This window comes from Dyadobacter sp. CY261 (assembly GCF_021440085.1).
In the GTDB taxonomy this organism is placed as follows: Bacteria; Bacteroidota; Bacteroidia; order Cytophagales; family Spirosomataceae; genus Dyadobacter.
On the sequence record NZ_JAKCPW010000005.1, the window covers coordinates 115,343 to 520,705 of the forward strand.

Below are 405,363 nucleotides of genomic sequence, written 5' to 3' on the forward strand. Positions count from 1 at the left end.
CGCTCAGTAAGCGGTGCCGGTTGGTAATTAGTAGACCTAGTTGTAGCATGTTGTTGATGTGGTTAATCTTTGATTTTCAGACCAAAGCGGGCACCAATATAGAAATTTTTGTCTCAAATACCCCTTACGGTTAGCATATTACGCCGTTGGTTGCTGTCTTATTTTTGTTAAACTTTGGATTAAGAAATTTTAATGTCTTATTGCGGCCACGCGACCTCCTGCGAATGCAATGCAAAAATTCGTCTTGATTCGTGTCTTCGTGATTAATCAAAACCCAACAATCATGTCCAAAAGCAAATTTGAAGCATCCCTGGAAACCGGAGTGCATCACCGACTTCAAAGCTTAGCCGGGACCTGGCAAGGCATCACAAAAACCTGGTTTGAACCGAACGTCCTCGCCGACGAATCCGAGATGACTGGAAGGATCAAATCCATTCTTGGCGGCCGGTTCCTCCTCCACGAATACCAGGGTAGCCTGAACGGCAAGCCATTTGAAGGAATCGCCATTTACGGATTCGACATCGCAAACAACAATTTCCAAATCGCCTGGATCGACAGCTTTCACATGGGAACCGGCACGATGCTTTCCAACGGTACTCCCACCGAGAACGGGTTTTCAGTTTTAGGCCAATACAGCGTCCCCGAATATCCAAACCCCTGGAACTGGCGCACCGTCGCAGAACTCCAAGACGCGGATACGTTGGTCATTACGGCGTACAATATTTCACCCGAAGGCCAGGAAGACAAAGCTACCGAGACAATTTACAAGCGAGTAGGCTAATCAGGAGTTCATGAGTTTTTAGCTGGCCGACCAAGGCCCGTTCAAGGTCATTTTCATATACTATATCCTTGGCTTTTAAACCTAGAAATTCGAAGGTGAACGGGGATTTGATAATGTCGGCGACACTCTGACGCTGCGCATTCTCATCCACGTTCTTAGCTAGCGCGACTGGATAGGTCCAATAGAACTGTCTGAATACTTTAAGGTTTCTGCCGCCAAGCCCTGCTATGGGCAGTGCTTCTGCTAATTCGTCTACCAGCCGCTGCCCGTTACCAGTGAATTAAAATCTGCCATGTTGATGAATGTTTGGTGAGAAAGCCGAAATATCAGGCAACCCCCTCCTCCCCACTTAAACCAATTCCCTAATGGCATGACTTTGTTACCAACCGGCTTACAAAGTCATCAGCAAATGAAACCTCTGAAAAAAATACTGGCATTCAGCATGTTCGCTGCGCTTTGGGCAGCCTGTAAGCCCGTCCCGGTTTCGCATTGGTTCCCGGTAACACCGCAAGAGCACTATGAACGAGAGTTGCTGAAAGCGAAGCTGGAAAAGACGAAGGCCGGCCAAACGTGGTTCAGGATGAGTACCGAAGTACTTTCGGATTCGCTCATTACGATCGCACCATACCAGGAACGAATCTTCCTGGGTGACTCGCTTCCCGCACAGGCATTCAGACTGACGGTGCCGGAAGGTCGAAGGCTGGTTATCACGCCAAATCGGGCGGATTCGGCTGCATTACTGTTTATGGAGCTTTACAAAATCAAACGGAACGGAAAACCGCAACGTTTAGAATACCTTAAAGAAAATGGTGCCGACATTACTTATGAAAATGGCGATCAGGATACTTTACTGCTAAAATTGCAGACCGGACTAAACCAGCAGGTCTCAGTAGCTATATCGTTGCTCACTGAGCCGACATTGGGATTTCCCGTTGCAGGACACAGCATGTCGAGTGTAATCAGCTTTTGGGGTGCAGACCGTGATGCAGGTGCGCGCTCGCACGAAGGAATTGATATTCGTGCCAGACGAGGAACGCCGGCTATTGCGGCGCGCAATGGATTTGTAACCCAGGTGGGTACCAACAATCTGGGAGGAAAGGTAGTATTTATATCGTCGACCGACGTCCCTTACTCGCTGTATTATGCACATTTGGACAGTCAACTGGTTTCAATCGGACAACACGTGACGTTGGGCGACACCCTTGGTTTGGTCGGTAATACGGGAAATGCCATCACGACAGCGCCGCATCTCCATTTTGGCATCTATGCGAGAGGTTCGGGCGCTCTTAATCCATTCCCTTTTATCGACGACCGCAAAGAAAAAATACCCGGGTTACCGGAGACTTCCAAATGGCTTGGCGATACAGTCACTATTAAAAAGAAGGCTAATCTTTACATCGCCCCGCAATTTAAACGTGAGAATTTAGTACGCGCATTACCTGAAAACACCCCTGTCCGCATTGTAGGCGAAACAGCCAAAGGTTATCGCGTGCAACTGTCTGACGGGACAAAAGGCTATATCCCGACGGTGCCGTTTCAAGCTCATCAACCCAAAGCCATTGGCCTCAGTAAAGCCGACTAAACCCGGGGCATGAGCAAAAAGGATGACCATCGGTGCGGCCGATGGTCATCCTTGGTTTAAGACAATGTGGCGATTTTAGGCGACTGCAACAGTAGTGGTATCAGGCTTAAGGGTAACCGTGTCATGTTCCGGTACGACGTCGCCCACCATCGGGCCACCTTGCGCGAGCTCGCTGCCCTCCTTTTTGGATTTGAAGATAGGCCACATAAACTGTGCATACCATTCCTCCTCCTGGTAATGCTGGATCCCATAAGAGGATGGGTATTTACGGGTAATAATGCCGGTTCCGAAGATAATATCCCATAAAAAGAACATATTCCCGAAGTTGCCTTTGTAGTAGCCAATACCATCATCAGAGGTATCAGCATGGTGTGCATGGTGTGTAGCAGGCGTAGAAATCAGTCTTTCCAAAACCCAGCCGATTGGTTTAAGCCATCTGATTTCGTAGAAAGGCTTATCCCAGGGAACGCTCGAATGCGCGCCGGTGGTAATGAATGATTTGATCACTTTCACAAACAATGCTGCATATCCCAGACCGAGGTAAGTCAGCGCCACTGTAAGATATGTCTGCGAAAAAAATATGGTGTAGATAATGTTCTGCCGTCCGGCCATAGCCATACCCATATAAGGTGCGGAGTGGTGAGTGCGATGAAAGCGCCACAGCCAGGGCAACTGATGGTGCAGGCGGTGATACCAGTATTGTGTCAGGTCATCAGCCACGGCGATGATCAGAAAAGCCCACCAGAACGGCACCCAGTCCAGCACGTTTTTAGCATCGGGCAAGATCGCCGGAAGAAGCTTTAACCCGAAATACGCCACAAACGGCTTCACCACCAGTTTTGGCACAACGAAGCAGACGATATCCAGTATCCGCTCGTTTTTCGTCCATTTATTTTCGTAAAGACCTGCCGCAAATTCGATTATCCCCAGTACCAGAACGATCACCGGCAAACCCCAACTGCTCAGGTTTTTGAAAACCGCTTCGATAAATGCTGGTGCCCTAAATGGCAATTCATTGCTGCCTTCCCACGGCTTGTAACCGAAGATTTGGAAGCTGGCAAACATCAATACAATCGGTGCCGTGTACAGCAACACGCTGATCAGACCATCGCGGGTAATTTTCCCGGCCAGTTCTTTGTCCAATTTCATGTAGGATCAATATTTAAAGGTGAATTGAGATGTATCAGCTGAATAATTGCCAGGCAAGCCAGATGCCACCGGCAATAAGTACAAATGGAACGACGGTGAGCAAAATGCCGACGGCGATCTTCCTTATAAGCAACACTGCGTCAGAGAATGTGAACATATGTCAATGGTGATAGTGTACCGGTAAGCCGTAAACGTAACTAGTAGTATGGGAACGGAAATACCCCGGGACAGCGCAGCTGGCAACTGAAATCGCCAACCACCGAAAATTTCAGATGATCAGCCGCGACTGTCGGGCGGGATATTTCCGAGAAATGTCAGATTATCCTGGCTGTTTCAACAACAGCAGTAGAAGTTTGATTTGGAAAAATAAAGCGTGTAGACGCCCCTCCCTGCTCCCCTCGATGGGGCTGTACAAAGTAAATTAACCGCGCTCATATCTAAGATGCCTGGATTAACACTCAGCTCAGGGTGGTTCAGGAGCTTTGCTTTTTTAATAGTATACTAATTTGATAGACAAAGTAAGTTTAATGTTTTCGAAAATGCAATAGCCCGATTCATTTTTTCCTGAAAATAAAAAAATCCGTGGCAACAGTAACGCCCTGTCAGCCACGGATCAGACAGAAAAGGCGTCAATGACACCGGTCTGTCGATTATATATAAACCAATTTATTTCAACTCGGTGAGCCACTGCTTAGCAAATGCGCGGGCGGTATTGGTAGGCGTCGCACCCATTCGGTAGCAGAACTTCCAAACATCACTTTTACCCTCGTAAGCCGCATTCACGAACTTCCTGCGACCATTCACCTCCTTCGTTTGCGCTGCGAAATCGATGCCCTTGCTCTGGTTCAGAAAATCGGTAAGGCGAGCTGTAAGTACCTTTTTGGCATCTTTCGACTTCTCATACTCATCTGCATTGCTCTTTGCATTCCGCGCCAGCGTCTGCTCCGACTGCCGTATCTCGTCGTTCGCCAGGTACTCGGCATACTGCTTCTTGAATGCTTCCATATCGGTTTTCAAGAGCGGCTTAATCTTCTTAAAGAACGCCGCATTCCGTTTCCCGTCTTCGATCTGCTTTTTGAAATCTGCACGTTGTTCGGCTGGAAGGCTGGTAAGCATGCTTTCCATGTCGGCAAACGTCTCGGCAGACTGGATCTGAATATCCACAACCGGCTCCATATCCTTCGCCTGTAACCCTTGAACGCCCTTCAAACGGTTCGCACGGATTTCTTCCTTACGCTTTTCGCTTACGGTTGTTTCCAGTTTCGGATAACGTCTCGCAATTGATTCGCTGTAACGCTTCTGAAAATCCTCCGAGCCGAAATAGGTCTTCATAAACGCCCCGGCTTTCTTAATGGCGATCGCCTGGGCATCAGGTGCCAGTGAGCGACACGCCGACTTCACAGAGCTGCTGAAATAAGGTACATTTCCCGAAGGGTTCTGCAATCCGTTCCAGACGCGGTTTTGAATGTCCTTCTGCGAAATTCCGTATTCTTCAAACTCATCGCTGAAAGTGAAATTCAGGAGTGCAATACAAAAGGTATAGAGGAAAAAGGGTACTATTCTAGTTTTCATGGCTGTAATTGTAATCAAGGGTAATTGGTTTATGGCAATGGAAGTCTATTGCTTGGTGGCGGTCATTTCGTATTCCGCACCTTCAAATACGACGAAAATATTCAGTTTGCCGTCTTTCACATTTCCCACTTTGTCGGTGCCCTCGTAAATATCGATTCCTGTGCTGCCGGCATTTTTCAGGTTCAGCGTACCGATTTCTTCATCAGGCTCGCGGTCACCGTCAATCGTTACTTTCATTTTTGCAGTAACTACTTCCGAAGTGAATTTATCCAGCTGGACGATGACGATTGCCTTGGCTAATTCGAGTGGATACTCTTCTCCGTCTTCCAGCATCCTTGTTACTTTATAACTTCCTGCAACTTTCGAGCTCAATTCCGGGGAGGGGTCATTGTCTTTGTCATCGCAGGCGAACATCAATGTGCTAAGGAACAACAGAGCGAAAATGTTTTTCAAAAATGTGATCTTTTTCATGGCTGTATTGAATTGTTAAAATGATAAATGGATGAGATAATTTTTGCCTTTCGACATGACAAAGGTAGCTTACCGGAAAGGCGGCGATCAATCCTATAAAAGCATGATTTTTAGAAAATCATATGTTTATAGGATATTATTAAAAGGTTTTATTTCAGACTTTTGCCACTGTAATTTTCCAATCCATTCTACTCTCCGGATCCAATGAAATTATTGCTAAGAGCACTTTTACTTGTCTTTTTATACCAGCAGGCGTTTGCACAAAATCCCGATCCGAATGCGATCCTGAAACGCATTCAAACCAGCAAGCAGGACACCAACCGGGTGCTGGCCTATATTGAATACGGACAGTACTTTGAAAACAACAACCTCGACAGCGCCGGCAAATACTACCTTAAAGCCGACGCGCTAAGCGAGCAATTGAACTACGACCTCGGTCGCTTCAAGTTTCGTTCGAACTATACCTATATCCTCAATTTGCAAGGGAAGTTTGAAGAAGGGCTTAAACTGAACCGCGAAAGCCTCGAAATCGCTAAGCGGATGAATCACCAGGTTAATATCGGCAAGAGCCTCAACAATATCGCGGCCAGCTATACCTACATGGGTAATTTCACTCAGGCTATCCAATATTACCAGCAAGCGGCAAGCCAGTTCGACAAGCTGGGTATGAAGGTGTTTTTACCCAGGCTCTATATCAGTATCGGCTCGGCATTCGAGCATGCGAATCTGTTCAACAAATCGATCGTCTACAAGCAAAAGGCACTGCAGCTGGCCCGACCTATGAAAGATAGCCTGCAACTCGCCGACATCCTGACGAACATTGGCGGCTCGTATTTCAACCTCAAGCGGTACAAAGAAAGTATTGCGCATTTCAAGGAGGGGCTGGTTGTGGCTGAAAAAATTCATTCGGACATATTTGTCACACAAGCCTACATTGGGCTCTGCCGCACCAGCCGACTGCAAAAAAATCTGGATGAAGCATGGGTCTACGGCCAGAAAGGTCTTGATCTGGCCCGAAAATCCGGTAATGTATTTCTCGAAATAGATTGTCTGCGGGCATTGATGTTCCTGGCAGAAGACAGCAAGAAACTGGATTTGTCGGCCAAATACACCAAAGAAGCACTCGCTATCGCCGAAGCCAACAATATGACGGATCATTTGGTGGAACTGTACGAAGACTACGCGACTGACCTGGCACGGGAGAACAACTATAAAGGCGCCTACGATTACCTGATGAAATATTCGATCCTGAACGACTCGATTCAGGGAATTGACATACAAAAACAATTGCAGGAACTCGACACCAAATACCTGACAGCGCAAAAGGAAAAGCAGATTGTTACCCTTGAATCGGAAAAACAGACCCGCAACATATTAATATATGGCCTCATTGCAGGGCTGGTTGGCCTGCTGGTGATTGCGGTCCTCGTTTACCGGAACATCGCCTTCCGCAAGCGTGTAGCCGAGCAGGAAGTATTGCAATTGCAACAGGAAAAGCAGCTTGTTGCAACCAATTCCATTTTGAAAGGACAAGAAGAAGAACGCACCCGCGTAGCCCGCGACCTGCATGATGGTCTGGGCGGACTGTTATCTGGTATTAAATTAACCTTGAATTCCGTGAAAGGAAATGTAATCCTGCCCGAGGAAAGCGCCATGACGTTTACCAGGGCCCTGACCCAGCTCGACGGCGCCATTAGCGAAATGCGCCGCGTAGCCCACAGCATGATGCCCGAATCGCTTGTACGGTTCGGATTAATCGATGCCCTGAGCGATTTTTGTGAAGGTATCAGCGCATCCGGCAGACTGAAAGTAACCATGCAGGCCTTCGGCTTCGACGACCAGCGCCTCGACTCCCAGGTAGAAGTGGTGCTTTACCGGATTATCCAGGAGCTACTCAACAACGTTCTCAAATACGCCGACGCCAGCGAAGCGCAGGTCCAGCTTACCTGGGTCGATCATAATGTGAGTGTGACGGTCGAGGATAATGGAAAAGGTTTCGACATTAAAAGTCTCGAGCAGAACAAAGGGGCCGGGCTACGCAATGTGCAAGCCCGCGTCGATTACCTGAACGGCACGCTCGACATTCAATCCAAGCCGGGCGAAGGCACGTCGGTCCTTGTTGAAGTCGCACTCTGAAAAACCGATAGCAATGCCAGAAATGGCTTTATAACCTTACTAAAAAGAACTTATGAGTGTCAGAATTCTCATTGTAGACGACCACCCGCTGGTATTGGAAGGACTTAAATCACTGTTAGCCGACGTCGAAGGCGTGCAGGTGGTCGGAACGGCGACCAATGCGATTGAAGCCATTGCGTTTTTAAAAAACAACGAAGTCGACATCGCATTCCTGGACATTAACCTCCCCGACATCAGCGGGATTGACCTTTGTAAAAAAGTAAAGGAGCAATTCCCGGACGTGAAAACACTTGCGTTAAGCACGTTCAACGAACGGGCCTACGTGTCGCGCATGATCCAGAACGGGGCATCGGGTTATTTGATCAAGAGCTCTGGAAAGGAAGATATTCTGGAAGCGATTGCTCAGGTGCAAGCCGGCGGCTATTTCATGAACGTCCAGTTCGACCAGGTAACACCCGCCACCGCGCCCAAAACGGTGCCGTTTTTAACCCGCCGCGAAAAGGAAGTGCTCATCTTAATTGCCGAAGGATTGACGAATCCCCAAATCGCAGAGCAGCTATTTATAAGTGTAACCACCGTCAACAGCCACCGCCAGAATCTGTTGATCAAATTCGAAGTGTCAAATACCGCCTCGCTGATTAAGTTGGCTGCTGGATTGGGGTTGCTTTAACAGTTACTTAGCGTAATGAAACCGGCATTGAACGACGGTGATTTTATCTCCCTGTACAGCATAGACTAGTCGATGCTCGTCGTTAATGCGGCTTGACCAGAAACCCGACAACTCATGTTTGAGCGGTTCTGGCTTGCCGATCCCTGCAAACGGCGATTGGGATATAGATTCCAAGAGAATGCGAATTCTTTTCAGGATCGTTTCATTCCCGGTTTGCTTCCAATAAGTTAGTTGAGATAGTGCCTTGGGGGTGAACTCTATTTCCATATATCGTCGAGGCCAAGTTGGTGCGTTTTACCGGCCCGGGCTTCTTCAATGGAGTCTAAAAGTTCAGTGGTATTAGAGGAATTGCTGAGTAGATATTCAGTTGTATCCTGCTCTGCACGGAATGTGATCCCGACAGTTTCAAGAAATGCTTTGACAGTGGCGATCTGATCGTTGTCGCCTTCGATGATTAATGTTGCCATGCTCCAATCGATTTAAAGTTAAAGATAACATTTTTACCTCAACTGAAACAACAATGCCTCCGTGACCACTCATTCGTTGGTCAGGGAGGCATTTGTACTAATTAGTCGCCAGACTTCCGAATGGGAAAATGGTTGACGAAACGTGCGCCCGGTTCATGATCTGGCCTAGCTCTTTGGCTTTATCAGGAAATTGCGGCGTGAGATTATTCTTTTCCTGCGGGTCTTTGGAAAGATCATAGAGCTCTACCAGTGCGTCGGGATTGCCGGCAGCTTTCAGCCGAACGGCCTTCCAGTTGCCCTGCCGCACAGCCTGCCTACCGCCCTGCTCGTGAAATTCCCAGTACAGATAGTCGTGCTCCTTCTGCGTCGGCTTGCCTTTTAGCGCATCGGTGAATGAAATGCCGTCGATATTGCGTGGTGCCTGGGCATTAGCCAGCTCTGCAAACGTGGGAAGCACGTCCCAGAATGCGCCAATGTAATCGCTTTTAGAACCGGGCTTGATCACCGCAGGCCAGCGTGCGGCAAATGGCTCGCGGATGCCGCCTTCGTACAGATCGCGCTTCACACCACGGAAACCGGCGCTGCTGTTGAAGAACTTGGGGTCCGCACCGCCTTCTATATGCGGACCATTGTCGCTGGTGAAGATGATGAGCGTGTTTTTGTCCAGCCCCTTTTCCTTTAATTTATTCAAAACTTCCCCTACATACAGGTCGAGGCGTGCCACCATGGCTGCGAAAGTTGCATGCGGATATTCCTGAGAAGCATAACCACCGCCCGTTGCACCTGGGCCATAATCAGCTCCTTTGTATGGCTTTTCTTCAAATTTTCCTTTATAATGACGGAACAGGCTGTCGTCGGGTACAACCAGCTCCGCATGCGGCAGAATGTAGGGTAAAAACAGGAAAAACGGCTGCTTCCCATCCTGGGCGTCCACAAAGCTGAGTGCCTTTTTCTGAATCAGGTCAGGCGCGTATTCTTTATTGTGAATAAGCGCTTTGTTTCCTTCCAGCGGTATTTTTTTATTGTTATCCCAAAGGTGTTCCGGGTAGTAGCGATGCGCCAGGCTCTGGCAATTGTAACCATAAAAACGATCAAACCCTTGCTTGTTAGGGTCACCCTCGGACCCCACCGGTCCCAATCCCCATTTCCCGAAAGCACCCGTTACATACCCGGATTTTTTCAGGATTTCGGCAAGTGTAATGACCGAATCGGCAATGGGCTGCTGGCCTTCCGGCTCCACACTTTTGTTGCCCCGAATGTAGGTATGCCCCGTGTGCTGGCCCGTGAGCAACGAAGAACGCGAAGGGGCGCATACGGAGGTTCCTGCATAAAACTGGTTGAAAATCATCCCCTCTCTGGCCAGCCGGTCGATATTCGGCGTCCTGATCAGCTTTTGACCATTGAAACCGACATCGCCGTAGCCAAGGTCGTCGGCCAGGATGAACACGATATTCGGGCGGGCCGATTTCGGCGCCTGGGCCTGGGAACGGTGGTATAGGAACGAAGCGCTTAGGAGGAAGACTAAAAACAAATACCTTTTCATTTTGTGGAGTAGGTTAATATATTTCAGAAAGACATTTCAACCCATGGATTACTTGGGTCGAGCCGCGTGTATGTCTTGAAAATTGGGAGAATAAGCCTGTTCCGGCGGTGTTCAAGCCAGATTTACAAAATCCGGAGATTGGGAGGACAAAAAGCGAAATGCGGTGTATCTTTGTTTCCGATACCCTACGACAGCCCGGACGACCGGCATGAATTGACAACCACCGAAAATTCCGGCAAGTCGCGCCAGGACTGTCTTTTAGGGTATCGGAAAAGCAGATACATTCTGAATATCGCCAACCGGAAGACCGATATAATCTACTTGTTGGATAGACAAAGTAAGGATAAATCATTCAAACAAACAATAAGCATCCTCAAAAGATTTTTTGTTTTTTTGACATCCACCTCGGTCTCTATCCCAGAAGTTTCACAGGGTAATGTTGAAACTTCTCATCGTCTGTCAGCAACCCCAAGTTTTCCACCCGCGCCTGCGCGATCAGTAATCGATCAAAAGGGTCCTTATGAATTATGGGAAGCTGCTGATATGCAGTTAAATGCGATACTCGAATGTCCAGTAATTGTATCTCCGCCGGAACCAGGCTATCAATTGGATTGGGAATCGTCAGCTTAAACAACCCGGCTTTGATAGCGATTTCCCAAAGCGAGCCGATACTAAAAAATAGCTCGTTTTGCTTATCATCAATCAGGTCAATGTGCGCTTTCCTAAGCCTTTCATCGTCGGTGAGAAACCACAGAAGTATGTGGGTATCCAGCAATATTTTCATTCAAGTGCATTAAAATCTGTTAGTTCATCCGTGAAATTATCGGGAACGCGAGATATAATGCCTTTGCCTGAGCCTCTTTTCAGTTCGAGCTTTGATGCGTCAGAAGATTCGCAAAACAAGTGGTATGCCCATTCCAGCTTATCCCTGAACTCCTTGTCATGCAAGGTTTCCAGTTGCAGTTTGAGCAATTCATTTTCCTTCTTCAATGCATCAAAATCCTCTTGAGAAATCACCGGAGCACCCATGGCTTAGAATTTTCATGATAGGTAAATTTAAGATAAGTACTCCTGAAATGCAAGGTTACTTCATAGCGATTGGCTGTGGCTGTGATCCGCTGGATATTCTGCACCCGACCGCTGATTCTAACTTTCCAAATGTCATAGTTCTTTTGCATATCCAACCGTCCTCACGCAGGATGGCGCCGGGATGCACAGGGTTAATTTCACTTTCCATATGATGTAGCGTGTCACCCCGAGGGTTAAAAATATTTTCAGCAGTAATACATTGACTACTGCTGAAAAGGCTATCTTCTATTTTTTAGCGGCGCGACCGATCTCCCGAACGTTTTTACCGGTGCGTTGCTGCAAGTCATCACCCATGTCTTCACGGGCGGCTTCGGCGATTTTTTCGAGGTCGGCTACGATTTCGGGGTTTTGTTCTAACACGTCGTAGCGTTCCGATGGGTCGCGGGCGAGGTTGTACAGTGCTTTCGGGAACTGGTGATCTTCGGGCGCGGGGCCGGGCTGACCGTTTTTACCGGGGAGTGAACCTTCGTAGGTGCGGCCGGGATGGGCGAATACCAGCTTCCAATCGCCTTTGCGGACGGCCTCGAGGCTGTTTTTACGGTAATAGTAAAGGAAACTTTCGCGCGGCGTTTGTGTATCGTCGCCTTTGAGCAATGCACTGAAATCGAGACCGTCGATCTTTTCTTTCGGCAATTTACCGCCGGTGATTTTGGCGATGGTAGGCAGCACGTCAAGCGTTGAAAGGAGCTTGTTGGATACCCGTCCTGCCGGAATGACGCCTGGCCAGCGCATGATGCATGGCTCCCGCTGGCCGCCTTCGAACGACGTTCCTTTGCCTTCGCGGAAACCGCCCGCTGAGCCTGCGTGGTCGCCGTAGTTGAGCCAGGGACCATTATCACTCGTGAAAATCACCAATGTGTTGTTGTCCAAACCCTGCGCTTTGAGCTCCTTCATGATCTCCCCAACCGACCAGTCGAGTTCCATCATCACATCGCCAAAAATACCTCGCTGGCTTTTGCCTCGAAACTTCGCCGAGGCGGCCAGGGGCACGTGTGGCAGCGGGTGCGGCACATATAAGAAGAAGGGCTTGTTCTTGTTCCTTTTGATAAATGAAACAGCCTTTTCGGTAATTGTCGGAGTCAGTTCGCTGGCATCTTCCAGGTTTTTGATCTCCTTACCCGCTTTGTTTCCATCAATCCAGTGCAGCGGCGGATATTTGGCACGCTCCTGCCAGGGGTGCAATGGCCACATGTCGTGCGAGTAAGGCACGCCGTAATATTCGTCAAATCCTTGCTGCAAGGGCAAAAATTCCTGGTCGCTGCCCAAATGCCATTTCCCGAAAATACCGGTCGCGTAACCTTGCGCTTTCACGATTTCCGCAATAGTCTCTTCCTTGGGGTTCAATCCCACACCCACATTCGGCCCAAATGCTCCTGAAATGCCCAAACGGTTGGGATAACAACCTGTGAGCAATGCGGCACGGGAGGCGCTGCATACGGCCTGTGCAGCCATGAAGTTGGTAAAACGGGTGCCCTCCGCGGCCATTTTATCGAGGTTAGGCGTTGTGTAACCCAATGCGCCATTCACCGACAAATCGCCGTAGCCGAGGTCATCAATGAAGAATAGAACGATATTAGGCGTTTTCGCAGCTGGTTTCTCGGGCTGGAAGGCCATGAGCAGGCAAACGCCGGTTGATACCAGTAGCAGGGAAAGTATTCGAAACATGGTTAATGTGGTTAAGGTAAAGGGTGGGAGAAACGTCACGAGCGAGGCCGGCGCCATCTCTCCCAAAAATAACTACCAGTTTGGATTTTGTTTCAGGTTCGGGTTCAAGTCGCGCTCCTTCTGCGGGATGGGCCACAGATAGTGACGGCTTGCGTCAAACACCCGGTCGGACGACGCGGCTTGTACGGTGACCAGCTTTCCGCTGGCATCCGGATAAGTAATGCCAAACACCGGTCCCTGCAACACCTGCTCGGCAATTTTCCAGCGGCGGATATCAAATAGCCGCTGGCCTTCAAATGCGAGTTCCACCGTCCGCTCCCTTCTTACAATTTCCCGCAATGCAGCCTGGGTAGTGGCGGTTACCGATGGCTGTTTCACATCCGCACGGCCATTCCGCACCTGGTTGATCGCCGCCAGCACGCTCGCGTCGGTCTGCCCCAGCTCGATCCTGGCCTCGGCGTAAGTCAGCAAAACTTCGGCGTAGCGCAGGAGAATGATGTTAATGCCGCTGTTGGTCGGGTTGGCGTAATCCTCCGTGTTGATATACTTTTTAATATTAAAGCCGGTGGTGGAAGCAATGTACGTACTACCGATCGCATCGGCTGTTCCGCTTGTAGGGCGGGGTTGGAAGGTGATGCCGCTGGGCAATGGGTCGCCTTCAAGAAAAACTGAGAATTTCAAACGCGGATCGCGATTGGCATAAGGCTTGGCCGGGTCGTAGCCGCTGCCTGCGTCGGTAATCTTTTTGCCTTGCAGCGTTTCGTAGGTATCCACCAGCGCCTTGGTAGGAACATAGGTACTGCCGCCGTTCTTCTGGCTGTATGGCGCAAGCAAGGAAAATACGTTGTTTTGAGAAATGTCCTTCAAATACTGCTTGTCCAAAAGCACTTCCTTGTTGTTCTCCGCCGCGTAGCTGAACAGTTTTTCATAGGAGTCGTTCAATCCATAAACGCCCAGCTTGATCACCTGATCCGCAGCATCGGCGGCTTTCTGGTAGCGTCCCGCATACAAATCAGCCCTCGCCAGCAAGCCCAATGCAGCGCCTTTGGTAAACCGGCCTTTATCGGCAGCGCCGTAAGTGGCCGGCAGTAATGCAGCAGCTTCGGTCAGTTCCTTTTCTACAAAGTTCCAGATCTCTTCGACCGGTGTGTTGGTAAGCGCGCGGCCTTCATCAATGCTGATCGACGACGTTACCAATGGCACCGGACCGAACAAACCCGCCAGTTTCAGATATTGATATGCACGCAATGCTTTGGCCTCCCCTTTCAGCTGGTTGATCAGCGCAGTGTTGGTGCTGGGCACTTTATCAACGTTTTCCAAAAAATAGTTAACGCCGCGAATGCCGCGATACGCCCTTCTCCATTCATCATAAATCACAGAACTCGTCGCATCGTAGCTACCCGCTTCAATGTAAGCCGCCACATTGAAGCTTTGGTTGGTATGTGCCAAATCGGTAATGCCATCCCAGGTAACGGCGGTGGTGCTGTCCAGATCAGTATACAATGAATTAACGGCAAGTTTGGCGTCGTTTTCGGTTTTCCAGAACAAGTCTTCGGAAAGTCGGTCGTTAGGCACGGTTTCGAGCAAGCCCGAGTCGCAGGAGGCCAGACTGAGGGTCAGGATTGCGATTCCTGCGTACATGGTATGTTTGAATGTATTTGTTTTCATAAGTCAAATGCTTTTAGCTGCCGGTTAGAATGAGAGGTTCAAACCAAAAGTGTACAATGCTGTTTGCGGGAAATACACCGCTCGGCCTGACGGCACCTCGGGGTCGAGGTTCCAGTCGTTCAGCTTGGAGAAAGTGAGCAGGTTGGTCGCCGAAGTGTAAATGCGAATGCGGCTTACGTGCAGTTTGCTCACAATTTCCGTCGGAATGTTATAGGCCAGCTGCACGTTTTTGAGGCGCAAATAAGAGCCGTCGATCACGAGCCTGTCGGAAGTGGCCACGTTACGCAAGTCGAATTTCACCGGGCGGGGGAAACGGGCGCCGGTATTTTCGGGTGTCCAGTAGTTGTTGGTATAAATCTCATGGGTGAACCCTTCCTGATTACCCATTTCGGCCAATGCACCGGCTAGGCGGGCATCCACTTTTGCCGCGCCCTGGAACAAAATGCTCAGGTCAAATCCTTTGTAGGAGAAATCGCCATTGAGACCGAATGTATATTTCGGGAAAGAGTTACCAATCGCCGTCATGTCGTCCGCATTGATCTTTCCGTCTCCATTGCGATCGATATATTTCACGTCGCCTGGCTTGGTGTTGGCTGCGTAGGTCGCCTTATATTCGGTGATTTCCTGCTGCGTTTGAAACAGCCCATCCGTTTGGTAGCCCCAAAGTGTGTTAATCGGCAAGCCTTTCGCGATAATATAGCGCGGGTCGATGTCGGAGCCGGTAATGTAGGGGCCGGTGCCTTTCAGGTCTGTCACTTTATTTTCATTAATACTCAAATTACCTCCCACACTGTACCGGAAACCGGATGCATTAGCCGCACCGCGGTAATTTAAACTGAATTCCCAGCCCTTGTTTTCCACCGATCCTGCATTTTGCGGCGGTGCTTTCAATCCGATCGTTGCCGGAATGTCTAGGTTCAAAAGAATGTCGTCGGTCGATTTGCGATAGTAATCGGCGGTCAGCGTCAATCGCTTGTCGAGGAATGTCGCGTCCAGACCAAGGTCGAGCTGGGTGGTCGATTCCCAGCCCAGGCCGGTATTCGCCAATGTGGTTGGGCGGTAACCTTGCACGGGCATGCCTCCGAAACTGTAACCCAAGGACGTCAATGCGGAATAGTAGCTGTACAAATCCACGGACTGATTTCCGGTAATACCCCATGAACCGCGCACTTTGAAGTCGTTCACAGCTTTTTCAAGTCCCTGCCAGAAGTTTTCCTTCGAAATCCGCCATCCCGCCGAGAATGAAGGGAAAACGCTGTATTGCTTCGAACCGGTAAATTTGGAAGAACCGTCATAACGGGCATTGGCTTCGAACAGGTATTTTTCTTTGTAATCGTAATTGACCCGACCGAAAAATGAGCGCAGGCCGTATTCGGCGTCGTTACCGCTGTTGCTTTTCGTACCGTCGTTGGCCCCCTGACCAATCGAGCCGATGTCATTGTTATAGAACCGTTCGCGGTATGCCGAAAGGAAAGTTTGCGTATTCCCGATCTGCGAATAACCTACCAATGCCTTCAAACCATGGTCACCAAAGCTTTTTTCGTAGGTCAGCAAGTTGTTGATCGTGTATTCGCGCAGGGTGTTCCGAACCTCCGTCAGCGAGTTGATCGCCACCGTTTTGGTGATGTTCGTATTCTTGTCGGTATTGGTGTAGGCGTTGGTGTAGTTTTTCTGGTTGGTGAATGTGCCCCTACCGGCGATCTGGGTCGAGAACGTGAGGCCTTCGGCAATGTCGAAGTCGGCTTTTACGTAACCTGCCAGGTAGTCGGTCACCTGCCGCGACTGGCCACCTATTTCATTGAACATCAATGGATTATTCCCTTGCGTGCTCAATCCGTAAGTGCCATCCGCATATTTGGGAACCGCCCATAATGTGCCGTGAAAAAAGTTGTTCAATGGCTGCGGGGGATTTGGACCCGAGTTATTTACGGTCGGATTCAGTGCGCGGGCGTAGCGGTAGTTAATGTCGCCGCTCACGCGCAGGCGCTTGGAAACAGTGTAATCCGTATTGAGGCGAAACTCACCGATTTTATTGGAATACCCTGAAATTACACCCTGCTGATCCTGAAAACGGGCGCTTAGCCTTGTCCGGATCACATCCGTGCCGCCGGCTACCGAAATCGTATGATTTTGCTGAGGCGCAGACCGAAGCATGGTTTCGAACCACGTATTAGGCATCGGATATTTCTCACGATCGGTCGCATTCACATAATCCTGAATGGATTGTTCGGTAAAACGTGCCGGAACGGCCAGACCGGCATTCGTGTAAGCAGCCACCTGCTCGCGCATATATGCCTCGATTCCCATCATTTTAGGCACATTGTTGGATTTCTGAATGGCATAATAGCCGTGGTAATCTACCTGCACTTTGCCTCCTTTGGCACGTTTGGTCGTCACGAGCACTACCCCGTTCGTCGCACGCGAACCGTAAATGGCTGTCGAAGAAGCGTCTTTCAGGACGGAAACGGATTCAATATCGTCCGGGTTAATGTCGCTCAGGCGCTGCTCGATCCCGTCGACGATCACCAATGCGTCATTTTTTCCCAGGTCGTAACCGCTGGTACTGCTGCCATTGATATTGAATGTGGTAATCCCGCGAACACGGATATTGGTATTCGACTTACCCGGCGAACCGCCCTGATCGAGCACCGTCACACCCGGCATCAGCCCTTGAAGCGACTGTTGGATATTTGATACCGGCCGTTTGGTAATCGCGTCCCCGCTGATTTGCGACACGGAATTGGTGAGCGCATTGCGTTTTTGCGTACCATAGCCGACTACGATCAGCTCGTCAAGCTGCTTGGTATCGGCAGCCAGCTTAATGTCGATCACCGTACGGCCTTTTACGGAAACCTCCTGGGTAACGTACCCGATACCCGAGAAAACCAGGACGCCGTCGGACGGTGTATTGATCTCGAATTTACCATCAACGTCGGTCGACGTGCCGGTAAGCGTGTTTTTTACAACAATATTGACGCCCGGCACCGAGCTGTTATCGGTAGCAGACGTAACGGTGCCCGTCACCGCGATGTTCTGGGCATAGGCACTGAGGCCAAAGAGCAGGAATACCATAAGTAGGCGACTTCCCCTCAGAAGAGCATTTTTAGATAGATTTTGGAACATAGTAATTAGTAAAAATGGGGCTGGGTTCTGGTAATTGGGTGCATACAACTACGTTAAGCGATTCGTGACCGTCGACGGCCGACCGTGGACCGCAGATGGTTTGTGGTCTTTGGCGGACCATGGACCAAAATTTCGATGCGGGTCGCCGGACGTTGGACCTTGGAATCGTTAAAGAAGAGCGCGGCGGAACTAGCTGAGGCCGGTCAACGGCAACAACAGCTGGATGGGCGGATTTTGTAAAGAATCATGAGGCAGTTACTTTGGTGGTTGTCAAATGGGTCAGTCAATAAACTATAAATCCTATTAATTTGATAGGCAAAGTAAAATAGAGATTAAGCAACTAGCAACCGGAGTTTACTTATTCTTAACAAACAGGCTTATTTTTGAGAATAACTTCAACAATTCATTCAAAAAATGCAAACATCCCATCAATTTACTGCCCGTAGATGGATTGCAGATACTGTTTTTGCAAGGTCGAGAAATACAACACACCGCCGATAAGAACGGCCCAGATCAGGAACAATAGCGTGGGATGCGGAAAGTAGTGGTAAGCGGCGATGAAAATCAATGCACCGCGGGCAAATTCCAGGTAAAATACCCAGCGGCGCTGTTCCAGAATGGCCCCGCAATTGATAAGCGTCACAAAAATGGCCAGCGCGACCATCACTTGCAGGAAAGTTTCTTCCTGGTGTTCAAAAAGCAACAGGAAAAACAGCGTGATGACCGTGATCGTGAATTGCACCAGCACGTATCTCCGGAATTTCTGCGACCGCACGCGTACCTTATTCTTGGATAAAAAACGCTTTTCCACAATGCGCCGGACCGCCGGATCGAAGTCGGACGGGCTTCCGAAGATGACTTTCAGCTTCGCCCTGATGCCCTTTTGCTGCTGGGCGGAATACCAGATCTCCACGAGAAAATGGAAATGCTGCCACAGAAAACTGTAACTGTCGAGCTGCTTGGTGAGGCCGAAAACGGGCTGCTCCTTTTCCTCCTCGAAAGTCCCGAAAAGCTTGTCCCAGATGATGAACATGTCACCAAAGTTTTTGTCGAGATACGCCTCATTACTGGCATGGTGCACGCGGTGGTGCGAGGGCGTAACGATAATGTATTCCAGAAACCCCAGCTTCCCGATCACCTGCGTGTGGGTAAAAAACGGGTAGAGTCCGTGCACGATGAGCATAGTCGTGATCATCGGCGCCGGAAAGCCGATCAGCGGCAGCACCGACCAGAATGCCGTGCGCACCACGGCCTGAAAAATGGTAATGCGCGTTCCCGCTGTGTAATTGAACTCTTCGCTCGTGTGGTGCACGACGTGAAACCCCCAGAACAGGTTGATTTTGTGGCCCATCCGGTGGTACCAATACCATACAAAATCGGTCGCCAATATCAGCGCAATCCAGACCAGCAGGTTAGGCCTGATTTCGAATAAACCGTAATTTTTTTGCAGATAATCATAGAAGAAAAAGAACGAACCGGCCGTAAACATGTCGATCAGCCGCTCGGCCACCCCTACATTCATATTGGCAATGGAGCTATTGAAATTGAACAATTGTCGCCCAAGCCGCTTCGAAATCCAGTATTCGAGCCCGATCAGCAAAAGGAACAATGGAACCGCCAATGCCATATAATTTAGCGCCATACCCGATTCTTTTACTATATTAAATTCATAGATTATATATACAAATATTAGACACGTACTTGTATTTGCCAAAAATTTGGATGAAAACCATTAAATAAAATCTAAAACCCTTTTATTCGTGGTTTTACAAGGCAGATCTGATGGAAAAAGAAAATACCTATTACGGGGTGAAGGAAATCGCCCGCCGCGCCAATGTCTCCATTGCAACCGTCGACCGTGTGCTCCATAACCGGTCGGGCGTTTCGGAAAAGACCAAAAAGAAGATCAACGACATTATCAAGGAGCTGGATTACCAGCCGAATATCCTGGCAAGCCGACTGGCTTCGAAGAAGATCATTTCCCTGGCAGTGCTCCTTCCGCGGGTGTCGGAAGAGACCGACTTTTGGGAAGCGCCGATGAAAGGTGTCACCCGAGCCGATTCGGAGATTAAAAAGTATGGCGTCCAGGTTACGACCTTTTATTTCGACCTCAACGATCCCGCGACATTCAATGAACAGGCGGCGGCGATTCTCAATGGCGATTTCAAGGGCGTACTGCTCGCTCCTTCATTTATAGAAGAATCCAGGAAATTCATCCGTTCCTGCCGGGAAAAAAGAATACCGTTCGTTTTCATTGATTCCGATTTGCCTGATGAAGATAATCTCTGCTATATCGGCCCGCATTTGTTCCAAAGCGGCTATGTAGGTGCCAAACTTTCGACTTACCGGCTGAAAGAAAAGCATAAGGTAGCCGTAGTGAATATTTCCAAAGAGACCGACGGCTACAATTACCTGCAAATCGAAGAAGGTTTCCGGTCGTATTTCAAAGACCATGACCTGCCCATCGAGATCATCCGGATCGACATTAAGGATACCGACAGCCTGTCTGTCACCCGCGACCTTACACGTGCACTGCACAAGGATGATGATATCGAAGCCATTTTCGTCACCAACTCCCGCGTTTTCTCCGTCGCTGCATTTCTCGAAAAGAGCAAGCGCAGCGACATTTCGCTCATTGGTTATGATTATTTAAAAGAAAACATCGCCTACCTGAACACCGAACAAATCGACTTCCTGATTTGCCACAAACCGGAAGAGCAGGGTTACCGAGGGTTAATGGCGCTGTACCAGACGCTGGTCCTCGGCGCACCGGTCGAAAAGACGTATTTCATGCCAATTGATATCATTACGAAAGAGAACCAGGCTTTTTACCAAAACTAATCTCCCATTAAATGTTGCCAGGACTTTAAACGGCAACATTTAATGACCTTAATTTATTCCCGCACAAAATTTCATGTAAACAAATTCCCCGATTACTTGTAAATTGAAATATGTGTGTATATTTACGGGTACGTACCCGGCATCTTAAACGGGTGACTATTCCTGAACTCTTATCCTTTGTTTTATGCATTCGCTTAGTAGACGAAAGTTTATTCTTCAATCGGCAGCTACCGGTGTTGGTCTGGGCTTAATGGATTATTTCCCGGCAATGTCCCGTCCAGCAGATGGTAAGAGAGTCGGGATTATCGGATTGGATACCTCACACGCCATCGCATTCACGAAAGGGCTGAATGCCATGCAACCTGATCCTGTTTATGACGGTTATAAAGTGGTGGCCGCCTATCCTTACGGCAGCAAAGACATTGAGTCGAGCACAAAACGCATTCCGGGCTACGTAGAGGAGGTGAAGAAAATGGGTGTGGAGATCGTGGGTTCTGTTAAGGAGCTGCTGGGCAAAACGGACGTAATTTTGCTGGAAACCAACGACGGAAGGCTACATTTGGAACAGGCGCTGGAAGTTTTTAAATCGGGTAAACGCATGTTTATCGACAAGCCCGTTGCTGCTTCACTTTCCGATACACTCAAAATTTACGAAGCTTCCAAAAAGTATAACATGCCGATTTTCACGGCCTCCTCGCTCCGCTATATCAAGGGCATCGAAAGCATCGATAAGAAGAAGGTGCTCGGCGCGGATACGTATAGCCCCGCCGTTCTTGAAAAAACACATCCTGATTTCTTCTGGTACGGCATTCACGGCGTGGAGACGCTGTACACCGTGATGGGAACCGGTTGCAAAAGCGTAACCCGCGTGAACACACCGAACACGGATATTGTGGTAGGCATTTGGGGCGATGGACGCACGGGCACATTCCGGGGAACACGTACGGGTAAGCACGATTACGGCGGGACGGTTTTCACGGAGGATGGCAATAAAGTTTTGGGCCCTTATGGCGGTTATGAGCCACTTTTAGTCGATATTATCAAGTATTTCAAAACCGGCGAAGTGCCTGTTACGCCCGAGGAAACGATCGAAATTTTCGCTTTCATGGAAGCAGCCGATGAAAGCAAACGCCAGGGCGGCAAGAGCGTGACGCTGGAAAGCGTGCTTGCCAAAGCCGGCAAAAAATAGCGTGACCGAAGTCCAATCCCAAAACCATGGTCCTATGAAAGCATTCAGCTCCAAATTGTCGCGAAGAACGTTTTTGAAACAGAATTCCATGGCAGGGCTGGGTGCGGCTCTGGCTTCCTCGCCGGTAACCGCGTTGCCGGTAATCGGGGCGAAAGCGGCGCATGTACCGGCCGTGTTGGGCGGGCCGTCGGCCTGGGCGGAGGACAAATGGCCGATCTGGCCGCAATGGAACCCAGCCACGGACGAAAAACTGGTCCTGGAAGTGCTCCGGAGCGGCGTCTGGTCGCGGGCCGGGGTGGTGACGCAGTTTGAACAGGAATGGGCGGCAGCGCTGGGTGCGAAAAGATGTTTAGCGGTCGTAAATGGCACCAATGCACTGGTAACCGCCATTCATCAGTTGGGCATTCAGGCGGGCGATGAAGTGCTGGTGCCTCCTTATACATTCATCGCATCGGTTTCATCCATTCTTTCCAATGGTGCGATGCCCATTTTCGTGGACATCGATGCGGAGACGTTCCAGATCGACCCTGCGAAAATCGAGTCGAAAATTACGCCGCAAACCAGGGCTATTCTGGCCGTGCATATTCTGGGTTTACCGGTGGATATGGACCCGATCATGGCCATTGCGAAAAAGCACAAACTGCTCGTGATCGAGGATGCCTGTCAGGCGCATTTAGCGGAATATGACCAAAAGAAAGTCGGTACGATCGGTGACGCGGGCTGTTTCAGTTTTCAAAATTCTAAAAACCTGCCCATTGGCGAAGGCGGGGCGATTGTGAGCAACAATGATCATTTTATAGACCTTTGTTTTTCCTATACCAATTTCGGCAATCCGTATGGCAGCGCAATAAGCGCGGTAAGCACCGGCGCCGTGATGCAGGGCACTAAATTGCGGTTTTCGGAATACCAGGCGGCCATCGGCATCGCGCAAATGAAACGCCTCGACGCGCAGACTACCACACGCAACGAAAATGCTGAATACCTGAAATCGCAGATCAAAGACATTCCGGGGATTGTCCCTTATAAATTGTACGACAAAGTCACGCGCGGCGCTTTCCATTTGTTCCCTTTCCGTTATCAAAAGGAAGGTTTCAAGGGTTTATCGAGAGAATCATTTTTAAAAGCATTGCGCGCAGAGGGCGTTCCCTGTTCCAGCGGATACTCCACTTTGAATACACAACCATATTTAAAAGACACCTTCGATTCGGAGAACTACAAAAGGATGTATTCGAAAGAAACGCTGGACATGAACCGCTATAATGAAGCGAACAAATGCCCGGTGAACGATCAGGTTTGCAATGAAGAGGCCGTTTGGTTTACCCAAAATATGCTCCTGGGCACGAAGGACGACATGAAATCCATTGCCGCGGCGATCGAGAAAATCCACCATAATGTCGATAAGATCAAAACTTTGGGACAAAAATGAGGATAGCCGTTGCATTGTCTCTGTTGCTTTTGACATTCCTCCCCGCACAGGCGCAGGGCTGGAAAGCGGGCGTGGCCAAAGTGGCGATTACCCCGGCGGAATCCATGTGGATGGCTGGTTTTGCAGCGCGTACCCACGCATCCGACGGCAAGCTGCACGACCTTTGGGCAAAAGCATTGGCCATTCAGGATGCGAACGGCAAACAGGCAGTGCTGATCACGACTGATTTGTTGGGGTTTCCCAAAGCGATGTCGGACGATATCCGTGCGAAAATCAATACGCGTTACAAACTGTCGAAAGCGCAAATCATCCTCAACAGCTCGCACACGCATTCGGGCCCGGTGCTTGGGGCTGCATTGTCGGACATTTATCCCATCAATGAAGGCGATCAGAAAAAAATAGATCAGTACTCGGTCAGGCTTATTGAACAGATTGTGACCCTGACCGGCGATGCATTGAAAGCATTGCAACCCGCCACAATTGAAACGCGGAATGGCGTAACGCGTTTTCAGGTGAACCGCCGGAATAATGATGCGGCAACATTGGAAAGACTAACGGAAATCACTGGCCCCGGCGACCCCGCCGTTCCGGTGCTGAAAGTGTCCGACGCGAAGGGCAAAATCGTCGCCATTGCATTCGGCTACGCCTGCCACCCGACTGTGCTCGATGGTTACCAATGGTCGGGCGACTACCCCGGTTGGGCGCAGATTGAATTGGAAAAGTTGTATCCCGGCGCGACCGCCTTGTTTTTCCAGGGAGCGGGAGCCGATCAGAACCCATTGCCGCGGCACACGGTTCCGCTGGCTATTCAATATGGCAAAACGCTTGCAGCGGCTGTGGAGCGGGTTTTGAGTGAAGAAATGAAACCGCTGACACCCCAGCTTTCGACGGTTTACAAGGAAGTAACGCTTTCGCTGACCACCGCTCCTACCCGTCAGCAACTTTCGGCCATGGCCGAGAAAGTGACCGGTTTCCAGCAAAAATGGGCCAAACGAATGATTTCGCAAATCGACGAGGGCAAGCCTTTTCAAACCTCCTACCCTTTTCCATTGCAAGTGTGGAAGCTGGGCGACCAGGCCATTATGACGCTCGGAGGTGAGCTGGTGGTGGATTATGCCATTCATCTGAAAAAAATATTCGGCCAGGACACGTTTGAGATGGGCTATTCCAATGATGTGATGACTTACATACCAAGCACGACCATCCTTCGTGAGGGCGGTTACGAAGGCGAAGTCGCGGCGATTGTTTACGGACTGCCTGCGACCTGGGCTTCGGATGTGGAAATTGAGATATTGAACGGGATGGTGCAGCTGGCGAAGGAAGCCGGGGTCGTCAAACCTGAATCGAGGGTTATCAAGAATTAGTGTTTATCCAAAGTCAGCCTTTACCCGTGGACAGTATCGATTATTCTATGACTTTTGAGCCGCTAACCAATACTAAATCATTGATTGCTAGACATTACTATTCCGGCTTTGCACGTGCGCATGACACTTACAATGCGCTCTCAGCGGCGAGCGACGGGAAGATTTACTACCTGCTATCATCCGATAATCATGAAATCGGCGGGCAAATGTTTGTGTACGATCCGGCCGCTGACCACATTACTCACCTCGGCGATCTGACGGATATTTGCGGTGAAAAGGATTTAAAGGCCATTCCGCAGGGTAAAAGCCACGTGCGTTTTTATGAACGGAATGGAAAGCTCTATTTCTCGACACACATCGGTTACTACCAATTGATCGACGGGACGGACCGGCTGCCCGAGCAGGCACCCGAAGGCTATGGTTTGTATCCGGGAGGGCATTTTCTGTCTTATGATCTGCAAACGGGCGCATTCGAAGACCTGGCCATTGTTTCGAACGGTGAAGGCATGGTGTCGATGACGATGGACCGTTACCGGGGACATTTGTATGGCCTCACCTGGCCCTATGGCAACTTTATCCACTACGATGTTGATCAAAATACGCTTAAAAACCTCGGCCCCATTTCCCATAAAGGCGAGGCTGGGACGCCGGGCACCGATTTCCGCTCACTCTGCCGGTCGCTTTTTGTAGATGCGGAAAAAGGCGATGTATATTTCTCGGTGGCCGATGGTGATATTTTTACTTACCATCCCGAAACGCAGGTTTTACGCAAACTTGAAAACGTAGATTTACGGCTGGATTATTTCGGCAAATATGACCCGACACGTCCCGGCAGCATGTGCTACAATTGGCGAAAGATTTTCTGGCATCCCAAAGAGCAAGTGGCCTATGGCGTGCACGGCAATTCGGGTTATCTGTTCCGTTTTGATCCCAGGGCAGAAAAAATAGAGTTGGTGGAGCGCATTACCTCTGAGCCTTCACGCAAAAGCGGGATGTTCGATCAGTTCAGCTATGGTTACCTCGGTTTTCAGCTCGGGCCGGATGGCGAAACCATTTACTATCTCACCGGCGGGCCAACTTTCGAGAATGGTAAACGCGTAAAAGGCGAGGATCAAATAGCGAAAGGCGCAGCGCGCGGACTGGAAAATCTGCATTTAATTACGTATCATTTACCTACTCATACATATAAAGACCACGGAGCGATCTTTTATGAAGACGGCGAGCGGCCTACTTATGTAAACTCGATTGCCGTTGGTGCTGATGGTACTGTTTATACTTTGGCCCGTTTCGGGCATGAGGGCAAGATTATCCAGGACTTAGTCAAAATTCCTAACCCATTTCAATAAGACATTAACACTTTTCTCAATGGAAAATCTAAATAATTCTAACGACCGTAGTGGTAACGACCGTAGTGGCAACGACCGCCGAGACTTCATTAAAAAATCACTGGCAGGAAGCGCATTGCTGACTTTCGGAGGTGTGTTGCCGGGTTTCAGTCCGAAAAGCTATGGTAATATCCTAGGCGCGAACGAGAAAGTGCGCGTAGGCATCATGGGCGTAAATAGCCGCGGGCTCGCATTGGCGACTAATTACGCATTGCAGCCCAATTGCGAAGTAATATCAATCTCGGATGTCGACACACGCGCTGCGGAGAAATGCATTGGCATCGTGAACGACACTCAAAAATCAAAACCCACCAATATCCCCGACTTCCGCAAGGCGCTCGAAAACAAGGATATGGATGCGTTGGTAGTAGCTGCGCCCGACCACTGGCACGCACCGGCGGCTATTCTGGCTTCGAAAGCAGGCAAGCATGTGTATCTTGAAAAACCTTGCAGCCATAATCCGCACGAAGGTGAATTGCTCGTGGCCGTTGCTAAGAAATATAAGAATGTGATCCAGATGGGCAACCAGCGTCGCTCGTGGCCAAATGTGGCGGCTGGCATCAAGGAAGTGCACGATGGCGTGATCGGCCGACCCTATTTTGCCAAAGGCTGGTATACCAACAACCGCGCGTCCATTGGCATCGGCAAAGAAACCGCCGTTCCTTCCTGGCTCGACTACGAACTATGGCAAGGTCCCGCACCACGCCGCGCGTTCAAAGATAATCTGGTGCATTACAACTGGCACTGGTTCTGGAACTGGGGCACCGGCGAGGCACTCAACAACGGCACGCACATGCTCGACCTCATGCGCTGGGGCCTGCAAGTCGACTTCCCAACCCGCGTAACGTCCTCAGGAGGCCGTTTCCGCTACAAAGACGACTGGGAAACGCCCGATACACAAGTCATCAACCTCGAATTTGCGAACAATACCGCCATGACCTGGGAAGGCCGCAGTTGCAATGGTCGCACGATCGAAGGGAGCAGCGTGGGGGTGGTATTTTATGGTGAAAAAGGCTCGCTGCAAATCGGGGAAGGCAATACGTATAAAATCTTCGACCTGGACAATAAGCTGGTGAAGGAAGTAAAAAACGATTTCGTGATCGATCCGAGGAATAAAATGAACCCTTCGCAAGGGCTGGATGCATTGCATATTCAGAATTTCTTTGATGGTATCAAGAAGGGCGCGCCACTGGCCGCGGAGATTGTGGGGGGGCATCAGAGTACGCTGCTGGCGCAGCTGGGAAATATTGCGATCCGATCTGGGGAAACGCTGAATATCGATCCAAGCAATGGGCATATTAAGGGGAGTAAGGCGGCGGAGAAGTTCTGGAAAAGAGAGTATCAGAAGGGCTGGGAACCGACGGTATAGTAGCGCCGACGCATGATGCTTCGACTGCGCTCAGCATGACAACATGCACAGTGTCAGCCTGAGCGTAGTCGAAGGCGGGCGGGCGAAGGCAGGGCGGGCGAAGGCGGGCGGGCGAAGGCGGGCGATACACGTAATGTCAGAGTGACTACACCAAACTGCCCGGCTTCGGCTTCGCTCAGCCTGACAACATGCACAATGTCAGCCTGAGCGTACCGGGCCGCCGGGCGGGCGAAGGCGGGCGGGCGAAGGCCGGGCGGGCGAAGGCGGGCGATACACGTAATGTCAGAGTGACTACACCAAGCTGCCCGGCTTCGGCTTCGCTCAGCCTGACAACATGCACAATGTCAGCCTGAGCGTACCGGGCCGCCGGGCGGGCGAAGGCGGGCGGTCGAAGGCGGGCGATACCGCACCCACGCCATATTTATTTAACAAACCCTTAGTAAATGAAAAGCGAAGCTATTGCCATCAAAGTTGAAAACCTGACGAAGCGGGAAACGATGATCTCGATCTTTCTGATCGGGCTGATGTTCTTTATTTTCGGTTTTGTATCGTGGGTCAATTCTATTTTGATCCCCTATTTCAAAATCGCCTGTGAACTCACCAGCTTTCAGGCTTATCTCGTTGCATTTGCATTTTACATTGCCTATTTCGTGATGTCGGTGCCTTCGTCCTACCTTTTAAAAGCGTTGGGCTTCAAAAAGGGCATGATGATCGGGTTCTGGGCGATGGCTTTGGGGGCATTCATTTTCGTGCCGGCTGCCTTGTCGCGCACTTACGAGATATTCCTGATGGGCCTTTTCACGATCGGAATTGGCCTTGCAATCCTCCAAACGGCTGCTAACCCCTACATTACCATTCTCGGTGCCAAGGAGCGCGCGGCGCAGCGGATCAGTATGATGGGCATCTGCAACAAAGCAGCCGGTATTCTCTCGCCTATTGTTTTTGCTGCCGTGATATTGAAACCCACCGACACCGACCTGTTCGCACAGCTCAGCACGATGAGCGATACCGAGCGCAGCGCCGCATTGGACGAGCTCATTCGCCGGGTGATCAATCCTTACATTGGCCTAGGAACGTTCCTTTTTGTGTTGGGCTATCTGGTTTTCAGATCGCCATTGCCCGAAATCGATACCGAGCATGAAAGCCAGGAAATCGCCTCTGCCAATGCAGGTAAGAAAAGCATATTCGACTTCCCGCACCTCATCCTAGGCGCGTTGGCGATCTTCCTGCATGTAGGCACGCAGGTGATCGCGATCGATACCATTATTGGTTATGCCAATTCGATGGGCATTGATTTGCTGGAAGCGAAAGTCTTCCCCTCCTACACGCTTTTCTGCACCATTTGCGGGTATCTGATCGGTATCACCGTCATTCCGAAATACATCAGTCAGGTAAATGCACTGCGCATTTGCACTTTGCTGGGGACCATTTTTACATTACTCATCATTTTCACCCATGGACAAGTAACGTTCCTCGGCCACACTACTGACATTTCGATCTGGTTTGTCGTGCTCCTGGGCCTCGCCAACTCACTCGTGTGGGCGGGCATCTGGCCGCTGGCGCTCGACGATCTGGGCCGTTTTACCAAGCTCGGCGCATCGGTGATGATCATGGGACTTTGCGGAAATGCCATTATGCCGCTTTTCTACGGCCATTTCGCGGATGTCGTCAATGTCAGGGAGGCTTATTGGGTGTTGTTGCCTTGCTATTTGTATCTGGTTTTTTATGCGGTGAAGGGGCATAAGTTTAGACGTTGGGGATTTTAGGGGGAGGAAGGAGGAAAGTACGAAGGAAGAAGATAAAGATAAGAGGGAAAGCAGAAAAGAGAAACTAAAGAAATGAAAGGAAGAGAGATGTCAGTCTGAGCGCACGGGGCCGCCCGGCGGTCGAAGACAGTCCGTACGGAAGAACACCACACCTGCGCTAGATATTCCATACTGTAAAGCGCCATCATGCATGTGCTTCGACCGCCGGGCGGCCCCGTCTGCTCAGCGTGACAAATGTGCCAAATAGGCAACATCAAACATTAGAATGAAAGAATGAAAGTTAAAATCATAAACGGAACCATCGTCACCCCGTACCGCTACATTCGGAACGGGACGGTGCTGGTTGAAGATGGAATCATCATCGGAATCGAAACGCGGGATGTGGATTTTGCGGATGCGGAGGTGATTGATGCTAGTGGGCATTATGTCGCTCCTGGCTTCATCGACCTGCATATTCACGGTGGCGGCGGGCATGATTTCATGGATGGGAGTGTTGAGGCGTTTTTGAAGATTGCTGAGACGCATGCGCAGTATGGTACCACTGCAATGGTGCCGACTACACTGACTGCCGAAAAAAAAGACTTGCTCGAAACGCTGGATTTCTATGAAAAGGCCAATGCGACCAACTTCCACGGCGCGCAGTTTATCGGGATGCATTTGGAAGGTCCCTATTTCGCATTAAGCCAGCGGGGTGCGCAGGACCCGCGTTATATCCGCAATCCCGATCCCGCAGAGTATGAAGAAGTGTTGGCCTACTCCAACTCTATTACCCGTTGGAGCGCTGCACCGGAGTTGCCGGGGGCTATTGATTTTGGGAAAAGATTAAAACAAAAAGGCATTCTGGCGGCAGTGGCGCATACCGATGCGATTTATGAAGAAGTACTGGAAGCCTACGAAAACGGTTACACGCTGGCGACGCATTTGTACTCGGCCATGTCGGGCGTGACGCGGAAGAATGCATTCCGGTATGCGGGGACGATCGAGAGCGCCTTTTTGCTCGATATGGATGTCGAGATCATCGCCGATGGCGTGCATTTGCCCGCGCCGCTTTTGAAACTTATTTACAAAATCAAAGGTCCCGACCGCATTGCGCTCATTACCGATGCCATGCGGGCGGCCGGGATGCCCGAAGGTGAAAGCACGCTTGGTTCGCTCAAAAACGGCTTGAAAGTAATCGTCGAGGATGGCGTGGCTAAGCTACCCGACCGTACTTCGTTTGCCGGAAGCGTTTCCACGGCGGACCGACTGGTGCGCACGATGGTGAACATGGCCGACGTGTCGCTGCTCGATGCCGTGCGAATGGCCACTGCCACGCCGGCGCGCATTATGGGTGTACACGATCGCAAGGGCACATTAGTGGCCGGCAAAGATGCCGATATTGTAATTTTCGACGAGGACATCCGCATTCAGAGGACCATTATTAAAGGAAAAACAGTCTACCATAACGCTATACCCGAAAACTAACTACCACAAAAAATGAAAGTTGATCAGCTTGAAATTAAGATCTTCGAGACCCGCCAGGAAATGGGCGAAAACGCGGCCCGGGCCGTTGCCGACAAGATCCGGGAGATTCAGGAAATGCAGGAATCTGTCAATATCATTTTCGCCTCCGCACCTTCGCAAAACGAGTTTCTGGCCGCACTGAGGGAAGCACGGGGCATCCAGTGGGAGAAGATCAATGCATTTCATATGGATGAATACATTGGTATCGCCGCCGATGCACCGCAGAATTTCGGCCATTTCCTGAAAGTAAGGTTGTTCGATCATGTACCGGTTCGCTCCGTTACCTATCTCAACGGTAACGCTACCGATGCGCAGGACGAATGCGATCACTATGCGAAATTGCTCCGCGAGCATCCGATCGATATTGTTTGCTTGGGTATCGGCGAGAATGGACATTTGGCATTTAACGACCCACATGTGGCGTTTTTCGATGATCCATTGGAAGTCAAAGTGGTGGAGCTCGACGATGCCTGCCGCCAGCAGCAGGTGAACGACGAATGCTTTGACTCCTTTGACGAGGTGCCGCAAACGGCATTGACCCTCACCATTCCTACTTTAATGAAAGCTAAAAACGCCTTCTGCATCGTCCCTGGCGAGAAAAAGGCACAGGCCATTTACCATACCGTGGCCGAGGACATTCAGGAAGCCTATCCGTCGACGATCCTGCGGCAGCATCCGAATGCGATCCTTTTCATTGACAAGGCCAGTTCAGGGAAGCTCAAAGAAATTTCGTCATACTCGCAGGCATAGTTCCGCACCGGAGCTATCTTGCATGTATTACCTCAACCCATTCAAATGAGAAAAGAACTCTTGACAATCGCTTTATTGAGCGCAATGGTATTCAATCAGGGATGTAATTCGAAGAAGGAGGAAGCAAAGAATGAGGAGAAGAAGCCGCTGAGCCTGATCGTGGTCGAACCCGGCCACTTCCATGCCGCGCTGGTCCAGAAATCCATGTATGCCGACGTTGATTCCGTCGTGCACGTGTACGCGTCCGAAGGCCCGGATGTGAAGGCTTACCTCGACAAGGTGGAGAAATACAACACCCGCCCCGAAGACCCAACGCATTGGAAAGAAGAGGTTTACACCGGCGCCGATTTCTTTGAAAAAATGATCTCGGAGAAAAAAGGCAACGTAGTGGTGCTGGCCGGTAACAACCAGAAAAAGACCGATTTCATCAAAAAATCAGTAGACGCAGGCCTCAACGTCCTCGCCGACAAACCGATGGCCATCGACGCACCGGGCTTTGAAAAGCTGAAAGAAGCATTCACCAGCGCCGACAAGAACAAGGTGCTCCTGTACGATATCATGACCGAACGTTATGAGATCACCAACGCCCTGCAACGCGAGCTCGCATTGCTGCCTGATATTTTTGGTGAATTACAAAAAGGTGGGCCCGGCAACCCTGCGGTGTTGAAAGAAAGCGTGCACCATTTCTTCAAATACATTTCGGGCGAGCCGCTGGTACGTCCTACCTGGTTTTTTGACGTCAATCAGCAAGGCGAAGGAATGGTAGACGTGACCACGCATTTGGTTGATCTGGTGCAATGGAGCTGTTTTCCAAATGTATCCCTCGATTATAAAAAGGATATTCAACTCCTCTCGACGAAGCGCACCGCAACCCGGCTAACGCCATCGCAGTTTAAGCTGGTTACCAAGAGTGAAACTTACCCGGAATTCCTTAAAAATGATGTGAAAGACACTTTGCTACATGTGTATTCGAATGGCGAGCTGAACTATATCCTCAAAGGCGTTCATGCCAGAGTGTCGGTAATTTGGAACTTTCAGGCACCCGAAGGCACCGGGGATACGCATTACTCGATCATGAAGGGCTCGAAAGCGAACCTGGTCGTCCGCCAAGGCAAAGACCAGAAATATAAGCCTGTGCTCTACATTGAGTCTCCCGACCAAAGCAAAGGTTACGAAGATGCTGTTGCAGCGGCATTCAAATCCGTTCAGGAGAAATTCCCGGGTGTAGAACTGAAAAAGATCGCCGCAGGCTGGGAAGTTGTGATTCCAGCGAAATACGACACCGGTCACGAATCGCACTTCGCGCAGGTTGCGAACAAGTATATGGAGTATCTCAAAGCCGGAAAGTTGCCTGAATGGGAGGTGCCGAATATGATTGCTAAGTATTGGTTGACGACGTCGGCCTTGAAGCAGGCGAAAGAGAAAAAGTAAGTCATTAGCCGCCGTCTTAAGACGACGGTAATAGATTTTGGGGGACGAGCGGTTTGTGGCTGCTCGTCTTTTTTTGTTTTTAATGCCCAATGTTTATTGTCAAATGTAACGTACTATGTTACATTTGTGTTAATGATAAAAAGCTTCCGACACAAAGGGTTACGGTTGTTTTTTGAGGACGAAGACACCACTAAAGTACCCGGAGCACACATTATAAGAATTCGTAATATTCTCACACGTTTGGAATTTGCAAAGTCACTGGATGATATCGGCACGCCGGGGTCGAGGTTACATCCGTTGTCGGGGAAACTGAAAGGCTTTCATGCAGTGAATGTGTCGGGAAACTGGCGGATTATTTTCAGATTCGAGGACGGCGATGTGTTCGACGTCGACTATCTGGACTACCATTAACAAAGCAAATTATGAAAAGAGGCATGAGACCAGCCCACCCTGGGGCATTGATAAAGGAAACTATCGAGGGACTAAAAGAGGAGACCGGTCACGACTACACCCAGGCTGAAATTGCAAAGGGCTTGGGCATTACTCGTAAAACACTATCTAACATCCTGAATGAGCATCAGGGGATCAGCCCTGAAATGTGCGTTCGTTTATCCGAAGCTTTTGGAACTAGCGCTGAATTCTGGCTGGACATTCAACGGAATTACGATCTGTGGCATGCCGAGAGAGCAGTAGAGCGTAAAACGATTCAACATTTCCGCCCTTTGCAAAACAACGCATTACAGCCAGCTTAAAATATATCCCCTTTCGCTAGCATGGACAATGTATCTATCACATCAAACTGCTTTCGGTCATCATTGAATTTTCTCACAGCAAGGGAATCACACCAGAACTTTGTATTATAGCTATTAAACAGTGAATAGGCTGTTTCAATCCAATCCGCTCGCAGCCGCCGGCCGATGGTCATATGCGGGCTTTCGAACATGTCGGTCCAGCCTTCGGTGTGGTCTTTTAGAAGTTTGGAATTCAATGCCTGTTTAAGCTGGTTGCAGCGTTCAACGATTGCCTTTGAAGATTCACTGGTGAGTTCAATATAGAACGCGCCGCTTGTAGCGAAATGATTAAATCCATTGAATTCCAGTTCAAAAGGACGCAGCGTGCCTGTCTTATTCACAAGCTCTTTGAGTAGCAGCGGATAGTCATGCTCGTAAGCGTAAAACTCAAACAAGGTAATGTGCGCTTCCGAATTCACACTGTTGAAAAACCCTCCGACAGCCTGGTTCAATGCCAGTTTCATCTTCCTGACCGCTTCCACAATCTCGGCGGTCGGCCGTATCGCGATCATGTAGCGGGCTGGTTCCTGCATTTGAAATATTTCCTTGTATTTACTTTCAATCAGTTGAATGTCTTCATGTTCCAAATCAGCAAATTCCTTATCCAATGCCCGGCGTGACAGCCTTCCCGCATTTTGGGATAAAAAAACCACTAGTAACGACACCATCTTATCCGGCATCGGGATGCGGTCGTCCAGCCAGTTTTTGAATGCGTCGTATCGTTCGAGGTATTTGATTTCGTCTGGAATCGTGCGGTAGATCGTATGCGCAACGCACTCGAAGAGAAACTCGGCCTGCCTGGTGGCATCGAAATAGCGATAGTAATCCGCCGTTTCATTTTTGACTTCGACGTTGTGATCGACAGTCGGCTCCCAGTCTATGAATGGAAGAACGGAATGAGAGTAATGCTCCAAAACTGACCGGTAGTCGCCTATTTTTTCCAGAATCGCCGCCGAAACCGGAAATATCATCTGCTCCGGGCTGAACCGGGTTTGAGCAAGCAGATGGTGAATGATGTACCGGTGAAGCCGGCCATTGCCATCCACAAACGGGTGAATGAAAACGAAGCCAAATGCGATCGACGCGGCAATCAAAACAGGATGATAGCCCCTTTGCTCCATCAGCTCAGCAGCTTCAAGAAGCCCCTCCATTAATTCGCCCAGATCTTCCCACCGCGCCGAAATATGATCGGGCATCGGGGTTCCGGTTGACCTATCGTGCTCACCGATGAACCCGCCCTCTGTCCGAAAGCCTAGCTGTATCCGACGGGAATCGCCGATCACTATCTGCTGCAAACGCAGTAGTTCCTCCGAAGTAAGTGGCTTGTCACCGGCCTGCCCGATCGCCTTGCCCCACAGCATAGCCCGGCTTGGCGATGGATTCTCGCCCTCAATCGAAAACGATGCCTTCGAGTCCTTCAACAGCAGAAATGCCGACGTCCTGGCCAGAATATCCTTGTGGACGTTTTTTAAAGTCGCGTAAGAATGCTTTTCAAGCGATTCTCCAATAAAGTTTTTGAGTTTTTCCGACTTAAATATCAGCGGACAAAACTGCCGCGTCCCCGGCAAATTATTGCGAATGCGCTGCCTGGGCACGTTGACAGACTTCTCCAATGCAAACTGTAAATCCCCATCCAGCAGCGCCACGTAATTCCCCTCCTTCAAATCCGGAATATCGAGCGGCTCGTCCATCAGCCATTCGTACAAGAACCATATTCGTCGGCTGTACTGGCCCGTTCGTTCAATGCTCACCAACGCTTCGGCTTCGTTCTTGCCGATGCGCTCGAATAACTTTTTGAAGAATAGTAAGTTAACCCCTTCATATTTCAAAGCGAAGACCAAATGACCGTAAAGGCTATCTGACGGGGTGTATCTTGCTGTAAACACATTCCAGTGCTCGTCCGACAACTGTTTGTAGCGGGTGCCTATTAAAGATAATTTGTCCGGTAAGGGCAATTTGAGCGCAAGCTTTTCTATAATGGCACCGTAACCTACAAGCAAAGCTCTTTCAAGAGCCTGTCTTCCATGAAAAACAGTTACAAGCTGTGAAAAATGATTATTTTCAGGCCATTCTTCTGAAATACGATTATTCTCCGGCATAACTTCCTGGCTTTCGGTTCCATTGAGGTTTGTGAAAAATAATTAATTTCCATGAAAAACGATTATAAAATAATCATTTTTGTGAAAAACGATTATTTTCGATCTGATTAAAGTGCCTCCCCTCGCCCAATCCGCTCCACATTCTCAAAAAACGCAATCAACTCCTTAAACGAAAAGTAAGTATCACAAAGCTCCGGGGCGTGGCCTTGTTCTTTGAGGGAGATGATGTAGCCGGTGAAAATCGTCCAGAGTTCGTCGCGCCAGCTTTCGGCGCTGCTGCTGCTCAGGAGCTTGCCTACCTCGCGGCCATATGCCAGCAATGTCGCATCCGTGGGTTCGATAGGGTGTGTTTGTTTGTTCATGGGATCGGTGTCGGAAGTGTGGTATAAATCGTGCATTTACATTTTCCGTAAAGCACGCATTCCTGCAACCCGTACCCAAGACATACACCCCCGTAACTTACGCCGAAATAGCTGTAAATTACCCGACGACTTCCCGCCGGATTTATATAAATTGCCATTTCAACGAAATCGCTTTCTGTATGACACATACTACCTCCAACCCGAAGATCCACGAAGGCCGCAACGTGAAACGGTTCCGCGAAATGCTCGGAATCAAACAAGAATTCTTGGCCTTCGAGCTCGGCAGCGATTGGAACCAGCAAAGAATCTCCACGCTCGAACAGCGCGAAAAAATCGATTCCGACATCCTGGAACAAGTATCAGCTATACTCAAAATACCCGTGGAAGCGCTCCGAAATTTCGACGAGGAAAAAGCGGTGAATGTTATTTCGAATACGTTCAATGACAGCTCTATGCTCAATGCCGTTAATAACAATCCGACTTTTCATCCTATTGATAAGATTATTCAGCTTCATGAGGAGAAGATTGCGCTTTATGAGCGGATGTTGAAGGAGAAGGATGAGATGATGGGGCGGTTGGAGAGGTTGATTGATAGACGTTAGCTTGCGTTATAAGACCACCCTGGTAAGCAACCAAATGAAATGAGTTTCCAAGCAGCTGAACATAATGATCCAAACATTCATGAATGTTTGGATCATTCTCAGCCAATTAATACCCTATATGCTCTTATAGTCTGCCAATTCACTAAAATTCCAAGGATATAAATTTCTGGCAAACATGATATTATTTGTGTAATATTGCTCTGGTAGCACTTTGCATTTAGACTATTATTCTAGGGATTGTAAAGTAAGTCCGGCTTTAAGACAATTGACAGCCGATTCTTAGATAATTATCTACTTTACTAATTAGGATAGATGCTAAGACGTTTCTAAAAATCGATGAAATGCTCGTCATACAATGAATTTCGGCTCGCTATCATTAGCGTGACACCATAAGGTGCCCTATGATGAACAATCTTTATCGATGTTCTTTTCTGTATTTATTAATATTACTTGAAACGCGTAACAAGAAACTGAAATAATACTGGCTAGCTCGTCTCAGAAAGGGATCAATGCGAATTAATAATCGCAAGTTACTTGGTGATATTAAACTCCTCTAACTGATAATGCACAATAACAAAATCGTCCTTGGATTTCCATATTCCGGTGCGTTGCTCTGGCTTCTCAATGCTGAAAGGCAGTATAATCAATCAATCAAAGAGAGGTATGCAGGAAGCCACCCATACTACGCGACACTCTACGGTGATGAGCATCATAAGATAGTAGATGAGACGGTAAGCCTAACTTTGATGTTCGACGAAATCTATCTCGCCCCGGCTGATGTATATCTTCCCGACTATGAAAAATTTAGGGATGGGCAAAAGTACTTTAATAAGGATCTAGGAATTGTGAGCAGCTGGGATTGGTCGTTTCACTTTGGGTCTTCCGAAGATAGTGTTGCAGGTATTTTAAGTGATCCACTAATAGAGTCGTGCTTGATCAATATTCCAGTAGCGCTTCGAGGACAACTAGTCCGTGACGCAATAAACCAACTCTACATTTGTCAAAAATACAACCTTCCTATTTTTGCCAAACCCATATACCTGCAAATGTGTAGCAGGATAAATGAGCTATTTATAGGGATAGAAAATCTCCAAACTAAAAGTCCCCTTCCGTACCAAGATGCAATTAAAATTGCATTCCAAACTTCAAGCCTACATTTTAGTATTAGCAGCCTAGACGAATATTACGTTCTAAGACAAGAAAAGTCTGTAAAAAGATATGGCGAAGCATTTAGGTCACATATCACAGAACTTTCCAATGGGAACCTAGACAAAATATCACTCTACAAAGCTATGGTTGAAGCAATGAACAGAGAGGCCATTTCAAACAAAATAAGCGGCTCAATCGATATTACCTCGTCATTAACAAGCATTGCCTCCATAATACCAATAGTTGGCACCGCGACTGGTATAGCGGGAATTGGGCTAGATGCTGCCTCAGCGTTATCAAAAAAATATTCGGATCACAATCGCTGGTGGCAATTTGCAGCAAAGATTTCAGAAACACTCACCCGCGATAGGATCGAGAAAGATTACTTGAAATTGATAAATGGCACCGAATGATTGCTATACTATGAACGACATAGTTCTGTTTTTCAACAACCCTGTTTTTACAATCTTGGGAGGACTGGCTACAATATTTTCAATATGCGCAGCACTCTATTCACTTTACTTAATCTTGATTGGAGTTTTACCAGTTTGGGTGAGGCTAGGGAAAAACTTATCTCGAAAGAAAATAGGTATATTTGCAGAAACTGACTATAACAGTTTACGAGACTATTTGACAGACTCCGGGCTTTTTAAAGCGCATAACATCTGCCAGATAACAAGAGACTCAACTCATAAGGGAGAAAAATTCACAGTTAAGTTGCTAAACTATGCAGAATTCTCGGACCGAATTGATCAAGTCATCAGCACAAAAAAAGACAGCGATACACTAGTCATATACTTACCACAGAGCGCCGGAAGGATAAACGAAGATCATATGAATCAGTTTACCAATATGAGAAACACTATTGTTGTAAACTTACGGGGAAGGTTAATAAATGACATTCTCGTTTCTCTAATAACGTCTTCGCATGATTAAGGATGAATTAAATCGATTGCTGAGATCTTACGTTAAGGAAAATCTATCGCCAAACAAAAGCGATATTGCGTTTGTAAGCAAGATTTATCAGTCTTTCTGTGAACTATTGGGCAACCAGAACTGCTTGCAAATCGGATCTTACCCCCGCTATACATCTGTTAGACCAATCCATGACCTTGACGTCTTATATATCATGGGAAATTGGCATCAAACAAATATACTTCCCTTCAAAGATCTCACTACCCTTGCTGAAAAATTTGGGCGCGAATATAAAAACCCCACAGGCCATAACATCAAGATCCAGGTTCAAACCCATTCAATAACTTTCCAATTTGTATCAAATGATTCGGAAATATTTGCTGTCGACCTAGTCCCTGCATTGCGTGATACGATAAACGAATTTGGAAAATACACCTTCTATGTGCCCGAAGTAATCAAGTTAAGGCGTGGTGATAAGCGCAAGATGTTTTACAAACAACATCTTGCACAACCGCAAGAAATAGAATGGATAAAAACAGATCCCCTAGGCTATATCCAAATTGCATCTGAAATAAACGAACAAAATTCAGATTTCAGAAAAGCTGTCAAATTTGTAAAGGGATGGAAATATTATTGCAAATCAATTGACGATGAGTTTAGCTTAAAGTCATTTCATATTGAGCAAATCATTACGGAAATGTGCAAAGAGATAATGACATTTGATGCATTTGATTTGATATTCTATTTTTTTTTACCCTTGCAGAAAAGATTCAATCCCCGTCAATAAGGGATCGAGGAGATCGTTCTAAATTTATTGATGACTATTTGCTTGATTTAACAAGTTCGCAAAAAGACATGATTAAATCATCTGCCGAATCAATTCTTATATCACTTGAAAATATTGACCAAAATTCCGTTATTGAAACAATAATTAAATCTGGTTTGGATGGACGAAGTCATAAACAAGAAGAATTTTTATTTGATCAAAAAATACCTACCCTAATCGATCCGCACTTAGAATTTAGTATTGATGGATTCATAGCGACTCAGAATGGATTTCGCGACTTTCGAGCACGGCTCAAAAATTTAAATGGGATTGTTGATAAAAATAATCGAATCGACTTCAAAATAATAGATAGTAATTTCCAAAAGGATAGCACCAAATGGAAGGTCAAGAACGACAACAATGCACCAGAACCACGAGGCGAGATTTCCGATCATAAAACTCTTAATAACCCGGAAAAAACTGCATATCTTGGACACCATTATGTTGAATGCTATGCAATCAAAAATAACATATGCATTGCCAAAGACCGAGTGGAGGTAGTTGTTAGAAAATAGCCTCTGCAAATATTTATTAAGATTACCCTAACTATACAAGATTTGGAATTATCCACGCTTAACTCCACTCCAACTCAACTCCCTCCCCTGCTAAAAACTCCTGAAACGCCTTCAAGACGCCAACATCCTCCCGCACAGCCCGAGGAACAACACCTTTCAACCCAGCATACTTCACCAACAACCCCACAGCCTCCCCAATGCTCCACTCCACCGGATGCAGCCGATAACACCCATTCGTAATATGTGTTGTCCCAATATTCTTATTAGCAGGCAGAATATTCTCCATCCGCACAGGCAGCAGCGCGCCCAAAGGAATCTGAAACGGCAGTGAGCCGAAATCAATGTAGTTATCCCCGCCGGTACTGGGATGCAAGTCAATGTGGTAATAGCCAATGCCCACGCTGTCTTCAAACTCAGCGGCTTTCACGCCAGCAGATTGCCCGGTGATGCTCGCGCGCTGGTCTGCGCCTACGTGTTCTTCCTTGATGGTAAAAAGGGCCTTGATGCGGCGGGATTCGCGGACGTAGGGGTATTTGGCGAGGCCATCTTCGGTGCCCATTACGTCTTTGCGGAGGCGGATGCCGGGCCAGCCTTTGCCGCCGTCGGGGCGCGGGGCTTCGGTTTGGAGCCAGTAAAGGAGCGAGAGACTAAGTTGCTTGCCACGCTCGAAATGTTTGTCGAAATCCTTTTCGCTGGAAGTGATCAGGTTGCCGAGGGTATAGTCGTTTTGCGGCCAGTTCACGATGGTAATGTCGCCGGCGTAGGTGCCGGGGGTGAAGTTGGCCTTGTTGATAATGCGGCGGTAGAGCCAGAGGTTCAGCTTGTCGCCCGTGGGAATACCTTCCGGGTGGAAGCCGAGCTGTTTCGGTTCCAGGGTTTTGGGGTTGGAGTACGAGAGGTCCAGCAGCCTCCCCGACCATGGTTTGGCCATTTTGGGGACGTAATTCTTCCAGAAATCATATTCGCGCGGCTTTTCGATCACGTGGTTTTCGCCCGGGCGGTAGTCGATCGCGTAGCAGACGGTGAATGCCTGCACGTTTTCAGGATCAGCCTTTTCGGGGGCGTGGAATTCGCCGGTTTGGGCTTTGGATTCGGCGCCGGTGACGTATTCGGTGCCGGTCATGGGCAGTAGGTCACCGAGCTCGGTCGCATCCGCAAAATAGGGCGCGGTAAGGGTTACCTGGGTTTTGTCCCGGCGGTTGAGGGCGGTGAGCGATTGTACTTTGTTGCCTTTTACGTCGGCTGAAACGATTTTGTGTTCCAATAGCAATGTCAGCTTGCCGGAGCTGAGGTAGGGATTGAGCAGGTCGGTGAGCACGGCAACGGCCACACGCGGCTCGTGGCAGAGCTTGGAAACCGAGCCGTCGCCGGGATTGAGGTTTTTGCGGGTTTTAGCTTCGGCGGTGAGCGGGTAGTTTTTCTGGTAGTACTCGCGCACAAGCGTCCGGAACTGCCGGTAGAGCTTCGTGCCGCCGTGTGTTTCGATCCACTGGTGCTCGTCGGGCGGGACGCCTTGCTGCGATATTTGGCCGCCGATCCAGTCGGTTTCTTCGGTCAGGATTACGCTCAGACCATTGCGCAACGCAGCCAGTGCGGCTGCGCAACCTCCGAGGCCGCCGCCAGCGATGACGAGGTCGGCGGTCAATGTTTCCTTCGGCTTGTTTTCACGCGACAAAGGTCCGGACTGTGTAGCCGGACCTTTGTCGATATTAACCAGTGCACCGCCAAGTGCAATGCTTTTTAAAAAACTGCTACGCTTCATATAATTGGTTTCTTGTGCCGTGTCACGCTGAGCGAAGTCGAAGCGCATGCACGATGGTACTCACATCTCTCGGTGTTGTCACACTGAGCGCAGTCGAAGTGCTTGCACGATGGTACTTACATCTCTCGGTACGGACTGCCTTCGACCGCCGGGCGGCCCCGTGCGTTCAGGCTGACATTCCTCAGGCTGACATTTCTCTACACCACCTTCCCCATCACATACATCTCCTCCATCGTCGGGGTGGGGTTGCCGCCTTCTTTTTCCAGTGTGATGGCGAATGCGGCGGAACCGGCTTTGGTGTTTTTCATTTTCAGGACTTTTCCTGTAAATGCATTGTCAATCATTCCGATGTCCACCGGCTTGCCGTCTACGATGCTCCAAAGCTGGTATTGCTTGCCCTGAGGCGCAGCTGGGAGGTTTTGTACGTCTATCAGCACTTCGTTCGTTGCCGTGTTCCAGAATGCCGATACCGCGCTTTCGGGCGACTTGGGCAATCCGGCCAGATGCACGTGTTTGTAAGATGGGCTGCGGAACAAGGTCGCCAGTGCCTGGTTGTATTCGGCCTGGCTCCTGATGCCCGCCATATCAGCCTGCATACTTTGCACTTCGGCAGCCATTTTGTTGTTGGCACTCTTCAAATCGGTCATCTGCATGGCCGACCATCCTGCGAAAACTGCCAGCAATACGGCAGCCGCAACGGCCAGTTTGGACCAGAATGGTGTTACTTCTTTCGTTTCAACGCGGTCGAATGCATTATCGATCACACGCGCATCGGTATCCGCTGGCTGCACGACGGCTGTTCCATCGGCAAGCGAAACTATCTTTTCATCGGTTGGTTCCTCGGACTTTGTATCTTCCTCCGCAGCAGCATCGAAGCTCATCTGTGCAAAAATCGACTCTTTGAGGGAAGGGGGCGGCGTAGCCTGGTGTTTCAGCGCATATTCTTCCAATGCACTTTCGGTACGCAACAGCTCTTCCTTGATCTCAGGGTAAATATGCGACATACACTCCACCTCCTGCTTCTCCTGAGGGGAAACAGTGCCCAATACATATTCCTCCAATATACCGGACTCTATATAGGCTTGGATATTCATACTGCAAAGTATTGTTTTAACTCTTGTAATGCGGTCCGGATCCGCGATTTCACGGTGCCTAACGGAATGCTCAGTTCTTCCGATATTTCCTCATGCGTGTAGCCCTGGAAATAGGCCATATCGATGAGGATCTTTCGCTCGGGCCTTAACATGTCGATAATGGCCTTCATGTCCGAACTGACAATCTGTGAATCTTCGTACGTATCCTTCTCATTGAGGACCACTGTGTCTTCTATATCATTCATGGCCGGTTTGCGCCCCTCCGCCCTGACTGCGTCTATCGCACCATTGCGGGCGATATTCATAATCCATGTAAACAATCGTCCTTTCGCCGGATCATAGGAAGCAATATTCTTCCAGATCTTCAGAAAGCATTCCTGTAACACATCTGCGGCTTTCTCCTCGTCCTTCAACGTTTTTGAAATGATATTAAACAAAGCTCCTGAGTAATGGTCGTACAGGAATTCAAAGGCGCTTCGCTCGTTTCTTTTCAGAGCTGACACCAATTCCTCCTCCGAGTATTTTACCTTGCTGGTAGCCAAGAGTCGCTTAACTTTTAATTGTAAATTACTTACTGGCAATCTAATAAAATTTCCCTTATAGCGAGCCGGGCTAAAACAAATTATTGCCTCGTCGCGATAGAAGAAGGAGATTACCAGAGAAGGGGGAATTGCTGGCGCCCCGGACCGTGTGCCTGAGATTCTCATCGTAGTGTGCTTTCTGTCATATACGAACAGCGCACGGGAATGGATCGACAGACGGTGATTTCACCCCCGCGCCATTCACTTTCTAAGGCGCTCTACACGCCAGAGCGTCAGGAAGATAAAGAAGGCTATCAGGCTGAGCAGGTAGATTACGTTGCGGGAGTCGATGAGCCCTTTGCCCAATGCCTGGTACTGAACGTCGAGGGCTATACCTGAAAGCAGATTAGCCGCAAAACCATCCCCGAACATGCCCGAAATCGCTCCAAAACCAATGTACCAGATGAATGCCAGAAATACACCGAGGATGAAGGCAACGATCTGGTTGTCGTTCAGGGACGATGCCCAGATGCCCATCGCGACCAGCACTCCGCTGAACAGCAGCAGTCCGAGGTAGGAGCCCGCTACGGCCGCCGAGTCGACGTCCCCTTCCGGGTTACCGAGTTTGTAAACGCTGTAATAGTAGATCAATGTAGGCAGCAGCGTAAGCACCACCAGCACCCAGTTGGCAAAAAACTTCCCAAGCACGAGGTCAATATTACGAATGGGCTTGGTGAGCAGCAATTCGAGCGTGCCATTCCGCGATTCCTCCGCCAGAGAACGCATGGTAATGGCAGGGATCAAAAAAATGAGAACATAGGGAGCCAGGCTGAAAAACGACCCCAGGTCGGCATAGCCATAATCGAGGATGTTGGAATCAGGAAAAACCCACACAATGAGGCCAATGGCCGTCAGAAACACCGCCATGACGATGTAGGCGATCAGGGAGTTGAAAAAACTGGCTACCTCTTTGCGAAAGATTGCTAACACTATCGGAAGATTAATAAAATCATTTCAGGAATGCATTACTCGAATACCGGCTTGTCCTTGCGCATAATGGCGGCGATCACGAGCGAAACAATGAACCCCGTAAGCACATAGCCCAGGATCACCATCACGAATACGAAGCCGGGCGTCATGAATTTTTGCGAAACTTCGATCGCCTGTTCGATCTGCGCATCGTCTTTGCCCTGCCTTTCCATATCCTCGCGAATCTGATCCAGCCCCTGGGAAAGCAAGGTATTATCGATAAATTTCATGTAGAAAAGCGTAAACGCAGAGCTCAACACGCCTAGTACCGCCGACATAAGCGACCCAAGGCCAAGCCCTTCGCCGTAGCTGATAAAGCCGTTGTTCTTTTCCCGGAAATCCTTCATCGCGAAAATGATCGCCGCGATCATGAACAGGTACGAGAGCGAAGACAAAACCTTGTTTTGACCAAGACCGGAAACATAGAGGATCGTTGAATAGATCATCGTCACCACAGCGGCAAGGACGCCGTATTTCAAGGCAATTCGGGCGGTAGAGGTTTTTTCTTCCATAAAGATTTAGGATTTGTTGTTTTGAAGTATACTATAATCCTGTTTTCTCAAAATCAGTGAAATCACCAGGATCGGGATGATCGCCATGACAAGCCTTTGTGTGATTTCATTGCTGATGAGAATAGACGGCTTGTTCAATTTTATTGTTTGGTACAAGTCCAGAAATTCCTTGTCACTCAAATAACCCGTTTGAGACTTACGGCCCTGATTCAACACGTCCAGCGCATTAGAAATATAATCAGAGAATACGGAAGGATCGATATAGGTTACAAACAGATAGATAAGCCAACCATTAATAATCGCCGCTACGCAAGTGATCACGTATCCCATAGTAAGCGCCTCCCACAAATGAAGAAGCCCGTTTCCATAGTTTTTACGATAGTATCTCAATCCACTAAAAATGAGGATGGCGTAAACTCCCATATCCAGAGACCTCACCCCTCCAAGCGGCATCGCGCCCACCAAATACAACCCTACAAAGAATAAAAAAACAAATACGCCCAATGCTGCGCCAAAGAGCAGCGATACTTTTAAAATAGGTTTATTGAAATATGCTATAATCGATTTCATTGGAACCACTCCTGTTTACCATTGTTGATCACCCCTCTTACCTTGCCTTTCAGCGTCTGTCCCAGGAACGGTGTATTTTTTGATTTGGAATAACTTCTGTCAAACACCCATTCGGCATTCGGATCGAAGAATGTGAGGTTGGCTGTGGCACCTTCTGCTATTCCGACTTCCGGTAACCTTAAAATATGCCGGGGCTGCGTGGTGAGTTTCTCAATCACATCGCCCACATTCAACCCGCTGTGCATAGCTGCCAATGCAAATGCAGTTTCCAGGCCGGTTATACCAAAATCGGCATGATCGAATTCGAGGTTTTTGCTCTCCTCGTCATGCGGGTTATGATCTGAAACAATGGCATCAATGGTGCCGTCCGCCAAGCCTTCCCGTATCGCCGCATTGTCTTCTGCTGAGCGGAAAGGCGGATTAACTTTCAGGTTGGTATCAAAGCCGAGCAGGTCTTTATCTTCAAACGCAAGCTGGTGCGCGGCAATGTCACACGAAACCGGTAAACCTTTCGCTTTGGCCTCCCGGATCAGTTGGACGCTCGTTGCCGTCGATAGCAGCGAAACGTGCAGCACCGGCGCGGACGTGTCGTAGGTATTCTTTTCAAGCGCGTATTCGAGCAGTTTGAGGTCGCGGATCAGCATCATTTCCTCGGCAAGCGAGGGCATTCCCTTCATTCCCAAGAGCGTGCTGGTGACACCTTCGTGCATTTGGCCGTACAAGGTCAGTTCGCGGTCTTCCGGGCGGTTGATGAGCAATGCATTCAGCGGCCGCAGATAAAGGATCGTTTTAAGCAGCAGATCGGCATTTTGCACGGGGTTCTCGCCGTCTGTGAATGCAATGGCACCCGCCTGATGCAAGTCCATCATTTCGGTAAAATCCACCCCTTCGGCCTTTTTCGTTACCGCCGCCGCGGGGTGCAAAGTCACCAGTCCGCCGAAACCGCTGTGACGAATGTAATTCAGCGTATCCTTGCTATCGGTCACGGGTTGGGTGTTGGGCAGCAATACGATCTCCGTAAATCCGCCGCGCGACGCAGCCTCCCGCACGGAATGCAAATCTTCCTTATGCTCAAAACCGGGATCGCGGCCCTGCACGCGCATATCGACCCACCCTGCGGAAACGCACAAGCCATTGCCGTCGATTACCTGGGCACCTGCTCCGTCCAGCCGGTCACCTATTTGTTTAATTTTCCCATCCTCGATCAGCAAGTCTGTTACCTGACCGTTGAAGGGGGATTTTTTATCAATTACCCGGACCGAGTTAACTAACAATTTCATATATCATTTCAAACTATACACCGGAAATGCAACATTGAACCGGTTTCAAAAAAAAAGCTCCGAATGGAGCTTCAAACTAATATCAGGCACCTATAAAATTCTGGTACTCTTCGGCGGACAGCAGACCGTCTTCATCGCCGGGGTTGGCCAGGCTGATCTTGACCATCCATCCGCGACCATAAGGATCGGTGTTAACCAGTTCAGGTTCGCCGTCGAGTTCTTCGTTCACTTCGAGCACCGTACCTGCAACGGGGATGAACAGGTCCGAAACCGTTTTCACTGCCTCTACCGATCCGAAAACATCGCCTTTTCCGAGTTCTTCACCAATCGTGTTAATGTCCACATACACAATGTCACCTAATTCGTTCTGGGCATGCTCGGTAATTCCGATTATTGCCGTATCTCCTTCAATACGAATCCATTCGTGATCTTCTGTGTATTTGAGTTCTGATGGAAAATTCATGATAAAATCAGGTAAGTTGTGAACATCTTTGGAGCGCAAATTACACGATGTAAGCTGTATTTTCCAAATCAAAATGTTATTCAGCCAAATTGAACTTCAGCTGTACGCCACCGGCAGTGCTTGCGCGATAGAATGAGTTGGAAACCAGCGGGTCGTTGAAGGTGCGGTCGAAATAGAATTGAACGCTCAACCGGTTGTTGACCATGTAATTGACGGTCGGCCTTAGCTGGAAGTTGATATTTCCGGCAATAGGGATATTCTCTCCGTCGAACTTCCGCTGGATCGACCGCGTATCCCTGAACGTCATTGCGAGCTGCATGGTCATATCGTTTTTGAGCTTTCTCTTCACACCATTGATCTTGAACGGGAGCGGCACATTGTTTTTGGTAAAGCCAATGTTGACCGTAATGTCCTGGTTGAAGAGTTCCGCAACCTGCGAGTTCGATAGGTTCAATGCAATCGTGCGGTCGCGGTTATACTCCACGCGTGCGGTGACCCGGCTTTGCGTCCGCATTTCCACACCCACCAGCGGCTGGAACTTCTCCGAAAGTGTAATCGTACTCATCGCAAAAACGGGAATATACTGTCCCAGATCATTCAGCCTGGACGACAATGGATAGCCGGTTACAGCCAGGTTCACATATAGCGCTTCGTAATCGAGCGACGAGGTGAAGTTCCCGACACTGTAATTGGACATATACTTATGCCGCAATGTGAACGAACTAAAAAACCGCTTGAACGCCGGCAGTTGCGACAAACCTGAATAGCTAAGGTCCCAGTTCGGCATCGGGAATTTCAGGAACGGGTTGGTGCGCACCGTGTTCGGGTCTTTGCCGGTATAGGCCGCGAAGAACGATGAAATCAATACATCCTGGGATGTTTCGTTGTATTCACCGCCACTCTTATTTTCCGCATTCAGCCGGTCTTTGAGAATCGTTCTGTAAGCCCGGAATTTATCAAACACCGGCGATGAATTATCTCTTCGCATTTTAGCAAATGCTGTCCGGAACGACATAAACGACATGCTGAACTGGCCATTGCGCAGCGGGCTTTGCGAAACGAAATTACCAGTCGAATCAGGCCGGTAGAATTCCTGGTAGGCATCCTGCCGCGTGAGCCGCGCCTCGATGATCAGCCTGAAATCTTTGAACGGTTCCAGCGTGGTATTAGCCGAGAAATTCTTTGCGATGGTTTGCTGGAACGGCATATTCTGCTGCTGGCTTTTGGTAATCCAGCCTTTTTCGGCAGCCTTGATCTGGAAATTCCTATCCTGCTGTCCCAGCACGAAACCTAATCCAGGTGCATTGGCATTATCAAGCCCGAAATACTTTGGCGCCCGCAGATAGCCGGGCAATGCCGTCGTTTCAAGGACAGAATAGCTGACGTTGATACCGCGAACTGTCATCAAAACCCTCGTAAGGTTTTTGACAATATCCGTTGTGCGCATATCGATATCCTCGATGTCGCCCGGGCTTCTTGCGAAGTTCTTTCTGGCAACCGAGGGCGTGTTGGCAAATTTCAGATACCGCAGCTTGTTATAAAGCATTACAAAATCGATTTTCCCGGTAACGCCACGTTCACGGCTGTTGCGGATAATATCACCGAATGGCAGGCCGGTCGTGTCTTTCAAGCCTAATGCATTGGCCTGATACTGGTATGCAACGGAATGTTTGTAGTCCGCCGACATCCAGTCAAGTACTGGGATCTTGTCCAGCGGCAAGCGGTAGGTAAGGTCAATTTTTTGGTCAAAATTCTTGATCCGTCCCAGCTTCTTGAAGTTGCTCCAGAGCGAGTCTTTCTTCGCTCCGGTATTAATATCTCCTTCCGGCTCATCGACGATCGAGTTAGCAGAGGATGAATAGGTCAATGTCATGTTCCGCGTCAGGTTCCAGCCGAAATCGTAATAGCGGTTAAACCAGAAGTACTTTTCATAGAGCGGCTGCATACCATCCGTTGTCAGGTCTGCATTGCGTAGCTGCGTTTTCAGGAAACGACGGTCAACGTCGGTACGTAGCGACACCATATTCGGCAGGAGTGTAACATTGAATTCCTTGATGAATTCAGCCCAGCGGCCTGTTGCTTTCCACTTTTTGAAAGGTTCTATGGCTTTCGGCTGGCTGGCAAACATATAGGAGATCCCGGCCCGGTAAGCTCGCTGGTTATATTCCTGTGTCAGGATATTTCGTCGTTTGTCGTCGCTGAATGCGTAGGTAAACGAGAAGTTTTCAAAATCGTAAAAATGGTTTTTCGCCCCCGGCTTGGTCTTGATCTTCCGAACGTTTGAGAAGTTAAATCCTCGCTTGACGGCGTTTTCTTCCACCATTCGCCGGTAACCGTCGCGCTGTTCGTCCGTTTGGAGGTTATCCAGCGAAATACTTAAAGGCGTATCCGGATCGAGTGGGTCAAAATGAGGTTTAACATTCCTTCTGTCATAACTTACAAACAACGGAATCTGGAAACCCCAGTTTACCGGAAGGAGTTTGTCTAATGCAATGTTGGAAGAAAAACCGTATTCGGAAGTGAAGTTCCGTGTACGCTCGCCAATCCGCTGCTGCACCGTTCCGAAACCAAATGTCTCGATCCGCCCCGAAGCCGTCAATGTCGCAAAGTCGGCCAGCTTGGCATTGAGCTGTGCAATGGCAGCGATACCGCCCGTATCGTCGAAACCTTCCACGTGCATCTCATCCACCCAGAGACAAAACGTTTTAGAACGCTCGTCCACCGATTTGGGGTTGCGCATCCCGATCATCATGACCTTCACCGCGCTAAGGTCAGGGTTCCCGACGACGGTCAGCTTATATCGCCCGTCGGCTGTTGTAATCGTATAAGGTACACTCAGGTTCTTGTCGAGCTGCCGGTTCCGTTGCGATTTCGCGTTGATCAGGTCAGACAATGCGATGTTGATCTCATTGCTTTCAGGCCAAATTTCTTCCCGTTCTTTAGGTCCCGGACCCGTTGCCTTTAAAGCCGACAGATCGATTTCGTAATAATTTTGGGTAAGGTCGGTACCGATGCGCATGAATGTACCCACCATGTTATCCTCGTTTTGCTCATTCTGCATGTGTACATACATACGCAGGCGCTTACGGAACAACAGGTCAAGGTTTACATTTTTGAAAACTGCGCGCGAATCGCCATCGCGAAGGTTCGTCACACAGAGGCTCATCGATTGCTCGTTCAGCTGCAACGGTGGACGTTGCGTATTGTCCTGATCACGCTCCCAGGTGGGTGGAATGTTATATACGTATTTATTAACAGCATCGTTAGCCTGGCTGTTTTCTTCGATACTCACAGTTCCGACGGTAAATTTCGCGTCATAAGGCTCCGGAACTTCTTGTAAGCCAGGCGCATCCAGATTATACGTGTATTTCCGATACTGCTGACCTATCATTTGCAACTGGGCAAAACGCAGCACGACCGGCTGCTGGAAATCGGTGAGGTACATCCGCATGAAACGGATTGACTTAAATCCGTTCATGTTTCCTACAATTCCCGAAAATTCCTTGATAGGAACGCGGAAAAGGTACCAGCTCTGGCCGTCCTTCGTATTTACGGTTTTGTCAACAATATAACCATTACCCACCGCCAGCTGGCCTGGCTTCAGATCGATTTCATATTCGTAGTAAGATTCGTTGTCGTTGATAGTGTTATCGACGTTCATATCCTCGCCGTCGGGAATATTGGTCGAAGCCGGGGTTACATCCACCGACCGTCCCTGGCTTTCGGGCGAATTGTTCTCCATCCCGATATAGTTCTTGTAACGTTGCAGCACTTTCAGGTTGGCGCTATCGAGCTCGGCCCCCAGGAAGAATTGAAAATCGTCACCGGAAGGGTCTTCAAGGATTCTCGCACGCGCATCTGGCGTAAGGTTGGCAGGAAGGCGATCTAGGAAATTTTTGAAGAAAACCCGCTCCTCTTCGTTGGTCAAACCATCCAAACCGACATCTTGCTTCTCACGCGCCCCATCCTCGTTGCTGAATGCATTGATCAGGTATTGCGATTTCGTGGCATAACCCCAAGCCGTAGAATCTACATTCACGCCTATTTGTTTTGGCACGAGCGGTAAGCCGTTTTCGAAATTGTAACGCTCGTCAGGAATCACATCCTCAGAAATATCCCCGAGGTTAAACACCAGCTTACCGCCTGTCGTATTGGCACGCGCCGCTTCAAAACCGTCCCGGATCACACCGTTCGCGTCGTTAATGAAAGGATCAAGCATCCAGAATTCGATACTCTCGATATTCGCATTGTCAAAGTCGTTGTCCGAAGTAATGGCACGGCTTAATGCTCCGAAATTGTTTCTCGGGGTCTTCATACGGCCGTCCGGGTTAAGGTCCGTATTGTAGTTGTACATTCCCCGCTCGCCAGGATAATAGGCAATATCCAGAATCTGTTGTGGGTAAGTTACCAAACCGGCAATGGGGCGGTTCGGGAATATGTCGGTGGGAAGGTACAGCCGCTCATAATAGTTTTTTCGGTCGTTATCATCAAAGTTGGCTGGTGGCTGGTAACCTCCGCCAAGCCCCTGTGCACCTCCAAAAATATTATCGACGGTGTAAGCGGATATTTTGGCACGTTTGTAGGCATAATTGAGATTTTTACCGTCAAAGCCATCCCGGAATTTTGCAGGGACAGCGGCCAGTCTCCATTTCTGCGGTTGCCGCGCCAGATCATAAATCGTCCGTGCCGCTTCGAAATCATCTACCAGTGACCGGTTGTTGACGTCCTTCGAAACACCGGGAAATAATTTTGCTACCTCGCCTTTGAACTGGATTGAAGACATCTCCTTCGTTTGCAAGAACGGCAAAGCGTCCAGCCATTTGGTCAGGAAGGGAGCGTCCTTGCGGAAGTTTATATCGAACCCGAGCATCGAGTTATTCACAGGCTCATTACCAATGGATACCCTCGTAAGGAATCCGGCGGTACGTTCCTTGTACTTCATGGCCGTCATACCGATACTCAGGTTACGGTTAGCTACGTAATCAAGGCGGGTTCCTACCAATGTCCTGATCTGGTTCTGGAACATATCCGGGCGCTCGTATTCGATCACGATCTCGCGGCCGGAGTTGAGCACGCTGGTATTCAGGATCCGCACACGGCCAATCTGCGCTTCGACGATATAATCCGAGCCAGATGCGAGTGGCACACCGCCGGACGTAACCGTTACGGAAGTTTCCAGCACCCCAAAAGGCAACTGCACCTCTGCACCACCGCTCGATTGATAAGCACCTTTGATATAAAATTTGTTGCGTTCCGAAACCTGCTGGGCATCGATCATCGTGGTGCGGTAAAGCTCGCTGAAGACGTATTTATTGCGGTAAACATCCTCGCCCGGACCAAACTTTTTGGAAAGGTTGCTGCCGAACGGTTCGAGTACCGGGAAAATAATGCGCCCGGTTTTACTGTCGACGGTAATCCCTTCCACAAAGTCGAAGTTACCGTCGGGTTGCAGATCGTTGACGGGATTGAGCCGGTCGAGACCGGAGAGACGGATCAGCGGAATGTTCGCAATGCTGCTCTCCTGCAAATTGGGATTATCGATACCAGTCTGGTCGTCCTTATAAATGACCCTCAACTGAAATCCCTGTTTATCAATTTGGCTGGTACCAAGGGAATAGATGTTTTTCATCATCAAATCCCACATCGGCAGCTTGGTATTGTTCCGGATCGTCGAAGACTTCAAAAGTTTCAGGGCAATTACCTCATTGTCCCTTCTCGCCTGGTAATCCTCGGTAAGCTCCCCCACCTTGAAAGCCCTGCCGTTCAGCGTGTACTCATAAGAAACGGCTAGTACTTCGTCGTTGCGGAGCGCATTCGTAAGAGAAATGTATCCAAGCTGCGGGTGAAAGGTGTAATCACGGTCTGCAATCAAACGTTTAGCGCCACGGAGCAGCTCATAGTCTACTGTTTTCTCAAGGCCCAGCCCCGTAACGGAGGTATTGGTATTATCTACCTGTCTGAACGCATTGTTGCCGGTCAATGTCTTGTAAAGGCCGTTGGCGTCGTTGTTAGCAGGCGATGTGGAACGTACCGGTTGCAAATTCGGGTTACCTGCGCGGTAAGGTGCGGGCTCACCCAGATCGGCAAAACCGACAACATTACGCAGGGATTCAGTAGTGGTGGTACGGTTTGTCACATACACCTCAATGCGCGTCACTGTCACACCGGAAGTAATGGTCGGGGTGTTTTGCAGCGAGCTTTCGTAGATATTCCGGAAGTATTGTGAGAGGAAAAAGTTGCGATTTTCGTCATATGTATCGGCCCGCAATTCAAAATCCCTGCTTTGCGCACCGCCGCGGAGCGTGATCCGTTCTTTGCTGGATTTCTGTTGTGAAGCAACAAATGTGGCACTCAAACGTCCAAACTGGAAATCGGTCTTCAAACCGAATAGGTTTTGAACGCCGGGAATCAGTTGGCTGTTGATCGCCCAGTTAATATTACCCGCCTCAATTTTCCGGATAAAGCTTTCCTCGGGATTTTTGTAATTCAGCTTAATTGCATTCTCGAAGTTGAAGTTGGCCTTCGTGTCGAAGTTGGTCTGAAAACCAAGCTGATCGCCCAGCTTCGCATCAAAATTGATATTGATCTGTTCGTTGAAAATAAATTGAGTATTCCGGCGCTGACGGATCGGAATAGCCGGATTGTCCAGGAACTGATGCATCAGCCCCAGATCCAGCGATACAAAACCCGTTGGTTTAAAATTTATAAAATCGTCACCAAGTAATTTGGACAAACCTGGTGGAAGGTCCAGCTTCGGTAGCAATCCGCGCGCTCCCATCGCGCTGTTGCCGTCCTGCCTTCCTGCATATTCGCGCAGAAGGCTTTTGAACGCTCGGTCCTCCTGGATTTTGTCATAAGTTTCCAGATCCATTCTTTCCGGTGCACGATAGTTCAAACTACCGCCTGGCGTCTGAATTTTTTCGGTCACTGCAATTTTACCGGCACTGTCAAGCGTAATATTAGTAGAGATGTTGTTCGGTTCGCGGAGGTAGAAAGGCGAACGTGGCCTTGGCTCGGTAATTCGGTTGGAATAATAATCCTTCCAACGCATGATAAGCTGGGAGCCCGACCGATCGATATTCTTCCTGGTCGTATCGTCCTTTAGCGTATCCGCAAGTATGGCCCACTCTTCTGCCTGCTCAGAATATGGTTCGCCCTTGCCGCCCGAAACGTTTACGAGAAAAACCGCTCCGGCCGAAATGCTTAGTACCTTAAAAAGATAAGAGTAAATCGTTGATGACAAGGTAATATACTTATTTAGAGAAGGTTGTATTTACAAACAAATCCATCAACACGATTTTACCGTTGTAAAATTTTTTACCAAATATCATTGCGGTTCCGGTTATCGTAACGCCATTTTGATCAGATTTTCAACGCTAATAGACTGCCCCTCACGCTTGATGATGGCATCCAGACTTTTCTCCGCCGTAGCTTTGGGAATACCCAAAGTAACGAGCGCAGCCAACGCTTCACTCCGCAGAGTGCCCGAGGACGTTTCAGCAGATTTAACACCTGTTGAAACCAATTCTTCTTTTCGAATTTTGTCTCTTAGTTCGAGGATCACGCGTTGAGCTGTCTTGGACCCGATGCCTTTAATCGACTGGATTAGGCGAAGATCTTCATCGATAATCCCTTGCCGTATTTCAGAGGAAGAAAGCGAGGAGAGCATCACGAGCGCGGTAGACGGCCCTATTCCCGAAATGCTTGTCAAGTCCAGAAATAGCTTTTTCTCATCATTTCCCCCAAAACCGTACAGGACGTGGGCATCTTCCCGTATATTGAGAAACGTTACAAGCTTGCACCGCGCACCAATGTCCGGAAGCGAAGTGTAGGTTTGTAACGATATACGAACCTCATAACCCACTCCATTCACATCGATAATAGCGTACGCAGGGTCTTTATAGGTTACAATCCCGTTAACGTAGGCAATCATAAAAATAGTATGTGTATGTTGAAGCGTTAATTTCTAGGTAGAAATGATCAGTTTCTGACCAGGCTTGATAGAGTTGCCCCTGATCTTGTTCCGCTTTTTCAGCTGACCGATTTCCAGACCGTAGCGCTGCGAAATAATCCATAATGTATCTCCTTTTTGTACGGTATGATAACGTTTCCGGGTATGACGCTGCTGTTTGGCCACTTGTTCTTCCTCATACTGCGGCCTGGCTTTTACTACTGCAATGCGGGTTGCAGGTACAGTTTCCTTTACTTCCCTGTAAATCACCAGGCGCTGGCCCTTGCGGATATTGTTGCGGCGGATACGGTTCCATTTTCGGAGGGAAACAACCGATACACCGTATTTCCGGGCGATACCCGCTACATTGTCGCCTCGGCGAACTGTATAGGAAACGCGCTTAGTCCGGCTCCGTTGGACAACATCCTCTTCCCCATCTTCTTCATACGAATCGTCGCGATCTGCATTTTGCACATTGGAAGCCAGAACGTACGGAAACGCCCCATTTCCACCAAGCGAATCGGTTTTAGTGCTATCAGCTTTGGCCACCATCACACCGGAAGAAAGTAATCTTCTAGTGCAGGAATCCATGATCGATGAGCGGTTGCTCATCAGGTAGGTGAACTGTACGCTTGGGACTTTCAATACAAAATCGCGCGTCTGATCCGGGAGGACCGTTTTCGTAATTTGCGGGTTCAACTTTTGAAGGACTTCGAAATCAATGCTGGCATTGTTGCAAAAGGTTGCCAGGTCAATGTAGCCGTCGATGTGAATGGTGTCGTTGGGAATCTGGAATTCAGTGCTTTCGGGGAAAATGCCGTGGTCGTAGCCGTAGTTCATCATATAGTTCATGGCTACGTATTGCGGCACGTAAGAGCGAGTTTCGCGGGGGAGGACGTTATAGATCGTCCAAAAAGTGGTTCCGCGTGAGCGGCGCATGGCACGTTTTACATTGCCCGGGCCCGTATTATACGAAGCCAATGCAAGCTCCCAGTCGCCAAAAATTCTGTAAAGTTGTTTGAGATAAAGACAGGCCGCCTCTGTCGCCTTTGCCGGCTCGAAGCGTTCATCAATGTATTTGTCCTGATAAAGACCGAATTCCCGTCCCGTAGCCGGCATAAATTGCCACAGGCCGCCAGCGCGTGCATGGGAAATTACCGTAGGATTTAGGCCCGACTCGATCATCGAAAGGTATTTCAGTTCGGTTGGTAAGCCGTGTTTCGCCAGCGCTTTTTCAAAGAGCGGGAAGTATAGCGGCATCCGCTCCATCATCGTCCGCGTGAAATTTGCTTTTTTGTAGATGAAATATTCTACAAACTCGTGCGATGACTTGTGATAAGTAAGGGGGATTGATTTTTCGAGCTTCGCGAAGCGTTCTTTCAAAAGCTTCTCCGGAACAGCGGGATTCGCCCCGATTTCCTCCACTTCCGGAAGTGACGGCATCAAATCACTTTCCTGAGCAATACTCTCAACTGTATCCTGCCCGGATGTCAAACTCTCCTGTGGAACCATCGCCCCAACGGACGTATTCCATAAACCCGCACACATGGCTCCGAGCCACAATACTTTTTTTGAAATCCTCATTAATAAATGTTTTTTGAAGGTTAATCAATTCAAGGTTTTCAATGGCTTATACCTGTTGATGTTTACTGACAGATAATGAGGTCCCTTTTTTCCTGATGAATCAGAATAATCTCTAATACATTTGCTGATTTTACACAACTCACTCGTCCAGAATAACGTAACATAATCGCCTGCTATTCTGGCATGATAATTTCTTCGAAAATTAGGTTAATAATACAGCCTGAGCGCTTCACAAGGTCCAAACAAAGGAAATTTCCCTTATAACTTTAGTTACTCTGGCTGTACGCTACGGCCCCTTCCCGATTCAATTCCGTGAGGTAGCTGGCAAAGGCCAGCATCTTTTCCTCACCGAAATAAGGGGCCATGATCTGAATCCCGATAGGCATTCCCTGTTCGTCCAACCCATTCGGTATTGAAACCGCAGGATTACCCACGACATTCGCTTGTACAGTGAAAATATCCGCAAGATACATTTGTAAAGGATCTTCGGTCTTTTCACCGATCGTAAAAGCTGTGGTAGGTGTGACCGGGGAAATCAAAAAATCGAACTGTTCGAAGAACCGGCTCGTTTCCTCCCGCACCAATCTTCTAACGCGTTGCGCCTTGGTATAGTATGCGTCGTAATAATTTGCACTTAATACGAAAGTACCCAATAGTATTCTTCTCCTTACCTCATCTCCGAAACCTTCCGTACGTGTCTTCTTGTACATGCTTTCAAGATCGGCCGACTCGGGGCTGCGGTAGCCGTAACGCACCCCGTCAAAACGCGACAAATTGGAACTCGCTTCGGCAGTGGTTAATATATAATAGGTAGGCAAAAGCGAATCCAGCAGGGGCATATCAATGCCCACAACCTCATGCCCTTCCGCACGTAGGCGGTTGAGCGTGTCGGAAGTTTGCCGGCGGATTTCCGGGGCAATGGCTTCATTCTCCACCGCATCGCGAACATAACCGACTTTAGCTTTACCTTTCCATTCCAGATTTTCGGTGTAGGAAGGCACTGGTCTTTCCGCAACGGTGCTGTCAAAATCGTCCGCGCCCGACATTACTTCCAATATCAATGCTGCATCAGCTACACTTTTGGTAATCGGACCAATGCAATCGAATGAGGAAGCGTAGGCAATGAGGCCATAACGAGAAACGCGACCATAGGAAGGCTTGACGCCGATCACACCGCAAAATGCAGCAGGCTGGCGAACCGAACCTCCCGTATCGCTTCCCAATGAAGCGTGGCAAAGTCCCGCCTGAACGGCTACCGCCGAACCGCCGGAAGAGCCCCCCGGAACTTTGGAATTGTTTATTGCATTCAGCACCGGGCCGAACGATGAATTCTCATTGGACGAACCCATCGCGAATTCATCGCAGTTTTGCCTTCCGATGATGATCGCATCCTGGTCGAGCAGCCTTTGAACAGCTGTCGCGGTGTAGGGTGCTGTATAATTTTGAAGGATCTGGCTTCCGGCCTGCAAGCCGTGGCCAGTTAGTGAAAGCACATCTTTGAGACCGATTACCATACCTGCCAGCTTCCCGGCGGTACCGTTGGCGATCTTCGCATCCACGGCCAGTGCGGCCTTCTTCGCTTCTTCGGTGTAAACTTCTACAAAAGCATTCAGGTGCTTGTTGGCCTCTATCTTTTCCAGATAATGGTCGACCAACTTGACGCACGTCAATCCTTCTTCACGTAGATCCCTCTGAATTTCGGCCAGCGTCAGATACTCTTTCAAGGCAATTTTTTTGTGGGGTTGTAAATAAAGAATCAGAGCCGTTAAGTGCTAGCTTAATGGCTCTGGATCAAACCTTCGATAAGATGGAAGCGTTATTTGGGGTCTTCCATGCTTTTTTCAATATTTTCCTTAACGTCTTTAGTTGCGTTCTTGAACTCATTGATACCTTGCCCCAAACCGCGCATAAGCTCCGGGATTTTCTTTGCTCCAAAAAAAAGCAACACGAACAGAGCGACAAAGAAAATCTCCTGTCCACCTAATCCCATAAATCCCAAAACGGTTACTGATTCCATATCTGTTTCTTTTATTATTGTTTACAAAAATAACGATTCTTTTTAATAACAACTAGACCTCCGCCCGGTTTTATCCTATATTAATTGTCTTTGTTACCCTCTCCCAATCACCGAATTTACGGATGTCGTCGCCAAGTGCCTTGACAAGCCATACCACCAGCGCTACGTCGTCGGTAATCCCAATAACCGGCAGAAAGTCAGGAATAAGGTCTAACGGAGATACGAAATAAATGAGCACAGCGACTATTGAGACCAAACTTTTCCAGGGAAGCTGCTTATATTCGCCGGAAGCATAGGCTTTCACCATGCGGATCAGCAACAGGACACTGGTTTGAAATTCGGCGAGGTTTTCCTTTACACCTACGGTCTGCAATTTGCCGATCACCTCTTTGAGGAGCTCGAACAACCGGGTTGAATTTTTGGCATAACGCCCCGCTTTCCCTTTGGCATTCCTGAAAAAAATCGACTGTAAAATCCGCGAAATCATTGACTGGTCACTCATGATACAAAGCAGGAAAAAGAAGTTGATAAAGCCATTATAACTATCAATTTACGGAAAAAATTGCGTTCCGGATGACGACCGGAGGTTTTGCGGCAAAAAATCAAATTCCCCTTGGTTTAAACAAATTATGTATCATACTTTTAGGAAAAAATATAAAAAGCATCAATTTCTATACAATTAACCATATTTCCCTATGAAGATTACTGTTGTAGGTGCGGGTGCCGTAGGCGCAACCACTGCCGATAATATCATTCGTCGTGAGCTGGCAGAGGAGGTGGTATTGCTGGACATCAAAGAGGGTGTCAGCGAAGGCAAGTCACTTGACATGTACCAGACAGCCGCTTTGCTGGGGTTCAATACCAAGCCCATCGGCTCTACCAATGATTACGAAAAAACCAAAGGCTCGGATGTCGTTGTGATCACTTCCGGGTTGCCCCGTAAACCGGGCATGACCCGCGAAGAGCTCATTGGCATCAATGCAGGAATCGTAAAGGGAGTGACGGAAAATCTTTTGAAATATTCACCTAAAGCAATCGTGATCGTTGTATCCAACCCGATGGACACGATGACTTACCTGGCTTTGAAGGAATCGGGTATTCCCAAAAAACGCCTCATCGGGATGGGCGGTGCGTTGGACAGCGCCCGCTTCAAGACCTACCTCGCTTTGGCTATGGACGTTTCGCCACTGGATATTCACGGAATGGTGATCGGTGGCCACGGCGACACCACCATGATCCCATTGACGAGACTGGCCACTTACAACGGTATTCCTGTAAGCCGCTTCCTCTCCGCCGACCAGCTCGAAAAGGTAGCTGCCGACACGATGGTAGGTGGTGCCACATTGACCAAACTGATCGGAACTTCCGCGTGGTACGCGCCGGGAGCCGCTACATTGCTTTTAGTCGAGAGCATCGTCCGTAACCAGAAGCGCATTGTTCCTTGTAGTGTTTATCTGAATGGGGAATATGGCCAGAAGGACATTTGCATGGGCGTACCGGTTGTGCTGGGCCGCAATGGTTGGGAAAAAATCATCAACCTGCGCCTGAGCGATGCTGAAAAAGCGTCGTTTGAAAAGTCAGCAGAGGCCGTTCGTTCAATGAACGCCGCTTTGAACTTGTAAGCGAAGCATTAATAGTTAAAATACAGGCCGGTCCGGATCTCCGGGCCGGCTTTTTCTTTGGTCGGATATTTGTTTTTAAAGGCAGCGTAGGCTAATTTAAGATTAAATAGTATAGTAAAAAGTCAATATTCTACCATCAACAAATATTCACGCATTTTAAACACACTTTTATGAGAACATCACTATTCATTCTATTCTTCATCTCTGCCTCGCTCAGCGCATTCGCGCAATCCCTCAAAGGAAAGATCACGGATGAAAAAAATGGCTCTGCGCTACCCGGAGTTTCCATTCTGGTGCAGGGAACCAACACCGGTACCGTAACGGACCCGGACGGAAATTTCGCATTGAGCCTTGCCGACGGTAGCTACAACATCGTCATCTCGTTCATCGGCTACACATCCAGGATTATCCCGGCGACCGTCAGCGCAGGACAAGCCGCCCCGCTCAACATTACGCTGGCTGAATCTTCGGAAGTATTGGGAGAAATTGTCGTAACAGGTTCGCGAAGCGGTGGACGTTCGCGCATCGACTCTCCGGTTCCAGTTGACATTATTCCTGTTTCACAAATCACCAACAGCGTCGGCCAGGTTGACATTAACCAGATCCTCACCTACATCGCACCATCTTTCCAATCGTCGCGGCAAACGATCTCGGACGGTTCCGACCACATTGATCCTGCCCAACTCCGTGGTCTCGGGCCCGATCAGGTGCTGGTGTTGGTGAATGGCAAAAGAAGGCACCAGTCGTCGCTCGTGAATGTAAACGGGACGGTCAACAGGGGCACGGTTGGTACCGATTTGAATGCGATTCCGGCAACGTCGGTTGAGAAAATCGAAATCCTCCGGGATGGCGCCGCGGCACAATACGGCTCCGATGCGATTGCCGGAGTGATCAACATTATCCTGAAAAGCCGCACCGGCCTCAGCGGCAATGTATCGTATGGACAGAATGTGACGAGCTACGACAAAAACTATATTATCAATAACAACAAGGATGCGTCCGTCAACATTTCGGACGGCGGCACGGCTCAGATCGGGCTTAATTATGGGTTGAAGATTGGTCAGAAAGGATTTGTAAATATTACCGGCGAATATGTGCACCGCGACGCCACCAACCGCACCGGAACTTACACCGGCCAGATTTTCCCGGCAGTCGACGGCAAAGTAGTCGATGACGACCTGCTGAAACAAAAAAACCTCACCCGGAACGACTTCGATATGCGCATCGGAAACTCGGAAGTGAAGGGCGGCGGCGTTGTCGTCAATGCGAGCATACCGCTTTCAGAACAGGTAGAACTGTACGCATTTGGCCAATACAACAATAAAAAAGGCAATGCGGCCGGATTTTACCGCTATCCCAATGGCGTGCCTGCGGTAGTGCGGACCAATATTTTTGCCGTGTATCCCAATGGCTTCCTGCCGGAAATCAATAGCGACGTGACCGACATTTCGGCCGCGGCGGGTATTCGTGGCAAGTTTGGTGAATGGCGGTACGACCTCAGCAACACGTTTGGCAAGAATGATTTTGACTACCTGATCAGCAATTCCGTCAACTACACCCAGGCGATTTCGAATGCCAATTTCCAGCGCGAGTTCAATGCGGGGGGTAATGCGTTTCTCCAAAACACGATCAACCTGGATCTTGGACGAAAATTCAATGTCCTGCAAGGGCTCAATGTAGCGCTCGGGGCCGAGCAGCGAACCGACAAATACACCATCACGGCAGGTGAAGAAGCTTCCTACAAAAACTATGATATTGCAGCGGGTGTGGCTGCCGGCGCACAGGTATTCTCCGGGTTTTTCCCACAAAATGCAGGATCGCATGCACGGCACAGCGTAGCCGGTTACCTGGATCTCGAACAAGACATTACCGAGGCCTGGGTTGTGAGCGCCGCCCTCCGTTTTGAAAATTATTCGGATTTCGGAAACACACTAAACTACAAAGTTGCGACCCGCTACAAAATAACGGACGGCATTGCACTGCGCGCTTCGACCAGCAGCGGTTTCCGGGCACCATCGCTGCAACAGCGGTACTATGCCAAAACCAACACGCTTTTTGTGACCCAAAACGGCCAGCAGGTGCCCCAGGAGAGCGGCACTTTTACCAATGACAGCAAGCCGGCAGAAATCCTCGGAATACCAAAGCTGAAACAGGAAACATCACAGAGTTATACCGTCGGTGCCACGGTGCAGATCAGCAATGCATTTGAATTGACCGTGGATGCTTACCAGATCGATATCGATGACCGGATCGTGCTTACTAACAACTTCAACGACGGAGGCAATGAAAATCTGAAAGCGCAGCTTGCAGCAGCCAATGCGACCACAGCCAACTTCTTCGCCAATGCCGTCGATACGCGATCAAGAGGGATTGAAGGCGTTTTGTCTTACAATACTAAATTTGGCAAAGGCCAGTCGCTAAGGGCCGTGCTGGCAGGAACATTCATCCAAAACAGGGTAAAAAAAGGGGCGGACGGCAAACCAATCATTCACGCTTCCGACATTTTGATCCAGACCAATCAGGTCAATACCTATTTCAACCGTGAAGATTTGAGCCGCTTTGAAATAGCCAGTCCGCGCAACAAGCAAAGCCTGACCATCAACTACAAAGCAGGGAAATTCGGGGCAATGTTGCGCGGGGTGAGGTTTGGCGAAGTCACCTATTGGGATCCGACGATCGACCCCACCAAACCAGACTCCTGGCCCGTGAACACGCTTACCGGTAACAAGGAAACGCTCGACCAGACTTTCGGTGCCAAAATCGTGACCGACCTCGCATTGAGCTACGATCTGGTCAAAGGCATCGGCGTGACAATCGGGGCCAATAATGTGTTCGATGTGTACCAGGATAAGCATACGCATTCGGGCAATGTGAGCTCGGGCCGGTTTGTGTATTCGCGCCGTGTCCAGCAGATGGGCTTTAACGGCCGTTACCTTTTTGCAAGACTGAATTTTACATTTTAGCACATTCCAGGCCAGCCGGACCCGGAATGTCCGGCTGGTTTAAATTGAAATCTGATATTGCAAAGTCCAGCTACCGCGCCGGCTATCTTTGGCAAGCTCATTGGCGATCGAAGCAGCTTTATAGACAGGCCGGTTTTCGTAATTGAGCGATAATTTGCCATTGTGCCCTTTCATCAGCCAGTTTACACCCGCATTATAAATGTTTACCGCATCCTGCAAACGATCATAATCGCCGCGTTGCAAGGATGCATAAGGCATTAATGTGCCCTGGTCGCCTAGCAGACCATCTTTCAGCTTGTACCCTGCTTGTGCATAAATCACATTACCTGTCCCAAACATCGGATAAGCATTCCCATGTGTGCCGCCGACGCCCGTAATCGGCTGCGAGGTGCCGGTCGCAGGGTTCATAATGCCATTGTAGCGGAGGTAACCTTTACCATAGTCCGTCCCGAAATAGCCGACATAGGCAGACAATGCCGTTCCTTTCTCCGCATTCAAAGGCATATCCAGGTAAGCGGCCACCGACCAGAGCGTCATGTCGCTGTAAAGCGTATCTACGGCCTCCTTCCGCCATGTCGCATTCTTTTGAGAGGTAATGCCGGCTTCGACGTTCAATACTTTCCGTTTGCCGAGGTAAGTGCCTGTCATGTAGCCAGGCGTGGTGTTGTCTTCGGTATCGAAAATGTTGTAAATAAGCAAACCCTGGAACTGTTTGCGGTGTTTGCGCTGCGCGAAAACGGAGTTTTGGTTCAGCGCAGCGGGAGTCGAGCCACTGGTTTCAACCGGAAACGGATCTGCGACTCCGACGCGATAGTTCAGCTTGCCGATCTGGCCCCGGCTATAAACGGTAAGTTTTCTGGAAAACTGGTCGGTCTGGTCGACGGTTGCCTGCGCAAATACCGGCACGTCCAATGTCATGATGGTGCCAATGCTGGGCTGCGAGAAGCGGGAAAAGCCGCTGACAATGGTTAAGCCGCCTCCAAAACGTATAAAGCTGTTGCCTTTGCGCTGGATTTCATATTCGCCGACGGCGTCATGAAAGAACGCGGCGATCTTGCGTTGGCTGGGTGTTCCGGTGGTATTGTAGGTAGGGAATGCACTCACTTTGTTGAAATTGTTCATCCCAAACTGCGTGTAGAAGAAAATGCGATCAGTGAGTTGGCCGAATAATTGCATGCGCGTCCGCCGCAGGCCAATATCAAATGTATTGGCTTCGTGATCACTCAAAACGGTCGTGCCCGGGTTGTTATCGTTCAACCGCAGCCATACCTGATTCGTGAAGGTGAATTTTACATAATGTGAGCCGGATTCGTTAAGATTGTAACGGATATCATTTCTCTTGTTATCGTCCGAAGGCATCACTTGCGCAGTCGCCACGGTTGTTCCGAGCATGATGAGGGAAAGGATTTTTTTCATTTAGAGTACTATTGAGTTATACACACTAATACCGGTTTAAACCCTTCTGAAAGAACTAAAACGACATTAACGGCTATTTAAAAATGATATTGAATACGGCAGAAAAAGGACTTAATGCAAGTCATTTCCCAAGCCGGGCCTTCAAATATAAGGCGGGTTGTTGTACTGCCATACTCTTTTTGGTCACAATCTTCCTCCCCTCTTTTGCCCAGGAAACCCCGCCGCTGATCAACTATCCTGCCACTTTATACAAAGCTCACAACCAAAACTGGGACATTTGCCAAAGTACCGATGACGTAATCTATTCCGCCAATTCCGACGGCTTGCTGGAACATGACGGCGCATCATGGAAGCTATACCCGCTACCCGACGGCCAAATTGTCCGAACGGTGCTTTACGACGAACAACCGCTCCAGCCGGTGGGAGGCAAAGTCCTTAATCGTCCGGCGCAAACCGAGAAGCGCATTTATGTCGGCGGATTTTCGGAGTTCGGTTATTGGAAAAAGGAATCGGACGGACAATTGAAATATTACTCACTGAGCAAAAAGGTCAAGTTCCCAAGCCTGAAAACGGAAGAAATCTGGCATATTCTCAAAACACCCCAATACGTTTACTTTCAATCCTTTTCGATCATTTATCGGTACGACGGCAAAAATCTGGTCGAGATTAAGGGCCCGGGCAATTTCATGTTCATGCGATACGTCCGGAACCGTGTGCTGGTCCAATTGATCGGGCGCGGACTTTATGAACTTCAAGGTCAGCGGCTTCAACCTTTGCCGGGAACTGAAGGTCTCGCACCTACCACTGTATCGTCAATATTGCCCTATGACGACAGGAAAATATTGATCACCACTACCAAACACGGCATTTATCTATGGAATAATGGGTTGTTATCACCTTGGGACATCGCTATTTCCGGCGAGCTGAAACGGAATATTATCAACAGGGCGCTTGTCATGAGCCGCGATAGCAGCCTTATTTTCGGAACCATTCAGAATGGGGTTTATGTGGTTTCCAGAAATGGGGTGCTGCGGTACCGGTTCAATAAGGAGACTGGTTTACAAAACAATACAGTGCTTGCCTTGCAGGAGGATTCGCAGCAACAGCTTTGGATAGGGCTCGATCAGGGGATCGACATGGTAAAAATGTCTTCGCCAATCATCGCTTACCAAACCAGCGACAATCCGCTTGGCTCTACTTACGCCGCCGCCATCTGGCGTGGCAATCTTTATGTAGGGTCAAATAAGGGTGTATTCGTCAAAAAATGGCTGTCGCCGGAGCCATTTCAGCCAGTGTGGGGACTTGAAGGACAAACCTGGGCACTTAAAGTCCTCGATGACCAACTGCTATGCGGCCATAATGATGCCACCTATCGCATCGATGAAAGCGGTGTAACCAAAATATCGAATATTAACGGCGGCTGGGTTTTCCTTCCGGTCAAAAACGGAAACGAGACCTTCCTTTTACAAGGCGCGTATGTGGGTTTGCATGTTTATAAAAAGGACTCAAAAGGCATCTGGAAGTATGCCTACCCGGTCAGAGGCTCGGTGCCGATACCAGTCAAACAAATTGTACGCGACAACTCAGGCACTTTCTGGCTCGGGCATGCTTATAAGGGTTTATTCCAGACCCAGCTAACATCGGTACTGGATTCGGCGCTCATCTGGAAAGAATTCAAGGCCCCGCAAGATTTACCCAGCGAATTTTCGGTCGAAGTGGTGCAATGGCTCAATGGGCAGGTTCGGGTCCGTGCCGGTAATGTGTTTTACCAACCCAACCAACTCGGGAAACTAGTGCCGAGCGGCGATTTTACAAAGGAAGAGGAAAATTATAAGGTTAGAACAGGCCTGCATGGCGACTGGTTTAAGGTATTCATGAATCGCGTAGCATATTACCCACCGGGCAAAGAAACGCGAAACCTTGCGTTGACGCTTGTTCGCAACAGTGAAACCATCGTCCCACTATCCGAGGATTACTATTTCTTCTGCCTCGATAACGGTTATGCATTATACGACCGCAAATCGCCGAATGACTACAACGAGGCAGCAGGACCTCCTATGATCAGGAAAGTTGCCAATCTGCGTAACCTCAACGAAACATTTGACATTTCCGGCAGCCCCTCCCTGCCGGCGGAGATACGCTCCTTACGTATAGCATTTGCGTTACCTGTTTATGGTCAGAACGTACAGTACAAATACAGGCTGAAAGGATTGAATGACCAATGGTCGGAATGGTCGGATCAGAACTTTGTTGAATTTACTAACCTGGAATCGAAGGATTATATTTTCGAAATCCGCAGCAGCCTGAACGACGCTATCACAACTTACCATTTCGGCGTAAAACCCTATTGGCACGAAACCGTGTTCGCCAAAATCCTTTTTGCGGTAATAATTGCCCTGGCGCTAGCTGCATTACTTTTGTACCAGGAAAAACGGCTCGCTCGTCACCGACGCAAGCTGATCGAAGAGCAGGAAGAAAAACTACGGCAGCAGCGCCTTTCGAGCGAGCGGCGCATCATGCAAATCCAGAACGAGAAATTACAAAGTGATATTCAGAGCAAGAGCCAGCAGTTGAGCAATGTCGCCATCAATGTTGTCCGCAAGAACGAAATTTTAGAGGAAATCCGTGATGAGCTCAAACAGGTGAAAGCCGAGATGGGGCAGCAGCTGCCTAACATTCATTATCAAAAATTACTGCACAGTATCGAACGCAATGTCGCCGGTAAAGACGACTGGGTTTTGTTCGAGCAAAACTTTGACGATGTGCATGAACAGTTTTTCAAACGCCTTCGACAAGTATATCCTTCCATTTCTCCGTCCGAACTGCGCCTCGCGGCCTGCCTCAGGATGAATCTTTCCACCAAGGAAATGGCTCCCGTATTGGGGATTTCCGTACGCGGTGTGGAAATCAAGCGCTACCGTCTACGCAAAAAGCTTGGATTGGACATCGACGCTAATCTGACCCAGTTTATGATGGACATCTGATGCATTTGCACTAATCCACCACAAACCTCTTATTATATTAGAAAACCTTGCATTATTCTCATTGATGTAGTGGTGATGTAGTGTTTTTCTTGATTCCTCTCCGCCTTCGCGCTTAATTTTGAATTCAATAAATTCTTATAATAATTCAATCACCAATTAGAAACTGATGAAAACTACTGTACGATTACTGTACATGCTCGTTTTCCTGGCGGTAGGGAGCTTTTCTTACGCACAGGAAATAAATGTGACAGGAAAGGTCACTTCGAGTGCCGACAATTCGGCGCTTCCGGGCGCCAGCGTGCTCATCAAAGGCACTACAACTGGTGTCCCTACCGACGCCGAAGGTAACTATGCTATAAAGGTTCCGTCTCCTCAATCTGTACTCGTCTTCTCGATGATCGGGATGACGCCACAGGAAATAACCGTAGGCACTCAAATCCTCCTGAATGTGGGATTAGCGGAAGACGCGAAAGCGCTAAACGAGGTGCTGGTTGTGGGTTACGGTTCACAGAAAAAACTCGACGTTACCGGTGCCATTACTCAGATCAAAGGCGCCGATATTGCCAAGCAGCCTTCCATGAATGCCGTTAGCGGTTTGCAGGGAAAGGTTGCGGGCGTGCAGATCAACAATTCAGGTAAGCCAGGAGAAGCGCCACAAATCCGTATCCGCGGTGTCGGAACGGCCTATGGTAGCGCCAACCCGCTCTATGTTGTCGATGGTGTGTGGTTTGACGACATCAGCTTCCTCAACTCAGGCGATATCGAAAGCATGAACATCCTCAAAGATGCATCCAGTCAGTCAATTTATGGCGTGCGTGCAGCAAACGGGGTGGTTTTGATTACTACCAAAAAAGGAAAATCAGGACAGGCTGTTATCGACTACAATGGCTTCGTAGGTTACCAGAAAGTAACCAACCAGATCAAAATGGCGAATGCAAACGAATATGCTACGATGATTAACGAGCTGAGCCGGATCAATGGAAAATCTGATATTCTCGATCCAGCTCAATTTGGGGAAGGCACCGATTGGTACCACCAGATACTGCGCAATGCATTCGTGACCAATCACCAGATTTCGATCAGTGGTGGTGGCGAAAAATCGACTTTCAACTTTTCCTTAGGTTATTTGGATCAGAATGGTGTTGTTGAAAAGAACAATTTCAAACGTTATACAGCGCGTTTGCAAAATGATTTCCAGGTACTGAAAAATCTAAAAGTCGGTTACTCGGCCACTGGCTCTTTTAGTAAATCACAAGATGAGGCGGGAGGTATTTTCCGCCAGTTGTATGCAGCAGGTCCGGTTGTTCCAGTTTACTATGCCGACGGTACATACGGCGATCCTACCGATTACAACCTGGGTGACGGTAACAACTTCAACCCGCAGGCTACCATTGATTTTTACAACCAGAATACCAAAAAGACACTGCTTACAGGTAATGCATACGCGGAACTGCAAGTCCTGAAAGGCCTTACATTCAGGACAAGCCTCGGTGGACGGTATGGACAAGACGAAACCCGTAGTTACGTTCCGCAGTATATTGCCACATTTAAGCAACGCAACACGACCAGTTTTCTTGAATTCGTGCGCCCGCAAACACGGTATTGGATCTTTGAAAATACATTGACCTATACCAAAGATTTCGGCCAGCACAGTTTCACAGCGCTTCTAGGACAATCCGCCCAGCGCGACCAATCTTACAAAGTGACCGCTAATGCGCTGAACGTACCATTCACCAGTGAAGGCGATCTCTACCTTGCATTAGGTAGCGCCGACGGCCGCAATGTAAAAGACGAAGGCGATCTGGGTACTTATGCCTCCTATTTCGGTCGTGTGAATTACTCTTTCGGCGAGCGATACCTGCTGAATGCGTCGCTCCGTGCGGATGGTTCTTCCAAATTTTTTGAAGGCGGCAATGCCTGGGGCTACTTCCCATCCGTGGGTGCAGGCTGGGTGATCAGCAATGAGAACTTCATGAAGGCCCAAACGATTTTTGACAACCTTAAAATCCGTGGTAGCTGGGGTAAGATCGGTAATGCTTCCGTTCCTTCTAACCTATCGACACTGACAGTGGCAACGGGCGGTGGACTGGCAGCTATTTTCGGCGGACAGTTAAATACAGGCGCAAGCATTAACACCATTATCCCTCCTACCACTTACTGGGAACGCGGTGTCGGTACCGATGTGGGTATAGAGGCTTCATTCCTGAAATCGAGACTGACCGTGGAACTGGACTATTATATCAAGAAAACTGAACGAGCGATCTTCGACATTCCTGTGCTGACTTCCGTGGGCACAGAGTCGGGCAGAATCGTCGGTAACCAGGCCGATTTCGAGAACCAGGGTTTTGAATTTGCCTTGAACTGGCGCGACGAAATCGGCGAAGACCTCTCTTATAGCATTGGTTTCAATGGTGCCATGAACAACAACAAAGTACTCGCAGTATCGTCCGGTGCCAACCCGATCTACGACGGTGGTGTGGGACTTACCAGCGGTGCACTCGCTACCCGCACCCGCGTTGGCGATCCGATCGGTTCATTTTATGGCTATGTAGTGGATGGCATTTTTCAAAATCAGGATGAAATTGCAAAATCCGCCCAGCCTGGTGCAAAGCCCGGTGATTTCAGATACCGCGACATTAGCGGAACCAACGGCGTGCCCGATGGTACTATTTCCGGTCTTGACCGCCAGGTGATTGGAAACCCTAACCCCAAATTTACCTATGGTATCAACACCAGCTGGAACTACCGCAACATCGACCTCATGCTCGATTTCCAGGGCGTAGCGAAAGTGGATATTTATAATGCCAACCTCGGCTGGCGTTATGGTAACGAAAACTTCACCAAGGACTTCTACGACAACAGATGGCACGGTGAAGGCACTTCGAATACCTATCCTTCTGCAAACATAGGCGGCGGCCAAAACTACCTCCCTAATACATTCTTTGTACAAAGCGGCAGCTATTTCCGTGTGAGAAATGCGCAGATCGGCTACACGTTCCCGCAGGCATTCAACGAAAAGCTGAAAATCCGCAAGCTGCGTTTGTATGCCAATGCGCAGAACCCGCTGAACTTCTTTAAATACAAAGGCCTGTCGCCCGAGGTACGTGCCAACGAAAATAAACCGACACAGGCCGGTATCGATGCCAACGTGTACCCGCTTTCAGCGACTTACAACTTCGGAATTAATGTCACTTTCTAAGATCACAAGCGAAATGAAAAATATAGATTTCAAAAACAATTTGAAGCAAAAAGGGCTATATCTCGGGCTTGCAGCGCTCCTGATCCTGCCTTCCTCTTGCAGCGACAGCTTCTTGGACGTAGACCCGCAGGGCAAACAGGCCGGAGCGGTGTTCTGGGAAAGCGAAGCCGATGCCACCAAGGCAGTGAATGCAATGTATGCCAATCTCAGAAGCTGGAACAATACGGCATTTGCGCCAATTGCATTGGAAAGCGTAGGCTCGGATGACGCCGAAAAAGGTAGCACCCCCTCGGATGCCACTTTCTTTAATCAGTATGATGATTTCTCGGTAGGATCTACCGAAGGCCAGCTCGGCGGATTTTGGCAGGGGCAATACCAGAATATCAACTATGCCAACCAGGTGATTAACAACATTCCGGCCATCGCCATGGATGACAACTTGAAAGCGAGATACCTCGCGGAAGCCAAATTTGTTCGTGCTTACTCCCATTTCAGGTTGGTAAGAGCATTTGGCGATGTGCCACTCCGGGTGAACATACCGAAAGATGCGACGGAATACAACATTCCGCGTACACCGAAAGCAGAGGTTTACGCAGCCATTGAAAAAGATCTGACCGAAGCCGCTGCGGTATTGCCACTAAACTACGGTGCGACCGATCTCGGCCGTGTAACAAAAGGCGCAGCATTATCGCTACACGCCAAAGTATCGATGTACCAGGCCAAATGGCAGCAGGTTTTCGATCTCACTACGCAGGTGATCAGCTCCGGACAATACTCCCTTTTTAGCAACTATGAAGCAATGTTCCGCGTTGCGAACGAGAATTCGACTGAATCGATATTCGAAATCCAGAATGAGCTGATACCTTCCAATAAGGATGCTTCTAACTCGCAGTACTCACAAGTACAGGGCGTGAGAGGGGTAGTTGGGGGCGGCTGGGGATTCAATACTCCTACCGAAACATTGTCCAAGTCGTTCGAGACAGGCGATCCACGCCGGGATGCTACGATTATTTTCCGTGGTGAAACGACGCCCTCCGGAGATGCCATTGCTGCTACCGGCGACAACCCGATGTACAACCAGAAATCGTACGTGCCGTTTAAGCTCTATACGACCGGCTTCAATGAAGGCTCACAACAGAATATCCGAGTGATAAGGTATGCCGAGGTGTTGCTCATGAACGCGGAAGCAGCGAATGAAATCGGTAACACTACCCAAGCACTCGCATCACTCGAATTGGTACGTGCACGCGCGAGAGGGGCTAGCAAGACGATTCTGCCGAAAGTGACGACTACCGATAAAGCAGCATTGCGCCTCGCCATTTGGAATGAGCGCCATTATGAACTGGCAATGGAATTCGATCGCTATTTCGACGTGATCCGTCAGGGTCGCGCCGCTGAAATTTTTGGCCCGAAAGGTTGGAAGGCAAATAAAAACGAAGTTTGGCCTGTTCCACAGAACGAAATCGACATCAGTGCGGGCGTATTGACCCAAAACCCAGGTTATTAATCCAAAACCACGATCTATCGATGAAAACTTTAAAGAATAATCTGACCGTGGCATTGTGTGCATTGACGGTTCTGGGGGTTACTTCCTGCTATGAGAAATTCGATCCGGAAAGTTACGCGCCGAGCGTGACAATCGGGGGTTTCACCAGTTCCGATGAAATTGCGAAAGCTAATCTGGTGGCGCATTTCCCATTTGACGGGAATTACAGCGATGTCATCTCCAATACAGCCGGTACCAACACAGGCACCACCTTCGCCAACGGTTTGAAAGGGCAGGCCATGAAAGGTGCCAAGGATGGTTACGTCCTGTTCGATCCGACAGCGGCTATTCTGGGATTGAAGAGTTTTACTATGACCTATTGGGTTAATAGCCCGTCGACGAAGGTGCAAGGCGGTATCATCGGTCTGGTAGGATTATCCCAAAAGGACGGGTTCTGGGGAAATGTCGAAACTTTCTTTGAAAACGGCGGCACGGAAACCGACGGTATTTTCAAAGCGCACATCCAGAATGGCAAGAAAGATACCTGGGTTACCAAGGAAGGTATTGTGAACGTTTACAATTCATGGACGCATATTGCATTAACATACGATGCCGCTTCATCCACCTTCTCTATTTATGTGAATGGCTCCAAAACGACAACTACGACGGTAGCCAGCTTTGGGGATCTGGCATGGAGTAATCCTGGTAAAATGGTGTTCGGTACTGTGCAATTCCAGACCAAACCCAGCCTTACCAGCGGTGCTACAGCCCAGGATTGGGCCAGTTACCTGACCGGCCTGCTCGATGAAGTGCGGATTTACAACGTTGCTTTGAAAGATGCCGAGGTAGATGCACTGGTTAAACTGGAATCGAGAGGGAAATAATGCCTTTTAAAAAACTTGTCCTTCTTTGTTCAATTATCTGGCTCGGGGTTTCCTGTAAATCTGAAAAGGAAGCCCCCGGGCCATCCACTCCTGGGATACCGACCACTTTCGGATTCAACAGTCTCAAAGTGAATGATGTCTATTCCGGTTACATATACACGGATGTAAACCTGAAACCCAAAATCAGGTTTACATTTTCCGCCCCATTGAGCAATGCGACGCTAGCGAGCGGAGTGACTTTCAAATCTGCGACAGGCGAATCGGTCGCATTTTCCTCTGTTTTGGAAAATGGTGACAGTTCGGTAATCATCACGCCTTCAGCCAACCTCTCCCACCTGGCCAGCTATTCCGTTGTTGCTACCAAAGCATTAAAGTCAAAAGCAGGCGGAATGCTCCTAAATGAAGTAAAGGTTGATTTGATAACTGCATTGGATTCGACCGACAAATTTCCGGTAATCAGCGACGAAGCATTGCTTACATTGGTACAGCAGCAAACCTTCAAATATTTCTGGGATTTTGCACATCCGGTAAGCGGTCTGGCCCGCGAGCGGAACACCTCGGGAGATATTGTTACGTCCGGCGGAAGCGGCTTTGGGATTATGACCATTCCGATAGCTATTGAACGGAAGTTTGTCACCCGGGCGCAAGGTTTGGAAAGAATGCAGAAGATCGTCGGTTTCCTGAAAAAAGCGCAGACATTTCACGGCGCGTTCCCCCATTGGCTGAACGGCGCAACTGGGGTAGCAGTGCCATTCAGTACCAAAGACAATGGCGCTGATCTCGTCGAAACCTCGTTTCTCGTTCAGGGATTGCTCACCGTGCGTCAGTATTTCAATCAGGGTAATGCTGCCGAAACTGCTTTGCGGACGGACATTAAGGCAATCTGGGAAGCTGTGGAGTGGGATTGGTTTAGGAAAAACAACGAAAATGTGCTGTACTGGCATTGGAGTCCTGATTATGGCTGGGATATGAACCACCAGATCATTGGTTGGAATGAATGCCTCATCACGTATGTACTGGCTGCCTCGTCGCCTACCCACAGCATTAGCAAGAACGTTTACGACAATGGATGGGCGGGAAACAGCACATTTACGAATGGACAAGCTTATTACGGAATCACATTGCCACTCGGCGAGCCGCTTGGAGGACCGCTGTTTTTCACGCATTATTCTTTTTTAGGATTAAACCCAACCGGTCTGACCGACCGTTTTGCCAACTATTTTACTCAAAACAAAGCCCATACTCTCATTAACTACAACTATTGCAAAGCCAATCCGCAGGAATATTACGGATACAGCGATCAGTGCTGGGGGCTGACTGCGAGTGACATCCCCAACGGATACAATGCCAACTCTCCCAGCAACGACCGGGGCGTCATCGCGCCTACCGCCGCATTATCCGCATTCCCTTACACGCCCGCTGAGTCTATGAAAGCGTTGAAGTTCTTTTATTACAAACTCGGCGACAAGATTTGGGGAGAATATGGTTTCCACGACGCGTTCTCGCTTGACCAACTTTGGTTTGCAGACTCCTACCTGGCTATCGACCAGGGGCCGATTGTAGTGATGATCGAAAATTACCGCTCTGGCCTGCCCTGGAAGCTTTTTATGAGCAGTCCGGAGGTTAAAACCGGTTTAAAAAAACTCGGGTTCAATAGTCCCGCGCTTTGATATAAACTTATCCCGCTATTAAAACATTACGCGACCATGAAGCTATACGTTAAGCTATTACTATGCCTGGCCCTACTTGTCTGTTCGCAAGTAGATGTGGCGGCACAAAAGAAAAAAACTGCCCCCGCCAAGCCTGCTACTTTTAACCCTGCTGATCGTCCGAAAAACCTGTCGGATACCGCCTTACTGGAACTGGTTCAAAAACAGACTTTCCGGTATTTCTGGGATTTCGGGCATCCGGTGAGCGGCATGGCGCGCGAGCGGAGCAATATTGCTTATGATTATGGAGATGAAGTGGTAACCATCGGCGGAACCGGCTTCGGGGTAATGGCGATGGTTGTCGCTGCCGAGCGCAAATGGCAACCCCGCGATTCAGTAGCCGCGAGGTTGTTGAAAATGGTCAAGTTCCTCTCCAAAGCAGATCATTACCATGGTATTTTCCCACACTGGCTCAATGGCGCTACTGGTAAAATCATTCCATTTGGCCGGAAAGACGATGGCGGTGATTTGGTAGAATCCTCATTCCTTTTCCAGGGACTATTGGCTGTAAGACAATATTTCGACCGAGATACCCAACTGGAAAGAGAGCTCCGCAACCGCATTACCTGGATTTGGAACGAGGCCGAATGGGACTGGTATACCCGTGGCAATCCAAATCAGCTCTACTGGCATTGGAGCCCCAACAATGGCTGGGCCATGAATTTCGAGTTACGTGGTTACAATGAGACGTTGATCACTTACATCATGAGTGCCGCCGCGCCACGCTACCCGGTTACCCGGCAGGTTTACGACAAATGCTGGGCGCAAAGCGACCATTTTCGCAACGGCAAAGAATATTTTGGTGTAAAGCTGCCTTTGGGATTTGAATATGGCGGACCATTGTTCTTCGCGCATTACTCATTCCTGGGCCTCGATCCCCGGAACCTGAAAGATCAATATGCCGATTATTGGGAACAAAATGTGAACCATTCACTGATCAACTATAAGCATTGCGTTGCAAATCCGGGCAAGTTTAAAGGTTATGGTGAAAACAGTTGGGGATTGACCGCGAGCGATACTTACAATGGCTACAATGCACATTCACCAACCAACGATTTCGGCACCATTACGCCAACGGCAGCATTGTCGTCATTCCCGTACACACCTGAGCAGTCGATGAAGGCATTGCGCCATTTTTATGATGATCTCGGCGATAAAATATGGTCGGAATATGGGTTCACGGATGCATTTAACGAATCGCAAAACTGGTATGCTAAATCCCACCTCGCTATCGACCAGGGACCGATCATTGTAATGATCGAAAACTACCGGACCGGATTGCTTTGGAAGCTGTTCATGAAAGATCCGGATGTTCAGAATGGGTTAAAAAAACTCGGATTTGAGAGCCCTTCATTAGGTATATCCAGCAGAAATTAACTGCTTTTTAGCTAAAATTCACTGAAAGACCGGTCGCAAGCCGGTCTTTCTATTTTATAGAATATAATTGTACCTTGATACCGTTTTTGGCGAACAAATCATGCATATCCAGCCATTCAAAACGCAATCGACATGAAACCACCCTACCAAAAAATCGTCCTGTTTCTCGCTCTGCACGCATTCGCATTCCAGGTTTCTGCACAGATATGGAAGGTTTCTGAGCCCGAAAACCTTCCCGAAAAAAGGCATGAGAACGCAATGGCTACGGCTAACGGGAAATTGTATTTGCTCGGGGGCCGCGGCATTAAACCGGTCGATGAATATGACTTTAAAAAAGATTCATGGAAAAACCTCGCCCCTCCGCCCATCGAAATGAGCCATTTTCAGGCAGTAAGTTATAAAAATGAAATTTATGTGCTAGGCGCGTTTACGGGTGGTTACCCGCACGAGATACCCATTCCCGACATCTATATTTTTAATCCAATCAAAAACGAATGGCGCAAAGGGGCGTCCATCCCTGAAAATCGCAAACGCGGTGCGGCAGGTGCCTTTGTGTTGAATGACAAGATCTACCTGGTATGCGGCATCCAGGACGGCCACTGGGATGGGCAGGTAACCTGGTTTGATGAATTCGACCCCGCAACCGGTGCCTGGAAAACACTGGCCGACGCTCCCCGCCCCCGCGATCATGTGCAAGTGGCGGTTTTAAACAACAAACTTTACGTCGCTGGTGGGCGACTTTCCACTGCCCGCATTAACCAGGTCCTGAACACGGTTATTAAAGAGGTGGATGTGTACGATTTCAAAACCGGTCAATGGACTACGCTGGACGCATCCAACAACCTCCCTACTTTGCGGGCAGGCAATACAACGGTTGTTTATAACGACAAAATTCTTTTCATCGGCGGGGAAAGCGACGCGCATGTAGAAGCTCATAATGAGGTGGAAGCTTTCAATCCACAAACTCAGAAATGGGAAAAGCTACCTTCGTTGCATCAGGGCCGTCATGGTACGCAAGCTGTGTCACTCAATAAGAAGATCTACATTGCAGCAGGTTCTGCCAACCGCGGAGGAGGACCGGAATTGAACGACATGGAAATACTCGATAAATAATACACTTCATTGTTAATCAGACATCAAATGCTCAAAAAAGTCGCTGTTATCTGTTTACTGTTTTTGTCAATCGGTTCTTTCGCCCAGAAAAAGGATTTCACTCACGCCGACACCCTGCGGGGATCGATTACACCTGAGCGAGAATGGTGGGACCTAAGCTATTATCACCTTAGTGTGCGGCCAAATGAAAAAGACAGTACACTAACCGGCAGCACAGTCATTACATATAGGGTTCTTAAACCTTCTCAAACCATACAGGTTGACTTGCAAGAGCCGTTGCAAGTTACCAAAGTGATCCAGGATGGCGAGTCACTGACGTTCCGGCGTGATGGCAATGCCTTTTTTATTACTTTAAAGAAAAAGCAGGATACTGGCAACACGGAAAATATCGAAGTGTTCTATGCCGGAAAACCCAGACTTGCTAAACGTCCGCCATGGGATGGAGGCATACAATGGGTACCCGATGGAAAGGGCAATACCATCATATCGACCTCCTGCCAAGGGCTGGGGTCCAGCGTATGGTGGCCCTGCAAAGACCATATGTACGACGAGCCCGACAGTATGCTTATCAGCGTCACCGTTCCCAAGAATATGATGGATGTTTCGAATGGGAATTTACGATCGGTGATCGAGAACGGCGACAACTCGCATACCTATAACTGGGTTGTCAAAAACCCGATCAATAATTACGGTGTGAATATGAATGTTGCCAAATATGAGAGCTGGAAAGAGACATTCAAAGGAGAAAAGGGAGATTTGCAACTCAGCTATTATGTGTTATCTCAAAATCTTGAAAAGGCCAAGGAACAATTTACGCAGGTCCCTAAGATGCTCAAAGCATTCGAACACTGGTTTGGGCCTTACCCATTTTACGAAGATGGCTATAAACTTGTAGAAGTCCCTTACCTGGGAATGGAACACCAAAGCTCGGTAACCTATGGCAACGAGTACAAAATGGGCTACCGGGGTCGTGATCTCTCTAAGACTGGCTGGGGGCTGAAATGGGACTTCATTATTATCCATGAAAGTGGGCATGAATGGTTTGCCAACAATATCACTTACAAGGACGTGGCCGATATGTGGGTGCACGAAAGTTTTACAAACTATTCCGAAAATCTTTACACGGAGTATTATTTTGGAAAAAAAGCAGGTGAGGACTATGTTATCGGCACCCGTGAGCTCATTGCAAACGACATTCCCATTGTAGGCATCTATGGCGTCAACCAGGAAGGCTCAAAGGATATGTATTACAAAGGTGGGAACATGCTCCACACTATCCGGCAGATTGTCCATGACGATGAAAAGTGGCGCCAGATCCTTCGCGGCTTAAATAAAAGCTTCTATCATCAAACTGTTGACGGGTCACAAATCGAAAATTATATTAGTGAGCATGCAAGCAGGGATCTTTCGAAGGTTTTTGATCAATATCTGCGGGATGTGCGTATTCCGGTTCTGGAATATGCGTTTGGAAGCAAGGGCTTGCAGTATCGTTGGATTAACACCGTAGAAGGCTTCGATATGCCAGTTAAAGTGAAGCTGGCAAGTAGTGGGAAGGAGGAATTTCTCTATCCTACCAATGAATGGAAAACATTGAAAGTAAAGGGCGATAAGTCATTGACTATCGATCGTAACTTTTATGTTGAGGCCAAGGAGACCAACCAGGCATCCTTATAAATCCCAGCACTCCATAATTAGCAGATCGCCCCTCTGTGCAGAAACCCTGACCATGCCATCAGCTTCGGCCTCGTTACTACTGCCGGTCCTGTAACCCATTGTCAGGGTTTCGTTGTTTAGATTGTATTTTAAACCACGGGTTTCGATACCATCCACGGTGCCTACCGGAATTAGCGAAATAGGCGTTCCTGCTGTATACCACTTTTCAAATGTGCCGGTAAGCGGGAAAATCTTCGAATAATCGTCCAGCAGCACAAGCTTGATTTTGTCCTTATAGCGCACCAGGTCCGTAATGTTGGTAATCGCATGATCTGCACGACGGCCCGTAGCCCACACAATATTCGCCCCAGGAAAGCCCCTTTCGATCAAAAATTCAATGGCCTTATTTAAATCAGTTTTTTCCTGGTCCGGCGTATTAATGATTTCCAGCGGATACTGACGTTCACGAATCATCTCCACATCATGGGGCATGTCGAAATCGCCCAGCCAGGCATCTATTTTAATCCCCAGGTCTAACACCCGGTAAATAGCTTGATCCAGCACTACAATAAATGGACTCCATTCCAGCAACTGGCCCAATAACTCCGGAGAGCAGGCTTCCCCATTAGCAATAATTAAAGCAGGCTCCTGCTTCTCCCGGACGATATGGTGTGACGACATTAATTACAATTTATTCTTAACGAGGGTAACGAGCTCCATGAGGACGTCATGGAATCCGATGAGCTGGTTTTCAAGTCGTTCCAAACGGAGTTCAATCTGCTCGAAACGCTGATCGATACGATTGAATCGTTCGTCGTGTTCGGCAAGCTTTATTTCAATACGTTCAACCCTTGCCTCCAAGCTTTCCATCCTACCCTCCAAGCTTTCCATCCTGCCCTCCAAGCTTTCCATTCTGCCCTCCAAGCTTTCCATTCTGCCCTCCAAGCTTTCCATTCTCCCCTCTAAGCCTTCCATCCTTTCCTCTAAGCCTTCCATCCTTTCCTCTAAGCCTTCCATTTTTCCCTCTAAGTCTTCCATCCTACCTTTCAGGCCATCGACCGTCACTTCAAGTACACCGAAACGGCGGTCGATTTTTCCAAACCCTTCCCGCATTTCAGCGAAACCGCGATCCACGTGGCTTGTCAACGATGCTAATCCTTCTGCTACCATTTCAATCTGCTTTCCGTGCTCAGTGGTAATGTTTTCCAAGTGTGCTACTCGTTCTTCTAAATACATAGTTGATCTCGTTATAATGTGAAACAATGAACGCGGCACCATACAGGATATGGCACCCGCCTGTTTAGACGTCCATTTTCAAAAAAGTAACGAGAAACGTGAGCTTAATTAAACCCCGAGCGCCTTAGCCCGGTTCCAATAAAAATCCATCTCTTCCAGTGTCATATCCGACAGCGACTTGCCATCGGCCTTGGAAGCTTCTTCGAGATATTGAAAGCGATTAATGAACTTTTTGTTCGTTCTTTCCAATGCCGTTTCCGGATTGATATGTACAAATCTAGAGTAATTTACCAATGAAAACAGCAGATCTCCAAACTCTCCTTCCGCCTCTTTTTGATTAATCACATCAGCAGACTCGATATCGAAGTTCTCCTTAAATTCATGCAATTCCTCTTCGACTTTAGCCCATACCTGCTGTTTTTCATCCCAATCGAAACCTACGCCTCTTGCCTTTTCCTGAATGCGCATGGCCTTCACTAAAGCTGGCAATGAGGTTGGCACGCCCGACAAAACGGACTTATTTCCTTCTTTCAGTTTCAACTTCTCCCAATTCTGCTTCACAGCCTCTTCGGTGTCGGCCACGAAATCACCGTAAATATGCGGATGACGTGCTACCAGCTTATTGCAAATGCCATTCAAGACATCTTTTATATCAAAATTGAATGACTTACCCTCCTCCTTTTCCGACCCAATTTTGGCATAAAAAACAATGTGAAGCAGAACGTCACCAAGCTCTTTCTGGATCTCCGGCAGGTCATTATTCAATATGGCATCGGATAGTTCGTAAGTTTCTTCGATCGTGAGGTGGCGAAGGCTGTCCATAGTCTGCTTTCTGTCCCAGGGACATTGCTCCCGAAGCTCATCCATGATCGTCAACAATCGGTCGAAGGCCATGAGTTGTTGCTGGCGGCCTTCGGGCAGCTCACTGAATTGTTTTTCCATGTCACAAAGATACAGTGAAACCTGTTATTGGCCCGGCACCAGAGGCAATTTAAAGGTGGTTTGCATGAGGTTACTGGTGCATTTAGCTATGATACGCCCCTGTGTGTTAACGAGCCTCCCTTCCACGTGAATGATATTTTTCCCAGCCCGAATCACTGTCGATTTGGCCACGAGCACATCACCGACAATAGCCGGATTCAGGAAATCGCAGTTAAGATTGACCGACGTAAAACCGAACTCCCTGCCTAATGCGTACACCATCGTCCCGACGATATCATCGAGAATAGTAGCGGCGATGCCTCCGTGCAACGTGCCCATTGGGTTACACATGTCTTCGCGCACAAGATATTCGACCACCATTTCGCCTTCCCCAATCGAAATAAGGCTACCATTCAGCCACTTCGCAACGGGCGAGAAATGCTGATCCATGGGCTTACCGATGAATTGCCGAAGGAAGGAGAGGCGCTTATTTTCCGTCTGATGATCTGAGAGTGAGTGTGTGCTCATGGATTTGCCAATGTTTTGATTCTAGTTAAGGTGGTTTTTCTAAAAATAGTAATTATCATAGAAAAATTGATGCCTTCATGTCAATGCTATGGATTTTATTGTTACGTATCGAAGGTTATTACTACCTTTGCCGGAGTTTTTTGCCAGAAATAAATGCTTACTCATATATGAATTTTACGTTATCGCAGGTTCCCGAGCGTTCCCTGAAACCCAGAACAAAAGGACTTACCATGGTGATGGACAAAGGGCTGAGTGTCAGGGAAACGGAAGATATGCTATCCATAGCATCGCCTTATATTGATATCGTAAAACTGGGTTGGGCCACTTCTTTCGTAAGCCCTAATTTGGACGAGAAGCTGGCCGTTTATAAAAATGCCAATATTCCTGTGTATTTCGGGGGGACGCTGTTCGAGGCGTTTGTTGTCAGGAACCAGTTCGAGGATTACCGGAAATTGCTCGACAAATATCAATTGTCTCACGCAGAAGTATCCGACGGTTCGATTGAAATGCCGCAGGATGTTAAATGCGAGTATATCTACAAGCTTTCCAAACAGGTTACCGTTCTCTCCGAAGTAGGATCCAAGGATGAAAACAAGATCATTCCTCCTTACAAATGGATCCAACTCATCAAATCTGAATTGCAGGCGGGTGCCTGGAAAGTGATCGGTGAGGCACGCGAATCAGGAAATGTGGGGTTGTTCCGTGCGAGTGGCGAAGTCCGCCAAGGCCTTGTGGAGGAAATCCTTACGGAAATCTCTTTTGAAGATATGATCTGGGAAGCTCCTCAAAAGTCGCAGCAGGTATGGTTTGTGAAGTTGTTGGGTGCCAACGTCAACCTCGGGAACATCGCCCCCAGCGAATTGATCCCACTCGAAACGATCCGCCTCGGCCTTCGTGGCGATACATTCAACCACTTCCTGAATACCAAGACCAGGCAGAAGTGGAAAATCGATTCCAAATAGTTCAGGACCAATAAAACAGATTGTCAACTTAACGAATAGCTATGGAATTTTTAACCCAGTTCATTGATTTCTTCCTCCATCTGGACAAACATTTGTTCAACATCGTAGAACAATACGGAACACTCACTTACGTCATCCTGTTTTTGATTGTCTTTACCGAAACCGGCCTTGTGATCATGCCATTGTTACCAGGCGACTCTCTTCTTTTTGCCGCCGGTGCCATTGCAGCAAACGAAACTACCGGCCTGAACGTCTGGCTGATTATCATCATCCTCATTATCGCCGCATTACTTGGAGATAATGTCAACTATTTCATGGGAAGAACCTTCGGTGGCCAAATCAAGAAGCGGGAAAAGATATTATTTTTGAAACGAGAATATCTTGAAAAAACCGAAGCATTCTATGAAAAACATGGCGGCAGCACCGTAATCATGGCCCGTTTCATTCCGATCGTCCGTACCGTGGCGCCTTTCGTAGCTGGTGCCGGAAGCATGAATTACTCGAAATATATTGTTTTCTGCGTCGTAGGAGCATTGCTTTGGGTACCTACACTTACATTGCTCGGCTATTTCTTTGGGAATATGGACATCGTGAAAAAGAACTTTGAACTGGTGATCTTTGGTATCATTGGCATCTCAATCCTTCCGATGATTTTCTCCTATCTAAAAAGCCGCTTCGCAAAACCAAGTGCAGCGTAGATTTTTGACCGCTGACACCGGATCGGTAAAGCATGGAATACATTTAAACTAAAACAGAAAAGCGTCGCAGGAAAACCCTACGACGCTTTTCTGTTTTATAAACCATCAATCGGCGGCCCCAAGCCCCCACCGACCATCTAACCTCATTAAGACCTCGAATAGTTCGGAGCCTCTTTCTGGATCATGATATCGTGCGGGTGGCTTTCTTTTACACCTGCCGAGGTAATCTTCACAAATTGTGCATTCTGCAATGATTCAATATCAGCGGCACCGCAATAGCCCATACCGGCTTTCAAACCTCCTACCATTTGGTAAACGATTTCGGACACTTTGCCTTTGAACGGCACCCGGCCAACGATACCTTCCGGAACAAGTTTCTTTACATCGTCTTCGGCATCCTGGAAGTAACGGTCCTTCGAACCATCTTCCATCGCTTCAACAGAACCCATTCCACGGTACGCCTTAAATTTCCGTCCTTCATAAATTACGATCTCACCCGGCGCTTCGTCACTACCTGCCAGCATGGAACCGATCATGATGGTACTTGCACCACCAGCCAATGCCTTGGTCATGTCACCTGAGAAGCGGATACCACCGTCGGCGATTACCGGAACGCCTGTACCTTTCAGACCTTCGGCTGCCCACATTACTGCGGTAAGCTGTGGAACGCCAATACCGGCGATGATACGCGTCGTACAGATACTTCCCGGGCCAACCCCCACTTTCACCGCATCGGCACCAGCTTCCGCCAATGCTTTTGCAGCTTCGCCGGTGGCAACGTTACCAGCGATCACTTCCAGTTTCGGGAATTGTTCTTTAATGGATCTCAATGCATCGATTACACCTCTGGAATGGCCGTGCGCTGTATCAAGACTTACGACATCCACACCAGCTTTCACCAACGCCTCAACGCGTTTCAGCAAATCGGGTGTAACACCTATGGCTGCACCTACACGCAGGCGACCGTACTCGTCTTTGCATGCATTCGGGTGCGATTTCCGCTTCAGAATATCTTTGTAGGTAATCAGACCGGTCAGACGGTATTCTGAATCTACGATCGGAAGCTTCTCGATTTTGTACTCCTGAAGAATTTTCTCCGCATCGTCCAGCGACAAGCCTTCGGAAGCAGTAATTAATTTACCCTTCGTCATGATCTCCGTTACCGGCTTGCTCATTTCGCGTTCGAAACGAAGGTCGCGGTTGGTAAGAATACCGATCAGTTTGCGGTCTTTGTCGATTACGGGAATACCTCCGATCTTGAATTCGCGCATGATCTGGTGTGCATCGCCGAGGGTCGCATTGTCGAGCAGCGTGATCGGGTCCAGGATCATGCCACTTTCAGAACGCTTTACCTTTCTCACCTGCTCAGCTTGCGCTTCCAGGGACATATTTTTATGGATTATTCCGATACCACCTTCCTGAGCCATTGCGATGGCCAGTTCAAATTCCGTCACCGTGTCCATAGCAGCTGAAACAATAGGAATGTTCAACTCGATGTTCCGGGTAAGCTTGGTTTTTGTTGTTGTGTTACGAGGCAGGACTTCTGAATAACCAGGGATTAACAGAACGTCGTCGTAGGTGAGTGCCTCGAAGAGGACTTTGGATGGGTCTGTGTTCATAGCAAATAAACTATTGTTATTTGCCGGGCAAAATTAAGAATAACTTCTGAATAAATAAAATGGAATTGTATTTTTTTACGATACCAGCACCCTTACCTTTTTTATACGCTTCTTATCGGCAGACTGAACTTTGAACGTTACCTCGCGATGCATGGCGATTTCTCCGGTCCTCGGCAACCTTGAAAATAGTTCGAGCAGCAGGCCCGCAAGCGACTCACTATTCCCTCTAACTTCATCAAAATAGTCAGTTTCGATATTCAAAATACGGCAAAGATCGTTGATCAACACTTTGCCTTCGAAGACGTAGGTATGCTCGTCAACCTGTGTATAATTGATCTCTTCGTCTTCATCGTACTCATCATTGATATCCCCGAAAATTTCCTCGATAATGTCTTCCAAAGTGATCAGACCGCTCGTTCCTCCATATTCGTCGACCACAATTGCCATATGCACTCTCCGGTTCTGGAAATCCTTCATAAGGTCGTCAAGGCGCTTGCTTTCCGGGATAAAATAGACGGGTCTCAGCAGTTTTTGCCAGTTGAAATGCTCGTCGAGATGAATGTGCGGCAGCAGATCCTTCACGTTCAGAATGCCTTCTACATGGTCCAAATCGTCACGATAAACCGGCACCCGCGAGTAACCCGATTTGTTAATACGGTCCATCAGCTCATGAAAATCCAGCTCGATATCGAAGGCTGTCACCTGTACCCTGGCCTGCATGGCCTTGCGGGCGTTCGTTTGCCGGAAGTTAGCTAGGCCGCGTAAAAGATCACTTTCCTCTTCACTCTCAGCCTTTGCTTCCAGCATTTCGGTCGTAATTTCGGCTCCTTCAGGTGTCAATACGCCAAATGAATAGCCGAGTTTCATAACCGGCTGAGTCAATGGCTTACTTACCTTGATCAAAAACTGGGTGAGTCCGCTGATTTTGGGGATCAGCTCTTGTGCCTTTCGCGCACTGTTGTAACGCACCATCGCGTCGAGCCAGATCCAGCTAACGAGAAACACCAAAACCGCCCAACGTACCATGTCTACATTACCAGCCTGCATTTGCAGCCAGGCGAGACGGGCGGCCAGCAGCAACGCAAACAGCGTCATGCCACGCTGTACCAGCGAAAGCGCCAGTTGTTGAATCCGAGTCGGTAGTTGATTTTCACCTTCCGCTTTCCGCTCCCATGGGTTTTCCATTGCACCAGATGCCGCATATGCCGCCCGGATTCCCGACAGAGAAAGGGATATTATTAATAGAAAAATAACGAGAATAAAGTCGTAGGGAGCTAAGAAATCAATGGGTGTCATAACCCCTGCCAGAGTGGTGTGCGTACTTTTCTGGGGAAAATTCATCCCCGTACGCTTTCGGGCAAGCGGATCATCACTGTCTTCTGTTTCTTTCACGAAATGTCAGAGAATGTTCAAACTAGGTGTTTTGTTAGATAAATGTAGCGAATCCCGCTCAAAAACCGCATTAATTTTGCAATAAATACATCTAAGCGGGATCCATCACAACACCTGCTGGACTCATCAGAATGGCAAATCGTCATCATCGCCGCTACCTGCCGCCATCGAAGGTGGTATCGGATCCGACGGCCGTGGCGCATTATTACTGCGCGGCGTATTGCCCGATTGCTGGTAACCACCCTGATTTCCTCCCTGATTATAATCGCCCCCGGAATTGGAGCCCGCAGGCCCGCCAAGCAGCGTCATACTGTTTGCACGAATGGTTACGCCAGTCCGTTGCTGCCCCTCCTTGTCGGTCCAGGTATCTGTACGGATACGACCTTCGATATACACCTGGTTTCCTTTTTTAAGATACTTCTCAGCCACCTTTGCCAATCCTTCCCAAAGTTCGATGCGGTGCCATTCGGTATTGTCAACACGCTCGCCGTTTTTGTTGGTATAAGTTTCAGTAGTGGCAATATTAAACTTCGCAACGGCCGACCCGCTCTCGAGGTATCGCACCTCAGGGTCGCTGCCCAGGTTTCCTATTAAAATAACTTTGTTGACGCTTCCTGCCATGATCTTATGTGGTCTTTATGTTTGTTGCAGTTTTAAATATAGGCATATTAAATTAAATGTGCCTCCTAAATGTCCTGTTCGGTGATTTTGCCGGTAACCTTGTCTTTCAGGATAAGCTTGTTCCGGCCGTCGTGCGTTACTTCCTGCTTGATTAGGTAGTGCGTTTCATTGTACGAAACATAATTTGAAGGTTTTTCGACTCCTTCCCGGCCCCGCCAAATGGGCAACTCTACCTTTTCCCAAAGCTTTGTTTTTGCAGATTTGTAAGCCGCATCGATTACGGCATTTACAATATAGCCATCGTAAAATGTTTCCGCAGGCTCATTACCTTTTTCCGCCGAATTGAACATATCCGTAAACATGTGGTTGTAACCAAGGTCATTCACCTCATCACCAACCGGGAATAGCCATCCGGTATTGCTTTCGGCCTTTTCGGCCACATATTCCTCGCCTGCGCCGTCCGGATTCTGGCCTGTTGTGAACATTTCAAAACCCGTCCGCAAAAAGTTGTTGATCCAGATCGTTCCCTCGGTACCCATTACTTCGTCGCGCAAGTCCATCCCGCCGCGGAATGTCCAGCTAACTTCAAACTGACCAATAGCACCGTTTTCATATTTTACCAGTGCGATGGCGTGATCCTCTGCGTCGATCGGCTTTACCTGTGTATCTGCCCAGCACATTACTTCCACAGGTTTAATGTCTTTTCCAATAAAATTGCGTGATATTTCAATGCAATGGCATCCCAAATCCAGAATGCAACCGCCGCCTGCCTGCTCGATGTCCCAAAACCATTCGCTATGCGGGCCCGGATGCGCCTCGCGTGATTTGGCCCAGATAATCCGGCCCAACGAACCATTTCTTACGCTTTCTAGGGATTTCAGGAACTTGGGTGTGTAGCACAAATCTTCGAGATAACCGGCAAATATCCCCGCTTCTTCCACGGCTTTCAGCATCCGTAATGCTTCCGCAGCATTGCGGCCCAGCGGCTTAGTTGACACCACGGCCTTTTTATGTTTCGCACAAAGCATTACCGCTTCCTCATGGATGTTGTTAGGCAATGCAATGCAGACCATGTTCACATCCGGATGTGCAATCACTTCTTCCATATTCGAAGACCAGAAGTCGCAGCTATAATCGTCAGCGAATTTTTGGGCGCTTTCTTCTCGTCGCGCGTAAATGGCCACAACGCGATCACGGCTGCGCTGACCGTGAATGGATTCTGCATAAAAACGGCCAATGAAGCCCGAGCCGAGCATTGCGATTTGCTGCATAAACGAATTTTTTATTAAGGTTTAGTAGTAAAATAGTCGTTGATCAGTTTGTCTTGACTTCATTCTCCCAGCCGGTAGATTTCAGCGCCGGATCATTTTCCTTTTTGAGAAAATCTGCATTTTCAAACGACCCCGCATTCCATTCCAGCAACGCACGGTCGGGCACGATGGCGACCGGGACACGCCACGAGTTAGAGGTTTCGGCATAAGCAATGTTGGATTGCGAATTATAGCAGGATATCAGCGACCATCTCGGATGGTCAGACAAGTTGGCCTCCGAGCGGTGCATTAAATTACTGTGAAAAAACAATGCGTCCCCAGGCTCCAATTCGCTGTAAACCAAATCCATCGTTTTCAATGCATGGTTCACCATTTCCATGTCTGCCCCTACCTGTTCTCCCGCGAAGCCATGATTCACCCGTCCCATTTTGTGGGATCCTTTAATTACTTGCAAACAGCCATTTTCCTTGTTAGCAGGAGTCAATGCGATCATCACGCTCATGAGCTGGTCAGGAAAAATAAATTGATTTTTATACCAATATCCATAGTCCTGGTGCCATTCCCAGGCACCACCCACTTTGGGCTCTTTTTGCATCAATTTGGTATGAAAATGACAAACCTGACTATCGTGCTGCAATAGTTGCCACACCGAATTGACCATTCGCTCGCTGCGGATCAAGTATCCGAACACGTCATCGCCCGGCGTAAACCAAAGCGAAAGTTTCGTTTTCTTCCCCGACTGGTCATTCAAATCCATTGCATTCTTTTGCATGACCGAATTTTCAATCGCGGTATGATATAGCTTCCCCACTTCCTCCGTAGAAAACAGGCTTTTCACCACAAGATAGCCATCGCGGTTATAGTCCGCGATCTGGCTGGCATTTAAACTAAAACTTCCCATGACTGCTCTTAATTAAGTGTTTTGTACAAAATATATTACTAAAAACACAATTAGTATCTAAGCACTGCACTAGTGATCCACAGTACTTCAAGGAATGATCAAGCGGTTACAGGTAATCCTCTTCCCGCAAAAAGGTATCGATCAGGATCGGTTTCGGAAGAGCTTCGACTTCCTCATGATCATAAAAAGCCAGCCCGGGTGGTAAATCTATCCTTTCGGTTTCGGGAATTTCAAGCCACCAGAAACGTACTTGCAACCTTTGGTGCGTGAGGATGTGGGAATACAGTTTCGGGACTTCGCTGAGCCGACCCTTTGTCAGCAGATTTCGGAAAATTGAGTCAGTGATCGTCAGTTCGTCCGGAGTTGTGGCAAATAGTTTGGATTCGATCAGGTAAAAATCATAAAGGCCTGTCCAGATGTCCCGACCGCGGCGTTCTTGCATAGCAAGCCTGTCGCCTTGCCTGACGACGTAGTAATTCATAAAACGCTGTTTTACAGTCAGTTTCTTGATTTTTACAGGCAATTGCCCCTGCATTTGATGTGCGAAAGCAAAGCATCTGTCGTTGAAAATACAGACGGCGCAATTTGGAGAAGCAGGCACGCATTGCAATGCCCCGAATTCGATCATTGCCTGGTTGTAAGTGGCTGGATCTTCGCGTGAAACCGTCTGTCTTGCCAACCTCGAAAATTCCTTTTTACCCTCGCTGCTCAGCATGTCCGACTGAATGCCGAAAATCCGTGACATAACCCGGTACACGTTGCCGTCTATCGCCGGAACCACCTCATCAAATGCAAATGACGCGATAGCGGCCGCCGTGTATTGGCCAAGACCTTTCAATTTCGAAAGCTTTTCAGAGGTTTCAGGAAATTCACCTTTGTATTCATTCACAACCTGACGCGCAGTGAAATGCATATTTCTTGCCCGCGAATAATAGCCGAGCCCTTGCCAGAGCCGGAGCACATCACGCTCGTCGGCGGCTGCCAGGTCATGCACTGTTGGGTACTGATCTATAAATCGCTCATAATACGGTAATCCCTGAACAACACGCGTCTGCTGGAGAATCACTTCCGACAACCAAATTTTATACGGGTCTTTGGTTTCGCGCCAGGGTAAAGGGCGGTGGTTTTCAAGATACCAGGATTTCAGTCTTCTGTTAAAATCAATCACCTCAAAATCGTCCGGTATGAGATTATTTTCGCTTATATGCACTGTTTTTTAATGAATTATATAAAAAAGGAAGTGATCATCCTTTTAAGTTTTATGAAAATTACCGTACCTTTGTGTTCCCAAAATTTACAGGAGTAAGTAAATTAATGAAATAATATCCACTTAAAGTAAACAATCAAAGTGACTAAGGCAGACGTAATCGCACAGATTTCTGAGAAAACAGGCGTGGACAAGGGCGATGTTCAGCAAACGCTAGAATCGTTTTTTACCGTGGTAAAGGACTCACTTTCTGATGGTGAGAACCTTTATGTTAGAGGTTTCGGTAGTTTCATCAACAAAAAACGTGCACGCAAGGTTGCCCGCAATATTTCAAAGGGAACTTCCATGATTATTGACGAGCACTTTGTACCAAGCTTCAAGCCTGCAAAAGTTTTTGTTGAGCAGGTAAAAGAAAGTGACAAATTGAAAGCAGTCGCTGAAAAGTAATTTACCTGAAAAAGGTTGGGTTATAAGAGTATGAAAAAGTCTATTATCCTTTCTTGTGTGCTTGCGGTTGCGCTTGTGGGAACATTATTTAGCCTTCCCAAAGTGGTTGTAAACAACAAAGGCAAGGATGTGGACAAAGAGAGGAGCCAGTCGGGCGCCGCTACGTCGGCAACCGCTGCTGCCACAACGGCGGCGGCAGCTGAATCTTCTTCCAAATCGCATGATGGAGCCGCTTTATCCCCTGATCAACAAAAGGTTGTTGATCAGCTGAGGAGCGGCTTCAATCAGGCGAGTGACAAAGACAAGGTTTTGGCGGGTATCAAGCTGTCGGATGAGTTTGCAAAGCTTCAGAAATTTGACAGCGCTGCATTCTATGCCGAAAAAGTGGCCCTGCTTTCTCCTGCGATCGAAAACCTGATGAGGACGGGCGACCGCTACTATGAGGCGTACGGTTTCGCAGTGGACGAGCAAAAAGCCAAAAATCTGGGTATTAAGACCCGAGAATATTACCAAAAAGCAATTGATCAAAATCCCGGACTGTTGACTGCCAAAGCCAACATGGCGATGACTTATGTGAACACAGAGAACCCTATGCAGGGAATTTTGATGTTACGCGAAGTGATCGACGCGGATCCTACCAACGAATTGGCATTGTTCAATCTGGGGATCCTGTCCATGAGATCTAACCAATATTCAAAAGCTGCTGACAGGTTCAGACAGATCTTAACCAACAATCCTGCCAATACGAAAGCCAAGTTCTATCTCGGTCTTTCACTGGTTGAATTGGGTGACAAGGAACAAGCAAGCAAAGTTCTGTCAGAGGTTAAAAAAGAGGAAAAAGATCCGGTTATCCAGCAAGCCATCAGCGAGCTGGAAGGCCGCCTGAACAACTGATCATCAGATCATTAAGAAAATATCATTACTTATTTTATAAACGACATAATCATGCCTTGCGGAAAAAAGAGAAAAAGACATAAGATCTCCACTCACAAGAGAAAGAAAAGACTCAGAAAAAACAGACATAAGAAAAAATAATTGGCTATGACCGGATTTTAAACTATTAAGATCCGGTCATCCTTATTCCCCACGTTTGTATCCCGCTAACTGTCTGATATGCGGGAAGTTAAGTATCAACATTATCTAGCCATTCAGTTGGTTGAACATTGAGTAACGAATTACTAATCAATTCTACTCAAAAGGGAGAGCGTATAGCCCTTTTGCAGGATAAACGTCTTTTAGAATATCACGTAGAAACACCAGATCAGAGCTTCACCGTAGGCGATATTTACCTCGGGACAGTTCGGAAGCTGGTGGCAGGGCTTAATGCTGCCTTTGTAGACGTTGGTTTTGAGAAAGATGCATTCCTGCATTACCTCGATTTAGGCCCCAATATCAACTCGCTGAATAAGCTTACCAAGGACGTCATTGCCAAGCGCGTGCATTCCGGCAACTTGAAAAATTTCAAGATGGAGCCGGAAATCGAAAAGCTGGGTAAAATCGATAAAGTTCTTTCCAAAAACCAGCCAATCCTGGTTCAGATCGTCAAGGAGCCCATTTCTACAAAAGGCCCCCGACTTTCGTGCGATATTTCTATTGCTGGTCGATACATTGTACTTGTACCATTTTCCAATTCAGTCAACCTGTCCAAAAAGATCACTGATAAGCAGGAACGAAACCGCTTGCAGCGATTGATGTCTTCTATCAAGCCTCAAAACTTCGGTGTAATTATCCGCACTGTAGCGATGGGCAAAGATGTGGATGAGCTCAATAAGGATTTACAGGACTGCCTCGACAAATGGGAGAACGGTATTAAAGCATTGAAGGACGCCAAGCCCCGCGACCGCGTCATCGGTGAAATGAACCGCGCTTCCTCCATCATCCGCGACATGCTGAATGAGTCATTCGACAGCATTACCGTAGATTCTAAGGAAGTTTATGATGATATCAAAGCATACATCCACAACATTGCGCCGGACAAGGAGAACATCCTGAAACTGCACAGTGGAAAGAACAAGCTGTTCGAACAATTCGGTCTTGAAAAACAGATCAAATCATTATTCGGGCGTTCGGTAAGCTTGCCCAATGGCGGTTATTTGATCATCGAACACACCGAAGCGTTGCACGTGATCGACGTCAATAGCGGTAACAAATCCAATTCCGAAGAGGATCAGGAAGCGACTGCACTGAGCGTGAACCTGGAAGCTGCGAAGGAAATTGCCCGTCAGCTACGTCTTCGTGATATGGGCGGCATTATCGTCGTCGATTTTATCGACATGAAAAAGGCGGAGAACAAACGTACGCTTTTCGATGTCATGCGTGATGAAATGAAGGGTGACCGTTCGAAATACACCGTTCTCCCGCTTTCAAAATTCGGTCTGCTGCAAATTACGCGTCAGCGTGTAAGACCGGAAATGAACATCGTCACCCGCGAAACTTGCCCCACCTGTGGCGGAACGGGCACAATCCAGGCGAGCATCCTCGTATCCGACGTGATCGCCAACAACCTCGATTACATCCTCACCAAGCAGAACGAGCGGGGCATCACCATCTCTCTCCACCCGTTCCTACATTCCTATTTCACAAAAGGACTGATCTCAGAGCAGATGAAATGGTTCTTCCATTACAGAAGCTGGGTGAAGCTGATCAAAGACTCGTCATTAGGCGTGGTTGATTTCAAATTCCATAACCGTTATGGGGAGGAAATTGAAATTGTGCCGGTCAATTAGAGATTTGCCCCCAACTGGCAATTACTTTCCTTTCCAGACTGGTTCCCGCTTTTCTTTGAAGGCTAGTGCTCCTTCTTTGGCGTCCTCTGTTTGAAGCAGTTTGTTCAATTCACTTTTGAGGAATATATGTTGCTCATTATGATGGACTTTATGCAATTCCCGCAAACCTTTTATTCCTGATTGTATCGCCAATGGCGCGCTATTGCAAATTTGTGCGGCTATTGTATTGACCTCGGCTTCAATACTCACTTTTTCAGCCAGATGCGTTACCAAGCCCATTTCCAACGCTTCCGCACCTGAATAGGCTTTCCCCATAATCGACATTTCTAAAATCTTTCTCTGTGACATAATTGGTAAAAGCGACGCCATTACCTGCATAGGCCAGATACCACGCTTTACCTCTGGCAAACTGAAACTTGCTTCTGGGACACTGAAAACGAATGTGCAGCCGCATATTATTAAAAAACCTCCCGCAAGCACGGGGCCTTCAACTTGGGCAATGCAGGGCTTCAACAGGTCATTGAATGCGTCACCTAACCGTACTTGCTCACGAATAGTTGGCAAACCTGGATTCAAAGTATCGGCTGATGCGTCGTGAAATGCATTTAAATCAGCGCCCGCGCAAAAGACTGAGCCTTCCGCTTTTAACACTATGCAGCGAATTTCAACCTCGTAATGCGCGTAAGCAAGCGCGAAGGTGATTTCCTCGGCCATCGTCGGCGTGAATGCATTCCGCTTTTCCGGGCGACTTAATGTGATGGTAAAAAGATGCCCGGCCTTTGCAGCTTTAATGTGCAAAAACCGGACATTATCAAAAGCACTGGTATCTTCCTGGGTGTAGAATCGCATGCCCAAACGAGGTTAGTTCGTTCTGGCAAGTATAATAAATTATTGCGTTACCACACCTTCTACCATTCTAATATACTGCGCGATCCCCTCTTCGATTTCATGAAGATAAATAAATTCATCTGCGCTATGTGAACGCGCGGAATGCCCTGGGCCCATTTTCAGCGATGGACAATCCAGCAACGCCTGGTCCGAAGTGGTAGGCGAACCGTAGGCATTGCGTCCCAATTTCAAACCCTCTTGTACAATCGGATGATCCATCGGAATGCTCGACGGCCTCAGCCGGATCGAACGCGGTGTTACTTCCGATTGGATATTGGCTTTAATCTCTTCAATCACTTCCTCCAAAGTATATTGATCCGTCACCCGCACATCGATCGTGAATGTACACGCATCAGGCACTACATTATGCTGCGTACCTGCATTGATGATCGTCACCGACATTTTAATAGGCCCGAGCGTTGGCGAAACCTTCGGGAACTTGTATTCGGTGATCCACTGAATGTCTTTCAATGCTTTGTAAATGGCGTTTTCACCTTCTTCGCGCGCGGCATGCCCGGAAACACCTTTCGCAGTACAATCCAGCACGAGCAAGCCCTTTTCAGCAACCGCTAAATGCATCTCGGTAGGTTCGCCTACGATCGCAAATGCAATTTCCGGGAGTTCCGGCGCGACGATTTCCAAGCCTTCCTTACCTGAAATTTCTTCCTCGGCAGTCGTAGCGATGGCAACGTTGTAAGTCAAATCCTCCCTATTATAGAAATAACAAAAAGTAGCGATAAGCGACACGAGACATCCCCCGGCATCATTACTTCCCAAACCATACAACTTCCCATCCCGCTCGATGGCTTTGAACGGATCAAGCGTCCACGATTTGTTCGGCTTTACCGTGTCGTGATGTGAATTAAGCAACATGGTAGGCTTAGCTGCATCGAAATGCTTGTTATAAGCCCACAGATTGTTTTTCTTGATATAAAAAGGGATGTTCTTTTTGGTAAAGAAATCCGCGATCAGTTTGGCTGTATTTTCTTCTTCCCTACTGAAAGAAGGCGTTTCAATGAGGTTTTTCAATAGCGCGATGGCCTCCGCGGACAGCGTTTGCAGGTTTTCCAAAGTGTTATCTACCATCTTACCTGTCCGTCTCCTTTAACAATCCATTTCTCTGTCACCAGTTTTTCTAATGCAAACGGGCCTCTGGCGTGCAGTTTCTGGGTGGAAATACCAATTTCAGCACCTAATGCAAAAACGCCCCCATCCGTGAAGCGCGTAGAAGCATTAGCATAAACAGAAGCAGCATCCACTTCTTTCAGAAATGTCTCGATAGCTTCTTCATTGGTTGAAATAATAGCCTCTGAATGGCGTGATGAATAGTTTTCAATCTGTTTTAGAGCATCTTCCAGCCCATCGACAATCTTCACTGAGCATTTGAAATCCAGGAATTCCCTTCCAAAATCATCTTCGGTAGCTCTCTGCAAAAAGGGATATTCTGCATTTTGGAGAATGGCGTAAGATTCCTCATCCGCAAAAACCTCCACATTCCATTTAATAAAGTCCTCTTTCAATTTAGGAAGAAAACTTCCCGCTACTTCTCGATCTACCAACACAGTATCCAGCGCATTGCAGGCAGAAGGCTTAGAAACCTTTGCATTCACCACAATTTGCGCGCCTTTATCCAGGTCTCCTGTCTTTTCAACATATGTATGGCAAACACCCGCTCCGGTTTCAATGGTTGGAACAAGTGAATTCTGACGCACAAACTTGATCAGTCCTTCCGAGCCGCGCGGAATGATTATATCGACATATTGAATGGCGGTCAACAGTTCCGCAACAAACTCGCGACCTGTGGGCAGCAATGTCACAGCCGCTGCAGGCACGCCGAAATCAGCCAATGACTCATGGATCAGACCCACCAGATAAGTATTGGAATGCTGCGCCTCTTTTCCGCCTTTAAGTACGCAGGCATTCGCAGAGCGCAGGCATAATGAGGCCACGTCAATCGTCACATTCGGACGCGATTCATAAATAACACCCACCACGCCCAAAGGCACCGCAATTTTCTTCAGCGACAAGCCTTGCTGAATGGTTTTTTCGACAAAAACTTCTCCTGTCGGATCCGGGAGTTCGGCTACGTCAATCAGGCTTTGCGCCAGTTCGTTGATCCGCTTCTGGTTCAGGAGCAAACGGTCCTTTTTCGGGTCGGCATCATCCATTAAAACCAGGTCTTTCTGGTTTTCGGCGATGATGTTTTCGGCATTGGCCAGCACTCTGGCCGAAAGTGAGATCAAAAGATCCGCCCTTTGTCGGTCTGTCAGCCTGCGGACAGCGGCTGAAGCCTCCCGCGCTTCTTTTAATTGAGGTATTATCGATTCCATTATAACAAAACTATATCATTGGCATGCGCCACTTCAAAATTCACTGTTTTCAAGTTCGTCCGGATCGCGGACGAGGTCTCTCTCGCGCGCGCTACGGCGATCATTTCATCTTCGGATGAATAGATCTCTATGATCTCACCCGCTTCAAAATCGCCCGTCACTTCTGTTACGCCTACCGCAAGCAAGCTTTTCCGCTTCAATAGTGCATTGGACGCACCTTCGTCGATATGCAACGTGCCCGATACCAGGCCACCGCTTCCGAGCCAGCGGTTGCGGGCCGATAATGTGCTTTTTCCCGGCGTTATCAATGTCCCTGCTTCGCCTTTTAATGCATTGAGCAGTTCATTCTGCTGGTTCATTCCAAAGATTACCACGCGGATCGCCATGCGCGACGCCAGCTTGGCGAAAGTCAGCTTGGAGGCCATTCCGCCAAGTCCCAGGAAAGATTTATCAGTCCTGACAAACTTAAAAACCTCGTTCACATTAGATACGTTCCGCAGGATTTTACCTTCCTCATCGAGCAAACCGCCCACGGAAGTACAGAACATTAGTGATTCGGCACCGAAACCAACGGCTAGCAAAGTAGCTAGCTCGTCGTTATCCGAAAATTTAAGCTCACGGTCGCTTACCACGTCGTTTTCATTCACGATCGGGATAATATTGTTGGCCCACAGCTCCTCGAAAGTTTCTTTGAGTTGCAGGAATTTGTTACGGTTCGCAAAATGCTGCCGCTCGCAAAGACTTTGGGCAATGTAAATCTTATTCGGAGCGAAATAGGAGGCATAAAGGCCCACCAGCAACGGATTACCGACAGACGCCGCCGCCTTTCGCTGGGTCATTGTACCCTTATAATCATTGATATATGCCTTACCAGCACCAACCGCACCCGAAGAAACGATGATGATGCGATACTGCGAATGGATTTCCGAAACCTGCCGGGCTATTTCCGAAATGATCCTGACATCAGGTTCACCCGAAGAAAGCGTGATAGAGGCCGTCCCGAACTTGATGACGAGAATAGGTTTTGACACTTTGGTATTCAAATAAGCGGCATCCTGGCTGAAATTTCCGATGCCCTGTAATCAATCTGGTGCTAAAAATACTTCTTTTCATACGAAAACGGATGCCCAACCGAAGCCCGCCGTTCATTTGGCACATTATAATTCGCTTAAAACCGCCCCATCGAACCGCCTTCTGAGCTTTAATGCTTTCTGCAAATGATCGAGGTATTGATCGCGGGGTATTTCAATAGCGCCATAACGAAGCACATTGTCATTAATAAACTGCGTATCCAGCAATGCAAAACGGTTTAATTTGAGTATCTGTATCAAATAGTGAAACGCCACTTTCGATGCATTACTCTCGATCGTAAACATCGATTCCCCAAAAAACACCCCATTAATGGAAACCCCGTACAACCCTCCCACAAGCCGGTTTTCCCGCCAGGCCTCTACGCTGTGCGCATAACCGATTTCGTGCAATGCGGTGTAGGAAGCAATGATTTCCTCCGAAATCCAGGTGCCGGGCTCATTCGCACGGGGGAGCGAGCAACCGCGCATAACGCCCTCAAAGTCGGTATTGATCCTGATCTCGAAGTGTTGCTTGTTGAGCACCGGCCGAAGCGACTTGGAAGGCTTATAAGTATCAATAGGGATAACCGCGCGCGGATTGGGCGAATACCAGTAGATCGTACCATCAGCCTCGGCCATCGGGAATATGCCATTGATATAGCCGTTGAGAAGGTCGTCGGTACTGATTAGAGACATGAAAGCCACTGAGTTAAAATAATATTGTTAATCGAAGGGTAAATGGCACGGATTCCGGCGTGCAGTAAGTCCGGTCTTTGAAACTTTACATTACAAAACGAACCATAAAAATATATCTTCTGTTTCTTTGGAGTAAGATTTTTTTTTCTAAAATTTGCAGCCTCTTAGACGCAAAGCAAGTCAATGAATCACAACGGCATACATACTTTTCTGCATACTACGCCTTTCCGATTCAGGTCCCCCAGGACCGCATAATCTTCTTTTACCTACGTGGTAAATATCTAATACCCGCAATTTTCTTACAATTTCTAGACGTCCCATCGTTTCCTCTGGGTAGTTATTATTGTCTTGAACATTTTGTCAGCATAGTCATCAATGAAAAATACCGAAGTAGTAGGCAGTAAGTTTATCGTACAGACTGCCAATGAAAATCACCTTCATTACGCCGAACAAATCTGCGCGGAGATGGAGGAGAGCGCTAAAAAGCGTGGTACTGGTATAGCCAAACGTTCCCCTGTATATATCATGGAGAAAATGGTGGAAGGAAAAGCCATCATTGCCACCACCGAAATAGGCGAATGGGTAGGTTTTTGCTACATCGAAACCTGGGAGCACGGAAAATTTGTGGCGAATTCGGGATTGATCGTACATCCTGATTTCCGCAATAGCGGCATGGCGAAAGCGATTAAAATGAAGGCTTTCGAGCTGTCGCGCCAGAAATATCCCGATGCCAAGATTATCGGTATCACCACCAGTCTGCCGGTGATGAAAATCAACTCAGACCTTGGCTACGAACCAGTTACATTCAGCGAACTTCCCGCCGACGACGCATTTTGGAAAGGCTGCGCAAGCTGCGTAAACTACGATGTACTCACCCGGACCGGTAGAAAGCATTGCCTTTGCACGGGAATGATGTATGATCCCGAAGATAAGAAACCCGCTGCGACGCAATCCAACAATACCGCCACCGCGACTGAAACCCATACCTGGGATTTTCTGAAAGAATCCAGCCTTTACGAGCGTTGGATGCGCATCAAACAACGCATTTTATTGCGAAGGGAAGAACGCGCCAAAAAGAAAAACGCCGGGGCCGTGCTGGTACATTAATGTGCCGCACACTTTAACAGATATTGCATCTCATTTAAATACCCCGCCCGGCAACCGTAAAGGCCCGATGCGGGGTATTTTTTGTTACTTTTGCTCCGCAAATCAAGCATTTAGTCAGAATTAGAATTTACATATAATGTCACAGCCCAAAGTAGTATTAGCGTTTAGCGGAGGATTAGATACCTCTTTTTGTGTAAAATATTTAGCCGAAGACAGAGGTTACGAAGTGTATTCGGTTTTGGTTGACACCGGTGGTTTTTCGGACGAAGAGCTGAAAACGATCGAAGCGAATGCCTATACTTTGGGCGTGAAGCAACATACTACAATTTCGAAGACCAAGGAGTATTATAATGATTGTATAAAATACCTGATCTTCGGTAACATCCTTAAAAACAATACGTACCCATTGTCTGTGAGCGCAGAGCGTATTTTCCAGGCGGTAGCGGTAGCCGAATACGCGAAAGAAATCGGTGCTACGGCGATCGCACACGGCAGCACGGGTGCAGGTAACGACCAGGTGCGTTTCGATATGGCTTTTCGGATCATTATTCCCGAAGCTGAAATCATCACCCCAATCCGCGACCTGAAACTTTCGCGCGAGGCAGAAATCGAATACCTCACGGCCAAAGGCGTTTCCCGCGAATGGACCAAAGCTGCTTATAGCATCAATAAAGGCCTTTGGGGAACATCGGTTGGAGGAAAAGAAACATTGACATCCGACCAATACCTTCCCGAATCGGCTTGGCCTACGCAGATCACTAAAACAGAGCCCGAGCGCATCACATTGGAATTTGTGAATGGTGAGTTGAAAGGCGTGGCTGGTGAAACTTTTGAAAACTCTGTGACGGCCATTCAGAAACTAGCTGCTATTGCACAGCCTTTCGGAATCGGCCGGGATATTCACGTGGGTGACACGATTATTGGTATTAAAGGTCGCGTAGGCTTCGAAGCTGCGGCTCCATTGATTATCATTAAGGCACACCATACGCTTGAAAAACATGTTTTAACGGAGCAACAGCTTTACTGGAAAGAACAACTTTCGAACTGGTACGGTAGCTTATTGCACAAAGGCCAATTTGTAGAACCGGTTATGCGTAACATCGAGACGTTCCTAGCGGATACGCAGTCGCACGTAACGGGTAAAGTACACGTCTACCTGGCGCCGCACCGCTTCTATGTAGAAGGTATCGAGTCGCCCTACGACCTGATGTCGTCCAAATTCGGCAGCTATGGGGAAATGAACAACGCCTGGACTGGCGACGATGTAAGAGGCTTCTCAAAAGTGGCTTCGAATCAGGTGATGATTTATGGCAAGGTGAGTGATTCTATTGAACAGTAATGATGAATATGACCAAAATAGAACTTCAAAGTCAAATCGAACGGAAAGTCCAGGGGTTACCTGCCGACGTTCTTCAGGAACTTTATGACTATCTGGAATCTATTTTGGAAAAACGAAAACAGCAGTCTGAATTGAAAGACGGATTGCTAGAATGGTGGAAAGGCATTGCCGATTTTTCTGACGACTTTTTAACTCAACGTATCCAGCCTCCAGTCGATAAATCCGAAAATTTATTCGAATGAAATATTTGTTGGATACCAATATTGTGGCCTACATCATCAAGAAAAGGCCCATTGAAGTCTTACATAAGCTGCAATCGCTCGATTGGACGGAGATCGCGATCTCTTCCATTGTAGTAGCGGAGCTATGGTATGGCGTTGAAAGAAGTCAGCTTAAAGAGCAGAACAGGACAGCACTGGAAGCTTTTCTGAAACCATTTACGATCCTGGATTTCGACTCGCGGGCAGCCGAGCAATATGCTTCGGTCCGGGCGGATTTGGAAGGTAAAGGGAAAGTAATTGGAGCAAACGATCTGTTGATTTCGGCACACGCATTGAGCCACGGACTCATCCTGGTCACGAATAATGTCAAAGAATTTGAGCGGGTTGGAGGCTTAGAAATTGAAAACTGGATTACAAATGAGTTACATTAACATAGGCATCATTGGCGCTGCGGGTTACACCGGTGGAGAATTAATCAGAATACTGATAAACCACCCAAATGTAAACATCGCATTTGCGCATAGCAAGAGCCAGACCGGCAAGCCGGTCTATGCGACGCATACGGATTTGCTTGGCGATACGGAACTGGTGTTTTCTGGTGACGATATTCAGCCGCTGCTGGATCAGGAAGGCTTAAATGCGATCTTCCTTTGTTCAGGTCACGGAGAATCGAAAAAGTTTCTAGATGAATATCAGCTGCCGGCGTCGGTAAAAGTCATTGACCTCAGCACCGATTTTAGGGACGAGTCAGATGGCTTTGTGTATGGCTTGCCTGAGCTTCAAAAAGAGCGGATCAAGGGTGCAACCAAAATCGCCAACCCTGGCTGTTTCGCGACGAGTATTGAGCTGGCCGTTTTACCGTTGGCCAATGCAGGACTCATTAAGGACGAGGTTCACGTGAGCGCGGTTACGGGTAGCACGGGCGCCGGACAGGCGCTGAGCGCGACGACGCATTTTACATGGCGGAGCAATAACATGTCGATTTATAAGGCATTCACGCACCAGCATTTGACGGAGATTAAAATGACTTTCGGCAAATTGCAGGCTGGATTTGACAAACCGGTGAACTTCGTGCCTTATCGCGGGGATTACACGCGGGGCATTATTGCGAATGTTTACACCCGGTTTGAAGGCACTTTGGAAGAAGCAAAAGCCATTTACAAGGAGTATTACGCTTCGCACCCGTTCACGCATGTAAGCGATACGCCGATCGATTTGAAGCAGGTTGTGAATACCAACAAATGCTTCGTGCATCTGGAAGTTCATGATGGGCAACTGCTCATTACGAGCATCATCGATAACCTTACCAAAGGCGCGTCGGGCCAGGCGGTTCAGAATATGAATTTAGCATTTGGATTGCCGGAGGATGCAGGGCTGCGCTTGAAAGCGCCTGCATTTTGATGCATTTACCACTTTAAGAATCTTAAACGAGATCAAAAAACAATGTCACACTTATTTGACGTCTACCCCATTTACGATATAGAACCCGTTAAAGCCGAAGGAAGCTATCTCTGGGATCAGCATGGTACCAAGTACCTCGACCTTTATGGCGGACATGCGGTGATTTCGGTGGGCCATTGCCATCCTTATTATGTGGATAAGCTGACGAAGCAATTGAATGCAATCAGCTTTTACTCCAATTCCGTAAAAATTTCTTTGCAGGAAGAACTGGCTGAAAAGCTGGGTGAGCTTTCCGGTTACCCGGACTACAAACTGTTCCTATGCAACTCAGGCGCGGAAGCGAATGAGAATGCGCTGAAACTGGCTTCTTTCCATAATGGCAGAACGAAAGTGATTTCTTTCACTAAATCGTTCCACGGCCGGACCGCAGGGGCGGTGGCGGCTACGGACAATCCGTCGATCGTTGCGCCTGTGAATTACAAGGAGCATGTGACGTTCCTACCATTCAATGATACGGCAGCCGCTTCCGAAGGCATTACCGACGAAGTTTGCGCTGTCATCGTGGAAGGCATTCAGGGTGTGGGCGGTATCAATGTTTGTACCGACGAGTTTTTACAGACATTGAGACGCAAATGCGACGAAACCGGCGCTATCCTCATCCTCGACAGCGTGCAATGCGGCTACGGCCGGACCGGTAAATTCTTCTCCCACCAGTTTAGCGGCATTCAGCCAGATATTATGTCGATGGCGAAAGGTATGGGCAATGGCTTCCCGATCGGGGGGATTTTAATTTCTCCAAAATTCAAAGCCAGCTACGGCTTACTGGGAACCACATTCGGCGGAAACCATCTGGCTTGCGCGGCAGGTGTGGCTGTCCTGGACATTATGAAAGAAGAAAGCCTGATTGCAAATGCGGCTGAGATCGGTAATTATTTGCTGGAAGGCATTAAGGCGATCGGCGGTTATAAGGAGCTCAGAGGTCGTGGACTAATGATAGGGATCGAATATGATTTCCCGGTGAAGGACCTACGTAACAAGCTTTTGTTTGAACACAAAATGTTCACAGGCGTAGCTGGTGCGAACACAATCCGCCTTCTGCCGTCGCTCGCATTGGGTAAAACGGAAGCCGACCTTTTCCTTGAGGCCCTGAAAAAGGAAGTATCTCTCACAGCCGTTTGATTTTTTTGAACTAATACCATCCTTGCCATAGTTGAGAATAGGAACACCTATCTCCGAAATTTTAACCTGAATGAAACACTTTCTTTCCATTAAAGACGTCACCGATCTCCCTCAGCTCATCAGCAGCGGCATCGCAGCCAAAAAGGATCCGTTTGCGGACCAGGGGCTTGGGAAAAACAAAACGATAGGCCTGTTGTTTTTTAATTCGAGTCTGAGGACAAGGATCAGCACCCAAAAAGCTGCTCAGAACCTTGGCTTGAATGTGATCACCATGAATGTCGGACAGGATGGTTGGGGGTTGGAAATGGAAGAAGGCGTAGTCATGAACGGTGACAAGGCAGAGCACGTGAAGGAAGCGGCGGCGGTAATTGGCAGTTATTGCGATATCATCGGCATTCGCTCTTTCGCAGGTTTACAGGATCGGGAGAAGGATTATTCGGAAATCGTTTTTCAACAATTCGAAAAATATGCGCAGGTTCCGATCGTGAACCTGGAATCAGCTACGCGGCACCCGCTGCAATCGCTGGCCGACTGCATTACAATCGAAGAATTTAAGTTGAAACAGCGTCCAAAAGTGGTGCTGACCTGGCTTCCGCATTTCAAGGCATTGCCACAGGCAGTAGCGAATTCGTTCTGCGAATGGATGAACCCGATGGAAGTAGAGCTCGTGATCACGCATCCGGAAGGTTACGATCTTTCGCCTGAATTTGTGGGCAAAGGCCAGGTTATTTACGATCAGGATAAGGCGCTTGAAGGCGCGGATTTTGTATACGGCAAAAACTGGTCGTCCTACAACAGCTACGGACAGGTTTTGAACAACGATCCTTCCTGGATGATCACCGAGGCGAAAATGGCTTCGACAGACAATGGCAAGTTCATGCATTGCCTGCCCGTTCGCCGCAATATGAAAGTGGCCGATGAAGTGCTCGATGGCCCTCGGTCGTTGGTTATCGAACAGGCTGCCAACCGCGAATGGTCGGCGCAGGCTGCATTGAAAGAGGTCTTGTTAGGACTGTAATTGCTATTTTTGCAAGACTGAAATACAAAAAGAAGCGGTCGCCCGGCGGCTGGCTTTCTCTCATGAAACTGTTAATAAAATGAGTACAACTACATTGGCTCAACCCTCTGATTCAACAACTCTCGACGAAGTCCGTAAAACCGGTGTGCTGATTGTGAACCTCGGAACGCCCGACAGCCCTTCAGTTCCTGATGTACGCAAATACCTGCGCGAGTTCTTGATGGACGAACGTGTGATAGATATTCCGTATATCAACCGCTGGTTTCTGATCAACCTCATCATTGCTCCTTTCCGCGCGCCGAAGTCCGCGAAAGTTTACAAACAGCTCTGGCGGCCCGATGGCTCACCATTGAAAACCTACGGCTATTCGGTAAAAGACAAGTTACAGAAGGTTTTGGGTGAGGATTACATTGTCGAGCTCGCGATGCGCTATCAGAACCCGAGCATTGAGAAGGCATTAGTAGCATTGCGAAAAGAGTGCCTTACCGAAATCATCGTCGTGCCATTCTTCCCACAATATGCCTCGGCTTCGACCGGTTCAGTGTATAAGGAGGTAATGCGTGTCGTGAAGGACTGGGAAGTTTTGCCTGAAATCCGCTTTGTAAACCGTTTCCTGGAACACCCAAAGTTCATCAAGGGTTTTGTGGATTTAGGTAAAAAATATATGGCGACGCGCGATTACGACCATTTCGTGTTCAGCTACCACGGCCTGCCCGAGCGGCAGATCACGAAGGGCGATGTTACCGGCAGTTTTTGCCAGTTCGGCAGCTGCTGCGACAAGCTCGATTACCGCAACCAGCATTGCTACCGAGCACAATGTTTTGAAACAACGCGTCTTTTAGTCAAAGGATTGGGTATTCCGGAAGGCAAATACACGACTTGCTTCCAATCGAGATTGGGCAAAAATCCGTGGATCAAACCTTATACCGACGAGGTGATCCCGGAACTGACTAAAAAAGGCGTTAAAAGCGCATTGGCATTTTCACCTGCCTTCGTAGCCGACTGCCTCGAAACGACGATTGAAGTAGGAGAAGAATATAAAGAGCTGTTCGAAAAAGAAGGCGGCCAGCACTGGCAGCTTGTCGAAAGTCTCAACGACAGCGATATTTGGGTGGAAGCACTCGAAGATATCGTAAAAAACCCGACCGCCTGATTCAGGGGCCGGGTTTTGGCTTTTATAAGCCGATGCCTTATTCTATAAGATAATACTTTCTTTCTTGTAAAGGCCGATCAACGTCTCGGCTGCGTAATCGATGTCGGTTTCGGTGTTGTATTTCCCAAAAGAGAAACGCACATTGGCTCGGTTTTCATCGATCCTGAGCTCGTTTAAGACGTGTGAGCCAATATCGGTGCCGCTTGAACACGCGCTGCCGCCAGAAACGGCGATTCCGGCGATGTCCATGTTAAACAGCAACATATCGCTGATATCAGACGGTGGAAGGCTTACGCTCAGAACCGTGTAAAGGCTTTTACCAAGTTCTTCCGAATTGCCATTAAAAATTACCCCCTCAATTCCCTCTCTCAATTTGCCTATCATACGTTCTTTCAGGCCTTCGATATGTTGCTGGTGTGCGTCCATATCGCGGTAAGCAATCTCTAGTGCCTTCGCCAGACCTACAATTCCGTAGATATTCTCCGTCCCCCCGCGCATGTTACGCTCTTGCGCCCCTCCGTGTACGAACGGATTGATCTTGGTACCCGGACGAACGTACAAGAACCCAATGCCTTTCGGCCCATTGAACTTGTGCGCTGCGCCAACGATAAAATTGGTTTTCAGCTTTTGCAGGTCGTGGCGGTAATGGCCCATTGTCTGCACGGTATCGCTGTGGAAAATCGCGTCGTATTTTTCGCAAAGATCACCAACAGTTTCCAGGTCGAGGAGGTTGCCGATTTCATTGTTACCATGCATAAGCGAAACCAGTGAGCGGGGCTTCGAAGCCAGTAATGCTTCCAGATGTTCCAGATCGACCTCCCCTTTTTCATTCAATTTCACAAAACTCAGCTCGATCTGCCCGGTCCTCTTCAAATGTTCGAGGGTATGCAGCACGGCGTGGTGCTCGATACGAGAGGTGATGGCGTGTTGAATGCCAAACGTTTCGATGCTTGAACGAATGGCCGTATTATCGGCCTCGGTTCCACCGGATGTGAAGAAGATCTCCGCCGGCGCTGCATTCAAGATTCCCGCGATACTTTTTCGGGCACGCTCAATGGATGAACGAACGGCACGGCCGTATGAATGAATGGAAGAGGGGTTACCGAATTGTTCGGTCATCAGCGGCAGCATGGCTTCCAGGACTTCGGGGTCCAGCTGCGTTGTAGCCGCATTGTCCAGATAGACTTTCATTGGGATATAAAATTAGAAAGATCACTTATCGTCTTTCAGACAACAAGTGACCCATATTAGCTAGCAACAGCTTAATTATTTCTTCGGTTCCGAGATGATTTCCTTGATATCCGAAATGATTTTATTGGCAAGGTTAATGGCAGTCGTCTGCGTTTCCGACTCCGAGTAAATGCGGATAATAGGTTCGGTGTTAGACCTTCTCAAATGTACCCATTCGCGGTCGAACTCAATGCGGACGCCATCGACAGTATTTACCGGCTGTTTGGAATAGCGGCTCTGGATACGGTCGAGAATATTGTCAACATTGATCTCCGGCGTGAGCTCGATCTTATTTTTAGAAATATAATAATTTGGGTACGCTCTTCTCAAACCAGAAGCTTTTTTGCCCGATTTTGCCAAATGCGTGAGGAACAATGCAATTCCTACCAGCGCATCACGACCGTAATGGCTCGCTGGATAGATCACCCCGCCATTGCCTTCACCGCCGATCACCGCATTATTGGATTTCATCGCATTCACCACATTTACTTCGCCCACCGCCGATGCCAGGTACTCTCCACCAGCTTTAATAGTGACGTCGCGCAAAGCTGCGGTTGATGACAGATTCGAAACCGTATTACCCGGGGTGTGTTTCAAAACATAGTCCGCAACGGCTACCAAAGTATATTCTTCACCAAATGGCGTTCCGTCTTCGCACATAAGCGCCAGCCTGTCCACATCCGGATCGACGACAATACCGAGCTGGTAAGAGCCATTATTCAACTCTTTGCTGATGTCGTGAAGGTGCTCGGGAAGCGGCTCGGGATTATGCGCGAAATTGCCCGTAGGCTCGCAATTCAGTTTCTTGATATTTTTCGGATCAACGCCCAGGGCTTCCAGTAGCTGTGGCACCGCAATGCCACCAGTTGAGTTCACCGCATCGACTACTACCCTAAAATTGGCATTCTTGATCGCTTCCACATCGACGAGCGACAACGACAACACGTGATCAATATGCTTTTGAAGATATGTATTGTCAGAAGAATAGCTTCCCAACTTTTTGACATCGGGAAAAATAAAATCTTCCTGATCGGCAATGCGCAGCACTTCCGCGCCTTCCGCTTCGGAAATGAATTCTCCTTCGTTGTTGAGAAGTTTGAGGGCATTCCATTGAACTGGATTGTGGCTTGCCGTAAGGATTATACCGCCCGCCGCACCTTCCGCTGCCACGGCTATCTCGACAGTAGGTGTAGTCGAAAGGCCCAGGTCGAGCACATTAAGCCCTACACCCTGCAAAGTACCGGCTACCAGGCGACTTACCATTTCACCGGAAAGCCTGGCATCTCTGCCGATCACGACCTTCAAATTTTGTGGATTAGTACGCCTCACCCATGTCCCGTATGCAGCAGCAAACTTAACAACATCAATCGGAGTCAGCGCCTCACCCGATTTTCCACCCACGATTCCCCTGATTCCTGAGATAGATTTAATTAACGTCACGATCTAGAATTCCTCTTTATGTTTAGTTGCAAAAATACTAAATTCCCACACCGTAATGAGCTTTTTCTACAAACAAAAAACAACAATTGAGTTTCTGGACTTATACCTTCCGCCTGCTAACGGCTTCATTGATTTACCGGAAAACTGGCGATAATATCTGTTAGCGAACTTATTTCAAAGGTTACGCCTTCGAAATTTCCCCCATTTTACCGAACACCGGATCCATCCATTCGAGCGATAATTTCTGTACTGAGTTGCTTAGCAACGCACTCCACTGCTTACCCACATAATCCAGGTCATCCTTTTCAAAACGATGCTCTACAAGCTGGAAAGAATCTTTTTCGTACATGACGATATCTATCGGGTAATCCACGTCATTAGAACTTACTCTTGTAGAATCGAACGACAAGAACCCAATCTTCAATGCATCCTGCATCGACGAATCGAATTTGAGGCTCCGGTACAACAGCGGCTTCCCATAACCCGAGTTTCCGATGATAATAAACGGCGACCCGTCGCCTACTTCCACCCAGTTGCCTTCGGGATATAAAAGAAAAAGCTTGTGTTCTGAATCGTGTTCCAATTGCCCGCCTATGATGGCGAACAGGTTGAACACCAGCCCCGCATTGTTCAGGGCGAACCGGTCCTCCTCGGCTACCCGCCTGACCTGCTGACCCAATGCATTAACGGCTTTGTAAAGCTTGTCAAATGAAGTGTCCCGTTCTTCGAGGACTTCCTTGAAATAGGTAATTGCCTTGTCGCGCACCGACCTCAGACCCGAGGTCATTACAAAAATCGAATGCTTTTCTGACTGATAAACAGATACTTTTTTATTGGTTGAAACCTCTGTTCCGGAAGTAAGGCGCGTATCCGCAATGGCCACCAGGCCGGATGCGACTTTGATACCCAGGCAATATGTCATGTCTTACACAGCTCAATGATGATAGGGTCGCTAAGATATGAAAGTTTGATCAGTTCATCCATTGGCTTTTGAAATGCCCCTGGCTCTGGCTTTGCGACTGCCCTGTTTCCAAACCAAAGTACATATCAAAGAGTTTATTGTCTACTTCATTGTTCTTGATCTGGAATTTATCGAGATACTCGTGCAAGCCCATTTTAAAAACATCTTCTACGTCCGTGAATTCAAGCTCGCTGCGAATCTTGCTCAAAACACGCTCCGCAGGATTGGTGTAGCCGCGCTCGGGAATAGAACCCGCGATAGCATACAACGAAAGCTCCGCCTGCCGCACGCAATAGGCGATTGAACGCGGGAAGAGTTTGTCGAGGATCAGGAATGCCACGATATTCATCGGCGTCAGCGCCCGGTGCGTTTGACGGTACATATTATAGGCACTCACCGATTTCAACACCGCGGTCCAGAGCATGAGGTCGAGTGTAGAGCCCGAAGTGCCCGAATCCTGTAATAAGGTGAAATATTTTACGTCCAGAAAGCGAGAGCATTTGTCGGCCCGCTCGATGTGCCGGCCCAGCCGTCCAAAATGCCAGGCTTCATTACGTGTAATGGACGAGTCGACCACGCCGTGGAAAAGCTGGCAATTTTTACGGATGTCGGTAAAATATGCCTGCATATGGTCCATATTCCGAAAATCATCGGGTGACGTTCCCTTGATGGCCAGGTAAAACGTGTTGATACTTTCCCACATCTCTTTCGAGATCGTTTCACGGATCGTCCGCGCGTTCTCTCGGGCCTCGTAGAGACAACTGATGATCGAGTTGGGATTACGCTTATCGAATGTCATAAAATGGATAACATCCTCTTTCGTAGGCTTATCGTAATATTTGTAAAACAAAAAGTGGTCGGCCGTTGCGATGAGAAGCGGCTCCCATTGTTCGTCCACATCGGGCGGGAGATCCAGGGCCAGGTTAAAATTAACTCCCACGAAACGGGCATAGTTCTCAACCCGTTCCATGTAACGATTCATCCAGTAAATAGAATTCGCAACTCGACTCAACATAAGCGGAAAGTAATGTTCCTAGAAATAGTAAATCAGAATAATCATTAGGCGATCATACCAAAATACCTAATAAAATTTTGCAAATACAAGGATATACAAAAAGTAATATTATTTCCTCAAAGATTATTATTTCACAAATTTCTTCCACCCGACTTGTAATCTTCCTGAAACATTTAAAATTTGTAAATTAACCTTTCATCAAACCATAACCCGTATTTCCTGTGTCAAAGAAAGAACAATTTATTGCAGCAATTCAGAAATCTTATCAAACTGACAAACCTGTAATTCATTTGGGGTCGGCTATTCTCGAGGGAGAGATCATAGGCGAGGCCCGCGTGAACCTTCCCTTGCGCATGATGAACCGCCACGGACTGGTTGCCGGGGCTACCGGATCTGGTAAAACGCGTACCCTGCAGGTATTTGCCGAGCAGCTTTCCGCAGCGGGCGTGCCGGTATTCATGTCCGACATCAAAGGCGATCTTTCGGGCATTGCACAGCCCGGAAAAACCAATGCAGCCCTCGAAGAACGTGCGCAAATACTCGGCACCGTTTTCGAGCCCAAAGGCTTTCCTGTTGAACTATATTCATTGAGTGGCAAAAAAGGAGCGCAAATGCGGGCTACCGTGCTCGAATTCGGGCCGATATTGCTTTCCAAAATATTTGAACTAAACGAAACACAGGCCGGCGTACTCGCTATCCTGTTCAAATATGCCGATGACAAGGATTTGCCGATGGTCGACCTGAACGACTTGAAAAAAGTCCTCAACTACCTCGCCGAAGGCCCGGGCGCCGCGGAAATCAAAGCTGATTATGGTACCATTTCCGCTTCCACGGCGGGCACGATTCTCCGGAAAATCGTTGCATTGGAACAACAGGGCGTCGGTAGTATTTTCGGGGAACGCTCGTTCGATATTTCCGATCTTATTAACAAAGTCGACGGACAGGGTGTGATCAGCTTACTGAACGTGTCCGACGTACAGGACAGACCTGCCTTGTTCTCGACATTCATGCTCAGCCTTTTAGCAGAATTATATCAAAGACTACCGGAAGCCGGTGATCTGGACAAGCCTAAGTTGGTATTCTTCCTCGACGAGGCGCATTTACTTTTCAAAGACGCTCCAAAAGCATTCCTCGAACAGATCGAGCAAGTGGTCCGACTAATCCGTTCCAAGGGCGTGGGAATTTTCTTTTGTACCCAAATGGCGCAGGATGTGCCGGTATCGGTGCTTGGCCAGCTTGGTAACCGTGTGCAGCACGTGCTCCGTGCATTCACGCCGCAGGACGCCGAAGGCTTGAAACAAACCGTCAAAACTTATCCGAAATCGGATTTCTATTCCATTGACCGGCTGCTGACGACATTAGGTATCGGCCAGGCTTTGATCACTGTTTTGAACGAAAAAGGTATCCCTACCGAAGTGGCAGCAACACATCTCATGCCTCCGGCTTCCGTAATGGGGCCGATGGTGCAGGCTGACTATGACCAGCACGTGCAGCAATCGGATTTGTATGCGAAATACAAAGACCCCCTCGACCCGGAAAGTGCCTACGAAATTCTGACCAAACGAATGGAAGAACACGCGCGTAAGGAGGCTGAGGTGAAGGAAGCGGAAGTGCAGGCAAAGACGGAAGCGAAGAAAGAAAAAGAGCAAACGAGCATGATCTCTGATGCACTGAATTCCCCTCTTGCCAAGCAGATAGGGCGAGAGGTTGTACGCGGCGTTTTTGGAATGCTGTTTGGCAAAAAAAGCAGTACCCGGAAAAGCGGCGGTGGATTGTTTGGATTTTAACGAAAATCCGTCACGCTGAGCGTAGTCGAAGCGTAGTCGAAGCGTAGTCGAAGCGTAGTCGAAGCATAGTCGAAGCGTAGTCGAGGCACATCTATGATGTCGTAAGGACCGCCTTCGACTGCGCTCAGGCTGACAGCAAAATGTGATTTGCTTTCTTTAAACATTCCTATTAAACGTCCGTATCATACCCGATCACGCAACGCTGGTTATCAAGCTTGTGTAGATCATCGGACACATCGAGGCGTGTTTTAGCGTTGTCGAATGCATCACGGTACTTCTCCTTTAACTCCCTGCGCTTGATCGCTTCCAGGAACCTTCTGGCGTCATCTTCGTTTTCCAGCAGCAATTCGGGCACGACCGTCGGCTTGTTATCGTCGTCTTTGGCCACCATCGTTACATAGGATGTATTTGTATGTCTTACGGTGCGGTTGCGTACATTCTCCGCCACCACCCGTATCCCGACCACCAGTGAAGTCCGTCCGACATAGTTGACCGACGCGTGCAATGAAACCAGATCACCGACTTCCACAGGCTCCAGAAAATCCACGGCATCCACCGAAACCGTCACACAATACGTCCCTGCATGCCTCGACGCGCACGCATATGCGACTTTGTCGATCAGTGAGAGAAGAATGCCGCCATGTATTTTCCCTCCAAAGTTGGCATAGGACGGAATCATCAATTCGGTAAGAGTAGTCTGAGAAAAACTGACGGGCCTGGGCTCCATAGGTACTATTTATTTTTTTAAGAATATGGTTTTACCCGTTTTGGCAGCCTCCTTGGCTGTTTCAAGTATTTCTACGACGGTCACATTCACCGGCAGTCCGTACAGGTCGTTCTGGTCGAGTTTCAGGCGGCCTTGCACTACATCGGCCAGCACTGAGAACGGATCAGTGTAAGGAGCAGGACGCGGATCAAGTTTGAGTGTTTCCTCAGGTGCTTTTTCTTGCAGGCGTTGACGCACGACGGTCGGGTTTACAGCCACAGCGTAACCTTTATTGCCGTACACTTCCATGTCCTTCCGCGCGAATGACCAGTTCCAGGAGCCCTGAATAATGCATTGCGCTTTGGGATATTGCAGAATAATAGATGCTTCATCGTCGACGTTCTTGTAAATATCCGGCTTGTTCTGATGCGTGACAGCCGTAATTGAAATCGGCCGCTCACCTTTCATGAGCCAGGTCATCAGATTTGCGCCATAGCAACCAAAGTCGACCAATGCACCTGCGCCGTTTTTTACCGGATCAGTCAAAATCGCAAAAAATTCCTTGCTGACCCCTATTTCCTTTGGCCCCTGGTGGCCGTCATTGACCATTACTTTCCGGATTTCACCCAATTTACCTTCCTGAATCAGCTGGTTCACATGCTGATTGCTTGCGTACCAGGATGTTTCATAATTAGTCAAAACCTGGATATTGTTCTGCGTGGCCAGTTTCTGGATTTCCTTTGCATCGGCAAACGTCGTTGCCAGCGGTTTTTCCACCATTACATTCACTTTCCGCGGTGCACAGGCACGCACCACTACCACGTGTTCATTGATCGCCCCAAAGGCTGAAACAGCCTCCGGTTTCGTCTCGTCGAGCATTTTATTAAGGTCTGAATAAAACAGCTTCGGATCGAGTTTATAGCGCTCTGTAAACTGCTTTACCAGATCGGGATTGGTTTCCCAGATTCCTACCAATTGAATATCGGTTTTGTCTTTACGGTTAAAAACCCAGCCGACGTGACCGTGGCTGAGCCCCGCTACCGCCAGGCGAACGGGTTTCTGGGCCATGGAAGAAAGGCTCAGTAATGCGAAAAAGAGGCCTGCAAGTGTTCTCATCATTAGTTACGGTTTAGGATAATTTATCAATAATATCTTTAATCACTTCCTGCAAATAGGCACCATTGTACGGCCCGTACCAGCTCATGGTTTTAGTCTCGTATAAATCGCGGTTGAAATACTTATCGTGGGTTATGTAGCCGATGTAGCCGCCGTTGAAGCTGGTTACCATCAGGTTCAGGCCTTTGGTTTTGGCATAGGCATCGAGGCTGGCTGTAAGCTCCCCTGAAAAGTCGCACGGCATACCTACCATCAGAATATTACCAATCCGCAACGCTTTTACAAACACCGGGTATTCACCGAACGCTTTTTTGAATGCCCATGAGCGGAGCACGATGTTCATCGTCAGTCTCGGAGACGGCGCTCGGAGGGGAAGCGGCAAAGTAAGGGTTTCCACAATGGCATCCTTCGAGTCTTCCTTTTTTGTATTAGTGGACAACAATGCATTCTGAACACCGAACGCCTGGTTTTTCACTTCATCGAAGTCATCGGTACCTTTTTCAATCGGTCCCATGCTGCCTACAGCGCCGGCCATGTACATCGCAAAATTGTACCGGCCTTTTTCCAACGAATCCACGAGCGCGCCCGGGTAATCACGCGAGAGGACGATATTTTTGGAATTCAAAACTGTGGAATGCGCCGCGAAAGAACTCAGAATAGCCTTCTGCCCATTTCGTGTAACGAATGCCGCTGAACGTATCTCTGGGTCGATGCCTCCCTCCTCTCCTACCAACCGGTTACGGATATCAAGCGAATCGAGCGATTCCAGATAGCTGAGTTGAACAGGCTCCACCTTACTTTGTGCCTCGGTAATGGCCTTGTGGATAGCATTTGCAAGGTTTTCCACGATGGCGGGATCATATTTCCCCGAAAAGAACAGTGACGAAACACCCGTTCCCCACCCGCCGATACTATTATGGCTGTGCGTGGCGCCGAAATAGATCTGTTCAAAAGGAATATCGCTGGGTTTGAGCCGCTCGCGCAATGCTTTGATCACCGTCGGTGGAATAATAAGCAGGTCGGCAGCAATGATCGCAGCTTTGGTATGACCATTATCAATCACCATCGCACGTACATATACGGAGTCGTGCACGGCGGTGTATTGCCTACCTCTGCGGTTACCGTATCCGGCAGTCGGCGTTGGCGATGCCGGTGTGATATTGACCTTCGCCCAACCAGCTTGTAATGTGCCCGAAGCACTGCCAGTGTCGGGTTTCACACCGCCGATGAGCGCTTTCCATTCTTTGTAATAGGCCATTTGCTGATAGGGCGTATCATCCATGGTTGTGATCATGGTAGCGATGGCGACCACCAGCAAGAGCAGGAATACTCCGATAACTTTAAGTACTATGCGCAGCAATTTCATGGATTGCGTATGGAAGAGTTCAGGTTTGACTGAAAAGGCGGGAAGCCCCGTTTTCTATTGATCACAAAAATACCCGGCAAACCAGGTTTCGGTTCATGCCGGGTATTAAATGTTGATGAAAATGTGTTTAAAGCCCGGTTAAGCTTCCTTCACAAGCTGGATATTGGCGATCAGCTTCACATCTTCACCAATCACAAGTCCTCCGGAATCAGTCAATTGCATATAATTCAGGCCATATTCCTGACGGCTGATACGCCCCTCTACCTCGAAACCAATACGGAGATTACCATTCGCATCCTTCTCAGCTCCACCATATTCGGCGTCGAGCTCGATAGGTTTGGTAACACCTTTCAGCGTAAGAAGGCCCGAGAGCTTATAATTGTCGCCTTTTACCTTATGAAAATAGTTGGATTGAAAAGTTATATGCGGAAATTGCTCAGCATCGAAGAAATCCGCCGAACGTAAATGGGCATCGCGCATTTCAACATTGGTATCTATACTGCTCACATCCAGTGAGAAATGTATTTCCGCGTTTTCAAAGTTATTAAAATCCGAAGTAGCCCCGCCTTCAAAGTTTTTGAAAGAACCTGTGATCGTCGAAATCACAAGGTGTTTGATCTTAAATTGCACTTCTGAATGCGTGGGGTCTACGATCCATTTTGTAACTGCCATAGATGTATTATTTAAATTTCACTAAATGCTACTCGCCCTAAAATTAACATTACTGACATAAAAACGTCGATAAAAAGGATTTAATTCTGGTCTGTGCGTATGTTCATGATAAAATAAATGGCACGTAATTTTTAATTAATTAAGCATCATTACATTGAACTCAAATACTAATCCGACTCATACATGAAAATGAAGGGAAGAAGCATATTCACGTACGACGTGTATGCCCCCACCACCGTAACGACCATGTTACGCCCCCGCCGTCAGGAAGGCCAATCGATCATTCAGGAAGGTTTCAACATAGAGCCCTCCGTTCCGTTTTCCGAGTACACCGACCTGTACGGCAACCCCTGCCAGCGCACCATTTTGCCGGTTGGAAAGGTTACAATTTCCACGGAAGTGCAGGCTCAGGTAAACCCTACCAAACCGATTCCAAATCCGGCGCCTTCGTATATGCTTGTTGGCGACTTGCCCGACGAAGTGATGCATTACATCCTGCCTAGCCGGTATTGTGAGTCGGACCTGCACGAAGTTAATATGTTAGCGATGGAAATCGCAGGAAATCTCACGCCGGGGTACGAACAAGTGGAAGCGATCCGGACATGGATTCATAGCAATGTCCGCTACCAGTATGGCATGTCGAACGCCGCCACCACAGCTCTAGATACCGCCCGCAGCCGGGTAGGCGTATGCCGCGACTTCACGCACCTCGCCATCGCATTATGCCGGAACCTCTGCATTCCCACGCGTATGACGGTGGGCTACCTCGATAAGTTGAAAGATATGGATCTGCACGCTTGGTTCGAGGTATTCATCGGAGGCGAATGGTACACATTCGATGCCGTCCAGGAGAAAACCGAAGGTTACCGGATCGAAATCGCCCACGGCCGCGACGCTGCGGATGTAGCCATGGTTACCCAATACGGTAATGCGACATTGCAATCGCTACATGTCGAAGTGGAATTGCTCGAAGCCGAGCAGCAGTAGAGATGCGGTGGTTACCTGCGATAATACCTGCAACAGCTTATAAACGGATGGATTGCCGGTAATAACACCGGCAAACCGATAAAACAAAAGCCGGTACCGGAATCTCCGGACCGGCTTTTGTTTTATCGGTTTTAGTTATTGAAAATAGATGTTGATGCTGATCTTTGCCTGCCACCCTGGATGATTGTTGGTGATAACACCAACATAGGGGCTTGACACTAACAAATAAATGTGGCTTGGTTGCCGGTAAAACATCGGCAGCAGCTGGTTTAGATAACTCCCAGCTCCTTCCCTACCTTTGTAAATGCCGTCACAGCTTTTTCCAGATCACCTTGCTCATGCCCAGCCGAGATTTGCACTCTGATTCGCGCCTTGCCTTGGGGTACTACCGGATAAAAGAAGCCGATCACATAAATGCCTTCGTCGAGTAACTTGGCTGCAAACTCCTGCGCCAGTTTAGCCTCGTAGAGCATGATCGGCACAATAGGATGCTCGCCGGGCAGGATGTCAAATCCCGCTTCGGTCATGGCTTTGCGGAAGTATTGGGTATTGCGTTCAAGCTTATCCCGCAATGCTGTAGATGAAGTGAGCAGGTCAAGAACTCTGATGGAAGCGCCTACGATCGAAGGTGCTAGTGTGTTAGAAAACAAATAGGGGCGTGAACGTTGACGCAAAATTTCCACGATCTCCTTTTTTGCAGCCGTAAAACCACCCGACGCCCCGCCCAACGCTTTACCATAAGTGCCGGTAATGATGTCGATACGGCCCATTACATTTCGGTATTCATGCGTGCCACGGCCCGTTTTTCCCATAAATCCGGAGGCATGGCACTCGTCAATCATAACCATCGCTTTGTATTGGTCGGCCAGGTCGCATATTTGATCAAGCCGGGCAATAGTTCCGTCCATTGAAAACACACCGTCCGTCACAACCAGAATGCGACGACTTCCCTGGGCGTCTTCCAGCTGCTTTTTCAGGTCGGCCATATCATTGTGCTTGTAGCGAAAGCGTTTCGCTTTGCACAGCCTTACGCCATCGATGATCGAAGCATGGTTCAGTTCATCGGAAATGATAGCGTCCTGTTCGTTCAGCAATGGCTCAAATACGCCTCCATTGGCATCGAATGCGGCGGCATACAGAATACAATCTTCCGTTCCCAGGAATTCGGCCGTCTTGCGTTCCAGCTCTTTGTGAATATCCTGCGTTCCGCAAATAAACCGTACCGACGACATACCGAAACCATGCGAATGAATGGCTTCAATACCCGCCTGGATTACATCGGGATGCGACGAAAGACCGAGGTAATTGTTGGCGCAAAAGTTGAGCACATCCGCACCGTCGGTGGTGGCAATGTGTGCTGCTTGCGGCGTCGTGATTACACGCTCTTTTTTATATAAACCAGCCGACCGGATCGCTTCCAGTTCGTCTTGTAATTCTTGTTGAATGGTGCCGTACATAATTTTGAATGAGTGAATTAGTGAATGTATGAATGAGTGAATGTTCGAATAGTCGCGGTGAAACGGTGAATGAATGAATAGGACAAAAATATCCACTCATTCACTCATTGACTCATTCACTCATTGACAACCTGATACTTCTTCCGCAACTCGCTAACCATCTCTTCTGTCATCTTATCGAGCGAGTACGTTGGCCGCCAGCCCCAGTCTTTTCTGGCCTGGCTGTCGTCGATTTCCTGTGGCCATGAATCGGCGATCGTCTGGCGGAAGTCGGGTTTGTATGTTATTGCAAAACCCGGGATGATTTTTTGAATGCTTTGTGCAATTTCTTGCGGGGAAAAACTCATTCCGGCGAGGTTGTATGACGTGCGTACCGATATTTTTTCAGCGGGCGCTTCCATCAGACGCACGGTGGCATCCATGGCGTCACTGATGTAGATCATCGGCAACGTGGTTTCTGGTTTCAAAAAGCATTCGAATGCTTCGCCCTTGACGGCTTTGTGATAGATATCGACCGCGTAATCCGTGGTTCCACCGCCCGGCATCGACTGGTAGCCGATAATGCCAGGGTATCTCAAAGAGCGGATATCGACGCCGTAGCGTTTGAAATAGTAATTCGACCAATTTTCACCAGCCGCCTTACTAATGCCATAAACGGTGGCCGGATCCAGATATGACCACTGTTCGGCCAACGTGTCGATGCGATCTCCGAAGACGGCAATGGAGCTTGGGTAAAAGACTTTGCTTACCCCATTTTCCCGCGCCACTTCAAGTACATTGAAATAGGTTTGCATGTTGATCTGCCACGTTCGCAGTGGGTCCTGCTCGCCTTTCGCAGAAAGGATCGCGGCTAGATGGTAAATCTGCGTAATGCCATATTTTTTGACGATCGCCGCCATTTCACCGGCATTGGTCGCGTCGAGTTGTTCAAAAATCCCGGTTGGAAATTCGGGCATACGGATATCCGTCGCCACTACTTTCCCCAGCCCGTAAATTTCCCTCAGATATTCTACCAGAACAGAGCCGATCTGCCCGTTTGCTCCTATTACTAAAACGCAGTCCGTTTTCATAAAAAACAACTTTTGGGTAAAGCATAAATCACTTGCAATTTCCCATTTACAAAAATTATTTTCAAGAAATTGAATATTTAGCAGGAAATATTACCGCACTATTTGATTCTTGAAGCAAATTTCACTTTTTGGATAGCTATTTAATGACCATACCAGTAAATATTATTGCCTCATGGAACAGTTGGACAAAATCGATACCAAAATCCTCCGCATCCTACAAAAAGATGCAAAAAAAACGACGAAGGAAATCGCGACAATGCTAAACCTGACGGTATCGCCGGTATATGAGCGGATCAGGAGACTGGAAAGTCTGGGTTATATCAAACAATACGTGGCCATATTGGATAAAAAGCTCATCAACAGACAGGTTACCACCATCTGCCAGGTTTCCATGCGCTACCACAATGAAGCGTTTATCGAGAAGTTCGAACAGGAGATTCAGGACCTCCATGAAGTGCAGGAATGCTACCACATGGCTGGGCAGGTCGACTTCTTGCTAAAAATCAACGTGGCCAGCCTCGACGAGTACCACGATTTCGTGAAATATAAGCTATCGAAGATCGATAATATAGGCGTGCTCAACAGCACCTTCGTTTTGAAGGAGATCAAGCACACCTCGGAGTTTTACATTTAAAGACTCCGTTTCTTGACGTCGAAAGAAACAGTTTTTGAACCAGCTATACCATCCGGGGTAATGCCCTGGATCACGACCTGGTAACGACCTGTCTGGTCGGAAGTATAAAATTCGATCGTGGCTTTTCCGTCCTTGTCTGTGGTCACATTGGGTGCCCAATGCAACAGGTTGCGAAAATCGGCAATACGGCTGTTTGCATTGTTATTGTCGTACCGGGGCGCGTAGAACTCACGTTGCGCCTGTACGCCCTCATAAGGCATCACAAGCACTTTGGGATCGAGCTCGAAACCACTCAGATCGCCCCGATAGGTCGAAAAGCTGACAATGCCTGTGAAAGTCATTGGTCCGAGGAAATAGCGGGAGCTGAGCAACTCGATTTTCTTGACTTTCAACGGATCCATTTCAATGATTTTATCGGCGTCGAAAACCGGGATGCCGTCCAGAAGCATGAGCGGGTCGGTGGTGTAGTAGGTATTTGGAAGCAACTTGTCGATCATCCGCAGATGGAATTCCTTTTGCCGCTTGCGTACCAGCACGCCTTTTACATATTCTCTCAAAACCTCCTCCATGGTCGGGAAGCGGGTAAAATCGTCAAGGAAATATTTCTCGTCGGGCATACCAAAGAATGGCAGAGAGTCGGTGAGAACGGCTTTTTTCTCCGTATAAAGGCGCGGAAGATATGCATTGGCGGTCTGCATGTTGATCGACCGCGTGAGCAACTGGTTTTCCAGGTTTTTATCAAAAAAGAAGGAAGGAATTGCCGTGGTGGAGAACTGCTTCGAGAACGGACTGGCCACTTCGAACCGATAAGTTGTATCATTGGCAAGGTCGGTCTGAAGTGTGATCTCCTTCGGACCAACGAATTGCCGCACTTCGAACTTCACACGTCCGTTATCATCGCTCCTGTCGACATATAAACGTGCCGGAACATCCAGAGAGGCCAAAAAAGCGTCCTTATTCTTAGCCGGTGCTCCATCAGACTTGTTCAGCAGGCGGGCGTTGATAAAATGTCCGTCGTATTCCGGTAAGTGCTCAAAAGAAACCAACTGGCCGCCAAAAACTCTGTCCCAATTAAGGCGACGCCAGCCGTGGGTCAGCATCAGGTTGTCGAGTTGCCGGTCTGTGTCTTTACTAACATTCTTGAAGTAATATCCCGGACTTTCGATGTTCCCCTTCAAATCGGCCGTCAGCCACAAATAGCTGTGAATGTCAGTTTGTGACTGATATTGGATTGAATCGTCGAGATAAACCGCGACAGACAAATTACTCCAAGCCGGCAATGCCTGGCCAACCCCTGCGGAAAGATTCATCGCTACCTTTTCCCGCGTGATAAAGGCGTTATTTATTTGTGCTTCTATCATCAACTGTTTTTCGGGACGTTTGAAATACAATCTTTCGCAAACAGGTTTCAATCTTTCATTGAAAATAGTAATGTGTGAAATCCCCTCGCCCATTTTCGCTTTTTCAAGGACGAAGATTACTTTCCCATTACCTCCCAGGATCTTTTTGCCAAACAATGCATTCGCTTGTCGTGTGTGCGAAAGCATATACACGTTGGCGGGCTCCTCGCTTTCGCGTCGCGCGGTTACCGTCACTTTGAGCAGCGCAGCCGTCGAATCTTTAACCTCCATCACATAACCCTGCGGTTCCGCTTTCGGAAGTTCGTATTCGAAGCGCTGGCCTTTGCTATCGGTAATTGCCGCCTTATATGTGGCATTACCTTCCGGTTTGAATGTAAAAAAGCCGATGCCATTCATTTCCGGCTCAAACTCCCGCACAGTTTCATTCTGCTGATTTAAAACGGCGCCTTTAAAACGGAAGCCCTTTCCATCCATACCCACAGCCCTGAATGCCACTTTACTTTCGATACCATTCACCAGACGGCCGCCTTCCGGGAAAAACTGCACGTCGTACCGCGTTTCTTCCTTCGAAGCCCTGTCCGGATCAAACCTTACAAACGGGTTCAGAATGGAAATAGATGTTTCAAAATAGCTGTCTACCGAAAAGTTCTTCATCCAGTTGGTGTAACAGCGTAGCTTGTATTTCCCGCTCACAAGCGTGGACGGTGCAAGTACGGAGCCATTTCCACGGCCATCGATCATGGAAAATTTGGTCTGCACTACCGCGTTATTTTCGCTATCGAGTATTTCCAGATAGCCCACTTTGCTTAGATCGAGGAACCGATGCGTAGCACCGTTAAGGTTATAGGCTTTGAACCAGATCGTTTCGCCAACGAGATAGAATGGCCTGTCGACGTGCACATACATTTTTTCCTGCACGGCCCGCTCGGTGTAAAGCCCGAAGCGCTGCTGCATTGAGGCCAGCATGGCATCGTCCTGTGCATAGATAGGCCCGCAAAACGCCAGTGCCAGCAAACCGTAAATTAATGTCCTGATTTTCATTGTATATTTTTCAGACAATCGAATGATCATTGGTCCCAAAAAGATGGCTTTGTGGTAGTTCCACCTTGTGAGCGGCAGTCGGCACACGACTCCGATGTCGACAGATAGCCACTCTTAGGCATCCCCTGGTAATAGTAAAGCAACACACCTCCACCCTCCAAGGCTTCTTTGTAATTGAGTGTATCAGGTGCCGAACAGCGTGGATATTCCCCTAAACGTTCCCGGATGAAAACGCGCTTCGTTTGTTCCTGAGCCGCGCTGAAATATCCGAAGACAAGTTCTTTGACATCGGCTTTGTTGTGGATATTGCCCGTTACCTGCGATGGCTGCGGATCGAAAAGGCTACCAGTACCCTGGGTTGTTTTGGCAAGGTCCGTCCAGTATTCAAATGCCTCCCGCGAGAGGCCGTATTGCCTGACCAGGATCGAATAGCCAAAATACAGTTTGTTGGTTGCGATGTTGACGACGTTAATGGGCAAATCCCGGATAATATCCTGGCTGAGCTTGATCGTCGACCCAAGCTTAATGTCCCTGGACTGAAGTGTTCGCCAGCAAACATTGATATTATCTTGTCTAGGAATAATCGTCTGGTTCGGAATATCCCGTGTCAGACTTGAATAATAGGGCATCCGATACTCATAAGTTTCATCAAAATTCCACCGGTAAAACCGCGTTGCATTGTTCGCATCATGGGTATTCACATAAATGAGCATCGCATTCCTGCTCGCAGCCACACGGTATGTAATGCTGTCGATCGGCGGGGTTTTACTCACTACCACAAAATCCGATTCGTATTCCTTTCCGTTAAGCCGTTTGATCCGTAAGCGGTATTTGACATCCTGATTGAAAGCCGACGCAGGCAGCTTATAGGAACCATTCCCCATATCGTGAAAAGCATACGTTTCGCCATTTTCCGCATCCACAGCAATGTAAGCCCCCGATTCCATTTCAACCGCCTTATCGTCGGCCGTTGCCTGCGTGTGGCTCAAAAGGATAGTGCTGGTGTCGCCGTTAACATTCAGAAAACCGTCCACTACCAGATAAGTCCCCGGATTGCTCACCTCCGGCGGCGAGAATGGCTCGATGCAACTATTAACGATTAACCCGATCGCGGCTAGTATGCCGAACGTCACCCAAACCCGTTTCAGTTTTCGGGGTTCGGGACTGTATTCCAGCTTTTTGATGAAGTTTATTCTTTTCACAATAATTAAAAGCAAATTCATTACCAATATGACGGCCTTTCGGTAGTACCTCCTTGCAAACGGCAATCGGCGCAGGAATGCGAAGCCACCAGCAACGAGTCAGAGCGCGCACCCCAATATGTGAGAAAAAGTTTTGGAGTATTGACTGCACATTCATCGGCATCCCGCGATCCGCACCGGATCGGGATCGTGTCCGGTTCGGTACAACGGGGAAATGTGCCCAGACGTGGCGATACGGTGTACCTTTTGGTTTCCTCGGTCGCCGCGCTGAAATAGCCGAACGCAAGTATCCGCGGATCGGTCGTGTTACGGATATTACCCGTCACCTGCGAGGGTAAAACATCGAATAGGCTACCGGTACCCTGGGTCGTTTTGGCCAGATCGGTCCAGTACTCGAATGCCTGACGCGACAATCCGTATTGTCGTACGAGAATGCTGTATTTGATAAAAAGCTTGTTAGTAGAAATCGGGACCCGGTTAATCGGCAGATCCTTGATTACATCGCTGCTGAGCTTAACCGTGCTGCCTAGCAGAATGCTTCCCGATCTCAATTTTCCCCAGCATTTATTGATATTTTCATTTCTCACAACGACCGAGTCATTTCGGAGCTCTAATGCCGAGTAATATGCGGCCTCATATTCCCAGGTCTCCTCGAATTTCCAGCGATAAAATTGCGTCTTACCTTGTGTGTCATGCGTGTTCACCTGAAAAATTGCCGCATTTAACCCCCCGTCAACCTTGTAGGTAACGCTGTCGATAGCGGGCGTAATACTTGCGCTCACGTATTCGGAAAGATATTCCTGACCATCATTGGTTTTAATGCTCAACCGGTATTTTCCGCTTCGGTTATACTGCCGGGGAGGTAATGTGTAAATTCCGGAACCCGTTTCAGTCAGTGTGAACGACTCTCCATTCTCTTCTTCCACAGCTAGTTGCGCCCCGGTTTCGATGATGGGTAGGTGATTCGCATTGATGTTTTGCGTTCTCCGGAGTTCAATCCGGGTCGAATCGGTGCCATTCATGTTCAAAAAGCCGTCGATTACCAGATACCCCTCATCCGAATTCGTTTCAGGAGGCGAAAATGGTTCAATACAACTGTCGACAATCAGCAGCAGTACAAAAAAGCCTATTTTCAAAAACCAATATCTCATTGCCTTTGCCGCGTTTTAGAATCTGAAATTGTAGGTTATAGTCGGGATCGGCTGACCAAAAATTGAAAGCTGATAGCCGCTCACCCTTCCACCGACGGTCTGAAAATAAACCGATGTTGGATTTTTCCTCCCAAGGAGGTTGTACACCGCCAATGTCCACGAACTATGCGCCAGCTTTTTGATCCGGTGGTTACCTTCGATATTCATGGCGACGTCGGTCCGGTAATAATCCGGAATGCGGAACTGGTTGCGATCGGCATAATACACCCTTTGCGAGCCGTCGATCACATATTTACCAATAGGAGGCGTGTAGGGCCGGCCCGTGCTGTAAGTAAAGTTGAACGACACGCTAAAACGGTGCGAAAACCGGTAGTTGGAAATCAATGTAAAATCATGCGGCTTATCGTAATTGCTTGGATAGAAATTCCCGTCGTTAGGCGCGTCCGGCGAATCGCGGTCAACCGCACGCAGGAGTGTGCGCGCATAGGTGTAGCTGAGCCAGCCATTCAATTTTCCGGTCATTTTCTTGACCATAAATTCGACTCCATAAGCCTTAGCTTTGGTATTGAGCACCGCCGCTTCGATATTATGGTTCATGATAAGCGAATCTCCGCCTTTATAATCGAGGAAGTTTTTGATGTTTTTGTAATAACCTTCCAGCGAAACTTCGATCTTGTTACCCCTGAAATTCCGATATAAACCCAATGAAAGCTGATCTCCGATCTGTGGCTTGATATACGGGTCGCTGAGCTTCCAGATATCGGTCGGAGAAACTGTCATGGTATTCGTCAGCAGGTGAATGTATTGCCGGAGCGTGTTGTAACTCGCTTTAAGCGAAAGGTTATCGAAAATACTGTATCGCACCGAAGCACGGTATTCCGGCCCCCCATAAGATTTGATCTTCTTTCCTGACTTGTATTCCTGCACGCCCTCCTGATAAATTTGGTCGATCGGGAAACCAGGCAGATATGTATTCATGGTTTTAGGTCCCAAGTATTGGAAAAACGACCAACGCAAACCACCCGAGATAGACAGTCGCGGGCTTACCTCCCATTTGTCTTCCAGATACAATGCATTTTCCGTTGCCTGTTCCGCTTCAAGTTCGTCGGGGAGGATCAGCGATTCGGCACCTCGCGGTTGGAATGAGCCAGGGTGTAGTTTGTAGTAAATTGAGCTTAAACCAAATTCCAATGTATGCTTCGGGTGCAGCACATAGCTGAAATCCGCTTTGAAATTGGACTGGTTGATGTCAAATTTCAAATCAAATGAGTTGAGCGGCAGCCCGTTCGCCTCCATTGCATACTGGTATTTGGTATGCGCGGCTGTGAATGTGCCATACAAACGCGGATTGAATGTGTGCTTCCATTTGATGGAGCCGAGCCTGTTCTGATAGGCATATAAGGTGTCGCCGTACAATTTGAAACGGTCGTCGCTGATGTAGCCGGTCAGTGAGAGACTGTTTTTTTCATTGATCTCGTAATTCAAATGCAGGTTGACGTCGTAAAACGAAGCCGAGCTTTTGTTATAATTTTCATTATCCAGCGCCCTGATGACCCAGTTTGAATAAGTTGAACGTCCTCCAAGCAGGAACGATGCCTTATCCTTTACCAGGGGCCCTTCCAATGTAACGCGGCCTGTCACAAGCCCTACTCCGCCAGATGTAATGAATTTCTTCTTATTTCCATCGCGGCTGTTAATGTCAAGTACGGAAGCAAGCCGGCCCCCGAACCGGGATGGAATTGTACTTTTGTAAAGCTCCACGTCCTTCAAAACATCGGGATTGAATGCGGAGAAGAAACCAAAAAGGTGCGATGGATTGTAAATAACCGCGTCGTTGTACTGGATCAGGTTCTGGTCTACTGAGCCGCCACGGACGTTCAGACCGGTGCTGTTTTCTCCTACTGACTTGATACCGGGCAATGTAAGCACCGTCCGCAAAAGGTCTGTTTCTCCAAAAACAGTCGGCACTTGTTTGAGGTTTTTGATGGTCAGTTTCACCGTACCCATTTGCGTGCCTACCACGTTCTTATCCATGCCAGCCTTCACCGAAACTTCTTTCAATGCGATCACGCTTTCGCGCATTTCGATATCGAGCTTACCATCAGAATAAAGTACCACCTGCCGCTGCGTCTCGCGCATACCTGTGCTCTTGATATGGATTAGCTGCTTCCCGCGTGGGATCGTGAGCGCGTATTGACCGAGTGCATCGGTCGTAATACCAATGGACGGCGAAGTAATGAATACCGCCGCGCCGATCACCGGCTCACCAGTGACCGCGTTCCGGACATAACCCGTGATCGTCGAGTTTCCAGGCGTAATCCTATGCTTTCGTATCCCGATCTCATGCAATTTGCTTTCGGCGGTCGACAACAGCTTTTCCTTTACATCACTTTCCGGACCGGCATATGCAATGGAATCGTTTTCGCCCGCCCGCTCGGGATTGAACAGGCCGGGCGTTAGTTGGGTGATGATCTTTTGGCCCTGGGTAATGTAAATGCGTTTCTGGCTATCGATAGCATATTCAAATTCGGAGCCTTTAAAAACCTGGTCGAGCACCTCGCGCAGTGAAAGGTTATTCACATTCAGGTCGAGCGTGAGGCTATCGAACCGCGTTGCGTCGTAGTAGAAATAATAGCCGGCCTGCGCCTCCACCTCCTTCACAAACTGGCCGAACCGCGCCGAATCCAGTTTCATGGTAATCTTCTTCTCAGGCACATTCTGGCCGTGTGAAAATTGGGTGGTAAAAAGACAGCAGATAAAAAGGGTTAAGGATAAAAGTATTTTCATTTGGCTAGCTCGTCGTAGGTTGCAACCATCTTCACGATGGCCAGTTCACGATTTTTACGGAATTTGATCTTGTTCTCCCGCAGGACCCTGCGTAATTCCCGCTTGTGCTCCGGAAATAATTCCAGCGCAGATTTCTTTGTGTGCACCGAATAATACCGATCCCCTTTGAACACATAAAAGAAGTTCTTTTCGGGATAGTAGGCGATCACTCTCTTGTCAACGATCTTTTCCTGCCGCGACTTGGTCCTGCGCACGATGGTACGCGACTTGCCGCCGTAAACAATGTCGTAGAAACCGGTCCGCATTTGCGGATTAATATCTTTCCCAGCGTCCAACCTTGCGAAGTGGTGATTATCAACAATGAAAGAATCCACCTTTACGCTTTGCAGGAGCACATGGTCACCGTTGAAGTGCCGGATCACAACCTCGTCGTGAAATATGTCATACAGCATCGGAATGCTGTCGAATTGCTGTCCGTCGTACAGTACCATCCCGTTCAGCCACCGGCGTTGTTCGAAAAACTGATGTTCCTCCATCCGCACGTCGTACACGTAATACTGACGACCATTGTAAAGATTTTGGGAAATGGAGGTCGCATTTTTGTAAACAGACACCGGATAAGCCGCGGTCTCCCTGGCCGAAGAAGCCTTAGCAAGCGCGCTCTGGGCATAGCAATTCCCCGAAAACAGGGCATAAAGAATTAATGCAGTGGTAAAAATACGCATCTACGCGGTTGATTTTTGATTCAATACGTTAAAGGATAACGAGATGTTGCAGTACCGGGGCTTGTACTTAAAGAAGTGAACATAAGTTACATACTTCAAATGTAAATTAATTATTTTATTTGAATTATTAAATTAATTCATTAAAGAATCAAATGCTATTTATTTATCCGGTGGCCGTCGGTTTCTGCGAATCCCCTAACTTTGGTTTTTTATAGTACCACACATTTCACTTACTTTTTTATGAAAATCCTGATCACCGGTGGAGCCGGTTTTGTTGGCTCTTCGCTGGCCATAGCCTTGAAAACGAACTATCCCGATTACCAGGTTTACGCGCTGGACAACCTCAAAAGAAGAGGCTCCGAACTGAATATCTCCCGGCTCAAAAGAGCGGGCGTGGAATTTGTCCATGGCGATATCCGCAATAAAGAAGATTTTGACGGCATTCCCGCGGTCGACACCGTGATCGAAGCTTCGGCGGAACCATCAGTACTCGCCGGCCTCGACGGTACACCCGATTACCTGATCAATACCAACCTCGTCGGGACCGTCAATTGCCTTAACCATGCATTGAAACATAAAGCCGGTTTCATATTCCTTTCTACCAGCCGCGTGTATCCGATCAAAACAATCGAGACGTTAAATTTTGTAGAAGAAGAAACCCGTTTCGCATTGTCGGACGATCAGCCTGTGCCTGGTGTATCTTCCAAAGGTATCGCCGAAGACTTCCCACTAAATGGTGCACGTTCTCTTTATGGTACTACAAAGCTAGCGTCTGAATTGATCATTCAGGAATACAATGAATTTTATAATTTAAAAACCGTCATCAACCGCTGTGGCGTGATCACTGGTCCGTGGCAAATGGGCAAGGTAGATCAGGGTGTTATGGTACTTTGGATTGCCAAGCATTATTTCGAACAGCAACTCGGCTATTTTGGTTACGGCGGAACGGGCAAGCAGATTCGCGATATGTTGCACGTGGCCGACCTCTACAACCTGATCGACTGGCAACTGCATAACCTCGACAAAGTAAATGGCGAAATCCTCAATGCAGGCGGCGGTTTGCAAAGCAGCGCATCCTTGCAGGAACTGACTAAAATCTGCCAGGAAGTAACCGGTAAAACCATCCCGATCAAAGTTGTTCCTGAAAACCGCACAGCTGATATCCGCCTCTACGTCACCGACAACACTAAAGTTACCGCGCTCACCGGCTGGGAACCCAAGATCGGCATCCGCCAGATCGTCGAAGAGATCACCGCCTGGTTAGCCGAAAACGAAGCCGACCTTGCCCCGATTTTGAAATAGCGTATATGTATTTGTTATTACATGCCTCAAGGCATTTCTAAGAAATCGCGTAGCGATGAAATCTTGGAAGCAATGTGAAGACAAAACAATGCTGTAATCCCGTCAGGGATGAAACGACGGCAATAATACCAAAACCCGACTGCAATCATGTAGCTTTCAAGAACTACCTGATTGCAGTCTTTGTTTTTTCGGAACCATCCACCAAATTCACTCACTTACTCATTCACGCACACATTACAACATTCAGTCATTCATCCATTCGCTCATTCATTCATTGAAACATGAAACTCATCGAATGCCCCCGTGACGCCTGGCAAGGCTTTGGCCCCTTCATCCCCTCGGAAACAAAGTTAGAATATCTAAACCGGCTCATCCGGGTCGGCTTTGAAACGATCGATTTTGGCAGCTTTGTCTCGCCGAAGTCCATGCCACAGATGCGGGATACCGGCTGGATCACCGAGCGACTGGAATTATCGGGAAGTAACACGGGCTTGCTTGCGATCGTCGCCAACGAGCGCGGTGCGGCGGATGCCTGCGCGTTCGAGCAAATCAGTTACCTGGGATATCCGTTTTCGGTATCTGAAACATTTCAGGTCAGGAATACCCAAGCGGGCATTGCGGAGTCTTTCGACCGGGTGAAACGCATTGCCGATTTGTGTAAAACACACAAAAAGGAGCTCGTTCTTTACATTTCAATGGGATTCGGTAACCCTTATGGCGATCCCTGGGCGCCGGAGATTGTGATGGAATGGGTCGAGAAACTTTCGAAATTGGGCATTAATACCTTTTCACTGGCTGATACCGTTGGCGTAGCGCGTGTGGGGGACATCGCATGGCTGTTCAGCGGCCTCATTCCATATTATCCCGAACTCGAATTCGGGGCACATTTTCACACCCGACCCGAAGACTGGCGATTGAAAATACAGGCCGCTTATGACGCTGGCTGCCGCCGTTTTGACAGCGCATTGCTAGGTTACGGCGGTTGTCCGATGGCACAGGATGACCTCATCGGCAATATGCCGACTGAAAAGCTGATTGATTTCGCCAAAGAACAAAAAGAACTTCTTTCCTTGAATACCAACGAGTTGCAAAAAGCGCGGACGATGTTTCAGCAGATCGTCGGATAAAAAAATACGCCGAGCGTTTCCTCCCGGCGCATTGAATCCATATTTAAATACTTTTTAAGCAAACTTCCGCTTAACGATCGCAAGCAATGCAGTAACTGCTTCCCCATTCACATCCCACGCATACTTGGACGCATATCGGTGCCAGATCAGGTTTTCAGCCTCTTCAAAACTTTTCACGCGGTCGAGCTCGTAGATCGCCTTGTCGAAATGTTCGCTGTTGCGGTCGAAAAGCTGGTTAACAAACATAAAACGCTGGCCTAATGGAATGCTGCCTGCAATGCTTTCTACCTTAACAGGCACGCTTCCGTAAGATTGGTCATCGGAATGTTTGGGCAAATCGACTTTGAACCGGTTATTGAGCGAGTCTCTTTCGGAACTGGGCTGCACGTTGGCTTTTGCAACAATCTCGCTGATGACAGCCGAAGCTGGTTCCGCGCGTGGCGCTACTGGTCGTGCAGTGCTTGGTTCAAGCTGGCCGAATGCCGAATCGAAGAAGGACTCGTGCTTATGCACCTGCTGAGGCTGCGCGGTAGCTTTTCCGGCTTCCTGGATTTTCAGTTCACTGATATTAATCGGAAATACTTCTGCGAATTGAATCAGATGCTGCTCGGCGTCGTCGATGAGGTCGGCATTGTCCTTGAATTCGTACAGCCAGCTCACAGCCTGTGTCTGGTACACCGAGTCGGAGCCACTGTCGGTCAGCCGGCCTAGCAGTGCTTCGGCGACGCCCCTGTGAATATGCGTGTATTTGACGATCTGCTCGGCCTTTGCGTGGGTAAATTCAGCGTCGGACACGGCCCTGATCTTGTCTTCAAAGTAATTGGCGGGTGTAAGCAGCAATTTCAACGATTCTTTTACTGAATCGGACAATAGTGGTTCGAGGTCGGCGCGTTTCACGGAAATATGCTGCGAAGCCGTGTTCATGAATTCCTCCAGTGCACTTTTTACTTCTTCATTGGAAAAATCAAAGTAAGGGCTGCGGAAGGCTTCGGCGTTGTTTTTCCATTCTTCGAACAGGCGGTTGAGGATCCCCAGGTTAACCTGTCGTACGGGTGTCAGTTTTAATAATCCGGCACCGGTAACGACGTCCTGCGACCTGTACACTTCGTTCAAAACCGTTGTGGTGAACCGTGCAGAGTACTGGTTGAGTGCGATTGAATTCAGATTATCCGGCATAACGAATAAGCGCTTTGAGTAACGATGTGTTGGGAAAAATATGTTTGATTTGTAAATATAAAATAAAAATCGACCTTACAATCGGTCGGTTGGGCACCAAAATATGTTTGTAGAACCATCTCACAGAAGAGAGCATCAAAATCCCCGTACGGGCTGGATCGAAGTGATTTGCGGATCCATGTTTTCCGGAAAAACCGAAGAACTTATCCGCAGGCTCAACCGCGCCAAAATCGCCCGGCAAAAGATCCAGATTTTCAAACCTGCTCTCGATAAACGATACCACGAAGAGAACATTGTTTCCCATAACGACAATTCGATCTCTTCGATACCCGTACGATTGTCCCAACAAATATCAGACCTGGCGCAGGATTGCGAGGTAGTGGGCCTCGATGAAGCACAGTTTTTCGACGAGGGGATCGTGGAAGTTTGCGACCAATTGGCCAATTCGGGCAAGCGCGTGATCATTGCAGGCCTTGATATGGATTATTTAGGCAAACCATTCGGATGCATGCCGCAACTGATGGCTATTGCCGAATATGTCACCAAAGTGCACGCTATTTGCATGGTGTGCGGGGAAGTGGCTTCCCACTCCTACCGGCTCTCGCCCTCCAACGAGCACGTACTGCTGGGCGAAACCGATATGTACGAAGCCCGCTGCCGCAGGTGCTTCAACCTGGGCGAAAAAACCGCCGAATTGTATTCCAGATGAAAAAACAAAGGTTGCTGATCCTGTCGCTGGCTCTGAATGCGGTTTTGATCGCAACCTTTCTAGTATTCACCTACATTTACCGGGATAAAATAGCGCAGCGTTTTGTGCAAATAAAAGGCAACCCGACGATCGTCATGTATGGTAATTCTATTACTGCGCAGGGCAAATGGGTGGAGCTGCTGGGCCGCACGGATGTGATGAACAATGCATTACCTGGTCAAACGACCTATCACTTTTTGCAACTGATCCAGTCGCACGTCATTGATCTGCATCCGAAAATCTGCTTTATCAAAGGCGGCATTAATGACATTACCATTGGCGTGGAACAGGAGAAGATTCAGGCGAACTTTAAGACAATGCTTGAAATGCTGGTGCAAAACGGCATTACGCCGGTGGTGACCCTGACCGTTTATGAGCAAAATGATCCGGTTAGCAAAGCGGAAGTCGACCTGTTGAACCGCTTCCTGGTTTCCTATTGCACGCAACATAACATCACTTACATCGATCTTAACCGCTCCGTTTCCAGCAATACCGGTCTCCGCGCAGAATATGCCGTCGACAAGACGCACTTAAATATCAACGCTTATGAAATCTGGGCAAAAGAAGTAAGCAGGGTTTTGAAAGAGAAGAATATTTAAAACAACAAAAGCCGCTCCTTTCGAAGCGGCTTTGCAATTTTATGATCAGTTCCGATCTTAGGCATTCACCTGGTTCATCACCTCGGTTTGCTTGCGGATCGACTCCATGTGAACTAGTTTGAACAATTCGTCCACCAAGTTTGGATATAGATTGAGGCTTCTGCCCCAACCAGCCCGTGTTTCCAATACTTCACGGAAACGGTCAACCTGGTAAGCTGCTACGTTGTTATCACGTTTATATTCTGCCAGTTTCTCTACCAGAGCCATACGGTTTGCCAGTGTTTCGAGCAATTCGCGGTCCAGATTATCAATTTTACCACGGATAATTTCCAGTTGTGACTGGTAATCGGTGCCGTAAGATTCTTTGCGAACGTGCAGGTCGTGCAGCATTTGTCCCAATGCAGCTGGTGTCAGCTGTTGTGAGGCGTCAGACCAAGCTTTGTCCGGATCGCGGTGCGATTCGATGATCAGACCGTCGTAGTGAAGATCAAGCGCGCGCTGAGCGATTTCGTACAAATAAGCACGTTTTCCTGCCATGTGGCTAGGGTCACCGATCACAGGCAATTGAGGAAAAATCGTTTTCAGCTCGATCGCGATGTTCCACATCGGTGAGTTGCGGTATTTGTGCTCCTGTGCGTTTGAGAAACCACGGTGGATTGCACCGAGTTTTTTCACGCCAGCCTGGTTCAACCGTTCCAGTGCTCCTACCCACAGTTGCAGGTCGGGGTTCACAGGGTTTTTAACCAAAACAGGTACATCAATTCCTTTCAATGCATCAGCAAGTTCCTGTACGTTGAATGGGTTCACGGTAGTACGTGCACCTACCCAAAGGATATCAACACCGTATTTCAATGCCAGTTCGATATGCTGAGGTGTAGCAACTTCCACAGCCACAGGCAGGCCTGTTTGCTGTTTCACCGCTTGCAACCATGGCAAAGCAGCCTCTCCCATACCTTCAAAGCTGCCTGGACGAGTCCGTGGTTTCCACACCCCTGCACGGATTACGTGCGCAAATCCTTCCTCTTTGATCTGGGTTGCGGTTTCTAACATTTGTTCCTCGGTCTCTGCGCTGCAAGGCCCGGCGATTACCAAAGGCTTTCCTTCGGTATTGATCCAACTGCTGAGTGGTAGGATATCTAAAGAAGCATTCATACTCAAAAACTTGTCCTTGATAAAAAAGTGATTATTGTAATATTTTGATCCGGTATTATGTGTATTTCTTGGATTGACCGTACATTTGATGCCACAAAAGTCAATCAACTTCTTAATGCTTATTACTTTCTTCCTGTAGTTCGATAATGAATTGTTAAACAGTTACTCAGGAAAAACGTACACCCAAAATGGCATATCCGTCACCAAAAGACCAAATACCTGTATTTTTTGAAGATACTTCCGTTGCATTCGCATCCAAATCAGACGCTAAACTGAGGAAGACATACTGGTTATTCAGCCTTATGAATCAGGCTCGAGTGGTAAATTTAGGCACTTTTTTTATAAAGCTTGCACTAAAACTCAACTTACCTATAAAAAATCTCATTAGGGCCACTATTTTTGAACAATTCTGTGGCGGTGAGACGATTAGCGACTGCGACACCACCATCATGTCGTTGGGCCAGTCGGGCATCGGAACGATTCTGGATTATTCCGTTGAAGGAGAAGATAAAGAAGCCAGTTTCGACGCAACGGCGGCCGAAATATTCAAAACGATCGACAAGGCTGCAGGCTCCGACACCATTCCTTTTTCTGTATTCAAGGTCACCGGCGTGGCATCTTCCGACTTGCTGGAAAAAGTGCAGCGCAAGGATGAGCTTACCAGCGGGGAAGCTGCCGCCTTCGCACGTGCCAGGGAGCGTGTCGCACGGTTGTGCGGACACGCACACGAGAAAGGCATCCGGATTTTCATCGATGCCGAAGAAAGCTGGATCCAAGGCGTGATAGACGACCTGGCTTATGAGATGATGCAGCGGTTCAACCGGGAAAAGCCGATCGTATACAATACTTATCAGCTCTATCGCCATGAGACGCTGGAAGCATTGAAAACCGCCTTCCTCACTGCACGCCAAAAAGGCTATTTCCTCGGGGGCAAGCTCGTGCGGGGCGCTTATATGGAAAAAGAAAGGCTTCGCGCACGTGAACAGGAGTATTTCAACCCCATTCACACTTCCAAGGAGGCCACCGATACCGATTACAACCTAGCCATCGACTTCTGCCTCGACAGAATCGAATATGTATCCGTCTGCCTTGGAACCCACAATGAATACAGCTCTCAGTATTGCGCTATAAAAATGCAGAAACTAGGTATCGACCGTCACGACGACCGGATCTGGTTCGCGCAGTTGCTTGGTATGAGCGATAATATCTCGTACAATCTGGCTAAGGCGGGCTATAACGTTGCGAAGTACGTCCCCTACGGCCCCATCGACGCGGTATTGCCTTACCTGATCCGCCGCGCGGAGGAAAACACCTCCATTGCCGGCCAGAGCAGCCGCGAGTTTTTACTAGTTAAAAGTGAATTGAAGAGAAGAGGAATCGGTTCTTTATAAGTAAGTTATTACTTTCGCATTCCAAAATTTGTCAATTGTATTAAAAACCGAATGAACCAATCCAGAAATCCAACTCCCTACCTACTTCTAAGCATACTCCTCATCGGGATTGATCAGGCATCCAAACTTCTGGTTCATAAATACATGCAACCCGGCTTTTCAGGACAGATCGCGCTCATCGGGGATTGGTTGAAACTGCACTATGTACTGAATCCCGGCATGGCCTTCGGTATGCAGTTGGGACATGAATACGGAAAACTTTTCCTGACATTGTTCCGCCTCGTAGCGATGGTTGCGATCGGCGGATATATGATCCATCTGGCCAAAGTCGGCGCTTCAAAAGGTCTTCTTTGGGCATTGGCGATGATCCTCGCCGGTGCGGTCGGGAATGTGATAGACAGCACCTTTTACGGTGTGCTGCTTGGTAATGCTCCCTACGGTTCCCCCACCCCTTGGTTTCATGGACAGGTTATAGACATGATTTTCGTCGACTTTTGGGAAGGTTTTGTTCCCGATTGGGTCCCGGTGTGGGGAGGGCAATATTACTCGACACCGATCTTTAACATAGCCGACTCATGTATTTTCCTTGGCGTTTGCAGCATATTGATTTTCCAGGGCAGTTTTCATTCTCACGGTCCGGAACCTGAGGAAGAGGGAGAAAAGGAGGAACGGGAAGAAAGGGAGCAGCCACTTTCCACGGTAGAACCATATATCGGGCCGGAGGTATCAGAAGATAATCCCGCTGCCACTTCCGCCAAACAGGAAGAGGACGAAAACAAAAAAGAGAGCATTTAGCTCTCTTTTTTGTAGGTATGTTTTCGGATTAGTTCTCGTCTTTGGTATAAGGTACAAAATCCTTAAATGTCTTTTTAATGGCAACGTCTGTCCCATCCTTCTTGTTCTCCCAGTTGGCGTCGAGCTCCAATGCTACGAGACCGCTAAGGTTCATCAATGCCTTGAATTCGTCGAGTTTCCTGATAAAGTCCGGCTGGCGGCGGGCCGATTTCTGTCCCCATTCACGCGCGAACACGTCACCTTTGTTTTGCAGCTCGTTTTTCTTCTGCATTACGTAGTTAAAACGGTCTAGCAAGCCATTCACCGACTTTCCGATCACCTCTGTTGCTTCCAGCGTTCCGACCGTTGCGACAGTCGTACCACCGATCGTCGTAATGTAGCCGCGGGTCTGCTGATCTTTTGTCGCAATCACCGGTGCCAGACCGGTAGTAGCCCCCAGTGAGGCATTGAGTAACGATCTGCTCCGCTTGCCCTTCTTAGCACGGGAATAGGCCTTTTTCAATTGCCCTTCTTTTTCCGTCATTTGCTCGATAAGCCCCCAAGCATTCACGAGCGCACCCCTATAAAGGTTAAACACATACGTGTCACGCAAGCTTTCATCTATTGTATTTTTGATTACAAACCTGACCGTACGCTCCTTCTTGTTCTGAGCTTTATCAAGCACATAAAAAGTAATATTGAATGCCAGTGTATCAAAAGGATCTTTCACAAAGTCATAACCAGGCTCCCAGATGAACTCGTAGCTGGTGGAGGTATTTTTAACTAATGCACTTTGCGGAACATTCTTGTTTTCCGAAATAAAATTAAAGGTCGTGATATCTTCCTCTCCATTCGGATCCGACAATGTGAATCGAAGGTTGATACGGTTGTTTTCTGCGCTGCGGATAAGCGAATTCTGGGGAATAATCGTAAAATCCGGCGCAAGGTCCATCTGGGTCACATCAAGTTTCAGGCGGCCTTTGGTACGTGTTTTCGAAGGCTGGTCTTCTACATAAAACTCCATGTATCTCGCCCCCTTTTTCAGGATACCGAACTGCTGGCTCGACGGCTCCCAGGTGATTTCCCCAGCGGCCGACAATTTCATCCCTTCCGGCATTTCATCCAGAATAGGCACGAACACGATAGGATCACCATCCTGGTCGCGGACAGCACCCATATCGATCTTATACACATTCTGAGTTTTGTACTGCACGTAGAATGGCTGCAGTTCATCGATCTGCGGAGGCCTGTTTACGTGGTTTACCTTGAAGACAATCTCGCGAGATACATTTTCTCCCGCAGCATTCTGGGCCTCGAACACTACCGGGAACGACTTGGTGGTATTGATACGGTCGGCGATGTCAAAGCCCGGTGTCCATATAAAATGACCGGTAGAATCGAATTTCATATCCTTTGCCAGGCCGCTTGCCACCGAATATCTTACTGAATCGCTCTTGCCGCCCTTAGCTTGTAAATGAAAGTTAATTTCTTTGCCTTCGTACAAAACATTCCATTCCGTTTCTGTGGGGAAAACAAGTTGTAAGGGGCCCGTTGAGGTATTGTTCTTCATATTATCCTGTCCCTGCACCCTCAGTACAAAAAAAACGGGTATCAGAAGTATCAGTATTTTATGAATTTTTCTTGTTAGCATGACATCAAAAATATAATTAATTCCATGGGTGAAAGAATACTTTGATCTTAACGCAAAACTACTAAATCCTGTATAGAATGCCCTGTGATTAGTTGCAAATTTAACCCCCCCGGAAACGCTCTGCCGCGCGGGAAATCAGTTTGCACTTTTCAAATAACGGCATCTATACTGGTTTATAATAAAAGCAAGTCTCAAAGCCTTTCAGCGTTCAAAGCAAAAACCGGAACGCAATCCTTTTTAAGACTGCGCTCCGGTTTTTAAAGTTCAATATCTACCCTATTATTTTTTCTTTGGGGCTGTTGCTGGTGTGGTAGCAGGAGCGGTCGCTGGCTTAACTGCCGGCGTGGTAGCGGCTGGTGCTGCTGCTTCTACCTTGTCTGGATCAACACCCAGTTTTCTTAGGATCAGATTGGTTGCATTGTTTTCTTCCGATGCTGCGAAAAGGATGATTGGGGTAGTTCCCGCACCTGCGTCCATATTCAGGATGTACAGGAAGCCACTTTCTTTACCTACTTCCTGGATCGCATTGTTCACTTTCGTCAAGATCGGCTCCAACAATTGTTGTTGCTTCGTTTGAAGTGACGTCTGCGCATTGCTACGCATCTCTTCGATACGGGTTGAAAGGTTTTGCAACTCTTTCTCTTTATCGGCACGAATTACGTCAGTCATGTTCGCACCGTTTTTCTGATACGCTTCGTATTTCTCCTGAGCCTCCTTATATGTCTCCCCGATGGCCTTGTCCAACTGTGCTTTGGTTACTTCCAGTTGGTTCTGCATCACCTTTGCCTCTGGCAATTTGCCGATTATATAGTCAACATTGGTATAACCGATTTTAGTTGGCCCGGCTGGGGTAGTTTGGGCTAAGAGAGGGGTGGTGATTATGGTCATCACGACCAGAATAGCCATCAATTTTTGTTTCATTGCTCTGTTACTTATTTAAGTTTACTGGTTGTACTTTTTTGCTTTGGTGAGTTTTGTACAGGTGCCGGCTGTTGCTGCTGAGCCGGTTGTTCCACCTTGCCACTTTTATCGTTGGTCCCTGCCTTGTTCGCTTTCGGATCGATTCCAAGTTCTTCCATCACGTAATCCGTGTAGTCGTGCTTCGGATTGGTATAAAGCATACCGACATCGCTGGATTTGTCAAACATAAAATCGAGCCTGCGCTGGCTGCAAACCTTGGTCACTGCGCGCTGTACCTTTTCCAGTACCGGCTTCATCAGTTCCTTTTTCTTCTGGAACATCGCGCCCTCCACACCGAATATCTTGCTATTATATTCACCTGCTTCGAGCTCCTTTTCCTTTATTTCACTCTGCCTCTTTCTTTTTAACTCGTCAGTCAGTAATATCTCCTCAGCCATGTACGCACGCTGCATGCGGTCGATTTCCGCAATTTTGTCCTGAATTTCCTTCGCCCATTTGTCGGAGAATTTCTTCATCTCCGTTTGTGCAGCCTGGTATTCGGGCATTTTACTGGTAATGAATTCCATGTCAGTATACCCGAACTTTTGAGCATATAGTGCTGAACTGCATAGAATTGACAAAACTAGTAAAATAAAGATCTTCTTCATGCAAGCTGCTAATATAATTTGCAAACCTCTTAACGAATACCTTCGCAGGAATATTATCTGATCTGCTGGCCGATTGTAAAGTGGAACTGAGGACCACTCCGGGTATTCTGTCCCTGGATCTTGTCAAATCCGTAGCCCCAGTCGATACCTAAGAGACCAAATGCAGGCATAAAGATCCTAGCACCCACACCCGCAGAACGTTTCAGATCGAACGGGTTGAACTCACTGTAAGTACCCCAGTTATTACCCCCTTCCGCAAAACCGAGTATGAAAATCGTTGCCTGTGGATTCAGCGACACAGGGTAGCGAAGTTCCATCACATATTTGTTATAAACAATACCTCCTCCTGATGCCGGATAGCCATTCGCCGCCAGCGGTCCTACTTTCTGATCCTGGTAACCACGCAAACCGATAATGTCCTGATCAGCCAGTGAGAATGTGCCCTGTCCCGCCAATCCGGAACCGCCAAGAATGAAGCGACCAAACGGGCTGTATCCAACTTTGCCCCCGTATGCACCCAGGAAACCCATATGTGCGCGGGTGCTCAACACCAGTTTGCCGACGATGGTCGCATAGTAGCTCGCATCGAACATCCATTTATGATATTCCACCCACCGGTAAGTATCGGTCTTATCTGAGAACTTCTTCGTTCTGAATACCGAATACGGTGGGGTAAAAGTCGCACTCAATGAGATGTTGCTACCGCTTCTTGGAAATTGGAAGTCACTCAATGTGTTCCGTGAAATGGTGGTGTTGAACGAAATATTGTTCGAATTACCTGTGCTGTAACCGATGCGGAAGATGTCGAGGCTGTCGAGGCGGTAACGCTGGTAAGACAGCGAGTGCGTCAACACAAGGTTACGGTCAGGCTCCTTCAAGCGGCGGCCTAACGAAAGCGTGATACCATTGTTGTAATATCCTCCCCGATAATTGACCCTTCCGGAACCCACTCCCGCGTTAGTACCATAGTACGAGCTCAAATCCGTCATGCGGTAGACTGTACGCTGAAACGAAACCCCGAAGTTGATCGGCTTTTTACCGCCCAACCAAGGTTCGCTGAATGACAGCGAGTAGGTTTGATACTGCTTACCATTCGCCTGAAAACGCAACGAGAGCTTTTGTCCGTCTCCGGAAGGCAATGGGCGCCAGGTTTCACGGTTAGGTATGTTTTTAATTGAGAAGTTATTGAAAACCAAACCCAGTGTTCCCACAAAGCCGATGTAACCTCCCCAACCTCCGGAAAGCTCGATCTGATCGGATGGCTTTTCTTCTACGGTATATTCGATATCCACAGTCCCGTCGGCCTGGTTAGGGATCGGGTTGATCTGGATTTTCTCAGGATCGAAGTAACCCATTTGCGACAACTGACGCTGGGTGTTGATAATCTCTGTTTTACTGAATTTCTGTCCCGGCAATGTAAATAATTCGCGCAATACCACGCGGTCGCTGGTTTTGGTGTTGCCGTTCAAAAGAATACGGTTGATCGTCGCCTGCTTACCTTCGAACATGCGCAGCTCCACGTCAATAGAATCACCTTCTACGGCTCTCTCAGTAGGTTCAACATGGAAATACAGGTAACCGTCGTCCATGTAAATAGAGCTAACATCGGAACCGGGAATGCCGTTAATCTTCTTGTCAAGTTCCTCAGGATTGTACACATCCCCCTTTTTTACTCCCAGGCGCTCGCCCAGATAGGCAGAAGTGTACAGATAATTACCCGACCACGAAATGTTGCGGTAATAATATTTTTGCCCTTCATCGATTTTCATGTCGATGCTGATTGTCTGATCGCCGTTCTTGATCGTGTCAAATTCAATCACAGCATCGCGGTAACCGTTTTTGCGGTAGTAGGCGATGAGCTTTTCCTTATCCTCGTCGTATTTTTTAGGGATATATTTTGAAGGGTTGAAAAGGCGTCCGATGCGTCTCTGCTTAGTACCTTTCATTTTTCGTTTCAGCGTTTTGTCGCTGACAGCCGTGTTTCCTTCAATATTGATCTTCTGGATCTTTACTTTTTTGCCTTTTGTAATGGCAAAGTTCAGTGTAGCCTGTCCACGGGTCGAGTCAGGGATCTGGAGAACTTTTACTTTCGTATTGAAAAAGCCTTTATCCTGATAGTATTTCTTGATGACCAACTGGGTGTTTTTAATGATCGTGGGCGTGATCACACGGCCTTTAATCAGCTTCACCTTGTCATTCAGTGTTTCGCGCTCCCCTTTGCGGATCCCTGAAAACGATACCTTGTAAAGTCTTGGGCGTTCCTTGATATGGATATTCAGCCAAATCTTCTCCGCTTCGACCTTCGTTGCCATGATTTCGACATCGTCCAGCGTACCGAAATCCATCATTTTCTTGATGGAAGACGTCACCGCAGGACCGGGAATCCTAATTTTGTCACCGGGCTTCAGGCCTGAAATGGAGATCATGGAATTGGGATCCAGAAACTGGGTACCCGAGACAGTCACTTCTGCAATAGTGTACTCTTTGGGATCGGCAGAATTAATGCCAAGGTTTGTAGTGGCTGCGGTAGGCTTAGTGCCGCCGATGCCTACTCGCTGCGCCTGTACTGAAAAGCAGCAGCACAGGAGGATTAATGCAGAAAGACCTTTGAGATGTGCTAATGTTGTATTCAAATGTTTCACTGGGTTCATAATTCTACTTAGCACCGTTCGCTTTGATTTGTTCACCCGTTTTGCCGAAACGCCTTTCGCGATTCTGATAAGAAAGGATTGCTTCGTACAAATGCTCCCGGCGGAAGTCGGGCCAAAAAAGATCTTCATAAAAATACAATTCAGAATATGCCAGTTGCCAAAGCAGGAAATTGCTGATCCGATGATCGCCGCCCGTACGCAACATGAGATCTACGTCCGCTCGACGGCCTGTCGACAAGTTTGCCGCTATTACCTCTTCATTAATCTCCCCGGGCAGCAAAATACCGTTGCGAACGTCCTCAGCCACTTTACGTGTTGCTTGTGTAATGTCCCACTTACCGCTGTAACCCAATGCCAGGATGAGATTCAATCCTGTATTGCTGCGTGTCTCCGCAATCGCTTTTGCGAGTTGGTTCTGACAGCTGCGCGGCAGGCTTTCTGTGTCGCCGATCGTATCGAGCCTCACATTGTTTTTCATCATGGTAGGCAACTCATTACCGATCGATTGCACCAGCAGCTCCATCAGCGCCCTTACCTCGAACTCGGGGCGTGCCCAGTTCTCTGTTGAAAAAGCGTACAATGTCAAAAAAGAGACACCGAGCTCCGCACATCCTTCCGTCACTTCCCGCACCGCCTTGATCGCATTACGATGACCAAACACACGTGCTGCTCCCTGGTTTTGGGCCCATCGTCCGTTACCGTCCATGATAACGGCTATGTGTTTTGGCAGATTGCCCGTATCAATGAGCTCCTTCATTACTCCTGACTCCTTTTAACCTTTTTTAACAAACAAAAACAACATTTCGAAGAGCCTCGTCAATCGGGGCAATTTTCAGCCGCTCCGGGTTAATCAGGAATCATATTACCAGTAAACCAATACGCAGCAACCGGCGATTATGTGCCGAAAATCTGCACATTTCGTTCCTGACCCCGTTACAGACTAATCCGAAAGCCCTGACGAACAACGCATTAGTCTCCAAAATGACGATGGAAATTTAAACGAGGGCGCAATTTAGGAATAAGAATCAGGTCTACAAAATGAATATTCTGGTACAATCGGAGAGGAATTCGATTAATTATCAAGAAGATGGCGGATCGCATCGCCGTAGGTGCTACCGCTGGTTACCTGTGAAGCCTTGCGGTCGCGCATGACGATGACATACTTGCCGTTGAAGTGTTTCTGGATTTCCTTGATATGGTGTGAGTTGACAATACCCGCCCGGCTTACGCGCAGATAATGGTTGGGGAGCTTCTCTTCGAGCGAAGTCAGCGTGTAGTTGAGCAGGTATTTCTGCCCGTCGAGTGTATTCAGGAATACATATTTTTCTTCCGCTTCGAAATGGGTAATCTCGGTCATAGGAATCAACAGAATGCGGTCGCCCGATTTGACCGACAGTGAAAACATTTCCCTTTTTGGCTTCATCTCTTCAAGAAGCCTTAGCAGGTTTTCAGAATAGGGGTTACTGCTGCCCGGACTGCTATGGGCAGCCTGGGTTATGTTCCTGATCTTCTCGATGGTTTTCAGCAGCCGGTCGTTTTCCACCGGTTTTAACAGATAGTCCACCGAATTTTCTTCAAATGCGCGGATCGCATATTGGTCATAAGCTGTCGAAAACACCACTAGTGGCATTTTAACCAGTTTGGAAAGCATTTCGAAACCATTCAGCAACGGCATTTCGATATCCAGGAAAATTACGTCGGGATGATGCTTGTCTATTTCAACCAATCCTTCCGCGCCGTTTTTAGCCTCCGAAACGATGCTGAAAGTATCGTTATGCTTTTCTAGCAGCCTTCTCAGGCGGCTCAGGGCGAGTTGCTCGTCGTCTATCAGGATGGTTTTAAGTGGAAACTGCATGGCCGGATTGTTGATGTTGTTCAATAGCTGATTTCTGAATGGCAATATTAACCGATTTATGCGGCTCATTTATAAGTTCCAGACGCGCATTATCGCCGTAAAGCAGTTTCAGCTTGTCCTGAATGCTGCGCATACCGTAGCCTGCTCCCAGTGTTTCGGAAAAAGCCGGACCGTTGTCATGAACACACAAATGCAGCCATTGGTCTTTCTCATAAATTTTAACCACAATGTTCCCCTGGTCCGCCATTTTCGAGATGCCGTGCTTAATAGCGTTCTCAACAATAGGCTGCAAAATGAACTTGGGCACCTGCAAAGTTTTCAATGTCTCTTCCTCCACCTCGACCGTAAATCGCAACCGCTCACCAAACCGCACTTTTTCGACCTGCAAATAGGTTTCTACCATTTCCAGCTCATTTTCAATCGTATCAAAATAATCGGTCGTCTTTCTGCCAGTCGTGTAACGGAAGAGCTTGGAGAGCAGTAATGTCATTTCCTCGGCCTTATCAGGATCCTCATGCACGAGGCTGGCTATGCTGTTTAATGAGTTATATAAAAAATGTGGGTTAATGCGTGCCTGCAATGCATCCAGCTCGGCGCGGGTTTTGAGTTTTTCAAGATTGAGGAGCTGGTATTCCTGATCGGAAATCTTGCGGGAAATCTGGCGGCCTTCCCTACTCAGGAAATAGAACACGTTCGCAATCGCGACGGGCGCCCACGCATACCAGTACCAGGGCGCATTTTGAGAAGGTTCGGAAGGATAACGCGCCACGTAGTCGCTCACAATATTGGCGGCCAACAGCTGGTGCATCCCCACCGCCAACAAACTGTCACACAAAAACACTACAATGGATAGAATGAGGTGCTTCGCAAGGAGGCTCTTGACAATCATGTCGAGCCATGCAGTGAGTCCCTGCGTGATCAGGATCGTGCACACGCCCGTCGCGACGGTGAGCATTACGAGGTACTTATAAAAAGTCAGCCGGATCGGCTCTTCGGTGAACGAGAGCTCCGCCGTAAAATAGGCGATCGCATTGAAACCATATAATATCACCGCGCCGAGCAGGGCGGCCACCAACGTTCCCACCCAGCTCTGCGTCTGAATAATACCGATCAGGCTGAAATCCTGCCAGTTAAATGATTTTTCCTGTGAAGTAAAACTGAAATTAGCCCCCTCTACCTTTGCCCCGCTAAGGTCCACGTCCGTCAGACTACTGAAGCTCAGGTCCGCATTACGCAGGTCGGCGTTCCGGAAAGTTGTCCGGTCGAGGGCCGAGAAGCGAAGTTTGGCGTTGCGCAGATTAGCCCCATCGAAATTAATATCCTTTAAACTTGAAAAGCTGAAATCTGCACTTTCCAGGTCCATGTTGCTAAAATCCCTTCCGTCGAGCGATGAGGCTGTCATGCGCAAAGGCTTCGTCTTGTTGTCGTCCATGCTGTTAAACCCTAAACATTAAGATCAGTTTGTTTGAGAAAGCATCCATTCGGTCTCCATTTTGCCCCAATCAGGGTGAATAGCGGTTTCCGGTTTATAGGCATTAAATTTCTGTTGTGCTTTTTCCAGTATCGGTTTAGCCACTTTCTTGCCGCCGCCATATTCATCCGGCGTATAGAAAAGGCTAGAACCTTCGAGAAAATAAATGCGCGGGTTCTCTGCATTCAGAGATTTTGCCGCTTGCAGGAAGCCCTGGAATTTCTCGCCATCGTTCTGCCAGCGGTTCATAGGATCGGCAGCGAGGTGGATCTGCGACTGATATGCTTTCAAAACTTCCAACTCGTCATTTGGCTTTCCGGCGATGGTCTCCGCATCTTTCAATAAGGCATTTGCTTTGTCGAGATACTGATCTTTTTCGGTCAGGGTAGCGCCTACGAAACCCAAAAGTACATTGGTGTAAGCAGCATAATATTTAGGCAACCATTCTTTAGGTTCGGCAGCGGCGATGCGCTCAAAGCGGTTACCAATGTCTTGTAAGGATTTGGCGTCCGGTTTGGAACGGTCAATAGCCATCAATGCATTGATCCCATCGGTCATGGCCTTTGTATACTTTTCGTTCTGCGCCCAAGCCATACCGGTCGCCAGGGCGAACAGCAGTGTGAATGTGAGTAACCTCTTCATCGGATTTGTCTGTTTAAAAAGCTGTTTGTTTTATCGTTTAAAAGTCGTCTTTTTCTACTTTGGCTTTCTTCGAAAGCATGATCTGCATGCCTAGAAAGAAACTGCGGTAACTCTGCGGGCCTACCGCGTAGCGCGTTTGGCCGTCGGGCGTATAGCGATAGGTGAATACATTCCTGGTGTTGAGAATATTGTCGACAGTGGCGTAGAAGATCACCAGGTTGCCTTTTATGCTTTGCAACTTGCTGGCCTGAACGCTCACGTTGTGGACTGCAGGTGTGCGATCTTTCAGGAATTCGTCATTGTTGGGATTGTAATAAGGCCTGCCGCTCGTGAATGCATAGGTTGCGCTCAAATTTGTCTTAGCCTTTTCAAACCATTTCTTGGTGATAAGGCTGATATTGTGGTTTGAAATAAATGTGGGAGTAGCCGATTGGGCGAATTGCTGGAAAAGTCGTTTTGAATCCACAAAACTGTAAGTAACCCAGTAATCGAGGTTTTTAATGGATTTCTGATCACGCCAGAAGAAGTCAAAGCCGCGGGCATAGCCGTCGCCGCCATTATTCGTGTTTCCCCACGGAAAGCGGTAGGGATCGGCGTCGTATTTTTCACCGGTGAATTCTCTTACGAGCTGTGCATAGTTTTTATAAAATGCCTCAACCCGGAAAGTACGCTGATTTTTAATGATCTGGTAATTGAGGATCAAATGGTCGGCGCGCTCGAACTTCAGGGATTTGTTCAAATACAAATAGCGGTAATCAGGATTCTGGTAAAACTGCCCTGCCGCCAGGGAGAACTGACTGTACCGGCCTGTTTTATAGGCAAATGACAATCGCGGCGCAATATTAGCCCTGCTGATCACCGAAGAATATTCGCTCCGGACGCCAACGCGCCCGGCCAGCTGCCGCGTAATATAAATCTCCGATTCCACGAATGCGGCAGTATAGCGATCTTTCAGCCGGTACATCGCGCCATCCATGCCATTCCCGATGGTGATAGCATGGGCCTCCGCACCGAAAAGAATGGTATTGTTCCCGGTAAGCAAGCGTGTGAGCACAATGCGCGCCTGCGCACGCTCGTCAAAACGATCGAAGTTAACGCCATCGTAGGTCATGTTGTCCTTATTGCGACTGTATGAAAGACCTGAATTCAGTGTCCAACGACCGTCACCCCAGGAATCGGTGTAGGTACTGGTGGTGAATGCATTGTTATTTTTCAATACTAACCGCATTTTACCTGTGTCGGAAGCGGGATCGTTGCTATTCATGCTCAGATGGCTATCGGAGCACATGCCGTAAACTTTCAAGATCCCGTTTTTGGTTGGTTTCCAGCGATAGGTTAGTGAAGAACCTTTGAATTCGGGCGCATGGATCCATTCTACATTCTGCTTTACCAGTTTAAATAGTGGTCGTAGATTGCCATAATACACCACGGCGGAAACCGATTGGTTTTTATTGGCATAATCGTAATTCAAACCCGCATTCGCCAGGTTTAAACTAATGCCCAGTCCATTGTTACTAATCTTATCCGTGGTGTTCAGCAACAAAACTGACGATAATGCCTGCCCATATTGCGCCGAGTAACCGCCCGTACTGAACGACGTTCCTTTAAACATAAACGGATTGAACCGCCCGCGCGACTGCACATCGGGCAACGAGCTGAAAAACGGATTCTGAACGATCATACCATCAATCACGATCTTGGTCTCCTGCCCTGAACCGCCACGAACGAAAAGCCCCTCCTGCTCCCCTACCCGCTGCGCACCCGGGAGAAACTGCATAGCACCGGTAATATCAGCTGCTGCACCTGCCGTAGTTACAATATCCAGCGGTTTCAGCATAGCCATCCGCTTTTCGTCCGAGGCCTCAAATGCACCCGCGGTGATTACCACGGTGTTCAGTTCGTTGGCTAGCTCTTCCAGTTTAATGGACATTGCAGCCAGGCTTTCTTTCAAACTGATTTTCTTTTCAAAAACTTCAAATCCGACATAACTCGCGGTCAGTGTAACCGTGTCCGATTCGGAAGTCTTGAATGCAAAAACGCCGTTCGCATCGGTGGTCCCGCCGTCGTAGGTACCTTTCAAGAACACATTCGCGCCCGGCAATGCATTTCCTTTTTGGTCGGTCACCTTGCCTTGAACGCTCTTTTGCGCAAAAGCGGCCGGCGAAATGATAAGCAACAGACAATAAAAAAGCTTCATGGCTAATAGATTATGTGTAACTGTCTACACAAAACTATCGGCCATGAAGCCTATTCATAAGTGAATTCCGACGAAGTGCCGGTTTCAGCGGGATGAATGTACCCACCGATGGAATGAAAACGACCTGGTTTTACAGCTCTTCCAATGTGATATCCTTCCAGCGTACTTTAATGCCGCCGCCGTCGTGGATCTGCAATGCGATCGAGCCTTCACCGGCACCGATTTTGGCGTCGGTAAGGTCTACCATTTCGTGGCCATTCAACCAGGTTTGCGTGCGATCGCCTTGCGCACGAATGCGGAGCGTGTTCCATTCACCCATTTTCAGAAAGCCTTCCTTTTCCTCGGGAATCTGCACGAGCCAATTGCGGCCGTACGACTCGTAAATGCCACCGGTGTCGTGGTTAGGTGGCGCTACTTCTACCTGCCAGCCTGCAACTTTGGTACCCGTCACCGTCGAGCGGAAGAATACACCACTGTTGCCATTTGCCTCCTGTTTGAATTTAAGCGTCAGGTCGAAATTCTTGTAATGCTTGTCGGTGGTGAGGTAGCCATATTGCTTGTCGGGGCCGCTTTCGCAGATAAGCTCACCGTTTTCGACAAACCATTTCTCGGTTCCGTGCACGGTCCAGCCTTTAAGGTCTTTTCCGTTGAACAATTTAAGAGGCTTCTTTAACGGATCTGCTGATGGCCCGTTCAGCGCGAAAAACGCAGAATTCAGCATCAGAACGGCAGCTCCGGCGACAATCAATTGTCTCAATTTTAGCATGGTTATTATGGGATTAGGATTAAAAAATTGTGGTTACAAATTTCTTCAAAATACATTTTGCATTAGTTTTACAAAAATTAACCACTTGGAAAGCTATGAAAAAAAACCGTTTTGGAGGGCGTTGGGCAACATTTTTTTTGGCAGCCGGGCTATTTTCAACGATTTTGGTCTCTTGTAAGGAAGATGATGACGACGTCGTGAAACGTAAAGCGATGACGGATGTGATTATGGAAAATCCGGAGTTTAGTATGTTGAAGGACATCATGGAGCGAGCGGGTAAGAGTGACGATTTCAGGTCTCAGAACCTTACACTATTAGCGCCATCTAATGCTGCATTCAACAAAGCCAACATATTCAGTTCGTCGGTCATCGCAGACAAGGACGCCAGGGACTTTATCAACAATCACACCGTCAAATCAATTAAAAAATATAGTGATTTTGCGGCAGGAACCCTGGAAGTTGTGGGACCTCTAAAAATCACCGTTGCAAAGAAAGACAGTGTGGTGACGTTCAATGGTGCCAAAATCAACCGGAAAGACGTTGAAACAAATAACGGTTATATTCAGGTGTTAGACAGTGTTTACGTGAAAGTGATCTAGTATCGATAGCAGCATTTTTAGCAAAAGACCCCGAAGCCTTAGCTCCGGGGTCTTTCTTTTTTAATATGATACTCTTCTCAAAACTGCTCTACATGCGAGAAAAAGAAGTTTCCTTCGATTTCAGCATTCTCGTCCGAATCTGACCCGTGGATCGCGTTGGCCTCGATGGACTTTGCATACAATTTGCGGATCGTACCTTCCTCTGCATTAGCCGGGTTAGTGGCGCCGATCAGCGTACGAAAATCTGCTACTGCATTCTCCTTTTCCAGGATCATCGGAACGATCGCTCCCGACGACATGTACTTGCAAAGGTCATTGTAGAAAGGGCGTTCCTTGTGTACGGCATAGAACTCTCCGGCGCGCTCGGGAGTCAGTTGCGTTTTTTTAAGCGAAACAATCCGAAATCCTGCTGCTTCGATCATTTTAATGATTGAACCTGAATGACCATCCTGCACAGCATCAGGTTTGATCATGGTAAATGTCCTATTTGTTGGCATACGTACTTGGCTGAATTGATTTTGGGTGCAAAGCTACTATTTTTCAGCCTATATCTCAGAACCATTCGTTCGCAAACGGCTACCTTACATTAAATCAGCGCCTGATTGCCAGCCTTTACCGGTCCGTATGAAGCAAATCCCAACCATTTTGCTAATTTTGTGGGCTCTAAGCAACCAGGAAATTCCTCTTTTGAACTAAGTCACTGTGAATCAAATCATTGAAGAGCTTCGCTCTTTTTTATCCCAACCCCAAAAAATTGTTATCACAATGCACCGGGATCCGGATGCAGATGCATTGGGTTCGTCCCTGGGCTGGGCCAGTTATTTGCTCAAAAAAGGTCATGAAGTGACGGTTATCAGCCCTACCGACTATGCCGCTAACCTTCGCTGGCTTTCGGGAATGGAAAATGTTCTCGTGTACGAAAAGTCATCCGAGCAAGGTAAATGCAAGCGGAAGATCGAACAGGCAACGCTGATCTGCTGTCTTGATTTTTCAGCACTATCACGTTTAAAAGACCTTGGGAAAGTGGTCCAGGACGCATCGGCACCTAAAATGATGATCGATCATCATCTTGAACCCGAGCAGTTTGCGAAATGGATGGTGTGGGATACCACGGCAGCAGCAACGGCACAACTCGTTTATGAACTGGTCAAAGAAATGGAAGGTGGCTTACCTGCCAACCAGATTTTTGATGTTTCGATGGCGGAATGCCTTTATGCCGGCATTATGACGGATACTGGCTCTTTCCGACATGGCAATGTTACCCCGGCTGTGCATTTGGCAGTGGCCGACCTGATGCTGACAGGCTTCGATTCGAGCCGCGTGCACCGGTTGATCTACGACAACGCACCGCTCTCACGCCTGCAATTCCTTGGCTATGTGCTTTGCGAAAAGTTAACCGTTCTGCCAGAGTACAGAACTGCTTACATGGTACTCACTGAGGCTGAATTGCAAAAGTTCAACTCAGCTTCCGGTGAAACCGAAGGCATTGTCAACTACGGTTTGCAGGTCGAAAATGTGGTGATGTCGGCAATGTTCATCGAACGAAAGGGCGAGGTCAAGATTTCGTTCCGGTCGGTAGGCTCTTTCTCTGTTCGGGACCTGGCTAGTACACATTTCAGCGGTGGCGGACATAAGAATGCCTCTGGAGGACGCTCAGATCAACCAGTGAATGAGACAGTTGCGAAATTTTTAAGCATACTGCCTTCATACCATGACGAACTTTTAAGCGTTGACTAAACTTGAATTCTAACTTCACTAAAATATCTTTTAATTAACACATTCCAATGAATTTAAAAACAATCGGTTATGCGATGGGCATAACTATTCTCGCAGCCGCTTGCAATCAATATCGTCAGCAGGTTACCGAAAGTGGCCTTAAATACACGCTTTTCGAACACGAAGACGAAGCACGGAAAGCTAAGCTCGGGGATATCATGACGTTCCACCTGGTGTTGAAGAATGGTACCGACTCTACGCTCCGGGATACGTATAAAGAGAAAAATCCCGTGAAAATGGTATTACAGGCACCTCCCTATAAAGGAAGTTTCGAAGAGGGCCTTACCTTGCTCGCTACCGGCGACAGCGCAAAGTTCCTGGTAAACGCAGACACATTGTTCGCAAAAATCGGTCAGCCTATGCCTCCGATGATCAAGAAGGGTTCTGAGTTGACCTTTACCGTAAAAGTGGTGAGCGTTCTCACTTCGGAAGAATTCCAGAAACAACAGGCGGAAGCTGGCAAAAAACAAAAGGATATCGATGCGAAGATCATCGAAGATTACCTGGTTAAAAACAACCTGAAAGCCAAAGCCAGAAAAACTGCTTCCGGCCTGGTATATGTGCCACAAACAGAAGGAACTGGTGCCAGCCCGGCAGCCGGCGACAATGTGAAAGTGCATTACACCGGAAAATTCCTGGATGGAAAAGAGTTCGACAGCTCGAAAAAGCAAGGTACGCCGCTTGATCTTCAAGTGGGTGCGGGTATGGTAATCCAAGGCTGGGACGAAGGTATTACGCTGATGAAAAAAGGCGAAAAAGGTTTACTGCTGATCCCGTCGGGGCTTGCTTACGGACCTGAAACCTATGGACCTATCGCTGGTAATTCAGTATTGCAGTTCGAAATGGAACTGATCGACATTACCAAAGGTAAGCAACCAGTTGGTCCTGCTATACCGGCTCCTGCGCCCGCGAAATAGGCTATCTGGAAGTCTTATTAAGATTAATACCACCGCGGCGGCGGACTGTGAAGGCACGAATCATCACGAATCACGTTCGTGTATAATTCGTGCTTTCACGGTCCGCCATTTTTTGCGTAAAATGCATTCTCATCAGAAATAATCTCACACATGAAACTTTGCTTTGCTACTAATAACCTGCATAAACTGGAAGAAATTCAGGCCTTACTGGGCGATCAGTTCGAGCTAGTCACTTTGGCCGACATCGGCTGCAATGTCGATATCCCTGAACCGTTTGATACCATTGCGGAAAATTCGCACGAAAAGGCACGCTATGTACGGGACAATTTCGCAATCGATTGCTTTGCCGACGATACCGGACTTGTGGTGGACGCATTGAACGGTGAACCGGGCGTCAAATCCGCACGCTACGCCGGCGAGCAGCGGGATTCCAATGATAATATCGGACTACTCTTGAATAAGCTGGCCAGCGAACAAAATCGCACGGCCCGGTTTCTCACCGTCATTACTTTGTCACTCGAAGGTGAATATTATCAATTCGAAGGCAGCGTAGAAGGGAGCATTATCGATGACAAACGCGGAACCAATGGCTTTGGCTACGATCCCGTATTTGTCCCCAAAGGCCATTCACGCACATTCGCCGAGATGACCATGCAGGAAAAATCCGAGTTGAGCCACCGCGGCCGGGCATTTGCGAAGCTCGTGGCATTCTTGAAAGCACATTAATCAATTATCCATTCACTTAAATTGTACTGACATGTCGGACTTTAATTCGGATGATTACCGCTTCGACGGTAGCAAGAAATTTGATATCAGTAAGGCCAAAACAAAGTTTAAGGATATTTACGCAGACAAAGCTGAGTACGAAGCCATGCAGGACGAGTCGGCCAAAGAGCTCGATGAATTGCAGAGTATGATGTACGCACACAATCGCTACGGTTTGCTGGTGATCTTCCAGGCAATGGACGCGGCGGGCAAGGATGGCACAATTAAGCACGTGCTTTCCGGCGTCAATCCTGTGGGAGTTAAAATCCATTCATTCAAACGTCCGACAGAAACCGAGTTAGGCCATGACTTTCTCTGGCGCACCAATCTTGCATTACCTCAGCGAGGTACGATTACAATATTCAACCGCAGCTACTATGAAGAGGTGCTTGTCGTAAAAGTACAGCCCGAAATCCTGACCCAGTCACAGCGGCTCCCCGCTGAACTGACCGAGGATATGGAAAAGTTATGGAAACACCGTTACTCCGATATTCGAAATCTTGAAAAATACCTTTACAGAAATGGTATCCGTGTCATCAAGTTCTTTCTGAATGTATCCAAGGAAGAACAGGCCAAGCGTTTGATCGAACGCATTGAAGATCCTTCCAAAAACTGGAAATTTGAAGAACAGGACGTGAAAGTGCGGGATAAATGGGCGGAATATATGCAGGCTTATGAGGATTGCATCAATGCCACGGCGTCAAATAAGGCACCATGGTACGTTATTCCAGCCGATGACAAGAAAAACCTTCGACTGACCGTCGCCAAAATTGTTGCCGAAGAATTGAAGAAGATGAAGATGACGTATCCGGAATCCGGTCCTCAACGGACCGAAGAGCTCCGGCATTTCATTGATATTATTAATGAGCAAACGAAGCGGACATAGCAAAAAGAAAGGCCACCGATCGTCGATCGGCGGCCTCATAGCTATGCATGGTGTGAAGTTATGTCTTATTTCTTGATGGTAAAGTTACCACCACCAATTTTGTAACCTTCGGCATAAAGCTCCACATTATATTTTCCTGGGCGGAACTTGCCAGTGTTGTCATACAACATTTCCACTTTCTGGTTGTTGTTCTGATAAGCGATAGACTCGCGGGAAGTGAACTTGGATGGTGCGCCATCGATTTCAAATTCGCCTGAACCCGTCGCATCGTCAGCGATAACAGCTCCGTCCGGATCCAGCACTCTCACATAAATGTCTTTAGCTTCCTGTGCAGTCAATTCGTTCTCAGGCAGGTTGAACACCAGTTTCAACTTGTCCACACGGCTGGCTTTGTACTCCTCACGATCTTTGGTTTTACCTCTTGAATTCACAGTCAGAATTTTCAGATTCTGCGCTTTCAAAGAAGCCGCTTTGCTTACTTTCGCGCTAAGTTCCTGATTAGCTGCGGTAAATGTAGTTACAGAGTCAGTCAATTCAGCCTGGCGTTGTACCAGTCGCTCGCGTTCACTGGTAAGTGATCCTACATGTGTGTGCAAAGAATCATTAGTAGCTACCAGTTGCTCGTTTTCAGCTTTCAGCTGTGCGATCATTTCATCTTTTTCTGTCAGGAATTTTTCGTATTCCTTAATCTTGCCGAGATACTTATTCGTTTCAACTCTTCTGCTGCGGCTGAATGCTAATTTATCACCTTCAAGCTTCTCTTTCATTTTGGTCAGTTCCGTAACGTCGCCTCCCAATTTTTCAACTTCCGCAATTTTCGCATCGAGTACCGTCGAAATAGAATCCAGTTTAGTTTTGGTTACAGCCAACTCCCGTGCTTTTTCGACTACCATTGACTCTTGCTGGGTCAACTCCTGTTTTTGAGTTGTAAACAGGTAGCCAAACATGGCTGTTGCAAGCCCCAGGACAACTACCATTGCCCAGGCTATGCTCTGCTTATTTTTCTGTTCTTGTTGCATTGATTTTAAGTTTACTTGTGTGATTTAGTTTCTCATGAGACAGGTTAAAACAAATCCGGGTCTACATGCATTTCTGCTTTAAATGAAACAATTCTGTGCCGCTCAGTGCGCGAAGCCAATATCCATTTATGAGTGGAAGATCAGTCACACACGGCCGAAAATCAAAAAGGCCTCATTCTCACGAATTTGGCCCTTTTAATAAGATAATTTTGAAATTTGGAAATTCTATCGGACCGATGGCTATCTCAGACGCGCATTTAGAAAATTGGGTAATGTTACCACAAATTATGGTGTAAGAGTACAGGAGGGATAATGCAATTAACCGGTTAAAATCCTATTTCACCTTTTATATGAAAGAGCTTCCTTTCTACAAAGATTAGCTTTTGGTAACCATCCACAGAATAAGAGGTCACTCCCAAAAGATTACCGTGCTTGGCGGCCTGCATTACTACTTTCTTTTCTGAATCATAGATTTTGTTCTTTGCGCGAATCAACGCCTCTACATATAAAGGCTGTCTTAAAACAGAATCTGTTTCTATTTTTAGATAAGCTACCGGCAGATCGCTGCCTGGTTTGAGCCGGTATTCATAACGCGTCGGCCCATTTTGGACTATCTCGTAACTCTGCCGATAGGAAGGCTTGTTGATATCAGCCTGTACGAACAGTTCCAACTCTTTCTTCCAGTCGATATCCCGTGTCTTTGAAGCTTCATGTTTGCCTCCTAAAACTGCCGTTTTGTTCACCTCTGGCCTTTTATCATTCAGGTACACGATCTGATTTTGAATAAATCCCTTCAAATCAAAATATGCCTTGGGTCCATCGTCGCTCGATCCTTCCGGAGCACAGGAAATCAAAAAAAGAAACAGAAAAGCTGCGACGATATGGAAGAAGCGGTAATTCATGGAGTTGATCTGTGGCTAAAAAAACAGAGAGCCCGTCGGACTCTCTGCTGGTTAACATCAATAGATGCCTTAAAAGTTTAGAGAATGCTAATACCTGTCATTTCTACGGGTTTCTCTATTCCCATTAAAGCCAGAATGGTTGGCGCTATGTCGGCCAGCTTGCCATTGTTGATCGGCTTTTGGTATTCGTTGTCGACCAGAATACACGGCACAAGATTCAATGAATGCGCCGTATTTGGTGAACCGTCGTCATTCGACATATAATCGGAATTCCCGTGATCGGCGATGATGATCGATGAATAGCCATGGTCCAAACCGGTTGTAACCACAGCCTGCACGCATTGATCGACCGTTTCGCATGCCTTCACAGCTGCTTCGAAAATGCCTGTGTGCCCTACCATATCCGGGTTTGCAAAGTTGAGGCAAACAAAGTCCACCTCTTCCCTTACCAATTCAGGAACAATGGCGTCGCGGATATCGAACGCCGACATTTCGGGCTGCAAATCATAAGTAGCCACTTTGGGTGATGGGCACAACAAACGGCTTTCTCCTTCGAAAGGCTTCTCGCGACCTCCGGAGAAGAAAAACGTCACGTGCGGGTATTTCTCGGTTTCGGCAATGCGGATCTGCTTTTTACCAGCTCCTTCAAGCACCTCCCCCAACGTATTATTGAGATTATCCTTATCGAAAATTACATCTACGCCTTTGAAAGTATCATCATAGTTGGTCATGGTAATGTACTTCAAATTCAGCTTGTGCATATTCTGCTCGTGGAAATCCTGCTGCGTAAGCGCTTGCGTGATCTCGCGGCCGCGGTCGGTGCGGAAGTTGAAGCAAAGTACCACATCGCCGTCCTGGATCAATGCTAGCGGAGAACCATCGGCATTGGTAGCTATGATCGGCGTGATGAATTCATCGGTTGCACCCTCTTCGTAAGACGCCTTTACTGCGTGCAAAACATCACTTGCGGCTACATGCCTCCCTTCGCCGTGCACAAGCGCGTCGTAGGCAAGTTTGACACGTTCCCAACGCTTATCCCGGTCCATTGCGTAATAGCGACCGGTAATGCTGGCAATGCGACCAGTGCTTTGCGCCATCGACTCACTCAATTCTGTGAGGAAGCCCAAGCCGCTTTTGGGGTCGGTATCACGGCCATCGGTGAATGCGTGTATAAATACATCACTCAGACCTCGGTCGGCAGCGATTTGACAAAGGCCTTTCAAATGATCGATATGCGAATGCACGCCACCGTCGGAAACCAAACCGATGAAGTGCACTTTCTTACCTTCTGCTCTGGCATAATCCAATGCATTAACCAGCGCAGGCTCCTGGCCAAGCGTACCTTCGGAAACAGCAAGATTAATCTTAACCAAATCCTGATAGACGACACGTCCCGCACCGAGGTTGGTATGCCCTACCTCGGAGTTACCCATTTGGCCATCGGGCAGGCCCACGGCCAGGCCACTCGCTTCGAGCTTGCTATGCGGATATTTTTGAAGGATGGAATCGTAAAATGGGGTATTCGCCGCTAAAACGGCGGAACGGCTTTCTTCGCCGGACTTGGCGATTCCCCAGCCGTCCATGATGATGAGGATGACTTTCTTGCTCAATGTATGCTGAATTAAAATGTTATATCAAGAGTGATATTTTACTCCTCTTTTTTGCTTTCTACAGGCTGATTGTTTTCGTCCACAATCACGTATACTTCTTCGTTGGGCCTGCGCATCATAAACTTTTCACGCGCCCATTTTTCAAGCATTTTCGGATTCCCGAAAACCTCATTCCGCTCCTTCTTCACTTCCCGGATCTTATCTTTAAGAATCGCCTTCTCCTTTTCGAGCTCCGTCATTTTCATGCGGTTGGAAAGTACGATCCGGATATTGTTGTTGTCGAGGAACAGTATCCATATCAGCCACACGACGAACGTGGTGATATAGAAGTTCTTTAATGTGTGCAGAGACCAGAATGAATGGTTTTTCATATCGAAATGCCCTGAAACAAGAACCGGAGCACTGGGCTCCGGCTCTTACATGATTTTGATTAGAATTTCAATCCCGGGAAGTATGCGCTTTCGCCCAGTTCTTCTTCGATACGAAGTAGCTGGTTGTATTTCGCCATACGATCCGAACGTGAAGCCGAACCTGTTTTGATCTGGCCTGTGTTCAATGCAACGGCAAGGTCAGCGATAGTCGAATCTTCTGTTTCACCTGAGCGGTGCGACATAATGCTCTTATAGCTGTTGCGTTTTGCAAGGTTTACCGTATCGATAGTTTCGGTCAAAGAGCCGATCTGATTTACTTTCACCAATACCGCGTTCGCGATTTGTGATTCGATGCCTTGTTGCAGACGGGTTACATTGGTCACGAACAAGTCGTCACCTACCAGCTGGGTTTTGTGGCCAACTGATTCTGTCAAAGTCTTCCAACCTGCCCAGTCATCTTCGTCCATTCCATCCTCGATAGAGATGATTGGATATTTAGCTACCCACTGAGTCCAGTAGTCGGCCATTTCGTCGGAGCTCAACTTCCGGCCATCTGATTTTTTGAAGTGGTACAGACCGTCTTCGTAGAATTCAGAAACAGCGGCATCCATTGCAATGAAGATATCTTCGCCTGGCTTATAACCTGCTTTCTCGATTGCCTGAAGTACAACCTCGATCGCTTCTTCGTTGGATTTGATGTTTGGTGCAAAACCACCTTCATCACCCACGTTGGTCGAATACCCTTTGCTTTTCAAAACGGTTTTCAAAGTATGGAAAACCTCAACACCCATGCGCAACGACTGAGAGAATGTATCCGCTTTCACAGGCATAATCATGAATTCCTGGAAATCGATAGAGTTGTCTGCGTGGCTACCTCCATTCAGGATGTTCATCATCGGTACCGGCAATGTGTTTGCATTGGTACCACCGACGTAACGGTACAATGGAAGATTTGCTTCCTGAGCAGCAGCCTTCGCAGCAGCTAGAGACACACCCAGAATAGCATTAGCACCCAACTTTGCTTTGTTAGGCGTGCCATCCAGTTCCAGCATGATTTTATCAATGAGGTTCTGCTCGAATACGGAGCAGCCGATCAGTTCAGGGAAAATGATGTCGTTTACATTTTCGACTGCTTTCAAAACTCCTTTTCCAACATAAACGCTCTTGTCGTCATCGCGTAGTTCAACTGCCTCGTGCTTACCGGTAGAAGCTCCGGAAGGAACGGCAGCGCGTCCCAGATAACCATTCTCGGTACGAATATCAACTTCTATTGTAGGGTTTCCTCTTGAATCCAGAATTTGTCTTGCATGTACTGACTGAATCGTACTCATTTGCAGCTTGTGGTTTGATTAAAAATTGGAATTAGCTTAACGGTACAAAATAACACAAAAAAATCGTCATCCATAAACTCCACTTGATTTTCGGTCGACGATAATACCGCTAATCAGGTCATTTCCAGGTCGATTTTCGCGTTTTGTAGTTGTATCAAAGAAAATCCCTCCGCTTACTGGCAGAGGGATTTAACGTATTCTTAACTTGCCGCGCTCAGCAGCTTGATGAATTCATCAAACAAGTAACGTGAATCATGCGGACCTGGCGAAGCCTCCGGATGATATTGCACCGAGAACGCGGGGTAATCCTTTCTGCGGATCCCTTCGATGGTCTTATCGTTCAGGTTAATGTGCGTTACTTCAATATCAGCGTGGCTTTCTATCTCATCAGGCTTCACTGCAAAACCGTGGTTTTGTGAAGTGATCTCACAAAGACCTGTGATTAAATTTTTCACCGGGTGGTTTAAACCACGGTGGCCATGGTGCATTTTATAAGTGTTAATGCCGCTGGACAATGCGAGTAGTTGATGTCCCAGACAGATACCGAAAAGTGGCTTGTTCGTTTTCACCATTTGTGTTACGCTTTCAACCGCATATGACATTGCGGAAGGATCGCCCGGACCGTTTGAGATAAAAAAGCCGTCGGGGTTCCATTCCATCACCTCTTCATATGAAGTTTTGGCAGGGAAAACCTTACAGTAGCAACCCCTCGACGTCAGGTTCAGCAGAATGCTTTTCTTGATGCCATAATCCATTACTGCCACGCGCCATTTCGCCGTGGATTCATCGCCCATGTAGTAAGGCTCTTCGGTTGTCACTTCTGAAGAAAGCTCCAATCCATCCATGGAAGGGATCTTTCTCAATTCTTTCATGAGTTCAACTTCGTCGAGGATCTCAGAAGAGATAATGGCATTCATTACGCCCTTCTCGCGTACATGGCGTACCAGATGGCGCGTATCTACATTACTAATACCAACGATGTTAGCCCTTTCGAAATACTCTTGCAGGGAGAAATCAGCGGTGTCGCGCGAGTAGATCTGTGAGAATGTGTTACAAACCATCCCACGGATCTTTACCGAGCCAGATTCCTCCTCGTCTTCCAACTGCACACCGTAGTTACCGATGTGCGAATTGGTGTTCACGATAATCTGACCGTAATAGGAAGGGTCGGTGTAGATTTCCTGGTAGCCCGTCATGCCTGTATTAAAGCAAATTTCGCCACCTGTGGTTCCACTTTTACCCAAAGCGAGTCCTTTGTATGCTGTTCCGTCTTCTAGCAACAACAGAGCTTCCTTTTTCTGATTCATATTATGGTTTAATCTGTTTTCCGGTTTGTTTGAGGCCATTTTGCGGCAGCCGGCTAAATTTTGGTGCAAAAATACGACTTTTCACTCAAAAAAAAGGGTTAAACGACATCGTTCAACCCTTTCATATATTTCAATTTCCGATTTCCAAACTATTCCTTTTCAGTTTCGCCTGGTGTTTCTTCTGTTTTTGGAGCTTCTTCCTCAGCCGCTGCTTCGGTTTCCGCTACAATCGGATGGTCTTCCTTCTTAGCGGGAGCCGCTTCAGTAGCGCCTTCGGCTTTCTTACCACCTCTTCTGCTACGACGAGTCTTAGCAGGTTTGTCAGCATTGGCAAGCAACAGTGCATCGTTGAAATCAACTAGTTCGATCAGCGCGGTTTCGGCCGCGTCACCCAAACGGTTGCCCAGCTTGATGATACGGGTGTATCCGCCCGGACGAGATGCAATTTTATCTGAAACTACTCCGAAAAGCTCTTTCGTCGATTCTTTGTCTTTCAAATAAGAGAACGCTATCCTTCTGTTGTGGGTAGAATCCTCTTTTGCACGAGTCAGCAAGGGCTCCACGAACTTACGAAGTTCTTTTGCCTTTGCCAGGGTTGTTTCAATTCTTTTGTGGAGGATCAAAGAGGAAGCCATGTTTGACAGCATCGCCTTGCGGTGTGATGCGGTTCTTCCTAAGTGATTGTCCTTCTTACCGTGTCTCATTGTTTTGTTGTTTAGTTGCTTCGAGCTGCGACAGGCGCGCTTCAGAATACATACTTATGATGGAATTTAATTAATCCTCGTCCAGACGGTATTTCGACACGTCCATTCCAAATGTGAGTTGTTTGTCAGCAACAAGTTGCTCCAACTCGGTAAGAGATTTTTTACCGAAGTTCCGGAATTTCATCATATCCGAAATTTCAAGTCTTACCAGATCCCCAAGGGATTTAACATCCGCTGATTTCAAACAGTTGTAAGCGCGTACCGAAAGATCTAGTTCAGACAATGAAGTCTTCAGTAGTTTTCTCATACGCAGCATTTCTTCGTCAACCTGATTATCTTCTTCCGCTTTCTGTTTCTCAAACGTCATAGTTTGGTCAGAGAACAGCATGAAGTGCTGAATCAAAATATTAGCAGCTCCTTTCAATGCGTCTTCAGGGTGGATTGAACCATCCGTCTGGATGTCTATTAAAAGACGTTCGTAGTCCGTACGCTGTTCCACACGTGTGTTTTCCACACTGTATTTCACATTCTTGATTGGGGTATAGATAGAATCGACCGCGATATAACCGAAAGGCAATTCATTAGCTCTTGGCTCATCAGCAGGTACGTAACCTCTACCTTTGTCAAGGAGAAGTTCCATTTCGAACTCCTTCTGGTCATCTATATGACAAATGACCTGATCTGGGTTCAAAACCTCAAATGCGCTTGTAAACTTGCCAATGTCTCCGGCAGTGATCACCGATACATTTTTGAGATTTACCACGATTCTACTCTCACTCAGGTCAGAAACTTTTTTAAAACGAACCATTTTCAGATTCAGGATGATTTCTGTAACATCCTCAACTATACCTTCGATAGAAGAAAATTCATGAAGAACGCCAGGGAACTTCACGCTCGTGATGGCATAACCCTCCAAAGAAGAAAGGAGAATCCTACGCAACGCATTACCAATGGTTACGCCGTACCCTTTCTCTAAAGGCTTAAACTCAAACAACCCGTGAAAGTCGTCTGCTTTCTCCATGACGACCTTATCAGGCATTTGGAAAGCTAATATTGACATAGTCCTTGCTCCTTTTATAGTAGTAAATGATAGTTGATCACGCTACCTTACCTTTGCGATCGCAAATTTGGCCGTTGCCGGCAAAAAAAGCACTGCCCCGAAATTTCGGGGAGTGCATGTAATATGAAGATTATTATTTAGAATACAATTCAACGATCAGTTGCTCGTTGATGTTTTCCGGAATTGATTCACGGTCCGGGAATGTAACGAACTTACCAGTCAATTGCTGACCGTCCCATTCTAACCAATTAAAACCTTTGGAACTATGTCCGGCGAGGCTATCAGTTACTGCTTCAAGAGATTTTGATTTCTCACGAACGGTAACAACCTGCCCTGGACGCAATGAGTAAGAAGGAATGTTTACAATTTCACCATCAACCAGGATATGCTTATGGGACACCAACTGACGGGCAGCACGACGTGTAGGCGCAATTCCCAAACGGTAAACTGTATTATCGAGACGGGCTTCGCAGTATCTCAAAAGGTTTTCACCTGTAAGGCCTTCTTTTACAGAAGCCTTCTCAAACAAGCTACGGAATTGTCTTTCAAGAATACCGTAGATGAATTTCACTTTTTGTTTTTCCGCCAATTGCAGAGCATACTCTGACTTCTTGGAACGACGACCCTTTCCGTGCATTCCGGCAGGGTAATTCTTCTTCGCAAGCGCTTTGCTTGGGCCCAGAATGGGCTCTCCATAACGTCTTGCAACTTTGGTTTTGGGACCTGTATAACGTGCCATTAAAACTTTTTGTTAACTAAATTGAAAAAAACCATTCTGTAACCCCAGTGTCCAAATTACGAATGGGTACCTATGCGGTACTATAACTACTATACTCTACGACGTTTTGGAGGACGGCATCCGTTGTGCGGAAGCGGAGTGATATCACGGATTGTGGTCACTTCGATACCTGCATTTTGGATAGTACGGATCGCCGATTCACGGCCTGATCCTGGTCCTTTTACGAAAACCTCAGCTTTACGCATTCCAAGGTCGAACGCAACCTGCGCTGCGCTCTGTGCAGCAGTTTGTGCTGCGTAAGGCGTGTTCTTCTTAGAACCACGGAATCCCATTTTACCTGCAGAACCCCAAGAAATAACTTGTCCGTTGCTGTTAGTAATTGAAATTATGATATTATTGAAAGAAGCCTTAATGTGTACCTGACCAACAGGTTCCACAACAACCACTCTCTTTTTTGCTTTATCTTTTCTTTTATTCTGTGCCATTGCTCTTCGAATAAGACAGGGATCGCTCCACCGCTCATTATTTATTTAGTAGCCTTTTTCTTGTTAGCGATTGTTTTGCGTTTACCCTTACGAGTACGTGAGTTGTTTTTCGTTCTTTGACCACGCAAAGGCAATCCTTTACGGTGACGAAGGCCACGATAACAAGCAATGTCCATAAGACGCTTAATGCTCAACTGAACTTCAGACTTAAGAGCGCCTTCTACTTTGAATTCTCCGGCAATGACCCCACGAATTGCACCAGACTCGTCGTCGGTCCAATCGATTACTTTCTTGTTCAAATCAACACCCGCTTTTCCAAGAATCTTCTTAGCCGAACTACGGCCGATTCCGAAAATGTAAGTCAATGAGATCTCACCTCTTTTACGGTCTGGAATATCTACTCCTGCAATACGTGCCATAATTATTATCCTTGTCTTTGTTTATACCGTGGGTTCTTCTTGTTAATAACATACACCTTACCCTTCCGGCGGATAACCTTGCAGTCTTCACTGCGTTTCTTAACTGATGCTTTGACTTTCATCTGATTAAACTTTGTGTTAATTTAAGGTAATCAATCTCCTTACTTATACCGATATGTAATCCGGGCTTTCGATAAGTCATAAGGGGACATTTCCAGCTTTACTCTGTCACCCGGCAATATTTTGATATAGTGCATTCTCATTTTACCGGAGATATGCGCTATCACTTCATGCTTGTTCTCTAATACAACACGAAACATTGCGTTTGACAATGCTTCGAGAATTACTCCATCTTGTTCGATTGATGCTTGTTTTGCCATTCGTAGCGTTTGTTACTGTACTTCAACCATAAGGCTGGTGTTGGCCGTCACTTTTTCAATGTAATCGAATGTTGTCAGAATCTCCGCCTTTCCTTTCCTCACAACCACGGTATGTTCAAAATGCGCAGAATACTTTTTGTCGTTGGTCCTGATCGTCCAGCCATCGCGCTCTTGCACTACTGCTTTTGCTCCCAGGTTGATCATCGGCTCGATAGCCAAAACCATTCCTTCTCTTAATCGTATTCCTTTACCCCGCTTTCCATAGTTTGGTACCTCAGGCGCTTCGTGCAAATCTCTTCCAACCCCGTGCCCTACAAGCTCCCTCACTACAGTATAACCACGATCTTCTACAAAACTTTGAACCGCGTGGCCGATGTCGCCAATCCTAAGACCATCCACCGCCTGCTCAATTCCCCTATATAGGGACTTCTTGGTTGTGGTCAAGAGATTCATCACCTCCTTAGATACTTCTCCCACGGGATAAGTGTAAGCGCTGTCGCTATGATAGCCATTCAGCTTAACCCCGCAATCTATCGAAACGATGTCCCCCTCTTTCAGCACGTAGCCCCCTGGTATACCGTGGACCACAACTTCATTGACCGAAATACAAAGAGAGGCTGGAAACTTGTTGAATCCCTTGAATGAAGGGACTCCACCGTTATCTCTGATATATTCCTCAGCAACTGCATCCAACTTTCCGGTTGTAACACCTGGTTTCACCCATGTAGCTACTTCCGCATGTGCCTTGCCGAGCAGTTGAGCACTAACCTTTATCAGGTTGATTTCCTCTTCTGTCTTAAGATAAATCATTTCAGATTGCTACGCTCTCGGTGCGTCCTTTTACCCGCCCCGACTTCATCAAACCTTCATAACGGCGCATCAACAGGTAGCTTTCAACTTGTTGAAGCGTATCCAACACAACACCTACCATGATCAGCAACGAAGTTCCGCCGAAAAAGTGAGCGAAGTCTGTCGAAATTCCCAGTAGGCTTGCAAATGCAGGCAAGGTTGCAACAACCGCCAGCATCAACGCACCAGGGAAAGTGATACGGTCCAGAATAGAACTAATGTATTCAGAAGTCTGCTGACCTGGTTTCACACCCGGGATAAACCCACCTCCACGTTTCATATCATCGGCAATCTGCTGAGGATTTACCGAAATAGCCGTATAGAAGAACGTAAAAACAATAATCAATACTGCAAACAACAGGTTATACTGCCAGGTCGTGTAGTTTGCGAAAATCGTAGCTACGTTGCTGGCGAAATCACTTTTCTCAGCGAAGTAAGATGCGCCCAATGAAGGGATGAACATCAAAGCCTGAGCGAAAATGATCGGCATTACACCTGCTGCATTCAATTTCAGTGGAAGATACTGGCGTTGCCCACCCATTACACGGTTACCTACCACTTGCTTTGCATACTGGATAGGAATCCGGCGAACAGCCTGAGTTAACATTACAGCCCCCATAATTACAAAGTATAGGGCTACGATTTCCAATACAAATATCAGAATCCCACCACTACCTCTTGATACGAATTCTTTGTAGATCGCACCTGGGAAACGCGAAACGATACCGATCATAATCAGCATCGAAATACCATTACCGATTCCCTTGTCTGTAATCCTTTCTCCAAGCCACATGCAGAACATGGTGCCGGCAGTAAGCACAAATACAGAAGAAATTGTGAACATGCTTCTGGAAACCAAAAGAGCCTCGTCAGGTACAGTCGTATTTAAATAAGCAGTACCCTGAACAAGTGTAACAACGATTGTCAGAACCCGGGTAATCTGATTTAGCTTCTTACGGCCTGATTCCCCCTCCTTTTGCATCTTCTGGAAATAAGGCAAAGCCATAGTCAGCAGCTGGATGGCAATTGAAGCAGAAATGTAAGGCATGATACCTAACGCAAAAATGGAAGCCTTGCTAAAAGCTCCACCTAAGAAAGTATCCAGCAACCCCAACAATCCCTGAGTGGATACATTCATTTGATCAGGTTCAACACCTGGCAACGCAACGTAAGACCCCAACCGGAAGATCGTTATAAACAAAAGAGTGTTGAGAATACGTGTTCTCAACTCCTCAATCGCAAATATGTGTTTTATTGTCTCTAAAAATCGTTTCATCTTCTGGGCTTACAACGCTCTGTTCAAAGTAAACAAATTCTGTCGGTAAAGCAGCTAAATTACAATTTGACTGCTTTGCCACCTGCCTTCTCAATCGACTCGATAGCCGATGCTGAAAACCCATGGGCCTGAACTTCAACAGCAGAAGAAATCTGACCTCTGTTCAAGATTTTGACCAGGTCATTCTTTGCGCTGAGACCATTTTCACGAATCAGATCCAACGTTACTACCGCAACTCCGGTTTTTTCAACCAATGCCTGGATTGCATCCAGGTTCAACGCCTTGTATTCAACGCGGTTGATGTTGTTGAAACCGAATTTCGGCAAACGTCTTTGAAGAGGCATCTGACCACCTTCGAAGCCCAGCTTGCGACTGTAACCTGAGCGCGACTGCGCTCCTTTGTGTCCACGTGCAGCAGTGCCCCCTTTACCTGAGCCCTGGCCACGTCCAACCCGCTTTCCTACCTTTACGGAACCAGCAGCCGGTTTTAATGAACTTAAATTCATACTATTGGAATATTAGATTTCTTCGACTTTAACCAAGTGGCTTACCTTACGGATCATTCCCGCGATGGCATCGCTGTTTTCTTTCTCAACAGACCGGTTCAGTTTACCAAGACCCAACGCTTTAATCGTCAGCTTTTGTCTCTCAGGACGGTCAATTGTGCTTTTAACTTGTGTAATACGTACTTTTGACATGATTACTCTCAGATTGAGGATAATCCCGAAGGATTATCCGTTGAATACTTTTTCCAATTTAACGCCGCGTTGGAAAGCAACCTGATGCGGAGCTCTCATCTTCAAAAGAGCGTCAATAGTAGCCTTGATTACGTTGTGGGGGTTCGACGAACCTTTGGATTTCGCAAGGACGTCTTTGATCCCTGCGCTTTCCAATACTGCACGCATTGGGCCACCTGCCAGTACTCCCGTTCCAGGAGCTGCCGGCTTGATCAGAACGAAACCACCGCTGAACTTACCCTCCATTTCGTGAGGAACGGTATGTTTAAGCATAGGAACTTGGATCAGGTTTTTCTTAGCATCGTCAATTCCTTTGGCGATCGCGTCAGTCACCTCATTGGCTTTGCCCAATCCGTAACCTACAACCCCATTTCCGTCTCCCACAACCACAATGGCGGAGAAGCTGAAACGACGACCACCTTTTACTACTTTTGCTACCCTGTTGATCGCTACTACGCGCTCTTTCAGGTCTGATTCGTTAACCTTTGAAGGTCTTGTATTTGTAGACATAGTCTTTGTTATACTTAGAATTTCAGGCCACCCTCACGAGCTCCGTCGGCCAATGCTTTTACCTTACCGTGGTACAAATATCCGTTACGGTCGAAAACCACTGCCTGGATACCTGCTTCCTGCGCTTTTTCAGCGATCTTTTTACCTACCTGGGCAGCAACTTCAACGTTTGAGTTTTCTTTTCTGCCTCCCAGATCTACCGATGATGCACTTGCAAGGGTAATCCCTTTAATGTCATCAATGATCTGAGCATATATGCTGGTGTTTGAACGGAAGACCGAAAGTCTTGGACGTTCTGCGCTTCCCTTCACCCGTTTACGGATGTGAAGTTTCAGGCGTTGTCTTCTATCTGCTTTTGCGTTAGCCATCTTTAATCTTATCTTACTAGTTTATAACATTGATCGGTGGCTACGCACTATTTCTTAGAAGCAGACTTACCTGCTTTACGACGGACCACTTCACCAACAAAACGGATACCTTTTCCTTTGTAGGGTTCTACTTTACGCAGGGATTTGATCTTCGCCGCTACTACACCAATCAGTTCCTTATCGATGCCTTCCAAAATAACTTTAGGGTTCTGACCTTTTTCCGAGGTAGTAGTAACCTTAATCTCTTCTGGGATCGACATGAAAATATTGTGAGAGTAACCCAATTGAAGTTCGAGAACATTGTTCGCCGCACTTGCCTTGTAACCCACTCCGATAATTTCAAGCTCACGCTTGTAACCCGCGTCTACACCGATCACCATGTTGTTGATCAGTGAGCGATACAGACCATGCAGCGCTTTATGACGCTTCTGCTCTGTAGGGCGCTTCACTTTAAGCTCGCTTCCCTCAACCTCGACGGTGATATCAGTATCCACCGCCTGGGTAAGGGCCCCTTTAGGCCCCTTTACAGATACTGTGTTATCTTCTGCAACCGATACGGACACTCCCGCTGGCAAAACGATAACTTTATTTCCTATTCGTGACATTTCCTGAATAACTTTTAAATATTAATACACGAAACATAACACTTCGCCACCCACATTCAGTGTCTTAGCTTCCTTATCTGTCATTACACCTTTCGATGTAGAGATGATCACTGTTCCTAAGCCGCCTAATACACGTGGCAGTGTTGATGAACCTGAATATTTACGTAGTCCAGGCTTACTAACCCTCTCCAATTTTACAATTGCAGATTGCTTTGTCACAGGATTATATTTCAAAGCTATCTTAATAACTCCCTGAGGACCAACCTCGTCGAATTTATAGCTTTGAATGTACCCCTTGTCAAAAAGTACCTTTGTAATCTCTTTTTTTATGTTGGATGCAGGTATCTCAACAACCCGGTGCTTCGCTTTGATAGCGTTTCTGAGTCTCGTCAGATAGTCTGCTATGGGATCCGTTAACATGTTTATGCCAAGTTTAAACACCCCCTTTTAAACGGGAGTGCAAAGTTAAGTAATTGAAATCAGAATTGAAAGTATTCTTACCAACTTGATTTTGTAACTCCTGGAATTTTTCCATCTGACGCCATGTCGCGGAAGAGTACCCGGGAAATTCCGAATTTACGCATATAACCGCGAGGTCTTCCAGTGATCTTGCACCGGTTGTGCAGGCGTACAGGAGAAGAGTTACGTGGTAACTTGTCAAGACCAACCCAGTCACCGGCAGCTTTCAACTTAGTACGCTTTTCAGCATAACGTTCTACTAGCGCTTGTCTTTTTCTCTCCCGTGCTTTTACTGATTCTTTTGCCATTGTCGCTAAATAATCTTTGTAGTATTTTCTTATTTATTCGCGTTGGTGAAAGGCATTCCTAATGCTTTCAGCAATTCGTAGCTCTCCTCGTCAGAATTAGTAGATGTCACGAAAGTGATATCCATACCGCTGATCTTGTTCACTTTTTCGATGCTGATTTCAGGAAAAATGATTTGCTCCTTCACACCGAACGTATAATTTCCACGTCCATCGAATCCTTTATCGCTGATACCTTTGAAGTCACGTACACGTGGCATCGCAATGCTGGTCAAGCGGTCAAGGAATTCGTACATCTTGTCACCACGAAGCGTTACTTTCGCTCCGATAGGCATGTTTTCACGCAACTTAAAGTTGGAAACCGCCTTTTTGGAGATAGTAGCTATTGCTTTCTGTCCTGTAATCAGGCTCAATTCTTCCACACCGGTGTCAACAAGTTTCTTATCTGCAACAGCAGCTCCGATACCTTTATTGATAACAATCTTTGTCAGGCGGGGAACCTGCATAGTTGATTTATACTGGAATTTCCCCTTCAATTGCGAAACTATTTCGCTAACGTATTTCTCTTTTAATCTTGGCGCTGCCATGTTTGAAAGTGATTATGTGGATTGCCGACCCACGCGCTTGGTTATAAAATCAACTGCTTCTTCGACAAATCCGGATTACAATAAGTTTCCGGATTTTTTTGAAAAGCGTTGCAGTTTTCCTTTGTCATTCGCTTTACGGCCAGTTCTCGAAGCTTCACCTGTTTTAGGATCAACTACCATCAGGTTACTGATGTGAATAGCGCCTTCGCGTTTTTCGATACTACCTTGCGGATTTTGCGCGTTTGGCTTAACGTGCTTGGTGATCAAGTTCACCCCTTCCACAGTAGCTCTTTGTTTTTCTACGAGCACCTTTGTGATCACGCCTGTTTCACCTTTCGCGTTACCTGAGATAACTTTTACAGTATCTCCCTTGCGAACGTGCAATTTGGCGGGTGCTTTTTTATTTGTACTTTCCATTGAGGTATTCTCTTAACAGTTTAAAGAAATACTGATGTTTTGATTTCTTACAACACTTCTGGTGCCAGTGATACGATTTTCATAAATTGCTTCTCGCGCAATTCCCGGGCAACCGGTCCGAAAATACGTGAACCGCGTGGCTCATCATTGTTGTTCAATAAAACTGCCGCATTATCTTCAAACCGGATGTAGGTTCCATCCTTACGACGTACTTCTTTCTTTGTACGCACCACCACGGCTTTGGAAACCGTTCCTTTTTTCATGTTGCTCGAAGACAGAGCGGATTTCACTGTCACGACGATCTTATCGCCCACCGAAGCGTAACGCTTTCCAGTTCCGCCAAGTACCCTAATTACGAGTACTTCCTTTGCGCCACTGTTGTCGGCTACTGACAGTCTTGATTCTTGTTGTACCATGATTACTTCGCTCTTTCAAGGATTTCTACTAATCTCCAACGCTTGTTTTTGCTAAGCGGACGAGTTTCCATTACACGGATCGTGTCACCGATACCAACTTGGTTTGTTTCGTCGTGTACCATCAGTTTGGTAGTTTTAGTCATAAACTTACCATACTTGGCGTGCTTCACCTTACGCACGACAGTGATCACACAGGATTTCTCCATTTTGTTGCTCACTACCTTGCCAATTCTCTCTTTACGTAAATTTCTTTCTGTTGCCTCCATAATTTCTAAACTGTTTACTGTTGGTTAGATTTAGCCGACAGCTCGGTTAAGAGTCTTGCAATTTCCTTACGTGAGGCGCGAATACGCAGAGGATTCTCAATTGGAGAAATAGCATGCGCAAATTTCAACCGGAGTAAGCGCTCTCTCTCTTGGGCGATCTGCTCTTTCAGCTGATCCTGCGACAGATTCTTTATTTCTTTACTAGCCATTGCTTTTAATAATTAGTGTTCTTGATACGTTCGGACTAACTTCTATTCCTGATAATCCCGGCGTACGACGAACTTTGTCTTAATTGGCAACTTTTGTGCAGCCAAACGCAATGCTTCGTTTGCGGTATCCAGCTCAACACCAGTCGCTTCGAAAATGATAGTTCCAGGCTTAACAGGAGCTACCCAATACTCAGGGGCACCTTTACCTTTACCCATACGAACCTCTGCAGGTTTCTTGGTGATCGGCTTGTCAGGGAATACCCGGATCCAAACCTGACCTTCGCGTTTCATTGCACGTGTTACCGAGATACGGGCTGCTTCGATCTGGCGAGCAGTCAACCAACCTGGTTCCAGCGCTTTTATTGCAAACGATCCAAAAGCAATCTCATGTCCGCGGGTCGCGAGACCGTTGTGCGAACCTTTGTTCTTTTGTTGCTTGCGAAATTTTGTCCTTTTCGGCTGTAACATGATTCTAATCTATTTGAACCGGTCTGATACCGGAAAGTATCTGATTACTTCTTCTTGTTCTTATTGCGTTTACGACGATCTGCATCACCGCCTCCTCCTTCACCACGTGGAGCGCCCTCGTTTCGGTCACGACCGCCTCTTCTGTCACCTCTTCCACCACGATCATTACCACGTTCGCCGCCACCTGCGCTTCTTTCAGCTCTGTCTGACGCCGCAGTTGCTGCGCTTGGAGTAAGGTCACGCTTTCCGTACAATTCACCTTTGAAGATCCATACTTTAATACCGATCTTTCCGTAGATGGTTTGTGCTTCTGAGATTGCGTAATCGATGTCCGCTCTCAATGTATGCAAAGGAATACGTCCCTCTTTGTATTCTTCTGTACGGGCCATTTCAGCACCACCCAGACGACCCGCCAAACGGATTTTGATTCCTTGTGTTCCTACACGCATTGCAGAAGCGATTGATTGCTTCATGGCACGACGGTAAGAGATACGAGCTTGCAATTGCTGAGCGATAGCTTCGCCTACCAGTTTCGCATCGATTTCAGGACGTTTGATTTCGTAGATGTTGATCTGCACATCTTTCCCTGTAATCTTTTTAAGCTCTTCCTTAATTTTATCAACCTCACTACCACCTTTACCGATCACGATACCTGGACGGGCAGTGTGGATGGTTAAAGTGATGCGTTTAAGTGTACGTTCAATAACTACTTTTGAAATCGATCCTTTTGGGATACGTGCTTTGATGTAGTTACGGATTTTTTCGTCTTCAACCAGTTTGTCAGAGAAGTCCTTTCCTCCGTACCAGCTAGATTCCCATCCTCTAACAATTCCTAGTCTTAGACCTATCGGATTAACCTTTTGTCCCATTCGAAATAGATCGTTTTACTTATGATTCGCTAATTACTGCTTCATTTACTGACACCGACGCGTCGTCTACCACGATTGTGATGTGGTTGGAACGCTTACGGATCCTGTGTGCTCTTCCCTGAGGTGCAGGGCGTAAACGCTTCAACATGCGTCCACCGTCAATGAAAACGGTCTTAACGATCAGGTCAGCGTCTTCCAGTTTTGATCCCTCATTCTGTTGCTGCCAGTTGGCAACAGCGGAAAGCAGGACTTTGTGCAAAACCGGCGATGAAGCTCTCGGTTGGAATTTCAAAAGTGCCAACGCTTTGCTGACCTTCTGTCCGCGAATCATGTCGGCCACCAATCTCATCTTGCGAGGAGAAGTAGGCACATCCTTTAATATAGCTCTTGCTTCCATGTTTCTTTTCAGATATCGGCTCGTCCGTTAGGACCAGCTACGTCGACAAATTATTTTCTTCCTTTATCTTTTTTAGCGGTGTGGCCACGGAAGTTACGGGTTGGAGAGAACTCGCCCAGTTTGTGTCCTACCATGTTTTCAGTTACATAAACAGGGATGAACTTATTTCCGTTATGTACTGCAAATGTGTGCCCGATAAAATCAGGCGAAATCATTGAGCGCCGCGACCAGGTCTTGATGACAGATTTACGCGACGAGTTGTTCATCGTTTCAACTTTGGCTTCGAGACGAAAGTCGATATATGGTCCTTTTTTTAATGAGCGTGCCATGTTCTACTTATTTTTTACGACGGCTGATAATCAATTTCTCAGAATGCTTGTTGCGGTTACGTGTCTTAAGACCCTTCGCGAACTGACCATTTCTAGAACGAGGCTGACCTCCTGACGAACGGCCTTCACCACCACCCATTGGGTGATCAACAGGGTTCATTGCAACACCACGTACGCGTGGACGACGTCCCAACCACCTTCTGCGTCCTGCTTTTCCAAGCGAAACATTCATATGGCTAGCATTTGAAACAACTCCAACCGTTGCAATGCAAGTTGAAAGTACCATACGCATTTCGCCCGATGGCATTTTCAATACAGCATATTTACCGCCTTCTCTCGCAACAAGCTGTGCGTAAGCACCGGCGCTTCTCGCAAACTGACCACCTTTACCAGGAGTCAATTCAATGTTGTGTACAATTGTACCGACCGGCATCGATCCCAAAGGAAGGGCATTGCCAACCTCAGGAGCTACTGAATTTCCGGACACGATAACCTGTCCCACTTTCAGGCCGTTTGGTGCGATGATGTATCTTTTTTCTTCGTCTTCAAACTGGATCAGGGCGATACGCGCTGAACGGTTTGGATCGTATTCGATTGTAAGTACAGTAGCGGGTGCGTCGAAACGGTTTCTTTTGAAATCGATAACGCGGTATTTTCTTTTGTGACCGCCACCAATATATCGCATGGTACGATGTCCCTGGCTGTTACGACCACCTGTTCTTTTGATGGTTTCCAGAAGACTCTTCTCAGGCTTCGACGCGGTAATCTCCTCGAATGTAGGAGCCGAGCGGAAACGCTGACCAGCACTTGTAGGTTTTAATTTTTTAACTGCCATTTGCTATAAACTCGTCTAAAGATTTGAAATCGTTCAACTAGGCTTCGCCGTAAATATCGATTACTTCGCCTTCGGCTACTGTGATGATAGCCTTTTTGATAGTTGACGTTTTTCCAGTCACAAACTTACCTCCCGATGTGCGGGATTTGCTTTTACCAATGCTACGCATGGTGTGAACGCTTTCTACGGTAACCCCGAACAGTTTCTCAACAGCCTTCTTGATCTCTACCTTGTTTGCAGTAAGGGAGACTTCGAAAGCGTATTTACCTTGACCACCCTGAGCCGTTACCTTTTCGGTTATAATCGGACGTTTCAGTACACTCATTGTTATTTGTTCAATTGGGTTTCCAAAATAGAAAGAGCAGATTCACTTATCAGAAGACGGTCTGCATTCATCAGGTCATATGTATTAACCGCATCCACTGTTGTAACTTTCGCTTTTGGAATGTTACGGCTGGATAGGTATACATTGTTGTCGATCGCTGGGAGGATCAATAATGTCTTTGTATTCACAAGAGAAAGTGAATTCAATACATTCAAAAATGACTTCGTTTTAGGAGCTTCGAAAGTGAATGCTTCCAAAACAGAAACGGCGTTAGATTGCGCCTTAACAGAAAGTGCCGACTTACGAGCCAATGCTTTTACTTTCTTGTTGATTTTGAAACCGTAGTCACGTGGACGTGGACCAAAAATACGGCCACCACCTATGAATACCGGAGATTTAATGCTACCTGCACGAGCTCCGCCGGTTCCTTTTTGGCGTTTGATTTTACGTGTAGAGTGATTAATCTCTGCACGTTCTTTTGATTTGTGCGTTCCCTGACGTTGGTTAGCCAGGTAAAGCTTCACATCGAGATAGATCGCGTGCGTGTTAGGTTCAATGCCGAAAATTTCCTCAGACACATTTACCTTCTTGCCGGTATCTTCCCCTTTTATATTTAATACGGACAGTTCCATCGTACTACTTCTCAATGATTAGAAATGAATTCTTCGAACCCGGTACTGAGCCACTCACTACGAGAATATTTTGCTCAGGTATCACTTTCAGAATACGCAAATTCTGAATCTTTACACGATTGTTACCCATACGTCCACCCATACGAATGCCTTTGAATACGCGTGATGGGAATGAACAAGCACCAATCGAACCTGGGTGACGGGCTCTGTTGTGCTGACCGTGCGTCTGACCACCCACACCCGCGAATCCGTGGCGCTTTACAACACCTTGGAAACCACGACCTTTGGCAGATCCCACAACGTCAACAAACTCGCCTTCTTCAAAGATATCCGTAACGGATAGTGAAGTTCCAAGTTCATGTTCCACTTCAAATTCCTTGAACTCAACCAATTTTTGTTTGGGAGTCGTGTTGGCTTTTTTGAAGTGGCCAATCAGAGGCTGGGAGGTGTTCTTTTCTTTCTTCTCACCAAAACCTAACTGGATAGCCTTATAGCCATCCTTTTCTTCGGACCTAACTTGTGTAACAACACAAGGACCAGCTTGGATCACAGTACATGCCAGAGCCTGCCCGTCAGCATTGTACAAACTAGTCATTCCGATTTTTTTACCAATTAAACCAGACATGTTTGAAATTTAAATTTAGCAGGTAAAACCCCCTTATTCTTTAAAACGGACTGCAAAGGTAGAAAAAACGTTTTTAACATCCTAACAGCCCAAAAATATTTCTCGCTGATAATCAGCAAAAAAGGTCAGATGAACGAACATCTGACCTCATTTCGAAAAAACTGACTGGTTATCGGTGTAACCCTGTGCCTGTCAGGCTTTCTGAGCTCAGATGTGGTTTCCAGAGGAACCCGGACCTTCATCCAATTTATTTGGTGGCTTAAATGAATAAGCCGGCATTAACTATACTTTGATCTCTACATCAACACCGCTTGGCAATTCAAGCTTCATCAAGGCATCTACCGTTTTAGCACTTGTTGAGAAAATGTCTACCAGACGCTTGTAAGTACAAAGCTGGAATTGCTCTCTCGATTTCTTGTTAACGTGCGGCGAACGAAGAACAGTGAATTTCTCTGTCTTTGTAGGCAAAGGAATAGGACCGCTTACTACTGCGCCTGTTGCCTTTACAGCCTTAACGATTTTCTCAGCTGACTTGTCAACCAAGTTGTGGTCGAATGACCGAAGTTTGATACGGATCTTTTGATTCATTGTATTTGTTTGTTTCCGGTTCAGAAAATCTCGCCAGATCACTCCGGCAGTACACCCTTGAAAGAACCATTTACTTCGCAGGCTATATCATAAAGAATGCGTTGCAGAATTGCTCCTGCAACGCATTTTCTTGTATTAAGCTTTAACGAGACCTTTCGCTTTCTCGATAACACCGTCAGCGATGTTATTAGGTACGATTTCGTAGTAAGCGAATGTCAGAGATGCAGTAGCGCGTCCTGATGACATCGTACGAAGGTCGGTCACATAACCGAACAATTCAGAAAGAGGTACATCAGCTTTGATAACCTGTGCTCCATTGCGGGAGTCCATACCTCTCATGATACCACGACGCCGGTTGAGGTCACCTGTGATCGGTCCGGTGTATTCGTCAGGAGTCAGAACTTCTACGTGCATGATAGGCTCCATCAATTTCGAACCTGCATGGCGAGCTGATTCTTTGAAACCAATCTTGGCAGCCAATTCGAAAGAGAGTGAATCTGAATCGACATCGTGGAATGAACCGTGGAACAAACGCACTTTCATCGAATCCAGAGGATATCCTGCCAATGCACCGTTCACCATCGCAGCTTCGAAACCTTTTTGTACCGGAGCGATGAATTCGCGAGGGATAGCACCACCCACAACTTCGTTCACAAACTGCAAACCTTGTTTCGGCTCTTGTCCTTCTTCATTATCATCACGTGGCCCGATTTCGAATACGATATCGGCAAACTTACCACGACCACCCGTTTGTTTCTTGTAAACTTCACGGTGTTCGAAATTCTTGGTGAGGATCTCTTTGTAAGCAACCTGAGGAGCACCCTGGTTTACTTCCACTTTGAACTCACGACGCATACGGTCGATGATGATTTCAAGGTGAAGCTCACCCATACCTTTGATGATCGTCTGGCCAGTCTCTTCGTTACTTTCGACCTGGAGCGTTGGATCTTCTTCGATCAGTTTGGTGATCGCTTTTGAGAAGTTATCGCTGTCAGCAGCTTTCTTAGGCTCGATCGCATAACCAATTACCGGCTCCGGGAACACCATTGATTCCAATACGATCGGTGATTTTTCCTCAGAAAGTGTATCTCCTGTTTTGATATCCTTGAAGCCCACTACCGCACCAATGTCGCCTGCTTCCAGCCTATCAATCTGATTTTGCTTGTTAGCGTGCATTTGGAAAATACGGGAGATACGCTCTTTGTTTCCTGAACGGTTATTCAATACATAAGAACCCGATTCAAGAACACCCGAGTAAGAGCGGATAAAGCATAGACGACCTACGTAAGGGTCAGTCGCAATTTTGAATGCCAATGCACAGAAAGGATCTTTTTCAGATGGCTGACGGCTGATCTCGTTACCTGTGCGTGGGTCTGTTCCGATAATGCTTTCACGATCCAATGGTGAAGGCAGAATAGCCATCACGTAATCAAGCATTGTCTGAACACCTTTATTTTTGAAAGATGAACCGCAAACCATCGGTACAATCTTCATGCTGATAGTTGCAGCGCGCAATGCAGCAAGGATTTCGTCTTCCGAGATCGAGTTAGGATCTTCGAAATATTTCTCCATCAAAGTATCGTCGAACTCAGCAACCGCTTCGAGCAATTTCTCTCTCCATTCAGTAGCTTCTTCCAACATATCGTCAGGAATAGGCACCTCAGTGAAAGTCATACCTTTATCAGCTTCGTTCCACTCAATACCACGGAAGTTAACCAGGTCAACTACACCACGGAAAGTATCTTCCGCGCCGATCGGCAATTGAAGAGGTACAGCGTAGCTGCCCAGCATTTCTTTAACCTGAGTACAAACTTTCAGAAAGTCAGCACCTGAACGGTCCATCTTGTTCACGAAACCGATACGGGCAACATTATAGTTGTTAGCCAGACGCCAGTTCGTTTCAGATTGAGGCTCAACACCATCTACTGCACTGAAAAGGAACACAAGACCATCCAATACACGAAGAGAACGGTTTACTTCTACTGTGAAGTCAACGTGTCCCGGGGTATCGATAATGTTGATGTGGTATTTCTCGTCGCGGTAGTTCCAGTCAACTGTCGTAGCAGCGGATGTAATGGTGATACCACGCTCCTGCTCCTGCTCCATCCAGTCCATCGTAGCTGCACCATCGTGCACTTCTCCGATCTTGTGGCTAACCCCTGCGTAGTAAAGTATACGCTCCGTTGTCGTCGTTTTACCGGCATCAATGTGCGCAGCAATACCTATGTTTCTTGTTAATCTTAAATCACGTGCCATGACCGATGGTGATGTGTTTTTTTATATTCAAAGTGCAATTCTATGCGAAGCAGTCAGAACTTTCGTCTAAGCGTAAACCGCTGGTTTTGAAAATTCAGAGCGCAAAAGTATAAATTGTTGATTATAAAAACAATTAAGGAAAAGTTATTTTTCTTAAAACCCCTAAAATAAAATCGGGACCCCGGATAAACCAGGTTCCCGACCTTAATATGTCTGCGCTTTCGCTTAGAAACGGAAGTGAGAGAACGCTTTGTTGGCATCTGCCATACGGTGCGTATCGTCTTTCTTTTTCACAGCAGCACCTTCACCTTTCGCAGCAGCGATAATTTCACCAGCCAGACGGTCAACCATGGTCTTTTCACCACGCTTGCGGGAATAGTTGATCAACCATTTCATACCCAGTGACTGCTTGCGCTCAGGGCGAACTTCAGTAGGAACCTGGAAAGTAGCACCACCCACGCGGCGGCTCTTAACCTCAACGGAAGGAGTTACGTTGTTCAATGCTTTTTTCCATGTTTCCAGACCATTTTCGCTGGTTTTTTTCTCAACCAATTCCAATGCATCGTAGAAAATAGTGAAAGCAATGCTTTTCTTTCCTTCGTACATCAGGTTGTTAACGAATTTGGTCACCTGTACGTCCCTGAACTTTGGATCAGGAAGGATATATCTTTTCTTAGGTTTCGACTTTCTCATTTTGTCTTAATTTTTTTTAACGAGGTTTCGTTTTGCAACTTATTCACCCTGGGGTAAATGCCAGGATTACTTCCCTTTTATCAGATTGAATTACTTAATAAAAGCAGAGAGAGTTACTTTTTATTTTTTCTTACCTTTTACTGGTGCTGCCGGAGCTTGTCCTGGTTTTGGACGCTTCGCACCATATTTCGAACGACGTTGCTTACGACCGTTAACACCGGCGGTATCCAATGCACCACGGATAATGTGGTAACGAACACCTGGTAAATCCTTCACACGACCACCGCGGATCAATACGATCGAGTGCTCTTGCAGGTTGTGGCCTTCACCTGGGATGTAGGCATTCACCTCTTTGTTGTTCGAAAGACGAACACGCGCTACTTTACGAAGCGCCGAGTTTGGCTTCTTAGGCGTAGTTGTGTACACCCGGGTGCACACGCCCCTGCGCTGAGGGCATGAATCCAAAGCCGGAGACTTGGATTTCCATGTAATGGTCTCTCTACCTTTACGGACTAATTGTGAAATAGTAGGCATTTAACAATTTGATTTTGATTCGGTTACCTAACCGATCGTTTGTTATATAAACACTTTTCCCGAAAAATCGGACTGCAAAAGTAATAATCTATACTTGATTTACAAACCGTTAGCAACTTTTTTTATTCCTTCCCCACCATTCCCGGTCGGGTATTGTCGGGAAGTGGTCAGAAGGTTGTCAGAAAATAATCCGGAAGTAACCGTTGCTCTTTGAGTAAACGGCAGGTCTGAGTAAGCAAATGCACCAAAAAATCGTGAAATGCTCATTTTTCGAATAAAATTCTTCCTATATGGTATCCCGAATTTTATTTCCAAACGTTGTTTATTAGTATTGTTTTTCAGAAACCCAAGTGCGCGTCGAATCGTTTGATTTTATACTTTACATTATGAAACTTTTCCGGAGTTACTTTACTCTCCTAGTTTGTTTTGCCCTCTGTTTATACTTGTCCGGCTGCAATTCGGCGATGCAGGCTTATAAAGACGGCCAGAAGAAATTTGCGAACGGAGAATATGATCTGGCTATCAAGGGTTTTCAGAAAGCCGCCGAAGCCAACTATGAGCCAGTGCAAACAAGCTACCTGATCGCAGAGTCCTATCGGCTCTCCAATCGCTTTAAGGAATCTATCCCATATTATAAACAAGCGCTTGACGGCGGCATTACCAATCCCGATGCCCGTTTTCAATATGCCTATGCATTAAAAACCGCCGGCGACTATGCCGATGCGTCAGCGCAGTTTTCTGAATTTGCAAAAACCCAGAATGTACCTCAGGGCTTGCAGGAGAGAGCATTACGCGAAGTTGAAATTATCCGCATCGCCGACCGTTTGAAGACAACGAAAATGGAGGTCGAGCTGAAAGATTTGCCATTGAATACCGCCGGGTCCGAGTTCGCACCGACTGTCCTGGGCAGTGAGCTTGTATTTTCTGCTTCTAAAAAGGAGAAAATTTATACCAATAACGGCCAACAAATGCTGGGGCTTTATAAGATGAATATCGCCTCCGACCCAGGCAATACTCAGGGCAATGCGGTGGTGTTCAGTCCCAAAATTTTTGCGGAAGACGCGCACGACGCCTCACCCACATTCTCCCCTGATGGGAAAACACTTGTTTTCGCGAGAAGCAACACGGGCAAGAAAAAAGACATCTCATCGGATGTCGACCTTTATATGAGCCGCAATATCAATGGCCAATGGACACCTCCTGCCCCACTTCCAGTCAACGACTCCCTCGCCTGGGACGGATCGCCTGCATTCTCCCGTGACGGCAAAACACTCTACTTCGCATCCAACCGCGCTGGAGGTGTAGGAGGTATCGATATTTACCGTACCAACATGGATGCTTCCGGTCGGTTCAGCCGCCCGGTAAACATGGGTAGGGATATTAATACCGCTGGTGACGATATGTTCCCTTACGTGGCCGAAGGCGGAAAACTTTATTTCTCTTCCGATGGTCATCCGGGTCTTGGGAAATTGGACCTTTTCTCAGCTACCAGAACCCAGGGGGTAATCACAATAGAAAATATGGGCCTACCGTTTAACAGCCCACAAGACGATTTCGGGCTGGTATTTTATCAAAACCTAAACAAAGGTTTTTTCGCATCCAACCGGGATGGTGGCAAAGGAGATGATGACATTTACTACTTCGCCGGTCCCGAAGAAGAAGACACGACGAAAGTCGCCAAGCATACCGACCCCAACGACCCTCTTAACCCAAACAATCCGAACTACGTTAATGGAAAGCCAAAAGTAGTCCGCTACTTCCTTGCAGGGAATGTGGTTGAAAATGGTGAAACCCCTACACCAGTCGATTCAGCAGTGGTGCATATCCTGCCTGATACTTCGGATACGCAAATCGCGGAATTCCCGACTGGAAAAGAAGGTAAGTTTGGGAAACAGCCGGTTGAAGAAGGCAAATCTTATCAATTGCTTGTACAACGGAAAGGCTATATCAGCAAGCGCGAGCCATTCACGATGTCGGGCCGCAATATTCCGCCGATATTTCTGACCAAGGAATTAACGGATACGACATTTAATGTGACCATCAAGCTCGACAAGCTGGAACTGAATAAAACATTTGTTCTGGAAAACATTTATTACGACTTGAATAAATACAATATCCGCCCCGATGCGGCAGTCGAATTGGATAAACTGGTACAGATCCTGAAAGACAACCCGACTATGACCATCGAGCTTAGTTCACACACGGATGCGCGCGCAACCGACGCCTATAACATGACACTTTCGCAAAACCGGGCCGAATCCGCAGTTGCTTACCTGAACACCAAAGGCATCGACGCCGACCGAATGATAGCCAAGGGCTATGGTGAGAGAGAGCTCATCATTCCGAATGCGAAAACCGAGGAAGAGCACCAACGCAACCGTCGTACGGAATTCACGATCCTGAGTTACTGATTTTGCCAAACCATAAGAAGGCCCGCTGCGAACCGATCGATTTCGCAGCGGGCTTTTCATATCCGGCCCTAGCCATGCTGACCGGGCCTTCCAGATCGGATCTTCCAGACCGGGTCATTTTTTGTATAATTGCATTTATAATATATCCCAACAAGTAATTTAATTATCAGTTTGTATTAATGGCCCGACGCATTGTCTATTGGTTCAGGAATGATTTAAGGTTGAAGGATAACCAGGCACTTTTTTCTGCCGTTGGCTCCGCCGATGAAATCATTCCAATATATGTTTTTGATCCCCGTCAATTTGAAAAAACAAAACTTGGCTTCCGTAGAACGAGTGCATTACGCGCCCATTTCCTGATCGAATCCGTCGCGGAACTTCGCCAGAATATCCGGCAAAAAGGGGGCGACCTGCTCATACGTACCGGCACGCCCGAAAGCATCGTCTCTCAACTCGCTGAAGACTACAATGCAGACTATGTTTACACAAGCAAGGAAATCGCGCCGCAGGAAACCCGCATCGAATCCTCGTTGAGCAAAAACCTCAAAATTGCAAACGTGGATATCAAACTGTTCTGGATGGACACGATGATCAATGCATTCGATCTGCCCTTTCCGGTTTCCAAACTACCTTCCGGCTTTGCCGAGTTTGCACAGCGGCTGATTAACGACTTTAAAATTAAGGATCAATTTCCTACGCCGGAAAAGATCGTATTGCCTGCCGGCTACGAAGCAGGCGTTCTTCCCGGACTGGCCGAACTGGGAATCGACCCGAAGGAAAGCCCGTCGACATTACCTGTCGATTTGGCGGGCGGGGAAACACGGGCACTTTCTGTATTGAAACATTACATAGAAAATTTTGTCAAACAGGGCATTCCCTACCCGTCTCAAGAACCGCTTACAGATACACGGCTATCCGACTGGCTGTCGCTGGGCTGTATTTCGGCATCTTACATTTATCGCGGCGTCAAAGTTGCCCAGTCTCACGCCGCAAGTGAGGACGCGATCATTAGCAACCTTTTGAAACGGGAGTTTTTTCATTGGACGCTATTACGATACGGCCCACGGATGTTTAAGCCGAGCGGCGTTAAACACCATTTCGACCGGCGCTGGGCTAACAACCATGCTACTTTTGAAAAATGGATCCATGGACAAACTCCTGACGAATCCGTGAATGCCATTATTCATAAATTGGATGCAACTGGCTTCATTACTGCTGCGGAGCGGGAAACTGCTGCCCGATACCTAGTCGATGATCTGGATATCAATTGGACCTGGGGTGCCATGTATTTCGAAAGCCTCCTGATGGACTATGAAGCGTCGGTCAACTGGTGCCGCTGGAACAACATAGCGGGTGTGGGGGAAGATTAAGTTACTTGGTTTTCACTTCAAAACCCACTATCCTGTGCAAATAAGACCATAATGGCTCAGGGAACCGGCTATGTAGTTTTTCTTAAAGATTTTGCTAGCTTTGGTCAACTTTGAACCACATCCAATAACTCTAAACGGAATATCAAAATGTCAAAAGGACTCATTGCAGTTATCGTCGTAGTTCTGATTCTCGGATTCGTTGGCTGCGGTAAATATAATGGCCTCGTGCAAAAAGATGAGGTTGTAAAAGAATCATGGGCAGGTGTAGAAAGTCAATATCAACGCCGTGCGGATCTGATCCCGAACCTGGTGAATACTGTGAAAGGCGCCGCGGATTTTGAGAAAAGCACATTGACTGCCGTAATTGAAGCGCGCAGCAAAGCAACACAAACTACCATCAGTGCAGATCAGCTTACCCCTGAAAATATCGCCAAATTCCAAGCAGCCCAGGATCAGCTAAGTGGTTCATTGTCCCGCCTGCTCGTTTCGGTCGAACAATATCCTAATTTGAAAGCCAACCAAAACTTCCTTGAATTACAGGCTCAGCTCGAAGGCACTGAAAACCGCATTTCGGTTGAACGCGGTAAGTTCAATACAGTTGTAAAAGACTACAACCAGGAAGTCCGCACATTCCCGACCAATCTCTTCGCCGGGGTCTTCGGATTCGCGCAGAAAGGCTACTTCACGGCTGCTCCCGGCTCGGACAAAGCGCCTACCGTACAATTCTAAAATCTGCGCCGGGCTCCTTATCAAGTCCGGCGCAAACATTTTATCACTCATTTAGAAGCAACCCGGCCAATGGCAACCGAACCCCAATTTTTCACCGAAGAAGAGCAGCAATATATTATTGAAGCAATTCAGGAAGCGGAAAAGCAAACTTCCGGGGAAGTGAAAGTGCATATAGAGCCGAAATGCCCATCACCCGATGTTATGGAACGGGCCAAGGAGATCTTTCTTTTTCTTAATCTGCATCAGACAGCCGAACGCAACGGGGTACTATTCTATCTCGCTCACGAAGACCATAAGTTTGCAGTGCTCGGCGACAAAGGTATCAACGAAAAAGTGCCTGCCGATTTCTGGAACAGCACGAAGGATTTGCTTCTCAGCCATTTCAAAGTCGGCGAATTCAAGGAAGGACTCCGTCGTGGGATCATCGAGGCGGGCGTACAATTGAAGACCCATTTCCCTTACCAGTCCGGCGACATCAACGAACTTCCGGACGATATTTCGTTTGGTCATTAACCCTATGAAGCAATTCATCATTTCTATACTGCTTACCGTTGCGGCCTTGGCTGGTGTGCAGGCGCAGGACATTCCGCCCCGTCCCGATCCGCCGAAGCTTGTCAACGACCTGGCTAACCAGCTCAACCCCAACGAGCGGGCCATGCTGGAACAAAAGCTGGTCGCGTACAACGACTCGACATCCTCCCAAATCGTGGTCGTCACAGTGCCCACATTGGGAGATTACCCCATTGCCGACTATGCATTCAAACTTGGTACCACGTGGGGTGTTGGACAAAAGGGTAAAAACAACGGTATAGTATTGCTCTGGGCACCCAACGAACGAAAAGTGTTCATTGCCACAGGTTACGGCCTTGAAGGTGCCATCCCGGATGCTATTGCCAAGCGCATCGTCTCGCAGGTTATTACGCCCCAATTCAAAGCTGGGCAGTTCTACCAGGGCCTCAGCGACGGCGTGGATACGATATTTAAATATGCCACCGGCGAATACAAGGCCGATCCCAAGGAAGACAATGGAGATGGTAAAGGCTTTTCTCCCCTGCTGATCGTCCTTGTTGTATTTGTAGTAATTCTCATCATTATGTTCCGCAATCGAGGTGGCGGCGGAGGCAACAGAGGCTATCGCGATAGCGGCATTCCACCAATATTCTTTCCCTACACCACGCATTCAGGCCGTGGCAGCAGCTCCGGAAATTGGGGTGGTGGCTTCGGAGGAGGCGATGGCGGTGGATTTGGTGGATTTGGTGGTGGCAGTTTTGGCGGCGGTGGTGCCGGGGGGGATTATTAGTATGCCAGATATGAGATTAAGTGATGGGCGGGGGCGGAAGCTTCCGCCCATTTCTGCTTTTTGTCCCAAGGATACTGCGTATAGCATGGCACGCTTTTTTGAACATAATCCATAAACTATATCACCAAAACCTAAACAACTATTTATGGAAAGGAAAAGTAACACCGGTCTGGTGATCGGATTGATCCTAATGACCATTGTCGCAGCCGTGTTCGGATACCTTTATTATAAGGAACACAACATCACACAAAAACAGGAAACTGACCTGACAGCAAGGGTAAGTGAACTGGCAGCCTCCGAAATCAAACTCGACTCCATTTCTAAACAGCTCGACGCGCGCATCCTCGAAGTACAGGGCCTTGGTGGCGATGTTGCCGAATTGCAAAAAGTGAAAGCCTCGCTCGAAAACGATCGTGCCGCATTGCGTAAAGGCAACATGACAATGGGTCGGAAAATCAAGGAATATGAGGATTTTCTCACCAAAAAGGACACCGAGATTGCACAGCTTCGTGAAGAAAACCAGCAGCTGATCAGCCAAAACGAAACATTAGCCCAGGAAAAAACCGAGTTACAAACCAGCCGCCAGGTTGTTCGTGACTCGTTGAGCGGCGTTGTCGAGAAAAATACAGAACTGGAATCAAAAGTCACGATGGCTGCGGCGTTGCGTGCGCGTAACGTGAAAGTATATGCAGTTTCTTCCAAAGGGAAAGTGCGTGAGGGCGAAAATGTCAAATCCAAAAGAGTGGATAAGGTAAGGGTAGACTTTATTCTTGAGAAGAACCCTCTTACATTGAGCGACAACAAGACGATCTATATGCGTATCATCGACCCAAGCGGCGCTACCATATCCGATAGCAAAACCGGCTCCGGTGTTTTCCAGTACAACGGACAGGAACAGGGGTATACTATTAGTAAGGAAGTGGCGTATTCCAACAATAACCAGGATGTTAGCATCCTGTATGACCGCGACGCGCCATTCACATCCGGCAAGTACACCATAGAGCTTTACGCGGAAGGCTTTTCAGTAGGCGAAGGATCATTTTCGGTCAAGTAACGCATTTCGTAAACCGTGTCTTCAAAGCGGTAGCAGTGTTCGGCACTGCTACCGCTTTTATTTTGCCAAGTGATTAAATTTTTCCTATAATTCCTATCTTGCACGACCAAAACATATTGTTTACAACCCCAAAAACCAAATAAAACACTTCTCTTCTATGTCTTCACAGATTTCCCAAAAACATCCCAAAGGGCTGTATGTCTTGTTCTTTGCCGAAATGTGGGAACGTTTCAGCTACTATGGCATGCGGGCTATTCTTCTGCTTTTTCTGCTTGATAATATCAGGGGAGGAATGGGAATGAGTGCGGCCGAAGGGACCGCTATTTACGGCCTTTATACTGCTTCGGTATACCTGCTTACTTTGCCTGGCGGTTGGCTGGCGGATAATATTCTCGGTCAGAAAAAAGCCATCTGGTATGGGGGCATCGTTATTATGCTAGGACACATTATCCTGGCAATTCCAGGCGGCTCCGTCATCTTCTTTCTGGGGCTAAGCACCGTCGCCGTCGGTACCGGACTTCTTAAACCCAACATCAGCTCTATTGTTGGCGAACTCTATCCCGAAGGCGGTGCACGTCGTGATGCAGCATTTTCCATCTTTTATATGGGCATCAACCTCGGTTCCTTCCTCGGCATTGCTATCGTGGGTTACCTCGGTGAAAAAGTCAATTGGCATATGGGCTTCGGGGCCGCAGCTGTGGGAATGCTCTTAGGTTTGATCGTATTCCGGTTTGGCAGCGCCAAACACCTGAAAGGCCTCGGCGATGTACCTGCCGGGAAAGAGGTGGGTGAAGAAGTTACCGCATCGCAATCGGGCAAGAGCAAAATGCTCGGTTACGGATTAATTGCATTGCTGGTCGTGTTCCTGATCGTTCTTCAATCCTCGGGCACTATCGACATGACCACCGCGCAAGGCCTCGCACAGGGCGCAGGTGTCATTATCGTATCAATTTCCGCTGCCTACTTCCTGTTTATACTCGTCGCAGGCGGGCTTACAACTGTGGAGAAATACCGCGTCGGCGTGCTGATCATCCTTTTCCTCGCCATCGCACTATTCTGGGCGGGTTATGAGCAGGCCGGCACTTCATTGCAGATCTTTGCAGAGCGCCACACCCAAAGAATGGTTGGCGGCTGGGAAGTACCATCCAGCTGGTTCCAAAATTTCCAGCCTACTTTCGTATTGATTTTTGCGCCGGTACTCGCAAGTTTGTGGATATCGCTTTCGTCAAGAAACCGCAACCCGTCTATTCCGGTCAAGTTTGCTATGGGTTTGATATTGCTTGGTCTAAGCTTCTTCGTAATGGTGGCGGCTTCCAACATTGCTGTTAAAGGCGAGCTTGCTTCGCCGTTTTTCCTCACCTTTACTTACTTCCTGCATACCATCGGCGAGTTGTGCGTAAGCCCTGTTGGTTTAAGCTCTTATACCAAACTAGCCCCGAAACGCTATGTCAGCCAACTAATGGGTATCTGGTTTGTAGGCGCTTCACTCGGTAACCTCATTGCGGGGATCTTCGCAGGCGGTTTTGACGAAGAAAACATCTTGCAAATGCCCGCACTGTTCAGCCAGGTGGCCATTATTACAACGATCTTCGGCCTCATATTGCTCGTGTTCTGGAAACCGATCAAAGGCTGGATGGGCGGAATCCACTAAGTTTCTTTACATACTTCAAAAACAAATCCAGTCAACGATGAAATTAGCCGCATTCCGCGCTGCCGCTTTGGCCCTTGTGGTCGGTCTGGCAGCATGTAAAAAAGAAAAGGAAGAGACCGACACCACCAAGGTACCGGGCTTCGATGTCAGCTCACTCGATTCGACAGCGAAGGCCTGCGACGATTTTGACAGCTATGCCAATGGCGGATGGAAAAAGAAAAACCCAATCCCGGGCACCGAAAGCCGTTGGGGCGCATTTGGCATTCTCGACAAGGAGAACAAGGAGGTCCGTTTGAGAGGCATTATCGAGGAAATCACCAAAGTTAAGGACCCGAAAAAGGGTTCTGAAGAGCAACAGATTGCCGACTATTACCATTCGTTCCTCGATACGGCTACCGTTGAGAAACGAGCATTAGCGCCGTTGAAACCCTATCTCGAAAAAATCAATGCAGTGGCGTCATTGAAAGATCTCGCCGCTGTGGCTGGCGAAATGCAGAAGGTAGGTGTAGAATCGGTAACCGGTTTCGGTGTGGAAGGTGATTTGAGAAATAGTAAGGTAAATATCCTTTACCAGGGCCAGGACGGACTTAGCCTGGGTGAAAGAAGCTACTACGACCGTACCGATTCCAGTACTGTGAAGGTTCGCAACGAGTTTGTGCAGCATGTCGACAAAATGTTCTCGATGGCAGGGTTCCCTGACGTCAATCCGGGCAAGACGGTCCTCGACTTTGAAACCAAGGTAGCGAAACTCCAACTGACCAATGTGGAACTCCGCGACCCGGTGAAGACCTACAACAAAATGGCATTCGCCGATTTCGAAAAGCTGATCCCCGATTTTGATCAGAAGACATTCGCCGACAAGCAGGATGTGAAGGCAGACACCTTGATTGTTCAGAACAAACCTTATCTGCAAAACCTGAACAAGCTTCTGAAATCGACGCCGATTGCGACATTGAAATTGTATACCAAATGGCAATTGCTCTCAACTTTCGCGGGTTTCCTGCCTAAAAAATACGACCAGGAAGATTTCCGCTTTTTCTCCACAGTGATGCGTGGCACCAAGCAGCAAAAAGGCCGTGTAGAACGCGCCATCCGATCTACCGATGGATTATTGGGCATGCCACTGGGTAAGTTGTTCGTAAAGAAATATTTCCCGGAAGAGGATAAGAAAAAGGTGTCCGAAATGATCGAGAACGTGCGGACTGTTTATGGCGAGCGCATCGACAAGCTAACCTGGATGAGCGATTCGACCAAGGCCAAAGCGCACAAAAAACTGAAAGCATTTACGTACAAAATTGGGTATCCTGATAAATGGAAGGATTATTCGTCCATCGAGATCGCACCCGACAAGCTTTTTGAGAACGTGATCGCCGCTTCACTCTTCCAACACAAAGAGCAAGTTGAGAAAATCGGCAAGGAAGTAGACAAGAAGGAGTGGTTGATGACGCCGCAGACTGTAAATGCCTATTACAACCCGCTCAACAACGAGGTGGTGTTCCCTGCCGGTATCTTGCAACCCCCATTCTACAACCGTAATGCCGACGATGCGATCAACTATGGCGGTATCATCGCGGTGATCGGGCATGAATTCACCCACGGATTCGACGACCAGGGCTCACAATTCGATGATGAGGGCAACCTCAAAAACTGGTGGACAACCGCCGACCGCGCCAACTTCGACAAGCTGACCAAACGTTACATCGACTATTTCAGCGGCATCGAAGCATTGCCGGGCTTCAAGATCAACGGTGCATTGACCATCGGAGAAAACGTAGCCGACCTCGGCGGTTTGACATTAGCATACTATGCCTTGGAAAAATCATTCAATGGCAAAGAGCCGGAACCGATCGATGGCTTCAACTGGAAACAGCGTTTCTTCCTCGGTTGGGCACAGGTATGGCACATGAACACGACCGACGAGGCATTACGAAATCAGGTGCAAACCGACCCGCATTCTCCCGCAAAAGACCGCATCAATGGTCCGCTCCCACATTTGAAAGAGTTCCAGGCAGCATGGACATGCGGTGCAGGAAGCAAAATGATCTTGCCTGATTCAGCCCGTGTGGTGATTTGGTAAAAGTTTTGAGTTCAGAGTCTAGAGTTTACAGTTCAGAGTTTAGAGTTCAGAGTCTAGAGTTTAGAGTTTAAAGCCCAAAGTCTTAAATTTTAAACTCTAATCCTTAAACTCTAAACTCTGAACTCTGAACTCTAAACTCTGAACTCCACTCTAAACTTCATTTCCCAGCCAGATATTTGTTTCGATAAGCACTAGGACTACACCCCTTAACCTGCCTGAATTGGCGGGCTATATTTTTGCTATCCCCCAGCCCCATATCCAGCGCTATTTCGAACACGGACATATCGGTGTCGAGTAATTTCTGCGTGAATTTCTCAATACGGAGGTTAAATATGTATTTATAAATAGGATAACCCGTGATTTCCAGAAAACGCTTTTCCAATGCTCGGCGTGAAAGCGGGACTTGTTTCACTACTTCATCGACATGCAGATTTTTGTCAATGTTCTGGTGGATGTATTTTAATGACGAAGCGATATGGTCATCGTTTGTCGCGTAAATATCTGTAGAGTGACGGGTTATGACCTGCGTAGGTCTCACGACGATGTCATTGTATTCGGAAGTACCATGTTTGATCATATGATCCAACAGCTTAGCAGCATCATAACCACCCTTTTCCACATCCAATGCGATGCTCGACAGCGGCGGATCCGACAGGTCACAGATCATTTCATCATTATCCACCCCTAAAACCGCCACCTCGTCGGGTATGCGTATACCCACGTGTCGACACGCCTCCGTAATGTGCTGGCCCTGGTTATCGTCGCACGTCATGAGACCGATCGGCTTGGGTAGCGATTTCAGCCAGCGGCTCAGCGAACTCGGTTTGTAATACCAAAGCTCCGTCGAACGGGCTTTTTTATGTTCGAAGTAATGTACTTTATGTCCCTTCTTACGCAAATGCTCCTCGAAACCTTCCGCGCGCTCGCGTGACCACACGATGTCGTTGAAACCGTAGAATGCGAAGTTGGTAAAACCCTTTTTCAGAAAATAGTCGGCACCCATTTGTCCGGCCTCATGGTAAGCTCCGGTAATGTTCGGGATTTCGGCGAAGCGTTCCTTAAAATCCTGCGCAATGACCGGGATCCCTGCCCAAACGATCTTATCGATCTCCTTATTATACAACTGGCCTATAATGCCGTCGGCCCCCCATTCCAATGCCCACTTCAAAATGCCATCGATCCCGATCGTTTCGCGATGAAAAAGTGGCATGCGGCAGAAAATCCAGGGGCCGAATTCTTTGGAATACGCATTGATACCCTTCATCAGGCTTTTGCTGTATTCTTCGGCAAAATCGAGGAGGAGGATTATCTTACGCATGTTTGACAAAGAAGAAAGTACTTCAACCAAGCTTGAAAAGCTGTTTTACACTGGAAACAGTTTCATTATTAACCAGCGGTTTGGCCCACAAACCAATGCTGAGAATGTAACCCAGCGGGATCAGCAGGAAAAGCATGGCAAATTGCAGGCCCACCAATTCACCTAACCCTCCTACAATTAATGGCACAACTGCCCCGCCCGCAATGCCCGCGCACAAAATGCCGGAAAACGTCCCGTGGTGTTTTGGAACTGAATTCAATGCTAATGAAAATATCACCGAATACATCACCGAGGCAAAAAAACCGGCCATCGGAAAAGCCATTAGCGCCATTTCCTTGGGGCCGAACAACGCCATCAATAAAGACACGATGCCGCCGCAGGTGAAGAGTACCAGTACTTTCCGGCTATCGAAGATTTTAAGCAAGATCAATCCGAGGAAACAACCGATTGTCAGCAATCCCCAGAAATAGGATATTACCGAGGCGCCCGCAGTCGCAGGATCTACCTCGTGGTAAGTTTGCAGGAATTGCGAAATCCAGTTGGCAATACCTTGCTCAGTGCCTACATAACAAAAGATACCCAGGAAGAACAGCCATACCAATCTGTTTTTAGCCAGTTCACTAAACGACTTCCCAACATCGATCCGCTCGTCTTCCAGCAATTCGACTTTCGGGAACCTTACCAACGAAATGACAACCACCATTAACAGTGCGATCACAGCGAAAACCCAGTAGAGCGATACCCATTTGAGGCTTTCAGGTACCAGTTTGTTGAGTATATCAATTAAAAAACCAGGATTTCCGGAATGGAGATTTCCGGAATGGAGATTCCCGGAATGGAGATTCCCGGAATGGAGATTCCCCGAATGGACATTCAACACTAAATAACTATAAAGCAAAGGGCTTAAAAATGACGCGGCACCGAAAAAAAGCTGCGCCAGCACCGAATAGAATGCGAATTTTTCCTCTCCACCGGAAACACGAAGCAATGGGTTGATCACGACTTGCAAAATAGCCATTCCAACGCCGATCACGAATAGCGAAAACAACGCCACGAAGAAACTGGGGATAAGTGCAAATAGCAATGCTCCGCCAAATGCCAGGAAAAATGCTCCGGTCAGCATCACCTTTTCACCATATTTTTCGACCATAAGCCCCGCAGGGATTGACATGACCCCGTAAGCGACGAAGAATGCGAACGGCAGAAAGCCGGCAAGCCCGATGCTCAGATCGAAGCTTTTCACAATGTCGGGAATAATCGGACCGAGGATATTGGTCAGGAAAGAAATGACGAAAAAGATCAGGAAGATCAGAATGACGATAAAAATGTTCCTTTGCATAAATTCATATTTAAATTCCCATTATATCATTCGTCAAGCAAGGCTGCGGCACCCAGCAATGCGATGTTTTCGTTTTCGGACAAAAGCAATGTCAGTTTCTTCAACGACTCGGGATAGGCGAAATCCTGGATGCTATCGAGCATGCTATCCTGGAAAAAGTGATTTGCCTTTGCAATGGAACCTCCCATTACGATAGCCTCCGGATCATAAGTGTACATAATCGCTTTGATCACTGCGCCCAAATGCACCCCGAATTCTTCCCAAACTTCGATTGCCTTCTTACTGCCTTTCAGCGCAGCCTCATGTGCCGCAAAAGCGTCGATACCGAGCGAATCTTCGAAAAAACGGTTGCATACATAGTTTTCGAGTACCGAATCTTTGTAAGGCAACATCCCGATCTCCCCTGCCCCGCAGTTCTTTCCTGCGTACAAATGGTTGTCGATAATAATCCCTGAGCCCAGCCCCGTCCCGATTGCCATCCCGATCACCGACCTGAACTTACGGGCCAGCCCGAACCGATGCTCGCCAAGTATGAAACAGTTTACATCGTTATTGACCGAAACCGGCAAATTGAACTCCTTCTCAACAATGTCGCGTAGCGCGACTTCCTCCCAAGACGGAATATTCATCACATTATACACAATACCTTTGTTCACGTCCACCACGGATGGCACGCCGATTCCGATGCCTTTGACCGGATAGGCCGTCAGCGGACGGATCACGTCCATCAGTTGGTCGAGCGTTGCCGACAGCGAATGTTTATTGGCCAGTAATGTCTGATTTTGCCGGGTAATATGGCCACCCGATTCGATGCCGGCACGAATATTCGTGCCGCCGATATCTACACCAATGTTCATCGACGGAGAGGGGGTTGAGTGATAAGCGCGTTGTTAAACGATCAGTTCGGTCAACGGGCTGCGACTACACTACTGCGGCTTGATCTTCCGGCAAGATCGAAGCTTTTCAGTGTAACAGTGCCTGAAACTTTCACAGGGGCTTCATAAAGTTGTGATTGCTCAGTAGGCTCGGAACCGTCGGTCGTGTATCTAATCGCCAGTCCGGGCAATTCAACATTCGCTTTCAGCATTCCGTTTTCTATGATCGCGCCTGGTTGTGGCAGGCGGTAATTGTAGCCCCCGTTGATATACTTTAGTCTCGGGAGGTGCTTTTGGGCTATTGAGTTTGCAAAAATATTCCAGCCTTCGGCCATCATCGCTTTTCTGGCGGCATCCTCGGCCACATTCTCCCATTTTCTTTCCGCTGCCCAGGCACTCTCCGAGAAGCCCAGCAGCTTAGGAAGGATCGAATATTCCATCATATCGCGGCCTTTGATCGTCTCGCTCCACAGCTGGGCTTCGATACCGAAAACATTTTTGCGTGCTTCCGGTTTCATTAATTGCTTGCCCACAAATTCCTGCTTCATCGGCTTGCCCATCGAAGTTTCCTCGGTGGTCCGGAACATATTGAATGGCGCAAATGCCCAGTTGTCGCGTGTGTCCACAAAACCGCCCCAGTACAAGCCGGGTTCTTTCGGATCGTTGTTGTAAGACATGTCGAAATAGAAGTTAGTCACATTACAAAGCACCACCTGATAACCGGCATTGGCCAGACGGTTACCCAAATCGACGTCGTACACATTGTTCCAAACATAAGGATATACCTGGTGCCCTACGAATTCCGGATTGGCCAGATAGGCTCCGGTTTCTGTTTTGTTCAATGCTACTTCTTCCCAGCCATGCACTTTCAGATTACGCTTTTCGAGCATGGGAAGAAGCCTTCCAAAAAAGTAACTCTGCAAATACCGCGGACCCTTAATTTCCGGATGTTCCTGCAACAATTTGGCAGCCATCGGCGATTTCGTCCATACGCCATCCGCTACCTCGTCACCGCCGGTATGGAAAGTATCCATTTTCAAACCGGCCTGCTCATACAGTTTCGCGATTTCATCCACCACCTTTACAAAGAAATGGTAAGTCGATTCCCGCGCAACACTCACTACATTGTTCTTGTAACCTTGTGCGGAAATATAAACCGACTTGTCGTCCGGATCGATCAGGCGGTATTCGTTCGCCTCTTTCTCCTTGCCTTCCTTCATTAAACGCTCATACCGCGCTTCCATCGACTTAATGGCCGCCAGCGCGTGGCCAGGGAAGTTCAGTTCGGGGATAATTTTAATATGCCGTTCGTGTGCATACTTGAGTATTTCAATAAAATCAGCCTTGGTGTAATAGCCGCTTCCGTGCTTGCCTTTTTCATTGGCCACCGGTCCCGAACCATAGCCCGGATGCAATGCATTCGCATTCATGCCCGATGTGTGCTGGCGTTGCGCGCCTACCTGCGTAAGCTCCGGCAACCCGTCAATCTCGATCCGCCAACCCTCATCCTCCGTTGTATACAACAGTAAATGGTTCACCTTATAGCTCGAAAGCAAATCGAGGATGCGTTTCACCGACTCCTTAGTCTGGAAATTACGAGCCACATCCAAATGCAAGCTTCTGAACTGGAACCGCGGTGCGTCCTGCACCTGTACAAACGCGAAACCGAGCGAGGCTACCGGCTTTTGGTAGGAATCGGTAGGAGCGAGTTGCAAAAGGCTTTGAACGCCATAGAAAACACCCGCCGCATCGCTGCCTTCGATGGTAATACCGTTTTGCGCGATATTCAAATGATATGCTTCGCCGGAAATGCCATTGACGGACACCTTACCTGTTTTTAAAACGATGGCTGTTTCCTCAGATGAAGGTTTATCAGGCAGTCCGGCCTGGATCGGCAAATCAGTTCCCGTCAATACCTTCAACTTACTGATCAGATACTTCGCCTCATTTTCAAGCCCATCCTGATAATACACATTGGTTTTCCCCGTAAGTGTGAAGGTGCCTGCGCCTGGAACCAGTTTCACCGGACTTGGAATGATTTTCAGTAATTGGTTCTCGGCTAGCTTGGTAAATCCTGTATTGGCTTTATAGCGCGTTTCGGCCGTCGGCAGTTCTTTGAGGTCCATTTTGCCGCGCAGAATTTGCTCTTTCGTGAGAAATGGCTCGATCGTATAATCCGCAACCTGCACGATTTCCTTTTCCTTGCCCTCATCATCATAAAACACAAAATACAAACCCAGCGGCGCATCCGTTTCCTTGGCCACTCCCTCGGTACCGGTGTAGGTAATGGTCATCGAATCCCGCGGGCGCATCTTAAAATCCTTCGCAGGCACCATTTGGTACCAGTCGCCATTGATATGCTCTATCACTGCGGGCTGCGGCGTTTTGTTGGATTGGATCGGCCGCGGCGACATATTCCAGAATAGCTTCCAGTTTGAACCGTCCAGCGTAAAATCACTGCCGTTGCGGATCGTAAACTGCGCTTTAAACGTTCCCGCAGGTTCAGTAAAATTGCTGACAAGCTTCCACGAAACCCCGATTTTCTCAGCTTGCTCTTTGGAAATGTTACCAGATTTATTGCAACCGGCCAGGAGCAGCACGGCAAAAAGAATCAGTGAAAGCGGGAATAATTTCTTCATAGGGTTTAAAAAGGCTGGACGGTGATTTTCCGGGTTCAGAATACAACTTCCTAATTACTGACAATTGCGCAAAATATACTAGTGAAGGGTGCAGAAAGCGTCAGGAATAGCCTGTTCCTTTATTATTTTAGTAGTTAACCCTTAAACGACTGATATGGAAAACCCTTCGGGCTCGGTGTCGAGATTGCTTTCTTTGGATGCAATGCGTGGCTTTACCATTGCAGCCATGATTATGGTCAATTTTCCCGGGCATGAGGATTATGTCTTCCCGACGTTGCGGCACACCAAATGGAATGGGCTGACATTCACCGATCTCATTGCACCCACTTTCCTTTTCATCGTTGGGGTATCCATTACATTAGCCTATTCCAAACAGCTGAATGCGCCAAAGGGAGGATTGTACCGCAAAATCGTCTTTCGTTCGCTGAAAATCTTCGCGGTAGGCATGTTCCTGAATATGCTTCCGGATTTCAACTTTTCCGACTTGCGCTACACAGGAACCCTTCACCGCATAGCAATCGTCTTCCTGGTTTGTGCTATACTCTTCTTGAATACTAACTGGAAACAGCAACTCGGCATTGGTATTACCATACTCGTCCTGTATTGGCTCGCCATGACCAATATTCCGACGCCTGGGCAAGGCAAAGTCATGCTGGAACCGGGCGCCAACCTCGCCGCGTGGTTCGACCAGCAATATTTGCCCGGCAAAATGTGGCAGGGGAATTGGGACCCGGAAGGCATTCTGAGCACATTTCCATCCATTGTCACGACGATTACCGGCATGCTGGCGGGCAGACTAATGCTCCTTCCGCTCACCCCGAATGAGAAAAGCAACTACCTGTTCACAGCCGGATTTGCCACAGCAGCATCAGGCTATTTTTGGAATTTGACCTTTCCGACCAACGAGAACCTGTGGACGAGCTCGTTCGTACTCGTTACCTCGGGCTTCGCATCCATGCTATTGGGAGCCTTGTATTTCCTGATCGACATCCGGGGAAACACGAAAGGCATTGCACCGGGTGTGATTTTCGGAGCAAATGCGATTACGGCTTACGTGCTGGCTGATATTCTTGCACTCATTTTTTACATCGTGCCCATCGGCGGCGACACGTTGAATCACCATGCTGTGAACGCATTGTCGCAGGTTGGCATGGATCCGCGCCTGGCCAGCATGTTTTATGCATTATTTTTTGTGTGTATCAATTTCATTCCTGCCTGGCTGCTGTATAAAAAACGAATATTCATCAAGCTCTGAGTTCCATCCATGCGCTTCCTAACACCCCTACGTTTTTCCATTCTGCTACTCTTGATCTTGCAGGTTCGGGTAGCATTCCCGCAATCTATTGATCTCTCGAAAAGCCAGATTTTTAGTCCTACCGACAAAAGTGTGCTATTGAGAAGCATTGAAGTGCTCCAAAACGAAGTGGGAAAAAGAACGGGGATCAGCTTATCGATTGTCAAAAAACTACCTAAAAACGGCCAGGTCATTGTAATAGCATTGGAAAGCGAACTGGGTAAATTGCCGGAGCAATACCGCATTGCCGTCTCTGCACTGCCGGATACTAAAAGTGAAGGTTTTAAACTGGTTTCTGTTCCAGCCTTACGAAGCGTTATCATAACGGGGAAAGACGCACGAGGTATTCTCTATGGGGTTGGAAGAATGTTGCGGAAGGCGGAAATGACGCCTGGCAAATTGCTTATTTCAGACCGCCTCGCCGTCACTACTAGCCCGAGATATCCAATGCGGGGCCATCAGCTGGGTTATCGCCCAAAAACCAATGCCTATGACGCATTTACGGTTGCCGCTTTCGACCAGTATATTCGTGAACTGGCATTGTTCGGGGCCAATACCATTGAAATACTCCCACCACGAACCGACGATGATGCCACCAGTCGGCACATGAAAACACCTGCGCCACAGATGATCGTCGAGCAATCGCGCATCTGCAAATCTTATGGGCTGGATGTTTCGATATGGTATCCTAATATGGGTAAAAACTATGTCCACCCCGATTCGATCGCCAAAGAACTGGCCGAGCGCGATCAGGTGTTTGCCAGCCTGCCCAAATTGGACGGCGTTTTCGTACCGGCCGGCGATCCGGGGGAATTGGAACCCGATGTGCTTTTCGCATGGCTGGAAAAGGAAGCGATAGTGTTGCAGAAGTACCATCCGAAAGCCAAAATCTGGGTTTCGCCCCAGGTATTCCGGCCTACGCAGAAGTGGTTCGATGCCTTTTTTAATCATGCCAATAAAGAATATCCGTGGTTTGGTGGCGTAGTGTTCGGGCCTTGGGTGAAGATTCCGGTGCAAAAAATTCGTGAAATGCTCAAAGCGTCTATCCCCATCCGTCACTATCCCGACATTACGCATAATTATGCCGCGCAATACCCGGTGCCGCACTGGGATCTTACCTGGGCAATGACGCTCGGCCGCGAAAGTATTAACCCAAGGCCATTTGATGAAAAGGCCATTCATAACGCGCTAGATCAATATGGCATCGGTAGTGTAAGTTACTCGGAAGGCACCAACGACGACGTCAACAAATTTGTGTGGAGTGACCAGGACTGGGACCCCGAAATGCCGGTAATGGAAACCTTACGGGATTATAGCCGACTGTTCTTTGGGCTAGAATATCGGGAGACAGCCGCTCAGGCCATCGTCGATCTTGAAAAAAATTGGCGCGGGGAAGTGATCACCAATGATGGCATCGATATTACCCTCAGGCAATGGCAGATGATGGAAAAGACCGCGCCTTTGAAACTGCTTCAAAACCCGCGTTTTCAAATGGGCCAGATCCGCGCCTATTTTGATGCCTATACTCACCAACGACTCATTTATGAAACCGAACTGGAACAGCAGGCTCGTCGGGCGCTTGTATCGGCCAGTAAGAATGGTGCGGTCAAGGCGATGCGTGAGGCTGCTTCGGTACTCGAAAAGGCATGGAAAGAACCTATTCTGACCGATTATCAACAGAACTGCCACGACCTGGCAGATTCACTATTCAAAAGCATCGGCGCACAACTTACCATGAAAAAACATGGGGCAATGTCGGGCAGAGGCAATTTTATGGATCTTATCAATATGCCGCTCAACGACGCACCTTATCTGCTCGATCAATTTAAAAGAATCGAAAAGCTCGGCAGCGAGGCCGAAATGCTCCGCGAGCTCTACCAAACCCTACACCGTACCGATCCGGGGCCTGGCGGGTTCTACGACCATTTCGGCGATCCTGAAAGCTGGTACCGCGTAGTGCCAAACTTGTCATGGGAAGAAGATCCTGGCAGCTTGCAATCGCCACGCATTGGTTTTGGGGTGGGTTTAGTGGGGGAAGAATGGGTGGATGAGATCCAGGCTACGGGCTTCAAAGGGCAAATCACACCAAGGGCCTGGATGAAACAAGCCAAAACGCTTTACGATCAGCCGCTGCGAATCCATTATAATAACCTCGATCCGCAGGCAACTTACCGCATCCGCATTTCCTATACAGGCCGCTTCCGTTCGCGTATGAAGATGACTACCGACGATGGCCAGACGATCCACGACTTTATCCAAACCGGCGAACAGCCCACGTTTGAATTCAATATCCCCAAAGCCGCCACAGCCGATAGCAAAGTCACCTTCGAATGGACTTGCGGCGAAGGCGAGCGTGGCTCGCAGGTGACCGAAATCTGGCTTATGAAACAATAATTGAAAGACAATGGAATCCACATTTCTTGAAAAACTAAAAAACGGTGGCAATGTCTACGGAACTTGCATTACCTCTACCGGACCTATGTGGCCGGCAGCCGTAAAAAAAACCGGGGTTGACTTTGTATTTATCGATACTGAGCACGTACCGCTAGGTAGGACTGAGCTTGCCACATTATGCCAGCAGTTCAGGAACCTCGACATTACTCCCATCGTACGCATACCCGGCCCCGACCCTTTCCTCGCTTGCCAGGCTATCGATGCCGGTGCAAAAGGCATTGTCGCGCCCTATCTTGAATCGGCTTCGCAAATCATGGAGCTGGTAGGCGCTACAAAATACCGTCCGCTCAAAGGCGAGGTGTTACAAAACTATCTCAGCGGAACAGTACCGATGCCCGAAAAGCTGCAAGAATATGTAGCTAAATACAATGCGGGGAATATCTGCATTGCCAATATCGAAAGTGTTCCGGCCATGGAAAACCTGGAAGAGCTGCTTTCGGTACCGGGCCTGGATGCCGTATTTATCGGCCCGCACGACTTGTCGGTAAGCCTCGAGTTACCTGAACAATATGACCATCCCGATTTTGAAGCGGCAGTTTCATATATTATCCGCACTACCCGGTCGAAAGGCCTTGCGATCGGCATTCACTTCTCATTGGAACCCGAACGGCAAATCCAGTGGATGAAAGAAGGTGCCAATATCGTCGTGCATAGCTTTGACATTGCGCTATTTACCCAACGTCTGAACGCGGATCTGGATAAAATAAGAAAAGCCGCCGGAGATATCCCGACGGCCCGAAGTGATAATACAATAGTGGTGTAGCGAGTTATTTTCCCTGCCACATCATCAGTCCTTCGATCAGCGCAGCGAGCTGTTCGAAGGGCATATTCGGCGTGAGGTAAGCGTGCGGGCCCATCGGGTCGTCCTGCCAGCTATTGTTGCCTCCATCCATGATAATTTTCCCTCGTTTCACACCAAAATAAGGCTGAATACCTCTGATTGCCACAAGCACGGCGGTCTGGTCCCAGCTCATACGCCCGTCAGCGTCGCCCTTTGCGAGCGGCATGGCCATGGCAAAAACTTCCTTCACCGGGCTTTTTAAATTCTCGTTGGCAATTACTCTTTTGCCCGTTTTGATTTCCTGCCCTATTTCTAATCCGCTGAAAAGAATCTCAGTAGGCCATTCCGTGAAAACTTTCGCCGAAGCCACCGAATCCACGAGGACATTATATTCACGGCCCTTGGGAAATCCGCCCGCCATTGAAACCAGTTGTTTTACTTTTTTGCGAACAAGGCTGCTTCCCGAAAGCTGCGAGTTGGCATCCGGCCCGGAATCGAGCAGGTCGGCCAGGTTGGTAAGAAATCCGACCGTTACGATGGTAACACTACGGTCGGGTTGTTTGGCCAGGATCTTCCGATAGGTCTCCACTGCATCCGGGGCGTCGGAAGTTTTGTCAATTTTGTGCGGGTATTTTTCCACCAACATTTCCGGCCACTTTTGTGTAGCGCCGAAATTGGCCCCTTTTTTCTTTGGTGCGCCGGTAGGTAGTTCCGGCCGCCCGAAATAGGCATTCAGGATTTCGATAGTAGGCACTACCAATTCATTCTTATTAGAAGAAATCACGGCAAGGGGCCTTACCTCCCCCTTATCAGCCAGCGCGTGCATGACGGCCATCGCGCCCACATCGTCGTAGTCGGGGCCGATGTCGGTATCGAGGATCAGTGTATTGTATTTACCATTGTTTTGAGCGTAAGTTTCGGACAGGGCAAAAAGGCAAACGATCAATAAAAATTTGTTCATGACATGCGTTGTTGAAACGTGGGGTCTGCTGTAAAACTATTCGCTAGTCCCTGCCGATCTGCTGCAAGGCAGCATCATTTATCGGAATAAAATCAATGGCATGACTTGCAAATCAGTTTTTCAACACTTGGAATGCCTGTTTTGTTTCCCCGTTTACTACTTCCAGCACATATATTCCGTCAACGAACTCCCGTCCGGAGATATCCACATTTCGGTTCTGCCCGGAATTTAACGCTTCTCCACCAACTGTTTTCAAGACCCGTCCGTGCAGGTCATAGACATTGACGGACAGTGACTGGCTCGCCGGAACTTTGTCTCCCAAATAAAATATACCTTTGGAAGGATTTGGATAAACCAACCATTCCGATTGCTCATCAAATGCTATCGTCCGAACGCGAGAATACTGATAGGTACTATCGACATCTACCATTTTTAAGCGATAGTACAAATTTCCCCATTTTCCCGGTGTCTGATCGATAAATTCGTATTTTTTGCCGTCCTTCAAACTGCCTTTCCCATCGATCCGGGCGAGCGTAGTAAATCGTCCCTCTCTATACGCGCCGTCACTTGTCGCAACTTCGACATCGAAATGATCAAAATTATCTTCGGAAGCAGTCTCCCATTCCAGCAGTACGTCTTTGGCTTTGCCGCCATCCCCTTTCTTCCTGGCACTAAAACTGATAAGCTTCACGGGCAACGCGCCTGGATTACCCACAAAACCTTTCGAAAGCCAGAATTCGGAGAAACTCTTCATCTTCAGTTCTGCATAATAGCCTTTGTCGTAAGGTACAATCAAGACCTCGCCTGCCGGGTGAAACGACCAGCCACCGTCGACGCTGTTGGCAATGCTACCATCCTCTCTCGACGGGTTACTTATATTCCTGTATTTTGAAATGCCCAGATCAAATGCATTTACAGGCTTACCGCACGTTCCGCAACCTGTGCCATTGATCAATGCTTCAATTTCAGTCTCGAGGAAATAAAATCTGACTGTCGCAAAATTAACTAATTCACTATTGGCCGGTTTGATGGTAAAGTTTCTGTCAAGATAATATTGACCGTTGGCGTTTCCAACGCCCGACAGGTTGACATAGGTTTGCACCTGCGTATTGCCCATATTCTGTCCATTCGAATGGATGGAAGCCAGTAATTTTCCGTTTTGAACAAAATTGACCCATTCCGAACCAGCCGAAATTTGCTGCGTCACGGCTCCGCTGCCAGCGTCGGCGATCGGTGCGATTTTGTTGAAGATATGGATATCATCCAGGGCGATCCCCTCCCGATGTGTAAATGCGTCGGATATCATCACGAAACGTAATTTCAAATTGGCGAACCCGGTAGGCAAGGGAATGCTGGCTACGTGCCAACGGAGGTAATCCTGCACGGCCCAGGCTCCGCTGCCTGAGTAGGTTTTGTTGTACCAGTTAGTACCCTGTCCCGCCGAACCCAGCCTCGTCCAGGGTCCGTTGTTTCCGGAATATTCGATGAACACATAATCACACGGGGTAGGCTCACAGACTTCCAGGTCAATTGCCGCGCTGAAACTTAAGGTAGGAGCACTTAAACCACTTACATTGAAGCAGGGCGAGTAGAGATAGGACTCTTCTTTATCCTTATAACCGCCTGTGAGATTGGTTTTCCAGAGTTTCGATCCGCTGGATGCCTTAACCAAACCGGCAGAGGCCGGCGTCCCGTACTGCCATGAGCTGTTTGTTCCTTTGGCGTACCAGAACCCGTCCCCATTTTCAAAGTTTTCTAGATACGGGAACGAACTGATCACCGGCGCATTGAAGACCTTCACGGAGAGCGTATCGTTACCATGAAAACTATCGGTAGACAAATCGGACCATGCTTTGATATCGAGCGTCCCAATGGCAGACAGATCGGCTTTTTTGCTAAAAGTGAAATCTATCGTGGTGCGTTTGGCAACCGAAGGAATGGTATCGCGGATAACTGTTCCATTCGGTAACGACATGGCTAGCGGAATATTGGTAATATCCCGCGCTGAACTGTTTTTGATACGTATGGCGATCGTTTCCGCATTGCCGAGGCCACAGCTTTCTGTTGGCGGCGCCAGCAGACTTATCATTTGAATATCGTCGGTTGCCGCGACAATCCGAATGTCATCGATAGTATACCCGGCACCGTTGTTATAATCGGAAGTAATCATTTTGCCCCATTGGCCCCACCGCACCTGGAAACTCGAAGAAAAATTTTTCCCGTTAGCCGAAAGTAATGAACTCAATTCCAACGGGTCAACCGTTTTATACCCTTCTATCGTAAGATTCTGATTCGCAAAAAGGTTGTATAACTCGATCCAGGCATCGGTATCTTTTCCTCTGATCCAAACCTTGTTGTCGGCATTCGTTTTCTGTCCGTGATTTTTGTAGGAAAATATCAGTCGCAGGTCATCGTTGCTGACATTAAAGTTGGCCAAATTGAATGTTGCCACCAGAAAGCTGGTTGTGCCGGCTGTGTAAGCGCGGTTTGCGTCCAGCGTGAGCGCTTTTTGTCCCGAAGCAGCGATTCCGGAGTTGACAAACGTCCTGATCCTACCGGCATCGGTATTAGCGCTGAAATCGTAACGCCCATCGCCCGTAAGCCCCATTTGGTTCGTAATGACTGTCTGCACAGGCAGGTTTTCCATATTATCCTCAAACGGCAATGTGATCGCGTCGTTGGGAAGCTGCCTGAAAAGTTTGGTTAAAGTGTCGTTTGCAGAAACAATATCCTGGCTGCCATGGATGAATACTTTAAAAGTATAGTTACCCGCAATGGACAAATTAACCCCTGCTGAGAAAGTATGGTCGTAGGTCTTGCCTTTTTCTATGAAAGGTGTAATGGTTTCGAGCGGTATCGGCGAGCCGTTCAATTCATAACCTACACTTATCGGACTGTTGAAATCAACGTCGTCGAGGTTCTTGATCCTGATTTTAACAAAAACCGCGCTGCCAAGCTCCGAAGACGAATTTTTCCTTCCAGACGAGGCTGGTGTCAGGATGGATTCGATTTTGAGGTCATTGTTTGATATCGTTCCGACACAAGTACCGGTGTCAGGTTTACGCGAAATCGCCAACGCCCGGCGACCTGGCTGTCCGTTGATCCTTGCCCGCACGGTTACATAATACGTAGAATCTTTTAAGAGTCCGCTCAATGCATAGGTGGTGGGGATTGTCGTAGCGACCGGTACCATTTCACTTCCCTTCAGAACCATTACCTCATAGTCGGTAGCACCCGTCACCGCAGTCCACTCCACTGAAATGTAACCCTCGCATTGCAGCGTTGAGAGAGTGATACTAGGTACACCAATCACCGTAAACCTTTCTGAAACACTTTGCACGCCGGTACTGTTCTGCGTCACCCTTACACGCATCTTGTCGGATTTCGTACCGGCAGGGATTGTCCACGCCAACTGGCTTGACCCAGCTGCAACCGATGTGGAAATATTCGTCCAATTGAGCCCATCATTTGCACTATATTGCACCGTGAAAGTGCTGCCGCTGTTGCCAAACGCATCCCAGGAAATATAGATCGCCTCACTGTCTTTCAGGCGTTCGCCGCCTATCGGATAAGTAAGCGCCATAGATTTGGGAATAATGTCATAAACAACAAAATATTCCTGCGACGGAGCCTGGCCCACTGTGGTTCCCTTGACAGAAATTGTATAGTTACCTTCTGCCACCGGGTCATTGATTATCACCTGTTCCATATTGTTCACATTATCAACCCCGGTTCCTGCGACGGCATTCACTTGGGCAGCGGACGCGTTCATGATCCGCGGATAAACCACATCATTGGAAGGTTTTTTTACCTTCAGATCCAGATTATGAACCAGGTTTTGCGAAGCCAGTGTTGTGCCGGCCAGATCGTTCCAATACAACATCACTTTAATCTGAGCCGTGTTGGCAGGAACGTTGATCGAGAAATTGCTGGAATCCTGATGCGAAACCTGGCCCGTGATGTAACTGTTGGATTCAAGCATTTTCACCGAACGTAGCAGGTTCAACGAGCCAAATCCGAATCGGTAATCGGGACCCTCGTTGCCTTTGTCGACCGCACCGTTGACCAGAAGTGCTTTCATCAAACCGTTTTTTGGATTTTGGTTGCTGTTCAACTGGCGATAGCGCTCATAAAGCATGGCAAGGCCTCCGGCAACGGCCGGGCTCGCAAAGCTGGTGCCGCTTCCGTTTCCGTAAAGGTTTACTGGCAGTGTAGAACCTACTCCCGAGCCAAAGGCCATAATTTCCGGTTTAATACGACCATCCTTTACAGGCCCCCGGCTGGATTGTGACGAAAGAGCACCGGTTTCGGTAGTTGCACCCACAGTGATCACATTCTTCGCAGTCTGATAACCACCCAGCACAGTAGCAAAACCCGCAGCAAATGGTGCGCACGTTAAAGCTCCGCTGTTACCGACAGCAAACACATGTTGCAAGAACGGCATCTCAAATGCTTGCTGATCGAGGATGTAAGAATATAAATCGTAAACACCATTGGTTTCACAGGTGATCACATCGGAGCCGTAAGAATTGTTGGTGACAACCATGCCAAAATCCTGCACATACTGTGGCGAATAGGCCAGGATCGAGGAATAACTCTGAGCCAAGATGGTCGCTTTCGGGGCATGTCCTATATAGCGCTCATCCATAATGCCCGCGCCTGCCGTTGTGCCCATTACATGTATCCCATGCGCTCCTGCTTCAATAGGGGCTCGGTTAATGATCCTGTTGTTGAAATCGATATGCCGCAATGGGTTCGATTCGTCGCCGACGCCTATCACCACCCCTGCGCCGGACAGGTTCCGGCCACCCGGCAGGGCCGATTTAAGCACATTGCTGCGGGCGAAAGTATTGCTTCTGCTATTCAGTTGCCGGTCGGGTTGCGGAATGGCTTGCACATACTTAACAAACGGCTGGGAGGCGAGCGTTTTAAGTTCCTTAGCAGGTATCCTTACCCTGAGTATCTGGTAGTTTTTGTGTTCGTCGGAAACGACCGGGTAGTTCAGCTTTTCCAGTTCCGCCCTAATTTCTCTTTCAGTAAACGATTTCGGATAATTGATCCACAAATCCACCGTTGAAGGTCCGGTAAATGCATGGGAAGGAATATGGCCATTGGCAAGTCCTGTTTCCATTTTCTGTTCTGCACTGAGCTCCATGATCGCCCGCCCCCTCGTCCGCGCCAACGCCTCTGGATTGCTTCCGGCTGCGATGGTGGCAGTGTATGCGTAGTTGGGAATGTATTCGTGCAGCTCAATCCCTTCCTGTTTTAATGCACGGCGCTCATCTTCGGTAGGTATGTCGTCGAATTGGATGATTACAAATGATTTCTTTCCGGCATTCGACAACCTGAACGACGCATTGGATCGCGCAGTTGATGACGAAACATTTCGCTCAGGCAACACGGCACCACTTCTAAGAAAAACCTGATAATCAAGGCGTTGTTGCCCATTGGCATGACCGATCAGGAGAGAGGTCAGCCACAGTGTGTAGTAGAGATTTCGCCACTTCATAAATTTTGGTACAGATAAAGGATAGGTAATTCTACTTTATTTGTTACCATAATCCAAATTAATTATGGTATTGTTTAATATTAATTAACTTATTTCTGAAACTAATTGATCTTCAATCCGGTAGGGGTTTAACAAACAATCGCACAGCCAAACATACCGGTGAAATTAGCCAGGCAGCATGGCTGGATACATTTGTAATTAGCTGGTGGCTGGTATAACTTAGCGCCCTGAATTTTACTATGCGTCGGACGCATCCCTATGAACTTATACGGCCTGATTGGATACCCACTTACCCACTCTTTTTCAAAACGCTACTTCACCGACAAATTCATCCGTGAAAAGATCAAGGAGAGCAGTTATGATCTTTTTGAAATAAAATCCCTGGAGGAATTGCCGGAACTGTTGAAAAAGAAACACGACCTGCGAGGGCTTAACGTGACCATTCCATACAAGCAGGATGTGATTGCCTACCTCGACGACCTGGATGATGCTTCCGCTGAACGGATCGGTGCTGTGAACACGATCAAAATCTACGCCGACGGTAGCACAAAAGGCTTTAATACCGACTATTACGGATTTCAACAATCGTTGGTAGAATGGTTCGATAAACGGGGCGAAGCTTGTAAAAATATACAGGCACTGATATTGGGCAACGGAGGTGCAGCCAAAGCAGTCCAGGTTGCTTTGAAGGATCTGGGAATGGAATACATATTGGTTTCACGCCAGAAAAGCGACGATTGCCTACCCTACGAAGGGCTCACGCAGGAACTGATCGAAAACCACCGGTTGATCATCAATACTACCCCATTGGGAACTTTCCCGAACACGGAGGAGTGCCCGTCAATTCCTTATCAATGGATAACCAAAGGCCATTATCTGTATGACCTCGTGTACAATCCTGCCGAAACATTATTCCTTAAAAAAGGCACGGAGCGCGGAGCTGCTGTTCAAAACGGGCTGAAAATGCTGGAATTGCAAGCTGAGAAGGCTTGGGAGATCTGGAATGCTGAAGAAAATCTCTGGAGTGTTTAGGCTTTCCTATAATAGGTCCACAAATCGTCACCTATCTGTTCAGAGCCTTGAAATATGTGCCTGGGCAACGGGGCCACTACACCTTTGCCGATTGACAGCTTACCCTGGCACCTACGGATTTCATCCCATAAGCCCGCTTCGAAGAATGCATTGATCACCGCCGCACCGCCTTCTACCAGCACCGAATGGATTTTGCGTAGGTGCAACCCCTGTAAAATTTCATTGATCTCGTCGGCATCCCTGTTTATTTTCATATAGGCTACCGACGGCGCTGCATAGCGCTCGGGATCGATCGGAGTTTCGGTTTCACGGTCATAATTAACAACGATCGTATTTTGCGAATGATCGAACAAATGAAGATGTTCCGGTAACTGGAGCCGTCGGTCGGTCACCACTCTGACCGGATTTCTTCCGGCCGAATGGCGCACATTCAAGCGTGGATTATCCATCAGCGCCGTTTTATAACCTACCATTATGGCATCCTCCTCGGTACGCCACTGGTGAACGCGCATGTTGGAGAATGCACCGCTGATCTGCACCGGGCTTCCCGTCTCCCGACCGAGAAAACCATCGGCTGTTTCAGCCCATTTGAGGATGATGTAAGGCCTGCCGAGCATCATGGCGGTAAAGAAGCGCTTATTCAGTTCCAGCCCCTGCGCTTCCAGCACGCCACATTCGACCTCAATTCCCGCATCCCGGAGGCGGCGAATGCCTCTTCCCGACACCAGCGGATTGGGATCGGCATTACAGATGACCACTTTCCTGAGACGCCGGTTCACAAGCAGGTCCGCACACGGTGGTGTTTTGCCTGTATGGGAGCAAGGTTCCAGGGTGACGTAGGCGGTGGCCTGTGGTAACAAATGCGAATTACCTTTCTCGTCGGTATCCTCTACGGCCCTCACTTCGGCATGCGGGCCTCCGTAGGCACGGTGCCAGCCTTCCCCGATAATGCGGCCGTCATGGACGATCACACAACCCACCATGGGATTCGGACTCACCTGTCCGCGCCCGTATTCGGCGAGCTGCAATGCCCGCTGCATCCATTGATCGTGCGTCTCCATGTGGCAAAAATACAAATGCGCTTTTAAAGTCAGCTTTCGGGAGTTCCCATAATTTGCTAACTTTCCGACATTAGATCAAAATCAGTGAAAATGACTTCTGCACGCCAGCTCTATTTATATATAGTTAAGAACATCACAGTTTATCCGCAAAAAGAAGCTCAGGCAATTGCATTCATGCTATTGGAGCACTATATGCGGCTGCGCAATATAGACGTGCTGGTTGACCGCCCCATTCCTGAAAACAGTACCCAACCTGATTGGGACGGCATCATTAAACGGCTGAACAACAACGAACCGGTACAACATATCATCGGCTCAACCGAATTTTGCGGCCTCGAATTCCGCGTTTCTTCAGCGGTCCTCATTCCGCGTCCGGAAACCGAAGAGTTGGTACAGATGGTCACCCGCGACTATGCCGAGCCCGACAAAAACATCTCCATCCTCGACATCGGCACTGGCAGCGGTTGTATCGCGATCGTGCTTGCGCGCTTTCTCCCGCACGTAAGCGTACATGCATGGGATGTTTCTGACGAAGCCCTGGAAGTAGCCAAAGAAAATGCCCGCCAGCTTATTGCCGATGTAACCTTCGCGAAGCAGGATATGCTGAATGTGACATTCCCGCTACCCGGCAACATTGTCCAGTTCGACTGCCTGGTGAGTAATCCACCCTATGTTACTTATTCGGAGGCTGAAAGTATGCGTCCCAACGTACTACGTTTCGAACCGCATGAAGCATTGTTCGTGGAAGACAGCGACCCGCTGCTATTTTACAAGGCCATTGCCGACTTCGGCGTGCATCATTTGAAGCAGCACGGAAAATGCTATGTGGAAATCAACGAGCATTTTGGCGCAGAGACGAAAGAGGTTTTTGAAGAAAGGAATTACAAAAACGTGGAGATCCTTCGCGATATCAATGGTAAGGACCGGTTTGTAAGAGCCATTTGGGCCTGATCACGCCATTTAATTTGAAACAATTTCCATGTACATAGAAAAAATCAGGGAGGTTCTGGACGAGATGGGCAAGGTAGTGGTGGGGCAGGACAAGCTGTTGAACCGGCTGCTGATTGGCCTTTTTACCGGCGGTCACGTCTTGCTTGAAGGTGTTCCCGGACTTGCCAAAACACTCACCATCAATGTGATGGCCAAAGTATTGCATCTGGAATTCAAACGTATCCAGTTTACGCCCGACCTGCTCCCTGCGGATTTGATCGGAACAATGATCTATAAGCCTAAAATAGGCGATTACGAGGTAAAAAAAGGACCTATTTTTTCCAATCTCATCCTGGCCGACGAGGTGAACCGCTCCCCGGCAAAGGTGCAATCCGCCCTTTTGGAAGCCATGCAGGAAAAACAGGTGACGATCGGCGACGAAACATTCCTTCTCGACCGTCCGTTTGTGGTACTCGCCACCCAGAACCCGGTGGAACAGGAAGGAACCTATCCACTCCCCGAGGCGCAGATCGACCGGTTTATGATGAAAGTCTACGTCGATTACCTTGACAAGATGAAGGAGCTTGAAGTGATGCGGCGCATGTCCGACATCAACTACGAGTACCATATCAGACCTATTTTGAACAAAGAGGACATTTTTGCGATCCGGGACAATGTGAATAAGGTGAATATCTCCGACACGCTGGAGCGGTACATTATAGAGCTTGTATTTGCCACGCGCCGCCCGCTAGACTATGGCTTGCGCGACGAGGCCCGTTACATTCAGTTTGGAGCTTCACCGAGGGCTACTATTTACCTGAACCGCGCCGCCAAAGCACTTGCCTACCTGGAAGGAAGGGATTATGTGTTACCCGAGGATATCAAGGAACTCGCACCCGACATCATGAACCATCGCATTCTCCTCAATTACGAGGCAGAGGCCGACGGCGTGCGCACGACGACCATCATCGATTCCATTCTGAGGAAAGTGGCCATTGGCTGATTCAGGGAACCGGATCGTGGCCGTGTCCTCCCCAGGGATGGCAGCGCGCAAAACGTTTCAATCCCAGCCACCCGCCCTTCAATGGCCCATGCTTCTGCACGGCTTCAATCATGTATTGTGAGCATGTGGGCGTGTAGCGGCATGAATTGGGCAGATAAGGCGAAAGCGCCGCCTGATAAAACCGCACGAGTGCTATGAGTAAAAATTTCATTTCGCGTCTTGTCTCATATTAGTATATTTGACCATTAACATCACAAACAATGCTTTCATATATCATGTGGGACGCAAGTCCCGAAATCTTCACCATTCCCGAAATCGCTGGATTTGGCCCTTTTCCTGTTCGTTGGTATGGTCTTCTTTTCGCCGCCGGTTTCCTGATCGGTCAGCAAATTATGATCTATATCTTCAAGAAAGAAGGAAAGACACTGGAAGATATCGACTCACTCACATTATATATGGTGCTATCCACTGTCATAGGTGCGCGCGTGGGCCATTTTCTCTTTTATGAACCCGAAGTTTTGTTTAAAAATCCCCTTGAAGTGATATTGCCGCCCTACGCAGGGCTCGCCAGCCATGGTGCGGTGATCGGTATTGTCACCGGACTTTGGCTGTATTCCCGCTCGCGGAAAGGCACGGGCCAAACGTTTTTCTGGGTAGCCGACCGCATGGTAATCACCATCGCATTGGGTGGAGCGTTCATCCGTTTTGGAAACCTGATGAACTCCGAAATCGTCGGCAGGCCATCCGATGTGCCCTGGGCATTCATTTTCAGGCATAACACCGAGTTTTTGCAGATCCCACGCCACCCCGCACAGTTGTACGAATCTATTTCCTGCTTCATACTTACCTTCATATTGTTCGCCATCTGGAACAAATACAAAGCCGCCACGCCACGAGGCCTCATGGTAGGCGTGTTCTTCGTATGGGTATTCACGTTGCGGTTCCTTTATGAATTCCTGAAAGAAAACCAGGAAGCCTTCGAAGCGAACTATGCATTGAACATGGGGCAGATCCTGAGTATCCCGGTAGTATTCCTCGGCCTGTATTTCATTATCCGGTCGCGAAGAAATCCCCTGGAACTAGCAAGCTGAGGCTGGAATCGCTGCCGCCTACTGGTTTAAGTGCATGCTTCAATGCGCTGTTTTCATTACATTGTATTTAGTTTGAAATAAACTCTAACAACTGTCAGATGAAAACATCGTTTATAGCCGCCTTCCTATCTTGTGCCCTGCTTTTGACCGGTTGCGGCGGTAGTCAAGAAGAAAAAGAAGCCGAAGAGAAAGCGGCCGCCGACAGTCCGGCAGACGCACTTCAGGCCATTGCGGATAAAGCCAAGGAAATGGGCGACCGCGAGGCGGTCGATCCGGTTGATTTTCGCAAACTGAAAGACCTGCTGCCCGAAAACCTGGTTGGTATGAGCCGTACAGAAGCTACCGGTGAAAAATCAGGTGCAATGGGATTCACAGTTTCGACGGCCCAGGCCAAATATCAGGGAAGTTCCGACGAAAAGCTGAATATCGAAATCGTGGATACCGGGGGCATTGCTGGCGTGTCGACAATGGCACTCGCAGCCTGGTCGATCGCGGATATCGATAAAGAAACTACCACTGGTTACGAAAAAACCACTAAAATCGAGGGCTATAAGGCTTTTGAAAAATATAACAACGAAAGCAAATCCGGAGAAATCAATATACTCGTGGCAGATCGGTATGTGGTAAACGTTGAGGGCGACAATGTTACCGTCGACCAATTGAAACAGGCATTAAAAGCCCTTAATCTGGGCGAGCTCGGGGATTTGAAATAAGGCAGCGCATTGCAAAAAAGGAAAGCAGAAGCGTTAGCGCTCCTGCTTTTCCGGGTTTTAGGAATATGTAGTTCTGGGCTAACTTGGGGTCTATATCGCTGCCAGATCCACCTTTTCGCGCAGGATCTGTTTGGCTTTCACAAGCTGGTTTTTAACCGTATTTTTAGAGATTCGCAAAAACTCCGCAATCTCCTGATAGGACTTGCCTTCCTCGATGTTCAATTTCAATATCTGGCGACGTTTGACCGATAGCGAGTCGACCGCCGCCTGCACTACGCTTAATCTTCTTTCCGCCTCTTCTTTTTCCTCTTCCCCGGCGGTACGGATCGCTTCGAGGTAATGTTTCCGCATTTGCTCGCTCTTTTCCAGTTTTTTGAAATGGTCGAACGCCATGTTCCGCAAGCAGGTGAACAGGTAGGAATTGAAGTTATAGTCCGGCTTGATCTGGGACCTTCGTACCCAAATCTTGATAAACACATCCTGAACCATGTTTTCAGCTTCTTCCTCATCTTTGAGCAATGAAACCGTAAACCGCAGCGCAGGTGTCTTATAATAATTATACAACGCTGCAAAGGCCGCTTCGTCGCCTTGCGTTACTCTGATCAGGGTATTTTCGTCGGGGTAGGCCACAGTCGTACAGATTTAGCTTATAGAAAAGGGGACTAGATTAAAAAGAATTATTTATTAATAAAAAAACTTTTATTCTTGGCATGATCCTATTTATTAATCGGCATCAATTTGCCTAAAGCGGTATTCAATATCTATCGAAAAATAATCAGGTCTTAAAACTAAGTAGTTCCCTACATCACCGTTGCAGCTAAAAATTCTGCTATCCGAACCATCGGCGACGTTTTGTATTGGGTGGCGTATTTGGAATTGTTTTATAAATCTACGTCACTCGATTCAAAATTTGAGTCGCAAATTGCGTAAAAATATCTTCATTTTGCGTAGCGTTGTACGATTTAATCAAATCGTAATAGTAACTTATCATTTATTACATATTTGCTCATTTACAGGCATTTCTTAGCAGAAAATAACTTAAAATAACTGACGGTCCCCTCACTGTTCTCCGATAGCTTTCTTAACAATTTTGTAACATTTGCCGCGAATGCCAGGCATCACTGATAGCCCTCATCCCAGGATCGAAAGTATTATCCTCAAACATCACCCGATATCCATTTTAATTCTAAATCCAGACCAACTTTTGCTCATGGATCAAAGCCGCATCAATCAGATTCTGGAGAAAATCTCCACCGTTCGCGTCGCCGTGTATGGCGACTTCTGCCTGGACTCGTATTGGGTCATGGACGACCGCACATCCGAAGTTTCCATTGAAACCGGTTTGCAGGCCCAGGCCGTTGCCCGTCATTACTATACGCCGGGAGGTGCGGGAAATGTAGTGGCCAACCTGGCCGCATTGAAACCAGCGGGGATCAGCGTCATCGGGGTTGTAGGAAGCGACATGCAGGGACGGGAATTGACGGCGCAATTGCAACAACTCGGGGCGGATACGCGTGCATTTTTAATTCAAGAAGAAAATTTCAATACATATAGTTACCTGAAACGGCTCAAAGACGGCCGGGAAGAACCACGCATCGATTTTGGTGTATATAATGAAAGAAGTTCCGAAACCGATAAGCAGCTGGTGGCTGCACTGGAAAATGCATTGCAGGATTGCGATGCATTGATTTTCAATCAACAGGTAACCGGAAGCATTACCAATGCAGCCTTTATCGACGACGTCAATCAGCTATTCGACCGCTACCGTGATAAAATCGTGATGCTGGATTCACGGCATTTCAATGACCGCTTCCGAAATACCTGCCTTAAATGCAATGACCGCGAAATCGCTTCGTTGAACGGCCTGGAAGTGCTACCTTATGAAAATGTACCGTTAAGCGATGTAAAGGGCTATGGCGCAGAGATATTCCGCCGTTATCACAAGCCGGTTTTCGTCACTTGCGGTGAGCGGGGCATTATTGCCTTTGATGAAGGCGGATATCACGAATTGCCCGGCATTCAACTAAAAGGCAAACTGGACACCGTCGGCGCAGGCGATACCGCTATCAGCGCCATTACACTTTGTCTGGCGGCCGGTCTGTCGCCCGCCGAAGCGGCGCAGTTTGGCAATTTTGCAGCGGCTGTGACGGTTCAGAAACTATATACTACGGGGACCGCAACCGGTGAAGAAATTGCGAATGTCGCCAAAGATCCCGATTACGTTTACAATGCGGACCTCGCCGAGAACGAGCGCGTTGCGACCTATTACCCTGAAACTGAATTTGAAATCTGCGTCCCGGAAATTCTCGACAAGCTCGGACATATACGGTATGCCGTTTTTGATCATGACGGCACAATTAGTTCCCTGCGACAGGGCTGGGAAGAGATTATGGAACCGGTGATGATGAAATCCATTCTCGGTGACCGGTATGACAGCATCGACGCCGGAACATTCCATAAGGTGCAGGCGGAAGTGAAGTCATTTATCCATAAAACAACGGGCATTCAGACCATTTACCAGATGGAAGGGCTCGTGAACCTGGTCCGTGAATTCGGCTTTGTTCCCGAAGAACAAATTCTGGATAAATTTCAATATAAGGAAATTTACAACGACGGCTTGATGGAAATGGTCAACAAGCGCATGGAAAAACTGGCCAAAGGCGAACTCGGCCAGGAAGACTACACCCTGAAAGGGGCTGTGGCATTTCTTCAAGCACTCAAAGAACGCGGTGTGACCATGTACCTCGCCAGCGGCACCGATGCGGACGACGTTAAAAATGAGGCACGGATGCTCGGCTATGCCGATTTGTTCGACGGCGGCATTTACGGCGCTTTACGGGATTATACCAAGTTTTCGAAGAAAATGGTGATAGAAAAGATTATCCGCGACAATAACCTGCAAGGGAAAGAACTGGCTGTGTTCGGCGATGGACCCGACGAAATCCGGGAAGGGCGCCGGGCTGGAGGCATTTCCGTAGGGATTACCAGCGACGAGGTGCAGCGGTTCGGCCATAATCCCGCCAAGCGTCCCCGACTCGTAAGAGCCGGTGCCCAACTGCTCATCCCGGACTTTTCACAACACAAAAAACTGATCAGTTTGCTGTTTCAGGAAAGCGAAAACTACGCGGAGGCCTGATGCAACCATTTGAAAAACATCTGATCGCATGGCTGCTCTGCGGTTTCCTGCCGGTACTTTTCTCGTGCCAGCGCGACAAGACCGCAGATAATGAGCCTTCTTTTCATCAGGACGAAGCATTTTGGCAGGAATATCATGAAGCTTATCCCATGGAAGCCAATGACGTGAGGGCCGTGCTCCCCGATCGCGACGGCAATGTATGGGCGGCCACGGCAAAGGGTATTTTTCGCAAAATAAAGGATTCAGGCAACTGGGCACCTATATTCGATGGTTACGCAAATGGACCGTCGTTCGCCCTTGCACAGGATTCTGCCGGAACTATCTGGCTCGGCACGTGGAATGGGCTGTACCAATACCAAAACGGTGCAGTTACAAAGGCGAATGGGCCAACTGGGCCAATCTCGTCGATTTGTACAAAGGCCGGGACAGTCTACGCAATCGGCCCGAATGGCTTTTGGATAGGTAATTTGAAGGGTTTTACATTACAAAAAGCAGCCATCGCAAGGTCTGTGCGTGACGTGATCAGCGACGGACAGGACGGATTGTTGATCGCCACGGATGTGGGGCTTTACCACTGGACACCTTCCAATTTGGAACACACTTATAAAACCGACGCACTAATCGCTGCTTATGCAAAAGGTTTGGCATTCAACAACGACGGTAAGCTCTGGATCGGAGGCCTGGGCGGTGTTACCATTCAGGCCAGGGGTAAAAAGGAAGCAGAGTTGCGTCCCAAAGATGGTATTCCTTCCATTTATGTTACCGCAGTGCGTCTGGCTCCCGACTCCTCAATGTGGGTAGGCACGCAAACGGGCGTGGTTCGTTTCGCGAAGGATGGCAGCCATTCCTTGCGATTTTCAAGACGGTGGTTGATGGATGATCAGGTCAATGACATTGCATTTGACAATAACGGCAATGCCTGGATCGCCACGCCGCGGGGCGTAAGCGCTATAAAAAAGCGTAAAATGAACCTGGCCTCGAAAAGCGACTTCTTTTACGATGTACTGATGAAGAGGCATATCCGCTTGCCGTGGATTGCCGGACAGGCGCATTTGCGGGTCGCGGGCGATACCACCACCTGGGAGCCTGAGGACGATGATAACGATGGCGAATATACCGGCAATTATCTCGCCATGGAAAGTTTCCGTTATGCCGCTACCAAAGATCCGATTGCAAAGGAGAATGCCAGAAAAGCATTCGGCTTCCTGAAACTTTTGCAGGACGTGACCGGTACCAAAGGCTTTTTCGCACGCACGATCGTCCCCGCGACATGGACGTATATGCACGATGGCAACCGCACATATACGGAGCGCGAGCTGGCGGATGAACTCGTGAAGGAGCCACGCTTTAAACCGGTGGAGGTTCGCTGGCATTTGTCGGCCGACAAAAAGTGGCTTTGGAAAGGAGATACGAGTAGTGATGAAATGTGCGGACATATGTTTGGCTACTATTACTATTATACGCTCGTGGCCGACGCAGCCGAGAAAAAAGTCATTGGTGCACATGTGGGCAGAATTGTTGACTACCTGATGCAGCATCAACTGAACTTTGCCGATGTGGATGGCAAGGCAACGCGCTGGTCGGTATGGTCGCCGGACCAACTGAACCGCGACCCCGAATGGCTTCCCGATCGCAATCAAAATTCAATGGAAATGCTGGCTTTCCTGAAACTGGCGCATCACATGACCGGCCAGGAAAAATACGGGAAAGAATACCTCAGGCTCATCGAAAAGGAGCATTATCTCGACAATATGAAGGGAGTGACGCAACAGAATCCTGCCTGGCTTATCTATTTCGATGTGGTATTACAAGCTTACCTCTATCCGATCCTGATCCATTGCGAAAAGGATCCCGAACGTTTAAAATTCTATAAGAATCACCTGGAAGAATGGTTCCTTAAACGCAAGGGCGACCATAATCCGCTCATCAATTTTATCTACGCCCATTGCCTGGATAAAAAAGCCGAACTGAAAAATTCGGTCGACTTCCTCGTCGACACGCCGCTCGATCTGGTAGACTGGCCGATCGATCACCGAAAACGGGAGGATATTCAAGTCGTGCGTACACCGGTTCTCGAAGACGAGCAGGTAAGCGAGCTGCAACCGGCCAGCATCCGGTTGACCGTCCGTTGGGACAAAAACCCATGGACACTCTCAGGCGGCAATCCACAGGTGGAGCGAGAGCCCGTTTTCTGGCTATTACCTTATTGGATGGGCCGGTATTTAGGTATGATTTCGAAATAACAAGCCATGAGACGAACATTCGTTATGAAGACCTATCTCTTATTCATCAACCTGCTATTACTTGTAATGCAAGAAACAGCCGCACAACAGACTTACGCCGAAAAGCTCGGCTGGCCAAAGGGCTCTAAAGTCATCATTTTCCACGTCGACGATGCAGGAATGTCCTATTACTCGAATGAGGGCGCTAAAAAATCGGTACAAAATGGCGTTGCCACTTCGTGCAGCATTATGATGCCGTGCCCGTGGGCAGCCAGCTTTGTCAAATATGCGGTCGCGAACCCTGGTATGGATGCGGGCCTGCACTTGACGCTTACCTCTGAATGGCAGGATTACCGCTGGCCACCTTTAAACGGCATTGCACATTCGGAGGGGCTTGTAGACGAAGAAGGTTGTATGTGGCACGAGGTCGAAGATGTGATCCGCCATGCGAGTCCGGATGTGGTGGAACAGGAAATTCGTGCACAACTGAGCCGCGCTTTGAAGCTTGGACTGAAACCGACGCATATGGATTCGCATATGGGCACACTGTTCGCGCATATTCCTTATCTGGAACGGTACATAAAAGTGGGCGCCGAGTTTGGTATCCCCGTGATGTTTCCTGGCGGTAATAATATGCTTTTGAAAGAATGCCTGAACAATCCACTGGTCAAAAAGCTGAAAGCCGAGGGTAAGTGGCAGGAAGGAATGCAGCTTCCTGAACCAGAGATCACCAAACGGTCGGTGGAATTCGGACAAAAAATATGGGCAGCGGGCTTGCCCGTCCTCGATGACCTGCACACGATCAGCGGCGACTGGAAGCCGGAAGGAGATCATTTCACCGCAGCTCAATGGGGTAAATACAAAGCGCAGAAGTTCGTCGAAACGATCCGCAGAATGCAGCCCGGCGTAGCGATGATGATCGTCCACAGCAGCGACGTGACCGACGATTTCAAGTACATCAGCGCATCGGGCGGCTCGCGCTACGCGGATATGCTCTCAATGATCGATCCCGATTTGAGAAGTTACCTTCAATCGGAAGGCGTCATCCTGACCACCTGGAAAGAGATGATGGAAAGAAGAAAAAAAGTAAAATAAACACTCATACCCATGAAAAAACCTTTTTTTACATCCCTCCTACTACTGACAACTATTGCCATTACAAAGGCACAAGGCCCTTCCGTTTATAAGGACAAGCCCTTTTTGCAGGATTTTAGTGTCAAATATTACGCTGATACTATGCAAAGTTCGCTCCTCAAGGTCGCCGCCGACCGAAATGGGGTAGTCCAAATGCTGGCGACAGAAGGCCTTAGACACACTTATGACGGCCAATTCCTCTACCCCGGCAAAGTGGTGCCCGACCGGAATTACCGGTACATGAAAGACAAGCATATCAGCGGACTCATCCGCTATGAAAATCAGCTCGTTTACCTGACCGACCAGGTTGTATTCAGCAATGCGTGGGCGGGAACTTTATTTTCGAAGCACAACCTCCCCAAAGCCAAGATTTTCGCAGGAGGCAAAGATTTTACATTTCTGATTTCGGACGGCGAATCTTTGGAACTGATCAAAGATTCGAAAAGTCTTTGGAATGGCAAGTTACCGGACGACGCGGCCATTGCCGTAGCATTTCAAAGCAATGCAAACCAGTTCTGGATTCTGGGAAAAAAGTCGCTCTACAAACTAGGGGTATCGGATAAAAAACTGGCAAAGGCATTAAGCGGCAACGATTTCACCACCTTTGACGTAACCTCGAAAGAAACAAAAATTTTTATCGGCACGAGGGATGGCTACCTGGTGTTTGATATTCCAACCGGAAAACAAACCGGCGAAATCCGTCGCAAACTTCCTGTTACAAACATTACGGCTATCAAAGAAGTTGATGGCAAAGTTTGGTTCGGTTCCGATCTGGGTGCCTTTGCCTTACGCGCTGATAATAAATATGATTACTATTTTGGCGAGCGCTGGCTTCCGGGTAATGCTGTCATCGACATTCAGGAAGGGCCGAAAAATTCAGTATTAGTACTAACAACCAAAGGCTTAGGACAAATTGAGTTTAAATCCATGACCTTGGAAGCAAAAGCCATGCTTTTTGAAGATCAGGTAAGATTGCGCCACATCCGTAACGGTTTTAATTCGCACCTTGTGGGGCTAAGTCATGGCGACCTTTCCACCGGCTTCATGGAAGATTCTGACAACGACGGCCTTTGGACTTCTATGTACCTCGGCGGTGAGATTTTCAGATACGCTGCGACCAAAAACCCCGAGGCATTGCAAAATTGCCGCGAATCAATGGACGCCATGGAGCGACTTTATACTGTAAACCCTGTGGCTGGCTTTCCGGCACGTTCCTATGAGCGATCGGGTCACATCAATGAGCTGCACGACATCGAGCGCTGGCAGCATTCTCCCGAGAAAGAATGGGATTGGAAGGCAACCACCAGTAGCGACGAGATAATAGGGCACATTTTCGCATTTGGCGCAGCCGCGGAGCTGGTCGACGACCCGAAAATTAAGAAGCAAGCCATTATGCTCATTGATACCGTCATGTCGCACATTGTTAAAAACAATATGTACCTCATCGATTATGACGGCAAGCCCACACAATGGGGCAAATGGCATCCCGACTATGTAAACTCCTTCCCTATTAATGTAGGCGATCGCAAGCTGAATTCTTCAAACATCGTTGCCATGTTGCAAACGGCTTATCATTTCACCAAGAAGGAGAAATACAAAGCCAAAGCATTGGAATTAATGACCAAGCATGGCTATTTCGAGAACATGATGCGTCCGATGAGCGTTATCGGACGCGCACCGGAAGACGCTGACGAACACGCTAAGCACATGTCTGACGGCTGGAATCACTCGGATGACGAAATGTATTTTCTGGGATACTGGGGGCTTTATCGCTATGCGCTCAATGACACGCTCAAGGCCAGATATAAACAACAGATCATCGATCACTGGCAGGCCGAAAGACCAGAGAAGGAAGGGGCGTGGAATATTTTTACAGCAGTGACAAGCCCAAAAGAATTTGATCTCGACGAAACGGTTTGGTACCTGCGGGAACATCCCATCGACCTGATTGATTGGGTGATCAAAAACAGTCATCGTAAGGATATCGAAAAGTTGGAGCCCAATTTCCGGAAGCAATCCATTAAAGAAGTTTTGCCACCCGATGAACGTCCGATCCAGCGCCACAACGCGAATATGTTCAGCCTGGATCGAAGCGGTGGTAACGGCGCAGGTGAACACAGCGCCGGCGATATCTGGCTGCTGCCTTACTGGATGGGCCGGTACCTGGGGGTTATCAGCGCTCCTCAAAAGTAAATTTAACCATGAGACTTGTTTCTATCCCGGTTTTATCGTTTCTAATATTATCAAGCATGCAATCCTGCCAAACAGATACCGCAGAAAAACAGATCACCCACGACTTGACCTATCACCACGACCTGGATAATAACGACAACTTTTCTCCTGATGGCAAGTGGCTCGTGTATGACACCAGGACCGATGATGGCGGCATTGCGGAATCGGCGCGTATCGAGCGGGTGAATGTTGAAACCGGGGAGAAACAAGTCCTTTTTGGTATTAGGAATAATGCGGTGTGGGGTCCAGGTGCAGGGGCCGTCAGTTATAGCCCGAAGCAAAATGCTGTGGTATTTATTCATGGCCTTTCAAACAGTACCAGAGAAAACCCCTACCAGCAATGGAGACGCACGGGTGTAATCATCGATGATACACACCCCAATGTGCCTATATACATGGATGCACGCGACATAACGCCCCCATATACACCGGGTGCATTACGCGGAGGCACGCATCGTCACGAGTGGAGCGGCGACGGTCAATGGATCGGGTTTACTTATAATGATGCTATTTTAAAAGCGCTGGAAGACTCGACCGGTCAGAAACGGAACCTGCGGACGATTGGGGTTTCTAAGAAAATAAGGGCTGTTAAGGTCGATGAAAATGTAGAAAATGTCTCCGGCGAATGGTTCAGCGCCCTTGTGGTGCAGGTAGTCCCAAATCCTGCCCTGGGAAGCGACGAGATAAGCCAAGCCAACAGTGACAGTTGGGTCGGCTTGAACGGCTATGCCGGTCAAAATGGCAAGCAACAAATCGCTCGGGCATTTTTGGGCACTGTCAGAGATAGAAATGGCACCGAGGTCCCGGAAGTTTTCATCGTCGACATTCCTGAAGATATTACCCAACGCGGCCCTCTAGGCCCACTGGAAGGAACAGATACGGACTTTCCGATGCCGCCCAAAGGTACCATTCAGCGACGGCTGACTTTTACGGCAGATACTCCCCACCCAGGCTGCTCCGGCATAGTAAGGTCGTCGCCGGACGGGAGCAAGCTTGCTTTTTTGGCGAAAGACAGGAGCGGCATTACCCAGATTTTCACCATTTCGCCCCATGGAGGCACCACTACACAAGTTACCGAGCATACGTCGGATGTAAAAGGCAATCTTCGCTGGCATCCGGATGGGAAGCATATCGCCTATATTTTTGAGGGTGGCATTATGCTTTGCGATGCAGGGGAAGGTCTGTTCAAAGAAAGGGTTCAGACCTTGATTAAAGCGTCCGCGAATGTTCCTGGTAATCTTGTATGGTCACCAAATGGAAAGATGCTTGCATTTAATCGTTTAATAAAGAATGAGATTGGGAAGGCTACTCAGCAGGTTTTTGTATTGCGTTTCTAGGCCTAAAATGAAGTTGCGTCAGAAAAAATCACCTTTTTGTAAACCGCGGCCAGAGGGAGCTCGATATCAAAATAAGGCAGCTTGATCACTTCTTCCATATTGTTATAAAAATCAACAAACCAACGATCGCCATCGCGCTTATATACTTCCATATAGCATTGTGTTTGTTCAACAATAAGATAATGCTGCAACGATGATACATGTGAATATTCGCGAAGCTTGTCAACGCGATCGATTTTGGCAGTACTTTCAGACAATACTTCAACAATTAGCAATGGAAAAGTGGTGTATCGGATCGCATCGCCCTTTCCTTCGCAAATCATGAAATCTGGAATACGGACGACCCTGCCATCTTCTACTTTCAACTTTACTGCATTTTGGTAAAGTTCGTAGGCGCTGTCCTGCAAACTTCCTCGCAGACAGAAATGAATATTACCCGCAATCCTATTGGACGTAGTTGTTTCTCCAGACATCTCGATGATTTCTCCGTTGACGAATTCGAACCGGCCTTCGTGTGTCTCACAAAAGGCGAAGTATTCTTCCAGCGAATAGAGTCTTTCAGCCACAGTTTCCATATTGATATGCTTCCGTATGTAAAATAATAAATTACAGGAAAATTCTCATGGCAAAACGTTGAATGCGGTGCAAATTACGAACTCTCCGACCGTTTCGACGACCGCCTGATCATCAGTTCCGATCGCAGGATAATCGGCTCCATAAAATCCAATGGCTTTGTTCCGTTTAGCTGACCTACAACGGCCATCATCGCTGTCTTACCCATCTGATAACCGGGGTAAAAAACCGTCGTGAGTTGAGGAGTGATCACCTGGGAGACCGGGTCGTTGTTGAAACCGACAACGGCAATGTCGGTCGGGATCGAATAGCCTCTTTCCTGCAAGGCTTGCATACAGGTAACCGCACAGAGATCGTTGGCAATAAATAGGCCGCCAGGTTTTTGATCCATCTGATGTATTTTTTCGGCCACTGACCTCCCGGCGTCCTGGCTCAGGTCAGTGGTTAGGATCATTGTATCATCGGTCCGAATGTCTGCCTTCTTCATTGCCCGTTGAAAACCAGCCAGCCGGTCGGCGTACACATTTCTTCGCAAATCGCCGGTAACGTGAATGAGCTTGCGGCAGCCTTCATCCAACAAATGGCGCGCAGCATCGTATCCGGCCTGCTCATTGTCGATGACCACGTTTCCGCATTGCGGATGGGCTAATACCCTGTCGAAAAAGAGGACGGGAATATTTCGGTCGATAAATGCTGAAAAGTGATCAAATGAATCGGTATCATAAGCCACCGACACGAGCAGGCCGTCCACACGGCTATTGAACATCGTTTTCGCATTAGCCCGCTCTTTCGCTTCCGACTCCAACGACTGGCTGATGAGGAGGTTATAACCAAAGTTGTTCGCAACTTCCTCCATTCCGGCCAGTACAGTCGACATAAAATTGCTATTCAGCCTCGGCACGATGACACCCAGCGTGTTAGTCTTTCGGGTTCGTAAGTGGCTGGCAAAAGTGTTCGAACGATATCCCAGCTCGGCAGCCTTCTCTGCAATCAACATCTTGGTTTTGACGTTAATTGCGGGATGGTCGTTTAATGCCCTGCTCACCGTTGCAGGTGACAACGCTAATATTTTTGCGAGGTCGTAAATGGTAATTTCCTTTTCCATCTGCCTTTCCTGTAAGGGGTTCGAATAACTTAAGCCGTCTGTTATTTACGTTTTGAATTTGAAAATACTTTGATCAAATCCGTCTTGTCTTATTTACGGCAAGTTAATGCAATCGGTTACAATACAAGATTATGTTATTATTTTTATAAAAATTACCAAAAGAATGATTCAAACCATGCGCTGGTTCGGCCCAAATGACCCGGTTTCCTTGATGGACATCCGGCAAGCGGGATGTAGTGGCGTCGTTACGGCGCTTCACCAGATCCCGGTTGGCGATGTTTGGACAAGGGCGGCAATCCAGGAACGGATCACATTGATCGAGACGGGCAATGAACAGCATACTACGCTGAAATGGCTGGTGGTAGAGAGTCTGCCGGTTCATGAGCATATTAAGAAGGGGCTGCCGTCGAGAGACGAATACATTGAAAACTACAAACAATCATTGCGGAACCTGGCTGAGGCAGGCATCCGTACGGTTTGTTACAATTTCATGCCGGTTCTCGACTGGTCCCGCACCGATCTCACCTACACTTTTCCCGAAGGCCACAAGACGCTTCGCTTCGTGTGGGAGGATTTTGCGTTGTTTGATCTTTACATTCTTCAACGCCCCGGCGCAGAAGCGGATTATGATGCGGAAGTAAGGGAATCGGCAAAACTGAAGTTGCAGAGTATGTCTCCTGTTGAAATCCAGACTTTAACCAACACGGTACTACTTGGTCTACCTGGCTCGGAGGAGGCATTTGAACTGGCCCATTTTCAGGAATTGCTGAATGCTTATGCGCAAATCGGTGATAAGGAACTTCGCGAAAACCTTTATTACTTCGTTCGTGAGATTGCACCCGTCGCTGAAGAATTAGGCATCAACCTTTGCATTCACCCCGACGATCCACCTCGTCCGCTGCTGGGCCTGCCGCGTGTAGTAAGTACGGAAGCTGATCTTGCACAACTAATGAACGCATGTGACAGCCGCGCCAATGGAATCACATTCTGTACCGGGTCGCTGGGTGTCCGTGGCGACAACGATCTACCGGGTATCATCCGGCGCTTGGGCGACCGCATCCATTTTGTTCATCTCAGAACTACTAAGAGAGAATCCGAGGATAACCGGAACTTCCACGAAGCACCGCACCTCAATGGCGATGTAGATATGTACGAAGTGATCAAAGCATTACATCAGGAAGAGCTTCGGCGCAAGGCGGCACACTATACCGATGCGCTGCTACCCATGCGACCCGATCATGGTTTTCAAATGCTCGACGATTTGCATAAAAAGACCTACCCCGGTTATTCCATGATCGGCAGGCTCAAAGCATTGGCCGAGTTGCGGGGGTTGGAAATGAGTATCGCACGGTCGGTGCAAGAGTATTAGTCCAGGTTCTATTAATTTTAAGATACATGTCTGTTAATAGTCAAATGCATTCAGATTCATCACTAAATGTCTTCTCACTGGAAGGCAAAATTGCCCTTGTTACCGGCGGAGGAAGTGGCATCGGTTTCCACATTGCCCAATGCCTGGCCAATGCAGGTGCCAGGCTGGTCATCACCGGCCGTCGTGAAGATGTGTTAAAAGAGGCATTGCCAAAGCTAGGCGCGAATGCCCGTTATTTTGTCAACGACATCACCGACCTGAAATCGATACCAGCGCTAATTGCCGACATTGAAACGCAAGTCGGCGAGATCGATATCCTGATCAACAATGCGGGTATCAATATGAAAAAGCATGCGATAGAAGTGACAGACGAAGATTTCGACCGTATTATCCAGACTAACCTGCATGCTGTTTTCACTATTACCCGCGAATGCGGCAAGCGCATGATTGAGCGTAAACGCGGATCTATTCTGATGATCACATCGATGGCAGCCTTGTACGGCATTGATCGTGTGGTAGCCTACACAGCTTCGAAATCCGCGGTTGGCGGCATGGTTAAAGCACTCACGACCGAGTTTTCACCGTATTATGTACGTGTAAATGCGATTGCACCAGGCTTCATTGAAACGCCCATGATGCTAACCGCCATGAACGGCGACCCATCCCGCCGCGATAAGGCGATGGACCGGACACCCATGGGTATTTGGGGAAAACCAGATGATATCGGCTGGGCAGCCGTGTTTCTCAGCTCGGATGCGGCCAAGTTTATTACGGGCGTTTCACTGCCCGTGGATGGAGGGAATTCGATTGGATTTTAAGCATTTAATATCAAACCTTTTTCTAATTCAATATCAATGAAAAAACACATTCTAGTAAAAGCAAGCCTGCTCTGCCTGACGATCCTCGGGTTGGTGTGGCCGGTGAGTACACACGCGCAGAAAATCAAGTGGAATAAGGTCAAGATCCTTGTTTACACTAAAAATGGGAAGGGTTACGTACATGATAACATTGCCCATTCCAAAACCGCGATCCTTGCTTTGGGTAAACAAAATGGCTTCGCAGTGGACACTACCTCCGATCCGTCGAAGTTTACGGACGAGAACCTGAAACAGTACGACTGCCTGGTCTTTTCAAATACTAATAATGATGTCTTTGATACCGATGCGCAGCGCGTTGCATTGATGCGTTACATTCAGGCAGGTGGCAATTTCGTCGGCCTGCATTCGGCATCGGGTACGGAGCGCAAATGGCGGTGGTTCAAGGATCTGCTGGGCGGAACTTTCTTCTGGCATGAACCGGGGCAGAGCTTTTCGGTAAAGGTGCTTGACCCTAAAAATCCTTCTCTGGCGCATCTCGGCAATACCTGGCAGCGGCAAACGGATGAATTCTACTTTATTAAAGAGCTCGGAGTAAATCTGAATGTGCTGGCGGTAAACGACCATTCAACTATTCAAAAACCGGCTGGAAAAGCGCTCGATACATTTGGCGATGTATTTCCGTCGGTATGGTGGCATGAATACGATGGTGGACGCGCATTTTATACGTCGATCGGTCATCAAAAGGAAGATTACGAGAAGGACGACCTTCGCAAACACATCCTCGGCGCCATTGAATGGGCTATCGGGCCGCAAAAAGCCAGAAATTATAGCAAAGCTTATGCAACAAGCCCTCAGGACGCGGTGCGGAACACCATTCCCGCTCTCTCTAAATAATCCAAAACTTATTAGTCATCAATCCTAAATCTGCATACAAAATGAAAGATCAGAAGGAGCAAAATCAGGACAGAAGGTCATTTTTGAAGGCTACGGCCAAAGGTACAGCGGGCATTATCGCCGCGTCGATGTTCCCAACTATCGTACCGTCGAGTGTATTTGGCAAGAATGCGCCGAGCAACAAGATTAATATCGGCCAGATAGGCTTCGGCCGCATTGGTTCCACACACGACTTGCCGGAAGTGATCAAAAACGAAGCAGCGCACGTAATTGCCGTGGCCGACCTGGACAAAAACCGTTTGGCAAAAGGCAAAGAATGGATCGAGCGGAAATATGTTGAACGTACCGGCAAAGAGAAATACCTCGAAGTAAAGACTTATGATGATTACCACGAAATCCTCGCTCGTAAGGACATCGACGCGGTGATCATCAGCACGCCCGATCACTGGCACGCGCAACCGGCCATGGAAGCCGCAGTTGCCGGAAAGCACATTTACATGCAAAAACCTACATCGCTGACCATCCGGGAAGGCCGCCAAATGGCCGATATGATCAAAAAGAAAGGCGTTATATTCCAATTGGGCAGCCAGCAGCGGTCGGTAAACCCATGGCCGCAGTTCAAGCGGACCTGCGAGCTGGTCCGCAATGGGCGTATTGGAAAGCTGAAAAAAGTATACGTGGGCCTGCCCGGCGACCCTGCCGGTGGCAGCACGGCGCAGATGCCCGTGCCGTCTAACCTCAATTACGACATGTGGCTTGGCTCGACACCCGAAATATATTACACCCTCGACCGCGTGCATTCACAAAGCGACATCAACGACCGTCCGGGCTGGCTGCGCCTGGAACAATTCGGGGCGGGCATGATTACGGGCTGGGGCTCCCACCACATCGATATTGCGCACTGGGGAATGGATACCGAGCTCACCGGACCTATTGAAATTGAAGGAAAAGCAACATTTCCTGCCAAAGGTTCGGGGTTGTGGGATGTTCACGGCGATTTTCTTGTAAATGCGTTGTATGCCAATGGCGTCGCCATGGAGATCGGAGGAACGAATCCAAATGGTATCAAATTCGAAGGTACGGAGGGGTGGATTTTCGTTTCGCGCGGCAATGTCGGCGTAACAGCTTCCGATCCGGTGGCAGCACAGAATGCCAAAGAAAACAAAGCATTTTACGCCAGCGATCCCAAAATCCTCGGTTCAGTCATTCAGGAAAATGAAATTCATCTCTACGAAAGCCCTGAACAACACCAAAACTGGATCGAAAGCATTCAAAGCGGCAAACAAACCATCAGCCACGCCGAAATCGCGCATCGCTCCTGTACCGCGTGCTTACTGGCACACACAGCTATGAAGCTCGGGCGCAAAGTGAAATGGGACCCGAAAAAGGAAAATTTTATTGACGATAAAGAAGCTACCGCCATGCTGTCCCGCCCGCAGCGCGCGAAGTATGGTACTAATTATGTGAAGGGTTAATATGTAAAAAACGGTGGTCAACTGGCCACCGTTTTTATTTCAGTAATTCCCCTTATACTCCCTGGGCGTGTGCCCGATATATTTCTTGAAATTCCTATTGAAGTTTGATAGCGAATCAAAACCGCTATCGTAGGCAATTTGGGCAATGGTCCATTTGTCCTCGAGGAGCAGCTTACAGGCATGCCCGATGCGAATTTCGTTGACGAAATCGATGAAGGTCTTGTTCGAACGCGCCTTGAAATACCGGCAGAATGCAGCCTCGGTCATGCCGGCGAGGGAGGCGACGTCGCTGAGGCGGATTTCCTGAAAAAAATGTTGCAGCACATAATTGTGCACCTTTTGCATACGTTCGGTTTCTGATACTTTGAAGTTATTGACATATCCATAACTCGAAATCGGTTCGCCGGTAGTGTCGTGGGCAAGTTTGTCGAGTAAGGTCAGCAGTTGTAGAATACCTTTGAAACCTTCCACCGCGGTCAGGGAAATCAGCTCGCTACGGATATGCTCCGATAATGCGCCTTTATAGCAAATGCCTCTTTTAGAATCTGCCAGCAACTGGCGGAGACCGAGCATTTCCGGCTTTTCAAGAAAGTCTTTCCCCAAAAAATCTTCCTGAAAATAGAGTACGATACCGTGCGTCATCAAGCTTGAATTCGTTTCAAAATAGGCGGGATCGCTACGCCACAGATGCGGCACATCCGGGCCTAGAAATACCGTATCACCAGGACCGAACGTATGGATGGAATCTCCAATCAACCGTTTGCCAGTCCCCTCCAGTACGGTAAATAATTGGTAGTGCGGATGAAAATGCCAGTTAGGATCAAAATGCGGCTCTTTCAGCTCGTGGACTGTTACGGTATGAACCTGGCTCTCGATATTTTTATGAATGGGTGCTTTCATATTCTGTCAAATTTTACCCGAAATATTCGCAATAATACATAATTGCTATCAAAATATGATTACTAATACCTTTTATCGGCAAAAATAGATTGAGCCTGCGGTAAACGATTATCATCAATTGGCCGTTATAAATTACAGCGCGCGTGTTCGGAAGGCTGGCATATTTTTTGTAGATTTAGAAAGCCGCTCATATTTTTTGCAACCTTTTTTGCGAGTACAATGTCAGTGAAAGGTAGTTCTGAAATTAATTTACGTGTATGAAAGCCCTTATACTTCCAGCAGCATCCGTGCTGTTCTTTTGGCTGTTAATCAGTTGTGGAAAAACGACCACAATCAGCAGCAATATGGAGTTGACCGGCAAATGGCAATTGGACAGTATCGTGCAGGAAGAAGTTATTATCAGGAAGCCAGCCACTACGAAGGGACTGATGGACATAGGCCTTCATTTTAAAGAAAAAGGCGAGCTCGAAGGCACCACGTCCACCAACATATTAACCGGTTTTTACGAAACTGCCCAGCAGAATACCATTCAAATCGGCGGTGGCGGAACAGAAAGAGCTGAAACCAACTGGGGAAACCTGTTTGTGAATGCGCTACCCAATGTAAACTTGTATGATTTGAAAGCCAACCGGCTGGTTCTGTATTACGAAAATAGCAATCGGCTCATATTCAGCAGAGTTCAATAAACGACATTCTTAATTTGCCGACGATGGCGGTCCTTACTGAAAGGGCCGCTATTTTTTTATCACGTAGCAGTAATCCAATTTTATCCAATATTCTACTTATTCATTGCCAACTTGTCAATATCAGACAAGTAATCATCAAATCGTGAATAGCGAACAGTACTTTTTTGCTTTAAGATTGTATACTGAAAAGAAACGGGTACTCTTACCCTCCTTATCCATTCGACAGCGAGATAACTACGATTTTTGATGAAGTACAGCATGAACCTCCTTTTGTGGGGAAACCAGATTGACGAAAGCCTATTTCCTACCCTCGAACTCATCAAAGAGATTGGTTTTGACGGCGTCGAAGTGCCGATATTTAACACGAACCCGGAGCATTGGTTCAAATTCCGGCAGAAATTGGATAGCCTCGGCCTCGCTTGCGAGACCGATACCATTTGCGGGCCTTCCGAGCACCTCATTAGCGCTGATCCTGCCATGCGCCGCCACACGATCGACCATTTAAAAAATGCATTGGATTGCTCGCTCGTCCTCGGAGCAACACGGCTGATGGGTCCTTACCATTCCGCGTTAGGCGTTTTCAGCGGCAAGCCCGCCACAGAGGAAGAATGGCAATGGGGAATAGAAGGCATTCGCGAAGTGGCCGATTATGCCGAATCACTCGACATTACCCTCGGATTGGAATATCTGAACCGCTTTGAATTGTACCTCACCAGCTGCGGCGACGAGATCATCCGTTTCATCGACGACGTGAACCACCCCAATTGCAAAATCATGTTCGATACTTTCCACGCGAATATCGAAGAGAAAAATATCGGCGACACCATCCGCAAAGCCGGTGACCGCATTTCATTTATCCAACTTTCCGAAAACGACCGTTCTACGCCTGGCAAGGGCAATGTGGATTGGGAAGGCGTTTTCCAGTCGATCCGCGATATTAAATATGATGGCTGGATCAGCATTGAGGCATTTAGCCCCAAACTGCCAGTTGCTAACATTTGGCGCAAAATGTTCGATTCGGAAGAACAACTGATGCGCGACGGACTCTCTTTTATCAAATCCAATCTGGGTTGATCTTCGCATTTTCATTGCCAGCTAGATGTAACTTCTGGCTGCATTTAGTTGGCAATAAAAGTTTTATTAGAAATAATTGAATATTTAAAATGATTTGTAAGTCGAAAAGAGTTTAAAGTACTTCATTATTTGGGATTGGTCTAAATAACTCTACTTTTGCCACCAGTCTGGCAATCCCAGGTTATTTAACCCCCATATCATGAGGATTTTTTGCTTACTCATACTCTCTCTTTGCTGCTCCGCCGCTTTCGGGCAAACGGGCCAGATTAAAGGCAATATCAAGAACGCTGCTGGCCAGCCGGCCGAATCTATTAACCTCATTCTCAAAGGCACAGGCAAGGGGACGCTCACCGGTGCGGATGGGAATTTTGAATTCAACGCACTCGCTCCCGGCCATTATCAGGTGATCGGAACGGGCGTGGGCATCAAACGTATCGACCGTAGCGTGCACGTGAAGGCCAGCGAAACGGCGACGCTTGAAATTACAGCGGAAGAGAATGCCCAGGAACTTCAAACCGTCGAGATCACGGGTCGACGCGAAACGACTTATAAAAACGACCTCTCTTTCATTGCCAGCAAAACAGCAACCCCCATTAAAGAGGTACCGCAGGCGATCAGCTACGTTACCAAGGAAGTAATGCGCGACCAAGGCACGTTCCTGATGGGCGACGCCGTCAAAAATATGAGCGGGGTGAACCAGTTTACGTTTTATGACGACCTCACGATCCGCGGTTTCCGTATGAATGGCGGCAGCACCACGCAGCTTGTGAATGGCTTGCGCACATTCTCCGGGTTTTGGAAACAACCGCCCGTGAATTACCTGGAACGCGTGGAAGTGATTAAAGGCGCTGCTTCCGCATTATACGGCAACACTTCGCCGGGCGGGACGATCAACCGTGTGACCAAAAAGCCGCTGGCTACACCGCAAAAATCACTGAGTTTTACAACCGGAAGCTTCAATACGCTTCGTACCCTGGCCGATTTTACCGGCCCGATGAACGAAAGCAAGACCTTGCTCTACCGCCTCAACCTCGGCTATGTGAATGCGCAAGGCTTCCGGAATATGCAGTTTGACAAAAACATCATCATTGCGCCGTCGGTATCGTTCCTCCCGACCAGCAAAACCCGCATCAACTTTGACCTTGTCTTCAACCGCTCGAACAGCCGCCTCGACCGCGGCCAATCGGTAAAAGGCAATGACCTTTATTCAAGCTCAATCCGCACGTCGCTGAATGCCGTGAATGATTATCTCAATGAAGAAACTTACCTGATCACGACTTCATTGAACCACCAGTTTAACCAAAACACCTCATTTAACGTCGCATACCTGCGCACAGGCTATTCCGAAGACCTGCTCGAACACCGCAGCAGCAATGTTAATGGGATCGATTCCGCGGGAAAAGCCATCGAGAACCTGGTGGCGCGGCAGGTGTTTATCCGCAAAACGAAGTCGTTCATGGATAATGTGTCGCTGTTTTTCAACCATAACTTCAATACCGGTATTGCAGAGCACAAACTGGTTGCTGGGTACGACTTCATTCAATCTTCGACGCCCAAAGGCTCCGGTCAGCAAACCGCGAATGGCTATTTGCTCAAAGCGGGCGGCGCGGCTGCCTACAATGCCAAAACGCCTGAGAAGTATGTGTTTTACAATTATGTCGAGAATGGAAAAACATACAGCATTCCAAAGCCTAACATCTCGCATTACGACCTGACGTTGCAGAACAACAATATGGAAGATCCTTCCAAATATATCTACAACGTGACGGCCAATGCCGCGACGACGCCGGTGCTTTACAAGTTGCACGGCTTGTATCTGCAAGAACAATTGAAGCTCAAACGCCTTCAAATCCTGCTTGGCTTGCGCTATGACACTTATATTGACAAAAAAGGCTACACAACCAACAGCGAATCGAATGTGACCCAGCATGCATTGCTCCCGCGGATCGGGGCGGTGTATACGCTTACGAACAACATTAATGTGTACGGGACTTATACCAAAGGCTACAATCCGCAGGACCCGATCGTGCAGAGCAACCCGTTGTCCGGCGGGCCATTCGACCCGATCCGCAGCAGCCTCTCAGAAGCCGGTTTGAAAACCGAATGGCTCGACGGTCGCCTGACGGCCAACGTTTCGGTATACCAGATCACCCAAACCAACACTTTATACTCGGCCAATGCCGCCGACCGTCCCGACCTGATGCTGCAAATTGGGAAGGAAACTGCGAAAGGCGTCGAGTTTGACGTGACTGGGAACATCCTCCCAAACTGGAATGTGATCATGGCTTACAGCTACAACGACGCGACGATCACCGACGCCGGTTCACGCGCCGCCGATCAGGTGCTGGTGAATTTGCAGAAGCCCAATGCACCTAAAAACCAGGGAAGCATCTGGACGAAATATACCTTCGTAAACAACTTTCTGAGTGGTTTCGGCTTGGGCCTGGGCGGAAACTTCGTGACCGAACGCAACCTTTCGCTCAACAATACGCAGACTTTGCCGGGTTATGCATTAGTGAACGGTGCTGTTTATTACAAAATCGACAAGTTCCAGTTCCAGGCGAACTTCAACAACCTGGGCAACAAAACATATTGGGTAGGCGGATACGATTACCTGCGCCTGTTCCCGGGCGCACCGCGCAACTTCATGGCGACGATTTCTTACACCTTTTAAATGCGTGCTATTTCCTGAACACTGTGAAAAAGACATTCAAAAAGATTGCATCGCAACTACATTTATGGCTGGGGGTTTCCTCCGGCCTTGTGGTTTTTATAGTGGCAGTCACCGGGAGCCTGCTGGTTTTTGAAGAAGAACTAGAACCCATCATCTACCCGAAATTTCACGTGGTGGAGGTCCCGGCAGATCATTCAAAACTCCCACTAGATAATCTCCGCGACGCAGTTTCAAGCCGCTACCCAAAACAAACTATTTCCCGGATCGAAATCGAGCCACAAGCCGACCGGACGGTTATTTTTGGGTTGATGAAAGGCAAAAAGGAGAAAGATATCTTTTCAGTAGCCGTGAATCCCTACACGGCCCAGATTACCGACACCCGGCGCGAAAACGACTCCTTTTTTCACATTGTCCTGCAATTGCACCGCTACCTGTGTCTGGAAGAAACCGGAAAGACCATTACCGGCATTTCCTGCGTGATGTTCATCGCCATCATGATCACCGGCCTCGTCCTCTGGTGGCCCAGCCGCAAGCAAACGAAGCAACGCCTGACCATTAAATGGGATGCCAAGTTCAAGCGACTCAACTGGGACCTCCACGCAATTTTCGGCTTTTACGTGCTCCCATTCACCTTCCTGATCGCATTAACCGGTCTTGTTTGGAGTTACAAATGGGTCAATAACCTCATATACCTCGCTTTCGACGGCAAACCTCAGCAGAAACGCGAGGCCCCCGCCAACATCACATTCACGAATGTCGCACAACCCGGCATCCTCTCAAAAATCACATCTGAAACGAACCGCCTCCTGCCCCACCCCGGCAGAATCCAATTCACCATTCCCAAATCCGGCAGCCTGTCCATCACCGTTTCCAAAGTCAACGAAGAGGCATCGGTCAGTAACATCGTCGACTTCCTTTACTTCGACAAAACGGATGGCCACCTGATCAGCAAGCGCCTTTACGACAACGAAACCGCCGGCATGAAAGCACGCCGGCTCGTATTTCCGATCCATACGGGAAGCTTATGGGGCTGGCCTACAAAAATTTTGGCGTTCATTGTGGCCCTGATAACGGCCAGTTTGCCGGTTACGGGGGTGCTTATTTGGGTTGGGAGGAAGTTTAAGAAGAAGAAGGCAGTAGGAAAAAGTACCGCGCCACGTGCAGTTAGTCGCCGAGCGAAAGTGCCTGTTAGTTAACCTTTTTACGCAGGATAAGTCAAAGCGGTTACTTGATAAAGAGATCCCTGATAAAATTGAGGCCACCTTAATTTTATCAGGGATTTTTGTTAGCACTTCATCACACATTATGGTTATATTCACTGATTCTACTCTTCGACATTTCATATTTAAATATCCCGATGCTGATCAAGCGTTAAACACTTGGGCGAGAACGATGAAGAAGAAGAATTTCAGAACTTTTCATGAGTTAAAGCACTGTTTTAACTCGGTCGATTCAATCGGTGACGACTTATTTGTATTTAATATCAAAGGCAACAAATATCGACTTATTGCAAGAATCCATTTTCCCGTTAGGACATTGTACATTCGGTTCATCGGAACTCATAAGCAATATGACAACGTAAACGTTCAATCATTATGAAAAGAGCGAAAATAACCTACAAGGTCACAAACGACAAGGAGCATGCCGACCTAGTTGAAAAAGTAGGTGCATTGATGAAAATAAATTCAGCAAATACTACACGTGAAGAAAGACAACATATTCGGGCTATGGGCGAGGCTTTGATGGCGTATGAACAAAGTATCTACCCAATTCCAGAACCCTCCACCCTCGAAGGCATTTTGGAACAACGAATGTACGATATGAGGTGCGAAAATAAAGACCTCGCTCAAACCCTTGGAATTTCGCAGGAAGAGCTTGAAATGATCATCAATGGAGATCAGAAGCCCGATATTTCACTACTGAAAGTGATTAGGGAGAAACTCGACATTCCTGCTGATTTCATTCTGGATCACGTATGACATCCAGCATCACAATTCAGCTTTTTAGCATACGCTTGTCGAAAATTGTCACCGCCAGATCGGGAAAATTGATGAAAGGCGTTCCGAAAGCTTAGATTAGCCATTCAGCATCAATAACCTACCGCAAAATAATTGAGAGTGATGAGGCACAATGCGAAGGATTTTAAGCGACGAAAATATCATTGATATGTTGTTCTTTTGCCAAAATATTGCCTTAAATAAAACAAAGTCATAAGCGAGTAACATTGAAATATTGTAACGAACTCGAATTGTATGATCACGATCGATAGCTATAAATACAAGCCATCTGATATCGCGAACTGGTTTCTCTGCCACATCGATCGGGAAGCCGGTGACGCAATCACCCATTTGAAATTACAGAAGCTGCTCTACTATTCACAAGCGTGGTGCATCGTGCTATCAGGAAAATCATTGTTTGAAGAAGATTTTGAAGCCTGGTCGCACGGCCCGGTTCTACCGGACATCTATCATCAATATAAACACTTCGGATACGATGCATTGCCAAGTTGCGATTGTGCGAATTCGTTAGCAAGTGAGGCGGAGAATGTGCTGCAACAAGTCCAGAGATTGTATGGAGAGAAGAGTGCAAAATACCTTGAAGAGCTCACCCATCAGGAATCGCCGTGGATCGAAGCGAGAGCAGGTCTGCCACTTGAACTAAGATGCTCAAACGTCATATCCAAAGAAAGTATGGCGGGATTCTATTCCAAGATGCTTCAAACTAATGAAGGATAAGCGCAAGGAGCGAACCATACCAGACTCAGCAGCAAATAAAAAAAACAATATAGACGGCATTCTTCTGACGATCGATGAAGGGAAAATATTTGGTGTCGCCGCCAACAGGAACGAACACCCTTATGTAAACCTCAAATATTTCGATAGCGCCCACGAATGTCTGTCTGAATGGGAGAAAGACGAGTTAAAGCTGTTGTCGGATTTTATAAATAAAATCACAAATAGTAACTGGGGAGACATTCAAAAGTCATGCACTAAACACAAAGACAGGAATGCATTGCCCATAAGCAAGAAGATAGACCAAATTAGTCCCGACATCACTTTCCTTGAGCTAAGGGTTAGTATTAAAGCACGGGTACATGGCTTTCGATCCGCTAACGCATTCTTCCTTTGCTGGCTCGACAGAAATCATCAGATTTATCCAATGTAAGCGTTATTGGAATTAGAAGCCTTCAACCCCAACACCCTCATCATCTCCCGATCCTGCCCCACCCCCGGATTAGGCGTCACCAGCAACTCCCCGTTCTCATTCGTAAATATCGAATTAGCCCCTGCCATGAAGCAAAAAGCCTGCTCGAATTCGCTCATTTCAGCACGCCCTGCGCTTAGGCGGATCATCGCTCGCGGCATAAGCATGCGGGCAGTGGCGATCATTCGAACCATCTCCCAGGTATCCGTTTTCGCATTGGCACCCAGCGGCGTGCCTTCTACACGGGCGAGCGCATTCACAGGCACTGATTCGGGGTGCTCGGGAAGTGTAGATAATGTGTGCAACATTTGAATGCGGTTGGCGCGGGTTTCGCCCAGGCCGATGATACCCCCGCAGCACACAGATATGCCCGCGTTGCGCACGTGGTCGAGTGTATGCAAGCGGTCGTCATAGGTGCGGGTGGTGATGATTTGCTCGTAGTATTCGGCGGAGGAATCGAGGTTGTGGTTATAGGCATAGAGGCCGGCTTGTTTGAGCTTTTCGGCTTGATTTTCAGTGAGCATGCCTAATGTACAGCACACTTCGAGGCCCAGCGCGGCTACTTCGGTTACCATTTCAAGGACGCGGTCAAAATCGCGGTTGTCCTTCACTTCCCGCCAGGCGGCGGCCATGCAGAAACGACTAGAACCGCTTTCCCGCGCGCGGCGGGCTATCGCTACTACATCGTCTTTTTTCATCAATGCTTTCACAGTGATGCCCGTCTGGTAGCGTGCGGCCTGGCCGCAATAGGCACAGTCCTCCGGGCAGCCGCCGGTTTTGATGGACAGTAGCGTGCATACCTGAATGCGCTCGGGGTCGTGCCATTGCCGATGGACGGTGGCGGCCTCGTAGATCAGTTGGAGTAGCGGGCGGTTGTAAATGGCTTCTATTTCCTCGAAAGTCCAGTTGTTGCGGATGGTATTTACTTGCATGGCTCATGATTTTGAGCCAAAAGTAGCGGACGTTGGCAGGCTGTTTTGGATCCGGTTTGGAAGTTACATCCTAGTCCGGAGCAGCAAAAATGCCTCCCGGTCGGTAGTCCGGAAGGCATTTGAATTGCGCAACATTCATTCTTAATACACTTTCGCCAGCAAATGCGGACGTTCTTTTTCGAGTTTCAGGATCAGCTCCCCGAAGAGCGTATTTACCCAGGCGAACCATTTCCGGGTGAATTTCGAATCATCATCCTTATCGAACGACTCGTGCATGAAACCGGTGTGATTATGCGTCGATTTCAGCTGTTTCAACTGGGCTTCAATCTCCTTCTCGTCAGTCGAAGTAATGGCTCGGGCGATGATACCCATCGGCCAGATCTGGTTCACCAATGTATGCGGACTACCCAACCCTTCGCCCGCTTTTCCTTTGAAGAAATATGGATTTGAATCGCTCAGCACATATTTACGTGTGTTGATATAGATTGGGTCTTTTACCGAAACTGCATTCAGATAAGGAAGACTGATAAGGCCCGGAATACCGGCATCGTCCATCAGCAAATGGTTGCCGAAACCATCCACCTCGAATGCATAGATCTTGCCAAATTCAGGGTGCGGGAACACAGCGTATTTTTTCAATGCGGCTTCCACTTCCATAGCTAGCGCCTTGAAATCAGCCGCCAGTTTTGCATTTTTGGTGGCGGAGGCTTTTTCCAATAGCTCGGCAACCTCGCGGAAGGAAACGACAGCGAAGAAGTTGGAAGGAATAAAAAATGGGAACACGGCGGCGTCGTCCGACGGACGGAATGTGCTGGCAATGAGCCCTACCGGCTTGATAGGATTACCATAGCCATTGCCGGGAACCGTGTCCGTAGACCAGGCCGTAACGCGGCCGAATTTATATGGGCCCGGCCCGTCTTTGCGCTGCTGTTCCTTACAGGTTTGCAGCACCAGCGCCATGGCCTTCATCCAGTCGGCGTCGAATGGTTTGGTATCGCCCGTCGTTTTCCAATAGTTATATGCCAAACGAATGGTATAGCAAAGGGAATCGAGCTCCCATTTGCGCTCGTGGAGCATTGGTTTCATGTCCGTCTGGTCCTTCGTCCATTCACTTTCCTTGGGGCGGTCGTAAAATGCATTCGCGTAAGGGTCGATGAGAATGCATTTGGTCTGGCGGTTGATGAGACCGGCCACCATATCTTTCAGTTTCGAATCTTCTTTCAACAACGGCAGATAAGGCCAAACCTGCGCCGTGCTATCGCGGAGCCACATGGCGTCGATGTCGCCGGTAATCACAAATGTATCGGGTTTCCCGTCGATCGGGTTGTAATGTACCGTGGTATCGATCGTATTAGGGAAGCAGTTTTCAAAAAGCCAGGCCAGTTCAGGGTCTTTGATCACCTTTTTCATGCGGGTAATCGTAGCTTCTACGGCCGGGCTGGTAAAGCTGCGTTTGTCGGCCGGAATGCGGACTACCGGGAAATCTGCTACGCTCTTTGCAAACGACCATCTGGACATGGCGACGCCGGCCACGGCAAGCGCGCCCGTTTTTATAAAATCTCTTCTTTGGAACATGAGTCTCGGTTTAGATTGCTTTCTTAAAATTTTTGAAAAAGCAATTTATATAAAAATCGCTGACGTCCGCCCGACAAACCTTGAATCCCTGATCAGACAGCTTGCTAATGCATATCGTCCGTTTCTCAAACTTTGAACACCAGCTTTTTCCTGTAAAGTATCCACAGAATTACAAACCAAAGCAACACCAGCAGCAAAGCCTGCGCTAGTGAGGCCATTCGGGGATCAGCGAAAAGCGGTGTAAGCTGGTATTGATAAAAATAGGGCACCAGATTCATCTTTTCGGAACCACCAGCCGGATTCTCGACCTTCACGGCATTCAAAATCCTGAAAATCATTCCGGTAAAAAAGAAGACAACCATCGGGTTCACTCCGAAAATCACAAAGAATGCCGTCCATTTCGAATAGCCCTTCAAATCTATAATGTAATAGAAGATCGCCAGGAAAAACAATGCCCAACCACCCGCGTGCAATACAAACGAACTTGTCCACAGCGCCTTATTAAGCGGAAACGAAAGACTCCAAAGCCACCCAATCACCACGCCAGCTAATCCTCCGAGGAGCATATATTTCACCTTTTCCAACTTACTTAAAACATCCGATTTCAGCAAAGTACCAATCAGCAATCCGATAATGCCGGTACCAATCGCCGGGAGAGTGCTCAGAATACCTTCCGGGTCCCAGGTTTTAGAAGTGGCCCACAAATGCCCAGGCAGCAGAAGGTTGTCCAGCCACGCAGCCAGGTTAGTCCCTCTTTCCAAGTTGGCCTCGCCCACGCCCGGGACGGGGATCAATGTCATTATACCCCAGTAGGCAACCAGCAAAACGGTTCCAAGGATGGCTTGCGTCCGCCAGCCGGTTTTTAAATACAATAAGGAAGCTATCAGATACACCACCGCGATGCGCTGCAACACGCCCGGAATGCGCACAGTATCAAAGGGCTCGATGCCACTGAATGCGAGTCCTATCATAAGAACAAAAATGCCGGTCGCCGTGATAAATTGCCATTTCCGGTCATATTCTGAAAACAATGCGACGACCACAATCGCCGTCACGACCAGCCGGGCGGCGAGTAAAGCGTTACCTTCGAGCCCGAACAAATGGATCCGTACAAAAAAACCGGAGAACATACCGAGGCAAAATATACGTAGCGTACGGGTGACGATCCGTTGCAGAGCCGGCCCATTCAAAGTTTTCAGCGGCGTAGCCAGAACAACGGAAATGCCGACGATCAAAAGAAATGTGGGAAACACCAGGTCGGTAGGCGTGCAGCCGTGCCATTCCGCATGCAGGAGTGGTGGATACACATGACCCCAGTCGCCAGGGTTGTTCACGATGGTCATGAGGATCATGGTCAGCCCGCGCAGGACGTCCAGGGAAATTAGCCGTTGTTTCATTCATATTAAGGTTTAGGATAATGCTGTTTAAAGATCGCGGACCATATGGAAATAGCGGTGCCCCATAAAGTCCTTCTCGCCGATCACTTCGAAACCCAGGCGTTCGTAGAGCCGTCGCGCTGCCGGGTTAACCATATCGACAATCAGGCCGGCCCGCTCGTGCCCTAGCGTACCTGCATGCTTACACAAGGATTCAATCAGCTGGCTGCCGATCCCCTTTCCCTGATGGTCGGGATGTACATTAATGCAATCGAGGTAAAATTCACCCGGGCCGGTTTCGTCGTTCGGATTGAAGGTTGGGTCGGCCTCTCTCAGCTTGTCGAGCACAGGCTGCCGCAGGCTGTGAAGTAAAGCACCGTCATACCCGTTTATGGATCCGACAACACCTTCCTCAGCCTCAAAAACGAACGTATTCTTGAAACTGTACTGATTGGCCTGGTGTAAAAAGAAAGTCCGGAAAAACGGTATCGCGTCACTATGGTTTTCCGATCCGGCAAAGATACCAGCAATGTGTCCCATTCCGAGTATGAGCAACGGCGCAACGGCATCGACATCATCCTGACGGGCGGTTCGGATCATAAATGAGCAATTTTGGTTAAGAAATGGCTTAATTATCGCAAAATCGGCATTTTTAATGGGTTTTTCTAGCTATTTTTTGCCTTAAAACCGACATTAGCTCAAAAACAGGTCAAAATACGCACAGTACTAATCAAAACCCGAAAAGTTTTTAGCACTATTTTACTTTAAAATTGTATTGTCGATTACTATCCACATCAAAAGACTTTTACGCACCGGCCGCCGGGGCAGGCAGTCTGAGCTGAATAGTCCGGTTTTTCACTAAGCCTTTGATCCACTGAATCATTAACTTGTTAATCAATATGTCCAAGAAAATTAATGTTGCCATTGTCGGACTAGGCTTCGGAGCCGAGTTTATTCCCATTTACCAGCAACATCCCAATGCCAATATGTACGCGATTTGCCAACGTACAGAATCGAAACTGAATGAAGTAGGTGACCAGTATGGCATCGACGTACGCTATTCCGACTATGATGAACTGTTGAAAGACCCTAACATCGACGCGGTCCACATCAACTCCCCTATCCCGAACCACGCCGAGCAGACGTTGAAAGCATTGCGCGCAGGCAAGCACGTGGCATGTACCGTACCGATGGCGACAAGCGTGGAAGATTGCATTGAGATTGTGAAAACAGCTCGAGAAACGGGTAAAAAATATATGATGATGGAAACCGTGGTGTACGCGCGGGAATTCCTGTTTGTCAAAGAATTGTATGAAAAAGGCGAGCTGGGCAAAGTTCAGTTTCTGAAAGCCAGCCATCAGCAGGATATGGAAGGCTGGCCCGACTACTGGCCCGGATTGCCTCCCATGCATTATGCGACGCACTGCGTAGGCCCCGTCGCCGGCTTGCTGAAACTGGAAGCCGAGTACGTGTCATGCTTCGGTTCGGGAACGATCTCCGAAGACCTGATCAAAATCCACAACTCGCCATTCGCCGTTGAATCTGCACACATCAAATTCAAAGACAGCGACTTGTCCGCTTATGTGTACCGTTCCCTGTTTGACGTGGCGCGCCAGTACCGCGAAAGTTTTGAAGTTTACGGAAGCAAAAAATCGTTTGAATGGCCGTTGATCGAAGGGGAAGACCCTGTGATCCACACGGCGAAAAAGCCTGAGCACGAGATCGCCGAAAAAGTGACGACGCCGGACTACGCGCATTACCTGCCCGAAGAGATCCGTCATTTCACCGGTCACGGCGTGTATAACCTGGACGACAATGCGCATTTGTCATTTGTACAAGGCGGCGGCCACGGCGGTTCGCACCCGCATTTGGCGCACGAGTTCATCAGCGCATTGATGGAAGACCGCGAACCTTTCCCGAATGCATGGCAATCGGCGAACTGGACGAGCGTTGGTATCCTGGCGCACGAATCGGCGCTGCAAGGCGGGGCGTTAATACAGCTGCCGGATTTTAAGAATGTGTAATTACATTGTGCACGATCCTTCGGCTGCGCTCAGGATGACAGCGCGAATTACCCTAAATGCAGTCGAAGGGCATTCCCAAATACAACTGAAACCATTAACCTCAATGAAAACCAAAGCGTTATCCTTCATCCTAGGTATTGTCCTGCTGGGATGTGCCTCTCAGCCATCCTCCCAAAACGCGTCGGTTAAAAGTACTTCTTCCAAAGGCGAAGCGAAGGCGCGTCGGCTGGAAATTCTATTTTTAGGCGACAAGGGCCATCACAAGCCCGCCGAACGTGTTCCGCAGATTATGGCGGCATTGGGTCCCAAAGGTTTCAACTTTACCTACACGGATAACCTCAATGACCTGAACCCCGAAACGCTCGCCAAATACGACGCGTTGATGCTGTATGCCAACTGGGACTCGATTGCGCCTCAGCAGGCAAAGTCGCTGCTCGACTATGTGGCCAGCGGAAAAGGTTTTATTCCAATCCACTGCGCATCTTACTGCTTCCGCAACAATGCAGATGTGGTGAAACTGATGGGCGGGCAATTCTGGCGCCATACCTGGGACACGATCCAGCCGGTTTGGACAAAGCCTGACCACCCCGCCATCGCAGGTGTGAAGCCATTCAAAACGGTGGATGAAACTTACCTGCATACATTGCTGCAACCGGACAACATCGTGCTCACGGAGCGTCTGATCCAGAAAGACCAGGAAAAAGACCGTCCGGGACAGCAAAAAGAGCCTTATACCTGGGTGAGAACACATGGCAAAGGCCGCATTTTCTACACCGCTTACGGCCACGACGAACGCACCTGGGGTACGCAAGGTTTCCAGGACCTGATCGAGAAAGGGATCCTCTGGGCTGTGAACGACAATGCCCGCAAAGCATTGACTGCATTGGCTCCGAAGCCGTTCGAATATCGCGCTGCAAAGCTTCCTAACTATGAGCAGCGCCCTGGCGAGCAAGTACAGCAGTTGCCCCTTTCACCGGAAGAATCTGTAAAGCACATTCAAATCCCGGTTGACTTTACATTGGACGTGTTCGCACACGAGCCCGACGTCATGCACCCGATCGCGATGACGTGGGATGAACGCGGCAGATTGTATGTGCTGATCACCAAAGATTACCCCAACGAACGCAAGGACACCGGCGGTAGCGATTACATCCTGATCTGCGAAGACACGAATAACGACGGCAAGGCCGACAAATTCACGAAGTTTTCCGACGATCTGAGCATCCCGACCGGTTTGGCATTTGCCAATGGCGGTCTGGTGGTGTCGCAAGCACCGCATATGCTGTTTTTGCAGGATACCAATGGCGACGACAAGGCCGATGTGAAGAAAATCCTCTTCTCCGGCTTCGGCACAGGCGATACCCACGCGGGACCTTCGAACCTGCATTATGGCTTCGATAACTGGGTTTATGGCTCGGTAGGTTACTCCGGGTTCAAAGGTAAAGTCGGAAACAGCGAGCAGCTGGATTTCGGTCAGGCACTGTTCCGCTTCAAGCCGGATGGTTCGGATATGCAGATTGTTGCTAAAACTTCCAACAATACCTGGGGATTGGGCTTCAACGAAGCTGGTGACTTGTTCGGCTCCACTGCCAATAACTCGCACGGCTGGTACAGCGCCATTCCTAACCGCTATTTCGGGGCGAGCAAAGTCGACAACGGTAGCCGCAGTACCGATACGCACAAAGATATGCAGCCTATCACGCCAAAAGTGCGCCAGGTTGACGTATTCGGCGGTTTCACTGCCGCAGCAGGCCATAACTTCTACACCGCACGGGCTTATCCGAAACAATACTGGAACAAAGTTGCATTCGTCTCCGAACCTACGGGCCACATTCTGCACCAGAACGTAATGGTGAAAAAAGGCACCGATTTCGAAGATCAGCTGGGCTTTAACCTCCTCGCCGGAGCCGATGAATGGGTAGCACCCGTATTTGCTGAAGTAGGCCCGGACGGCGCCGTTTGGGTAGCCGACTGGTACAGCTACATTATCCAGCATAACCCGACTCCAAAGGGATCTGAAAACGGAAAAGGGAATGCCTACGAAACGCCATTACGCGATTTCACCCACGGCCGCCTCTACCGCATCGGCTGGAAAAACGCTCCGAAATACACGCCGATTTCACTCAGCAAGACACGTCCCGACGAACTGGTTGCCACTTTGAAAAACAACAACATGCTATGGCGCCAGCACGCACAGCGCCTGTTGGTAGAACGCGGAAACAAGGACGTGGTTGCCAAGCTGGTGGAACTTGTTAAGGACAAATCAGTAGACGAAATCGGGCTCAATACCGCTGCCATCCACGCATTGTGGACGCTGGAAGGCCTGAATGCGATCGGTGATGCGCAAGTCTTGCCAGTTGTGGTAGAAGCATTGAAACACCCATCGAACGACGTTCGCAAAACTGCCGTGCAGGTATTGCCGCGCACCGCTGCTTCCGGACAAGCATTGCTGGCAGCCGACGCATTGCACGACAAAGAGCCATTGGTTGTGCTGAATTCGCTGCTCGCATTCTCTGAAATTCCGTTCACGCCGGAGATCGAAACGGCTGTGCTCGCATTGCTGGATAATTATTCCAATGCAGAAGACCGCTGGATGCCGGACGCATTTGCTGCGATCCTGAACTCACACGATGGAGCATTGCGTGAAAAATACCTCGCACAGCGCATTGCCAAAGCGGGTTCAACCGGTGCCGCTCAGCAAACGACCGCTGCCCAAACCGTGGACCACTCAGCCATGAACCATGAAGGCCACGGCGCAAGCAAAGTGACCGTGCAGGGATCGGCAGAACTTGCCATTACCAACATTACCATCGAGCCCAAAACACCTTACGTACGTGAATATGCCCGCGTCGTGATCGAGATTACGAACCAGGGAAGCGTGGCGGTAACGAAAGAGCAGGTGCCTGTCGTGAATGTAGGCGTAAGAAGCCGTTCTTTGAATACCAACTACATTAGCCGCCAACTGACCACCGGCATTGCGCCAGGCGAGACTGTGAAGCTCGTGGAAGGCAACAACGGCCCATGGAAAACTAACTTCGGTTTCTCTTCCGACGAAGCTGGCAAAGTTACGGTTACCGCGACGGTGGATGTGGACAATGTGGTTCCTGAAAAGGATGAGAACAAAAATAACACGCTCACCAAGACCTTCGAAGTGCGCCGCCTGGATCGCCTTTCAGACTTCGCGCTGGAACGTACCGTGCGTGGTTACACTTCGTATGCAAGCGGTGACGATGTTTTGAAACTGATCCAGACCTCGCAGTCACTCGATGCACAGGGACGCAATGCCATTATCAAAGGCGTGCTCGGCGCATGGAACCCGAAACGCAAGGAAACCCCAAACGACGAAGGCCGCAAACTGCTGGCCACTGTTAAAGGCACGATTTCGGACGATTTGAGCAGCCGCTACACGACCTTGCTCGAATCCTATGGCATCAAAGAAGAAGTAGCAACCGACCCCAATGTGCAGATCGTGACGATCAAGGCGATTCGCGAGGAAATGAAGTTCAGCCTTACCGAATTTACCGCGGTAGCGGGCAAAACGGTTGAGCTCGTATTCGAAAACCCGGATGCGATGCAGCACAATGTTGTGGTTGGCCGACCCAAGTCGACCGAGATCATCGGCGCTGCTGCCGACAAGATGATCACCGCCAAAGACGGCGCAGAAAAGAATTACGTTCCCAATATCCCCCAGGTTGTGGCTGCGACACCGCTCGTAAACCCTGGCCAGACTTTCCGCTTGAAATTTGTAGTACCGGATCAGATCGGAGACTATCCGTTTGTATGTACATTCCCCGGCCACTGGCGACTGATGAACGGGGTAATGAAAGTTGTGAAGGAAAAAGGGTTATAATCCTGATTAACGTATAACAATTAGCGTTCAGATTCGCAGAGCATTTACTAGTGCATTCTGCGAATCTGAATTGCTGATTCTCCAAATCCTGGGCGCACAACCAAACCGCCGTGGATAATGTGGTATTCCACCGGTATGATGCGAAAGAGAATAGGCAGCGTGCGTAGGGCATTAATGAGTCATTCTGCCTTTATTTAATACTATGAAAGTCGTACAATTCACCATTCCCGTTTCCCGCGAAAGTACAATTGTTGTTCAGGAGGAAAAGCTACCTCACTACTATCCGCATTTGCACCGCCACCGCGAGGTGCAAATCGAATGGGTGGTCGAAGGATCGGGAATCCTGGTGGCGGGGAATTACATGCAGCGGTTCGAGTCGGGCGACATTTATATCATCGGCGCTAACCAGTCGCATATTTTCAAGAATGACGAGTCGTACTTCAACTCTGACGAACCGAGGCAAATCCATTCCGTATCTATTTTCTTCGATCCCAATTATTTGTCCCAGAATATCCTGAGCCTGCCGGAAATGGCCAACATCCGGAAGTTCGTCCACGGTGTTCACAACGGCTTTCAGATTCCGGAAGAGGCGCGGGAAGGCATCCAAAGGATTATTTCTGAAATTATACACCATAAGGAGAGCCAGCGCGTCGCGGCGTTCATCAAACTGCTTTACCAATTTTCGACGACCCGCGACCTGAAACCGCTCGCGACGAGCAACAGCGAGCAGGTTATTTCGGAAGTAGAAGGTATCCGTATGGACCGCATTTTTCAATATCTCGTCACGAACTACAAACGCCACATCTCCCTGGCTGAAATCTCTGAAACCGCCAACCTCACACCCCAGGCATTCTGCCGCTATTTCAAAAAACATACGGACAAGACATTTGTGAGCTTCCTCAATGAAGTACGCATTAATGAAGCCTGCAAAATTATCCTCTCGGGCAAATTCGACAGCTTTTCGGACATCTGCTACCAGACCGGCTTCGATCATGTAACGAACTTCAACCGCGTTTTCAAGAAGACTACCGGCATGTCGCCAGGAGAATATCAGAAGGGGTTCAGGGATATTTAATTGGCATAAAATAGCCCTCAAAGCCCTGCAATTGGGTAAATTGGGAATTCTGCATTTTTATTGAAATAAACCCATCGTTTTGAAAAATACCCCTGCAAGCAACTGGCAAATCTGGATCGATACCGGCGGGACATTTACCGATTGCCTGGGCATCGACCCGGCCGGAAAGAAAACACGCATTAAAGTACTCAGTTCCAGTTGTCTCCGCGGGAGAATTACGGAGAGGGCGGCCCCTTTTACCTATCATTTCGAAGCCGCATGGCCTTATGATGGCAGTCTTTTAGAAAACTATACATTCAAACTGGATGGCAACGGTATTACCAGTCGCATTACCCGCATCGACCAGCAACAGCACACGCTTACATTAGCCGATGACCTCCCATTTATGCACCCGGCTGATTTTGAAATTACTACCGGTGAAGAAGCGCCTATTCTCGCCGCGCGCTTACTGACTCAAACGCCGCTCGATCAGCCGCTTCCGCCGATCGCCATGCGGCTTGGCACAACCAAAGGCACGAATGCGTTGCTCGAACGCAAGGGCGCCAGGACATTACTGGTTGTTACAAAAGGTTTTAAAGACCTCCTCTACATCGGTAACCAGCAACGGCCGTCGCTTTTTCAACTCGATATCCCCGAACCCAAACTGCTATACCACGAAGTTTTGGAAATCGACGAGCGGCTGGACGCGGACGGCAATGTGATCAATGCATTGAATTTATCCGACTTTGAGCCAAGCGAAACATCTACTGATTATAAGTCGGTAGCTATTTCGCTTTTACATTCTTACCGAAACGAGGAGCATGAAAAACTGGTAGCAGGCTGGTTATCAGAGCGTGGCGTCCGATATATTTCTACTTCTTCCGAGCTCTTCCCCTTCTCGCATTACCTGCGCAGGACGCAAACTGCCATCGTTAATGCCTATCTCGACCCGATTCTCGATCAATACCTGACCAATATCCGCAATACATTGAGCGGTGGCTCGCTACAAGTCATGACCAGCACAGGCAGCCTTTCGGAAATAAGCGGCTTCCGGGCCAAAGACAGCCTGCTTAGCGGACCGGCTGGCGGCATGGTAGCGGCGACCCACTTCGCGCAAAAACTCGGCTTTACAAAGGCCATCACCTTCGACATGGGCGGCACCAGCACCGATACCGCACTCATCGACGGCCTGCCCGAACTGAAATACACTACTGAAATCGACGGCATCGAGTTTCATAATCCTACGCTCGCCATCGAAACAGTGGCTGCGGGTGGCGGCTCCGTTTGCTGGTTTGATGGTTTTTCATTGCAAGCAGGTCCAGAAAGCGCGGGCGCTTCACCCGGCCCGGCCTGCTACGGTGCAGGCGGCCCGCTTACCATCACCGATGTAAATTTGCTGCTGGGTAAGCTGGAAACATCCAAATTCAGCATACCTATTAATCCTGACGCGGCTATTGCCCGACTGAAAGAGCTCCGCGACGCCATTATGGTCCAAACCGGCAATCAGTTAAGCTACGATGAGATTCTCATTGGGTTCGAACGCATTGCCAACGAGAAAATGGCCGATGCGATACGCAGGATTTCGGTTGAAAAGGGCATTAATCCCAATGCATTCGCACTGGTTACCTTTGGTGGAGCGGGTGGCTTACATGCTTGCCAACTAGCCGAATTGTTGGATATCAATACCGTTTTGCTCCCTTACGACGGCGGGCTTTTCAGTGCGGCGGGAATCGGTGAAGCGTTGATCAGCACGATTGTTTCAAAACAAATTTTATCACCCTGGTCGCAGGCGTCGCAGTTTGTAGGTGAGTGGCTGGAAATTCTGGAAAAACAAGCGGTTGAAATTTTGATTCAGCAAGGCATAAATGCTTTTGAGACGGTTTTCTTTCGCGTTTATCTTCGTTTCGCGGGGCAGGAAAATTCCATTGAAATACCCTACTCCGGAAATACGACACTCCATGTATTCGAAGAAACCTATCGTTCGCAGTTTGGATATTATCCTGCCAATCCGGTTGTAGAACTTGAAAGTATCAAGCTCAAAGTACAGGAGCAAAACCCAGGCATTCAGTCATTCCCGATCCTAGAAAATGGTCAAAATGTACTTGCTTCGGCTTACAACAAACCATTTTTGAATGACATAAACCTTCCCGAAACCGCCGTTTTCAAATGGGACGACCTACAAATCGGCGACAAACTGGAAGGGCCTTCCATTCTCCTCAACAATACCTCAACCACCTATCTCCCCAAGGGCTGGAAACTGATCATCCAGCATGGTCAGGATGCTATTGCCTGGAAAACGAAAACTGCGGACGCTAATGCCAGCCGGCAAAGTGACGAAGTTGCATTGGAGCTTTTCACCAACCGTTTCAAGGCTATCGCAGATGAAATGGGCGTGCAGTTACAGCGGACGGCATTCTCGGTCAATGTGAAAGAGCGGCTCGATTTCTCCTGCGCATTGCTCGATGCCGACGGCGAACTGCTTGTAAATGCGCAGCATATTCCCGTGCACCTGGGCAGCATGGGCATTTGCGGGCGCCTCGTGCGAGAGGCTATTGCAATCGGTCCCGGAGATGTGGTGATCACAAACCACCCTCGTTATGGCGGCTCGCATTTGCCGGATATCACCCTGATCGCAGGTGTTTTCACGGACGAAGGGATTTGTGCCGGTTATGTCATCAACCGGGCCCATCATGCCGAAATCGGAGGCAAAACGCCCGGTTCGATGCCGCCGGACGCTACTTGTCTGGCCGAAGAAGGCGTGGTTATCGTACCGCAATACCTGGTGAAGGGGGGTGAATTTCAATGGGACGCACTGCGGGAGTTGTTCACAGGCGGTCCTTATCCTACCCGGTCGTTCCTTTCGAATGAAGCGGACATTATCGCAGCGTTATCCGCATTGAAAAAAGGTAGTGCACAGTTGTTGAAACTGGTCGAAAATCATGGATTAGGAACTGTGAGGAAATATATGAGCCTACTGAAACAAATGGCTGCCTCTCAGCTCAGAAACGCGTTAGCGCCGTTACAGGGGCAAGTTTTTGAAGCTTCTGAAATGCTAGATGACTATCATCGGATTAGTGTAAAAATCACCATAGCCGATAATAAGCAGATCTTTGACTTTACCGGCACATCCGGCGTCCATCCAAACAATCTGAATGCCAATATTTCGATCCTATATAGTGCCATTTTGTATGTTTTAAGGCTTTTAGTCAATAAGGATATTCCGCTGAATGACGGCTTAATGCAGGATGTAGAGATCAAACTCCCTGAAAACAGCTTGCTGCATCCTCAGTTCTCCGACGACCCTTTGCAATGTCCGGCGGTCGTTGGTGGAAATACGGAAGTAAGCCAGCGGTTGGTGGACACTTTACTCAAAGCATTTAGCCTCGCAGCTTGTAGCCAGGGGACGATGAACAATTTCCTGTTCGGAAACGAGCAATTTGGCTATTATGAGACGATTGGTGGCGGAGCGGGTGCTGGCAACGGCTTTAATGGTCGCTCGGCGGTTCATCAGCACATGACCAACACGCGCATTACCGATGCTGAACAACTGGAACGGAAATATCCCGTTCGGTTGCTGGAATTCGGGATTCGACCTGGGTCGGGGGGCAGTGGTCGCTGGCGCGGTGGAGATGGGATTGTGCGGAAAGTGGAATTTTTAGCGCCGTTACATGTTACATTGCTTGGGCAGCACAGGCGGTTTGCGCCTTATGGAATGGCTGGCGGGAGCGACGGCGCTTGCGGGCGGCATTTGCTTGCCTCGAACGGATCTACAATTGAATTACCAGGGATTTACAGTCAGAAAGTGAATGCCGGAGATATTTTGACTATTGAAACTCCTGGCGGCGGCGGTTATGCTATTTAAAATATGTCAAAAAATAAAAACGCTCTCTTAGGAGCTGCATTTCTGATGGCCACCTCCGCGGTAGGGCCGGGTTTTCTCACGCAAACTACCGTTTTCACAGAAAAGCTGGCCAGCAGCTTCGGCTTCGTCATCCTGCTTTCCATCCTGATCGACCTGGCCGTCCAGTTCAATATCTGGCAGATTGTCACCGTCTCCGGTAGACGCGCCCAGGACCTCGCCAATGATCTTTTTCCCGGTCTCGGCTATTTACTGGCATTCCTCATTGTGGCTGGTGGGCTGGCATTCAACATCGGCAATGTGGCTGGTGCGGGATTGGGCATCGAAGCCATGACCGGCGTCAGCGTGGAAATCGGAGCGATTATTAGCGCTGCCATTGCCATCGCCATTTTCCTGTTCAAAGAAGCAGGAAAGGCCATGGACAGCTTCGCCAAAATCCTTGGCTTTATCATGATCGTCCTTATCCTCTACGTCGCATTCACTTCCCATCCGCCATTGGGAAGCGCTATACAGCACACCTTCATCCCCGAAAAATTCGACGCCATCGCGACCCTCACCCTTGTCGGCGGGACCGTAGGCGGCTATATCTCTTTCGCGGGCGCCCACCGCCTGCTCGATTCCGGCGTGCAAGGCGAAAATTCATTGAAAGAGGTCAACCGCGGCGCATCCACCGGCATTCTCATTACCGCGCTGATCCGCTATCTGCTATTCCTGGCCACGCTGGGGATCGTCATTGCCGGAGTAAGCATTAACCCCGAAAACCCGGCCGCTTCGGTCTTTGAAAATGCTGCCGGAACGTTTGGTAAACAACTTTTTGGGCTCATGATCTGGGCGGCAGCCATTACCTCGGTGGTTGGTGCGGCTTATACTTCTATTTCCTTTCTGAGGTCGTTTCATCCTTTTGTGGAAAAGTATCAGTCTTATTTTACCATTGTGTTTATCCTCATTTCCCTCATTGTGTTCGTACTGGTCGGCCGGCCGGTAAAAGTGCTGGTGTTTGTGGGGACTTTGAATGGATTTGTGTTACCCATTGCATTGGCAATACTCCTGGTCGCCAGCCGGAAACAGCGGTTAATGGGCAATTACAAACATTCCTTGTTGCTTCAAATAGCGGGCTGGGCCGTCGTGGCGATCCTCCTGACAATGGGTTTTAATGTATTTTAATTTTTGATTGGTTCTAATCCTTACAATGAAGAAAACGCTACTCCTGGCATTTGCGCTACTCACCGCCTATGCACTCCACGCCCAGAAACCGCGTGAACTGGTCATTCAAATCGATGTCCAAAACAAAGCCCAGAAGATCGACAACTTCGGTGCCGCCGGGGCCTGGTTTACGGAAGGCATTGCTAACAACTGGCCAGCCCAAAACCGCGAGCAAATGGCAGAATGGTTATTTAGTAAAAAATTTGACGCCAGCGGCAATCCCAGAGGTATCGGACTTTCGGCCTGGCGATTCAACATCGGCGGAGGCACAGCCGAGCAAGGCGACAGCAGCGGTATCAACGATTTTCGGAAACGCGTCGAATGTTTCCTGCGTCCGGACGGTACTTACGACTGGTCGAAGCAGGCAGGTTATCTATGGTTTACCAAAAAAGCCAGGGAGTACGGCGTCGAAAACCTGATTGCCTTCTCCAACACGCCGCCCGTGCAGTTCACGAAGAATGGCCGGGGCTATAAAACGGATAAAGATTACATTTCAAACCTCAAACCACAGCATTATGCCGACTATGCTGGTTTCCTCGCCACAGTTTTGAGGCATTTTGATGACGAAGGCTTGCATTTCAACTACATCAGCCCTGTCAACGAGCCACAATGGGACTGGTACCACGCACCCGGGCAAGCAGCCAAGCAGGAAGGCAGCCCCTGGCGCAACGACGAAATCGCCCGCGTCGCCAAGGCCCTCGACAGCGCCCTGACCACCACCGGCTCGAAGTCGCAAATCCTGATCACCGAAGCCGCCCAGCTCGATTTCCTCTACGGCAAGAACGGTAACGCTACCCAACAAACGCAAGCCTTTTTCAAGCCCGACAGCAAACTGGCCCTCAGAAACCTGAAACACCTCCCACCGCTCATTGGCGGCCACAGCTATTTCACCGACAAAGGCGACAGCGCCCGCATCGCCATCCGTCGGCACATTGCCGACACCACCCGAAAATACGGCGTCACCTTTTGGCAAACCGAATACTCCATGCTCGCCGACGGCTACCGTGAAGGTAAAACCGGCCGCATTCCCGCCATCGATTGCGCGCTATTCCTCTCCAAAGTCATCCACGACGACCTTGTATATGGCAATGCTTCAGCCTGGCAACTCTGGAACAGCTGGGAGCCGGGGAATGCAGATTTCGACACCCGGTATTATGTCATTGCACTTAAACCTGCGAATAAGGAATATACCGACGGCAGCATTACGGCAACTAAAAATTTATGGGCATTGGGCCATTACAGCCGCTTCATCCGTCCGGGAATGGATCGGTTAAATGTCGTACGCGGCGACAACCTCAGCAGGGAAGAGATCGCACAGGACTTGATGGTTTCTGCTTATGCGAATGAGAAGCAGGTCGTTTTGGTGGCTATCAATTACGGGACTGAGGAGCGGGTTTTGAAACCGGCGGTTAGTGGGTTTCGGGGGAAGAGTGGGGATGTTTATTTGACTAGTGGGGAAAAGGGGATTGATATGCAGCGATCGAAGATTTCGAATTTGAAGGATGGGGTTAAGATTCCGGCCCGGGGATTGGTGACGGTGGTGATGGAGAAATAGCATTTCTCTCGATCTCTTCGCAAAAAGAGAAAGACCGCCTTCAAAAGTCCGGAACACCTCTGGACGACTTCGACCTATCGATCGATGTTACGGCTATCACCCATCACCTTACGATGATTACTAATAATTCAAAGCATCTCAATCGGATCAACAATAATGGTGGAAAGCTGGATTGGATAATCTAAAATCCCGGCACCTGAAATAAATTTTCTTCCAAAACTATTGCGCAACTAAAAAGTTGCGCATATATTTGCAACCATAGAGTTGCATATTTAGCTCACGTATGAAAGGAGATATATTTCAAGCTATTGCAGATCCGACACGCAGGGCGATTCTGGTGTTGATCGCTACGCACGCTATGACACCTAATGCGCTGGCAGAACATTTTGATACTTCCAGGCAGGCTGTTTCGAAGCATATCAAGGTACTCGCCGATTGCGAGCTGTTGACACAGCACAAGGTCGGGAGGGAGATCCATTATTATTTTAATCCAGTCAAAATGAAAGAGTTCGACCACTGGTTAGAACAGTTCAAAAAACACTGGGAAGACCGTTTTAATCAATTAGATCAACTATTAATCAACCTAAATTCCGATTCAAATGAAAAGTAACCTGTTAAAGAATTTTTCGGTAGACAAAGAAAATGCCCGCGTCAATGTGGAACGTGAATTTGTCGCCCCGGTGGGGAAAGTTTGGGCAGCGTGGACACAAAGCGAACTGCTTGACCAATGGTGGGCCCCGAAGCCGTGGAAGGCGCGGACGAAATCACATGATTTCCGAGAAGGTGGCACATGGCTCTACGCGATGGTCGGCCCGGAAGGAGAAGAGCATTGGGCGAAAGTCGACTATAAGACGGTCGATCCTCAGAAAAGCTTCTCGGCGCTCGATGCATTTTGTGATGAGAATGGAACCGATAATCCGGAGTTCGCCAAATCGCTTTGGACGAATACTTTCTCGGAAGCGGATGGCAGAACCACTGTTTCTGTTTTGATTCAGTATGATAAATATGAGGATATTGAAGTAATCATGCAAATGGGCTTCGAGGAAGGGTTCACAATGGCGTTGGGTAATCTGGATGAGGTGTTGGAAGAGCAAAGCTAACCATTGAGAAAAGTAAATTGTAAGCCGTTGGGCGTAATGAATGGTTGACGTAGAGACTACGCCTAATTATCCATTACGCCCAACTTGTCGCTTCACCCAATTGTTTCCTATTCCTTAACTGCAATATCCTTCCTTGCAACCATGTAATAGACGGGGATCCCCAGCAACACGATAATCAACCCCGGCCAGGTATATTCCGGTTTGTAAATGATCAGCAGAATACAGAATGCAATTCCCATCACTACATAAATGATCGGCAGAATAGGATAGCCGAATGCCTTGTAGGGTCGTTCCGCATCAGGACGCTTTTTGCGTAGAATGAATATGCCAATGATAGTCAGCATATAAAATACCACTACCACAAACGAGATCATATCCAGCAAGTTACCGTACTTGCCACTCAACGCCCACAATGAGGCGATCACGCACTGAAGCCAGAGACCGATTTCGGGCACAGCATTCTTGTTAAGCTGGCCAACCTTCTTGAAAAACAGGCCGTCTTTGGCCATGGAGTAATATACGCGTGCACCCGACATGATGAGGCCATTATTACACCCAAAAGTCGAGACCATGATCATAACGGCAATGATGATTGTCCCGGCTCCGCCGAAAATGACGTGTGAGGCAGATACGGCGACGCGGTCTTTGTCGGCTGCGGCAATTTCTTGCAAGGAGAGCACGCCGGTGTACATAACGTTCGTCATCACGTAGATGACTGTCACGATGATCGTTCCCAGTGCAAGGCTAAGGCCAATATTGCGTTGCGGGTTCTTAATCTCGCCGGCAATAAAAGTGACATTATTCCAGGAATCGCTGCTAAAGATCGAGCCTACCATGGAAGCGGCAATAGCGCCCAATGCGGCAATGGTGGTGTACGATTCGACACTGCCGTCCGGACTGAGCTTATGCAAATCCCACATACCTTCACCCCAGTTGGCAGCCCAGATTTCGGGTTTCATGAAAATTAATCCAAAAACGATGAGACCAAGAAGGCTCAGGAGCTTGGTTAATGTAAAAGTAGTCTGGATAATCTTGCCGCTGTTAACGCCACGTGTATTCGTAAACGTCAGCACCACGATCACCACAATGGACAGTAGCTGGGCGGGACTTATTTTAAGAAAACCAAGGTCTAATGCAACAAGGTCTTCGCTGAACTGAGGGATCAGATAAGCCGTAAATTTGGCAAATGCCACGGCGACGGCGGCGATTGTGGCTGTCTGAATGACGGTAAAAAAGCTCCAACCGTACAAAAAACCAATCAAGGGGTTATATGCTTCCTTGAGATAAATGTACTGTCCACCAGCTTTGGGGAACATCGCGCTGAGTTCTCCGTAGCTTAATGCAGCTGTGAGGGTCATGAAACCGGTGATAAGCCACACGAACATCAGCCAGCCCACGCTACCTGTATTTCGCATGATATCGGCGCTGACAATAAAAATCCCCGATCCGATCATACTGCCGGCAACGAGCATGGTAGCGTCGACAAGACCCAATGAGGGCTTGAAAGAAGTGTTTTCTTGTGGCATAAAGGGTAATAGGTTTTATGAAGTCAGGTGTTAATCTGTGAAAACTACGAAGTATTTGGCCTACTCACAATACATATCCCTCACCACCCGCTAAAATGGTTACAAAAGTGCCATGGCAGTCGCGCTGCGACAGTCGGGGCCTGACTTATTGGTACCGCTCCGGATCGTAGAGCAAGACATTTACAGATGGCACATGGCGGTCGGCCATTTCGGCTACGATCTTTCCGGTAGCAGGCCCCAGACTGATGCCCATCATGCCATGACCACCAGCGACAATCAGGTTACTTAACTTTTTAGAATAACCCATATAAGGTAACCCGTCCGGCGAACATGGACGGAAGCCATACCAGATACGGTCTTTTTGAGGCACAGCCACATTCAGTTCGGGGTAGTAATTGGGGATCGAATTGACAATACCCTCTACCCGATTCATATTGATCTGGTTATTCAATGGCGCGAGTTCCATCGTTCCGCCGAAGCGCACCTGCCCGTTCATAGGCGTAACAGCCACGCGCGCTTCGAGCAGCAATGCGGGGTGGACAATAGGGTGTTTGGAGTTTGGCTCCATGAAAGAGTAACCTTTGCCCGGCATAACCGGAATGGACAACCCTGCCAGCCTGGAAAGTTGCGGCAACCAGGAGCCGCCGGTCATTACGACAATATCGCCTGAATAGGTTTGCGATGCAGTGTTGACTGCTTTGATTTCCCCGCCACGAATGTCAAAACCTGTTACCTCGGTTTGTTGGATTATCTCTCCACCAAGGGTTTTAATGCTTTTAACCAAACCATTGACCAGTGCCGTTGGATACAAATGCGCGTCGCAACGGTAATGTACCGCACCCGCGACGTCGAGTTTGATGCCTGGTTCCAATGCCTGCACTTCTTCCCGGCTGAGCATATCTATGTCCAAACCCAGTTGCTGGCCTTGCTTGCCGACGTGGATTTCCTCTTCTCCGGTTTTGTCGGACTTATAGAGCATTAAAATACCCTTTTCTTCCAATCCAAAATCCAGCTTTTCGTCTTTTACCAAATCCTCATACAATGCCTTGCTCAGCAAATGGTAGTCACGCAGATGCGGCGCGGCGCGTTCGACATTAGCTTCGGTAGCCGCTTTCATGAACTTCAAACCCCATGAAATCAGTGAAAAGTCGAGTGATGGCTTTACATAAAAAGGGCTTCGGCTGTTGAACATCCATTTGATCCCCTTCGAGATCATCCCCGGGGCAGCAAGCGGAATGAAATGGCTCGGCACGATCATGCCGGCATTGCCTATGGAACAGTTGTCGAACAAGTCACCCTTATCGAGCAATGTCACTTTCCAACCGCTTTTCAGCATATAATAGGCCGAAGCCAGACCCGTAATCCCACCACCGATAATGACGGCGCTGCCTTTTTTTGTAGTCATTTCAACGCTAAACTTTCAACCACTCTAAACATTCAACCCTAACTTTCAACCACTTTAACTCTAAACTTTGAACTCCAAACCTATATCACCTGAAATCCGAATGCGTAGGGATCTTCCTCGTCGTCGATGAAAATGGTATTATGCCCCGTGATCACGGCCCAGCCTTCGATACCCGGGATCATCGCAGGTTTGTCGCCAATGGTCGTTTCGTCCTCCACAGTACCGATGAATTTAGAGCCGATAATGCTTTCATGTACAAAACGGTCGCCTTTTTTCAGCTTGCCTTTTGCGTGCCATTGTGCCATTCGTGCGGAAGTTCCCGTGCCGCATGGAGAGCGGTCGATGGCCTTGTCGCCGTAGAAAACGGCATTGCGAGCTGTCGAAGTAGGATCAAGCGGTGCGCCGGTCCATAGAAAATGGCTCAGCCCTTTGATATGCTCGTTTTCGGGGTGTACAAACTGATATTGCTCGTTCATCCGCTGGCGGCACACGCGGCTCCAACTAATGAGCTGGTCGGCAGTGTGGTTTTCAATGCCTTTGAAATTCTCCTGCGGATCGACGATCGCGTAAAAGTTACCTCCGTAGGAAACATCCACAGTTAATGTGCCCAGATCCGGGCATTCGACCGTCAGCTTCTCAGCTGCGAGGAATGATTTAATGTTAATCAGCTTTACTGATTTCACCTTTCTACCTTCCTGCACATATTCTACCAAAACCAACCCGGCAGGCGTTTCGAGACGCAGATTGCCTGGTACTTTGGGCGTCACCAGGCCTTCCTCGATAGCAATGGTGACCGTTCCGATCGTCCCGTGCCCGCACATGGGCAGGCAGCCGCTCGTTTCAATGTATAATACACCAATGTCATTCGCAGGATCGATGGGTGGATAGAGAATGCTACCGCTCATCATATCGTGGCCGCGGGGCTCAAACATCAGGCCCTTACGGATCCAGTCGAATTCCCTCAAAAAATGGAGCCTGCGCTCCATCATACTGTTGCCCTCAAGGAGCGGCCCGCCACCTGCGACTACGCGTACGGGGTTCCCGCAGGTGTGGGCATCGATACAGAAAAAAGTCTTACGCATAAAGGCTCCCGTGCTGGTGTTACAGCGTCGCTTTGGTTATTTCGTTATCCACCGTCCGCCAGATTCCAAGCGGGTTGGCATTCTTCAATTCGTCTGGTAAAAATTCATCAGGCCAGTTCTGGAAGCTCAATGGTCGTGTAAACCGCTTGATCGCATCCGGGCCAACCGAGGTAAACTGGCTGTTGCTCGACGACGGGAATGGCCCGCCATGGTGCATGGATTTGCAAACTTCAACACCCGTGGGAAAGTTGTTGAAGATAATACGGCCACATTTGTTCTGAATGGCAGCCACCAGTTCGCGGTGTGATGCCAAGTCCTCACTTGTAGCAAGCAACGTAGCCGTTAACTGGCCGTGCAGCTTCTCCGTCACCGCGAGCACTTCTTCCGCATTCCGGCATTTCACGATCAATGCAAAGGGCCCGAAAACTTCGGTTTGCAAATCATCATTAATCAAAAAATCGACGCCGGAAACTGTCGCGACTGTTGCGGCACCTTGTCCGTCGCCGGCCTCGGTAGCCGCTACGGAAAGCACTTCCACGCCTGATTGGCCGATTACTTTTTCACGGTTACCCCGGTAAGCTACCGCAATGCCTGCATTCAGCATCGGTGCCGGAACAATATTGACGATTTCCTGATCCAATGCAGCGATAAAACCTTCCAAAGCAGGGCCATCTTCTGTGATTAGCAAGCCGGGGTTGGTGCAGAACTGTCCTACCCCCAGTGTCAGCGAACCGGCATATTGTTTGGCCAAATCGGCTCCCGAAGTACTCAACTTGCCAGGCAGCAGGAAAACAGGGTTAATGCTTCCCATTTCGGCAAACACCGGAATAGGCTCCTTCCGTTTGTTGGCGACCTCTACCAAAGCGAGTCCACCGCGATTAGAACCAGTAAAACCCACTGCCTTGATCACCGGATGGCCCACCAAAGCCTGTGCCTCTTCATTGGTTTCAGTAAAAATATGGGCAAATGTTCCTTCCGGGAAGCCGCTTTTGGCAACTCCGCGACTAATCGCATCTGCCATCAACTGCGAAGTCTTTGGATGACCAGGATGCGCTTTCACCACCACCGGGCAGCCTGCTGCAATGGCGCTAGCCGTATCACCACCCGCCGTCGAAAATGCAAATGGGAAGTTACTGGCCCCAAAAACCGCCACAGGACCTAATCCGACATTCGTTTTGCGAATATCCGGCTTGGGCACTGCACGCTGCGGATTAGCGGTATCAATACTGGCATCAAGCGAATAGCCTCGTTCCATTGCTTCGGCATAGCTTCTCCATTGGAACACTGTCCGGGCTTTTTCGCCTGTAAGGCGGCCTTCGGCCAGGTTGGATTCGGCCATAGCCGTCTGGATCAACTCGGGGCCGAGCGCTTCAATTTCGTCGGCAATGGCGTTCATCAAAGCCACACGGCGACGTAATGCGTAGGCATTCATCACAACAAATGCCTCCTGCGCTTTCTCTAAAATAAGGTCTAAATCGGATAATTTCATAATCAATGGTTTTGACAAAAACAGAACACATTCCAGCGACAATTGATCGCATCTTTTGTCAATATTACGGGATTTGAAGGGATTTAGACCATCTGCAAGAGCAGAACGACCTGAACAATGTCGGTCTGCTCGGAGTTGTTCATTGTCACCCTTTTGTGAGTTGTTCATTGCCAGCAGCGCAGCCGGAGGGTGAATGTCTTCGGCTGCGCTCAGACTGACATCCTTCGGCTGCGCTCAGACTGACATCCTTCGCGCTTCGCTTAGACTGACATGCTTTAACTAAGCAACCGTATCAACCGTCAGATTCAAATAATCGGGTAACTCAGGCTGCGTAGCAATGGCCTGGTCGATGATGGCGATCACCTTCTCGCGCTCTGCACCTTGAAGCGGCAGGCGTGGTGCGCGTACATATTCCGAACCGATACCTACTTTGGCAGCGGCGAGTTTAATGTTTTGTACGAGTTTCGGATGAATATCCAGTTCGAGTAATGGCAGGTACCAGCGGTAAATTACCAATGCTTCTTTATACTGACCTGCTTTTGCCAGGTTAAAGATGGCAACGGTTTCTTTCGGGAACGCATCTACCAAACCACCAATTACCCCGTCAACACCCAGCATTACCTCTTCCATAATGAGCGTATCCACGCCGCAGAACACCCGGAAACGGTCGCCGAACTTGTTGAACAGGCGTGTTACATTGCTGACGTCGCGGGTCGATTCTTTGATCGCGTGAATGTTCGGAACTTTGGCAAGCTCTTCGAACATCTCCAGTGTTACTTCGATTTTATAGTCGTAAGGATTGTTATAGATCATGATCGAAAGCGATACACTTTCGGCGATGGTTTTGAACCAGTTTACAGTTTCGAAATCATCCGCTTTGTAACGCATTGGCGGGAGGATCATCAGACCGTCCGCTCCGATGCTTTCAGCTTCCTTTGCGATGCTTACCGCTTCGGCAGTGGACTGTTCGGCGATACCGAGTACAACCGGCAGACCAGCAGGAAGAGCTGATTTCGCATATTTCACCAGCTCCATTTTCTCGGCTCTGGTGAGTGTACTGGCTTCCCCGAGCGAACCGCCAACGATTACCCCGGTTATACCTGCTTCAACCTGCGCGTCGAGGTTCTTGCCGAACAGTTCAAAATCTATTGTATCATCTGATTTGAAAGGCGTCACCAACGCGGGAAAAATGCCGTACCATGCTTCTTTGTTCATATCCTGCTTATGTTAAAATTTTAGTTCAAAATTAATCCATGCCGGCATGCGGATATTCACATGTTTTAATCAATTCCTTACATATTTTAACATACTACCCAAATTGCGCTCAAAGCTTGTTTTCGACGAACACCACCTGCGCCCGATCGGCCTTTCTGATCTTTTTCAGGAAATCGACCCAGGCCGCAAAATCCTTCGATTCGTAACGTCCGCCATTCATTACCACTTTCCTTGTGCAAATGAGCCTGTTGTTTTCAAAGGTCGTTTTCAACTCGTAATTACCAAATGCCGAGGCAATCTGGAATGCAGGCAAGGTCGTTTCTAATTTGTAGTTGGCCGGAACCGCGTAAGATACAGTATCAAGATCGGTAAAGTTGTATTCCGAAACAGGCAGGTAGAAATCCGTCGTCCGCTCCGAAGTCGCAGGGAATCCAAACGAGCGGCTCAGCAGGCTGGGTTTGACAAATAGCCGGGTGCCGGTTTTGGTAGCGCAGTTACGGACGTTCAATGTCAGTTTTTCCGTCACCGAAGGTTCTTTGTCCTGGCCCTCAGTGAGCTCGAAACCCTGCAAATCCATACTCGGGAGATTGATATGGCTTACCAGCCATTTTTTCTGTTCCTCCTTGGAAGCTTGCTGCAGAATCGAAATTCTCGGTTCGTGCTGTAAGCCTGTGTAGACGGCCCGGGATTCGATTTCGCCATCACCGGTTTCATTGAGTTTTACACTCGAAACGCTACGCCTTACATTCTGCGGAGCTTTGTAATCGGGGGTCGCCACGAGCTTGCCACCGGTTGGCAGCACAAGCAATGCAGGCCTTCCGCCTGTGAAACTGCCCATGAAATTGGGTTTCGTCGTAGGACTTGTACATTCCAGCCAGACGGTGTCTTTTCCGGCGAAAGCGCAGGCGATCACATGGTTGAAGCGGCTCATCGGGAAGTCGGGCCTGATCAATGCTTCCTTTCCAGCCCGGATCAGCGCTGCACAGGCAGGAACGCCCGCAACCTTAAGCGCCGCCAATGTAAAATTGGTCAATGCCTTGCAATCTCCATAACCGGTTCTGGCGACGGTCGCGGCGTCGATGGTTTGCCAACCTCCGATGCCGAGCTGGATACTCACGTAGCGCGACCTGCCCTGCATCCATTTATAAATGCGCTCGATCTTTTCCCTATCCGTGTCGGCATCTTTTACCAGCGCTTTCACCTCTTCCTGCACATTGGCGGGCAATACATCGCGTCCGGCGTTGAGCGTGTAGTAAAAACGGCTGAAATCTTCCCAGGTCCTGAAATTGCCTTTATAGTCCTGTACTTCGAAATCGGCCGGTGCCACCTCGACCATGGGCGTCCTGTCATATCCGGGCAAGGGATAAAGGTCGCTAGTCTTTGGCCTTACATAATCTTTCGAAATCCATTCATAAATATCGGCCCCATCTGCGTCTTTGGATTTCTTAACCGCCGGAGCCCCATTGTATTCCTTGTATCTGAATTCGAATCCGGCCGGTGTCTTTATTTTGAAAACAGAATACTCCACAGCACAACCTTCCTCCGGCTCCGGGGTCCAGTTTGGATAGAACATCATATTCCGGGTGCGTACCTCCTGTACATATTCAATGGTATAGGGGTATTGATAGCTTTTCTTCCCAAAACTGGCCCGTTTGGCCCTGCTGTCGGAAATGTCGTCACCAGCAATGCCGTTGCTGTAATCCTCGATGTCAGCATTTTTTAGCTTTTTGACCTGCTTGCCGTTTTCATCGTAGAGAGTTCCTGAAATGTCGATAACCTTCGTGAATTTGTCATAGCCCACGCCCAGCGTTCCATAGTGTTCTTCCCCATTTTCGTTGAAGATCGTCACTACCAGCCTTGTTTTACGCACCGCCTCGGCCTGCGATTTAATATCCCAGAAGACTTCGTCGACGCGCAGCACCGCATCTGCGTCCTTCACCAGCGCCGGATTGATCTTCGCCACACTGTAATCCGCCTGCCCCATAACGGACAGCGGAAACAGTATCGCGACAGCCATTAATATATTACCAATACATGCATTCAGCTTTTTCATGAAAACGGAAGATATTAAATAGTCTTTTTCTTGATGACCAGCGGCTGCGCGTGTTTCTGTACAACGCGCTCAAAAAACTCTTTCAAATCGGCGTATTCTTCCGGCAGGAAGCGCGTCCGGCTAACCTGGATCGCCGTATTGACCTGGATTACATTCCCAACCTGGCGAACCTGGTATGAGAACTTCCCTCCCTTGTCCGGCAAGACGATGATTTCGGCCTTGGGCATTTCTTCCAGCGCGTAGCCGTTGGGTAATGTAAAATTACCGATAAAGGATGCGGAGATGCCGGTACCGAGGTCAATCGGATAAATGCGGTCCTTTGATTTGAGCGGATTTGTCGTCCACCGGCCCGCCATGATCGGATTAAAATAGAAAACACCGGGTGATGCATTTTCATCCTCAATTTCAAAATCGCAGGTCACATTGACTGTTCCCTTCAGATCATCCGTTTTGTTTTTGATAGCCACATTCTGGATTTTCCATTCCGGTACTTCCTTTTTCAATTGGTCATGAAAAATGTTGTCCGCTTCAGCAGCATATTTCGAGCGCCAGCCGAGGGCTTCGTAGCCTCCGTAGGAAATACTGTAACTTCCCTTAATCGTGCCGTCATCGGGAACGATATTGGCGGTGATCATTTCGAGTTTGCTTTCCGAGTCACCGGGAATGATTTCCAGAAACCTGCCCTGCCCTTTTTTGGGAATAAGCCTTCCGAAGCCATTCAAAGCCCTTTCCGGAAGCATACCAGGCTTGGCGAAGGGCTCCGATGCATCCAGAAAATACTCCTTCTCCCCGATCTTCACGTGTGCTACCACATAATTGAAGTTTTCGATCATCGGGATGTGCTGATGCAAATACCCGTGCGCACGGGTGCTGAGCATAACGGGATTACATTCAATATCCAGCTCACGAAGGAGCACTGTCAACATCAGGTTGATGTCGCAGGCATTGCCCTTGCGGTTGTCATAGGCCTTTTTGATACCGTCTCCCGCATAGAGACCCGAATAACCGTCCCATTTCATACGGTCCTGAACATGCTTATAGGCGAGGTTCACGCGTTCCTGCTGATCGGTGGTTTTCGCAGCGATTTGGTCGCGCACTTCTTTTAAAAAGCCGCTTCGCCTGAGTTCTCCCCCGAACCACTTCGCCTCGTCCAGCGTCCTTTCGACGTCATCCCACGTTTGCGAAAAGTCTTTGGGAATTTCTCCGCGCACAGCAACGCTCGCAAGTTCAAAGCTAATTTTCGACACATAATCCGCGGCCGTCGTAATGTACGGCTCGTTTATAAATGCTGGGGCATCCTTTACGACAAAGCGATAAGATATGCCTTTACCGTCATAGGAGGAATGCCCTACTGACACGTTTACCGGCTCCTGTTTGTTCATATGCAGCTGAAGGTAGCCGCCCATGGTCATTTTATAATCCAGAAAATAAGGAATGACCATATTAAATTCGCTCCATTTAGATGGAACCGTCGACTGGAAAGTCCATGTATCGGGCTCGTTGCGCACGTTGATCGGCGAAACCCGCGTGTACGAATATTCGATGACCGAACCTTTTTTGACGTTCGCGAGGTTAAACTTGGTAGTACTGTGTGAGTCTGCCGATTTTTCGCGACGAATGGCTTTCTTTTCCAGTTCGGTCCGGACAATCTGGCCGTTTTCGAGGTTATAGGTGTACCCTTTCAGGTCTTCTATCCATTCCTGCTCTTTGTAGCTGGATCCCTCGTAGAAAGGAATGCCTACCGAAGCCCTGTCCAGTGCCGATTCTTTGAGAATCTTGATCCGCACCCAGATTTCGGACGACATCAGGATACCTTTGAGATTGTCGTAACTGAAAGTCACTTTGCCATAGTCGTACAGGTAAACGGCGTCGGCGGTGCTGTCGCCCGGAAAGGCAGTCATTTCAAGGGAAGCACGGTCGATCACACCCAGTTTAGGCTTGAAATCTTCCTGAGCAATCGCCTGGAACGTTAAAAAGAATATCAGGAAATGGATGGACAGGACATTCCTGCGGCACAGACCGGACAGTCTGATAGGAAGTAAAATGTTGGTCATGAACAAGTAGATGAGGAGTAACAAATTTGATGCATTATCGTACAGTTATTTCGATTTTCAAAGAGAATTATATAACCGAAACCGGATTTTTTTTCACTTGAAGCGAAACTGGCCTATTACGGATTTTAATGCCTAATTTTGACACTTAGACACGGTCATCGCGTTGCATGGCCGCTTGTTCCTGCTAACCCATAATCTTAACATTTATCTTTACTCTATGTCATCTTTTGAAAACGAAAGTCCCATCCGCGTACTGGTAGTCGGTTGCGGGAACATGGGGGCTTCCCATGCCTTTGCTTACCAGCTCCTGGATGGTTTCGAGATCTGCGGGATCGTTTCGACCGGAAAAAGCAAAGAGGTCCTCAATGAAAAACTCGGCGGCGGCTACGCCCTTTTCAATGATTATGAAACGGCATTGAACGAGACCAAACCCGATGCGGTATGTATTTCCACTTACCCGGATACGCACGAAGATTTTGCGATTAAGGCGCTGGAAGCCGGTGCACACGTGTTTATCGAAAAGCCACTAGCCGACTCCGTTCAAGGGGCAAAACGGGTAGTAGATGCCGCTAAAAAAGCGGATAAGAAAGTGGTAGTGGGCTACATTCTCCGCGTACACCCGTCCTGGGAACGTTTCGTGACCGAAGCACAAGGTCTGGGCAAACCATTGGTGATGCGCATGAACCTCAACCAGCAAAGCCACGGCTACATGTGGGGCGTTCACCGTAACCTCATGAAAAGCCTAAGCCCGATCGTTGATTGCGGCGTGCATTATATTGATGTGATGTGCCAGATGACCCGCTCGAAACCACTTCGTGTGAATGCGATCGGCGCACGTCTGACAGACGATATTCCTGCCGGAAACTATAACTACGGTCAACTGCAAATCTGGTTTGAAGACGGCTCGGTAGGCTGGTATGAAGCCGGCTGGGGCCCGATGATCAGCGAAACGGCATTCTTTGTAAAGGATGTGATCGGCCCGAAAGGTTCGGCATCCATCGTGGCCAAAGATGCAGGCGGAGCCGGAAAATCCTCGTCCGTGGAAGCACATACGAAAACCGAGTCGATCCGCGTACATCATGCTGATTTGAATGGTTCCGACGAATTTGTAAAAGAAGATACCTGGATCAACCTCGAAGACGAGCCCGATCACCAGGAGCTCTGCAACCGCGAACAACGTTACTTCCTGCACGCGATCTCTGAGGACCTCGACCTCACCGACCATTTGCAGGATGCGGTTACGAGCTTGCAGATCGCATTTGCCTGTGACGAGTCGGTGAAGACGGGACGGACGGTGGATTTGGGGTAAGCAAATACCCGCTTATATAAAAAAGCCCTACTTTTCGAAAGCAGGGCTTTTTTGTTGGATGTTACAAGCTTCAAATTGGTGGTTAAAATTTGTTAAACATAACGCCCACGACAACACTTCCAATCAAAGAATTGTGGTGTTATTCTGTCTATTCATTTGCGCCAAACTATCCTCAAGGGCTTTATACTTTGATTGCTTCTTAAGTAGAGTGAAAGCGGCCTTTTGAAAGTCAAACAGTCTTCTCTCTCTTTTATCGTCTAGTTCATTTTCAGATCGAAGATACTGGCTCGTATAAATATTTGAAATTGTATCCTTCTTATTACATACTATTATTCTAGTATCAATTTGCGGTGTTATGACGTTCTCACCGTCCAAATAAACGTCTCCACGAACTTCATTTACCTTATTTGCGTAAAAAAGTTGAGCAATACTATCCAAGTTTTCCATAGACATACCTAGCGTGTCGGCATAGATAGTTGACTCCCTAAACTTCGCTATAACACTATCTGAAACAAAATTGTACGTTATTCCCCCAAGTGGTGACACAAAGATTAAATTATAATTATCTAATTTAAGATCACTTACATCCTTTGAGCTAGCGTTTTGTTCCGACTGCCTACATGCACACACAGCAATTACAAAAAACAGTACTACTCTTATTTTAGCCATGTCGGGATCAACTTATTAAATTCTTTCCAAGAATAGGACAATGGAGTCCCTGCACTACCGTTGACATGGTTAAATTCTCTACGCGTATTGCTTATGTCGAGTCCATAAAATTTACCATAAGCCATTGAAAAAGCCGAAGTTGCTCGCTCACTAAAATTTTTATAATCGGCTTTGATTGGATTCTTAGTCCAGTGCCAAGCATGCATAAACTCATGCTTAAATATCCCATTCTGATGTACAAGTGAATACCCCGCCGCAGCAGGGGCGATATAAATAGAGGAGCCCGCCGAATACAGCAGCCCTCCTACATATTTACCCTTTGTGATTCCACCTGCATAAAAGCCTAAGTGGGAGTGATATATTTCCCCAAATGAAGTCAACATAAGCCCCTGTTCCATGATATCATCTGTTGCTATCATTACGTTAGCATGAATTATTTTCTCCACTTGCTTTATCGTCATATTGTCTCTCTTTCCGATAGTATTATCATAGTGTTCCCGCATTTTCTCCGTTGAAGACCACTGCTCACCCATGGTGGCGACCTCCTTCATTTTCATATATTCTATAACGTCTCCATTTCCAGTTACTGGATTGATCCCAATCTCTTTTCCTCTCGAGAAACCAGTCGCCGCACCTGAAAATGCTCCCATAAGTGCGGTTGATCCACCCTGTGAGCTACCGCCGTTAAGGAAAGACCCAATACCAGCAATTAACGTTCCGGTAGCTGCTCCATAGGCAGCGCCTGTTATCGCAGAGGCTGGCGTATAGACCGACGCAAAAGAATTAAGCCCGCCTGTTATCATTCCGCGCCAGAAACCATCGAGGAAGTTTTTACCCTGTTCCACATAGGAGATTCCATTTTGAATTCCTCCGTACATCATTCCCATGAACAAAAAGACTGGCAAATTTCCGTCAGGGTCTACATAAGTCAGAGGATTATTTAGGGCGTACGAATATCTATTATAAGCCTGTGTATCATGAGCATCGGCCACATAATTATCCGGACTAAGCATCCTGCCTAGTACCGGGTCATACATCCGGCCATTCATGTTGATCAGACCAAAATTATCAAGGTGCTCGTGCTGCGTATATCCCCTATACAACCAGACAGGCAAGCCCGTATTGGCGGTAGGTGACAACAATTCCCAGGAAGTTGTATTCCGTCTTCTTCCCCACGCATCAAAACTCATCTGTGCTTCAATACCTGCACCATCATTCGTAACAGTGACAATTGAGCCGAGATGATCTGTATAGCTATAATGCTCCGTATGGGCTCCCCCCTGGCTTGTTATAATGGATACCAGACCTATAGGAGAATTGATGTATTGCACGTACCGCTCAGTTCCACCCGTTACATCCTTTTCGTAGCCGTCGAAGTAATAGCGAGTATTAACAATGTTAGTGTTTTGCAGGGTTACACTTTTAATGCGATTGTAATCAGCATTATAGGTATATGTAAGTTCGTATCCATTTTCCTTAACAGTAGCAGGTTGCATGAAATCGGTATAGGTGATATCCTGCTGAAAAGGCGCAATAGCAAACGGCACTGTATTTTCAACCTTCGTAGCCGCATTGATCTTGGTCGGATGATATTGGTAATCCCCGGCGTCTGTCTTTTTCGTAATGTTACCATTACCCGAGTACTGTATCCCAAATGACGGATTGCTACCAATCGTCGTGGTTGTGAGACGGTTTAAGCCGTCGTAAAGGAATGTTTCGGTTTTGTTGACCGTAGTCCGTGCATCCGTACGGCTCGTAAGCGTTCCTTTCGCGTAATTCCAAGCCATATTCAAACTTTGAATTCCATCCGTCTGAAAACCGGTCGGAAAACCGTTCACATAAGTGATTGTGGATGATTTCAGGTTACCCAACGAGTATGTCATAACCTGCCCTTGCCCATTCATGGTTCCTGTCGTATAGAGCACTTTGGTACCCCTTTTGAGATACTTCAAATATCCATAGGCGTCATATTCGCTGGTTATTACGAGGCCTGACGGGTACGTTACTGTCAGTTCATCACCAAATTGGTTATATGTATAGGATGTGATATGGTTGTCCAGAGCATTGTCTCCACTGTCATTAACCTTTTCGTTAACAGAAGTTATCCTGCCTTTATCATTATAGGCGTAAATCGTTTGATGATTATCTGCGAATCCGTTCACCTGCTTGAGTTTTGCCTTTAGCTCCCCGGAGCCGTTGGTCGTTCCATAAATGAAACTAGTTACACCTTCAGGTCCGGTACGGCTAGTGATCTGACCAATCTTATTATACTCCCTTGTATGCGTCTTGTTAAGAGCATTAGTCTGACTTATCAATTCGCCTAAAGCATTGTGATTATATACGGTCACTCCAGCATTAGCATCTGTAAGTTTAGTTTGTCGACCATTTGCGTCATATTCGCTAGAGGATACAATCGTCCCGCCAACCTTAATTTCCTTCGCTCCACCATGACTGTAATAAGTGTAATCTACTGCCCCATTGATATTATCTTCGGCTTTGATAACCAAACCACTGGCATCTGTCGTCTTGGAAGATATTCCGGCAGGGGCCGTCGTTGTGACTTTTAGGTTCCCGGAAACCAGGGTATATTCAAAAGTAGTTGTCCCAAGTACCCCTCTATTTACACTTGCAAGTCGATTATAGCTGTCATACAGATTGTTCGTTGTCAATGGGGTTTCGGACGACATGTAAGCCTGGCTCGCCGTGAATTCGTTTCCTCTGGCATCATAACTCTGGGTCTGAATAATTGTTTGCCCATTGAAACCCTCCGTTTCTGTCCGGACTTTTCGTCCCAGAATATCGAACCATGTTTTTGTATCGGGTCTTCCGCTCGTAGGGGCCAGGGTCTCCTGTTTGCTTATCCAACCCGACCCACTTGGTGTATTCCAACTGTCGGTATTGCTTACGGTATAGGGGCCGGGAAATGTCGTAGTTGTAACCCTCCCGAAAACGTCATACAAATGCGTCGTGGTCAATCCTTCCATACTTGTTGAAGTTAACGCTTTTCCCCATTTCGGATCGTAAGAAGCCCCAGTTTCATAATCCATCGCATTCCTTGTCACGGTTGGATATCGATATCTGATATCATAGCCCAGAGAATCTCTTCTTGGTGTCAGAGAAGTGGTTCCATTATATCCCGTAATTGTTGTCTTCTTAAGCGAACCGCTTGGATAATATCCGTAAGCAGTAACTACCTTTTTATCAGTATTGCTAAATTCTGTCTGGGAAGTCAGCAGACCCTGAGTGTCATAGCCGAATGTCGATTTGGCTACAAATGGTGCAGATCCTGTTCTGGTCCGGGTAACAGTTACCTCGGTCGGCCTGTTCTTGATGGCACTTACATATGCTGCATAAAGCGACACCGTTTCTGCGACTTCAACGTTGGTGTTATCAATGGTGCTTTTCGTGACGGTACTAGTGGCGACATTCCCATTCGCCTCATCATAAATATTGACCGTCCTGACCTTTCGCCCTTCCAGACTTCTCGTCTCGGTGACATTATTCGTTTTTACCCAAAAGCGTTTTGTACCAGAAATCGTCACGATCGCATTCTCAGTGATAGTTTCACCAAACGGGGTGCTGCTACCACTCAGGTAGGTCGAGACCTTCTTCGGTATTGCGGTATAATAAATCGTATTAAAGTCGTTTTCTGACACTGTCTTAACTCCCAAGGCCATGTTATTCGCTGTTACCGCCCCGAAACCTAAAAATCCCTTGCCGTCTCGATGCATTTTTGCATTACCGTATGCATATGCAACCGTTGAAAGGCCTCCTACTCCATTCTGGACGGAGTAATCTGAAACGGCAAACATCGGTAATCCAACATTGACTAACGGATGATCATTTAAAGTAACCGCACCTTTACTATAAAAGGTCCCGCCTTCCGACAAGCTCTTATAGTTCCAACTTGTACTAAGCCCCATACCATTCTGGGTTTGAAGGAGTAGATTCTCCTGTCCGTTTTTAAGCGGAGAAATGACCGTTAGGGTCGCTCCGGTTCCTTTCATGACCATTTCAGCACGTCCGTCGCCGTTCAGATCGAATGACGAACCGACTTGTGTATACGAATTACCAACGGCTGGAGTCGTATATTCCGTCGAATAAAAAGAATCGTTGGTACTGTAATGCATATAAATCTTATCAGGGCCACCCGTTTGCTTTTTCTGGTAGTAGATATCGCTTCTGCCGTCACCGTTAAAGTCTGCAACCTGGAATAGATCACTTTCAGGCAAAGCCCCGTTCGTAGACATAATAGGAATACCCGACGGGATGAAATCTTTGCCAGTGGATGTCTCCTTGTACCAGGGATAGCTATTCACCTGCCCCGAATCATTTTTCCCGCGATAAAGTATGTCCGTTTTTCCATCGCCGTTAAAATCGCCAAAAAAGACGGCATTATTGTAAACATCTTGCAGCAAACGGGTAGATGTATACACCAGTTTAAAGGACGCTATACCAGAAAAGTTAACAACCTTAAATCCGGTGAACGTATAAATATTTGTAGAACCGTTATTGACAGTCATTACATCATCCTTTCCATCACCATTGAAATCCAGAATGTAGATACTTTTTGCCGTCGCAAAAGTGTTGGCTAGCCAGGAATTGTCGGTATCCTTGCCAATGTTATAAATGTCATAAGGAATACCGCTTTCCGGATTATTGAACGTGTGATAATATTGCGTTCGGGATTGAACACCGTTTGACTCCTGAAGCAAGGTAAAAAAGTCCTTTTTCCCATCTCCGTCGAAATCCCCAGTATAAATGTAATGCAGGTTAGGAGGCAAGCAACTATTATAACCGGCATCTGTTGGAAAGCCTTGTCCCGAAAATGTCAGTGGGTCGGTAGTGAGCCCAGAGCCAGATAGCTTACCATAATGTACTGCGATCCCCGACAAGACCGGCTTTGTCCCTCCGGAAAAATTGACCGAACTGATCTGAGCCGTTAACAAATCATCCAAACCGTCCCCATTGAAATCCGAACTCATGAAGGAGTAATTATTACCCTGGAAAATGTTCGGTCTCAACACCGTCCCACTAGCCAACGTCACAAGCGGGGTTTCTTTTGAGCTGTCACCGTCTCTGAATACCGAAAAACTGTTGTACCTCTTATCGACTTTCCAGCCATCTGAGGTAGGATAAGCAAGTGGATCGTATCGGGCCACAACCATGTCGGATTTCCCGTTACCATCGAAGTCTCCGGAAAAAAAGTCAGAGGAAGAAGGAGGCGTCGGCCCATTTTCCCTTGTGAATCCCGTAGGCGCATCACCATATTTAAAAACGGTCGCATTCAATGCAGAAGTGCCGTTACTGCCTATTTCAACCACCTCATTCAATAAAGAATTGATGTTATTTTGCCCGTACTTGAATTGGTATTTTTTCACCAGCGCACCTTCCGCATTGACGACAATTTCATCTAATAGGTATTTGTTCACCACTGACGAACCTCCTTCATAGGATGTCCTTATATCTGAAAAGGTGTTCCCGGATTTCCGGACTTTATAAGAAAACTTCAATACGTTATAAGTATCCAACTTCACATTTCCAGCCCCTAAATTGATCATCACATTTTCATTGCCGGTATATTGTATTTCAGAAATGCGTGAATCGCGATCAGCGTTGGTATAAACAAACTTGATGTAGTTACCGTCTGGATTCAATATTTTGTTGAGCCGCCAGAACATAGCAGTTCCGCCACTTTCGGCAAGAAAACGGGAATCGGTGGTATTACCAAATTCCATTAACACCCCGTCCTTGGTGAGTATTTTAAAATATTCCGGGCCGCCTCCCGCAGTTCCATATGCAGTCACCTTGGCAAAATTTTCTGTTTCCGTTCCATATTCGGAGTTGGCCGCACCGTAAGTCCCTTGCTTTAAAATCAGCCGGGAACCATCCAGCATAAACCTGTCGGCCGTACTCAAGTCAACGGCGCTCACACTTCCATCAAAGTAGTTGTTTTGAGGCGCCCTTGTAATGGCCGAAAGCCCCGCAATACTCCACCCGTACCCAGCAATTCCCGTCCCCCCCTGTGAATTATAGACGATTGATACCTGCGGTACAACACCGTTTGTCCCAGGCGGAACTGCTATCGGAATGCTATACGTAGCACTACCACTTCCTGATACCCCCCCTTCGCCAGGTGTACTTCCCACGGTACTATTCGTAGTCAGGTTACGGATAAAAATCGTGCTGGTGTGAGGGGTTGAAAAATTCACATCCTGAGCTTTCGCTAAAAAAGGAAAAACGCAGAAAAAAAATACGCGTAAAAAGCCATTTCTCATAAATCAAGTATCTATTCTTTCAAATTCAGATAGGAAATAACGATATAATGCAAGCACCGACGACGATAGTACGAAACCGCATACCGAAGACGAAGCTCGTACAACGGTCGTAGATATACGTACATGAATTCCCAATCACACAATCACGAGTTTAAAAAACTGCGGGCAATTTCTTTGTGAGATTGAAAGAGTTAAGATCGCAGAAGAAAATTGAAGGAAACTAAATAATGGAGCGCGGAAAATATTTGCATAGGGGAGATAGGCTTAAAAATAAGAAATACTTATCAGAAGACTTGACATTTGGCAAAAAGCAAATTCAATACCATGTCGTAATACTTTGTAAACCTAAAACAATAACTTCGATTTTCAAAAGCCAAATCAAGATTTACAAAAATATGTTTTTCAAAAAATCGGAATATTCAAAATAATTGATTGCGTATATTCATTTGGGAGCATCACGCTCCAGTTGAATAAAATAGAGACCATTCTCTTTTTACCGCGTTAGGTTCCTGGTACCCGAAGTTTCTCTGGGAAGCTAGTGGGCACCTGCTTGCCAGTAAGCACCTTTGAATGAACCTTTGACAATAGTTCGGGTAAAAATCTAGCCTGATTAACTTATTGCATTATATCCAGAAGATATTTTAAAATTTAAACAAACCTAACACATTTCCTGCCTATGAAACATCCGCATGCGTGATTAGCGCAGCCGCGCCAGCCAGTACTTCTTATTTTCATTACTACCACCAAAACCTAACAAATGAAAAAGAACACTACTCCCCTGCGGGTAGCGCCGACCGGCGTTATCCCCCATTCATTTTTGCCTCTCGTAATCGTTTTTCTGCTGCTTTCGTCCATGGTAATTGCATCCGGCCCGAAAGATAAAACCGTCAAAGGCAGGATCACCGACTCTGAAAACGGTTCAGCATTACCCGGCGTCAATATCATCGTAAAAGGTACTAGCCAGGGTACGTCCTCCAACTCGGAGGGAAACTATGAAATCATCGTGAATGACAACAGTGCAGTATTGGTTTTCAGCTTTGTAGGATATGAAAAGCTGGAAGTACCTGTCGGCGAACGCGCCAGCGTGGATGTGACATTGAAAGTGGACAGTAAAAGTATGGACGAGGTGGTCGTGATCGGTTACGGCACTGTCCGTAAAAGCGACCTCACCGGCTCAGTAGGCGCCATCAAAGGCGATCGGCTCCTCGACCGCCAGGCAACCAACGTGGCGCAATCGTTGCAGGGACGTATACCGGGTGTGGATGTGGCCGTCAATTCCTCGGCGCCGGGTTACCAGCCTCGCATTCGCATTCGTGGGGTAGGTTCCATCAATTCGAGCTTGGAACCGTTATATGTGATTGACGGCATTGTGGGAGTAAGCAATCCCAACTTGCTCAATCCCAACGATATCGAGTCACTGGAAGTACTAAAAGATGCTTCGGCAACGGCCATTTACGGTGCACGCGGCGCAAACGGGGTGATTATCATCAGCACCAAACGCGGTAAATCCGGTACCACACAAATTTCTTACGACGTGTGGGGTTCCTACATTACCCCCGCCAGCCGTCTCGGGACGCTCACGGGCGAGGAGTTCATGAAAGTTTACAATACCGCATTCGACAATGCGGCCAAATTCGACGAGCAAGGTTTTAAAGATGGTAAATATGTTCGCAACCTTCCTGCCAATTTCCCTAACCTTTTCGATGCCAACGGCAAACCCAAATACAGCACCGACTGGGAAAAGGAAATTTACAAACCAACCTGGGCTCAAAACCACGAGTTGGCCGTTCGTGGCGGCGGTGAGAAAAGCGCTTACAGCATTTCGGTTGGCTATACCGATCAGGGCGGACTTATGCGCAATTCAAATCTGACGCGCTATTCGGCGAAACTGACATTGGATAACGATGCTACCAAATGGCTGAAAGTAGGCGGAAGCATTTTCATTAATAAGGCGATCATCCAGGAGGTCGACGGTGGCTCGGGCGGCTTGAACGTGCCACGCATGGTGTTCGAAGCTATTCCCATCCTTCCAATTAAATATCCCGATGGCAGTTGGGGCCGCAACAAAGACTGGCCGGGCATGGAAGGCGGTGAAAACCCCGTCCGCATTGCCGACCAGCGTACGCAGACGAACCCGCGTACCGAAATCCTTGGTTCATTGTATTCAAATATCAAATTTACACCCGACCTCAGCCTGCGCACTAATTACAGCTACGAGTTTCGGTTTGATAAGAACAACTTCTACTCTGGCCGCGACCTGAATGCATTGTCTGCCGACCAAAAGGGTTCAGCCAGCATTTCGGCTAATAACGAGTTCTATTGGCAGTTTGAGAATTATTTTAATTACAATAAAACCATTGGCACAGACCACAACATCTCCGCGCTGCTGGGTTTGTCGTGGCAGAAGCGGTCATGGGAAAACTTTGGTGTAACGGCACAAAACTTCATCGACGATTACTGGGGATGGCATAACATCAATGTTGGTAATACATTGGTGAAACCCAATTCCAGCGATCAGGAATGGTCGTTAAACTCTTACTTCGGGCGGTTTAATTATAGCTTCAAAGACCGTTACCTGTTCACATTCACCGGACGTTACGACGGTGCATCGAAATTTGGGGTTAACAACAAATATGCGTTCTTCCCTTCCGCTGCCGTTGCGTGGAATGTCACAAACGAAGCTTTTCTCAAAAGCAATACGGTACTTACCAACCTGAAAATTCGGGCGAGCTATGGGAAGACCGGTAACCAGGAAATCGGGCAATATGCTTCACAGCAATTCCTCGGTACCGGCGATGTGCTCCTTGGCGGAGCTCGCCAGACATTCGTGTGGCGAAGCTCATTCGGCAACCCCGATCTCCGCTGGGAATATACGAACCAGCTGGACATCGGCGCGGATATTGGTCTCTTCAACAACCGCATCGACCTGACTGTGGATTATTACAAGAAGGTAACCAAAGACTTGCTGCTTAATGCTCCTATTCCCTGGTCGACCGGTTTGAGTTCGGTGACGCAGAACATCGGTTCGGTGCAGAACGTGGGCATTGAAGTCGGAATCAACAGCCGTAACATTTCGACGGAAAAATTCACATGGAGTACCAACATCGCATTCTCCGCCAACAAGAACAAAGTTGTCCAGCTTGGTAGAAACGGCGACGACATTTTCCCGGGCCCCAACTTTCTGGGCAATACCAACATTCTTCGCATCGGTCAGCCGATCGGTACGCTCTGGGGTTACCGTCGTCTGGGAACCTGGGGAACCGCGGAAGCCGACGAAGCGGCCAAATATAACCGGCTTCCGGGCGATTTGAAATGGGAGGACATTAACAAGGACGGCAAGATCGATGGCCAGGATGAAACCATTATCGGCCGCTCCTATCCAAAATGGAATATGAATATTGCCAACACATTTCAGCTCGGCAAGTTTGACCTCTCATTCGATATCCGCATTGTGATGGGCGTCAACACCGTCAATGCCACCAAGCACTCAGTAGAAGATCGCCAGGCAATCGCCAGCAGCTCTCGCACGGTACTTAATGCTTGGACGCCCGAAAACCAAAATACGCATATCGCGCAAATTCGCCATTACAATGCCGGTTACGACACACATATGGACGACTGGTGGGTAGAAGATGGCTCATTTATCCGCGGTCAGAACATTGTGCTCGGCTACTCCTTGCCGACCAAATTCGGCAAGGTCAGCTTTCAGCGCCTGCGCATCTACGCCAGCGCGCAGAACTTCTTCCTGATCGACGACTACTCAGGCTACGATCCGGAGGCTTTGACAGGCTTCGGCGGGCAGTTGAACGCGAATATGGAGTTCTTCCAATATCCGCGCCCGCGCACCTACAACCTCGGTCTGAACATTGTATTTTAAGTTATTCCAAAACTGACATTCACAATGAAAAAGCATATTCTATACACCTGTCTGGCGCTGGGCATCGCTTCCTGCGACGACTTCCTGACCGAAAACCCGACTGGCCAGCTTACAACTTCCTCGCCCGTTTCGAGCCCTGAAATTGCCCGTGCCTTCGTGGACGGCTCTTATTCACAGATAGGGGTTTTCAACAACGGCGGCGGTGGCTGGGGTGGCAACAATGCCTCGCTGGTAGAGTTCATGACCGGAAAGGCCGATGGTAACTCGCAAACAGAAGCATTCAAGTTCTTCAACCTCGAATATGATGCTCGGGCATTCTACGTCGACAACTGGTGGTCGGGAATGTACTCGGGCATTGCGCGCGCTAACCTCGCCATCCAGAAGATCGGGGAAATTTCCACCCTGCCTGCCGCGACCAAAACCAATATGATCGCCGAAGCCAGGGCCATGCGGGCATTATATTACTTCCAGCTCGTGCGGATGTTTGGCGATCTTCCCAAAATCACCGGGCTGATCACCTCGCTCGACGATGTACAGACAGCCCGTTCGCCGGTTAAAGAGATCTATGACGAGATCATCATTCCCGACTTGCTGGAAGCCGAAAAATCGACGCTGCCTTGGAAAGATACGAATGGTCGGGTGTCGATGGGTGCGATCAAATCGCTCCTCGCGCACGTGTACCTCACCTACGCAGGCTTTCCTGTAAAGGCGGGAGCGCCGGCCTATACGGAGTCGGCCAAACGTTCGAAAGAGCTCATCGACAATGGTACATTCTCGCTTTTTGCAGAGTATACCGACATGATCGTGCCAGCCAACCGCAATCAGGTCGAGTTCATTTTCCAGGTGCAGCACGAGAAGGATATCCGTAACAATGGTCTCACGCCAGTGACTTTACCAGCATTCAACGGTATTGCTTCCTATTCGGATGAATATGGCGGTTTGCTTCCCAGAAAAGAGTTTGTAGAAAGCTTTGAGAAGGGCGACAAGCGTGCCAAAGAAAAGCAATTCTTTTACACCTATTACAAAGGACATCCCAGCGATTATCCCGCTGGCGACCCGCGCCGCGACAGCTTGAACCTTGGCGGATATTACATTTACAAATGGTTTGACAAGCAGGCCATTGACAACGATGCCAAGGCTAACATCAACTATACAATATACCGTTATGCGGATGTGCTGCTCATGTATGCCGAAGCCTCCAACCGTGCCGAGGGTAAACCTAATGCACAAGCTCAAAAAGCACTGAACGATGTCCGTAAACGGGCACAGTTACCGGCAGTAACTACGACCAATGTCGACGAGTTTGAGCAGGCGGTGTGGGCGGAGCGCTATTTCGAGCTTTGCTACGAGGGAAAAATGTGGTTCGATATGCTGCGGACCCGGAAGGTTCGTAACGACGTGACAAAACAATGGGACAATTTTGTCGGCCACAAGACGGTGTATGGTAAAACTTTCACGGAAAAAAACCTGCTTTTACCCATCCCGCAGCGCGAGACGGACAACAATAAGTCCCTTGTTCAGAATATAGGATTTTAGCATACAGTGGTTACATCCTAACCGAACATTATACGATTTTTGCAAAAAGCTGTTTTCGAAAGCACGCCTTCGAAGACAGCTTTTTTCGTTGAGAATTGACTTGTAACTATCTGATTTATTGCACTTAATTGATAATTTTTGACAAGAATTATGCAAACGTTTGCATAAAATATTATGTATTTTCCTCTCTCTTTATTCGAAATCTATTGTTAAATATTATAATATTGCAACGCGTTTTCTTAAAGACTTTTATTAATGCCACTGACGCCACTGATTCTTGAAGCATTTTCCGGCAGGTTATCGGTTGCAGTTCCCGAATAATCCGCCAATCCATTTCCATCCTCCGTCGGAGAAAACGTAACGTTATCATACTTTTTTGAAATAGTGTAGCCAGGACATGTGGTCATGATTTGATTCAAAAACTTGGTGCGGATTATTGCGGTTTTAACGCAATGTAATTTATTGAATACCAACTATAATTATTTCATTATTCACCGAAACGACTTTTAACTGTAAACCGCAAACTATGATTAAACAAAAAACGCAAACGCCTAACGAACAGAGATTTATAACTAAAATTCGTGTTTTCCAAGACTGCATGAGAAACGTTTAACAAGCCTTACTACATGAAAAATACCGATACCAACCAATGGTTGCTCCGAATGAGGAGCATCCGAAACTCTTTATTGCTTCTGCCCGCGCTCGCAAGCCCTGTGATTGTAAACGCAGCCCTCGCCAACTCCGGAATTACTGCTACCATCCGCGCCGATAAAAACCTCAAAGGAAAAGTTACCGATAAAGAAACCGGTGACGGCCTTCCGGGCGTGAACGTGGTTGTCAAAGGTACCAGCACCGGTACCACTACCGACGGAGATGGTAACTATACGCTTTCCGTACCTGACAATGCTACGCTGGTTTTCAGCTTCGTAGGTTACCTTAGCCAGGAACTCCCTGTTGGCAACCGCACTTCCCTCGATGTATCGCTTTCATCCGACTCCAAAGCACTTAGCGAAGTAGTCGTGATCGGGTACGGTACCGCGAAAAAATCGGACCTTACCGGTTCCGTAGGTTCCGTAAAAGAAGAACAACTGAGAGAACGCCCTGCTCCTTCCCTCAACCAGGCATTGCAAGGTAAAATCGCCGGGGTACAGGTGAACGTGAACTCGGGTCGTCCGGGTGGCCGTGCCAACGTGCGTATCCGTGGTTTCAGCTCTATCAACTCATCCAACAACCCATTGTACGTGGTGGATGGAGTAATGCTGCCACAAGGTAACCAGAACCAGCAGAGCCAGGCGATCGACTTCATCAACCCGAACGACATCGTGTCGGTGGAGGTGTTGAAAGACGCATCTTCGACTGCGATTTATGGTGCGCGTGGTGCCAATGGTGTGATCATGGTAACAACAAAACGAGGCAGATCCGGTGAAAGCCAGATTACTTATGGTCTTGATTTGAGTGTGCCCACAGCTGGCCCTAAAAGAGCGAAAGTATTGAACGCCAAGGAGTATATGGCTGTGGAAGACCTCGCTTACAAGAATATGGAGAAATTCGACCCGGAAGGTTGGGCTGCTAAAAAATATGTTAGCCACGATCCGCAGGTACGCCGTGCTACATTGGCTGCTGCGCATCCCGACGTATTCACCAAGAACGCCGACGGGACATTTTCGCCCAACTACGATACCGACTGGTTCAAAGAATCTACTCAGAACCGCGTTTCTCAAAACCACCAGTTGGGTTTTAGCGGCGGTAATGAAAGAACCACCTACTCGCTGTCACTCAACTACCGCGACGACCAGGGTCTGATCAAGACTTCTTATCTGAAACGTTATGCTACACGTTTCAGCATCGACGACCAGGTGAAGAAATGGTTACGCCTCGGTGGAACGTTGAGCTACAACAACCAGGCTGAAAACCTTGTCGACATTAACGATGCGGTGCCACGCCAGATGGTAGAAGACTTTCCGTTCCTTCCTGTGAAATATCCTGACGGGACCTATGCCAATAACCGGGATTTCCCGGGTGCAGAAGGCACTATGAGCTCAGTTCACCGCCTGAACGGACGTAAATTCAACCTTAACACCCAAACTACGCTGGGTAGCCTTTACGGAAACATCACCCTTGCCAAAGGCCTTGAATTCCGCTCGGTATTAGGTGTGAACGTGATCACACAGGAAGTAAACCAGTCGCAAACGCGTACATTGACGCCTAACGAATTGGGTACTGCGAGAAAAGAGAACAGAAAAGAGACTTTCTGGTCGTGGGAGAACTTGTTGACTTACAACAAAACATTCGGTATCCACTCGATCAATGCCCTCGCCGGTATTTCATGGCAGGAAACGAACGTAAGCACGACAGGCGTAGGAGCTCAGAACTTCTCAACCGACTACTACACTTTCGACAACCTGGGTGCCGGATCTGTTGCGCCTTCATCCAACCCATATGTGTCAGGTGCATCGCGTTTTGCATTTAACTCGTACTTCGGTCGTTTGAACTATACATTGCTCGACAAATACCTTTTCACGGTGACCGGCCGTGCGGATGGCTCTTCGAAATTTGGTGAAGACCACAGATTTGCATTCTTCCCATCGGCAGCCCTTGCGTGGAAAGTATCTGATGAAGAGTTTCTCAAAGGCAATCCGATCATTTCGGGCTTGAAAGTTCGTACCAGCTATGGTTTGACAGGTAACTCGGAAATTCCTCCATATTCGTCACTAGGATTGCTGAGATCCAACTATGCTGCGGTTTACGGCGACACACGTTTCGGCGGGACAGGTATCAACAGGCTTGCTAACAACGATTTGCGCTGGGAAAAAACGGCTCAGACCGACGCTGGTTTCGAAATCAGTTTCCTCAAAGGAAGAATCTCGCTCGAAGCTGACTACTACTACCGTAAAACCACCGACATGCTTCTCGATGCGCCTGTACCACGTACAAGCGGTTACGCGACGATCCGTCGTAACATCGGTTCAATGGAAAACAAAGGTTTCGAGTTCGGTTTGAATACGGTTAACATCGAAACGCAGAAATTCTCATGGAATACCAGCTTCAATATCTCGTTCAACAGAAACAAAGTATTGTCACTGGCGACGCCATCGGATATCTTCGGTGTGGGCGGTCCATCGATCACCAACCAAACGAGCATCATCCGTATCGGACAGCCTGCTGGCGCATTCTGGGGACTTACCCGTCTGGGCACCTGGAGTGAAGCTGAAAGAGACCAGGCTGCGAAATTCACCAGCTACCGTGGTAACCTGAAAATGCTCCCAGGAGATATCAAGTACAAGGACGTGAATGGCGACAATGCGATCACCGACGCTGACCGTGGCATTATCGGTAACGGTAGCCCGAAAGGATGGGGATCATTCTCCAACAACATCCGCTACGGAAACTTTGACCTGACCCTCGATCTGCAATTCTCTTACGGAAACGACCTGATGGACATGAACCTGCACGCCAGCGAAGACCGCCAGGCACTAGCCAACAGCTACAAAACTGTGCTGGATGCCTGGACGCCTGAAAATCAGAACTCATCGATCGCGCAGATCCGTGATACCAAGGCTGGTTACGTAACCAACGTAGATACGCACTGGATCTTCGACGGTTCATTTATCCGTGGCCGTAACCTGTTGCTGGGATACAATTTCCCGTCGGAACTTGCAAGCAAGTTGAAACTGAGCAAACTGAGACTTTATCTGTCTGCACAGAACTTCTTCCTGATCAGCAAATATCCGTTCGGCGATCCAGAGCAGACTCCTATCCGCGGTGGCGATGCAGACAACGTATTCTCACAAGGGATGATCTGGCACAGCTATCCTAAACCAACCACATTCCTGGGTGGTATTCAGGTCGCATTCTAACAACCGGAACCGTTGCATCATTTAAAAAATGAATTTCAGCATGAAACTATATAACAAGAATTTCTTTAAGCTTATGCTCTGCGGGGCTATCCTGCTGGGCCCGACAGCCTGCTCCGACTTCCTCGACGAGCAGGATCCGTCCAACCTTCAACCGGATACCTTCTACACCATTCCTGATCACGCGGAAGCTGCGATAGCGGCTACCTACGCAGAAATGCGTTTCTACGGCGACGGTGCGGGTATCTTCTCGGCCAACTGGCAAATGCTGGAAGCCGTAACCGGTACCGCTACTACTGAAACGGGCCAGAACTCCGATCTGAACAACCTGTACGCCCTCATTTACGATGGTAACACAGGCCATATCAGCAATTTTTGGAACGGCTTGTACCGTGTGATTGCCAACGCCAACCTGGCGATTGAAAAGATCCCTGGTATCAAATTTCCTGCGGGCGGTGAAGCTCAGCAAGTAAGGCTGCTCGGCGAAGCTCGTTTCCTGCGTGCATGGGCTTATTTCTATGCGGTGAGATTGTGGGGTGATGTTCCTTTGATCACTAAGCCTCAAACTGCGAGCTCGGAGGACTTCTTCCCAGCGAGAGCACCCCAGGAGGAAGTTTATAAGCTGATCGTGGATGACCTCGTTGCTGCCGAAGCTGCCGGATTTGCAGATTTCAACACCAACGGACGCGTGTCTAAAATGGCAGTGAAGTCGTTCTTGTCAAAAGTGTATCTGACAATGGCAGGTTTTCCTTTGCAAAAAGGACAGTCGCACTACAAACTCGCGGCTGACAAAGCGGCCGAAGTAATCGCTTACTCGAAAGCGAACCCTTCGACGCTCAACCTGTTTGCTACCTACAAAGAACTGCACCAGGAAAACCTGAAAAACCGGGTAGAGCACCTGTTCCAAATCCAGTACAACGCCGTAGTGGCAGCTTTCCCGCTGAACGACTACTTCCCGAACTTCAAAGCGGTAACGTATGCAGGATTGAGCGGAACAGGAAGCACAGTACCTACAATGTCGTTTTACAACTCTTACGAACCAGGTGACCTACGTACCAAAGACCAGGAAGGCTGGTTCTATACCACCTACTATACCAACGGTACAGGAGATAAATTCGACCTGGGTGCACCTTACGTGTTCAAGTACTTTAACATCACTGCGCTGGGCGGACCAGGCATTACGCCCACCCGTCTGAACAACTTGAACGTAAACCAGATGCGTTTCGCAGAAGTATTGCTCATTTTCGCAGAAGCACAGAACGAGCTCACTGGCCCTACTCAGGATGCTTACGATGCTTACAAACGCATCCGCGACCGTGCACAACTGAAAACGCCTGCTTTGGGTACATTCACCAAAGCCTCTTTCCAGGAAGCCGTATGGAAAGAGCGCTGGTATGAATTCGCTTACGAAGGTATTACCTGGTTCGATATGGTTCGTCTTCGCAAAGTGTTCAACGAGCAAACCAAACTATTCGACAATTTTGTAGGCCACCGCAACCTCAATGTAAGTGGCGGAGCACCATTGCTGGAAAAACACCTGTTGTTCCCGCTGGGTATCCAGGAAATGACAAACAACCCAAGCCTGAAACCTCAGAATCCGGGTTACTAATATTTTCTTATCTGTTTTATGAAAGCCGGCCTTCATCTGAGGGCCGGCTTTTTTCGTTCTTATGCCATAATTCCGCCCCGAAACCTATTTTCTTTTATCTTCACCATTTAAGTTTACCAAAGCATTTCGCAGATGTTGGAAAGGATTTGTCATACGGTCGGTCCGCTTGCCTACTGTCGTGCCGCTATCATGTGCCTGATCATGGCGGCTACGCAAGTGGACGCACAGCTCATCATCACCAGTCCTGTATTAAACCAGGTCATGCAGCGCAATGCTTTGGGCACGGCTACTATTTCCATTACAGCTTACGCGCATTACCCATACGCCCGCATCAATGCTGCATTGATCCCGATCGAAGGGAATACCAATGGAATGCAGGAGCAGCAGTTTGACCAGGCCCAGCTACAACAGGGATTTTTACACACCACATTCACCGCTCCCGCCGGTTGGTACCGCCTCAAACTGACCGGCACGGCCGACCATGACATGACCGATTCCGCATTCGTAGACCGTGTAGGCGTGGGGGAAGTCTTCCTCATTACCGGTAATTCAAATGCAATGGGCCTCCCGGGCCTCGGCGCAAAAGACGCTTCCGCCAATGTTGTTTCTTTTAATGCATTGAACAAAACGCTTAATAACGAAAACATCACCATCGCCCCCGACGGCCCGATGCCTCCACCTGCATTTGAACCGCTGAAAAGCACCAGCAACATTTTCCCGAATGGCGAAACTTCCTGGTATTGGGGAGAATTGGGGGACTTATTATTTCAAAGATGGAAAACACCGGTGCTGTTCTTCAATACCGCCTGGGCCGCAGCTAATGCAGAAAACTATCGTGATGCCGCTTCGGGTAAGGATGCGTACAATTTATATGTAGGTAAATACTGGCCCAACCGGCAGCCTTACAGCAATATCGTCAACACGATGCGCTATTTAACTTCACTGACAGGCGTCCGCGCGGTGCTTTGGTCGCATGGCGAAAACGATGCGCAGTTGGGTTTTAATGAAAATCAGTATTTCGAAGGTATCAGAACATTGATTTTGAACAGCCGGACTGATTCCGGCTATAACATTCCCTGGTACATTGCCCGCAATTCGGCCAGCAACCAACTAAAAGACCCTTATCTCCCAGTTCTGAACGCACAAAACCGGCTGATAGCACTCACTGGTTTCAATGCGTTTCAAGGCCCCTATCTCGATACGATCCAAATCCCAAGGCCCACATCGGCGCATTTTGAAAATGTACCCGGCGGAGTCCAGGGGCTTACACTTGCCGCCGCCGCCTGGAACAGAAGCCTGGCGGATACAGCTATCGCGAGGACTATTCCATTGCAGCCCGCATACGCATTACATACAGGTGTCACGCCCGCACGCGCGTACCCTGGCGCGTCTTTCGAGGTGCCATTTGCGATTAGTGGTAATACTCCGGCTTCATGGCAAATTGCCGCGGAGTTGTGGGATGCACAGGGGCAATTTATTGCAACGGTGGGCACCGGTGATCGCAATCCCATAAGTGTGCAATTACCGGGCGATCTCGACGATGGCGTGTACACTATCCGTCTTATCGGCCAGAACCCAATCTTGCCTGGCGGCGTCTCACAACCACTTTACATCGAAAATTCATTGCGAAGCATCGAATATGTAAGCAGCATCGGCGTGCGGTCGGTCGGGAACGCCATGCTCGTTACCTGGACCACGGCGCCTATACCAGGACTGGCCACCATGACTTTGCAGAAAACCACCGACGGATCCCATTATAACGACCTCCAAACTTTCAATGCACCGGGTAGCGATGCATCCGGTGTTTACGGATTCACCGATGCGGGAGCCGAAAACGGGACAATCTTTTACCGATTAAAACTGAATTATGCCGACGGCACCACCGCCTATTCCACCATTGTGACACTTTTCCGCGACGGCGCACCTGCCCCATGGACGGTTTTCCCGAACCCCGTTACACAACAGCAGTTTTACATTACACCCTCCATCGAAACCAATATTACCTGCCGCCTTTACGACGCCGCCGGTCGCGAGCATCCAATTTACGCATCACCCCGCGAAGCGGTCGGGCTGATTTCCGTGCGCCCGGTTTACGCACTGCCGGCAGGTAAATACATCCTAAAAATCACGTCGGCCGATCAAACCCATACCCGGAGCATTGTTTTTTATTGAAAAAAATATACATTATTAATAAACAGTATATTCCAACGCTTAAAAAGCTTGTTGTGTCCACTGGTTAAGTACTCCGTTCTGATTTACCGAAACGTCTGCCTTATGAAAAAACTGCTACTCATTGCACTGATTATAAATACGTTGACTGCCTGCACCAGCAGCAAAAACGACAACCCTGTACCTCGTGAAATATCAGAGGTTGCGCTCAAAGATTACCACATTATTTCCATCGCTTTCGACGCCGCAGGAACCGCCTGGCTAGGAACGCTCAGCCAGGGGCTTATCCGGTACAGCGGATCGAATATCTCCGTTTTTGATTCCACCAATTCCATTTTACACAAAGCCCCCATCTGGGACATCGATCTTGACAAAAAGGGCAATGTATGGATCGGGACGGACGACCTGGTGAGGTATGACGGCTCGAAGTTTACCCGCATCGAACCTTCTCAATACGATCTTCCCAGAAACGCGGTGAGATCGATTGCGATCGATGGGGCCGATAATGTCTGGTTCTCAGCAGGCGCATCCCAACAGGGTGGGCTGGTCAAATATGATGGGAACCGTTTCAGCACATTTACGCCCGAAAATTCCTCGCTGCCAGGCAATCTGGTCGCCGGCATTGCCATTGACAAGGAAAATACGGTTTGGGTAGCGCTGAACGATGGCGTCACTACCACTTCGATCGTTCGTATCAGTAATGGTAAATGGGATATTTTCGGCGAAAAAGAACTTGGTTTTAGTCCCTACTATTATGGCAATATCGTGACCAACCAAGAGAACGAATTGCTGGCATCTATCAATTACGGGCTGTCCAGCAGTATAGTCCCCGGGCGTCCACAGATATTCAGGTTTAACGGACAGTCGACTCAGGTCATCAATCTCCCGCAAGACGATAAGTTGGTTTATATGACCCAACAGATCTTTGTCGATCGTGACAACCGAATATGGGCGTCGTTTTGGAGCAATAAGGAATATGGCGTGTTTCAGAACGGAAACTGGGAACTTAAAGACCTGGATGAAAGCGGGGGTATATTCGCATTCGCCCAAAGCCCAACCGGCGAAATATGGCTGGGAGGAGGTAAGGGGATTTTTATTTTGAAGTAAAAAATCGAATGTCGCCCTGTGCGCAGTCGAAGGGACGTGCGCTCAGGGCGACATTGATATTTTAATCCTCAAACAAATTCCCCAACCCGCCGATCACCGAACCGCTTTCCTTTTTGGCATTAGGCCCATATGAAGAAAGTCGCTGGATCAGCTTAGAAATCGGCATCGATTGGATCCAGCAACGACCTGTTCCACGTAATGTAGCCAGGAACATCCCCTCCCCCCCAAATACCATCGATTTCAAGCCTCCCGAACGTTGGATATCAAAGCTCAGCGACTGTTCGAATGCCACCACGCAACCGGTGTCGATCCGTAGGGCCTCGTTATTCAGTTGCTTTTCCATCACCACACCGCCCGCATGCACGAATGCCATCCCATCGCCTTTTATCTTTTGCAGGATAAACCCTTCGCCACCGAACAAGCCTGATCCGAAGCGCTGGTTAAAATGGATTTTCATGCTTGTACCCATCGCCGCGCAAAGGAAACCATCCTTCTGCACGATAAGCTCATTTCCGTAGATTTTCGACAGGTCGATCGGCATGACCGTTCCCGGGTAAGGCGCCGAAAACGCTACTTTTTTCTTTCCTACGCCACGATTGGTAAAGTGCGTCATAAAAAGCGATTCGCCGGTAAGCAAACGTGTTCCCGCCTGGAAAATTTTGCCCATAATACTCTGGTTGGCCTCTGAGCCATCGCCCATTTTGGTTTCGAACTGAATGCCGTCTTCCATAAATAGCATGGCACCGGCTTCGGCGATCACGGTTTCATTTGGATCCAGTTCAATTTCCACAACCTGGATGTCGTCGCCAATGATTTTGTAGTCGATTTCGTGTGAGATCATTTTTTCGTAAAAGGTTTATAGGTTGGTCAAAACGAACTGCATGTACGGCCTGCTATTCCTCCTCCTCTTCCTCCCCGGATGTTTTCTTCTTGGATTTACGGGTTTTACGGCCAGGGATATCCTCCCGGTCACGGAGCTTCTTGTCATCCACATTTTTATTCAGAAATTCATTGATACGGTCCATATCAAAGCTCGTGGTGATCTCACCGAACGAATTGATCTGGATATCAAAACCTTCCAAATCTTTATGCACACGTGGTTTTTCCGGTGCAGGTTTCGACGTTTCAGACTGTTTTTTCTTAGCCATGTGTTTGATAGCAATGGGCCGCCGGGCGGTCCGTTTATTCACTTGTTACGAAATTATGCAATGATCTCCGCGACATCAACGTAATTTGATCCTACGGTTTCCCCCGGCCTACGCCAGCCTGATTTGCGCTGATAAGCGGCTCAAAGCGGTTTCCAGCCTTTTCACCACTTCTTCTTTCCCGAGTATCTCCATGATGATCATCAAATCCGGGCCAGCACCTGCACCAGTCACCGCGAGGCGCAGTGCCTGCATAATCTTGCCCATTTTGATACCCGCCGACTCCATTGTCGCCGAAAGTACTTCCTTGATATCGTGTGCCACGAAATGACCCTCAAAAGCCGCCAATGCTTCTTTGAAAGTTCCAATCGCATTCACAGCCTCTTCATTCCATTTCTTGATTACCACATCCTGGTCGTAAACCTCAGGTGCCTCGAACAAAAAGAGCGACTCGGAAACGATCTCCTTGATGAAATGTACACGGTCTTTCAATAAATGTACGATTTGCACGAGCTGGTCATGACTTACCTCTATGCCTTTCGCTACGTACAATGGTTTCAGTTCTTCAATGATTGCTGTGTCATCGAGTTGTTTCAAATACTGCTGGTTAAACCAGTTGGCTTTCTGGATATCAAATCTCGCACCCGCCTTATGTACGCGTTCGAAGCTGAATGAGGAAATGAGTTCATCCATACTAAAAATCTCCTGCTCGGTACCTGCATTCCACCCCAGCATTGCGAGGAAGTTGGCTGTCGCACTTGGCAAATAACCTTCTTCACGGAAACCCCTTGCTTTGTCGCCGGTATTAGGGTCGGTCCATTCCAAGGGAAAAATCGGGAAACCGCCGAGGTCTGCATCGCGTTTCGAGAGTTTGCCGTTACCGTCCGGTTTGAGCAGCAATGGCAAATGCGCAAACTGCGGCATGGTGCTTTCCCAGCCCAGATAGCGGTAAAGCAGCACATGCAACGGAGCCGACGGGAGCCACTCTTCGCCGCGAATGACATGGGTAATGCCCATCAGATGGTCGTCCACGATGTTCGCCAAATGATAAGTAGGCATTCCATCCGATTTCAAAAGCACCTTATCATCGATCTGTGACGAATGTACCACAACCCAGCCGCGGATGAGGTCGTTGAAACGGACATCTTCCTTTGGCATGATCTTCATCCGGACCACGTAAGGATCGCCGCTTTCAAGCCGTGCCTGGGTTTCTTCGGCCGACAGTGTCAGGGAGTTCGTCATTTCCAACCGCGTGATCGCATTGTATTGCACGGCGGCCACTTTTGCAGCTTCCAGGCGTTTACGCATATCATCCAGCTGCTCAGGCGTATCGAAAGCATAGTATGCCTTTCCTTCCTCAACCAGTCTTTCCGCATATTCGCGGTACATTTCTTTTCTTTCCGACTGCCGGTAAGGCGCATGCGGCCCACCTTGCTGCGGGCCTTCATCGATCCCGATGCCAAGCCAACCCAAGGCTTCCAGAATGTATGCCTCGGCTCCCGGAACGTAACGGTTCTGGTCGGTATCTTCGATCCGAAGCAGCATTTGGCCGCCTTGCTGGCGCGCAAACAGGTAATTATACAGGGCCGTGCGCACACCGCCCGCATGCAGCGGACCAGTAGGACTAGGCGCAAAACGCACCCTGACAGGTCTATTATTCATTATTCAAAAAATTAATTACTAGTTCTATCGTATTGCCGGGTGTTGTCATCGGTTGTCAGGAATTGTCATTTACTTAAAAAACTAGCTATAAGTGACTACAACTGACCACACTTGCCCACAACTGACTTTCCGTCACTCAACCGCAATCACCGATATTTCGACATTCACATCCTTGGGCAGGCGTGCTACCTGTACGGTTTCCCGCGCGGGGGGTTCTTTGGTAAAAAAGCTGCCGTAAATTTCGTTTACGGAGGCAAAGTCATTCATATCGCGCAGGAAAATGCTGGCTTTCACCACGTTTTGGAAACCAAGGCCTGCGGCACCCAAAATATGTCCGATATTCTGCATCACTACCCCGGTCTCCGCTTTGATATCCCCGGACTTGGCCAGCTCGGCAGCGATCTGCCCTGAAACGTAGACTGTGCCATTTACTTTAACAGCCTGGCTGTAAGGACCAATGGGGGCCGGTGCTTTATCTGAAAATATGATCTGCTTGGGCATAAGTTACAAAGAGTTGATCCCGCAAAATTACCAAATTATGCCGTGCCTACCGACTTATCCGGCGTTAAAAAGCGCTTTCAATTCGGCCGCTTCCGTGGCATTCATGCGCCCGGCCAGCACCAGCCGTAACTGACGGCGGCGGAGCGCACTCAGGTACAACTCATTTTCATCCTCGGTTTCCGGTTCAAGCGGGGGAACTTCTATGGGGCGGCCATTCTGGTCGACGGCCACAAAAGTGTAGAAAGCGCGGTTAGTACTCACCCGCTGACCAGCCGGAATATCCTCCGCCCAAACTTCGATAAACACTTCCATCGAAGAATTAAACGCCCGGGTAACCTTGGCGTGCATAGTAACGATATTACCCAGGCGGATAGGCTCGGAGAAAGAGACATTATCCACCGAAGCCGTCACGACGATACGATTGGAATGCTTTTGTGCCGAAATCGCAGCACAAATATCCATCCAGTGCAGCAGCCGTCCTCCCATCAGATTATTGAGTGTATTGGTATCATTGGGAAGCACCATTTCGGTCATGGTCACTTCGGATTGATGGGGCTTTTTCGGTTTGAGCATATGGTAATGAAATGATTTAAAACTTGGGGCAACGGGTTTTTCGCCGCTCAATGTTCTGCGCCCGGTTACCGATCGAATAGGTCGCACGGACTTGCAGAAACAGGTAACTATCCTTGCTTTTCGCACTTCCCCGGTTCCAGCCTGGCTGGCGCAACGGTTCCCCGATCTCATATGAACGGTCGGACAACTGCCGCGCAATATCGCTCGACAACTGGTCGGGATTCGGGTAAACCGTGCTCACGTCATCGAGATAATCGGACCTGACGAAGTTGTTGCAAAGTTCGAGGCCGAGACTTAGCCTTTCAGTAGTTTTAACAGAAACACCTATCCCGGCAGTGAAAACCAGCGGTGTCCGCTTGTATTTCACACCTTCCGTTGTGAGTGGCGCCAGACTGTACCAGGTTCCATCGAGCTTCGCTTTCGGGTTCAAATGCGTAAAACCCACACCTCCGAAGAGGTAAGGACTAATAGACTCCTGGCGATTATATGCAAAAAGATCAGCCTGGAAACCCAGGTTAATATCCGGGTTGAATGTTTTAAATGAAAGGTTGTTCTGGTAGTTTTTAGAATATTTCTGATTTCCGGAAACCTGATAGAGACGCAATTCCCCGCGTGCGCTAACGTGTTCGGTGAGCCGGTACAATGCTCCCAGCGAGATCGACGGCCCGAGGCCCAGGTGTTTCAAGTTCACCCCATCGTTCAGATCTCCCATATAATAGGCTACTCCTACGCCTCCCGTTATACTTAATACACCGAATGGATCAGTAAAGCGGCCGCTACCTTTGGGTCGGCCCTGTGCGGAACTCTTTGTAATGGCAGCAGCGAAGATTAGCAGAAAGAACGCCAGGCACAAATAATGCTTAGCACAAGGTTTGCTTCTCATTTTTCTCTGGTAAAAGTTTAATTATGGGCTAACCGGGTCAGAATTTAAACAGCGTACTTTTTAGGTCCAAAGAGAAGGTAAATGTCTGTAAATATATGACTCTTGTCCAAATATGTTGCTTTCAGACGAAATTAAGGAACACAAAAAAGGCCCGCAATGCAGGCCTTTTTTGTGTTCGTGGTGAATATTAATCGATTGTCTTTAATCTCTTTTAACCGAGCTTGCACCCGAAGTGCTGGAATGCACATCTTTCACTGAACCTGAGTAACGGACGCTACTCGCCCCGCTAGCCTCTGCATTGAGCGTTGCGTTGGCAAGCACAGCTGCACTGCTGGCACCGGATGCGTCGATATTGACCGTTTTGGCAGAAAAATCACGACCCTTGAATGAAGAAGCACCCGAAACCTCGCCGGTCAGTATGTCGCCATCCCCGGTAAGTATCAGCGACGATGCGCCGGAAAGGTCAACTGTCACCTTAGGCGACGACAGGCTCATTGTTACCTGCGATGCACCCGACACTTCGATATCCATTGTTTTGACCCCATTGAAACGGGCAACATTCGCTTTGGAAGCGCCCGAAAAATCTACCCCATCCAATGCGGGCAAGGTAATGCTGATATCAACAGTCTTGCGGTTTTTGTTCCAACCATTGCTTTTATAACCCAAATGCAGGGTGCCGCCTCTAACCGACGACTCCATATCTTCCAGGTCCTCTGAACGGCCGGTTGCGGTTACGCTGAAACTGCTTCCCTGCTTAACATCTATTTTGAATGCGCTGCCGATGGAGAGCTTGGTAAAGCCGGACACCGAGAATTTGCGTGTTTCCTGTGCAGACACCTGACACGACAATGCGGTAATCAAAAGGGCTGCGATCAGGAATAGTTGCGTTCTTTTCATGGTTTAACAAGTTAGATTTTCGGGAAAGATGGCAAGAATGCCGGTGACGTTGCACCGGCATTCAAAATATTACTGCATATTGATCTTGCTCGCTCCGCTGGCATGCCTGTTCAGGTTAGGAACATGGCTAAGTTCCACTTTGGAAGCACCGGAAGCTTCCACGTCAGCATTCTGGATCGTCATTTCGGTGGCTGTCAGCTTGCACGCGCCGTGGGCATCCAGCTTCGCCGATTTAGCCGAACCTCTCAGTGTAGCTTTTGAAGCACCGGAAATATTGACCGTCAGTTGATCCGTAGTCACATTCACTTCCGATTTAGAAGCTCCTGACACCTGTACATCCAGCTTGGGCAGGTCTTTGAATTCGGTCACCAACGTTTTATTGGCTCCTGAAAGGGATACCGCTTCGATCGTCGGCATGGTAATCACCAATCCTACCCGCTCCCATTTCTCGCTGTCGAACAGCTTGAACTCACGGGTCCGTTTTACCCGCAGCACACCATCTTCCACCGTCACTTTAAGGTCGTCGATATGCTCCTGGTTATCCGCATCGGCCGTCACGGTGTATTCCGAACCCTGGCGGATGATAATCGAATAAGCCCCTCCGATATCCACCTTTTTGAATTCCGAAACCGGGAATTGCTTGCTGTAACTGCCTCTGTCGCCCAATTCCAGGTCGCTGTTATCATTGTATTCAAATGAATAGCCCGAATTGTTTTCGTCTTCGCTGGTTTCGCTGCGGATGTATTTGGCAGGAATATTGGTACAAACGAGTCCCGAATCCCGGCGCATAACCCATATCAGGTTGCTCCACACTACTTCGTCATCATGTCCGAGATCATAGCGTTTCAGATTGCGCTGCTCTTGTTCCCAGTCGTTCAACAAGTAGTAGAAGTCGCGGGTCATTACAAATGGCTTGTTGTAGGGAATGCTCAATGTAAGATCGATCTCCTGGTCGCGGAACCTGGTGCGGCCCGCGATAAGCGGCCCTTCGGCGAAACTAAACACCGAATCCTTGAATGTGGGGTTATATAAGATGTCCTTTGCATTCTGTTCTGCGCTTTCACGTGACCGGCCTCTCGCCTTCAGTACCTTTTCCAATTTAATGCTGTCGCTCCCGCTATGACCTGTCAGGCGCATATCCACATCAATATTCTCCTCGTCATTATCGTAATCAAAATTCAGTGTCAAGGTACCATTTGGCGCGGTGTAATAGGTCGTTTCAACTATTTCGCCCCTTTTTGCAAAATTCTGCTGGTAAGAAACGCCACCCACAGTGGCTCCTATTACGCCCACGATCCAGAGACCAAGCAAGGTCAGCCATACGCTGCCGCCGACGATCCTTTTATTCGAAACCAATGTCAGACCCAGCAAAAGAAAGGTAATCAAAGGAATAGCAGCTACGAAAAGGCCGGAAATGATCAGTATTTCAGGCAACTCCTGGTAGATCACAAATGGAAGAGGCAAGTTATCGAATGCCCCCGCGCTGGTCAGCCCCAACGCAATGCCTGCCGCGATCACCAATCCCAGCAATCCCATCGCCGCGGTCCCGATCAGGAATGCGCCGATTAATACCCGGACAATCGGTCCCAACCCTCTGAACAACTTACCCAGTGCATTGAGAACCAACCCGATCGCACGGAAGGGTAGCAACAGGATTTTAGCTATAACATGCTCTTCTCCCCCTCTTTCTTCCAAATTGAGGCTCTGTTTGATGTTCGACTCAATATTGGAGAGGGTAATAGGCTCCCCCTGCATTTCCATTTTTTCAGTTAATGTATTGGCATTAGGCGCGATCACCCAGAGCACTATATAGATTAGAAAACCTGTTCCAAATAATAGAATGGATAATACCCATAGAAAACGTACCACACCCAGATCGATGCCAAAATAAGAAGCCACACCCGCAGCCACACCGCCTACTACCTTGCGATCCGGATCACGGTAAAATTTCTTCACTTGTGCATCTTCTTCGAGCGTGGCAGAACCCGGGAATGCAACCCACATAGCAATGTAAACCAGCACCGTAAATCCGGAAATCGGCCCGAATACGTCTTCCGCATTCATATCCAGCATCCCTGAACCTGCTGGCAAGCCTACCACCGCAAACAGGAAAGCAAGCCTCACCCAGATCGCGTCGACGGTGAAGTAATGTGCCAGACCGGCCGCCACGCCACCCAGAAGCTTCCTGCGAAGGTCCCGGTAAAGTTTCTTTGGTGTGCCTGGTCTTACTGGTTCCGTTTTTGGCGGAATTGGTGCATTGTGGCTGGTATAAGTCTCTTGTTTTGGGGCGGATGAGTGCGAGGCAGCCCCTAATGGATCGGCTAGTATATCCTCCGCCTGCTCGATGGCCTCGAAATCTGCCACAGTACCCATTGCAGCGATCAATTCGTCCACATCCGAAAGCGATATGACCTGCTTGTTCTCTACCTTTTGTTTATTCAAAAACCGCTCCGCAATCCTGCCCTCAATGTCTGAAAGGATTTCCTTGCTATCCGCGAACGAAGAAAAGTACTTCTGGATAGACGCAAGATAACCTTTCAGTTTCTCGTAGCCATCCTCCTCGATGTGGAAGATAATGCCGCCTATATTTATGCTGATTGTTTTTTTCATGATTGAAATAATCGAATGTCTCTTAGTGATCAGTTAGGGTCAGGAAGATTGCTTGAAGCTGTTCTACTCAATTCCTCTGTGCGTTTAATCACGGTTTGCACCGACTCGGCGAGTTCAAACCACGTAGCCTGCATCGCATCCAGGAAGATCTTCCCCTCATCCGTCAAAACATAATATTTCCTTGGAGGGCCCGAAGACGACTCCACCCATTTGTAATCCAGCCAGCCCGAGTTTTTTAATCTGGTAAGAAGAGGGTATAATGTGCCTTCCACCACCATGATGTGAGCGGACGTTAATTCATCCAACATATCCGAGGCATACACTTCGCCCCTGGATATGATGTGCAGGATGCAGAATTCCAAAATTCCCTTCCGCATCTGCACTTGGGCATTTTCAATATTCATGTGGTTTCATGTGTTAATTTTAAATGAATATGTTCATGGCTAATAGATAGAATTCAAATCCTAACAATACAAAGGTATACACAGGTACTTTGCGATGCAAGGTACCATGTTAAAAAAATATTCTCGTTTGGATGAATGGTTATTTTAAAGTGCCAACCGGTTAAAAATCCCTTTGGCAGAAATCAAGTTAGTATATTACAAGAATACTCATCGATTAGTAACTCAGAAACCTGACTGTTTTGAACACAAAACCACAACTTTATATCATCGCCGCGATGAGCGAAAGTCATGTGATCGGACTGAATAACAGCCTGCCATGGCACCTGCCCGACGAATGGGCGCATTTCCGCAAAGTCACGGCCAACAAGGCATTTCTCATGGGTAGAAAGAGCTTCGAAGCCCCCGACGCGCTGCATTCGGACTACCGGAATGTGATCGTTACGTCCAATCCACCGGCTATCGCAGGGCCATATACGGAATACGCAAAAGATATTTTGGAGGCGATCGCGTTACTTTCCGATGAAACCGACGTATTCATTTTGGGCGGTGCCAGCATTTTCAAACAAATGCTTCCGCTGGCCAACAGAATGTATTTGACCATCGTACACGCACAAGTAGAGGGCGATGCTTATTTCCCGGCATGCGATCCGGACGACTGGCAGCTTGCGAGCTCAGAGTTTCATGACACCGATGACGATCATGTCTATTCGTTTTCCATGAACCTGTATTTGCGAAGGCAGCCGGAGTAAGCCAATGATCCTTGTGCGTCAAAAACTAACCAGGATGACAAGGATTTTAACACACACGTTTCTCACCATTTGCTACCTCTTACACGGTTTCATTGGTAATGCCCAACAACCATATGGCAACGAATGGATCGACTACAACCGGCCTTACCTTCGCATTCCCGTTGTAGAAACCGGGATTTACAAAATCACCGCCCCCGAACTTGCAGCCCACCGTATTCCGGTTGACTCGATTTCCATATCCGGCATCCGGATGTTCAGGCACGGCATCGAGCAGGCGATTGAAGTGCAGGGTAGTTTGTCGGGAATACTGGGCTTGGATGGTTACATTGTTTTTGATGGTCAAAGAAATGACGGTAAGATCGACAGTTCACTTTACACATCTCCCGGGGCAATGCCGCATCCTTTCTATAATCTGTATTCCGACACCTCCGCCTATTTTCTGACTTGGAAAGATGACGGGAAGCTCAATCTGCGAACCAAATTTCCCACGCCCGGAGCTGCAACAGACACCGCGACCGTGCATTGGGAAGAGTTATTGCAACTTTTCACCTCCCACTACCTCCCCGGCAGATTTTTCCCGGCAGAAAGCAGCTATGATAACGGCTCATTGCTGACTGCCTATGACGAAGGCGAAGGATGGACAGGCCCGCAAATCGCCAATAACATGCCGTTTGAAGTTGTGTTAAAAACAAATAATCTGGTTCGAAGCGGGTCACTAAATGTCAATTGCGAAATGCTTCTCGCCGGCTGGGCGCCGGGTATGCATTCATTTGCATTATGGTCTGGAAGCAGTAGCGATTTGAAGAGAAAGCTGACTGATATCATGGTAACTGGAAGGGAAACGAAACGCATTCATTTCCAACTACCTGCTAAAGACTTTGATGTAGACGGTCTTTCAACGCTAACACTGATGCCCACTGGCGTGGGCGGGCACGTGTCTGTCTCGTATGTGCGCATGCGCTATCTGATGGCTGGCAAACGCGTAGCGCCCGAACCAATGCGAATCCTTGCTCCACGACTTGTACATTTCGCGCCTATCGATTCGAAAACGGAGTACCTTATCATCACGCACCCACTCATGCGGGCACCAGTGACCGGGCTCGATCCTGTCGATGAATATGTGCATTATCGTATCTCGAAAAAAGGCGGTGGATATAAAACCATGGCGGTGCACAGCTACGAACTTTACGATCAGTTCAATGGCGGGCAGCCCGGGCCTCAGGGCATCCGTAATGCAATCCGATGGCTAAATGATCAGGGACATTTGAAATTTGTATTGCTGGCGGGCAGGTCCATCGATCCACAAAAAGCGCGAAAAATGAAGGAGGCATGGCAAACTGACATGATTCCCAATGCTGGCTGGCCAGGGTCCGACATCGCTTTGACAATGGGAAAAAAAAATCCTTTTCCCTCAGTTCCTATCGGTCGTATCAATGCATTAAACGCTCGCCAATTGCTCGACTACCTACGTAAAGTGCAGGCCGTGGAAGCAGAACCGGCATCTTCGAAATGGCGAAAACGGATCATGCATCTGAGCGGAGGAAGGTCACTGGATGAATTGAACCTGTTCAGGACTTACATCAAGTCTTTTGAAGAAAAGCTCAGCAATTCGTCACTCGCTAACCATGTTACTTCCATTTCGAAACTGACGGATAATGCCGTAGAAGAGATCCAAATAGATAAGCAAGTCAATGAAGGAGTAGCGCTTATGACACTGTTTGGCCATTCGGCAATCGATGTAACGGACATTGATATTGGCCGCGCCGGCGATCCGGCGCGTAACTATCAGAACCATCCGCGTTACCCGGCCATCATGGTGAACGGCTGTGCGGCAGGCAGCATATTCTATTCAACCCAAACACTAAGCAGCGACTGGATTTTCGCTCCGGAAAGCGGGGCCGTGCTTTTTCTCGCCCATACTTTCAACGGGCCCTCGACCGCATTGAAACGTTATACAGACATTTTCTACGAAGTGCTGGCCGATTCGGCGTTTACCAGTAAACCTTTTGGGATAATACAACAGGAAGCGATCAGAAGAAATATGATACGCGCGCCAGGTATTCTGGACAGCATTACGGTGCAGCAAATGACATTACACGGCGATCCTTCGATACGCATCTTTCCGGCATCTCTTCCAGGCTACGTTTCCGACAGTCAATTCGTCGAATCCAAACAGCTTCCGATCATTCTTGTAACTTTCGATGGCCGGCAACTTGCCAATGGCGAGTATGTTTCCGCAAAGCCGAATATCCGAATCCGTTTTTTTGATGATGATCTTCCGACAGCAAACGATGACACCACCCTGGTTTCCATATGGCTGAAACAAGATTGCGCCGGCTGCACCGATGTTAGAATTCCCATGCACCAGGTAAGCGGGAAAAATATGAATGGTGATTTTTACGAAATAATATTTCAACCCGTTCTGGAACCGGGGAAATATACATTGACCATCCAATGCCGGGACCTGGCCGGTCATTCATCACGTCCTTATAAGATCCACTTTGAAGTACCGGACCGGACCGGATCCATCCAGGCAACAGTTTTTCCAAATCCTTCCGACCGATGGTTCAAGTTTGTCATTTATAGTGAACAGCCGGTGGAGCACGATGTCGAACTGACCATCCTGAACCCATTGGGAACGACCGTCTTCCAAAAATTGTTGCATTGCCGTACTGGCCGCAATGAGTGGTTTTGGTCACCGGGGACACTTTTGGCAGGATTCTACCATTACACGATCCACACTGCGGAAACCACCGGTAGCCCTCCCCTATCTTTCGGGGATATGCACGGGCATTTGCTATACAGCCCCTAGGTACAACTCAGCGGAAGGCTGTTTTACCGCTCTCCCTCATTTTGTTTCCACAAAAACTTATTATTTTTGTCCATTATAAAAAAGATATCCCATTGAAAGAATACGGTAGTAACGTACAAAAATTGGCCGACCACATCGTTAGGATCGAGGACAAAGCCAAGCGCACCCTCTACGCGCATATCCTGGTTGAGCTCATGCGCCAGATACACCCCAACATGCGCGACAACCAGGACTACACCAACAAGCTCTGGGACGACCTGTACATTATTTCCGGTTTCCAGTTGGACGTTGACAGTCCATTTCCTCCACCATCCAAAGAAGCCCTGGGTAAAAAACCGCTTAAGGTGGAGTACAACCAGCAGAACCTGACATTCCGCCATTATGGGCGCAACATTGACCTGCTGCTCGAAAAAGCTTCGCAAACCGAAAATCCCGAAGACCGCCTGGCATTCGTTTCCTATATTTTCCGGCTGATGCGTTCATTTTTCAACGCCTGGAATAAGGATAACCCGGAAGACCATGTGTTGCTAGGCCAGCTGGAACAACTTAGCAAAGGGCGTCTGAAGGAAGAAATCGACTACATACGGACATCAGGTCCGGTGGAAGCCGCTCCAAAGGACCGGAACAACAATCAGGAACGAAACCGCGTAAACCAGGTTGGTTTTAAGCCACAGTCCAGCCATAGCGACCGGCAGGGCAGTAGTAGCCAGGGCAATCAGAACCGCAACCGGAACAACAAATTTTCCAACCGGAACGGAAACAACAACAACACTAATAACAACCGAAATAACAATCGCAAAAAACCTGGAATGTAATATCCAGGTTTCATTTTATACAGTCTCAACTGCCCAAAATTTTCTATGCCATCATTCAAGATTACCGGGGATCGACGTCTCAAGGGTGAAATCGTACCGCAAGGCGCTAAAAACGAAGCATTACAGATTATCTGCGCCGTATTGCTCACCAGGGAGCCGGTCACGATCCATAATATTCCTAATATCCGCGACGTAAATCAGCTCATAAATCTCCTGGGTGACCTGGGCGTACGCCGCACACGTCTGAGTGACTCCTCGATTCGATTTGAGGCCGATGACATTAACCTAGATTACCTGGAATCTGACTCTTTCCGCCAGAAAGCGGCTGCATTGCGCGGCTCGGTCATGTTGCTCGGGCCTATGCTGGCGCGTTTCCGGAAAGGACGTATCCCTCGTCCGGGTGGTGACAAAATCGGTAGAAGAAGGTTGGACACCCATTTTCTGGGTTTTGAGAAACTAGGCGCCACATTCAGCTACGACGAAGAAGATGGCGGGTTCTACCGCGTGGATGCAGCGAATTTGAAAGGTACTTACATGCTGCTCGATGAGGCTTCTGTAACCGGCACAGCCAACGTTTTGATGGCCGCGGTAATGGCCGAAGGAACTACTACGATCTATAATGCCGCCTGTGAGCCCTATTTGCAACAGCTTTGTAAAATGCTGAACCGCATGGGTGCCAAAATCTCCGGTATCGCCTCCAACCTGCTTGTAGTAGAAGGGGTAAGCGAGCTGAAAGGCACCGAACACACCATGCTGCCCGATATGATCGAGATCGGCAGCTTCATCGGCTTAGCGGCAATGACGCAATCGGAAATCACCATTAAAGACTGCCGTATTCCCGAACTGGGCATTATCCCGGATGTTTTTCAGAGATTGGGTATTAAAATGGAATTTCACGGTGACGATATTTTCATTCCCGCACAGGAACGCTACCGCATCGAAAACTATCTCGACGGCTCTACATTGTCGGTAGCCGATGCCCCATGGCCTGGCTTCACACCCGACTTGCTGAGTATCGTGCTCGTTACGGCTACGCAAGCGCAGGGAACCGTGCTCATTCACCAAAAAATGTTCGAAAGCCGCCTGTTCTTTGTGGATAAGCTGATCGAAATGGGTGCGCAAATCATCCTTTGCGACCCACACCGTGCGACAGTCATCGGGCACAACCGCGAAACACAACTACGCGGCATCCGCATGACATCCCCCGACATCCGCGCCGGTGTTGCATTGCTCATAGCAGCCATGTCGGCCAAAGGTGTAAGTATTATCGACAATATCGAACAAATCGATCGCGGTTACCAGAATATCGACACGCGTCTGAACGCGATCGGCGCGGAGATTGTGAGGTTGTAATATTGTATTGAAGACTTAATGTAAACGTCAGTCTGAGCGAATCAAAAAGTCAGTCTGAGCGAACCACAGATGTCAGTCTGAGCCAACCACAGATGTCAGTCTGAGCCGACCACAGATGTCAGTCTGAGTGAATCACAGATGTCAGTCTGAGTGAATCACAAATGTCAGTCTGAGCGCAGTCGAAGACATCCATACCGACAAACATCGTGCATGGCCCTTCGACCGCTCTCAGGGTGACATTCTGCTTTAAAGGCTCCGGCTTACTTCTTCTTGTAACTGCACTTGCTGTTATCCGCTTTTACATAATACGACTTGTAATTTGTCGCTTTCGGATCCATACAGCCTTTTAAATCCAGAACTTCAACCTTTCTGAACTCGACGGGATGGCTTTCGCTTTGCAGGGAGATCGAACCGTGGTCGAGCAACTGGCCGGCGATCATCAGCGAAGGATCGTGCCCACTCACATTGCCACCGCCTAGTTGTGGTTTGTTATATTCCAAAACCATTTCTCCATTGGCAAAATGCTGGATCAGAGAATCGCCTAAGACAAGCACTTCGGCCTTCACCCATTGGTCGCCATTGTAAGTTTTGGATTTTGAAGTGATGCAATGTTGTGTCACAAGCTTACCGTCGATCACTACATTAGTACCAGGCGTGCATAGGTTACAAGTCGTGCGGGTCTTTTCATTTCCACCAAGCAATTGTACCTCGATAGAGGCCGGAAAATCCTGATTTTTGCCCATCGTTGCGGCGGGCTGTCCGTGCACCATGATACCGCTGTTGCGCCATGCCCAGCCTTCGCCCTTGGGTGCCTGCTCTCCTACGAAACGGTACTCAACAGAGATTCGGTAGTAGGAAAAATCGCCTTTATAGAAAATATGGCCGTATTTTTGAGCGAAGTCATCGTACTTATCATAGCGAACAACCATTTTGCCATCCTCCACTCGGAAAGTGTTATTATAATTGTCGTTCAGATCATAGCCCCGGATCTTGATGTCCCAGCCGTCCAGGTTTTTACCATTGAAGAGCTGTTTCCATTCCTGTTTGTCGGCATCTTTTTGACCGAAAACGGTAAGGCACACCAGGCTGAATAGGATCGTGAGTTTAATTTTCATGAATGCAGATTGTGTTAAGATGAATGCTGGCAAGGTTTTGTACAAATAGATATTGGCAAAGTCACCACGGTGGTAAAGATACAACTTCACTATCCATTTCTGATGCCATAGAAACGCATTTACGTGACAGGAATTTTGAATTTGCTGGTGGCTGATTAATCTAAAAAATGCCATATTTCGTAATTAACATTACATCAACGGAGTCTCATTCCCGACCGTTCAATTGCATGAGCCTGAAACCCAAAGAAAAAGTTGCCATATTCTGGTTCCGCCGCGACCTTCGGCTACACGACAATGCGGGACTTTATTACGCCCTTCGGTCAGGATATCAGGTCGTCCCACTTTTTATTTTCGATCGTAACATTCTTGATGACCTGGAAGATAAAAAAGATGCCCGTCTGACATTCATTTACGAAGCAATTTCGAAAATCAGCAATGAGCTGAGAGAAAGAGATGCTGATATTCTCGTTAAATACGGCTTTCCAGTAAACGTTTGGGAGAAACTGGTGGAGGATTATGACATCGCAGAAGTTTACACCAACACCGATTACGAACCCTATGCCACCGAGCGCGACAAGGATGTTTACAGGATTCTGAAAGAAAAAGATATTGTATTTAAAACCTGCAAAGACCAGGTCATATTCGAAAAGCAGGAAATCCTGACTTCCCAAGGTTCGCCTTACACGATTTTCACACCTTACAGCCGGGCCTGGAAGGAGAAATGCAACGGCTTTTACCTCTCTTCCTATCCTACCAAAAAGTATTTCAGACACCTTTACAAGTTGAAAACTGATGAAATGCCCTCGCTGGAAGAAATGGGGTTCGAAAAAGCCGACTACAATTTCCCATCCGATGAGGTGAGCGCCAACCTATTGAAAAACTACGCAAACGAACGGGACTTTCCAGCCAAAGAAGCGACCAGTCGGATCGGCATTCACCTGCGCTTTGGAACTGTAAGCATTCGCGAACTGGCGCGTCACGCTCACGAACATAGTGATACGTTTCTGAGCGAACTGATCTGGCGGGACTTTTACCAGCAAATCCTGTCCAATTTTCCGCACGTCGGTAAAGGCGAGGCATTCCGAAAGGCCTATGATTTCATTCAATGGAGGTACGACAAGGACGATTTTAAGAAATGGTGCGAAGGTAAAACCGGTTACCCGCTTGTGGATGCCGGTATGCGCCAGCTCAATGCGATTGGCTTTATGCACAACCGCGTGCGAATGGTCACAGCAAGCTTTCTTTCGAAGCATTTATTGATCGACTGGCGACTGGGAGAAGCTTATTTCGCACAAAAGTTGCTGGATTATGACCTGGCAGCCAACAATGGCGGCTGGCAATGGGCGGCTGGCTCAGGAACGGATGCCGCGCCGTATTTCCGGATATTTAACCCGGCATCTCAGGCCGAGAAGTTTGATCCTAAAATGGAATATATCAAAAAATGGGTCCCTGAATTTGGCACCTACGAATATCCTTCGCCCATGGTGGACCACAAAATGGCCCGGGAACGCTGCCTTAAAGCTTATAAGGATGCGCTAGATAAGGCGAACAAGTAGCTATTTTCCTCCTGCAATAACAGTAACCATATCTTCCGGACGCAGGTAGTTGTTCGCCATGGCCATCACATCTTCCGCTGTCGTAGCGTGGATGCGTTCGATGTACTGATTGAAAAAATTCGCAGGCAGGCTATCCAGTAACAATATCTTGCGGCGGTCGGCAACCTCGAATGCGGTATTCAATGACCCCGTGAATTCACCCGCCATGAAATTCTTAACAGTTTGTAATTCCTCTGGCCCCACCAGCTCGGTTTGGAGCCGGACTATTTCCTTTCTGATTTCGTCGATGGTTTGCTGAGTAAACTCTTTTTTTACATCGGTTCCTATCATAAAGTACCCTTCATGACGAAACGTCGCAAGGTGTGAGGAAATACCGTAGGTCAGTCCTTTTTCTTCCCGTATATTTTTCATTAACCTCGAACCAAAATACCCTCCCAGAATCTCGTTTGCGACGAGCATTTTGGAATAATCGGGATGATGCCGGTTGAATAACACGCGGCCCATACGGATCGATGACTGCACACTTTCAGGTCTTTCCACTATCGTTTCATCGCCATGGTAGGATTCTGAAGCATTGTAAATTCCACTACCTACCGCTGCGTCCACCCGGTTTTGACCTAATGTGGCATTCACATGCTGCACATCCGCCTCGGCGATCTGCCCTGCCAGCACTACCGTGAATTTACTATTCCGGATAAACCGATCATAATGCACACGGACAGCATCCAGCCCTAGAGCTTCTATCCCCTCTTCGCTCTGGCTATGGCCATAGGGGTGAGCTGCACCAAACAATCGCGCCCTGAATTCGGTAGTTGCCAGATACGCGGTTTTCTCTTTATTCACCTTCAGATTCTGAATGGTGATATTCTTTAATTCCTGAAATTCTTTCTCCGGAAAAGTAGGATTGCCTATCATTTTTTGCACAAGTGGCAGCACATCCGGCAAAAACCGCGACAGACAGTACACCACGATGCCGACGCGGTCGGAGGTGTGACTCATTTCGGTGAACGCTCCCAGGTTATCAAATGCCTCATTGATTTCCTGCGATGTCATACCTTCGACTCCCTCCAGCAACATTTTGATCGCAAAGTACGATGCCGCCACCTCGCTTTCATACCAGTTACCCGCTTCGAAAATACATTCAAGGCGTACCACCGGTTGTTCTCCGATATTGATCACGTGCAGCGCGATACCATTATCTAGCGTGTATGTCCGGGGTTCCGGCAGGTTTACAGTTTCAATGATCTTGAAATCGGGAGCAATGGTACGGTCCAGCAACATGGGAAGCGATGAGTATAAAAAAACGAATGACGTTGCAATAACGCCATTCGTTCCGGAAAAATTAAATTTCTGGTAATGCTTAGTTTTCGGTGTCGCTTACATCCAGCTTCTCCGCTTTGTTCAAAGCGAGAGACAGTGTGATACGTAATGTCTGCGCAAGTGGGCTCCCCTGGGTAGTAGGGAACATATAAGCGAAGTCGACAGCATATTTATCAGCGAAACGCAAGCCTGCGCCAGCGGTGAAGAAACGGCGGTCGCCTTTGTTTTTATTCTCTCCGAAATAACCAGCGCGCAGCGCGAAGATGTTGTTGTACCAGTATTCCAGACCGGTAGCAATGGCTACTTCCTGAATTTCTTCTTTAAACCCGTCCGGAGCATCTGAGAACGATCCGAATACGCCGTCCAACAAAGGCTTGGTATTGATGTTTGTTGTGCCATCCGGTGTGGGAACCATCAGCTTGCTGACATCGACGATGAAATTAAAGCGGTTTCTTCCGTCGCCTGTATATGACAATCCGGTTCCAATTTTCAGGTTGGTAGGAATAAAGTTTTCAGTTTCTGTGCCTGAACCGTAATTGATCTTACCACCCAGGTTGGAAAGCACCGCGCCCAATGACCACACCAGTTCGCTGCCGGTATCCTCATTCTTAAATTCTTTCCTATAGTAAGCGCTGATGTCACCCGCAGCAACACGTGCAGGGCTCAATGAAATGTTGTTAACGACCGCGTTTCCGGCAAGGTTCGAGGAAATATATTTCAACGTCAAACCCATTGAGAAGTTTCTGCCAAGCTGGCGTGAATAGGTTCCGTTGATCGCTACTTCCCGTGAATTGAAATAACCGGTATTGTTACCGATCGCATCCCGCAAATCCAGTTCTCCGTTGTTGAAATAGTTCACGGAAAGCGCCACAGCCTGGCGATCGCCTAATTTCTTGTAGGCAGTCAGATAGCCTAGCCACATATCATCAACCAGGTAGCGCAGCCAGGGAGTGTAAGAAGCTGAAACGCCAAAATCTTTTGTATTGTAAGGAAGCTTTGCCGCATTCCAGTAAGTTGCATTCGCATCGGGGCTGAGCGCTACACCGGCCTCCCCCATAGCAGCACTTCTCGCATCGGGGGCAAATGTTAAAAAGGAAAGTGGTGATGCCGGAATTCTTCTTGTGGAATTCTGCTGGGCGAAAAGCGTACCTGATGTTAAAAAGAATAGTGAGGATAATGTAACAAAAAAAAGTCTCATAGAAATTGGATTTGCGATAGGAAGTGCTTTATATCAGCCTCTTCAAAGGGTCAAAAATACAATGAAAGATAGTTAATACTAAAAATTTAATAAGTTTTATTATCCTAAGGAGATCGGATCAATTTACCTGCTTTTTGATCGGTGGAATTGTCTTTTAACGATCTAATCCGTAAATGGTAGACAAGTGATTCGCCAACCGGTATTGCTTTTACCCACTGCGCGAGGTCCCACATTTCCCTGATTACGGGCTCGCTGTTATAGTAAAGCTTTTTATAAGTACCCAAAAGTTGCCCATTGATAAGCAATATATTAAAAATTAATTCTACGTCCTCGTTAGCCCGGTCGTGCCCGAGCTCGAATGTAAGGTCCTTCTGAAATGGGTTAGGGTAAACTTTAAAGGCGTTGAGTTGAATTCCCTTGGCTGGGCCTACTAGAAACCCGAACGCTATTTCAGAAAAGTTAGTATATGCGTCCCATACTTTTGCGCGGACAATATATTTTCCGGCGGGCAGATTTTCCAACGGATAAATGATTGCACCCGATTGATAATTATTCAGATCGGCCACGTAATAATCATTCAAAACAACTGTAAGCGTATCATTCAAAGTCATCGTAATGTCATGCCCGATTCCCGCACGGGAAATGTTGATTCCGCTCTCGTCACTCATTCGGAGAACGAGCGAGGAGGACGGCTCGACGGTGTCGCCATCCCGGAAAGCAGGTGTGTTAAGGTACCCGGCTAACTTAGGAGGAATAGTGTCGGTTTGTTGCGGCGCACTTCCTCCAACGATTACCGCGAGTTGCGCGGATGCATCTGAAATACTGTCACCCCGGACGGCATAGATGCTCGCGCGGCCTGTACCCGCGCGATAATCGATATCCTTCGGCATTTGCAGTGTAGATTGAAAGCGGCCTTCCTTCACCGATACGCTTCCGTCAAACAGCTTGCTACGGAACTCGGTATAAGTTTCGGGATTTCCCTCGTTACCTAACGTGCGGAACTCGATTGGTTTGTCATAAATCACCACGCGTGCCGTCCCATTAAACGAGACATCAACCATATTTGTCGCCGGGTCGAAAATTTCTCCACCGAGTGTGACCTTCTGCAATGCGCGCAACGTGTCCGGCAGCGCTGCCCACCGTATGCTTCTTTTTCCCGGCGTCAAGATCATTGATGGATCGGCCAGCAGCGTAAAGTTGCGGTTCAAACTGCCGGCGAGCGCATTGTTTTTGGTTTGCAGGAAAAAATCACCCAGTCGCTGCCCGGATTTCGCATTTAGCAATGCTTCGTAAAATGCCTTGTTCAGCGCAAAGTTTGTGCTGGAATACACCGGCCTCGTTGTACTGATCGCCCCTATTGCCGCACCTTTCGGGCTCAGTACCATCAGCTCCGCCCCTGAAACAACACCCGGGTCGTCGTAACGTCCAAAGTCGCAGGTCGCCGTAATCAGCAGTGGGAGATTGTCCATTCCACGGGCCGAAAGCATATCGGATAACGTCAATACCTGTTCCTCAGCCCATCCGCTCACGCCACCGTGACCGGTATAATTTAGAATGAGCGTGCCCTGATCGATCGCACTTCGGATGGCACGGTTAATGGCGGGGGCTTTCTGTCCTGCGTCTGTAGTCGTTTGCGGCACTTCGTCGATGAATGATCTCACAGAAAACATCCGGTCCTGAATCAGATCAGCCAATTGATCGGCGTGACGTTGATGGATATTGCCGTCGCCGTCATCGGCCACAAACCTGACTGTATTTTTCCACATCCCAACCGATGATTCGTGGCGGATCAGCTTATCGACCACAATTTTCGCTTCTTCCAATGACTTCACCGGCAACCTTCCGATCCCAATGTCGACCGTGTGATCGCCGGCCGTATTTTCATTCCAGTCGCCCTCATTGGCGTCCATAAAACCAAAATAGTCGTCGGAAGAATAGGTATACACCGGATTCAACGATTCCCTGCTTTCATACACTGGCATCCAACCCGCACGCTGCCCTGGCGATTGATTTTGGAGCAGGTTCCGATAGTCATACGTTGCATCACCAAACAATAGAAGATATTTCAGCTTGCCCGGAGTCTTATGATAAAGCTCCTTGACGAAATCACGGATCGCCGTGATGTCGGGGCGCCCGGAAGCGTATTCGTTGTAAATCTGATGGGTTGTTACCACCCGCACGTCAAGCCCATCACGGGCATTCCTGAACCCGGCCAGGCGGTTTGCTTCACGCTCCCAGGCGGGAGGCGTTATAATAAGCAGGTCTGGCGTCGAGGTGCTTGCGATATTCTGATTTCCAACAGTTTGCCAGGACACAGGCGGTAGTGCGTCGCCTGGGGCGAAACTAATATACTTTTGAATACTACGTGCTCCCCTTGCTGTCCAGCGAAAAGCGCCCGCTCCATCTCTTTGCACGATGGCCTCGGGCATGAGCGGGTTTGTAATATTCCAAAGTCTGAATCCTTCCGAGGACCCAAGAAACTGATAGGTTACCGTATCGGTGACCTGCGGCAGGAAATGGTAAATTTGCTGACCTTCGTAGTTCCTGAGCTCCCTTTTTACCTGAAGTCCTATATAATCGAGATAAGCCTCAGCCGAGCTTTGTCCGTTTTTGTTGTAGCTGACATTAATTTTAAAAACTCCCGATACCGGTGCATTCTTCAATGTATAGGTGTTGCCTGTCTGTAGAGCCTTCACGTCGTACGTTCCGGAGCCGACCGTTCCTATTGGTTCCTCGCCCACCGTGGTACCATTCACTTGCCATATGAAACGGGTAGGGACCTGGGCCGCGCCGATAGATGAAGTTCTTAGCTTGAAATCCGACGAAGCCACTACACCAGGTAAAGTGACATCCACGGTAAACCCAGAAGTACTCCCGGCAAGGTATTCGCCCCACCATTCCCTGCCGGATTTAAGGGTGTTTGAAGATTCTGTTTCGTGGTACCAGTAATCATCGAACTGACTGACTGTTTTTGTCGCGGCAACCGAAAGCCCCGCATCAGATTTGATTCGCAACCCATTGCTTTCCGCAAATGTGATAAAATAGAAGCTGGAATCAGAATAGTGATTGATCTGGTGGCGGAGCCCCGCTTTCGAAGCATCATATTGGGTCACGTGGGGACCTTCCGCATAGAAATACACGGCGTCACCTTTGTCGAATTTTCCATCCTCTTCACCACTAACCCAAATGGCATTCTCCATCAAAGCGTTCACATAACCGGACTTGTTGGATTGCGGTATCATCGCCCCGCCATTTCCATAAATGCGGATACCAGCGGGGCGCACGACGGCAATGTCGACGCCCATTTCTGAAAGCAAACCTGCATCGATGCGATAAATACCGGACTCAGTCACTGCCAATTTGAACCATTGACCGTCAGATAATACCGATTTTTGTGCGTGGGAAAAAAAGGAAATCAACAATGTCAGGCTGACCGACATTGCATAAACTGCTATTCTCCGGACATCAGCATGCTTCAACCAATGCATGAGCAGGGATCGTGTAGAGACGCTGAGAGGCCTTGTCCGTGCAGAGTACACGCGTGCGCCGAAGCGTTCCGCGTGTAAAAAGCCTGTCCTGAAAAACGAAACTCGTTCCTTCGTCCAACTGAAAAAGACATACTTTACCGGTAATCAATTCCTGCTCATCGTGCTTTCTGAGTGCATTAAAAAGTTTCTGGTCACCGCCGGTCGATGCAGCGGGGTTTTGAGCATAACGAAGCAAATGAACGAGAATGTCTGCGGGAAAGATACTTTCGCGCATGACCGGCAGCAGCAACTCCCGGAACTCGTGCTTCCATTCGGCACCGTGTGGCGCTACCCTTCTTCTGCCACGACCTTTATATTTATAATGCACAATGCAATGTGCGACTTCGTGCAGGTATGTAATCAGAAAACTATAAGGATTAAGATTTGCATTAACCGTGATCCGCGGTACTATACCGGGTTTTACGGTGAAATCACCGAGGCGGGTGCGGCGTGGACGCGAAAGAAAAAAATCAAACCGGTGGGTGCGGTACAACTCCTGGCAATATTCAGCTGCCGCATCTGGCACATACGACCCCAAAGACATGTTTTTCATCCTCGAATAAAAAAAGAAAAGCCCTATTTTCATAGGGCTTTTCAAGATTTTCGACTTGTACGTCTGATTACTTTTTAGTTGTATCAGCAGCAGTAGTGTCAGCAGCAACAGTTGTGTCAACCGCAGCAGTAGTATCAACTGCAGGAGTTTCAACAGTTACAGCAGTAGTATCAGCTGATTCGTCAGCAGGTTTGCTAGTACAAGCAGCGAAAGCTACCATCCCGGCAACAAACGCAAATGCAAAGAATTTTTTCATTTCTTGGGTGTAATTAAGGTTCGGTGTAAAGGTAATACCATCGAATTGAATATTCCTAAATTTTGAGTTTGTATTTTTCCAAGAACTTAAAATTTCCTTAGAAAATTCTTGATCCGCTTTAATTTATCCTATTAATTCTAACATTCCCCCTAAACACTTTCCAGTTTTTCATTGAATGCCCTGACACACGCAGCGATTTCGGGCAACAACTCCTGATTAGCTTCAATGCCGTTACCGACAACAATCACATCTGCGCCTGCATTCAATGCACTATCCGCCTTTTCATAAGAATCGATACCACCACCGACGATAATCGGCGTGTCCACAGTGGCGCGTACAGCTGCGATGGTTTCGGCAGGAACCGGGAACTGGGCACCACTGCCCGCGTCTAGAAAAATATTTTTAAGCCCCAGGTATTCACCGGCGAGCGCGGTGCACGCTGCAATGCCCGGTTTGTCACGGGGCAGCGGAGTAGTATTGCTAATGTAAGATACGGTGGTGAGCTTGCCACTTTCGATAAGCATATAGCCTGTCGGCAGCACTTCGAGGCCGCTTCTTTTTAGCAACGGTGCAGCAATAACGTGTTGCCCTATAAGCAATTCAGGATTGCGGCCGGATATCAGCGATAACAGCAGGATTGCATCGGCGCCAGGTTCGATGTGCAGGCTGCTACCAGGGAAAAGAATGGCCGGAATGGCCGTGTATTCATGAATAGCGGCGATCAGCTTATCGATCGCATAGTTAGTAATGAGGCTTCCGCCCACAAAAAAAAAGTCAACGCCGTGCCCAGCCGCGTATTCGAGGAATTTCGGGAAAGTGGAAAGGTTGATTTTATCCGGATCAAGGAGAACAGCAAACGATTTCCTTTTTTCTGCTTTACGTTCGGAAAGGAGGTCTGCGATTTGATGTTTCGCTGCTTTCATTCGGTTTTTCGTTCGTCTTCAATAAAATGTTTTAGCTTCTGGCGCGCCCACCCCACAGCCAATGTCCAGGCTAAACTTTGAACGGCTTGTCCGACCGCAGACTGGGTTTTGATTTTGGAGATTTTCACTTTATCAACAGGCACAACCGGTTCTACCAAAATTTCCTTTTTCTTTTTCCCTTTTGGCAATAGCGCATTCATCACTACGAAAGTGGTCGCGACGACCCCACCGATCACCAGCGCTTGCTTTCCGTAAGTAGTGGCTTCCTTTTTAAGCCCGCTCCACTGTGTTTCCAGCTTTTCGCGGTACAGATCGGCGTCCTGCACCAGACCTTCTTTGTCCTTGTCCGTATCGGATGAAAACGGCTTGGTGATTTTTACCGAAGAATCTGTTGAAGAACTCATCTCAAATCTGTTTAAATAGTGCCCTGAGAATTTTCAAAAGGAATCCAAAAATAGCAATTCAGAGAAACTTATTGCCAAATAAAGCAGCCAAAAAGCATTATTCCTCTTTCACACTGACAAAACGAACGATTATTTTCCGGATCAGCCGGATCCATGTTTCCTTCCAGATGATGATGGCCGTAAGCTTAACGATGAAAACGCCGAGCAATATAACGAAGCCCAGGTAGTCGCTATGAAGCCACTTGTTTAGGAACGTACCTAATAGTATAACGAGCAGAATCAGGATCGTAAGGCCTATGCAAAGCAATATGGCCGCGTAAATCCCCATTACGACAGCCCGCTCGATCTTATCACGGGTTTCAATCTTAAATAGGTCGATCCGCGTTTCGAAATATTTAAAAAGGGTGTCCTTGATTTCTTCCAGTTGACTTAGCATAGCGGTAATTTTCAAATCATGTGAAAAGATTTTGTGCCTTACGACAGACTTTCCCCACATCAATCTAAAAACATACCAAGGATTGCCGAAACGATCGAAACCACCAGGCCAAAGAACAGTGCAGGAATGAAACCGTCTATCCGAAACCCGTCTACAAGCGATGCTGCGAGGTAAATGATGAAAACATTGATGACGAAATAGAAGATCCCCAGCGTAAGAATGGTAATGGGCAGTGCGAGGATCTGGAGGACAGGTTTGAGGAAGGTGTTGAGAATACCCAGCACAATGGCGACTATAATGGCCGTTCCGGTGCTGGCAACTACAACCCCCGGAACCAAGTTTGCGGCAACGATTATCGCCAAAGTACTGATAACAAGACGTAGGAGTAACTTCATACGGATCTGGTTTTTATTGATGACGGCTACGAAGTACGTCAATTACCTCATCTAAGTCAATGTTTTTTTGTTCGAGCAGAACAAGCAAATGGAACAGCAAATCCGACACTTCGCTCTTGAAAAGATGGTCGTCGTTATCCTTCGATTCAATCACCACTTCCACCGCTTCCTCCCCCACTTTCTGCGCGATTTTATTAATCCCTTTTTTGAAGAGACTACTCGTATAAGACTCTTCCGAAGGATTGAGTTTTCGTTCACGTATTACTTCTTTTTGAAGGTAGTTCAGGAAAGCAGCCTCGCCCGAACGTGTGTCAGCAATTTCCGGCTGGCTATTTTTTTCCCCAAAACAAGTATCCGCACCGGTGTGACAAACCGGGCCTGCGGGTGTCGCCTTGATCAACAAGGTATCGCCGTCACAATCTGCCGCAATTTCGTTTACAAACAAGAAATTGCCCGATGTTTCACCCTTCGTCCACAGGCGTTGCTTGCTCCGGCTGAAAAATGTAACGGTACCTTGCTGCCTCGTTACGTCCAATGCTTCTGCATTCATGTAGCCAAGCATCAGCACTTTACCGGTGTGTACGTCCTGGATAATGGCCGGCACAAGCCCGTCGGCCGATTTATTAAAGTCAATGGATGAAAACGTCTCGCTCATTTGTTATTGTTCAATTAAAACACCCGCTCGGACCACAGCATTGGGGCTTGCTGGCCACCCGGGTTGATTGTGTTTGATAAAACTTCGCGCCGTTACCGGGTAATCCGGATCGGCAGGTCTTTGTTTTTGAGATAATCTTTCAAATCCGGAATATCGATTTCCCGAAAGTGGAAAATGCTTGCTGCTAATCCGGCATCGGCCTTTCCTTTGGTAAATACGTCATAGAAATGCTCCATATTGCCCGCGCCACCGGATGCTATTACAGGGATATTGGCATTACCCGAAATGGTCGCAGTCAATTCAAGCGCGAAACCGGCCTTGGTTCCGTCCGTATCCATCGATGTTAACAGGATCTCTCCCGCCCCGCGCTCCTCCACTTCCTTCGCCCAGGGTATCGAACGGATTTCCGTCGCCTTCCTGCCTCCATGCGTGTGGACAATGTGCTCATGGCCACTTTCCGTTTCAATGTAACGCGTATCGATGGCGACAACAATGCACTGGCTGCCAAATTCGAGAGACAGCTCATTGATCAGATCCCGGTTCCGCACCGCAGCCGAATTAATCGAAACTTTGTCGGCACCTGCATGCAGCAACGCGGACACGTCTGCAATCGACGAAATGCCACCACCGACTGTAAAAGGAATATTGATGGTCTGCGCTACTCTGCGAACGAGATCGATAAATGTCGAACGACCGTCGACAGTGGCCGTAATGTCAAGGTAAACCAGTTCGTCGGCCCCCTGCGCGGCGTATAATGCGCCGAGTTCGACAGCGTCACCCGCGTCACGCAAGTTCACAAAATTAACCCCTTTGACCGTCCGGCCGTCTTTCACATCGAGACAGGGAATGATTCGTTTTGTAAGCATATATTAAACTGAAAAACGCTGTAAATCGGTCAGGCTTATCCGGTTTTCGTAGATGGCTTTACCGATGATCACGCCGTAAATGTTCATTTCCGCCAGTTTTTCCACATCCTCGATCCCTGCGATCCCTCCGCTGGCGATGATATTCAGGTCAGGACATTTATCCTGAAGGTTTTTGTATAAATCAAAGGAAGGACCTTGCAGCAGGCCATCCTTCGCGACATCAGTACTAACCGTGTATTTCACCCCTTTCTCCACATATTCTTCCACAAAATCATACACCCAAATGGACGTGCCTTCCTCCCAGCCACTTACCGCGATCTTCTCATTCTTGGCATCCGCTCCGAGGATGATCTTTTCGCCTCCGTATGTTTTCAGCCAATGTTCGAATAACTCGGGCTGCTTTACGGCGACGCTACCCCCAGTAACCTGCTTTGCGCCGCTTTCGAATACAATTTTCAGATCATCATCCGATTGAACACCGCCACCGAAATCGATATGCAATGAGGTTTGGGAGGCTATTTTTTCCAATACTTTCCAATTGACGACCTTTTTAGCCTTTGCACCGTCAAGGTCAACTAAATGCAATCTTTTTAAACCTGCATCCTCAAACTGTAACGCTACTTCCAGCGGGTTTTCATTATAAATCTTTTTCTGACCATAATCGCCCTGGGTAAGACGAACGCATTTGCCTTCAATCAGGTCGATAGCGGGAATAACATGGATCATGGGTTAGGGCAGGCGGTTATTAAATTTTAAGAAAATTTTCAAGTATTTGCTGGCCTGCATTCCCGCTGATTTCGCAGTGGAACTGGGCGGCGTAAAAGTTGTCTTTGTGCAGCATTGCGCTGAATGGTAATGCGTAATCGCAGCTCGCTACAGTGTATTCGCAAACCGGTGCGGCATAACTGTGTACAAAATAGAGATATGCATTGTCTGGCACTCCGTCCGTCAATGGCGATTGGTAATCCGAGATATTATTCCAACCCATATGCGGCACTTTCAAACCGGCAGATGCTGGAAATCGCTTCACATCCACATCGAAGATACCCATGCATTCGGTATTGTTCTCTTCAGAAAACCGGCACATAAGCTGCATTCCTATGCATGTCCCAAATACGGGCTGTTTCAATGAAGGGATTACTTTATCGAGACCTACATTTCGCAAATAGCTCATGGTGGTACTAGCCTCGCCCACGCCCGGGAATATTACCTTGTCGGCGGAGCGGATCTCGGCTTCATCGTCGGTATAAAGATAACTCGCGCCAATGCGGTCGAGCGCGTACATGACCGACTGCACGTTGCCTGCATTGTATTTGATAATGACGGTTTTCATACCATTTTATGCTTGAAATCGACAATAAAAAAGCCCGATCTTAACAATCGGGCTTCATGGGATACTATGTATTCAACCTTATTACAACACTACTTGCAAAAACACATCACCCTAGACGTCCGATAACCCGAAGGCCACGATGCAAATGATATGTTTCAGCTGTTAACATGCCACAAATGTAAGTAATATTTACAATATGAGGATAAATCCATCGTAAATATTACATTAAAATTTGCTTAGAAATCTTCTTACCTTGCAGTCAACAAATGGCGCTGAACCATGACAAAAACAACCATTCTGTCACTATTATTCCTGCTCATTACCTTGATTACCGTTGATTCCCAGGCGCAAACCAAAGACCTCGCCGATCGTCTGTTTAAGATACACGAAACTTACCGCGAACAGACCCTTACCCAGCGTCGTTTCAAACAAAAAGACATTCTCCCGCTGATTTCCAAGCGACAAGGCAATGCGATGTACCAGATCGAAACCGTGGGCGAATCTTTCGAAGGACGGGCTATTCAAATGATCAAGGTAGGGAATGGCAAGAAAAAGGTGCTGCTATGGACGCAAATGCACGGCGACGAGCCTACTGCGACAATGGCCAGCTTCGATATTTTCAACTTCCTGGAAGGCAGGAACGACGGTTTCGACGAAATCCGTAAAAAGCTGCTCGACAATACTACATTATACTTTGTTCCGATGCTCAACCCCGACGGTGCCGAACGCTACCAGCGCCGTACCATGCAGGGCATCGATATGAACCGCGACGCCGCTGCCAGGCAGACCCCGGAAGCGCAAATACTGAAAGGCCTCGTCGACCGCCTCAAACCCGATTACGGTTTCAACCTGCACGACCAGAGCCCGCGCTACTCCGCAGGCCGCAGTCCGAAAGTGGCGACGATTTCATTCCTGGCAACTTCTTATGATTACGAATTATCGATCAATAATGTGCGCGAGCGTTCCATGCAACTCATCGTGGGCATGAATAAGATCCTTCAAAAATACATTCCCGGACAGGTGGCGCGCTATGCCGACGACCACGAGCCGCGCGGGTTTGGGGATAATGTACAAAAATGGGGAACTACGCTCGTCTTGATTGAATCGGGTGGCTATGTGGGTGATCCGGAGAAGCAATATATCCGCCAGCTCAATTTTATGGCGATATTGTCCGCGCTGGACAAGATTTCGGACAATTCACTGACAAAAGAAAACCGCGAAGAGTATTACAATATTCCTGAGAATGGTCGCTGGGTCTACGACCTGGTAGTGCGTAACGCAACCGTGCGGCAAACCGGCAAATCATTCACAGCAGACCTTGGGATAAACCGTAACGAAGTCAGTTATTCCAATGCGACGAAGTTCTTTTATTACAGTAAAATTGAAGATTTCGGAGATTTACATCCGCAATACGGCAGCCAGGAAATCGACGCTACGGGTCTGACGATCGAAAAAGGAAAGGTTTATCCGACGACTTACAAGAATGTCAGCGAGATCAGTAAGCTGAATGCATTGAACCTGCTGAAAGAGGGTTACACCTATGTACGACTCGCGCCGGATGCCAACACGCGCGCACTCGGACTTTACTTCACCACCACCCCGCTACATATACTCCGGAGCGGTCAGGCGGTGCCGTCCGGCACGCCCGGATTAGGCAATACAGCCACTTTTATCCTCAAAAAGGCGGGTAAGGTGAAATATGCCGTCATCAATGGTTTCGTACATGACCTCGACGATTTCAATAGTGAAAAAGGACAAGGAATCATTGAGTAAGCGGCTGATTTTTAAGTAAAAGTACAATTTTTAAATAATTGACACGTAACACAGGGTTAACATTGAGGTAACATTAGCGATCTACTTTTGTGTCGAAAATTTGACACCTTAAGATGAGAACTAAGCTTTTTACATTACTGTTCACCCTCTCTGCCGTTATCACGGCGTTTGCAGACCCAGGCACAATCCGTGGGTCGATTAAAGACTCGAAAACCAAAGAGGCCCTTATCGGAGCCTCCGTGTTGATAGAAGGCACCCAGATAGGTGCTGCTGCCGATGTCGACGGCAATTTTGTACTTTCCAATGTTCCTGTCGGAAATCACAACATCATTATTTCCTTCGTCTCCTATCAAACCAAAAACATCCCCAACGTCCGCGTAGAATCCGGAAATACGACCGTTATCGACACGGAACTGGATGAAGAAGGTAAGGCATTGCAGGAAGTTGTCGTTCGTGGAAGTCGCGCTACCAACACCGAAGTAGCCGTTATCAGCGAAATAAAGCAGCTCAAACCCATCGCAGTCGGTATCTCGGCAGCTCAAATCCAGAAATCACAGGACCGCGACGCAGCTGCGGCTATCCGTCGTGTACCGGGGATCAGTATCGTGGATAACCGTTTCGTGATGATCCGCGGCTTGGGCTCGCGCTACAATGCGGTACTCATCAACGACGTCATCACGCCTTCCAGCGAAGTTGACACCCGTGCATTCTCATTCGACCTCATTCCAAGCAATATCATCGACCGGATGATCGTCTACAAATCCGGTTCGGCAGAATCCCCAGGCGACTTCGCAGGCGGTGTGATCAAAATCTACACGAAGCGCCGTCCCGACCAGAACTTCACCGATGGAGCCATTACCGTGGGCTACCGTGCCAATACAACATTCCAGAGCGTTCAGTCCCATTCCCGCAGCGGCGCCAACGTGCTCGGCTTGTGGGGTGCCGATCAGTCGCTTTCGAGCGCGTTCCCAAAACGTTCGGCTGATTTCAATACGCTCACCTCAGCGGAAAGAGCTGCTTACGGAAGGATTTTGCCAAATACATGGGCGCTGAAAAATGTAAACGTTACACCTGATCTGCGTCTCGCATTCAACCTCGGCCGCCGTTTCGAGGTCGGCAATGTCGACGTGAGCAACATCACGAACATCAACTACTCTCTGACCAGCCAGTTTTCAGACATCGATTTGAAACTGTACCAGAATGGTCTGAACGCAAATGACGTTTTTGAAAAATACAAAGATTCCAACTACTCCCGCCAGACGCGTATTGGCGTACTGCACAACTGGACATTCCGCTTCTCCCCTGTTTTCAACCTGGAATGGAAGACTTTGTTCAACCAGATGGGCAATACTGAAACCGTTGCCCGCGAAGGTCAGCGTGTAGTAGACGGGTATGACATTAAAAATTATTCTCAACGCTTCGAAAACCGCAGCATCGTTACAACGCAGGTTTCCGGTGACCACAAAATCGGCGATCTAACCAAATTGAACTGGATTACTGGTTTTGGCTACACAGGTCGCTGGGAGCCGGACTGGAAAAGAATCCGTTTCCAACGCCCGACTCCCGACGCTGGCAGCGAGGCTATTCCTTACCAGGCAGTTGCGCCAATCGACCCGAACCCGATTGATCTCGGACGCTTCTATTCGAAATTGAACGAACGTGTACTGACTTTGGCCGCTAACGGCGAACATACATTCGGCAACCCTGTTGACCGCGAACCCAACAAGATCCGCTTCGGGATCTACGGTGAACGTAAAGACCGCGATTATTCAGCACGTTTCTACGGTTACACCAATGTTGGCAATGCCTCTGAAATCCTCCGCGGTGACCTGGGCTCGATTTTCACTCCTCAAAATGTTACCGGCGTAGATGGCGGTCTGACCATTAAAGACGGAACCAAAGATCTGGATTCGTACACCGGTATCAACAACTACTATGCAGCTTACCTGAGCGGCGATGTAAACTTCGGTTCAAAAGCGATCCTTACCCTCGGCTTCCGCGGCGAATACAACAATCAGCAATTGCACTCGACTGTGGTGAATGAAAAAAAGGAGTTGGTAAACAACATCGTATTCATTCCGCTTCCGTCCTTGAACTTCACTTACAAGCTGAGCGAAAAACAGAACCTGCGTCTGGCTTACTCCTCAACCCTTAACCGTGCCGAGTTCCGTGAAATGGCGCCGTTTACCTACTTCGATTTCAACCTGCTGGCTGATATCCGTGGTAACACTGCGCTGAAAACCGCTAAAATCCAGAACATGGATGCGAAATGGGAGTTTTATCCTACACAGAATGAGCTAATCTCGCTTACTGGTTTTTACAAACATTTCAAAAACCCGATCGAAACATTCCTGATCCCGACGGGCAATGGTCTGGCCTACACGTTCATCAATGCCGGCTCGTCGCGGAGCTACGGGGTTGAAGCAGAGATACGCAAAGGCTTTGCACAGGCATCAAGCCGCTTCCTGCAAAACATCACACTGGTTGCAAACGCATCGCTGATCAAAAGCAGCGTAGACCTCGGACAGGTAGTGGAAGGACCGGATTTGAGTGGTGCCATTCAGAAATACGACCTGACAGGCATTACCGACAGCAAACGCCCAATGGCTAACCAATCGCCATATCTCGTGAATGCCGGTGTATACTACGCAGAAGAAGGCGGCTGGCAATGGAACGTGCTTTACAACGTATTCGGACAACGGATCTTCGCGGTGGGTAATGCCGATAACCCGACGGTTTATGAAATGCCCCGCAACGTGGTGGATTTGAATATCAGCAAAAAATTCAAAAGCAACCTTGAACTGCGCCTTGGTATCCAAGACATCTTCAATCAGCCGGTACGTTTCTCGCAGGATTTCAACCGTGACGGAAAAATCGGCAGTGATGTGACTACCAAAGGGCCAAATGCAGACCAGGATATCCGCAGGTTCAAACGCGGCAGCTACTTCACCCTGACCGCTGCTTACAATTTCGGAAGAAGAACAATCATACCATAATTCAATCGCAGTTCCGGCGCGCGCCGGAGTAATATCAGTAACAAATCAATAAAACCATCCAATTGCAAACAAACTTGAATTCACTATGATTAGCTTAAAAAACAAACTGTTTTCATTACTCCTTCTGACAGGTCTGGTTGCAGGCATGTCGGCTTGCGACAACGACGATGAGCCCGACACGACGCCACAACCCGTATTGACTGTAACCGCCATTGCGCCGTCTTCAGGTCCGGTTGGAACCAAAGTAACGATTACAGGTACAAAGTTTGACACGACGCCTGCTAACAACACGGTATTGTTCAACACGACGCCAGCAACTGTAACAGCAGCAACTGCTACTTCATTGGAAGTGACTGTACCGGCAGGTGCAACAGCCGGGGTGATTTCGGTAACAGTAGGCGGCGTAACTGCAAAAAGCACTGCTAGCTTTACGATCTCTGACCGTACGACTGTTGAAGTGAAGGACGAAATCAAGGCTAATACGACTTGGACCAAAGACAAGCTTTATCTGTTGAAAGGCTTTGTTTATGTAACAGCTGGTACTACGCTGACGATCGAAAAAGGAACGATCATCAAAGGTGCAGGCAAAGACGCCGATCCAACTGCTTCCGGAAAAGGTGGCGCGTTGATCATCGAAGCAGGTGCGAAACTGGAAGCAATTGGTACTGCCGAAGAGCCAATCGTATTTACTTCTGCCAACGATCCTGGCAAGCGTGGCTACGGCGACTGGGGTGGTGTGGTATTGATCGGTAAAGCTCCAAGCAACCGTCCTAGTTCATTCGCTTTCGAAGGAGGTATCCGTGGTACAATCGGTACAGGAACTGCTGCCGACGACAACTCAGGAACATTGCAATATGTACGTATCGAGTTCGGTGGTATCGCATTGAGCTCTACTGCAAACAGTGAAATCAACGGCCTTACCCTTTATGGCGTAGGCTCTGGAACAAAAATCGACCACGTACAAGTATCATACAGCGGTGACGATTCGTACGAATGGTTCGGTGGAACAGTAAATGCTAAAAACCTTATCGCTTTCCGTGGATATGACGACGATTTCGATACAGACTGGGGCTTTACAGGTAAAGTTCAATATGCTGTTTCACTTCGTGACCCTCAGGTAGCTGACCAATCGGCTTCCAATGGTTTTGAATCCGACAACTACGCAGGAACAGGTGAGCCTGCAACCGGCCCTAACAACGGTCTGCCATTGACAGAGCCTACATTTGCAAACGTGAGCCATTTCTTAACGGACAAAACACCATCTACTGCTCCAACTCCTAATGGGAGCGGTTCATACCAGTCAGCGATGCACTTGCGCAGAAATACTGCAATCAGCATTCTTAACTCGGTATTCGTTGGTGAGCCGGAAGGTCTTCGTCTGGATGGATCGGCAACCGGAACCTGGAAAAACGCTCAGGACGGCAAACTGGACCTGAGAGGTATCGTATTGTCGAACAACCTGACTGCGATAGTGGGTAAAGGCGAAATCACAAATGACCAGGCTACTACTTATTTCAATACTGCTGCACGCAAGAATGAAATTAAAGACCTGGCTTCCCTGTTGCTGAACAGCGCGAATTTCAGCCTGACAGCCCCTAACTTCCTGCCACAGGCAACTTCTCCTCTTCTTGCAGGAGCTACCTGGGAAGGCAAAGGTGCTGATGCATTCTTTACAAAAGAACTTTTCAGAGGTGCTTTCGGAACAACAGACTGGACCAAAGGATGGGCCAACTGGGATCCACAGAATACCATCTACAAATAAGCACTTTAAGATCTTATATAATTGGTGTCAGAATTTGGAAAGGCCGGAAGCACATGCTCCCGGTCTTTTTCTTTGTTGCATGCTTCAAAACGAAATCGTCTTGTAGCATTTTATCGATATAATTGATTTCCTGCCCCGAAAGAAATATCTTCGGGTTTACCTATTTTTGTCTTGACAACTAAAATTGTCGGATCTCATTTATCCTAACCCTAGTTTAATGTCCGAGTTCCAGGCTTACCTTCAATTAGGTTTCAACCATATCACAGATTCCAACGGTTATGATCACATCCTGTTCATCATGGCGATCTGCTCGGTCTACACGCTGGTAGACTGGAAAAAAGTTATAGTGCTGGTAACCGCCTTCACTGCGGGGCACTCCGTTACATTGGCATTGTCGACATTAGGCTATGTCAATGTCGATGCCGGCTGGATCGAACTGCTAATCCCGATCACGATCCTGATCACAGCATTCCTGAACTTCTTTCACAAGATACCTAAGAGCATGTATTCACCGAAAGAAAAAGATCCGGCATTCAGGTACCCGCTTGCATTGGGTTTTGGACTGATACACGGGCTGGGGTTCTCCAATTACCTCCGCGCATTGCTCGGCAAAGAGGCCGATATCTTCGCTCCGCTTCTCGGCTTCAATGTGGGGCTGGAATTGGGGCAACTCATCATCGTGTTTGTTATCTTAGTCATCGCATTCGCCATGATCGAGCTGTTGAGGGTGTCGAAATTGAGCTGGATACAAATATTATCCGGTATTATCTTCGGTATGGCCCTTTCGCTGATCCTGAACAATGAACTTTTCCGCACACTTACAGGCATGCCTGCAAACCCATGACACCGAACTAATAATGACCAACCAACTATGAAAAAAAAGCTGCTCCCGTTACTATTGCTGCTGGTGACCATCAGTACCATGGCCCAACAACTTCCCACTTCACCTAACTATCAGGCCAACGACCGTTTTGAGCAACTAGGTACTGTGCTGCCTACGCCCAACACCTACCGTACAGCTTCCGGCGCCCCGGGAAAAGAGTACTGGCAACAACGGGCCGATTATGACATCAAAGCCGAACTCGACGACGACAACCGCCGAATTACCGGAACCGAGACCATTACTTTCTACAACAACTCCCCGGATGATCTGAAATACATCTGGATGCAGCTCGACCAGAACCTTTTCAAAAAAGATGGCATCGCGGCCTTGTCGCGTACTGGCACGATCAGCGAAAAAGGCATGAGTAACACGCAATTGCAGGATCTGAACAGCGCTCGCGGCGCGACGCTAGACCCCAAAATCCAGTATGGCTACAACATTATTTCGGTGAAGGATAAAGCCGGAAAAGCGTTGTCCCATACCATTAATGGCACCATGATGCGCATTGACCTGCCGGTTGTGTTGAAGCCGGGTACGCCTTATGTGTTCAGTGTGGATTGGAATTACAATATCACCGAATATTATGGTCGTAGTGGCTACGAGTTTTTTCCAAAAGACGGCAATGCCAATTATTTCATCGCGCACTGGTTCCCACGCCTGGCTCCTTATGACGATGTGAATGGCTGGAACCACAAACAGTTCCTTGGCCAGGGTGAGTTTGCATTGATTTTTGGTAACTATAAAGTGGCCATCACCGTACCGTCCGACCACGTGGTGGCAGCGAGTGGCGAATGCCAGAACTATGCACAGGTACTCACCGCCGCGCAGAAACAACGCCTCAAACAAGCCGAAACATCTAAAACTCCGGTCATGATCGTGACGCAGGCGGAGGCGGAAAAGGCCGAAAAACGCGAGAACAAGAGCCCGGGCAAGAAAACATGGGTTTATAAGGCAGATAATGTCCGTGACTTCGCATTTGCCAGTAGCCGTAAGTTTATCTGGGATGCCATGCAAAGCGATGTGTACAAAAGCGGGCGTAAGATCTGGTGCATGTCTGTTTATCCCAAAGAAGGTAATCCGCTCTGGGAGCAGTACTCCACCCGTGCCGTGGCGCATACTTTAAAATCCTATGGAGCCCGCACATTTGAATACCCTTATCCGGTGGCGATCTCCTGCCATTCCGTATCAGGTGGTGGAATGGAATATCCGATGATCAGCTTCAATGGCGGTCGCCCGGAGGAAGACGGTACTTATACCGAAGCAGTAAAATATGGGATGATCGGTGTGATCATCCACGAGGTTGGGCACAACTTCTTCCCGATGATTGTCAACTCCGACGAACGTCAATGGGCGTGGATGGACGAAGGTTTGAACACATTTTGCCAATACCTGGCCGAGAAGGAATGGGATTACAACTTCCCAACCCGCCGCGGTGAGCCTAACCAGATCACCGAGTATATGTCGTCAGACAAATCGGTACTGAGCCCGATCATGGCTTCTGCCGAAAACGTCATCGGCCTCGGTCCTAATGCTTACGGTAAACCTGCCACTGCTTTGAATATCCTCCGCGAAACCGTCATGGGCCGCGAGCTGTTTGACCATGCATTTAAAGAATACGCGACCCGCTGGCGCTTCAAAAGCCCTACCCCAGCCGATTTCTTCCGAACCATGGAAGATGCCTCAGGCGTAGACCTCGACTGGTTCTGGAAAGGCTGGTTCTATGGCACGGAACCCGTTGATCAGGATCTGGTAACTGTGGACTGGTTCAGCATCGACACCCAAAACCCGGCTATCGAAAAAGAGCTGGCCCGCAAAGAGGATGCCCGTAAGAAAACCACGATGAGCAAAATCCAGGATGCCAAAACTAAAGGCGAAACCGTAGTTGCCCAGGATTCGACCATGGCCGATTTCTACAACCGCTACGATCCATTCAAAGTGACCGAAGCGGACAAGCAAAAATACGAACAGTACCTCTCGACATTGTCGGAAACCGAACGTCAGCTTATCCAGGAGAATACCAACTTTTATACGCTGTCCATCAAAAACAAAGGCGGTGTACCGATGCCGGTGATTGTTAAAATGGGTTTTGAAGATGGCACCGACTCGGTTGCCGTATTCCCAGCTGAAATCTGGCGTTTCAACGACCAGTCGATCAACAAGGTGATTTCAACCAAGAAAAAAGTCGTTCAATGGACGCTCGACCCATACCAGCAAATCGCCGACATCGATACCGAAAACAATTCATTCCCACGCATTGCGCAGCCAACCAGGTTCCAGATCTTCAAGCAGCAACAGCAGAAAAAAGTCCCGAACCCCATGCAAATGCAAGGCACCGGTGCCGGAAAGATCAGTACCGATCCCAAGAATTAGTGTTAAACTGATAGTCATGAAAGCCCTTCCGAGCGTATTTGGAAGGGCTTTTTTATGCAAATACAAAGGCCGATCTATGTAATTTCAAAGTTTATTCCAAGTAATTTCAAAATAGAACCTCTCATCGATCGCGAATGAATGCGGAATATCCCAACCCACTGCCAAGGCCTGGTTGTCGATTCTGGAAAGCAGCTACATTAATTTTCAATTGCAGGAATTTTAGCAAACGGGTGGTTAAAACCCCGAAAATATAACTCTTACGATACGGGGCTTTTATGTCATCTGCTAGGAATCCGGGATACAGCTACTTTTTGCAAAAACCCTTTGCGTGGTAGTATTTCGAGAATATGATCATCGCTGAAATTTATAAGCAGAACGAGCATTTCTATCTGCACAAAGTTATTGGTTCTGGCGCGACTCCAATGGGCACGAGATCGACCTGATGACGCAAAATCGCAATTTGTATGACATATTTGAAATCAAATCCACACAGTCAATCATGACCGAACATTTCGCAGGGCTTAATTTTTTCAGCGACATTTCGGAAAATAGCACGGGAGAAAAAACTTTAATATAAGGCGGTAGTACAAACTAAGCCCGGACAACGTACACGGTACTAGGCTGGAAAAACATTTAAATACCTTAACCTCATGAATATCGTAATCCTCGACGGATACACCCTGAACCCGGGCGATCAGGACTGGGCACCCATTCAGAAGCTGGGCAATGTAACCATTTACGACCGCTCGGCGAAAGATGAGATCGTGGAGCGGGCCGCTGATGCGGAGATTTTGCTTGTTAATAAGGTCGTACTCGCGAGCGAAACACTGGCGCAATTGCCGAAGGTGAAGTACATCGGGGTAATGGCTACCGGTTTTAATAATATTGATATTGAAGCCGCTCAGAAGCATGGGATTACGGTCACCAATGTGAAGGCATATGGACCTGCTTCTGTGGCGCAGCAAACGTTCGCATTGCTGCTTGCGATTGTAAACCGCGTGGAAACGCACAGCCAAAGCGTATCTGCGGGGGATTGGGTTACCTCGCCTGATTTCTGTTACTGGAAAACACCCCTTACTGAGCTGGCTGACAAAACGCTGGGGCTGATCGGGCTCGGGGACATTGGATCGCAGGTGGCCAAAATTGCCCTGGCTTTCGGGATGAAGGTGATTGCTTATCGGAAGCACCCGGTGCCGACGGAAGGTGTTGACATGGTATCGCTCGGCGATATTTTCCGGCAAAGCGATGTCGTGAGCTTGCATTGCCCGCTTACTGAGGAGACACGGCATATTATCAATCGCGAAAGCCTTTCTAGCATGAAACCCACTGCCATCATCCTCAACACGGGCCGCGGACCGCTAATTCATGAAGCAGACCTTGCCGATGCACTCAAAAATGGCACCATCGCGGCGGCAGGGCTGGATGTGCTTTCATTAGAGCCGCCAAAGGCTGATAACCCGTTACTTTCCGCACCAAACTGCGTCATTACGCCGCACGTGGCCTGGGCGACGTTCGAGGCTCGCCGGCGGTTGCTGCACATGGTGGCCGATAATCTGGAAAGCTTTCAAAACGGGAATCCATGCAATGTCGTTTCGTGAAATTTGGTGTAAAAAGTACAAGTATCGGCCACGCACACTAACAAATCCTGTGAACCGCCAAAATATCGCGTACCTTTGCACACAGAAATTCATGCCTCCGAGCTGAGCATTTGATAATTCCTGGTTCGTTACAATTTTACGTATGGGTATTTGTTTACTCCTGATTTCGTTTGCCTGTATTTTTGCAATCTTCTTCCTGCTCTCCTCCGAAGCGGGACTGTATACCAACCTTCGACGGTCATTCATATTGTCGCTGATTACCCAGGCAGGTATCATTTTCATTTTCAACGAGACCGCCTCGCTCTTCAACGCGATCGACACGAATTCGGCGCTGTTTTTCTGGATCATAGAAGCATTGGGCATGTTCGGATTAGTCTATTATCTGAATCGTTCCGGGAAAATAGACCTTAGCAGGCTCAATGAGTTGACAGGAGCATTCCGCCTCACAGGCCTTGACAAGACGCACAAAATCGTAATCGCCTTTGTGATGGTCTTTTATATGTTGCCGCTGCTGTTTCTGGCAATATATGCCGCGCCGAACAATTTCGATTCGCACATGTACCATTTGAACCGCATCCTGATCTGGATCTATAATGGTAACCTGGATCATTTCCCTACGATGCATTTGCAGCAGCTGTACCTCAATGTCTTCGCTGAATATCTGGTGCTGGACACGGTGCTGCTGGCAGGTTCCGACCAGTTTTCCGGGCTTGTCCAGTTTGGAGCTTTTATAGGTTCAATTTGTGGGATCGGCCTGATCGCCAAAAAATTCGGATTGGGTAAAGACGGGCAGTTACTGGCGGCCATTTGCTTTCTGACACTGCCGATCGGGATTTTTGAAAGTACCAGCACCCAGGTAGACCTTTGCGGATGTTTCTTTTTTATCGCCTTCGTATATTTCGGTTTTGAGCTGCTGGAACGCAAATCGACCCTGGCGCTGGTGGCCATGATGCAGTCGCTGGCATTCGGGGGATTTTCAAAATACACCATCCTGATCTTTGCGATACCATTTGCGATCTATTTCGGCATCCGCATTCTGATGCAGTACCGCCTGGCATATGCCATGAAAGTACTGGCGGTAGCAGTGGCGCTGATGATCATCACATTCTCTCCGTTCTTTTACCGTAACTACACCATTTTCGGGCACGTCATGCACCCCCTGCGGGGAACGGCCTTCGCTTCGGAAGAACTGCCTGCCAACAAGCATTCGGTACTGTTTACACTTTCCAATGTCATTAAAAACGCAGGCCTGAACATCGGTCTCCCTATTACGAGCTTCAACCGTGTCCTGGACGACAATATCCGGCTGTTTCACGAAACCATTGGCGTCAATGTCGATGATCCCGATCTCAGTATCGACCCGTTTTCGGTGAAATATTCGGTGCATGAAGATATGATCCCAAACACCATCCATTTCTGGCTCATCGTCGTTGCAGGTATTTTGTTGTTGTTCGCACCTGTGAAGCGCGACGTCAAGTGGTTCTGGACATGTTCGGCGCTCGGATTTCTGCTATTTTGTACCTTAATGAAATTCCAGCTCTGGAGCACGCGCACACAGATGCCGCTTTTCGCAATGGGTGCTATCATGATCGCCTGCGTCTACTCCCTCAAACTGCGGTGGAAAGCCATATACCTGATCGCACCACTGTTACTTTTGTCGCTGCCGTTTGTGTATGGCAATCCCAGCAAGGAGCTCGTCTCTATTAATTTCATAACGCGAAAGGCACTCGGCCACATTCCTATCGCGATTTGCGAAAGCACCGCGGAAGCAGGAAAAATCTACGAAAAATACCTGAGCGAATATTACGAATTTCCCGGCAAGGACAATTGCCACCCATTGAAAAGATGGCCTGACTACGCCGAAAGGACCAAAGTTTTCTCACTGCTCGAAAAAGTCGGTTATTATGATCAGGACCGAACTTCCAATATCATTTCCATGAACCGCGACAGGGCTTATTTTCTGAGTACGCCCGACAATTACCTTAACTACAAAGCACTTCTGCCGCACATCCGGGCCGATCGCAACGTGGGCGTCATGTTCCGACGGAATGTGGGCTTTTACAATTACTGGAGTTCTACGGACAACAACGTGGAGCGCCCCGGTCAGATGGATTACATCCGCTACATGAAGGAGCTCGCGCCATTACCCAATGCACAGAAAAAATTCTGCTACGAATACGTCCTTTCCGACGATCTGACATTAATCGACTCATTTATTCCAAAAGGAAACATCGCCCGCATTTATTCGAGCGAGCTGCTGCATTTGGTAGAACTTAAAAGAGCGAGTTGCCAGAAGGTTTTATTCTAACACGGATGCCTACCCCGGGTTGCTGGTAGTTCACTTTTGCACTTTATGAATTTCAAAGATTCGGGAAAGGACTTGAAATAGCACTGAAGTCGGCACCTTGTCGCATTTCCCCCTCGGAATAGACGGATTTACACCGCGCATGTTGAAAATGGTTTTCCAAACTTGCATCTTCAAACACAACATCTTCAACCGTAAATTCTGAATAGTATGAGAAGGATCATCACAAACACATTCATGTCCCTCGACGGAGTCATCCAGGGCCCAGGCGGCCCCGAAGAAGATACAACCGGCGGCTTTGAATTAGGCGGCTGGTCGGTGACACAATGGGATGACATCATGGAGCAGGCAATGGCCAGCGAGATGCAGAAGGATTATGATCTGTTGCTGGGGCGCTTTACCTATGGCATCTGGGCACCGTACTGGCCGACCATTAAAAAGGGCCCGATAGCCGAAAAATTCAACCGGATCAAGAAATATGTAGGCACGCAAACGCTGAGAGAGGCAAACTGGACGGAAACTATTTTGCTGAACGGCGACACCATCGAACAAGTAAAGGCATTGAAAGCCAGTGATGGGATCGACCTGCAAATGTGGGGCAGCGCTAACTTTATCCAGTCGCTGCTCCAACATGGCCTGATCGATCAGATGAATATCTGGATCTTCCCTGTAGTGCTGGGAAAGGGAAAAAAGCTATTCGCCGAGGGTACGGTCCCTGGTAACTTCAAACTAACCAAACATACTTTGTCCACCACCGGCGTTATCCTTGGTACTTATGAACCCAATGGCGAAGTACCGATCGGTCGCGCCGGAGAGAACTGAGGGCGATATAACTCGTATCAACTGGCGTTAACTTATTAAGTCAAAGTAACTGGATCCATGTGCGCCAATTTGCGCTATTTCTACATGCGGATCAAATAAAACTTACTCGTTTTTACTGAACTTTTTCATCTTTCTCCTTCCTAAATAGCAGTTTGAAGAGAAGTAAAGGATTAAATAAAGTTTTCTTGAATTATACATATTTCGTTATGTAAATTCTGGTAACTATTTACTCAATATCTTCTCTATCAAAATGTTATGAAAAATATTTCTAAATTTATTCACACTTTATGCTCTGTAAAATTCTATCAGACAGCGCTAATTAGTTCTATTTTTTTTATCGCGGCATCGCAGCAGTCGATCGCTCAGGGAACCGAGACGATCCTGACGATTCCTGATGAATTTCTGGCTCCCGGTTTCGTTGGGAGCGGCAACTTCAATGCGATCATTTTCGGGAATTTTCAAAGCAATTCGGGCGATGTGGAAGGACGGCTGGCCGTTGCCGGAAACTTTAACCTCACTGTGAGCGGGTACAGTGTGGGTACGGCGGGTGAATCGCGTCCAAACTCACCGGATCACACGGATAATTTGGTTGTGAACGGGGTATTCAACAATATTGGCAACTGGGGTCTTAGAGGAAGTCTTGTCTACCATGACACCCCGACAGGCGTTGTGTTCCCAAGTCTGCTGGCTCCGGCCACGAGTGATATCAAAGGCCCGAAATTTGATCATATCCGGTTTTCGGACAACGAACTGCTGGGCTATTACAGAACGTTGAGTGGTAAGCTGAATGCGCTTCCAAACACCGGAAGCAACGCCTTCGACGGATATCACCAATATACACTTACTGGAACCAGCACGGGCGTAAATGTTTTCGATATTCTCTTACCCGACAACATGAGCAGTGATCAAATAAGCGTCAATATACCTGCTGGCGCATCAGCAATCATCAACATCCTTAATTCGACACTCACGATCAATGGCGGCAGTATGAAAATGAATGGTGGTGACGACGCGAATCCGAGAGTGTTGTTCAATTTCCCGAATGCGACCTCGATTTCGATCTCGCATTATAAATTTCTGGGTAGCTTCCTGGCGCCGAAAGCCAGTTTTACCGGTGTTGGAGGTTCGATTAACGGGCAGTCGATTATCGGCGGAAACTTTGATCAGCAAGGCAGTTTTGAATTCCACAATGTCTATTTCATTGAAAACACAATAGCGCTACCGGTTACGCTGGTGAAGTTTACCGCAGCCAAGGAAAATATGTCGGTCAACCTTAACTGGACGACCACTTCGGAAACGAACAGCAGCCATTTTGATATCGAGCGTAGCGTCAACGGCAAGTCCTGGAACCGGATTGGAACAGTATCCTCTCATGGAGAAAGCAACGAATCGATAGACTACTCGTTTACTGACCGATCACCTGTATACGGGGGAAACCTATACCGTCTCAAAATGGTCGACCGCGCGGCGGACGTTCGCAACGCGGCCTTCGCATATAGCAGCATCCAAAGCGTAAAAATGGAAACCGGTTCAGCCATGTCCATCTTCCCCAATCCCGCTTCCGACAGGATTTTGATTAACAACAGCGTGGACGTCACACTGCTTACCATTACAGATCTATCGGGACGTAAGGTATACCAGGCACAGAAAATCACGTCCGCTGGAATAGATTGTAACAACCTGACATCCGGCATGTATGTCGTTACAATGACCCGAACAGATGGAGCCGTTGATTCTCACAAGGTTTTAATCAGGAAGTAGGCATTGGAAAGGAGTCCTGATGGGTATCGGGGCTCCTTACAACACCTGTGAAGGGTTACATTCACTGGCGAGAACAGATGTGGCATTGCGGCCTGATGGAATATTCTGTAAGTTGGCGTCCGAAAACGATCCCAACCCATGAGTGAAACCAAATTCAACATTGCTGTATTGATCGATGGGGACAATGCACAGGCCAAATTGATGAAGGAAACTTTAGAAGAAGTTTCCAAATATGGAAAAGCAACCATTCGCCGCATATATGGCGACTGGACCACACCACATATGAACAGCTGGAAGGAAATCGTCAACCAGCATTCGATCAGCCCGATCCAGAAATTTTCTTACACGACCGGCAAAAACTCAACCGACAGCTCGCTCATCATCGATGCGATGGATATTCTGCACAGCAGAAGCGTCGAAGGCTTCTGCATTGTGTCGAGCGACAGCGATTACACCGGACTTGCCAAGCGGATCCGGGAAGAAGGACTTTTCGTAATGGGAATAGGACGGAAGACCACTCCTATTGCATTCGTAAATTCCTGCGAGATCTTCACATTCAGCGAAAACCTCGTGGTAGAGCTGGATACGAATGCAGAGGAACCTGAGCCGCTCAAAGTGGATGTAGCTCCTAAGGAAATCGTCAAAGTAGAGCCGAAAAAGCAGGACACCAAACGCAAGTACCCGAAAATCGATATGAGCATTATCGACAAAGCATTCGAAATATCAGCCAACGAGGAAGAAGAAGCATTCATTTCCAAAATAGGCAGCTCACTCCGCAAAATCGACCCCAGCTTCGACTCCCGCACCTACGGATTCAAGACATTGACCTCATTATTCAAGAGTCTGGCAAAGTATAAAATCGTCAAAAACGACGTGAACGGCCTGAACCACCCGCTGGTGAGGCTTAAATAGCGGGTTGGCTGGTAAGGGTCGGCTATACAAAAAATCCCGGCTGATGCCATTCGGGGCTAACAACATTTCGGTTGGTAGTAGTGGAACAATACCAGTCTGAGGACTATTGGATATCGCTCTCCAGGCCCAATAACACCTGACTGAGACTAGCGACTACCTGTTGCGTCTCAATGTCCCGATCTTGGGCAATCAACCGGATGAATTGACTTCCTTCACCGGAGGTGATTTCATTGAACAATATGTTGATCAGCCTCCGATGGAGTGCCTGATTTCCCCAGGCGATCCGCGCCATTTCCCGCCCCAGCACAATGGCACCGATATCCGCTAACTCCCACTGATCGGATGAATCTAGCTCAGCTTGGTCTCCGAACAAGTCGAGGTGCCCTTTGTAAATCATATCGAGGTGCATTTCAAAAAAATGCAGAAGAATATTGCCGATATCTTTGGCATCCTTTTGTCTTGCCTCTGGTCGGTCATCGTATGCAATCAGTTTCAATAATGCGATACTGGCAATGGTAGCCGCCTTAAAAGTGTTACCGGTTTGAAAGTCTACTGTTTCTGTACCGCGTTCATATACCTCCTGCATTCCCGCTACGCTAACTTTTGTCATGCCCTGACCTTCTATCAGTAAACTGCCCGACGAGGCAATTTCTCCAAAGGGTAGTAAATCCACCTGGTGTTTCTCAGGAGAGATCAAAACATAAGCGTTTCCCCGGAGCTGAACATACCCGTCGTTTTCTATCAGGTGGGTTCTTACAGCTTCATATTCCCGCTCGCTGCCTACCAGGATTGCAAAATCTACGTCTTTGGTCACTCTCGAATTGATTTGTGAGCGCTGGTACCAAATGTCCCTGGCCAACGCCCCGATCAGGTAATAATCTATTCCCAGCTTGCCCATAGCTCTTTCCACGGTATCAAACACGGGTTTTAATTCACTGTATCTATTAGTTTTCAAAGACTCTGCTTAGTTTCTGTTCATAGATTATTTTTGCGGTTTCTATACATCTTTGATCACCCGTTAGCAGCAGGTCAGCATATGTGATCAGGTCAGGTGTAGCGGTATTGTTAGTATCAAGCGCAACATCCGTCCAGAATTTTTTAAACAATTTAAGGTTTCCGCCCTGTTTCGGGATTAACTGCAAAGCCTTTGCAACTTCGCTTTTGCTGTGACTGGTGTAAATCGTCCATTGCTCCGGATACAAATATCCAGTTGCGAGATCTCCGGCTGGTTCTCCGCCCCATAGCGCGCCTGTTGGAAGTGTTGCTGCTTTCCAATTGGCAGTATCCCGCATCTGGTAGCTTCCCAACTGCAATGACGGTTTGAGCACGTTGCCATAACCTACTAGCCAATGTTCAAGGAGCTGCTTCTTATTATTTAGGATCATGCGGCTTTTATTCGCCCGAAGCAGATACCCTGCCTCCTTCAAAGCAGTCATTGCCTCGTTGATGGTCCCAAGGGCAACACCCGAATAAGAGGCCAGTTCCCGGTAGGTATAATTGACCGCAGTCTGATTTTCCAGCAAGGCATAGACCACTTTCAAACCGGCCTTTGTGAATGCACGACTAATTCTTGGAGTTTCTGCGCTACTGTAAGTGCCTTTCTGCCCATCAATCCACAGCAAGAGTTCACCGTACCTCATGTAAGTATTACCGGCGACGTCCAGATAAGAAATCTGGTGCTCGCGTAGCCGCTTTTTCTGGGCGGGAAACAACCGGTCGGCGATTAATAATAGGGGATCCTGACGGCTGGCCAGATCCAGCAACTTTTCCATGTGGTATTCACGGAATTCGCGCTTAACCTCTGCTTTAAATCTTATCTCTGAGCCATGGATATTGAGCAAAATTTCCCCGCCGACACCTTGGTCGAAAGGAGATGCCGCTGCAAGCCATTGTCCTACAATGCCTGTATGCGCGTGTAAATTCGTTAAGGCTAATTCGGCTAGTTCTTCTTCAAACAACATATTTGTTCGATTATCTTTCTTGTTCGCTCCCAGTGAACATGCAAAAATAATGAACAAGATTTAATTTTTAGCTATCCTTAACTGAGAACAGAATATACCTCCATCACAAATTGTGCCGCTTCAACTCCCCCACCGCATAGTCAGCAGCCCTGGCTGTCATAGCCATGTAAGTGATGGACGGGTTCACGCAGGAGGACGAAACCATGGCCGCTCCGTCGGTGACGAACACATTTTTACAGTCGTGCACCTGATTGAATTTGTTCAGTACTGAATTTTTTGGGTCCTTGCCCATGCGCGCCGTTCCCATGTCGTGGATGCCCAGGCCCGGGTGCGTGTCTTGCCGGTTGAAACCGGTGACGTTTTTGAAACCTGCAACTTCCAGCATTTCCACCGCCGAGGTCATCATATCTTTTCGCATCGCCAGTTCATTTTCACCGAAAGCGGCGTCGAAAACGATCATAGGGATCCCCCATTTGTCTTTCTTTTCTTTGTCTAAAAACATGCGGTTCGATGGATCGGGCAGGATTTCTCCGAAGCCGCCAAATCCCATTGTCCAGGTCCCGGGGCGCGACATATCTTCTTTGAAACTGGCGCCGAAACCATTCGTTATGATCCCGCGCTTCCAATCCGATTTACTCGCACCTCCCTGATACCCGTATCCGCGCAAAAAGTCTTTTTTGTCGGTGCCCCAGTTTCTGAAACGCGGTATGTACAAAGCATTAGGCCTTTGACCGAAAATGTAGTCGTTTTCAAAGCCCTCGACCGTCGCATTCGCACCCACACCCAAATGATGGTCCATGATGTTTCTGCCGACCTGATCGCTGTCATTGCCTAATCCGGTAGGAAAACGGTTGGATTTAGAGTTCAACAAAAGCGCCGCCGTGTTCATTGAACCGGCATTCAGAAATACGATTTTGGCAAAAAACTCTTCCACAGCCATCGTGTTCTGATTGATCACGCGCACACCTTTTGCTTTCTTTGTTTTTTCGTCGTAAATGATTTCGCTGGCAATGGTATCGTGCAGGACGGTCAGTTTATTCGTCTTCCTCGCGGCCGGTATCGAGCCGGATAACGAGCTGTAATAACCGCCGTAGGGACATCCTCGGGCACATTTGCTGCGATATTGGCACGATGCCCGCCCAAGATCCGTATGCCAGGGCTGCGGCTTGGTGAGATTGGCAACGCGTCCGATCGTAACCGGGCGGTTTAGTTTTTTCTTCATCGTTTCCCTGAAATAAAGCTCGGGAGCGCTCATGGGCATGGCAGGCAGGTAATGCCCATCCGGCAAAACTTCCCAGCCTTCCGCCTGACCGCTGATGCCGACAAATTTCTCGACATGCGTATACCACGGTTCCAGGTCTTCATAGCGGATCGGCCAGTCGATGGCGATGCCTTCTTTGGCATTCGCTTCAAAGTCCTTTTTGTTCATCCGGTACGACTGCCGGCCCCAGTGCATGGATTTCCCGCCTGTATGATAGGCCTTGATCCAGTCGAAAGGACGTTTTTCTATATACGGGTTCTTTTGATCATTGGTAAAAAACGGACCGGTTTCTTCATTGGCCAAAGTTCCGAAGCGATTGTTTGCCCAATATTCCTCCGCTGAATGGATCGAAACCTTTCCCCGGTGCTCAAACTCCCACGGGCCTTTCATGGCAGTATCGTAATCTTCGATGTGCTTCACTTCCCGTCCGCGCTCGATCATCAGTACCTGCAAGCCTCTTTCGGTCAGTTCCTTTGCCGCCATGCCGCCCGTCATTCCCGAACCGACCACGATCGCGTCGAACGTATGCGCTTTATCTGATTTTAAATTTAAGTTCATGGTAAGGTTGCGACTAGTATGCAAAAGATTTCTGATTGGGCTTCATTTGGATCATTTCCAGCTTTCCAGGGATGGGCACGTACTCAAAAGACGATTTTATGCCTTCCTCGGACGTAAAGTATCCCAGCATGGTCAGCTCCTTCATCAGGCGCCAAAAAGGCAATCCCTTTGCCTGGGCCGCCATTTGTTCCCGATCTTCGTTATCCCCCATTTTCGTCTGCTGCACCTGATATGCTTTCATTTCTTCGGCGGAATCGATCTCGACCTGCTGCAACAATGCTGTTCTTTGCCCGGCATTCACGCTCAGAAACTGCTTCTTTTCCAGGTTATTCAGCCCTTCCAAGAAACTCTTGTGCTCCGGGGTTTTGTAACAGTCCTGCAACATCATCGTGATGAACGCCGGAACGTCGACATCCTTCGCTCCGGGTGTTGTGGTCTTCGGAATGATCATTTCGGCGACTTCCGCGACAATCAGTTTTTGGTTCTCAGTAAGGGTAAACTCAGCCGGGAAGCCTTCTGCGGGCACACGGCCTTCCCACCGCTTCATGGCCAGCAAAGTCGGAGCAGAAAACGCCCCTCCGAGCATGGTCGCAACATGTGTAATAGCAGTTCTTCTGTTCATGGATTCACTAAGCTGGTATGGCGAGACGATTGAGCATATAAAATATAAAGGTCAAGGAGAGGACGAGTTAAAAAGCCTCGTTCTATTGACCTTTACCCAAAGTCGGCGGATTTATATAAATTGCCTTTTCAACGAAAAGCGCATTGTATGCCACATACTATCTCCAACCCGAAGATCCACGAAGGCCGCAATCTTAAGCGCTTCCGCGAGATACTTGGAATCAAGCAAGATTTCCTCGCTTTCGAGCTGGGTGGCGACTGGAACCAGCAAAAGATCTCCTTATTAGAACAGAGAGAAAGGATTGATGCCGACATATTGGAACAAGTATCGGCCATACTCAAAATTCCCGCTGAGGCTATCCGGAATTTTAATGAAGAGCAGGCAATCAACATCATATCAAATAATACTTTTGATAATTGTGCTCAGCCAGCTTCGGTTTTCTATAACTCCACAATCCATCCGGTTGAGAAGATTATCCAGCTTCATGAAGAAAAGATTGCTTTGTACGAACGTATGTTGAAGGAGAAAGATGAGATGATGGAGCGGCTGGAAAGGCTAATGACCAGCCGCTAAAAGGCAATGCAGCTTACTTCACCACCTCACTCACCAAAATAACGGGACTTGTATTGGTATAATTCGCAAAATCGGCGCGAATGGCGTCTCTATTCGGCGCGATAGCCGCCTGATACTCGCTCAGGTTTTTTACATAAAATGTGCCGATCGCCATAAAAGGCAGCGGCTGGTTTGGAATGCCGCTGGCAACCCCTTTCTCGATGGTGTATTTAACCAGGTTTGATCCTAAAAACTTTGCTACCATGGGCATGTGCTTGCTTTCGTAATACTCCATATTAAAGGTTTTACCCTCGGCATAAGGGTACATGACGGACACTTTTGTTAAGCCTTTTTCCGCAGCAGCGACGTTCTGTTTTTCCTGACCGAACACGGCAAAGCAAGTTGTCAAGAAGATCAACGACAGCATTACATTTACTTTCATAATTACTTCATTTAATGGATAAATTGTTCATTTTGAGCTATTTGAGCAAATATTAAAATATTGCCTATATTCGCAAAACATTATTTTTCGATGGAATCGATCGAAAAAACCGATTTAGCAAGATGGAATTACGACAGCTCCGATATTTTCTGAAAGCCAAAGAGTTATTGAATTTTACAGAAGCTGCAACGGCTTTGAACATCAGCCAGAGTACTCTATCGCAGCAAATCAAGCAATTGGAGGATGAATTGAGTGTTCCCTTGTTCAACCGCATTGGAAAAAGAATTACACTCACCGAAGCTGGTGATTTGTTCAGCGAATTTGCTTTGCAGAGTATAAACAGGGCCAATGAAGGGCTGCTGCTTTTGCGCGATTTGAAAAATTTAAATACAGGAAAAATTACGATCGGCGTCATTTACTCCATGCGAATTCTGTTTGCCAAAATATTGATTGAATTTGCAAGCCAGTATCCCAACATCAAAATTCAAGTCGTATTTGGCACGACGAAAGATCTTCTCGAAAGGCTCAATTTGCATCATTTTGACTTTATTCTGACCTTCCACGAAGAACTCAGAGAGCCGCATCTAAAATATCAGACGCTTTTAAAAGCAAATATGGTGTTGGTAACTGCTAAAAATTCTTCGCTGGCACATAAGACCAATATATCACTGAACGAAGTGGCCGGGTTGCCATTGGCTTTACCTTTCAGTGGCAACAATAGTATACAGTTTTTTGAGGAGTCATTCGGCCAAAAAAATCTTGTCCCGAATGTTTGTATGGAAATAAATGACATACCAACGCTATTTGAAATTGTAAAAACAGGTCATTGGCACACCATACTCAGCGAGACGAGCGTAAACGACCCCGATGTAGTGGGAATCCCCATCGATGGAAAACAGATGCGACGGACCATTATGATTATTTCCCTCAGAGAAGCCTATGAAAAGAAAGCCGTGACAAAATTCTATGAGATGCTGGGTGGGATTTGACGCTATGGTAAGTCCGCGTCACGATGAATCCGCCCGGGAACTTCTGGCCGCAAATAGCGAAATGTGCATGACGGCTCAACTTTTGTCCATTCTCTCCCTCATTCCAGCCAGCCAATTTTGCATTCAGTTTAGGGCAAGCGGTCCGATGCCGCTCCCGTCAATCTAAAACAAAAATGCAAAATGAAAAGACATCAGAACCGCACGTTGGGTGCATTCGAAAAAACGTTTTGGCTGCTAGACCAGATTGATTCCAAAGATTTTGCCCTGGCCGCAGACATCTTAGGAACCCAGCCTGTTGAAAAGTGGGAAAATGCGCTTAACATGGTGCAACAACGCCACCCGAACCTATCCGTGAAGGTGGCAATGGACGAACTGTCAAGACCGACCTTGCAGCATGTGGAAAACATGGCCATTCCGCTCAGAGTGGTGAATGTTCAGCAAGATTACCGCTGGGAACAGGAGGTTGAGAAGGAGCTCTCGGTAAGGTTTAATACGAACGAGGGCCCGCTTTTAAGGGTGGTTTTGGTTCAAAAGCCACAGCGCACCGTCCTGATTGTGGCGGCCAACCATACAGTCGCGGATGGAAGCTCTTTAAACTTTCTGGTGCGGGATATATTACTGGCCGTTAGCGGAAAAGAGCTTGAACCAATGGCACCACAGGTTTCCAACGATCAAACCCTCGACCTTCCGGAAGATCTGCCTGCGCGGACTGTCGACCAGGTACTCGAATTGAAAATGAAGACAGACATTGTCAAACCATTGGTTTCGTCGCACCGCATTTCTGAAAACATTACCCGGAATATTTTAGAAAGGGCCAGACAGGAAAATACAACCGTTCATGGGGCCATTTGTGCGGCAGTACTGATTGCCTCCAGGAAATTGCGCCCTGAATGGGACGAGACCAGAATGGAATTGGTTTCACCGATCTGCACAAGAGCAGCACTGGACCTGGACGATAATTTTGGCCTGAATATTACGACACAACCCGTATTTTTCGAACAGCAGCGCCATTTATCCTTCTGGGATCTGGCGAGACTTGCGAAGGCAGGGCTCGATGGCACCAATTCTCCTGAATATGTTACGGGCTATTTGTCTTTTTTTAGGGACATTGTATTTGGTCATAATGATATGCAGCAAATGCTTGACGCATTAAAACTGGCATTTAACCATCATATCATGGTTACCAACCTGGTTAAGGTCAGATATAAAACCAATTTTGGATCGTTAAAGCTTAAATCGCTGTATGGCCCGATGGTGCGTTCGGGGAAAGGAATGGAACAGACTATCGGTGCATTAACCACCAATGGTTCGCTTGGATTGACCAATACAAGTGATAATCCTATTCCTGGCCTGCTTGCAGAAATGGAGAAAATCCTGCAAGACGCTTGTCAGGGAAATGCAGGTGCCGGCATTGTCCCGGGTGTCGATGGCCGAATTGCCAAGTCGTGTTCTCTTACATAAAAATCAAATCCTGAACCGTCGTGCGGAAACTCACGGCGGTTTTTGGGTTACATTAAAACGGCAACCTGATAAACCACAAAAGCCGCATCTTCCATTTGCCGTAAAGCACTTCACCGATCAGGTCGAGCCCGCAATTGAGGTTAGGCAATGTCTTTCTTTCGTACATAATGCAAATACAACCATACGCTTTTAGTGGTTCAATAGGGATAAATCGATCCCTATCTGAATCGTAAGTCCGTACTTGTCAGCAGGAAGCGTAGTGCCGAAATTCGTCCTAAACAAATAGCAAAGTAATGGACTTCAATTTTGAAAACGAACTGGACGGCAAAGTTGCGCTAGTGACCGGAGGAAGCAAAGAAGCCGGTAAGGCAATCGCAAATCGGCTATTGAAAGCGGGCGCAACGATGTTGATCAGCTCATTAAGGATTACGGGGTAAAATTTCAGTACCAGGGAAAAATGTACCAGGGCCTTTGCCTTTTATCCATTCTTCTGCGCGCGTTTGCATGCCAACTTTGCAATGTCAAAAAACAATGACAATCAGCTAGCGGTTAGCTGATTATCTTTCAAACTGAATCTTACCAATCAAATGAAAACAATTGCACTGACCATCGGATTAATGCTCACTTTTATCCACAGTCAATTACTATTTGCACAAACGCGCAAGCCGGCATCCGCAGGAAGGGAAGAGTACATTGAAGTAGAAAAAAACGTTAAACTTCACGTAATAGACCTTGGCGAAGGCCAGCCTGTTGTGCTCATCCACGGATGGCCGCTCAACAATGCGATGTATGAATATCAATACCAGTATCTGGTTGAAAAAGGATTCAGGGTAATCGGTATTTCCCTTCGCGGTTTCGGCAAATCCGACAGGCCTTACGGAAAATACGACTTCGACACTTTCTCCGATGATATTAAAGTGGTTTTGGAAAAACTAAAAATTGAGCATGCAACGCTGGGAGGCTTTTCTATGGGAAGCGCCGTAACGCTCCACTATGTGACAAAATATAACGGTGCACATATTGATAAGCTTGCGTTGTTCGGCTCATCGGGCCCTTCGTGGAAAAAAAGGGATGGCTATGCTTATGGTGCGTCCGACCAGGACGCTGCAGCGCTAATCCAGCAGACCAAAACCAATCGGCAGCAATTGGTGGCAGGTTTCGGAAAAGGCTTTGCCGGAAAGGAAGGCGGGCTCTCCGAAGAGTCGATCAAATGGCTCGAAAGCATCAACCTGGATGCATCACCCTACGCGACCACACAAGCCATCACAGCATTGCGTGACCTGGATCTGCGTCCTGAGTTGGCGAAAATTAAAATGCCCGTTGCGATATTTCATGGTGTAAATGACAAATTGTGTGATTTCGCTCAGGCAGAACAGTTAAATAAAGGCATCGAGGGTTCCTACCTGGTAAAGTTTGAGAAAAGCGGGCACGCATTATTCTTGGAGGAAATGGATAAATTTAACTCCGAACTCGAAAAATTTGCACGGAAATAAACGTCTGGCAGAAGCTGTGAAGTCACTTTACAGCTTCTGCCAGCATCTTTAATGGCACAACATGAACCTCCATCTGCGTATATAGCCATGAGTACAACGGTATTCAACAATAATTCAAAGACGTTAGGATTGCTGCGGGTAAGTCAGGGGCAAATGGACGCCATCAACGGCCCCGACTATAAGCAATACATCAAGATCCTTTATCTGCCAGCCGGTTACAAGCTCAGGGTGGATTTTGCCTGTTATGACACACGGCAGCCGACCCTTTTCTTTATCAGCCCCAATCAATATCTTGAAATGGAAGCAACTGGTGAGGAAAGCGGCTATTTCATTTTTTATAACCGAGACTTTTATTGCATTCAAATACATGATCAGGAAGTTGCGTGCGATGGCCTGTTGTTCAACAACATCCGCAACATGCCCAAAGTAGAGGCTTCGGAAGATGAAATCAATTTTTTGGGCTGCCTGTTCAAGGAAATGATCCAAGAATTTCAATTGAACGACAGCTCGCTGGAAGAAATGGTCCGCACTTACCTCAAACAATTGCTCATTCGCGCCACGCGCTCCTGGAAAAGGCAGCATTTGGATCACGCAGTGACCGAACAGCAAAGTGATTTGGAATTCTTTCGCAAGTTTACCCGGCTGGTGGAAGAGCATTATAAATCCAAACACACCGTCGCCGATTACGCGGATTTTCTATGCATGGCCCCGAAAACCATCACACACAAGTTCAACCGCCTCCGGCTGCCACAGCCCAACGAGGTCATCAAAAACCGGATCATACTGGAAGCAAAACGGCTGCTGGTACATACTTCCCTTACGGCCAAGGAAATCGCCTACGACCTTGGTTATAATGACCCGGCTTATTTCAGCAGGCAGTTTCAAACTAAAACGGGCGAGTCGCCATCCAGTTTCCGGGCAAACTTTTTGGGCTAGTACTTCACTGCTCGAAATTAGAGATCAAGTCAAAGCCAGAAAAATCCATGTTGGTTAACTTAAATTAGCTTATCCGGCGTAATAGGGAGTTCCCTGATTCTTTTCCCGGTTGCATTGAATACCGCATTGCCGATAGCCGGTGCCACGCCAATAATCGCAATTTCACCCAAACCTTTACTACCGACCGGATCCGCCAGCAGATCGGGCTTGTTGACAAAATATACATCGATCTCGGGAACATCCGCATTGACGGGGACATGATAATCTGCAAAGTCCTTGGTAACGTACCTGCCAAACCGGTGGTCCATGACCGCATCTTCGGTCAATGCCATACCTATGCCGCCTGTTGCGCCGCCGATCATCTGGCTTGCCGCGGTTTTCGGACTTACAATGGTACCGGCATCGGCGCAGCAAACGATTTTCTTGACCTGCACCTGGCCGGTAAACGGATGCACATGGACTTTGGCAAAATGCATGGAGAAGGCATTCATCGAATATTTATTCCGGTTTTCGTCCGGCTTGGATTCGTTGGTGGTTTCTATTTTCTCCATGTTATTTTGTTTGAATAAATCGCCGAGTGTCGTTTTCGAAGACTTCCCTCCAAGCTGTAATTCGTTGTTATCAATCATCAGATCATCCGGCTTTGCGGAGGAAAAAGCAGTATTTCCTTTGGCTGCTGCCATGGTAATGAGTTGCTCTTTCAACGCATTACAAGCCGCCAGCACCGCAGGCCCCACGCTATTCACGGTCGACGATCCTCCCTGCAATCCCGCATTTGGAAATTCCGAACTGCCGAGATGGAAGGTGATGTTCCCGGTGGAAATACCCGTCGTGTTTGACGCGATCTGAACCATGGCCGTTCCTGTTCCCGGGCCAATATCCGTGATCGCGCAATGCATTACCAGATTACCTTCGCGGTCCAGCGCTGCATGAACGGTCGCAGAATTCCTGTTTGCACCAAATGTTCCGGTCCCCATTCCGTAGCCCACCAGCCATTCTCCGTCGCGTACTAAGCCCGGTTTCAGTTTCCGGTTTTCCCATCCGATCCGTTTTTTCCCTTCCTCGTAACATTCGCGCAGGTATTTGGTAGACCATGGCATGTTTTTATCGGGGTCGGATTCGGTGTAGTTCAATAGCCTGAAATCAACCGGGTCCATTCCGATGGCATGCGCCACTTCGTCCATTGCAGATTCCAGGGCAAAAGCGCCGGTCGCTTCACCCGGTCCGCGCATCCAGATCGGCGTTGCGACATTGAGCGGCAAAATGCGGTAACGCGTGCTTACATTGGGCGAGGCATACATCATCCGCGTTTGCTGCAAAGTCGATTCAGTAAATTCCTCGTAACTCGATGTCTGGCCAATAGATTGGTGGTTGATAGCAACCAGTTTTCCATCTTTGGAAGCGCCGATCTGAATCTTCTGCCAGGTACGGGGCCGGTAACCCACCATCGTAAACATTTGCTCGCGGGTCAAAACCAGTTTGACGGGCCGTTTCACCTGTTTGGCAGCAATGATTGCCGCCGTTTCGTGCGGCCAGTTGTGCAACCCGTTTCCAAATGCACCACCCACAAAAGTGGCAATGCACTTTACATTTGCTTCCGGGATGTTCCATTCTTTGGCAAAATTCTTCTGGGTCATTTTGGTGCCCTGCACTTTGTCATAAACGGTCAGCTTATCGTCGGCTTCCCAATGTGCCGTAATCGCCTGCAACTCCATCGGATTGTGCACCTCGGTGGGCAACACATATTCCGCTTCAAACTTCACCGCTGCACTTTCGAATGCATCTTTCTGACCGCGGTCGTAATCTGCTGTCGGAGATTTCGGGTTCTTTTTGCCCGAAGCGGGCAGCACAGCTTTCTCTGAATTTGCTTCCAGATTCGTCTGGTGCTCCTCTTTGTGATATTGGATTTTTACCAAAGTTGCCGCGTGCCGCGCTTTTTCAAAACTGGTTGCTACAACCGCCACAATGGGCTGATCGTTTGAAACAATTTTATTATCAAAAAACACGCGCAACGGTTGACCTTGCGTCGAAGGCTCAGATGGATGCTCGCCTTTGGGCTGGTAACCCGGCACTTTGATCGCATTCAAATGCGAAATCACGGCCAGTACACCCGGGGCACGTTCAGCTGCTTTGGAATCAATGCTTTTGATGGTACCCTTTGCAATGCTGCTGCCGACCAGCACGGCGTAAGCCATGTTGGGCAATGCATATTCCGCCGAGTATCTGGCGGTGCCCGTCACTTTCAGACGCCCATCCACCCTGTCGAGCGGTTTGTAATCTTTTTTATCAAAAAATGCTTCAGTCATGATCTTTTCATTTCAGGGATTAGGATTAAACCAGGCCAGCCGCATTTTTCAGCGCTTCCACGATCACATTCGGGCCGAGTTTCAGTTTAAATGCATTGTATTTAAAAGCTTTCGCCCCCTGCATCGCAATTTCCGCCGCCTGCCTGAAAGTCTCCTCCGAAACAGTTTTGCCCGCAAGTGATCTCTCCGCCTCTCTCAACCGCCAGGGTTTGTGCGCCACGCCACCCATTGCGAGTCGCGCATCCCTGATCACCTTTCCATCCATAGTCAAAGCAGCAGCCACCGACACCAACGCAAAGGCATAGGAAGCACGATCGCGGACCTTAAAATAATGGGCGTTTTTACTCAATTCATTGTCTGGTATTTCGACTGAAATGATCATTTCATTGTTTTGCAGCACATTATCCTTCTCAGGCTGATTACCCGGAAGCCTGTGGAATTCTTCAAACGGAATGCGTCTTTCTCCTTTCGGACCTGCTACGATGACACTCGCATCCAAAGCCACCAAGGCAATGCACATATCGCTCGGGTGAACGGCAATGCACTGTTCACTCGTCCCGAAAATCGCGTGCATCCGATTTACTCCTTCCAGCGCGCCGCAGCCGGATCCCGGTTCCCGTTTATTACACGGAAGTGCGGTATCATAAAAATAAGGGCAACGCGTACGCTGCATCATGTTGCCGCCCACCGTCGCCATATTCCTGATTTGCGCGGAAGCGCCCGCATTCAATGCTTGTGAAAGAAGCGGGTGCTTTTCCAGGATCAATGGGTGATCAGCTACCTGGCTGTTCAATGCCAATGCGCCAATGCTGATTTTGCCATTTAGCTGCTGAATATCTTTCAAAGGGACCCTATTGATGTCCACCAGTTTGGTGGGCGCCATGACATTCCGCTTCATCAGATCCACCAGGTTAGTACCGCCGGCAATGAACTTTGCATGGGTACTGTTCGCCAGGCCATTGATAGCGGCCTTCGTGGTGGCCGCGCGCTCGTATTGAAATTGTATCATGATTTCCGCCCCCCGTTTTTAACTTCCTGAATCGCCTTCACAATGTTGGGATACGCCCCGCAGCGGCAAATATTTCCGCTCATAAACTCCTTAATGTCAGCCTCATTATTGGCATGACCTTCTTGAATGCAGGCGACGGCAGACATAATTTGTCCCGGCGTGCAGTAACCGCACTGGAAGCCATCGTGTTTAATGAAAGCCTGCTGCATCGGGTGGAGCTCCTGTCCTTTTGCCAGCCCTTCAATGGTGGTAACTTCCTGACCTTCATGCATTATCGCCAGACTCAGGCAGGAAAGCACGCGCTGGCCATTTACATGCACCGTGCACGCACCGCATTGACCATAGTCACAGCCCTTTTTAGTTCCGGTCAAATCCAGCTGCTCACGCAAGGTGTCCAACAATGTTGCACGCGGCTCCAGATTCAACTGCTTTTTGACACCATTGACAGTCAGGTTCACGGGGGTAGTTTCAAATGCGGTGCTCATTTTCTCTCCCAAATTGAATTCGGCTGCTTTGGCAACCGTCGCGGGCGCAACGGCTATCGCAGTCAGAATGGAAGTGGTTTTCAGAAAATCGCGCCGGGATTCGCTGGAAAGCTCTTTTTCAGGCTTTTCTGTCGATTTGTGTTTGTCCATGGTGATTGTTGATTAGTGCACGAGGCCAGGTGCCGGACGCTATAAAGATCGAGCCAGGCAGCCTTGATCTCAGGCAGTCTCATGACATACCTGAAGTCAATTTTGTTAACTTTTTTCCCGGATAGACGCCATATCAATGACGAAACGGTATTTCACATCGCCTTTGAGCAATCGTTCGTACGCTTCATTGATCTCCTGAATGTCAATCATTTCAATGTCCGCAACGATGTTATGCTCTCCGCAGAAATCCAGCATTTCCTGTGTTTCTGCAATGCCGCCGATCATGGAACCGGCAAAGCTTTTTCGTCCCATAATCAGGCTGAAAGCAGCAACGGGCAGCGGATTTTCAGGAGCGCCAACAAGCGCCAGCGAGCCGTCTACGCGAAGCAGATTCAGGTAGGCGTTGATATCATGCTCTGCCGAAACGGCGTCAAGAATAAAATTGAGCTTACCGGTGTAAGCACCCATCTGCTCCTCATCTTTCGACAACACCACTTCATCAGCACCAAGCCGCTTCGCCTCTGCAAATTTTGATTCGGACGTAGTGAATGCGATCACGTGGGCGGCCATTGCTTTGGCGATCTTAATCCCCATATGGCCCAAACCGCCGATTCCCACAATACCTACCTTCTGACCCGGTCCTACATTCCAGTGCCTCAATGGTGAAAAAGTAGTGATACCAGCGCATAATAACGGAGCGGTCGCCGCCAGATCCAGGTTTTCGGGAATGCGCAGGACGTAATTTTCATCGACCACAACACTTTCAGAATAGCCGCCAAAAGTGGGCGCGTCCAGATATTTGTCTGGCGAATTATAGGTGCCGGTCATTCCCGGCTCGCAGTATTGTTCCAAACCTTCCTGGCAATACTGGCACTCTCGACAGGAATCCACAATGCAACCCACGCCCACGATATCGCCCACTTTGAACTTGCTCACGTGATCGCCGACGCGAATAATTTTGCCGACAATTTCGTGACCCGGAACGCAGGGGTAAATCGTGCCGCGCCATTCATTTTTGGCGGTATGAAGGTCGGAGTGGCAGACGCCGCAGTACTGAATCTCGATTTGTACGTCGTGCGCAGTAGGAATTCTGCGTTGGATATCCATCGGATTTAAAGGTGCTTCGGCCGCTGCCGTGCCGTACGCTTTGATGTTTGTTGTTTCTATCATGATCGTGCACTTATAGTTAAACCTGTTCTTTTACAACTTTTGCCGGTATCCCGGCCACGACTGTATTCGGAGGAACGTCACGGCTGACTACCGCACCGGCCGCGACAATGGCATTTTCTCCCACCGTCACACCAGGAAGGATCGTGGCCGCGGCGCCGATCCATGCATTTCGTTGGATGACAATCGGTTTCGGGATGAGCGTAGTGCGGTCGCCGGGGTCGAGTGGATGGTTTTCGGAGGTAAGGTTCACTCGCGGACCGATTTGTACGTCGTCTTCGATCGTTATCCCGCCAATGTCCAGGAACGAGCACGCGTGATTGATAAACACGTTTTTGCCCAGTCGGATCGATCGGCCGAAGTTGGTGTAAAACGGAGGGAATATGGTAGTTGAGTCGTCTATTTTACTCCCAATGATTTCACTGAGTTGCGCTCGTACCTGGTCCAATTCCGTCGCGGTGGCATTCATTTGCACACATAACCGGATCGTCCGGGAAACTACCTCCGCGAACTTCCCGTATTCAGGATCATCTTTTCGAAGCAGTTCACCGGCCTGTAACCGCGCGAATAGGTCTTGTTCTTCATTCATTATATTCTCTTTATTCCAATTCGAACGTCACTGTCACATTACCCGATCCCACTGCTGCGGCAAGACCCGCGGCATCATCAATGCGCCCAAGCCTGGTGTAGGAATACGATGTCGGGAAACTCTTATAAAACAATACCAGCACGTTGGAGCCGTAGAGCATCAGATCTCCGTTACGGATCGTTCCGGGGTTCGAAGCATTGGCAGGAAGGTTGGACGGGAAATTATAAAGTTTCTCATTTCCGTTCAGCTCGCTCATGTTTACCGTCATTGGCAGCTTGGCTTTGAATGCCGTTACCGTGGCAGTATTCAAAAGCGTTGCTGAAAAAGTAGTTGATCCAATCCTGATCCTTAACCGGTTACCCGTTGAATCCCCAGGCGGCGTACTGGTTTCATCCACCTTTTCTTCCAGATTTTCGGCGGGAATGTTATCGTCTGATTTACAAGCCATGATACCCAGGAAAAATAGACCGAGCGCCATTGTCATCCAGTATTGTTTCTGTCTGAATGCGTTTCTCATTATTTCAGTTTTTTAAAAATTTCCAGCATCATGTCCGGGTCAAGCGAATTCATGTCCACGAGCTTTAAGGCTTTGACCATTTCCAATGTGGTTGTTTTATAATGCTGAAAATGCGGGGTTTTCAAATGCGACTGGTAAGCGGCGCTGTCGGCATAGATCTCTACGATCCGGATCTGATGGGGCTGCTCTTTGACAGACATTGGAAAAATAGCCACCACGCCCGGTTCCTTTTCGACCGACAATGTGGATTCTTCTTTCAAAATGGCATTATATTCCGCCAGAAACTCAGGTACGATCTCGATTTCCGAAATCCGCACCATCATATCCTTTTCAATGACGGGGCTCAAAGATTTCGAGATGATCGTCCGTAATGTATTCGCCTGCGTTTTGCTGACGTGTTTCTCCATCAGGTCTGCAATTTCGACGAGCTGGTTTTCGGTGATGCCCGTATTCGTACCCATTTTCACGTGAGCCTGCAATTGCGATGTGACGCCCGGCATAGCAGTCAATGCAGAAATAGTGACAATTTCCCGTTGGTGGAAAGTAAGTACTTCGCTTTCAAAAATGTCGGCAAACAAATGCTCTTTCAGGAATGCATCGATTCGGGGGGCAAATTCGCCGAAGCCGGGAGCTGGTTTAGTTTGTGGTGTTTTGGTCAAAGTTTCCAGCACTTTCCGGCCCTGCTCGTATTTGTTGGAAGGGTTTTTTTGGGTTAATGCTGCTTTTCCCTGGTTGTCATTCTTGCCGCTCGCCTTTCGCTTTTCAACGACATTCATCAACGTGCTGATCGCATTCAGGCTTCTTGGAAAACCGCAGTAAGCATAAAGCTGAACCAGGATTTCCTTGGTTTCCTCCACCGTCAGTCCCGCATCCAAACCTGCATTGAGCTGCGTCGATAAGCCTTCCATATCGCCAGTCGCAGTCAATCCGGAAATGATGGAAATGCTTTGCTGCTGAGGGGTTAAGGCCTGGTTTTGGACTGATTTATTTTGTGCCTTCATGGCAGTTGCGCTAAGAATGAAAATAAGCAGTAACAGAAGTTTGAACCGGCTCATGCTGATTGTTTTTTACTGTCTATTAACGACATTGTAATCTTCCTCCGAAACCGGTTTCAGCCAAACTACATTGGTCTCTCCTTCGTAGTTAGTGATCGCGATATGGACCATTTTCGTTTTTGCAGCCGCCCCGTGCCAGTGCTCTGTATTTTCAGGGATGTTGACAACGTCGCCCTTTTGAATGGGCTGGGCTGGTTTGCCTTTTTCCTGGTAAAAACCTGCTCCTTCTGTTACGATCAAAACTTGCCCTCTCGGGTGCGTGTGCCAGTGAGTGCGCGCTCCCGGCTCGAAAGTCACGCTGCCCATCATGAAATCGTTGTTTTTGTCTTTCGCGATCAGTGGCGTCAGAAACGCACTTCCGGTGAAATAACTGTCTGGTAACGGATTCCCTTTCGGAAAAAGAGGTGTGTCGGCCACTTGTGTCATGGTTGCCTGATTTTTAGTTTGTGAATATGCCGCAGTCGAAAGCATTGCCCCGAGCAGCACGTAAGTAATTGATTGATTGAAATGTATCATTGCCATACGATTATTGTGCCATTGAATAGGACAAAGGTCGCCCAAGCAGCTCACACCGGTTTTATACAGGTTACAGTTTTATATACCACTTTTACTGATTACACCTGTCATATAGAATCGGGCTTGCCGGTGGTGTTATATTTGGTCTGGAAAATGCAGGAATATGGAACAGGTAGAAAGAATAGATACGGTAAAGCAATACAACAACTGGATCGGCGTGGACACGCTTCATCCGCTGGTGAGCGTCATCAATTTCAATGAGATACCCACGGTGCAGCACTTTCGGCGCTATATGGGCATCTATGCCGTTTTTTTCAAGAATATCAAATGCGGTGACATCACTTACGGGTGCCAGCCCTACGATTACGAAGACGGCACGCTGGTTTTCATTTCGCCCGGACAGGTCTACGGCATCGATAGCAAAGGAGTAGTCACCAAACCCTCGGGTTATGCGCTGGTTTTCCACCCCGATCTGATCGCCGGAACACATTTGGGACGGGTGATCAAGGATTATTCCTTCTTTTCCTACGAGGTAAATGAAGCATTGCATTTGTCCAAAAAAGAAAAAGAAACGATTGTCGATTGTCTCGAAAAGATTAATGCCGAAATCGATCAGAATATCGACAAGCACAGCAAAACGCTGATCGTCTCCAATATCGAGCTGTTTCTGAACTATTGCATGCGGTTTTATGACCGGCAGTTTATTACCCGCAGCAATGTCAATAAGGACATTCTGATGCGTTTCGAGGAGTTGCTGAACGATTATTTCAAATCAGGAAAATCGCAGACAACAGGCCTGCCCAGCGTGGCTTACTGCGCGGAAAAGCTGCATTTGTCTCCCAATTATTTTGGTGATTTAATCAAAAAAGAAACCGGGCACACTGCGCTGGATTTCATTCAATCGAGGTTAATTGATGAGGCGAAAGTGAAGATGTTCGAAGCCAATCAATCGCTGAGTGAAATTGCTTATCAACTTGGATTTAAGTATCAGCAACATTTCACGAGGCTTTTCAAACAAAAAACAGGCGTTACGCCTAATGAGTACCGGCATCTGAATTAAATCTCCGCGGCAACTTCCATCCAACCCCCCGAAATTTTCCGACGGATTTATATAAATTGCCCTTCAACAAAACAATGCGCTTTATGACACCCACTACCTCCAACCCGAAGATCCACGAAGGCCGCAATTTGAAACGCTTCAGAGAGATGTTATCGATTAAGCAAGACGCACTTGCGTTTGAGCTCGGCGACGACTGGAACCAGCAAAAAATCTCCCTCCTGGAACAAAAGGAGAAGATCGATTCCGACATTTTGGAGCAGGTGGCAGCGATACTAAAAATCCCGGCCGAGGCGATTCGGAATTTCGATGAGGAGCAGGCGGTGAATATTATTTCAAATACATTTCACGAAAAGGCCTTTGAAAACTCCTTCAACAAAGGCACCATCAACTTTCATCCAGTCGAAAAGATTATCCAGCTTCACGAGGAGAAAATTGCGCTTTATGAGCGGATGTTGAAGGAGAAGGATGAGATGATGGGAAGGTTGGAGCGGTTGATTGGGGGGAGGTAGGCTTGATGACAATACTAACCAAAGGAAACCCATGCATGTTATCAACGGCACATTTTTGCTACGGTTTGCGGTTATCGTGATCCTGCTGGCGCATAGCGTGCCGGGTATGTTAGATAATGGCATCAACGATTTTGGAAACCTCTATTTGAATCAGGTGGGGTTTGCACCGGCCGGAGTGCCCATCGCCTGGGCCATAAAGCTATCTCATGTATTGTGCGCAATTTGCTTGCTTTTCCAAAAATATGTCAGGTGGGCAGGCGGCATTACCATATTAATCCTGCTTGCAGGTATTGTAATGGTACATTTCAAAGAAGGCTGGTTTGTAGTCGGCGGCGGGCGCAATGGAGTCGAGTTTAATTTCCTGCTGATATTCGTATTGCTAACGATTATGTTTCCTGCTGAGCTGAATAAATACGGCGGCAAGAAATGATCCCGAACACATTCGTATCACGTCTACCGACAAGTTATATTTGGAAATTAAATCAAGGTAAGGGCCGGTCTGAGTGTAAATAACCACCGGAAAATATATAAGCAATTATTGCTCCCGAATGCGAAAGATTCTGTCTCGGTCAAGCAGACCATTCGCTAATATATCCACCGATTCCATTGTAAGGCAACAAAGAAATCCAGCTATGAAAAACCTGATCTTACTATTCATTTTTCTAACCCTTTTTTCCTGTAAAAAAGACAGGTCGGCGGATCCGCAGCCAGCTATCCAGGATGCTTCCTTTGCATTCCAGGAGTTTAAGGTGGAAGGCGTTAGCCAGGAAAATATTTCTTTCGTCGATAGGATCATATTTATCAGGTTGCCTCTGGATTATGCGCACGGCAAAATAATATTGCCATCCATTAAAATGAATAAAGGCTTTAATCTTGAAACTGATATCAGCAAAGGTATCCGATATGAATCCAATGGCTTTTTCCTGGACGTTAGTAGCGAAAATTATGGAGATCAATCCTTTGGGATCTGTGTTATTCCTGCGGTTCCGTTAGATGTGAAAGGAGATACAGCGCAATATGAGGTAACCATTACGCACGATACGCATATCCAGATACCTATCGAGAATATTGGTAGTATTCCCTTTGTAGACGAGAAGGGTAACTTTCACTATTTCCCGATTGTGAGCATGAAAAGCAAGCGTTCAGGTGAAGTGTTTGAGATAATGTCTGCTATGTTCGTGAGCGAGGGATCGGTAAGTGACAAGATTTGGATCGACATTCCCAAAACAACTCCTGCGGATGTTTTTGATGTTACAATCCAGTGGGCAGGTAAGGTACTGGATCGGCCCGGACTAATTAAAGTCAAGCATGGAAAACCCGAAATTGATCAGGTTGGCGGATTTTTCGTGGCCGGGAGTCCTTTGTATACGCTATCGGGATTCAATCTGGACCCGAACCATACGTATGAGTTGCAACTTGAAAATGACTTTGCAAGTGCCGTTAAAATAGCACTGGTCAGAAAGGATTTTAATACCCTGGTTTTAAATATGCCCGACAACATCAAACCCGGTAACTATCACGCGAAGATTTTTATAGATTCAAAAGAATACCAGCCGCTATCCTATCCGTATCCGCCCTACGCGAATTTTAATTTCATGGCAGCCGAAACGCAACCGCATCTGAGAATCCTATCCCGGCCGTCGCTGCTGAAATCAGGTGTATGTTATTTTTATGAATCGACCAATGTTCTTCACAAAAGCGAGAATATCGTTGCTGATATTCGTTATCGGTATGATAGTGAAACTACCGCGGTATCACTTCGCATGAGGAACTTGGGGACAGGGCAGGAATACATTTTGCCAAGTACCGGTTCGCGGGAGACCGTACTTTGTTGGGGACCCACATTCAGTCAATTTCCAATTCCGGCATCAGTTCCCAAAGGCAGGTACGAAGTCTACGCGATTGTCGGTAATGATCTCAAAGATCCCAAGCAAACCAGCGAGAAGTTAGGCCAGATCGTCACCATCCAGTAAAGACAGATACGGGCTTTCATCAGACCGGGTTTTCAGATATTTCTTACAATTTACGGCTTCCTAATATCCATTCTCAAACTTATGAGCCTTCCTGTCGTAAAGCAGCAGATCGCCTGGGTATCGTTGATTCCCCAGCTAGGATTTATGGCCCTTTTAACGGCGGTCTATTATATAATGGGAACTGATCAGTTTGTGATTTTCGGGGCAGGCACTTATCTCGTAATATCCAATTTGCTCCGGTTCCTTGCGTTGAAGGATCATAATCAAGCTGTTAAATCTCTCAAAGCGGGTGAGTTCAGAAATGCAATCCCCGGGTTTCAGTCTAGCTATGATTTTTTAAATAGCTACCCTTGGATTGATAAGTACCGCTATTTGATTCTTCTGAGCTCCTCGAAAATTTCATTCAGAGAAATGGCATTGAATAATATCGCCTTTAGTTACACTCAAATTGGAGAAGGTGAGAAAGCGATTTCTTACTACAAGCGAATGCTGGCAGAATATCCGGATAGCGATCTCGCAAAGGCTGCACTGAATTTCATCGATGCGATCCGAAAGGATGGTTGACAGTGTTAGAGCAGAAGGGGCTGGTCGATCGAATAATCTGTCAGAGACAAAATGCTTCGTTCACAACTGCTAACGTTGTCAGTTACCAACACTTTCGATATTTTTATTGATAATAATCAACATTATGGCAACCAAAAAGCTGGTTCTTCTGCCTAGATTTCTGAAAATACTGGAACAACTCTGCGAAAACATAAAACTGGCTCGCAAGCGTCGGAAACTTACGACCATTCAGGTGTCTGAACGGGCAGGAATAGACCGCACCACACTGTATCACATTGAAAAAGGTAATCCGAGTGTTTCTATCGGGGCATACTTCAAAGTTTTGAGGGTTTAAAATCTGCACGAAGATTTTCGAAAACTAGCCGCAGACGACGAGCTGGGAAGGAAGTTGCAGAATTTGAAGTTGCTTGGTAAGTCGAGCGAATAACTGCTTATTAAAAAAGGCTTCAAAGCTTTTCCGCATGAGGTTGGAAGAGTTTTCGTAAGATGACAGAATAGGCTCCGAAGTTAAATCGGAGCCTATTATCGTATCACTTCCGTTTACTCGCCACGGTTTTAATTCTCCCCTGAATATTTACATGCTCCGGATAAATAGGTCCAAAGTCGGAATTCCGGTCCTCCATTTGGTAACTAACCTCAAATGTTGCCTGGATTTCACGGGTGGTCGAATCGTAGCTTGTTATTTCGACCCAGCTTTGTTTGCCAGCGTTCAGCTTGTAGTGATCTTTACCCGCGTCGCAGTTCATGCTGGTAAAATCAGTAACATTGTACTCGTACTGCATGCCGCTGGCGTATTCATTCAGCGATAGGCGTCCGATCTTTAACGGTACTCGAAAGTAGAAGCTTTCAAATATGCATGGCTCAATGTGGGCGCGGGTAAGAAGCGATTGAATGCTGATACTGATTTCTTGTTGATCGCTCACGGAGTTGGGAGGGTTCCATATGTGGGCTGTCGTCTCCAGAAACGGTGCATGGTCCCATGTATGTCCGTTGAAGCGGGCATCAATTTCTCCCCCCTGGATTTCCGGAATGTAAGTTTTGATTTTATCGCCGTTCATACTTTGCGGATATTCGCCGTCATAGGTCCAGGGGTCAAAGGCTTTTTCCTTTCCATCCTTGCATGCTAGGCCAAGGGTGAGAAGGAGAAAGAATAGAGAACGCGTTGCTAAGCTTTTGCTCATTTGGTTACTACGAATGGTTTGCTGATCGTTTTTCCGCCGTGGGTTAACCTGCAAATATATAAGCCGCTTGTCAATTTGCTAATGTCCATGTGTTCGGTGTGATTTCCTGAGGGAACGTCTTTCACTGGTTTAGAAATATGGCTCCTTCCCAACAGATCGAACAGCTCTACGTGAATGTCGGACTTCTGGCTTATTGAATAGTTTATTTTGATTTTATTATTTGCAGGGTTCGGAGACACAGAATAGAATGCAGTTTCCGATTCTGATTGTGTGACTGGTGTTTCGGTAGTCCGACATCCCGGACAAATGTTGACATTCACCGTTTTGCTAGTGGTATAGGTTTGGGCCTGATCAGTTATGATCACGCATCTCAGAAACAGCGAGCCATTCTGGCTTTCGTTTACGTAGTAATCCATCATATCCCCGCCTCCCCAATACGTGTTATAGGTGAAGCCATCGAAACTGTACTGCCATGTAGTGGATACGATGTTCCGGCAGAAGTAAAGAAGTTCCCAACGGTAATTGCCGGAGCTGCCGATTCCGCTGGGGCCGTCGATCGTGGCGTGAAAAGGAGTTCCCACCGAAGGACGGAAGTTGACCACTTTCCAACTTGTTTCCGAGATAACGCGTGCAACGTGGTTGGTACCCGGTGTGCCAATGGGTGTCCCGGCGATTTGAATATATGGGTTGGAAAAATACATGATGCGATTGCTCAGGATATCAAACGTATGCATCATCGTCCGGTTAGCACCAAACTTATACCCGTGTGAATAAGCGGGCGGGTTGGTGTCGCCTTCATGGCGACCGCCGACAAGATGCCCAAGTTCATGGGTAAATGTGTAACTGGCGGTGTGGCTGGAAGCTGTGGCCAGAACGACTGCGCAATAATTCGTATTATCAGCCGGGATGGTTATTACTGAGCCGACTGTGCCACCGAAGTTTGCATCGATAAGACCGATAACTAAATCGGCATTAAATTGATTTCTGAGATTCTGGATCGTTGCATTATCGCGTAGTCGTGCAGCCGCCTCACCTGCGCTTGCCGCCGTCTCCGGGCTATTACTGGAAAAAGTCACCAGCTGCGTTCCGGCAAGCGTAATTTTATTTGCAAGCTCCGTGGCTCCTGAATTATCGATTGTCTGATTGTATTGCTGAACAGATAAGGTGATGGTCTGGCCAATATTCGCTACGGCGCTAGCCGCGGCTGCGGTGTATGCGACGAAAACCCGCATGGGCTCAGAGCAAACGCCCATTCTCGCATTTTCGTCTTGGTCATTATGCGCCGGATCCTTCGCATCCGGTAGGGCAAATCCGCCTTTGTCGGCATCGCAGTGCGCTTCCAGGTCGTTCCTGTCTTCCTGCAGAACGGAAATTCCGTTTTCTAGAGTGAAAACTTGAAAATGACGATTATTAAATCTGAACGCACCGAACAACTGTCCCTTTTCGCAAATAAATAGGGCTGTGGAAACTTCATCCTTCGAAACGCCCATCCATTTGAATTCCGTCTCGGACTCTACATCGACCTGGCGGGCATAATAGGTTAGTTCCTCAGACGACCCAGGAATATTAAAGGTGAGCACTCCTTTTTTCTGGATTTTGGCGAGGTCTCCGATCTTTACCGGCAAAACCTGCTTGTACAATCCTGTTCGCTCCATTTGCTGAATTTTGCCAGCCCTTTGCTGTGAAATTTTCGACAAATCATCTTGTGAAGCCAGGGAAAACAAAGACGTGGTAGAGTTCGCCTGCTGACCGATCGCATTTTGAAAGGCAAAAAGCAGGCATGCCATAATTATGTAAGTCATCCATCCACCTGACCTCAGGATCTCCTGGTGTTTTGGGAAGCGAAATTGGTACATGTGTCGCATAAGTTTGTCTCGATTGAATTGTTAAGATGTGAAGTAACAACCAGACACAAATAAGTAACAAACGGTTGCTTGAGATTTAATTATTTACATAAATTTTTAGATAAATCATGGAAAGATCCCGTACAACAAACAGGTATAGCAACTAAACAGAAAAATGTCTCGTACCTGGGTGAGGCGCGCTGACGGAAACTTCTTCGACCCGATAGTTTTCAGTTCTCTCTCTGTGAGTGCAGCGCGATTCACTTCCTTCCTTCGAATTTTGAAGCCGAAGAAAGGGTCCTTTTGTAAGAGTCCGAGTTTTATTAAGCTTAATACAATCTTCTTACAATAGGCTATATACCGCATTGTCGTATTATGGCCGCACTTTTGGTCGGACCGTGTATTCTCTTTGGTTCCGCTTTTGCGGCCTGCCGCAGAATTCCACTTTTCGGGCTCGCAGGTCCTCTTTGTTGCTAATTCGATGCGATGGCCACTGGCGGTTATCCGTAGGTAAATGGGGAGGTCTCCTGAAACATAATTGCTCCTTCTTTTCAGGTAAAAGAGCACAGAGAAACTGTTTGTGAACATAGCAATCTGATTTTAATGGATGATAAAACTAGGATTGCGACCGTCAGAAAATCGAGATGTTTAATGCCTGAACATGCTGAAATCACCTGAACATGCTAAAATCAAGTGAGTTACAGGCATTCTGGTGGGCACTTTTTTATCAAAACTGCTGCTCACTAGATGCTCACCAGAATTTTGGCAAAACATGCATATTTCGGCACTTTCGACCAAAGAAAAAAGGCCTGCAAATCGTTGATTTACAGGCCTTTTGATACTTTTAGTATTGAACTAAGTGGTCACGTAGGGATTCGAACCGCCCGGCGGCCCGGCCCAAACCTCCTGATCCGTACCGCGGTGGCGGACCACTCAGATGAAATCTAATAAAAAAAGCGCCAATCTTGTGAAAGGCGCCTTAATTCGTGGTCACGTAGGGATTCGAATCTACGTTATAACTTATTGATTTTCAATGCGTAAATGTAGCTCAGAAGGGCTGCTCACCGGCTGCTCACCTGATTTTGGGATTGGTGCAATCGATGAATTAAATTAAGATATAATTTGCTTATCGACAATGATTTGATGAATTTTTGTTTGGAAATCAATTTGGGGTTCGATTGTCACGAACGTCGCAAGCTGGTGTTGGGGCGACACTCTATTAAAATTTCAGCTACAAAATATCGCCGTTCTCATTTACCTTGACAAGATACATGGAGCTTTCCTGCTCATTGGGGCAATCTTTGTAGCTCGTGCCAACGAATAAAATTGAGTTGTCTTTCAACTGAGAAGCGAAGGTGCCGAATCCACGTTCTGGGAAACACGTTTTGTTACGCCTTCCCAGACGTTTAGTCCATTTCATGACGCCTGTTTCATCAAAAAGCGTTAGCAGTAAGCCATTCCAATGTGTAAATCCTGACCCCGTAACAAAGTGTCCGGTAGAAGTACTGCTTACCCAATTTGAATGGTCCGAAGGTATTGGAAATTCATTTGAAAACTTGCCGGTGGCATCGAGCAATGTGAATGCTGGGCCAGGGCCATTGGTAAATATATAGTTTTCAGTCGCTGCCATATAGGTGCCGCCAACAGCGCTCATTGGTGCACGAAGTCGGGATTTACGAAGTATGAGCTTGCCTGAGAAATCAGTTTTTAAGACAACCAGAGAGTCATAGCAGTTAGCGCAGCCATTCAAACTAGTGCCTGATGCTGCAAACTGGTATCCGTCGGGCAATGGAAGAATATTTCCGGCGCCAAAAAAGCGCTCCTTGTTGAAAACTTTTCTCCACGAAAGGGTGCCGTCTGCATTTAGTTTGATCATGGAAGTAAAACCTATTTTAATGCCATAACCTTCCAGGTCGCCTTCCTCTTCAGCAATAATGATAATTCCTCCGTCCGAAGAACTCCGTATATCAATTGATACACCCATGTCCAGCGGGTACGATTTCGTCCATTCAACATTTCCGGTACTATCGGTTTTCATAATACATAGTGGCCCCCGATAATCATATTCATCCCAACTTCCAGCCATTAAAAGCCCTCCATCTGGCGCGACGTCGATTTTGCGATAGACGGTACTATGACTATCTGACCAGTATTTTGTCCATCTTAGTCTCAGGTTTTTATCGAATTTGGATAGATACAGCTTCGCGTCCGTTTTATCGTTTGTGTTGCCCATCACGTAAATCGAACCATCTCTTGCCTCTGCAAAATCTGTTGGCTTGGTAATCGAAAGCAGATCAACATAACGCTCTTTGATCCGTACCACGATCTTTTTGTTAAGTACGACCGGTGTTGTTCCTGGCCTGGATACAGCCAGTTTGACTTCGTATTCGCCTGGTTCGGTGTAGGCATGTGTTGTATGCCGGCCGCTGTTCGTGTTACCGTCTCCAAAATTCCATTCGTAGGCTACACCAACCGAGTCAGAGCAGTTTGTAAAAGTGATCAGTGAGTCGATTGCAAAGTCCTCAACCGGTGAAAGAGTAAAACAAACCGATATTTTTTCTTCGGCGGGTACCGGGACTTGCTTGTCTTTTTTACAGGATGAAATGACCATTGCAAGAAGCAGAACAACCTTAATATAACGCATATAGAGATGAGGTGTTTTAAGTAAATCAAAATTACGGAAACTAGTAGTCACCGCAAAACACGTTTTCTTTCAGAAAGCTCGCGCGAACGTCCGGTTTCATGCTTACTATTATATGGTAGTAGTCCGCACCCACGCGGACGTCGGCCCGAGCTTAGTTGAATTAGGCGCGAAATTCAAATGGGAAAATTCATCTTCGTTCTAAATAACTTTTTGAAAGGTTTGGTCACTTTCAACTCTTTTCGACCAAACTCGACTTTCTCCAAACAGCCTATCGACAACCATCAAACCTTTCAATCCTAAGGCAAATTTACCTAGGATAGGTAAATCTCATCTCTATAAACTAGTTTCACAAATCGACTCGACCGCCAAGTTTCCAAGACCTTCAACCGATTCGAGCCGCCTGCTTTGCCCGTCTGGCCAGATGTACGATTGTAATACAATCGCCGGTTGCTGCGCACCCGATCTGGCCTTCCCCTCCAAAGTCGGTCCAGGTTTGTGAAGGAGTTTTTAATATTTGAAAGTGTAAATAGGATCGTGATGAAAGAAGAAAAATCGAACACGACAAAGCTTGTAATCTTCCGGTTAACGCCCAATGAGTACGCCAATCTGAAAGCCAAACGCGGCCACACCACATGCCAGAAACTTACATTGATTACCGCACGAATTCTTTTTCCATGGAAGTGCGTTAGGTAAGCAGTATAGTGCGAAGGTGATTGCCGAGCGATGCATCTAGGATTATTTTGCTCTTCATCAGCAAAAGTCTTAAAGATGGAGAATATAAGTCGCATCAGTTGAATAATGTAAGAAGCAGAAGAGCTGGCCGTTAGGACTTTGAGGTTCGTTGATCATCCTATCTAGAAATTTCTTATTAGCTGCGACTGCTTCATAACCTTTGTTGAACCTAAGAGATTTATCTTTGAACCATCTTCCTTCGTCCTTAACTACAACTCCGGCATGAATAGAATCGTGATTTTAGGTAACGGCTTTGATATAGCACATGGACTTTTGACTGGTTATCGCGACTTCATTAAATATCTTCGTAATGAATTTGTTGACTTTGTAAATGCTTGTAGCCATGAACAAATTTCCAAATTGCATCCACTTTTTTATTTCACATCTGCGGAAGCTATACTTATTAATGGCACCGAGCCTCAATTTTTTGCTTTTAAACATAATGAAGAAGTAATAAAATCTTGGGAAGAACTATGTGCGCGAGTTTCTATTAGATACAATGGCAACGATGTGTGCAATGCACAGGTGTCTTTTAGAAATCTACTGCTTGGCTATGTTTTTACAAGTTCAAGCAGTACCACATGGGGAGGATTTGAAAATGACTATAAAGATGTCCTCACAAGAATTATGCAAGGCAAACCTAATAGCGCAAACGGAATCATCCCAAAAAATTATACTGCCAAAAACTTAAATGATGACCTCAAGCAGATAGTTGAACTCTTATACAGATATTTGAAGGACCAGATAACTATCCCTAAAACATTAGATAAAAAAATTCTATCAAAGTTGCTAAGCAAACCAATAAGAAAATCGAGGATGGATAGCAAGCATGTTCCTAGATATGGAGAAATTTCAATTATCAATCACCACGAAGAGCCTGACAATTTGGAAAACGTATTATTCCTCAGTTTCAACTATACTGCGACAATACAAAACTATCTATTCAAATCGGAAAATTTTAATGCGATAGACAATTGCAACTTAGATTATAATAGTAGTAATAGGATTACGACCTCATTGAGGTACATACATGGCGACCTAGATGATGGCAGCTCTGACTCGCTAATATTTGGTTACGGTGATGAACTCGACGAGAGTCAGGCGATTCTTGAAAGGTCAGGTGATGAATTCTTAAAACACATCAAATCAGTTCTGTATACTCGTAGCCCATACTACAGAGAAGTCATTGATTTCGCGGATGCAGGTCACTTTGATATTGTTATTTACGGTCACTCTTGTTCCAATACAGATCGAACACTTTTGAATGCGCTATTTGAACATGAAAACTGTATTTCAATCCAGCCTTATTTATACGACCTGAGCGACACGTCAATTTATATGAACATCTACCGTTGCTTCAAGGATAAACAGCTCATGCGCAGGAGAGTAGTCGATCAAACTAGCACTATTCGTGGATAGGTATTACATCCATATCTCATATCATAATTCGACCTATTTGCAAATCAGCGCAACGAAAAATACAAAGCAAAAAGTGACGACCGCAAATCCATCGGCTATTTACCGCGGCTAGGCGCCCCCGGCTCTCGCCGCTCCTTAAACCGCCTCATGGATTTGCAGCCAAGGGGATAAACCCCGTCACTTTTTACTTTGTGTGACTTACTTATGCCCTGACTTCCAAGAAAAATCATTTGGACAATTTCTCCCTCAGTGATCTCATATCCTCGCTTATCTTCCGATCCACGATTTTAGCGTAAATCTGCGTCGTCCGAATATTGGAATGCCCTAGCATTTTGGACACGCTCTCCATTGGAACACCATTTGAGAGCGTAACCGTAGTCGCAAATGTGTGCCGTGCAATGTGGAATGAAATATTCCGGTCGATGCCGCAAACCGCAGCTATCTCTTTTAGATAAGCATTCATTTTCTGATTGCTCGATACAGGCAGTAGCTTGCCACTAATTTCACATTGCGGCTCATGCTCGTATTTAGCGATAATCTGTAAAGGCACTGGCAGGAGTAATACCCTGGATTGAGAATCTGTTTTCTGCCGGTTGATGATCAGCCACTGCTCGCCATCCTGCCCGATCGTAATTTCCGAACGGGTGGGTTTTTGCACATCCACATAGGATAGCCCGGTGTAGCAGCTGAAAAGGAAAATATCCCGCACTTGTGACAACCGGGAAGATGGGAATTTCTTATTAGCTATCACTTTAAGTTCCTTTTCTGTAAGTGCTGCACGGTTCGTTTCTTTCTTGTGCACCTTGTATCCAAAGAATGGATCTCTGGGCAATAATCCCGTTTTAATCAGACCTAGAACAATTTTCTTGCAGTAGCCTAAATAGCGCATGGTGGTGTTATGCCCGCATTTCTTTTGGGTCTTAAGCCAGAATTCAAAGTCTGTGATGAATTCGTAACTCAGTTTTTCAATCTCAATGTCCCCTAACTTGAATTTCCATTTGATATATTCCTTGGTGTGCTGGTACGAAGTATTGTACCGCAAGATGGTGCCATGTGCATAGTCGGTGCCTTTCAATTCGACAAGCCGCGCATTATGTTTGGCGAACTGTTCTAGGAACATGATCTTCTTTTCCGCAACACCAGTGACCGATGCTTTCAAGGCCTCAATGGTAATCTCATTACCTGTGGACATTAATTGCCGGTGCGCTTCATAAACTTTTGCCTGGAAGGTATCAAGGTAGGCATTAAGCAACCGGGTGTCTTCCCGCGTCCCGTTTTTCCTGCCCGCAGCCGCATTCCACTTTTCCGGCTCGCACTCCCGCTTTGTAGCCAGCTCAAACCTTTCACTTCCAATCGAAACCCGAATGTAAATCGGTAGCGGGCCGGATACATAGTTGCTTCTCTTCTTAAGATAAAAAAGCATCGAGAACCTGTTTGTCAACATAGCAATCTGTTTTAATGGTTGATAAAACTACGACTGCAACCACCCAAAAATCAAGATGTTTATGCCGTAAACAGGTATGAGACAGCCATTTACAGCGATTCTGGTGAGCACCTTTTTTGGCCCCTTTTGCCTGCTCACCAAATGCTCACCAAAACACTGCGAAAACCTGTATTTTTTGGCGTTTTTTGACAAACAAAAAGGCCCGTAAATCATTGATTTACAGGCCTTTTGATGCTTTTTAGTATTGAACTAAGTGGTCACGTAGGGATTCGAACCGCCCGGCGGCCCGGCCCAAACCTCCTGATCCGTACCGCGGTGGCGGACCACTCAGATGAAATCTAATAAAAAAGCGCCAATCTTGTGAAAGGCGCCTTAATTCGTGGTCACGTAGGGATTCGAACCCCAAACCTCCTGATCCGTAGTCAGGTGCTCTATCCAATTGAGCTACGCAACCGTTTCCGAATTGGACTGCAAATGTAGGCGATGAATTCCGCAGTCGCAAATGTCCGTAGATAAATTTAAGAAAATTTTTCGCAAAATCTGCTAATTACCCTGAAAATCAGGCTTTCTCTTTTCTAAAAATGCAGCAATCCCTTCCGCTGCGTCCTTGGTCCCGAACAGCGTTTCCTGACTTTCCCGCTCTCTTTCCAGCATTTGCGGGAGGTTGGAATGCATCGATTGGTTGAATGCATGCTTCATCGCCCCGACGGCCTGGGTTGGAGCATGGCGGTAGTGGGTAATGAGCCTTTCGGTCTCTTTGTCGAGGTGCTCCGGTGTTACTGCTTTTGCGATAAGGCCTATTTCCTGCGCTTCGACTGGGTATATACGTCTGCCGGTGGAGGCGAGCTCGAAGCTTCGGGCGATACCGATGAGGCGGGGCAGCATGAATGTGGCCCCGGCGTCGGGCATGAGGCCTATTTGCACGAAGAGGAGGCTCATGTAGGCGTCTTCGGAAGCGATGACGACATCGCAGGCTAACGCGAGTGAGCAACCGGCCCCTACAGCGAGGCCATTCATGCGGCATACTACGGGTTTCGGGATGTCCCGGATGGCGTTGATCATGGGTTCGTAATAGTCCCGCAGGATTTCACCGGCACTTTTGCCGGATGCAGCGGCCTCTTTCAAGTCGGCGCCGGAACAGAATGCTTTGTCGCCCGTAGCAGTGAGTAGCACCGCGCGGACTGAATTGTCGTCGCCAGCGGTTTGGACGGCCATCGTGATCTCAGCGATGAGCGCAGGGCTCAGCGCGTGGTACACATCAGGACGGTTTAGGGTGATCCTTGCGACACCGTCGCTTTTTTCGAATATGAGGTGTTGATACATGTTGCGAAGTGTTTTGTATCAAAAGAAAAAATAAACCGTGCCGCTACTGACGAGCAGCCCACAAAAAATACCGGCGATGATCTGCCCGGGCGTATGGGCGTTCAATTGCAGTCGTGCGCTCATGATCCAGCCGCTGATGAGTATGGTTAGCAGCAATGGTGTCAGCAGTGCCAATTCATCAAAACGGACCATCAGTCCGGACAACATGCCGATCGCCCCGCCGATACCGGTAGCATGGGCGCTGATCTTCCAGAAATTGCTGATCATCGTAACCAGTATCAGTGAAAGGGTTACGCTGGCCAGAATCACCGAAATCTGCGGCGCCAGCTCACTGATTGGTTCCAGTTTCCAGCCAAACACATAGGTAGCGAGCGCATAAATCACAATACAGGAGAAATATGGCAAACGGCGCTCAGCGGCATCTTCCACATATAGCGACGTAATCACACCTGTCTTTTTAAAATAAAACATCATGATCGCGGGTGCTATGAAGGTGTTAAGCCAAAGCAACAACAGCAAGCTACCCAGCGCAGGCAGTTCGAATGCGCTTACGCCCACAAGGTCGGGCGCGAGGAGAAAGAGTAGTGCAAACAGGTACGTCGTGAGTATCAGCGGGTGGAAGACCACCGATAATAGGATAGCAATTCGGTTATTCAAAACAGCAGGTTTTTAATCAGGATGATGAGGACAAAATTAAGCTGAAAACCAGACTGTACAATCATTGCGCTTCACAGAAAAGTAAGTTGCCTGTCTACAATAGGTTTTCGTGACCGAATTTGTAATTTTGCGCCTCATTCGTAAAAAACCGGGCATTTATCCGGCATTCATTTAAAGATTGAATTGATCAAAATGGGACCGTTGCAAATCAAAGAAATTTTACAAACTGCGCCTGAAAACCAATCGGTTGTCGTAAAGGGCTGGGTAAGAACAAAAAGAGAAAGCAAAAATGCGATTTTCGTCGCGTTGAATGACGGCTCAACCATACACAATATCCAGGCAGTGGCTGAACCCGGTCAGTTTGCTGCCGAATTGCTGTTGACAGTAACCACCGGGTCGTGCCTGAAAGTAACCGGAGAGCTCGTTGAATCACAAGGGTCGGGGCAGGCGGTGGAAGTGAAAATCGCGGATATCGAAGTGTATGGCACGGCTGATCCGGAGCAATATCCCTTGCAGCCAAAAAAGCATTCGCTGGAATTCCTGCGCGAGATCGCCCACCTGCGTCCGCGGACAAACACGTTTAGCGCGATCCTTCGCATTCGCCACGCATTGGCATTTGCAGTGCATCAGTATTTCAATGATAAGGGCTTTTTCTACCTGCATACGCCGGTCATTACCGCTTCGGATGCAGAAGGTGCCGGCGAAATGTTCCGGGTAACCACGCTCGATTTGAACAACCTGCCCCGCACGGAGGAAGGCGCAATTAACTATAAAGAAGACTTTTTCGGACGTGAAGCGAACCTGACGGTTTCCGGCCAGTTGGAAGGCGAGCTGGGAGCGATGGCGCTCTCTAAGATCTATACATTCGGGCCGACATTCCGCGCCGAAAACTCCAACACCACGCGCCACCTCGCGGAATTCTGGATGATTGAGCCGGAAATGGCGTTTTTCGAACTGGAAGACAATATGGATTTGGCAGAGGATTTTGTCAAAAGCGTGATTTCCTATGCTTTGACCAACTGCAAGGACGATTTGAATTTCCTTCAAAATCGTCTGACAGAAGAAGAAAAGAATAAACCGCAGAACGAGCGTTCATTACCATTGCTGGAAAAACTGAGCTTTGTAGTCGACAATCCGTTCGAGCGTTTGACTTATACCGAAGCGATCGAGATCCTTTTGAAATCGAAGCCGCAAAAAGAAGGCAAATTCCAATTCCCGGTGGGCTGGGGCATCGATTTGTCGAGCGAGCACGAGCGTTACCTGGTAGAAAAGCATTTCAAAAAACCGGTGATCCTCACCAACTATCCGCGCGAGATCAAATCATTCTATATGAAACTCGATGAGGATGGCAAAACGGTACGTGCGATGGACGTTCTTTTTCCCGGCATCGGCGAGATCATCGGCGGCAGCCAGCGTGAAGAAAATTACGAGAAACTGCTCGGCCGCGTGAAAGAAATCGGTATCGATCCTGAAAACCTGTGGTGGTACCTCGATACCCGCAAGTTTGGAACGGCGCCGCATTCGGGCTTCGGACTGGGCTTCGAGCGCCTCGTGCAGTTTGTGACCGGCATGGGCAACATCCGCGACGTGATCCCATTCCCGCGTTATCCAAAAAGCGCAGAATTCTAATTCTACAAGCTGTTACCTTTTTCATGGCTTTACGTAAAGAGTAAAGCAGATAGTGTAAGTTTTACTTCAAACAACACGCACATGAAAAGTAACAGTCAACTTTTATCAGGCAGTACTGCGGCCATTGTCGCGGTACTGCTTTTTGTTTTCAGGGCTAATGCGCAGGACCCGTTCTCTGTAAAATGGACGATGGATTACACCCAGGCCGGCGTTTCCAGTCACATCAATTTCTCCCCTTCCAGCGCTGTCCTTGCAGGTGGTGCCAACACATTTACGTTGCCGACAGTTTACAGTACCGGCGGGGCCATTGTGGCCGGTTACATTATCAGGCCCTGGCCGACGATCTTTTCGCCTTCGCGCTACATGGAGTTCACGTTTTCGGCCAGTTCATTGAAATACAACATTACCTCCATTGGCTTCCGCCTCCGCCGCTCGCCCAATGGACCAAACGGCGTCAAAGTGCGGACGAGCATGGATGGGTTTGCTGCCGATCTTAATGCATTTGTGATCAGTAACAATGGCGTTTTCAACAGCTACTCGATCCCCGTCAGCTACATTGATCTTTCCAGCAACACCTTCACATTACGCATTTATGCCTACAACCCGGTGGACATTTACGGTACATTGTGGTTTGATGAAATATCCGTCAACGGCGATGTGCAGGCCATTATCCTACCGGTCGATCTGACTTATTTTAAGGGAAGTGCCGAAAACGGGCAGATTGCATTGAATTGGGAAACAGCCTGGGAAAAGAACAGCAAACAATTTGTGATCGAACGCGCCAGCGATGCGAAGTCATTTACCGTGATAGATTCGGTCGCGGCATCCGCCGAAACTACCGGCCGGACTTCCTACTCCTCCATCGACCGTGCCCCATTGCCCGGAAATAACTATTACAGATTAAAGTTCGTCGATCAAGACGGGGCATTTACAATCTCGAAGCCCATTTCGGTTTCGAACGTTCCGCACCTTCTCGAAATACGCATGGCTCCCAATCCTGCATCACCCCGTAGTATCGACATTCTGGCACCATATGCGGGCAATGTGACGTTTGAATTGCACACTGCGTCCGGTGCGCCAGTCCTGTTTAACAGGGAAGACGATGCTGGCGGACACATTCGCCTCATTCCTCTCCGTCCGCTTGCCTCAGGCATTTATTTTGTAAGTTATATCCGGAATGGTCGCAAAGAACATCTGAAAGTATTAGTTCCATAAGCCATTCTGCGCTTAATTTGTAATGGTAAATTATAAAAAATGCTGGTGACGTGTCGTTAGCAAAGCAACGTTCTGATTATTAAAGGCCAAAAGCCTATGTTGAAAAAAGTGCAGCCGAAAGTGTGGTGGACGGCAGCTGCCGTTCTGGTTATTTTGTTGATATCGTGGGGATTAGTCAGAAAAAGCAAGACCGATTCCCCCGACCTGGCCGTGTCGGACAAATCAGTCGCCAACCTTGATCCCGTACCGGTGAAGAATCCTGATGCCGAAATGGCAGCGAAAATCGCTAAGATCGAGGACATTTTCAGGAGGAAAAGAAAAGCGGGCTTCAACGGCAATGTCCTGATAGTCCAGAAAGGTCAAATACTTTACCAAAACTCCTTCGGTTTTGCGCACGTGAAGGAGAAAGACACGTTAACTGCAGACTCGCGTTTTCAGCTGGCATCACTGTCCAAGCCATTCACGGCCGTTGCGGTTTTAAAGCTGATCCAGGAAGGCCGGGTTGCGCTTGATGATTCTGTGCAACGCTTTTTTCCCGATTTCCCTTACCATGGCGTAAAAGTCGATATGCTGCTGAGCCACCGCAGCGGGTTGCCGAATTATATTTATTCATTTAACGACAGCGTTCGTCACGGCAGAAAATATCCCGATAATCTGGATATTCTGGACTGGTATGCCAAAGCCGTCCCTACTCCGCAGCCTTATAACCGTCCGGGAAGATCGTTCAATTACTGTAACACCAACTACTGCGTGCTGGCCGCGATCGTCGAAAAAGTGACGGGCGATTCATTTGGCAAATACCTGAACAGTGAGATTTTCACGCCGCTAGGCATGCAAAACACATATCTGCTCACCGACACAACCATTGCTGCGACGAAAAACCGCACCGCCGGCCACCAATACGGCCGCAGGCTGGAAAAAGACTATTACGACGATGTGGTTGGAGATAAAGGCCTTTTTTCGACGACCACCGACATTTATCGCTTTTACAATGGTCTTACCAAAGGCCTGATATTAGAAAAGAAAATGCTCAACGAAGCATTCAAACCACGAAGCTTCGAGCGCGACGGCATCCGAAATTATGGCTATGGCTTCCGGATGCACATTAAGCAAGACCATACACCGCGATTTATCTACCATGGAGGTTGGTGGAAAGGTTATAACACCATGCTATGGGTGTGCCCCGAAGACGACGCGGTGATCATCGTCCTGGGCAATACGTATAACAGGTCGACGTATGATCTGCGGGAGCTGCTGGAAGTAGTCCACGGTTCAGGGAAAATCGACGATATTGAGAAAGACATCTAGCATTATTTGAATTCGGCCGCGAATTCAGGATATTTGCCGAAATCAAACGCATTCCCCGCCTCATGCCCGATATTGCATACCATTTACCTGCTTATCTGCTATTGGGCTTGCCGTTTTTGTGCTTTTTGGTGCTATGGCTGGGTGGAAAAAGTCTGAATAAATTAGCAGGCTGGATCGGGACACTGGCAACTGCCGCCGGGCTTTTAGTAAGTCTCACTTTCGCTGATCCTGGTACTGAACACATTATCCGTTTTGATTGGCTGACCATTGGCAGCCACGTCATAGAACTTTCGTTCCGCTTCGACACGCTGTCCACCATGATGCTCGTCATCGTGCACTTCGTCGCATTGCTCGTGCAACTGTACTCCACAGCCTACATGCACGACGACCGGAATGTGAACCGCTATTTTGCATTCATCCAGCTTTTCCTTTTTTCAATGTTGGGCATTGTGATGGCAGGAAGCCTCATCGTAATGTACATTTTCTGGGAACTGGTTGGGCTCTCCTCTTACCTGCTCATCGGTTTTTGGTATACAAAAAAACGGCCTGTTTGGGCCGCGCAAAAGGCTTTTGTGCTTAACCGTATTGGCGATGCGGCCTTTCTGACAGGCATTTTAATGCTCTTCTACTATATTGGCTCTACGGACTTTGAAGTGCTTTCGCTCGAAATCGGCACAATCCCTTCCGGCATTCTGACGGCCATCGGCATCTGCCTCTTCGGAGGTTGTGTCGGTAAGTCGGCCCAATTCCCGCTCTCAGGCTGGTTACCTGATGCCATGGAAGGTCCCACGCCGGTTTCCGCACTAATTCACGCAGCGACGATGGTGGCGGCGGGCATTTTCCTTTTAGCAAGAATATCCTTCCTGCTTACAGTCGACGCGAGGCTTGTAATACTCGTTATCGGGGCCATTACAATGGTTACCGGGGCTCTGAAAGCACTAAAAGGTTGGGATATTAAAAAGGTACTGGCCTATTCCACGATGTCTCAGTTAGGCTTGATGGTGATGGCCGTTGGTTTTGGAAGCTGGCAAACTGCATTGTTCCATTTGGCAACACACGCATTCTTTAAAGCCGGACTATTCCTTTCTGCCGGTTCGGTGATCCACGCCGTCACACCACCCGACGAAGATGCCGGCTTCAACCCGCAGGATATGCGCACGATGGGTGGTTTACGCAAGGCATTACCTATTACATTCATTTGCTTTTCAATCTGTGCCGCTGCGCTGGCAGGGTTGCCATTTTTCTCAGGTTTTCTTTCCAAAGACGCGATTATTACAGAAGGTTTCCTCTGGGCTGCGGAAAATGGCCCGTTAGGCTACTTATTTCCGGTATTGGTCATTTTATCAGCCGGATTAACAGCATTTTATATGACGCGACAGGTGTGGCTGGTATTTTTTGGAGAAAAACGCTTTCCTGCGTTCGTACACCCCCATGAGTCCCCGGTGGCGATGTGGCTGCCGATGGCGTTGCTTTCCGCATTATCTCTATTCTTCTGGTTCTCGTTCAATCCATTTAATGCGGAAGGATGGTTTTTGAATTGGGTCGGGCAGGAACATGGCGGACATCTGGTTTGGGTGCCGTTCGTAGCAAGCGCCGTTACATTCATTTCTATTTTCCTCGCTTACCGCCAGACATCAATCGGAAACCCATTTAACGTCAACGACCCGATTCCCGTCAGTGAGCCTGATCAAAGTCCGTGGAACTGGCTTCGTGGCTATTCTAATGAGCAATACTTCATCATCCCTTTTGACATTATCACGAAGTACCTGAAAGCCTTCGAAAAAAATATCGTCGACGCATTGGTCGACCTGGTTGCAAAAGGCAGCCTGGTGTTCGGACATTTCATTGCCTGGTTCGACAGAATGTTTGTCGACGGGCTGGTACACCTGACCGTTTTCTCGATCCGTTCGGCCGGACAAGCCGCGCGGAACATGCAGAGCGGCCGGATACAATCGTACTACATCGTGACGGTAATGGGCGTCTTTTTATTGATATTGTGGCTGGTAGCGATGTAATGCAGCCTGGCCGGTTTAATTTAATGCTTGATGATTGATCATATACTCACCTTCTTAATTGCCATACCCTTACTCGGCGCCGCGGCCGTCGCGTTTTGGCCGGTCGACCGCCCGGATAATTTCCGCCTCATTGCGCTGGTAGCATTGTTACTGGAAGTAGTTGTTACGGCAGGCTCCTATTTCTCCTTCAATGTGGCCGAAGCTGGCCAGCAACTATCCGAAGTAAGGGACTGGATTACATTACCTATCGGCTCACTCGGCGTTGTTTCCATTGATTATGCACTGGCTGTCGATGGAATCAGTTTTCCGCTCGTGCTGCTGGCCGTAGTGGTTCTTTTGGTGGGTGTAATCAGCTCCTGGAATATCAATCACAAATCAAGGGCCTATTTTGCATTGTACCTGCTGCTTTGCGGTAGCGTAATGGGCTGTTTCCTCGCGCAGGATTTCTTCCTGTTCTATCTGTTCTTCGAATTTATGCTGCTGCCGATGTATTTCCTCATCGGCCTGTGGGGCGGTCCCCGGCGTGAGTATGCGGCACTGAAATTCTTTATTTACACATTTCTCGGCTCCTTGCTGATCCTGATCGTGATGATCGGACTCTATCTTTCGGTGATCGACCCAATCGAAACAGCACGCGCCGTAGGCATTATCGGCCCCGAAGATGCCATCCACCCCGATATGATCCCGCAGATCCAGCAATGGCTTTTTGACGGCAAGATCGCACCCGAGCAACTGATCCATACTTTCCGTTTTTCGTACCTCGCCGATCCGGGCAACTACATTCCCGGCTCCATTCTGAGCGCGACTTCCGAGTTTTTCATTGCCGACATTCCGGTGCGCCTGTTGGCATTCTGGTTTTTGTTTATCGGCTTCGCGGTGAAACTGCCCGTCGTACCTGTACACACATGGCTACCCGACGCGCACGTGGAAGCGCCGACACCTATTTCGGTGGTGCTCGCAGGTATTTTGCTTAAAATCGGTGGTTACGGTTTCATCCGGATCGTTGATGGCTTTTTTCCTGCCGAAGCTTTGTATAGCGCTATTCCACTGGCCATTCTGGGGATGATTTCGATCGTTTACGGCGGTTTCAATGCATTGGGGCAAAGCGATCTTAAAAAGATGATCGCCTACTCGTCGGTTTCTCACATGGGTTTTGTGCTCCTTGGTATTGCCGCATTTACACCCGAAGGTTTCAATGGTGCCATTTACCAGATGGTAAGTCACGGTATTCTTTCGGCTATGCTCTTTTTGCTTACCGGCGTCATTTACGACCGCACCCACGACCGTCGCATCGACCATTACCGCGGCCTCATCGGCGTGATGCCGCAATATACGGTCATCACCGGGATCGCCTATTTCGCGTCGCTCGGTCTTCCGGGCTTCTCCGGCTTCATAGGTGAATTGTTTACGCTCATGGGCGCATTTCAGTCCGACGCCCTGCCCGTATGGATCCCGGCATTATCGACGCTCGGCATCGTACTTGCCGCAGGTTACTTCCTCTGGGCCTATCAGCGGATGTTTTTCAGTTCATTCTGGTACAAAAACGGCACCACGCAAGTTTTGACCGACCTCACCCGCCGCGAAAAGCTCATGCTGATCCCGCTGGTCATTCTTACCGTTCTGATCGGCATACTGCCCGGTCTGCTGTTTGATTTGTCCGGGCCAACAGTGGAAGCCTGGTTGGAGGGGTTGAAATAGTCGTTAGGAATAGTCATGTGGGGTCCATATATGACCAGCATTCCTAATATTTAAGGGTTTGAGAGTGACTGATTCTTATTGACCAAATAACTGATCCAAACTAAACCTCCCCTTTTTCGACAGTGCTTCCAGCGTCTGCTGCTGATCGGGCGTTAACACGGCAATCATTTCCAAACGTTTTTCTTCTGCCAGACGCTTGCGGTCACGACGTTTGCTGTCGTCACGGCGTTTCATTTTTCTTTCCATACGCCCGTAGCGCCGGTCGATCTTTTTGAGTTGTTTTTGCTGACGCTTGCTGAGATGGAGCTCGTCGGCGTACTTGTCCATGTTCTTTTCGAGCCGCCGGTTGTTCAGCTTGCTGTTGGTGACCGGTTCTTCATGGCGGAAATCGTCGTTGCGGTCATCGCTGGCTGATTGGTTGGAAGTGGCGCAGCCGCCCAGCAACAGGCCGAGGGCAAGGAATAGCATCAGGACTTTTTTCATGGGGTGATCGTGGGTTAAAAATTCGATGCTTATAACGGCGTTTCGTACCGACAGTATATAATGTCCTGCTTTTTTCATTATCCGCAAGACTTATATGTTTATTCAAATAAATGTAGTTTTGCACGAAAGCGCGAATAGTATTTTTTGCAATCTTTACAGTAGTTGCTAGTGGTTTTATTTCAAACTGCATTCTATTTCCCAAATTTTATTCTCCTACACCCTGTTTTATCAGATGAAAGATAGTGCTCCTTCACAAAGGTTGTTGTCCCTGGATACATTGCGTGGCTTTGATATGTTCTGGATTTCGGGAGGCGAAGAGATTTTCCATGTGCTCGCCAAAGTGACCGGCTGGTCGTGGGCGATAGTCCTGGCCCACCAGTTTACCCATCCCGATTGGAACGGTTTCCGCGCCTACGATCTCATTTTCCCTACATTCCTGTTCATGGCCGGGGTGTCGACACCATTCTCGCTCGGTAGCCGCCTCGAAAAAGGTGTTCCGCCATCGCAACTGATCCGCAAGGTCATTCAGCGCGGCATGATCCTGGTGTTTCTGGGAATCATCTATAACAACGGCCTTTTCGAAACCGAATGGTCGCAGATGCGCTACCCGAGCGTGCTCGCACGGATCGGGCTTGCAGGGATGTTCGCACAGATCATTTATCTCTATTTTGGCTTCCGCGCCCGGTGGATTTGGTTCGGAGGTTTGCTGATCGGCTACTACCTCTTCATGATGTTCTACCCTGTGCCGGGATGTGGCGCCGGTTTGCTCACGATCGACTGCAACCCCGCCAGCTATTTTGATAAAATGATCATCCCCGGCCGACTGCACCTTACCATCCACGACCCCGAAGGACTCGTTTCGACCATTCCGGCCATTGCAACCGGCCTGATGGGCATATTCGCCGGCGAATTGCTTCGTACCAGCGGAGAAGTGATGTCTCAGAAAAGCAAGGTAACTTACCTCGTCTTCGGCGGCATCGTTAGCTTGTTGGTTTGCCTGGTTTGGGATTATTTCTTTCCGATAAACAAAAACCTCTGGACCAGTTCGTTCGTACTCTGCGCCGGTGGTTTCAGCACGTTACTGCTCGCATTGTTCTACTGGATCGTAGATGTGCTCAACTACCGCAAATGGACGTTGTTTTTTGTCGTAATAGGCATGAATTCGATCGTCATTTACATGGTTGGCCGGTTCATCGATTTCGGTTACACAGCCCGCGCATTGTTCGGGGGAATACTAAGCTATTTCCCGCATTCCGCGGAAGCAGTCCTCGAAGTAATCGCATTTATAGCCGTACAATGGGCATTTATGTATTTACTTTACAGAAACAAGCTGTTCCTAAAAGTCTAAAAAAGTCGGGAAAATCGAAAAACACTAAGGAACAACCCAACATTCACACATTCAATCATTCAGTCATTCAACATTAATAATGTCTATCGAAGTCACCAACTTGACGAAGGTTTACGGAACGCAGCGTGCGGTTGACGGGATTTCATTTACCCTTAAAAAAGGGGAGATCGTAGGCTTTCTCGGTCCGAATGGCGCGGGGAAATCCACCACCATGAAAATCCTGACTGGGTATCTCAAACCAACGGAAGGAGTGGCCAGGGTTTCGGATTTCGATGTGCTCGCGCAGCCGATGCCCGCACGCAGGGCTATTGGCTACCTGCCTGAGCATAATCCGCTTTATCTGGACATGTACGTGACGGAATTTCTGCTTTTCTCCGGCAAATTGTACGGAATGAGTGGTGCTGCATTGCAGGCCCGTGTCGATGAAGTGATCGGCATGTGCGGGCTCGAACCGGAGCGGAAGAAAAAGATCGGACAGCTGTCCAAAGGTTACCGCCAGCGTGTCGGGTTGGCGCAGTCGTTTTTGCACAATCCCGAAGTACTGATTCTCGACGAACCCACCACCGGCCTCGATCCGAACCAGATCCAGGAGATCCGCGAGGTGATCCGCACGGCAGGAAAAGATAAAACAGTACTTTTCTCCACGCACATTATGCAGGAAGTGGAAGCATTGTGCGACAGGGTAATTATCATCAATAAAGGCAAAGTAGTGAGCGACAGCCCATTGCAGGAACTACGCCAAACGGGCGATTCGCTGGAAGACATTTTTAAGAAGCTCACGCAGCAGGCTTAGTGTTCCGACAGTAATTATCGAGACCATATTCGGCAAGGCAAATATTAGAATTGTATTAAAACAGTATTTTGCAGGATTTATAACACGAAAAAATTGTTATGATTGCAACTTTTGATAAATTCCGATACTGCGTGCTTAAGATTTTGAACCTAACAGTCCCTCGTTAAAGTCAGTGTTTCCAGATATGAAGAATTGGTTGTTCGGCCGGTTTCGTGTTGTAGTGATTGTGGTGGCGCTGGTGGTGCTGACTTCCATGGCATCCGTTGCATGGAAAATGATCGCCGTGAAGGCGGTGACTGTCAAAACACCGCCTCCGGTGGTTGCCGAATCCAAATATAAAGCTCCCAAAAAGCGCCGCGAGCCGGTGCTCGTTCTTCCGGAAAACGCATGGGTAGACAGCACCCTGACATCCATGACGATCGAACAGAAGATAGGTCAGTTGTTCATGGTGGCCACTTTTTCAAATCGTGACGAATCGCATTATAAATACATAGACAAGCTGATCAACGATTATCAGATCGGTGGTCTCATATTCTTCCAGGGAGGCCCGGTTGGTCAGGCGCAGCTCACGAATCGTTATCAATCACATTCCAACATCCCTCTTTTTATTGGTATTGATGGCGAATGGGGACTTGGTATGCGCCTCGACAGCACGATTTCTTTTCCGAAACAAATGGTGCTCGGTGCGATCCAGGACGATCAGCTGATTTACCGGATGGGCGATGACATTGCACGCCAATGCAAACGGCTGGGTATTCAGATCAACTTCGCACCGGTATCGGATGTCAACAGTAATCCGGCCAATCCGGTGATCGGTATACGTTCGTTTGGCGAAGACCGCGAGAACGTGGCCCGGAAGTCGATCGCCTACATGAAAGGCTTGCAGCATAACCGCATTATAGCCACCGCCAAGCATTTCCCCGGCCACGGCGACACCGACGCGGATTCGCATCTCACGCTGCCCGTGCTGACGCATTCACTGGAACAGCTCAACGATACTGATCTGTATCCTTACCGCGCAATGATCGCCGACAGCCTGATGGGTGTCCTGAATGCCCATTTGTACATTCCCGCATTGGATAATACCCCCAATCAGGCCAGCTCGCTTTCCGATAAAGTCGTGAATGGCCTTCTGCGCAAAGACCTGGGTTTCCGCGGATTGGTATTCACCGATGCGATGAACATGCGCGGCGTGCTCAAAAACGGCAAGGCCGCCGATGTGAACCTAAAAGCGCTGGTAGCAGGCAACGATGTACTGCTTTATCCCGAAAGCATTGCCGAAACCGTCACCCGCATTAAGGATGCCATTGATTCGAAGCTGATCAGCGAAAAGATCATCGATGATAAGGTTAAGCGTATTTTGCAAGCCAAATACTGGGCCGGACTGAGCCAGTACAGACCCATTGACCTTAACAATCTTTATAACGACCTCAACAGCGAAAAGAGCAAGGAACTTTACCGCGAGCTATCCGAAGCTTCGGTCACTGTTGTCAAAAATGACAATGACCTGATCCCGATCGGGTCGGTGCTCGACAATAACCTTGCCTCAGTCAGCATTGGCGAAGGCAGCAGCGTGGCATTCCAGAAAATGCTTTCGACCTACAAACCGATGCGGAGCTATTCGTTTTACGATGGGCCGTCGTCGCAGGAGCAGATTACCGAGATGCTGGGTTATCTCCAAGCTTACAGCACGGTTATCGTGGATATTCACGGGATCAGCTCCAAGCCGGGCCGGAATTACGGCATTACTCCCGGAATGGTCGATTTTGTGAAACAACTCAAACAGCAAAACAAAAAGGTAATTCTTTGCCTGTTCGGCTCACCTTACAGCATTCCGTTTTTTCCTGATACTGATGTATTGATCTGTGCCAATCAGGACGGAAAGGACCAGCAGGAGATCGTTCCGCAAATCATTTTTGGCGCGCTGGGCTCGAAAGGACGCTTACCGGTTTCGGTATTGGCTTACAAATCGGGGACGGGCGTCAACACCACCTCCATTAACCGCATTGCATTTGGTACGCCGGAGAGCGTGGGAATGGATGGTATTTCATTAAAAAAAATCGATGAAATTGCCTCGGCAGCGGTTAATGACCATGTTTTCCCCGGCTGCGAAGTACTCGTGGCCCGACAAGGCAAGATCATTTACGAAAAGCAATTCGGTGGGTTGAGCTATCGTACTAATGACCGGGTAACGCCCGAAACGATCTATGATCTGGCTTCGCTGACCAAAGTTTCGGCCACATTACAGGCCGTAATGCTGCTTTACGACCGGAAGCAGATTAGCCTGGATGAAAAAGCGTCGAAATATCTGCCCGAACTAGTCGGTACAAATAAGCAGAACTTCACTGTGCGCGACCTGCTGCTGCACCGCTCGGGCCTGCAATCGTTCTATCCATCACTTTGGGACAGAACCAAAACCAGCGCGGGAGGATTGCTCCCCGAATATTATAGTTCCAAACAAGACACTACCTACTATCTGCAAGTCGCTCCAAAGCTTTTTGCCAAAGCCGCATTACGCGATTCGGTTTGGAACTGGATCATCGAGTCGCCCATGAACAACCGCCGCGACCGTGCGGGCAACTACGGTTATTTGTACAGCGACCTCGGCTTCCTGACGCTGCAAAAAATCGTGGAAAGGATTTCAGGCCAGCCGCTAGACATCTTTGTGGCGGCCAATATATATGAACCGCTTGGATTGCCCTACCTGGGTTTCAATCCTTTGCGCCGTTTCCCGGAGAAGCAGATCGCTCCAACCGAGCAGGATTACCGTTTCCGGGGACAACTTTTGCAAGGCACCGTGCACGACCAAATGGCGGCCATTGTTGGCGGCGTTTCAGGACATGCGGGACTATTCGGTACTGCGCGCGACCTGGCGGTGTTGCTGCAAATGAATCTCTGGAAAGGTAACTATGCCGGCAAACGGTTTTTTGAGCAAGCCACCGTTCCATTCTTCTCGCGCATGTACGACGAGTCGCACCACCGGGGTTTAGGTTGGGACAAGGCTCCGGGCGATGGCAATAGCTCCTATGTGTCACCGCAGGCATCCGTCAACTCATTTGGGCATACCGGTTTCACTGGCACCATGGTTTGGGTAGATCCTGAGGAAGATCTGGTATTCGTATTCCTGTCCAACCGCGTCAATCCGGACTCGGAAAATACCGCCATTACCACGCAGCGAACACGCAGGAAAATCCAGGATGTAGTATACAGTTCCCTGATCCAACGGAAAAGCCAGCTTCCTTAAATCACCTTCAGCGTATTTGAAAAATATCTCTAACTTTACCGGCAAAAGGTTAGCGGAAAGATATTTAGACAGATACATGAAAAAAACATTTATTAAAGAGAGTTTACTTGCCATTTTCGCCACGCTGTTCTGCCTGGCATCTTCATTCGGACAAACCACCATCACCACCGGGGCCGTAACGCCATCACCAGCTTGCGCGGGAAGCGCTGTTTCCGTTCCCTTTACAACTACGGGAACAGTGCTTCCGGCAGTCGTTTTCGTTACCCAGTTGTCCGATGCAGCAGGTGCATTCAGCGCAACACCGGATGAGATCGGCTCCTCCGCCACTTCCCCGATTTCCGCGACCATTCCCGCAGGAACCGCAGCAGGTGCTGGTTATAAAGTGCGTGTCGTATCAAAATTGGCCGGAGTAATTGGCATTACCGGCTCTGAAAGCGTCGCGATTACGGTCAATGCTGTGCCAGCCGCTCCTACTGTGGTTACTCCTGTAAATTATGTCCAGGGAGCAGCTGCGGTTGCGCTCTCAGCAACTCCTGCCACTGGTTTGCTATGGTATGATGATGCCACCGGCGGAACCGGCTCGGCCACCGCCCCGACACCTTCGACTGCCGCGGCCGGAACCAAGAGTTATTATGTTTCTCAAAATCCCGCAGGTTGCGAAAGCGAGCGCGCGAAAGTTGATGTCGTAGTGGCGGCTTGTACGCCGCCTGCTGCACCGACTGTTGCTAATAAAACATATACAGTAGGCGATGCGGCCACGGCACTTACTGCAACCGGAGCGGGCTTGCTATGGTACGACGCTGCCACCGGAGGAACCGGATCAGCTACCGCACCTACTCCATCGACAGCGGCAGCCGGAACCAAGAGCTATTTTGTATCTCAAACGGTAAACGGTTGTGAAGGCGCAAGGGCAGAAATCATAGTCACTGTAAATGCATGTACGCCTCCCGCCGCACCAACCGTTGCGAACAAATCTTATACTGTCGGCGATGCCGCGACTCCTTTAACTGCGACAGCAGCAGCAGGTGGAACGCTGAATTGGTACGCTGGCGCAACGGGAGGAGCCGCCTCGCCGACCGCCCCTACACCTTTAACCACTAGTGCCGGAACAACGAGCTATTTTGTATCTCAAACCGTTGGAGGTTGTGAGAGCACACGCGCGGAGATCGTCGTGACTGTTTCTGCATGTACACCACCAGCCGCGCCAACTGTTGCTAATAAGTCTTACACGGTGGGTGACGCCTCAACGCCATTAACCGCCACGGGCACTGGATTGAAATGGTATGCAGATGCAACAGGTGGAACTGGTTCGGGCACAGCTCCGACACCATCAACGGCTACGCCGGGAGCAAAGAGCTATTTTGTATCTCAAACCGTTGGAGGCTGTGAGAGCGCTCGCGCGGAGATCGTCGTGACTGTTTCTGCATGTACTCCACCAGCCGCGCCAACTGTTGCTAATAAGTCTTACACCGTGGGTGACGCCGCAACGCCATTAACCGCCACGGGCGCTGGTTTGAAATGGTATGCAGACGCAACAGGCGGAACTGGTTCGGGCACAGCTCCGACACCATCAACCGCTGCGCCGGGAACGAAAAGCTATTTTGTATCTCAAACGGTGGGAGGTTGTGAGAGCGCACGTGCCGAGATCGTCGTGACTGTTTCTGCTTGTACTCCACCAGCTGCGCCAACTGTTGCTAATAAGTCTTACACAGTGGGTGACGCTGCAACGCCGCTTACTGCCACCGGAACCGGTTTGAAATGGTATGCTGATGCAACAGGCGGAACTGGTTCGGGCACAGCTCCGACACCATCAACCGCTGCGCCGGGAACGAAAAGCTATTTTGTATCTCAAACGGTGGGAGGCTGTGAGAGCGCACGTGCGGAAATTGTTGTAACTGTGAATGCCTGTACACCACCTGCTGCGCCGGGCGTAAGCAATGTCTCCTATTGTCTTGGTGCCCCCACAACAACACTTACTGCCACAGGAACCAACCTGAAATGGTATTCTTCGGCTTCCGGCGGTGCGAGTTCACCAGCAGCGCCTAAGCCATCAAGTGCGGTGGAAGGCGTTACCAGCTATTACGTGTCTCAAACCGTAGGTGCTTGCGAAAGTGCACGCGCTGAAATCAGGGTTACTATTAACAAAACCGACGCTCCGGGTGTTGCAAACCTCGACTATTGCTTAAATGCTACCGCGGCTCCGCTCACCGCTTCCGGAACAAATCTGAAATGGTATGCCACTGCTTCCGGCGGAACAGGATCAGGTACCGCACCAACTCCAACCACCAATGCACTCGGTACCAAGAGTTACTATGTGACACAAACGAACGCTGGCGGCTGCGAAAGTGACAGAGCGGAGATTAAGGTAACAATCAAAAACCTTTCAACCGCACCAACTGTTACCACACTCCTCAATCTTTGCCAAAATTCTTCTGCCACAGCATTAACGGCAACAGGTACCGCTCTCAAGTGGTACTCTGGTCCAACCGGAGGAACAGCATTAGATGGAGCACCTGTGCCGGTTACAACTACCACTGGAACGACAAGCTACTACGTAAGCCAGACTGCAAGCGGTTTGTGTGAAGGTCCAAGAGCAAAAATCGACGTGGTGATTAAGGATACGCCCGCCGCTCCGGCAGTTACCCCTCTCGACTACTGTGTTGGGCAAAACCCAACCCCTTTAACACCATCAGGTGCGCTGTATAAATGGTATACAGGATTAACAGGCGGTACAGGCTCTTCTACCGCTCCAACGCCAAGCGCAGCAGCAGTAGGGACCACTTCCTACTATGTAACACAATCGAACACCTATGGCGCTCTGACCTGCGAAAGCCCACGTGCGAAATTGGACGTGGTTATCAATGCGACGCCAGCCGCTGTACTCGCATTGTCAGAAGCTTTCTGCCAGGAACGTACAGATAAAAATTACACATTCCCCACTCAGGCATCGAATGGCAATACTTTGAGATGGTACACCGGCGCAACCGGAGGAACTCCGAGTACAGCAACGCCTTCCATTAACCTGAAAGACGCTAAGGAAACCACTTTTTATGTGACCCAGCTTACAAACAAAGGCTGCGAAAGCACAACCCGCGCTGCGCAAAAGGTCCTAGTGAAACCCCTCCCAGCCCTCCCAGGCATTTCGCAAGCATTGATCGAATACTGCCAGTTTGTAGCGGCAAAACCATTGGAAGCAACTGCTGTTACCAATGCCACGTTGAATTGGTTTGGAACCGATGCAACAGGCGGCACTTCTAATCCGAATGCGCCGACGCCATCCACCGCCGAAGGCGGCACGACTTCCTATTATGTGGCCCAAACACTGGCTGGCTGCATCGGCGATCGCGCGAAAATCGATGTAAAAATCAACACGACACCGAAGCCTATTACCAAAACGTACCTGGAGTACTGCCAGAATGAAGTCGCTCCGGTATTAGACGCAACCGGCACGGTATTGAAATGGTACCGCACGGCAGACGGAACAGAATGGCAGGGCGTTCCTTTCGTGCCCTTTACCGAGAAAGTGCAGGACTACTCTTTCTACGTGACCCAAACAGGTACAAACACCTGTGAAAGCCCAAAGGAAGAAATCAAGATCCACATCAAGTCACTTCCATCGGCTACGATCTCCGGTAACTCGACGATCGATCTGGGCCAATCGGCTACAATCAATATCAAATTCACCGGTGACGGACCCTGGATTTACGTGTTGTCCAATGGCCTGACTGATACGACAGACCAGGCGAACCACCAGGTGACCGTCAAACCTAGCACAACCACGAGCTACCTGCTAACGGAAGTTTCCAATGCCTGTGGCAAAGGTGTCCCGAACGGTAGTGCAGTAGTTACCGTAAAAGTGCCGACGATTAATACCGGAAACCCTTCGATTGCGGAAATTTGTGCCAGCAAGCCATTTAGTGTGCCGTTCCAGCAATCAGGCGACTTCCCAGCCGAAAATACTTTCAAATTGCAGGTATCCACCGTGAACACGGATGCCAAATTCTATACGATCCCGTCGACCGCAAGCTCCAATTTGGTAACGGCGACATTCCCTGACACGACCAAGGGAGGCACGTTTTATGTGAGGGTCATCAATTCAGGCGCCAACCCGGACTTCACCGTAAAAGGTAGCGTAAGCTCGATTACAATCAACGCAAGCCCCTTACCGGTTGCCACGCTGAGCGGAACGCAAACCATCCTCGTGGGAGAAAGCGCCGAACTTAAAGCTGAAATCACCGGAAAATCTCCATGGACGTTCAGCCTTAACATTGGAACCAAGGATACGCTGATCACTGCAAATGCGAGTCCGTACCTTTTCAGATTATCCCCCAAAACAACCACGACATACGCCATTACCAAGGTTACCAATGGCTGCGGAACAGGCAATGGCGTAGGCACAGCAAGAGTACAGGTTGACCCGATCCTCGGTGTAGAACCTCCTGCACCCGCGAATTGGGCCAAGGTTTATCCTACCGTCATCAATGGTAAATGCACAGTAGAAGTAACAGGCACGATTTCGCCAAAACAAGCCACGATCGAAGTCGTTGACCTCAATGGCCGCGCGCGATCGGTACAGGCGATCAGGCAAAAAACAACCGACATCGACTTTGGAAACTATCCATCGGGATTATACCTGATCAGGATCCAGAATGGCAATTTGAATACCGTTCAGCGTGTTATGAAACCCTGATATTCGTTCTTAACCTTCACACGGGACATTTGTTGCAATGCAATAAATGTCCCGTTTTCTTTACCAGCCGATTAATATGGATATACAAGCGGACATTATGGATCACTACTTTATGGAAGAGGCCCTCGGGCTGGCCCATAAAGCTTATGAGGAGGGAGAAATTCCCGTCGGCGCGCTCGTTGTGGCGAAGGACAGGATCATCGGTCGCGGCTACAACCAGACCGAACTGCTCAACGACGTAACCGCTCATGCCGAAATGATCGCCATCACCGCCGCTGCCGACCACCTCGGCTCCAAGTACCTAACCGATTGTACACTCTACGTGACGCTCGAACCGTGCGTGATGTGTGCGGGTGCGCTTTACTGGACCCAGATCAAAAGAGTGGTCGTTGGTGCTCTCGACGAAAAACGCGGATTTTCACGCATTGAGCAGCCACTTTTACACCCGAAAACAAAGCTGGTTACTGGCATTATGGCCGTAGAATCCCAACAGTTACTACTCAAATTTTTCAGGGAATTAAGAACATAAAGCGGCTTTCTGCTGTTAGCCTAACAGTTAAGACAAATTTTTCAATCATTAAACTACACTGAAAATGTCATTTACACTTGATCCCTTACCTTACGCAAACAATGCTTTGGAGCCGCACTTCGATGCATTGACCATGGAGATACATCACGACCGTCACCATCAGGCATATGTTACCAATTTGAACGCTGCGGTTGCAGGCACTGAGCTGGAAGGCAAAACCATAGAACAATTACTGGCTGGCATCAGCAAAGCCCCAGCACCTGTACGCAACAACGGCGGCGGTCACTGGAACCACTCTTTCTTCTGGAAATCACTCTCGTCAACCGGCGGCGGCGAACCAACCGGCGAACTGGGCAAAGCGATCACCACGAAATTCGGTTCATTCGCAGCATTCAAAGACGAATTCAAAAAAGCAGCCACCGGCCGTTTCGGATCGGGCTGGGCATGGCTGGTAGTGAAAGAAGGCGGCGAAATCGCCATTACTTCAACCCCTAACCAAGACAACCCATTGATGGACATTGCCGAAGTAAAAGGCACTCCGGTGATCGGCCTGGACGTATGGGAACACGCATATTACCTGAAATACCAAAACAAGCGTCCCGACTACATCGACGCCTACTGGAACGTTGTAGACTGGAAAGCTGCTGACGCACTGTACACTGCGGTAAATAATTAAGCGAAAGCTTTGCAGAAGGTTTACAGCTTGTAAAAAAATTGTGAAAATATGTTGCAAGCTGTAAACCTTTTCCTAATTTTGTGTCCTCGAAACGGGGTTTACCCCAACGAAGCTAGTTAAACGGAGGTTGTAGCTCAGTCGGTTAGAGCGCTAGATTGTGGTTCTAGAGGTCGCGGGTTCGAGACCCGTCTCCCTCCCTTGAAATAAGTTCAAAGTCAAACAAAATGCCTGTAAATCAATGATTTGCGGGCATTTTTGTTTTTCAGACTATGTCAAAAAATGCAAAAATTCCCATGTTTTCCAGCGTCATTCGTGTAGTTCAACGCTTGACGAAAAAAGACGCTGGAAAATGCCCGTAAGTTTCTGATTGACAACCTGTTTACGCCGTAAACATCTTGTTTAGAAAGGCCGGTAACGCGATATTTAACCACTTAAATGTTAGCGTCATGTTAGAAAAAACTTTCGGCCTGTTTTTTTATTTGAAACAAGCCAAGAATCAGAAGGATGGTTTACGTTACGTTTACCTCAGAATTACCGTCGACGGCAAGCCCGTCGAAATGTCCACAAAACAGCTATGGAGCCCCGCCAGGTGGAATGTGGACGCAGGCCGAGCCATCGGCCAAAAAGAAGATACCCGCACGCTCAACGCCTATCTGGACATGCTGAGCTCAAAAGTCTTTCAGGCGAAGAAAATGTTGATCGAGGATGATAAGGAATTATCCGCGGAAGCATTGAAGAATGTCTTGCTTGGCAAAAGCAATGAGACTCGTACTATCCTTGAAGTCTTCCAGCGCCATAATGAGCAAATGGAAGCGTTGGTAGGTCAGGAATTCGCCCCGCTCACTTTGAAGCGATACAAAACTGCGAAGGAGCATACAGCCTCCTTCATCAAGTGGAAATACAAGAAGGACGATTTCGAGATCAAAGACCTGAATTTCGAATTCATTACGGAGTTTAACTTTTGGCTTCGTAGTGCGAGAGGCTGCAATCATAACTCGGCTATTAAATATTCTGAGTAACCTCAAAAAGGTTGTGCTGATCTGCGTCAATAACAAATGGTTGAAGAAGGATCCATTTCAAGGTTTCAAGCTGACAAAGAAAGAAGTTGTGAAGAATCCGCTGTCCAGGGACGAGCTAAAACGACTTACTGAAAAAGTCTTTGAAGTGGAAAGGATCAGCCAGGTGCGGGACATATTTCTGTTCTGCTGCTACACCGGACTTGCTTATGTGGATGTGAAACAATTGAAGACGACGGATACTGTCGTCGGCATGGACGGTGAGCCGTGGATTGACACAACCCGCCAGAAAACGGATGCGCCTACACGTATTCCGCTACTGGATACGGCACTGGAAATTATTGAAAAGTATAAGGATCATCCGCAGTGCTGTGCAGCTGGTGTTGTGCTGCCGGTTCTGAGTAATCAGAAGATGAATGCTTATTTGAAGGAGATTGCTAACCTGTGCGGGATTTCAAAGACGCTGACATTTCATATAGCGCGACATACTTTTGCTACTACGGTGACGCTGAGTAATAAGGTGCCGATTGAGACGGTTTCTAAGATGCTGGGGCATCGGTCTTTGAAGCAGACAATGATTTATGCTAAGATCCTGGATGTGAAGATAAGTGAGGATATGAAGGGGTTGCGGGAGCGGTTGAAGGGGATGTAGGGCAGCTTCTGCTTTTTACGTTGGATAATGTAAATGTCGTGACGGTGTCACGACATTTTGCACATCTATCCTTACTTAGTTAAATATGCAATAGACTATGATTCACGCCCGGATTCATGTATTCCACTCGCCGGCGCCGGTGAAAAAGCTCGCTTTCGCTGCTGGACAATGATTCGTATGTCTCCATTTTCGTGGCTGTTCCTGGTGATGACCATCTTTTCGGCTTCTATGGGAAACATCGCCACGTAGCCGAAAGTCAGCCAGCACCTTAGTTTCGCAGCAATTTTTTTCGGAAAAGGAGAGCGCCTAAATTTGTGATTGATTAACGAAAAGTTAGATTCTTGGTATCGAATATCAGCCGGCATACTAGTTAGAAAAAGCATATTTATTAGCAAATACTGACAATTTTTCAGGCAATCTTCTTTGGGAGAACTGCAATTGTTCCGAGATGCTGACATAATTTACATTTTGTCATTACTGGTAATTGTGGAATAAAATTTTTCTCCTAATCAAAATAACCAAATATTATTGTATGGCAGTTTTTAGCGTTTCGTATGACCTCAATCGATCAGGTCAAAATTATGAATCTCTATGGGCAGAGCTAAAAAGTATGGGTTCATGGTATCACTTAATGGACTCTACATGGTTAGTCTCAACAAGTGAAACTGTTCATCAACTAACAGATCGAGTGAATAAACATGTTGATGGAAATGACAGAGTTCTAATTAGCAAGCTCACCTCAGGAGAATACAATGGGTGGCTTACAGAGGAACAATGGCATTGGATTCGAGAGCGACTGTGATAATATTTCAACGCAGAATCTGCCACTTAGCAATGTTCTCTGATTCAGCTGTTATCATTGGCGTCACGTTCCCTTTCAAAACTTGTTTTGTTACGGGACACGACTTATATAAGTGCTCAACTATCTGAAATTTGAATACATCTAACGGGATATGAAATGAATTTTACACATCAGCAAGAAAGCTTTCTAAAGGACTACCTTAAAAAGATAATAAATGGTGAAGCAGCGATATTCGCCGGAGCGGGATTATCCGTAGGAGCAGGATTTGTAGACTGGCGTCAATTATTGAAAAATATAGCCGAAGAAATTGAGCTAGAAGTTGATAAGGAGTATGACCTAATATCTCTTGCTCAATTTCACGTTAATGAAAAAGGAGGAAGAGGGAGAATTAACCAAACTATAATAGAAGAATTTAAAGAAAATGCGGAGATTTCCCCTAATCATGAAATTCTTGCTCGACTGCCAATTCGGATATTTTGGACCACAAACTATGACTCTCTTATTGAAGATGCTTTGGAACAAGCGTCTAAGCGTGTAGATACGAAACACATGGTATCGCAATTACCCGACACAACATTTAAAAGAGATGCCGTTGTTTATAAAATGCATGGAGATGCAAAATTTCCAGCACAAGCGATAATTACAAAAGACGATTACGAGCAATATCACATAAAGAATGAAGCCTTTGTCACTGCCCTAAGCTCAGATCTAATATCAAAGACATTTCTGTTCATTGGTTTTAGCTTCACTGATCCTAATCTTGATTACATATTGAGCCGCGTGAGGCTTTTTCTCAATGAAAACACACGCCCACACTACTGCTTGATAAAGCGTGTAGACCGAAATGATAAAAATATAAAATCGGATGCAGACTTTGAATATGCTAAGCGACGCCAGCAATTAATGATATCTGATTTGAAGCGGTTTCAAATTGAAGCTGTTATGCTAGAAGCGTACACAGATATCACTTCCTTACTAGAAGAGTTGGAAAAGCGATATAAACGCAATACTGTATTTATATCTGGCAGTGCAGCGAAATATACGCCACATAGCGATAAATCGGCACTAGATTTTGTTCATGGCCTTAGCAAAAAGCTTATAGAGTCCAAATACTCGGTGGTTAATGGATTTGGATTAGGCATTGGAGATGCAGTTATAAATGGTGCGTTGGAAGCTGTCTATAATGCACCCAAGAAGTATAGCGATAGTCAGCTAATCATGCGGCCATTTCCACAAAAAAAGACTGGAAAAAAGGATATCCCGGAACTGTGGCGAGAATATCGAGTGAGGATGATTTCATTTGCAGGAATAGCAATTTTTATTTTTGGGAATAAAGAGGATAAGAAAACAGGAAATTTTATTCCTTTGGCTGATGGGGTTCGGGAAGAGTTTGATATAGCGTTAAGTCAAGGCGTCATTCCAATACCTGTTGGGTTAACTGGTAGTATGGCAGCAGAGTTATGGAATGATGTCGACAATAGATTTGACGAAATTTATGAGGGTTTGGGAGATATAAAAGAATCTTTCCTAGCTCTGAATGATCCCAAAACAACATTGGGAGAGTGTATTCAGATAATTGTTTCAATAATTAACTTAATGAATCGAAAATAAACATGATACGAAAAGTTTTTTTTAGTTTCCATTATAAACGTGATTCACATCGCGTAGCGCAAATAAGAAACAGCCAAGTTGTCTCTAATGGTGATAAATTTCAAAGAACTCCTTTTTTGGACAAGGCGGAGTTTGAGCAGGTGAAACGAACCCAGGGCATTCAAAAATGGATCGATGAAAATATGAAAAACACGTCGGTCGTTGTTGTTTGTTACGGCTTGGAAACATCTATACGCCCTTGGGTAAAGTATGAACTTGAAAAGGCACATAGAGAAGGCCGTGGGATTGTGGCGATAAATACCAGTGGAATGCAAACATTGCAAAACTCCATAGATGCATCGGGAATTAACCCGCTTGTAACTGCCTTAGACGAAAAAGGGCTGCCCTTAATTCTAAATGATAAATATTTAAGCTACCATTGGATCAATGAGACTGGGCGAACTTATATAGGCGACTGGATCGAAAAGGCAGCTAAGCTGGCAGGAAGATAATATTGATTAACAATGTATATAACCCGAAACCATCTTGATATTTATCGTTCGCTGATAAGCGAGGAAAGCGCTCGTAGATTGAAGTCTAGGCCTCCAATACTCACAGAGTCAGCTAAAACTCCAAACCAGAGAACCATTTTTCTCTCTCATAGCCATATAGATAAAGATCTAGTGGAAAAAGTGGCTCTTTTTTTGCTAGATAAGGGAGCTAGTATATATGTTGATTGGCAGGATAGTAGTATGCCAATAGTAACGTCTGCAAAGACTGCTGACAACATAAAATCGAGAATTCGAAGTTGTGATGAATTTGTAGTATTGGCAAGTAACAATGCGTTAGAGTCTAAATGGGTACCTTGGGAGCTTGGCTTTGCTGATGCTAGTAAAGGCGTTTCCAAAGTTTATATCTTTCCCGTTGCGGACAATGATGGTACATGGAAAGGATCGGAGTATTTCGACCTGTATCAGAAGATTGAATTAGGCACACTACCGGCAACCAAGCGGTTTACTGAATTGGTTGTCAAAGAGCCTGAACATTCATTTGTTGCAAATTCTTTCAAATACAGATTCAAGCAAAATACCGATAATAGTACCTATTATGTGCGGTAAGCATAAACAAGTGGATAAATGCGTAATCAAACGCCCACGGATCTAGAATGGAAAAGTTATCGGCTCACGAGCTCTAGGCATGGGGGTTTAGTCTGAACTCATTATAGCTATTTCAGTTGATTCAAATTTCATTTTTCTCTTCGATTTAAAAAGCTTTATAGAATTGTTGTCGAGGATGGCGGAGGCACGGAGCCTTCAGTTCACGCCTAATAGACGGTTTTCAAATCTGCATGAACACTTTCTAATTCTTTAATGCTATATATTTTAACTAATTCGGATCTGGTGAATGATGCGGTCTGTATCTCCAATTCGCCCTTATACGCGCATTGCTAACTACTTAAATTATCTATCCGGTGCTTCAACTGAGAAATAACAGTATTCCACTTAGCATCATCGTCAGGATTACCTATAACCAAAAGCTTTTTAGAAGAATCTTTATCATTTTTGTAATTTTGAGAAGCCATTTGAAGGTCGTTTAGTCCTTCAATGATATCCCAACTGCATTCTTTTAGGTTTATAAAAAAGAGCTCTTTCTTCATCTTTCTTGCATTCGGTAACTCCTTAGTCATAATATAAGGTGTATTTAAAAAATCAGGGCTTAACATAAAAATTACGAGATCCGTGGCTTCTAATTCCTTTTCAATCTTACCATCCCAATCAGTACCATTTATAATAAGTCGGTCATGCCACACATCCACTACCCCCTTTTGCCTTAACGGTGCCAAATGAACTTCAAACCTCCTCATAAACTCCGAATCGTGTTTTGAATAAGAAATAAATAGCTTCTTCATTGGAATATTATCGACGGCTCGAAGGAATAGCTTAAAATCAGCCTTCCGGAAAATTCTGTCTTTGTAAAAGACTAATCCCATGTTAACTCCATTGCCGTCCAAATTATTTTGAGAAAGTACAGACCAAGGAATATAGTCTCCAAACGGTGTCAATACAAATTTAACGTTATCATAATGCTTAATCTTTGTTTCGATAAAATCCATAACCTTTTGCACAAATCGGTCACTTACCAAGTTTTTACTGAATCGGCTTAGCTTTATACTAGCTGTTGTAGGCGACCCTTTAAGTGTATTTGATTCACGCTGTAGACCAACCTCATCTAGATTTATAGATTGCAAATTAGGATCTCCATTTTCATCTTGCTCCTCTTCAAAATTAATCAGCAATAACCTTCTTGTAACCTTAGTGCTGTCAATTTCGCCGTTCTCATGCTCATACAAAATTACCTTATTCCTCCACACCACATATTCCCATTTTTTGTGCTCCCCTTCCTGAACTAAGTTGTCATAAAATTCAAGTATAACTTCTGTGATGATATTAATATGAAAGAACTCTCGGAATTGATATTTTACTAGTGGAGCATCAAAAGAATCAAGCAGTAAGCGCTCCGTATAGCTAAGGTTATCAAATAGATACTGGGGTGCTAGGAAGTTCTCTTCAAGTTTAGACAATGTTGGTGCGGATGAAGATCTATTTACTTTGAAGATGATTTTGTTATATAGCATAAAGCCCAACAGAAATTCAACATGAGTTACAATGTCATCCTTATCGTCTACTAAAACTGAACTCAACCTTCTTGTAGCCTCATTTCTCGTAAAATATCCCCCAGTAGCATTTAGCTCCGGGGAAAGGACAGTGTAAATCCAGGCGGTAAATGTCTCAAGGTTGGTTATAACATTGTTGCTTAACAAGTGCCTCTGATCATTGTTTAAATTGCTTTGGATAGCTAGCTTAGATTCCTCACTGTCCAACATTTCCAGATTAATGTAAAAACATTGCAACCGTTGATGGAGGTTTTCTGCTAGTTCTCGTGCGGATACAGTGGGATTATTTTTTGTGTCAGGATGCAGGTCTTTTAACTCCAATACGGGAAAAATCACCTTAGCATCTTTAAGCTTCCGCGCTATTTCATGCTCAGCTCGGCTTATAACATAGGTTTTCGAGAATCTCTCAAGTTCACCTGTGATCCAGTCGAAGATTTGCTCGGTTTCTTTCCTATCTGTTAAATGAAATTCTTTAATTTCCCGAATAAACGGATAACGGTTTTTTAAATATTTATTATTCAAATCTAATCCATCACTAACATCTGAATTAATATTTTGCAGCAAATTTAGCTGGATCTCATCATCAGACGTCTTATTCTCTTTATCAAAATACTTAACGCTACCTAGCCAATAATTAAGAGGGAATAAACGCTCTCTCTTATCATTGAATCCTAGTATATCTCTTTGTTCGTTTCCCCAGACCAAAACATAAAGAACATTATAGCCAAAAAAAGCAAAGTGTGTTCCGTGAAAATAGTCTTGCCCCCCGAAATCAAATCCTTGCACTTCAACTTGTTTACCAGCAGTTTTATGAGTAAAATAATTTATGCCATATGTACTTCCTTCCAGTGCCTTCTGTGCTCCGGTAAGAATATCCGCAAACGTTGTTTTTCCAGAACCAGTGTTTCCCAGCAATATTAATTTCGTTTTGGTAACGTGGATTGTATCGCTAATATCCAGTAAATTTATGTCGGCGAGTAAGCTTTTCCTTTTTTCCGCTGAATTCAGGTGCAGTTTGCTAATAATTGCTTCGTCGAATGAGTTGCCTTGTAATATAATGCCTCCCCTTCCCAACTCCCAGAATAATTCAAAATTATGCTCAATAAACGGCCTAAACTGCCTCAATTGGTTAATTCCGTTTCTGGACAAATTAAGTTCCTCCAGTTCAACGCAATTACTTAGCTGCATAGGTATGTTTTCAAGTTTGTTATCAGCTAAGTCTACTATGCTAAGTTTGGGTAGAGGCTTCCTAAAATTAAACTGATTTATTTCATTTCCCTGGGCAAAAATGTACATTAACATTCCAAAGGAATCAAGAAGATCCAGTTTTTTAAGGCGATTGAACCCAATATTTAGGAGTGTTAAGGCAGGACATTTGTCCAGTTTTAACGTTTCAACGGAGGATCGGGAAATGTCAATTTGCCTAAGATTTGGGAAGTATCCCGTAAATTCAACAACTTTTAGATTTATACAGTGTGAGACATTAACTTTCTCCAACAGTCGACTTCCATCCTTAAATATTACTGAATCCAGTAATGAATTATGCCTGATATCTAAAAAAGTTAATGAATCAAATCCAGTTAAATCAATTTGCTCTAATAGGTTTAGATTTTCCTTATCGGAATTATTTCCAAGATGTAATACTTTTAACTTACTTATTTTTGCTTTATTTTTTACATTTATCTTCTTCCAGTCAGACTGATTAATACCACAGTTTCCTAAATTTAGTCCCCAATATCCATCACTGTCTTTATAAAACGAAGGTATTCCTGTGGAAACTTTTAATGCATTAAACGAATCAACACTTTGTAAATATTCGAATCTATCCGGTAGTATTATTCCATTTATTTTCATTTTGTGATAGTATCTTATAAATTTGTTTATTTTTTAGATGAGGAAGTAATAATTTTTAGTCCCAGTTATATTAATTAATATCGAAATAATCTAATACCATTGTCATTAAAGTTTGCATCAGGATGAATATAATGGCGGCTACCTGAGGATACTGTGGATTCATCGAAGTTCCATGAAGCCCCACAGATAATTTTACTAGCATTAATAGATAGCTTCACATTTTCATGAGCAGAGTTGTAGTCATTGGCACTAATCTCTAAATCATCCCGACACCATTCCCATACATTTCCATACATATCATGCAGGCCGTAAGCATTAGGTTCCTTATAACCTACTGGCATGGTTTGCAAGTAACCGTTGGTATTAAACCAGCCCATCTCTTGCAAATTCTCGGTTTTTAACTTTGACGATATAGCAATCTCGGCGACATCTTTTCCTGAACAAGCAAATTGCCATTGAATTTCGGACGGCAGCTGAAATGACAACCCGTCTCGAAATTTCCGATTCAAGTACTGATGACTATTTATCTGATCAACGAAATTGTGGGCGTCATTCCATGATACACTATCGACAGGTCTATACTTTCCTTTGAAATAGGAAGGATTGAAGCCCGTGATTTTCTGGTAAAGCTCCTGAGTAACTTGAAAACAGCCTGTGTAAAATCCTGCATGTACAACTACTACTTTTTCAGCGAATCGAAAGATTCCCGGCTCGACCCAATTCAAGCTCGTATACTTTAAATTTAAAATTGAAGGGATATTTTCCATGGGACATGTTTTTGATATTCTGAACAATTCGTAGAGCAGTTTTCAAATATTATCATTTTACATCTTTTCTCAATTGGATGTTTAACAATTTTCTTCGGTCTGTTTAATAAAATGCTGCGTAGGCAGTAATAAATAACAAGTGGCATTTTCAACAAAGGTGTACATTCAATGCTGCCCCGGAAACAGAAAGCGGTAACCCACGATCCGAGCTGTATTGCGGGTAGCAAGAAATACCGATGCTAAGCTGACCTACAGATGATATGTTCGTGTAGAACTGGACTTACTGACAATATCCCAAATCTGTCTTGAAAACTATAACCTGAATATTAGTACACTTCCTTGAGGTGTTAAAGTAATTTAAAATGCCCGTCCCAAACAAACTCGAGCATTTTCAAGAATTCTCGAACAAACACAACTTTTTTCGAACAGAGAAGTACCAGCCTGACTCGCTTTCAATCCTAAGGCAAATTTACACAGGATAGGTAAATTCCATTCCAATAAACTAGATTCACAAATCGGCTCAGCATACGATTTCAAAGACACTGAAATCCGAATGAGCCGCCTGCTTTGCACGTCTGGCCAGATGTACGATTGTAATACAATCGCCGGTTGCTGCGCACCCGATCTGGCCTTCCCCTCCAAAGTCGGTCCAGGTTTGTGAAGGAGTTTTTAATGTTTGAAAGTGTAGATAGGATCGTGATGAAAGAAGAAAAATCGAACAAGACAAAGCTTGTACTCTTCCGGTTAACACCCAAAGAGTACGCCACATTGGAAGCCAAACGCGGTCGCACCACATGTCGGAAATTGAGTGAATTTTTGCGACTCTTGATTTTCAACCGACCGGTAACTGTGATCGAAAGGAACGGTTCACTAGATCAGATGATTGGCGAATTGTCGGAGCTGCGGGAAGAACTTAACCGGCTTGGCAACAACTTCAACCAGGCGACCAGACGCCTCAATGCGGTCAACCAAATTTCAGAATTCAGAAACTGGATCGCCAGCTACGAAGCCGAAAAGGCATTCCTGTTTTTGATCCTCGACAAGATCAAATCGCAAACCGATAAACTGGCAGATCGATGGTTGCAGTGATCCACACCAGCAGTCGGCTCCGGGCGGTGCTGCTATACAATGAGAACAAACTGGAACATGGACATGCAGAATGCATTTCGGCTATCAACTATCCCAAGGATGCGGATGCCCTGAGTTTTGATCAAAAGCTAAACCGGATTCAGCGGCAACTCGCTTTGAACAAAAGGACGAAGGTCAATACAGTTCACGTGTCCCTGAACTTTGATCCGTCGGAAAAGCTGAGTAAAGAACAGCTTGCGGAAATTTCGAAAGCCTATTTAAAAGGTATTGGATTTGAGAAACAACCCGCCCTCGTATACGAGCACCGGGATGCTGGTCACCCGCATGTGCATATAGTGACGACCAACATCAAAGCTGATGGCAGCCGGATCTCACTGCACAACCTGGGCAAAAATCAATCGGAGAAAACCAGGAAGGAGATTGAGATAGATTTTGGATTGGTAAAGGCACAAGATCGAAAGGCACAGGAGTTTGCTTTAAAGCCAATCAGCATTAAAGCGGCGTATGGAAAGTCAGAAACCAAGAAGGCCATTGCCAATGTGCTCGACAAGGTTCTGAACGAATACAAGTTTACCACGATGGGAGAATTGAATGCAGTGCTCAACCAGTATAATGTTGCAGCGGACATTGGCTCAGAGGGTTCGAGGATCAGAAAAAACAATGGCATCTTATACCGTGTGCTGGATAAAGATGGCAACCGGGTTGGCGTGCCCATCAAAGCAAGCGACTTTCATTTCAAGCCAACACATAGAAATCTGAAAGTGCGTTTTCTGTACAATGAAATGAATCCCAACCGTACGAAGGATTCGTTACGTGTTAAGAATAGTATAGATTTTACTTTGTATGGCAAACAAAACGTGTCATTGCCCAGGCTTATCAAAATTCTTGAAAAAGACGGGATCGATACGGTAACCCGAAAAAATGAAGAAGGTTTGCTTTACGGGATCACCTACATAGATCATCGTACGAAATGTGTCTTCAATGGAAGTACATTGGGCAAGCAGTACAGTGCGAAAGGTATCAAGGAACGATGCATCGAGGATCCTTTTCTTCTTCATCCGCAAAAGTCTCAAAGGATAGGGATGGATGTGGGCCAGGCAGCTAGTGCGGGTAATGTTTACCATGTCGGAAGTGGTAGTTCGTTGGAATGATAAGTTTCTTGACTCTTTGTTGTCTCCTGTTAAAGATAGCGAGTATATGCCGCATCAGTTGAAGAAGCCGAAACGTAAGAAGCAGAAAGGGTTTTCGATGGGATTTTGACTTATTGCATATTTACGCTTGCACCACAGCGCAACGAAAGGTACAAAGCAAAAAGTGACGACTGCAAATCCATGCGGCTATTTACCGCGGCTATCGCCGCTCCTTAAACCGCCTATGGATTTGCAGCCAAGGGGTGAACCCCGTCACTTTTTGCTTTGAATAAGGATGAGCGATTGCGCTGTTCGTTAAAAACAATAGTTTTCAATTGTCTCGTTTGCCGAGCGGGGGGCAAATCGAAATTTTGGCCTAATCTAAAACCTCTAAATCTTGGTCGACAAATTATCTAACTTCGCCCAGAGCTCAGAACCATAGATATTGATGCAATGCAGTGAGTCAGTCGCACAGCCGGGAAAGGATTAGTAAGTCTTTCATGGCGTTCACAATATAGAAAGAAGACCGCGCTACTGGAAATCTATATTTCTGACTTTAACTTCCCAGGACTCATTCCCCAACAGATTAAACAAAGCAAACTAAATTTAGCGAAAGTACCAGAACATAAACCGCCTTAATTAAAATGATATATTTACTAATCGACAATGCTTCTCTATTAAATTTAATTCACGATGACTCCGAAGAAGATTATGTAGGATTATTGGAAACCCTAGTTGAAAATCAGACGATTGCTCTATTTTCACATCAGACACTCAATGCAGAATGGCAAAATCATAAATATGACTGGCAGAATCGTTTTCCAAAAACGGAAAGTGGTCCCATAGTGTCAGGAGAACAAACAAGCATTCCGAGTAGAATGCAACGTAATGTAGATAAACTCGATACTCTGCTACTAAATGTAAGAGAAACGTTTTTAACAAATCAAGGGTTAGAGCAAGAGTCAATCTCTCGCTTCAAAGCTAATCAAGCACCTTTTAGGAAAGGCAGCTTGAAAGGTCTCAATGACTGGAATATTCTTGGCAGCCTTTGTTACTACTGTGAACAACATATTAAAGATGAATTGTATTTTATATCTCACAATCATACAGATTTTGCAGACCCAACTAATCCATCTGAAATAGATCCCACAATAGCAGATCGATTTCCATCAGTCAAAATAAATTATTATAAAAATTATTCGGACTTTTTTAAATCAATCGAACTAAGAACGAATAAAAGTAGTCTCGTCAACGATATTCGTATTAAAGTAGGCAAATTTTCATTTGAAAAATCAGATTTATCATCTAAAAAGAAACCAAGAATAATCCAAAGTCTCCATAACATTTTTGAGAAGACTTTCGAAGAACTTACGCATATCCCACCAAGATTTTTAGTTAAGCTTTATCCATTTTCGAAGTCAATTTCAGATGAGGCAGTTTATAGAAATTTTTCTGTTGATACGCCAAACGAAACATTGATACGATTTTTCGAAAGTCTTCAAATGGTCAATCAGAAAATTATTATCTATGATGAGTGGTTCATCAAAAACTGCGAAAAATATCAAGAAAAGATCGAGATAATCATTAGTAGAATAAACGACTGTTTGATTTATTCAGTTGGGAATATAAAAGATGAAAAACATGCAAAAGTTCTAAGGTTTCAAAATTCAACTTTATTAAATACTGATGAAAATTACTATTCTTTTTCTTTTAACAAAATCTCTACCAAGGAATTTCCAGAAAAAGAAATCGACAGAAATAAACTAAAACGGGCATACTTCTACTTTCAGCTCGGTGACCTTTATAGCGCATATATACTTATTAATGATGTTCGAAAAAGGTCAAAGAAAAATAAAAAGTATCTTACTTATCTCATCGCAATATTTAATTTAGGTCAACTATACGAATCCATCCGATGGTCGTATTCAACCGATAATCGCTTCTCAAGACACATTCTTGAACAGCTATCCAAGATTGATGTAGACGAAGAAATAAATAAATTTAAATACGAAACGCACACTGAAATTGCAGAAATGCTTGAAGGATACAAATGCTTCTATCATACGTTAGAAAAAATATCCAAAACCGCAGCAAGCATAAATGCCCAATATCAAAGTCAATTAATTGGCGGCAGAGCAAACAACAACTTCTCTCAGGAATTAATAAGCCATTTCTTGCACCTAGATACATTTTTTTCAGAAAATGGAGTACTCTTCGACCATTACTCAGACTATAAAGAGCTTTTTGAAAGTGTTTTTCGCGGGTTGATTGCATCGATTGCAATTAAGAAAGGTCGTGGCAGTCGCTTAGAAGCACTTGATGATTATCTTTTGATTAAAATCATAACATATTGTGATCGAGGGACAATAGTCAGCCAAATGAACCATTATAGACTTAATCGACTACCATACGAATCAGAGGGTGGACAATTCTCATTTAACCAATTGGTTGAAAATTTCTTTTGCAGCATTGAGGACGAAGAATTTATGGCAAGAATTAGTGCAAACCATAAGTTCATGGAGAAAATTCGAAAGTATTTAGAAAATTTCTTATTACTAGGATCATACGTTGATCTCAAAGAAGACGACACCTCTTGGTTTGTTGAAAGATCAATCAAGATGTATATTACCAATAGTCAGTTTTCACGTTTTTCATACAATCTATCTCAGCTAATTTCAAAAAGAGGCAGATTTGCTAAGAATGATATTTTAATAGATTTGGTAAAGTATTGTTTGGAGAATTTGAACGGTGAAAGTGTGTCGTTAGTAAGCGAGTCATTAGATATTTTGCTAGATAAGGGTTACACAATTGTTGAGGATAGCCTAATATCTAATTTACTTAGCCTTGAAAATAATCAGTTTATTAAACCACTAATTTATAATGAATTGCTAGTTCAGTTGTCTGGTTTGACATCTAGCCATATTCAAGAAGAGATAGTTAATACAATAATATCTAGATCATATCAGCCTAAATCAGCTCATATTACGTGTCTTGCACTTGCCGATGATATCATCGCATTCTCTGAGGAAGAATTTGTTAATCTTATAGACACTTTAGACTTAGAAAATAGATATCCAATAGATAATGTTCTATTTGCCACAAAGGAGCCAATATTTAAATATAGAGAAGTGGATCATTTTATCAATACATGCTTTGCAAAGAAAATTCAAACTAATAGTGATAAATTTCAAGATATTAGTCAGCTTAATGAATATTATAAATGGCTGTTGGACATGGACAATTTTACTTACGAACAGTTTGACGCGGAGTGGATTCTCCATCTTAATACAAGGCATTGCTTTGACCGAATGGCATTGAGTAAGCCATTACTGAGATACCTTTATGAGAAGAAGAGTGATTTTCAAGATTATCGAATTGAGTCTGCTATTAGCGAAATTTTTGGCCGCCTCATCTAGGTGAAGTACTCCCTATTTTCAAGACCAGCGATTGGCTATTGTTAATTTAGATTAAGCGGCATTCAGATAAAGGGTTATGGGTTTCTTGCGGTCAAT

General features: G+C 47.8%; 336 protein-coding genes and 2 tRNA genes (1 of these 338 running past the window's edge). 153 read left to right on the top strand and 185 right to left on the bottom strand.

What is annotated here, in order from left to right; genetic code table 11:
* Positions 1–49, bottom strand: the 5' portion of a protein-coding gene (locus tag LZD49_RS15555) for a GlxA family transcriptional regulator (RefSeq protein ID WP_234668498.1). The gene continues 971 nt to the left of window position 1, outside the view; the window shows 49 of its 1,020 coding nt (coding positions 1–49); the start codon lies at positions 47–49; its stop codon lies off the left edge, out of view.
* A gap of 234 nt (positions 50–283) precedes the next feature.
* Between LZD49_RS15555 and LZD49_RS15560 the strand changes: the two genes are divergently transcribed.
* Positions 284–781 (top strand): DUF1579 domain-containing protein, encoded by a 498-nt coding sequence (locus LZD49_RS15560; protein ID WP_234668499.1) that lies wholly within the window; start codon positions 284–286, stop codon positions 779–781.
* A gap of 409 nt (positions 782–1,190) precedes the next feature.
* The gene (locus LZD49_RS15565; protein ID WP_234668500.1) at positions 1,191–2,363 is read left to right on the top strand and encodes a M23 family metallopeptidase; all 1,173 of its coding nucleotides are present in this window, start codon (positions 1,191–1,193) and stop codon (positions 2,361–2,363) included.
* A 75-nt stretch (positions 2,364–2,438) separates the two neighbouring features.
* Here the strand turns inward: LZD49_RS15565 and LZD49_RS15570 are convergent, their stop codons facing one another.
* The 3 genes from LZD49_RS15570 to LZD49_RS15580 all read right to left on the bottom strand — a co-directional run bounded on the left by LZD49_RS15570 (position 2,439) and on the right by LZD49_RS15580 (position 5,555).
* Positions 2,439–3,512: a sterol desaturase family protein gene (locus LZD49_RS15570; RefSeq protein WP_234668501.1), complete on the bottom strand. Its 1,074-nt coding sequence runs from the start codon at positions 3,510–3,512 to the stop codon at positions 2,439–2,441.
* 666 nt (positions 3,513–4,178) lie between these two features.
* Positions 4,179–5,084 (bottom strand): hypothetical protein, encoded by a 906-nt coding sequence (locus tag LZD49_RS15575; RefSeq protein WP_234668502.1) that lies wholly within the window; start codon positions 5,082–5,084, stop codon positions 4,179–4,181.
* 45 nt (positions 5,085–5,129) lie between these two features.
* Positions 5,130–5,555 carry a hypothetical protein gene (locus LZD49_RS15580; protein ID WP_234668503.1) on the bottom strand — a complete coding sequence of 142 codons (426 nt, stop codon included), beginning with the start codon at positions 5,553–5,555 and terminating at the stop codon, positions 5,130–5,132.
* A gap of 204 nt (positions 5,556–5,759) precedes the next feature.
* On the opposite strand from LZD49_RS15580, the gene LZD49_RS15585 reads away from it, so the two are divergent.
* Positions 5,760–7,691, top strand: a complete 1,932-nt coding sequence (locus tag LZD49_RS15585) for a sensor histidine kinase (RefSeq protein WP_234668504.1) — start codon at positions 5,760–5,762, stop codon at positions 7,689–7,691.
* A 52-nt stretch (positions 7,692–7,743) separates the two neighbouring features.
* Positions 7,744–8,361, top strand: a complete 618-nt coding sequence (locus LZD49_RS15590; RefSeq protein ID WP_234668505.1) for a response regulator transcription factor — start codon at positions 7,744–7,746, stop codon at positions 8,359–8,361.
* A gap of 3 nt (positions 8,362–8,364) precedes the next feature.
* Here the strand turns inward: LZD49_RS15590 and LZD49_RS15595 are convergent, their stop codons facing one another.
* From LZD49_RS15595 to LZD49_RS15635, 9 genes are all read right to left on the bottom strand, one after another.
* The gene (locus LZD49_RS15595) at positions 8,365–8,628 is read right to left on the bottom strand and encodes a Txe/YoeB family addiction module toxin (RefSeq protein ID WP_234668506.1); all 264 of its coding nucleotides are present in this window, start codon (positions 8,626–8,628) and stop codon (positions 8,365–8,367) included.
* Positions 8,619–8,828 (bottom strand): hypothetical protein, encoded by a 210-nt coding sequence (locus LZD49_RS15600; protein ID WP_234668507.1) that lies wholly within the window; start codon positions 8,826–8,828, stop codon positions 8,619–8,621. Before LZD49_RS15600 ends, LZD49_RS15595 begins: the two co-directional genes overlap by 10 nt.
* A 97-nt stretch (positions 8,829–8,925) precedes the next feature.
* Positions 8,926–10,371: an arylsulfatase gene (locus LZD49_RS15605; protein WP_234668508.1), complete on the bottom strand. Its 1,446-nt coding sequence runs from the start codon at positions 10,369–10,371 to the stop codon at positions 8,926–8,928.
* 412 nt (positions 10,372–10,783) lie between these two features.
* Entirely contained in the window at positions 10,784–11,155 is a 372-nt protein-coding gene (locus LZD49_RS15610) for a type II toxin-antitoxin system VapC family toxin (protein ID WP_234668509.1), read from the bottom strand.
* Positions 11,152–11,400, bottom strand: a complete 249-nt coding sequence (locus LZD49_RS15615; RefSeq protein WP_234668510.1) for a hypothetical protein — start codon at positions 11,398–11,400, stop codon at positions 11,152–11,154. The genes LZD49_RS15610 and LZD49_RS15615 overlap by 4 nt, the downstream gene beginning before the upstream one ends.
* 285 nt (positions 11,401–11,685) lie before the next feature.
* Entirely contained in the window at positions 11,686–13,074 is a 1,389-nt protein-coding gene (locus LZD49_RS15620; protein WP_234668810.1) for a sulfatase, read from the bottom strand.
* 123 nt (positions 13,075–13,197) lie between these two features.
* Positions 13,198–14,793 carry a RagB/SusD family nutrient uptake outer membrane protein gene (locus LZD49_RS15625; protein ID WP_234668511.1) on the bottom strand — a complete coding sequence of 532 codons (1,596 nt, stop codon included), beginning with the start codon at positions 14,791–14,793 and terminating at the stop codon, positions 13,198–13,200.
* A gap of 24 nt (positions 14,794–14,817) precedes the next feature.
* Positions 14,818–17,865, bottom strand: a complete 3,048-nt coding sequence (locus LZD49_RS15630; protein ID WP_234668512.1) for a TonB-dependent receptor — start codon at positions 17,863–17,865, stop codon at positions 14,818–14,820.
* Positions 17,866–18,349: 484 nt separating this feature from the next.
* Complete coding sequence (locus LZD49_RS15635; protein ID WP_234668513.1) at positions 18,350–19,558, bottom strand: sterol desaturase family protein; 1,209 nt, start codon at positions 19,556–19,558, stop codon at positions 18,350–18,352.
* A 140-nt stretch (positions 19,559–19,698) separates the two neighbouring features.
* Here LZD49_RS15635 and LZD49_RS15640 point away from each other — a divergent pair, with 140 nt between their 5' ends.
* The 12 genes from LZD49_RS15640 (at position 19,699) to LZD49_RS15695 (ending at position 33,692) form a co-directional block, all read left to right on the top strand.
* Positions 19,699–20,757, top strand: a complete 1,059-nt coding sequence (locus LZD49_RS15640; protein WP_234668514.1) for a LacI family DNA-binding transcriptional regulator — start codon at positions 19,699–19,701, stop codon at positions 20,755–20,757.
* Between the two features lie 184 nt (positions 20,758–20,941).
* Complete coding sequence (locus LZD49_RS15645) at positions 20,942–21,946, top strand: Gfo/Idh/MocA family protein (protein ID WP_234668515.1); 1,005 nt, start codon at positions 20,942–20,944, stop codon at positions 21,944–21,946.
* 34 nt (positions 21,947–21,980) lie between these two features.
* Complete coding sequence (locus LZD49_RS15650; protein ID WP_234668516.1) at positions 21,981–23,372, top strand: DegT/DnrJ/EryC1/StrS aminotransferase family protein; 1,392 nt, start codon at positions 21,981–21,983, stop codon at positions 23,370–23,372.
* Positions 23,369–24,736 (top strand): neutral/alkaline non-lysosomal ceramidase N-terminal domain-containing protein, encoded by a 1,368-nt coding sequence (locus LZD49_RS15655; protein ID WP_234668517.1) that lies wholly within the window; start codon positions 23,369–23,371, stop codon positions 24,734–24,736. The genes LZD49_RS15650 and LZD49_RS15655 overlap by 4 nt, the downstream gene beginning before the upstream one ends.
* A gap of 47 nt (positions 24,737–24,783) precedes the next feature.
* Entirely contained in the window at positions 24,784–26,082 is a 1,299-nt protein-coding gene (locus LZD49_RS15660) for a hypothetical protein (protein ID WP_234668811.1), read from the top strand.
* A gap of 19 nt (positions 26,083–26,101) precedes the next feature.
* Positions 26,102–27,490 (top strand): Gfo/Idh/MocA family protein, encoded by a 1,389-nt coding sequence (locus LZD49_RS15665; protein WP_234668518.1) that lies wholly within the window; start codon positions 26,102–26,104, stop codon positions 27,488–27,490.
* A gap of 443 nt (positions 27,491–27,933) precedes the next feature.
* Positions 27,934–29,256: a sugar MFS transporter gene (locus tag LZD49_RS15670; RefSeq protein ID WP_234668519.1), complete on the top strand. Its 1,323-nt coding sequence runs from the start codon at positions 27,934–27,936 to the stop codon at positions 29,254–29,256.
* A gap of 273 nt (positions 29,257–29,529) precedes the next feature.
* A complete protein-coding gene (gene nagA, locus LZD49_RS15675) occupies positions 29,530–30,720 on the top strand; it encodes an N-acetylglucosamine-6-phosphate deacetylase (RefSeq protein WP_234668520.1) in 1,191 nt (396 codons plus the stop codon).
* 12 nt (positions 30,721–30,732) lie between these two features.
* The gene (locus tag LZD49_RS15680; protein WP_234668521.1) at positions 30,733–31,509 is read left to right on the top strand and encodes a glucosamine-6-phosphate deaminase; all 777 of its coding nucleotides are present in this window, start codon (positions 30,733–30,735) and stop codon (positions 31,507–31,509) included.
* A gap of 45 nt (positions 31,510–31,554) precedes the next feature.
* Positions 31,555–32,940, top strand: coding sequence for a putative oxidoreductase C-terminal domain-containing protein (locus tag LZD49_RS15685; protein WP_234668522.1), 1,386 nt, complete (start codon positions 31,555–31,557; stop codon positions 32,938–32,940).
* Between the two features lie 132 nt (positions 32,941–33,072).
* Positions 33,073–33,351: a type II toxin-antitoxin system RelE/ParE family toxin gene (locus tag LZD49_RS15690; RefSeq protein ID WP_234668523.1), complete on the top strand. Its 279-nt coding sequence runs from the start codon at positions 33,073–33,075 to the stop codon at positions 33,349–33,351.
* An 11-nt stretch (positions 33,352–33,362) separates the two neighbouring features.
* Positions 33,363–33,692, top strand: coding sequence for a HigA family addiction module antitoxin (locus tag LZD49_RS15695; RefSeq protein WP_234668524.1), 330 nt, complete (start codon positions 33,363–33,365; stop codon positions 33,690–33,692).
* Here the strand turns inward: LZD49_RS15695 and LZD49_RS15700 are convergent.
* Together LZD49_RS15700 and LZD49_RS15705 are read right to left on the bottom strand one after the other, a co-directional pair.
* On the bottom strand, positions 33,689–35,830 hold the full coding sequence (locus tag LZD49_RS15700) for a 2'-5' RNA ligase family protein (protein WP_234668525.1): 2,142 nt from the start codon (positions 35,828–35,830) through the stop codon (positions 33,689–33,691). The genes LZD49_RS15695 and LZD49_RS15700 overlap by 4 nt on opposite strands.
* A 107-nt stretch (positions 35,831–35,937) precedes the next feature.
* Positions 35,938–36,228 carry a hypothetical protein gene (locus tag LZD49_RS15705; protein ID WP_234668526.1) on the bottom strand — a complete coding sequence of 97 codons (291 nt, stop codon included), beginning with the start codon at positions 36,226–36,228 and terminating at the stop codon, positions 35,938–35,940.
* A gap of 143 nt (positions 36,229–36,371) precedes the next feature.
* On the opposite strand from LZD49_RS15705, the gene LZD49_RS15710 reads away from it, so the two are divergent.
* The 4 genes from LZD49_RS15710 to LZD49_RS15725 all read left to right on the top strand — a co-directional run bounded on the left by LZD49_RS15710 (position 36,372) and on the right by LZD49_RS15725 (position 40,199).
* Positions 36,372–36,794 carry an XRE family transcriptional regulator gene (locus LZD49_RS15710; protein WP_234668527.1) on the top strand — a complete coding sequence of 141 codons (423 nt, stop codon included), beginning with the start codon at positions 36,372–36,374 and terminating at the stop codon, positions 36,792–36,794.
* A 563-nt stretch (positions 36,795–37,357) separates the two neighbouring features.
* The gene (locus tag LZD49_RS15715) at positions 37,358–38,356 is read left to right on the top strand and encodes a hypothetical protein (RefSeq protein ID WP_234668528.1); all 999 of its coding nucleotides are present in this window, start codon (positions 37,358–37,360) and stop codon (positions 38,354–38,356) included.
* Between the two features lie 515 nt (positions 38,357–38,871).
* Positions 38,872–39,645, top strand: coding sequence for a hypothetical protein (locus LZD49_RS15720; protein ID WP_234668529.1), 774 nt, complete (start codon positions 38,872–38,874; stop codon positions 39,643–39,645).
* 38 nt (positions 39,646–39,683) lie between these two features.
* The gene (locus tag LZD49_RS15725) at positions 39,684–40,199 is read left to right on the top strand and encodes a nucleotide-binding domain-containing protein (RefSeq protein WP_234668530.1); all 516 of its coding nucleotides are present in this window, start codon (positions 39,684–39,686) and stop codon (positions 40,197–40,199) included.
* A gap of 58 nt (positions 40,200–40,257) precedes the next feature.
* On the opposite strand, the gene LZD49_RS15730 is transcribed toward LZD49_RS15725, so the two are convergent.
* The 14 genes from LZD49_RS15730 to LZD49_RS15795 form a co-directional block, all read right to left on the bottom strand.
* Entirely contained in the window at positions 40,258–41,961 is a 1,704-nt protein-coding gene (locus tag LZD49_RS15730; protein ID WP_234668531.1) for an FAD-dependent oxidoreductase, read from the bottom strand.
* 197 nt (positions 41,962–42,158) lie between these two features.
* Positions 42,159–43,055 carry an anti-sigma factor domain-containing protein gene (locus tag LZD49_RS15735; RefSeq protein WP_234668532.1) on the bottom strand — a complete coding sequence of 299 codons (897 nt, stop codon included), beginning with the start codon at positions 43,053–43,055 and terminating at the stop codon, positions 42,159–42,161.
* The gene (locus LZD49_RS15740) at positions 43,052–43,597 is read right to left on the bottom strand and encodes an RNA polymerase sigma factor (protein ID WP_234668533.1); all 546 of its coding nucleotides are present in this window, start codon (positions 43,595–43,597) and stop codon (positions 43,052–43,054) included. The genes LZD49_RS15735 and LZD49_RS15740 overlap by 4 nt, the downstream gene beginning before the upstream one ends.
* Positions 43,598–43,837: 240 nt before the next feature.
* Positions 43,838–44,566, bottom strand: a complete 729-nt coding sequence (gene gldF, locus LZD49_RS15745; protein ID WP_234668534.1) for a gliding motility-associated ABC transporter permease subunit GldF — start codon at positions 44,564–44,566, stop codon at positions 43,838–43,840.
* A 35-nt stretch (positions 44,567–44,601) separates the two neighbouring features.
* Positions 44,602–45,117 carry a DUF4199 domain-containing protein gene (locus LZD49_RS15750; RefSeq protein WP_234668535.1) on the bottom strand — a complete coding sequence of 172 codons (516 nt, stop codon included), beginning with the start codon at positions 45,115–45,117 and terminating at the stop codon, positions 44,602–44,604.
* Between the two features lie 6 nt (positions 45,118–45,123).
* Entirely contained in the window at positions 45,124–45,687 is a 564-nt protein-coding gene (locus LZD49_RS15755; protein ID WP_234668536.1) for a DUF4199 domain-containing protein, read from the bottom strand.
* Positions 45,684–46,967: a dihydroorotase family protein gene (locus LZD49_RS15760; protein ID WP_234668537.1), complete on the bottom strand. Its 1,284-nt coding sequence runs from the start codon at positions 46,965–46,967 to the stop codon at positions 45,684–45,686. The genes LZD49_RS15755 and LZD49_RS15760 overlap by 4 nt, the downstream gene beginning before the upstream one ends.
* A gap of 82 nt (positions 46,968–47,049) precedes the next feature.
* Complete coding sequence (gcvH, locus tag LZD49_RS15765; RefSeq protein WP_234668538.1) at positions 47,050–47,430, bottom strand: glycine cleavage system protein GcvH; 381 nt, start codon at positions 47,428–47,430, stop codon at positions 47,050–47,052.
* A gap of 76 nt (positions 47,431–47,506) precedes the next feature.
* A complete protein-coding gene (gene sprA, locus LZD49_RS15770; RefSeq protein ID WP_234668539.1) occupies positions 47,507–54,673 on the bottom strand; it encodes a cell surface protein SprA in 7,167 nt (2,388 codons plus the stop codon).
* 99 nt (positions 54,674–54,772) lie between these two features.
* Positions 54,773–55,363 carry a Holliday junction branch migration protein RuvA gene (ruvA, locus tag LZD49_RS15775; protein WP_234668540.1) on the bottom strand — a complete coding sequence of 197 codons (591 nt, stop codon included), beginning with the start codon at positions 55,361–55,363 and terminating at the stop codon, positions 54,773–54,775.
* A gap of 33 nt (positions 55,364–55,396) precedes the next feature.
* Positions 55,397–56,965, bottom strand: a complete 1,569-nt coding sequence (locus LZD49_RS15780) for a lytic transglycosylase domain-containing protein (RefSeq protein WP_234668541.1) — start codon at positions 56,963–56,965, stop codon at positions 55,397–55,399.
* Positions 56,966–57,231: 266 nt separating this feature from the next.
* Entirely contained in the window at positions 57,232–58,689 is a 1,458-nt protein-coding gene (gatA, locus tag LZD49_RS15785; protein ID WP_234668542.1) for an Asp-tRNA(Asn)/Glu-tRNA(Gln) amidotransferase subunit GatA, read from the bottom strand.
* A gap of 92 nt (positions 58,690–58,781) precedes the next feature.
* A complete protein-coding gene (locus LZD49_RS15790) occupies positions 58,782–58,982 on the bottom strand; it encodes a twin-arginine translocase TatA/TatE family subunit (RefSeq protein WP_234668543.1) in 201 nt (66 codons plus the stop codon).
* A gap of 70 nt (positions 58,983–59,052) precedes the next feature.
* Positions 59,053–59,469, bottom strand: coding sequence for a YkvA family protein (locus LZD49_RS15795; RefSeq protein WP_409021332.1), 417 nt, complete (start codon positions 59,467–59,469; stop codon positions 59,053–59,055).
* 208 nt (positions 59,470–59,677) lie between these two features.
* Here LZD49_RS15795 and mdh point away from each other — a divergent pair, with 208 nt between their 5' ends.
* A complete protein-coding gene (gene mdh / locus LZD49_RS15800; RefSeq protein ID WP_234668545.1) occupies positions 59,678–60,604 on the top strand; it encodes a malate dehydrogenase in 927 nt (308 codons plus the stop codon).
* Positions 60,605–60,774: 170 nt separating this feature from the next.
* Positions 60,775–63,567: a TonB-dependent receptor gene (locus LZD49_RS15805; protein ID WP_234668546.1), complete on the top strand. Its 2,793-nt coding sequence runs from the start codon at positions 60,775–60,777 to the stop codon at positions 63,565–63,567.
* A gap of 39 nt (positions 63,568–63,606) precedes the next feature.
* Here the strand turns inward: LZD49_RS15805 and LZD49_RS15810 are convergent, their stop codons facing one another.
* The gene (locus tag LZD49_RS15810) at positions 63,607–64,983 is read right to left on the bottom strand and encodes a hypothetical protein (RefSeq protein ID WP_234668547.1); all 1,377 of its coding nucleotides are present in this window, start codon (positions 64,981–64,983) and stop codon (positions 63,607–63,609) included.
* A gap of 83 nt (positions 64,984–65,066) precedes the next feature.
* Here LZD49_RS15810 and LZD49_RS15815 point away from each other — a divergent pair, with 83 nt between their 5' ends.
* The 8 genes from LZD49_RS15815 (at position 65,067) to LZD49_RS15850 (ending at position 79,409) form a co-directional block, all read left to right on the top strand.
* The gene (locus LZD49_RS15815) at positions 65,067–67,967 is read left to right on the top strand and encodes a triple tyrosine motif-containing protein (protein WP_234668548.1); all 2,901 of its coding nucleotides are present in this window, start codon (positions 65,067–65,069) and stop codon (positions 67,965–67,967) included.
* Between the two features lie 166 nt (positions 67,968–68,133).
* A complete protein-coding gene (locus tag LZD49_RS15820; protein WP_234668549.1) occupies positions 68,134–71,166 on the top strand; it encodes a TonB-dependent receptor in 3,033 nt (1,010 codons plus the stop codon).
* A gap of 13 nt (positions 71,167–71,179) precedes the next feature.
* Entirely contained in the window at positions 71,180–72,673 is a 1,494-nt protein-coding gene (locus LZD49_RS15825; protein ID WP_234668550.1) for a RagB/SusD family nutrient uptake outer membrane protein, read from the top strand.
* Between the two features lie 20 nt (positions 72,674–72,693).
* Positions 72,694–73,536 carry a LamG domain-containing protein gene (locus LZD49_RS15830; RefSeq protein ID WP_234668551.1) on the top strand — a complete coding sequence of 281 codons (843 nt, stop codon included), beginning with the start codon at positions 72,694–72,696 and terminating at the stop codon, positions 73,534–73,536.
* On the top strand, positions 73,536–75,206 hold the full coding sequence (locus LZD49_RS15835) for a glucoamylase family protein (RefSeq protein ID WP_234668552.1): 1,671 nt from the start codon (positions 73,536–73,538) through the stop codon (positions 75,204–75,206). Before LZD49_RS15830 ends, LZD49_RS15835 begins: the two co-directional genes overlap by 1 nt.
* Positions 75,207–75,242: 36 nt before the next feature.
* Positions 75,243–76,622, top strand: a complete 1,380-nt coding sequence (locus LZD49_RS15840) for a glucoamylase family protein (protein WP_234668553.1) — start codon at positions 75,243–75,245, stop codon at positions 76,620–76,622.
* 132 nt (positions 76,623–76,754) lie between these two features.
* Positions 76,755–77,735 carry a kelch repeat-containing protein gene (locus tag LZD49_RS15845; protein WP_234668554.1) on the top strand — a complete coding sequence of 327 codons (981 nt, stop codon included), beginning with the start codon at positions 76,755–76,757 and terminating at the stop codon, positions 77,733–77,735.
* 27 nt (positions 77,736–77,762) lie between these two features.
* The gene (locus LZD49_RS15850; protein WP_234668555.1) at positions 77,763–79,409 is read left to right on the top strand and encodes a M1 family metallopeptidase; all 1,647 of its coding nucleotides are present in this window, start codon (positions 77,763–77,765) and stop codon (positions 79,407–79,409) included.
* Here LZD49_RS15850 and LZD49_RS15855 read toward each other — a convergent pair.
* The 4 genes from LZD49_RS15855 to LZD49_RS15870 all read right to left on the bottom strand — a co-directional run bounded on the left by LZD49_RS15855 (position 79,404) and on the right by LZD49_RS15870 (position 82,073).
* A complete protein-coding gene (locus LZD49_RS15855) occupies positions 79,404–80,069 on the bottom strand; it encodes a thiamine diphosphokinase (protein WP_234668556.1) in 666 nt (221 codons plus the stop codon). The two genes, LZD49_RS15850 and LZD49_RS15855, sit on opposite strands and share 6 nt — an antisense overlap.
* Before the next feature lie 3 nt (positions 80,070–80,072).
* Positions 80,073–80,624 carry a hypothetical protein gene (locus LZD49_RS15860; RefSeq protein ID WP_234668557.1) on the bottom strand — a complete coding sequence of 184 codons (552 nt, stop codon included), beginning with the start codon at positions 80,622–80,624 and terminating at the stop codon, positions 80,073–80,075.
* A gap of 108 nt (positions 80,625–80,732) precedes the next feature.
* A complete protein-coding gene (gene mazG / locus LZD49_RS15865; RefSeq protein ID WP_234668558.1) occupies positions 80,733–81,566 on the bottom strand; it encodes a nucleoside triphosphate pyrophosphohydrolase in 834 nt (277 codons plus the stop codon).
* A gap of 24 nt (positions 81,567–81,590) precedes the next feature.
* Positions 81,591–82,073 carry a PaaI family thioesterase gene (locus LZD49_RS15870; RefSeq protein WP_234668559.1) on the bottom strand — a complete coding sequence of 161 codons (483 nt, stop codon included), beginning with the start codon at positions 82,071–82,073 and terminating at the stop codon, positions 81,591–81,593.
* Positions 82,074–82,240: 167 nt separating this feature from the next.
* Between LZD49_RS15870 and LZD49_RS15875 the strand changes: the two genes are divergently transcribed.
* Positions 82,241–83,035: a phosphosulfolactate synthase gene (locus tag LZD49_RS15875; protein WP_234668560.1), complete on the top strand. Its 795-nt coding sequence runs from the start codon at positions 82,241–82,243 to the stop codon at positions 83,033–83,035.
* A gap of 41 nt (positions 83,036–83,076) precedes the next feature.
* The gene (locus LZD49_RS15880; RefSeq protein ID WP_234668561.1) at positions 83,077–83,733 is read left to right on the top strand and encodes a DedA family protein; all 657 of its coding nucleotides are present in this window, start codon (positions 83,077–83,079) and stop codon (positions 83,731–83,733) included.
* Positions 83,734–83,879: 146 nt separating this feature from the next.
* Here the strand turns inward: LZD49_RS15880 and guaB are convergent, their stop codons facing one another.
* From guaB to mutY, 6 genes are all read right to left on the bottom strand, one after another.
* A complete protein-coding gene (gene guaB / locus LZD49_RS15885; RefSeq protein ID WP_234668562.1) occupies positions 83,880–85,352 on the bottom strand; it encodes an IMP dehydrogenase in 1,473 nt (490 codons plus the stop codon).
* A 75-nt stretch (positions 85,353–85,427) separates the two neighbouring features.
* Positions 85,428–86,744 carry a transporter associated domain-containing protein gene (locus LZD49_RS15890; protein WP_234668563.1) on the bottom strand — a complete coding sequence of 439 codons (1,317 nt, stop codon included), beginning with the start codon at positions 86,742–86,744 and terminating at the stop codon, positions 85,428–85,430.
* 126 nt (positions 86,745–86,870) lie between these two features.
* Complete coding sequence (locus LZD49_RS15895) at positions 86,871–87,365, bottom strand: single-stranded DNA-binding protein (RefSeq protein ID WP_234668564.1); 495 nt, start codon at positions 87,363–87,365, stop codon at positions 86,871–86,873.
* Positions 87,366–87,430: 65 nt separating this feature from the next.
* Entirely contained in the window at positions 87,431–88,636 is a 1,206-nt protein-coding gene (locus LZD49_RS15900; protein WP_234668565.1) for a Gfo/Idh/MocA family protein, read from the bottom strand.
* Positions 88,637–88,679: 43 nt separating this feature from the next.
* Positions 88,680–89,537, bottom strand: a complete 858-nt coding sequence (locus LZD49_RS15905; RefSeq protein WP_234668566.1) for a phytanoyl-CoA dioxygenase family protein — start codon at positions 89,535–89,537, stop codon at positions 88,680–88,682.
* Positions 89,538–89,643: 106 nt separating this feature from the next.
* A complete protein-coding gene (gene mutY / locus LZD49_RS15910; protein WP_234668567.1) occupies positions 89,644–90,747 on the bottom strand; it encodes an A/G-specific adenine glycosylase in 1,104 nt (367 codons plus the stop codon).
* Between the two features lie 138 nt (positions 90,748–90,885).
* Between mutY and LZD49_RS15915 the strand changes: the two genes are divergently transcribed.
* The 3 genes from LZD49_RS15915 to LZD49_RS15925 all read left to right on the top strand — a co-directional run bounded on the left by LZD49_RS15915 (position 90,886) and on the right by LZD49_RS15925 (position 93,917).
* Positions 90,886–91,191 (top strand): HU family DNA-binding protein, encoded by a 306-nt coding sequence (locus LZD49_RS15915; protein WP_015813879.1) that lies wholly within the window; start codon positions 90,886–90,888, stop codon positions 91,189–91,191.
* 30 nt (positions 91,192–91,221) lie between these two features.
* Complete coding sequence (locus LZD49_RS15920) at positions 91,222–92,085, top strand: tetratricopeptide repeat protein (RefSeq protein WP_234668568.1); 864 nt, start codon at positions 91,222–91,224, stop codon at positions 92,083–92,085.
* 269 nt (positions 92,086–92,354) lie between these two features.
* Positions 92,355–93,917: an Rne/Rng family ribonuclease gene (locus tag LZD49_RS15925; protein ID WP_234668569.1), complete on the top strand. Its 1,563-nt coding sequence runs from the start codon at positions 92,355–92,357 to the stop codon at positions 93,915–93,917.
* Between the two features lie 21 nt (positions 93,918–93,938).
* Here LZD49_RS15925 and LZD49_RS15930 read toward each other — a convergent pair whose 3' ends face one another.
* From LZD49_RS15930 to aat, 5 genes are all read right to left on the bottom strand, one after another.
* On the bottom strand, positions 93,939–94,766 hold the full coding sequence (locus LZD49_RS15930; RefSeq protein WP_234668570.1) for an enoyl-CoA hydratase/isomerase family protein: 828 nt from the start codon (positions 94,764–94,766) through the stop codon (positions 93,939–93,941).
* A gap of 39 nt (positions 94,767–94,805) precedes the next feature.
* A complete protein-coding gene (locus tag LZD49_RS15935; protein WP_234668571.1) occupies positions 94,806–95,891 on the bottom strand; it encodes a M20 family metallo-hydrolase in 1,086 nt (361 codons plus the stop codon).
* Positions 95,885–97,135 carry a glutamate-5-semialdehyde dehydrogenase gene (locus tag LZD49_RS15940; protein ID WP_234668572.1) on the bottom strand — a complete coding sequence of 417 codons (1,251 nt, stop codon included), beginning with the start codon at positions 97,133–97,135 and terminating at the stop codon, positions 95,885–95,887. The genes LZD49_RS15935 and LZD49_RS15940 overlap by 7 nt, the downstream gene beginning before the upstream one ends.
* Positions 97,135–98,166, bottom strand: a complete 1,032-nt coding sequence (gene proB / locus LZD49_RS15945; RefSeq protein ID WP_234668573.1) for a glutamate 5-kinase — start codon at positions 98,164–98,166, stop codon at positions 97,135–97,137. The genes LZD49_RS15940 and proB overlap by 1 nt, the downstream gene beginning before the upstream one ends.
* Before the next feature lie 126 nt (positions 98,167–98,292).
* Complete coding sequence (gene aat, locus LZD49_RS15950) at positions 98,293–98,901, bottom strand: leucyl/phenylalanyl-tRNA--protein transferase (RefSeq protein WP_234668574.1); 609 nt, start codon at positions 98,899–98,901, stop codon at positions 98,293–98,295.
* A 375-nt stretch (positions 98,902–99,276) separates the two neighbouring features.
* Here aat and LZD49_RS15955 point away from each other — a divergent pair, with 375 nt between their 5' ends.
* From LZD49_RS15955 to hemH, 8 genes are all read left to right on the top strand, one after another.
* A complete protein-coding gene (locus LZD49_RS15955; RefSeq protein ID WP_234668575.1) occupies positions 99,277–100,008 on the top strand; it encodes a GNAT family N-acetyltransferase in 732 nt (243 codons plus the stop codon).
* A gap of 136 nt (positions 100,009–100,144) precedes the next feature.
* Positions 100,145–101,347, top strand: coding sequence for an argininosuccinate synthase (gene argG, locus LZD49_RS15960; RefSeq protein ID WP_234668576.1), 1,203 nt, complete (start codon positions 100,145–100,147; stop codon positions 101,345–101,347).
* Positions 101,348–101,355: 8 nt separating this feature from the next.
* Positions 101,356–101,589, top strand: a complete 234-nt coding sequence (locus LZD49_RS15965) for a DUF2281 domain-containing protein (protein ID WP_234668577.1) — start codon at positions 101,356–101,358, stop codon at positions 101,587–101,589.
* Positions 101,586–101,999, top strand: a complete 414-nt coding sequence (locus LZD49_RS15970; protein ID WP_234668578.1) for a type II toxin-antitoxin system VapC family toxin — start codon at positions 101,586–101,588, stop codon at positions 101,997–101,999. The genes LZD49_RS15965 and LZD49_RS15970 overlap by 4 nt, the downstream gene beginning before the upstream one ends.
* Positions 101,986–102,969, top strand: a complete 984-nt coding sequence (argC, locus tag LZD49_RS15975) for an N-acetyl-gamma-glutamyl-phosphate reductase (RefSeq protein WP_234668579.1) — start codon at positions 101,986–101,988, stop codon at positions 102,967–102,969. Before LZD49_RS15970 ends, argC begins: the two co-directional genes overlap by 14 nt.
* Before the next feature lie 42 nt (positions 102,970–103,011).
* The gene (locus LZD49_RS15980) at positions 103,012–104,148 is read left to right on the top strand and encodes an aspartate aminotransferase family protein (protein ID WP_234668580.1); all 1,137 of its coding nucleotides are present in this window, start codon (positions 103,012–103,014) and stop codon (positions 104,146–104,148) included.
* 70 nt (positions 104,149–104,218) lie between these two features.
* A complete protein-coding gene (locus tag LZD49_RS15985; RefSeq protein ID WP_234668581.1) occupies positions 104,219–105,166 on the top strand; it encodes an N-acetylornithine carbamoyltransferase in 948 nt (315 codons plus the stop codon).
* 79 nt (positions 105,167–105,245) lie between these two features.
* Positions 105,246–106,319, top strand: coding sequence for a ferrochelatase (hemH, locus tag LZD49_RS15990; protein ID WP_234668582.1), 1,074 nt, complete (start codon positions 105,246–105,248; stop codon positions 106,317–106,319).
* Positions 106,320–106,361: 42 nt separating this feature from the next.
* On the opposite strand, the gene LZD49_RS15995 is transcribed toward hemH, so the two are convergent.
* The 4 genes from LZD49_RS15995 to LZD49_RS16010 all read right to left on the bottom strand — a co-directional run bounded on the left by LZD49_RS15995 (position 106,362) and on the right by LZD49_RS16010 (position 110,965).
* On the bottom strand, positions 106,362–107,510 hold the full coding sequence (locus tag LZD49_RS15995) for a cysteine desulfurase family protein (RefSeq protein WP_234668583.1): 1,149 nt from the start codon (positions 107,508–107,510) through the stop codon (positions 106,362–106,364).
* Positions 107,511–107,585: 75 nt separating this feature from the next.
* Positions 107,586–108,989: a phosphoglucosamine mutase gene (gene glmM, locus LZD49_RS16000; RefSeq protein WP_234668584.1), complete on the bottom strand. Its 1,404-nt coding sequence runs from the start codon at positions 108,987–108,989 to the stop codon at positions 107,586–107,588.
* Positions 108,990–109,170: 181 nt separating this feature from the next.
* Positions 109,171–109,911 (bottom strand): peptidase, encoded by a 741-nt coding sequence (locus LZD49_RS16005; RefSeq protein WP_234668585.1) that lies wholly within the window; start codon positions 109,909–109,911, stop codon positions 109,171–109,173.
* A gap of 49 nt (positions 109,912–109,960) precedes the next feature.
* Positions 109,961–110,965, bottom strand: coding sequence for an alpha-E domain-containing protein (locus tag LZD49_RS16010; protein WP_234668586.1), 1,005 nt, complete (start codon positions 110,963–110,965; stop codon positions 109,961–109,963).
* Positions 110,966–111,186: 221 nt separating this feature from the next.
* Between LZD49_RS16010 and LZD49_RS16015 the strand changes: the two genes are divergently transcribed.
* On the top strand, positions 111,187–112,752 hold the full coding sequence (locus LZD49_RS16015; RefSeq protein ID WP_234668587.1) for a helicase HerA-like domain-containing protein: 1,566 nt from the start codon (positions 111,187–111,189) through the stop codon (positions 112,750–112,752).
* Between the two features lie 169 nt (positions 112,753–112,921).
* Here the strand turns inward: LZD49_RS16015 and LZD49_RS16020 are convergent, their stop codons facing one another.
* The 4 genes from LZD49_RS16020 to LZD49_RS16035 form a co-directional block, all read right to left on the bottom strand.
* On the bottom strand, positions 112,922–113,479 hold the full coding sequence (locus LZD49_RS16020) for an acyl-CoA thioesterase (protein ID WP_234668588.1): 558 nt from the start codon (positions 113,477–113,479) through the stop codon (positions 112,922–112,924).
* A 9-nt stretch (positions 113,480–113,488) separates the two neighbouring features.
* Positions 113,489–114,574 (bottom strand): Gfo/Idh/MocA family protein, encoded by a 1,086-nt coding sequence (locus LZD49_RS16025; RefSeq protein ID WP_234668812.1) that lies wholly within the window; start codon positions 114,572–114,574, stop codon positions 113,489–113,491.
* Positions 114,575–114,587: 13 nt separating this feature from the next.
* On the bottom strand, positions 114,588–115,940 hold the full coding sequence (locus LZD49_RS16030; RefSeq protein ID WP_234668589.1) for a neutral/alkaline non-lysosomal ceramidase N-terminal domain-containing protein: 1,353 nt from the start codon (positions 115,938–115,940) through the stop codon (positions 114,588–114,590).
* A 138-nt stretch (positions 115,941–116,078) separates the two neighbouring features.
* The gene (locus LZD49_RS16035) at positions 116,079–116,612 is read right to left on the bottom strand and encodes a YceI family protein (RefSeq protein WP_234668590.1); all 534 of its coding nucleotides are present in this window, start codon (positions 116,610–116,612) and stop codon (positions 116,079–116,081) included.
* 183 nt (positions 116,613–116,795) lie between these two features.
* Here LZD49_RS16035 and LZD49_RS16040 point away from each other — a divergent pair, with 183 nt between their 5' ends.
* A complete protein-coding gene (locus LZD49_RS16040; RefSeq protein ID WP_234668591.1) occupies positions 116,796–117,599 on the top strand; it encodes a transglutaminase family protein in 804 nt (267 codons plus the stop codon).
* Between the two features lie 269 nt (positions 117,600–117,868).
* Here the strand turns inward: LZD49_RS16040 and kbl are convergent, their stop codons facing one another.
* Positions 117,869–119,056, bottom strand: coding sequence for a glycine C-acetyltransferase (gene kbl, locus LZD49_RS16045; protein WP_234668592.1), 1,188 nt, complete (start codon positions 119,054–119,056; stop codon positions 117,869–117,871).
* 116 nt (positions 119,057–119,172) lie between these two features.
* On the bottom strand, positions 119,173–120,126 hold the full coding sequence (locus LZD49_RS16050) for an NAD-dependent epimerase/dehydratase family protein (RefSeq protein ID WP_234668593.1): 954 nt from the start codon (positions 120,124–120,126) through the stop codon (positions 119,173–119,175).
* Positions 120,127–120,298: 172 nt separating this feature from the next.
* Here LZD49_RS16050 and LZD49_RS16055 point away from each other — a divergent pair, with 172 nt between their 5' ends.
* Positions 120,299–120,760: an Lrp/AsnC family transcriptional regulator gene (locus LZD49_RS16055; RefSeq protein ID WP_234668594.1), complete on the top strand. Its 462-nt coding sequence runs from the start codon at positions 120,299–120,301 to the stop codon at positions 120,758–120,760.
* Here the strand turns inward: LZD49_RS16055 and LZD49_RS16060 are convergent.
* Genes LZD49_RS16060 through LZD49_RS16080 form a run of 5 tightly spaced genes read right to left on the bottom strand, consistent with a single transcriptional unit; the run spans position 120,757 to position 129,027 of the window.
* Positions 120,757–123,162, bottom strand: coding sequence for a hypothetical protein (locus LZD49_RS16060; protein WP_234668595.1), 2,406 nt, complete (start codon positions 123,160–123,162; stop codon positions 120,757–120,759). The genes LZD49_RS16055 and LZD49_RS16060 overlap by 4 nt on opposite strands.
* A gap of 26 nt (positions 123,163–123,188) precedes the next feature.
* Positions 123,189–124,364, bottom strand: coding sequence for a DUF4249 domain-containing protein (locus tag LZD49_RS16065; RefSeq protein WP_234668596.1), 1,176 nt, complete (start codon positions 124,362–124,364; stop codon positions 123,189–123,191).
* Positions 124,365–124,384: 20 nt separating this feature from the next.
* A complete protein-coding gene (locus LZD49_RS16070) occupies positions 124,385–125,515 on the bottom strand; it encodes a DUF4249 domain-containing protein (RefSeq protein WP_234668597.1) in 1,131 nt (376 codons plus the stop codon).
* Positions 125,516–125,530: 15 nt separating this feature from the next.
* Positions 125,531–128,302 (bottom strand): TonB-dependent receptor, encoded by a 2,772-nt coding sequence (locus tag LZD49_RS16075; protein WP_234668598.1) that lies wholly within the window; start codon positions 128,300–128,302, stop codon positions 125,531–125,533.
* Positions 128,299–129,027 carry a hypothetical protein gene (locus LZD49_RS16080; protein WP_234668599.1) on the bottom strand — a complete coding sequence of 243 codons (729 nt, stop codon included), beginning with the start codon at positions 129,025–129,027 and terminating at the stop codon, positions 128,299–128,301. Before LZD49_RS16080 ends, LZD49_RS16075 begins: the two co-directional genes overlap by 4 nt.
* 240 nt (positions 129,028–129,267) lie before the next feature.
* Here LZD49_RS16080 and LZD49_RS16085 point away from each other — a divergent pair, with 240 nt between their 5' ends.
* Both LZD49_RS16085 and LZD49_RS16090 read left to right on the top strand, forming a co-directional pair.
* Positions 129,268–130,329 (top strand): NAD-dependent epimerase/dehydratase family protein, encoded by a 1,062-nt coding sequence (locus LZD49_RS16085; protein WP_234668600.1) that lies wholly within the window; start codon positions 129,268–129,270, stop codon positions 130,327–130,329.
* A 281-nt stretch (positions 130,330–130,610) separates the two neighbouring features.
* Complete coding sequence (locus LZD49_RS16090; RefSeq protein ID WP_234668601.1) at positions 130,611–131,456, top strand: hydroxymethylglutaryl-CoA lyase; 846 nt, start codon at positions 130,611–130,613, stop codon at positions 131,454–131,456.
* 54 nt (positions 131,457–131,510) lie between these two features.
* On the opposite strand, the gene LZD49_RS16095 is transcribed toward LZD49_RS16090, so the two are convergent.
* On the bottom strand, positions 131,511–132,632 hold the full coding sequence (locus LZD49_RS16095; RefSeq protein WP_234668602.1) for a hypothetical protein: 1,122 nt from the start codon (positions 132,630–132,632) through the stop codon (positions 131,511–131,513).
* Positions 132,633–132,735: 103 nt separating this feature from the next.
* On the opposite strand from LZD49_RS16095, the gene LZD49_RS16100 reads away from it, so the two are divergent.
* Positions 132,736–133,341 (top strand): thymidine kinase, encoded by a 606-nt coding sequence (locus LZD49_RS16100; protein WP_234668603.1) that lies wholly within the window; start codon positions 132,736–132,738, stop codon positions 133,339–133,341.
* Positions 133,338–133,979, top strand: coding sequence for a GDSL-type esterase/lipase family protein (locus tag LZD49_RS16105; protein WP_234668604.1), 642 nt, complete (start codon positions 133,338–133,340; stop codon positions 133,977–133,979). The genes LZD49_RS16100 and LZD49_RS16105 overlap by 4 nt, the downstream gene beginning before the upstream one ends.
* Before the next feature lie 57 nt (positions 133,980–134,036).
* Here LZD49_RS16105 and LZD49_RS16110 read toward each other — a convergent pair whose 3' ends face one another.
* Positions 134,037–135,131: a chorismate mutase gene (locus LZD49_RS16110; protein WP_234668605.1), complete on the bottom strand. Its 1,095-nt coding sequence runs from the start codon at positions 135,129–135,131 to the stop codon at positions 134,037–134,039.
* Positions 135,132–135,319: 188 nt separating this feature from the next.
* On the opposite strand from LZD49_RS16110, the gene LZD49_RS16115 reads away from it, so the two are divergent.
* Positions 135,320–136,522, top strand: a complete 1,203-nt coding sequence (locus tag LZD49_RS16115) for a proline dehydrogenase family protein (RefSeq protein ID WP_234668606.1) — start codon at positions 135,320–135,322, stop codon at positions 136,520–136,522.
* Positions 136,523–136,573: 51 nt separating this feature from the next.
* Positions 136,574–137,317 carry a lipoprotein signal peptidase gene (locus tag LZD49_RS16120; RefSeq protein WP_234668607.1) on the top strand — a complete coding sequence of 248 codons (744 nt, stop codon included), beginning with the start codon at positions 136,574–136,576 and terminating at the stop codon, positions 137,315–137,317.
* 28 nt (positions 137,318–137,345) lie between these two features.
* Here the strand turns inward: LZD49_RS16120 and LZD49_RS16125 are convergent, their stop codons facing one another.
* From LZD49_RS16125 to LZD49_RS16170, 10 genes are all read right to left on the bottom strand, one after another.
* Positions 137,346–138,947: a hypothetical protein gene (locus LZD49_RS16125; RefSeq protein ID WP_234668608.1), complete on the bottom strand. Its 1,602-nt coding sequence runs from the start codon at positions 138,945–138,947 to the stop codon at positions 137,346–137,348.
* Between the two features lie 279 nt (positions 138,948–139,226).
* The gene (locus tag LZD49_RS16130) at positions 139,227–139,868 is read right to left on the bottom strand and encodes an OmpH family outer membrane protein (protein WP_234668609.1); all 642 of its coding nucleotides are present in this window, start codon (positions 139,866–139,868) and stop codon (positions 139,227–139,229) included.
* A gap of 11 nt (positions 139,869–139,879) precedes the next feature.
* Positions 139,880–140,515, bottom strand: a complete 636-nt coding sequence (locus tag LZD49_RS16135; protein ID WP_234668610.1) for an OmpH family outer membrane protein — start codon at positions 140,513–140,515, stop codon at positions 139,880–139,882.
* Between the two features lie 53 nt (positions 140,516–140,568).
* Complete coding sequence (bamA, locus tag LZD49_RS16140) at positions 140,569–143,166, bottom strand: outer membrane protein assembly factor BamA (RefSeq protein ID WP_234668611.1); 2,598 nt, start codon at positions 143,164–143,166, stop codon at positions 140,569–140,571.
* 4 nt (positions 143,167–143,170) lie between these two features.
* Complete coding sequence (locus tag LZD49_RS16145; protein ID WP_234668612.1) at positions 143,171–143,923, bottom strand: isoprenyl transferase; 753 nt, start codon at positions 143,921–143,923, stop codon at positions 143,171–143,173.
* 315 nt (positions 143,924–144,238) lie between these two features.
* Positions 144,239–145,021, bottom strand: a complete 783-nt coding sequence (locus LZD49_RS16150; protein ID WP_234668613.1) for a LytTR family DNA-binding domain-containing protein — start codon at positions 145,019–145,021, stop codon at positions 144,239–144,241.
* Positions 145,005–146,453: a histidine kinase gene (locus tag LZD49_RS16155; RefSeq protein ID WP_234668614.1), complete on the bottom strand. Its 1,449-nt coding sequence runs from the start codon at positions 146,451–146,453 to the stop codon at positions 145,005–145,007. Before LZD49_RS16155 ends, LZD49_RS16150 begins: the two co-directional genes overlap by 17 nt.
* A 24-nt stretch (positions 146,454–146,477) precedes the next feature.
* Positions 146,478–147,134: a hypothetical protein gene (locus tag LZD49_RS16160; protein ID WP_234668615.1), complete on the bottom strand. Its 657-nt coding sequence runs from the start codon at positions 147,132–147,134 to the stop codon at positions 146,478–146,480.
* A 37-nt stretch (positions 147,135–147,171) separates the two neighbouring features.
* Positions 147,172–149,331, bottom strand: coding sequence for a TonB-dependent receptor (locus LZD49_RS16165; protein ID WP_234668616.1), 2,160 nt, complete (start codon positions 149,329–149,331; stop codon positions 147,172–147,174).
* Positions 149,332–149,461: 130 nt separating this feature from the next.
* Positions 149,462–150,097, bottom strand: a complete 636-nt coding sequence (locus LZD49_RS16170; RefSeq protein WP_234668617.1) for a DUF1080 domain-containing protein — start codon at positions 150,095–150,097, stop codon at positions 149,462–149,464.
* A 95-nt stretch (positions 150,098–150,192) separates the two neighbouring features.
* On the opposite strand from LZD49_RS16170, the gene LZD49_RS16175 reads away from it, so the two are divergent.
* The gene (locus LZD49_RS16175; RefSeq protein WP_234668618.1) at positions 150,193–150,696 is read left to right on the top strand and encodes a fasciclin domain-containing protein; all 504 of its coding nucleotides are present in this window, start codon (positions 150,193–150,195) and stop codon (positions 150,694–150,696) included.
* Between the two features lie 77 nt (positions 150,697–150,773).
* Here LZD49_RS16175 and LZD49_RS16180 read toward each other — a convergent pair whose 3' ends face one another.
* Positions 150,774–151,193, bottom strand: coding sequence for a nucleoside-diphosphate kinase (locus LZD49_RS16180; RefSeq protein ID WP_234668619.1), 420 nt, complete (start codon positions 151,191–151,193; stop codon positions 150,774–150,776).
* Positions 151,194–151,398: 205 nt separating this feature from the next.
* Here LZD49_RS16180 and LZD49_RS16185 point away from each other — a divergent pair, with 205 nt between their 5' ends.
* The 4 genes from LZD49_RS16185 to LZD49_RS16200 all read left to right on the top strand — a co-directional run bounded on the left by LZD49_RS16185 (position 151,399) and on the right by LZD49_RS16200 (position 155,040).
* Positions 151,399–152,433 (top strand): bifunctional oligoribonuclease/PAP phosphatase NrnA, encoded by a 1,035-nt coding sequence (locus LZD49_RS16185; protein WP_234668620.1) that lies wholly within the window; start codon positions 151,399–151,401, stop codon positions 152,431–152,433.
* Between the two features lie 47 nt (positions 152,434–152,480).
* Positions 152,481–153,389: an FKBP-type peptidyl-prolyl cis-trans isomerase gene (locus LZD49_RS16190; protein WP_234668621.1), complete on the top strand. Its 909-nt coding sequence runs from the start codon at positions 152,481–152,483 to the stop codon at positions 153,387–153,389.
* A 150-nt stretch (positions 153,390–153,539) separates the two neighbouring features.
* Positions 153,540–154,115 (top strand): RdgB/HAM1 family non-canonical purine NTP pyrophosphatase, encoded by a 576-nt coding sequence (rdgB, locus tag LZD49_RS16195; RefSeq protein WP_234668622.1) that lies wholly within the window; start codon positions 153,540–153,542, stop codon positions 154,113–154,115.
* 31 nt (positions 154,116–154,146) lie between these two features.
* Positions 154,147–155,040, top strand: coding sequence for a polyphosphate kinase 2 family protein (locus LZD49_RS16200; RefSeq protein WP_234668623.1), 894 nt, complete (start codon positions 154,147–154,149; stop codon positions 155,038–155,040).
* Positions 155,041–155,105: 65 nt separating this feature from the next.
* Here LZD49_RS16200 and LZD49_RS16205 read toward each other — a convergent pair whose 3' ends face one another.
* The 39 genes from LZD49_RS16205 to rpsL all read right to left on the bottom strand — a co-directional run bounded on the left by LZD49_RS16205 (position 155,106) and on the right by rpsL (position 180,922).
* A complete protein-coding gene (locus tag LZD49_RS16205; protein WP_234668624.1) occupies positions 155,106–156,059 on the bottom strand; it encodes a hypothetical protein in 954 nt (317 codons plus the stop codon).
* A gap of 326 nt (positions 156,060–156,385) precedes the next feature.
* Entirely contained in the window at positions 156,386–156,961 is a 576-nt protein-coding gene (locus tag LZD49_RS16210; protein WP_234668625.1) for a hypothetical protein, read from the bottom strand.
* A gap of 77 nt (positions 156,962–157,038) precedes the next feature.
* Positions 157,039–158,571, bottom strand: coding sequence for a 2,3-bisphosphoglycerate-independent phosphoglycerate mutase (gpmI, locus tag LZD49_RS16215; RefSeq protein ID WP_234668626.1), 1,533 nt, complete (start codon positions 158,569–158,571; stop codon positions 157,039–157,041).
* A 38-nt stretch (positions 158,572–158,609) separates the two neighbouring features.
* On the bottom strand, positions 158,610–158,942 hold the full coding sequence (locus LZD49_RS16220) for a septum formation initiator family protein (protein ID WP_234668627.1): 333 nt from the start codon (positions 158,940–158,942) through the stop codon (positions 158,610–158,612).
* Between the two features lie 59 nt (positions 158,943–159,001).
* Positions 159,002–160,273: a phosphopyruvate hydratase gene (eno, locus tag LZD49_RS16225; RefSeq protein WP_234668628.1), complete on the bottom strand. Its 1,272-nt coding sequence runs from the start codon at positions 160,271–160,273 to the stop codon at positions 159,002–159,004.
* Between the two features lie 200 nt (positions 160,274–160,473).
* Complete coding sequence (gene carA, locus LZD49_RS16230) at positions 160,474–161,580, bottom strand: glutamine-hydrolyzing carbamoyl-phosphate synthase small subunit (RefSeq protein ID WP_234668629.1); 1,107 nt, start codon at positions 161,578–161,580, stop codon at positions 160,474–160,476.
* 149 nt (positions 161,581–161,729) lie between these two features.
* Positions 161,730–162,284, bottom strand: a complete 555-nt coding sequence (gene rplQ, locus LZD49_RS16235) for a 50S ribosomal protein L17 (protein ID WP_234668630.1) — start codon at positions 162,282–162,284, stop codon at positions 161,730–161,732.
* Between the two features lie 70 nt (positions 162,285–162,354).
* On the bottom strand, positions 162,355–163,344 hold the full coding sequence (locus tag LZD49_RS16240; protein ID WP_234668631.1) for a DNA-directed RNA polymerase subunit alpha: 990 nt from the start codon (positions 163,342–163,344) through the stop codon (positions 162,355–162,357).
* Between the two features lie 133 nt (positions 163,345–163,477).
* The gene (gene rpsD / locus LZD49_RS16245; RefSeq protein ID WP_234668632.1) at positions 163,478–164,083 is read right to left on the bottom strand and encodes a 30S ribosomal protein S4; all 606 of its coding nucleotides are present in this window, start codon (positions 164,081–164,083) and stop codon (positions 163,478–163,480) included.
* An 89-nt stretch (positions 164,084–164,172) separates the two neighbouring features.
* On the bottom strand, positions 164,173–164,568 hold the full coding sequence (gene rpsK, locus LZD49_RS16250; protein WP_015813813.1) for a 30S ribosomal protein S11: 396 nt from the start codon (positions 164,566–164,568) through the stop codon (positions 164,173–164,175).
* A gap of 41 nt (positions 164,569–164,609) precedes the next feature.
* The gene (rpsM, locus tag LZD49_RS16255) at positions 164,610–164,987 is read right to left on the bottom strand and encodes a 30S ribosomal protein S13 (RefSeq protein WP_234668633.1); all 378 of its coding nucleotides are present in this window, start codon (positions 164,985–164,987) and stop codon (positions 164,610–164,612) included.
* A gap of 5 nt (positions 164,988–164,992) precedes the next feature.
* Entirely contained in the window at positions 164,993–165,109 is a 117-nt protein-coding gene (gene ykgO / locus LZD49_RS16260) for a type B 50S ribosomal protein L36 (protein WP_015813811.1), read from the bottom strand.
* Between the two features lie 39 nt (positions 165,110–165,148).
* Positions 165,149–165,367: a translation initiation factor IF-1 gene (gene infA / locus LZD49_RS16265; RefSeq protein ID WP_015813810.1), complete on the bottom strand. Its 219-nt coding sequence runs from the start codon at positions 165,365–165,367 to the stop codon at positions 165,149–165,151.
* Between the two features lie 12 nt (positions 165,368–165,379).
* On the bottom strand, positions 165,380–166,177 hold the full coding sequence (gene map, locus LZD49_RS16270) for a type I methionyl aminopeptidase (RefSeq protein WP_234668634.1): 798 nt from the start codon (positions 166,175–166,177) through the stop codon (positions 165,380–165,382).
* Between the two features lies 1 nt (position 166,178).
* Positions 166,179–167,492 carry a preprotein translocase subunit SecY gene (secY, locus tag LZD49_RS16275; protein ID WP_234668635.1) on the bottom strand — a complete coding sequence of 438 codons (1,314 nt, stop codon included), beginning with the start codon at positions 167,490–167,492 and terminating at the stop codon, positions 166,179–166,181.
* A gap of 59 nt (positions 167,493–167,551) precedes the next feature.
* Positions 167,552–167,998 (bottom strand): 50S ribosomal protein L15, encoded by a 447-nt coding sequence (gene rplO, locus LZD49_RS16280; RefSeq protein ID WP_188934904.1) that lies wholly within the window; start codon positions 167,996–167,998, stop codon positions 167,552–167,554.
* Positions 167,999–168,010: 12 nt separating this feature from the next.
* Positions 168,011–168,190 (bottom strand): 50S ribosomal protein L30, encoded by a 180-nt coding sequence (gene rpmD / locus LZD49_RS16285; RefSeq protein WP_031528736.1) that lies wholly within the window; start codon positions 168,188–168,190, stop codon positions 168,011–168,013.
* 33 nt (positions 168,191–168,223) lie between these two features.
* Complete coding sequence (gene rpsE, locus LZD49_RS16290) at positions 168,224–168,739, bottom strand: 30S ribosomal protein S5 (RefSeq protein ID WP_234668636.1); 516 nt, start codon at positions 168,737–168,739, stop codon at positions 168,224–168,226.
* A gap of 14 nt (positions 168,740–168,753) precedes the next feature.
* Positions 168,754–169,107, bottom strand: a complete 354-nt coding sequence (gene rplR, locus LZD49_RS16295) for a 50S ribosomal protein L18 (protein ID WP_234668637.1) — start codon at positions 169,105–169,107, stop codon at positions 168,754–168,756.
* Positions 169,108–169,154: 47 nt separating this feature from the next.
* Entirely contained in the window at positions 169,155–169,712 is a 558-nt protein-coding gene (gene rplF, locus LZD49_RS16300; RefSeq protein ID WP_234668638.1) for a 50S ribosomal protein L6, read from the bottom strand.
* A gap of 21 nt (positions 169,713–169,733) precedes the next feature.
* Positions 169,734–170,132 carry a 30S ribosomal protein S8 gene (gene rpsH, locus LZD49_RS16305; RefSeq protein WP_026350532.1) on the bottom strand — a complete coding sequence of 133 codons (399 nt, stop codon included), beginning with the start codon at positions 170,130–170,132 and terminating at the stop codon, positions 169,734–169,736.
* 77 nt (positions 170,133–170,209) lie between these two features.
* Positions 170,210–170,479, bottom strand: a complete 270-nt coding sequence (rpsN, locus tag LZD49_RS16310; RefSeq protein WP_031528741.1) for a 30S ribosomal protein S14 — start codon at positions 170,477–170,479, stop codon at positions 170,210–170,212.
* A gap of 29 nt (positions 170,480–170,508) precedes the next feature.
* Complete coding sequence (gene rplE, locus LZD49_RS16315) at positions 170,509–171,063, bottom strand: 50S ribosomal protein L5 (RefSeq protein WP_234668639.1); 555 nt, start codon at positions 171,061–171,063, stop codon at positions 170,509–170,511.
* 75 nt (positions 171,064–171,138) lie between these two features.
* On the bottom strand, positions 171,139–171,480 hold the full coding sequence (rplX, locus tag LZD49_RS16320) for a 50S ribosomal protein L24 (RefSeq protein ID WP_090380020.1): 342 nt from the start codon (positions 171,478–171,480) through the stop codon (positions 171,139–171,141).
* 47 nt (positions 171,481–171,527) lie between these two features.
* Positions 171,528–171,896: a 50S ribosomal protein L14 gene (gene rplN, locus LZD49_RS16325; protein WP_015813798.1), complete on the bottom strand. Its 369-nt coding sequence runs from the start codon at positions 171,894–171,896 to the stop codon at positions 171,528–171,530.
* A 2-nt stretch (positions 171,897–171,898) separates the two neighbouring features.
* A complete protein-coding gene (rpsQ, locus tag LZD49_RS16330; protein WP_090380017.1) occupies positions 171,899–172,162 on the bottom strand; it encodes a 30S ribosomal protein S17 in 264 nt (87 codons plus the stop codon).
* Positions 172,163–172,176: 14 nt separating this feature from the next.
* Positions 172,177–172,371 carry a 50S ribosomal protein L29 gene (gene rpmC / locus LZD49_RS16335; RefSeq protein WP_019941741.1) on the bottom strand — a complete coding sequence of 65 codons (195 nt, stop codon included), beginning with the start codon at positions 172,369–172,371 and terminating at the stop codon, positions 172,177–172,179.
* A 42-nt stretch (positions 172,372–172,413) separates the two neighbouring features.
* Positions 172,414–172,839 carry a 50S ribosomal protein L16 gene (gene rplP, locus LZD49_RS16340; protein WP_234668640.1) on the bottom strand — a complete coding sequence of 142 codons (426 nt, stop codon included), beginning with the start codon at positions 172,837–172,839 and terminating at the stop codon, positions 172,414–172,416.
* A 44-nt stretch (positions 172,840–172,883) separates the two neighbouring features.
* Positions 172,884–173,708, bottom strand: a complete 825-nt coding sequence (rpsC, locus tag LZD49_RS16345) for a 30S ribosomal protein S3 (protein ID WP_234668641.1) — start codon at positions 173,706–173,708, stop codon at positions 172,884–172,886.
* Positions 173,709–173,727: 19 nt separating this feature from the next.
* The gene (rplV, locus tag LZD49_RS16350; protein ID WP_234668642.1) at positions 173,728–174,105 is read right to left on the bottom strand and encodes a 50S ribosomal protein L22; all 378 of its coding nucleotides are present in this window, start codon (positions 174,103–174,105) and stop codon (positions 173,728–173,730) included.
* A gap of 50 nt (positions 174,106–174,155) precedes the next feature.
* Positions 174,156–174,434 carry a 30S ribosomal protein S19 gene (gene rpsS / locus LZD49_RS16355; RefSeq protein WP_015813792.1) on the bottom strand — a complete coding sequence of 93 codons (279 nt, stop codon included), beginning with the start codon at positions 174,432–174,434 and terminating at the stop codon, positions 174,156–174,158.
* 7 nt (positions 174,435–174,441) lie between these two features.
* Positions 174,442–175,269 (bottom strand): 50S ribosomal protein L2, encoded by an 828-nt coding sequence (rplB, locus tag LZD49_RS16360; RefSeq protein ID WP_234668643.1) that lies wholly within the window; start codon positions 175,267–175,269, stop codon positions 174,442–174,444.
* A 37-nt stretch (positions 175,270–175,306) separates the two neighbouring features.
* Positions 175,307–175,594, bottom strand: a complete 288-nt coding sequence (gene rplW / locus LZD49_RS16365) for a 50S ribosomal protein L23 (protein WP_234668644.1) — start codon at positions 175,592–175,594, stop codon at positions 175,307–175,309.
* Between the two features lie 2 nt (positions 175,595–175,596).
* Positions 175,597–176,226, bottom strand: coding sequence for a 50S ribosomal protein L4 (gene rplD / locus LZD49_RS16370; RefSeq protein WP_234668645.1), 630 nt, complete (start codon positions 176,224–176,226; stop codon positions 175,597–175,599).
* Between the two features lie 4 nt (positions 176,227–176,230).
* A complete protein-coding gene (gene rplC, locus LZD49_RS16375) occupies positions 176,231–176,851 on the bottom strand; it encodes a 50S ribosomal protein L3 (protein WP_188934918.1) in 621 nt (206 codons plus the stop codon).
* Between the two features lie 282 nt (positions 176,852–177,133).
* Positions 177,134–177,439, bottom strand: a complete 306-nt coding sequence (gene rpsJ / locus LZD49_RS16380) for a 30S ribosomal protein S10 (protein WP_015813787.1) — start codon at positions 177,437–177,439, stop codon at positions 177,134–177,136.
* 135 nt (positions 177,440–177,574) lie between these two features.
* On the bottom strand, positions 177,575–179,695 hold the full coding sequence (gene fusA / locus LZD49_RS16385) for an elongation factor G (RefSeq protein WP_234668646.1): 2,121 nt from the start codon (positions 179,693–179,695) through the stop codon (positions 177,575–177,577).
* Between the two features lie 225 nt (positions 179,696–179,920).
* Positions 179,921–180,388: a 30S ribosomal protein S7 gene (rpsG, locus tag LZD49_RS16390; protein ID WP_019941733.1), complete on the bottom strand. Its 468-nt coding sequence runs from the start codon at positions 180,386–180,388 to the stop codon at positions 179,921–179,923.
* A gap of 120 nt (positions 180,389–180,508) precedes the next feature.
* The gene (gene rpsL, locus LZD49_RS16395) at positions 180,509–180,922 is read right to left on the bottom strand and encodes a 30S ribosomal protein S12 (RefSeq protein ID WP_026350530.1); all 414 of its coding nucleotides are present in this window, start codon (positions 180,920–180,922) and stop codon (positions 180,509–180,511) included.
* 464 nt (positions 180,923–181,386) lie between these two features.
* Between rpsL and LZD49_RS16400 the strand changes: the two genes are divergently transcribed.
* From LZD49_RS16400 to LZD49_RS16435, 8 genes are all read left to right on the top strand, one after another.
* Entirely contained in the window at positions 181,387–183,333 is a 1,947-nt protein-coding gene (locus tag LZD49_RS16400; protein WP_234668813.1) for an OmpA family protein, read from the top strand.
* Between the two features lie 179 nt (positions 183,334–183,512).
* Entirely contained in the window at positions 183,513–184,703 is a 1,191-nt protein-coding gene (locus LZD49_RS16405; RefSeq protein WP_234668647.1) for a deoxyribodipyrimidine photo-lyase, read from the top strand.
* 147 nt (positions 184,704–184,850) lie between these two features.
* On the top strand, positions 184,851–185,432 hold the full coding sequence (locus LZD49_RS16410) for a LemA family protein (protein WP_019941730.1): 582 nt from the start codon (positions 184,851–184,853) through the stop codon (positions 185,430–185,432).
* Between the two features lie 69 nt (positions 185,433–185,501).
* Positions 185,502–185,945, top strand: coding sequence for a TPM domain-containing protein (locus LZD49_RS16415; protein WP_234668648.1), 444 nt, complete (start codon positions 185,502–185,504; stop codon positions 185,943–185,945).
* A 4-nt stretch (positions 185,946–185,949) separates the two neighbouring features.
* Entirely contained in the window at positions 185,950–186,732 is a 783-nt protein-coding gene (locus LZD49_RS16420) for a YgcG family protein (RefSeq protein WP_234668649.1), read from the top strand.
* Between the two features lie 145 nt (positions 186,733–186,877).
* Positions 186,878–187,786 (top strand): hypothetical protein, encoded by a 909-nt coding sequence (locus tag LZD49_RS16425; RefSeq protein WP_234668650.1) that lies wholly within the window; start codon positions 186,878–186,880, stop codon positions 187,784–187,786.
* Positions 187,787–187,943: 157 nt separating this feature from the next.
* On the top strand, positions 187,944–189,437 hold the full coding sequence (locus LZD49_RS16430; RefSeq protein ID WP_234668651.1) for a peptide MFS transporter: 1,494 nt from the start codon (positions 187,944–187,946) through the stop codon (positions 189,435–189,437).
* A gap of 37 nt (positions 189,438–189,474) precedes the next feature.
* Positions 189,475–191,514 (top strand): M13 family metallopeptidase, encoded by a 2,040-nt coding sequence (locus tag LZD49_RS16435; protein ID WP_234668652.1) that lies wholly within the window; start codon positions 189,475–189,477, stop codon positions 191,512–191,514.
* 157 nt (positions 191,515–191,671) lie between these two features.
* On the opposite strand, the gene LZD49_RS16440 is transcribed toward LZD49_RS16435, so the two are convergent.
* From LZD49_RS16440 to LZD49_RS16455, 4 genes are read right to left on the bottom strand one after another with little or no spacing between them, the layout of a single operon-like run.
* Entirely contained in the window at positions 191,672–192,832 is a 1,161-nt protein-coding gene (locus LZD49_RS16440) for a DNA-binding transcriptional regulator (protein WP_234668653.1), read from the bottom strand.
* A gap of 22 nt (positions 192,833–192,854) precedes the next feature.
* On the bottom strand, positions 192,855–194,171 hold the full coding sequence (locus LZD49_RS16445; protein WP_234668654.1) for a sugar MFS transporter: 1,317 nt from the start codon (positions 194,169–194,171) through the stop codon (positions 192,855–192,857).
* Between the two features lie 26 nt (positions 194,172–194,197).
* Positions 194,198–195,028 carry an ROK family protein gene (locus tag LZD49_RS16450; protein WP_234668655.1) on the bottom strand — a complete coding sequence of 277 codons (831 nt, stop codon included), beginning with the start codon at positions 195,026–195,028 and terminating at the stop codon, positions 194,198–194,200.
* 50 nt (positions 195,029–195,078) lie between these two features.
* Entirely contained in the window at positions 195,079–197,685 is a 2,607-nt protein-coding gene (locus LZD49_RS16455) for a family 20 glycosylhydrolase (RefSeq protein WP_234668656.1), read from the bottom strand.
* Between the two features lie 154 nt (positions 197,686–197,839).
* On the opposite strand from LZD49_RS16455, the gene LZD49_RS16460 reads away from it, so the two are divergent.
* From LZD49_RS16460 to LZD49_RS16470, 3 genes are read left to right on the top strand one after another with little or no spacing between them, the layout of a single operon-like run.
* Positions 197,840–198,940 (top strand): acyltransferase family protein, encoded by a 1,101-nt coding sequence (locus LZD49_RS16460; protein WP_234668657.1) that lies wholly within the window; start codon positions 197,840–197,842, stop codon positions 198,938–198,940.
* 9 nt (positions 198,941–198,949) lie between these two features.
* Entirely contained in the window at positions 198,950–201,373 is a 2,424-nt protein-coding gene (locus tag LZD49_RS16465; protein WP_234668658.1) for a hypothetical protein, read from the top strand.
* Between the two features lie 10 nt (positions 201,374–201,383).
* On the top strand, positions 201,384–202,196 hold the full coding sequence (locus tag LZD49_RS16470) for an HpcH/HpaI aldolase/citrate lyase family protein (RefSeq protein WP_234668659.1): 813 nt from the start codon (positions 201,384–201,386) through the stop codon (positions 202,194–202,196).
* A gap of 4 nt (positions 202,197–202,200) precedes the next feature.
* Here the strand turns inward: LZD49_RS16470 and LZD49_RS16475 are convergent, their stop codons facing one another.
* Together LZD49_RS16475 and LZD49_RS16480 are read right to left on the bottom strand one after the other, a co-directional pair.
* Positions 202,201–203,175 carry a nucleoside hydrolase gene (locus LZD49_RS16475; protein WP_234668660.1) on the bottom strand — a complete coding sequence of 325 codons (975 nt, stop codon included), beginning with the start codon at positions 203,173–203,175 and terminating at the stop codon, positions 202,201–202,203.
* Between the two features lie 112 nt (positions 203,176–203,287).
* The gene (locus LZD49_RS16480) at positions 203,288–208,684 is read right to left on the bottom strand and encodes a S8 family serine peptidase (RefSeq protein ID WP_234668661.1); all 5,397 of its coding nucleotides are present in this window, start codon (positions 208,682–208,684) and stop codon (positions 203,288–203,290) included.
* Between the two features lie 258 nt (positions 208,685–208,942).
* On the opposite strand from LZD49_RS16480, the gene LZD49_RS16485 reads away from it, so the two are divergent.
* Positions 208,943–209,716: a shikimate dehydrogenase gene (locus LZD49_RS16485; RefSeq protein WP_234668662.1), complete on the top strand. Its 774-nt coding sequence runs from the start codon at positions 208,943–208,945 to the stop codon at positions 209,714–209,716.
* Here LZD49_RS16485 and ribD read toward each other — a convergent pair.
* On the bottom strand, positions 209,713–210,777 hold the full coding sequence (gene ribD, locus LZD49_RS16490; RefSeq protein ID WP_234668663.1) for a bifunctional diaminohydroxyphosphoribosylaminopyrimidine deaminase/5-amino-6-(5-phosphoribosylamino)uracil reductase RibD: 1,065 nt from the start codon (positions 210,775–210,777) through the stop codon (positions 209,713–209,715). The two genes, LZD49_RS16485 and ribD, sit on opposite strands and share 4 nt — an antisense overlap.
* Before the next feature lie 90 nt (positions 210,778–210,867).
* On the opposite strand from ribD, the gene prmC reads away from it, so the two are divergent.
* On the top strand, positions 210,868–211,728 hold the full coding sequence (prmC, locus tag LZD49_RS16495) for a peptide chain release factor N(5)-glutamine methyltransferase (protein WP_234668664.1): 861 nt from the start codon (positions 210,868–210,870) through the stop codon (positions 211,726–211,728).
* 28 nt (positions 211,729–211,756) lie between these two features.
* Entirely contained in the window at positions 211,757–212,710 is a 954-nt protein-coding gene (locus LZD49_RS16500) for a MoxR family ATPase (protein WP_234668665.1), read from the top strand.
* Between the two features lies 1 nt (position 212,711).
* Here the strand turns inward: LZD49_RS16500 and yidD are convergent, their stop codons facing one another.
* Positions 212,712–212,921, bottom strand: a complete 210-nt coding sequence (gene yidD, locus LZD49_RS16505) for a membrane protein insertion efficiency factor YidD (protein WP_234668666.1) — start codon at positions 212,919–212,921, stop codon at positions 212,712–212,714.
* Positions 212,922–212,970: 49 nt separating this feature from the next.
* On the opposite strand from yidD, the gene lgt reads away from it, so the two are divergent.
* Positions 212,971–213,801: a prolipoprotein diacylglyceryl transferase gene (gene lgt / locus LZD49_RS16510; RefSeq protein WP_234668667.1), complete on the top strand. Its 831-nt coding sequence runs from the start codon at positions 212,971–212,973 to the stop codon at positions 213,799–213,801.
* A gap of 98 nt (positions 213,802–213,899) precedes the next feature.
* Complete coding sequence (locus LZD49_RS16515; RefSeq protein ID WP_234668668.1) at positions 213,900–214,514, top strand: hypothetical protein; 615 nt, start codon at positions 213,900–213,902, stop codon at positions 214,512–214,514.
* Between the two features lie 90 nt (positions 214,515–214,604).
* Here the strand turns inward: LZD49_RS16515 and LZD49_RS16520 are convergent, their stop codons facing one another.
* Positions 214,605–215,144, bottom strand: a complete 540-nt coding sequence (locus LZD49_RS16520) for an RNA polymerase sigma factor (RefSeq protein WP_234668669.1) — start codon at positions 215,142–215,144, stop codon at positions 214,605–214,607.
* A gap of 580 nt (positions 215,145–215,724) precedes the next feature.
* On the opposite strand from LZD49_RS16520, the gene LZD49_RS16525 reads away from it, so the two are divergent.
* The 5 genes from LZD49_RS16525 to LZD49_RS16545 are packed head-to-tail and all read left to right on the top strand — an operon-like array spanning position 215,725 to position 224,575.
* Positions 215,725–217,650, top strand: a complete 1,926-nt coding sequence (locus LZD49_RS16525) for a PfkB family carbohydrate kinase (RefSeq protein WP_234668670.1) — start codon at positions 215,725–215,727, stop codon at positions 217,648–217,650.
* Positions 217,650–219,893: a two-component regulator propeller domain-containing protein gene (locus tag LZD49_RS16530; protein WP_234668671.1), complete on the top strand. Its 2,244-nt coding sequence runs from the start codon at positions 217,650–217,652 to the stop codon at positions 219,891–219,893. Before LZD49_RS16525 ends, LZD49_RS16530 begins: the two co-directional genes overlap by 1 nt.
* A gap of 6 nt (positions 219,894–219,899) precedes the next feature.
* On the top strand, positions 219,900–220,967 hold the full coding sequence (locus LZD49_RS16535; RefSeq protein WP_409021329.1) for a polysaccharide deacetylase family protein: 1,068 nt from the start codon (positions 219,900–219,902) through the stop codon (positions 220,965–220,967).
* A gap of 12 nt (positions 220,968–220,979) precedes the next feature.
* Positions 220,980–223,199, top strand: a complete 2,220-nt coding sequence (locus LZD49_RS16540) for a hypothetical protein (RefSeq protein WP_234668672.1) — start codon at positions 220,980–220,982, stop codon at positions 223,197–223,199.
* A gap of 56 nt (positions 223,200–223,255) precedes the next feature.
* On the top strand, positions 223,256–224,575 hold the full coding sequence (locus tag LZD49_RS16545; protein WP_234668673.1) for a DUF3748 domain-containing protein: 1,320 nt from the start codon (positions 223,256–223,258) through the stop codon (positions 224,573–224,575).
* A 2-nt stretch (positions 224,576–224,577) separates the two neighbouring features.
* On the opposite strand, the gene LZD49_RS16550 is transcribed toward LZD49_RS16545, so the two are convergent.
* Positions 224,578–225,150: a Uma2 family endonuclease gene (locus tag LZD49_RS16550; protein ID WP_234668674.1), complete on the bottom strand. Its 573-nt coding sequence runs from the start codon at positions 225,148–225,150 to the stop codon at positions 224,578–224,580.
* 74 nt (positions 225,151–225,224) lie between these two features.
* Positions 225,225–226,253 (bottom strand): LacI family DNA-binding transcriptional regulator, encoded by a 1,029-nt coding sequence (locus tag LZD49_RS16555; protein ID WP_234668675.1) that lies wholly within the window; start codon positions 226,251–226,253, stop codon positions 225,225–225,227.
* Positions 226,254–226,416: 163 nt separating this feature from the next.
* Between LZD49_RS16555 and uxuA the strand changes: the two genes are divergently transcribed.
* Genes uxuA through LZD49_RS16575 form a run of 4 tightly spaced genes read left to right on the top strand, consistent with a single transcriptional unit; the run spans position 226,417 to position 230,809 of the window.
* A complete protein-coding gene (gene uxuA, locus LZD49_RS16560) occupies positions 226,417–227,622 on the top strand; it encodes a mannonate dehydratase (protein WP_234668676.1) in 1,206 nt (401 codons plus the stop codon).
* A 26-nt stretch (positions 227,623–227,648) separates the two neighbouring features.
* Positions 227,649–228,440 (top strand): SDR family NAD(P)-dependent oxidoreductase, encoded by a 792-nt coding sequence (locus LZD49_RS16565; protein ID WP_234668677.1) that lies wholly within the window; start codon positions 227,649–227,651, stop codon positions 228,438–228,440.
* Positions 228,441–228,476: 36 nt separating this feature from the next.
* Positions 228,477–229,334: a ThuA domain-containing protein gene (locus tag LZD49_RS16570; RefSeq protein ID WP_234668678.1), complete on the top strand. Its 858-nt coding sequence runs from the start codon at positions 228,477–228,479 to the stop codon at positions 229,332–229,334.
* Positions 229,335–229,375: 41 nt separating this feature from the next.
* Positions 229,376–230,809, top strand: coding sequence for a Gfo/Idh/MocA family protein (locus tag LZD49_RS16575; protein WP_234668679.1), 1,434 nt, complete (start codon positions 229,376–229,378; stop codon positions 230,807–230,809).
* A 39-nt stretch (positions 230,810–230,848) separates the two neighbouring features.
* Here the strand turns inward: LZD49_RS16575 and LZD49_RS16580 are convergent, their stop codons facing one another.
* Positions 230,849–231,709, bottom strand: a complete 861-nt coding sequence (locus LZD49_RS16580; protein ID WP_234668680.1) for an AraC family transcriptional regulator — start codon at positions 231,707–231,709, stop codon at positions 230,849–230,851.
* A gap of 257 nt (positions 231,710–231,966) precedes the next feature.
* On the opposite strand from LZD49_RS16580, the gene LZD49_RS16585 reads away from it, so the two are divergent.
* From LZD49_RS16585 to LZD49_RS16620, 8 genes are all read left to right on the top strand, one after another.
* The gene (locus LZD49_RS16585; protein ID WP_234668681.1) at positions 231,967–232,395 is read left to right on the top strand and encodes an META domain-containing protein; all 429 of its coding nucleotides are present in this window, start codon (positions 231,967–231,969) and stop codon (positions 232,393–232,395) included.
* Positions 232,396–232,641: 246 nt separating this feature from the next.
* Positions 232,642–233,469, top strand: a complete 828-nt coding sequence (locus LZD49_RS16590; RefSeq protein WP_234668682.1) for a sugar phosphate isomerase/epimerase — start codon at positions 232,642–232,644, stop codon at positions 233,467–233,469.
* Positions 233,470–233,668: 199 nt separating this feature from the next.
* Complete coding sequence (locus LZD49_RS16595) at positions 233,669–236,143, top strand: TonB-dependent siderophore receptor (protein WP_234668683.1); 2,475 nt, start codon at positions 233,669–233,671, stop codon at positions 236,141–236,143.
* 23 nt (positions 236,144–236,166) lie between these two features.
* Positions 236,167–237,339: a PepSY domain-containing protein gene (locus LZD49_RS16600; RefSeq protein ID WP_234668684.1), complete on the top strand. Its 1,173-nt coding sequence runs from the start codon at positions 236,167–236,169 to the stop codon at positions 237,337–237,339.
* Positions 237,340–237,448: 109 nt separating this feature from the next.
* Entirely contained in the window at positions 237,449–237,742 is a 294-nt protein-coding gene (locus LZD49_RS16605) for a type II toxin-antitoxin system HigB family toxin (RefSeq protein WP_255721058.1), read from the top strand.
* The gene (locus LZD49_RS16610; RefSeq protein WP_234668686.1) at positions 237,739–238,122 is read left to right on the top strand and encodes a helix-turn-helix transcriptional regulator; all 384 of its coding nucleotides are present in this window, start codon (positions 237,739–237,741) and stop codon (positions 238,120–238,122) included. Before LZD49_RS16605 ends, LZD49_RS16610 begins: the two co-directional genes overlap by 4 nt.
* A gap of 273 nt (positions 238,123–238,395) precedes the next feature.
* Positions 238,396–238,878, top strand: a complete 483-nt coding sequence (locus LZD49_RS16615; RefSeq protein WP_234668687.1) for a Panacea domain-containing protein — start codon at positions 238,396–238,398, stop codon at positions 238,876–238,878.
* Complete coding sequence (locus LZD49_RS16620; protein ID WP_234668688.1) at positions 238,868–239,308, top strand: MAG6450 family protein; 441 nt, start codon at positions 238,868–238,870, stop codon at positions 239,306–239,308. The genes LZD49_RS16615 and LZD49_RS16620 overlap by 11 nt, the downstream gene beginning before the upstream one ends.
* Here LZD49_RS16620 and bioB read toward each other — a convergent pair.
* The 4 genes from bioB to LZD49_RS16640 form a co-directional block, all read right to left on the bottom strand.
* Positions 239,296–240,279, bottom strand: coding sequence for a biotin synthase BioB (bioB, locus tag LZD49_RS16625; protein WP_234668689.1), 984 nt, complete (start codon positions 240,277–240,279; stop codon positions 239,296–239,298). The two genes, LZD49_RS16620 and bioB, sit on opposite strands and share 13 nt — an antisense overlap.
* Before the next feature lie 141 nt (positions 240,280–240,420).
* Complete coding sequence (locus LZD49_RS16630) at positions 240,421–241,854, bottom strand: glycoside hydrolase family 125 protein (protein ID WP_234668690.1); 1,434 nt, start codon at positions 241,852–241,854, stop codon at positions 240,421–240,423.
* 125 nt (positions 241,855–241,979) lie between these two features.
* Entirely contained in the window at positions 241,980–243,251 is a 1,272-nt protein-coding gene (locus LZD49_RS16635; RefSeq protein WP_234668691.1) for an acyltransferase family protein, read from the bottom strand.
* Positions 243,252–243,278: 27 nt separating this feature from the next.
* Positions 243,279–243,830, bottom strand: a complete 552-nt coding sequence (locus LZD49_RS16640) for a GNAT family N-acetyltransferase (RefSeq protein ID WP_234668692.1) — start codon at positions 243,828–243,830, stop codon at positions 243,279–243,281.
* A gap of 299 nt (positions 243,831–244,129) precedes the next feature.
* Between LZD49_RS16640 and LZD49_RS16645 the strand changes: the two genes are divergently transcribed.
* The 8 genes from LZD49_RS16645 to LZD49_RS16680 all read left to right on the top strand — a co-directional run bounded on the left by LZD49_RS16645 (position 244,130) and on the right by LZD49_RS16680 (position 257,875).
* A complete protein-coding gene (locus LZD49_RS16645) occupies positions 244,130–245,254 on the top strand; it encodes a Gfo/Idh/MocA family protein (RefSeq protein ID WP_234668693.1) in 1,125 nt (374 codons plus the stop codon).
* A 103-nt stretch (positions 245,255–245,357) separates the two neighbouring features.
* Positions 245,358–249,104, top strand: coding sequence for a PVC-type heme-binding CxxCH protein (locus LZD49_RS16650; protein ID WP_234668694.1), 3,747 nt, complete (start codon positions 245,358–245,360; stop codon positions 249,102–249,104).
* 202 nt (positions 249,105–249,306) lie between these two features.
* Positions 249,307–250,179 carry an AraC family transcriptional regulator gene (locus LZD49_RS16655; RefSeq protein WP_234668695.1) on the top strand — a complete coding sequence of 291 codons (873 nt, stop codon included), beginning with the start codon at positions 249,307–249,309 and terminating at the stop codon, positions 250,177–250,179.
* A gap of 79 nt (positions 250,180–250,258) precedes the next feature.
* On the top strand, positions 250,259–254,020 hold the full coding sequence (locus tag LZD49_RS16660) for a hydantoinase B/oxoprolinase family protein (protein WP_234668696.1): 3,762 nt from the start codon (positions 250,259–250,261) through the stop codon (positions 254,018–254,020).
* Positions 254,021–254,023: 3 nt separating this feature from the next.
* Complete coding sequence (locus LZD49_RS16665; RefSeq protein ID WP_234668697.1) at positions 254,024–255,181, top strand: NRAMP family divalent metal transporter; 1,158 nt, start codon at positions 254,024–254,026, stop codon at positions 255,179–255,181.
* A gap of 25 nt (positions 255,182–255,206) precedes the next feature.
* Positions 255,207–256,775 carry a glycoside hydrolase gene (locus tag LZD49_RS16670; RefSeq protein ID WP_234668698.1) on the top strand — a complete coding sequence of 523 codons (1,569 nt, stop codon included), beginning with the start codon at positions 255,207–255,209 and terminating at the stop codon, positions 256,773–256,775.
* Between the two features lie 283 nt (positions 256,776–257,058).
* Positions 257,059–257,385 carry a helix-turn-helix transcriptional regulator gene (locus tag LZD49_RS16675; RefSeq protein WP_234668699.1) on the top strand — a complete coding sequence of 109 codons (327 nt, stop codon included), beginning with the start codon at positions 257,059–257,061 and terminating at the stop codon, positions 257,383–257,385.
* Positions 257,375–257,875: an SRPBCC domain-containing protein gene (locus LZD49_RS16680; RefSeq protein ID WP_234668700.1), complete on the top strand. Its 501-nt coding sequence runs from the start codon at positions 257,375–257,377 to the stop codon at positions 257,873–257,875. Before LZD49_RS16675 ends, LZD49_RS16680 begins: the two co-directional genes overlap by 11 nt.
* 107 nt (positions 257,876–257,982) lie before the next feature.
* Here the strand turns inward: LZD49_RS16680 and LZD49_RS16685 are convergent, their stop codons facing one another.
* The 7 genes from LZD49_RS16685 to LZD49_RS16715 form a co-directional block, all read right to left on the bottom strand.
* Positions 257,983–259,401, bottom strand: coding sequence for an APC family permease (locus LZD49_RS16685; RefSeq protein WP_234668701.1), 1,419 nt, complete (start codon positions 259,399–259,401; stop codon positions 257,983–257,985).
* Positions 259,402–259,546: 145 nt separating this feature from the next.
* Positions 259,547–260,806, bottom strand: coding sequence for an FAD-binding oxidoreductase (locus LZD49_RS16690; RefSeq protein ID WP_234668702.1), 1,260 nt, complete (start codon positions 260,804–260,806; stop codon positions 259,547–259,549).
* Positions 260,807–260,886: 80 nt separating this feature from the next.
* On the bottom strand, positions 260,887–261,888 hold the full coding sequence (locus tag LZD49_RS16695; protein WP_234668703.1) for a 4-hydroxyproline epimerase: 1,002 nt from the start codon (positions 261,886–261,888) through the stop codon (positions 260,887–260,889).
* A gap of 19 nt (positions 261,889–261,907) precedes the next feature.
* The gene (locus LZD49_RS16700; RefSeq protein ID WP_234668704.1) at positions 261,908–263,377 is read right to left on the bottom strand and encodes an aldehyde dehydrogenase (NADP(+)); all 1,470 of its coding nucleotides are present in this window, start codon (positions 263,375–263,377) and stop codon (positions 261,908–261,910) included.
* A gap of 279 nt (positions 263,378–263,656) precedes the next feature.
* On the bottom strand, positions 263,657–264,592 hold the full coding sequence (locus LZD49_RS16705; protein ID WP_234668705.1) for a dihydrodipicolinate synthase family protein: 936 nt from the start codon (positions 264,590–264,592) through the stop codon (positions 263,657–263,659).
* 109 nt (positions 264,593–264,701) lie between these two features.
* Positions 264,702–266,645: a DUF3857 domain-containing transglutaminase family protein gene (locus LZD49_RS16710; RefSeq protein WP_234668706.1), complete on the bottom strand. Its 1,944-nt coding sequence runs from the start codon at positions 266,643–266,645 to the stop codon at positions 264,702–264,704.
* Positions 266,646–266,659: 14 nt separating this feature from the next.
* Positions 266,660–268,699 (bottom strand): DUF3857 domain-containing protein, encoded by a 2,040-nt coding sequence (locus tag LZD49_RS16715; protein WP_234668707.1) that lies wholly within the window; start codon positions 268,697–268,699, stop codon positions 266,660–266,662.
* 217 nt (positions 268,700–268,916) lie between these two features.
* On the opposite strand from LZD49_RS16715, the gene LZD49_RS16720 reads away from it, so the two are divergent.
* The gene (locus tag LZD49_RS16720; protein WP_234668708.1) at positions 268,917–270,008 is read left to right on the top strand and encodes a Gfo/Idh/MocA family protein; all 1,092 of its coding nucleotides are present in this window, start codon (positions 268,917–268,919) and stop codon (positions 270,006–270,008) included.
* Between the two features lie 123 nt (positions 270,009–270,131).
* Here LZD49_RS16720 and LZD49_RS16725 read toward each other — a convergent pair whose 3' ends face one another.
* Entirely contained in the window at positions 270,132–270,677 is a 546-nt protein-coding gene (locus tag LZD49_RS16725) for a hypothetical protein (RefSeq protein WP_234668709.1), read from the bottom strand.
* Positions 270,665–276,889: an FG-GAP-like repeat-containing protein gene (locus tag LZD49_RS16730; protein ID WP_234668710.1), complete on the bottom strand. Its 6,225-nt coding sequence runs from the start codon at positions 276,887–276,889 to the stop codon at positions 270,665–270,667. The genes LZD49_RS16725 and LZD49_RS16730 overlap by 13 nt, the downstream gene beginning before the upstream one ends.
* A gap of 823 nt (positions 276,890–277,712) precedes the next feature.
* Between LZD49_RS16730 and LZD49_RS16735 the strand changes: the two genes are divergently transcribed.
* Complete coding sequence (locus LZD49_RS16735) at positions 277,713–280,832, top strand: TonB-dependent receptor (protein ID WP_234668711.1); 3,120 nt, start codon at positions 277,713–277,715, stop codon at positions 280,830–280,832.
* 24 nt (positions 280,833–280,856) lie between these two features.
* The gene (locus LZD49_RS16740) at positions 280,857–282,368 is read left to right on the top strand and encodes a RagB/SusD family nutrient uptake outer membrane protein (protein WP_234668712.1); all 1,512 of its coding nucleotides are present in this window, start codon (positions 280,857–280,859) and stop codon (positions 282,366–282,368) included.
* Between the two features lie 239 nt (positions 282,369–282,607).
* Here the strand turns inward: LZD49_RS16740 and LZD49_RS16745 are convergent, their stop codons facing one another.
* Positions 282,608–282,775, bottom strand: a complete 168-nt coding sequence (locus tag LZD49_RS16745) for a hypothetical protein (protein ID WP_234668713.1) — start codon at positions 282,773–282,775, stop codon at positions 282,608–282,610.
* A gap of 219 nt (positions 282,776–282,994) precedes the next feature.
* Between LZD49_RS16745 and LZD49_RS16750 the strand changes: the two genes are divergently transcribed.
* From LZD49_RS16750 to LZD49_RS16765, 4 genes are all read left to right on the top strand, one after another.
* Entirely contained in the window at positions 282,995–286,225 is a 3,231-nt protein-coding gene (locus LZD49_RS16750) for a TonB-dependent receptor (RefSeq protein WP_234668714.1), read from the top strand.
* Between the two features lie 40 nt (positions 286,226–286,265).
* Entirely contained in the window at positions 286,266–287,831 is a 1,566-nt protein-coding gene (locus LZD49_RS16755) for a RagB/SusD family nutrient uptake outer membrane protein (RefSeq protein ID WP_234668715.1), read from the top strand.
* 132 nt (positions 287,832–287,963) lie between these two features.
* Complete coding sequence (locus LZD49_RS16760) at positions 287,964–290,003, top strand: T9SS type A sorting domain-containing protein (protein ID WP_234668716.1); 2,040 nt, start codon at positions 287,964–287,966, stop codon at positions 290,001–290,003.
* Between the two features lie 102 nt (positions 290,004–290,105).
* The gene (locus LZD49_RS16765) at positions 290,106–291,107 is read left to right on the top strand and encodes a two-component regulator propeller domain-containing protein (RefSeq protein ID WP_234668717.1); all 1,002 of its coding nucleotides are present in this window, start codon (positions 290,106–290,108) and stop codon (positions 291,105–291,107) included.
* Positions 291,108–291,168: 61 nt separating this feature from the next.
* On the opposite strand, the gene LZD49_RS16770 is transcribed toward LZD49_RS16765, so the two are convergent.
* The 9 genes from LZD49_RS16770 to LZD49_RS16810 form a co-directional block, all read right to left on the bottom strand.
* Complete coding sequence (locus tag LZD49_RS16770; protein ID WP_234668718.1) at positions 291,169–291,948, bottom strand: TIGR00266 family protein; 780 nt, start codon at positions 291,946–291,948, stop codon at positions 291,169–291,171.
* Positions 291,949–292,000: 52 nt separating this feature from the next.
* Positions 292,001–292,255 (bottom strand): hypothetical protein, encoded by a 255-nt coding sequence (locus tag LZD49_RS16775; protein ID WP_234668719.1) that lies wholly within the window; start codon positions 292,253–292,255, stop codon positions 292,001–292,003.
* Positions 292,256–292,363: 108 nt separating this feature from the next.
* Positions 292,364–293,914: a glutamate--tRNA ligase gene (gene gltX, locus LZD49_RS16780; protein ID WP_234668720.1), complete on the bottom strand. Its 1,551-nt coding sequence runs from the start codon at positions 293,912–293,914 to the stop codon at positions 292,364–292,366.
* A 132-nt stretch (positions 293,915–294,046) separates the two neighbouring features.
* A complete protein-coding gene (locus LZD49_RS16785; RefSeq protein WP_234668721.1) occupies positions 294,047–294,415 on the bottom strand; it encodes a Rid family detoxifying hydrolase in 369 nt (122 codons plus the stop codon).
* A gap of 54 nt (positions 294,416–294,469) precedes the next feature.
* Positions 294,470–294,988, bottom strand: a complete 519-nt coding sequence (locus LZD49_RS16790) for an acyl-CoA thioesterase (protein ID WP_234668722.1) — start codon at positions 294,986–294,988, stop codon at positions 294,470–294,472.
* Between the two features lie 16 nt (positions 294,989–295,004).
* Positions 295,005–295,871 carry an outer membrane beta-barrel protein gene (locus tag LZD49_RS16795; protein ID WP_234668723.1) on the bottom strand — a complete coding sequence of 289 codons (867 nt, stop codon included), beginning with the start codon at positions 295,869–295,871 and terminating at the stop codon, positions 295,005–295,007.
* A gap of 201 nt (positions 295,872–296,072) precedes the next feature.
* Complete coding sequence (locus tag LZD49_RS16800; RefSeq protein WP_234668724.1) at positions 296,073–296,768, bottom strand: head GIN domain-containing protein; 696 nt, start codon at positions 296,766–296,768, stop codon at positions 296,073–296,075.
* Positions 296,769–296,837: 69 nt separating this feature from the next.
* Positions 296,838–299,378, bottom strand: a complete 2,541-nt coding sequence (locus tag LZD49_RS16805; protein WP_234668725.1) for a PspC domain-containing protein — start codon at positions 299,376–299,378, stop codon at positions 296,838–296,840.
* Between the two features lie 29 nt (positions 299,379–299,407).
* Positions 299,408–299,782 (bottom strand): PadR family transcriptional regulator, encoded by a 375-nt coding sequence (locus LZD49_RS16810; RefSeq protein WP_234668726.1) that lies wholly within the window; start codon positions 299,780–299,782, stop codon positions 299,408–299,410.
* 239 nt (positions 299,783–300,021) lie between these two features.
* Between LZD49_RS16810 and LZD49_RS16815 the strand changes: the two genes are divergently transcribed.
* From LZD49_RS16815 to murA, 4 genes are read left to right on the top strand one after another with little or no spacing between them, the layout of a single operon-like run.
* Positions 300,022–300,531: a dihydrofolate reductase gene (locus LZD49_RS16815; protein ID WP_234668727.1), complete on the top strand. Its 510-nt coding sequence runs from the start codon at positions 300,022–300,024 to the stop codon at positions 300,529–300,531.
* A 34-nt stretch (positions 300,532–300,565) separates the two neighbouring features.
* Positions 300,566–303,343: a C25 family cysteine peptidase gene (locus LZD49_RS16820; protein ID WP_234668728.1), complete on the top strand. Its 2,778-nt coding sequence runs from the start codon at positions 300,566–300,568 to the stop codon at positions 303,341–303,343.
* A 41-nt stretch (positions 303,344–303,384) separates the two neighbouring features.
* Complete coding sequence (locus LZD49_RS16825; protein WP_255721048.1) at positions 303,385–304,158, top strand: DUF4290 domain-containing protein; 774 nt, start codon at positions 303,385–303,387, stop codon at positions 304,156–304,158.
* Positions 304,159–304,203: 45 nt separating this feature from the next.
* On the top strand, positions 304,204–305,511 hold the full coding sequence (gene murA, locus LZD49_RS16830) for a UDP-N-acetylglucosamine 1-carboxyvinyltransferase (RefSeq protein ID WP_234668730.1): 1,308 nt from the start codon (positions 304,204–304,206) through the stop codon (positions 305,509–305,511).
* Positions 305,512–305,771: 260 nt separating this feature from the next.
* Here the strand turns inward: murA and LZD49_RS16835 are convergent, their stop codons facing one another.
* Positions 305,772–306,626: a DUF1080 domain-containing protein gene (locus LZD49_RS16835; protein WP_234668731.1), complete on the bottom strand. Its 855-nt coding sequence runs from the start codon at positions 306,624–306,626 to the stop codon at positions 305,772–305,774.
* A 227-nt stretch (positions 306,627–306,853) separates the two neighbouring features.
* On the opposite strand from LZD49_RS16835, the gene LZD49_RS16840 reads away from it, so the two are divergent.
* On the top strand, positions 306,854–308,182 hold the full coding sequence (locus tag LZD49_RS16840) for a deoxyribodipyrimidine photo-lyase (RefSeq protein ID WP_234668732.1): 1,329 nt from the start codon (positions 306,854–306,856) through the stop codon (positions 308,180–308,182).
* Here LZD49_RS16840 and LZD49_RS16845 read toward each other — a convergent pair whose 3' ends face one another.
* The 13 genes from LZD49_RS16845 to hisH all read right to left on the bottom strand — a co-directional run bounded on the left by LZD49_RS16845 (position 308,183) and on the right by hisH (position 320,048).
* Positions 308,183–309,463, bottom strand: coding sequence for a pitrilysin family protein (locus tag LZD49_RS16845; RefSeq protein ID WP_234668733.1), 1,281 nt, complete (start codon positions 309,461–309,463; stop codon positions 308,183–308,185).
* A gap of 79 nt (positions 309,464–309,542) precedes the next feature.
* On the bottom strand, positions 309,543–310,700 hold the full coding sequence (gene porV / locus LZD49_RS16850; protein ID WP_234668734.1) for a type IX secretion system outer membrane channel protein PorV: 1,158 nt from the start codon (positions 310,698–310,700) through the stop codon (positions 309,543–309,545).
* Positions 310,701–310,804: 104 nt separating this feature from the next.
* Positions 310,805–314,188: a type IX secretion system sortase PorU gene (gene porU / locus LZD49_RS16855; protein ID WP_234668735.1), complete on the bottom strand. Its 3,384-nt coding sequence runs from the start codon at positions 314,186–314,188 to the stop codon at positions 310,805–310,807.
* Entirely contained in the window at positions 314,166–314,780 is a 615-nt protein-coding gene (locus LZD49_RS16860; protein WP_234668736.1) for a hypothetical protein, read from the bottom strand. The genes porU and LZD49_RS16860 overlap by 23 nt, the downstream gene beginning before the upstream one ends.
* A 67-nt stretch (positions 314,781–314,847) precedes the next feature.
* Positions 314,848–315,036, bottom strand: coding sequence for a hypothetical protein (locus LZD49_RS16865; RefSeq protein WP_234668737.1), 189 nt, complete (start codon positions 315,034–315,036; stop codon positions 314,848–314,850).
* A 149-nt stretch (positions 315,037–315,185) separates the two neighbouring features.
* Positions 315,186–315,959: a geranylgeranylglyceryl/heptaprenylglyceryl phosphate synthase gene (locus LZD49_RS16870; RefSeq protein WP_234668738.1), complete on the bottom strand. Its 774-nt coding sequence runs from the start codon at positions 315,957–315,959 to the stop codon at positions 315,186–315,188.
* On the bottom strand, positions 315,956–316,363 hold the full coding sequence (locus tag LZD49_RS16875) for a hypothetical protein (protein WP_234668739.1): 408 nt from the start codon (positions 316,361–316,363) through the stop codon (positions 315,956–315,958). The genes LZD49_RS16870 and LZD49_RS16875 overlap by 4 nt, the downstream gene beginning before the upstream one ends.
* Positions 316,364–316,460: 97 nt before the next feature.
* Positions 316,461–316,799 carry a phage holin family protein gene (locus LZD49_RS16880; RefSeq protein ID WP_234668740.1) on the bottom strand — a complete coding sequence of 113 codons (339 nt, stop codon included), beginning with the start codon at positions 316,797–316,799 and terminating at the stop codon, positions 316,461–316,463.
* A gap of 59 nt (positions 316,800–316,858) precedes the next feature.
* Entirely contained in the window at positions 316,859–317,194 is a 336-nt protein-coding gene (locus LZD49_RS16885; protein ID WP_234668741.1) for a phage holin family protein, read from the bottom strand.
* Positions 317,195–317,207: 13 nt separating this feature from the next.
* On the bottom strand, positions 317,208–317,849 hold the full coding sequence (hisIE, locus tag LZD49_RS16890; protein ID WP_234668742.1) for a bifunctional phosphoribosyl-AMP cyclohydrolase/phosphoribosyl-ATP diphosphatase HisIE: 642 nt from the start codon (positions 317,847–317,849) through the stop codon (positions 317,208–317,210).
* Positions 317,850–317,941: 92 nt separating this feature from the next.
* Positions 317,942–318,715 (bottom strand): imidazole glycerol phosphate synthase subunit HisF, encoded by a 774-nt coding sequence (gene hisF / locus LZD49_RS16895; RefSeq protein ID WP_234668743.1) that lies wholly within the window; start codon positions 318,713–318,715, stop codon positions 317,942–317,944.
* Positions 318,716–318,718: 3 nt separating this feature from the next.
* Positions 318,719–319,441: a 1-(5-phosphoribosyl)-5-[(5-phosphoribosylamino)methylideneamino]imidazole-4-carboxamide isomerase gene (gene hisA / locus LZD49_RS16900; RefSeq protein WP_234668744.1), complete on the bottom strand. Its 723-nt coding sequence runs from the start codon at positions 319,439–319,441 to the stop codon at positions 318,719–318,721.
* A gap of 19 nt (positions 319,442–319,460) precedes the next feature.
* Positions 319,461–320,048 (bottom strand): imidazole glycerol phosphate synthase subunit HisH, encoded by a 588-nt coding sequence (gene hisH / locus LZD49_RS16905; RefSeq protein WP_234668745.1) that lies wholly within the window; start codon positions 320,046–320,048, stop codon positions 319,461–319,463.
* A gap of 279 nt (positions 320,049–320,327) precedes the next feature.
* On the opposite strand from hisH, the gene LZD49_RS16910 reads away from it, so the two are divergent.
* The 10 genes from LZD49_RS16910 (at position 320,328) to LZD49_RS16955 (ending at position 337,230) form a co-directional block, all read left to right on the top strand.
* Positions 320,328–321,821, top strand: a complete 1,494-nt coding sequence (locus tag LZD49_RS16910) for a M14 family zinc carboxypeptidase (protein WP_234668746.1) — start codon at positions 320,328–320,330, stop codon at positions 321,819–321,821.
* Positions 321,822–321,934: 113 nt separating this feature from the next.
* On the top strand, positions 321,935–324,817 hold the full coding sequence (locus LZD49_RS16915) for a TonB-dependent receptor (RefSeq protein WP_234668747.1): 2,883 nt from the start codon (positions 321,935–321,937) through the stop codon (positions 324,815–324,817).
* Between the two features lie 85 nt (positions 324,818–324,902).
* Positions 324,903–326,579 carry an IPT/TIG domain-containing protein gene (locus LZD49_RS16920; protein ID WP_234668748.1) on the top strand — a complete coding sequence of 559 codons (1,677 nt, stop codon included), beginning with the start codon at positions 324,903–324,905 and terminating at the stop codon, positions 326,577–326,579.
* A gap of 217 nt (positions 326,580–326,796) precedes the next feature.
* Positions 326,797–327,423, top strand: a complete 627-nt coding sequence (locus LZD49_RS16925) for a HupE/UreJ family protein (protein WP_234668749.1) — start codon at positions 326,797–326,799, stop codon at positions 327,421–327,423.
* A gap of 27 nt (positions 327,424–327,450) precedes the next feature.
* On the top strand, positions 327,451–329,832 hold the full coding sequence (locus LZD49_RS16930) for a M1 family metallopeptidase (RefSeq protein ID WP_234668750.1): 2,382 nt from the start codon (positions 327,451–327,453) through the stop codon (positions 329,830–329,832).
* Positions 329,833–330,482: 650 nt separating this feature from the next.
* Positions 330,483–331,430, top strand: coding sequence for a D-2-hydroxyacid dehydrogenase (locus LZD49_RS16935; RefSeq protein WP_234668751.1), 948 nt, complete (start codon positions 330,483–330,485; stop codon positions 331,428–331,430).
* A 142-nt stretch (positions 331,431–331,572) separates the two neighbouring features.
* The gene (locus LZD49_RS16940; RefSeq protein WP_234668752.1) at positions 331,573–333,738 is read left to right on the top strand and encodes a glycosyltransferase family 39 protein; all 2,166 of its coding nucleotides are present in this window, start codon (positions 331,573–331,575) and stop codon (positions 333,736–333,738) included.
* Positions 333,739–333,945: 207 nt separating this feature from the next.
* Positions 333,946–334,557 (top strand): dihydrofolate reductase family protein, encoded by a 612-nt coding sequence (locus tag LZD49_RS16945; protein WP_234668753.1) that lies wholly within the window; start codon positions 333,946–333,948, stop codon positions 334,555–334,557.
* A gap of 255 nt (positions 334,558–334,812) precedes the next feature.
* Positions 334,813–336,318: a choice-of-anchor A family protein gene (locus tag LZD49_RS16950; protein ID WP_234668754.1), complete on the top strand. Its 1,506-nt coding sequence runs from the start codon at positions 334,813–334,815 to the stop codon at positions 336,316–336,318.
* Positions 336,319–336,456: 138 nt separating this feature from the next.
* Positions 336,457–337,230 (top strand): NYN domain-containing protein, encoded by a 774-nt coding sequence (locus tag LZD49_RS16955; RefSeq protein WP_234668755.1) that lies wholly within the window; start codon positions 336,457–336,459, stop codon positions 337,228–337,230.
* 103 nt (positions 337,231–337,333) lie between these two features.
* On the opposite strand, the gene LZD49_RS16960 is transcribed toward LZD49_RS16955, so the two are convergent.
* The 4 genes from LZD49_RS16960 to LZD49_RS16975 form a co-directional block, all read right to left on the bottom strand.
* Positions 337,334–338,185 (bottom strand): hypothetical protein, encoded by an 852-nt coding sequence (locus tag LZD49_RS16960; protein ID WP_234668756.1) that lies wholly within the window; start codon positions 338,183–338,185, stop codon positions 337,334–337,336.
* A complete protein-coding gene (locus tag LZD49_RS16965) occupies positions 338,175–339,191 on the bottom strand; it encodes a type IV toxin-antitoxin system AbiEi family antitoxin (RefSeq protein WP_234668757.1) in 1,017 nt (338 codons plus the stop codon). The genes LZD49_RS16960 and LZD49_RS16965 overlap by 11 nt, the downstream gene beginning before the upstream one ends.
* Before the next feature lie 103 nt (positions 339,192–339,294).
* On the bottom strand, positions 339,295–341,010 hold the full coding sequence (locus tag LZD49_RS16970; protein ID WP_234668758.1) for a GMC oxidoreductase: 1,716 nt from the start codon (positions 341,008–341,010) through the stop codon (positions 339,295–339,297).
* Positions 341,011–341,023: 13 nt separating this feature from the next.
* Positions 341,024–341,632 carry a gluconate 2-dehydrogenase subunit 3 family protein gene (locus LZD49_RS16975; protein WP_234668759.1) on the bottom strand — a complete coding sequence of 203 codons (609 nt, stop codon included), beginning with the start codon at positions 341,630–341,632 and terminating at the stop codon, positions 341,024–341,026.
* Between the two features lie 147 nt (positions 341,633–341,779).
* On the opposite strand from LZD49_RS16975, the gene LZD49_RS16980 reads away from it, so the two are divergent.
* The gene (locus LZD49_RS16980) at positions 341,780–342,205 is read left to right on the top strand and encodes a helix-turn-helix transcriptional regulator (protein ID WP_234668760.1); all 426 of its coding nucleotides are present in this window, start codon (positions 341,780–341,782) and stop codon (positions 342,203–342,205) included.
* 13 nt (positions 342,206–342,218) lie between these two features.
* Here the strand turns inward: LZD49_RS16980 and LZD49_RS16985 are convergent, their stop codons facing one another.
* Positions 342,219–342,626 carry an EthD family reductase gene (locus LZD49_RS16985; protein ID WP_234668761.1) on the bottom strand — a complete coding sequence of 136 codons (408 nt, stop codon included), beginning with the start codon at positions 342,624–342,626 and terminating at the stop codon, positions 342,219–342,221.
* Positions 342,627–342,748: 122 nt separating this feature from the next.
* Here LZD49_RS16985 and LZD49_RS16990 point away from each other — a divergent pair, with 122 nt between their 5' ends.
* From LZD49_RS16990 to LZD49_RS17010, 5 genes are all read left to right on the top strand, one after another.
* The gene (locus LZD49_RS16990) at positions 342,749–343,615 is read left to right on the top strand and encodes a LysR family transcriptional regulator (protein WP_255721050.1); all 867 of its coding nucleotides are present in this window, start codon (positions 342,749–342,751) and stop codon (positions 343,613–343,615) included.
* 180 nt (positions 343,616–343,795) lie between these two features.
* Entirely contained in the window at positions 343,796–345,076 is a 1,281-nt protein-coding gene (locus LZD49_RS16995; protein WP_234668763.1) for a condensation domain-containing protein, read from the top strand.
* Between the two features lie 293 nt (positions 345,077–345,369).
* Positions 345,370–345,513 (top strand): hypothetical protein, encoded by a 144-nt coding sequence (locus tag LZD49_RS17000; RefSeq protein ID WP_234668764.1) that lies wholly within the window; start codon positions 345,370–345,372, stop codon positions 345,511–345,513.
* Between the two features lie 150 nt (positions 345,514–345,663).
* Positions 345,664–346,569: an alpha/beta fold hydrolase gene (locus LZD49_RS17005; RefSeq protein ID WP_234668765.1), complete on the top strand. Its 906-nt coding sequence runs from the start codon at positions 345,664–345,666 to the stop codon at positions 346,567–346,569.
* Between the two features lie 87 nt (positions 346,570–346,656).
* On the top strand, positions 346,657–347,505 hold the full coding sequence (locus tag LZD49_RS17010; protein WP_234668766.1) for a helix-turn-helix domain-containing protein: 849 nt from the start codon (positions 346,657–346,659) through the stop codon (positions 347,503–347,505).
* Positions 347,506–347,564: 59 nt separating this feature from the next.
* Here LZD49_RS17010 and LZD49_RS17015 read toward each other — a convergent pair whose 3' ends face one another.
* The 8 genes from LZD49_RS17015 to LZD49_RS17050 all read right to left on the bottom strand — a co-directional run bounded on the left by LZD49_RS17015 (position 347,565) and on the right by LZD49_RS17050 (position 355,299).
* Entirely contained in the window at positions 347,565–349,811 is a 2,247-nt protein-coding gene (locus LZD49_RS17015; protein WP_234668767.1) for a xanthine dehydrogenase family protein molybdopterin-binding subunit, read from the bottom strand.
* Positions 349,812–349,836: 25 nt separating this feature from the next.
* Positions 349,837–350,820, bottom strand: a complete 984-nt coding sequence (locus LZD49_RS17020) for a xanthine dehydrogenase family protein subunit M (protein ID WP_234668768.1) — start codon at positions 350,818–350,820, stop codon at positions 349,837–349,839.
* Positions 350,817–351,455 (bottom strand): (2Fe-2S)-binding protein, encoded by a 639-nt coding sequence (locus LZD49_RS17025; RefSeq protein WP_234668769.1) that lies wholly within the window; start codon positions 351,453–351,455, stop codon positions 350,817–350,819. Before LZD49_RS17025 ends, LZD49_RS17020 begins: the two co-directional genes overlap by 4 nt.
* A gap of 105 nt (positions 351,456–351,560) precedes the next feature.
* Complete coding sequence (locus tag LZD49_RS17030) at positions 351,561–352,625, bottom strand: NAD(P)-dependent alcohol dehydrogenase (protein ID WP_234668770.1); 1,065 nt, start codon at positions 352,623–352,625, stop codon at positions 351,561–351,563.
* A 16-nt stretch (positions 352,626–352,641) separates the two neighbouring features.
* Positions 352,642–353,211, bottom strand: a complete 570-nt coding sequence (locus LZD49_RS17035) for a sugar O-acetyltransferase (RefSeq protein ID WP_234668771.1) — start codon at positions 353,209–353,211, stop codon at positions 352,642–352,644.
* A 10-nt stretch (positions 353,212–353,221) separates the two neighbouring features.
* Positions 353,222–353,728, bottom strand: a complete 507-nt coding sequence (locus tag LZD49_RS17040; RefSeq protein WP_234668772.1) for a cyclophilin-like fold protein — start codon at positions 353,726–353,728, stop codon at positions 353,222–353,224.
* On the bottom strand, positions 353,728–354,783 hold the full coding sequence (locus LZD49_RS17045; RefSeq protein ID WP_234668773.1) for a carboxymuconolactone decarboxylase family protein: 1,056 nt from the start codon (positions 354,781–354,783) through the stop codon (positions 353,728–353,730). The genes LZD49_RS17040 and LZD49_RS17045 overlap by 1 nt, the downstream gene beginning before the upstream one ends.
* 12 nt (positions 354,784–354,795) lie before the next feature.
* Positions 354,796–355,299: a cupin domain-containing protein gene (locus tag LZD49_RS17050; RefSeq protein ID WP_234668774.1), complete on the bottom strand. Its 504-nt coding sequence runs from the start codon at positions 355,297–355,299 to the stop codon at positions 354,796–354,798.
* A 163-nt stretch (positions 355,300–355,462) separates the two neighbouring features.
* On the opposite strand from LZD49_RS17050, the gene LZD49_RS17055 reads away from it, so the two are divergent.
* The 6 genes from LZD49_RS17055 to LZD49_RS17080 all read left to right on the top strand — a co-directional run bounded on the left by LZD49_RS17055 (position 355,463) and on the right by LZD49_RS17080 (position 359,739).
* A complete protein-coding gene (locus LZD49_RS17055) occupies positions 355,463–356,359 on the top strand; it encodes an AraC family transcriptional regulator (protein ID WP_234668775.1) in 897 nt (298 codons plus the stop codon).
* A gap of 83 nt (positions 356,360–356,442) precedes the next feature.
* A complete protein-coding gene (locus LZD49_RS17060) occupies positions 356,443–356,868 on the top strand; it encodes a helix-turn-helix transcriptional regulator (RefSeq protein ID WP_234668776.1) in 426 nt (141 codons plus the stop codon).
* Positions 356,869–356,899: 31 nt separating this feature from the next.
* The gene (locus LZD49_RS17065; protein ID WP_234668777.1) at positions 356,900–357,298 is read left to right on the top strand and encodes a DoxX family protein; all 399 of its coding nucleotides are present in this window, start codon (positions 356,900–356,902) and stop codon (positions 357,296–357,298) included.
* A 202-nt stretch (positions 357,299–357,500) separates the two neighbouring features.
* On the top strand, positions 357,501–358,841 hold the full coding sequence (locus LZD49_RS17070) for a hypothetical protein (protein ID WP_234668778.1): 1,341 nt from the start codon (positions 357,501–357,503) through the stop codon (positions 358,839–358,841).
* A gap of 81 nt (positions 358,842–358,922) precedes the next feature.
* Positions 358,923–359,405: a tol-pal system YbgF family protein gene (locus LZD49_RS17075; RefSeq protein WP_234668779.1), complete on the top strand. Its 483-nt coding sequence runs from the start codon at positions 358,923–358,925 to the stop codon at positions 359,403–359,405.
* A 124-nt stretch (positions 359,406–359,529) separates the two neighbouring features.
* Positions 359,530–359,739: a helix-turn-helix transcriptional regulator gene (locus LZD49_RS17080; protein ID WP_234668780.1), complete on the top strand. Its 210-nt coding sequence runs from the start codon at positions 359,530–359,532 to the stop codon at positions 359,737–359,739.
* Positions 359,740–359,935: 196 nt separating this feature from the next.
* Here the strand turns inward: LZD49_RS17080 and LZD49_RS17085 are convergent, their stop codons facing one another.
* From LZD49_RS17085 to LZD49_RS17095, 4 genes are all read right to left on the bottom strand, one after another.
* Positions 359,936–360,586: a hypothetical protein gene (locus LZD49_RS17085; protein ID WP_234668781.1), complete on the bottom strand. Its 651-nt coding sequence runs from the start codon at positions 360,584–360,586 to the stop codon at positions 359,936–359,938.
* Positions 360,583–362,442, bottom strand: coding sequence for a M12 family metallo-peptidase (locus LZD49_RS17090; RefSeq protein WP_234668782.1), 1,860 nt, complete (start codon positions 362,440–362,442; stop codon positions 360,583–360,585). Before LZD49_RS17090 ends, LZD49_RS17085 begins: the two co-directional genes overlap by 4 nt.
* A 114-nt stretch (positions 362,443–362,556) precedes the next feature.
* Positions 362,557–363,018 (bottom strand): hypothetical protein, encoded by a 462-nt coding sequence (locus tag LZD49_RS36085; RefSeq protein WP_409021331.1) that lies wholly within the window; start codon positions 363,016–363,018, stop codon positions 362,557–362,559.
* Positions 363,019–363,661: 643 nt separating this feature from the next.
* Positions 363,662–365,074, bottom strand: coding sequence for a PKD domain-containing protein (locus LZD49_RS17095; RefSeq protein ID WP_234668783.1), 1,413 nt, complete (start codon positions 365,072–365,074; stop codon positions 363,662–363,664).
* A gap of 954 nt (positions 365,075–366,028) precedes the next feature.
* Here LZD49_RS17095 and LZD49_RS17100 point away from each other — a divergent pair.
* Positions 366,029–367,225, top strand: a complete 1,197-nt coding sequence (locus tag LZD49_RS17100; RefSeq protein ID WP_234668784.1) for an AbiH family protein — start codon at positions 366,029–366,031, stop codon at positions 367,223–367,225.
* A gap of 226 nt (positions 367,226–367,451) precedes the next feature.
* Here the strand turns inward: LZD49_RS17100 and LZD49_RS17105 are convergent, their stop codons facing one another.
* The 4 genes from LZD49_RS17105 to LZD49_RS17120 all read right to left on the bottom strand — a co-directional run bounded on the left by LZD49_RS17105 (position 367,452) and on the right by LZD49_RS17120 (position 370,649).
* Positions 367,452–368,669: a site-specific integrase gene (locus LZD49_RS17105; RefSeq protein WP_234668785.1), complete on the bottom strand. Its 1,218-nt coding sequence runs from the start codon at positions 368,667–368,669 to the stop codon at positions 367,452–367,454.
* A 380-nt stretch (positions 368,670–369,049) separates the two neighbouring features.
* Positions 369,050–369,123, bottom strand: a tRNA-Arg gene (locus LZD49_RS17110).
* 89 nt (positions 369,124–369,212) lie between these two features.
* Positions 369,213–369,992 (bottom strand): enoyl-CoA hydratase/isomerase family protein, encoded by a 780-nt coding sequence (locus tag LZD49_RS17115; RefSeq protein WP_234668786.1) that lies wholly within the window; start codon positions 369,990–369,992, stop codon positions 369,213–369,215.
* An 18-nt stretch (positions 369,993–370,010) separates the two neighbouring features.
* The gene (locus tag LZD49_RS17120) at positions 370,011–370,649 is read right to left on the bottom strand and encodes a hypothetical protein (RefSeq protein WP_234668787.1); all 639 of its coding nucleotides are present in this window, start codon (positions 370,647–370,649) and stop codon (positions 370,011–370,013) included.
* Positions 370,650–370,841: 192 nt separating this feature from the next.
* On the opposite strand from LZD49_RS17120, the gene asnS reads away from it, so the two are divergent.
* The 5 genes from asnS to LZD49_RS17145 all read left to right on the top strand — a co-directional run bounded on the left by asnS (position 370,842) and on the right by LZD49_RS17145 (position 378,514).
* The gene (gene asnS, locus LZD49_RS17125) at positions 370,842–372,278 is read left to right on the top strand and encodes an asparagine--tRNA ligase (RefSeq protein ID WP_234668788.1); all 1,437 of its coding nucleotides are present in this window, start codon (positions 370,842–370,844) and stop codon (positions 372,276–372,278) included.
* An 81-nt stretch (positions 372,279–372,359) separates the two neighbouring features.
* Positions 372,360–373,493, top strand: a complete 1,134-nt coding sequence (locus tag LZD49_RS17130; protein WP_234668789.1) for a T9SS type A sorting domain-containing protein — start codon at positions 372,360–372,362, stop codon at positions 373,491–373,493.
* Between the two features lie 96 nt (positions 373,494–373,589).
* Complete coding sequence (locus tag LZD49_RS17135) at positions 373,590–374,801, top strand: serine hydrolase (protein WP_234668790.1); 1,212 nt, start codon at positions 373,590–373,592, stop codon at positions 374,799–374,801.
* A gap of 62 nt (positions 374,802–374,863) precedes the next feature.
* Positions 374,864–376,816 carry an NADH-quinone oxidoreductase subunit L gene (gene nuoL / locus LZD49_RS17140; protein ID WP_234668791.1) on the top strand — a complete coding sequence of 651 codons (1,953 nt, stop codon included), beginning with the start codon at positions 374,864–374,866 and terminating at the stop codon, positions 376,814–376,816.
* A 30-nt stretch (positions 376,817–376,846) separates the two neighbouring features.
* Complete coding sequence (locus tag LZD49_RS17145; RefSeq protein ID WP_234668792.1) at positions 376,847–378,514, top strand: NuoM family protein; 1,668 nt, start codon at positions 376,847–376,849, stop codon at positions 378,512–378,514.
* Between the two features lie 75 nt (positions 378,515–378,589).
* Here the strand turns inward: LZD49_RS17145 and LZD49_RS17150 are convergent, their stop codons facing one another.
* Entirely contained in the window at positions 378,590–378,997 is a 408-nt protein-coding gene (locus LZD49_RS17150) for a hypothetical protein (protein WP_234668793.1), read from the bottom strand.
* Positions 378,998–379,229: 232 nt separating this feature from the next.
* On the opposite strand from LZD49_RS17150, the gene LZD49_RS17155 reads away from it, so the two are divergent.
* The 12 genes from LZD49_RS17155 (at position 379,230) to LZD49_RS17210 (ending at position 395,455) form a co-directional block, all read left to right on the top strand.
* A complete protein-coding gene (locus LZD49_RS17155) occupies positions 379,230–380,345 on the top strand; it encodes an acyltransferase family protein (protein WP_234668794.1) in 1,116 nt (371 codons plus the stop codon).
* Positions 380,346–380,424: 79 nt separating this feature from the next.
* On the top strand, positions 380,425–381,138 hold the full coding sequence (locus tag LZD49_RS17160) for an ATP-binding cassette domain-containing protein (RefSeq protein WP_234668795.1): 714 nt from the start codon (positions 380,425–380,427) through the stop codon (positions 381,136–381,138).
* Between the two features lie 184 nt (positions 381,139–381,322).
* Positions 381,323–384,382, top strand: a complete 3,060-nt coding sequence (locus LZD49_RS17165) for a glycoside hydrolase family 3 N-terminal domain-containing protein (protein WP_234668796.1) — start codon at positions 381,323–381,325, stop codon at positions 384,380–384,382.
* Between the two features lie 76 nt (positions 384,383–384,458).
* Positions 384,459–389,072 (top strand): T9SS type A sorting domain-containing protein, encoded by a 4,614-nt coding sequence (locus LZD49_RS17170; RefSeq protein WP_234668797.1) that lies wholly within the window; start codon positions 384,459–384,461, stop codon positions 389,070–389,072.
* Positions 389,073–389,148: 76 nt separating this feature from the next.
* The gene (locus LZD49_RS17175) at positions 389,149–389,601 is read left to right on the top strand and encodes a nucleoside deaminase (RefSeq protein WP_234668798.1); all 453 of its coding nucleotides are present in this window, start codon (positions 389,149–389,151) and stop codon (positions 389,599–389,601) included.
* A 64-nt stretch (positions 389,602–389,665) separates the two neighbouring features.
* Positions 389,666–390,277, top strand: a complete 612-nt coding sequence (locus LZD49_RS17180; protein WP_234668799.1) for a superoxide dismutase — start codon at positions 389,666–389,668, stop codon at positions 390,275–390,277.
* A 122-nt stretch (positions 390,278–390,399) separates the two neighbouring features.
* Positions 390,400–390,475 (top strand) — tRNA-His (locus LZD49_RS17185).
* 248 nt (positions 390,476–390,723) lie between these two features.
* Positions 390,724–391,296: a phage integrase SAM-like domain-containing protein gene (locus LZD49_RS17190; protein WP_234668800.1), complete on the top strand. Its 573-nt coding sequence runs from the start codon at positions 390,724–390,726 to the stop codon at positions 391,294–391,296.
* Between the two features lie 40 nt (positions 391,297–391,336).
* Positions 391,337–391,945 carry a site-specific integrase gene (locus tag LZD49_RS17195; RefSeq protein ID WP_234668801.1) on the top strand — a complete coding sequence of 203 codons (609 nt, stop codon included), beginning with the start codon at positions 391,337–391,339 and terminating at the stop codon, positions 391,943–391,945.
* A gap of 958 nt (positions 391,946–392,903) precedes the next feature.
* Positions 392,904–394,358 (top strand): SIR2 family protein, encoded by a 1,455-nt coding sequence (locus tag LZD49_RS17200; protein ID WP_234668802.1) that lies wholly within the window; start codon positions 392,904–392,906, stop codon positions 394,356–394,358.
* Between the two features lie 2 nt (positions 394,359–394,360).
* Entirely contained in the window at positions 394,361–394,849 is a 489-nt protein-coding gene (locus LZD49_RS17205) for a TIR domain-containing protein (protein WP_234668803.1), read from the top strand.
* Positions 394,850–394,861: 12 nt separating this feature from the next.
* Positions 394,862–395,455, top strand: a complete 594-nt coding sequence (locus LZD49_RS17210; RefSeq protein WP_234668804.1) for a toll/interleukin-1 receptor domain-containing protein — start codon at positions 394,862–394,864, stop codon at positions 395,453–395,455.
* Between the two features lie 329 nt (positions 395,456–395,784).
* On the opposite strand, the gene LZD49_RS17215 is transcribed toward LZD49_RS17210, so the two are convergent.
* Both LZD49_RS17215 and LZD49_RS17220 read right to left on the bottom strand, forming a co-directional pair.
* Positions 395,785–398,865, bottom strand: a complete 3,081-nt coding sequence (locus tag LZD49_RS17215) for a TIR domain-containing protein (protein WP_234668805.1) — start codon at positions 398,863–398,865, stop codon at positions 395,785–395,787.
* A 74-nt stretch (positions 398,866–398,939) separates the two neighbouring features.
* Positions 398,940–399,632: a formylglycine-generating enzyme family protein gene (locus tag LZD49_RS17220; RefSeq protein ID WP_234668806.1), complete on the bottom strand. Its 693-nt coding sequence runs from the start codon at positions 399,630–399,632 to the stop codon at positions 398,940–398,942.
* A gap of 699 nt (positions 399,633–400,331) precedes the next feature.
* On the opposite strand from LZD49_RS17220, the gene LZD49_RS17225 reads away from it, so the two are divergent.
* From LZD49_RS17225 to LZD49_RS17235, 3 genes are all read left to right on the top strand, one after another.
* Complete coding sequence (locus tag LZD49_RS17225; protein WP_234668807.1) at positions 400,332–400,721, top strand: plasmid mobilization protein; 390 nt, start codon at positions 400,332–400,334, stop codon at positions 400,719–400,721.
* On the top strand, positions 400,709–401,872 hold the full coding sequence (locus tag LZD49_RS17230; RefSeq protein ID WP_234668808.1) for a relaxase/mobilization nuclease domain-containing protein: 1,164 nt from the start codon (positions 400,709–400,711) through the stop codon (positions 401,870–401,872). The genes LZD49_RS17225 and LZD49_RS17230 overlap by 13 nt, the downstream gene beginning before the upstream one ends.
* A 623-nt stretch (positions 401,873–402,495) precedes the next feature.
* Positions 402,496–405,267, top strand: coding sequence for a hypothetical protein (locus LZD49_RS17235; protein ID WP_234668809.1), 2,772 nt, complete (start codon positions 402,496–402,498; stop codon positions 405,265–405,267).
* Positions 405,268–405,363: the final 96 nt, after the last annotated feature.

Bases quoted from the DNA above. Each gene is read 5' to 3' on its own strand.
- LZD49_RS15560 (WP_234668499.1), top strand. From the start codon at position 284: ATGTCCAAAAGCAAATTTGAAGCATCCCTGGAAACCGGAGTGCATCAC.
- LZD49_RS15565 (WP_234668500.1), top strand. From the start codon at position 1,191: ATGAAACCTCTGAAAAAAATACTGGCATTCAGCATGTTCGCTGCGCTT.
- LZD49_RS15570 (WP_234668501.1), bottom strand. From the start codon at position 3,512: ATGAAATTGGACAAAGAACTGGCCGGGAAAATTACCCGCGATGGTCTG.
- LZD49_RS15575 (WP_234668502.1), bottom strand. From the start codon at position 5,084: ATGAAAACTAGAATAGTACCCTTTTTCCTCTATACCTTTTGTATTGCA.
- LZD49_RS15580 (WP_234668503.1), bottom strand. From the start codon at position 5,555: ATGAAAAAGATCACATTTTTGAAAAACATTTTCGCTCTGTTGTTCCTT.
- LZD49_RS15585 (WP_234668504.1), top strand. From the start codon at position 5,760: ATGAAATTATTGCTAAGAGCACTTTTACTTGTCTTTTTATACCAGCAG.
- LZD49_RS15590 (WP_234668505.1), top strand. From the start codon at position 7,744: ATGAGTGTCAGAATTCTCATTGTAGACGACCACCCGCTGGTATTGGAA.
- LZD49_RS15595 (WP_234668506.1), bottom strand. From the start codon at position 8,628: ATGGAAATAGAGTTCACCCCCAAGGCACTATCTCAACTAACTTATTGG.
- LZD49_RS15600 (WP_234668507.1), bottom strand. From the start codon at position 8,828: ATGGCAACATTAATCATCGAAGGCGACAACGATCAGATCGCCACTGTC.
- LZD49_RS15605 (WP_234668508.1), bottom strand. From the start codon at position 10,371: ATGAAAAGGTATTTGTTTTTAGTCTTCCTCCTAAGCGCTTCGTTCCTA.
- LZD49_RS15610 (WP_234668509.1), bottom strand. From the start codon at position 11,155: ATGAAAATATTGCTGGATACCCACATACTTCTGTGGTTTCTCACCGAC.
- LZD49_RS15615 (WP_234668510.1), bottom strand. From the start codon at position 11,400: ATGGGTGCTCCGGTGATTTCTCAAGAGGATTTTGATGCATTGAAGAAG.
- LZD49_RS15620 (WP_234668810.1), bottom strand. From the start codon at position 13,074: ATGGCCTTCCAGCCCGAGAAACCAGCTGCGAAAACGCCTAATATCGTT.
- LZD49_RS15625 (WP_234668511.1), bottom strand. From the start codon at position 14,793: ATGAAAACAAATACATTCAAACATACCATGTACGCAGGAATCGCAATC.
- LZD49_RS15630 (WP_234668512.1), bottom strand. From the start codon at position 17,865: ATGGTATTCCTGCTCTTTGGCCTCAGTGCCTATGCCCAGAACATCGCG.
- LZD49_RS15635 (WP_234668513.1), bottom strand. From the start codon at position 19,558: ATGGCGCTAAATTATATGGCATTGGCGGTTCCATTGTTCCTTTTGCTG.
- LZD49_RS15640 (WP_234668514.1), top strand. From the start codon at position 19,699: ATGGAAAAAGAAAATACCTATTACGGGGTGAAGGAAATCGCCCGCCGC.
- LZD49_RS15645 (WP_234668515.1), top strand. From the start codon at position 20,942: ATGCATTCGCTTAGTAGACGAAAGTTTATTCTTCAATCGGCAGCTACC.
- LZD49_RS15650 (WP_234668516.1), top strand. From the start codon at position 21,981: ATGAAAGCATTCAGCTCCAAATTGTCGCGAAGAACGTTTTTGAAACAG.
- LZD49_RS15655 (WP_234668517.1), top strand. From the start codon at position 23,369: ATGAGGATAGCCGTTGCATTGTCTCTGTTGCTTTTGACATTCCTCCCC.
- LZD49_RS15660 (WP_234668811.1), top strand. From the start codon at position 24,784: ATGACTTTTGAGCCGCTAACCAATACTAAATCATTGATTGCTAGACAT.
- LZD49_RS15665 (WP_234668518.1), top strand. From the start codon at position 26,102: ATGGAAAATCTAAATAATTCTAACGACCGTAGTGGTAACGACCGTAGT.
- LZD49_RS15670 (WP_234668519.1), top strand. From the start codon at position 27,934: ATGAAAAGCGAAGCTATTGCCATCAAAGTTGAAAACCTGACGAAGCGG.
- nagA (WP_234668520.1), top strand. From the start codon at position 29,530: ATGAAAGTTAAAATCATAAACGGAACCATCGTCACCCCGTACCGCTAC.
- LZD49_RS15680 (WP_234668521.1), top strand. From the start codon at position 30,733: ATGAAAGTTGATCAGCTTGAAATTAAGATCTTCGAGACCCGCCAGGAA.
- LZD49_RS15685 (WP_234668522.1), top strand. From the start codon at position 31,555: ATGAGAAAAGAACTCTTGACAATCGCTTTATTGAGCGCAATGGTATTC.
- LZD49_RS15690 (WP_234668523.1), top strand. From the start codon at position 33,073: ATGATAAAAAGCTTCCGACACAAAGGGTTACGGTTGTTTTTTGAGGAC.
- LZD49_RS15695 (WP_234668524.1), top strand. From the start codon at position 33,363: ATGAAAAGAGGCATGAGACCAGCCCACCCTGGGGCATTGATAAAGGAA.
- LZD49_RS15700 (WP_234668525.1), bottom strand. From the start codon at position 35,830: ATGCCGGAGAATAATCGTATTTCAGAAGAATGGCCTGAAAATAATCAT.
- LZD49_RS15705 (WP_234668526.1), bottom strand. From the start codon at position 36,228: ATGCACGATTTATACCACACTTCCGACACCGATCCCATGAACAAACAA.
- LZD49_RS15710 (WP_234668527.1), top strand. From the start codon at position 36,372: ATGACACATACTACCTCCAACCCGAAGATCCACGAAGGCCGCAACGTG.
- LZD49_RS15715 (WP_234668528.1), top strand. From the start codon at position 37,358: ATGCACAATAACAAAATCGTCCTTGGATTTCCATATTCCGGTGCGTTG.
- LZD49_RS15720 (WP_234668529.1), top strand. From the start codon at position 38,872: ATGATTAAGGATGAATTAAATCGATTGCTGAGATCTTACGTTAAGGAA.
- LZD49_RS15730 (WP_234668531.1), bottom strand. From the start codon at position 41,961: ATGAAGCGTAGCAGTTTTTTAAAAAGCATTGCACTTGGCGGTGCACTG.
- LZD49_RS15735 (WP_234668532.1), bottom strand. From the start codon at position 43,055: ATGAATATCCAAGCCTATATAGAGTCCGGTATATTGGAGGAATATGTA.
- LZD49_RS15750 (WP_234668535.1), bottom strand. From the start codon at position 45,117: ATGGAAGAAAAAACCTCTACCGCCCGAATTGCCTTGAAATACGGCGTC.
- LZD49_RS15755 (WP_234668536.1), bottom strand. From the start codon at position 45,687: ATGAAATCGATTATAGCATATTTCAATAAACCTATTTTAAAAGTATCG.
- LZD49_RS15760 (WP_234668537.1), bottom strand. From the start codon at position 46,967: ATGAAATTGTTAGTTAACTCGGTCCGGGTAATTGATAAAAAATCCCCC.
- gcvH (WP_234668538.1), bottom strand. From the start codon at position 47,430: ATGAATTTTCCATCAGAACTCAAATACACAGAAGATCACGAATGGATT.
- ruvA (WP_234668540.1), bottom strand. From the start codon at position 55,363: ATGATTGCCTACGTTAACGGGATTGTAACCTATAAAGACCCTGCGTAC.
- LZD49_RS15780 (WP_234668541.1), bottom strand. From the start codon at position 56,965: ATGAGGATTTCAAAAAAAGTATTGTGGCTCGGAGCCATGTGTGCGGGT.
- LZD49_RS15790 (WP_234668543.1), bottom strand. From the start codon at position 58,982: ATGGAATCAGTAACCGTTTTGGGATTTATGGGATTAGGTGGACAGGAG.
- LZD49_RS15795 (WP_409021332.1), bottom strand. From the start codon at position 59,469: ATGATTTCGCGGATTTTACAGTCGATTTTTTTCAGGAATGCCAAAGGG.
- mdh (WP_234668545.1), top strand. From the start codon at position 59,678: ATGAAGATTACTGTTGTAGGTGCGGGTGCCGTAGGCGCAACCACTGCC.
- LZD49_RS15805 (WP_234668546.1), top strand. From the start codon at position 60,775: ATGAGAACATCACTATTCATTCTATTCTTCATCTCTGCCTCGCTCAGC.
- LZD49_RS15810 (WP_234668547.1), bottom strand. From the start codon at position 64,983: ATGAAAAAAATCCTTTCCCTCATCATGCTCGGAACAACCGTGGCGACT.
- LZD49_RS15815 (WP_234668548.1), top strand. From the start codon at position 65,067: ATGATATTGAATACGGCAGAAAAAGGACTTAATGCAAGTCATTTCCCA.
- LZD49_RS15820 (WP_234668549.1), top strand. From the start codon at position 68,134: ATGAAAACTACTGTACGATTACTGTACATGCTCGTTTTCCTGGCGGTA.
- LZD49_RS15825 (WP_234668550.1), top strand. From the start codon at position 71,180: ATGAAAAATATAGATTTCAAAAACAATTTGAAGCAAAAAGGGCTATAT.
- LZD49_RS15830 (WP_234668551.1), top strand. From the start codon at position 72,694: ATGAAAACTTTAAAGAATAATCTGACCGTGGCATTGTGTGCATTGACG.
- LZD49_RS15835 (WP_234668552.1), top strand. From the start codon at position 73,536: ATGCCTTTTAAAAAACTTGTCCTTCTTTGTTCAATTATCTGGCTCGGG.
- LZD49_RS15840 (WP_234668553.1), top strand. From the start codon at position 75,243: ATGAAGCTATACGTTAAGCTATTACTATGCCTGGCCCTACTTGTCTGT.
- LZD49_RS15845 (WP_234668554.1), top strand. From the start codon at position 76,755: ATGAAACCACCCTACCAAAAAATCGTCCTGTTTCTCGCTCTGCACGCA.
- LZD49_RS15850 (WP_234668555.1), top strand. From the start codon at position 77,763: ATGCTCAAAAAAGTCGCTGTTATCTGTTTACTGTTTTTGTCAATCGGT.
- LZD49_RS15855 (WP_234668556.1), bottom strand. From the start codon at position 80,069: ATGTCGTCACACCATATCGTCCGGGAGAAGCAGGAGCCTGCTTTAATT.
- LZD49_RS15860 (WP_234668557.1), bottom strand. From the start codon at position 80,624: ATGTATTTAGAAGAACGAGTAGCACACTTGGAAAACATTACCACTGAG.
- mazG (WP_234668558.1), bottom strand. From the start codon at position 81,566: ATGGAAAAACAATTCAGTGAGCTGCCCGAAGGCCGCCAGCAACAACTC.
- LZD49_RS15870 (WP_234668559.1), bottom strand. From the start codon at position 82,073: ATGAGCACACACTCACTCTCAGATCATCAGACGGAAAATAAGCGCCTC.
- LZD49_RS15875 (WP_234668560.1), top strand. From the start codon at position 82,241: ATGAATTTTACGTTATCGCAGGTTCCCGAGCGTTCCCTGAAACCCAGA.
- LZD49_RS15880 (WP_234668561.1), top strand. From the start codon at position 83,077: ATGGAATTTTTAACCCAGTTCATTGATTTCTTCCTCCATCTGGACAAA.
- guaB (WP_234668562.1), bottom strand. From the start codon at position 85,352: ATGAACACAGACCCATCCAAAGTCCTCTTCGAGGCACTCACCTACGAC.
- LZD49_RS15895 (WP_234668564.1), bottom strand. From the start codon at position 87,365: ATGGCAGGAAGCGTCAACAAAGTTATTTTAATAGGAAACCTGGGCAGC.
- LZD49_RS15900 (WP_234668565.1), bottom strand. From the start codon at position 88,636: ATGCAGCAAATCGCAATGCTCGGCTCGGGCTTCATTGGCCGTTTTTAT.
- LZD49_RS15905 (WP_234668566.1), bottom strand. From the start codon at position 89,537: ATGGGAAGTTTTAGTTTAAATGCCAGCCAGATCGCGGACTATAACCGC.
- LZD49_RS15920 (WP_234668568.1), top strand. From the start codon at position 91,222: ATGAAAAAGTCTATTATCCTTTCTTGTGTGCTTGCGGTTGCGCTTGTG.
- LZD49_RS15930 (WP_234668570.1), bottom strand. From the start codon at position 94,766: ATGCGATTCTACACCCAGGAAGATACCAGTGCTTTTGATAATGTCCGG.
- LZD49_RS15935 (WP_234668571.1), bottom strand. From the start codon at position 95,891: ATGGTAGATAACACTTTGGAAAACCTGCAAACGCTGTCCGCGGAGGCC.
- LZD49_RS15940 (WP_234668572.1), bottom strand. From the start codon at position 97,135: ATGGAATCGATAATACCTCAATTAAAAGAAGCGCGGGAGGCTTCAGCC.
- aat (WP_234668574.1), bottom strand. From the start codon at position 98,901: ATGTCTCTAATCAGTACCGACGACCTTCTCAACGGCTATATCAATGGC.
- LZD49_RS15955 (WP_234668575.1), top strand. From the start codon at position 99,277: ATGAAAAATACCGAAGTAGTAGGCAGTAAGTTTATCGTACAGACTGCC.
- argG (WP_234668576.1), top strand. From the start codon at position 100,145: ATGTCACAGCCCAAAGTAGTATTAGCGTTTAGCGGAGGATTAGATACC.
- LZD49_RS15965 (WP_234668577.1), top strand. From the start codon at position 101,356: ATGACCAAAATAGAACTTCAAAGTCAAATCGAACGGAAAGTCCAGGGG.
- LZD49_RS15970 (WP_234668578.1), top strand. From the start codon at position 101,586: ATGAAATATTTGTTGGATACCAATATTGTGGCCTACATCATCAAGAAA.
- argC (WP_234668579.1), top strand. From the start codon at position 101,986: ATGAGTTACATTAACATAGGCATCATTGGCGCTGCGGGTTACACCGGT.
- LZD49_RS15980 (WP_234668580.1), top strand. From the start codon at position 103,012: ATGTCACACTTATTTGACGTCTACCCCATTTACGATATAGAACCCGTT.
- LZD49_RS15985 (WP_234668581.1), top strand. From the start codon at position 104,219: ATGAAACACTTTCTTTCCATTAAAGACGTCACCGATCTCCCTCAGCTC.
- hemH (WP_234668582.1), top strand. From the start codon at position 105,246: ATGAGTACAACTACATTGGCTCAACCCTCTGATTCAACAACTCTCGAC.
- LZD49_RS15995 (WP_234668583.1), bottom strand. From the start codon at position 107,510: ATGAAAGTCTATCTGGACAATGCGGCTACAACGCAGCTGGACCCCGAA.
- LZD49_RS16005 (WP_234668585.1), bottom strand. From the start codon at position 109,911: ATGACATATTGCCTGGGTATCAAAGTCGCATCCGGCCTGGTGGCCATT.
- LZD49_RS16010 (WP_234668586.1), bottom strand. From the start codon at position 110,965: ATGTTGAGTCGAGTTGCGAATTCTATTTACTGGATGAATCGTTACATG.
- LZD49_RS16020 (WP_234668588.1), bottom strand. From the start codon at position 113,479: ATGGAGCCCAGGCCCGTCAGTTTTTCTCAGACTACTCTTACCGAATTG.
- LZD49_RS16025 (WP_234668812.1), bottom strand. From the start codon at position 114,574: ATGAGAACACTTGCAGGCCTCTTTTTCGCATTACTGAGCCTTTCTTCC.
- LZD49_RS16030 (WP_234668589.1), bottom strand. From the start codon at position 115,940: ATGAAATTGCTGCGCATAGTACTTAAAGTTATCGGAGTATTCCTGCTC.
- LZD49_RS16035 (WP_234668590.1), bottom strand. From the start codon at position 116,612: ATGGCAGTTACAAAATGGATCGTAGACCCCACGCATTCAGAAGTGCAA.
- LZD49_RS16040 (WP_234668591.1), top strand. From the start codon at position 116,796: ATGAAAATGAAGGGAAGAAGCATATTCACGTACGACGTGTATGCCCCC.
- kbl (WP_234668592.1), bottom strand. From the start codon at position 119,056: ATGTACGGCACCATTCAACAAGAATTACAAGACGAACTGGAAGCGATC.
- LZD49_RS16050 (WP_234668593.1), bottom strand. From the start codon at position 120,126: ATGAAAACGGACTGCGTTTTAGTAATAGGAGCAAACGGGCAGATCGGC.
- LZD49_RS16055 (WP_234668594.1), top strand. From the start codon at position 120,299: ATGGAACAGTTGGACAAAATCGATACCAAAATCCTCCGCATCCTACAA.
- LZD49_RS16060 (WP_234668595.1), bottom strand. From the start codon at position 123,162: ATGAAAATCAGGACATTAATTTACGGTTTGCTGGCACTGGCGTTTTGC.
- LZD49_RS16070 (WP_234668597.1), bottom strand. From the start codon at position 125,515: ATGAGATATTGGTTTTTGAAAATAGGCTTTTTTGTACTGCTGCTGATT.
- LZD49_RS16075 (WP_234668598.1), bottom strand. From the start codon at position 128,302: ATGAAAATACTTTTATCCTTAACCCTTTTTATCTGCTGTCTTTTTACC.
- LZD49_RS16080 (WP_234668599.1), bottom strand. From the start codon at position 129,027: ATGCGTATTTTTACCACTGCATTAATTCTTTATGCCCTGTTTTCGGGG.
- LZD49_RS16085 (WP_234668600.1), top strand. From the start codon at position 129,268: ATGAAAATCCTGATCACCGGTGGAGCCGGTTTTGTTGGCTCTTCGCTG.
- LZD49_RS16090 (WP_234668601.1), top strand. From the start codon at position 130,611: ATGAAACTCATCGAATGCCCCCGTGACGCCTGGCAAGGCTTTGGCCCC.
- LZD49_RS16095 (WP_234668602.1), bottom strand. From the start codon at position 132,632: ATGCCGGATAATCTGAATTCAATCGCACTCAACCAGTACTCTGCACGG.
- LZD49_RS16100 (WP_234668603.1), top strand. From the start codon at position 132,736: ATGTTTGTAGAACCATCTCACAGAAGAGAGCATCAAAATCCCCGTACG.
- LZD49_RS16105 (WP_234668604.1), top strand. From the start codon at position 133,338: ATGAAAAAACAAAGGTTGCTGATCCTGTCGCTGGCTCTGAATGCGGTT.
- LZD49_RS16110 (WP_234668605.1), bottom strand. From the start codon at position 135,131: ATGAATGCTTCTTTAGATATCCTACCACTCAGCAGTTGGATCAATACC.
- LZD49_RS16115 (WP_234668606.1), top strand. From the start codon at position 135,320: ATGGCATATCCGTCACCAAAAGACCAAATACCTGTATTTTTTGAAGAT.
- LZD49_RS16120 (WP_234668607.1), top strand. From the start codon at position 136,574: ATGAACCAATCCAGAAATCCAACTCCCTACCTACTTCTAAGCATACTC.
- LZD49_RS16125 (WP_234668608.1), bottom strand. From the start codon at position 138,947: ATGCTAACAAGAAAAATTCATAAAATACTGATACTTCTGATACCCGTT.
- LZD49_RS16130 (WP_234668609.1), bottom strand. From the start codon at position 139,868: ATGAAACAAAAATTGATGGCTATTCTGGTCGTGATGACCATAATCACC.
- LZD49_RS16135 (WP_234668610.1), bottom strand. From the start codon at position 140,515: ATGAAGAAGATCTTTATTTTACTAGTTTTGTCAATTCTATGCAGTTCA.
- bamA (WP_234668611.1), bottom strand. From the start codon at position 143,166: ATGAACCCAGTGAAACATTTGAATACAACATTAGCACATCTCAAAGGT.
- LZD49_RS16145 (WP_234668612.1), bottom strand. From the start codon at position 143,923: ATGAAGGAGCTCATTGATACGGGCAATCTGCCAAAACACATAGCCGTT.
- LZD49_RS16150 (WP_234668613.1), bottom strand. From the start codon at position 145,021: ATGCAGTTTCCACTTAAAACCATCCTGATAGACGACGAGCAACTCGCC.
- LZD49_RS16155 (WP_234668614.1), bottom strand. From the start codon at position 146,453: ATGGACGACAACAAGACGAAGCCTTTGCGCATGACAGCCTCATCGCTC.
- LZD49_RS16160 (WP_234668615.1), bottom strand. From the start codon at position 147,134: ATGAAGAGGTTACTCACATTCACACTGCTGTTCGCCCTGGCGACCGGT.
- LZD49_RS16165 (WP_234668616.1), bottom strand. From the start codon at position 149,331: ATGAAGCTTTTTTATTGTCTGTTGCTTATCATTTCGCCGGCCGCTTTT.
- LZD49_RS16170 (WP_234668617.1), bottom strand. From the start codon at position 150,097: ATGCTAAAATTGAGACAATTGATTGTCGCCGGAGCTGCCGTTCTGATG.
- LZD49_RS16175 (WP_234668618.1), top strand. From the start codon at position 150,193: ATGAAAAAAAACCGTTTTGGAGGGCGTTGGGCAACATTTTTTTTGGCA.
- LZD49_RS16180 (WP_234668619.1), bottom strand. From the start codon at position 151,193: ATGCCAACAAATAGGACATTTACCATGATCAAACCTGATGCTGTGCAG.
- LZD49_RS16190 (WP_234668621.1), top strand. From the start codon at position 152,481: ATGAATTTAAAAACAATCGGTTATGCGATGGGCATAACTATTCTCGCA.
- rdgB (WP_234668622.1), top strand. From the start codon at position 153,540: ATGAAACTTTGCTTTGCTACTAATAACCTGCATAAACTGGAAGAAATT.
- LZD49_RS16200 (WP_234668623.1), top strand. From the start codon at position 154,147: ATGTCGGACTTTAATTCGGATGATTACCGCTTCGACGGTAGCAAGAAA.
- LZD49_RS16205 (WP_234668624.1), bottom strand. From the start codon at position 156,059: ATGCAACAAGAACAGAAAAATAAGCAGAGCATAGCCTGGGCAATGGTA.
- LZD49_RS16210 (WP_234668625.1), bottom strand. From the start codon at position 156,961: ATGAATTACCGCTTCTTCCATATCGTCGCAGCTTTTCTGTTTCTTTTT.
- LZD49_RS16220 (WP_234668627.1), bottom strand. From the start codon at position 158,942: ATGAAAAACCATTCATTCTGGTCTCTGCACACATTAAAGAACTTCTAT.
- eno (WP_234668628.1), bottom strand. From the start codon at position 160,273: ATGAGTACGATTCAGTCAGTACATGCAAGACAAATTCTGGATTCAAGA.
- carA (WP_234668629.1), bottom strand. From the start codon at position 161,580: ATGAATCAGAAAAAGGAAGCTCTGTTGTTGCTAGAAGACGGAACAGCA.
- rplQ (WP_234668630.1), bottom strand. From the start codon at position 162,284: ATGAGACACGGTAAGAAGGACAATCACTTAGGAAGAACCGCATCACAC.
- LZD49_RS16240 (WP_234668631.1), bottom strand. From the start codon at position 163,344: ATGTCAATATTAGCTTTCCAAATGCCTGATAAGGTCGTCATGGAGAAA.
- rpsD (WP_234668632.1), bottom strand. From the start codon at position 164,083: ATGGCACGTTATACAGGTCCCAAAACCAAAGTTGCAAGACGTTATGGA.
- rpsK (WP_015813813.1), bottom strand. From the start codon at position 164,568: ATGGCACAGAATAAAAGAAAAGATAAAGCAAAAAAGAGAGTGGTTGTT.
- rpsM (WP_234668633.1), bottom strand. From the start codon at position 164,987: ATGGCACGTATTGCAGGAGTAGATATTCCAGACCGTAAAAGAGGTGAG.
- ykgO (WP_015813811.1), bottom strand. From the start codon at position 165,109: ATGAAAGTCAAAGCATCAGTTAAGAAACGCAGTGAAGACTGCAAGGTT.
- infA (WP_015813810.1), bottom strand. From the start codon at position 165,367: ATGGCAAAACAAGCATCAATCGAACAAGATGGAGTAATTCTCGAAGCA.
- map (WP_234668634.1), bottom strand. From the start codon at position 166,177: ATGATTTATCTTAAGACAGAAGAGGAAATCAACCTGATAAAGGTTAGT.
- secY (WP_234668635.1), bottom strand. From the start codon at position 167,492: ATGAAACGATTTTTAGAGACAATAAAACACATATTTGCGATTGAGGAG.
- rplO (WP_188934904.1), bottom strand. From the start codon at position 167,998: ATGAATTTAAGTTCATTAAAACCGGCTGCTGGTTCCGTAAAGGTAGGA.
- rpmD (WP_031528736.1), bottom strand. From the start codon at position 168,190: ATGTCAAAAGTACGTATTACACAAGTTAAAAGCACAATTGACCGTCCT.
- rpsE (WP_234668636.1), bottom strand. From the start codon at position 168,739: ATGTCTACAAATACAAGACCTTCAAAGGTTAACGAATCAGACCTGAAA.
- rplR (WP_234668637.1), bottom strand. From the start codon at position 169,107: ATGGCTAACGCAAAAGCAGATAGAAGACAACGCCTGAAACTTCACATC.
- rplF (WP_234668638.1), bottom strand. From the start codon at position 169,712: ATGTCACGAATAGGAAATAAAGTTATCGTTTTGCCAGCGGGAGTGTCC.
- rpsH (WP_026350532.1), bottom strand. From the start codon at position 170,132: ATGTTAACGGATCCCATAGCAGACTATCTGACGAGACTCAGAAACGCT.
- rpsN (WP_031528741.1), bottom strand. From the start codon at position 170,479: ATGGCAAAAGAATCAGTAAAAGCACGGGAGAGAAAAAGACAAGCGCTA.
- rplE (WP_234668639.1), bottom strand. From the start codon at position 171,063: ATGGCAGCGCCAAGATTAAAAGAGAAATACGTTAGCGAAATAGTTTCG.
- rplX (WP_090380020.1), bottom strand. From the start codon at position 171,480: ATGGAAAGTACAAATAAAAAAGCACCCGCCAAATTGCACGTTCGCAAG.
- rplN (WP_015813798.1), bottom strand. From the start codon at position 171,896: ATGGTACAACAAGAATCAAGACTGTCAGTAGCCGACAACAGTGGCGCA.
- rpsQ (WP_090380017.1), bottom strand. From the start codon at position 172,162: ATGGAGGCAACAGAAAGAAATTTACGTAAAGAGAGAATTGGCAAGGTA.
- rpmC (WP_019941741.1), bottom strand. From the start codon at position 172,371: ATGGCTAGTAAAGAAATAAAGAATCTGTCGCAGGATCAGCTGAAAGAG.
- rplP (WP_234668640.1), bottom strand. From the start codon at position 172,839: ATGTTACAGCCGAAAAGGACAAAATTTCGCAAGCAACAAAAGAACAAA.
- rpsC (WP_234668641.1), bottom strand. From the start codon at position 173,708: ATGGGACAAAAGGTTAATCCGATAGGTCTAAGACTAGGAATTGTTAGA.
- rplV (WP_234668642.1), bottom strand. From the start codon at position 174,105: ATGGAAGCAAGAGCTATATTAAAGGATGTGCCTACTTCTCCTCGCAAG.
- rpsS (WP_015813792.1), bottom strand. From the start codon at position 174,434: ATGGCACGCTCATTAAAAAAAGGACCATATATCGACTTTCGTCTCGAA.
- rplB (WP_234668643.1), bottom strand. From the start codon at position 175,269: ATGGCAGTTAAAAAATTAAAACCTACAAGTGCTGGTCAGCGTTTCCGC.
- rplW (WP_234668644.1), bottom strand. From the start codon at position 175,594: ATGAGTGTACTGAAACGTCCGATTATAACCGAAAAGGTAACGGCTCAG.
- rplD (WP_234668645.1), bottom strand. From the start codon at position 176,226: ATGGAACTGTCCGTATTAAATATAAAAGGGGAAGATACCGGCAAGAAG.
- rplC (WP_188934918.1), bottom strand. From the start codon at position 176,851: ATGTCTGGTTTAATTGGTAAAAAAATCGGAATGACTAGTTTGTACAAT.
- rpsJ (WP_015813787.1), bottom strand. From the start codon at position 177,439: ATGAATCAAAAGATCCGTATCAAACTTCGGTCATTCGACCACAACTTG.
- fusA (WP_234668646.1), bottom strand. From the start codon at position 179,695: ATGGCACGTGATTTAAGATTAACAAGAAACATAGGTATTGCTGCGCAC.
- rpsG (WP_019941733.1), bottom strand. From the start codon at position 180,388: ATGAGAAAGTCGAAACCTAAGAAAAGATATATCCTTCCTGATCCAAAG.
- rpsL (WP_026350530.1), bottom strand. From the start codon at position 180,922: ATGCCTACTATTTCACAATTAGTCCGTAAAGGTAGAGAGACCATTACA.
- LZD49_RS16400 (WP_234668813.1), top strand. From the start codon at position 181,387: ATGCAGGCTTATAAAGACGGCCAGAAGAAATTTGCGAACGGAGAATAT.
- LZD49_RS16405 (WP_234668647.1), top strand. From the start codon at position 183,513: ATGGCCCGACGCATTGTCTATTGGTTCAGGAATGATTTAAGGTTGAAG.
- LZD49_RS16410 (WP_019941730.1), top strand. From the start codon at position 184,851: ATGTCAAAAGGACTCATTGCAGTTATCGTCGTAGTTCTGATTCTCGGA.
- LZD49_RS16415 (WP_234668648.1), top strand. From the start codon at position 185,502: ATGGCAACCGAACCCCAATTTTTCACCGAAGAAGAGCAGCAATATATT.
- LZD49_RS16420 (WP_234668649.1), top strand. From the start codon at position 185,950: ATGAAGCAATTCATCATTTCTATACTGCTTACCGTTGCGGCCTTGGCT.
- LZD49_RS16425 (WP_234668650.1), top strand. From the start codon at position 186,878: ATGGAAAGGAAAAGTAACACCGGTCTGGTGATCGGATTGATCCTAATG.
- LZD49_RS16430 (WP_234668651.1), top strand. From the start codon at position 187,944: ATGTCTTCACAGATTTCCCAAAAACATCCCAAAGGGCTGTATGTCTTG.
- LZD49_RS16435 (WP_234668652.1), top strand. From the start codon at position 189,475: ATGAAATTAGCCGCATTCCGCGCTGCCGCTTTGGCCCTTGTGGTCGGT.
- LZD49_RS16440 (WP_234668653.1), bottom strand. From the start codon at position 192,832: ATGCGTAAGATAATCCTCCTCCTCGATTTTGCCGAAGAATACAGCAAA.
- LZD49_RS16445 (WP_234668654.1), bottom strand. From the start codon at position 194,171: ATGCAAAGGAACATTTTTATCGTCATTCTGATCTTCCTGATCTTTTTC.
- LZD49_RS16450 (WP_234668655.1), bottom strand. From the start codon at position 195,028: ATGAACATTGGTGTAGATATCGGCGGCACGAATATTCGTGCCGGCATC.
- LZD49_RS16455 (WP_234668656.1), bottom strand. From the start codon at position 197,685: ATGAAGAAATTATTCCCGCTTTCACTGATTCTTTTTGCCGTGCTGCTC.
- LZD49_RS16460 (WP_234668657.1), top strand. From the start codon at position 197,840: ATGGAAAACCCTTCGGGCTCGGTGTCGAGATTGCTTTCTTTGGATGCA.
- LZD49_RS16465 (WP_234668658.1), top strand. From the start codon at position 198,950: ATGCGCTTCCTAACACCCCTACGTTTTTCCATTCTGCTACTCTTGATC.
- LZD49_RS16470 (WP_234668659.1), top strand. From the start codon at position 201,384: ATGGAATCCACATTTCTTGAAAAACTAAAAAACGGTGGCAATGTCTAC.
- LZD49_RS16475 (WP_234668660.1), bottom strand. From the start codon at position 203,175: ATGAACAAATTTTTATTGATCGTTTGCCTTTTTGCCCTGTCCGAAACT.
- LZD49_RS16480 (WP_234668661.1), bottom strand. From the start codon at position 208,684: ATGAAGTGGCGAAATCTCTACTACACACTGTGGCTGACCTCTCTCCTG.
- LZD49_RS16485 (WP_234668662.1), top strand. From the start codon at position 208,943: ATGAACTTATACGGCCTGATTGGATACCCACTTACCCACTCTTTTTCA.
- ribD (WP_234668663.1), bottom strand. From the start codon at position 210,777: ATGGAGACGCACGATCAATGGATGCAGCGGGCATTGCAGCTCGCCGAA.
- prmC (WP_234668664.1), top strand. From the start codon at position 210,868: ATGACTTCTGCACGCCAGCTCTATTTATATATAGTTAAGAACATCACA.
- LZD49_RS16500 (WP_234668665.1), top strand. From the start codon at position 211,757: ATGTACATAGAAAAAATCAGGGAGGTTCTGGACGAGATGGGCAAGGTA.
- yidD (WP_234668666.1), bottom strand. From the start codon at position 212,921: ATGAAATTTTTACTCATAGCACTCGTGCGGTTTTATCAGGCGGCGCTT.
- lgt (WP_234668667.1), top strand. From the start codon at position 212,971: ATGCTTTCATATATCATGTGGGACGCAAGTCCCGAAATCTTCACCATT.
- LZD49_RS16515 (WP_234668668.1), top strand. From the start codon at position 213,900: ATGAAAACATCGTTTATAGCCGCCTTCCTATCTTGTGCCCTGCTTTTG.
- LZD49_RS16525 (WP_234668670.1), top strand. From the start codon at position 215,725: ATGGATCAAAGCCGCATCAATCAGATTCTGGAGAAAATCTCCACCGTT.
- LZD49_RS16530 (WP_234668671.1), top strand. From the start codon at position 217,650: ATGCAACCATTTGAAAAACATCTGATCGCATGGCTGCTCTGCGGTTTC.
- LZD49_RS16535 (WP_409021329.1), top strand. From the start codon at position 219,900: ATGAGACGAACATTCGTTATGAAGACCTATCTCTTATTCATCAACCTG.
- LZD49_RS16540 (WP_234668672.1), top strand. From the start codon at position 220,980: ATGAAAAAACCTTTTTTTACATCCCTCCTACTACTGACAACTATTGCC.
- LZD49_RS16545 (WP_234668673.1), top strand. From the start codon at position 223,256: ATGCAATCCTGCCAAACAGATACCGCAGAAAAACAGATCACCCACGAC.
- LZD49_RS16550 (WP_234668674.1), bottom strand. From the start codon at position 225,150: ATGGAAACTGTGGCTGAAAGACTCTATTCGCTGGAAGAATACTTCGCC.
- LZD49_RS16555 (WP_234668675.1), bottom strand. From the start codon at position 226,253: ATGGAAAAGGAAATTACCATTTACGACCTCGCAAAAATATTAGCGTTG.
- uxuA (WP_234668676.1), top strand. From the start codon at position 226,417: ATGATTCAAACCATGCGCTGGTTCGGCCCAAATGACCCGGTTTCCTTG.
- LZD49_RS16565 (WP_234668677.1), top strand. From the start codon at position 227,649: ATGTCTGTTAATAGTCAAATGCATTCAGATTCATCACTAAATGTCTTC.
- LZD49_RS16570 (WP_234668678.1), top strand. From the start codon at position 228,477: ATGAAAAAACACATTCTAGTAAAAGCAAGCCTGCTCTGCCTGACGATC.
- LZD49_RS16575 (WP_234668679.1), top strand. From the start codon at position 229,376: ATGAAAGATCAGAAGGAGCAAAATCAGGACAGAAGGTCATTTTTGAAG.
- LZD49_RS16580 (WP_234668680.1), bottom strand. From the start codon at position 231,709: ATGAAAGCACCCATTCATAAAAATATCGAGAGCCAGGTTCATACCGTA.
- LZD49_RS16585 (WP_234668681.1), top strand. From the start codon at position 231,967: ATGAAAGCCCTTATACTTCCAGCAGCATCCGTGCTGTTCTTTTGGCTG.
- LZD49_RS16590 (WP_234668682.1), top strand. From the start codon at position 232,642: ATGAAGTACAGCATGAACCTCCTTTTGTGGGGAAACCAGATTGACGAA.
- LZD49_RS16595 (WP_234668683.1), top strand. From the start codon at position 233,669: ATGAGGATTTTTTGCTTACTCATACTCTCTCTTTGCTGCTCCGCCGCT.
- LZD49_RS16605 (WP_255721058.1), top strand. From the start codon at position 237,449: ATGGTTATATTCACTGATTCTACTCTTCGACATTTCATATTTAAATAT.
- LZD49_RS16610 (WP_234668686.1), top strand. From the start codon at position 237,739: ATGAAAAGAGCGAAAATAACCTACAAGGTCACAAACGACAAGGAGCAT.
- LZD49_RS16615 (WP_234668687.1), top strand. From the start codon at position 238,396: ATGATCACGATCGATAGCTATAAATACAAGCCATCTGATATCGCGAAC.
- LZD49_RS16620 (WP_234668688.1), top strand. From the start codon at position 238,868: ATGAAGGATAAGCGCAAGGAGCGAACCATACCAGACTCAGCAGCAAAT.
- bioB (WP_234668689.1), bottom strand. From the start codon at position 240,279: ATGCAAGTAAATACCATCCGCAACAACTGGACTTTCGAGGAAATAGAA.
- LZD49_RS16630 (WP_234668690.1), bottom strand. From the start codon at position 241,854: ATGTTCCAAAGAAGAGATTTTATAAAAACGGGCGCGCTTGCCGTGGCC.
- LZD49_RS16635 (WP_234668691.1), bottom strand. From the start codon at position 243,251: ATGAAACAACGGCTAATTTCCCTGGACGTCCTGCGCGGGCTGACCATG.
- LZD49_RS16640 (WP_234668692.1), bottom strand. From the start codon at position 243,830: ATGATCCGAACCGCCCGTCAGGATGATGTCGATGCCGTTGCGCCGTTG.
- LZD49_RS16645 (WP_234668693.1), top strand. From the start codon at position 244,130: ATGTCCAAGAAAATTAATGTTGCCATTGTCGGACTAGGCTTCGGAGCC.
- LZD49_RS16650 (WP_234668694.1), top strand. From the start codon at position 245,358: ATGAAAACCAAAGCGTTATCCTTCATCCTAGGTATTGTCCTGCTGGGA.
- LZD49_RS16655 (WP_234668695.1), top strand. From the start codon at position 249,307: ATGAAAGTCGTACAATTCACCATTCCCGTTTCCCGCGAAAGTACAATT.
- LZD49_RS16665 (WP_234668697.1), top strand. From the start codon at position 254,024: ATGTCAAAAAATAAAAACGCTCTCTTAGGAGCTGCATTTCTGATGGCC.
- LZD49_RS16670 (WP_234668698.1), top strand. From the start codon at position 255,207: ATGAAGAAAACGCTACTCCTGGCATTTGCGCTACTCACCGCCTATGCA.
- LZD49_RS16675 (WP_234668699.1), top strand. From the start codon at position 257,059: ATGAAAGGAGATATATTTCAAGCTATTGCAGATCCGACACGCAGGGCG.
- LZD49_RS16680 (WP_234668700.1), top strand. From the start codon at position 257,375: ATGAAAAGTAACCTGTTAAAGAATTTTTCGGTAGACAAAGAAAATGCC.
- LZD49_RS16685 (WP_234668701.1), bottom strand. From the start codon at position 259,401: ATGCCACAAGAAAACACTTCTTTCAAGCCCTCATTGGGTCTTGTCGAC.
- LZD49_RS16690 (WP_234668702.1), bottom strand. From the start codon at position 260,806: ATGACTACAAAAAAAGGCAGCGCCGTCATTATCGGTGGTGGGATTACG.
- LZD49_RS16695 (WP_234668703.1), bottom strand. From the start codon at position 261,888: ATGCGTAAGACTTTTTTCTGTATCGATGCCCACACCTGCGGGAACCCC.
- LZD49_RS16700 (WP_234668704.1), bottom strand. From the start codon at position 263,377: ATGAAATTATCCGATTTAGACCTTATTTTAGAGAAAGCGCAGGAGGCA.
- LZD49_RS16705 (WP_234668705.1), bottom strand. From the start codon at position 264,592: ATGAACAAAGAAGCATGGTACGGCATTTTTCCCGCGTTGGTGACGCCT.
- LZD49_RS16710 (WP_234668706.1), bottom strand. From the start codon at position 266,645: ATGAAAAAGCTGAATGCATGTATTGGTAATATATTAATGGCTGTCGCG.
- LZD49_RS16715 (WP_234668707.1), bottom strand. From the start codon at position 268,699: ATGACCAACATTTTACTTCCTATCAGACTGTCCGGTCTGTGCCGCAGG.
- LZD49_RS16720 (WP_234668708.1), top strand. From the start codon at position 268,917: ATGTCATCTTTTGAAAACGAAAGTCCCATCCGCGTACTGGTAGTCGGT.
- LZD49_RS16725 (WP_234668709.1), bottom strand. From the start codon at position 270,677: ATGGCTAAAATAAGAGTAGTACTGTTTTTTGTAATTGCTGTGTGTGCA.
- LZD49_RS16735 (WP_234668711.1), top strand. From the start codon at position 277,713: ATGAAAAAGAACACTACTCCCCTGCGGGTAGCGCCGACCGGCGTTATC.
- LZD49_RS16740 (WP_234668712.1), top strand. From the start codon at position 280,857: ATGAAAAAGCATATTCTATACACCTGTCTGGCGCTGGGCATCGCTTCC.
- LZD49_RS16745 (WP_234668713.1), bottom strand. From the start codon at position 282,775: ATGACCACATGTCCTGGCTACACTATTTCAAAAAAGTATGATAACGTT.
- LZD49_RS16750 (WP_234668714.1), top strand. From the start codon at position 282,995: ATGAAAAATACCGATACCAACCAATGGTTGCTCCGAATGAGGAGCATC.
- LZD49_RS16755 (WP_234668715.1), top strand. From the start codon at position 286,266: ATGAAACTATATAACAAGAATTTCTTTAAGCTTATGCTCTGCGGGGCT.
- LZD49_RS16760 (WP_234668716.1), top strand. From the start codon at position 287,964: ATGTTGGAAAGGATTTGTCATACGGTCGGTCCGCTTGCCTACTGTCGT.
- LZD49_RS16765 (WP_234668717.1), top strand. From the start codon at position 290,106: ATGAAAAAACTGCTACTCATTGCACTGATTATAAATACGTTGACTGCC.
- LZD49_RS16770 (WP_234668718.1), bottom strand. From the start codon at position 291,948: ATGATCTCACACGAAATCGACTACAAAATCATTGGCGACGACATCCAG.
- LZD49_RS16775 (WP_234668719.1), bottom strand. From the start codon at position 292,255: ATGGCTAAGAAAAAACAGTCTGAAACGTCGAAACCTGCACCGGAAAAA.
- gltX (WP_234668720.1), bottom strand. From the start codon at position 293,914: ATGAATAATAGACCTGTCAGGGTGCGTTTTGCGCCTAGTCCTACTGGT.
- LZD49_RS16785 (WP_234668721.1), bottom strand. From the start codon at position 294,415: ATGCCCAAGCAGATCATATTTTCAGATAAAGCACCGGCCCCCATTGGT.
- LZD49_RS16790 (WP_234668722.1), bottom strand. From the start codon at position 294,988: ATGCTCAAACCGAAAAAGCCCCATCAATCCGAAGTGACCATGACCGAA.
- LZD49_RS16795 (WP_234668723.1), bottom strand. From the start codon at position 295,871: ATGAGAAGCAAACCTTGTGCTAAGCATTATTTGTGCCTGGCGTTCTTT.
- LZD49_RS16800 (WP_234668724.1), bottom strand. From the start codon at position 296,768: ATGAAAAGAACGCAACTATTCCTGATCGCAGCCCTTTTGATTACCGCA.
- LZD49_RS16805 (WP_234668725.1), bottom strand. From the start codon at position 299,378: ATGAAAAAAACAATCAGCATAAATATAGGCGGCATTATCTTCCACATC.
- LZD49_RS16810 (WP_234668726.1), bottom strand. From the start codon at position 299,782: ATGAATATTGAAAATGCCCAAGTGCAGATGCGGAAGGGAATTTTGGAA.
- LZD49_RS16820 (WP_234668728.1), top strand. From the start codon at position 300,566: ATGACAAGGATTTTAACACACACGTTTCTCACCATTTGCTACCTCTTA.
- murA (WP_234668730.1), top strand. From the start codon at position 304,204: ATGCCATCATTCAAGATTACCGGGGATCGACGTCTCAAGGGTGAAATC.
- LZD49_RS16835 (WP_234668731.1), bottom strand. From the start codon at position 306,626: ATGAAAATTAAACTCACGATCCTATTCAGCCTGGTGTGCCTTACCGTT.
- LZD49_RS16840 (WP_234668732.1), top strand. From the start codon at position 306,854: ATGAGCCTGAAACCCAAAGAAAAAGTTGCCATATTCTGGTTCCGCCGC.
- LZD49_RS16845 (WP_234668733.1), bottom strand. From the start codon at position 309,463: ATGTTGCTGGACCGTACCATTGCTCCCGATTTCAAGATCATTGAAACT.
- porV (WP_234668734.1), bottom strand. From the start codon at position 310,700: ATGAGACTTTTTTTTGTTACATTATCCTCACTATTCTTTTTAACATCA.
- porU (WP_234668735.1), bottom strand. From the start codon at position 314,188: ATGCATTGGTTGAAGCATGCTGATGTCCGGAGAATAGCAGTTTATGCA.
- LZD49_RS16860 (WP_234668736.1), bottom strand. From the start codon at position 314,780: ATGAAAAACATGTCTTTGGGGTCGTATGTGCCAGATGCGGCAGCTGAA.
- LZD49_RS16865 (WP_234668737.1), bottom strand. From the start codon at position 315,036: ATGAAAAAATTCTTTGCATTTGCGTTTGTTGCCGGGATGGTAGCTTTC.
- LZD49_RS16870 (WP_234668738.1), bottom strand. From the start codon at position 315,959: ATGAAAGCAGCGAAACATCAAATCGCAGACCTCCTTTCCGAACGTAAA.
- LZD49_RS16875 (WP_234668739.1), bottom strand. From the start codon at position 316,363: ATGAGTTCTTCAACAGATTCTTCGGTAAAAATCACCAAGCCGTTTTCA.
- LZD49_RS16880 (WP_234668740.1), bottom strand. From the start codon at position 316,799: ATGCTAAGTCAACTGGAAGAAATCAAGGACACCCTTTTTAAATATTTC.
- LZD49_RS16885 (WP_234668741.1), bottom strand. From the start codon at position 317,194: ATGAAGTTACTCCTACGTCTTGTTATCAGTACTTTGGCGATAATCGTT.
- hisIE (WP_234668742.1), bottom strand. From the start codon at position 317,849: ATGAGCGAGACGTTTTCATCCATTGACTTTAATAAATCGGCCGACGGG.
- hisF (WP_234668743.1), bottom strand. From the start codon at position 318,715: ATGCTTACAAAACGAATCATTCCCTGTCTCGATGTGAAAGACGGCCGG.
- hisA (WP_234668744.1), bottom strand. From the start codon at position 319,441: ATGATCCATGTTATTCCCGCTATCGACCTGATTGAAGGCAAATGCGTT.
- hisH (WP_234668745.1), bottom strand. From the start codon at position 320,048: ATGAAAACCGTCATTATCAAATACAATGCAGGCAACGTGCAGTCGGTC.
- LZD49_RS16910 (WP_234668746.1), top strand. From the start codon at position 320,328: ATGACAAAAACAACCATTCTGTCACTATTATTCCTGCTCATTACCTTG.
- LZD49_RS16915 (WP_234668747.1), top strand. From the start codon at position 321,935: ATGAGAACTAAGCTTTTTACATTACTGTTCACCCTCTCTGCCGTTATC.
- LZD49_RS16920 (WP_234668748.1), top strand. From the start codon at position 324,903: ATGATTAGCTTAAAAAACAAACTGTTTTCATTACTCCTTCTGACAGGT.
- LZD49_RS16925 (WP_234668749.1), top strand. From the start codon at position 326,797: ATGTCCGAGTTCCAGGCTTACCTTCAATTAGGTTTCAACCATATCACA.
- LZD49_RS16930 (WP_234668750.1), top strand. From the start codon at position 327,451: ATGAAAAAAAAGCTGCTCCCGTTACTATTGCTGCTGGTGACCATCAGT.
- LZD49_RS16935 (WP_234668751.1), top strand. From the start codon at position 330,483: ATGAATATCGTAATCCTCGACGGATACACCCTGAACCCGGGCGATCAG.
- LZD49_RS16940 (WP_234668752.1), top strand. From the start codon at position 331,573: ATGGGTATTTGTTTACTCCTGATTTCGTTTGCCTGTATTTTTGCAATC.
- LZD49_RS16945 (WP_234668753.1), top strand. From the start codon at position 333,946: ATGAGAAGGATCATCACAAACACATTCATGTCCCTCGACGGAGTCATC.
- LZD49_RS16950 (WP_234668754.1), top strand. From the start codon at position 334,813: ATGAAAAATATTTCTAAATTTATTCACACTTTATGCTCTGTAAAATTC.
- LZD49_RS16955 (WP_234668755.1), top strand. From the start codon at position 336,457: ATGAGTGAAACCAAATTCAACATTGCTGTATTGATCGATGGGGACAAT.
- LZD49_RS16965 (WP_234668757.1), bottom strand. From the start codon at position 339,191: ATGTTGTTTGAAGAAGAACTAGCCGAATTAGCCTTAACGAATTTACAC.
- LZD49_RS16970 (WP_234668758.1), bottom strand. From the start codon at position 341,010: ATGAACTTAAATTTAAAATCAGATAAAGCGCATACGTTCGACGCGATC.
- LZD49_RS16975 (WP_234668759.1), bottom strand. From the start codon at position 341,632: ATGAACAGAAGAACTGCTATTACACATGTTGCGACCATGCTCGGAGGG.
- LZD49_RS16980 (WP_234668760.1), top strand. From the start codon at position 341,780: ATGCCACATACTATCTCCAACCCGAAGATCCACGAAGGCCGCAATCTT.
- LZD49_RS16985 (WP_234668761.1), bottom strand. From the start codon at position 342,626: ATGAAAGTAAATGTAATGCTGTCGTTGATCTTCTTGACAACTTGCTTT.
- LZD49_RS16990 (WP_255721050.1), top strand. From the start codon at position 342,749: ATGGAATTACGACAGCTCCGATATTTTCTGAAAGCCAAAGAGTTATTG.
- LZD49_RS16995 (WP_234668763.1), top strand. From the start codon at position 343,796: ATGAAAAGACATCAGAACCGCACGTTGGGTGCATTCGAAAAAACGTTT.
- LZD49_RS17000 (WP_234668764.1), top strand. From the start codon at position 345,370: ATGGACTTCAATTTTGAAAACGAACTGGACGGCAAAGTTGCGCTAGTG.
- LZD49_RS17005 (WP_234668765.1), top strand. From the start codon at position 345,664: ATGAAAACAATTGCACTGACCATCGGATTAATGCTCACTTTTATCCAC.
- LZD49_RS17010 (WP_234668766.1), top strand. From the start codon at position 346,657: ATGAGTACAACGGTATTCAACAATAATTCAAAGACGTTAGGATTGCTG.
- LZD49_RS17015 (WP_234668767.1), bottom strand. From the start codon at position 349,811: ATGACTGAAGCATTTTTTGATAAAAAAGATTACAAACCGCTCGACAGG.
- LZD49_RS17020 (WP_234668768.1), bottom strand. From the start codon at position 350,820: ATGATACAATTTCAATACGAGCGCGCGGCCACCACGAAGGCCGCTATC.
- LZD49_RS17025 (WP_234668769.1), bottom strand. From the start codon at position 351,455: ATGGACAAACACAAATCGACAGAAAAGCCTGAAAAAGAGCTTTCCAGC.
- LZD49_RS17030 (WP_234668770.1), bottom strand. From the start codon at position 352,625: ATGATAGAAACAACAAACATCAAAGCGTACGGCACGGCAGCGGCCGAA.
- LZD49_RS17035 (WP_234668771.1), bottom strand. From the start codon at position 353,211: ATGAATGAAGAACAAGACCTATTCGCGCGGTTACAGGCCGGTGAACTG.
- LZD49_RS17040 (WP_234668772.1), bottom strand. From the start codon at position 353,728: ATGAGAAACGCATTCAGACAGAAACAATACTGGATGACAATGGCGCTC.
- LZD49_RS17045 (WP_234668773.1), bottom strand. From the start codon at position 354,783: ATGAGCCGGTTCAAACTTCTGTTACTGCTTATTTTCATTCTTAGCGCA.
- LZD49_RS17050 (WP_234668774.1), bottom strand. From the start codon at position 355,299: ATGATACATTTCAATCAATCAATTACTTACGTGCTGCTCGGGGCAATG.
- LZD49_RS17055 (WP_234668775.1), top strand. From the start codon at position 355,463: ATGGAACAGGTAGAAAGAATAGATACGGTAAAGCAATACAACAACTGG.
- LZD49_RS17060 (WP_234668776.1), top strand. From the start codon at position 356,443: ATGACACCCACTACCTCCAACCCGAAGATCCACGAAGGCCGCAATTTG.
- LZD49_RS17065 (WP_234668777.1), top strand. From the start codon at position 356,900: ATGCATGTTATCAACGGCACATTTTTGCTACGGTTTGCGGTTATCGTG.
- LZD49_RS17070 (WP_234668778.1), top strand. From the start codon at position 357,501: ATGAAAAACCTGATCTTACTATTCATTTTTCTAACCCTTTTTTCCTGT.
- LZD49_RS17075 (WP_234668779.1), top strand. From the start codon at position 358,923: ATGAGCCTTCCTGTCGTAAAGCAGCAGATCGCCTGGGTATCGTTGATT.
- LZD49_RS17080 (WP_234668780.1), top strand. From the start codon at position 359,530: ATGGCAACCAAAAAGCTGGTTCTTCTGCCTAGATTTCTGAAAATACTG.
- LZD49_RS17085 (WP_234668781.1), bottom strand. From the start codon at position 360,586: ATGAGCAAAAGCTTAGCAACGCGTTCTCTATTCTTTCTCCTTCTCACC.
- LZD49_RS17090 (WP_234668782.1), bottom strand. From the start codon at position 362,442: ATGTACCAATTTCGCTTCCCAAAACACCAGGAGATCCTGAGGTCAGGT.
- LZD49_RS36085 (WP_409021331.1), bottom strand. From the start codon at position 363,018: ATGTTCACAAACAGTTTCTCTGTGCTCTTTTACCTGAAAAGAAGGAGC.
- LZD49_RS17095 (WP_234668783.1), bottom strand. From the start codon at position 365,074: ATGCGTTATATTAAGGTTGTTCTGCTTCTTGCAATGGTCATTTCATCC.
- LZD49_RS17100 (WP_234668784.1), top strand. From the start codon at position 366,029: ATGAATAGAATCGTGATTTTAGGTAACGGCTTTGATATAGCACATGGA.
- LZD49_RS17105 (WP_234668785.1), bottom strand. From the start codon at position 368,669: ATGTTGACAAACAGGTTCTCGATGCTTTTTTATCTTAAGAAGAGAAGC.
- LZD49_RS17115 (WP_234668786.1), bottom strand. From the start codon at position 369,992: ATGTATCAACACCTCATATTCGAAAAAAGCGACGGTGTCGCAAGGATC.
- asnS (WP_234668788.1), top strand. From the start codon at position 370,842: ATGGGACCGTTGCAAATCAAAGAAATTTTACAAACTGCGCCTGAAAAC.
- LZD49_RS17130 (WP_234668789.1), top strand. From the start codon at position 372,360: ATGAAAAGTAACAGTCAACTTTTATCAGGCAGTACTGCGGCCATTGTC.
- LZD49_RS17135 (WP_234668790.1), top strand. From the start codon at position 373,590: ATGTTGAAAAAAGTGCAGCCGAAAGTGTGGTGGACGGCAGCTGCCGTT.
- nuoL (WP_234668791.1), top strand. From the start codon at position 374,864: ATGCCCGATATTGCATACCATTTACCTGCTTATCTGCTATTGGGCTTG.
- LZD49_RS17145 (WP_234668792.1), top strand. From the start codon at position 376,847: ATGATTGATCATATACTCACCTTCTTAATTGCCATACCCTTACTCGGC.
- LZD49_RS17150 (WP_234668793.1), bottom strand. From the start codon at position 378,997: ATGAAAAAAGTCCTGATGCTATTCCTTGCCCTCGGCCTGTTGCTGGGC.
- LZD49_RS17155 (WP_234668794.1), top strand. From the start codon at position 379,230: ATGAAAGATAGTGCTCCTTCACAAAGGTTGTTGTCCCTGGATACATTG.
- LZD49_RS17160 (WP_234668795.1), top strand. From the start codon at position 380,425: ATGTCTATCGAAGTCACCAACTTGACGAAGGTTTACGGAACGCAGCGT.
- LZD49_RS17165 (WP_234668796.1), top strand. From the start codon at position 381,323: ATGAAGAATTGGTTGTTCGGCCGGTTTCGTGTTGTAGTGATTGTGGTG.
- LZD49_RS17170 (WP_234668797.1), top strand. From the start codon at position 384,459: ATGAAAAAAACATTTATTAAAGAGAGTTTACTTGCCATTTTCGCCACG.
- LZD49_RS17175 (WP_234668798.1), top strand. From the start codon at position 389,149: ATGGATATACAAGCGGACATTATGGATCACTACTTTATGGAAGAGGCC.
- LZD49_RS17180 (WP_234668799.1), top strand. From the start codon at position 389,666: ATGTCATTTACACTTGATCCCTTACCTTACGCAAACAATGCTTTGGAG.
- LZD49_RS17190 (WP_234668800.1), top strand. From the start codon at position 390,724: ATGTTAGAAAAAACTTTCGGCCTGTTTTTTTATTTGAAACAAGCCAAG.
- LZD49_RS17200 (WP_234668802.1), top strand. From the start codon at position 392,904: ATGAATTTTACACATCAGCAAGAAAGCTTTCTAAAGGACTACCTTAAA.
- LZD49_RS17205 (WP_234668803.1), top strand. From the start codon at position 394,361: ATGATACGAAAAGTTTTTTTTAGTTTCCATTATAAACGTGATTCACAT.
- LZD49_RS17210 (WP_234668804.1), top strand. From the start codon at position 394,862: ATGTATATAACCCGAAACCATCTTGATATTTATCGTTCGCTGATAAGC.
- LZD49_RS17215 (WP_234668805.1), bottom strand. From the start codon at position 398,865: ATGAAAATAAATGGAATAATACTACCGGATAGATTCGAATATTTACAA.
- LZD49_RS17220 (WP_234668806.1), bottom strand. From the start codon at position 399,632: ATGGAAAATATCCCTTCAATTTTAAATTTAAAGTATACGAGCTTGAAT.
- LZD49_RS17225 (WP_234668807.1), top strand. From the start codon at position 400,332: ATGAAAGAAGAAAAATCGAACAAGACAAAGCTTGTACTCTTCCGGTTA.
- LZD49_RS17230 (WP_234668808.1), top strand. From the start codon at position 400,709: ATGGTTGCAGTGATCCACACCAGCAGTCGGCTCCGGGCGGTGCTGCTA.
- LZD49_RS17235 (WP_234668809.1), top strand. From the start codon at position 402,496: ATGATATATTTACTAATCGACAATGCTTCTCTATTAAATTTAATTCAC.